The organism is Rhodanobacter sp. FW106-HT46G03 (assembly GCF_058789895.1).
Window position 1 is genome coordinate 516595 of record NZ_JBYTCC010000001.1, and the last position, 461373, is coordinate 977967.

Annotated in this window: 395 protein-coding genes, 4 tRNA genes, 3 rRNA genes, 1 other RNA gene, 5 pseudogenes and 1 riboswitch (2 of these 409 cut by a window edge); of the genes and pseudogenes, 240 read left to right on the plus strand and 168 right to left on the minus strand. The window is 67.0% G+C overall.

The genetic code is table 11. The features are described from left to right. The 8 genes from AC3WP6_RS02055 to AC3WP6_RS02090 form a co-directional block, all read left to right on the plus strand. Positions 1 to 1146, plus strand: partial view of an efflux RND transporter permease subunit gene (locus AC3WP6_RS02055; protein WP_492626131.1) — the 3' portion only. 1995 nt of this gene lie to the left of the window's left edge; the window shows 1146 of its 3141 coding nt (coding positions 1996-3141); the start codon falls outside the window, past its left edge; it ends in the stop codon at positions 1144 to 1146. An 86-nt stretch (positions 1147 to 1232) separates the two neighbouring features. After that, on the plus strand, positions 1233 to 2951 hold the full coding sequence (locus tag AC3WP6_RS02060) for an LTA synthase family protein (protein WP_492626132.1): 1719 nt from the start codon (positions 1233 to 1235) through the stop codon (positions 2949 to 2951). Beyond that, entirely contained in the window at positions 2948 to 3628 is a 681-nt protein-coding gene (locus AC3WP6_RS02065; protein ID WP_492626133.1) for a lysoplasmalogenase, read from the plus strand. Before AC3WP6_RS02060 ends, AC3WP6_RS02065 begins: the two co-directional genes overlap by 4 nt. Continuing rightward, complete coding sequence (locus tag AC3WP6_RS02070; RefSeq protein ID WP_492626134.1) at positions 3625 to 4878, plus strand: sterol desaturase family protein; 1254 nt, start codon at positions 3625 to 3627, stop codon at positions 4876 to 4878. Before AC3WP6_RS02065 ends, AC3WP6_RS02070 begins: the two co-directional genes overlap by 4 nt. 163 nt (positions 4879 to 5041) lie before the next feature. Beyond that, positions 5042 to 6586, plus strand: coding sequence for an amino acid permease (locus tag AC3WP6_RS02075; protein WP_492626135.1), 1545 nt, complete (start codon positions 5042 to 5044; stop codon positions 6584 to 6586). 210 nt (positions 6587 to 6796) lie between these two features. Then, positions 6797 to 8713 carry a M61 family metallopeptidase gene (locus AC3WP6_RS02080; RefSeq protein WP_492626136.1) on the plus strand — a complete coding sequence of 639 codons (1917 nt, stop codon included), beginning with the start codon at positions 6797 to 6799 and terminating at the stop codon, positions 8711 to 8713. A gap of 137 nt (positions 8714 to 8850) precedes the next feature. Next, entirely contained in the window at positions 8851 to 10749 is a 1899-nt protein-coding gene (locus tag AC3WP6_RS02085; RefSeq protein WP_492626137.1) for a M61 family metallopeptidase, read from the plus strand. A 266-nt stretch (positions 10750 to 11015) separates the two neighbouring features. Beyond that, positions 11016 to 11092, plus strand: a tRNA-Arg gene (locus AC3WP6_RS02090). 505 nt (positions 11093 to 11597) lie between these two features. On the opposite strand, the gene AC3WP6_RS02095 is transcribed toward AC3WP6_RS02090, so the two are convergent. From AC3WP6_RS02095 to AC3WP6_RS02135, 9 genes are all read right to left on the minus strand, one after another. Further along, positions 11598 to 12749 carry an MFS transporter gene (locus tag AC3WP6_RS02095; protein WP_492626138.1) on the minus strand — a complete coding sequence of 384 codons (1152 nt, stop codon included), beginning with the start codon at positions 12747 to 12749 and terminating at the stop codon, positions 11598 to 11600. Between the two features lie 22 nt (positions 12750 to 12771). Beyond that, positions 12772 to 13719, minus strand: coding sequence for an OB-fold domain-containing protein (locus AC3WP6_RS02100; RefSeq protein WP_492626139.1), 948 nt, complete (start codon positions 13717 to 13719; stop codon positions 12772 to 12774). Next, entirely contained in the window at positions 13719 to 14936 is a 1218-nt protein-coding gene (locus AC3WP6_RS02105) for a thiolase family protein (protein ID WP_492626140.1), read from the minus strand. The genes AC3WP6_RS02100 and AC3WP6_RS02105 overlap by 1 nt, the downstream gene beginning before the upstream one ends. 132 nt (positions 14937 to 15068) lie before the next feature. Continuing rightward, positions 15069 to 16673: a FadD3 family acyl-CoA ligase gene (locus tag AC3WP6_RS02110; protein WP_492626141.1), complete on the minus strand. Its 1605-nt coding sequence runs from the start codon at positions 16671 to 16673 to the stop codon at positions 15069 to 15071. Continuing rightward, entirely contained in the window at positions 16670 to 17728 is a 1059-nt protein-coding gene (locus tag AC3WP6_RS02115) for a 2Fe-2S iron-sulfur cluster-binding protein (protein ID WP_492626142.1), read from the minus strand. The genes AC3WP6_RS02110 and AC3WP6_RS02115 overlap by 4 nt, the downstream gene beginning before the upstream one ends. Before the next feature lie 2 nt (positions 17729 to 17730). Further along, complete coding sequence (locus AC3WP6_RS02120) at positions 17731 to 18510, minus strand: SDR family oxidoreductase (protein ID WP_492626143.1); 780 nt, start codon at positions 18508 to 18510, stop codon at positions 17731 to 17733. Continuing rightward, positions 18503 to 20233, minus strand: coding sequence for an FAD-binding protein (locus AC3WP6_RS02125; protein WP_492626144.1), 1731 nt, complete (start codon positions 20231 to 20233; stop codon positions 18503 to 18505). The genes AC3WP6_RS02120 and AC3WP6_RS02125 overlap by 8 nt, the downstream gene beginning before the upstream one ends. Beyond that, positions 20230 to 21990, minus strand: a complete 1761-nt coding sequence (locus AC3WP6_RS02130) for an FAD-binding protein (RefSeq protein ID WP_492626145.1) — start codon at positions 21988 to 21990, stop codon at positions 20230 to 20232. Before AC3WP6_RS02130 ends, AC3WP6_RS02125 begins: the two co-directional genes overlap by 4 nt. 1 nt (position 21991) lies before the next feature. Continuing rightward, positions 21992 to 23200: an acyl-CoA dehydrogenase family protein gene (locus AC3WP6_RS02135; RefSeq protein WP_492626146.1), complete on the minus strand. Its 1209-nt coding sequence runs from the start codon at positions 23198 to 23200 to the stop codon at positions 21992 to 21994. 188 nt (positions 23201 to 23388) lie between these two features. On the opposite strand from AC3WP6_RS02135, the gene AC3WP6_RS02140 reads away from it, so the two are divergent. The 12 genes from AC3WP6_RS02140 (at position 23389) to prpC (ending at position 34944) form a co-directional block, all read left to right on the plus strand. Next, positions 23389 to 24369 carry a flavin reductase gene (locus AC3WP6_RS02140; RefSeq protein WP_492626147.1) on the plus strand — a complete coding sequence of 327 codons (981 nt, stop codon included), beginning with the start codon at positions 23389 to 23391 and terminating at the stop codon, positions 24367 to 24369. A 184-nt stretch (positions 24370 to 24553) separates the two neighbouring features. Beyond that, positions 24554 to 25402 carry an alpha/beta fold hydrolase gene (locus tag AC3WP6_RS02145; RefSeq protein ID WP_492626148.1) on the plus strand — a complete coding sequence of 283 codons (849 nt, stop codon included), beginning with the start codon at positions 24554 to 24556 and terminating at the stop codon, positions 25400 to 25402. Beyond that, positions 25395 to 26198 carry a fumarylacetoacetate hydrolase family protein gene (locus AC3WP6_RS02150; RefSeq protein ID WP_492626149.1) on the plus strand — a complete coding sequence of 268 codons (804 nt, stop codon included), beginning with the start codon at positions 25395 to 25397 and terminating at the stop codon, positions 26196 to 26198. Before AC3WP6_RS02145 ends, AC3WP6_RS02150 begins: the two co-directional genes overlap by 8 nt. Positions 26199 to 26215: 17 nt before the next feature. Further along, entirely contained in the window at positions 26216 to 27130 is a 915-nt protein-coding gene (locus AC3WP6_RS02155) for an acetaldehyde dehydrogenase (acetylating) (protein ID WP_492626150.1), read from the plus strand. Positions 27131 to 27141: 11 nt separating this feature from the next. Beyond that, positions 27142 to 28188 (plus strand): 4-hydroxy-2-oxovalerate aldolase, encoded by a 1047-nt coding sequence (gene dmpG / locus AC3WP6_RS02160; protein ID WP_492626151.1) that lies wholly within the window; start codon positions 27142 to 27144, stop codon positions 28186 to 28188. Further along, complete coding sequence (locus tag AC3WP6_RS02165) at positions 28185 to 28991, plus strand: SDR family NAD(P)-dependent oxidoreductase (protein WP_492626152.1); 807 nt, start codon at positions 28185 to 28187, stop codon at positions 28989 to 28991. The genes dmpG and AC3WP6_RS02165 overlap by 4 nt, the downstream gene beginning before the upstream one ends. A 450-nt stretch (positions 28992 to 29441) precedes the next feature. Then, positions 29442 to 30167 (plus strand): SDR family NAD(P)-dependent oxidoreductase, encoded by a 726-nt coding sequence (locus AC3WP6_RS02170; protein WP_492626153.1) that lies wholly within the window; start codon positions 29442 to 29444, stop codon positions 30165 to 30167. Positions 30168 to 30177: 10 nt separating this feature from the next. Further along, complete coding sequence (locus tag AC3WP6_RS02175; RefSeq protein WP_492626154.1) at positions 30178 to 30954, plus strand: SDR family NAD(P)-dependent oxidoreductase; 777 nt, start codon at positions 30178 to 30180, stop codon at positions 30952 to 30954. After that, positions 30951 to 31583 (plus strand): nuclear transport factor 2 family protein, encoded by a 633-nt coding sequence (locus AC3WP6_RS02180; protein ID WP_492626155.1) that lies wholly within the window; start codon positions 30951 to 30953, stop codon positions 31581 to 31583. Before AC3WP6_RS02175 ends, AC3WP6_RS02180 begins: the two co-directional genes overlap by 4 nt. Positions 31584 to 31586: 3 nt before the next feature. Continuing rightward, entirely contained in the window at positions 31587 to 32666 is a 1080-nt protein-coding gene (locus AC3WP6_RS02185) for an alkene reductase (protein WP_492626156.1), read from the plus strand. Positions 32667 to 32760: 94 nt separating this feature from the next. Continuing rightward, on the plus strand, positions 32761 to 33645 hold the full coding sequence (prpB, locus tag AC3WP6_RS02190) for a methylisocitrate lyase (RefSeq protein WP_492626157.1): 885 nt from the start codon (positions 32761 to 32763) through the stop codon (positions 33643 to 33645). Between the two features lie 153 nt (positions 33646 to 33798). Further along, positions 33799 to 34944 (plus strand): bifunctional 2-methylcitrate synthase/citrate synthase, encoded by a 1146-nt coding sequence (gene prpC / locus AC3WP6_RS02195; RefSeq protein WP_492626158.1) that lies wholly within the window; start codon positions 33799 to 33801, stop codon positions 34942 to 34944. Between the two features lie 48 nt (positions 34945 to 34992). Here prpC and AC3WP6_RS02200 read toward each other — a convergent pair whose 3' ends face one another. Beyond that, a complete protein-coding gene (locus AC3WP6_RS02200; protein WP_492626159.1) occupies positions 34993 to 35268 on the minus strand; it encodes a hypothetical protein in 276 nt (91 codons plus the stop codon). A gap of 77 nt (positions 35269 to 35345) precedes the next feature. Between AC3WP6_RS02200 and AC3WP6_RS02205 the strand changes: the two genes are divergently transcribed. The 18 genes from AC3WP6_RS02205 to AC3WP6_RS02290 all read left to right on the plus strand — a co-directional run bounded on the left by AC3WP6_RS02205 (position 35346) and on the right by AC3WP6_RS02290 (position 53847). Continuing rightward, complete coding sequence (locus AC3WP6_RS02205; protein ID WP_492626160.1) at positions 35346 to 36248, plus strand: VOC family protein; 903 nt, start codon at positions 35346 to 35348, stop codon at positions 36246 to 36248. Between the two features lies 1 nt (position 36249). After that, positions 36250 to 37128, plus strand: coding sequence for a CoA transferase subunit A (locus AC3WP6_RS02210; protein WP_492626161.1), 879 nt, complete (start codon positions 36250 to 36252; stop codon positions 37126 to 37128). Positions 37129 to 37138: 10 nt separating this feature from the next. Beyond that, positions 37139 to 37909, plus strand: a complete 771-nt coding sequence (locus AC3WP6_RS02215; protein WP_492626162.1) for a CoA-transferase subunit beta — start codon at positions 37139 to 37141, stop codon at positions 37907 to 37909. Position 37910: 1 nt separating this feature from the next. Continuing rightward, a complete protein-coding gene (locus tag AC3WP6_RS02220) occupies positions 37911 to 38819 on the plus strand; it encodes an enoyl-CoA hydratase (RefSeq protein ID WP_492626163.1) in 909 nt (302 codons plus the stop codon). Beyond that, entirely contained in the window at positions 38816 to 39901 is a 1086-nt protein-coding gene (locus tag AC3WP6_RS02225; RefSeq protein ID WP_492626164.1) for an NAD(P)H-dependent flavin oxidoreductase, read from the plus strand. The genes AC3WP6_RS02220 and AC3WP6_RS02225 overlap by 4 nt, the downstream gene beginning before the upstream one ends. Beyond that, positions 39894 to 40649, plus strand: coding sequence for an enoyl-CoA hydratase family protein (locus AC3WP6_RS02230; protein WP_492626165.1), 756 nt, complete (start codon positions 39894 to 39896; stop codon positions 40647 to 40649). Before AC3WP6_RS02225 ends, AC3WP6_RS02230 begins: the two co-directional genes overlap by 8 nt. 9 nt (positions 40650 to 40658) lie before the next feature. Then, positions 40659 to 41813, plus strand: a complete 1155-nt coding sequence (locus tag AC3WP6_RS02235; RefSeq protein WP_492626166.1) for an acyl-CoA dehydrogenase family protein — start codon at positions 40659 to 40661, stop codon at positions 41811 to 41813. 10 nt (positions 41814 to 41823) lie between these two features. Further along, positions 41824 to 42897 carry an acyl-CoA dehydrogenase family protein gene (locus AC3WP6_RS02240; RefSeq protein WP_492626167.1) on the plus strand — a complete coding sequence of 358 codons (1074 nt, stop codon included), beginning with the start codon at positions 41824 to 41826 and terminating at the stop codon, positions 42895 to 42897. A 62-nt stretch (positions 42898 to 42959) separates the two neighbouring features. Beyond that, a complete protein-coding gene (locus AC3WP6_RS02245) occupies positions 42960 to 44111 on the plus strand; it encodes an acetyl-CoA C-acetyltransferase (protein WP_492626168.1) in 1152 nt (383 codons plus the stop codon). A 10-nt stretch (positions 44112 to 44121) separates the two neighbouring features. Then, positions 44122 to 44997, plus strand: a complete 876-nt coding sequence (locus AC3WP6_RS02250) for an SDR family oxidoreductase (protein WP_492626169.1) — start codon at positions 44122 to 44124, stop codon at positions 44995 to 44997. A 1-nt stretch (position 44998) separates the two neighbouring features. Beyond that, positions 44999 to 46093, plus strand: a complete 1095-nt coding sequence (locus AC3WP6_RS02255; RefSeq protein WP_492626170.1) for an acyl-CoA dehydrogenase family protein — start codon at positions 44999 to 45001, stop codon at positions 46091 to 46093. Further along, a complete protein-coding gene (locus tag AC3WP6_RS02260; protein WP_492626171.1) occupies positions 46090 to 47274 on the plus strand; it encodes an acyl-CoA dehydrogenase family protein in 1185 nt (394 codons plus the stop codon). The genes AC3WP6_RS02255 and AC3WP6_RS02260 overlap by 4 nt, the downstream gene beginning before the upstream one ends. Continuing rightward, complete coding sequence (locus tag AC3WP6_RS02265) at positions 47271 to 47648, plus strand: nuclear transport factor 2 family protein (RefSeq protein ID WP_492626172.1); 378 nt, start codon at positions 47271 to 47273, stop codon at positions 47646 to 47648. The genes AC3WP6_RS02260 and AC3WP6_RS02265 overlap by 4 nt, the downstream gene beginning before the upstream one ends. Positions 47649 to 47658: 10 nt before the next feature. Beyond that, a complete protein-coding gene (locus AC3WP6_RS02270; protein WP_492626173.1) occupies positions 47659 to 48450 on the plus strand; it encodes an SDR family oxidoreductase in 792 nt (263 codons plus the stop codon). A 2-nt stretch (positions 48451 to 48452) separates the two neighbouring features. Further along, a complete protein-coding gene (locus AC3WP6_RS02275; protein WP_492626174.1) occupies positions 48453 to 48917 on the plus strand; it encodes a MaoC family dehydratase in 465 nt (154 codons plus the stop codon). 10 nt (positions 48918 to 48927) lie between these two features. Continuing rightward, positions 48928 to 50142 (plus strand): acetyl-CoA C-acyltransferase, encoded by a 1215-nt coding sequence (locus AC3WP6_RS02280; protein ID WP_492626175.1) that lies wholly within the window; start codon positions 48928 to 48930, stop codon positions 50140 to 50142. Between the two features lie 69 nt (positions 50143 to 50211). Continuing rightward, positions 50212 to 51405 (plus strand): helix-turn-helix transcriptional regulator, encoded by a 1194-nt coding sequence (locus AC3WP6_RS02285; RefSeq protein WP_492626176.1) that lies wholly within the window; start codon positions 50212 to 50214, stop codon positions 51403 to 51405. 162 nt (positions 51406 to 51567) lie between these two features. Next, positions 51568 to 53847 (plus strand): TonB-dependent receptor, encoded by a 2280-nt coding sequence (locus AC3WP6_RS02290; RefSeq protein ID WP_492626177.1) that lies wholly within the window; start codon positions 51568 to 51570, stop codon positions 53845 to 53847. 94 nt (positions 53848 to 53941) lie between these two features. Here AC3WP6_RS02290 and AC3WP6_RS02295 read toward each other — a convergent pair whose 3' ends face one another. The 4 genes from AC3WP6_RS02295 to AC3WP6_RS02310 are packed head-to-tail and all read right to left on the minus strand — an operon-like array spanning position 53942 to position 58523. Next, positions 53942 to 55570, minus strand: coding sequence for a GMC family oxidoreductase (locus tag AC3WP6_RS02295; RefSeq protein ID WP_492626178.1), 1629 nt, complete (start codon positions 55568 to 55570; stop codon positions 53942 to 53944). Positions 55571 to 55575: 5 nt separating this feature from the next. Beyond that, complete coding sequence (locus AC3WP6_RS02300) at positions 55576 to 55950, minus strand: Rid family hydrolase (protein ID WP_492626179.1); 375 nt, start codon at positions 55948 to 55950, stop codon at positions 55576 to 55578. A 45-nt stretch (positions 55951 to 55995) separates the two neighbouring features. Then, the gene (locus AC3WP6_RS02305; RefSeq protein WP_492626180.1) at positions 55996 to 57312 is read right to left on the minus strand and encodes an NAD(P)/FAD-dependent oxidoreductase; all 1317 of its coding nucleotides are present in this window, start codon (positions 57310 to 57312) and stop codon (positions 55996 to 55998) included. Continuing rightward, entirely contained in the window at positions 57309 to 58523 is a 1215-nt protein-coding gene (locus AC3WP6_RS02310) for an MFS transporter (RefSeq protein WP_492626181.1), read from the minus strand. The genes AC3WP6_RS02305 and AC3WP6_RS02310 overlap by 4 nt, the downstream gene beginning before the upstream one ends. Before the next feature lie 585 nt (positions 58524 to 59108). Between AC3WP6_RS02310 and AC3WP6_RS02315 the strand changes: the two genes are divergently transcribed. Both AC3WP6_RS02315 and AC3WP6_RS02320 read left to right on the plus strand, forming a co-directional pair. Further along, positions 59109 to 61385, plus strand: coding sequence for a TonB-dependent receptor (locus AC3WP6_RS02315; RefSeq protein ID WP_492626182.1), 2277 nt, complete (start codon positions 59109 to 59111; stop codon positions 61383 to 61385). Between the two features lie 25 nt (positions 61386 to 61410). Beyond that, complete coding sequence (locus AC3WP6_RS02320; protein ID WP_492626183.1) at positions 61411 to 63168, plus strand: GMC family oxidoreductase; 1758 nt, start codon at positions 61411 to 61413, stop codon at positions 63166 to 63168. On the opposite strand, the gene AC3WP6_RS02325 is transcribed toward AC3WP6_RS02320, so the two are convergent. Continuing rightward, on the minus strand, positions 63089 to 64345 hold the full coding sequence (locus AC3WP6_RS02325) for an alpha/beta fold hydrolase (protein ID WP_492626184.1): 1257 nt from the start codon (positions 64343 to 64345) through the stop codon (positions 63089 to 63091). The genes AC3WP6_RS02320 and AC3WP6_RS02325 overlap by 80 nt on opposite strands. A 65-nt stretch (positions 64346 to 64410) precedes the next feature. On the opposite strand from AC3WP6_RS02325, the gene AC3WP6_RS02330 reads away from it, so the two are divergent. Next, positions 64411 to 65103 (plus strand): EthD domain-containing protein, encoded by a 693-nt coding sequence (locus tag AC3WP6_RS02330; protein WP_492626185.1) that lies wholly within the window; start codon positions 64411 to 64413, stop codon positions 65101 to 65103. A 60-nt stretch (positions 65104 to 65163) separates the two neighbouring features. Here AC3WP6_RS02330 and AC3WP6_RS02335 read toward each other — a convergent pair whose 3' ends face one another. From AC3WP6_RS02335 to AC3WP6_RS02345, 3 genes are all read right to left on the minus strand, one after another. After that, a complete protein-coding gene (locus AC3WP6_RS02335; RefSeq protein WP_492626186.1) occupies positions 65164 to 66267 on the minus strand; it encodes an aromatic ring-hydroxylating dioxygenase subunit alpha in 1104 nt (367 codons plus the stop codon). Positions 66268 to 66397: 130 nt separating this feature from the next. Next, complete coding sequence (locus AC3WP6_RS02340; protein ID WP_492626187.1) at positions 66398 to 67228, minus strand: SDR family NAD(P)-dependent oxidoreductase; 831 nt, start codon at positions 67226 to 67228, stop codon at positions 66398 to 66400. Next, complete coding sequence (locus AC3WP6_RS02345; protein ID WP_492626188.1) at positions 67225 to 68550, minus strand: spinster family MFS transporter; 1326 nt, start codon at positions 68548 to 68550, stop codon at positions 67225 to 67227. Before AC3WP6_RS02345 ends, AC3WP6_RS02340 begins: the two co-directional genes overlap by 4 nt. Before the next feature lie 105 nt (positions 68551 to 68655). On the opposite strand from AC3WP6_RS02345, the gene AC3WP6_RS02350 reads away from it, so the two are divergent. Together AC3WP6_RS02350 and AC3WP6_RS02355 are read left to right on the plus strand one after the other, a co-directional pair. Continuing rightward, positions 68656 to 70092, plus strand: coding sequence for a coniferyl aldehyde dehydrogenase (locus AC3WP6_RS02350; protein ID WP_492626189.1), 1437 nt, complete (start codon positions 68656 to 68658; stop codon positions 70090 to 70092). Beyond that, entirely contained in the window at positions 70089 to 70865 is a 777-nt protein-coding gene (locus AC3WP6_RS02355; RefSeq protein ID WP_492626190.1) for an SDR family NAD(P)-dependent oxidoreductase, read from the plus strand. Before AC3WP6_RS02350 ends, AC3WP6_RS02355 begins: the two co-directional genes overlap by 4 nt. 90 nt (positions 70866 to 70955) lie before the next feature. Here AC3WP6_RS02355 and AC3WP6_RS02360 read toward each other — a convergent pair whose 3' ends face one another. After that, a complete protein-coding gene (locus AC3WP6_RS02360) occupies positions 70956 to 73079 on the minus strand; it encodes an oxidoreductase (RefSeq protein WP_492626191.1) in 2124 nt (707 codons plus the stop codon). Positions 73080 to 73209: 130 nt separating this feature from the next. Here AC3WP6_RS02360 and AC3WP6_RS02365 point away from each other — a divergent pair, with 130 nt between their 5' ends. Beyond that, positions 73210 to 73665, plus strand: coding sequence for a nuclear transport factor 2 family protein (locus AC3WP6_RS02365; RefSeq protein WP_492626192.1), 456 nt, complete (start codon positions 73210 to 73212; stop codon positions 73663 to 73665). 12 nt (positions 73666 to 73677) lie between these two features. Next, positions 73678 to 74454: an SDR family oxidoreductase gene (locus AC3WP6_RS02370; protein ID WP_492626193.1), complete on the plus strand. Its 777-nt coding sequence runs from the start codon at positions 73678 to 73680 to the stop codon at positions 74452 to 74454. Between the two features lie 352 nt (positions 74455 to 74806). On the opposite strand, the gene AC3WP6_RS02375 is transcribed toward AC3WP6_RS02370, so the two are convergent. Then, entirely contained in the window at positions 74807 to 77068 is a 2262-nt protein-coding gene (locus tag AC3WP6_RS02375) for a TonB-dependent receptor (RefSeq protein ID WP_492626194.1), read from the minus strand. A 282-nt stretch (positions 77069 to 77350) separates the two neighbouring features. Beyond that, the gene (locus AC3WP6_RS02380) at positions 77351 to 78169 is read right to left on the minus strand and encodes an enoyl-CoA hydratase (RefSeq protein WP_492626195.1); all 819 of its coding nucleotides are present in this window, start codon (positions 78167 to 78169) and stop codon (positions 77351 to 77353) included. A 111-nt stretch (positions 78170 to 78280) separates the two neighbouring features. On the opposite strand from AC3WP6_RS02380, the gene AC3WP6_RS02385 reads away from it, so the two are divergent. The 16 genes from AC3WP6_RS02385 to istB all read left to right on the plus strand — a co-directional run bounded on the left by AC3WP6_RS02385 (position 78281) and on the right by istB (position 96494). After that, a complete protein-coding gene (locus tag AC3WP6_RS02385) occupies positions 78281 to 79069 on the plus strand; it encodes an SDR family oxidoreductase (protein WP_492626196.1) in 789 nt (262 codons plus the stop codon). Further along, positions 79062 to 80024, plus strand: coding sequence for a Zn-ribbon domain-containing OB-fold protein (locus tag AC3WP6_RS02390; protein WP_492626197.1), 963 nt, complete (start codon positions 79062 to 79064; stop codon positions 80022 to 80024). The genes AC3WP6_RS02385 and AC3WP6_RS02390 overlap by 8 nt, the downstream gene beginning before the upstream one ends. A 4-nt stretch (positions 80025 to 80028) precedes the next feature. Beyond that, a complete protein-coding gene (locus tag AC3WP6_RS02395; RefSeq protein ID WP_492626198.1) occupies positions 80029 to 81162 on the plus strand; it encodes an acyl-CoA dehydrogenase family protein in 1134 nt (377 codons plus the stop codon). Next, on the plus strand, positions 81159 to 81572 hold the full coding sequence (locus AC3WP6_RS02400) for a MaoC family dehydratase (protein ID WP_492626199.1): 414 nt from the start codon (positions 81159 to 81161) through the stop codon (positions 81570 to 81572). The genes AC3WP6_RS02395 and AC3WP6_RS02400 overlap by 4 nt, the downstream gene beginning before the upstream one ends. After that, on the plus strand, positions 81569 to 82750 hold the full coding sequence (locus AC3WP6_RS02405; RefSeq protein WP_492626200.1) for a lipid-transfer protein: 1182 nt from the start codon (positions 81569 to 81571) through the stop codon (positions 82748 to 82750). The genes AC3WP6_RS02400 and AC3WP6_RS02405 overlap by 4 nt, the downstream gene beginning before the upstream one ends. Positions 82751 to 82754: 4 nt before the next feature. Beyond that, on the plus strand, positions 82755 to 83936 hold the full coding sequence (locus tag AC3WP6_RS02410) for an acyl-CoA dehydrogenase family protein (protein WP_492626201.1): 1182 nt from the start codon (positions 82755 to 82757) through the stop codon (positions 83934 to 83936). Between the two features lie 9 nt (positions 83937 to 83945). Further along, positions 83946 to 85772, plus strand: coding sequence for a long-chain-acyl-CoA synthetase (locus AC3WP6_RS02415; RefSeq protein ID WP_492626202.1), 1827 nt, complete (start codon positions 83946 to 83948; stop codon positions 85770 to 85772). Further along, entirely contained in the window at positions 85765 to 86823 is a 1059-nt protein-coding gene (locus AC3WP6_RS02420) for an MBL fold metallo-hydrolase (RefSeq protein ID WP_492626203.1), read from the plus strand. The genes AC3WP6_RS02415 and AC3WP6_RS02420 overlap by 8 nt, the downstream gene beginning before the upstream one ends. Further along, entirely contained in the window at positions 86820 to 88004 is a 1185-nt protein-coding gene (locus tag AC3WP6_RS02425; RefSeq protein WP_492626204.1) for an acyl-CoA dehydrogenase family protein, read from the plus strand. The genes AC3WP6_RS02420 and AC3WP6_RS02425 overlap by 4 nt, the downstream gene beginning before the upstream one ends. Positions 88005 to 88014: 10 nt before the next feature. Continuing rightward, positions 88015 to 89154, plus strand: coding sequence for an acyl-CoA dehydrogenase family protein (locus AC3WP6_RS02430; protein WP_492626205.1), 1140 nt, complete (start codon positions 88015 to 88017; stop codon positions 89152 to 89154). Continuing rightward, on the plus strand, positions 89155 to 90852 hold the full coding sequence (locus AC3WP6_RS02435; RefSeq protein WP_492626206.1) for a class I adenylate-forming enzyme family protein: 1698 nt from the start codon (positions 89155 to 89157) through the stop codon (positions 90850 to 90852). 22 nt (positions 90853 to 90874) lie between these two features. Continuing rightward, positions 90875 to 92086, plus strand: coding sequence for a serine aminopeptidase domain-containing protein (locus AC3WP6_RS02440; RefSeq protein ID WP_492626207.1), 1212 nt, complete (start codon positions 90875 to 90877; stop codon positions 92084 to 92086). 699 nt (positions 92087 to 92785) lie between these two features. Continuing rightward, positions 92786 to 93022: a hypothetical protein gene (locus AC3WP6_RS02445; protein WP_492626208.1), complete on the plus strand. Its 237-nt coding sequence runs from the start codon at positions 92786 to 92788 to the stop codon at positions 93020 to 93022. Continuing rightward, entirely contained in the window at positions 93015 to 94139 is a 1125-nt protein-coding gene (locus AC3WP6_RS02450) for an Arm DNA-binding domain-containing protein (RefSeq protein ID WP_492626209.1), read from the plus strand. Before AC3WP6_RS02445 ends, AC3WP6_RS02450 begins: the two co-directional genes overlap by 8 nt. A 65-nt stretch (positions 94140 to 94204) precedes the next feature. Then, positions 94205 to 95728 (plus strand): IS21 family transposase, encoded by a 1524-nt coding sequence (gene istA / locus AC3WP6_RS02455; protein ID WP_492626210.1) that lies wholly within the window; start codon positions 94205 to 94207, stop codon positions 95726 to 95728. Continuing rightward, positions 95718 to 96494, plus strand: a complete 777-nt coding sequence (istB, locus tag AC3WP6_RS02460; protein ID WP_492626211.1) for an IS21-like element helper ATPase IstB — start codon at positions 95718 to 95720, stop codon at positions 96492 to 96494. The genes istA and istB overlap by 11 nt, the downstream gene beginning before the upstream one ends. A 50-nt stretch (positions 96495 to 96544) precedes the next feature. Here istB and AC3WP6_RS02465 read toward each other — a convergent pair whose 3' ends face one another. The 9 genes from AC3WP6_RS02465 to moaCB form a co-directional block, all read right to left on the minus strand. Then, positions 96545 to 98011 carry a hypothetical protein gene (locus AC3WP6_RS02465; protein ID WP_492626212.1) on the minus strand — a complete coding sequence of 489 codons (1467 nt, stop codon included), beginning with the start codon at positions 98009 to 98011 and terminating at the stop codon, positions 96545 to 96547. Between the two features lie 438 nt (positions 98012 to 98449). Next, positions 98450 to 99619, minus strand: a complete 1170-nt coding sequence (moeB, locus tag AC3WP6_RS02470; protein WP_492626213.1) for a molybdopterin-synthase adenylyltransferase MoeB — start codon at positions 99617 to 99619, stop codon at positions 98450 to 98452. Positions 99620 to 99634: 15 nt separating this feature from the next. After that, the gene (locus tag AC3WP6_RS02475) at positions 99635 to 100624 is read right to left on the minus strand and encodes an ABC transporter ATP-binding protein (protein WP_492626214.1); all 990 of its coding nucleotides are present in this window, start codon (positions 100622 to 100624) and stop codon (positions 99635 to 99637) included. After that, the gene (locus tag AC3WP6_RS02480) at positions 100624 to 101394 is read right to left on the minus strand and encodes an ABC transporter permease subunit (protein WP_492626215.1); all 771 of its coding nucleotides are present in this window, start codon (positions 101392 to 101394) and stop codon (positions 100624 to 100626) included. Before AC3WP6_RS02480 ends, AC3WP6_RS02475 begins: the two co-directional genes overlap by 1 nt. 5 nt (positions 101395 to 101399) lie before the next feature. Further along, the gene (locus tag AC3WP6_RS02485) at positions 101400 to 102311 is read right to left on the minus strand and encodes an extracellular solute-binding protein (RefSeq protein ID WP_492626216.1); all 912 of its coding nucleotides are present in this window, start codon (positions 102309 to 102311) and stop codon (positions 101400 to 101402) included. A gap of 63 nt (positions 102312 to 102374) precedes the next feature. Beyond that, entirely contained in the window at positions 102375 to 102890 is a 516-nt protein-coding gene (locus AC3WP6_RS02490) for a molybdenum cofactor biosynthesis protein MoaE (protein ID WP_492626217.1), read from the minus strand. Between the two features lies 1 nt (position 102891). Beyond that, the gene (locus tag AC3WP6_RS02495; RefSeq protein ID WP_492626218.1) at positions 102892 to 103152 is read right to left on the minus strand and encodes a MoaD/ThiS family protein; all 261 of its coding nucleotides are present in this window, start codon (positions 103150 to 103152) and stop codon (positions 102892 to 102894) included. Next, complete coding sequence (locus tag AC3WP6_RS02500; RefSeq protein WP_492626219.1) at positions 103149 to 104396, minus strand: molybdopterin molybdotransferase MoeA; 1248 nt, start codon at positions 104394 to 104396, stop codon at positions 103149 to 103151. The genes AC3WP6_RS02495 and AC3WP6_RS02500 overlap by 4 nt, the downstream gene beginning before the upstream one ends. After that, entirely contained in the window at positions 104393 to 105391 is a 999-nt protein-coding gene (moaCB, locus tag AC3WP6_RS02505) for a bifunctional molybdenum cofactor biosynthesis protein MoaC/MoaB (RefSeq protein ID WP_492626220.1), read from the minus strand. Before moaCB ends, AC3WP6_RS02500 begins: the two co-directional genes overlap by 4 nt. 353 nt (positions 105392 to 105744) lie before the next feature. Between moaCB and moaA the strand changes: the two genes are divergently transcribed. The 3 genes from moaA (at position 105745) to AC3WP6_RS02520 (ending at position 108523) form a co-directional block, all read left to right on the plus strand. Then, a complete protein-coding gene (gene moaA, locus AC3WP6_RS02510) occupies positions 105745 to 106764 on the plus strand; it encodes a GTP 3',8-cyclase MoaA (protein ID WP_492626221.1) in 1020 nt (339 codons plus the stop codon). 181 nt (positions 106765 to 106945) lie between these two features. Beyond that, the gene (locus AC3WP6_RS02515; protein ID WP_492626222.1) at positions 106946 to 107518 is read left to right on the plus strand and encodes a DsrE family protein; all 573 of its coding nucleotides are present in this window, start codon (positions 106946 to 106948) and stop codon (positions 107516 to 107518) included. Positions 107519 to 107557: 39 nt separating this feature from the next. Then, on the plus strand, positions 107558 to 108523 hold the full coding sequence (locus AC3WP6_RS02520) for a molybdate ABC transporter substrate-binding protein (protein ID WP_492626223.1): 966 nt from the start codon (positions 107558 to 107560) through the stop codon (positions 108521 to 108523). Positions 108524 to 108547: 24 nt separating this feature from the next. Here the strand turns inward: AC3WP6_RS02520 and AC3WP6_RS02525 are convergent, their stop codons facing one another. Both AC3WP6_RS02525 and AC3WP6_RS02530 read right to left on the minus strand, forming a co-directional pair. Then, positions 108548 to 109252: a Rieske (2Fe-2S) protein gene (locus tag AC3WP6_RS02525; protein WP_492626224.1), complete on the minus strand. Its 705-nt coding sequence runs from the start codon at positions 109250 to 109252 to the stop codon at positions 108548 to 108550. A 50-nt stretch (positions 109253 to 109302) separates the two neighbouring features. Continuing rightward, positions 109303 to 110682: an FAD-dependent oxidoreductase gene (locus AC3WP6_RS02530; RefSeq protein WP_492626225.1), complete on the minus strand. Its 1380-nt coding sequence runs from the start codon at positions 110680 to 110682 to the stop codon at positions 109303 to 109305. Between the two features lie 367 nt (positions 110683 to 111049). On the opposite strand from AC3WP6_RS02530, the gene AC3WP6_RS02535 reads away from it, so the two are divergent. Genes AC3WP6_RS02535 through AC3WP6_RS02585 form a run of 11 tightly spaced genes read left to right on the plus strand, consistent with a single transcriptional unit; the run spans position 111050 to position 120128 of the window. Further along, on the plus strand, positions 111050 to 111571 hold the full coding sequence (locus AC3WP6_RS02535; RefSeq protein WP_492626226.1) for a YeeE/YedE thiosulfate transporter family protein: 522 nt from the start codon (positions 111050 to 111052) through the stop codon (positions 111569 to 111571). Further along, complete coding sequence (locus AC3WP6_RS02540) at positions 111568 to 112146, plus strand: YeeE/YedE thiosulfate transporter family protein (protein WP_492626227.1); 579 nt, start codon at positions 111568 to 111570, stop codon at positions 112144 to 112146. The genes AC3WP6_RS02535 and AC3WP6_RS02540 overlap by 4 nt, the downstream gene beginning before the upstream one ends. 16 nt (positions 112147 to 112162) lie before the next feature. Continuing rightward, a complete protein-coding gene (locus AC3WP6_RS02545; RefSeq protein ID WP_492626228.1) occupies positions 112163 to 112447 on the plus strand; it encodes a hypothetical protein in 285 nt (94 codons plus the stop codon). Further along, complete coding sequence (locus tag AC3WP6_RS02550) at positions 112444 to 113154, plus strand: DUF6969 family protein (protein WP_492626229.1); 711 nt, start codon at positions 112444 to 112446, stop codon at positions 113152 to 113154. Before AC3WP6_RS02545 ends, AC3WP6_RS02550 begins: the two co-directional genes overlap by 4 nt. Before the next feature lie 22 nt (positions 113155 to 113176). Continuing rightward, positions 113177 to 114148, plus strand: a complete 972-nt coding sequence (locus tag AC3WP6_RS02555; protein ID WP_492626230.1) for a sulfurtransferase — start codon at positions 113177 to 113179, stop codon at positions 114146 to 114148. A gap of 45 nt (positions 114149 to 114193) precedes the next feature. After that, on the plus strand, positions 114194 to 115534 hold the full coding sequence (gene soxC / locus AC3WP6_RS02560; protein ID WP_492626231.1) for a sulfite dehydrogenase: 1341 nt from the start codon (positions 114194 to 114196) through the stop codon (positions 115532 to 115534). Then, positions 115521 to 116513 carry a c-type cytochrome gene (locus AC3WP6_RS02565; protein WP_492626232.1) on the plus strand — a complete coding sequence of 331 codons (993 nt, stop codon included), beginning with the start codon at positions 115521 to 115523 and terminating at the stop codon, positions 116511 to 116513. Before soxC ends, AC3WP6_RS02565 begins: the two co-directional genes overlap by 14 nt. A 59-nt stretch (positions 116514 to 116572) precedes the next feature. Then, the gene (gene soxY / locus AC3WP6_RS02570) at positions 116573 to 117067 is read left to right on the plus strand and encodes a thiosulfate oxidation carrier protein SoxY (protein WP_492626233.1); all 495 of its coding nucleotides are present in this window, start codon (positions 116573 to 116575) and stop codon (positions 117065 to 117067) included. A 28-nt stretch (positions 117068 to 117095) separates the two neighbouring features. Then, positions 117096 to 117416, plus strand: coding sequence for a thiosulfate oxidation carrier complex protein SoxZ (gene soxZ, locus AC3WP6_RS02575; RefSeq protein WP_492626234.1), 321 nt, complete (start codon positions 117096 to 117098; stop codon positions 117414 to 117416). Between the two features lie 7 nt (positions 117417 to 117423). Then, positions 117424 to 119145 carry a thiosulfohydrolase SoxB gene (soxB, locus tag AC3WP6_RS02580; RefSeq protein ID WP_492626235.1) on the plus strand — a complete coding sequence of 574 codons (1722 nt, stop codon included), beginning with the start codon at positions 117424 to 117426 and terminating at the stop codon, positions 119143 to 119145. Beyond that, the gene (locus AC3WP6_RS02585; RefSeq protein WP_492626236.1) at positions 119142 to 120128 is read left to right on the plus strand and encodes an MBL fold metallo-hydrolase; all 987 of its coding nucleotides are present in this window, start codon (positions 119142 to 119144) and stop codon (positions 120126 to 120128) included. Before soxB ends, AC3WP6_RS02585 begins: the two co-directional genes overlap by 4 nt. Before the next feature lie 8 nt (positions 120129 to 120136). Here AC3WP6_RS02585 and AC3WP6_RS02590 read toward each other — a convergent pair whose 3' ends face one another. Next, complete coding sequence (locus AC3WP6_RS02590; protein WP_492626237.1) at positions 120137 to 120406, minus strand: metal-sensitive transcriptional regulator; 270 nt, start codon at positions 120404 to 120406, stop codon at positions 120137 to 120139. A gap of 286 nt (positions 120407 to 120692) precedes the next feature. Here AC3WP6_RS02590 and AC3WP6_RS02595 point away from each other — a divergent pair, with 286 nt between their 5' ends. Further along, on the plus strand, positions 120693 to 122009 hold the full coding sequence (locus AC3WP6_RS02595; RefSeq protein ID WP_492626238.1) for an OmpP1/FadL family transporter: 1317 nt from the start codon (positions 120693 to 120695) through the stop codon (positions 122007 to 122009). A 92-nt stretch (positions 122010 to 122101) separates the two neighbouring features. On the opposite strand, the gene AC3WP6_RS02600 is transcribed toward AC3WP6_RS02595, so the two are convergent. The 4 genes from AC3WP6_RS02600 to AC3WP6_RS02615 form a co-directional block, all read right to left on the minus strand. Next, complete coding sequence (locus AC3WP6_RS02600; RefSeq protein WP_492626239.1) at positions 122102 to 123043, minus strand: c-type cytochrome; 942 nt, start codon at positions 123041 to 123043, stop codon at positions 122102 to 122104. Then, positions 123040 to 123708: a c-type cytochrome gene (locus AC3WP6_RS02605; RefSeq protein ID WP_492626240.1), complete on the minus strand. Its 669-nt coding sequence runs from the start codon at positions 123706 to 123708 to the stop codon at positions 123040 to 123042. Before AC3WP6_RS02605 ends, AC3WP6_RS02600 begins: the two co-directional genes overlap by 4 nt. 80 nt (positions 123709 to 123788) lie before the next feature. Further along, positions 123789 to 124382, minus strand: coding sequence for a DsrE family protein (locus tag AC3WP6_RS02610; RefSeq protein WP_492626241.1), 594 nt, complete (start codon positions 124380 to 124382; stop codon positions 123789 to 123791). A 68-nt stretch (positions 124383 to 124450) separates the two neighbouring features. Further along, entirely contained in the window at positions 124451 to 124879 is a 429-nt protein-coding gene (locus AC3WP6_RS02615; protein WP_492626242.1) for a phosphate-starvation-inducible PsiE family protein, read from the minus strand. Between the two features lie 622 nt (positions 124880 to 125501). On the opposite strand from AC3WP6_RS02615, the gene AC3WP6_RS02620 reads away from it, so the two are divergent. The 3 genes from AC3WP6_RS02620 (at position 125502) to AC3WP6_RS02630 (ending at position 129751) form a co-directional block, all read left to right on the plus strand. Next, positions 125502 to 126890: an MmgE/PrpD family protein gene (locus AC3WP6_RS02620; RefSeq protein WP_492626243.1), complete on the plus strand. Its 1389-nt coding sequence runs from the start codon at positions 125502 to 125504 to the stop codon at positions 126888 to 126890. Between the two features lie 38 nt (positions 126891 to 126928). Then, on the plus strand, positions 126929 to 127759 hold the full coding sequence (locus AC3WP6_RS02625) for a phosphosulfolactate synthase (protein WP_492626244.1): 831 nt from the start codon (positions 126929 to 126931) through the stop codon (positions 127757 to 127759). A 345-nt stretch (positions 127760 to 128104) separates the two neighbouring features. Further along, positions 128105 to 129751 carry an electron transfer flavoprotein-ubiquinone oxidoreductase gene (locus AC3WP6_RS02630; RefSeq protein ID WP_492626245.1) on the plus strand — a complete coding sequence of 549 codons (1647 nt, stop codon included), beginning with the start codon at positions 128105 to 128107 and terminating at the stop codon, positions 129749 to 129751. A 222-nt stretch (positions 129752 to 129973) separates the two neighbouring features. Here AC3WP6_RS02630 and AC3WP6_RS02635 read toward each other — a convergent pair whose 3' ends face one another. The 6 genes from AC3WP6_RS02635 to AC3WP6_RS02660 all read right to left on the minus strand — a co-directional run bounded on the left by AC3WP6_RS02635 (position 129974) and on the right by AC3WP6_RS02660 (position 134828). Continuing rightward, positions 129974 to 130753 (minus strand): succinate dehydrogenase iron-sulfur subunit, encoded by a 780-nt coding sequence (locus AC3WP6_RS02635; RefSeq protein WP_492626246.1) that lies wholly within the window; start codon positions 130751 to 130753, stop codon positions 129974 to 129976. Positions 130754 to 130814: 61 nt separating this feature from the next. After that, a complete protein-coding gene (sdhA, locus tag AC3WP6_RS02640; RefSeq protein ID WP_492626247.1) occupies positions 130815 to 132611 on the minus strand; it encodes a succinate dehydrogenase flavoprotein subunit in 1797 nt (598 codons plus the stop codon). A gap of 33 nt (positions 132612 to 132644) precedes the next feature. Next, positions 132645 to 133052, minus strand: coding sequence for a succinate dehydrogenase, hydrophobic membrane anchor protein (sdhD, locus tag AC3WP6_RS02645; RefSeq protein WP_492626248.1), 408 nt, complete (start codon positions 133050 to 133052; stop codon positions 132645 to 132647). Next, a complete protein-coding gene (gene sdhC / locus AC3WP6_RS02650; protein WP_492626249.1) occupies positions 133049 to 133654 on the minus strand; it encodes a succinate dehydrogenase, cytochrome b556 subunit in 606 nt (201 codons plus the stop codon). The genes sdhD and sdhC overlap by 4 nt, the downstream gene beginning before the upstream one ends. Positions 133655 to 133717: 63 nt before the next feature. Beyond that, positions 133718 to 134056, minus strand: a complete 339-nt coding sequence (locus AC3WP6_RS02655; protein ID WP_492626250.1) for a DUF7673 family protein — start codon at positions 134054 to 134056, stop codon at positions 133718 to 133720. Continuing rightward, positions 134043 to 134828, minus strand: coding sequence for a hypothetical protein (locus AC3WP6_RS02660; RefSeq protein WP_492626251.1), 786 nt, complete (start codon positions 134826 to 134828; stop codon positions 134043 to 134045). Before AC3WP6_RS02660 ends, AC3WP6_RS02655 begins: the two co-directional genes overlap by 14 nt. Before the next feature lie 194 nt (positions 134829 to 135022). On the opposite strand from AC3WP6_RS02660, the gene AC3WP6_RS02665 reads away from it, so the two are divergent. The 3 genes from AC3WP6_RS02665 to AC3WP6_RS02675 all read left to right on the plus strand — a co-directional run bounded on the left by AC3WP6_RS02665 (position 135023) and on the right by AC3WP6_RS02675 (position 138344). After that, positions 135023 to 136345 (plus strand): aspartyl/asparaginyl beta-hydroxylase domain-containing protein, encoded by a 1323-nt coding sequence (locus tag AC3WP6_RS02665; protein WP_492626252.1) that lies wholly within the window; start codon positions 135023 to 135025, stop codon positions 136343 to 136345. 252 nt (positions 136346 to 136597) lie between these two features. After that, positions 136598 to 136900, plus strand: coding sequence for a DUF3247 family protein (locus AC3WP6_RS02670; protein WP_492626253.1), 303 nt, complete (start codon positions 136598 to 136600; stop codon positions 136898 to 136900). 598 nt (positions 136901 to 137498) lie between these two features. Continuing rightward, complete coding sequence (locus AC3WP6_RS02675; protein WP_492626254.1) at positions 137499 to 138344, plus strand: thioredoxin fold domain-containing protein; 846 nt, start codon at positions 137499 to 137501, stop codon at positions 138342 to 138344. Between the two features lie 6 nt (positions 138345 to 138350). Here the strand turns inward: AC3WP6_RS02675 and AC3WP6_RS02680 are convergent, their stop codons facing one another. From AC3WP6_RS02680 to AC3WP6_RS02690, 3 genes are all read right to left on the minus strand, one after another. Further along, entirely contained in the window at positions 138351 to 139625 is a 1275-nt protein-coding gene (locus AC3WP6_RS02680) for an MFS transporter (RefSeq protein ID WP_492626255.1), read from the minus strand. Between the two features lie 231 nt (positions 139626 to 139856). Then, entirely contained in the window at positions 139857 to 140723 is an 867-nt protein-coding gene (locus AC3WP6_RS02685) for a ribonuclease H-like domain-containing protein (protein WP_492626256.1), read from the minus strand. Then, the gene (locus AC3WP6_RS02690; protein ID WP_492626257.1) at positions 140720 to 143113 is read right to left on the minus strand and encodes a DEAD/DEAH box helicase; all 2394 of its coding nucleotides are present in this window, start codon (positions 143111 to 143113) and stop codon (positions 140720 to 140722) included. The genes AC3WP6_RS02685 and AC3WP6_RS02690 overlap by 4 nt, the downstream gene beginning before the upstream one ends. Positions 143114 to 143205: 92 nt before the next feature. Between AC3WP6_RS02690 and queD the strand changes: the two genes are divergently transcribed. From queD to glmU, 12 genes are all read left to right on the plus strand, one after another. Next, a complete protein-coding gene (gene queD, locus AC3WP6_RS02695) occupies positions 143206 to 143583 on the plus strand; it encodes a 6-carboxytetrahydropterin synthase QueD (protein ID WP_492626258.1) in 378 nt (125 codons plus the stop codon). A gap of 136 nt (positions 143584 to 143719) precedes the next feature. Continuing rightward, complete coding sequence (locus AC3WP6_RS02700; protein WP_492626259.1) at positions 143720 to 144103, plus strand: phasin family protein; 384 nt, start codon at positions 143720 to 143722, stop codon at positions 144101 to 144103. A 238-nt stretch (positions 144104 to 144341) separates the two neighbouring features. Further along, on the plus strand, positions 144342 to 144707 hold the full coding sequence (locus AC3WP6_RS02705) for a hypothetical protein (RefSeq protein ID WP_492626260.1): 366 nt from the start codon (positions 144342 to 144344) through the stop codon (positions 144705 to 144707). A 3-nt stretch (positions 144708 to 144710) separates the two neighbouring features. Continuing rightward, a complete protein-coding gene (gene atpB, locus AC3WP6_RS02710) occupies positions 144711 to 145529 on the plus strand; it encodes a F0F1 ATP synthase subunit A (protein ID WP_492626261.1) in 819 nt (272 codons plus the stop codon). A 63-nt stretch (positions 145530 to 145592) separates the two neighbouring features. After that, positions 145593 to 145880 (plus strand): F0F1 ATP synthase subunit C, encoded by a 288-nt coding sequence (atpE, locus tag AC3WP6_RS02715; protein ID WP_492626262.1) that lies wholly within the window; start codon positions 145593 to 145595, stop codon positions 145878 to 145880. Between the two features lie 87 nt (positions 145881 to 145967). Continuing rightward, positions 145968 to 146438 carry a F0F1 ATP synthase subunit B gene (locus AC3WP6_RS02720; protein ID WP_492626263.1) on the plus strand — a complete coding sequence of 157 codons (471 nt, stop codon included), beginning with the start codon at positions 145968 to 145970 and terminating at the stop codon, positions 146436 to 146438. A gap of 3 nt (positions 146439 to 146441) precedes the next feature. Beyond that, a complete protein-coding gene (locus AC3WP6_RS02725; protein WP_492626264.1) occupies positions 146442 to 146975 on the plus strand; it encodes a F0F1 ATP synthase subunit delta in 534 nt (177 codons plus the stop codon). Between the two features lie 31 nt (positions 146976 to 147006). Next, complete coding sequence (gene atpA, locus AC3WP6_RS02730; RefSeq protein ID WP_492626265.1) at positions 147007 to 148557, plus strand: F0F1 ATP synthase subunit alpha; 1551 nt, start codon at positions 147007 to 147009, stop codon at positions 148555 to 148557. 117 nt (positions 148558 to 148674) lie between these two features. Then, a complete protein-coding gene (atpG, locus tag AC3WP6_RS02735) occupies positions 148675 to 149592 on the plus strand; it encodes a F0F1 ATP synthase subunit gamma (protein WP_492626266.1) in 918 nt (305 codons plus the stop codon). Between the two features lie 124 nt (positions 149593 to 149716). Further along, entirely contained in the window at positions 149717 to 151150 is a 1434-nt protein-coding gene (gene atpD / locus AC3WP6_RS02740; RefSeq protein WP_492626267.1) for a F0F1 ATP synthase subunit beta, read from the plus strand. A gap of 116 nt (positions 151151 to 151266) precedes the next feature. Continuing rightward, on the plus strand, positions 151267 to 151689 hold the full coding sequence (locus tag AC3WP6_RS02745; protein ID WP_492626268.1) for a F0F1 ATP synthase subunit epsilon: 423 nt from the start codon (positions 151267 to 151269) through the stop codon (positions 151687 to 151689). Between the two features lie 361 nt (positions 151690 to 152050). Further along, the gene (glmU, locus tag AC3WP6_RS02750) at positions 152051 to 153415 is read left to right on the plus strand and encodes a bifunctional UDP-N-acetylglucosamine diphosphorylase/glucosamine-1-phosphate N-acetyltransferase GlmU (protein WP_492626269.1); all 1365 of its coding nucleotides are present in this window, start codon (positions 152051 to 152053) and stop codon (positions 153413 to 153415) included. Between the two features lie 22 nt (positions 153416 to 153437). Here the strand turns inward: glmU and bioC are convergent, their stop codons facing one another. The 6 genes from bioC to AC3WP6_RS02780 all read right to left on the minus strand — a co-directional run bounded on the left by bioC (position 153438) and on the right by AC3WP6_RS02780 (position 160217). After that, positions 153438 to 154322 (minus strand): malonyl-ACP O-methyltransferase BioC, encoded by an 885-nt coding sequence (gene bioC / locus AC3WP6_RS02755; protein WP_492626270.1) that lies wholly within the window; start codon positions 154320 to 154322, stop codon positions 153438 to 153440. After that, positions 154319 to 155089 (minus strand): pimeloyl-ACP methyl ester esterase BioH, encoded by a 771-nt coding sequence (bioH, locus tag AC3WP6_RS02760; RefSeq protein WP_492626271.1) that lies wholly within the window; start codon positions 155087 to 155089, stop codon positions 154319 to 154321. The genes bioC and bioH overlap by 4 nt, the downstream gene beginning before the upstream one ends. After that, positions 155086 to 155835, minus strand: coding sequence for a sulfurtransferase (locus AC3WP6_RS02765; RefSeq protein ID WP_492626272.1), 750 nt, complete (start codon positions 155833 to 155835; stop codon positions 155086 to 155088). The genes bioH and AC3WP6_RS02765 overlap by 4 nt, the downstream gene beginning before the upstream one ends. 28 nt (positions 155836 to 155863) lie before the next feature. Then, complete coding sequence (gene bioF / locus AC3WP6_RS02770) at positions 155864 to 157057, minus strand: 8-amino-7-oxononanoate synthase (protein WP_492628625.1); 1194 nt, start codon at positions 157055 to 157057, stop codon at positions 155864 to 155866. Between the two features lie 8 nt (positions 157058 to 157065). Further along, complete coding sequence (gene bioB, locus AC3WP6_RS02775; protein ID WP_492626273.1) at positions 157066 to 158106, minus strand: biotin synthase BioB; 1041 nt, start codon at positions 158104 to 158106, stop codon at positions 157066 to 157068. Positions 158107 to 158225: 119 nt separating this feature from the next. Then, entirely contained in the window at positions 158226 to 160217 is a 1992-nt protein-coding gene (locus tag AC3WP6_RS02780) for a multicopper oxidase domain-containing protein (RefSeq protein WP_492626274.1), read from the minus strand. Positions 160218 to 160485: 268 nt separating this feature from the next. On the opposite strand from AC3WP6_RS02780, the gene AC3WP6_RS02785 reads away from it, so the two are divergent. Then, entirely contained in the window at positions 160486 to 161211 is a 726-nt protein-coding gene (locus tag AC3WP6_RS02785) for a ComF family protein (protein WP_492626275.1), read from the plus strand. A gap of 95 nt (positions 161212 to 161306) precedes the next feature. Here AC3WP6_RS02785 and ubiA read toward each other — a convergent pair whose 3' ends face one another. Further along, on the minus strand, positions 161307 to 162326 hold the full coding sequence (gene ubiA / locus AC3WP6_RS02790; RefSeq protein WP_492626276.1) for a 4-hydroxybenzoate octaprenyltransferase: 1020 nt from the start codon (positions 162324 to 162326) through the stop codon (positions 161307 to 161309). 49 nt (positions 162327 to 162375) lie between these two features. Beyond that, positions 162376 to 163376, minus strand: a pseudogene (locus AC3WP6_RS02795) (integron integrase). 183 nt (positions 163377 to 163559) lie between these two features. Here AC3WP6_RS02795 and AC3WP6_RS02800 point away from each other — a divergent pair. The 3 genes from AC3WP6_RS02800 to AC3WP6_RS02810 all read left to right on the plus strand — a co-directional run bounded on the left by AC3WP6_RS02800 (position 163560) and on the right by AC3WP6_RS02810 (position 165278). Continuing rightward, a complete protein-coding gene (locus AC3WP6_RS02800) occupies positions 163560 to 164009 on the plus strand; it encodes a hypothetical protein (protein WP_492626277.1) in 450 nt (149 codons plus the stop codon). Positions 164010 to 164551: 542 nt separating this feature from the next. Beyond that, on the plus strand, positions 164552 to 164833 hold the full coding sequence (locus tag AC3WP6_RS02805; RefSeq protein WP_492626278.1) for a hypothetical protein: 282 nt from the start codon (positions 164552 to 164554) through the stop codon (positions 164831 to 164833). A 64-nt stretch (positions 164834 to 164897) separates the two neighbouring features. Then, positions 164898 to 165278 (plus strand): hypothetical protein, encoded by a 381-nt coding sequence (locus tag AC3WP6_RS02810; RefSeq protein WP_492626279.1) that lies wholly within the window; start codon positions 164898 to 164900, stop codon positions 165276 to 165278. 708 nt (positions 165279 to 165986) lie between these two features. Here AC3WP6_RS02810 and AC3WP6_RS02815 read toward each other — a convergent pair. Continuing rightward, positions 165987 to 166400, minus strand: a pseudogene (locus AC3WP6_RS02815) (transposase); the annotation flags it as partial. Positions 166401 to 166535: 135 nt separating this feature from the next. Further along, positions 166536 to 166676 carry a hypothetical protein gene (locus tag AC3WP6_RS02820; RefSeq protein ID WP_492626280.1) on the minus strand — a complete coding sequence of 47 codons (141 nt, stop codon included), beginning with the start codon at positions 166674 to 166676 and terminating at the stop codon, positions 166536 to 166538. Between the two features lie 216 nt (positions 166677 to 166892). Between AC3WP6_RS02820 and AC3WP6_RS02825 the strand changes: the two genes are divergently transcribed. From AC3WP6_RS02825 to AC3WP6_RS02850, 6 genes are all read left to right on the plus strand, one after another. Beyond that, the gene (locus AC3WP6_RS02825) at positions 166893 to 167291 is read left to right on the plus strand and encodes a DUF6632 domain-containing protein (RefSeq protein ID WP_492626281.1); all 399 of its coding nucleotides are present in this window, start codon (positions 166893 to 166895) and stop codon (positions 167289 to 167291) included. Between the two features lie 634 nt (positions 167292 to 167925). Further along, positions 167926 to 168207, plus strand: a complete 282-nt coding sequence (locus AC3WP6_RS02830) for a hypothetical protein (RefSeq protein ID WP_492626282.1) — start codon at positions 167926 to 167928, stop codon at positions 168205 to 168207. 59 nt (positions 168208 to 168266) lie between these two features. Continuing rightward, positions 168267 to 168707 (plus strand): pyrimidine dimer DNA glycosylase/endonuclease V, encoded by a 441-nt coding sequence (locus tag AC3WP6_RS02835; RefSeq protein WP_492628626.1) that lies wholly within the window; start codon positions 168267 to 168269, stop codon positions 168705 to 168707. 139 nt (positions 168708 to 168846) lie between these two features. After that, a complete protein-coding gene (locus AC3WP6_RS02840) occupies positions 168847 to 169152 on the plus strand; it encodes a hypothetical protein (RefSeq protein ID WP_492626283.1) in 306 nt (101 codons plus the stop codon). A gap of 174 nt (positions 169153 to 169326) precedes the next feature. Beyond that, positions 169327 to 169806: a hemerythrin domain-containing protein gene (locus AC3WP6_RS02845; RefSeq protein WP_492626284.1), complete on the plus strand. Its 480-nt coding sequence runs from the start codon at positions 169327 to 169329 to the stop codon at positions 169804 to 169806. A 242-nt stretch (positions 169807 to 170048) separates the two neighbouring features. Then, the gene (locus AC3WP6_RS02850) at positions 170049 to 170486 is read left to right on the plus strand and encodes a GNAT family N-acetyltransferase (RefSeq protein ID WP_492626285.1); all 438 of its coding nucleotides are present in this window, start codon (positions 170049 to 170051) and stop codon (positions 170484 to 170486) included. 70 nt (positions 170487 to 170556) lie between these two features. Here AC3WP6_RS02850 and AC3WP6_RS02855 read toward each other — a convergent pair whose 3' ends face one another. Then, positions 170557 to 171237, minus strand: coding sequence for a TetR/AcrR family transcriptional regulator (locus tag AC3WP6_RS02855; protein WP_492626286.1), 681 nt, complete (start codon positions 171235 to 171237; stop codon positions 170557 to 170559). Between the two features lie 87 nt (positions 171238 to 171324). Between AC3WP6_RS02855 and AC3WP6_RS02860 the strand changes: the two genes are divergently transcribed. After that, positions 171325 to 171792, plus strand: coding sequence for a nuclear transport factor 2 family protein (locus tag AC3WP6_RS02860; RefSeq protein WP_492626287.1), 468 nt, complete (start codon positions 171325 to 171327; stop codon positions 171790 to 171792). 37 nt (positions 171793 to 171829) lie between these two features. Here the strand turns inward: AC3WP6_RS02860 and AC3WP6_RS02865 are convergent, their stop codons facing one another. Both AC3WP6_RS02865 and AC3WP6_RS02870 read right to left on the minus strand, forming a co-directional pair. Further along, positions 171830 to 172573 carry an anti-sigma factor family protein gene (locus AC3WP6_RS02865; RefSeq protein ID WP_492626288.1) on the minus strand — a complete coding sequence of 248 codons (744 nt, stop codon included), beginning with the start codon at positions 172571 to 172573 and terminating at the stop codon, positions 171830 to 171832. Next, the gene (locus AC3WP6_RS02870; protein WP_492626289.1) at positions 172570 to 173061 is read right to left on the minus strand and encodes an RNA polymerase sigma factor; all 492 of its coding nucleotides are present in this window, start codon (positions 173059 to 173061) and stop codon (positions 172570 to 172572) included. The genes AC3WP6_RS02865 and AC3WP6_RS02870 overlap by 4 nt, the downstream gene beginning before the upstream one ends. A gap of 151 nt (positions 173062 to 173212) precedes the next feature. Between AC3WP6_RS02870 and AC3WP6_RS02875 the strand changes: the two genes are divergently transcribed. The 5 genes from AC3WP6_RS02875 (at position 173213) to AC3WP6_RS02895 (ending at position 177365) form a co-directional block, all read left to right on the plus strand. Then, complete coding sequence (locus AC3WP6_RS02875) at positions 173213 to 174421, plus strand: S8 family serine peptidase (protein WP_492626290.1); 1209 nt, start codon at positions 173213 to 173215, stop codon at positions 174419 to 174421. Between the two features lie 100 nt (positions 174422 to 174521). Further along, on the plus strand, positions 174522 to 175505 hold the full coding sequence (locus AC3WP6_RS02880; protein WP_492626291.1) for a hypothetical protein: 984 nt from the start codon (positions 174522 to 174524) through the stop codon (positions 175503 to 175505). 434 nt (positions 175506 to 175939) lie between these two features. Beyond that, a complete protein-coding gene (locus AC3WP6_RS02885; RefSeq protein ID WP_492626292.1) occupies positions 175940 to 176317 on the plus strand; it encodes a YkvA family protein in 378 nt (125 codons plus the stop codon). Between the two features lie 72 nt (positions 176318 to 176389). Then, the gene (locus AC3WP6_RS02890) at positions 176390 to 176806 is read left to right on the plus strand and encodes an MAPEG family protein (RefSeq protein ID WP_492626293.1); all 417 of its coding nucleotides are present in this window, start codon (positions 176390 to 176392) and stop codon (positions 176804 to 176806) included. A gap of 67 nt (positions 176807 to 176873) precedes the next feature. After that, entirely contained in the window at positions 176874 to 177365 is a 492-nt protein-coding gene (locus AC3WP6_RS02895; protein WP_492626294.1) for a hemerythrin domain-containing protein, read from the plus strand. 437 nt (positions 177366 to 177802) lie between these two features. On the opposite strand, the gene AC3WP6_RS02900 is transcribed toward AC3WP6_RS02895, so the two are convergent. Further along, positions 177803 to 178795, minus strand: a complete 993-nt coding sequence (locus AC3WP6_RS02900; protein ID WP_492626295.1) for a LysR family transcriptional regulator — start codon at positions 178793 to 178795, stop codon at positions 177803 to 177805. A 458-nt stretch (positions 178796 to 179253) separates the two neighbouring features. Here AC3WP6_RS02900 and AC3WP6_RS02905 point away from each other — a divergent pair, with 458 nt between their 5' ends. The 7 genes and pseudogenes from AC3WP6_RS02905 (at position 179254) to AC3WP6_RS02935 (ending at position 187875) form a co-directional block, all read left to right on the plus strand. Next, positions 179254 to 180330 carry an MBL fold metallo-hydrolase gene (locus tag AC3WP6_RS02905; protein WP_492626296.1) on the plus strand — a complete coding sequence of 359 codons (1077 nt, stop codon included), beginning with the start codon at positions 179254 to 179256 and terminating at the stop codon, positions 180328 to 180330. Positions 180331 to 180486: 156 nt separating this feature from the next. Then, complete coding sequence (locus tag AC3WP6_RS02910) at positions 180487 to 181983, plus strand: alginate export family protein (RefSeq protein ID WP_492626297.1); 1497 nt, start codon at positions 180487 to 180489, stop codon at positions 181981 to 181983. Positions 181984 to 182130: 147 nt separating this feature from the next. Then, positions 182131 to 182238: pseudogene (locus AC3WP6_RS02915) on the plus strand (transposase); the annotation flags it as partial. 264 nt (positions 182239 to 182502) lie between these two features. Further along, positions 182503 to 183135, plus strand: a complete 633-nt coding sequence (locus tag AC3WP6_RS02920) for a peroxiredoxin (protein ID WP_492626298.1) — start codon at positions 182503 to 182505, stop codon at positions 183133 to 183135. Positions 183136 to 183612: 477 nt separating this feature from the next. Then, a complete protein-coding gene (locus AC3WP6_RS02925; RefSeq protein WP_492626299.1) occupies positions 183613 to 185436 on the plus strand; it encodes an assimilatory sulfite reductase (NADPH) flavoprotein subunit in 1824 nt (607 codons plus the stop codon). Between the two features lies 1 nt (position 185437). Beyond that, positions 185438 to 187129, plus strand: coding sequence for an NADPH-dependent assimilatory sulfite reductase hemoprotein subunit (locus tag AC3WP6_RS02930; RefSeq protein ID WP_492626300.1), 1692 nt, complete (start codon positions 185438 to 185440; stop codon positions 187127 to 187129). Beyond that, positions 187126 to 187875 (plus strand): phosphoadenylyl-sulfate reductase, encoded by a 750-nt coding sequence (locus tag AC3WP6_RS02935; RefSeq protein WP_492626301.1) that lies wholly within the window; start codon positions 187126 to 187128, stop codon positions 187873 to 187875. Before AC3WP6_RS02930 ends, AC3WP6_RS02935 begins: the two co-directional genes overlap by 4 nt. A gap of 21 nt (positions 187876 to 187896) precedes the next feature. Here the strand turns inward: AC3WP6_RS02935 and ilvA are convergent, their stop codons facing one another. From ilvA to AC3WP6_RS02990, 11 genes are all read right to left on the minus strand, one after another. After that, positions 187897 to 189459 carry a threonine ammonia-lyase, biosynthetic gene (ilvA, locus tag AC3WP6_RS02940; RefSeq protein WP_492626302.1) on the minus strand — a complete coding sequence of 521 codons (1563 nt, stop codon included), beginning with the start codon at positions 189457 to 189459 and terminating at the stop codon, positions 187897 to 187899. Further along, positions 189456 to 189734: an acetolactate synthase small subunit gene (gene ilvN, locus AC3WP6_RS02945; RefSeq protein ID WP_492626303.1), complete on the minus strand. Its 279-nt coding sequence runs from the start codon at positions 189732 to 189734 to the stop codon at positions 189456 to 189458. The genes ilvA and ilvN overlap by 4 nt, the downstream gene beginning before the upstream one ends. A gap of 29 nt (positions 189735 to 189763) precedes the next feature. Further along, entirely contained in the window at positions 189764 to 191614 is a 1851-nt protein-coding gene (gene ilvB, locus AC3WP6_RS02950; RefSeq protein WP_492628627.1) for a biosynthetic-type acetolactate synthase large subunit, read from the minus strand. A 53-nt stretch (positions 191615 to 191667) separates the two neighbouring features. Beyond that, on the minus strand, positions 191668 to 192009 hold the full coding sequence (locus tag AC3WP6_RS02955) for a VOC family protein (RefSeq protein ID WP_492626304.1): 342 nt from the start codon (positions 192007 to 192009) through the stop codon (positions 191668 to 191670). Positions 192010 to 192072: 63 nt separating this feature from the next. Then, entirely contained in the window at positions 192073 to 193083 is a 1011-nt protein-coding gene (gene ilvC, locus AC3WP6_RS02960) for a ketol-acid reductoisomerase (protein ID WP_492626305.1), read from the minus strand. Continuing rightward, a complete protein-coding gene (ilvD, locus tag AC3WP6_RS02965; RefSeq protein WP_492626306.1) occupies positions 193080 to 194792 on the minus strand; it encodes a dihydroxy-acid dehydratase in 1713 nt (570 codons plus the stop codon). Before ilvD ends, ilvC begins: the two co-directional genes overlap by 4 nt. Before the next feature lie 181 nt (positions 194793 to 194973). Then, the gene (gene leuB, locus AC3WP6_RS02970; protein WP_492626307.1) at positions 194974 to 196074 is read right to left on the minus strand and encodes a 3-isopropylmalate dehydrogenase; all 1101 of its coding nucleotides are present in this window, start codon (positions 196072 to 196074) and stop codon (positions 194974 to 194976) included. After that, positions 196071 to 196652 (minus strand): 3-isopropylmalate dehydratase small subunit, encoded by a 582-nt coding sequence (gene leuD, locus AC3WP6_RS02975; RefSeq protein WP_492626308.1) that lies wholly within the window; start codon positions 196650 to 196652, stop codon positions 196071 to 196073. The genes leuB and leuD overlap by 4 nt, the downstream gene beginning before the upstream one ends. Next, on the minus strand, positions 196649 to 198058 hold the full coding sequence (gene leuC, locus AC3WP6_RS02980; RefSeq protein WP_492626309.1) for a 3-isopropylmalate dehydratase large subunit: 1410 nt from the start codon (positions 198056 to 198058) through the stop codon (positions 196649 to 196651). Before leuC ends, leuD begins: the two co-directional genes overlap by 4 nt. Then, the gene (locus tag AC3WP6_RS02985; RefSeq protein WP_492626310.1) at positions 198058 to 198996 is read right to left on the minus strand and encodes a branched-chain amino acid transaminase; all 939 of its coding nucleotides are present in this window, start codon (positions 198994 to 198996) and stop codon (positions 198058 to 198060) included. The genes leuC and AC3WP6_RS02985 overlap by 1 nt, the downstream gene beginning before the upstream one ends. A gap of 16 nt (positions 198997 to 199012) precedes the next feature. After that, positions 199013 to 200599 carry a 2-isopropylmalate synthase gene (locus AC3WP6_RS02990; protein ID WP_492626311.1) on the minus strand — a complete coding sequence of 529 codons (1587 nt, stop codon included), beginning with the start codon at positions 200597 to 200599 and terminating at the stop codon, positions 199013 to 199015. 109 nt (positions 200600 to 200708) lie between these two features. Between AC3WP6_RS02990 and AC3WP6_RS02995 the strand changes: the two genes are divergently transcribed. After that, positions 200709 to 200882: a hypothetical protein gene (locus AC3WP6_RS02995; protein WP_492626312.1), complete on the plus strand. Its 174-nt coding sequence runs from the start codon at positions 200709 to 200711 to the stop codon at positions 200880 to 200882. A 168-nt stretch (positions 200883 to 201050) separates the two neighbouring features. On the opposite strand, the gene gdhA is transcribed toward AC3WP6_RS02995, so the two are convergent. Beyond that, a complete protein-coding gene (gene gdhA / locus AC3WP6_RS03000; RefSeq protein ID WP_492626313.1) occupies positions 201051 to 202397 on the minus strand; it encodes an NADP-specific glutamate dehydrogenase in 1347 nt (448 codons plus the stop codon). Between the two features lie 589 nt (positions 202398 to 202986). Between gdhA and tviB the strand changes: the two genes are divergently transcribed. From tviB to AC3WP6_RS03020, 4 genes are all read left to right on the plus strand, one after another. Beyond that, positions 202987 to 204264: a Vi polysaccharide biosynthesis UDP-N-acetylglucosamine C-6 dehydrogenase TviB gene (gene tviB / locus AC3WP6_RS03005; RefSeq protein WP_492626314.1), complete on the plus strand. Its 1278-nt coding sequence runs from the start codon at positions 202987 to 202989 to the stop codon at positions 204262 to 204264. Next, on the plus strand, positions 204264 to 205319 hold the full coding sequence (locus AC3WP6_RS03010) for an SDR family oxidoreductase (RefSeq protein WP_492626315.1): 1056 nt from the start codon (positions 204264 to 204266) through the stop codon (positions 205317 to 205319). The genes tviB and AC3WP6_RS03010 overlap by 1 nt, the downstream gene beginning before the upstream one ends. 163 nt (positions 205320 to 205482) lie before the next feature. Further along, positions 205483 to 206868, plus strand: coding sequence for a TIGR03013 family XrtA/PEP-CTERM system glycosyltransferase (locus AC3WP6_RS03015; RefSeq protein ID WP_492626316.1), 1386 nt, complete (start codon positions 205483 to 205485; stop codon positions 206866 to 206868). Positions 206869 to 207039: 171 nt separating this feature from the next. Then, positions 207040 to 209940, plus strand: a complete 2901-nt coding sequence (locus AC3WP6_RS03020; RefSeq protein WP_492626317.1) for a hypothetical protein — start codon at positions 207040 to 207042, stop codon at positions 209938 to 209940. A gap of 18 nt (positions 209941 to 209958) precedes the next feature. Here the strand turns inward: AC3WP6_RS03020 and AC3WP6_RS03025 are convergent, their stop codons facing one another. The 8 genes from AC3WP6_RS03025 to asnB all read right to left on the minus strand — a co-directional run bounded on the left by AC3WP6_RS03025 (position 209959) and on the right by asnB (position 218833). Beyond that, the gene (locus tag AC3WP6_RS03025; protein WP_492626318.1) at positions 209959 to 210480 is read right to left on the minus strand and encodes a serine O-acetyltransferase; all 522 of its coding nucleotides are present in this window, start codon (positions 210478 to 210480) and stop codon (positions 209959 to 209961) included. Then, positions 210477 to 211658 (minus strand): glycosyltransferase, encoded by a 1182-nt coding sequence (locus AC3WP6_RS03030; RefSeq protein WP_492626319.1) that lies wholly within the window; start codon positions 211656 to 211658, stop codon positions 210477 to 210479. Before AC3WP6_RS03030 ends, AC3WP6_RS03025 begins: the two co-directional genes overlap by 4 nt. Positions 211659 to 211743: 85 nt before the next feature. Next, positions 211744 to 212808 carry a GNAT family N-acetyltransferase gene (locus AC3WP6_RS03035; RefSeq protein ID WP_492626320.1) on the minus strand — a complete coding sequence of 355 codons (1065 nt, stop codon included), beginning with the start codon at positions 212806 to 212808 and terminating at the stop codon, positions 211744 to 211746. After that, positions 212805 to 213791 carry an NAD(+) synthase gene (gene nadE / locus AC3WP6_RS03040; RefSeq protein WP_492626321.1) on the minus strand — a complete coding sequence of 329 codons (987 nt, stop codon included), beginning with the start codon at positions 213789 to 213791 and terminating at the stop codon, positions 212805 to 212807. The genes AC3WP6_RS03035 and nadE overlap by 4 nt, the downstream gene beginning before the upstream one ends. Before the next feature lie 21 nt (positions 213792 to 213812). Beyond that, positions 213813 to 214700: a N5-glutamine methyltransferase family protein gene (locus tag AC3WP6_RS03045; protein WP_492626322.1), complete on the minus strand. Its 888-nt coding sequence runs from the start codon at positions 214698 to 214700 to the stop codon at positions 213813 to 213815. 9 nt (positions 214701 to 214709) lie between these two features. Beyond that, positions 214710 to 216272 (minus strand): class I adenylate-forming enzyme family protein, encoded by a 1563-nt coding sequence (locus AC3WP6_RS03050; RefSeq protein ID WP_492626323.1) that lies wholly within the window; start codon positions 216270 to 216272, stop codon positions 214710 to 214712. Next, positions 216269 to 216538 (minus strand): acyl carrier protein, encoded by a 270-nt coding sequence (locus tag AC3WP6_RS03055; protein WP_492626324.1) that lies wholly within the window; start codon positions 216536 to 216538, stop codon positions 216269 to 216271. The genes AC3WP6_RS03050 and AC3WP6_RS03055 overlap by 4 nt, the downstream gene beginning before the upstream one ends. Before the next feature lie 18 nt (positions 216539 to 216556). Next, positions 216557 to 218833 carry an asparagine synthase (glutamine-hydrolyzing) gene (gene asnB, locus AC3WP6_RS03060; protein ID WP_492626325.1) on the minus strand — a complete coding sequence of 759 codons (2277 nt, stop codon included), beginning with the start codon at positions 218831 to 218833 and terminating at the stop codon, positions 216557 to 216559. On the opposite strand from asnB, the gene AC3WP6_RS03065 reads away from it, so the two are divergent. From AC3WP6_RS03065 to AC3WP6_RS03115, 11 genes are all read left to right on the plus strand, one after another. Next, positions 218832 to 219761: a cupin-like domain-containing protein gene (locus AC3WP6_RS03065; RefSeq protein WP_492626326.1), complete on the plus strand. Its 930-nt coding sequence runs from the start codon at positions 218832 to 218834 to the stop codon at positions 219759 to 219761. The two genes, asnB and AC3WP6_RS03065, sit on opposite strands and share 2 nt — an antisense overlap. After that, positions 219758 to 226324, plus strand: a complete 6567-nt coding sequence (locus AC3WP6_RS03070; RefSeq protein WP_492626327.1) for an amino acid adenylation domain-containing protein — start codon at positions 219758 to 219760, stop codon at positions 226322 to 226324. Before AC3WP6_RS03065 ends, AC3WP6_RS03070 begins: the two co-directional genes overlap by 4 nt. Beyond that, positions 226321 to 231207, plus strand: coding sequence for an amino acid adenylation domain-containing protein (locus AC3WP6_RS03075; protein ID WP_492626328.1), 4887 nt, complete (start codon positions 226321 to 226323; stop codon positions 231205 to 231207). The genes AC3WP6_RS03070 and AC3WP6_RS03075 overlap by 4 nt, the downstream gene beginning before the upstream one ends. A gap of 215 nt (positions 231208 to 231422) precedes the next feature. Further along, positions 231423 to 232370 carry a polysaccharide deacetylase family protein gene (locus AC3WP6_RS03080; protein WP_492626329.1) on the plus strand — a complete coding sequence of 316 codons (948 nt, stop codon included), beginning with the start codon at positions 231423 to 231425 and terminating at the stop codon, positions 232368 to 232370. A 14-nt stretch (positions 232371 to 232384) separates the two neighbouring features. Beyond that, positions 232385 to 233821, plus strand: coding sequence for an O-antigen ligase family protein (locus tag AC3WP6_RS03085; protein WP_492626330.1), 1437 nt, complete (start codon positions 232385 to 232387; stop codon positions 233819 to 233821). After that, positions 233818 to 235374: an oligosaccharide flippase family protein gene (locus tag AC3WP6_RS03090; RefSeq protein WP_492626331.1), complete on the plus strand. Its 1557-nt coding sequence runs from the start codon at positions 233818 to 233820 to the stop codon at positions 235372 to 235374. The genes AC3WP6_RS03085 and AC3WP6_RS03090 overlap by 4 nt, the downstream gene beginning before the upstream one ends. A gap of 110 nt (positions 235375 to 235484) precedes the next feature. Next, positions 235485 to 236600 (plus strand): glycosyltransferase, encoded by a 1116-nt coding sequence (locus AC3WP6_RS03095; protein WP_492626332.1) that lies wholly within the window; start codon positions 235485 to 235487, stop codon positions 236598 to 236600. Beyond that, positions 236597 to 237766, plus strand: coding sequence for a glycosyltransferase family 4 protein (locus tag AC3WP6_RS03100; RefSeq protein WP_492626333.1), 1170 nt, complete (start codon positions 236597 to 236599; stop codon positions 237764 to 237766). The genes AC3WP6_RS03095 and AC3WP6_RS03100 overlap by 4 nt, the downstream gene beginning before the upstream one ends. Beyond that, positions 237763 to 238407 (plus strand): polysaccharide deacetylase family protein, encoded by a 645-nt coding sequence (locus AC3WP6_RS03105; protein ID WP_492626334.1) that lies wholly within the window; start codon positions 237763 to 237765, stop codon positions 238405 to 238407. The genes AC3WP6_RS03100 and AC3WP6_RS03105 overlap by 4 nt, the downstream gene beginning before the upstream one ends. A 52-nt stretch (positions 238408 to 238459) precedes the next feature. Continuing rightward, positions 238460 to 239629, plus strand: a complete 1170-nt coding sequence (locus tag AC3WP6_RS03110; protein ID WP_492626335.1) for a hypothetical protein — start codon at positions 238460 to 238462, stop codon at positions 239627 to 239629. A 5-nt stretch (positions 239630 to 239634) separates the two neighbouring features. Then, a complete protein-coding gene (locus AC3WP6_RS03115; protein ID WP_492626336.1) occupies positions 239635 to 240375 on the plus strand; it encodes a glycosyltransferase family 2 protein in 741 nt (246 codons plus the stop codon). A 3-nt stretch (positions 240376 to 240378) separates the two neighbouring features. Here the strand turns inward: AC3WP6_RS03115 and AC3WP6_RS03120 are convergent, their stop codons facing one another. The 9 genes from AC3WP6_RS03120 to AC3WP6_RS03160 all read right to left on the minus strand — a co-directional run bounded on the left by AC3WP6_RS03120 (position 240379) and on the right by AC3WP6_RS03160 (position 249940). Further along, positions 240379 to 241197 carry an alpha/beta fold hydrolase gene (locus tag AC3WP6_RS03120; protein ID WP_492626337.1) on the minus strand — a complete coding sequence of 273 codons (819 nt, stop codon included), beginning with the start codon at positions 241195 to 241197 and terminating at the stop codon, positions 240379 to 240381. After that, entirely contained in the window at positions 241194 to 241976 is a 783-nt protein-coding gene (locus tag AC3WP6_RS03125; RefSeq protein WP_492626338.1) for a serine aminopeptidase domain-containing protein, read from the minus strand. The genes AC3WP6_RS03120 and AC3WP6_RS03125 overlap by 4 nt, the downstream gene beginning before the upstream one ends. Then, positions 241973 to 243274 carry an outer membrane beta-barrel protein gene (locus tag AC3WP6_RS03130; RefSeq protein WP_492626339.1) on the minus strand — a complete coding sequence of 434 codons (1302 nt, stop codon included), beginning with the start codon at positions 243272 to 243274 and terminating at the stop codon, positions 241973 to 241975. Before AC3WP6_RS03130 ends, AC3WP6_RS03125 begins: the two co-directional genes overlap by 4 nt. Before the next feature lie 118 nt (positions 243275 to 243392). Continuing rightward, on the minus strand, positions 243393 to 244163 hold the full coding sequence (locus AC3WP6_RS03135; protein ID WP_492626340.1) for a P-loop NTPase family protein: 771 nt from the start codon (positions 244161 to 244163) through the stop codon (positions 243393 to 243395). After that, positions 244160 to 245707: an XrtA system polysaccharide chain length determinant gene (locus AC3WP6_RS03140; protein ID WP_492626341.1), complete on the minus strand. Its 1548-nt coding sequence runs from the start codon at positions 245705 to 245707 to the stop codon at positions 244160 to 244162. The genes AC3WP6_RS03135 and AC3WP6_RS03140 overlap by 4 nt, the downstream gene beginning before the upstream one ends. A 47-nt stretch (positions 245708 to 245754) precedes the next feature. Further along, entirely contained in the window at positions 245755 to 246375 is a 621-nt protein-coding gene (locus AC3WP6_RS03145) for an XrtA/PEP-CTERM system exopolysaccharide export protein (protein ID WP_492626342.1), read from the minus strand. Positions 246376 to 246495: 120 nt separating this feature from the next. Beyond that, positions 246496 to 247815 carry a threonine synthase gene (thrC, locus tag AC3WP6_RS03150; protein WP_492628628.1) on the minus strand — a complete coding sequence of 440 codons (1320 nt, stop codon included), beginning with the start codon at positions 247813 to 247815 and terminating at the stop codon, positions 246496 to 246498. A gap of 35 nt (positions 247816 to 247850) precedes the next feature. Then, the gene (locus AC3WP6_RS03155; RefSeq protein ID WP_492626343.1) at positions 247851 to 248837 is read right to left on the minus strand and encodes a homoserine kinase; all 987 of its coding nucleotides are present in this window, start codon (positions 248835 to 248837) and stop codon (positions 247851 to 247853) included. Next, positions 248834 to 249940, minus strand: coding sequence for a homoserine dehydrogenase family protein (locus AC3WP6_RS03160; RefSeq protein ID WP_492626344.1), 1107 nt, complete (start codon positions 249938 to 249940; stop codon positions 248834 to 248836). Before AC3WP6_RS03160 ends, AC3WP6_RS03155 begins: the two co-directional genes overlap by 4 nt. A 413-nt stretch (positions 249941 to 250353) precedes the next feature. Between AC3WP6_RS03160 and AC3WP6_RS03165 the strand changes: the two genes are divergently transcribed. Both AC3WP6_RS03165 and AC3WP6_RS03170 read left to right on the plus strand, forming a co-directional pair. Then, a complete protein-coding gene (locus AC3WP6_RS03165) occupies positions 250354 to 251118 on the plus strand; it encodes a c-type cytochrome (RefSeq protein ID WP_492626345.1) in 765 nt (254 codons plus the stop codon). Further along, on the plus strand, positions 251115 to 252401 hold the full coding sequence (locus tag AC3WP6_RS03170) for a c-type cytochrome (RefSeq protein WP_492626346.1): 1287 nt from the start codon (positions 251115 to 251117) through the stop codon (positions 252399 to 252401). Before AC3WP6_RS03165 ends, AC3WP6_RS03170 begins: the two co-directional genes overlap by 4 nt. Before the next feature lie 3 nt (positions 252402 to 252404). Here the strand turns inward: AC3WP6_RS03170 and AC3WP6_RS03175 are convergent, their stop codons facing one another. After that, positions 252405 to 254393, minus strand: coding sequence for a bifunctional 2',3'-cyclic-nucleotide 2'-phosphodiesterase/3'-nucleotidase (locus AC3WP6_RS03175; RefSeq protein ID WP_492626347.1), 1989 nt, complete (start codon positions 254391 to 254393; stop codon positions 252405 to 252407). 186 nt (positions 254394 to 254579) lie between these two features. Between AC3WP6_RS03175 and AC3WP6_RS03180 the strand changes: the two genes are divergently transcribed. Then, complete coding sequence (locus AC3WP6_RS03180; RefSeq protein ID WP_492626348.1) at positions 254580 to 256493, plus strand: diguanylate cyclase; 1914 nt, start codon at positions 254580 to 254582, stop codon at positions 256491 to 256493. Positions 256494 to 256576: 83 nt separating this feature from the next. Here AC3WP6_RS03180 and rpiA read toward each other — a convergent pair whose 3' ends face one another. From rpiA to AC3WP6_RS03210, 6 genes are all read right to left on the minus strand, one after another. Beyond that, the gene (gene rpiA, locus AC3WP6_RS03185; protein WP_492626349.1) at positions 256577 to 257221 is read right to left on the minus strand and encodes a ribose-5-phosphate isomerase RpiA; all 645 of its coding nucleotides are present in this window, start codon (positions 257219 to 257221) and stop codon (positions 256577 to 256579) included. Between the two features lie 50 nt (positions 257222 to 257271). Continuing rightward, positions 257272 to 257739: an EVE domain-containing protein gene (locus AC3WP6_RS03190; protein WP_492626350.1), complete on the minus strand. Its 468-nt coding sequence runs from the start codon at positions 257737 to 257739 to the stop codon at positions 257272 to 257274. Next, positions 257736 to 258341: a 5-formyltetrahydrofolate cyclo-ligase gene (locus tag AC3WP6_RS03195; RefSeq protein WP_492626351.1), complete on the minus strand. Its 606-nt coding sequence runs from the start codon at positions 258339 to 258341 to the stop codon at positions 257736 to 257738. Before AC3WP6_RS03195 ends, AC3WP6_RS03190 begins: the two co-directional genes overlap by 4 nt. A 63-nt stretch (positions 258342 to 258404) precedes the next feature. Beyond that, a non-coding RNA gene (gene ssrS, locus AC3WP6_RS03200) (6S RNA) lies at positions 258405 to 258591 on the minus strand. A 297-nt stretch (positions 258592 to 258888) separates the two neighbouring features. Further along, positions 258889 to 259230, minus strand: coding sequence for a cell division protein ZapA (locus AC3WP6_RS03205; protein WP_492626352.1), 342 nt, complete (start codon positions 259228 to 259230; stop codon positions 258889 to 258891). Between the two features lie 4 nt (positions 259231 to 259234). Continuing rightward, complete coding sequence (locus AC3WP6_RS03210; RefSeq protein ID WP_492626353.1) at positions 259235 to 259474, minus strand: TIGR02449 family protein; 240 nt, start codon at positions 259472 to 259474, stop codon at positions 259235 to 259237. A 92-nt stretch (positions 259475 to 259566) separates the two neighbouring features. Here AC3WP6_RS03210 and AC3WP6_RS03215 point away from each other — a divergent pair, with 92 nt between their 5' ends. Next, positions 259567 to 260130: a UPF0149 family protein gene (locus tag AC3WP6_RS03215; protein ID WP_492626354.1), complete on the plus strand. Its 564-nt coding sequence runs from the start codon at positions 259567 to 259569 to the stop codon at positions 260128 to 260130. Beyond that, entirely contained in the window at positions 260127 to 261467 is a 1341-nt protein-coding gene (locus AC3WP6_RS03220; protein ID WP_492626355.1) for an aminopeptidase P N-terminal domain-containing protein, read from the plus strand. The genes AC3WP6_RS03215 and AC3WP6_RS03220 overlap by 4 nt, the downstream gene beginning before the upstream one ends. 12 nt (positions 261468 to 261479) lie before the next feature. Here AC3WP6_RS03220 and pepQ read toward each other — a convergent pair whose 3' ends face one another. The 4 genes from pepQ to hemW all read right to left on the minus strand — a co-directional run bounded on the left by pepQ (position 261480) and on the right by hemW (position 266834). Next, the gene (gene pepQ / locus AC3WP6_RS03225) at positions 261480 to 262793 is read right to left on the minus strand and encodes a Xaa-Pro dipeptidase (RefSeq protein ID WP_492626356.1); all 1314 of its coding nucleotides are present in this window, start codon (positions 262791 to 262793) and stop codon (positions 261480 to 261482) included. 48 nt (positions 262794 to 262841) lie between these two features. Then, positions 262842 to 263171: a PilZ domain-containing protein gene (locus AC3WP6_RS03230; RefSeq protein ID WP_492626357.1), complete on the minus strand. Its 330-nt coding sequence runs from the start codon at positions 263169 to 263171 to the stop codon at positions 262842 to 262844. Further along, positions 263168 to 265597, minus strand: coding sequence for a DUF1631 family protein (locus AC3WP6_RS03235; protein WP_492626358.1), 2430 nt, complete (start codon positions 265595 to 265597; stop codon positions 263168 to 263170). Before AC3WP6_RS03235 ends, AC3WP6_RS03230 begins: the two co-directional genes overlap by 4 nt. Before the next feature lie 70 nt (positions 265598 to 265667). After that, positions 265668 to 266834: a radical SAM family heme chaperone HemW gene (hemW, locus tag AC3WP6_RS03240; RefSeq protein ID WP_492626359.1), complete on the minus strand. Its 1167-nt coding sequence runs from the start codon at positions 266832 to 266834 to the stop codon at positions 265668 to 265670. 63 nt (positions 266835 to 266897) lie between these two features. On the opposite strand from hemW, the gene AC3WP6_RS03245 reads away from it, so the two are divergent. Together AC3WP6_RS03245 and AC3WP6_RS03250 are read left to right on the plus strand one after the other, a co-directional pair. Continuing rightward, a complete protein-coding gene (locus AC3WP6_RS03245; RefSeq protein WP_492626360.1) occupies positions 266898 to 267128 on the plus strand; it encodes an AbrB/MazE/SpoVT family DNA-binding domain-containing protein in 231 nt (76 codons plus the stop codon). A 3-nt stretch (positions 267129 to 267131) separates the two neighbouring features. Beyond that, positions 267132 to 267557 carry a type II toxin-antitoxin system death-on-curing family toxin gene (locus AC3WP6_RS03250; protein ID WP_492626361.1) on the plus strand — a complete coding sequence of 142 codons (426 nt, stop codon included), beginning with the start codon at positions 267132 to 267134 and terminating at the stop codon, positions 267555 to 267557. Positions 267558 to 267564: 7 nt separating this feature from the next. On the opposite strand, the gene rdgB is transcribed toward AC3WP6_RS03250, so the two are convergent. Beyond that, the gene (gene rdgB / locus AC3WP6_RS03255; protein ID WP_492626362.1) at positions 267565 to 268152 is read right to left on the minus strand and encodes an RdgB/HAM1 family non-canonical purine NTP pyrophosphatase; all 588 of its coding nucleotides are present in this window, start codon (positions 268150 to 268152) and stop codon (positions 267565 to 267567) included. Next, positions 268149 to 268895 carry a ribonuclease PH gene (gene rph, locus AC3WP6_RS03260; RefSeq protein WP_492626363.1) on the minus strand — a complete coding sequence of 249 codons (747 nt, stop codon included), beginning with the start codon at positions 268893 to 268895 and terminating at the stop codon, positions 268149 to 268151. The genes rdgB and rph overlap by 4 nt, the downstream gene beginning before the upstream one ends. A 68-nt stretch (positions 268896 to 268963) precedes the next feature. On the opposite strand from rph, the gene AC3WP6_RS03265 reads away from it, so the two are divergent. The 7 genes from AC3WP6_RS03265 (at position 268964) to AC3WP6_RS03295 (ending at position 274010) form a co-directional block, all read left to right on the plus strand. Then, the gene (locus AC3WP6_RS03265) at positions 268964 to 269821 is read left to right on the plus strand and encodes a YicC/YloC family endoribonuclease (RefSeq protein ID WP_492626364.1); all 858 of its coding nucleotides are present in this window, start codon (positions 268964 to 268966) and stop codon (positions 269819 to 269821) included. Positions 269822 to 269845: 24 nt separating this feature from the next. Then, positions 269846 to 270466, plus strand: coding sequence for a guanylate kinase (gene gmk, locus AC3WP6_RS03270; protein WP_492626365.1), 621 nt, complete (start codon positions 269846 to 269848; stop codon positions 270464 to 270466). A 69-nt stretch (positions 270467 to 270535) separates the two neighbouring features. Further along, a complete protein-coding gene (locus tag AC3WP6_RS03275) occupies positions 270536 to 271363 on the plus strand; it encodes an ABC transporter ATP-binding protein (RefSeq protein WP_492626366.1) in 828 nt (275 codons plus the stop codon). After that, on the plus strand, positions 271360 to 272133 hold the full coding sequence (gene mlaE / locus AC3WP6_RS03280; protein WP_492626367.1) for a lipid asymmetry maintenance ABC transporter permease subunit MlaE: 774 nt from the start codon (positions 271360 to 271362) through the stop codon (positions 272131 to 272133). The genes AC3WP6_RS03275 and mlaE overlap by 4 nt, the downstream gene beginning before the upstream one ends. A gap of 25 nt (positions 272134 to 272158) precedes the next feature. Continuing rightward, positions 272159 to 273007 (plus strand): outer membrane lipid asymmetry maintenance protein MlaD, encoded by an 849-nt coding sequence (mlaD, locus tag AC3WP6_RS03285; protein WP_492626368.1) that lies wholly within the window; start codon positions 272159 to 272161, stop codon positions 273005 to 273007. 36 nt (positions 273008 to 273043) lie between these two features. Next, a complete protein-coding gene (locus AC3WP6_RS03290) occupies positions 273044 to 273718 on the plus strand; it encodes an MlaC/ttg2D family ABC transporter substrate-binding protein (RefSeq protein WP_492626369.1) in 675 nt (224 codons plus the stop codon). After that, positions 273708 to 274010: an STAS domain-containing protein gene (locus AC3WP6_RS03295; protein ID WP_492626370.1), complete on the plus strand. Its 303-nt coding sequence runs from the start codon at positions 273708 to 273710 to the stop codon at positions 274008 to 274010. Before AC3WP6_RS03290 ends, AC3WP6_RS03295 begins: the two co-directional genes overlap by 11 nt. A gap of 28 nt (positions 274011 to 274038) precedes the next feature. Here the strand turns inward: AC3WP6_RS03295 and AC3WP6_RS03300 are convergent, their stop codons facing one another. Then, positions 274039 to 274887, minus strand: coding sequence for an MlaA family lipoprotein (locus AC3WP6_RS03300; RefSeq protein ID WP_492626371.1), 849 nt, complete (start codon positions 274885 to 274887; stop codon positions 274039 to 274041). 171 nt (positions 274888 to 275058) lie between these two features. Here AC3WP6_RS03300 and rpoZ point away from each other — a divergent pair, with 171 nt between their 5' ends. The 7 genes from rpoZ to AC3WP6_RS03335 all read left to right on the plus strand — a co-directional run bounded on the left by rpoZ (position 275059) and on the right by AC3WP6_RS03335 (position 286695). Beyond that, the gene (gene rpoZ / locus AC3WP6_RS03305) at positions 275059 to 275349 is read left to right on the plus strand and encodes a DNA-directed RNA polymerase subunit omega (RefSeq protein ID WP_492626372.1); all 291 of its coding nucleotides are present in this window, start codon (positions 275059 to 275061) and stop codon (positions 275347 to 275349) included. A gap of 127 nt (positions 275350 to 275476) precedes the next feature. Then, on the plus strand, positions 275477 to 277636 hold the full coding sequence (locus tag AC3WP6_RS03310; RefSeq protein WP_492626373.1) for a RelA/SpoT family protein: 2160 nt from the start codon (positions 275477 to 275479) through the stop codon (positions 277634 to 277636). A 67-nt stretch (positions 277637 to 277703) separates the two neighbouring features. Continuing rightward, on the plus strand, positions 277704 to 278249 hold the full coding sequence (locus tag AC3WP6_RS03315) for an isochorismatase family protein (RefSeq protein WP_492626374.1): 546 nt from the start codon (positions 277704 to 277706) through the stop codon (positions 278247 to 278249). A gap of 75 nt (positions 278250 to 278324) precedes the next feature. Then, a complete protein-coding gene (locus tag AC3WP6_RS03320; protein WP_492626375.1) occupies positions 278325 to 278711 on the plus strand; it encodes a RidA family protein in 387 nt (128 codons plus the stop codon). 16 nt (positions 278712 to 278727) lie between these two features. Beyond that, entirely contained in the window at positions 278728 to 280833 is a 2106-nt protein-coding gene (gene recG / locus AC3WP6_RS03325; RefSeq protein ID WP_492626376.1) for an ATP-dependent DNA helicase RecG, read from the plus strand. Between the two features lie 632 nt (positions 280834 to 281465). Beyond that, on the plus strand, positions 281466 to 284096 hold the full coding sequence (mgtA, locus tag AC3WP6_RS03330; protein ID WP_492626377.1) for a magnesium-translocating P-type ATPase: 2631 nt from the start codon (positions 281466 to 281468) through the stop codon (positions 284094 to 284096). A gap of 145 nt (positions 284097 to 284241) precedes the next feature. Beyond that, positions 284242 to 286695 carry a TonB-dependent receptor plug domain-containing protein gene (locus AC3WP6_RS03335; protein ID WP_492626378.1) on the plus strand — a complete coding sequence of 818 codons (2454 nt, stop codon included), beginning with the start codon at positions 284242 to 284244 and terminating at the stop codon, positions 286693 to 286695. A gap of 34 nt (positions 286696 to 286729) precedes the next feature. Here AC3WP6_RS03335 and AC3WP6_RS03340 read toward each other — a convergent pair whose 3' ends face one another. Continuing rightward, entirely contained in the window at positions 286730 to 287353 is a 624-nt protein-coding gene (locus AC3WP6_RS03340) for a DedA family protein (protein ID WP_492626379.1), read from the minus strand. 61 nt (positions 287354 to 287414) lie between these two features. After that, the gene (gene dnaG, locus AC3WP6_RS03345; RefSeq protein ID WP_492626380.1) at positions 287415 to 289145 is read right to left on the minus strand and encodes a DNA primase; all 1731 of its coding nucleotides are present in this window, start codon (positions 289143 to 289145) and stop codon (positions 287415 to 287417) included. A gap of 97 nt (positions 289146 to 289242) precedes the next feature. Here dnaG and AC3WP6_RS03350 point away from each other — a divergent pair, with 97 nt between their 5' ends. Next, positions 289243 to 289539 (plus strand): hypothetical protein, encoded by a 297-nt coding sequence (locus AC3WP6_RS03350; RefSeq protein WP_492626381.1) that lies wholly within the window; start codon positions 289243 to 289245, stop codon positions 289537 to 289539. A gap of 4 nt (positions 289540 to 289543) precedes the next feature. On the opposite strand, the gene AC3WP6_RS03355 is transcribed toward AC3WP6_RS03350, so the two are convergent. Next, positions 289544 to 289990, minus strand: coding sequence for a GatB/YqeY domain-containing protein (locus AC3WP6_RS03355; protein WP_492626382.1), 447 nt, complete (start codon positions 289988 to 289990; stop codon positions 289544 to 289546). A gap of 164 nt (positions 289991 to 290154) precedes the next feature. Then, entirely contained in the window at positions 290155 to 290370 is a 216-nt protein-coding gene (gene rpsU, locus AC3WP6_RS03360; RefSeq protein ID WP_492626383.1) for a 30S ribosomal protein S21, read from the minus strand. A gap of 135 nt (positions 290371 to 290505) precedes the next feature. On the opposite strand from rpsU, the gene tsaD reads away from it, so the two are divergent. Further along, on the plus strand, positions 290506 to 291531 hold the full coding sequence (gene tsaD / locus AC3WP6_RS03365; protein ID WP_492628629.1) for a tRNA (adenosine(37)-N6)-threonylcarbamoyltransferase complex transferase subunit TsaD: 1026 nt from the start codon (positions 290506 to 290508) through the stop codon (positions 291529 to 291531). Positions 291532 to 291711: 180 nt separating this feature from the next. Here the strand turns inward: tsaD and AC3WP6_RS03370 are convergent, their stop codons facing one another. Together AC3WP6_RS03370 and AC3WP6_RS03375 are read right to left on the minus strand one after the other, a co-directional pair. Beyond that, positions 291712 to 292314, minus strand: coding sequence for a GNAT family N-acetyltransferase (locus tag AC3WP6_RS03370; protein WP_492626384.1), 603 nt, complete (start codon positions 292312 to 292314; stop codon positions 291712 to 291714). Further along, on the minus strand, positions 292311 to 292517 hold the full coding sequence (locus tag AC3WP6_RS03375) for a YdcH family protein (RefSeq protein WP_492626385.1): 207 nt from the start codon (positions 292515 to 292517) through the stop codon (positions 292311 to 292313). Before AC3WP6_RS03375 ends, AC3WP6_RS03370 begins: the two co-directional genes overlap by 4 nt. A 164-nt stretch (positions 292518 to 292681) precedes the next feature. On the opposite strand from AC3WP6_RS03375, the gene AC3WP6_RS03380 reads away from it, so the two are divergent. The 3 genes from AC3WP6_RS03380 to AC3WP6_RS03390 all read left to right on the plus strand — a co-directional run bounded on the left by AC3WP6_RS03380 (position 292682) and on the right by AC3WP6_RS03390 (position 295807). Further along, on the plus strand, positions 292682 to 293884 hold the full coding sequence (locus tag AC3WP6_RS03380; RefSeq protein WP_492626386.1) for an amino acid aminotransferase: 1203 nt from the start codon (positions 292682 to 292684) through the stop codon (positions 293882 to 293884). Between the two features lie 68 nt (positions 293885 to 293952). Continuing rightward, complete coding sequence (locus tag AC3WP6_RS03385) at positions 293953 to 294870, plus strand: recombination-associated protein RdgC (protein ID WP_492626387.1); 918 nt, start codon at positions 293953 to 293955, stop codon at positions 294868 to 294870. 166 nt (positions 294871 to 295036) lie between these two features. Continuing rightward, a complete protein-coding gene (locus tag AC3WP6_RS03390; protein WP_492626388.1) occupies positions 295037 to 295807 on the plus strand; it encodes a M48 family metallopeptidase in 771 nt (256 codons plus the stop codon). 187 nt (positions 295808 to 295994) lie between these two features. Here AC3WP6_RS03390 and AC3WP6_RS03395 read toward each other — a convergent pair whose 3' ends face one another. Together AC3WP6_RS03395 and AC3WP6_RS03400 are read right to left on the minus strand one after the other, a co-directional pair. Beyond that, a complete protein-coding gene (locus AC3WP6_RS03395; protein ID WP_492626389.1) occupies positions 295995 to 296975 on the minus strand; it encodes an alpha/beta fold hydrolase in 981 nt (326 codons plus the stop codon). Positions 296976 to 297029: 54 nt separating this feature from the next. Beyond that, positions 297030 to 298889: a M1 family metallopeptidase gene (locus tag AC3WP6_RS03400; protein ID WP_492626390.1), complete on the minus strand. Its 1860-nt coding sequence runs from the start codon at positions 298887 to 298889 to the stop codon at positions 297030 to 297032. Between the two features lie 273 nt (positions 298890 to 299162). On the opposite strand from AC3WP6_RS03400, the gene AC3WP6_RS03405 reads away from it, so the two are divergent. Next, a complete protein-coding gene (locus AC3WP6_RS03405; RefSeq protein ID WP_492626391.1) occupies positions 299163 to 301319 on the plus strand; it encodes a putative bifunctional diguanylate cyclase/phosphodiesterase in 2157 nt (718 codons plus the stop codon). On the opposite strand, the gene pip is transcribed toward AC3WP6_RS03405, so the two are convergent. Next, positions 301310 to 302263, minus strand: a complete 954-nt coding sequence (gene pip, locus AC3WP6_RS03410; RefSeq protein ID WP_492626392.1) for a prolyl aminopeptidase — start codon at positions 302261 to 302263, stop codon at positions 301310 to 301312. The two genes, AC3WP6_RS03405 and pip, sit on opposite strands and share 10 nt — an antisense overlap. A 267-nt stretch (positions 302264 to 302530) precedes the next feature. Next, a complete protein-coding gene (acpA, locus tag AC3WP6_RS03415; RefSeq protein ID WP_492626393.1) occupies positions 302531 to 304228 on the minus strand; it encodes an acid phosphatase in 1698 nt (565 codons plus the stop codon). A gap of 125 nt (positions 304229 to 304353) precedes the next feature. Here acpA and AC3WP6_RS03420 point away from each other — a divergent pair, with 125 nt between their 5' ends. Continuing rightward, a complete protein-coding gene (locus AC3WP6_RS03420; RefSeq protein ID WP_492626394.1) occupies positions 304354 to 305277 on the plus strand; it encodes a DMT family transporter in 924 nt (307 codons plus the stop codon). 50 nt (positions 305278 to 305327) lie between these two features. Here the strand turns inward: AC3WP6_RS03420 and AC3WP6_RS03425 are convergent, their stop codons facing one another. From AC3WP6_RS03425 to AC3WP6_RS03450, 6 genes are all read right to left on the minus strand, one after another. Next, on the minus strand, positions 305328 to 305942 hold the full coding sequence (locus AC3WP6_RS03425; RefSeq protein ID WP_492626395.1) for a hypothetical protein: 615 nt from the start codon (positions 305940 to 305942) through the stop codon (positions 305328 to 305330). Further along, complete coding sequence (locus AC3WP6_RS03430) at positions 305942 to 306208, minus strand: DUF2249 domain-containing protein (protein ID WP_492626396.1); 267 nt, start codon at positions 306206 to 306208, stop codon at positions 305942 to 305944. Before AC3WP6_RS03430 ends, AC3WP6_RS03425 begins: the two co-directional genes overlap by 1 nt. A gap of 246 nt (positions 306209 to 306454) precedes the next feature. Then, complete coding sequence (gene ubiE, locus AC3WP6_RS03435; RefSeq protein ID WP_492626397.1) at positions 306455 to 307207, minus strand: bifunctional demethylmenaquinone methyltransferase/2-methoxy-6-polyprenyl-1,4-benzoquinol methylase UbiE; 753 nt, start codon at positions 307205 to 307207, stop codon at positions 306455 to 306457. Further along, positions 307204 to 309789 carry a glycerol-3-phosphate 1-O-acyltransferase PlsB gene (plsB, locus tag AC3WP6_RS03440; protein WP_492626398.1) on the minus strand — a complete coding sequence of 862 codons (2586 nt, stop codon included), beginning with the start codon at positions 309787 to 309789 and terminating at the stop codon, positions 307204 to 307206. The genes ubiE and plsB overlap by 4 nt, the downstream gene beginning before the upstream one ends. Before the next feature lie 248 nt (positions 309790 to 310037). Beyond that, positions 310038 to 310913 (minus strand): hypothetical protein, encoded by an 876-nt coding sequence (locus AC3WP6_RS03445; protein ID WP_492626399.1) that lies wholly within the window; start codon positions 310911 to 310913, stop codon positions 310038 to 310040. Positions 310914 to 311386: 473 nt separating this feature from the next. Continuing rightward, the gene (locus AC3WP6_RS03450) at positions 311387 to 312253 is read right to left on the minus strand and encodes a 5'-nucleotidase, lipoprotein e(P4) family (RefSeq protein ID WP_492626400.1); all 867 of its coding nucleotides are present in this window, start codon (positions 312251 to 312253) and stop codon (positions 311387 to 311389) included. A gap of 130 nt (positions 312254 to 312383) precedes the next feature. On the opposite strand from AC3WP6_RS03450, the gene AC3WP6_RS03455 reads away from it, so the two are divergent. Next, positions 312384 to 313412, plus strand: coding sequence for an AI-2E family transporter (locus AC3WP6_RS03455; protein WP_492626401.1), 1029 nt, complete (start codon positions 312384 to 312386; stop codon positions 313410 to 313412). Between the two features lie 61 nt (positions 313413 to 313473). Here the strand turns inward: AC3WP6_RS03455 and AC3WP6_RS03460 are convergent, their stop codons facing one another. The 3 genes from AC3WP6_RS03460 to AC3WP6_RS03470 all read right to left on the minus strand — a co-directional run bounded on the left by AC3WP6_RS03460 (position 313474) and on the right by AC3WP6_RS03470 (position 320357). Beyond that, entirely contained in the window at positions 313474 to 316386 is a 2913-nt protein-coding gene (locus AC3WP6_RS03460; protein ID WP_492626402.1) for a TonB-dependent receptor plug domain-containing protein, read from the minus strand. A gap of 208 nt (positions 316387 to 316594) precedes the next feature. Continuing rightward, on the minus strand, positions 316595 to 318148 hold the full coding sequence (locus tag AC3WP6_RS03465) for a tetratricopeptide repeat-containing sulfotransferase family protein (protein WP_492626403.1): 1554 nt from the start codon (positions 318146 to 318148) through the stop codon (positions 316595 to 316597). 229 nt (positions 318149 to 318377) lie between these two features. Beyond that, positions 318378 to 320357, minus strand: a complete 1980-nt coding sequence (locus AC3WP6_RS03470) for a UvrD-helicase domain-containing protein (protein ID WP_492626404.1) — start codon at positions 320355 to 320357, stop codon at positions 318378 to 318380. A gap of 115 nt (positions 320358 to 320472) precedes the next feature. Here AC3WP6_RS03470 and AC3WP6_RS03475 point away from each other — a divergent pair, with 115 nt between their 5' ends. Next, positions 320473 to 321093: a thymidine kinase gene (locus AC3WP6_RS03475; RefSeq protein WP_492626405.1), complete on the plus strand. Its 621-nt coding sequence runs from the start codon at positions 320473 to 320475 to the stop codon at positions 321091 to 321093. A gap of 211 nt (positions 321094 to 321304) precedes the next feature. Next, the gene (locus AC3WP6_RS03480; protein WP_492626406.1) at positions 321305 to 322078 is read left to right on the plus strand and encodes a hypothetical protein; all 774 of its coding nucleotides are present in this window, start codon (positions 321305 to 321307) and stop codon (positions 322076 to 322078) included. A gap of 108 nt (positions 322079 to 322186) precedes the next feature. On the opposite strand, the gene AC3WP6_RS03485 is transcribed toward AC3WP6_RS03480, so the two are convergent. From AC3WP6_RS03485 to AC3WP6_RS03495, 3 genes are all read right to left on the minus strand, one after another. Continuing rightward, positions 322187 to 322510 carry a hypothetical protein gene (locus AC3WP6_RS03485; RefSeq protein WP_492626407.1) on the minus strand — a complete coding sequence of 108 codons (324 nt, stop codon included), beginning with the start codon at positions 322508 to 322510 and terminating at the stop codon, positions 322187 to 322189. A 142-nt stretch (positions 322511 to 322652) separates the two neighbouring features. Beyond that, positions 322653 to 326234, minus strand: a complete 3582-nt coding sequence (locus AC3WP6_RS03490; protein ID WP_492626408.1) for an ABC transporter permease/M1 family aminopeptidase — start codon at positions 326232 to 326234, stop codon at positions 322653 to 322655. A 27-nt stretch (positions 326235 to 326261) separates the two neighbouring features. Beyond that, the gene (locus AC3WP6_RS03495) at positions 326262 to 327146 is read right to left on the minus strand and encodes an ABC transporter ATP-binding protein (protein WP_492626409.1); all 885 of its coding nucleotides are present in this window, start codon (positions 327144 to 327146) and stop codon (positions 326262 to 326264) included. Positions 327147 to 327382: 236 nt separating this feature from the next. Here AC3WP6_RS03495 and aceF point away from each other — a divergent pair, with 236 nt between their 5' ends. The 3 genes from aceF (at position 327383) to dapB (ending at position 331810) form a co-directional block, all read left to right on the plus strand. Then, complete coding sequence (aceF, locus tag AC3WP6_RS03500; protein WP_492626410.1) at positions 327383 to 329062, plus strand: dihydrolipoyllysine-residue acetyltransferase; 1680 nt, start codon at positions 327383 to 327385, stop codon at positions 329060 to 329062. Between the two features lie 95 nt (positions 329063 to 329157). Beyond that, the gene (lpdA, locus tag AC3WP6_RS03505; protein ID WP_492626411.1) at positions 329158 to 330960 is read left to right on the plus strand and encodes a dihydrolipoyl dehydrogenase; all 1803 of its coding nucleotides are present in this window, start codon (positions 329158 to 329160) and stop codon (positions 330958 to 330960) included. A gap of 49 nt (positions 330961 to 331009) precedes the next feature. Further along, complete coding sequence (gene dapB / locus AC3WP6_RS03510; protein WP_492626412.1) at positions 331010 to 331810, plus strand: 4-hydroxy-tetrahydrodipicolinate reductase; 801 nt, start codon at positions 331010 to 331012, stop codon at positions 331808 to 331810. A 12-nt stretch (positions 331811 to 331822) separates the two neighbouring features. On the opposite strand, the gene AC3WP6_RS03515 is transcribed toward dapB, so the two are convergent. Beyond that, positions 331823 to 332290: a hypothetical protein gene (locus AC3WP6_RS03515; RefSeq protein WP_492626413.1), complete on the minus strand. Its 468-nt coding sequence runs from the start codon at positions 332288 to 332290 to the stop codon at positions 331823 to 331825. Beyond that, positions 332287 to 332862 (minus strand): RNA polymerase sigma factor, encoded by a 576-nt coding sequence (locus tag AC3WP6_RS03520; protein ID WP_492626414.1) that lies wholly within the window; start codon positions 332860 to 332862, stop codon positions 332287 to 332289. Before AC3WP6_RS03520 ends, AC3WP6_RS03515 begins: the two co-directional genes overlap by 4 nt. Positions 332863 to 332981: 119 nt before the next feature. Between AC3WP6_RS03520 and AC3WP6_RS03525 the strand changes: the two genes are divergently transcribed. Together AC3WP6_RS03525 and AC3WP6_RS03530 are read left to right on the plus strand one after the other, a co-directional pair. Beyond that, complete coding sequence (locus tag AC3WP6_RS03525) at positions 332982 to 333311, plus strand: hypothetical protein (RefSeq protein WP_492626415.1); 330 nt, start codon at positions 332982 to 332984, stop codon at positions 333309 to 333311. Between the two features lie 109 nt (positions 333312 to 333420). Then, positions 333421 to 334074, plus strand: a complete 654-nt coding sequence (locus tag AC3WP6_RS03530) for a trimeric intracellular cation channel family protein (protein WP_492626416.1) — start codon at positions 333421 to 333423, stop codon at positions 334072 to 334074. Between the two features lie 30 nt (positions 334075 to 334104). Here the strand turns inward: AC3WP6_RS03530 and AC3WP6_RS03535 are convergent, their stop codons facing one another. Continuing rightward, entirely contained in the window at positions 334105 to 334413 is a 309-nt protein-coding gene (locus AC3WP6_RS03535) for a hypothetical protein (protein WP_492626417.1), read from the minus strand. A gap of 300 nt (positions 334414 to 334713) precedes the next feature. Here AC3WP6_RS03535 and AC3WP6_RS03540 point away from each other — a divergent pair, with 300 nt between their 5' ends. Together AC3WP6_RS03540 and AC3WP6_RS03545 are read left to right on the plus strand one after the other, a co-directional pair. Further along, on the plus strand, positions 334714 to 335670 hold the full coding sequence (locus AC3WP6_RS03540) for an ABC transporter ATP-binding protein (RefSeq protein WP_492626418.1): 957 nt from the start codon (positions 334714 to 334716) through the stop codon (positions 335668 to 335670). Beyond that, on the plus strand, positions 335667 to 336986 hold the full coding sequence (locus AC3WP6_RS03545) for an ABC transporter permease (protein WP_492626419.1): 1320 nt from the start codon (positions 335667 to 335669) through the stop codon (positions 336984 to 336986). Before AC3WP6_RS03540 ends, AC3WP6_RS03545 begins: the two co-directional genes overlap by 4 nt. A gap of 54 nt (positions 336987 to 337040) precedes the next feature. On the opposite strand, the gene AC3WP6_RS03550 is transcribed toward AC3WP6_RS03545, so the two are convergent. Further along, positions 337041 to 338423 carry a Do family serine endopeptidase gene (locus AC3WP6_RS03550; RefSeq protein ID WP_492626420.1) on the minus strand — a complete coding sequence of 461 codons (1383 nt, stop codon included), beginning with the start codon at positions 338421 to 338423 and terminating at the stop codon, positions 337041 to 337043. Between the two features lie 322 nt (positions 338424 to 338745). Between AC3WP6_RS03550 and AC3WP6_RS03555 the strand changes: the two genes are divergently transcribed. From AC3WP6_RS03555 to AC3WP6_RS03580, 6 genes are all read left to right on the plus strand, one after another. Continuing rightward, positions 338746 to 340908 carry an adenosylcobalamin-dependent ribonucleoside-diphosphate reductase gene (locus AC3WP6_RS03555; protein WP_492626421.1) on the plus strand — a complete coding sequence of 721 codons (2163 nt, stop codon included), beginning with the start codon at positions 338746 to 338748 and terminating at the stop codon, positions 340906 to 340908. A gap of 47 nt (positions 340909 to 340955) precedes the next feature. Beyond that, the gene (locus AC3WP6_RS03560; RefSeq protein ID WP_492626422.1) at positions 340956 to 341717 is read left to right on the plus strand and encodes a hypothetical protein; all 762 of its coding nucleotides are present in this window, start codon (positions 340956 to 340958) and stop codon (positions 341715 to 341717) included. Positions 341718 to 341807: 90 nt separating this feature from the next. After that, positions 341808 to 342590: a TSCPD domain-containing protein gene (locus tag AC3WP6_RS03565; protein WP_492626423.1), complete on the plus strand. Its 783-nt coding sequence runs from the start codon at positions 341808 to 341810 to the stop codon at positions 342588 to 342590. 1319 nt (positions 342591 to 343909) lie between these two features. Further along, positions 343910 to 346672, plus strand: coding sequence for a type I restriction endonuclease subunit R (locus AC3WP6_RS03570; protein WP_492626424.1), 2763 nt, complete (start codon positions 343910 to 343912; stop codon positions 346670 to 346672). Next, positions 346669 to 348183: a restriction endonuclease subunit S gene (locus AC3WP6_RS03575; protein ID WP_492626425.1), complete on the plus strand. Its 1515-nt coding sequence runs from the start codon at positions 346669 to 346671 to the stop codon at positions 348181 to 348183. Before AC3WP6_RS03570 ends, AC3WP6_RS03575 begins: the two co-directional genes overlap by 4 nt. Continuing rightward, entirely contained in the window at positions 348180 to 349658 is a 1479-nt protein-coding gene (locus tag AC3WP6_RS03580) for a type I restriction-modification system subunit M (RefSeq protein WP_492626426.1), read from the plus strand. Before AC3WP6_RS03575 ends, AC3WP6_RS03580 begins: the two co-directional genes overlap by 4 nt. Positions 349659 to 349692: 34 nt before the next feature. Here AC3WP6_RS03580 and AC3WP6_RS03585 read toward each other — a convergent pair whose 3' ends face one another. Next, on the minus strand, positions 349693 to 350019 hold the full coding sequence (locus AC3WP6_RS03585) for a helix-turn-helix domain-containing protein (protein WP_492626427.1): 327 nt from the start codon (positions 350017 to 350019) through the stop codon (positions 349693 to 349695). Between the two features lie 113 nt (positions 350020 to 350132). Between AC3WP6_RS03585 and AC3WP6_RS03590 the strand changes: the two genes are divergently transcribed. Continuing rightward, on the plus strand, positions 350133 to 350471 hold the full coding sequence (locus tag AC3WP6_RS03590) for a hypothetical protein (protein ID WP_492626428.1): 339 nt from the start codon (positions 350133 to 350135) through the stop codon (positions 350469 to 350471). A gap of 103 nt (positions 350472 to 350574) precedes the next feature. Continuing rightward, a complete protein-coding gene (locus tag AC3WP6_RS03595; RefSeq protein WP_492626429.1) occupies positions 350575 to 351339 on the plus strand; it encodes an SseB family protein in 765 nt (254 codons plus the stop codon). Between the two features lie 272 nt (positions 351340 to 351611). Here AC3WP6_RS03595 and AC3WP6_RS03600 read toward each other — a convergent pair whose 3' ends face one another. Further along, complete coding sequence (locus AC3WP6_RS03600) at positions 351612 to 352481, minus strand: ImmA/IrrE family metallo-endopeptidase (protein WP_492626430.1); 870 nt, start codon at positions 352479 to 352481, stop codon at positions 351612 to 351614. Further along, positions 352478 to 352846, minus strand: a complete 369-nt coding sequence (locus AC3WP6_RS03605) for a helix-turn-helix domain-containing protein (RefSeq protein ID WP_492626431.1) — start codon at positions 352844 to 352846, stop codon at positions 352478 to 352480. The genes AC3WP6_RS03600 and AC3WP6_RS03605 overlap by 4 nt, the downstream gene beginning before the upstream one ends. Before the next feature lie 235 nt (positions 352847 to 353081). On the opposite strand from AC3WP6_RS03605, the gene AC3WP6_RS03610 reads away from it, so the two are divergent. The 3 genes from AC3WP6_RS03610 to AC3WP6_RS03620 are packed head-to-tail and all read left to right on the plus strand — an operon-like array spanning position 353082 to position 354944. Beyond that, positions 353082 to 353342, plus strand: coding sequence for a multiubiquitin domain-containing protein (locus AC3WP6_RS03610; RefSeq protein WP_492626432.1), 261 nt, complete (start codon positions 353082 to 353084; stop codon positions 353340 to 353342). Then, on the plus strand, positions 353317 to 354507 hold the full coding sequence (locus AC3WP6_RS03615; protein WP_492626433.1) for a ThiF family adenylyltransferase: 1191 nt from the start codon (positions 353317 to 353319) through the stop codon (positions 354505 to 354507). Before AC3WP6_RS03610 ends, AC3WP6_RS03615 begins: the two co-directional genes overlap by 26 nt. Continuing rightward, entirely contained in the window at positions 354504 to 354944 is a 441-nt protein-coding gene (locus tag AC3WP6_RS03620; protein ID WP_492626434.1) for a ubiquitination-like system serine protease family protein, read from the plus strand. The genes AC3WP6_RS03615 and AC3WP6_RS03620 overlap by 4 nt, the downstream gene beginning before the upstream one ends. Before the next feature lie 562 nt (positions 354945 to 355506). Here the strand turns inward: AC3WP6_RS03620 and AC3WP6_RS03625 are convergent. Continuing rightward, positions 355507 to 359067, minus strand: coding sequence for a hypothetical protein (locus tag AC3WP6_RS03625; protein ID WP_492626435.1), 3561 nt, complete (start codon positions 359065 to 359067; stop codon positions 355507 to 355509). Between the two features lie 573 nt (positions 359068 to 359640). Between AC3WP6_RS03625 and AC3WP6_RS03630 the strand changes: the two genes are divergently transcribed. The 12 genes and pseudogenes from AC3WP6_RS03630 to AC3WP6_RS03685 all read left to right on the plus strand — a co-directional run bounded on the left by AC3WP6_RS03630 (position 359641) and on the right by AC3WP6_RS03685 (position 376497). After that, positions 359641 to 362253 carry an AAA family ATPase gene (locus AC3WP6_RS03630; protein ID WP_492626436.1) on the plus strand — a complete coding sequence of 871 codons (2613 nt, stop codon included), beginning with the start codon at positions 359641 to 359643 and terminating at the stop codon, positions 362251 to 362253. Between the two features lie 424 nt (positions 362254 to 362677). Then, a complete protein-coding gene (locus tag AC3WP6_RS03635) occupies positions 362678 to 363424 on the plus strand; it encodes a hypothetical protein (RefSeq protein WP_492626437.1) in 747 nt (248 codons plus the stop codon). Then, positions 363388 to 365394 carry a TnsB C-terminal domain-containing protein gene (locus tag AC3WP6_RS03640; protein WP_492626438.1) on the plus strand — a complete coding sequence of 669 codons (2007 nt, stop codon included), beginning with the start codon at positions 363388 to 363390 and terminating at the stop codon, positions 365392 to 365394. Before AC3WP6_RS03635 ends, AC3WP6_RS03640 begins: the two co-directional genes overlap by 37 nt. A 13-nt stretch (positions 365395 to 365407) precedes the next feature. Next, a complete protein-coding gene (locus AC3WP6_RS03645) occupies positions 365408 to 366403 on the plus strand; it encodes a TniB family NTP-binding protein (protein ID WP_492626439.1) in 996 nt (331 codons plus the stop codon). A gap of 20 nt (positions 366404 to 366423) precedes the next feature. Next, a pseudogene (locus AC3WP6_RS03650) lies at positions 366424 to 366789 on the plus strand (TniQ family protein); the annotation flags it as partial. A 144-nt stretch (positions 366790 to 366933) separates the two neighbouring features. Then, positions 366934 to 368268 carry a hypothetical protein gene (locus tag AC3WP6_RS03655; RefSeq protein WP_492628722.1) on the plus strand — a complete coding sequence of 445 codons (1335 nt, stop codon included), beginning with the start codon at positions 366934 to 366936 and terminating at the stop codon, positions 368266 to 368268. A 299-nt stretch (positions 368269 to 368567) separates the two neighbouring features. Continuing rightward, positions 368568 to 369089: a methylated-DNA--[protein]-cysteine S-methyltransferase gene (locus tag AC3WP6_RS03660; protein WP_492626440.1), complete on the plus strand. Its 522-nt coding sequence runs from the start codon at positions 368568 to 368570 to the stop codon at positions 369087 to 369089. Positions 369090 to 369221: 132 nt separating this feature from the next. Beyond that, complete coding sequence (locus tag AC3WP6_RS03665; protein ID WP_492626441.1) at positions 369222 to 369842, plus strand: OmpH/Skp family outer membrane protein; 621 nt, start codon at positions 369222 to 369224, stop codon at positions 369840 to 369842. Positions 369843 to 369970: 128 nt separating this feature from the next. Next, positions 369971 to 372538: a glycoside hydrolase family 3 protein gene (locus tag AC3WP6_RS03670; protein WP_492626442.1), complete on the plus strand. Its 2568-nt coding sequence runs from the start codon at positions 369971 to 369973 to the stop codon at positions 372536 to 372538. A 54-nt stretch (positions 372539 to 372592) separates the two neighbouring features. After that, positions 372593 to 374128 (plus strand): glycoside hydrolase family 30 protein, encoded by a 1536-nt coding sequence (locus AC3WP6_RS03675; RefSeq protein WP_492626443.1) that lies wholly within the window; start codon positions 372593 to 372595, stop codon positions 374126 to 374128. A 30-nt stretch (positions 374129 to 374158) separates the two neighbouring features. Beyond that, entirely contained in the window at positions 374159 to 375535 is a 1377-nt protein-coding gene (locus AC3WP6_RS03680; protein ID WP_492626444.1) for an alkaline phosphatase family protein, read from the plus strand. 38 nt (positions 375536 to 375573) lie between these two features. After that, positions 375574 to 376497, plus strand: a complete 924-nt coding sequence (locus AC3WP6_RS03685; RefSeq protein WP_492626445.1) for a M14 family metallopeptidase — start codon at positions 375574 to 375576, stop codon at positions 376495 to 376497. A gap of 4 nt (positions 376498 to 376501) precedes the next feature. On the opposite strand, the gene AC3WP6_RS03690 is transcribed toward AC3WP6_RS03685, so the two are convergent. Next, positions 376502 to 377272 (minus strand): META domain-containing protein, encoded by a 771-nt coding sequence (locus tag AC3WP6_RS03690; RefSeq protein ID WP_492626446.1) that lies wholly within the window; start codon positions 377270 to 377272, stop codon positions 376502 to 376504. 153 nt (positions 377273 to 377425) lie between these two features. Between AC3WP6_RS03690 and AC3WP6_RS03695 the strand changes: the two genes are divergently transcribed. The 3 genes from AC3WP6_RS03695 (at position 377426) to AC3WP6_RS03705 (ending at position 378849) form a co-directional block, all read left to right on the plus strand. Next, a complete protein-coding gene (locus tag AC3WP6_RS03695) occupies positions 377426 to 378145 on the plus strand; it encodes an HAD family hydrolase (RefSeq protein ID WP_492626447.1) in 720 nt (239 codons plus the stop codon). After that, positions 378142 to 378591, plus strand: a complete 450-nt coding sequence (locus AC3WP6_RS03700; RefSeq protein ID WP_492626448.1) for a PIN domain-containing protein — start codon at positions 378142 to 378144, stop codon at positions 378589 to 378591. The genes AC3WP6_RS03695 and AC3WP6_RS03700 overlap by 4 nt, the downstream gene beginning before the upstream one ends. Positions 378592 to 378660: 69 nt before the next feature. Next, entirely contained in the window at positions 378661 to 378849 is a 189-nt protein-coding gene (locus AC3WP6_RS03705) for a CPXCG motif-containing cysteine-rich protein (protein WP_492626449.1), read from the plus strand. A 15-nt stretch (positions 378850 to 378864) separates the two neighbouring features. Here the strand turns inward: AC3WP6_RS03705 and pncA are convergent, their stop codons facing one another. Further along, entirely contained in the window at positions 378865 to 379506 is a 642-nt protein-coding gene (gene pncA, locus AC3WP6_RS03710) for a bifunctional nicotinamidase/pyrazinamidase (protein WP_492626450.1), read from the minus strand. Positions 379507 to 379582: 76 nt separating this feature from the next. Between pncA and AC3WP6_RS03715 the strand changes: the two genes are divergently transcribed. Next, complete coding sequence (locus AC3WP6_RS03715) at positions 379583 to 379957, plus strand: hypothetical protein (protein ID WP_492626451.1); 375 nt, start codon at positions 379583 to 379585, stop codon at positions 379955 to 379957. Between the two features lie 30 nt (positions 379958 to 379987). On the opposite strand, the gene AC3WP6_RS03720 is transcribed toward AC3WP6_RS03715, so the two are convergent. From AC3WP6_RS03720 to AC3WP6_RS03745, 6 genes are all read right to left on the minus strand, one after another. Further along, entirely contained in the window at positions 379988 to 380824 is an 837-nt protein-coding gene (locus tag AC3WP6_RS03720) for an ABC transporter permease (protein WP_492626452.1), read from the minus strand. Beyond that, entirely contained in the window at positions 380821 to 381498 is a 678-nt protein-coding gene (locus AC3WP6_RS03725) for an ABC transporter ATP-binding protein (RefSeq protein WP_492626453.1), read from the minus strand. Before AC3WP6_RS03725 ends, AC3WP6_RS03720 begins: the two co-directional genes overlap by 4 nt. Next, the gene (locus AC3WP6_RS03730; RefSeq protein ID WP_492626454.1) at positions 381495 to 382811 is read right to left on the minus strand and encodes an arsenic transporter; all 1317 of its coding nucleotides are present in this window, start codon (positions 382809 to 382811) and stop codon (positions 381495 to 381497) included. Before AC3WP6_RS03730 ends, AC3WP6_RS03725 begins: the two co-directional genes overlap by 4 nt. Before the next feature lie 64 nt (positions 382812 to 382875). Beyond that, the gene (cls, locus tag AC3WP6_RS03735) at positions 382876 to 384252 is read right to left on the minus strand and encodes a cardiolipin synthase (RefSeq protein ID WP_492626455.1); all 1377 of its coding nucleotides are present in this window, start codon (positions 384250 to 384252) and stop codon (positions 382876 to 382878) included. Positions 384253 to 384338: 86 nt separating this feature from the next. Beyond that, complete coding sequence (locus AC3WP6_RS03740) at positions 384339 to 385706, minus strand: FAD/NAD(P)-binding protein (protein ID WP_492626456.1); 1368 nt, start codon at positions 385704 to 385706, stop codon at positions 384339 to 384341. A gap of 23 nt (positions 385707 to 385729) precedes the next feature. Next, a complete protein-coding gene (locus AC3WP6_RS03745) occupies positions 385730 to 386299 on the minus strand; it encodes a cysteine dioxygenase (protein WP_492626457.1) in 570 nt (189 codons plus the stop codon). 281 nt (positions 386300 to 386580) lie between these two features. Between AC3WP6_RS03745 and trhA the strand changes: the two genes are divergently transcribed. Further along, positions 386581 to 387240, plus strand: a complete 660-nt coding sequence (gene trhA, locus AC3WP6_RS03750) for a PAQR family membrane homeostasis protein TrhA (RefSeq protein WP_492626458.1) — start codon at positions 386581 to 386583, stop codon at positions 387238 to 387240. A 9-nt stretch (positions 387241 to 387249) separates the two neighbouring features. Here trhA and AC3WP6_RS03755 read toward each other — a convergent pair whose 3' ends face one another. From AC3WP6_RS03755 to AC3WP6_RS03765, 3 genes are read right to left on the minus strand one after another with little or no spacing between them, the layout of a single operon-like run. Further along, complete coding sequence (locus AC3WP6_RS03755) at positions 387250 to 387738, minus strand: DUF456 domain-containing protein (RefSeq protein ID WP_492626459.1); 489 nt, start codon at positions 387736 to 387738, stop codon at positions 387250 to 387252. Between the two features lie 2 nt (positions 387739 to 387740). Continuing rightward, a complete protein-coding gene (locus AC3WP6_RS03760; protein WP_492626460.1) occupies positions 387741 to 388202 on the minus strand; it encodes a YehS family protein in 462 nt (153 codons plus the stop codon). Positions 388203 to 388254: 52 nt separating this feature from the next. Continuing rightward, positions 388255 to 390150, minus strand: coding sequence for an LTA synthase family protein (locus AC3WP6_RS03765; RefSeq protein WP_492626461.1), 1896 nt, complete (start codon positions 390148 to 390150; stop codon positions 388255 to 388257). 142 nt (positions 390151 to 390292) lie between these two features. On the opposite strand from AC3WP6_RS03765, the gene glnE reads away from it, so the two are divergent. Further along, complete coding sequence (gene glnE / locus AC3WP6_RS03770) at positions 390293 to 393157, plus strand: bifunctional [glutamate--ammonia ligase]-adenylyl-L-tyrosine phosphorylase/[glutamate--ammonia-ligase] adenylyltransferase (protein WP_492626462.1); 2865 nt, start codon at positions 390293 to 390295, stop codon at positions 393155 to 393157. 33 nt (positions 393158 to 393190) lie between these two features. Here glnE and AC3WP6_RS03775 read toward each other — a convergent pair whose 3' ends face one another. Both AC3WP6_RS03775 and AC3WP6_RS03780 read right to left on the minus strand, forming a co-directional pair. Next, positions 393191 to 393748 (minus strand): YceI family protein, encoded by a 558-nt coding sequence (locus tag AC3WP6_RS03775; protein WP_492626463.1) that lies wholly within the window; start codon positions 393746 to 393748, stop codon positions 393191 to 393193. After that, positions 393745 to 394488 (minus strand): annotated as a pseudogene (locus tag AC3WP6_RS03780) (cytochrome b). Before AC3WP6_RS03780 ends, AC3WP6_RS03775 begins: the two are co-directional and overlap by 4 nt. 25 nt (positions 394489 to 394513) lie before the next feature. Here AC3WP6_RS03780 and AC3WP6_RS03785 point away from each other — a divergent pair. After that, the gene (locus AC3WP6_RS03785) at positions 394514 to 398110 is read left to right on the plus strand and encodes a hybrid sensor histidine kinase/response regulator (RefSeq protein WP_492626464.1); all 3597 of its coding nucleotides are present in this window, start codon (positions 394514 to 394516) and stop codon (positions 398108 to 398110) included. A 73-nt stretch (positions 398111 to 398183) separates the two neighbouring features. Here the strand turns inward: AC3WP6_RS03785 and AC3WP6_RS03790 are convergent, their stop codons facing one another. Then, positions 398184 to 398606: a DNA polymerase III subunit chi gene (locus AC3WP6_RS03790; RefSeq protein ID WP_492626465.1), complete on the minus strand. Its 423-nt coding sequence runs from the start codon at positions 398604 to 398606 to the stop codon at positions 398184 to 398186. A gap of 222 nt (positions 398607 to 398828) precedes the next feature. Here AC3WP6_RS03790 and lptF point away from each other — a divergent pair, with 222 nt between their 5' ends. From lptF to ltaE, 3 genes are read left to right on the plus strand one after another with little or no spacing between them, the layout of a single operon-like run. Continuing rightward, the gene (lptF, locus tag AC3WP6_RS03795; RefSeq protein ID WP_492626466.1) at positions 398829 to 399944 is read left to right on the plus strand and encodes an LPS export ABC transporter permease LptF; all 1116 of its coding nucleotides are present in this window, start codon (positions 398829 to 398831) and stop codon (positions 399942 to 399944) included. After that, positions 399941 to 401035 (plus strand): LPS export ABC transporter permease LptG, encoded by a 1095-nt coding sequence (lptG, locus tag AC3WP6_RS03800; RefSeq protein ID WP_492626467.1) that lies wholly within the window; start codon positions 399941 to 399943, stop codon positions 401033 to 401035. The genes lptF and lptG overlap by 4 nt, the downstream gene beginning before the upstream one ends. Before the next feature lie 10 nt (positions 401036 to 401045). Then, positions 401046 to 402065, plus strand: a complete 1020-nt coding sequence (gene ltaE / locus AC3WP6_RS03805; protein WP_492626468.1) for a low-specificity L-threonine aldolase — start codon at positions 401046 to 401048, stop codon at positions 402063 to 402065. A gap of 9 nt (positions 402066 to 402074) precedes the next feature. On the opposite strand, the gene AC3WP6_RS03810 is transcribed toward ltaE, so the two are convergent. After that, positions 402075 to 403010 carry a carbohydrate kinase family protein gene (locus AC3WP6_RS03810; RefSeq protein ID WP_492626469.1) on the minus strand — a complete coding sequence of 312 codons (936 nt, stop codon included), beginning with the start codon at positions 403008 to 403010 and terminating at the stop codon, positions 402075 to 402077. 253 nt (positions 403011 to 403263) lie between these two features. Here AC3WP6_RS03810 and AC3WP6_RS03815 point away from each other — a divergent pair, with 253 nt between their 5' ends. The 11 genes from AC3WP6_RS03815 to AC3WP6_RS03865 all read left to right on the plus strand — a co-directional run bounded on the left by AC3WP6_RS03815 (position 403264) and on the right by AC3WP6_RS03865 (position 415706). Then, positions 403264 to 404310: a rod shape-determining protein gene (locus AC3WP6_RS03815; RefSeq protein ID WP_492626470.1), complete on the plus strand. Its 1047-nt coding sequence runs from the start codon at positions 403264 to 403266 to the stop codon at positions 404308 to 404310. Positions 404311 to 404374: 64 nt separating this feature from the next. Continuing rightward, positions 404375 to 405388, plus strand: a complete 1014-nt coding sequence (mreC, locus tag AC3WP6_RS03820; RefSeq protein WP_492626471.1) for a rod shape-determining protein MreC — start codon at positions 404375 to 404377, stop codon at positions 405386 to 405388. Next, positions 405385 to 405870: a rod shape-determining protein MreD gene (mreD, locus tag AC3WP6_RS03825; RefSeq protein WP_492626472.1), complete on the plus strand. Its 486-nt coding sequence runs from the start codon at positions 405385 to 405387 to the stop codon at positions 405868 to 405870. Before mreC ends, mreD begins: the two co-directional genes overlap by 4 nt. A gap of 7 nt (positions 405871 to 405877) precedes the next feature. Further along, positions 405878 to 407890: a penicillin-binding protein 2 gene (gene mrdA, locus AC3WP6_RS03830; RefSeq protein ID WP_492626473.1), complete on the plus strand. Its 2013-nt coding sequence runs from the start codon at positions 405878 to 405880 to the stop codon at positions 407888 to 407890. Further along, positions 407887 to 409002, plus strand: a complete 1116-nt coding sequence (rodA, locus tag AC3WP6_RS03835) for a rod shape-determining protein RodA (protein WP_492626474.1) — start codon at positions 407887 to 407889, stop codon at positions 409000 to 409002. The genes mrdA and rodA overlap by 4 nt, the downstream gene beginning before the upstream one ends. Positions 409003 to 409081: 79 nt before the next feature. Continuing rightward, positions 409082 to 410077 carry a lytic murein transglycosylase B gene (mltB, locus tag AC3WP6_RS03840; protein WP_492626475.1) on the plus strand — a complete coding sequence of 332 codons (996 nt, stop codon included), beginning with the start codon at positions 409082 to 409084 and terminating at the stop codon, positions 410075 to 410077. Further along, positions 410074 to 410982: a septal ring lytic transglycosylase RlpA family protein gene (locus AC3WP6_RS03845; RefSeq protein WP_492626476.1), complete on the plus strand. Its 909-nt coding sequence runs from the start codon at positions 410074 to 410076 to the stop codon at positions 410980 to 410982. The genes mltB and AC3WP6_RS03845 overlap by 4 nt, the downstream gene beginning before the upstream one ends. A gap of 47 nt (positions 410983 to 411029) precedes the next feature. Beyond that, a complete protein-coding gene (locus AC3WP6_RS03850; RefSeq protein WP_492626477.1) occupies positions 411030 to 412286 on the plus strand; it encodes a D-alanyl-D-alanine carboxypeptidase family protein in 1257 nt (418 codons plus the stop codon). Continuing rightward, positions 412286 to 412576, plus strand: a complete 291-nt coding sequence (locus tag AC3WP6_RS03855; RefSeq protein WP_492628630.1) for a DUF493 family protein — start codon at positions 412286 to 412288, stop codon at positions 412574 to 412576. The genes AC3WP6_RS03850 and AC3WP6_RS03855 overlap by 1 nt, the downstream gene beginning before the upstream one ends. Positions 412577 to 412632: 56 nt before the next feature. Continuing rightward, positions 412633 to 413364: a lipoyl(octanoyl) transferase LipB gene (lipB, locus tag AC3WP6_RS03860; protein WP_492626478.1), complete on the plus strand. Its 732-nt coding sequence runs from the start codon at positions 412633 to 412635 to the stop codon at positions 413362 to 413364. Positions 413365 to 413456: 92 nt separating this feature from the next. After that, a complete protein-coding gene (locus AC3WP6_RS03865) occupies positions 413457 to 415706 on the plus strand; it encodes a carboxy terminal-processing peptidase (RefSeq protein WP_492626479.1) in 2250 nt (749 codons plus the stop codon). Between the two features lie 216 nt (positions 415707 to 415922). Here the strand turns inward: AC3WP6_RS03865 and AC3WP6_RS03870 are convergent, their stop codons facing one another. From AC3WP6_RS03870 to AC3WP6_RS03905, 8 genes are all read right to left on the minus strand, one after another. Beyond that, positions 415923 to 417650 carry a M1 family metallopeptidase gene (locus AC3WP6_RS03870; RefSeq protein WP_492626480.1) on the minus strand — a complete coding sequence of 576 codons (1728 nt, stop codon included), beginning with the start codon at positions 417648 to 417650 and terminating at the stop codon, positions 415923 to 415925. A gap of 162 nt (positions 417651 to 417812) precedes the next feature. Continuing rightward, entirely contained in the window at positions 417813 to 419189 is a 1377-nt protein-coding gene (locus AC3WP6_RS03875) for a leucyl aminopeptidase family protein (protein WP_492626481.1), read from the minus strand. A gap of 51 nt (positions 419190 to 419240) precedes the next feature. Continuing rightward, positions 419241 to 419939, minus strand: a complete 699-nt coding sequence (locus tag AC3WP6_RS03880) for an HAD family hydrolase (RefSeq protein ID WP_492626482.1) — start codon at positions 419937 to 419939, stop codon at positions 419241 to 419243. A 4-nt stretch (positions 419940 to 419943) separates the two neighbouring features. Continuing rightward, on the minus strand, positions 419944 to 421173 hold the full coding sequence (locus tag AC3WP6_RS03885) for a substrate-binding domain-containing protein (protein WP_492626483.1): 1230 nt from the start codon (positions 421171 to 421173) through the stop codon (positions 419944 to 419946). Positions 421174 to 421418: 245 nt separating this feature from the next. Continuing rightward, on the minus strand, positions 421419 to 423533 hold the full coding sequence (locus AC3WP6_RS03890; RefSeq protein WP_492626484.1) for a prolyl oligopeptidase family serine peptidase: 2115 nt from the start codon (positions 423531 to 423533) through the stop codon (positions 421419 to 421421). Positions 423534 to 423659: 126 nt separating this feature from the next. Continuing rightward, positions 423660 to 425687: a sodium-translocating pyrophosphatase gene (locus AC3WP6_RS03895; RefSeq protein WP_492626485.1), complete on the minus strand. Its 2028-nt coding sequence runs from the start codon at positions 425685 to 425687 to the stop codon at positions 423660 to 423662. Positions 425688 to 426011: 324 nt separating this feature from the next. After that, the gene (locus AC3WP6_RS03900) at positions 426012 to 426377 is read right to left on the minus strand and encodes an RcnB family protein (RefSeq protein WP_492626486.1); all 366 of its coding nucleotides are present in this window, start codon (positions 426375 to 426377) and stop codon (positions 426012 to 426014) included. A gap of 383 nt (positions 426378 to 426760) precedes the next feature. Beyond that, positions 426761 to 428029, minus strand: coding sequence for a 6-phosphofructokinase (locus AC3WP6_RS03905; protein ID WP_492626487.1), 1269 nt, complete (start codon positions 428027 to 428029; stop codon positions 426761 to 426763). Between the two features lie 148 nt (positions 428030 to 428177). Here AC3WP6_RS03905 and AC3WP6_RS03910 point away from each other — a divergent pair, with 148 nt between their 5' ends. From AC3WP6_RS03910 to AC3WP6_RS03940, 7 genes are all read left to right on the plus strand, one after another. Continuing rightward, positions 428178 to 428747 (plus strand): adenylate kinase, encoded by a 570-nt coding sequence (locus AC3WP6_RS03910; RefSeq protein WP_492626488.1) that lies wholly within the window; start codon positions 428178 to 428180, stop codon positions 428745 to 428747. Between the two features lie 92 nt (positions 428748 to 428839). After that, positions 428840 to 430225 carry a UDP-N-acetylmuramate:L-alanyl-gamma-D-glutamyl-meso-diaminopimelate ligase gene (mpl, locus tag AC3WP6_RS03915; protein WP_492626489.1) on the plus strand — a complete coding sequence of 462 codons (1386 nt, stop codon included), beginning with the start codon at positions 428840 to 428842 and terminating at the stop codon, positions 430223 to 430225. 34 nt (positions 430226 to 430259) lie between these two features. Continuing rightward, entirely contained in the window at positions 430260 to 430862 is a 603-nt protein-coding gene (locus tag AC3WP6_RS03920) for an LON peptidase substrate-binding domain-containing protein (RefSeq protein WP_492626490.1), read from the plus strand. A 14-nt stretch (positions 430863 to 430876) separates the two neighbouring features. After that, positions 430877 to 431695, plus strand: a complete 819-nt coding sequence (locus AC3WP6_RS03925) for an SDR family oxidoreductase (protein WP_492626491.1) — start codon at positions 430877 to 430879, stop codon at positions 431693 to 431695. Positions 431696 to 431717: 22 nt separating this feature from the next. Continuing rightward, entirely contained in the window at positions 431718 to 432947 is a 1230-nt protein-coding gene (locus tag AC3WP6_RS03930) for an acetylornithine/succinylornithine family transaminase (protein ID WP_492626492.1), read from the plus strand. Beyond that, positions 432944 to 433375 carry an HIT family protein gene (locus tag AC3WP6_RS03935; RefSeq protein ID WP_492626493.1) on the plus strand — a complete coding sequence of 144 codons (432 nt, stop codon included), beginning with the start codon at positions 432944 to 432946 and terminating at the stop codon, positions 433373 to 433375. Before AC3WP6_RS03930 ends, AC3WP6_RS03935 begins: the two co-directional genes overlap by 4 nt. A gap of 51 nt (positions 433376 to 433426) precedes the next feature. After that, positions 433427 to 433846, plus strand: a complete 420-nt coding sequence (locus AC3WP6_RS03940; protein WP_492626494.1) for a VOC family protein — start codon at positions 433427 to 433429, stop codon at positions 433844 to 433846. A 3-nt stretch (positions 433847 to 433849) separates the two neighbouring features. Here the strand turns inward: AC3WP6_RS03940 and AC3WP6_RS03945 are convergent, their stop codons facing one another. The 4 genes from AC3WP6_RS03945 to thiE (AC3WP6_RS03960) form a co-directional block, all read right to left on the minus strand. Continuing rightward, complete coding sequence (locus AC3WP6_RS03945) at positions 433850 to 434512, minus strand: helix-turn-helix transcriptional regulator (RefSeq protein WP_492626495.1); 663 nt, start codon at positions 434510 to 434512, stop codon at positions 433850 to 433852. Further along, positions 434509 to 435168 carry a hypothetical protein gene (locus AC3WP6_RS03950; protein WP_492626496.1) on the minus strand — a complete coding sequence of 220 codons (660 nt, stop codon included), beginning with the start codon at positions 435166 to 435168 and terminating at the stop codon, positions 434509 to 434511. Before AC3WP6_RS03950 ends, AC3WP6_RS03945 begins: the two co-directional genes overlap by 4 nt. 125 nt (positions 435169 to 435293) lie before the next feature. Then, positions 435294 to 436571: a glutamate-1-semialdehyde 2,1-aminomutase gene (hemL, locus tag AC3WP6_RS03955; protein WP_492626497.1), complete on the minus strand. Its 1278-nt coding sequence runs from the start codon at positions 436569 to 436571 to the stop codon at positions 435294 to 435296. A gap of 7 nt (positions 436572 to 436578) precedes the next feature. Next, positions 436579 to 437205 carry a thiamine phosphate synthase gene (gene thiE, locus AC3WP6_RS03960; RefSeq protein WP_492626498.1) on the minus strand — a complete coding sequence of 209 codons (627 nt, stop codon included), beginning with the start codon at positions 437203 to 437205 and terminating at the stop codon, positions 436579 to 436581. Between the two features lie 91 nt (positions 437206 to 437296). Here thiE (AC3WP6_RS03960) and AC3WP6_RS03965 point away from each other — a divergent pair, with 91 nt between their 5' ends. Next, positions 437297 to 437497: a rubredoxin gene (locus AC3WP6_RS03965; protein WP_492626499.1), complete on the plus strand. Its 201-nt coding sequence runs from the start codon at positions 437297 to 437299 to the stop codon at positions 437495 to 437497. Here the strand turns inward: AC3WP6_RS03965 and AC3WP6_RS03970 are convergent, their stop codons facing one another. After that, positions 437498 to 437947, minus strand: a complete 450-nt coding sequence (locus AC3WP6_RS03970; protein ID WP_492626500.1) for a DUF192 domain-containing protein — start codon at positions 437945 to 437947, stop codon at positions 437498 to 437500. Positions 437948 to 438362: 415 nt separating this feature from the next. On the opposite strand from AC3WP6_RS03970, the gene AC3WP6_RS03975 reads away from it, so the two are divergent. The 6 genes from AC3WP6_RS03975 to recQ all read left to right on the plus strand — a co-directional run bounded on the left by AC3WP6_RS03975 (position 438363) and on the right by recQ (position 445661). Further along, positions 438363 to 439907 (plus strand): 16S ribosomal RNA (locus AC3WP6_RS03975). 78 nt (positions 439908 to 439985) lie between these two features. Beyond that, positions 439986 to 440062: transfer RNA gene (locus tag AC3WP6_RS03980), tRNA-Ile, on the plus strand. Between the two features lie 5 nt (positions 440063 to 440067). Beyond that, a tRNA-Ala gene (locus AC3WP6_RS03985) sits at positions 440068 to 440143 on the plus strand. Positions 440144 to 440327: 184 nt separating this feature from the next. Further along, positions 440328 to 443207: ribosomal RNA gene (locus AC3WP6_RS03990) — 23S ribosomal RNA — on the plus strand. Positions 443208 to 443317: 110 nt separating this feature from the next. After that, positions 443318 to 443431: ribosomal RNA gene (gene rrf / locus AC3WP6_RS03995) — 5S ribosomal RNA — on the plus strand. Together the 16S, 23S and 5S rRNA genes with 2 tRNA genes alongside form the textbook arrangement of a ribosomal RNA operon. 415 nt (positions 443432 to 443846) lie before the next feature. Then, positions 443847 to 445661, plus strand: a complete 1815-nt coding sequence (gene recQ / locus AC3WP6_RS04000) for a DNA helicase RecQ (protein WP_492626501.1) — start codon at positions 443847 to 443849, stop codon at positions 445659 to 445661. A 242-nt stretch (positions 445662 to 445903) separates the two neighbouring features. Here the strand turns inward: recQ and AC3WP6_RS04005 are convergent. The 5 genes from AC3WP6_RS04005 to ftsY form a co-directional block, all read right to left on the minus strand. Further along, positions 445904 to 445979: transfer RNA gene (locus AC3WP6_RS04005), tRNA-Phe, on the minus strand. A gap of 80 nt (positions 445980 to 446059) precedes the next feature. Then, a complete protein-coding gene (locus tag AC3WP6_RS04010) occupies positions 446060 to 446350 on the minus strand; it encodes an oxidative damage protection protein (RefSeq protein WP_492626502.1) in 291 nt (96 codons plus the stop codon). A 54-nt stretch (positions 446351 to 446404) separates the two neighbouring features. Further along, positions 446405 to 447448, minus strand: coding sequence for an A/G-specific adenine glycosylase (gene mutY, locus AC3WP6_RS04015; RefSeq protein WP_492626503.1), 1044 nt, complete (start codon positions 447446 to 447448; stop codon positions 446405 to 446407). Further along, positions 447445 to 448515, minus strand: a complete 1071-nt coding sequence (locus AC3WP6_RS04020) for an AsmA family protein (protein WP_492626504.1) — start codon at positions 448513 to 448515, stop codon at positions 447445 to 447447. The genes mutY and AC3WP6_RS04020 overlap by 4 nt, the downstream gene beginning before the upstream one ends. Positions 448516 to 448538: 23 nt before the next feature. Next, on the minus strand, positions 448539 to 449561 hold the full coding sequence (ftsY, locus tag AC3WP6_RS04025) for a signal recognition particle-docking protein FtsY (protein WP_492626505.1): 1023 nt from the start codon (positions 449559 to 449561) through the stop codon (positions 448539 to 448541). Between the two features lie 76 nt (positions 449562 to 449637). Here ftsY and rsmD point away from each other — a divergent pair, with 76 nt between their 5' ends. From rsmD to AC3WP6_RS04050, 5 genes are all read left to right on the plus strand, one after another. Then, a complete protein-coding gene (gene rsmD / locus AC3WP6_RS04030) occupies positions 449638 to 450210 on the plus strand; it encodes a 16S rRNA (guanine(966)-N(2))-methyltransferase RsmD (RefSeq protein ID WP_492626506.1) in 573 nt (190 codons plus the stop codon). 32 nt (positions 450211 to 450242) lie between these two features. Further along, entirely contained in the window at positions 450243 to 450794 is a 552-nt protein-coding gene (gene coaD, locus AC3WP6_RS04035) for a pantetheine-phosphate adenylyltransferase (protein WP_492626507.1), read from the plus strand. Next, on the plus strand, positions 450787 to 451293 hold the full coding sequence (locus AC3WP6_RS04040) for a hypothetical protein (RefSeq protein ID WP_492626508.1): 507 nt from the start codon (positions 450787 to 450789) through the stop codon (positions 451291 to 451293). The genes coaD and AC3WP6_RS04040 overlap by 8 nt, the downstream gene beginning before the upstream one ends. A gap of 102 nt (positions 451294 to 451395) precedes the next feature. Continuing rightward, positions 451396 to 453096 (plus strand): gamma-glutamyltransferase, encoded by a 1701-nt coding sequence (ggt, locus tag AC3WP6_RS04045; RefSeq protein ID WP_492626509.1) that lies wholly within the window; start codon positions 451396 to 451398, stop codon positions 453094 to 453096. A 7-nt stretch (positions 453097 to 453103) separates the two neighbouring features. Next, a complete protein-coding gene (locus AC3WP6_RS04050; RefSeq protein ID WP_492626510.1) occupies positions 453104 to 454153 on the plus strand; it encodes a TMEM43 family protein in 1050 nt (349 codons plus the stop codon). A gap of 1 nt (position 454154) precedes the next feature. Here the strand turns inward: AC3WP6_RS04050 and AC3WP6_RS04055 are convergent, their stop codons facing one another. Then, positions 454155 to 454724 carry an NUDIX hydrolase gene (locus tag AC3WP6_RS04055; protein ID WP_492626511.1) on the minus strand — a complete coding sequence of 190 codons (570 nt, stop codon included), beginning with the start codon at positions 454722 to 454724 and terminating at the stop codon, positions 454155 to 454157. Next, positions 454724 to 455725 (minus strand): polyprenyl synthetase family protein, encoded by a 1002-nt coding sequence (locus AC3WP6_RS04060; protein WP_492626512.1) that lies wholly within the window; start codon positions 455723 to 455725, stop codon positions 454724 to 454726. The genes AC3WP6_RS04055 and AC3WP6_RS04060 overlap by 1 nt, the downstream gene beginning before the upstream one ends. Positions 455726 to 455821: 96 nt before the next feature. Next, positions 455822 to 455922, plus strand: a riboswitch (TPP riboswitch). Between AC3WP6_RS04060 and thiM the strand changes: the two genes are divergently transcribed. The 6 genes from thiM to AC3WP6_RS04090 all read left to right on the plus strand — a co-directional run. Next, a complete protein-coding gene (thiM, locus tag AC3WP6_RS04065) occupies positions 455912 to 456727 on the plus strand; it encodes a hydroxyethylthiazole kinase (RefSeq protein ID WP_492626513.1) in 816 nt (271 codons plus the stop codon). Its footprint overlaps the riboswitch before it by 11 nt. Next, complete coding sequence (gene thiE, locus AC3WP6_RS04070) at positions 456724 to 457392, plus strand: thiamine phosphate synthase (RefSeq protein WP_492626514.1); 669 nt, start codon at positions 456724 to 456726, stop codon at positions 457390 to 457392. Before thiM ends, thiE (AC3WP6_RS04070) begins: the two co-directional genes overlap by 4 nt. After that, positions 457389 to 458204, plus strand: coding sequence for a bifunctional hydroxymethylpyrimidine kinase/phosphomethylpyrimidine kinase (gene thiD, locus AC3WP6_RS04075; protein ID WP_492626515.1), 816 nt, complete (start codon positions 457389 to 457391; stop codon positions 458202 to 458204). Before thiE (AC3WP6_RS04070) ends, thiD begins: the two co-directional genes overlap by 4 nt. Next, positions 458201 to 458842: a TenA family protein gene (locus AC3WP6_RS04080; protein ID WP_492626516.1), complete on the plus strand. Its 642-nt coding sequence runs from the start codon at positions 458201 to 458203 to the stop codon at positions 458840 to 458842. The genes thiD and AC3WP6_RS04080 overlap by 4 nt, the downstream gene beginning before the upstream one ends. 133 nt (positions 458843 to 458975) lie before the next feature. Then, positions 458976 to 459461, plus strand: a complete 486-nt coding sequence (gene ssb / locus AC3WP6_RS04085; protein WP_492626517.1) for a single-stranded DNA-binding protein — start codon at positions 458976 to 458978, stop codon at positions 459459 to 459461. A gap of 257 nt (positions 459462 to 459718) precedes the next feature. After that, positions 459719 to 461373 carry the 5' portion of a serine hydrolase gene (locus AC3WP6_RS04090; protein ID WP_492626518.1) on the plus strand. 139 nt of this gene lie beyond the right edge of the window, so the window shows 1655 of its 1794 coding nt (coding positions 1-1655); its start codon is at positions 459719 to 459721; the stop codon falls past the right edge of the window.

Genomic DNA, 461373 nt, shown 5'->3' on the forward strand with positions numbered 1-461373 from the left:
GGCGCGCAATACCAGATCGGCCTGCAGGGCAGCAGCCTGGCCCAGTTGCAGGAGTGGCTGCCCAAGCTGGTGGCCGAGCTCAAGAAAAACCCGATGCTGCAGGACGTGGGCAGCGATGTGGACCAGGGTGGCCTGCGTCAGAACATCGTGGTTGACCGCGCCACCGCCGCACGCCTCGGGGTGTCGATGGGCGCGATCGACGGCGCGTTGTACGACGCGTTCGGGCAGCGCCAGGTGTCCACCATTTACTCGGACGTCAACCAGTATGCGGTGGTGGTGAACGCGTTGCCCGACCAGACCGCGACGCCGGCGTCGATCGACCGGCTCTACGTGCCATCGTCGAGCGGCAAGATGGTGCCGCTCACCGCCATCGCGAAACAGGTGCCGGGCCTCGCGCCCAGCTCGATCACGCACCGCAACCAGATGACCACGATGGATCTCAGCTTCAACCTCGCGCCGGGGGTGTCGATGGGGCAGGCGATGATGATCGTGCAGCGCGCGGCCAGCGGCATGCGCATGCCGGGCGACATCAAGCTCGACGTTGGCGGGGATTTCCGCCGCTTTCGCGAAATGCAGGGGGGCATGTTCTGGCTGGTGTTGGGGGCGGTCGTCACCGTCTACATCGTGCTGGGCATGCTGTACGAAAACCTGATCCACCCGGTCACCATCCTGTCCACCCTGCCGGCCGCAGGCGTCGGCGCACTGCTGGCACTGTGGCTGACCAACACCGAGCTGTCGGTGATTGCGCAGATCGCGCTGGTGCTCCTGATCGGCATCGTGAAAAAGAACGCGATCATGATGATCGACTTTGCGCTGGTGGCCGAGCGCGAGCACGGCCTGCCGCCGCGCGAGGCGGCGCACCAGGCCTGCCTGGTGCGCTTCCGTCCGATCATGATGACCACCATGGTGGCGATCCTTGCCGCGTTGCCGCTGGCGATCGGGCTGGGCGAGGGCAGCGAGTTGCGGCGGCCGCTCGGCATCGCGCTGATCGGCGGCCTGATCATTTCGCAAAGCCTTACGCTGCTCTCCACACCGGCGATCTACGTGGTGTTTTCCTGCCTCGGCGCGCGCTTCAAGGCGTGGCGGGCGCGGCGTGCCGAAGCGCGCCGGCTGCGCCGCCGGGCGCTGGCGCACACCGCAGGCTGAAGCGGGTGGCGGGCTGGACGCGCGGGGGCGGCGGTAGTTCCGTAAGATGGCGGCTTGATTTTGCCGCGGCTGCAGGGGGCCGGAGCATGTTGGAACGATGGTGGCAATGGTGCTGCACGCGCCACGCGCTGGTGCGCGGGCTTGCGGCGCTGGTCTGGCTGGCGTGTGCATGGGTTGCGGTGTGGCCGGAGCCTGACCCGGCGCAGCGTATGTTTGTCGTTGCGGTGCTGGTGTGCGCCACGGGTGCGGCGCTGGCGGCTACCTGGCGCCCGGCGTTTGCGCTGCTGCTGGCCGGCCTGCCGTTTGCGGCGTTGCGCATCATTTCCGACCTCAAGCTGCGCTACCTCGATGCCGCGCTGATGCCGGCGGATTTCATCTACTACGCGCGGGCGAGCCTGTTCGAAACACTGCGCCGCTACCCGCAGATGTATTGGCTGGCGATCGCGGTCGTGGTCGGCGTGCCGCTGGTGCTGGTGCTCGCGTGGCGGCTGGATCGTCGGCTGTGGCCAGCGGCGCGCGGCCGGCGCCTGGTCGTGTTGCGCGTGGTGGGGGCGCTGCTGTGCGTGGCCGCGTTTCGCGTTTGCCTGTTGCCGACCGGGCCGTTTGCGTCGGTGCACCAGCGCAACGCATGGCAAAAGATGACCGACGACGCGCAGCTCACCAACTTCTTCGTCAACCTCAACGATGCCGGCGTGAGCCTGCCGGAGATGGCCGACGACCAGGTGGCGCGGCGCGACTGGGGCGCGACGGCAGACGGCTTGCCCGGCACGCGCCCGCCGCCGTATCCCGACATCGTGCAGGTGCTGGAGGAAAGCACCTTCGATCCGTCGATCTACAGCGTGTGCAGGGTGCCGGCGTGCAAGGTCGCGCTGTTTCGACCGGGCAGGCGCACGCGTGGCTACGGCCTGCTGCGCACGCACACCTTCGGCGGCGGCACCTGGGTCAGCGAGTTTGCGGTGGAATCCGGTTTGCCGCAGGACGTCTTCGGCCCCGGCGGCATGTATGCGCCGTTCGTGCTGGCGCCGCATTTGCGCGACTCGCTGCCCAGCCTGCTGCGCCGGCTCGGCTACGCCACGATTGCGATCTACCCGACCAACGGCGATTTCATCAACGGCCGCAATGCCTATCAGGCCTACGGCTTCGACCATCTCTACGACGCTGCCGAGCTTGGCTTGAAGGAGTGGGAGGAAAGCGACACCCAGATGTTCGACGCGGCCAAACGCGTCTACGACAAGGTGAAAAAACCGGGGCAACCGGTGTTCGTGATGATCCTCACCTTGAACCAGCACGGCCCGCACGACGAGAAGCCGATGCGCCAGTTGCCCAAGCCGTTCCGCAACCTGGTCAAGAACGTATCGCCGGCGCTGGGCCTGAACCTCGATACCTACCTGTGGCAACTGCACGACTCCGACGTCGGCATGCGACATCTGGAAAAGCTGTTCCTCGCGCGCCCGGAACCCACCGTGCTGGTGCACTTCGGCGACCACCAGCCCTCGTTCAACGGCCTCATCCGTGGCCTCGACCGCAACCTGCCCGACACGCTGCGCGGCGAGCGGGATTTCCTCACCTACTACATGGTCAAGAGCAACTTCGCCGGCCCGCCGTTGCCCAGCTACCCCGCGCTCGACATCGCCTACCTGCCGACCATGGTGCTGGCGGCCGCCGGACTGCCTGCCGACGGTTATTTCGCCGCCGTGACCGCCTTGCGCGAGCGCTGCAACGGCCGCTTCACCGACTGCCCGGACAAGACGCTGCTGGCCTCGTATTACGCATGGATCTTCGACCGCCTGCAGGTGTACCAGTGACGCGTGCCGCTTCGGCGCCACTGGCGTGGGCAACGGTCATCGCCGCGGCGCTGGCGATCGCCGGCGCGCTGCTCGCACCCGCGGCGCCGTGGGCAGATTGGCTGTTGTGGTTCGGCAAGCCGCTGGCCACCGCGTGCATCCTCGTGCTGGCGTTGCGCGCGCAGCCGGCGGTTTCCGCGCGCTATCGCCGTTTCATTGCCCTGGGGCTGGGCTGTTCGCTGCTCGGCGACGTGCTGCTGATGCTGCCGGGGGATCTCTTCGTGCCGGGGCTGGTGGCCTTCCTCGTCGCGCACCTGTGCTATCTGCGGGCTTTTTTCACGCTTGGCGTGATGCGCCGGTTGCTGTTGCCCCTGCTCGCGACGCTCGGCTTCGGCGCCGCCTGCGTGGCCGCGTTGTGGACCGCGATCGCGCCACCGCTGCGGCCGGCGGTGATCGCCTACGTGGCGGTGCTGGCCAGCATGGCCGGAGTGGCGCTGGCACGTGCGCGGATGGCGCACGGCGACCGGTCGGCGCGTCTTGCGGCGGTTGGCGCGCTGCTGTTCATGCTGAGCGACGCCCTGCTGGCGTGGGATCGGTTCCGTGGGCCGCTGCCGTTGGCGCCGCTGTGGATCCTGGCGACGTACTATGCAGCGCAATGGCGGATCGCGCGTTCGACTTCCGCCGCGGAGGGTGCATGAACCCGCAGGCGTTGATCATCACCTGGGCCACGCCGGCGTTTTTCCTGCTGATCGCCATCGAGTGGCTGGTGGCGCGCGGGCGGGGGCGCGACGCGTACGCCGGCAACGACAGCGTGAACAGTATCGGCCTCGGCGTGCTGTCGCAGATCGTGGCGGTGTTCACCACGGCGCTCACGTTCGGCATTTACGCGTGGTGCGCGCAGCACCTTGCGCTGTGGCGGTTGCCGGCGGACAGCGTGGCAACCTGGGTCGTTGCGCTGCTCGGCTACGACTTTTGCTACTACTGGCTGCACCGCAAGGGGCACGAGGTGAATATCCTCTGGGCCGCCCATGTGGTGCACCACCAGAGCGAGCGCTACAACCTCTCCACCGCGCTGCGCCAGACCGGCACCGGGCCCTTGCTCAGCTGGATCTTCTACCTGCCGCTGGCGATTCTCGGCGTGCCGGTGGAAGTGTTCGTGATCGTGGCGCTGATTGACCTGCTGTACCAGTTCTGGGTGCACACCGAACAGATCGGCACCCTCGGCTGGTTCGACCGCGTGTTCTGTTCGCCGTCCAACCACCGCGCCCACCACGCGGTGAACGACCGCTACCTCGACAAGAACTACGGCGGCATCCTCATCCTGTGGGATCGCCTGTTCGGCACCTTCGTGGCGGAAGACCCGGCCGATCCGCCGGTGTATGGCACGCGCGCGCCGCTGCGCAGCTGGAACCCGCTGTGGGCGAATGCCGAGGTGTACTGGCATGCGTGGCAGGACAGCCGGCACACCCGGCGCTGGCGCGACAAGCTGCGGGTGTGGCTGAAGCCGCCGGGCTGGCAGCCGCCCGACCTTGCCGCGCGCTATCCGCGCAGCGGGTTCGCGCCCAGCCGCGAGCGCTACGACCCGCCGATGTCGCGCGCGTGCCGCACCTACGTGCTGATCCAGTTCGCGCTGCTGCTTGGCATGGCGAACCAGTTCCTCGCGCTGGCGAGCCACGCCGCGCCGGCGTCGCAAATGGCGTACGCCGGCTATCTCGTCGCCAGCCTGTGGGTGCTTGGCGGCCTGATGGAGAGACGCCGCTGGGCGCGCTGGGCGGAAGCCGTGCGGGTGATCGCCACCGCCGTGCTGCCGCTGGCCACCCTGCGCTGGTTCGGCGTCGCCCATCTGGACAGCCGCGTGGCGCTGGCATTTGCGCTGGTGTTCGGCGCCAGTGCGCTGGCGCTGGTCATGCTGCGTGCCGACACGCCCGCGATGCATCAGCACGCGTAGGGGGCGTTGGGGCCCTTCGCCAAATGGCCCTCGTGCATCTGCGCTCCTGCAACATGACGACTGGCGTCCACCGCTGAGCGCGTCTTCCGGTTGCCTGGCTTCTGGCCCATGACCCAACTTGCCGATTGGCTATGATCGACCGGCTTTCACCACGGGGATGTCCATGGGTTTCCTGAGCCGCATGCTGCGCCACAAGTCGGTTGAGCAGTTGCAGGGGGAGGCCAGCCGGCGCGGGGATTTCCGCCGCGTGCTGGGTCTCTGGCAGCTCACCGCGATCGGCGTCGGCGGCATCATCGGCGTCGGAATCTTCGTGCTCGCCGGCCAGCAGGCGGCGGCGAACGCCGGCCCCGCGGTGGCACTGTCGTTTCTCATCGCCGGTGCCGGCAGCGCGTGCGCGGCGCTGTGCTACGCGGAGTTTGCCGGGCTGATTCCGGTCACCGGCAGCGCCTACACCTACGGCTATGCGGTGCTCGGCGAGTTCGTGGCCTGGATCATCGGCTGGGATCTCCTGCTGGAATACGCGCTGGTGGTGGCGGTGGTCGCCATCGGCTGGTCGGGCTACGTGCAGGTGCTGCTGGCCTCGGCGGGGCTGCACCTGCCGGAGTGGGCGCAGCAGAGCATGAGCCCGCAGACCATGCACTATTACCTGCAGCAAATCTTTGGCGTGCATGGCACCGCGGTGGTGGCGCCGAGCGACGGCCACCGCTTCAACGTCATCGCCGCCGCGGTGTCGGTCGGCGTGGCGATCCTGCTCACCGTGCGCATGGAGGTCGGCGCGCGCTTCAACACCGCCATCGTGGCGATCAAGGTCGCCGGCGTGCTGCTGGTGATCGGCGTGGGCGCGTTCTTCATCCACGCCGCCAACTGGCACCCGTTCATTCCGCCGCGGGTGTTCGATGCGCAGGGCGTCGGCCATTTCGGCTGGGCCGGCGTGCTCACCGGCGCCAGCGTGGTGTTCTTCGCCGTGTTCGGCTACGACACGCTGACCACCGCGGCGGAGGAGGCGAAACACCCGCAGCGCGACCTGCCGCGCGCGGTGCTGCTTTCGCTCGCGGTGGCGATGGTGCTGTACGTGGCGGTGTCGCTGGTCATCACCGGCATCACCCATTACAGCAACTTGAACGGCGACGCCTCGGTGTCGCAGGCGTTCGCCGCCATCGGCCTGCACTGGGTCAGCGTGGCGATTGCGGCGGCCGCGGTGATCGGCGTCACCAGCGTGCTGTTCGCCTTCATGCTCGGCGCGGCGCGCATCTGGTTCGCGCTGGCGCGCGATGGCCTGTTGCCCGGCTGGTTCGCCAAGGTCAGCCCACGCTTTGGCACCCCGGCACGACCCACGCTGATTTTGGGCGTATTTACCGCCATCGTCGCCGGGCTCCTGCCGATTGGCGAAGTGGCCGAACTGGTCAACATCGGCACCCTCAGCGCCTTCATCATCATCTGCAGCGCGGTGCTCACGCTGCGCATCCGCCAGCCGCAATTGCCGCGCACCTTCCGCATGCCGTGGATCGGTTTCCTCGCTCCGCTCGGCATTGCCTTTTCGCTGCTCCTGATCTTTGGCCTGCCGTGGCCCGACGCGGCCGGCTGGCAGCGCATCGGCGGCCTGCCGGTCGTCACCTTCGAGCGGTTCCTAATCTGGCTCGCACTGGGCCTGGTGATCTACTTCGCCTACGGCATCCGGCACAGCCGGTTGGAAGAGCAGGCGGGGTGAGCCGGGGCAGCGTGTCGCGTCGATCCGCCCGGAATCGGTGGCTCGTCAAATCGCCGCACGCTGGCGCCAGTTCTTGCGACGTGACCTCTGGCAGGGTGATCGCCGCGCGGCGCGGATTACGATCCCGGCATGAGCCGCCGCTCGCCGTGTTTGACGAACGACATGGTTGCCGGCTGCGGTTGCGCTTGCCGGCGTTTGCCGGAGCCTGCCGTGAATCAGCGTTTTTGCCTCAGCCTGCTTGCCGCCGCCCTGGTCGGTACATTGACGTTTGCCGCTGCGGCGCAGGATGCGCGGCGGTCGACGCCAGTCGACGTGGCGTATCCCGGCACGCTCACCGTCAACGTGGATCTGACCGACGCGCCCAAGCGCGTGTTTCGCGTGCACGAGACGATCCCGGTCGCGGCCGGGCCGTTCACGCTGCTCTACCCGGAGTGGATTCCCGGCGAGCATGCACCGTCCGGGCCGATCTCGAACGTGGCCGGGCTGATCATCACCGCGAACGGCAAGCAGCTGCCGTGGCGGCGCGACCTGCGCGACATGTATGCGATCCACCTGGACGTGCCGGCCGGCGTCAGCCAGCTCGATCTGGCGTTCGAGTTTCTGGCCCCGGCGCCGGGGCAGGGCAGCCTGTTCGGCGCGAGCGCATCGTCCACGCCAAACCTGGTGGATGTGGAGTTCAACCAGGTGGCGTTCTATCCGGCCGGGCATTTTTCGCGCAACGTGCGTATCCAGCCCACGGTCGAGCTGCCGGCGGGCTGGCAATACGGCACCGCGATGCAGGTGGCGAGCCGGCGCGGCAACGCCATCACCTTCCAGCCACTCGGCTTCAATGATTTTGTCGACTCGCCGCTGATCGCCGGCACGCATTTCAACCGCGTCGACCTGGCGCCCGGCGCCAAGGCGCCGGTGCATTTGAACGTGGTGGGCGACGGCGCCAAGGATGTCGTGCTGACACCGAAGGAGCTGGAAGGCCAGCGCGCGATGGTGGCGCAGACCAACCGAATGTTTGGCGCGCACCACTACGCGCATTACGACTTCCTGCTCACGCTGTCCGACCACACCGGGCACTTCGGGCTGGAGCACCACCAGTCCAGCGACGACCGCCTGCCGGCGGACTTCTTCACCAACGCCGACATGCACACGCTGGCCGCCAGCCTCATGACCCACGAGTACCTGCACTCGTGGAACGGCAAGTTCCGTCGCCCGGCCGATCTGTGGACGCCCAACTTCAACGTGAAGATGCAGGACGATCTCTTGTGGGTGTACGAGGGGCTGACCGATTACTGGTGCAGCGTGCTTACCGCGCGCGCCGGGCTGTGGAGCCCCGTGCAGTTCCGCGACACGATGGCCGACATCGACGCGGCAATGAGCGCGCGCACCGGCCGCGCGTGGCGCCCGCTGCAGGACACCGCCGATGCCGCGCCGCTCACCTACTACGGCGGTCGCGGCTGGGCCAACTGGCGGCGCGGCACCGACTTCTACGCCGAGGGCCAGCTGTTGTGGCTGGACGTGGACACCAAGCTCCGCGAGCTCTCCGCCGGCAAGCACTCGCTGGATGATTTCGCGCGCGCGTTCTACGGCATGGACAACGGCAGCGCCATCACCAAGACCTACACCTTCGACGACGTGGTGCACACGCTGAACCAGGTGCAGCCGTTCGACTGGGCGAAATTCCTGCGCGCCCGGCTCGACTACACCGGCGCGAACCTGCCCGAGCACGGTATCGCGCGCAGTGGCTGGAAACTGGTTTACACCGACCAGCCGAACGCGCGCACCAAGGCGATGGAAAGCATTCGCCACGGCGTCGATCTGGCTGCTTCGCTCGGCCTCAGCGCCGCCAAGAACGGCCATGTCCAGGACGTGCAGTGGGGTGGGCCGGCGTTCAAGGCGGGCCTCGTGCCCGGCCTCGTCATCGTCGCCGTCAACGGCAAGGATTATTCGCCCGATGCGCTCAAGGATGCGGTCACCGCCGCCAAGGGCGGCACTGCACCGATCGAGCTCTTGGTGAAAAACGTCGACGTCTACAGCACCGCCAAGGTTGATTACCACGGCGGCCTGCGCTATCCGCACCTGGAGCGTGCCGGCGGCACGGACTTCCTCGGCGCCATCATCGCGCCGAGGAAATGATCGGCGGGGCCGGCCTCGGCGCTGGTTTCCCCGCGCCCCATGACCTCCGGCACGGGGGATGGCGCGCCGGCAACCTCTAGCATCGGGTATCCGCCGCCCCGCGAGGTGCGGCGCGACCGTCGTCTTTGGGAGAATCCATGAAAGCCACGCGTCTCGCCTCCGCCATTGTTGCCACCGTTTTTGGATTGGCTGCCATGAATGCTCTTGCCGATGTACCCGCGCCGCAGGACGTTGCCTACCCCGGCACCCTGCAGATCAACGTTGATGCCACCGACCTCGCGCATCGCGTGTTCCGCGTGCACGAAGTGGTGCCTGCCGCGCCCGGCCCGCTCACGCTGCTCTACCCGCAGTGGCTGCCGGGCAACCATTCGCCGACGGGCCCGATCGACAAGCTCGCCGGGCTGGTGGTGAAGGCGGGCGGCAAAGTGCTCGCGTGGAAGCGCGACCCGCTCAACGTCTTCGCGTTCCATGTGGAAGTGCCGCAGGGCGCGAGCCAGGTCGAGGTGGATTTCCAGTTTCTCTCGCCGCAGAGCCGCAGCCAGGGCCGCGTGGTGATGACGCTGGAGATGCTCAACCTGCAGTGGAACGCCAACTCGCTGTACCCGGCCGGCTACTACACGCGCCAGATCAAGACCCGCGCCAGCGTGAAATTCCCCGCTGGCTGGCAGTTCGGCAGCGCGCTCGAAGTCGCCTCGCGCGACGGCGACACCGTGCACTTCAAGCCCACCACCTACAACACGCTGGTGGATTCGCCGATCTACGCCGGCAAGTACTTCAAGCGCGTCGATCTCGACCCCGGCGCCAAGACCCCGGTTCACATGGACTTCGTCGCCGATGCGCCGAAGTACCTGCCGACCAACGACGAACACATCCAGCCGTTCAAGAACCTCGTGCAGCAGATGTACAAGCTCTACGGCACGCACCACTACGACCACTACGATTTTCTCGTCTCGCTCAGCGACAAGATGAGCGGCAACGGGCTGGAGCACCACCAGTCCAGCGAAGACGGCACGGTGGCCGACTTCTTCACCGAGTGGAAGAAAAACGCGCTGACGCGCGATCTCTTCTCGCACGAGTTCAACCACTCGTGGGACGGCAAGTTCCGCCGCCCGGCCGACCTGTGGACGCCCAACTTCAACGTGCCCATGCAGGATTCGCTCCTGTGGGTATACGAGGGCCAGACCCAGTTCTGGGGGCAGGTGATGGCTGCCCGTTCCGGCCTGTGGAGCACCGACGATGCACACGACATGTGGGCCTACGTGGCCGCCGTGTACGACAAGGGTCGCCCCGGCCTGGCGAGCTGGCGCAACGTGCAGGACACCACCAACGATCCGATCATTGCCCGCCGCGCGCCGCTGCCGTACCGCAACTACCAGGGCAGCGAGGATTACTACAGCGCCGGCCAGATGATCTGGCTCGATGTCGACGCCAAGCTGCGCGCGCTCAGTGGCGACAAAAAGAACATCGATGATTTCGCCAAGGCATTCTTCGGCATGGACCCGGGCAGCTTCGTCACCAGCACCTACACCTTCGACGACGTGGTGAAGACGCTGAACGACATCGCGCCGTACGCCTGGGCCGACTACCTGCGCAAGCTGCTCGACGGCCACGGTCCGCTGATCGACGGCATCGCGTCGCACGGCTGGAAACTCGTCTACACCGACACCCCGAGCGCCGCGGTCAAGTCGGTCGAGGCGCGCCGGCACGTGGCCGACCTCACCTATTCGCTGGGCCTCTCCATTGGCAAGGCCGGTGCCATCAACGACGTGCTGTGGGATGGCCCGGCCTTCAACGCCGGCGTCGCGCCCGGCATGACCGTCATCGCCGTCAACGGCCACGACTACGACGCCGATGCCCTGAAAGAGGCCGTCACCGCCGCCGCCAAGGACAAGCACCAGCCGATCGAGCTCCTGGTCAAGAACTTCGACGAGTACAAGACCCTGCGCATCGACTACCACGATGGCCTCAAGTACCCGCACCTCGTGCGCGACGAGACCAGGCCCGACACCTTGAGCCAACTCTTGAAGGCCCGCTGAAACCCACAGCGCCTGTTTCCGCCGGGAAGCAGGCGCCATGTCACCCGTTGGCGGTGCACCTCAGCGCCGCCTGCATCTCCGCTATACTGCCCACCCGCCACGCCGCCGGCCCTGCCCAGCGTGCGCGTCCACCGTGCGCCTGTAGCTCAGCTGGATAGAGTACTTGCCTCCGAAGGTAGTACTCAGCAACATCTTGAGAGGTTTCGTCCGTCCCACCCGCTATTGTTCAAAAAGCACCGTCACCAAGCAAAAAGTCCTTAAAAAACGCGCCTGTAGCTCAGCTGGATAGAGTACTTGCCTCCGAAGCAAGGGGTCGTGGGTTCGAATCCCGCCAGGCGCACCATTTCGCTGGGACAGTTCTGGGACGGATTTGGGACAGACCCCGCATCGGTAGTCGGGGCGCAATGAGTAATACCCTCTTGTCCACCGAGCTGATTTCCTTGAGCTCGGTGCTGCCAACAATCGACAGTGCCTGCGAAACACGCGGGATGCCAGTGCAGCACCGATGCAGCATCGTTGACGTCGACGGGTACTGCCGCTGATGGCCCAACAGAAGGCTTCCCTACCCTCGATGTGGGCTCTTTTCGCGTTCCAGGCATTCGAAGTGTTGGTATCTACGCGATCCTTGTTTGGGGGCGAATTCCACTCCGAAGTGCAGCACGTTTGAACGACGGTTCGAAGACACATACGTGGCATGCGGAAGCGCGGCCGTCGTTGTTGTAGGTCGAAGACCCCGCATCTGCATTGCTCGTATTGTCTGGCGTTCGGTTCAGCGTGCCCCTCGGCGACGTGAAACCCACGCTAAGCAGGAGGGCCGGGACATCGCGGAGTTTCGTCAGAATTCGCGATCAGGCCGCTGACGAGTGCTGCAATGATGCGGGGTGCGCAGTCCGGCGCAGGGTGTACGCGACGATCGGTACGAGGGTGGACAGCAAGGCGCCGAGCAGCAGCGGGCCGTACCCGGCGAGCGTGACGAGTTTGCCGGCGAGGCCGGGGCCGACCATCGAACTCAGGGCGAATACCGCAGGCACCAGCACCACCGCGCGGCCGCCCGGGTCGCGGCGGGCGATGATGGCGGTCTGGAACACGCAGCCGCAGGTCAACGAGAACTCCCACAGCCACGCACCGGCGGCGAAGCCCGGGAAACCGTGTGCCGTGGCGAGCAGCGCCAGCCCGGTGCCGACGCCGGCGAGCACCAGCACGTGCGGCGCACGCTCGCCCCAGCGCTCGCCGATGGCGGCGACGGCGAAGGCGGCGGTGCCGCCCAGGAGTTTCAGCACGGCGAACACCAGGCCCATTTCGGCCGGGCGGACGGCGAGTTGGGCGCCCAGGCGTTCAAGGAAGGCCCACAACCCGATGTTGCCGACGAGGAACAGGAAGAACACGCCGAGCGCATACAGGCTGGCGGCGGGCAGCTGCTGGCGGGTGCCGTCGGTTGCCGGCGGCGCCACCAGCGGATGGCGCGGCACGCGGAACGCGGAGAGCCCGAGCAGCAGCACCACGCCGGCCAGCGCGAGCGCCGCGCCCTGGTAATGCCACACCGCGATCACCAGTGGCGGCAGCGCGAACAGCACGATGGCGGTCACCGCCAGCTCGGTACCCTGGCGCACGCCGAAGGCGCGCACCTTGTCCGGCAGGTCGGAGAGCACGCGCATGCCGAGGCAGGTCATGGTGGAGGCGAAGAAGCCGATCGCGGCCCACGCCGCGTAGAGCGCCGCCGCGTGCTGCACGAACGCGCTCGCGGCGAAGGCACCGGCGGTGCCGAGCGCGCTGACCACGGTGAGCACGCGCCAGTCGAGGCGGTTCATCCACAGCGGCGCCCCGAGCGTGCCCACGAGATACCCGGCGAAGCAGGTGGAGCCGATGTAGCCGACGGTGGCGGCCGGCAGCGCGAAGGTTTCCGCCAGGCTGCCCAGCAGCACCGGCAGCGCATTGAATGGCAGCCCGCCGATCGCCGAGGCGAGGCTGGCGGCGGCCATCACTACCACGAGCTTGCGCATGGTCGCGTTCACGGCGCGGCGCTCACATGTACAGCACGAGCAGGTCGTTGATGACCGACGGGCGATCCTGGCCGACGACGTGGATGTCGATCTCCTGGGTCACCAGCACGCCGCTCTTCACCGCTTCCACCGCTTTGACCCGGCTGCGCGCGTGGATGCGGCAGCCGGCGGGCACCGGCGTGGGGAAGCGCAGGCGATCGCTGCCGTAGTTGACCATGTTGTGGAAATCGACCACTTCGTAATCGAACGGCAGCTTGAGCTGGCTCACCAGCACCTGCACCAGCGCACCCTGCGCAATGGTCATGCCGAACGGGCTTTGCGCCTTCGCGCGCGCGGGGTCGGTATGGATCCAGTAATCGTCGCCGGAGAGGTCGGCGAAACGGTCGATCAGTTCCTGGGTGACGGTGAACTCGTTCGACCAGCCGCCGAAATCGTCGGATACGAGCGCGCGCATCGCCACCACGTCCTTGCACGAGACGCGGCGCTTCGGTGCTTCGGTTGCGACCGGGGCCGGAGCAGCGGCGGCAGTTGGCGTTTCCGCGCGCAACACCGCCGGGGTGTCGCCGTCCTCCGGCGCATAACGCAGCAGGGTGAACTCGCCGGGGCGATCGTCGAACACCGGGCGCACGCGCGCGCCGATCTGCCAGCGTTCGGGCGGCAGCCCGAGCAGCGTGGTGTTGAGGTGCGGGCCTTCGTCGAGCTGCACCACAGCAAGCAGTTGCGGCAGCTCGTCGGTGAACTCCGGCAGCGTCGGCACGCGCGCCAGGGTGAAGCTGTACAGCGTGCCGTGGCCGGATACCGTGCGCCATGCGAGCTGGCGCGAGGCGCAGACCGGGCAGTGCGCACGCGGGAAGAACACCCATGCGTCGCACGCCGTGCATTGCTGGATGCGCACCTCGTGCGCCTTGAGCCCGTCCCACCAGGGCTGCGAGATCGGCGTCGGGCGCGGCAGCGGTTTGTTCCATCTCATCACGCGGCCCCCCTGAGGATCAGTGCGCCTTGTTCGCTCATCACGCCGCCGGTGCCGGAGACATAAGCAAGGTCGTGCCTGCCGAGCTGGCGCTCGCCGGCGCGGCCCTGGATCTGCTGCATCGCCTCGATCACCTGGGTCATGCCGCCGGCGCTGCCGGTCTGGCCGAAGCTCAACTGGCCGCCGTGGGTGTTCATCGGGAAATCGCCGTTGAAGGTAAAATCGTGCTCGCGCAGGAAGCGCATGCCGCTGCCCGGCGCGCAGAAGCCCGCGCCTTCGAGCGAGAGCAGCACGGTGATGGTGTAGCAGTCGTAGACCTGCGCCATGTCGACCTCGGCGGGTTTCACCCCGGCCATGTCGAAGGCGGTGCGCGAGGCGGGGATGATCGGCGTGGCGAGCATGTCCTCGGCATAACTCGGCGACTTGGTCTTGACCTGCTCGCCGCAGCCGATCACGCGCACCGCGCGGTGGCGGCAGCCGCGCGCCACGTCGTCGCGCGCCACGATCACCGCGGCGCCGCCGGCCACCGGCATCACGATCTCCAGCATGCGCAGCGGCTCGGCGACCATGCGCGAGGCGAGCACGTCGTCCACCGTGATCGGCTTGCCGTGGAACATCGCGTCCGGGTTGTGGCAGGCGTTGAAGCGCTGGTCCACGCAGATGCGCGCCATCGCCGCGGCGTCGTAGCCGTGCACCGCCGCGTAGCGCTGGGCGATCATCGCGTAACCGGTGTTTTGTGCCATGTGGCCGTAGGGCAGGTCGAACTCCGCCTCCGGCGCGCCCCAGCGCGTGCTGTGGCCACCGTAGCGCGAGGCTTTCATCACCTCGGCGGCGTGGTCGTCGTATGCACTGGTCGGCGCCATGCGCGCCGGGATCACGCACAGCACGGCGCTGCACAGGCCGAGCTCGATCGCCGCCGCCGCGCGCCATACCGCGCCGACCGAGCTGGCGCCGCCGAGATCGATGGTTTCGGCAAAGCCGAGCTTGATGCCGAGGTATTCGGCCACCATTGCCGGCACGAACTGGTTGGCCTCGTGGAAATACGCACCGGTGACGACCAGACCGTCGAGGTCGCCCAGCTCCAGCCCGGCATCCGCCAGCGCCATGCCGGCCAGCTCGCTCACCTGGTCCAGATGGAACTGCCGAGGTGCCGTCGCGTATTTCTCCGGCTTGTATTGCGCTGCGCCGACCAGCGCCGCCTTGCCCTGCAAACCCATGGTGTATCCCCGCGCCGACGCGATGAGCCATTGTGGGCAAGCGCGCGTGTGGCGGCCATCGTCTGATGGGACTAAGGCGCGGGCGTGCTGTAAGCGGACGGCCTTGTCGGGGGTGGATCCCGACCCGCGGAGTCACCCCAGCGTGGCGCGCACCTGCGCGGCGAGCGCGCGCTTGTCGACCTTGGCGGTGGCGCCCATCGGCAGCGCGGGCAGTACGCGCACGTGGCGCGGCACCTTGTAGTTGGCCATGTGCTCGCGCGACCAGGCGATGAGCCCGGCTTCGTCGAGGCTGGCGCCAGGGCGCAGCACGACGCAGGCACAGCCGACTTCGCCCATGCGCACATCGGGTACGCCTATCACGGCGACCTGGGCGATGGCCGGGTGCTCGGAGAGCATGCGCTCGATCTCGGCCGGGTAGCAGTTGAAGCCGCCGACGATGAACATGTCCTTGAGCCGGTCGGTGATGCGCAGGTAGCCGCGCGCGTCGAGCACGCCGACGTCGCCGGTGTGCAGCCAGCCGTCGGCATCGATGGCTTTCCGGGTCGCCGCATCGTCCTGGAAATAGCCGCGCATCACGTGATAGCCGCGCAGCACGACTTCGCCCGCGGTACCGACCGGCACCGGCCGGTTGTTCGCGTCGACGCAACGCACCTCGGTGCCGGGCAACGCGTGGCCGCAGGTATTGGCCACGGTTTCGGCGTCGTCGCCGGGGTCGCACACGGTGGCGCAGCCGCCGCATTCGGTGAGCCCGTAGGCGGTGGTGACATGGTCGATGCCGAGCTCCTCGCGCATGCGCCGGATGAGGATGGGCGGCACGACCGAGGCGCCGGTCACCGCGCCGGTCAGCGAGGAGATGTCGAAGGATGCCAACGCCGGGTGCGCCAGCATCGACAGGAACAGCGTGGGCGGGCCGGGCAGGAAGTTGATGTGTTCGCGCTGGATCAGTGCCAGCACCGCATCCACGTCGAACACCGCGTACGGGTACACCGTGGCACCACGCAGGAACGCGGCCACCCAGCCGGCCTTGTAGCCGAAGGAGTGGAAGAACGGGTTGATGATGAGGTAGCGGTCGCCGGCGCGCAGCTCCACCGCGCCGCTCCACGCGGTGAACGCGCGGATGGTGGCGCCATGGGTGCACATCACGCCTTTCGGCCGGCCGGTGGTGCCGGAGGTGAACAGCAGGTCGGCGACGCTGTCCGGCGCGAGATGCGCCAGCCGCTCGGCGACGCTTGCCGCCGGCGCGGCGTCGCCGAGGGCGAGGAAATCCTGCCACCCGAGGTTGCCGGCGGTGGGCGCGCCACGCACCACCACGATGTGTTCGAGGCAGGCCGGGCGCATCTCGCCGGCCAGCATGGCCGGGTAGTCGTGGCCGAGGAATTTGCCGATGGAAACCAGCACGCGGGTGCCGCTGCGCGCGAGCATGTCGGCGGCTTCGGTGCCTTTCATGCGGGTGTTGACCGGCACCAGGATCGCGCCGGCGGCGTGGATGCCGCAGGCGGCGAGGATCCACTCGGCGATGTTCGGCGCCCAGATCGCCACGCGGTCGCCGGCGCCGACGCCCAGCGCGATCAGGCTGCGCGCAATCCGCACGCTGTGTCCGGCGAGATCGGCATAGCTGATGCGGGTGTCGCTATCGACGATGGCCTCGCGGGCCGGCCATTGCGCGGCGGCCCGCCGGATTGCCTCGGGCAGGGTGCGCGGCAGGCCGGCCGGATAGTCGGGTACGCGGTCGCTCATGGAAACTCCACTTTCACGCTGGCGCTGGTCGGCAGCGCCTGGCAGGCAAGCGTCCACGCCTTCTCGAGATCCTTCTTGTCCAGCACCTCGTTGTGCCGCAGGAACACGCTGCCCTCCTTTACCTGGCACATGCAGGAGGCGCACATGCCGGCACGGCAGGAGTACGGCGCGGGCAAGCCGGCCGCGAGTGCGGCATCGAGGATCGGCTGGTCGCCGGCGCAGCGCACGTGGTGGACCTCACCGTCGAGCAGGATATCGATGTCGGCCTCAGCCACCGCCGGGGCCGGGGCATCGGCAGCCGCGGCGGCATTGATGTCGTCCGCGTCCTCCTCGTCGGGCAACGAGCTGAAGCGTTCGACGCGGATGCGTTCGGCCGACATCTCGATCGCCTGCAGGGCGCTCACCGCCGCGTCCATGAACGGGCCGGGGCCGCAGATGAAAGCCTGACCGGCGGCGAATGGCTTGGCCAGCTCCGCAAGCTGGGCCAGCGTGGGCACGCCCTGCACCGAATCCAGCCAATGGATGACCTGCAGCCGGGTGGGGTGCGCGGCGGCCAGCGCCATCAGTTCCTTGCGGAAAATGATCGAGTGCTCGTCGCGGTTCATGTACAGCAGCACGACGCGGCCGCTGCCCAGGTGCAGCGTGGAGCGCAGGATGGAAAACACCGGCGTGATGCCGCTGCCGCCGGCGAGCAGCAGGAAATCGCCATCCAGCCCGGCGCGCGGGGTGAACGAGCCCGATGGCGGCAATACGTCCAGGGTATCGCCCGCTTTCACGTTGTCGCAGATCCAGTTGGACCCGGTACCGCTGCGCACGCGCTTGACCGTCACCCGCGGGCCGTCGTCGACCGCCGGCGCGCTGGACATCGAGTAGCAGCGGCGCACGCGGCGGCCGTTCACCGGCAGGCGCAGCGTGAGGAACTGGCCGGGCTTGTACGCAAAGGTCGGGCGCAGCGCCTCGGGCACGTCGAACACCAGCGACTTGGCGTCGTCGGTCTCGTCCATCACGGCGCTCACCCGCAGTGCGTGGTAGCGCGGATCGCCTGGTGTCGCCATGGCTACAACCCCAGGCCGTGCACGGCACGGTCGGCATGGATTTCCGCGCCGCTGATCGCCGCGGCATCGTCGCTGACGAGCCACAGCAGGGCACGCGCGATGTGTTCGACCTTCAGCGCCCGCCCGCGCGGGTTGGCGTGCGGGTCGAACAGCACTGCTTCCGGAGGCACGCCCGGCGGCAGCGACGCCTGCATCATCGGCGTCCAGATGCCGTCCGGGTGCAGCGAGTTGATGCGGATGTCGTAGCCCTTGCGCCGGCAATGCAGTGCGGCGGAACGGGTGAGCGCGGCCACCGCCGCCTTGGACGCGCTGTAGGCGGGGTAGCCATCCACCGGCAGCCACGAGGCGACCGAGGCCACGTTGGCGATCGCGCCGCCGCGCGTCCGCATGGCGGCCACGCCGTGTTTCAGGCCGAGGAAACACGATTGCGCATTGACCTCCAGCGTCCTGCGGAAGGCGTCGAGGGTGGCCTGCTCGAGGTCACCGGGAATCAGGATGCCGGCGTTGTTGACCAGGATGTCGAGCGGGCCGAGTTGGTGGCCCAGGTTTGCGAGCACGCGTTGCCAATCGGCCTCGCTGGATACGTCGTGGTGCAGGAACAGCGCGTGGCCGGCACCACACTGGGCGACGAGGTCGGCCGCCAGCGTCGCACCGGTATCATCGGCGATGTCGGTCAGCGCGACCCGCGCTCCCTCGCGCGCAAACAGCCGCGCCGCTTCGGCACCGAGGCCGCTGGCGCCGCCGGTGACAAGCGCGACCTTGCCGGCAAGACGATCACTCATGGGCACCCTCCGCAATGGCCTCCGCTGCCGCCGCCCGTCCGGCGCGGCGACCGGAAAACACGCAATCGGCGAGCGACAGGCCACTCACATAGTGCGCCGACGCGATGCCGATGGCGGAACGCCCGGCGGCGAACAGCCCCGGCACGTTGATGCCTTGGGCGTCGCGCACGTGGCCGTCTGATTCATCGACGACCAGCCCACCCAGACTCAATGTGGCAAGCGGGAACCGGCGGGCGCCGATCGAGATGTCCAGCGCGTGGAACGGTGGGGCGGCGCACGCCTGGCGCAGGTCTGGCGATTTGCCGAGCGGATCTGCGCCGGTGCCGTGCGCTGCGGCGTTCGCGCTGGCCACGGTGGTTTCCAGGATGGCCGGGTCGGCGCCGATCTTGCGTGCCAGGTCGGCCAGCGTGCGCGCCTTGGGCGAGCCGGCCAGCATCAGCATCAGTGCCGGCAATGACTGGAATGCCCATAGTCGGCCGAACAGACACTCCTTGATGGCTTGCCGGCGCAGGCGGGTGTCGATGATCAGCCACGCCTTGCCACCTTGGTGTTCGACGATCTCGTAGCCCAGGCGCGCGCCGTAGACCTGCTCATTGCAAAAGCGCTCGCCACGGGCATTGACCACCAATCCCTTTGGCCAGCAGTACGGTGGCGTGATGAAGCGCCACGCGGAAATGTTGCCGAGGCGCGCGGTGGCGCCGCCGATGCTGGCGCCGAGGCGGATGCCGCTGCCGTCGCAGCCGGCGCCGCCGATCGGCCAGCCGGCGCGGTAGCGCGGCGCGTGTTCGGCGATCAGTTGCGGGTTGTAGATGTAGCCGCCGGTGGCGAGCACCAGCGCGCGCCGTGCGCGCAGGTAGCACGGCTGCGCCAGCGCCTGCTCGATCTGCGCCTGCTCGCGGCGCGCGGCGGCGGCCTTGCCGGGGTGGTACAGGCGCCAGCCGGCAATGCGGACGTCCAGCTCGGCGTGCCGGCGCGTGCGTGGGTCGCCTTCCGGCAGCACCCAGGCTTCGACGCCCAGCACGCGGCCGGGGCGGCCGTCCCGCGTGCGCAGCCGCACCAGCCGGCGCACCGCGGCCTGCCGCAACGGCTTGGCTCCGGCGTGTTCGGTGGCGCGTTGCATGGCCGCGTACAGGGCAGTGCCGCTCTGGCCTTTCGACACTGCGCGGTGGCCGCGCGGCACCGGCGCCGTCGCGCCGCGAAAGGCCGGCACCATCTCGCTGCCGGAGTAGTAGAGAAACACGCCGTCCGGTGGATACGAGGTCTTGTGCGCCGTGGTGGTCGCGGCGAAGGCGACGCCGTGGGCTTCGAGCCACGCGAGGTTGCCTGCGCTTTCCGCGCAGAAGCGCGCCAGCGTGGCGGGTTGCACGGCGTCCTCGACTTCGTGGCGAAGGTAATCCTGCATGGCTTCCGGCGTGTCGGCGAAGCCCGCTTGCTGCTGCTGGCGGGTGCCGCCGCCTGCGTACACCACGCCGCCGGACAAGGTGCTGGCACCGCCGCCACCGAAGCGGTCGATCACGATGGTCGTGGCGCCTGCCGCGCGGGCCTCGATGGCGGCGCACGCGCCGGCGAGGCCCCAGCCGACCACCAGCACGTCGGCGCCGTCGCTCCACGTGATCGCGTCGTCGGTGTCCACCTCGAGCGACGGAAGGATCGGCGTCACGGTGGAGCCGTGCGGCTCACCGGTGGCCGCCGCTGACGGGTCGGCGCCACGCATGCCGTTCATGCGTGGCTGCCGGCGGGTTCCGCGGTGTGGGCCAGCAGGTCGCGGTGTTCGAGCGCCAGCGGCTGGCCGGTGGCGTGCGCCACCGCGCGGTAGGCAAACGTCATCGCCGGACCAAGCGTGGAGCCGGCGCCGGGGTAGGAAGGCCCCATCACCGAGGCGCTGTTGTTGCCGGTGCAATACAGGCCGTCGATGGCGCGGCCGGTGGCGTCGAGCACGCGGCCGTCGCGGTCGGTGACCAGGCCGCCCTTGGTGCCGATGTCACCCGGCCAGATCTTCATCGCGTAGAACGGGCCCTTCGCGATCGGCGCGAGGTTCGGGTTGGGCTTGACGTTGACATCGCCGTAGTAGCAGTCGAACACGTTGCCGCCGCGGCCGAAGTCCTCGTCGGTGCCGGTCTGCGCGAAACCCGTCATGCGGGAGGCGCTGTCCGCAAGCCCAATGGCATCGACGCCGATGGCGGCGGCGAGCTCGGCGAGCGTCTCGCCCTTCCACACTAGCGTGTTCCACCAGCTTTTGCGGATGCGCGTATCCGGCATCGCCATCGCCGGCATCAGCGGGCCCATCGGGTATTTCGCGCGGAAATCCGCGTCGAACACGATCCACGCGGGGATCGCGCCGCCGTGCGCGGCGTGGTCGATAAACATCGCCTGCTGGAACTCGGGGTAGGGGCCGGATTCGTCCAGAAAACGCTTGCCCTGCGCGTTCACCACCATGCAGCCGGGCATCGAGCGCTCGACGAACACCGGGCGAAATTTCTCTTCCTTCGGGACCTGGATCGTCGGCGCGCCCCAGGTGTGTTCCATCAGCGCGGTGGCCGCGCCCAGCGCCTGCGCGGCGCGGATGGCGTCACCGGTATTGCCTTCCGGTGGCGTCGCCGTCCACTGCGCATCGGTCGGCTTGGGCAGGTATTGCTCGCGCATGGCCTGGTTGCGCTCGAAGCCGCCGGCGGCGAGCAGCACGCCGCGGCGCGCGTGGATGGTGCGGCGCGTGCCGCCATGTTCGACCACGACGCCGGCGACGCGGCCACCGTCGAACACCAGCTCGCGCATCGGCGTGTCGAGCGCCAACGGAATGGCGCGCTGGCGCAGCGCCCAGTACAGCCCGGCCACCAACGCCTGGCCACCGGTGAGGCGGCGGTCGCGTTTGGTTTTCCAGCGCCAGGGGTAATCCAGCGCGTAGCGCAGCATGATCTTGACCAGCACCCAGTTGGAGCCGCGCCCCTTCGACAGCATGGTGTGCGCGTCGAAGGAGTTGATGTTCATGCGGCCCATGATGAGCTGGCCGGGGTTGGTCGGCCGCACGTGACCGAGCGCCTCCAGCCCGAGCTTGGCCGCGTTGAAGCCGAGCGGATCCATCGTGCGGCCGCCGGGGCGCGCGCCGGGCAGGGTGGGGTAGTAGTCGGCATACAGCGGCACGCAGCGGTAGCCCACGCCGATCGCGCCGAGGTACTCCGCCATCTGCGGCGCGGTTTCGAGATAGGCGAGGATGCGCTCGTCGCTCGACATGCCGCGCGCGGCGGTGCGCACGTAGCGGAACGCGTCGGTCAGGTTGTCCTCCACGCCGGCCTTGGCCTGGTCGTGGTTGCAGGGGATCCAGATGTCGCCGCCGGACAGGGCCGAGGTGCCGCCGACCTGGGCGGCCTTCTCCACCACCAGCACCGACAGCCCGGCGTCCTTCGCGCGCACCGCGGCGAGCAGGCCGCCGGCGCCGGAGCCGACGACGACGAGATCCACCTCGGCAGGCAGGGACGTGTCCATGTCAGACGAACGGATCGGCGTTGGGCAGGCCAAGCATCACCGCGCCCTGCGCCCGCGCGTAGGCGTCGGCGTTGTTGGCGATGTGGCCGCGCGCCTGGTGGATGTCGCGGAAGAAGCGTTCGATCGGATTGGCCTTGTACAGGCCCGAGCCGGCGCAGGCGCGCAGCAGCTCGTCCACCTGCTGCGCGCAGATCTTCGACACGCGGGCCGATTGCGCGCGCTGCAGAAGGCGGCCTTCCACCTCCATCCGTGTGCCGGCCTTGGCATTGGCAATGATCGGTTCGTAATTGCGAAGGAGCACCAGCGCCTGCTCGTCGGCCACCATCATCGCCTCGCTCACCGCGAGCTGGGCGTTCGGATCTTCCGCGGTCTTGCCGCCGTGCTTGCCCACGTGCTCGGCCGAGCGGGCACGGAAATGCGCGATGGCGCCGTTCAGCGCGCCGATGCACGCGGTGGACACCGCACGCTGGAACACCTGGATGAACGGGATGCGATACAGCCAACTGCCGTTTTCCGCGCGGCCCGGGCAACCTTCCAGCGTGTAGTTGTTGGTACGTTGCGTGCGGTGCGTCGGCACGAAGGCGTTTTCCACCACGATGTCGTGGCTGCCGGTGGCGCGCAGGCCAAGCACGTCCCAGTTCTTGACGATCTTGAAATCCGCCTTGGGCACCAGGAACGTGGTGTGTTCCAGGCCCGGCGAACCGTCGCGCTTGGGCAGCAGGCCGCCGAGGAACACCCACTCCGCGTGCTCGCAGCCGCTGGAAAACCCCCAGTGGCCGGAGAGCCGGTAGCCGCCTTCGACCGGTTCGGCCTTGCCCACCGGCATGTACGTTGAGGCGATGCGGGTGGACGGATTCCTGCCCCACACTTCGTCCTGCGCCTGGTTCGGGAACAGCGAGAGCTGCCAGTAGTGCACGCCCATCACGCCGTAGATCCACGCGGTGGACATGCAGCCTTCGGCCAGCGCCATCTGGATCGAATAGAACACCCGCGGATCCATCTCGTGTCCGCCCCAGCGCTTGGGCTGCAACACGCGCAGCAGGCCGGCCTCTTCCAGTTCGCGCACGGTTTCTTCCGGCACCTTCCCTGCTGCTTCGGCCTGCGGCGCGCGCTCGGCCAGGCGCGGAATCATGGCGCGGGCGCGATCGATCAGCGCCTGCGCTTCGGGGGTGAGCCATTCGGCCGTGGCGGAGGAAACAGACGCGCTCATCGGGCGATCCTTCTCGCTGCGTGGGATGGCTGGATGGTTGCAGTGCCGGCGCCGGGGTTCATCGTCTTTTCGGACGATGGGGATCGGGATCGTGGGCGGGGTCCATCCCGACCGCGCTTCTAGTCCGAGTGGGGGATTGCAGCGGCGGTGCACGCGGCCACGCTGGACGGCAGCAAAGGGAGTGTCCGATGGCCGCCAACCAGTCGTTCGACCCGCGGGATTTTCGCCAGGCGCTGGGCGCGTTCGCGACCGGCGTCACCATCGTCACCGCGCGCGCCGCCGACGGCTTGCCGGTGGGCATCACCGCGAACAGCTTCAACTCCGTCTCGCTCGACCCACCGATGGTGTTGTGGAGCCTGGCGAAAAACGCGCGCAGCCTGCCGGTGTTCGCCGCGGCGGACCACTGGAACGTGCATGTGCTGGCGAACGACCAGGACGCGCTGTCCAACCGCTTTGCGCATGCGGGGGAAGACAAGTTCGGCGCGCTGGCGTTGGATGCCGGCGTCTCCGATGCGCCGCTGATCCCCGGCTGCAGCGCGCGTTTCCAGTGCCGCGCCGCGTTCCAGTACGAGGGCGGAGACCACGTGATTTTCGTCGGCGAGGTGGTGGAGTACGACCGCACGCCGCGCCCGCCATTGCTGTATGTCACCGGTAGCTACGCGCTGGCGGCACGCAAGGCGGCGGCGGTCGCCAGCGTTGCGACCGAGTGCGAGCAGCCCGACGCGATCTATTCGGAAAACCTCATCGGGTACCTGCTGGGCCGCGCGCACTACCAGTTCGTCGCTGGGTTCCGCCCCACGCTTGATGCGAACGCCCTGAGCGATGCGGATTTCTTCGTGCTCTCGCTGCTCAGCGTGCGGCAGCCGTTGTCGGGTGCCGAGATCGCCGCGCACATTGCCTACACGGGGGCCGACATCGGCGCAGTGGCGCTCGAGTCCCTGCGCGCGCGTGGTCTGCTGGAACATGTGCCGCTAAGCGGCGAATGGCGCCTTGGTGCGAAAGGCCGCGACGCCATCCTGCACGTGCTGGCGGCGGCTAAGGCGGTGGAAGCCGACGCCTTCGAGAAGCTCGACCCGATGGAAGTGGTCGGCCTGCGCAATCTGCTCAAGCGGCTGATCGCGGTAACCGATCCGGGGTTGCCGAAGCTGTGGCGGGGCACGCCGGCGTAGTTCCGCGCGCGCGTTCCGGCCGGGAGCTTGGCCCAAGGGGGCGACGTCGGTGCGGGAACGACGATCGCAGCCCCAGGCAGCAGAAAGCCACCGCCAATCGTGGCGTTCATATCGTCTATCCAGACGATGCCGCACCGCCGCATGGGCGGGAACATCGCTGTATTCCCGGCGCGAGGTGGATGGCATGAATCAGGCTGGTGGCATCCCGGTTGGTCACTACGCCGACATAGCGCCGGTGGCCGGCGCGCCGCAGCGGGTGCATTACCATGCGGGCGGTCCGCAGGGCGCCAGGCGGGCCGTGGTGTTCCTGCATGGCGCCGGTGCCGGCGCCAGCGGCTACAGCAACTTCAAGACCAACTACCCGGTATTCGCCGAAGCCGGTTATCGCGTGGTCGTGCCTGATCTCCTCGGTTACGGGCTCTCCAGCAAACCGGACATCGAGCAATACGACCTCGACTTTTTCGTGGCCGGCGTCAAGGGCCTGGTGGATGCATTGGGGCTTGATAAAGTCACGCTGGTGGGCAACTCGCTTGGTGGCGCGGTGGCGCTGGGCTACGCGCTGGCGCATCCGGGCGACGTGGAAAAACTGGTGCTGCTCGGCCCCGGCGGCGTGGAAGATTTGGACGCCTATCTGGCGATGCCCGGCATTGCGCACATGTTTGCCGTGTACAAGTCGGGCAAGGTCGGTGCCGAGGCGTTGCGCGAGATTTTCCACGCGATGCTGTATGACCCGTCGCAGCTCGACGAGGAAACCATTCGCGAGCGCGCGCCGCTGGCGCAACTGCAAACCGATGCCGCGCGCTCGATTCTCAAGGTGCCGAACATGACGCCGCGGCTGGGCGAGCTGGCGTGTCCGGTGTTCTGCATCTGGGGCGCCAACGACCAGTTCAACCCGCCGGAAGGTGGCATGAAGATCGCGCGCGGCGTGGCCAATGCGCGGGTGGAATGGGTGAGCCATTGCGGCCACTGGGTGCAGGTGGAGCACCGCGAATTGTTCAACCGGTTGTGCCTGGATTTCCTGCGCCATGGCTGAGCCCATGCCCGACGACCTCATTGCGCAGCTTGGCGACGAGCTGTTCGACGCGCTGCGCGCACGGCGCACGCTGGCGCCGCTCACCGCGCGGCATGCCGGCATCACCATCAACGACGCCTACCGCGTCTCGCTGCATTTCCTGCGTCGGCGCGAAAGCGCGGGCGAGTGCGTGATCGGCAAGAAGATCGGCGTCACCTCGAAAGCGGTGCAGGACATGCTCGGCGTGTTCCAGCCCGACTTCGGCTTTCTCACCGACGCCATGCGCGTGATGGACGGCGCCACCGTGAGCCTGGCGCAGTCGGGCCTGATCCAGCCGCGTGCGGAAGGCGAGATCGCGTTCGTGCTGAGGAGCGGCCTCAAGGGGCCGGGCATCACCCGCGACGACGTGCTGGCCGCCACCGACTACGTGGCGCCGTGTTTCGAGATCGTCGATTCGCGCATTGCCGACTGGAAGATCCGCATCGAGGACACCGTCGCCGACAACGCCTCCTGCGGCGTGTTCGTGGTCGGCCCGCAGCGCATCGACCCGACCGCGCTCGATCTGGCCGCGGTGGCGATGACGATGGAGAAAAACGGCGTGCCGTGCGGCGCCGGCCTGGGCAGCGCGGTGCAGGGCCATCCGGCCGAGGCCGTGGCGTGGCTCGCCAACACGCTGGGCGCGTATGGCATCCCCTTCAACGCGGGCGAAACGATTCTTTCCGGATCGCTCGCGCCGCTGGTGCCCGCCGCGGCGGGCGACCGATTCACGATGCGCATCGGCGGCCTCGGCGGCTGCTCGGTGGCGTTTGCCGTTTAACGGGACGAGGGCAAGACATGGGCAACAAGATCAAGTGTGCGGTGATCGGGCCGGGCAACATCGGCAGCGATCTCCTGGTGAAGCTCCAGCGCAGCAAGGTGCTGGAGCCGGTGTGGATGGTCGGCATCGTGCCCGACAGCGAAGGCTTGAAGCGTGCGCACGAACTCGGCCTCAAGACCACGGCCGAAGGCGTGGATGCGATGCTGCCGCACGTGAAGGAGGACGGCATCCAGATCGCGTTCGATGCCACCAGCGCCTACGCGCACGAGGAAAACAGCCGCAAGCTCACCGCGCTCGGCGTGCTGATGATCGACCTCACGCCGGCCGCCATCGGCCCATATTGCGTGCCGCCGGTGAACCTTGCCGCGCACGTGGGCAAGCACGAAATGAACGTCAACATGGTCACCTGCGGCGGCCAGGCCACGGTGCCACTGGTGGCCGCGGTGAGCCGCGTGCAGGATGTGGCCTATGGCGAAATTGTCGCCACCGTGTCCAGCCGTTCGGTCGGCCCCGGCACGCGCAAGAACATCGACGAATTCACCCGCACCACCGCCAGTGCGGTGGAGAAGGTGGGCGGTGCGAAAAAGGGCAAGGCCATCGTCATCATCAACCCGGCCGATCCGCCGCTCATCATGCGCGACACCATCCACTGCCTCACGGTGGATACGCCCAAGGTGGCGGAGATCGAGGCCTCGGTGCAGGCGATGATCAAGGAAGTGCAGAAATACGTGCCCGGCTACAAGCTGGTCAACGGTCCGGTGATCGACGGCAACCGCGTCACCATCTGGATGGAGGTGGAAGGCCTCGGCGATTTCCTGCCCAAGTACGCCGGCAACCTCGACATCATGACTTCGGCTGCCGCGCGCACCGCCGAGATGTTTGCCGAGGAGATGCTCTCCGGCAAATTCGTCCCCGCCCCGACCGCGGCCTGAAGGAGACCCCCATGGACCTGAAAGGCAGAAAGATCACGCTGCACGACATGACGTTGCGCGACGGCATGCACCCCAAGCGGCACAAGATCACGATCGAGCAGATGAAGTCGATCTCGCAGGGGCTCGACGCCGCCGGCGTGCCGCTGATCGAGGTGACCCACGGCGACGGCCTCGGCGGCGCCAGCGTCAACTACGGCTTCCCGGCCGCGAGCGACGAGGAATATCTCGGTGCCGTGATTCCGCTGATGAAGCACGCCAAGGTCTCGGCGCTGCTGCTGCCTGGCATCGGCACCGTCGACGACCTCTTGATGGCCAAGGACATCGGCGTGCACTGCATCCGCGTCGCCACCCACTGCACCGAGGCAGACGTCAGCGAGCAGCACATCAAGATGGCGCGCAAGCAGGGCATGGACACCGTCGGTTTTCTGATGATGTCGCACATGAACTCGCCCGAGGGCCTGGTGAAGCAGGCCAAGCTGATGGAGAGCTACGGCGCCAACTGCATCTACATCACCGATTCGGCCGGCTACATGCTGCCGGACGACGTGCGCGAACGGCTCAAGCCGGTGCGCGATGCGCTCAAGCCCGAAACCGAGCTCGGCTTCCACGGCCATCACAACCTCGCCATGGGCATCGCCAACAGCCTTGCGGCGGTGGAAGCCGGCGCCAACCGCATCGACTGCGCTACCACCGGCCTCGGCGCCGGCGCCGGCAACACGCCGATGGAAATCTTCGTGGCCGTGTGCAACCGCAAGGGCATCGAGACCGGCGTGGACCTGTGGAAGATCCAGGACGTCGCCGACGACCTCGTGCTGCCCATCATGGATTTCCCCGTGCGCGCCGGCCGCGACGCCATCACCATCGGCTACGCCGGCGTGTACGGCAGCTTCCTCTTGTTCGCCAAACGCGCGGCCGAAAAGTACGGCCTCTCCTCGCGCGACATCCTGGTCGAGCTCGGCAAGCGCAAGATGATCGGCGGCCAGGAAGACATGATCGAGGACACCGCGCTCACCATGGCCAAGGCGCGCGACGCGAAGAAGGCGGCAGTCGCTTCGTGAGCGAGCGGCTTGCCGGGCGCGTCGCGCTGGTCACCGGCAGCGCGCTCGGCATCGGGCGCGGGATCGCCCGGCGCTACGCCAACGAGGGTGCCGCGCTGGTGCTGGCCGATCTCGACGCCGAACGCGGCGAAACTGGCGCCGGGGAAATCCGCGGCGACTTCGGCGCCGAGGTGCTGTTCGCGCGCACCGACGTCGGCGTGCGCGCGGAGATCGAGGCGCTGGTTGCCGCCGGCATGCAGCGCTTCGGCCACATCGACATCCTGGTCAACAACGCCTGGGGCCGGCGCCCCGGTTCCAGCGGCTTCGCGCCGGTGGAAGGCGTGCTCGACGCCGACGTCGAACACGGCTTCCGCATCGGTGCCCAGGCCGCACTGTGGGCGATGCAGGCGGTATTCCCCGGCATGCGCGAGTGCGGTTGGGGCCGCATCATCAATCTGTGCTCGCTAAACGGCGTCAACGCCCACCCGTATTCCGTCGCCTACAACATGGCCAAGGAGGCCCTGCGCACGCTGACCCGCACCGCCGCGCGCGAGTGGGCGCCGCACGGCATTTGCTGCAACGCCATCTGCCCCGGCGCCGCCACCGAGGCCTATCGCCAGTTCGCCGCCGCGCAACCGGAAAACGCCGCCGAGCTGCTCAAACTCAATCCGATGGGCTACATGGGCGACCCGGAGCGCGACATCGGTGGCGTCGCACTGTTCCTCGCCAGCGAGGATGCGCGCTATCTCACCGGCAATACGTTGTTTGCCGATGGGGGGAGTCATATCAATGGGGTGCCTTGGAATCCGACGCCCAGGTGCTGAGGTGGGTTGGGGTTTTGTGTGTGGCGAGGCGTAGGTTTGCGCGGGCAGGTGTGGCTGCTGCCGTACCGCGCGGAACTCAGCGGCGTGGCGCGGCGTCAGCGCAATGCCAATGCACCGTCTGCAAGCGGGCTCTCGTGTCTGGAGTGGGACACGTTGCTGATGCGTGCCCGAAGTAAACCGCTGTCGCACCAATTGCGTCGCCGGACTGACTTCAGGAGCACACCCGCAGGGCACACGAAGCCGTCCTGACGCATCGCTGGCCGTGGGGCACGTTTCTTCGCCGTGGCCGATGACCTCTGCGAAAGAGCGGTGCGTGTCGGCGGGTTGCGACGCGCAAAGCGATGAGCGGCGTCCCAATGCCGTTAGTCCCATCGGACGATGGCAGCGGCAGCGGCAGCGCCTAGCCTCGTCGGCACGCTGACGCGGCGTCCATTTCAGGCGGGTATCACGATGAGACTTCAGAACAAGGTGGCGGTGGTCACCGGGGCCGGGCAGGGTATGGGGCGGGCGATTGCGCGGTTGTTCCAAGCGGAAGGGGCGACCGTGGTGGGGTTCGACGTGAACTTGGCAGCGGTGCAGGAAACCGTGGGCGCCGAAGGCCTTGCGCTGAACGTGAACATTGCCGACAGCGCTGCGGTGAACGCGGCGTTCGACGCTATCGTGGAAAAATTCGGCCGCGTGGACGTGCTGGTGAACAACGCTGGTATCGGCTCGGTGGACAAGTTCGCCGAGATTCCTGACGAGACCTGGGCGCGGGTGATCGGCGTGGATTTGACCGGCGCGTTCTATTGTGCGCGGGCCGCGGTGCGGGTGATGCAGGCCAAGGGCATCAAGGGTGCGATCGTCAACACCTCCAGCGTGTCGGCGGTGTCCGGCGACGGCCCGGCGCATTACTGCGCGGCCAAGGCCGGTCTGATGGGGCTGACCCGCTGCATGTCGAAGGAGCTGGCGCCGCAGGGCATCCGCGTCAACACGCTGGTGCCGGGGCCGACCAACACGCCGATGATGCAGGGCATCCCCGAGGAGTGGGCAAAGGCGATCATCGCCGGCGTGCCGATGGGGCGCATGGCCGAGCCGGAGGACATCGCGCGCGGCGCGCTGTTCCTCGCCAGCGACGATGCCGGCTTCGTCACCGGCCAGAACCTTGCCGTGAACGGCGGTAGCGCTTTCATCTGAGGAGCCGACGATGACCGATCGACTGAAGGGCAAGGTGGCGTTCGTCACCGGTGCGAGCCAGGGCATCGGCGCCGCGACCGCGAAGCGTTTCGCGGCGGAAGGCGCGCAGGTAACGATCTGCGGACGGCATCTGGAGGCGCTGCAGAAAATCGTCGCCGAGATCACGGCCGCCGGCGGCAAGGCCGAGGCGGTGGTGGCCGACGTGGGCGTGGAGGCCGAGATCGTCGGTGCGATCGAGGGCGTGGCGAAGAAGCACGGCCGCCTCGACATCCTGGTCAACAACGCGGCTGCCTATACATGGGGCGCGCTGACCGACATGGATACCGCCACCTGGCATGCGAATTTCACCACCTCGGTGGACGGCACGTTCTGGGGCACGCGCACGGCGATGAAGCTGATGCAGGACAAGGGCGGCGCCATCGTCAACTTGGCCTCGATTTGCGGCACGCTGGGCACGGCGATGATGTCGGGCTACTCGGCGGCCAAGGCGGCGATCCTCAATTTCAGCCGCGCGGCGGCGGTGGAAGGTGCGCGCCAGGGCATCCGCGTCAACGTGGTGGTGCCGGCGATCATCGCCACCCCGGCCACCGCCGGCATGCTGGCCGACGACGCCACCCGCAAGGGCACCGAGGCGATCATTCCGATGGGCCGCGTGGGCCAGGCTGACGAGTTGGCCAATGCCATCCTGTTTCTTGCCAGCGACGAGGCGTCCTACATCACCGGCGCGGCGCTGCCGGTGGATGGCGGGCGCGCCGCCGTGCTGGTCACTGCGCTGCCGCAGTCATGAGCTGGCCAGCCACGCTGGAGGAACGCATCGACCGGCTGGAATCGCTGGACGCGATCCGCCAGCTGGCGGGCAAGTACTCGCTCTCGCTCGACATGCGCGACATGGACGCGCACGTGAACCTGTTCGCGCCGGATATCCGCGTGGGCCGCGACAAGGTCGGCCGCGCGCATTTCAAGGCCTGGCAGGACGCGACGCTACGCGACCAGTTCACCGGCACAGCGCACCACCTGGGCCAGCACATCATTGAGTTCGTGGACAAGGAGCACGCCACCGGCGTGGTGTATTCCAAGAACGAGCACGAGTGCGGCGCCGAGTGGGTCATCATGCAGATGCTCTACTGGGATGACTACGAGCGCATCGACGGCGCGTGGTATTTCCGCCGCCGCCTGCCGTGCTACTGGTACGCCACCGATTTGAACAAGCCGCCGGTGGGCGACATGAAGATGCGCTGGCCGGGGCGCGAGCCATACCGCGGCACCTTCCACGAGCTGTTTCCGAGCTGGCGCGAGTTCTGGGCCGAGCGCCCGGACAAGGACACGCTGCCCCAGGTTGCCGCGCCCGCGCCGCTGGAAAAGTTCCTCGCCACCATGCGCCGCGGCACTCCGGCGCCGAAGATCCGCGTGCGCTGACCGATGACGACGCCGCCTGTCCATCTGTTCGAACCGGTGCGGCTGGGCGCGCTCGCGCTGCGGAACCGCGTGGTGATGGCGCCGATGACGCGCAACCGCGCGGACCCCGACGGCACGTCGAATGCGTTGATGGTGGAGTACTACGCCCAGCGCGCCGGCGCCGGTCTGATCGTGGCCGAAGGCACCTGGCCCAGCGTCACCGGCCAGGCGTATTGCCGTCAACCCGGTATCGAGACGGCGGCGCACATCGCCGGCTGGAAGCGCGTGACCGATGCCGTGCACGCGCGCGGCGGCCTGATCGTGCTGCAGATCATGCACGGTGGGCGCATCGGCAGCCGCGCGATCAAGCCGGCCGGCGTGGAGACCGTCGGCCCCAGCGCGATCCAGGCCGCCGGCGAGGTCTACACCGACGCCGCCGGCATGCAGCCGTTCGACCCGCCGCGCGCACTGTCCACCATCGAGGTGAGGGATGTCGTGCGCGAGCACGCGCAGGCGGCGCGCAACGCGCGCGAAGCCGGCTTCGACGGCGTCGAGCTGCATGGCACCAGCGGTTATCTCTCCATCCAGTTCTTGAGCACCGGCAGCAACCGGCGCGAGGACGAATACGGTGGCAGCGCGGCGAACCGCGCGCGCTTCGCTTACGAGTGCCTGGCTGCGATGGCCGAAGCCATCGGCGCCGACCGCGTCGGCCTGCGCCTGTGCCCCGGCAACAGCTTCAACGACATCCACGACGAGGATTCCGCCGCGAGCCACGCCGAGTTGATGCGCCAGGCGGCCACGCTCGGTCTTGCCTACCTGCATGTGATGCGCTCGCCCGGTGCGGCGGTGGGCATCGACGCGTTTGCATTGGCGCAGCGCGAATACCGCGGCAACCTCATCCTCAACGATGGTTTCGACGGTGCCGAAGCCGATGCGGCCATGGCCGCCGGCACCGGCGCCGCGGTGTCGTTCGCCCGCCACTTCGTTGCCAATCCCGATCTGGTGCAGCGCCTTGGCGAAGGCCAGCCGCTGGCGAAGTTCGACCGCCGCACGCTGTATACGCCGGGCGCCGCGGGGTACACGGATTACCCGGTGGTGGGTTGAAGGGTGTGCCTGATTCTGGCTCGGATCGTTCCACCGAACGATCCAGCTTCGCGTGGTGGTCGGCCACAAACCATGCACTTTGACGGAGCGAACGATGACGCAATCGACATCTTCCGGCGCACGTTTCCGGGCTGCGGTGGCGGCGGAGCGGCCGTTGCAGGTGGTGGGCGCGATCACTGCCTATGCCGGCCTGATGGCCAAGCGCGTCGGTTATCAGGCGCTGTATCTCTCCGGCGGCGGCGTGGCGGCGAACTCGCTGGGCATGCCGGATCTCGGCATCTCCACCATGGAAGACGTGCTCACCGACGCTCGCCGCGTGGTCGAGGCCACCGGTTTGCCGCTCTTGGTCGATATCGATACCGGCTGGGGCGGCGCGTTCAACATTGCGCGCACCATCCGGAATTTCGAGCGCATCGGTGTCGCCGCGGTGCACATCGAGGACCAGGTGGGCCAGAAGCGCTGCGGTCATCGCCCCGGCAAGGAGGTGGTGCCGAAGGCGGAAATGGTCGACCGCGTGAAGGCCGCGGTGGACGCCAAGGCTGACGCCGATTTCGTGGTGATGGCGCGCACCGACGCCGCCGCGAAGGAAGGCCTCGATGCCGCGATCGAACGCGCCGTGGCCTACGTGGAAGCCGGCGCCGACATGATCTTTCCCGAGGCAATGCAGACGCTGGACGACTACCGCAAGTTCAAGGCGGCGGTGCAGGTGCCGATCCTCGCCAACCTCACCGAGTTTGGTTCCACCCCGTTCTTCACCACCGCCGAGCTGGCCAGTGCCAACGTGGATATCGCGCTGTATTGCTGTGGCGCGTATCGCGCGATGAACAAGGCGGCGCTGGGTTTCTACGAAACCGTGCGCCGCGACGGTACACAGAAGGCCGTGGTGGGCACCATGCAGACCCGCGAGGAGCTGTACGACTACCTCGGCTACCACGCCTACGAGGACAAGCTCGACGCGTTGTTCTCGCATGAAGGCTGACCGCCAAACGACAGGAAATCGCCCGTAAGCGACGGCTTGGGGCTTTTGCGAATCCCCAGTCCCGAATCGCCAATCCCGGCCCCAAGGCCATCGCCCGCGCGCAGGCGCCCACGGTGCGACGCCATTGCCCCATCCGCATCACAGGAGACACCCATGAGCGAGCAAGTCCTTCCCAAAGCCAAGAAATCGGTGGCGCTGTCCGGCGTGGCCGCGGGCAACACGGCACTGTGCACGGTGGGCCGCAGCGGCAATGACCTGCACTATCGCGGCTACGACATCCACGACCTGGCAGGCAAAGGCTGTTTCGAGGAGGTGGCGCACCTGCTGGTGCACGACCACCTGCCGAACTGGACCGAGCTGCAGAATTACAAGGCCAAGCTGAAGCGCCTGCGCGGGCTGCCGGCGCCGGTCAAGGCCGTGCTGGAGCTGCTGCCGGCCGCGACCCATCCGATGGACGTGCTGCGCACCGGCTGCTCGGTGCTGGGCACCGTGCTGCCGGAGAAGGACGACCACAACGTCACCGGCGCGCGCGACATCGCCGACCGCCTGATGGCGAGCTTCGGCTCGATGCTCTTGTACTGGTACCACTTCAGCCACAACGGCAAGCGGGTGGAGACCGAGACCGACGACGAGTCGATCGCCGCGCACTTCCTGCACGTGCTGCACGGCAAGGCGCCGAGCGAGCTGCACGCCAACTCGCTGGACAAGTCGCTGGTGCTCTACGCCGAGCACGAGTTCAACGCCTCGACCTTCAGCGCGCGCGTGATCGCCGGCACCGGGTCGGACATGTACTCTTCCATCACCGGTGCGATCGGTGCGCTGCGCGGCCCCAAGCACGGCGGCGCGAACGAAGTGGCGATGGAGATCATCTCGCGCTACCGCAGCGCGAACGATGCCGAAGCGGACATCCGCGCGCGCGTGGAGCGCAAGGAGATCATCATCGGTTTCGGCCACCCGGTGTACACGGTGTCCGACCCGCGCAACGAGATCATCAAGGAGATCTCGCGCAAGCTGTGCACCGATGGCGGCAACCCGGTGCTGTTCGCGGTGTCCGAGCGGATCGAGAAGGTGATGGGCGAGGTCAAGAAGATGTTCCCGAACCTCGACTGGTACTCGGCCAGCACGTACCACATGCTCGGGGTGCCGACCGCGATGTTCACCCCGCTGTTCGTGATCTCGCGCACGGCCGGCTGGAGCGCGCACGTGATCGAGCAGCGCCAGGACGGCAAGATCATCCGCCCCAGCGCCAACTACACCGGCCCGGAAGACCTCGCCTACGTGCCGATCGACAAGCGCTGATTACCGGCGTGATGCAACGAAAAAGGCGCCCTATGGGCGCCTTTTCCATCAGCCTGGCCGATGCGCCAGTGTGCGCCGGCGGTTGGCGAGCCAGCCGCCGCCGCAGATGCCGAGAACCAGCACTGCATCCAGCACGTACAGCAGCGCTTCGCGGCCAGTGAACACGCCGGCCAGCAGGTGATCGTGGGCGAACATGCGGCCGGCGGTGATCACGATCGCCCCCGCGCCGATGTAGACGATGATCGGGAAGCACTCGATGAGTTTCAGGATCAGGTCGAACCCCACACCACCAGAGGGCTGGGTTCCCCAGCCCGTTAGTCTCATCGGACGATGCTGGTGCACGGCAGCATCCGCAGAATCAGGCCATCGCGAAAGGGCGGTTTGCCCGGGAGATGCAGGCCATGATGAAGCTCAGCGGGCTCGCCTATGTGGTGGCGCAGACGACCGACGTCGCGCGCTGGAAAACCTACGCCGAACAGGTGCTGGGCATGCAGACCGCCCCGGCGCCGGGCGGCGGCCTGTACGTGCGGATGGACGAGCGCCAGTTCCGCTTCCTGATCGAGCCGGGCGAGGCTGACCGCTACGCGGCGTCGGGCTGGGAGGTGATCAACCAGCCGACGTTCGAGCAGGCGCTGGAAACGCTGCGCGCGGCGAAGGTGGCCTTCAAGCTGGAGGACGCCGCGTTCTGTGCGCAGCGTCGGGTGCAGCAGGTAGCGAGTTTCACCGATCCCTCCGGCAACCGGCACGAGGTGGTGTGGGGGTTCCAGTCGGATTTCACCCGCTTCGTGTCGCCGGTGGGCGTGCCGGGGTTTGTCACCGGCGAGATCGGCATGGGGCACGTGGTACTGCCGGCGCCGAACTTTGCCGAAACCGCCGCGTTTGCGCGCGAGGTGATGGGCTTCGGGCTTTCCGACATCTTCAATTTCCAGCCGCCGGGCACCGAGGGCGTCGTGCTGCCGATCCACTTTTTCCACTGCGGCAACGCGCGCCATCACAGCCTGGCGCTGGCGGCGTTCCCGGTGCCGTCGGGTTGCGTGCACGCGATGGTCGAGGTGCGCGACATGGCCGAGGTCGGCCGCGCAATGGATCGCATGCTGGCGCACGAGGTGACGCTCAGCGCCACGCTTGGCCAGCACACCAACGACCGCATGACCTCGTTCTACATGCGCTGCCCGTCCGGCTTCGACATCGAGTACGGCTACGGCGGCGCGGTGGTGGACTGGAAGCGCCACGTGGTGCACGAGTTCACCCGCGTGAGCCTGTGGGGCCACGATTTCACCATTGCGCACAAAAAGGCGGGTTGAGATGGCCGACAAACGCATGGGCGCGGCCGACGTCGTGGCGCAACTGCACGACGGCATGACCATCGGCATCGGCGGCTGGGGCCCGCGGCGCAAGCCGATGGCGCTGGTGCGCGAGATCCTGCGCAGCCCGCTGAAGGACCTCACCATCGTCTCCTACGGCGGCGCGGACGTGGGCATGCTGTGCGCGGCCGGCAAGGTGCGCAAGGTAGTATTTGCCTTCGTCTCGCTGGATTTCATCCCGCTCGAACCGTACTTCCGCCTCGCGCGCCAGCACGGCGCGGTGGAGACGATGGAAGTGGACGAGGGCCTGTTCCTGCTCGGCCTCAAGGCTGCCGGATGGGGCCTGCCGTTCATCCCGACGCGGGTGGGCCTGGGCACCGACGTGCCCAAGGTCAACCCGTCGCTCAAGCTGGTGGATTCGCCCTACGACGACAAGCAGTGGCTGGCGATGCCGGCATTGCCGCTCGACGTGGCGCTGGTGCACGTGGACCGCGCCGACGCGCGCGGCGTGTGCCAGGTGAAGGGGCCGGACCTGTACATGGACGACCTCTTCGTGCGCGCGGCGAAGGCCACGTATGCAAGCTGCGACGAGCTGGTGGACGGCAGCGTGTTCGAGGCCGGGGACGAGGCGCGTTACGTGCCCTGGGAGCGCAGCGAAACCACCGGCGTGGTGCACTTGCCGTGCGGCGCGCACCCCAGCTCGTGCGCGCCGCTGTACGGCTTCGACGTGGCGCACTTCAAGGAGTACGCGGCCAGCGCGAAGGATGCCGACGGCTGGCAGCGCTATGTCGAGCGCTACGTGGCCTGCGGCGAGGCGGAATACCTCGCGCGCGTCGGCGGCGAGGCGGCGATCCGCCAGCTTGCTCCGCCGGTGTTTTGAGGAGATCGCGATGACGGATGCAACCCTGATCGACCGCATCATCTGCGCCGCCGCCGAAGCCTGGAAGGACGACGGCGAAGTGCTGGCCACCGGCATCGGCGTGGTGCCGCGCCTGGCGGCCTCGCTGTGCATGGCCACGCTCAACCTCGACCTGATGATGACCGACTCCGAGGCCTTCATCGTGCGCGAGCCGGTACCCATCGGCCCGCGCGGCGACTACCGCGTGAAGCGCGAGAGCGCGATGGGTTTTGCGCGCATCTTCGACAACGTGTGGAGCGGCAAGCGCCACGCGATGGTCGGCCCCACCCAGGTCGATCGTTGGGGCCAGGCCAACATCTCGATGATCGGTGCCGACTACGCCCGGCCGAAGGTGATGATGCTCGGCGTGCGCGGATTTCCCGGCAACTCCATCAGCCACGCCAATTCGTTCTTCGTGCCGCACCACAACCCGCGCGTGTTCGTGGCCGGCGAGGTCGACATGGTGGCCTCGGTGGGCTACAAGCCGGATCGCTTCCCGCGCGGCTGGAACTACGAGGACGTGGTCGACATCCGCCGCGTCTACACCAACCTCGCGGTGCTGGATTTCAGCGGGCCTGGGCATCAGGTGCGACTGGTGGCGGTGCACCCCGGCGTGACGCCGCAGGCGGTACAGGAAGCCACCGGCTTCCCGCTGCAGATTCCGGATGCGGTGCCGACCACGCCGCAGCCGACTGCCGCGCAGCTTGCGCTGATTGCGCGCTTCGACCCGCACAACCTGCGTGCGCACGCGCTGGGGGCCTGAGATGGCCGATACGACCGATCCCGGCGACGCCTTCGTCGGACGCCCCGACCATTCCGTCTACGAGACGGACAAGCCGGTGCTGTACGCGGTGGCCGACCGCGTCGCCACCGTCACGCTCAACCGCCCCAAGTACCACAACGCGCAGAATTCGCAGATGACGTATGCGCTCGACGCCGCGCTGCGCCGCGCGGTGGACGACGACGCGGTGAAGGTGATCGTGCTGCGCGGCGGGGGCAAGCATTTTTCCGCCGGCCACGACATCGGCACGCCGGGGCGCGACCTGGACCACTCCTATCCGCGCGCCGCGCTCTGGTGGGACCACGTCAACAAGCCCGGCGCCGAGCGCCTCTACGTGCGCGAGCAGGAGGTGTACCTGGGCATGTGCCGGCGCTGGCACGACCTGCCCAAGCCGACCATCGCGATGGTGCACGGCGCCTGTATCGCCGGCGGGCTGATGCTGGCTTGGGTGTGCGATTTGATCGTGGCCAGCGACGACGCGTTTTTTCAGGACCCGGTGCTGCGCATGGGCATCCCCGGCGTGGAGTATTTCGCCCATGTGCACGAGATGAACCCGCGCCTGGCGAAGGAGTTCCTGTTCCTCGGCGAGCGCATGAGCGCGCAGCGCGCGCACGAGATCGGCATGGTCAACCGCGTGGTGCCGCGCGCCGCGCTGGAATCCACGGTGCACGCCATCGCGGCGAAGATCGCCAGCCAGCCGCGCATGGGGCTATCGCTCGCCAAGACCGTCGTCAACCGCATCGAGGAGATGCAGGGCCTGCGCAGCGCGATGGATCTGGCGTTTGGCTACCACCACTTCGCGCACGCGCACAGCCAGGTGCTGGGCGCCGGCGAGCTGGGCGGACAAGATGCCGCGTCGATGATCCGCGCCAACAAGAAGGACGCCCCATGAGCGCGCTGCACACGCCACTGTGCGATCTGCTCGGCTGCCGCTACCCGGTGGTGCAGACCGCGATGGGCTACGTCGCCGGCGCCTCACTGGTGGCCGCAACCTGCAACGCTGGCGGCTTCGGTTTTCTTGCCGGAGTGACGATCCCCGCCGAGCGCGTCGAGGCGGAAATCCTCAAGGTGAAGGAGCTCACCAGCGACAAGCCGTTCGGGCTCAATTTCCACATGTTCCAGCCCAACGCGCAGCAGCTGCTCGACCTCGCGGTAAAGCACGGCATCCGCGCGGTGAGCTACGGGCGCGGGCCGGATGCGAAGACCATTCGCCGCCTGCGCGACGCCGGCATCGTGTGCATGCCCACGGTCGGCGCGCTCAAGCATGCGCAAAAGGCCATCGAGCTGGGCGCCAACGTGGTCACCGTGCAGGGTGGCGAGGGCGGCGGCCACACCGGCAGCGTGCCGACCACGGTGCTGCTGCCGCAGGTGGTGGACGCGGTGGAGGTGCCGGTGGTCGCGGCCGGCGGTTTCTACGACGGGCGCGGCCTGGTTGCGGCGCTGGCCTACGGCGCGCAGGGCATCGCGATGGGCACGCGGTTCCTGATGACCAGCGATTCCGGCGTGCCCGAGGCCACCCTGGCGCGCTATGTCGCCACCAACGATGCGGCAAAGATCGCCATCTCGCGCGTGGTCGACGGCATGCCGCAGCGGATGATCCCCAACGAATACCTGGCGATGCTGCAGAAGGCCTCGCCATTCAAGCGCCTGCGCATCGCGCTGAAACTCGCGCTGGGTTGGAAGGCGCAGACCGGCATGACCAGCGGCCACGCGCTGAAGATACTCTGGCAGGGCATGCGCGGCGACGACGCGGGGGGCCTGGCGCAGACGGTGATGGCGGCCAATGCACCGATGCTCCTGCAGCGCTCGATGCTGGCCGGCCACCCGGACGAGGGCGTGATGGCCTCCGGCCAGGTCGCCGCGTTGATCGGGCGTCTGGATTCCTGCGAGGAAGTGATTGCCGGCATCGTCCGCGTGGCAACCGAGCGGCTGCAGGTGCTGGGCGAACTTGCGCGAGGAGAGAGCCATGGCTGAGCCGTTCACCACCGAGATTCATCCTGACGGCGTCGCCGAGCTGGTGCTCGACTGCCCGCCGGTGAATGCCTTGAACAATGCCGGCTGGCATGCACTGGCAACGACCATCGCCGCGCTTGGCGAACAACCCGAGGTGCGCGTGATCGTGATCCGCGCGGAGGGCAAGGGTTTTTGCGCGGGCGTGGACATCAAGGAGCTGGCCGCCGACCAGGGCCTGATCGTCAGCGTCAACGCCGGCAATTACGCCACGTTCAAGGCGGTGCATCTGAACCCGGTACCGGTGATCGCGGCAGTGCACGGCTTCGTGCTCGGTGGCGGCATCGGCATCTGCGGCGCGGCCGACATCGTGGTCGCCGCCGAGGATGCGCGCTTCGGCCTGCCCGAGGTGGACCGCGGCGCAATGGGCGGCGCGGCGCACCTGCAACGCATGTTCGGCGTGCAGAAGACGCGCTACCTGTTCTTCACCGGCGAAATGATCGGCGCCGCCGAGGCGCTGCGCCTGGGCGCGATCGAGCGCGTGGTGCCGCGCGCCGACCTGCGCGAAACCGCGCTGGGCATCGCGCGCAAGATCGCGGCCAAGAGCCCGGCGATGATCCGCATTGCGAAGGAAGCCTTGACCGGCGTCGAGGACGGCGACCTGGAAGCCAAATACCGTTGGGAGCAGGGCTTCACGCTGCAGGCGTACATGAGCCCGGATTCGGCCGAAAGCCGCAGCGCGTTCGTCGCCAAGCGCGACGCGAAATTCTGAGGATCATCCATGGATCTCACCTACACCCCCGAGCAGCAGGCGTTCCGCGCCGAGGTGCGCGCGTGGCTTGCCGCACACGCACCGCGCACGCCGCTGCAAAGCTACGACACCCGCGAAGGTTTCGAGCAGCACCGCGCGTGGGAGGCCGAGCTGGCCGAACACGGCTACAGCGCCATCACCTGGCCGAAGGAGCTCGGCGGCCGCGGCGCCGGCCTGATCGACTGGCTGGTGTTCGAGGAGGAGTACTGGGCCGCCGATGCGCCGCTGCGCGTCAACCAGAATGGCCTCCTGCTGCTTGCGCCCACGCTGATGGAGTTCGGCACTGCGGAACAGAAAGCGCGTTTCCTGCCACGTACCGCGCGCTGCGACGACATGTGGGCGCAGGGCTGGAGCGAGCCCAACGCGGGTTCGGACATGGCTTCGATCACCTCGCGCGCGATCCGCGACGGCGACCATTACGTGCTGAACGGCCAGAAGACCTGGTCCACCCGCGCGCTGTTCGCCAACTGGATGTTCGGGCTGTTCCGTTCGGACCCGGAATCCAGCCGCCACCATGGCCTGTCGTACCTGCTGGTGCCGCTGGACGCCGAAGGCATCACCGTGCGCCCGATCAAGGCGCTGAACGGCAAGTTCGCCTTTGCCGAAGTGTTCTTCAAGGACGTGCACGTGTCGGTGGAGAACCGCGTCGGCGAGGAAGGCCAGGGCTGGCACGTGGCGATGGCCACCGCGGGTTTCGAGCGCGGCCTGTTGCTGCGCTCGCCGGCGCGCTACCAGCGCACCGCAAAGCGGCTGGTGGAGCTGTATCGCCGCCACCGCGGCGAGGCCGCGCACGACGGCACGCTGCGCGACGCCGTGCTGCGCGCGTGGATGGGCGCCGAGGCGTACACACTTTCTTCCTACCACACCGTCGCGCGGCTGCAGCACGGCGCAAAGATCGGTGCGGAATCCAGCACCAACAAGATTTTCTGGTCCGAGCTGGACCTGGACATGCACGAGACCGCGATGCACCTGCTCGGCGCGCGCGCCGAGCTGATCGACGACCCCGAAGTGCACGAGTGGCTGGAAGGTTTCCTGTTTGCGCAGGCCGGCCCGATCTACGCGGGCAGCAACGAGATCCAGCGCAACATCATTGCCGAACGCATGCTCGGCTTGCCGAAGAACTGAGGGAGCGGCCATGGACTTCACCTTCACCGAAGACCAGATCGCGTTCCGCGACGCCGTCAGCCGCTTCTTCATGACCGAGGCGGCGCCCGAGCAGTTGCGCGAAGTGTGGGAAACCGGCGCCGGGCGCTCAGCGGCATTGCGCAAGAAGATCGCCGAGCAGGGGCTCACCGCGCTCTCCGTGCCCGAGGCCGAAGGCGGGCTGGGCATGGGCGACATCGACTGGGCGTTGATGACGCAGGAGTTGGGTTATTACGCCATCCCCGATTCGCTGGCCGATACCGCCTACCTTGCACCCGGCCTGCTGGCGGGCTTGCCTGCGGGCCACGCGCTGCGCGCGCAATGGCTGCCGCGCGTGGTCGACGGCAGTTGCCGCATCGCCATCGGCCACCCGGTGAATCCGTGGGTGGCCGACGCGCACCTCGCCGATCTGCTGCTGATGGCGCACCCGGTGGCCGACGGCTGCGAGCTGCACGCGGTGCCGCGCGCCAAGGTGGAGCTGACCGTGCTGCCCAGCATCGATGCCTCGCGGCGCCTGTTCGAGGTGCGCTGGCATCCGGACACGGAAACCCGCGTGCTCGATGGCGTTGCCGGAGCGCCGCAGTGGGCCGCCACGCTCGACCGCGCCGCACTCAACGTCGGCGGCCAGGCGATCGGTCTCGCGCAGCGCATGCTCGATCTGGCCACCGATTACGCCGCGCAGCGCAAGCAGTTCGGCAAACCGATCGGCAGCTTCCAGGCGATCAAGCACCACCTGGCCGACGTGGTGACCGAGATTGAATTTGCACGCCCGGTGCTCTACCGCGCCGCCGCCGCACTTGCCGCCGGCGAGCCCGATGCCAGCGTGCGCGCCTCGCACGCCAAGCTCGCCTGTGCCGATGCCGCGTGGACGGCTGCGCGCAAGGCGATCCAGGTGCACGGCGCCATGGGCTACACCTGGGAGGTGGACCTGCAGATGTTCATGAAGCGCGCCTGGGTACTTGATGCCGCTTGGGGCGACCGCGCGTTCCACCGCGCCCGCCTCGGCGCGGCCTTGCTGGACGCCGAAACCTTGCCGTCGATCGGCCCCGGCACGACGTTCGCATAGGCCCGCGCGAAAGAACCGCCCCCGGTATTTCCAACCTGTATCCCGAATCCCGAGCAATCACCATGGCAGATGCATACATCATCGACGCGTTGCGCTCGCCCACCGGCAAGAAGAAGGGCTCGCTGGCGGCGGTGCATGGTGCCGATCTGGGCGCGCACGTGATCCGCGCCATCGTCGAACGCAATCCGATCCCTCCGGAGGACTACGACGACGTGATCTTCGGTTGCGTCGACACCATCGGTCCGCTGGCGGGCGACATCGCGCGCACGGCGTGGCTGGCCGCGGGCATGAGCGACGCGGTGCCCGGCGTCACCGTCGACCGCCAGTGCGGCAGCTCGCAGCAGGCGGTGCACTTCGCCGCGCAGGCGGTGATGAGCGGCACCCAGGACGTGGTGCTGGCTGGCGGCGTGCAGACGATGACGTCCATCCCCATCGGCGCGGCGATGACCGCCGGCCAGCCCTACGGTTTCACCACGCCGTTTGCCGAAAGCCAATGCTGGCGTGCGCGCTACGGCGAGGCGCCGGTCAACCAGTTCTACGCCGCGCAGCGTATCGCCGACCACTGGGACATCAGTCGCGAGGCGATGGAAGAATTCGCGCTGCACAGCCACGAGCGCGCGCTGGCAGCGACCGCGGCGGGACATTTCGCGCGCGAGATCGCGCCGTATGGTGAGCTGCGCGTGGACGAGACCCCACGCCACACCACGATGGAAAAAATGGCCGCGCTGCAGCCGGTCGACCCGCAATACCCGAAGATCACTGCCGCGGTATCGAGCTGCACCTGCGACGCGGCGGCAGCGATCCTGGTGGCGTCCGAGGCCGCGGTGAAACGCTACGGGCTTAAGCCGCGTGCACGCATCGTGCACCTGAGTGCGCGCGCCGACGACCCGATCTGGCACCTCACCGCCCCAATCGCGGCGACGCGCCATGCACTGAAAAAATCCGGCATGCGGCTCGCGGACATCGACTTGGTCGAGATCAACGAAGCCTTCGCCAGCGTGGTGATGGCGTGGCTCAAGGAGACCGGCTACCCGTACGAGCGCATCAACGTCAACGGCGGCGCCATCGCGCTCGGCCACCCGCTCGGCGCCACCGGCGCCAAGCTGATGACCACGCTGCTGCACGAGATGGAGCGCCGCCAGGTGCGCTACGGCCTGCAGACCATGTGCGAAGGCGGCGGCCAGGCCAACGTCACCATTCTCGAACGGCTTTGAGGAGAGGCCCATGGGCATTTGCGACGGACGCACCGTCATCATCACCGGCGCTGGCGGCGGCTTGGGCCGCGCCTATGCGCAGACCTTCGCTGCCGAGGGCGCGAACGTGGTCGTCAACGACATCCGTCGCCAGGCCGCGGAGGCCGTGGTGGCCGAAATCGTCGCCGCCGGCGGCAAGGCGCTGGCGAACGATGGCGACATCACCAGCCTCGCCGGTGCGCACGCTATCGTGGCGGCGGCCATTGCCGCGTTCGGCGACGTGCAGGTGCTGGTGAACAACGCCGGTGTGCTGCGCGACCACATGTTCCTGTCGCTCACCGAGGAGGATTGGGACACCGTGATGCGCGTGCACCTGCGCGGGCATTTCTGCCTTGCCAACGTGCTCGGTAACCACTGGCGCGCACAGAAGAAGGCCGGTGCGGTGGTGGATGCGCGCATCATCAACACCACCTCCGGCGCCGGCCTGCAGGGTTCGGTCGGGCAGAGCAATTATTCCGCCGCCAAGGGCGGCATTGCCGCGCTCACCCTGGTGCAGGCCGCCGAGCTGGCACGCTACGGCATCACCGCCAATTGCCTCGCGCCCGCCGCGCGCACATCCATGACCGAAGGCGCGATGCCGGAGCTGGTGAAAAAGCCCGCGCACGGTTTCGACGTCTGGGACCCGCGCAACGTCGCCAGCATCGTGGTGTGGCTGGGTAGCGTGCAGTCCGCGCACGTCACGGGGCGCTGCTTCGAGGCCAAGGGCGGCGAGCTGTCGGTGGCCGACGGCTGGCGCACCGGCAAGATCAATGACAAGGGCATGCGCTGGGTGCCGGCCGAGCTGGGCCCGATAGTCGAGAAGTTGCTGGCCGAAGCAGTGCCCGCGCAAAAGGTGTGGGGCACCTGACATGGATCTCGCGCTGGACGACGACCAGCAGGCGATTGCGCAAGCCGCCGCGGATTTCCTCGCCGAGGCGTGCGCCGCGCCAGCCATGCGCGCTGCCGCGGACAGCGCCGACGGCATGGATCGCGCGCTGTGGCAGGGCATCGTCGAACAGGGCTGGTGTGCGGTGGCCGCGCCCGAAGCCGAGGGCGGGCTGGGCTTGGGCGAGGTCGGGCTGGCGCTGCTGGCCGAGCAGCTTGGCCGGCATCTGGCCGGCGTGCCGTTTTTCGAGAGCGCGATCGAAGCCGCCGCGCTGCTGCGCGCATGCGGCAACCCGGAGTCGGCGTTGTTGGCCGGCGTGGCCTCCGGCGCCGTGCTGGTGCTGGCAGCACACGCGACCCATGCCGACGCCAGCACCACGCCTGCGGGCGACTGGCGCCTCGACGGCACGTGGCCGCAGGTGCCCGGCGCCGCGTGGGCGGACAACTTCCTGTTGCTGATCGAGGGCGAGTCGCCGCGCCTCTTCTGGGTGCCGGCGCCGGAGCTTGCCGTCGAACCCCTTGCCATGATCGACACCACGCGGCGCAGCGCCAGCGTGCACGCGCACGCCGTGCATGTGCCGGCCACGGCCCTGCTGGCTGAAGGTGCCGCGCTGCGCACGGCGCTGGTGCATGCGCGCGGTCTTGCCGCCATCGCGCTGGCGGCCGAGCAAGTTGGCGTTGCCCAGCAATGCCTGGATCTCACGCTGGCCTACGCCGCGCAGCGCATGCAATTTGGGCGGCCGATCGCGTGTTTCCAGGCGGTGAAGCATCGCTGCGCGCAGATGCTGGTGGCGATCGAATCCGCGCGCTCGGCGGTGTACGGCGCGGCCGCGGTGGCCGATGCCGCGCCGGAGGCGACGACGCTGTCGTTCCACGCTGCGGAAGCATGGTGCGCGGCGTGCGACGCGGTGCGCTACGCCGCGCAGGAAGCCATCCAGTTGCACGGCGGCGTCGGCTACACGTGGGAGGTGGACGTGCAGCGTTATTTCAAGCGAGCGCAGGCCAATCGCGTGCGCGGCGGCGACCCCGCCGAGTGGCGTGAGCGGGTCGCGGCGCAACTGCTGGATGCCGCGCCATGAACCTCACCGAGACTCCTGAAGAACGCACGTTCCGCGCCGAAGTGCAGGCGTGGATGGCGGCGCACCTCACGGGCGAGTTCGCCGCACTGCGCGGCTGCCACGGTCCCGGCGAGGAACGCTTCGACGCCGCGCTGGCCAAACGTTGGGAGCAGGAGCTGGCCACTGCCGGCTGGGTCGGCATCGGCTGGCCGCAGGCCGCCGGCGGTGCCGGCTTGCCGCTGGGCAAGCAGATCATTTTTCACGAGGAATACGTCCGCGCAGGCGGCCCTGGCCGGCTCGGCCACATCGGCGAGCAATTGTTCGCGCCCACGCTGATTGACTTCGGCACACCCGCGCAGCAGGCGCGTTTCCTGCCCGGCATCCGTGCCGGCCGCGAGTACTGGGCGCAGGGGTATTCCGAGCCCAATGCCGGCTCCGACCTGGCCAACGTGCGCACCCGCGCGCGGCTCGACGTGGAACGCGGCGAGTGGGTGATCGACGGGCAGAAGGTATGGACCAGTTGGGCGCAGGAGGCCGACTGGATCTTTGTGCTGGCACGCACCGAGGAAGGCTCGCAGCGCCACCACGGCCTGAGTCTCCTGCTGGTGCCGCTGCACCAGCCGGGGGTGACGGTGCGGCCGATCCGGCAGATGACCGGCGGCGCCGAGTTCAACGAGGTGTTTTTCGACGGCGCGCGCACCGAGGGCAGCCTGCACCTGGGCCCGGTGGGCGAGGGCTGGAAGGTGGCGATGGCGCTGCTCGGCTACGAGCGCGGGGTTTCCACCCTCGGCCAGCAGGCGCAGTTTCGGCACGAGCTGGATCTGGTGATCGCCGCGGCCAGGGCCAACGGCGCCGCGCAGGACCCGGTGCTGCGCCAGCGCATTGCCGACGCGGCGCTCAGGCTCGCCACGCTGCGCTTCCACGCGCTGCGCGTGCTGGGTGCCGGTGGCGCCTCGCATGCCGCGTACACCGCCAAGTACGCCTGGTCCAACTGGCGCCGCGATCTTGGCCAGCTTGCCGCCGACGTGCTGGGCCGCGCCGGCGACGTGGTCCGAGCGGACGATGCGGCGCGCACGCGCCTGCAGCAGGTTTGGCTCTCCAGCCGGGCGGACACGATCTACGCCGGCACCAACGAGATCCAGTTGAACTTGATTGCCGAGCGCGCGCTCGGCATGCCGCGCGAGGAGCGCAAGGGGCCATGACCGCAACGACGCAGGCGATGATCGATACGGTGCATGCCTACGTGCGTGCGCTGAACGCCGGCAATGCCGATGCGGTCGTCGCGCTGTACGCCGAGGATGCCGTGGTCGAAGACCCCGTCGGTACCCTGCCGCGGCGCGGGCGCGTGGCAATTCGCGAGTTCTATCGCGCCAGTTGCGCCATGCGACTCGACGTCGCGTTGGAAAGTGACGTGCGTGCCGCGGCGCGTTCCGTCGCGTTTGCCTTCCGCGTGCGCCTGGTGGATGGCGGCCAGCCGCTCACCATCCACCCGATCGACGTTTTCGATTTCGATGGCGAAGGGCGCATTGCGCACATGCGCGCGTACTTCGGCCCCACCAACATCCAGCACGCTTGAAGGCCCCGCCATGAACCTGCACGACACTCCCGCTTACGTCCCCGCGCATGGCCTGCTCAAGGGCAAGTCGGTGCTGGTCACCGCGGCCGCCGGTGCCGGCATCGGCTTTGCCGCCGCCAAGCGCGCCGCGGAGGAGGGCGCCCGCGCGTTGCTCATCAGCGACGTGCACGAGCGGCGCCTGCACGAGGCGGTGGAGGCCATCCGGCGTGACACCGGGCTGAGCCAGGTGCACGGGCAACTGTGCGACGTGAGCCGGCAGGCCGATGTGGATGCGCTGTTTGCCGCCGCAGCGGACAAGCTCGGCAGCGTCGATGTGTTGATCAACAACGCCGGTCTGGGCACCAGCAAGCGCATCGTGGAAATGAGCGACGAGGACTGGCACAAGGTAATCGACATCACCCTCACCGGCACCTTCCGCATGACGCGCGCGGCGCTCAGGGCGATGCAGGCGCAGGGCGGCGGGGTGATCGTCAACAACGCGTCCGTGCTCGGCTGGCGCGCGCAGGTGGAGCAGGCGCACTACGCGGCGGCGAAGGCGGGCGTGATGGCGCTCACCCGCTGCGCGGCGATGGAAGCCGCCGAGTTCGGCGTGCGCGTGAACGCGGTGGCGCCGTCGCTCGCCATCCATGCGTTCCTGAAGAAATCCGCCAGCGAGGAACTGCTGCATCAGCTCGCCGCGCGGGAGGCGTTCCACCGCGGTGCCGAACCGTGGGAGGTGGCCAACGTGATGGTGTTCCTCGCCAGCGACTATTCCAGCTACATGACCGGCGAAGTGGTGTCGGTCAGCTCGCAGCAGGCCTGAGCATGGCCACGGTTTTCGACTCTGCCGCCAGCGTGCTCGCCGCCGTGGGCCGGGATCTCGGCGCCAGCGACTGGCTGACGATGACCCAGCCGCGCATCGACCAGTTTGCCGAGGCCACTGGCGACCACCAATGGATCCACGTCGACCCGGTGCGCGCGGCGACCGGCCCGTTCGGCGCCTGCATTGCGCACGGTTATCTGACGCAATCGCTGGCGAGTTATTTCCTGCCGCAGATCGTGCATTACGAGCGCCTGGCGATGGGCGTCAACTACGGTTGCGACAAGGTGCGTTTTCCGGCGCCGGTCAAGGTGGGTGCGCGCATCCGCGGCCACGGCCAGGTGCTGGCGGCCGAGGCGCTCAAGGACGGCGGCGTGCAAGCCACGATCCGCGTGACCGTGGAGATCGAAGACGGCGCCAAACCCGGCTGCGTGGTGGACACCATCAGCCGTCTGTATTTCGAGCAGTGAAGGTCATGCCATGAATCAGCAAGCCAACGACGCCGTCATCGTCTCCACCGCGCGCACGCCGATCGGCAAGGCGTATCGCGGCGCGTTCAACGACACCGAGGCGCCGGTGCTTGGCGGCCACGTGATCCGCGCCGCGCTGGAGCGCGCCGGCGTGGACGGCAAGGACGTGGACGACGTGGTGCTCGGCATCGCCGCGCAGCAGGGCACCCAGGGCTACAACCTCGGTCGGCTGTGCACCTACACCGCCGGCCTGCCCGAGACGGTGGGTGGCATGACCATCGACCGCATGTGCGCCTCCGGCCTGGTCAGCATCGCCACCGCGGCCAAGGCGATCATGTATGGCGAATACACCATCGCCGTGGCCGGCGGGCTGGAGTCGATCTCGCTGGTGCAGAACAAGCACAAGAACAGCTACCGCGCGCAGTCCAAGGCGGTGCTGGCGGCCGAACCCACGGCCTACATCCCGATGATCGAAACCGCCGAGATCGTCAGCCGGCGCTACCACATCAGCCGTGCGGCGCAGGACGAGTACGCGCTGCAAAGCCAGCAGCGCACGGCGGTGGCGCAGCAGGCCGGGCGGTTCGATGCGGAAATCGTGCCGCTGCCCACGGTGAAACAGTTATTCGACAAGGAAGGCAACGTCACCGGCAGCGAGGCCGTGACGCTTGCGCGCGACGAGGGCAATCGCCCGGGCACCACGCTGAAAAGCCTCGCGGCGCTCAAGCCGGTGTGGAAGGGCGGGCAGTGGGTGCAGCAGGGCGAGTTCATCACCGCCGGCAACGCCTCGCAGCTTTCCGATGGCGCCTCGGCCTGCGTGCTGATGAGCCGCGCGGAGGCCGAACGCCGCGGACTGCAACCGCTGGGCGCCTACCGCGGCCTGGCGGTGGCGGGGTGCCGCGCCGACGAAATGGGCATCGGCCCGCTGGTAGCAATCCCCAAGCTGCTCAAGCAGCGCGGGATTGGCGTGGCCGACATCGGCCTGTGGGAGATCAACGAAGCGTTTGCCTGCCAGGTGGTGTACTGCCGCGACCAGCTCGGCATCCCGAACGACCTGCTCAACGTCGATGGTGGCGCCGTCGCCATCGGTCACCCGTTCGGCATGACCGGCTCGCGGCTCACCGGGCATGCGCTGATCGAGGGGCGTCGACGCGGCGTGCGCTACGCCGTGGTGAGCATGTGCATTGGCGGCGGCATGGGCGCCGCGGCCTTGTTCGAGCTGGGCTGAAACGGTGATGAATCGCCCGGCCCTTTCGGCATGTCCCATTGCCAGTGCGTGCCGCTAGACTCGATGGGCATGAGCACTCCGGATGCCCCGTCCAGTCTGCCGCCTGACGCGGCGACGTCGCCGGCTGCACCAACCGTATTGACGGTTGAGCGGTTCAGCCATCTCGTCGAGCGCATCTACGATGCCGCGCTCGACCCTGCGTTGTGGTCGGCGTGCCTCGACGAAATTCGTGAGGAGCTCGGCGGCAATTATGTGTCGCTGATCGTGCGTCACGTGACCGAAGACGATCCCGGCCTCATCGTGTCGGTGGCCAGCGACCACGGCCCGATCGACCCCAGCACCGTGGGCATCGCCGCCAGTCCGTTCACCGACGTGCCGATCGGCCAGTTGGTGACCGAAAGCGATTTGATGTCGCCCGCGGAGTGGAAGGCCAGCGCCTACTATCGCGAGTGGTGTGCGCCGCACGATGTATGCCACGTGATGGCGGCCAACCTCAGCACTCGCGCCGGCAGCGTGTACGGCTTTCGCGTCACCCGCCCGGAATCGTGGCGACCGTTTTCGCCGCTGCGGATCGAAACTGCGCGCCGGCTGTTGCCGCATCTGCGCCAGGCACTGGATGCCTATCTGTCGGTCAACCGCGATCGCAAACTCAGCCTTCTATACGGCCGCGCTATGGCGCAGCTCATGGTGGGCGCGGTGGTGCTGGACGAGCGCGGCAAGGTGGTGGAGTGCAACGCGGCAGCCAGCGGCATCCTCAGCTTGCGCGACGGTTTGCGGCTGGCTGGCGATCAGCTCGAAGCCACCTACGCAAACGACAACCGCAAACTGCAGCAACTCATCCACAACGCGCTGGCGCGATCCAATTCGGCACAGGCGGAACTCACCGAGGCGATGTCGGTGAGTCGGCCGTCCGGCCAGCAGAGCTGGGGCCTGGTGGTGCAGGCCGTATCGCCGGACGAGTGGACCGAGGGCAAGCATCGGCCGAGCGTGGCAGTGTTTGTGCGCGACACCGAAGGCAAGGCGCATCCGCCGATCCGGCTTACCCAGCAACTGTTCCAGTTGACGCCGGCGGAAACGGCATTGGCCATCCAATTGGCCAACGGCCTCTCGCTGGAAGAAGCCGCCGAGGCGCTCAACATCCGGCGCAACACCGCGCGCGCGCATTTGCGCTCGATCTTCTCCAAGACCGGCGTGCGCCGGCAGACCGAGCTGGTGCGGCTGTTCCTGAACAGCGTCGCCTGGCTCGGCTCGACGCCGGAGTGATCCGACCGCAGCGCGGTCGGGATCGGAAAGTTTCTTAGTCCCCTCGGACGATTCCCCCCGTGGCCGATTGCCGCAGGCTCGTTGCATGCCCGCGATCAGGCCGGCCGGAGATGCCTGCTGACGCGTCGGCACTTGCGTGTCCACCTACGGGGAGAGAATGCCATGCGTTTTTTTCGTGCGATGCCGTGGCGCCAATGTGCGCTCGCGGTAGCTGTCAGCCAGGTGTTGTACGTGGTGCCGGCACTGGCCGGCGATGAGGTGCCGCCGGCAGTCGATGGCGCCGCGGCGGCACAAGCCGAAAAGCCGCCGGCCACCACCGCAAAAAAGAAGCCGGTGGCATTGAAGGAAGTGGTGGTGACCGCCCAGCGGCGCAGCCAGAACCTGCAGGAGGTGCCGGTGGCGGTGACCGCCATCGACGAAGCCGCGCTCACCGCGCGCGGCATCCAGAACGTGTCCGACCTTGGTGCCGTGGCACCGAACCTCACCGTGGTGAACTCCCCGGGCAACGGTACTTCGTCGGCCATCTCGATCCGCGGCGGCAACAACTTCAACCCCGCGCCTTACTGGGACCAGCCGATCGGCGTGTATGTCGATGGCGTGTACCTGGGCAAGACCCAAGGCAACGTGTTCGACCTCGTCAACCTCGAGCGCATCGAGGTGCTGCGCGGCCCGCAGGGCACGCTGTTCGGCCGCAACACCATGGCCGGCGCGATCAATCTCGTCACCCGTCCGCCCAGTGGGGTGTTCACCGGTGACGCGACAGTGACGTTCGGCAACTACGGTGCCAAGGTGGCGCGCGCCTCGGTCGACCTGCCGGCCATCGGCAAGCTCAAGATGTCGCTGGGCGGCCGCGTCGAGCGTCGGGATGGTTGGGTCAAGACCACGCCAGGCAGCAGCGAGCCGGATCTCGCCAATCGGCACAACCACGCGTTCTATGCCGATCTGGAATACGACGCCAGCGACAACCTCACGCTGCGCTATCGCTTCGACTACACCAACATCAAGCAGCACGGCATCTTTAACCAGACGATCAACTCCGACGTCGGTACCGATTTCGGCATCCCCGGCATCATCGTCAACCACGGACGCCAGACCCGCGCCAGCATCGACTCACCGGATTTCGAGAAATCCCGGATCGCCGGCAATGCGCTGACGGTGGCGTGGAAGCTCGGCGACTTCGGCACGCTCAAGTACATCGGGGCGTACCGCGACATGCACTGGAGCGACGGGCTCGATCTCGACGGTTCGCCCATCCTGTTCGCGCAAACCGCCAACACCACCCGCTACCGGCAGGCCTCGCACGAGCTGCAGTACATGGGCAGCAGCGGCCCGTGGAACTGGACGGCCGGCGCGTATTACTTCACCGACAACGGCTTCACCGACAACCCGCAGACGTATTTCTTCGGGCTGGCCAGCTACAACGAAAACTACAGTTACCAGACGCGCTCGCGCGCCGTGTATGGCCAGGTCGACTACAAGCTCACCGATACGCTAACGCTCACCGGCGGCTTGCGCCGCACGCTGGAGCAGAAGCGCGGCGGGCGTTTCGAGGCGCTGGTCGACCCGGCGTACGTGCTGGTGCCGCAGGGCACTTCGGCGCGCGCCAACTTTGGCGCCACCACGCCCACGGTGAACCTTGCCTGGCAATTCACTCCCCGCAACATGCTGTATGCGCGCTATGCCGAGGGCTACATGGCCGGTGGCTTCAACGGCGAGGCGCAGACGGTGACAACGGCCACCACGCCGTACAAGCAGGAGAAGCAGCGCACGCTCGAGGCTGGCAGCAAGAACCTGTTCCTCGATGGCCGGCTTAGCCTTGATGCCGCGGTGTTCGCCAACCGCATCAGCAACCTGCAGCAGGCGATCTTCACCGCCGAGGGCTCCGCCGGCAGCACCATCCTCAACGTGGGCTCGTCCCGCCAAGTGGGCGCGGAGCTGGAAGCTCACCTGAGCGCCACCGAAAACCTGACGCTGGGACTCAACTACGGATACATGCACACCAAGTACACCCGGTTCCTGGTGAATGGTGTGGACGTCAAGAACAACCGCTCGGTGCAGTTTGCGCCACGCAACACCGCCAGCTTCACCGTGGATGATGTACTGCTGCGCACCGGCAACGGCGTGCTGCACGCCACCCTGGACTACCGCTACACCGACCGCTTTTACCTTTACGTGTACCCGTTCACGCAGACCAACCCGCCGCAGCAGCTTGCGCAAAACACGCGCGTCAAGCCCAGTGGCATCCTCAATGCACGGATCTCGCTGAGCGACGTGTACCTTGGGCACGGCGTGAGCGGCGAGGTGTCGCTGTGGGCCAAGAACCTTGCCGACAGCGGCCACCTCGACAGCATCATTGATTTCGGCCCTGGCTTCGGCAACCTGCGCACTGCGAATTACGCCGAGCCACGCACGTTCGGGGTGTCGTTTACGGCAAGGTGGTGATGGGCTGGCGACGCGCGCCGATGGCGGCGCGCGTCGCGTGGGTGGATGAGGCTGTGCCCGATTACGTCGGGGAAAGGACGCAATGAGCCCGGTATTACGGCAAGGTCGCCGGGGCCGGTGCCGAGCGACCCAGCAGCAAGTCAGCAGCCTTTTCCGCGATCATCACGATCGTGGCGTTCGGGTCGCCGGTGGTGATGCGCGGCATCACCGAGCCATCAGCCACGCGCAGGCCGGCCACGCCGCGAACGCGCAGTGCGTCGTCCACCACGGCCAGTTCGTCGTGACCCATGCGGCAGGTTCCCACTGCCTCATAGTTGACGTTGCAGGTGCGGCGGAAGAAGGCGTCGAGTTCCGCGTCGCTGGCGCAGCCGACGCCGGGCAGGCGTTCGGCGCCGCGGTAGGGTGCGTAGGCGGGCTGGGCGAGGATCTCGCGTACCAGGCGCACGCCACGCCGTAGTGCCTCACGGTCGCGGGGCTCCGCGAGGTAGTTGGCGTCGATCAGCGGCGGTTGAGCCGGGTCCGCCGCGCGCAGGCGCAGTTCGCCGCGGCTTTCCGGACGGGTCAGGATGACCAGGTTGGTGTAGCCGTGCTCGTTCGCGATGCCACCGGTGGGGTCGAACATTAGCGGCATGAAATAGAACTTGAGGTCAAGCTCACGGCTGCCGGCCGCACCACTGCGAAGGTAGGCCACTGCATCGGTGCCGGAGCCCGCAAGCGGACCGCTGCGGGCAAGCAGGTAACGCAGGCCGGAGGCAGCGAGGCGCCACGGGCTGGTGAAGTTGCGGTAATCCGACACCGGCGCGGGGCTCACCGTTTGCACCATGGTGCCGACGTGATCGTGCAGGTTGCGGCCCACGCCGGGGAGGTTGGCGATGGGCTTGATGCCCAGCGAGTGCAGCTGGTCGGCCTCGCCGATGCCGGAGAGCAAGAGCAACTGCGCCGACTGGAACGTGCCGGCGCAGCTCACTATCTCGCGCGTGGCGCGGACTCGCCGCATGCGACCGGCGTGGCGGTATTCCACCGCCACTGCGCGTGTGCCCTCGAATACGATGCGCGTGGCGTGGGCGCGTGTGCGCATGTGGAGGTTGTGGCGTCGGCGCACCGGGTGCAGGTAGGCCACCGCCGTGCTGATCCGGCGCCCGCGTTGGATCGTGTGTTCCGCAGGCCCGAAGCCCTCCGGCGTGGCGCCGTTCTGGTCGCTGTTGTATGGGTGGCCAGCCTGCTGCGCGGCGGCTATCCACGCTGCGAGGCCCGGGTTGTCGATGCGCGACTGGCTCACGTATAGCGGTCCGGCGCCGCCATGGTAGGTACTCGCACCAAGTTCCCGATGCTCGGCCCGCTTGAAGTATGGCAATACCTCGGCATACGACCAGCCGCGGTTGCCCTGCGCGGACCACAGGTCGAAGATTTCCGGTGCGCCGCGGCTGTAGCACATGCCGTTGATCGAGCTGCTGCCGCCAAGCACTTTGCCGCGCACGTCGAACAGCGTACGGCCATCCAGATGCTTTTGCGGCTCGGTGCGGTAATGCCAGCTGGCCATGCCGTGTTCAAGCATCGGCAGGAAACCCGCCGGCAGGTGGATGAGCGGGTTGTGATCCGCGCCACCGGCTTCCAGCAACAGTACCCCGATGTCGGGATCTGCTGAAAGCCGATTGGCCAGCACGCAACCGGCAGAGCCGGCGCCGATCACGATGTAATCGTAGGTGTCCTCGCATAATGGCATGGCTTTCAGCCTGCGTTGTTTCCAAGGCGCGCAATCGTCTTGATTTCCGCCAGCGCATCGGGATAACCCAGCGCTGTCACACCCACTGCTGTCCAGCAGCAGGTGGCGCCGCCCATGAAGGCAGCCTTGCTGCGCATGAATGCCTCCATGTGCAGCGGGTAATGGACGTGGAAACTGGTGAGATCGACGATGTCGGCCGGGCCGAGGCCGTGGCGCGCCAGCAGCGTTTCCAGTGCCGCAAATGCCAGCTCGAATTGCCTTGCCGGATCCTTCGGCACGTGGCCGTCAGTGTCCACGCCGAGTTGTCCGGAGCAGAACAGAAGCCCGCCGGCGGCATAGGAATCACGATAACCGTATTGCTGCGCCAATTCCTCGTCCACTGCATGGCCTCGATGAAGGTTGAAGACCGCGGCGCGTGGCGCCGGTCAAATGAAGCCGAGCCGCTGCGCGGTTCTTGCCGCCGGCAACAGCAGGCGGCCGATGATCCACTGGTATTTGCCTTGGTGGGATACGGGTTCGGGCCGACTCACCGGAATTGGCAGCGCGGCGAGGTCGTCGCGGGCGAGCGCGGCGGCCACGATCTTGCCCATCAACGGTGCCATCACGTTGCCCCAGGCGTTGAAGTACATCAGCCCGTAGACGCCTTTCTGCAGCTCGTAGAAGCCGGGGAACTGGGAGGCCGTCAGCGCCACGCGACCGGTCCAGTAGCGATCGGGTTCGATACGCATGCCACGCGTTTCCGGCCAGGTTCGGTGAATCCAGCGCAGTTGCGAGGCGAAATGCCAGGCCATGTCCATCGCGTGGCCGACGCGCGGGATGGAGGAAAGGATCAGGCGCCCGTGCCGGTCGTGCACCAGCGGATTGATGTCCAGCGGCGCCTGCGAGAACGTGCCGCCGCCCGGCAAGATCTGCTTTCGTGCCGCCTCCGGCAGCGGCTTGGTGGCGATGCCGTAGGCGGTCAGCGGATGGAAGCCCCGCTGGAACGCCGGCTCCACCGCGGTCGGGTAGGCGTTGGTACAAAACACCACGCGATCGGCGACCACGCTGCCGCCGGCCGTGCGCACCCTCCAGCGCCTGCCTTCGGGCTGGATCGTCAACACCTCGCTGTCCCCGTGCACGCGTGTGCCCAACTGGGCCGCGGCGGCCACCATGCCGTTGGTGAACAGGTATGGGTTGATGCGCCCGCCATCGGGAAACAGGACGCCGAATGGGTAATCGTTCGAGCCAGTGAGGCCCTGCATTTCCGCCGCCGACAACGGTACCAGGTGCTGCAAACGCAGATCTTCCAGATACTGGCTGGTGCGCACGAAGGCGTCGCGTGCGCGTGCCGTGCGCATGCCGTTGATGTAGCCCGACCGCACTGCATCGCAGTCAATGGCGTACTGGCGCGCCAAGTCGTAGGGCAGGGTGTGGTGCTCCCGGAAAACCTCCAGGAACGAGGCGCCGCCGCCGGGAAACGCTGCCAGTGGCTTCACGCTGCGCAGGATCGGCAACACGTGGCCGGCGTTGCGCCCGGAGGCGCCCCAGCCGGGCTGTCGTGCTTCGAGCAGGCACGTGCGTACACCGGCTTCGGCCAGGTGCAGACCGAGGGAAGCGCCGGCCAGTCCGGCGCCGACCACGGCCACGTCGGCCTGTACGTCGTTGGCGAGTTGCGGCCACGAGGGCGCGAGCCCTTGTGGCGCGGTCCAACCGCTGGCGGCCACGTCCACCATGCCGGTGTCATACGCGTCGCGGCGGGTCATGCAGAAACCCCGTCGTTCACAACGCGATGGCTTTCGCCCGTGTGCGGGCGGCTGAACAGTGCGGCGACCGCCGCCAGCACCGACAACGCTGCCAACAGCGTCATCGGCCAGAAATAATCGTGCGTGGTGTCGTACAACCAGCCCACCGCTGCCGGCGCCGCCGCGCCCACGATGCCGCTGACGGTGAACAGCGTACCCAGCAGCAGCGCGTAGCTGGAAGGCGCGGCAACCTCGGCCAGATGCATCGAGCCGGCCTGTGCCGGCAAGCCGGACACGCCGCCCCAGACCAGGATGAACAAGGCCAGGCATGCCCATGCCGCCGACGGCGAAGTCACGCCAAGCAGCGCGGCCGTGCCGATGGCCTCCAGCAGAAGGATTACCGGCAGCAACACGTATGGTCGGACGCGATCAGACACGTAACCGCCGATAAGCAGCCCTGGCAGGCTCACGAAATTGGCGATGCTGTAGATGCGGATTGCCGCCGGCAGGCCGAGGCCACTCTTGTCGAGATATGCCACCACGTTGAACAGCACCCCGTTCAGCGAAACCTGGCTGGCGGTGATTGCCAGCAGCAACGCGGCATAGGCCCACTTGGCGGTGCGCCGCGGCGCTCCGGAGGCGGCCTGCGCCGCATGCCCGGGCCCTGCGGCAATGCGGGCCGGTAGCGTGCGCAGCAGCGCCAGACCGATGACGAAAGTGGCCACGCCGACCACCCAGAACGCCCAGCGCCAACTGGTCGCGCGGGTCAGCACGCCGGTGGCGTACGGCATCACCGAGCTGGCCAGCGCAGTGGCGCCGATGAAGATGCCCATCGCCAGCCCCTTTTTTGCATCGAACACGCCGGCGATCAGGGTAAGGCTGGGAACGATGCTGCCCAGCCCGATGCCGACCCCGCACGCAAACGCGGCCACCAGCAGTTGCCCCAGCGCTTGCACGAATCCGGCGCCAAACCACGCCATGGCCGCCAGCATCGTGCCAGCGAGGAAGGTGCCGCGGATACCCAGAATGCTCGTCGCCCTTCCGGTCAGCAGGTTGCCCAGGCTCATGCCCAACAGCAGCGCCACCGGCCCCAGACCCATCCGGGTTTCGTCCCAATGAAATTCGGCCTGCATGGTCGTGGTGTAGACCGTGAGCGAGGTCAGCATGGCACCCACCAGCAGGAAGCCGATGGCCGACACCACGGCCAGCCAATACCACGGCTGGCGGTTCATTCCTGCGGCAGCCGCGCCCGCTTGCGGCTGCGTGGAGTCTGGCTTCTCGTCGGTCACCGGCTTGGTTCGGCTCTGTTGGCGGCGGAGGACTTCAGTGCAGACTCTAGGTCGAACGTCGGCGATGACATCGTCCGCGCGGACGATGGGGCCGGGCGCGTGGCGTGTGGGTGTTCCTGTCACGAGCTCCATCGATGGCAGCCGCGGGCCGGGCGCGCCGGTGTGTCCTTGCGGAAAGGCCGGTTGGCGTTTCCTGCTTCCTGTGTGGATGCCAGGAAGTGGCCGCCCACGAGCGAGCGGCGGAGGTCGGCGAAACCGCTTCAGTGGGATCGCGGCCGTGACTGCCGAAGTTCTTAGTCTCTTTGGACGATTTCATCGGCGGTCAGGTGGTCGCACCCTCTGTCGGGCCCGCAGGCGGGAAACGCATGCGACTGGCTGAATGCGCATGACGTCGCAACCGTTCGAGCCCCGTGCTCGATGCCCGCGGCGATGGGGATCGCGACGACCAGCGGGCGTCGACGTTCGATGTTTTCCCTTGTCCAGTTGCGGTGCCGCAGCGTGGACATGGGGCCTGGATGAGGACTGAGCGTGACGAGTATCCGCATTGCGCAAATCCGTCGTGGCCTGCTGGCCGTCGCAAGCGCCCAAGTGCTGGTGGCGCTGCCATCGTGGGCTGGCGCCGGCACTGATCCCGCCGTCGACGCCGGCGCGTTGGCGGCGGATGGTGCCCAGAGCAGCCGTGCCGACGGCGAAAAGACGCCCGTGAAGCTCAAGGAAGTGGTGGTGACCGCGCAGCGCCGCACGCAGAAGCTGAAGGACGTGCCGATCTCCGTCAGCGCGATTGGAGAGGCCGCGCTGCAGGCGCGCGGCATGGCGAACGTGGCGGATTTGAGCTCCGCGGTGCCGAACCTGCAGGTCAGCACCACGCCGGGCGATTCCACCGCGGCGCAGATTTCCATTCGCGGCATGGCCGGCTACAACCCGGCGCTCACCTGGGACACGCCGGTGGGGTTGTACGTGGATGGCGTCTACATCGGCAAGACCCAGGGCTCGGTGTTCGACCTGCTCGACCTGGAGCGCATCGAGGTATTGCGCGGCCCGCAGGGCACGCTGTTCGGGCGCAACACCATGGCCGGTGCGATCAACCTCGTCACGCGGCCCCCCAGCGGGGATTTCAGCGCCATGGCGCAGGTTGGGTTCGGCAACTACGGCAGCAAGGTTGGCAAGGCGCTGGTGGATCTGCCGGCCATCGGCAAGCTCAAGGCCACGCTGGGTGCGCGCATCGAGCGGCGCGATGGCTGGGTCAGGACCACGCCCGGCAGCTCGACGCCCGAGCTGGGCAACCGCCACAACGAGGAGGCCTTCGCCGCGCTGCGCTACGACGCCACCGACAACCTCACGATCGACTACCGCTACGACCACAGCAAGACCAGCCAGTACCCGTTGTTCAACCAGGCGGTGTACTCGCAGGTGGGCGAGCTGTTCGGCATCCCCGGCATCATCGTCAATCCGGACCGACAGACCACGGCGTCGGTCAATGCGCCCGAGTTCGAACGCGTGCGCATCGACGGCAACGCGCTCACGGTGAACTGGAAACTGGGCGGCGCCGGGACGCTCAAGTACATCGGCGCGCACCGCGAAATGCACTGGGACGACGCGCTCGACCTCGACGGCTCGCCGATCGCGCTGGCGCAGACCCAACGCCTCTCGCGTTACCGCCAGAACTCGCACGAGCTGCAGTATCTCGGCAGCGCCGGCCCGTGGAACTGGGTGGCCGGCCTGTACTACTTCGGCGACAAGGGCTACACCGAAAACCCGCAGAGTTTCTTTTTCGGCTCGGCCATCTATACGTCCAACTACGGTTTCGACACGCGTGCCCACGCGGCCTACGGTCAGGTCGACTACCGGCTGGGGGAGCGCTGGACTTTCACCGCCGGTCTTCGCCGTACCGACGAAACCAAGGATATTTCGCGCTTTCTGGTCGCCAACGGCGCGGTGGTCATCCCGTTCGGCACGCATGCCAGCAAGGCATTTGGCGACACCACCGTCACGCTCAACGCGGCGTACAAGCTTGGCGACAACCACATGCTCTACGCGCGCTACGCCGAGGGCTACATGAGCGGCGGCTTCAACGGTGAGGCACAGGACCCCGTCTCGGCCGTGACGCCGTACCTGCCGGAGAAGCAGAAAACCTTCGAGGTGGGCAGCAAGAGCACGTTCTTCGGTGGCCAGGCCAGCCTGAACGCTGCGCTTTTCTACAACCGCATCGACGAGCTGCAGGAGCCCGTTTTCACCGCCCAGGGTTCTGCTGGCTCGGCGGTGCTCAACGTGGGCAAGGCGCACGCCGAGGGCGTGGAGCTGGAAGCGCAGTGGCACCCCACACCGGATTTCACCCTGCACGCCAACTACGGTTACCTGCACACCAAGTACGACCGATTCATGGAGCTGGGCGTCAACGTGGCGGACAACCGCGCAGTGGTGCACGCGCCACGCCACACCGCCAGCCTGGTTGCCACCGACACCTTCCTTCGGACCGGTAACGGCAGCCTGACCGGCACACTGGAATACCGCTTCACCAGCGGCTTTTACGCCTACCCGTACCAATTGCGCTTGGCCGACCCCACGCAGCAAGTGGCGGCCAACAGCCATATCGGCAGCCAAGCGATGGTCAACGGCCGGTTGGCGTTTTCCGGCATGAACTGGGGCCATGGGCTGGATGGCGAAGTCGCGCTGTGGGTGAAAAACCTCACCAACGTCGCGCACGTCAGCAACGTGATCGACTTCGGCCCCGGCTTTGCCAACCTGCGGGTTGCCAATTTCGACCAGCCACGCACGTTCGGGATTGACGTGACAGCGCGCTGGTAGCCCACGGCGGGCAGGAGCGGAGGCAATGGCGGCCAGTTTCGACTACATCGTCATCGGTGCCGGCTCCGCCGGCGGCATGCTTGCGTCGCGATTGAGCGCGGATCGCCGCAACAGAGTGCTGCTGTTGGAGGGTGGCGGCAGCCACCGGCATCCGTTGGTGAGCATACCGGTTGGCTGGGGGCAGGCGTTGTACAACCCGCAGTTTTCGTGGGGCCACGCGACGGAGCCGGAACGCTGGGCGGCGGGGCGGCGGATTGCCCTGCCGCGCGGCAAGGTGCTGGGTGGCTCGTCGTCGATCAACGGCATGCTGTACGTGCGCGGCGACCGTGCCGATTACGCGAGCTGGGTGGCGCACGGGGCGCGCGGCTGGAGCTGGCCGGAGCTGCTGCCGTATTTCCGACACACAGAGGATCAGGAGCGACCCGACGCCGGCACATGGCATGGCCGCGGCGGTCCGCTGCCGGCAAGTGACCTGCGCGAACCGCAGGCGGTATCGCGGGCCATGGTCGACGCCGCGGTGCAGGGAGGCTTGCGCCGCTGCGCGGATTTCAACGACGGCCATCCAGACGGTGCCGGCCTGTTCCAAGCGAACCTGCGCAGGGGCCGTCGCTCATCAATTGCCGTCAATGCGATCGAACCGGCACTGGCGAGGCCGAATGTCTCCCTGCGCCCGTGGGCGCTGGTGACGCGCATCGAACTGGCGGACGGGCGTGCGGTCGGCGTGCAGTGGCGCAATGCCGACGGCACGCCGGGGCACGCCAGTGCGCGTGCCGAAGTGCTGCTGTGTGCGGGCGCGTTGCAGTCGCCGCAGGTATTGATGCTTTCCGGCATCGGCCCGGCCGGGCACCTGCGGGAGCTTGGCATCCCCGTGCGGCGCGACCTTCCCGGGGTGGGCGCCAACCTGCAGGATCACGCGATCGTGCCGATGTCGTGGCGCCTGCACAGCGGCGTGCCCAGCCTCAATGAGCACTATCGCGGCCGGGGATTGATCGGCTCGCTGCTGCGCTACGCGTTCTGCCACCGCGGGCCGATGACGGTGCCCGGTGCCGAGTTCGGTGCCTGGCTCAGCAGTGATCCTTCGCTGCCGTACAACGACATCGAGGTGCACGGCTTGCCGGCGTCCGGCGACATCGAGGCGTTCATGGCGGGCGGCAAGGCGTATCGCGCGGAGGCGTACCCCGGCATGACGTTGGCGCCATACCAGGTGCGGCCGTACTCGCGCGGCTCGGTGCGCCTGCGCAGTGCGGATGCGGGCGACCTTGCCGTCATTCGCATGAATTATCTCGACGACGAGCGCGACCGCCGCGCGTTGTTGCACGGTCTGCGCAGCATGCGCCGCATCGCTGCGCAGCCGGCACTGGCCGCACTGATCGACGCGGAGACCCGACCGGGGCCGAGAGTCGAAAGCGACGCCGAGTGGCTCGATTGGCTCGGTGGTTACCTGGGCTCCGGCCACCACGCCTCCTGCACTTGCCGCATGGGTGCGGCTGACGACCCGCTCGCCGTGGTGACGCCGGATCTCAAGCTGCGCGGCGTGGATGGCCTGCGCGTGATCGATGCCTCGGTGATGCCGCACCTCATCTCGGGCAACACCAATGCCATCTCCGTGGTGATCGGTGACAAGGGCGCCGACCTGGTACTTGGGCGGCCGGCGCCAATGCCGATTGACGCTGGAACCGGTGCCTTGCCGTCGGCTGTCGACCCTAGTTTGTGGTCGGGGTGCACACGGGCGCAGTCTTCTCCCCAGCCAGTAACCGCCGTGCGAACGGAACCGAATCTTTGAGCGAGCCATTGACGGTGGCGTTGTGGTCGAGGCCGGCGTAGAGGTGGGCCTGGACGGTGCTGCCGGCAGCGCAGGCGTCGTGGGCAAGCATCAACTGGCTGGCGGTGGTGGCGTCGACATCTTTCGCGCCGATGCCCATGAACAGCGGTTGCGCGAGCTTCAGCGTGGGGTACAGGAAACCCTTGGCATACGGCCCGATGGCCTGCATCAGGCTGCCGCGGTAGGCGCTTCGGTCAGTGATGCCCGCGTTCACCGCGTCGGCTTCCATCTGCGCGATGCAGGCGCCGCGGGCTTCCTCCACGATGGCGCGCGCTTTCGGGTTGAACAAGCTGGCCAGATCGATCGGCGTGGCCGACTGCGCATTGGCGGCAAGCACGAGAAACGCGGTGTAGGCAAATTGCGGGCGCACTTCGTCCGGATCGTGCTTCGACGCGGCGGCCATGGCATTGGGGGCAAGGTAGGGCGTGCCGGTGGCGATGGTGCCGAGGATGGTCAGGTGCGGCACGTATTCGGGCGCATAGGCGGCCGATGCGAACGCTGCCGCGGCGCCTTGCGATTGGCCGATCAGGATGGCCTGCCGCGCCAGCTCGGGGTGTGCGCGTTGTGCGGCGCGGATGCTGTCTAGCACGCTGTAGGCTTCGACGCGCGCATCCATGTACGGATGCGTGCCCGGGGTGCCGAGGCCCTGGTAGTCGGTGGCGATGATTGCGAAGCCCTGCCTGAGCCAGGCGTCGAGGTAGCTGGCGTCGCGATAGGAGCGCACGGTCCACGACGGCGCGCAGACGTCGGCGATGCCGACCGTGCCGTGCGCCCAGGCCAGCAGCGGCCAGCCGCCTTTGGGTGGCGTACCCGGCGGGACGAACAGCGCGCCGGAAACGGCCACCAGCCCGTGCCCGCGCAGGCCGTCGGTTGCGCTGTACAGGATGCGGTACTGCCGGCCGGCGGCGGCCAGGCCGAGTGGTGCTTCGAGTGGCTCTTCGCGCAGCATGCGGCCGGGCGTCGTGAGCGCCCCGGTCCAAGTGTAGAACGCGGAGACGCGCCCATCGGTGTCGTTGGCCGGCGCTGCGGCAATGGCGGTGCCGATGGTCAGCAGTGCCATCACGCAGGCAAAGGTTGCGGTGCGCAGCGCGCGGCCATGACGGAAAAATGCGGATGCGCTACGGTGGATCAGGTGCACGGCAAGGCTCCGGTGGGTGACGAACAGGTGGGCACGTCGGGCACCGGTCGGAGAGGAGGTTGGACGTGGCCGGAAACTGGAAAATCATCTACCTCGCGCGGCGCAATCCTTCGCTCGCGCCGGAGGCGTTTCCCGCGGCGTGGCAGGAGCATTCGGCACGCGGCCGGCAATGCCGCAACGTGCAGGACAAGGTGACCGCGGTGGCTCAATGCCCGCGCCTGCTCGATGTGGAGATCCCCGGCCTGGCCCGCGACTACGACGGCGTCGGCCTGCTGCGTCTGCGCGACCGCGCTGTGGCCGACGACATCTGGGACGACCCCGAGACGCTCGCGATCATGCGTCCCGACGAGCCGCGCGTGTTCGCCGGCTACGTGCGCAACTTTGCGCTGGTGGCCTGCGAGCGGGTGCTGCGTGCTGGCACCGAAACCGGTTGCGTGCTCTACGGTTTCCTCGTGCGGGCGCCGGGTCTGCTGCGGGAGCATTTCGAGGCTGCCTGGTTTGCCGCGCCGCCCGGCAACGCCGTGGGTGGCATCGACGCCAGCGCGCGACGCGTCGTGCGCAACCGCGTCGATGCGGCACCGCCGGGATATGCCTACGACGGTGTCGCGGAGTGGTGGTTCGATTCGGCGAGCCACTTGTGCGCCGCGTTCGCCGGCGGTGCGGTCACGCAGCATCTTCCGCTGGTCTGGCGCGCCTTGATCGACCCGGCGCGTTCGGTGTTCATCGCCGCCGGTGTCAGTTTGCGGCGTGGCGCTTGAAACACCGCGCCGACCCGCCCCGCGGCGGACCGGCGCGATCCACGCATGGTTCGGCATGACCTACGCGACCGTCGCCTCGCTGTAGGGCACCACGCCCTTGGGCACGTACACGCCCTCGCAGCGGTCGAGGTAATCGCGCTCTTTCGCACGCGGGTTGTAGAACTGCTTGTACCAGGTGCGCTGCTTCATGAACGGGCCGTCCGAGGGCACGAACATGCCGTTGATGCAGGGCGCCTTGACTGTCCACGCCTCGAAATCCTGCGCAAACGACAGCAGCGACGTTTCCTGGAATTGCGCGGCGGTCACGGCGTCGGTGATGCCGGCCTTGGCGGCGCCGCTTGGCGACTTCACCACCAGCGAGTGCCAGATCTGGATGCTGCCGTCTTCCACCGGCGTGTGCATGATGAGCAGCTTGGCGTCGTACAGGCCGGTGAGGTCGGAGATCAGCACGCCGGGGCCATGGTAGGTGGTGATGGTGTGCAGGATCGAACGCGTGCCGTCCGCGGCCACCAGGGTGCGATGGCCGCCACACTGGCGCTGGATGGCCAGATGACCGCGGAACTCGTTCTCGTAGCGGTCGACCGTGGAGCCGTGGATCGGCCCCAGGTGGGCGTAGTCGGAGATGTTGTCCACCACTTCCTGCGGGTGCTGGGCGAGCATGCCGACGTTGTCCCACTTCGGCGTGACCCATGCCGGGTCATCCCACTCCGCGAGCGCCGGCGCGTCCCACTCCGGCGCGCCGCCCTCGGGGTCGTACCAGATCCAGATCGCGCCCATCGACTCCACCACGCGCCACGCCTTGATGCGCGCGCTCTCGGGAATCGGATCCTTGCTGTAGGGGATCTGGTTGCACTTGCCGTCCGGGCCGAACCGCCACGCGTGGTAGGGGCAGCGGATGCAGTCGCCTTCGATGTTGGTGCCGCCGTTGTCGCGCACCACGTAGCTGGTGGTGTTTTTCGCGCCGAGCGGGTTGCCCATGTGGCAGCAGTAGGCGTCGAGCAGCACCGGCTTGCCGCTTTCGCGCCCGCGGTAGAGCACGAAGTCATGGGCGAAAAAGCGGATTTGCCGCGGCTTGTAGCTGTTGATGTCGTCGGCCGTGGCAATCATGAACCAGCCGCGGGGGAAGGTGAATTCACCCAGCCGATACTCTTTCGTCGTCGCCATTGTGCTCTCCGTCTGCGTCGCGCTGATGCCTGATGGGCAGGAGGATCGTGGCAGCGCCGCGCGTGCGCCGCTTACCCTGTTCGGACGATGGGCGCGTTAGCCGCTGCGCGGCGCAGCGCCCTGACGCGGGTCAAATCAGGTGGAACTCGGCCGCCAGCGGCTGCAGGTCGATCATTTGCGGATCGGCCGCCAGCGCGGGCGCGCGCGGGTCGGTGGCGACCCAGTACAGCGCGGCGGCAACCGTCTCCGGCGCGGCCGCGCCGTAGCGCTTGGCGATGTTGCCGCCGGTGCCGATGGTGGCGCGCAGCGCTTCGGTGGCGACCACGCCGGGGTTGACGCTGTATGCGCGCACGCCGCGTTCGCCGTATTCGCGGTTAATGATGCCCGCCAGCCGTGCCAGCGCGGCCTTGGAGGCGCCGTAGGCATAGCCCCAGCCGCCGTGGTCGGCAGCCACCGGCGGGTCGTGCTTGCCGGCGCCGGAACACACGTTGATGATCTTTCCGCCGCCCTGCGCCACCAGCGTGGGCAACAGCCGGCGCGCCAGCCGGTAGGGCGCCACCACGTTGCCTTGCAGCGTGCGCGCGAGCGCGGCTTCGTCCAGATCGGCGATCAGCGCGTTGGTTTCGGCATCCTGGTAGACCGCGTTGTTCACCAGGAGATCGATGCGGCCGTAGTGCGCGAGCACGGCATCCAGCCCGGCATCGAGCGAGGCGGGATCGGTCAGGTCCATCGCCTGCGCAAACACCTCGGCGCCAATCGCGCGCAACGCTGCGGCGGTGGTGGCGAGGCTGCCGGCAAGGTGCTGGCCGTCGCGGTAACGCAATTGATGGTTGAGCGTCTGGCCTTCCGCCAGCGTGCGCGCGGCAATCGCCACGCGCCAGCCCTTGCGGCCGAATGCCAGCGCCGTGGCGGCGCCGATGCCGCGGCTGGCACCGGTCACCAGCACCACCGGCGCGTTCATGCCGTGGCCTCGTGCAGGGCGCCGAGCCGCGTGCGGTAGGGGGCGATCGCCGCGGTGAGATACAGCACGCTCACCACGAACAACGCCATCATCGACAGCAGCGACCAGCGCAGGGCCTGCTCGCCGAACACCGGCGTCAGCGCGTCGCTGACGATGCCGGTCACCAGCGGACCGAGCCCGACGCCGAACAGGGTCAGGAAGAAATTGAGCAGCGCCGCGGCCACCGCACGCTCGGAGGCGTGCACCATGTTGCTGATGGCCGCGAACGAGAGCGATGGCCACCAGCTCGCAAAGAACCCGAACACCGCCGCAAACAGGATCACCACCGGCACCTGCATGCCGCCAATGACGAGGTGGCCGCCTGCCGGCCACAGGAAAAACGCTACCGCCGCGGGGATCGACAGCGCCATGCCGAGCGTTGGCATGCCCACCTGCCAGCGCACGTCGCGGCGCACCAGGCGGTCGCAGATGCCGCCGCCCACCACCGAGCCGACGGTGGCGCCGATGCCGCTGGCCAGGCCAAACCACAAACCGGCCTGCGCCAGGCTCATGCCGTGAGTGCGGATCAGGAAGGTCGGCGTCCACACGCCATATGCATAGCCGGCCACGCCGGCGAGGCTGCACGCGATCGACACCCGGCGCAGTGCCTTCACCCGCAGCAGGCGCACGAGTTGCACGAACAGCGGCTCCTTGATCTCGCTCACCGCTTCGGCGTCGAAGCGCCCGCGCTGCGGCTCGCGCACTACCAGCCACACCAGGAGCCCGAGCACGATGCCGGGCGCGCCGAACCAGATGAAGGCGTGCCGCCAGCCATAGGTCTGCGCGATCCACGCGCCGAACGCGAGGCCGATCAGGAGCCCGAGCTGCGGCCCCATCATGAACACGCTGATCGCCAGCGCCCGGTTCTTCTTGGGGTACAGGTCCGAGATCAGCGAGATCGACGGCGCCATGCCGCCTGCTTCGCCGATCGCCACCGACATGCGCGCCACCAGCAGTTGCCAGAACTGGGTGGCCAGCCCGCAGGCCATGGTGGCAAAGCTCCACAGCGCGCCGCAGACCGCCACCACCTTGCTGCGCGGGTGGTGGTCGGCATAGCGGCCCACCGGGATGCCGAGCCCGGCGTACATCACGCCGAACGCGAGCCCGCTGAGCACGCCCATGGCGGCGTCGTCCAGCCCGAACTCGCGCTCGATCGGCTCGATCACCACGGCAATCACCTGGCGGTCAATGTAGGAAAAAATGTAGACCAGCGACAGCAGCACGAGCGAAACGTGCGTGCGCCAGTTCACGGCGGCGGGGAGGCGGAGCGTGTCGGTGGTCATGCCTGCATCCTTGCCGTCGGGGTGGGGCGCAACATCGTCCTTTTGGACGACGAGTCGCCGGCGTGCGACGGTTAGCGTCGAATCACACTTCGGGAGGTCCTTGCCATGCCAACACCTGCGCCGGTTGCTTCCGCTGCGCCCACGGCGCGCGAGCTGCTTGCAAGCCAGCGCGAGGCGTTCCGCGCGGCGTTGCCGGTGGCTGCGGCCACCCGGCGCGAACGGTTGCAGCGCGCGATCGACCTGCTGGTCGCGCACGCCGAGGAGCTGTGCGCCGCCATGCGCGAGGATTTCGGCGGGCGCCCGGAAGTCTTTTCGCTGATGAACGACGTGCTTGGCGCGCTCGCCACGCTCAAGGTGGCGCGCGACCGGCTGGACACCTGGATGGCCGACGAGCCGCGCGCCAGCGTCGCGCCGTTCGACCAGTTCGGCGCCACGGCCTGGGTGCGGTATCAGCCCAAGGGCGTGGTCGGCATCATCGGCACCTGGAACGCGCCGGTCTACACGCTGTTTGCGCCGCTGGCGAGCGTGTTCGCCGCCGGCAACCGTGCGGTGCTGAAGCCGTCGGAAGTCGATCCGCGTACCGCCGACCTCGTTGCCCACCTCGTTACGCAGCACTTTGCCCCGGAGGAGTTGGCGGTGGTCACCGGCGGCCCCGAGGTGGCGGCGGATTTCGCCGCGCAACCGTGGGACCACCTCGTGTTCACCGGTTCCACTATCGTCGGCCGCAAGGTGATGCAGGCCGCCGCCGCCAACCTGGTGCCGGTCACGCTTGAACTCGGCGGCAAGTCGCCGGTGCTGATCGGCGCAGGCGCCGACATCGCCAATGCTGCGGAGCGCATTGCTGTCGGCAAGGCGCAAAACAGCGGTCAACTGTGCGTGGCGCCGGATACGGTGTGGGTACCGGCGGCGCAGCGCGACGCGTTCGTCGCCGCGCTCAAGACCGAGTACGCGCGGCTGTATCCGACGATTGCCGGCAACGCGGATGTCACCCCCGCAGTCAACCAGCGGCATTACGAGCGAGTGGAAAGTTACGTGGCCGACGCGGCGGCGCACGGCGCCCGGGTGGAATCCGCCGGCGGCAGCGGCGCCGCGGATGAGCGCCGCATGCCGCTGCGCATCGTGATCGAGCCACCGGCCGACAGCGCCATCGCGCAGCACGAAATCTTCGGCAGCGCGCTGGTGCTGCGCAGCTATCACGCCATCGACGAGGCCATCGCCGCGATCAATGCAGGCGAACGCCCGCTGGCGCTGTACTACTTCGGCAACGATGCGGCGGAGCAGGCAAAGGTGCTGGACCAGACCCTTTCCGGCGGTGTCGCCATCAACGACGTGCTGATGCACGCGGCGCTGGAGGACGCGCCGTTCGGCGGCGTCGGCGCCTCCGGCATGGGCCACTACCACGGCCGCGAAGGCTTCGTGGAGTTCAGCCACGCGCGCTCGGTCTACCGGGCCGGCAGTCACGACCCGCGCCGCGAGTGGGGCATGCTGCCGCCCTATACCGACGCCTTCAAGACCATGCTGCATCAGGGGGTGACGCCTTGAGTGCCGGTATCGAACCGCTGTTTTCGCTGGCCGGCCGCGTTGCCATCGTCACCGGTGCCGGGCGCGGCATTGGTCATGCCTGCGCGCTGATGCTGGCGCGTGCCGGTGCCGACGTGGCGCTGGCCGCGCGCACGCAAACGGACCTCGATGCGGCGGCCGCGGAGATCCGTGCACTGGGGCGGCGCGCCCTCGCCGTCGGGACGGACGTCAACGACGACGCCGCGCTCGATTCCCTCGTGGCGCGCACGGCGACCGGGCTCGGCGCGCCGACATTGCTGGTCAACAACGCCGGCGGCTCCGGCCCGAACGACCCGCTCAAGATGGATGCCGACGCGTTTGCGCACGCGCTGGCATGGAACGTGGTGCCGGCGTATGCGCTGATCCGGAAGGTCGTGCCGCACATGCGGGCAGCGGGCGGCGGTGCCGTGGTCAACATTTCCTCGGTGGCCGCACGCTATGCGCAGAAACACTTCAGCGCCTATGGCGCCGCCAAGGCCGCGCTCAACCAGATGACGCGCAACCTCGCCCAGGATTTCGGCCCGGAAGTGCGGATTAATGCGGTCGAGCCCGGCACCATCGAAACCGAAGCGCTGGCGCCCTATCTCACCCCCGAGCGTCGCGAACGCATGCTCGCCTCCACGCCGCTCGCCCGGCTCGGGCAAACCGACGATATCGCCGCCGCGGTGCTGTTCCTGTGTTCACCGGCAGCAAGCTGGATCACCGGCAAGGTGCTCGGCGTCGATGGCGGCGTCGAGGCGCCGAATTTCAGCTGAGGCCGCGGCCCGGGCGAACGCGAGGGCCACGTGCTCCGGGTGAGGCGGGTTGCCAGGCGATCTGCGCGATGCGGCATCACCCGACGCGCGTCACGCCATCCGCCCCGCGCGGTTGCCGCGATGCATCGCGCCTTCGATGTAGCCGAGGCTCGCGCCGTCGCCGATTTCGTCGAGCGGAATACCGAGATCGGCGAGGCTTTGGGCGAGGCGGTTGTCGGGTTCGGCGCCGACCGCGAGCACGACAGAGTCGGCCGGCGTTGCGTGCGCCACGCCCTTGGCATCGTGCCAGTCCACGGCCTGCTTGCCGATCGCGTCCACCGTGGCCTGTAGCTCGAGCTTGCCGTGTTCGCGCACGCCGTCGAGCACGCGCCAGCGGCGCACCACCGACAGCTCGCGGCCGGCGCGGTCGCTGGCCTCGAGCACGGTGACTTCGCGCTCGCGGGCAAGCAGGAACTCGGCCAGCTCCAGCCCCACCAGGCCGCCGCCGATGATGACGACACGCTTGCCCAGCGGCATCCACAACTTCGACATGCGCTGCAGCGCCTGACGGCTGTCGACCACGCCCAGCATGCCGCCGGCCTTGAACAGCGCGCGCTCGGCGAGCGAGAGCTTGGCATGCGCGATCTCGCCGGCGCGGTCGCCAGTCAGGAGCCGGCGCAGTTCGTCGCCGCTCCATACGTGGCGCTGGTCGGCGCCGGGGATGGCCGGCGCCGCGCGGCGGGCACCGGTGGCGACGATGATGCGGTCGGGGGCGAACGCGGCGACCCATTCGCGCGTGACGGCGGTGTCGAGCTTCACCTCAATGTTGGGGTGCTGCATCTGCGCCACGAGGTAATCGAGCAGGCGGCCGTTCTCGGGGTAAGCTAGGCCGGCGAAAAACAGCGTGCCGCCGAGGCGGTTGCTGCGTTCCACCAGGGTGACCTTGTGGCCGCGTTCGGCAGCGACGCGTGCGGCCTCCATGCCGGCCGGGCCGCCGCCGATCACCAGGATGCGACGCGGCGTGGCGGCTGGTTCGATCCGGGTGTCGTGTTCGTGGCCGGTGAGCGCGTTGACGGCGCATTTCACCGATTCGTTGAGGAAGATCTGGCTGACGCAGACGTAGCAGTACACGCAGGGCCGCACGTCCTGCGGGCGACCCGCGGCGAGCTTGTTCGGCAGCTCGGGATCGGCCAGCAGCTTGCGGGCCATCGCGACAAAGTCGAAATCCCCCGCGGCAATTCCCTGCGCACCGGCCTCCGGTTCGACGCGGCCGGCGACGATCACCGGCACGTTGACCGCCTTGCGCACCGCCGCGGCGAATGGGATGTAGGCGCCAGGCTGCTGCGGCAACGGGGCGTCGCTGAACTCGCCGCCGGTGTCGATGCTGGCGTAGGCGGAGACGTGCACCGCGTCGACGCCGGCCTGTTCGGCCAGCCTGGCGGTGGCCACGGCATCCTCCAGCGTGATGCCGTGCTCGGTGTGCAGCTCGCGGCCGTCGAGCCGCAGCCAGACCGGGAAATCGGCGCCGACCTCGGCCTTCACCGCCCGGATCGTGTCCAGCAGCAGCCGCGCGCGGTTTTCCAGCGGGCCGCCCCACGCATCGGTGCGCTGGTTGTAATGCGGCGACAGGAAGCCCGCAAAAATGTAGTTGTGCGCGGCATGCAGCTCGATGCCGTCGAAACCGGCACGCTTGGCGCGCGCTGCCGCGGCAACGAACCATGCCGTCATCTGCGCGATGTCGGCGGCGTCCATCACGCGGTAGCGCGGCGGCGTGCTGCCGAGGTTGCTGACGAAGGTTGCCATCTCCTCGTGCGACAGGGTGGCGACGAAGCCGGCCTTGCCCGGCGGCGGCACCGACGGTACCCACAGCTCGCGGCCTTCGGCGATGTCGCGCGCCGCGACCTTGCCGTGGTGCACGAGCTGAATCGCCATCTTGGCGCCGTGCCGGTGCGCACGCTCCACCAGTTGCGCGAGGCCGGGGATGAACTCGTCGCCGGAGATGCCGAGCTGGTGCGGCTCCGAGGTGCCGGCCGGGAACGCGATCGCGCAGACGCCGGTGGTGAGCAGTCCGGCACCACCCTTGGCGCGCGCTTCGTAGTACGCCAGCAGGCGTTCCGTGACCTTGCCGTCGTGACCGCCGAAACTCGACCCCATCGGTGCCATCACGATGCGGTTGCGTAGCTCCAGCTTGCCGATGCGACCGGGCGCGAGCAGCGCCGTGTAGGGATTGGCCATGACAAAGTCCGATGACGGCTGAAGATGCCATTGTGTGGCACGCGGTTGACGCGGCATCGTCCGTTCGGACGCGGCGACGCCCGGCTGGCCGCAGCATGATGCCGGGTATCGCCCGTGCCTGGCCAGAATCTTGAGCGACAGCGCCGTCCAGATCGCGAATCTCCTGTACCGCTACGCCGAACACATCGACGCGGGGCGCCTTGCCGAAGCTGCGGCACTGTTCCGCCATGCGTCGATCCGGTTGCAGGGGCGTGCCGAACCGCTCGATGCCGATGCGCTGCTTGCGTTGTGGCAGCGACTCATCGTGATCCATCCGGATGGCACGCCGCGCACGCAGCACGTCATCAGCAACCCGCTCATCGAGGTGGACGAAACCGCGGGCAGGGCGACGGCGCGTTCCCGCTACACCGTATTCCAGGCGGTGGACGGTTTCGCGTTGCAGCCGGTGGTCTGCGGCCGCTACGAGGACGGCTTCGTGCGGGAGGATGGAGCGTGGCGATTTGCGTCGCGTCGATACCTCCTCGATCTTGCCGGCGACACCCACGCACACATGCAAGCGGCCGCGTTGGCGGCGCTCGCCACCTGACGGGAGAACAGCATGAGCCTCACCAGCGTTGTCACGGGTTCGGCATCGGGCATCGGTGCCGCGGTGCGCCGCCAGCTTGAAGTAGCGGGTCACGGCGTGATCGGCGTCGACCTGCACGACGCAGAAGTCATCGGCAACCTCGCCACGGCCGAGGGCCGCCGCGCAGCGCTGGCCGCCGTGCTGGCTCGCTGCGGCGGCAGGCTCGACGCGGTGGCGCTGTGCGCCGGCCTGGGGACCACGTTCGAGCCGGCAACGACGATTGCGCAGGTCAACTATCACGGCGTCATCGATCTGCTGGACGGACTGTTGCCGGCGCTCCGCCGGGGCGAGCACCCGGCTGCGGTGGTCGTTTCCTCGGTGGCGTCGACGCAGCTTCCCTGGGAAAAAAACCCGATCGGCGAAGCGCTGGCGGCCGGCGACGACGCGCGCGTGGCGGTGGTGCTCGAAGGCGCCGGCGACATGCGCGGCAACCTTGCCTATGCCGGCTCCAAGAACGCGCTGACGGTGGCGGTGCGCGAACGCGCCAAGGCGTGGGGTGCCGCCGGGGTGCGACTCAACACGGTGGCTCCGGGCGCGACCCAGACGCCGCTGCTCGAAGCCGGGTTGAACGACCCGCGCTACGGGCAGGCGATCCGCGATTTCATCCCGCCGATCGGTCGCCGCGCGGCACCGGAGGAAATCGCGGCGGCCGTCGGATTCCTGCTGAGCGCGGCCGCCAGCTACGTCCACGGCGCCCAGCTCGTGGTCGATGGCGGCATCGATGCGGTGAGTCGCCCGACCTCGTTCTGAACCCGAGGCTGGCAGCCACCACTGCCATCTCGACGTCGGCATCCAGACGGTAGCGGTAAGGCGCGACTGACCGAGGCTGGACTGACCGAGGCTGGACGGGGCGGCGGTTCAAACCGCCTCGTCTCGACCGCCGGGCCTGCGGGCGCCCGAACAACGGAAACGGGTAACCCGGGTGCCTGCACACCACCAGGCAACGTATTTCCGGCAAGCAGTTGCCCGGATGATTCGCACAGATCAGCCGCGAGCAGTCAGCCACCTGCCGCGGCGCACGCCAATTGCCGTCTTTTCGGCGGGCGAAAGGCGGCAACATGTGGCTGCCGCCTGTGTCCATGCGACCCGCGAAGCGAAACGGTCACCAGTCGACGCGTACGGTCACGCCGTAGGTGCGTGGCATGTTGTAGTACGCCAAACGCAGGTTGCCGAACCCGGGACCAAAGTCGATGTAGTTGTCGATATGCGACTTGTTGGTGATGTTGTTCACCCACAGCGCCACTTCGCCGCTGACTTTTCCCCACTGCATGTCGGAAAAGGCAATGCGGCCGTTGAGGATGCCCTCCGCCTTGATCCGCGTATTGCCGGCAACGGCCTGCGCTGGGTTGACCACGACCTTCTGGTACGTATAGCGGTAGTAGCCGCTGGTGAAGCGGTAATCCAACGACGCCCCCAGCGTGCCGTTCGACGTGCGCAGCAGGACATCGTGGGCAGTCAGGCTGAGGATGTGCCGTGGCAGCATCGCGTACGACTGGTTGTTGGCGATGTTCTTGCCGAGCTGCATGTACTTGTCGAACTTGCCCTTCATGTAGCTGTAGTTCAGGCCCATGTCGAAGTCATTCGTTGCGCGCCATTGCAACTGCCCTTCGAAACCGTAGGTGTGCGAACGACCCACGTTCAACACGTTCGAGGCGGCGGCGCCCTGGGCGGTGAACACGATCTGCTGCAGGTTCGTCGTTCGATTGTAGAAAACGTCGGCATTGAGGCGCATCGCACCACCAAGCAAGGTGTTCTTGCTGCCGAATTCGAGGGTCTTCGCCTTTTCAGGCTTGTACGGGCTGGTGACCTGGCTCGCGGTCTGCGCCTCGGCGTTGAAGCCGCCGCTCAGGAAGCCCTCGGCATAGCGTGCGTACAGCAGATGGTTCGGATCCATCTGGTACGAGATGTTCAGCATCGGCGTCGTCGAACCCCAACCGGCGGAGGCTTCGGTGCCACGCGGCACCAGCGTGTAGCCGCCGGCCTGCATGAACCGCGACACGTTCTTCTGGTCCAGAGTGCGGCGCAGGCCGGCAGTGATCGTCCACTGGTCGTTCAGCTTGTACTCGACCTGGCCGTACGCTGCACGCGAGCGGCTGCCGTACCAATAGAGATTGGGGTCGAATACTGCTGCGCCGAAGAAGTACTCCTGCGGGTCGGCGTTGAAACCTTTGTCCTCGAAGTAATAAAGGCCGGTCACCCAGTTCCAGTTGCCCACGCTGCCCACGTATTGCAGTTCGTGCGAGGTTTCGCGGTAGCGGTTGGTTTCCTGGCTTTGCGCAAAATTGATGGGTGATCCGTCGAGCTCCAAGCCGTTGTTGTAATGCGTTTCGCTGTGCGCACCGATGTACTTGATCGTGCCGACGCCGAGCTTCCAGTCCACATGCAGCGCGTTGGCGTCCGTGCGCAGGTTTTCGTAGACCGGAGCGTCGATGCTGGCGTGCGTCTGGCGATCCTGATTCACGATGATGCCGGGGATATGGAACACCTTCAGGATGTCGGAATGCACGGTCTGCCCGAATGCCGGGGTATTGTGTGCATTCGAGAAGTCGTAGCGGTATTCAATCGAAAGATTGTCGGTGGCGTCCAGCAGGAAATCGGCATACGCGTCGCGGGTGTCGATCTTGCCCAAGCTGCCTGCCGAGCTGCCTGACGTGGTCTTCACCCAGCCATCCTGGTTCTTGGCGCGGCCACCTACCGATACCTTGAGCTTTCCCAGGGCGGGCAGGTCCATGCGCAGCATTTCGGTGTGCTCGCCGTAGCGACCGATGCCGGCCTGTGCCGTACCAGTGAACACGCCGCTTGGCTTCTGGGTGACGATATTGACCGCGCCGCCAATCGTGTTGCGTCCGTACAGCGTGCCCTGTGGGCCATTCAGCACCTCGATGCGTTCGAGGTCGGGCAGGCTGAATACATCCACCTTGCTTTTGCCGAAGTACACGCCGTTGACGTACACACCGGTGGTGGAGTCCCAATACATCGCCGGGTTGCCGACGAATTGTCCGCGCAGTGAAAACTGTGCTCCGGTGGTGTAGCCACCGGTCTCGGGGATCACCACCAGGCCGGGAGCGATAGCGTTCAGGTCGGCGACGCTGGTGATGCCGCGCCGGTTCAACTCGACCTGGTCCATCGCGGAAACCGTCAGCGGTACCGCCTGGATGTTTTGTTCGCGGCGTTCCGCCGTTACCACCATCGCCTTCAGCGTCTTCGCCTTGGATTTGTTGGCGGGGGGCTGCGTGGTCGGGGCATCCTGCGGATTCTGGGCGTCCGACGCGTCCTGCGCACGGCCGGGTGGTGCGGTGACCATGATTCCGGAGGTGGCAGCGAGCAACATGCCGATCTGCCACGAAAGCGCACGACGCTTCATTTCGAGAACTCCCCATCCGAAGACACTTGAGATGCCGCTGCGCTTGCATGAAGCGGCGCGGATTGCGGTTTTACGGATGCATGGTGGCCCGGAAGGGGTGGTTGTCCGCATCGTCCGACGGGACTAGTCAATTGAACGGATATGGCGGCGTGGACGCCGACCTTGCGATGCATCGGGCGATGGGGCCGGCTCAGGTCGGTACGCGCCTGCAATCGGGGGACAATGAGAGGGTGCCGATCCCGGGGCGGGCCCGGGAACCAACACGGATCTGGCGGCTCGCTCTCAGCGCCCGCGAAACTTCGGCTTGCGCTTCTCGATGAATGCCTGCATGCCTTCCTTCTGGTCGGCGGTGGCGAACAGGAGTTGGTTGGCCTTGCGTTCGAGCGCCAGCGCGGTGCCGAGTGACGCGTCCATGCCGGCGAGCACCACCTCCTTGATCTGTTCCGCGGCGAGCGGCGGCATGGCGGCGATGGCGTGCGCCATGGCCAGTGCCTCCGGCAGTACCTGGGCGTCGGGCACGACCATGCTCACCAGTCCCATCAGTCGCGCTTCGGCAGCGTCGACCGGCTTGCCGGTGAGCAGCATGCGCATGGCGTTGAACTTGCCCACCGCGCGCACCAGGCGCTGGGTGCCGCCGATGCCGGGCATGATGCCGATGCGGATTTCCGGCTGCGCAAAGCGCGCGCCTTCGCCGGCGATGATGATGTCGCAGTGCATCGTCAGTTCGGCGCCGCCGCCGTAGGCATAGCCGCAGACCGCGGCGATCACCGGTTTGGGGCAGTGCTCGATCGGCGCCCACACGCGCTCGGTGTGGCGCTGCATGATTTCGATCGGCCCGGCCTGTTCCAGCCCCTTGATGTCGCCGCCGGCGGCGAACACCTGCCCGCCGCCGGTGAGCACGATGCAGCGTACCGTGGCGTCGGCGGCGAGTTCCACGAACACCGCGGCGAGTTGCGATTGCAGCGCGAGGTTCAGGGCGTTGGTGGCCTTGGGCCGGTGCAGGCGCACGACGGCGACGCCGTCCTCTGGGCGCTCGACCAGCACCACGCGGTCGGGGCTTTTTGCGGCACGCGCTCGCGTGCGGGCAGGGGTCTTTGGCATGGGTGCATGGTCGGCAACGGCGAGGATGGCAACATCGTCCGATTGGACGTGGAACGCCGGCGTGATGCTGCCTAGTCTGGCCGCGTGGACGGGCTTCGGGATCGCGCACTGATGGGTTACTGCGAGCAATTCGATGGGCGCGTGGTGCTGGTTACCGGCGGCACCAAGGGCATCGGCCGCGGCATTGCCGAGGGCTTTCTGGCCGCCGGTGCGACGGTAGTGGTATGTGCGCGCAACGCGCCGGCCAAGCTGCCGGAAGCGGGTGGCAAGCGCGCCGAGTTCGCGGCGTGCGACGTGCGCGAGGTGGAGGCGATCCAGGCGTTGGTCGCCGGCGTGGTCGCCCGCCATGGCCGGCTCGACGTGCTGGTGAACAATGCCGGCGGCAGCCCGATGGTGGAAGCGGCGACGGTATCGCCGCGCTTCCACGAGGGCGTGATCCGTCTGAACCTGCTGGCGCCGCTGCATGCGGCGCAGGCGGCGAACGCGCAGATGCAGCGACAGGCCGACGGCGGCGTGATCCTGATGATCGGTTCGATCAGTGGGCTGCGCCCGTCGCCCGGCACGGCGGCCTACGGCGCGGCCAAGGCGGCGGTGCTGAGCCTGGCCGGCTCGCTGGCGATCGAATGGGCGCCCAAGGTGCGCGTGGTGGCGGTGAGCCCCGGCCTGGTACGCACCGAAGCGGCGCACGAGCATTACGGCGACGAGGCCGGCATCGCGGCGGTCGGGCGCACGATCCCGGCCGGGCGCATGGGCAACCCCGACGACATTGCGCAGGCGTGCCTGTTCCTGGCCTCGCCGCGCGCGTCCTACATCAGCGGCACCAACCTGCTGCTGCACGGCGGCGGCGAACGCCCCGCGTTTCTCGCGGCGGCGCAAGAGCAGGAGCATCACCATGACTGACCCCGAGTGGATGGCTGCCATCCGTGCCCTGGTGGGCAAGGACTACGGCCGCGTGTACGGCTGGGATCCGGTGAACGTGCCGATGGCGCGGCAATGGGCCGAGATCATGGGCGTGGACAACCCGCGCTATGCCGAAGGCAAGCTGGTGCCGCCGGCGATGCTGCAGGTGTGGTGCATGGAAGGCCCGACCATCAACCATTACCCGCCGGGCTCTACCACGGAAAACCCGTACGAAGCGCTGAAACTGATCGAGGCGCACGGCTATCCGTCGGTGGTGGCGGTGAACTCCGAGCTGGAATTCGACCGTTATCTCGCGCCCGGCGAAAAGCTCTATTACACGACGCGGCTCGACGCCATCAGTGAGGAGAAATCCACCGCGCTCGGCACCGGTTTTTTCATCACGCTGAGCATGACGTTCTTCTCGCAGCATGCCGCCGGCGACGAGGAGGTTGGCCGCCTGCTGTTCCGGGTGTTCAAGTTCAAGCCGGCGCATGCGGCGAAGCCGGCGATGGGAACGCCAGTCGGCCCGCCGAAGATCAAGCGCCCGGCGCCCGGCATCAGCGACGACACCCGGTTTTTCTGGGACGGCGCGCATGCCGGCAAGCTGATGATCCAGCGCTGCAAGGCGTGCGGCACGCTGCGTCACCCGCCCGGCCCGTGCTGCCCCGAGTGCTACTCCTTCGAGTGGGATGCGCTGGAGGCCAGCGGTCGCGGCACCGTGTATTCGTTCGTGGTGATGCATTACCCCGAAGTGCCGCCATTCGATTACCCGAACCCGATCGGCCTGATCGAGCTGGAGGAGGGCACGCGGCTGGTCGCGCAACTGGTGGGCGTCAAGCCCGCCGACGTGCACATCGGCATGCCGGTGCAGGTGGAGTTCAACCAGGTCGACGTGGGCGCGCCCGACGGCAACGACACCATCGCCTTGCCGCAGTTCCGACCGGTGGTGGGGTAGCGCCATGGATTTCCGACTGAGCGAAGACCAGCAGGCGTTCGCCGCCGCGGCCGCCGCGCTGTTCGCCGAGCATTGCGGCGACGACCAGTTGCGCACGCACGACGTTTCCGGCGAACCCTACCAGCGGGCGTTGTGGCCGGCCTGCGTGGACACCGGCCTGCACGCCATCGTGGTGCCGGAGGCTGCCGGCGGGCTCGGCCTCGGCATGACCGACCTGATCGGCGTGCTCGAGGCGCAGGGCTGCGCGCTGGCACTGGTGCCGCTGTGGGAACACCAACTGGCGGCCGCCGCCGTGGCGCACTTCGGCGCGCCGGAACTCAAGGCCCGCGTGTTGCCGGCGGCGGTGGACAGCAGCGCGCCGTGCACGGCCACGCTCGCCGCACTGGCCGACGCGCGCGGGCCGCGCCTGCATCTCGCCCGCGTTGCCGGGCAATGGCAGCTCTCCGGCCGGCAGGCGGCGTTGCCGCTGGGCGGCGATGCGCGTTACGCCCTGCTCGGCGCCGAGCACGACGGCACCCCGCGCGTGGTGCTGGTCGACCTGCAACAGCCGGGCATCGCGCGCACCCCGGGGCTGGACCAGCATCATCTGGGCGTGGCCGACCTCGCGTTCGACGCGCTGCCGCTGGCCGACGATGCGGTGCTCGACATTGCCGCCCACGCCTGGTTCGAACCGCGAACCATCGCCTGCCTTGCCGCGCTGCAGCTCGGCGTCAGCGCCGAGCAACTCCGGCGCACCGTGCAGCACGTCAGCGAGCGCCAGCAGTTTGGCCGTCCGATCGGCAGCTTCCAGCTCGTGGCCGGCGGCCTGGCCGACGCACATATCGGCGTGGAGACGCTGCGCAGCGCGCTGGCGCAGTTGGTGTATCGCCTCGATGCCGGGCTCGGCGCACTGCCGCAGGCGCTGGCCGTGCATGCGCAGTTCTGCGATCTCGGCCATTTTGCCGGGCTCAAGGCGCAGCACGTGCACGGCGGCGTGGGCGTGGACCTGTCGCATCCCGCGCATCGGTTCCTGTATTGGAGCCGCGCCCTGGCCGTGCACGAAGGCAGCGCCGGCCACCACCTCGAACGCCTTGGCGACTGGCTCGCTGGGCACGACCAGCTCGGCTGGAAATACGATTTGCCGGAGGATGCCGCATGACCAGCACCCGCACTTTCGCCAGCGTGCAGGCGGGCGAGGAGCTGCCGAAGCTCGTGATCCCGATCACCGTGGCACTGGTCGCCGGCGGCGCGATCGCCACCCGCGACTACTTTCCCGGCCACCACGATCCGGAGGCGGCGCGCGCGCTCGGCTCGCCGCATATCTTCATGAACATCCTCACCACCAACGGGCTGGTGGAGCGTTTCGTCGAAGGCTGGGCCGGGCCGGATTGCCGGCTCGCCACGCTGAAAATCAAGCTCGGCGCGCCCAACTACCCCGGCGACACGCTGACCTTCACCGGCACGGTCACCGACCGCAACGAGGCCGGGCACAGCGTGGAAGTCACGCTCAGGGGCGCCAATTCGATGGGCGCGCACGTCACCGGAACCGTGCGGGTGAAACTGCCATGACCACCACCAGCGGCATTGCCGGCAAGGTCGCGATCGCCGGCCTCGGCGCCACCGAATTTAGCAAGAACTCCGGCCGCACGGAGATCCGCCTGGCGATGGAGGCGACGCTCGCGGCGCTTGCCGACGCCGGCATCGAACCGGGCGAGGTGGACGGCTTCTGCTCGTACACCATCGACAAGGTGCCCGAGTACGAGATCGCGCGTTTGCTGGGCACGCAGAACGTCACCTTCTTCTCGCAGATCCCGCACGGCGGCGGCGCCGCCTGTGCGCCGGTGCTGCAGGCCGCAATGGCGGTCGCCACCGGAGTGGCCAAGACGGTGGTGGTGTACCGCGCCATGAACGAACGCAGCTGGTACCGCTTCGGCAGCGGCAGCTATGGTTTCGCGAACACGCCCACGGTGGAGAACGTCAACTACGGCTGGTACATGCCCTCGGGCCTGCACACGCCGGCCTCGTGGGTGGCAATGTTCGCGCAGCGCTACATGTACCGCTACGGCGCCACCAGCGAGGATTTCGGCCGCGTCGCCGTGGCCGTGCGCGACTTCGCCGCGACCAACCCGGCAGCGTTCTTCTACCAGAAGCCGATCACGCTCGAAGACCACCAGAAGAGCAAGTGGATCTGCGAGCCGCTGCACTTGCTCGACTGCTGCCAGGAAAGCGACGGCGCGGTGGCGATGGTCGTCACCTCGCTCGACCGCGCGCGCGACCTGCGCCAGCAGCCGGTGGTGGTGAAAGGCGCCGCGCAGGGCATCTACGAAGGCCAGCAGATCATGACCTCGTTCTACCGCGACGACATCACCGGCCTGCCGGAAATGGGGCTGGTGGCCAACCAGCTCTGGGCGCAGAGCGGGCTGACCCCGACGGACATCCAGACCGCGATCATCTACGACCACTTCACCCCGTTCGTGCTGCTGCAACTGGAGGAGTTCGGTTTCGTGCCGCGCGGCGAGGCGAAGGATTTCATCCGCGCCGGCCATCATCGTCGCGGCGGCAAGCTGCCGGTGAACCCGCACGGCGGCCAGCTCGGCGAGGCCTATATCCACGGCATGAACGGCGTCGCCGAAGGCGTGCGCCAGGTGCGCGGCACCGCGGTGAACCAGGTGGCGGACGTGGAGCACGTGCTGGTCACGGCCGGCACCGGCGTACCCACCAGCGGCCTGATCCTGGGCGTGGAGTAGGGCCATGTTCGTCGACCTCACGCCCGAACAGCACGCGTTGCGCCGCAAGCTGCGCGACTACTTCAACGCCCTGATGACGCCCGAGCTGCGCCAGCGCCTGCGCGGTGCCGAGGGCGGCAGCGACTTCCGCCGCATCGTGCGCCAAATGGGTCAGGACGGCTGGCTCGCGGTCGGCTGGCCGAAGGAATACGGCGGGCAGGGCTACGCCGCCACCGAGCAACTGATCTTTTTCGAGGAGGCGACCATCGCCGGCGCGCCGTTGCCGTTCGTCACCATCAGCACGGTGGGTCCGGCCCTGATGCTGCACGGCAGTGCTGCGCAGAAGGCGCAATTCCTGCCCGGCATCGCCGCGGGCGAGATCGTGTTCGCCATCGGCTATTCCGAACCGGGCGCCGGCTCCGACCTGGCCACGCTCAAGACCCAGGCTGAATTCAGCGGCGACTCGGCCACCGGCCACTTCACGGTGAACGGTTCCAAGCTGTGGACCTCCGGCGCCGAGAGCGCGGACTACATCTGGCTCGCCGCACGCACCAGCGCGGAGCGCCCGCGGCACAAGGGCATTTCCATCCTGATCGTCGACACCCGTGCCAGGGGCTTTTCCAGCACGCCGATCGAAACCGTGGGCAACCTCACCGCGGCCACCTACTACGACAACGTCGAGGTGCCGGCCGCCATGCTGGTGGGCGAGCTCCACGGCGGCTGGAAACTCATCACCGCGCAGCTCAACCACGAGCGGCTCGGGCTGGGCGCGTGGTCCGACAAGGTGTTCGGCCCGTTCAGCCGCGTGCTGGCCTGGGCCGGGACGCCGGACGAGGACGGCAGGCGGGCGATCGACGCACCGTGGGTGCGGCGCGCGTTCGCCGAGTGCTACCGGCGGCTCGAAGCCATGCGCATCACCAATTTCCGCATTGCCGCCGGGCTCGAAAGCGGTGAGGTGGACGTGGCGCTGGCCTCGATCACCAAGGTCTACGGCACCGAAAGCGCACTGGAGATCCTGCGCCAGTTGCAGGAGATCGTCGGCGCGAGCGCGCTGGTCCGCGCCGATTCCAGCGCGGCGTTGCTTGCCGGCGAGCTGGAGTACGAGATCCGCGCCAACACCATCAACACCTTCGGCGGCGGCGCCAACGAAATCCAGCGCGAACTGATCGCGCAGTTCGGCCTTGGCCTGCCGCGCGTGCAGCACTGAGGACGCCGCATGGCCGAGCGCATGTCCAACCCGAACCCTTCCACGCCGGCGCTGGTTTCGCGTGAAGCGACGCAGGCCAAGCTCGACCTGCGCAGCGCGGCGGCCGCCCGGTACCGCGCCTCGCAAACCGACGCCATTGCCGAGTGCATCGAAGCCCGCGCGCGCGCCTACGGCGAGCGCCCGGCCTTGCTGTACGGCGAGGCGCGCTGCACCTATGCGCAATTGAATGCCGCCGCCAATCGCGCCGCGCACGCGCTGCATGCGCAGGGCGTGCGGCGTGGCGACGTGGTGGCCTTGTGCCTGGAGAATCGCCCGGCCTTCTTCGAGGTATGGCTGGGCCTGATGAAGGTCGGCGCAATCGCGGTGTTCCTCAACACCAACGTGCGCGGCAAGCCGTTGGCGCATGAATTGACGACCACCGGCGCGCGGCGGGCGGTGGTCGGTGAGGAATGCCTGGCGCTGTTCGCCGAAACGGAAACCGATGCCACGCTGTGGCTGTGGGCGGATGCCGAGCACCCCGCGCCGCCGGCGCAGCGTGCATCGTGTGCGCTTGATCTGGGCGCGCTGGCGGCAACGGTGCCGGACACCGACCCGCCGCCGGCGTGGCGCGCCGGGCTCACCGCCGGCGACCCGGCGGTGTACATCTTCACCTCCGGCACCACCGGGCTGCCCAAGGCTGCCATCGTCAGCCACGCGCGCTGGCTCATCACCGGCGACGTGATGCAGGTGACCACCGGGCTCGGGCCGCAGGATTGCTTCTACGCCTTCCTGCCGCTCTACCACGGCGCGGCCTCGCTGTCGGCTGCAGCCACCGCGTTCACCGCCGGCGCGAGCCTGCTCCTGCGCCGCAAGTTCAGCCGCCGCGCGTTCTGGCCCGACGTGCGCAGCTACCACGTCACCGCCTGCCAGTACGTGGGCGAGATCTGCCGGTTCCTGCTCACCGAGCCGCCGCGCGCCGACGACCGCGAGCACAGTTTGCGCACCATGGTCGGCGCCGGCCTGGCGCCGGAAATCTGGGAGCAATGGGTGGACCGTTTCGGCCCGATGAACATCTTTGAAGGCTGGGGCGCGACCGAGGCCAACGCCAACGTCATCAATGTCGACAATCGCATGGGCAGTTGCGGCCGCGTGCCGTTCTGGGAAAAAACCAACCTGCGGCTGGTGCGCTACGACGTGGAGCGCGGCATCCACCCGCGCGGCGCCGACGGCTTCATGCAGCTTGCCGGCGTGGACGAGCCGGGCGAGGCGATCGGCATGATCCTGGACCTGCCGGACATCGTCGCCGGCCGCTTCGAGGGCTACACCTCGCCCGAGGCCACTGCGCGCAAGACCCTGCGCAACGTGTTCCGCGAGGGCGATGCGTGGTGGTCCTCCGGCGATCTTTTGCGCTGCGACGCGGATGGCTACTGCTGGTTCGTCGACCGCATCGGCGATACCTTCCGCTGGAACAGCGAGAACGTTTCCACCACCGAAGTGGCCGACCAGCTTGGCGATTTTCCCGGCATGGATTCGATCACCGTCTACGGCGTGCAGGTGCCCGGCCACGAGGGGCGTGCGGGCATGGCCGCAGTGGTGATGCACGATGGCCGGGCATTCGACCCGAAGGCGTTCTGGCGCCTCGCCAGCGAGCGCCTGCCGCGCTACGCCGCACCGCTGTTCGTGCGGGTGCCGCCGGCCGCCGACATGACTGGCAATTACAAGCTGCGCAAAATCGACCTGCAACGCGAAGGCTACGACCGCGCGCAGGTCGCGGACCCGCTCTACGTGCGCGACGACGCCGCGCAGGCCTATCTGCCGCTGACCAGCGAAACGCTGGGCCGGGTGCTCCATGGCTGACGGCGCACCCACGGCCATCAGTTACCCGCTGACGCCGCCGGCGGCCGACGGCTCGGTCGTGGAAGTGGCGCCCGGCGTGCTGTGGGCGCGCATGCCGATGCCGATGACGCTGGACCACATCAACGTGTACCTGTTGCGCGGCGAGCACGGCTGGGTGGTGGTCGATACCGGGCTCAACACCGCGCGCTGCCGCGAGCTGTGGCAGCACATCGCCGCCACCCACCTGGACGGCCTGCCGATCACGCTCCTGGTGTGCACGCACTGGCATTACGACCACGCCGGGCTGGCCGCCTGGTTCGTCGAGCATTTCGGCGTGCGGGTGGCGATGACGCTGGGCGAATACTTCACCATGCGCGCCTACGCGCAGCCGGCACCCGATCCGCTGCCGTCCACGCAGCGCGATTTCTACCGCCGCGCCGGGCTCGATGACGCCGGCATCGACAAGCTGTTTGCCGGCGTGCGCCACGATCCGTTCACCGCGCCGGCGCCACGCAGCTATCGGCGCCTGCGCGGCGGCGACGTGCTGGCCATCGGCCAACGCCGCTGGCAGGTGGTGATCGGCGAAGGCCACTCACCGGAACACGCTTGCCTGTACGACGCCGACGCGCATCTGCTGCTGGCCGGCGACCAGCTTCTGCCGCGCATCACCTCCAACGTGCTGGTGTCCGACATCGAGCCCGAAGCAAACCCGCTGGCGTTGTGGCTGGCCTCGCTGACGCGCCTGGAGAGCCTCGCGGCCGACACGCTGGTGCTGCCGTCGCATCAGGAGATCTTTCGCGGGCTGGCCGTCCGCACGCGCGAGCTGGCGGAGCACCACGCGCACCAGCTCGACGTGCTGCGTGGCTGTCTGGGACACGCGCCGCAGGCCAGCGCCGTGGCGGCCATGCACACCCTGTTTCCGCGCCGCCGCGGTCCGTTCGACGACATGCTGGCGCTGGGCGAGACGCTGGCCCACCTGGCGTGGCTGCGCGACGCGGGCGAAGTGCGCCGCACGCTGGATGCGCACGGCATCCATCGTTTTGCCTTGACTGCCGCCGGGGAGGCGCCATGAGCGAACTCGACGAATTTCGCGCGCAGACGCGCGCCTGGCTCGACGCCAACTGCCCGCCGGCGATGCGCCAGCCGATCACCGCCGACGACATGGTGTGGGGCGGCTCGCGGCTTGCGTTCAAGAACGACGACCAGCGTGCGTGGTTCGAGGCCATGCGCGAACGCGGCTGGCTCGCGCCCGATTGGCCCAGGGAGTACGGCGGCGGCGGGCTGGATCGCCGCCAGGCGCAGGTGCTGGACGAGGAGATGCGCCGCCTGCATTGCCGCCAGCCGCAATACAACCTCGGCATCTGGATGCTGGCGCCGGTGCTGCTCAAGCACGGCACCCACGCGCAAAAGCTCGAGCATCTGGTGCCGATGGCGCAGGGCCGGGTGCGCTGGTGCCAGGGCTTCTCCGAGCCGAACGCGGGCTCCGACCTCGCCAGCCTGCGTACCCGTGCCGAGCCGGACGGCGAGGACTTCGTCGTCAACGGCTCCAAGATCTGGACCAGCTACGGCAACTTTGCCGACTGGATGTACGCGCTGGTGCGCACCGACCCCACGGCAAAGAAACAGGCCGGTATCAGTTTCGTGCTGATCGACATGAAGAGCCCCGGCGTTAGCGTGAAACCGATCGAGCTCATCAGCGGCAAGTCGAGCTTCTGCGAGGTGTTTTTCGACAACGTGCGGGTGCCACGCCGCCAGCTCGTCGGCGCGCTCAACGATGGCTGGACGCTGGGCAAGGAGCTTTTGCAGCACGAGCGCGCCGCCATGAGCAAGTTTGCCGAAGGCGCCGCACCCTCGCTCGATCCGCTCGCCAGCGTGCGTGCCTGGCTGGCTGAAAACCCCGACGATGCGCTCGCCCCGGAGCTGCGCACACGCCTGGCGAAACTGCTGATGGACGCGCAGGCGTTCGCGCTCACCCATCGCCGGGTGACCGAGCAGGCGCTGGCGAGACATGACGTGAAAGGCCCGGCCGCGATCATGAAGCTGGTGCAGACCGAGCAGGAAGTCGCCAAGTACGAACTCCTGGCCGACGCGCTCGGCCAGCGCGCGCTGGTGTGGGAGGATGCGCCATCCACCGGCCTCGAGCACGAGGTGGATCGCGGTTGGCTGCTGTCCAAGACCTACACCATTGCCGGCGGCAGCAGCGAGGTGCAACTCAACATCATCGCCAAGCGCGTGCTTGGCCTGCCGACGTGAGGTCGTCGCGATGAGCCTGTTGCTGAGCGACGAGCAAGTGCAGTTGCGCGAAGCCGCGCACGATTTCCTCGGCGAGCGGTCGCCGGTGGCGCGCCAGCGCGCGCTGCGCGATGGCGGCGATGCGCTCGGTTTCGACCCGGTGTTGTGGCGCGACGCCGCGGACATGGGCTGGACGGCGGCGGTGTTTCCCGAAGCGGTTGGCGGCCTCGACTTCGGCTGGCAGGGCCTCTCCGCCGTGTTCGAGGAGTGCGGCCGCAGGCTGGCCGCGCTGCCGCTGCTGTCCAACGTGGCGCTCGCCGGTGGCGCCGTGCTGGCGCTCGGCAATGCCGAACAACAGCAGTGCCGGCTGCCGTCCATCATCGCCGGAGAGCCGCGCTTTGCGTTGGCGTTCGAGGAAGGCGCGCGGCATGCGCCGACCCGGGTGCGTACGTGGGCGCGTCGCGCCGGCGCTGGCTGGGTGCTGGATGGCGAAAAGACCTTCGTGATCGACGGCGTGGGCGCCGAACAATGCCTGGTGCTGGCGCGCAGCGCCGGCACGGACGATGAGCCCGATGGCCTCAGCCTGTTCTGCGTACCCGCCGATGCGCCCGGCGTGGTCGCAACCGGCGTGCGCATGGTCGATGCACGCAACACCGCCAACCTCGCGCTGCACGAGGTGCACGTCGACGCCGATGCCCTGCTCGGCACGGCGGGCAAGGTGTGGCCGGCGCTCGACCAAGTGCTCGACCGCGCGCGCGCCTGCCTGGCCGCGGAAGCGCTGGGCCTGGTGCGCGAGGTGTTCGCGCGCACCATCGACTACCTTGGCCAGCGCGTGCAATTCGACGTGCCCATCGGCTCGTTCCAGGCGTTGCAGCACCGCGCCGCACGCCTGTATGTCGAGATCGAGCTTTTGGAGAGCGCGGTGCGCGGCGCGTTCGAGGCGATCGACGCCGGCTCGGCCGAGATCGGCCCGCTTGTGAGCCTGGCCAAGGCGCGCGCCTCCGACCTGTGCGCCACCGTGCCGAACGAAGCGGTGCAGATGCACGGCGGCATCGGCGTCACCGACGAGTTCGATCTGGGTTTGTTCGTCAAGCGCGCGCGCGTGCTGCGCCAGCAACTGGGCGACGGCGCGTTCCATCGGGAACGCTATGCGCGACTACGGGGGTTTTGAATGGCCACGGGTTCCGAATTGATGGCGCTGGCCGCACGCAGCACGGCGCAACTGACCGCGCCCGGTGCGCCGTTCGAGCTGGTCGACGTGGAGCAGGGCGGGCACACGCTGAAAGCCTACCGGCAGGCGTTCCCCACGCTGCCCGCGCTGCTCGACGCCGGGCGCGTGCATGCCGACAAGGAGTTCCTGGTCTACGAGGGCGAGCGCTGGACGTTCACGCGTTTCTTTGCCGCGGTGGATGCGCTCTCCGGCTGGCTGCAGCGCGAGGCCGGCATCCGCGCCGGCGAGCGCGTCGCCATTGCCATGCGCAACCGCCCGGAGTGGGGCGTGGCGTTCGTCGCCACTGCCATGACCGGCGCGGTGCCGGTGCCGCTCAACAGCTTCGGCCTGCGCGACGAACTGGCTGCCGCCTTGCGCGAAACCACGCCGCGCCTGCTGTTTTGCGATGCCGAGCGCCACGCGCGCATCGGCGAGGATTTGCCGGTGCTGGGCGTGGCCGCCATCGTCGCCGGCGGTGCCGTGCCGCCCGGCACGCACGATTTCGATGCGTTGTGCGCAGCCGGCACGGCCCCTGCGCAGACGCCGGTGCTGACGCCCGCCGACCCGGCGCTGATCCTCTTCACCTCCGGCGCGTCCAGCCGGGCGAAAGCCGTGCTGTCCGGCCAGCGCGCGGTGTGCCAGGCGATGTACAACATCGAATACATCGGCACGTTCTCCGCGCTCACTTCACCCAAGGCGATCGAAAAGCTGATGCAGAGCGCCAACCCGCCGACCACGCTGATGGCGGTGCCGCTGTTCCACGTCAGCGGCCTGCATGCGCAACTGCTGGCCTCGTTGCGCGGCGGGCGCCGGCTGGTGCTGATGCGCCGCTGGGACAGCGCGCGCGCGCTCGAGTTGATCCGCAGCGAACACATCACCCAGTTCAACGGCGCACCGGCGATGGTCATGCAGCTTCTGGCCGAGCCCGGTTTCGACGCGGCCACCACCACGCTCGCGGGCATCGGCTTCGGTGGCGCCGGCCTGCCGCAGCGCGTGGTGGACGACGTGCTGGTGCGTCGACCGGATTCGCTGTCCGGCGTGGGCTTCGGCATGACCGAGACCAACGGCGCCGGTGCCGCCGTGGCCGGCGCACTGTTCTTTCGCCGGCCGAACAGCTCCGGTTGCCTGTCGCCGGTCATGCAGCTCAAGGTGATCGACGCCGGGGGCAAGCCGCTGCCGGCCGGCGAACCCGGCGAGCTGTGCCTGCGCGGCGTGTGCGTGATGGACGGCTACTGGCACAACCCCGAAGCCACTGCCGCTGCGCTCGACGCCGACGGCTGGCTGCACACCGGGGACATCGGCTACCTGGATGCCGAAGGCTTCCTGCACGTGGTCGACCGCATCAAGGACGTGATCAACCGCAATGGCGAAAAGATCGCTTCGGCCGAGGTCGAATCCTGCCTGCTGCAGCACTCTCAGGTGCAGGAGGCGGTGGTGTTCGCCCAGCCCGACGAGGTCACCGGCGAAGCCGTGGTGGCCGTCGTGGTGGCGCGCAGCGGCGCCACGTTGTCGGCGGATGCGGTGCGCGCCCACGTCGCCGCGCGGCTCGCCGCGTACAAGGTGCCGCGCGACATCTACATCCACTCCGGGCCGCTGCCGCGCAGCCCCAGCGGCAAGCTGCTCAAGCGCGCCGTCAAGCGCGAATATCTCCCCTCCTGAAACCGCAACCGGAGTGCCTCACATGCGCAAGTCGATGCTGATGGGCGGCGTGGCCGCACTGGTCGCGGCCCTCGCGGTGCCGGTGGCATGGGCCGCGGCACCGGCGACCGTCGAGGTCGCCGCGCCCGCGCCCGGCGCGCTGCTGTCGGTGCAGGCCACCGCGGTTCCCGCCACGTTGCCACACGCGGCAACGCGCGAGGTCATCACCTACCGCAGCCGCGGCGTGCACGGCGAGCCCATCGTGGTTTCTGGCTACGCGCTGCTGCCCAAGGGTGCGCCACCGAAGGGCGGCTGGCCGGTGCTGGCATGGGCGCACGGCACCACCGGCGTGACCGACACCTGCGCGCCTTCCGGCGATTACGTCGGCGGGCCGATCCACCCCTATGAGACCGCGATGGAAACCGCGCTCGACTGGTGGCTGGCACGGGGCTACGCGGTGGTTGCCACCGACTACCAGGGCCTGGGCACGCCGGGCGGCCATCCGTACATGGACGCCACCAGCCAGTTGCACACGGTGGACGACGCGGTGCGCGCGCTGCACGCGCTGCGCCCCGGCGCGTTCAGCAAAGACTGGCTGGTGATGGGCCACAGCCAGGGCGGTGCCGCGGCGCTCGCGGTGGCCGCGCACGGCCAGGCCGACCTGCCGCAGTACAAGCTGCGCGGCGCCATCGCCATCGCGCCGGGCGGCTACCGCTACTCGGCGATCATGGAGTACCTCAAGGCCAACCCGCACCCGCCGGTCGGTGTCGCGCTGTTCTTTCCGATCATGCTCCAGGGTGCGCAGGCCGCCGACCCGAAACTCGACGTGGAGCAGCTCATCAGCCCCGACCTGCAGCCGCTGATGAACCTCGCCGGCAGCCGCTGCCTCGCCGAGCTGCGCACGGAGGTCAAGCAGGCGCCGGCGACGGTGTTCAAGCCCGGCGCCGACCTCGCCCCGCTCACCGCCTATCTCGACCGCCAGGCCATCGGCCACCTGCAGCCCACGGTGCCGGTGATGTTCGTGCAGGGCAGCGCCGACCAGCTCGTCGCCGCAGGCGGCACGCAGGCGTACTACAAGCAGATCTGCGCTGCACACGCCACCGCCTTCTATCACGACGTCCAGGGCGGCAGCCACGGCGATGCCTTGGCGCAAAGCCCGGCGGCAGCGCATGACTTTCTCGCTTTCCTCGCAGGCGGACACCAGCTGAAAACCTGTGCACCAGTTGCTGGCACGCCGCCCGCTGCTACGCACTGAAAGGCGCCCGCGTGGGATGTACTGGCCACTTCGACGGTTTTGATGCCGTCGCGCATCGTCAGGTCGAGACAGACCTCGCCCTCAAGTTCCGTGCCCCATAACCGAGGCCATGAGCTGGCCTGCTTGGCCTGATTGGCCAGCCAGTGTTGCTCGAACTGCACCGGGCCGAACTAGTTCAAGGCAGAGTGTAATCGGGCTTGGTTGGATTGTGTCGCGCGCCGTTGGCAACATCTGAATTTCTTTCAGTACAAGGCGATCATCAAGGTCAACGTGTCGCGCGTTAGTTGCCGGGCGTGAGGGGAGACCACGCGAGGACGACATCAACGGCCGCATCCGAGCCGCCAAGGCGTGTGCGGCTACGGCACCGATCGTCACCTGATCGCCATCAGCTATCTCATCTGCGCCAACCTCAGGCACCTGCCGAAGAACTCGTGGACGCATGCGGTTCAGCGGGTCGCTGCGTGAGTGTCAACCACACGGATTGAGAGAGCCACGAGAACAGTTTCCCGCCATTATCACCTGGCTCAAGTGCGGAGTTTCAGTACCAGTTTGTCGTGGTCGGACGGCAGGACGCGATACTGTTCCTGCGGGGCGTCTCGTCTACGCATCGGTGTGCCCGTCGAAGGAGCGCTTGCCGAAATAGACGTCTGTGCTTTCCTCGAATCAAGCCCGCCACGGGCGACATTGAAGGAGAAGCACATGGAGTCCACTTATCTCACCACGGAGCAACTGGCGGAGCGCATCCACTACGACGCGCGGACGATCCGGACCCGGCTCAAGGATTCGGTGCTGCTGGAGGGCATCCACTACATCCGCCCGTTTGGTGGTCGCAAGCTGCTGTACGTGTGGGAGACGATCGAACGGGACATGGGCGAGTTCTCGGGGCGTTGCCTGGCACCGGTCCCGATGGCCAACGGAGGCGTCGCCCATGGTTAAGGTGCGTGTACGCCCGGAGACGGGCAACCTTTACTTGGACTTCGGCTATAGGGGAGCGCGGTGCCGCGAGTACACCGCGCTACCAGATACGCCCGCCAACCGTCACCAGGTGCAGGCGCTGGCACGCCGAATCGAGCGCGATTTGCGCTCGGGAACCTTTGAATATGGCCGCTACTTCCCGGATAGCCCGCGCGCTACCCAGTCGCCAACCATCGCCGGGGCGCAGGCCTCGCCGGGTGCACTCAAGTCGAGTGCGTCGACGGCACCGACTTTTCGTGAATTCGCTGAGACGTGGTTCAAGGAGTCCGAGCCCCGGTGGCGCAAGCGATATCACGCCGCAGTGCGCGACGAGCTCGACAAGCACTTGTTGCCGTGGTTTGGCGAGAAGCTGATCTCCGACATCGCGCGTGCAGACATCCTCGGTTTCCGGGCGGAGTTTGCCCGTCGCAAGGGGCGACGCGGGGCCCTCGTGTCCGCCAAGCGCATCAACAAGGTCATCAGCGTTTTCAGCTCCATCCTCAACGAGGCATGTGACCGGCAAGGCGTACCGTCTCCCGCGCGTGGCATCAAACCGCTGAAGCAGAAGCGCTCGGAGATCCTGCCTTTCAGCCTCGCCGAAGTGGACCTGATGGTGGCCACCGTCCGCCAGGATTACCGCGCGTACCTGATCGTGCGGTTTTTCACCGGGCTTCGCACCGGGGAGGTGAACGGCCTGCAGTGGCAGGATATCGACTTCGCTGAGAACCTCATGAAGGTGGAGCGCAGCGTGTCGCGCGACGGCGATGGGGAGCTCAAGACTGAAGGATCCCATCGGGTGATCCAGATGGTGCCGCAGGTACGGGCGGCCTTGCAGGCGCATCTGGCGACGAAGACCGAGTCTTGTCCGTGGGTCTTCAGCACGCGCCACGGCAACCCGATCGACGCCGTGAACTTCACCAACCGCGTGTGGTACCCGCTCCTGCGGCTGCTCGGCCTGCGGTTGCGCGCCCCTTACCAGACCCGACATACCGCAGCCACCCTGATGCTGGCGGCTGGCGAGAATCCCGAGTGGGTTGCGCACACGCTCGGACACTCGACTGTTGATTTCCATCCAAAACTGAGCCACTTCCCCGGGTGATTTTCGTCCGATTTTGAGCCACCTCCTACCACCCTCCGCTCACAGCACGAGCGGGAGCAACAGGAGTGATCGACGTGGCCCTATTGAGCGTAATCCGACGCTGGCACCTTCGCGACAAGATCTCGATCCGAGAGATCGCCCGACGCACGAAGCTGTCACGCAACACCATCACCAAGTATTTGGCGAGCGGGGAGACCTCCCCGAGGTATCCCCACCGGAAGAGTCCGAGCCAGTTGGATGCGTATGCCGTAGAGCTGTCCGACTGGTTGCGCACCAACCAGCGACAGTCGCGCAAACAGCGACGCACCTTACGGCAGATGCATGCCGCTCTGCTGACGAAGGGTTATGCCGGCTCCTATGGCCGGGTTGCCGCGTTCGCCCGCGAGTGGCGGCGTGCCGAGCAAGAGCGGGCGCAGACGGCCGGGCGCGGGACGTTCGTGCCATTGCTTTTCGCACCGAGCGAAGCGTTCCAGTTCGACTGGAGTGAGGACCACGCCCGCATCGGCGGTGAGCGCGTCAAGCTGCAGATTACCCATTTCAAGCTCTGCCACAGCCGCGCCTTCCTACTGCGCGCCTATCCGCTGCAGACCCACGAGATGCTGTTCGATGCACACCAGCATGCCTTCACCGTGTTCGGCGGCGTGCCCCACCGCGGCATCTACGACAACATGAAGACCGCTGTGGACAAGGTCTGCAGCGGCAAGCTGCGCGACGTCAACGCCCGATTTGCCGCGATGGTGAGTCATTACCTGTTCGAAGCCGAGTTCTGTAATCCCGCCTCCGGCTGGGAGAAGGGCCAGATCGAGAAGAACGTCCAGGATGCCCGTCATCGGATCTGGCCCACGGTGCCCGCGATGCCGACGCTCGATGCGCTCAACGTCTGGCTGCAAGAGCGCTGTGTGGCGCTATGGCACGAGTTTACCCACCCGACGTGGCGGGATCGGACGATCGCCTCGGTCTGGCAGGACGAGCAGCCGTTGCTCATGCCGATGCCGGCTCCCTTCGATGGCTTCGTCGAGCAGACCAAGCGCGTAACGCCGACCTGCCTGGTGCATGTCGAGCGCAACCGCTATAGCGTGCCGGCCAGTTATGCGAACCGGCCGATCAGCGTGCGTCTGTACGCCGACCGTGTGGTGATGGCCGCCGAGGGCCAGGTGATTGCCGAGCATCCGCGCCGGATCAACCGCACGCACGATGGCGGCCTGACGGTCTACAACTGGCGTCATTACCTCAGCGTGGTACAGCGCAAGCCCGGCGCCTTGCGCAACGGCGCCCCGTTTGCCGATCTGCCGGAAGGCTTCCGTCGCTTGCAGACTCAGTTGCTCCAGCGCCCCGGCGGTGATCGGGAGATGGTCGAGATCCTCGCCCTGGTGCTGCAGTACGACGAACAGGCGGTCCTCACCGCGGTCGAGTTGGCGCTGGAGGCCCATGCCCCGTCCAAGCCGCATGTGCTCAACCTGCTGGCTCGGCTGGTCGGCCAGACACCGCCGGCTCCGGTCGGTGCGCCACCAGCCCTGGCCTTGCAGGTCGAACCGGTCGCCAACGTGGCCCGCTACGACGGTTTGCGGAGGACACACGATGTCGCATGACGCCGTGATCACCACGCTCAAGTCGTTACGCCTGCATGGCATGGCCCAGGCACTCGATGAGCTGGCCCAGCAAGGTGCCTCGCTGTATCGCGAAGCGATGCCCTTGATGAACACACTGCTCAAGGCCGAAGTGGCCGAGCGTGAGGTGCGCTCCATCAACTATCAGCTGAAGGTGGCGCGCTTCCCGATCTACCGGGATCTGAGCAGCTTCGATTTTGCCCAGAGTACGGTCGACGAGGCACTGGTTCGCCAGTTGCACCGTGGCGACTTCATGGATCAGCGGCAGAACCTCGTCTTCGTCGGCGGCCCCGGCACCGGCAAGACCCATCTGGCCACGGCCATCGGCGTGCAGGCCGTCACGCATGGGCGGCGGCGTGTGCGCTTCTTCTCCACCATCGAACTAGTCAATGTGCTGGAACTGGAGAAGGCCGCCGGCAAGCAGGGACAACTGGCGACCCGCCTCATCGAGGCCGACCTGGTGATCCTCGACGAACTGGGCTACTTGCCGTTCTCGCAGGCTGGGGGCGCCTTGCTGTTCCACCTCATCGGCAAGCTCTACGAGCACACCAGTCTGGCCATCACCACCAACCTCAGCTTCGCCGAATGGGCGGCGGTCTTTGGCGACGCCAAGATGACCACCGCGCTACTGGACCGGCTCACGCATCGCTGCCACATTCTGGAAACCGGCAACGACAGCTACCGCTTCAGGAACCATGGCACGGACATCACAAAGGAGACCAAGACCCCAACGTCAACCCCAATCTGAGCTAACCTGCAGCACGAACGGGTGGCTCACTTTTCGATGAAAATCCCGGCTCAGTTTTCGGCGGAAATCAACAGGCAGGCGTCTTCGATGGCGTGCTGGACACTGGCCAAGGTGTGTGGCGTGGAAAGCGCCAGCGAGTACTTCCCGGCGACCTGGGCGATGGTGGGGAGGATAGGGAGTTCCACATAGGAGACGGTGGGTTCAAGGAATCGGCTCTCAGCCGTGTCGGGCTTGAACGCCTGTTGTGGCGTCAGGGCTGGGAGCCGGATCGCCCGATCCGCGATCGCCATGTCCCAATGGGCCCCACTCTGGTCTGTCGGTGCGTCCGACAGCTTGGTCAAGATGCGAACAGCGCACAGGGACGCGGGCGCACGCCCGGTAACCAGCGAGAGCAGAGGCCAGATGGCGCCGGCGGAGGTTTCGTTGGTGGCCGCCTCTGCCGTGAGTTGTTCCATCAGGGCTTTTGCGACGATTCTGGCCTCCGGCACCAGCAAGGATTCCGGGTGCTCGGTGAGCAACAGGTGGTTCCGGCCCCAGATGGATTGTCTTGCCCGGAACACGCCGTTGCGGGCGGTCGCCAGGTTTCTGCTGGGGGCTGGCAGGATGGCTGCGATCGGCCTCCCTTGCGCCTCTTCGGGAGATTCGCCGCGCAGGGATTGCGGCCCGTCGACGAACCCGATCTCCTTCGTGATGATGCGGGGCACGAAAGGACGCGGTGTTTCGTGGCGGTGCGTGGCTCGCCGGCCGGCAGTCGCGTCGGGCGACGACGGTTTGCTTGTCGCAGGCGGCGATGGTGCAGCTACGGCGCCGGTCGGCTCGACCGGTGGGATGCGCCGAACATGTCCTTTCACCGGCGGCCCTTGAGTCAGCGCCGGTAGGTAATGGTGTTGTGCCCATTTCGCCAAGCCCTTGAGAGGGCAGTTTTCGAAGTTGCCGACGATCCGCGCCAACTCGGCGCGGGATTGGGCGGCCCCCTGCTTGTGCAGCCAGTCCGAAAAGGACGCAGATGGCTTGCCTCGTGCACCGCGGATGGTGGCAGCCAAGGTGTTGAGCGCATCGCCATTGCCCGTGATCCCGTTTCGGAGGTCACCGTTCCATTGATGGCTACATATAAGTAGTAGCGCTCTAAGCTGTTCGAGCTCGGGCTGGGCGGTCCGTCTTTCTTCGAACAGGGCGGCGTAGATCGGATACTTGGTGGTGTAACCGACAAGGTGGGCGTGTCTGGTGTAGTCCTCCTTCAGCTTCGGGGTGATTGCGGCAAACCCCTGGTGGACGCGAGTTTCCAGCTCGGACAGCGCGGCGGTATTGGCCCAAGGAATTGACGTCTCGTCGGGGAGCCAGGGTGTGGCTGCGACGACACGCCGCAAAAACCTTAACAACGGGGGGATGGCCGTCATGTTTGGTGGCGGCGCGGTCCGAGCAATATCGACGAGTAGGGGCTCCTCCGGGCGCAGCTCCGGAATCGCGTTCAGCAGGTCGCCTACGACATGCGTCGGTTCGGCAGCTTGTATCTTCACAGCGCTCTGTGCAGGACGTTACTCATTTGCACATCATACGTCGGGACAACATTGTTGTACGTCGCGTGCCGTTATCAACTGAGCAGGACGTCAGGCGAAATGTAAGTTGCTCTCATTTTGTAGACTAAATATTAGTAAAAACAGTTAGCTACGTACGTAACAAATTCGACGTTGTACTTTTAATGTTTATTGGCGTGCTTGTTTAATTTCGCCCTCCGAAGCAAATCCCGCCAGGCGCACCATTTCGTTGGGACAGATCCGGGACAGACCGCGGCCGCAAGTCGAGATGGCCGATTGGGCCGGATGAGTGAAGCCTGACGAGGCGGTCGCGCGTTACATGGCCGCAGTGACCTCCATGAGGTCGAGTTTTTTGTCGCCGTGTCGTGCGCTCCGGAGAATTCGCCCGGGGCGTGGCGAACGATCCGACGGTGCAACCACTCAGTGCCCAGCACACACTCCTTCGAGGTCGGTGTAGCCAGACCATTTGGCGTTGGCACCACAGCCGGGGCAATCCGGATTGCGCGGCAGGCGCAGCTTGCGGAAGTCCATGTCCAGCGCATTGATCAGCAGCAATTGGCCCACCAGCGGCGTGCCGAGGCCGAGCAGCAGCTTGAGCGCTTCGGTCGCCTGCAGCAGGCCCACCAGGCCCGGGAGCACGCCCAGCACGCCGGCTGCGCTGCAGTTGGGCGCGGCATCGGCGTCCGGCGGCTGCGGGTACAGGCAGCGGTAGCACGGCGAGTGCGGGTCGCGCGGATCGAACACGCTGACTTGGCCGCTGAAGCGTTCGAGCGCGCCGTATACCAGCGGCAGTTTCAGGCGGATGCTGGCGGCGGTCAGCAGGTAGCGGGTCGGAAAATTGTCGGCGCCATCGATGATGAGATCGTGCCCGGCGACGAGCTGCTCGACGTTGGCCGCCCGCAGGCGGGTGTCGCGCAGCTCCACGCGGACCCGTGGGTTGAGCGCCGCCAGCGCGATCCGCGCCGATTCGGTCTTGGCCATGCCGACGCGCGCATCGGCGTGGATGATCTGCCGCTGCAGGTTCGAGCGCTCGACGCGGTCGTCGTCGATCAGCGTGATTTCGCCCACCCCTGCGGCGGCGAGATACAGCGCGGCGGGCGCACCCAACCCGCCGGCGCCGACCAGTGCAATGCGCGCAGCGGCGAGCCGCCGCTGGCCGGCGACGCCCACCCCGGGCAGGTTGATCTGGCGCGCGTAGCGTTCGGCGGCATCGGCGTCGAGCGCGCCGCCGTGGGCGATGGGCAGGCCCTCGTGTTGCCAGCGCGCATAGCCGCCGGCCACCGAGCGCACATTGGTGTAGCCGAGCTGGCGCAGCGTCCGCGCCGCCAGCAGCGAGCGGATGCCGGCCTGGCACAAGGTCAGGATCTCGCGGCCGCGGTCGGGTTCGAGCTCGTCGATCTGCAGCTCGAGGAACCCGCGCGAGAGGCCCTGCGCGCCGACCGGCATGCCGGCCGCGCGTTCGCTCTCCTCGCGCACATCCAGCAACAGTGCGCCCGCGGCCTGGCGCCGCAGGGCGCCGGCGGGCGCCAGCTCGCCGATTTCGCCGCGCAAGCGCTGGATCAGGGCCTCGGTATCGTTGGCGTTGGGCATGGACGGTGCGTTCGATCAGTCGGCCGCTGGCCAGCAGTGGATGGCGGCGGCCGGCAGTTCCACGCACAACGGTTCGGGCAACGCCTGTCCCGCCGGCAGCGCCACCCACAGGTGGCCTTGTCCGCAACGAACGCGGCATTGCTGGCCATAAGGCCCGATTTGAATGCTTTCGGGCACCGCGTGCAAGGCCGTGGCCGGCGCCGTCGCGGCGTCCGATACGCGCAGCGCGTGGGGCGCGATCGACCAGTCGACCGCGCTGCCGTCGGGCAGCTCGGCCGGTAGCGCGAGCGTCGCGTCGGCCGCCGGCCAGTACAGCCGGGCGGTGCCATCGACCCGGCGGATGCGCCCGCGCAGCACGTTGCGTTGGCCGAGCAGGCGCGCCGCGGCACCGCTCACGGGATGGGCCTGGACTTGCGCCGGCGGCCCCGCCTGCACGATGCGGCGTCCATGCATCAACACCAGGCGGTCGGCCGCCGCCGCGAGCACCGGATCATGGCTGGCGACCAGCGTGGGTACGCGCGCGGCGTGGATCACCGCGATCAGCTCGGCCACGATGTCGTCGCGGGTGATGGGATCGAGCGCCGAAGTCGGCTCGTCCAGCAGCAACAGGCGCGGTTCGCGGGCCAGCGCACGGGCCAGCGCGACGCGCTGGCGCTGGCCGCCCGAGAGCTCGCCGGGCCAACGCTCGGCATGCTCCGCCAGGCGCACGCGTTCGAGCCAGTCCATGGCGCGTTGCCGACGTTGCGCCCCGTGCAGCGGAAACGCCACGTTGCGCCACACGTTGAGGTGCGGAAACAGGCCGTAGCCCTGCGGCAGATAGCCCACCGCGCGCTGCGACGCGGTGCGTCCGGCGAATGGCTGGCCGTTCGCCGGCAAGAGCCCCGCGATGGCACGCAGCAGCACGCTCTTGCCCTCGCCGCTGGCACCCAGCAGCACGGTGAAACCCTCGACCTCGAAGCGCGCCGCCAGCCGGATCGGTTGCTCGATGTGGTAGTCGATGTGCATCAAGTGCGCCCGCGCCTTGCCAGCATCCCCAGCGTCAGCGGCAGCGGCAGCGCCACCAGGAAAAATACCCACAGCAGCGGGTACACGGCATCGAGCCCGGAATCCTGCAGGTTGACCCACAGCTTCACCGGGATGCCCTGCGGGTAGTAGGCAATGATGAGCACCACGCCGAACTCGCCGAGCGCGCGCACCCACGCGAGCGCCACCGCAGCCGCCAGGCCGAGGCGCGCCAGCGGCAGGCTGACGGTGATGAAACTGCGCGTGGGCGAATGCCCCAGCGTCAGCGCGATTTGTTCCAGTTCGCGCGGCACGCTCTCGAACGCTGCCCGCGCGGCGATCACGTAGTAGGGGAGTGCGGCGTAGAACTGGGCCGCCACGAACGCCGGCGGCGAATTGGTGAGCGTGAGCCCGATGCGCTGCAGGGTCGCGCCCACCGGCGCATACGGACCGAACAGGCTCATCAGCAACAGGCCCATCGCCAGCGGCGGCGTCAGCAACGCCAGCAGCAGGATCGCATCCACCAGCCATTTGCCGCGCCGGTCGCGGCGTGCCAGCCACCATGCGAACGGCGTGCCGAGGCCGATGATGGGGACCAGGGCAACCAGGCTGTAGCCCACCGACACCGCGATCGCCTGGCCGTCGCCTGGCGCGAGGTGGAAATCCGCCCAGTGCGTTGCCACCAGCAGCCCGACGAACGGCGCGAGCAGCAGCACCACCGCGACCGCGGTGAGGCCACTCGACACCCATGGGCTGCGCAGCGGACGGGCCATGCCGGTCACGACGCTCCCTGCGTTGCGGGGGCGTAGCCGTACTGCCGCAGCAGCGCCTGCCCGCGCGGGCCGTGGATGAAGGCGATGAACTGCTGCGCCAGTTGCGGTTGGCGCGCCGTCTTCAGGATGGCGGCGTAGAACACCAGCGGTTGCGCGCGCAGCGCCTTGCCGTCGGGCAGTTCGATGCCGGCCTTGGCATACCAGTCCGCGCGCATCGCGGGGTTGCCGAGATTGATCGCATCCGGCAATGCCAGCGTCGGCAGGTGGTGCGAGTGGGCCGCGCTCGCATAGCCGATGGTGGCGTCGATCTGGCCGGCCTCCAGCCGCGAGAGCAACGAGTTCTCGGTGAAGATCTGCCGCGGGTTGATGATGTCGCCCGCGATGCGGCGGACGAGTTGCGGCTGCCGGTAGTAGCGGGCGGCAAGCTGCAGCGTGAACAGCACGTTGGCGCCCTGCGGATCGATCGACGGGTCGCTGCGGCCAAAGCGCAGGCCCGGTTGCGCAAGCACGGCATGCCATGGCTGGCCTCCGGCGGCCGCCGCGGCAAAGGCGGGCGCGAAACGGCTGCGCGGGCTGTAGATCACGACCATGCGGGTACTGGCGATCGGCTCGACCGACGCGATCAGCCCGGCCTTGCGCAGCACGTCGACCGGCCCCGGCGTGACGGCGATGAACACGTCGGCCTGCAACTGCTTCGCGGCGAGCAGGCGGGCCAGTGCGTACGAACCCTGCCCGGTGCCCTGGAACGTCGCGGCGTGCGCCTGCTCGAAGGCGGGCCCGAGCCCCCGGTCCATGAGCGCGCCCATCGACCCGGCGTAGGCGACCCGCAGCACCGTCCGCCCCGCGGCGGCCAGCGGCAGCAGCGCGAGCACGAGCCAGGCCAATGCCGCGATCGACGCGAGCCCGCGGCGCTTCATGCGGATTTCCCGGTGGCGTGATGGTGGTGCGCGGAATCCTCGACGCCGATCCGCAGCCATCGGTCAGTGCCGGTGGCCATGCGGGTGCTGGTGGCTGCCGGCCGCGACCGCGCCGCCGGCTTCCGCGGACTGCGCATCGCACAGCGAGCAGCCCTCGCTCCACGCGCTGTCGCCATCGATGTAATGCTCCTGTTTCCAGATCGGTGCCGCGTGCTTGACCGCCTCAATGGCGAGCCGGCAGGCGCGGAAGGCTTCGTCGCGATGCGGGGTGCCGGCGGCGACCAGCACCGCGATGTCGCCGACCGCGAGGCGGCCGCAGGCGTGCCCGATGTAGAGCTTGAGCGGGTCGCCGACTTCGCGCCGGGCGCGGGCGCCGATGTCCGCGAAGATGTGCAGCGCGAGCGGCCTGAAGATGTCGTAGGAGATGCCGGTGACGACCCGGCCGAGGTTCGCTCCGCGCACGCAGCCGATGAAGGTCGCGATGCCGCCGAAGCGCGGGTCGGACACCCAGGCAATGGCGTCGGCCACCTCCAGCCGGGCTTCGCTGGCGTCGACCACGAGGGTGCGCAGGTTGTCCATCTCAGCCACCACTCACCGGCGGCAACACCGCCAGCTCGGCCCCGGCCGGCAGCGGGCTGGTTTCGGCCAGCACGCTGTCGCTGCTCGCGAACGCCGAGCGCTCGACCACGCTCGCGCGGGCGTTCGACGCATGGGACTCGAGATAGGCCACCAGCGCGGCGCGCAGGTCGGCGACGGTTGCGGCCTCGGCCACCTCCAGTTCCAGCCAGCCGCGCGGATCGACCTCGCGCAGGGCGCCGTACAGGGCGAGATGAATCTTCATGCGTCGGCTCCGGCCGGTTGCGGCCCCTGCAGGTGGCTCAGGCCGCAGGCGTCGACCAGCGTGCCGGCCGCGAGCTGGCTGATGCCGGCTGGCGCAATGACCCAGGCGTTGGCGCGCGCGTAGGGGGCGATGCGGTAGGACTCCTGCCCCGGCAGGATCAGCGCCTGCAGGCGACCGTCGGCGTCGATCCCGAGCCGCGCCTTGAAGTGCATGCGCAGGTCGGGGTGCTTGCCGTGCGCGTTGGCGAGCCGCACGCGCAGGGGGCGTTCGGTCGGCAGGCGCATCAGCGCGCGCAACGCGACGCTGACGAAGAACCGCAGCCCCACGGCCACCGCGATGGGGTTGCCCGGCAGGCCGAAGAACAGCGTGCCATCCGGCAGGCGCGCAAACAGCAGCGGCTTGCCGGGGCGGATCGCGAGCTTGTGGAACAGCACCGTGGCGCCGAGTTTTTCCAGCGCGTGCGGAACGAAGTCGTAGCGCCCCATCGAGACCGCGCCGGTGGACAACACGATGTGCGCGCCGGCGGCGCGGGCGCGCCCGACCGCGGCAAGAAACGCGGCGGCGTCGTCCCCGACCACCTCGCGGTGGACGACTTCCGCCCCGGCGTGCGGCAGGCGTGCGGCGAGGTAGGGGCCGTTGCTGTCGCGGATCTGGCCCGATTCGAGCCTGGCCGCGGGGTCATCGACCAGCTCGCGGCCGGTGCACAGCACGGCGACGCGCGGCCGGGCCGCCACCTCCACGGCGGCGACGCCGAGCGCGGCCAGCAGCATCAGGTGCTGCGCGGCCAGCACGGTGCCGTGGTCCAGCACGGTGCCGCCACGCTGCACGTCCGAACCGGCGGTGCGCACATTGGTGCCAGCGGCGACGTCGGCCAGCAGCCGCACGCGCGGCGGGTCGGCCAAGCGTTCGGCGCGTTCGACCGGGATGACCCGGTCGCGCCCGTCCGGCACCCGTGCGCCGGTCATGATTTCCCAGGCGCCGGTGGTGGCGACCGCGGCCGCGTCGCCGGCGGCCTGTTCCCCCGCGATCGGCCAGATGCTGCCGGCAGTCGCCGGCGCCTCGGCGCCCAGCGCGAAGCCATCCATCATCGAGTTGTCGAAGGGCGGCAGGTCGACCGCGCTGCGGACGGCGGCGGCCAGCACGCGCCCATCCGCCGCCGCCAGTGTCACGTGCTCGCTGGGCAGCGGCGTACAGGCCTCGCGGATGCGTTCGACGGCGATGGCCGGATCGAGCAATGCCGTCATGCGTGGTCTCCGCCGGCGGCCATGGCCAGCGCATGCGGCAGCACCGGCGCCAGGATGTCCATGCCTTGCGCGACCGCCTTGGGACTGCCCGGCAGGGCGATGACGAGCGTGCCGCCGACCAGCACCGCCTCGGCGCGGCTCAGCCACGCGAGCGGCGTGTGCTGGCTGCTTTCGACGCGGAACATTTCGGCCAGGCCCGGCACGCGGCGATCGGCGATGCCGGCCAGCGCCTCGGGCGTGCGGTCGCGCGGTCCGAGCCCGGTGCCGCCCGTGCAGATGACCAGCCGGGTGCCGGCGGAAGCGAGGTCACGCAACCGTTCCGCCAGCGTCGCCGGCTCGTCCGGCAGCACCTCGGCGGCGACGATGCGGGCGCCGAGCGCGGTGAGGCGCTCGACCAGCACCGGGCCGGCGCGGTCGGCGTAGTCGCCGCGGCTGGCGCGGTCGCTCAGGGTGATGACGGCGGCGCTCTGCCCGTCGAGCGGCGCCTGCGCATGCGGCTTGAAGCGCTCGCGTTCGGCGGCGGTCATGCCATCGGGATGGATCCACAGCCCCTTCTTGCCGCCTTCCTTGAACAGCAGGCGCACGCCGCCGAAGCTCAGCGCGGGCTGCACCGGCTTGGTGAGGTCGTAGAGCGTCAGCAGCGCCGCGTTGACGCCGGCCAGCGCTTCCATTTCCACGCCGGTGCGCGCGGCCAGCGCGGCTTCGCAATAGACGCGGATCACCTGCCGCTCCGGCTCCGGCACGCAGCGCACCTCGGCAAATTCGAGCGCCAGCGGATGGCACAGCGGGATCAGGTGCGAGGCGTTCTTGGCGCCCTGCAGCCCGGCGAACTCGGCCATCACCAGCGCGTCGCCCTTGGGCAGACGGTGCTCGACGATGTCGGCAAACGCGCTGCCGGGGTGGAACTCGCCGACGGCCACCGCGCGCCGCGCGGTGATCCGCTTGCGGCGTACATCGGCCATGTGGAAATTCGCGTAGGGAGTGTCGTGATTCATGTTCGGCTGTGGAGGTGCGGCGTTTCGATCCCGGGGTGCCACCGCACGGGACGCGTGTGATCCGGGCGGCGCGCTGAAGCATGCAAGGCAGGCCGGTATCTTGGCGACACGTTTTGTGGCGAAGTGCGTGACGGGGTGTTGGTTGCCATCTGACTCTGGCTCGTGGTTTTCAGCTGGCATCGGGCCACCGGCTACGGGTCGCAGCTTAGCTCAGGACTTGCGGTGGTTCCGGATCGCGGAACCCCGGTTGCGACGGTGTGGATGGGGAACCGGCGGCTGCTCCAGATCAGGTGTGGACGAAGGTGGATAGCATACCCTCATGGGTATAGTGGCCCGGCACAAGGGGGTGAGGCGTGGAAACGCGAGACACACTGGGGCGGTTGATGCGCGACCTGCGCATCTCGGTGACCGACCGCTGCAACTTCCGTTGCACCTATTGCATGCCGAAGGAGCTGTTCGGCGCCGACCACGCGTTCCTGCCGCGCGCCAGCCTGCTGAGTTTCGAGGAGATCGTGCGGCTCGCGCGCTTGTTCGCGGCGCTGGGCGTCAGCAAGCTGCGCCTGACCGGCGGCGAACCGCTGGTGCGCAAGGACATCGAGCGGCTGGTCGCGCTGCTGGCGCCGATCCCCGGTATCACCGACATCAGCCTGACCACCAACGGTTCGCTGTTGACCGCGGACAAGGCACGCCGGTTGAAGGCGGCCGGCTTGCAGCGCATCACCATCAGCCTCGATGCGCTCGACGACGCGACGTTCAAGGCGATGAACGGGGTCGGGTTCCCGGTGGGCAAGGTGCTGGACGCGATCGACAACGCGGCCGCGGCGGGGCTCACGCCGGTCAAGATCAACATGGTGCTCAAGCGCGGCGCCAACGAGCAGTGCATCGAGGACATGGCGGAGCATTTCCGCGGCAGCGGCTGCATCCTGCGCTTCATCGAATTCATGGATGTCGGCACCACCAACGGCTGGCGCATGCAGGACGTGGTGCCCTCGGCCGAAGTGATCAAGCGCGTCGATGCGCGCTGGCCGCTGGAGCGCGTGCCGGCAAACTATCCCGGCGAAGTGGCCAACCGCTGGCGCTACAAGGACGGTGCGGGCGAGGTCGGGGTGATCGCCTCGGTCACCCAGCCGTTCTGCGGCGGGTGCACCCGCGCGCGGCTGTCGGCGGAAGGCGTGCTGTACACCTGCCTGTTCGCCGGCGGGGGCACCAGCCTGCGCGACCTGCTGCGCAGCGGCGCCGACGACGAGGCGGTCATGGACAAGATCGCCGGCGTGTGGGGCCGGCGCCGTGACCGCTATTCGGAATTGCGCACCCAGGCGACGCCGGAAATCGCGGCGCGCAAGAAAATCGAGATGTCGTATATTGGCGGCTGACTGCGGTTTGGCGTGGGCGCCTGCGACGGAATGCCGGTTTGGCGCCGCCGCCGGCATGGCACCCGACAGCGGTTTCGCCGGCGCAGGGGTGGGGCGCCGCAACCGACGCGCACGATGACGACTCGGCGCACGCGGGGGTGTTCGGGGTAACCAGGTGGATTATCAACATGGAGGCAGGCCCATGCATGTAATCGATCGCGTGTTCGCTTCACTCGCGCTGGCCGCACTGGGATTCGTCTTTGCGGGTTCCGCCATGGCGGCGTCGGCCAGCGATGCCGGCTGGCATGCGGGGGTCATCGCCAGCGCCGGCAAGATCCACCCGGTGCCGAAGAATGCCGTGTTCATGCCGGATCGCGCGGCGACCTACAAGGTGGTCTTTGCCTTGACCCACCCCGGCAAGGACCCGACCGAGGTGAGCCCGGCGCTGGAACGCGTCGCGCGCACGGTCAACCTGTATGCCAGCGCCGGCGTCCCGCTCGATCACCTGAAGTTCGTGGCGATCGCCTACGGACCGGCGACGGAAATCGCGCTCGACGACGCGCACTACCAGCAGTTGCACCATGTCGCCAATCCCAACCTGCCGGTGATCCGCGAGCTGCACCAGCACGGCATCGAGGTGGCGGTGTGCGGGCAGGCGGTGATGGAGCACCACTATCGCTTCGAGTGGGTGGATCCAGCGGTGCCGGTCGCGTTGTCGGCGTTGACCACCATCACCGAGCTGCAGCAGCAGGGCTACGCGCTGATGCCGCTGTAAACCCGGGTGCCGCGCAGATCGCGCGAGAGGAGGCGTGGGATGCAACGTAGCCTTGGGCGCACATGGCGCCGCTGCCTGTTGGCGGCAGGTCCGCTGTTGCTGGTGGCTGCGGCGGTCGTCGCCGCACCGGCTTCGTCGACACAGGACTACCTGCCGCCGTGGAACCCGCCGCCTGCCGGCGGCGTGCATTTCCAGGTGGCGCCGGTGGACGCGATTGCCGACCTGCACGGCGATATCGTCGATCCCCAGTTGGTGGTGTTCTTCGCCGGCAACCAGTTCATAGTGGTGCACGATCTGGTGACGGCATTCCGGCAGGCGTATCCGCAGTACCAGCGCATCTACGTGGAAACGCTGCCGCCGGGCATCCTTGCGCAGCAGATCCAGACCGGTTCGCTGGTGATGGGCAACCTGAAGATCGCCTTGCAGCCGGACGTCTATACGGCCGGCAAGGGGGCGATCGCGCACCTGCAGGAGGAGCACGGCTGGTTCGCCGACACGTTCGACTATGCGCGCAACGGGCTGGCGATCCTGGTGCCGGCGGGCAATCCGAAACACGTGCGCGGGCTGGCGGACCTCGGCCGCGCGGACGTGCGGGTCAGCATGCCCAACCCCAAGTGGGAAGGCATCGCGCGCCAGATCGAGGCCAGCTACCGCAAGGCCGGCGGCGAGGCGCTGGTGACGGCGGTCATGCAGACCAAGGTCGCGGCCGGCACCACGTTCCTGACCCGCATCCACCACCGCCAGTCGCCGCTGCGCGTATTGCAGGGGGAGGCCGACGCCGCGCCGGTGTGGTCGACCGAGGCGTGGTTCCAGCAGCAGATCCTGCACCATCCGGTGGAAACCGTGGCGATCCCGGCGGCGCAGAACAGCGTGGCCACCTACACCGCGGCGGTGATGAAATCGGCCCCGCACGCACAGGCTGCGTGCGATTTCGTGAAGTTCATGGCGGGTGCGCAGGCACGTGCAATCTATGCGAAGTACGGTTTCCAGCCGCCGGGGCGTTGACCCGCCAGGGTCGCGGCCGGACCGTCAGCAGGTCGACACCGCGGCGGAATGGCGGCTGAGCGGGATGGCCACGGTGGTCGCGTCCACCGGCTGGTGATAGCCGCCCGGCCCGAAGCGGTCGATCAGGTCCGACTTGTAGGCGTCGAAGAAGCGCGCGAAGAACTTGTCGCCGACGCAGCCGGTGGCCGCGAGGCCGTCGCTTTCGGCGTCCCATGCCAGCCGCACCGGCAGCAGGGCATTCGGCGCCGGGCCGGACACCCGCGCGGCACCGGCGGCCGGGTCGTACACGCTGCCGTGGGTGCAGCACACGATGCGGCCCGGCGAACCGGCGAGCGGGCTCGCCGAATCCGCGTAGCGGATCGCGCTGTAGTCGGGGGTCGGGTAGCTCAGCTGGTGCGTGCAGATGGCCACGCAGGCGACGAGGTTGGCACGCGGTCCGACACCCGCTGGACTGGTGTAGTCGCCATCTTCGGGTGAAGCGAGGGTGGCCGGATGCGCGGTGCGCGCGCCGAGGTTGATGAGGAAGCACGGGATGCCGCGATAGGGGTAGGCGAACACCAGCGCCTCGGTGGTCGGGACGTCCGCCGCCTTGAGCGGACTGCCATCGGCATTGACCAGGCGGGCCGGTGGGTGGTCGGCGATGGAAGCGGCGAGTGCGGGGTGGCCGCGCCAGCACGCGGCCGCGATGGCGGTGCCAGCGCATACCTTGACGAATGATCGGCGATCCATGGGGATGGGTTCCGGCCGGGGCGCCTGCGCGGCCCGGCCGCCCTCCGCATTCAGGCCTTGAACATGTCGCGGTACAGCCCGCGCGCCCATTCCAGATAGGCGGTGCCGTTGGCCTCGCTGCGCTTGTTGTCGACCTTGGTGTCCTTGAAACCGGTGATCGCATCCTTCTTGGCGTCGTAGCCGTAGTAGGTGTCGACCCAGATCGCCTGCTTCGGAAAGGCGTCGACCATCGAGTAGCACAGTGTCTGCGGCGAAGTCCACGCGATGTCCTTGCCCTGTGCGCGCGCGGCCAGCACCTTCGCGACGTAGTGGCCTTCGCTGTTGGAGGTGTTGCCGCTCTTGGAGTACGGCATCGGCCGCGAGTCGCCGGTCACGTAGACGCGCTGGTCGCCGATCAGGTTGTAGAAGCGGATGTCGATGTTCGCTTCCTTCTGGTTGCTCTTGGTGGGCGGCGCCATCAGGTCCAGTTCCTCGATCAGCGTGGCCGCGCGGACGTTGGGGTAGATCGCCGCGTCGTCGAACTTGTAGCTGTCGAACTCGGTGTGGACGGTGCGCCCGGCGACGTCCACGCCGGTGACCGCCGCGGTCGGGTGCCACTCAATGATGCCCTTGTACAACTCGTCGAAGGCGGCGTGGAAACCCGGTGCCTTGATCGTGATCTCGGGGTTGGCATCCAGGATCACGACCTTGCCTTTGAGCTTGTTGTGCTTGATGACCGAGGCGATCAGGCAGGCGCGCTCGTACGGCGCGGGCAGACAGCGGTAGTTGCCGCTGGGCACGGTCTGGATGAACACGCCACCTTCGAACTGGTGCACCTTGCGATGGATGGTGACGTGCTCGGTCGGGCAGATGAAACCGCCGGGGTAGGTCTGCCGCAGCGCGACCTTGGCGTCGATGTCGTGCACACCGATCTTGTCGTAGTCGTAGGAAATGCCGGGTGCGACGACGAGGAAGTCGTACTTGATGTCGCCCTCATTGGTGGCGACGGTGCGGCTGGCGCGGTCCAGCCCGATGCAGGTCGCGTTGACGTAGATGTAGCCGCCGTTGTGGGCGGCGTCGAGAAAGCTGTGGTCGGCGAGGAACTCGAGGTTGACGATGCCGGGATACCACAGGTTGCTGGCAAAGCACGACGAATACATGCAGCGCTTCTCGACCAGCACCACGTCGAACTTCGGGTACGCCTTCTTCGCGTGCTTGGCGATGGTGAGTCCGGAGGTGCCGCCGCCGATGATCACCAGCCGTGGCCCCCTGGCCTTTGGCAGGTCGAGCATGCGGTGGGTGGAAACGAACGGTGCCCCCTGCTTGCCGCCGGCGGGTTGCGCCACGCCGGCGGCGAGTGCCGCGGGCCCGGCGGCAAGCACGGCGGGTGCGGCCGCCAACACTGTGCCGCTCATCTTCAGGAAGTGCCGACGATCGATTTCGTGGGTCATGCCTGGTCTCCTCATGGGATGCGAACCGACGGCTGCGTGCCGTATCGCCCGGTAATTCTCAGCCGCAAAAGGCGTGTGCTGGCGTCGCGCCGTCGGTAATGGTGGAGCTCCCCTGCTGGTGTCGGTTGCCGGACGCACCGGCAACGGCGCATACCATACGCCGTGTGGTACGGATGGTGTCCGGCAGTGCGTGAAGGCTGCGCGTGCGGATTCCCGGGGACGCCTCCGCATGAGCCGGCCGCACGTGACGGAACCGCGAGATTCACGGTCGTGTTGCACCACAGCGTGCATTCCGCAACGCGACGAGATTAGCGTTCATCATTGATACCGTACCGGGTATCTGAAGTTCGAGGAGAGGTACATCACGATGCTGTTGATGAAGACGCGGCCGATCTGGAAAGCGCACGTTGCCGGCGTGGCGCTCGGCCTGGTGTTGATGGTGACGTTTTTGGCGACCGGCCACGGCCTCGGCGCCTCCGGTGCACCGACCGATCTGGCGGCGGCCGCATCCAAAGCCATCGCGCCGGCGGCCACCACGGTTAATGGCTATCTGGGCCCGATGGTGGCGGGTGGCAACAATCCGCTGAACTCCTGGATCGTGTGGGAAGTGATCGGCATGGGCATCGGCGCGCTGCTTGCCGCTTGGTGGTCGGGCCGCCTGCGCCTGCGCGTCGAGGGGCCGCCGCGTGCACGCACGCTGGGGCGCCTCGCCCTTGCGCTGGGCGGCGGCATCCTGTCGGGCTTTGGCGCGCGCGTATCGGCCGGGTGCACCAGTGGCCTCGGCCTGTCGGGCGGGGCGGTGCTGGCGACGGCCGGCTTCGTGTTCCTGATCGGCTTCTTCCTGACCGGCATCATCGTCGGGATGGCCACGCGGAGGCTATGGCAATGACCTTTCCATTGGGTTGGACGACCCCGCTCTCGGGGATCGTGTTCGGCGTCCTGTTCGGGTTCGTGCTGCAACGCGGAGGGCTCGGCAACGGCTGCCGCCTGAGCGCGCAGTTGCGCCTCAAGGACTGGACCGTGTTCAACGTGATGTTCACCGCGATCATCGTCGCCGCCGGCGGCCTGTACCTGATGCAGCTGTTCGGACTGGTGAAGTGGTCCGACCTGTTCGTGCCGACCACCTTCGTGTGGGCGACGCTGCTGGGCGGCGCGCTGATCGGCGCCGGCATGGCGGTGGGCGGCTACTGCCCCGGCACCTCGGTGGTGGGCGCGACCGCGGGACGCATCGACGGCATCGTGTTTTTCGTGGGCCTGGTGATCGGCGTCGTGATGTTCGCCGGCGTGTTCGGCAACATTGAGCCGTTCCTCACCGCGGCGCCGGGCCCGCAGGCCCAGACCGTCGGCGAGCTGCTGCACATCCCCGACTGGCTGGTGCTGGCGTTGCTGGTGGGTGGCGCCGTGCTGGTGGGCTGGCTGAGCCGTCGCATCGCCACCTCCAACCAGATCAGTTGCGCGGATTGAACCCGAGGAGTCCGACATGAAACAGAAATCCGTACCGCTGACTGCCGCGTTGTCCGTGGCACTGCTGTCGCTGGGCGGCCTGAGCGCCTGCGGCAGTCCGACGTCGCCGACCGCCACCGCGCCGCAAGCCGCGGCTGCCGGCAGCGCCACTGCGGCAAGTCCCGCAGCGGCCAATCCGTGCGCACCGAAGGGGACCAAGGCAGCGGCCAACCCGTGTGCGCCGAAGGCGGCAGCCAGCCCCTGTGCGCCGCAGAAGGCAAAGATGGCCAGCCCGTGTGCGCCGCAGGGGCACGCCGGTTGAAGCCCAGGGCAGCCAGCGTCGGCGTTGATCGCGCGCACCTGCGGGTGTCGCGCTCGGTGCTGCAACGCGGGCTGCTGGCTGGGGGTGTCCACCACCTGCACTCCACGCGGCACACCGCGCGCGACCTGATCCGTTTGCTGGACGATTGCGTGGCGCGCGGCGTTACCCCGCTCGGCGATGCGTTGGGTTCCGGGGTTCCGCAGGCATGGCAGCACTACGCTGCGGACGACGGGCAGGCAACGCGTCCGGGCGGATGGTTCTTCTACTACCACTCGCACGGCCGCGGTGCGCGCGGGGAGCATGGGCACTTCCACGTGTTCGTGCGCCTGCCGCGCGGACGCGCCCGGTCCGCGCCGGACTTCGTGCATCTGGTCGGCATCGGTGTCGACGCGCGCGGACTGCCCGTGCGCCTGTTCACTACCAATCGCTGGGTGACCGGCGAAGCGTGGCGGAGTGCGCCCGCCATGGTGCGAAAGTTCGCGCAGATCGTGGCGGCGCAACCCGCGGCGGCGCCGCTTGAGCGATGGCTGCACGACCTGCTGGTGCTGTTTGCGCCGCAGATCCGCCTGCTGCTGGCGCGCCGTGACCAGCGGGTCGCTGCGCGTGGCGGCGAAGGCGTGCTCGACGATCGCCACGTGTACGTATTGAGTTGCTGCAGGGTTTCACTGACTGATCAGGTGGCGGCGATCGATGCCGTGTCGCCGTGAAGGCGTTTACCAGGAGAATGACATGAAGCGTTTCTTTGCCAGTGCGCTGTTGGCCATCGCCGCAGCGCTGGTGTCGGGCATGGCGTTCGGTTCGGGCGTCGTAGTACCCGGTCCGCTGGTGACGCCGGCGTGGCTGCAGCAGCATCAAGCCGAGGTGAATGTGCTCGATGTGCGCGAGGATACGGCGTCGTTCACCAAGGCACCGACGTTCACGACCGAGGGCGGCAAGAAGACGCTTGCCGGTTTTGGCGGACATGTTCCCGGCGCGTTGCTGCTCGATTTCGCCAAGGTGCGCACGTCGCGCATGATCGATGGGCGCGAGATCAAGTGGATGCTGCCGACCCAGGCGGATTTCCAGGCCCTGATGCGCAGCGTCGGCGTGCAGGACGGACGGCCGACCGTGATCGTTTCCGATGGCACCTCCGCGGGTGACCTCGACATGGCGGCGCGGGTGTATTGGTCGATGAAGGTGTATGGCGACAACAACCTCGCGATCCTCGATGGCGGCACCGCGGCGTGGCTCGCAGCGGGATATCCGGTCAGCACCGACGCTGCCAAATCCGCTGCCGGCAACTGGGTCGCGAAGGCCGAGAACCGCAAGCTGTTCGCCGACAGCACCGACGTCGCCAAGGCCGCCGCGCAGGGCCGGCAACTGGTCGATGCGCGGCCGTTGCCGTTTTACATCGGGCTGGAGCGCAAGCCGATCGTGCTGGCCGCGGGCCACATCAAAGGGGCCGAGGACTTTCCGCCGGAGGTGCGCGCGGTGAAGCGCGACGGCAGCATGCGTTTCCTCAGCCGCGCCGACTACGCGACCGTGTTCAAGCACCTGGGCGTCAACTCGCACAAGCCGACGATCACCTACTGCAACACCGGCCATCTCGCCTCGGGCGCGTGGTTCGTGCTGCACGAAATCATGCAGAACCCTGGTGTCGCCGTGTACGACGGGTCGATGTACGAGTGGACCACCGAAAAGCGGCCGGTCGTGGGTTTGTAGTGAGCGGGACTGCCGATATTGCAGCGTGCAACCACGGAGCCGTCGATGAGTGTGCATGAAACCCGGCCAGGACGCCTGATCGAGGCGCGGGAGAATTTCCTGTCGACGGAAGGTCGTTCGCGGCGCGAGGTGCTGCGTCGCATCGGCCTCGGCCTGGGTGCGACGGCGGCCGCGGCGGCGGTGCTGCCGACGCTGGCGCATGCCGGCGAGTACGTGCCCGATCCGAAGAACCTGCCGCCCAACGTTCCGCCGTGGTCGCAGGATCTGGGCAAACCGGTCGGCGCCGACCCGTATGGCGTGCCTTCGCCGTTCGAGCGCACCAACATCCGGCGCTCCAGCCCGGGCCTGACCACGACCACGCAGTCCTCGGTAGCCTTCTCGCCGCTGCAGAACCAGTTCGGCATCATCACGCCCAACGGCCTGCACTTCGAGCGCAATCACAACGGTCGCGCCGACATCAATCCCTACGACCACCGCCTGATGGTCCACGGGCTGGTGCGCGAGGCCAAGATCTACACGATGGAGGACCTGCTCCGATTTCCCTCGGTCTCGCGGATCCACTTCATTGAATGCGGCGCGAACACCGGGATGAATTGGGCGACCCCGGCGGTACCGACCGTACAGTACACGCACGGCATGCTGAGCTGCTCGGAGTGGACCGGCGTGCCGTTGTCGACCCTGCTGGACGACGTCGGTTTCGACCGCAAGCGGGCGAAATTCATCCTTGCCGAGGGTGCGGACGGCTCGGGCCTCACGCGCACCATCCCGATCGAATTCGCACTGGACGACGTGCTGGTGGCGTACGGCCAGAACGGCGAGATGCTGCGGCGCGAACAGGGCTATCCGGTGCGGCTGCTGGTGCCGGGCGTGCAGGGTGTCTCCAACGTGAAGTGGCTGCGCCGGATCAAGGTCGGCGACCAGCCGTGGAACACGCGCGAGGAATCGTTGCAGTACAGCGACCTGATGCCCGATGGCCGCACACGCCAGTACACCTGGATCCAGGAGGCCAAGTCGGTCATCACCTCGCCCTCGGGCGAACAGCAGTTGCTGGACAAGGGCGGGTACTACCAGATCCGCGGCCTCGCCTGGTCGGGGCGCGGCCGGATCAAGCGCGTCGACGTCTCCACCGATGGCGGCCGCAACTGGCGCACGGCGGAGCTGCAGGGCCCGGTGCTGACCAAGGCCCTCACGCGCTTCCGCGCCGACTGGCACTGGGACGGCAGCCCGGCCCTGCTGCAGAGCCGCTGTGTCGACGAGACCGGCTACGTGCAGCCGAGCATGGCGCAACTGCGCGAAGTGCGTGGCACCCACTCGCCGTACCACAACAACGGCATCCAGACCTGGCAGGTCGATGCCGAAGGCAAGGTGCACAATGTCCAAGTCTAGGTTGCTCGCCATCGCCGGCATCGCGGGGCTTGGCGTGGCGACCCTCGCGTATGCGGCCAGCGCGTCGAAGTACGGCCTGGGCACCGCGGCCACGCCGCAGCAGGTCGCCGGCTGGAACATCGATGTGCGTCCCGACGGGCAGGGGCTGCCGCCCGGCCAGGGTTCGGTCGCGCAGGGCGAGAAGGTCTTCGACGCCAATTGCGCGATGTGCCACGGCACGTTCGGCGACAGCAACAAGTACATGGTGCTCGCCGGCGGCGTGGGTTCGCTCAAGACGGCCGCGCCGCTCAGCACCGTCGGCAGCCGCCTCAACTACGCGACCACGCTGTTCGACTACATCAACCGGGCAATGCCGTTTCCGCACTCGAAGTCGCTGACTGCCGACGAGGTGTACGCGGCCGCGGCATACGTGCTCAACCTCAGCGACATCGTGCCGGGCAATTTCGTCGCCAATCGCGAGACGTTGCCCAAGGTGAAGATGCCGAACCGCGACGGCTTCTACGAGTTCCCGGGCCTGATGCACGTGCACGGCAAATCGGACACGCACAACACCACCTGCATGCACGATTGCGCCAAGGAGGTGAAGATCACCGGCTCGATCCCGGAGGGCTTCGTCGCCTCGATGTATGGCGACATCCGCGACAACTTCCGCGGCCTCGCCAGCATGAATGAAGCCGCGCCGCCGGCCGATGAAGCCACCGCACATGCGGCGGCCGCGCCGACGCCGCGGGCGCTGACCGAACAGTTCGGGTGCGCCGCGTGCCACGGCATCGACCAGAAGATCGTGGGGCCGGCGTTCCACAGCGTGGCCGCCAAGTACAAGGGGGATGCAGGCGCGGAACAGCGCCTGTTCAAGAAGGTGCGCGCGGGGGGATCGGGGGTGTGGGGCAGCATCCCGATGCCGCCGCAGGCGGGGCCGAGCGACGCGGAACTCACCGCAATCATCCAGTGGGTTCTGGCCGGCTCGCCGGAAAAGTAGACCGCACGCATGACAGGCATGCGCGCGGGTAGAGCCAACCATCAGCCGAGGGCGTTGCAATGAAATCGAACAGGCGGGAGTTTCTGAAACTGGCAGGCGGCGGCAGCGCTTTGGCGCTGCTGGTTGGCAGCGGCTGGATACCGACCCGGGCATGGGCTGCGGACGACGTGCTGCATGCGCTCGCGCCGGGCGACAACCGCAAGGAGTTCGAGGCGCACACCATCGACGAACTGGTGAAGGCGCTGGGTGGCACGCAGGCGCAGTTGTCCAAGGACATCGACTTCACCGCGCCCGACATCGCGGAGAACGGCGCGGTGGTGCCGGTCGAGGTGCAGAGCAACCTGCCGAACACCAAGCTGATCGCGATTGCCTGCGCGACGAATCCCAATGCACTGACCGCGGCGTTCCACATCCCGGATGGCACCGAACCCTACGTGTCGCTGCGCATGAAGCTGGCACAGACCGCCAAGGTCACGGCACTGGTGCAGACCGACCAGGGCTTCTTCTACGCCGAGCGCCTGGTCAAGGTGACGCTCGGCGGCTGCGGCGGTTGAGAACGACCCATTCACGAGGACATGCGTCATGCCAGATCCGACCAAGATTCGCGCCACCGTCAACGGCGATGTGGTGGAAGTGAAAATGCTGATGTCGCACCCCGAGGCGACCGGCCTCACCACCGATGCCGCGGGCAAGCTGAAGCTCGCCACGACGCCGCATTACATCAAGACCGTCACGGTCGCCTGCAACGGTCGCACGGTGATGACCGGCGACTGGGGCCCGGCGGTTTCCAAGAACCCGTTCCTCACGCTGCGGTTCAAGGGCGGCAAGTCGGGCGACAAGATCACCGTCACCTGGAACGACTCGGCCGGCGAGACCCGCACCGACGAAGCTGCCGTGGGTTGAGCGCGCGATGAACCTGTCCCGGCGTGAGTTCCTGCGCGTGCTGGCGGCGGCGTCCGTGGCCGGCATGCCGCTCGGCAAGTTGGCGTTTGCGGCGGACCGCGACGCCAAGTCGCTGTACGACGTGCCCAGATACGGCAACGTCGGGCTGCTGCACTTCACCGATACCCACGCGCAGTTGCAGCCGGTGTATTTCCGGGAGCCCTCGCAAAACATCGGGGTCGGCGCGGCGCGCGGCCGGCCGCCCCACCTCGTGGGCGAGCACTTTCTCAAGTACTACGGCATCGCGGCCAACACGCCCGAGGCGCATGCGCTCAGTTGCGTCGATTTCGTCGCTGCGGCCAGGCGCTACGGGAAGCTGGGCGGGTTCGCCCATCTCGCGACGCTGGTGAAGCGCCTGCGCGCCGAGCGCCCCGGCTCATTGCTGCTGGATGGCGGCGACACCTGGCAGGGCACGGGGCTCGCGCTGTGGAGCCGCGGCCAGGACATGATCGACGCCCAGCTCGCGCTCGGCGTCGACATCATGACCGGGCACTGGGAGTTCACCTACGGCGCCGACCGGGTGCGCGAGGTCGTCAACGGGCCGTTCAAGGGCAAGCTCGAGTTTCTTGCGCAGAACATCCGCACCGCCGATTTCGGCGATCCGGTGTTTGCGGACTACAGCTTGCGGGAAGTGAACGGCGTCAGCGTCGCCGTCATCGGCCAGGCGTTCCCGTACGTGCCGATCGCGCACCCCGGCCGCTTCGTCGATGGCCTGACCTTCGGCATCCAGGACGACCGCCTGCAGCGCACGATCGACAAGGTGCGCAAGGCCGGCGCGGTCGTGGTGGTGCTGCTGTCGCACAACGGCATGGACGTCGACCTGAAGCTCGCCTCGAAGGTGCAGGGGCTCGACGCGATCCTCGGTGGTCACACCCACGACGGCGTGCCGCGACCGGTGGCGGTGAAGAACGCCGGCGGGCAGACGCTGGTGACCAACGCCGGCAGCAACGGCAAGTTCCTCGGCGTGCTGGATTTCGACGTGCAAGGCGGCAAGGTGCGCGGCTACCGCTACCGCCTGCTGCCGGTGTTCGCGAACCTGCTGGAACCCGACCCGGCGATGCAGGCGCTGATCGATCGCCACCGCGCGCCCTACCGCGCCAAGCTGGAAGAGCAACTCGCGGTGAGCGAGGGGCTGCTGTACCGCCGCGGCAATTTCAACGGCAGCTTCGACCAGGTCATCCTTGATGCCCTGCGCGACGTGAAAGGGGCGCAGATCGCGTTGTCGCCCGGCTTCCGCTGGGGCACCACGCTGCTGCCGGGCGAGTCGATCACGCGCGAATGCCTGCTCGACCAGACCGCCATCACCTATCCGACCGCGACCGTCAACGAGTACACCGGCGCCGAGCTCAAGGCTGTCCTCGAGGATGTCTGCGACAACCTGTTCAACCCCGATCCGTACTACCAGCAGGGCGGCGACATGGTGCGCGTGGGCGGGATGAGCTACGCCTGCACGCCCGGCGCGGCCAGTGGCCAGCGCATCAGCGACATGCGCCTGGCCGGCGTGCCGATGGATGCCGGCAAGAAGTACAAGGTGGCGGGCTGGGCGCCCGTCGTGAGCGACCCGGGTGGCGCACCGGTGTGGGAGGTCGTCGAGCAGTACCTGGCCGCGCATCGCACGCTGGCCCCGCCCACGCTGGAACAGCCGCGCCTGATCGGCGAAACCGGCAATCCGGGAATCGTCGGCGCATGACGCGGCGCAGCCCCGGCAGGCTCATGGCATGGTGCCTCGCCTTGCTGGTGGCTGCGGTCCTGCCGGTGCACGCGGGCGACTGGGCGCCCACCGACATCGACATGCCGGTGCACCAGGTCGGCCCGCACACGTACTACGTGGAAGGCCGGCTGGATGCGGCGACGCGCGAGAACCAGGGCTTCATTGCCAACGCCGGTTTCGTGATCACCGGTGATGGCGTGATCGTGTTCGATTCGCTGGGCTCGCCGTCGCTCGCCGACCGGCTGATTGCGGAGATCCGCCAGCGCACCTCGCAACCGATCAAGCTGGTGGTCATCAGCCACTACCACGCCGACCATTTCTACGGCATACCGGCGCTGCGCGCGGTGGGCGCCAAAGTGTGGGCGGACGTGCGCGCCAAGGCCTATCTCGGCTCCGAGGCGGCGTTGCAGCGGGTCACCGAACGCCGCGCGCTGATCGGCAAGTACCTCGGCGCCGATTTCAAGCCGCCGTTGCCCGACCGCTGGATCGACCACAACGAGTCGTTCAAGATGGGTGCGGTCACGCTGTCGCTGCATCGTTTCGGGCCGGCGCATTCGCCCGAAGACCTCGGCCTGCTGGTCGAACCCGACAACGTGCTGTACTCCGGCGACGTGATCTATGCCGGCCGCGCGCCGTTCATCGGCCCGGATTCGAACACGCGGCACTGGCTCGTCGCCATCGACGAGGTGCTGGCCTTGCATCCGCGCGTGATGGTGCCGGGGCATGGCCCGGCGTCCACCGATCCGCGCCAGGATGCGCAATTCACCCGCGACTACATCGCCTACCTGCGCGAGCAGATGGGCAAGGCGGTGCGCAATTGGGAGAGCTTCGACGACGCCTATGCACACACCGACTGGTCACGCTTCAAGGGCGTGCCGACCTTCGATGCCGCCAACCGCCTGAACGCCAACTCGACCTACCTGCAGATGGAGCAGGAGTGGCTCAAGCAGGGCAAGCCATGAAGCGCAGCTCAGGCGAATTTCACCAGCAGGCGCATGAGTTCGTTGGTCGACTCGCGGACGGCCGCCGGACTCGGTTCCTCGTCGACGTGGCGCAGCAGGCTGCACGCCAGCATCTCGTAGAAGGCGCGATCCAGCGCACGCCGCGCCGCAGTCATCTGCGTCGCGATGTCTTCGCACTCGGCACCGCCTTCGACCAGCCCCTTGATGCCGCGCAGTTGGCCTTCGACGCGCGCAAGACGCAGCGCGACCTTCTTGCGGCTTTCGCTGATCTCCTGCATGGATGCCTCCAACCTGATTTCCGATGGATGGTCCGCACGCCAGTGCGTACGAATCGACGTCACATTCTCTCACGGAGCGAGTCGGTACTGGTGCCCGAACCTGAAGGGCGTCCGCACCGGGTGGCGTGATGCGTTGAACCCGATGGTGCAGGGGGCGCCATGCGGGAGGGGAAAAACCGTGGCAGGGGCGAAACGGCCGCGGGTATCGCACGTCGCAGCAGGGCTTGCAGGCCTGCAGGGCCAATGTTTTCGCGCCGTTCCACGAATCGATGAAGGGGACACCATCATGCAATCGCAGTATTCCGCACGTTTCCGTTCAGCCGTCCATCGCGCGACCTTTCGCCGCAGCATATGGCTGCTTGCACTGGCGGGCGTGGCTTCCGGGGCGTGTGCCACGGACGGCTATTTCACCCATGGCTATGGCATGCAGGCATCGGGTCGCGGCGGGGCTTCGCTGGCATTCGCCGACAACGCCTTCGGCGGGGCCAACAATCCGGCGACGATGGCGTTCGCCGGCAACCGGCTCGAGCTGGGGCTCACCGCGTTCACTCCGCGGCGTTCCGCCTCGCGCAGCGGCCTCGGCCCCGGACTCGATGGTTCGGTGTCGAGCAACCGTGACTGGTTCGGCATTCCCGAGTTCGGCTACAACCACATGCTGAGCGACCAGCTTGCGCTGGGCGTCACGGTGTACGGCAACGGCGGCATGGATACCGATTACCCCGGCGCCAACTTCAACTGCGGCAGGGGGCCCGCCAACATGCTGTGCGGGCAGGGCAGCCTCGGCGTCGACCTGATGCAACTGGTCGTCGCGCCGACCGTCGCCTACGCGTTCACGCCGCGCCAGTCGATCGGCGTCACGCCGCTGTTCGTGTACCAGAGCTTCAAGGCATTCGGCCTGCAGGCGTTCGCGGGCACGCCGGGGTTGTCCGCCGATCCCGCCAAGGTCACCGACAACGGGCGTGACTCCTCGACCGGCGGCGGCCTGCGCCTCGGTTACTATGCGCGGGTGAGCGACGACTTCGCGGTGGGCGCCACCTACGCGATGAAGGTGCACATGAGCCGCTTCTCCGATTACTCGGGCCTGTTTGCCGAACGCGGCCGCTTCGATATCCCGAGCAACTACGGCGCCGGCGTGGCCTGGACGGCATGGCATGACGTGACGCTGGCGCTCGACTACATGCGCATCAACTACAGCGACGTGCATTCGGTGGGTGACACCAGCCTCCGGCCGACGCAGCTTGGCTCGACCAATGGGCCCGGGTTCGGCTGGCGGGACGTCAACGTGTGGAAACTCGGTGTGGAATGGGCGGGTGCGGAGCGCTGGACCTGGCGTGCCGGCTACAACCACACCGACAACCCGATCCGCGGCAGCGACGTCACCTTCAACATCCTCGCGCCGGGCGTGGTCACCAACCACGTGACGCTCGGCTTTACGCACAAGCTGGCCTCGGGCGGTGAGCTGACCATGGCCTACATGCACGCGTTCTCGCAGAGCGTCTCCGGCGCGTCGATCCTGCCGGTGTTCATGGGTGGCATGCCTGCCGGCACCGAGAGGATCTCGATGCGCGAGGACTCGTTGGGCATCCAGTACGACTGGAAGTAGCCGGTTCGGCACGGCACGTCTGCTGCGATCCATCGCGGCGGACTGGCGTGCGGGCGCCGCGGCGCGGCGTGTTCCCGTGCCGCCGCGTGCCATTATCGGCCGCGCGGCGGCGTGCCGGTTCCGACCAGGCGGCCGTTGACTTCGGTGCCGTAGAGCGACCACTTGCTGTCGTGGTGCTGCTTGCGGGTGGCGGCGACGCTGTCCTTGAAGCGTGGATCCTGCGGGCGCTCGTGCGCGTCCATGAACATCGCCACGTCCCAGGCGTCCTGGTCGGTCAACGTGTCGCCGCGACTGAAGGGCATGTTGGCCTTGATGAACGCGGCCGCGTTGTCGATGTTGCCCATCCCGGCGCCCCAGTTGAACGATTGCGGCCCCCACAGCGGCGGGAACACGAACTTGCCGGCCACCTGCTGGCCCTCGCCGTTCGTTCCGTGGCACAGCGCGCAGTGGCTTTCGTAGACCTGTTGCCCGCGCGCATAGCTGGGCGGCAGGGGCGACGTGAAGCCTTCCTTGGGGTAGCCGTAGCCGGCGAGGTTCTTGCCGGTGGGCGCACCGGTCGCGAGCCAGTACGAATAGGCGGTCAGCGCCCGGATGACGTCGCTGTCCGCCGCCGGCGCCTTGCCGTTCATGCTGAACTGGAAGCACCCGCGCAGGCGGTCGGCAAAGGTGTTGACCTTGCCGTTCTTGGCGCGGTAGTGGGGGTAGCGCACATAGGCCGCCCACATCGGCGCCGAGTTGGCGCGCCGCCCGGCATCGAGGTGGCAATTGCTGCAACTGAGGCCGTTGCCGACGTAGGGTTTGGCGTGGCCGGGCGTGTCCAGGAAAATGTCGCGGCCTTCGCGCACCAATGCCCCGAACGGATCGTCCGGGATCGCCGAGTCGGGTGGCGGGGTGAAGGCGGGCAGCGCCGCGGCTGCCGGCTTGGTTGCGGCGGGGGCAGCGGTCGTGCGGGATGCCTGTCCACTGGAGCGCGCCGCCCACGGCACGACCACCATGGCCAGCGCGATGAGCGCGATGCGGGGTGCGGGTTTCATGGCTTGCCTCCCTTGGCGCCTGCCGGTTGTGCGGCAAACCACGTGGACACGGCCCGGATGTCCGCGTCGTCGAGCGCGGACGCGACGTGCTGCATCAATCCCAGCGGATCGTTCCTGCGCGTGCCGCTGCGCCAGGCACGCAACTGGTTGGCGATGTACAGCGCCGACTGGCCGGCCAACGGCGGGAAATGCGCGCCGACGCCCACGCCTTGCGGACCGTGGCACTGCACGCAACCGGGAACCTGCTGGCTCCACCTGCCGCGGGTCGCCAGTTGTTCGCCGCGGGCGCGATCGCTGCCGCTGTCGGCGACTGGCGGCTGCGTCGCGGCAGGCAACGGCATGCCGGCGTAATAGGCGGCCAACGCCTGGCGCTCGGCCGCGGTGAGCGATTTCGCGATCGGCGCCATCGTCGCGTTGGCGCGCGAGCCGTCGGCGAAATTGTCGAGTTGGCGCTGCAGGTAACCGGCATCGAGATGCGCCAGGCGCGGAAAGCCGGCGGCGGCCTGGCCATCGCCGGCAACGCCGTGGCAGCTTGCACAGGGCGGCGCGCCGCGCCCGTTTCCCGCCGCGGCAATGTGCGCGGCGTCGGGCGTGGCGGCGCCTGCTGCGGCGGTGCACAGCACCATCGCTGCGCCGAAGATCAACCGCCGGTTGCGAATATGCATCGAGCGCGCTTCCCTGAAGGACCTCCGCGTACGCCACGCCGGGCAGGCGGGCGCGGATCAGTGTCGGAGCCGTTGCCTGCTCACAGTTGCATCAAGGCGTAACCCTTGAGTTGCATCTCGGTGATCGTGGTCACGCCGGACAGGGCCACGGGAACGTCGTGGTCCATCCAGTCGAAGTGGTATTTGTACTCCGCCACCGCCTGGCCGCACACCACGATGTCCACCCCGGCCTTGCGCAGCTCACGGATGATCGGCAGGTTCGGGTTGTGCACTAGATACGTGTCCTCGTAATGCTTGTCGTCGAGCATCGCCGGCGTCGCCGCGCCATAGGCGATCGCGACAAAGTGCAGGTTCTTCAGCGGTACCCCGGCCGCGGTGAACAGGTTGACCGCACGCGCCACGCGTTCGACGGCGGGACTGACCTTGGTCGGGTCGTCGCTGCCGCGGGTCATGGCGAACACCACCTTGTAGGTGGCCTTCGGATCGGGCATGTACGACGAGCCCTTGGGTACCGGGTGGATTTCCCCGCCGCTGGTGATGACGCCGGTGTGCCAGCCGGCCGTGTTGGCGTTGTCGGCGGTGGCCGTCGTCGCGGTGCTGGCCGCGGCGGCGCCGAACGACAGGCCGAGGGCAAGCAGTCCGAGCAGGGCCAGGGTGGATGGGGCATGGTGCATGGCATTTCTCCACGGGAATCGAAAGGTGGTACGGCAACAGCTACGGCACGCGGATGGTCATGCGCGCATCAACTGATGGTGCGGGAATGGCCGTTCTCGTCGAGGTAGGGATAGCGGGTGTGGCCGTACCGGACCAGCAGCACGGCGACACCCAGCAGCAGGATCGCCCCCGCCTCGGCGAGGGTGTCGAGCGAGGTCAGTTCGGTGGAGTCGAGCATCATGTGCCGCGCCAGCGCGACCATCGCGACATACAGCGGCATCCGCACCGGCAGCCGACCCGTGCGCCAGTACACGCCACTCATGGTCACGATCTCGAGGTAGATGAAGAGCAGCAGCAGGTCGGTCACCGACACGCTGGCGCTGTTCATCATCGAGCGCACTTCCTGCGTCGTGGCCACCACCGTGGCCATCAGCACCAGCAGCAGGCCGGCATATTCGATGGCGGCAAACATCTGCCGGCCATGGCGCTTGATGGCGGGAACCGGGAGCTCTGGCATCGGTGTTCTCCGTGGCTTGCGGATCGAATCGATACGGCCCCATGCCATGCAGGATGCAACCGACGGCACGGATTCTGAGGCGGAAAGCCGGCGCGATATGGCGGCGGCCGGTGGGTTGCGGCACGTCGGCGCGCGCATGCCCGGTGACCGCCGATGACGGCGGCGTCAGCGCGGTTTCGCGGTCACGGATGGCCGCGTAGGCATACCAATGTATCTGGTGGTTCGAGGCCAAAGCCCCCCCTTCGGAGCTGACCGCAGCCGAGACTGCGCGGGAAGCGCAGCACGCGTACGTTTCGAAGGTATCACACACCCCTAGGGGTATGAAAGCAGCCCCCGCTTTTGCAAATGCGGCTGATGCACCCATCGGTCGAAGGGTGGCGAGGCCAAGCTGACCGCCGCAATTTGGGCCCGCCGGAAGGCCATCGAGCCGGAGGCTGCATGACGGGGAGACACAATCGGTTTTGGCGGATGGCTGACCCAGATCAGCACCGTCCATGCATGGCGGGCCTACCCTACACGAACGCGAATCATTCGTGTTGGCGCGCCAACGAGTCATGCGTTTTCGCGTGCGCGGTTTGCGCTGGCGTGCCGATGCGCCTTCCAGTCAGGGAGGTCTCTGACCATGACTGAAGTCCAGCAACTGGCGGCTTTTGTCCACGGTGCCCAATACGCGCGAATCAGCGCGCCGGCGGTGGAACAAATCAAGATCCGCATCCTCGACACACTCGGCGTCGCCATCGGCGCGCTCGACGCACCATCCATGCGGGCGATCCGCAAACTCACCGAATCGCTCGGCGGCAACGGCGCCTCCACGCTGATCGGCGGCGGCAGTTCGGCGCCGGACCGGGCGGCGTTCTACAACATCGGCCTCAGCCGTTATCTCGATTTCATGGACAGCTACCTCGCCCCCGGCGAGACCTGCCACCCGTCGGACAACATCGGCGCGGTGCTGGCGGCGGCGGAGAGCGTCAACGCGAGCGGCAAGGATTTCCTCACCGCCGTGGCGGTCGCCTACCAGGTGCAGACGCGGCTGTCCGACGTAGCGCCGGTACGCGCCAAGGGTTTCGACCACACCGTGCAAGGCGCGTACGCGGTGGCGGCCGGCGTGGCCAAGGCGATGGGCCTGGATGTCGCCAAGACCGCCAACGCGATCGCCATTTCCGGCACCGCCAACAATGCCTTGCGCGTCACCCGCACCGGCAATCTGTCGAACTGGAAAGGCCTGGCCTATCCGCAGGTCGGCAAGGAGGGCACGCACTCAGCGTTGCTGGCCAGCGTGGGCATCACCGGTCCCGAGCAAGTGTTCGAAGGCAACAAGGGGCTGAAGGAAACCATCACCGGCCCGTTCACCATCGACTGGTTGCATGAGGATCTGGAAAGCGTCCTGCGCACGATCATCAAAAAGCACAACGCCGAGATTCACTCGCAATCGTCGATCGATGCCGCGATCGACATCGCCACCCGACCCGGCTTCCGCGCCGACGCGATCCGCGCGGTGCGCATCGCCACCTTCCAGGTTGCCTACGACATCATCGGCGGCGGCGAGGAGGGCGACAAACGGCATATCCGCAGCAAGGAAGAGGCCGACCACTCGCTGCCGTACATGGTGGCGGTGGCCCTGCTGGATGGTCAGGTGCAACCGGCCCAGTACGCTGCCGCGCGCATCGTCAGCGCCGATGTGCAGGCCTTGCTGCAGAAAATCACCGTGGCGCCCGATGCCGGTTTCACCGCCCGTTTCCCGCAGGAAATGCCCAGCCGGGTGGAGGTGGAACTCAACGACGGCAAGGTGTTTTCAGCCACCGCCGCGGCCTACAAGGGGTTCACCTCGCAGCCGCTGGATTGGGCCGGCGCCAGCGAAAAATTTCTGCGGCTGGTCACGCCCTTCACCGGCGACGCGCTGGCGGTGCAGATCGCCCGCACCGTGCATGAGCTGGACGTCCATGCCGTGCGCGAACTGACTGCGCTGCTGGCCAAGGTCCCGTTGCAGCGCAAGCTCCCGGCCGCCGCCTGATCCCCGAACCACCCCCACACATCGAAAGGAGAAACATCATGGCCAACACCAGTTTCGATTTCGTTCCACGGGCCTATCGCCCGGAAAAACCCCGTTCGTTCGGCCTGACCGAAATCCGCGGGCCGTATTACGCCACCTATGGCACGCGGCATCTGGCCGACGTGCTGGACGTCGCCGGGCAATGGGTCGACGGCGTCAAATGGGCCGGCGGTTCCTTTGCCCTGCTGCCGCGCGAACAGGTGCGCGCGTTCAGCGATCTGGCGCACCAGCACGACGCCTACATCTCCTCCGGCGGCTGGATCGAAACTGTCTTGCGCTACGGCCCGGATGCCGTGGCCAAGTACCTCAAGGAGGCCAAGGAGGTCGGGTTCGACGTGATCGAGATCTCCACCGGCTTCCTCACTGTTCCCACCTCCGGCCTGCTGCGCCTGATCGAGCAGGTCAAGAGGGCCGGGCTCAAGGCCAAGCCCGAGTTGGGCATCCAGTTCGGCTCCGGCGGCGATTCCACCGAAGCGGAGCTGGCGGCCGAGGGCAAGAAGGATGTGGGCGATCTGGTCAATCGTGCCAAGCGCGCGCTGGACGCCGGCGCCGACATCATCATGATCGAGTCCGAGGGCATCACCGAGAACGTGGTGAACTGGAACACCGCGGCCGCCGCATCGATCATCAACGGCGTGGGCCTGGAGCACGTCATGTTCGAGTCGGCCGACCCGCTGGTGTTCGAGTGGTACATCAAGAACTACGGCAACGAGGTCAACCTGTTCGTCGATCACTCGCAGATCCTGCAACTGGAAGGCTTGCGCCAGAACATCTGGGGCAACAAATCCACCTGGGGACGCGTCGCCAATCCGGCGCCGATCAAGGAGTGACCCGTATCCGGTGACCGGTACGGTCAAGGAGCGTGGCAAAGATGCCGGCGTCGCGTCGCGACGCCGGCATTGTCGTCATTGGGGCCGCCGGCGGTCCGGCCCCGGGCGAGCCCCGTTTGACGTACCTCATTGGCAGGTTGCTTTGTTGCAGGCATTTGGGACACCGTTACGCGGGGCGTTTCGCCCCGCCGCCGCGACCGGGCATGCGTCGAACGCCGATGCGTGGCCCGCGGGGCAACGAACTGGATCGGGTCGACCCGCGCCGCACGGCGGGCAGGTCGGGCCGTGGACAATGGCTGGCGCGCAACCAGGCGCGCCGCGGCGGGTTTAGAACGGGAGTGGTGCATGAGCGACAGCGATGCGATGACCTACGACGTGATCGTGGTCGGTGGTGGCCCGGGCGGCCTGGCGACGGCCATCCGCCTGAAGCAACTGGCCCGCGAGCGCCAGCACGACATCAGCGTGTGCGTGCTGGAAAAGGCGCCGGAGATCGGCGTGCAGATTCTCTCCGGCTGCATCATGGATCCGCGCGCGCTCGGCGAGCTGATTCCCGACTGGGCCGAACGCGGTGCGCCGCTGACGCTGCCGGTGGCGGAGGACCGTTTCCTGTTTCTCACCCAAACCGGCGCGCGGGCGACGCCGCACTGGCTGTTGCCGCCGTGTTTCCGCAACGCCGGCAACTACGTGGTGCGGCTGGGACACGTGGTGCGCTGGCTGGGCGAGCAGGCCGAGGCGCTCGGCGTGGACGTGTTTCCGGGGTTTGCCGCCGCCAAGGTGTTGTACAACGAGCGCGGTGCGGTGCGCGGCGTGCAGACCGGCGAGATCGGCGTCGCCAAGGACGGCACGCACACCGCCGCCTACGAGCCCGGCACGCAGCTCGTGGCGAACTACACGATTTTTGCCGAGGGCTCGCGCGGGCATCTCGGCCGCCAGTTGATCGAGCGCTTCCACCTCGACGCCGACTGCGATCCGCAAAGCTATGCCATCGGCGTGAAGGAGCTGTGGGAGGTGGATCCCGCCAAGGCGCGGCCGGGCCTGGTCATGCACACCGCGGGTTGGCCGCTGGATGCGCAGACCTACGGCGGATCGTTCCTGTATCACCTGGAGGACCATCTGGTGGCGGTCGGCTTCGTGATCGGCGCCGACTACCGCAACCCCACCTTGTCGCCGTTCGAGGAGCTGCAGCGCTACAAGACACACCCGGCCATCCGCCCGTTGCTCGAAGGCGGCAAGCGGATCGCCTACGGCGCGCGCGCGCTCACCGCCGGCGGCCTGGCGTCGTTGCCCAAGCTGGTGTTTCCGGGCGGCGCGCTGATCGGCTGCGAGGCCGGGGTGCTGAACGCGTCGCGCATCAAGGGCAGCCATGCGGCGATCAAGACCGGCATGCTCGCGGCCGATGCGGTGTTCGACGCGCTGGTGGCCGGACGCAGCAACGACGAACTTGCGAGCTACCCCGATGCCTTGCGCGGCTCGTGGCTGTACCAGGAGCTGCGCAAGTCGCGCAACTTCAAGCAGTGGTTCCACTACGGTCGCAACGTCGGCACGGTGATGACCGGCGTGGAGCAATGGCTGCTGCGCGGGCACATCCCGTGGAACCTGCATCACCACACGCCCGACAGCGCCCGGCTGCGGCCGCTCGCGGAGTGCGTGAAGATCGAATACCCGAAGCCCGACGGCAAGCTCACGTTCGACCGCGCGAGTTCGGTGTTCCTGTCCAACACGCACCACGACGAAAACCAGCCGGCGCACCTCACGCTGAAGGATCCGAGCGTGCCGGTGCAGGTGAACCTGGCGAAGTACGGCGGCCCGGAAGCCACTTACTGCCCGGCCGGCGTGTATGAGTTCGTGACGGGCGCGGACGGCCAGCCGCGGCTGCAGATCAACGCCGCCAACTGTGTCCATTGCAAGCTGTGCGACATCAAGGACCCGACCCAGAATATCGTCTGGACCACGCCGCACGGCGGCGAAGGCCCGATCTACAACGGCATGTGAGGTGACCGCCCGCCGCGGTGGCGGCGGGCGCGGGAAGCCCACCCGACGGGCACGTTGCCCGCGTGGCCGTCCCTTCTCACCCCTTCATTCTCGGGCGTGGCCGCCGGGAGAAGGTGGCCCGAAGGGCCGGATGAGGGTACGCGCGGGACTTGAAGCTGGACGCCCACCACGGCGCCTCTCCCGGCAGAGAGAGGCGGCGAACAGCGGAACGATGCCGCGCCCTCAGATCGTGCGTTCGGCGATCAGGCGTTTGATCTGGGCGATGGCCTTGGAGGGGTTCAGGCCTTTCGGGCAGGTGTTGGTGCCGTTCAAGATGGCGTGGCAGCGGTAGAGCTTGAACGGGTCGTCGAGTTCATCCAGGCGCTGGCCGGTGGCTTCGTCGCGCGAGTCGGAAATCCAGCGGTAGGCCTGGAGCAGGACGGCCGGACCGAGGAAGCGATCCGGGTTCCACCAGTAGCTGGGGCACGAGGCCGTGCAGCAGGCGCACAGGATGCACTCGTAGAGGCCGTCCAGCTTCTTGCGGTCCTTGGGCGATTGCAGGCGTTCGCGCGAGCCCACCGGGCTGTCGGTCTTGAGCCAGGGCTGGATCGAGGCGTACTGCGCGTAGAAGTGGCTGAAATCCGGCACCAGGTCGCGGATGACCGGCATGTGCGGCAGCGGGTAGATGTTGACCTGGCCCTCGCGCAGATCGTCCAGCGCCTTGGTGCACGCCAGCGTGTTCTCGCCGTTGATGTTCATCGAGCAGGAACCGCACACGCCCTCGCGGCATGAGCGGCGCAGCGTCAGCGTGGGGTCGATGGTGTTCTTGATCTTGAGCAGCACGTCCAGAACCATCGCGCAGTCGCTCACATCGACCTCGAAGGTATCGGTGCGCGGATTGCCGCCGATCTCCGGGTCCCAGCGGTAGATCTTGAACTTGCGGACTTTCTTGGCGCCCGGCTTGGCGGCAACGTAGTTGCCCTTCTGCACCCGGGACATCTGTGGCAAGCGGAACTGGGCCATGAGAGTTCTCCCTTGGAACGAAATATTGAGATTGCCCGCGGCAAGCGTCGCGGGGCTCCGGTCAGTACACGCGTTTGGCCGGCGGGATGGTTTCCACCTCGTGGTCGAGCGGCTGCGTGTGTACCGGCCGGTAGTCGAGGGTGCATTGGCCCTGGTGATCGACTTTGACCAGGGTGTGCTTCATCCAGTTGGCGTCGTCGCGTTCGGGAAAATCGTCGCGCGCGTGGGCGCCGCGGGTCTCCGGCCGTGCCGCCGCCGAGTGCATCGTGCCCACGGCCTGCACCAGCAGGTTGCCGAGCTCGAAGGTCTCCATGAGGTCGGAGTTCCAGATCAGGGACGGATCGGACACGTGCACGTCCTCGAACTGGGCGTAGACCGCGTCGATCCGCTCGCAACCCTGCTTTAGCGTCTCGGCAGTGCGGAATACCGCCGCGTCGTTTTGCATGGTGCGCTGCATCTTTTCGCGCAGCACTGCCGTGGGCGTGCCGCCTTTCGCGTGCCGCAGCTTGTCGAGCCGGGACAGCGCCGGATCCAGCACGTCGGTCGGCAGTTGGGCGAAGGGCGTGTCCGGCTTGATGATCTCGGCGCAGCGCTGCGCGGCAGCGCGGCCAAACACGATCAGGTCGAGCAGCGAGTTCGTGCCCAGGCGGTTGGCGCCGTGGACCGAGACGCACGCCGCTTCGCCGATGGCGAACAGGCCCGGCACGATGTGGTCGTTGTCGGTGCCGACTTTTTGCACCACCTGGCCGTACAGGTTGGTCGGGATGCCGCCCATGCAGTAATGCGCGGTCGGCAATACCGGGATGGGCTGCTTGGTGACGTCCACGCCGGCGAAGATGCGCGCGGTTTCGGAAATGCCCGGCAGGCGCTCGTGCAGCGTGTCGGCGCCCAGGTGCGCCAGGTTCAGCAGCACGTGGTCCTTGTGCTCGCCCACGCCGCGGCCTTCGCGGATCTCGATGGTGATGGCGCGGCTGACCACGTCGCGCGAGGCCAGATCCTTCACGTGCGGCGCGTAGCGCTCCATGAACCGCTCGCCGTTGGCGTTGGTGAGATAACCGCCTTCGCCGCGCACGCCTTCGGTGATCAGGCAGCCCGCGCCGTAGATGCCGGTCGGGTGGAACTGCACGAATTCCAGATCCTGCATGGCGATGCCGGCCCGCAGCGCCGCGCCGCCGCCGTCACCGGTGCAGGTGTGCGCCGAGGTGCAGGAGAAATACGTGCGCCCGTAGCCGCCGGTGGCGAGGATGACCGCGTGGCCGCGGAAGTAGTGCACGTTGCCTTCGCTGAGGTCGATCGCCAGCGCGCCGGTGATGTCGCCGCTGCGCGGATCGGTCACCAGGTCGGTGACGAAAAACTCGACGAAGAACTTGACCTTGTGCTTCAACGCCTGCGTGTACAGCGTGTGCAAGATGGCGTGGCCAGTGCGGTCGGCCGCCGCGCAGGCGCGCTGCGCCAGGCCCTCGCCGTGGCGTACCGTGTGGCCGCCGAACGGGCGCTGGTAGATGTGCCCGTCCTCGGTGCGCGAGAACGGCACGCCGAAGTGTTCCAGCTCGATGACGGCGGGAATCGCCTCGCGGCACATGTACTCGATGGCGTCCTGGTCGCCCAGCCAGTCGCCGCCCTTGACGGTGTCGTAGAAGTGGTAGCGCCAGTCGTCCTCGCCCATGTTGCCGAGGGCTGCGGCAATGCCGCCCTGGGCGGCCACCGTGTGCGAGCGGGTGGGGAACACCTTGGTGACGCAGGCCACCGACAGCCCGGCTTCCGCCAGACCCAGCGCCACGCGCAGGCCGGCGCCGCCGGCGCCGATGATCACCACGTCGTATTGATGGTTTTCAACCTTGTACGCTTCGCTAGCCATGGCGCGTGTCGTCCTTTCGAATCAGATGGGGAATCAATGCAGGCGCGCGAACCAGATGGCGAGTACCGCCAGGGTCGTGGCCAGGGCGCCGAGGAACGCGCCAAAGCGCAGGGCAATCTGCAACGTGACCTCCAACCAGCGCGTGTGCACGTAGTCGCCGATGATGACGTCCAGCCCCAGCATGCCGTGCCAGTAGAGGCACACGGTCAGGAGGATCAGCGCGAACGCGTGCAGCGGCTGCCCGATCGCTGCCAGCACGGCGGCATAGTCGAGCTGCACCAGGCTGGCGGCGAAAAACAGGAACCAGAGCGTCAGCGGAATCAACGCCACTGCCGTCAGGCGCTGCAGCCACCAGTGATGGGCGCCGGTGTGCGACGCTCCCCAGTTGCGCGCGATCTTGAGGGGCTCGCGCACGCTGGATTGGCCCGGAAACTCGCTCATGCCGCACCTCCCGTCAAACGGATGACCAGCAGCACCCAGATCAGTACGGTCAGCACCGTGCTTACTCCCACGACCACCCAGCCGGTGGTCCAGTACGAGGGGTTTTTCGTGCGGTCACGCTTGGCCTGCTGGCCGTAATCCCAGGCCAGGCTGTGCAGCAAATGCTGGATGCCGTTGCACAGGTGGAACAGCAGTGCCCAGATCCACGCGAACCACACGATGAGGCCGATCCAACTGCCGGAGAACTCCGCAAACAGTTGCCACCCGTGGGGGCCGGAGGCGGCCGCGATCAGGCCCCACGTGAAAACCACGGCGCCGGCCGAAAGCAGCAACCCGGTCAGGCGGTGCAGGGAAGACTGCACCATGTTGATGCGCCAGCGGTAGATACCGAGGTGCGGCGAAATGGGGCGTGGATTGTGCACGGCAAACACCTCCTGAAACCGTTTGGTCAGCCTGTCAGTCGTCAGCTTCTGTGCGTTCCCTGTCGGCGGCGCATCCGGCGCGACGACGCCGCACGCGATGCCGTGAGTCGACGGATTATCGGACTGAAAGCGTGACGATGATTTTGACGCTATATCTTTTGGCGCGCACCACAGCGCCATCGTGCCAACCGCCCGCAACGCGGCGCACCTGCGGCCGGCGTTGCACCCGTGCGGCTTGATTCGTCAACGGCGCCATTTGGTGACGATCGCGGCCAGCGCGTCGCGGATCGTGGGATCCAGCAATTCCGGGTATTCGGACACGCGGGCGATGAGGCCGAACACCGTTACCGTATCGGCGATCACCGTAGGGTCGCACGCCCAGATGTCGGTGGGGTCGTAGGCACCAAAGCGGTCGGCGTCCGACCACGCCAGCAGAAAGTTGGCGCAGCGGTGGGCTTGGCCCGAGCTGCCGAGTGCCACCTCCGCCAGGCGGTGCATGGCGGCGACTTCCCCCGGCGAGGGGCGGGTCGGGTCGTCCGGGCCGGTGCCAGGCAGGGTGGCGGACAGGTCAGGCAGGCTCATGGGCGATTCCGGAATGAAGCGGGGTGGTCGGCCGGTGTTCCGCATTCGCCGTCGGCAACCCCGCGAACAGCTGGTCCACGGCGTGCGTCACGGCAGCGCAGCCGGAGTCGTGCTCGTGGAATGGCACCCGGCGCACGAGGGCCAGCGTGATTTCGGCCGCTTCGACCAGGTACTGACACGCCGCCTCGATGGCCCAGGTGCGGGCCAGTTGCATGGCATCGCCGGCGCTCGCGCAACCTTGTGCCAGCAGCGTGGCGGTAACCTCCGCGGTGGCGTGAACGACGCTCTCGCTGCGGATCGCCAGCTGGCCGATGCGCCCGGTGAGCAGCCACCGTTCGCCGCCTGTCCGGGGGGCTGGATGATGCGCGCGGTCCACGCCAACCGCATCGAACAGGCAGCCAAGCCGCTGCTGGAAGTGGCTCGTCAGCATGCGTGTCGGTTGCCATTGCCAGGCGTCGATCCCGTGCGCGACGAGCTCCATCCCGGCGGCACGGATGGCTTCGCTCGCCACTGGATCGTCGTCGGACAGCGTCGCCACGTCCACGCCGCTGGCCACGCAACCGAGTGCGTTGCGCAGTCGGGCGACATCCATTTCCAGGCCGGTTGCCGCGGGCAGCCGCAGGTCGATGTCCTGGGTGGACCATGCAAGGGCACGGCTGGTGGCCGGCCCGAACTGTGCGCCGTCACTGAGACGCACGCAGTGGCCGCTCACCGGGTCAATGGACCAGCCGCTCGGAAGCGGCGTGCTCGGCAACAGGAAAGGAGGAGACATAGGGATCTGTGCGCACGACAACCCCTGCACGGTAGTGCGTAAACGTCGCAGTGCGGTGATTTGGATCAGACCCGCCGCGGGAAGCGCCGCCAGTTGCCTGCCACGTCTGCCGTCGGCGGGGCTTGTACCAAATCATGAAAAAAAGCCGCACGGCGCTGCATAGTGGCCACGAGCGGTTGATTGGGCAGGTTGACATGTCAGCAACGAGTGATGGCGGAAACAATCCCGTGCTGCGCGCGCGCGGCGAGGTGGTGGTGCATCACGCGGAGGCGGCCGAGGCGCTGTACCGGGGGGCGCTCGAAACGCAACCGGACAACGCCGAAGCGCTGAACTACGTGGCGATGTGCGAGCTGGGTCGGGGCGACTTTGACAGCGCCCGCGAGCACCTCGAGAAGGCCGTGCAGGTCGATCCGGAGGAAGCCAATTTCCGCAAGAACCGCGGCATCCTGCAGCTGGCGCTTGGCCAGGCGCAGGACGCCATCGAAACCTTCGACCAGGTGATTGCGATGGATCCAAAGGATCTGTCGACGCCGTTGCACCGGGCGGCCGCGCTGGAACAGTTGGGCAACGCCTACGACGCCACGGCGGCGTATTACCGCGCGATCGCCACCGCCCAGGCGGCGTTTCGCTGGCGCACCCGCGACACCACACCCCCGGTGCTGCGGCCGGTGGTGCGGCACGCCATCGACTACATCCAGCGCCACCAGCAGCAAATTTTCCTGGAGCTCATGGAGCCGGTGCGCGCGCAGTACGGCGCCGCGGCGCTGGCGCGGGTGGAGCAGGGTCTGGACATCTATCTCAAGCGGGCCGTGGCGATCTATCCCGATCCGCAGCAAAGCTGCGCGTTTTTCTACCTGCCGGGGCTGTCCGCCGCACCGGTACTGGATGCCGCGCGCATGCCCGGCATGGCTGCGCTGGCGGCGGCTGGTGACACCTGGCTGGCCGAGCTGGAGGCAGCTGCCGCCCAGCGGGCAGGGGAGCCGTATTTCGGCACGCACGATCTGGCGCTGCTGCGTGAGCAGGGCGTGCTCGACGGCGACGCCGACGCCCGGCTCACCGCGTGGTTCCTCTATCGGGATGGCGACCGGGAGCCAGCCGCGCGGCAATATCTGCCGCGCACGCTGGCGGCAGTGGAGTCACTGCCACAACGCGTAGAGGTGGAAAACCTCGGCCCCAACGTCTACTTCGCCATGCTTGCCCCGGGCACCCATGTGTTGCCGAGCAGCGGCCTCACCAACGTGCGGGTCAACGTAGAAATTCCCCTGCGCGTGGATGGCCGCTGCGTGCGCAGCGTTGCCGGCCAGGAGGAAACCTGGCGCGCAGGAACGGGCGTGGCCTACGACGGCAGTTTCGCGCACGAGTTGTGGAACCACGGCCCCGGCCCGTGCACGGCGCTGGTGCTGGACGCCTGGCACCCGGAGCTGAGTGCGGCCGAACGCGCGGCGTTGCCCTTGCTGTTCGAGGGCATCAGTCGATTTCACCTGGCGGCGGGCGTGGAACCGCCGTTTGGCAATTAGCGGGTGGCGCCGGCACTTCGTTGATCCGACCAGTGAAGCGCTCGAGCGCGCCGTGCCTGAAGGTTTCGGCTGACACCGGCGTGTCCCTTCCTTCGACCCCACCCCGAAGAAGTTGCAGCATGTGGACGCCGTTACCGGTTTCGGCACATCGAGAGGCACCACTCATCACGTGCCGTCATACGGCCATTTGATATGAAACGCCGGCATACCAAATCACCTTGGTATTGATCCATTTCTCCGAGGAGTCGAATCATGAGCAGGCGAGCACCACGTACATGCACCACGCGTGCGGACGTTCAACGGCTGGAGGCGCTGATTGCCCAGTTGCCCGCGCACGGCCGGGTTGAGGTATCGCTACGCGACGAAAGCACGTACACCGGAGTCATCCGGGTGCGGGCGACTGCTCAAGTGTTTCGCGATTCGCGAGGGGAAGAGGGCATCAATGCCGAAGTCACCCTGGAGAACCGGGATGCTCCCCATGGAGCCTGGAAACTGTGGCTGGATCAGGTCGACCACATTACGCACCTGGATTCCGGATTGGCCGGCGAAAACTGATGGTTTGCGGCCCGGCCTCCCGGGCTTTCTCCACCGCTCGAGCAGCGATGCAGCGCATGTCGTCCTCGCAAGCGTACCGCGCGCTTTCAACGATTTCTTCAACCGTGGCGCGCTGATCGCGTACCAGCGCGTGGCGCAACGGAGGTCTCCGGTAGCCGTGCGCCGGTTGTTGCGCACGTGTTCCATATACGGCGTATGTGCCTTTCGTTTTTGCTGCGACTTGGCCAATCGTTGCGCGATGACCGCCCCTCCATGCTTTGACGCAGGCGGATGTGGCGCTGGTAGGCAGTGTTTCGCAATGCACGATGATCCGGGTTGAGCCGGGGGATGCACGGGATGTCGCTGCGTACGGATGGCCTCGTTGCTCCCCGCTTGGGGACACGATCCAGCCGCTGAAAGCCGGGTCGTCCGCGCTGGAAGGCTGCGGTCGCGAATTGCCTTTGCGGTGTTTCGCCTTTGCCACGGGCCTGGGCAAGACGCGATGGGTGATGGCTGCTTCAATCGGTTGACCACGTGGCACGCACGCCGGTGAATCCGGTTGCACCCCGCCACCGGCGCATCGGCGCACACTGCGCACTTCGCCGGTGCGGAGTGCAACATGAAGTCTGGTCTGGTGGTGGCGTTGGCGGCAGTGGGTGGTTTGCTCGGCGCGCCCGCGTGGGCGGCGACCGCGCCGGCACAGCCGGCAGTGTCGGTGGCGCAGGCGCAGCAGTTGGTGGGCAGCGCCTCGCATGGTGCAGCGCGCGTGGTGCGCGTGTTTGCCGGGCCGGATGGCATGGTGGGCGCGGTCATCGAGCCCAGCGAGGGTGGCGCGCAGCAGGTGGTGTGGCTCACGCCGCACGCGCAAGCGCTGGTCACCGGCAACAACTTCTATGACGCCGAGGGCAACAGCCTCACCTATCAGGCGATGCTGGCGCAGGGTTTGATGACCAGCCCGGCGGCGACGCTCACGGCTGCGGCGGCGCCTGCCAGCCGACCGATCCTGCTGGGCAGCAAGGGGCCGATCTTGACCGAGCTGTTCGACCCCAATTGCATCTATTGCCATGAGCTGTACCAGGCGCTGAAGCCGGCGATTGCCGCCGGCCAGCTGCGCGTGCGCTACGTGTTGGTGGGCGTGGTGAAGCCATCGAGCCTGCCGCGCGCGGCCGCGATTCTTGCGGCCAAGGACCCGACTGCCGCACTGGCACAGGACGAGGCGCGGTTCGACGTCAAGGACGAGGAGGGCGGTTATCCGCCGGACAAGACCATGGATGCGGCGGCCAAGGCCGTGGTGGATGCCAACAATGCGCTGTTCGACAAGATGGGCGCCAGCGGTACCCCGACGCTGCTGTATTGCGCCACCGGCCAGAAGGACGTGCAGACGTTGGGCGGCATGCCAAAGGATGTGGCGGGTTTCGTGGCGCAACTGGCGAGCGGACCGGCGCGGGAGTGCGGCGCGAAATAGCCCGGCTTAACCGGCGGCGTGCGGCGCAGCGGCCAGCGCGCGCGTGCGCCGGTGCGTCCACACAATGCCCGCCACGCCCACGCCAAGCACCGGGTATTGCACGGCAAAGGCGAGCTTGAATCCGGCCAGCGAGTACAGCGTGTCCGCGTGGCCGGCGCTGTGCAGGTCGAGCACCCAGCCGATCAGATACATCATGAGGAAGCTGGCGAGAAAACCGCCGACGTTGACCACGCCATTGGCGGAGCCGAGGCTTTCGCGAGGATTGAACGCGTTGGCGTGATCGAAGCCGATCACCGCCGCCGGGCCGCCGATGCCCATGGCGACGAGCGTGACCAGCAGCAGCGCCAGCGGTGGCCGCCCCGGCCACACCAGCAGTCCGATCCAGGTCAAGCAGATCAAACCTGTGATGTGTAGCACCAGCCGCGCCCGCCGTCGCGGTTGACGCGCCGAGGCGCGACCAAGCAGCGGCCCTGCGAGCGCGCCGGCAACCACCGGCACGATCAGCAGTTGTGCGGCGCGACTGGGCGCATAGCCCAACGCGTGCACCATGAACGGGTAGCCCCACATCAGCGAAAACATGGTGACCGAGGCCATGGCGGTGTAGTGCGTCCAGAACCCGAGCCAGGTACCAGGCTGCGCCATCGCGGTGCGCAGCAGACGCAACGAGTCGCGCAGGCTGGCGGGACGCGCCAGTGCCGGTGCGAGTGGCGGGTGATCGCGCACCACCAGCACGATCGCCACCAGCGCCAGGAGCACGCTGGCGGCGGCGCTGAGGAACGCGTGGATCCATCCGGATTCGTTGAGCAGCAGTGCAAACGGCACCGCGGAAATTACCTGCCCGAGTTGCCCCAGCAGTCCCAGCCATTGGAACAGTTGCGGCACGATGCGTCCGCTGAACCACGCCGTGACGAGGCGCACCACCGAGGTGAACACCATCGCGTCGCCGCCACCAACCAGTACGCGGCCGACGACCGCCATCGTCGTGCCGGTCGCGACGCCGACGAGGATCTGGCCGCCAATCATGAGCGCCATGCCGGCGATCAGCAGTTTTCGCGGGCCGGCGCGGTCGATCAGCATGCCCACCGGGATCTGCATGCCGGCGTACACCACCAGCTGCAGCACCGCCAGCAGCGACAGCGTGGCCGCGTCGGCATGGAACCGCGCCGCCGCAGCCACTCCGGCCACGCCGATGGTGGTGCGCTGGGTGACCGCAACGATGTAGCCGAACACGCCGACGCCATAGATCAGCCAGGCGCGGCGGGAGGGGGAGGCGGGGTTCAAGGGCGGGATCGTGGTGGCAACGGTACACGCAAAGTATGAATGATGCGCCGCCGCATGGTGCAGGCCATGCCTGGTGCAGGAGGCTCGCGCCAGGAGTGGCCGGACACTGGTTCGTTGCTGCCGTCGGCGATTTTGCCCAGTGGTCGGGTTGAAGCCGGACAAGGCTTTTGATGGGACGGGCGGGGGGGAACCAAGTGCGCGCAGTTGCGTGAAACACACGCTGGTGTCGCTTCAGCTTGACGCGACGAGGCAGTCGGTGGCCTCCCACCCGGCGAGGTGCAACAGCAGGCGCGCGAGGCTCAGCACGTCCTGATGGTTGTGCTCGCCGACGCGACGCAGCTTGGCAGCGCTGCCACCGCGCAGGTAGGCGAGCCAGGCGGCGGGCGCTTCGCTGCCGGGCAGGTCGTCCTCGCGCACGATGCCGAGCACGCGGCGCTCGATGGTGACCAGCCGGCAGTTCTCGAAGCGGCCACGGTAGCGTCGGCGCGACGGGTAGAGCAGGTCGACGTGTTCCAGCCCGGCGAGCGGATTGGCCTGCCGGGCAAGGCGGTAGCGCGTGCGCAGCAGCGGCGCGTCGTAGCTTTTGCCGTTGTAGCTGGCAAGCACGGTGTCCGGCGTCAGCCAGCGTGCGAACTCGGCCAACATTGCCGGTTCGGCGGCGAGCGTGGCGATCACGAGCTGGCGCACAACGATGTCGGTGCCATCCCAATGCGCGGCACCGATCATGAACGCGCGGGTGCCGGCGCCACCGGCGAGCCCGGTGGTTTCGGTGTCGAAGAACAGCACTCTGCGGGGATCGAAATCTGGCCGGCGGTCGAACGCGCCGTCGATCTGCTCCGGCAATCCACCGAACGGCAGGCGCGCGGTGATGAGGCGCAGGCCGGGGGCGATCTCTGCGCCGGGCAGGGCGCGGTCGCGCGCTGCCGCGGGCGTTGCGGTCGAAGGGGCGCGCACGCGCAGCAGGTTGCGCAGCGCGGTCACGCTGTCCGGCGTGATGAGCGATGTGCGTGCCCGCAGTGCACCGTCGGCAGGCAAAGCCGCCGCGCGCCCGCCAGCTTGCCGCGTCAACGCGCGCAGTTGCGCCAGCGTCGCGCTCATGCGGCGGCGAGCGCGGCAAGCACACGCAAGGCATGGGCCTTGGGCGAAGCGTCGACCGGCAGGCGGTCATCCAGCACCGGCCCCACGCAGCTTGGGCAGCCGGCGCGGCAGGGGCAGCCTTGCACCAGCTGCATTGCGTTGCCGACCAGTTCGGCCTGGCGCCGCCACAAGGGTTCGGACAGCCCGATGCCACCGGGGTAGTTGTCGTACAGGAACACGGTCGGCGTGAAGCGTTCGAGCATCGCGACGTTCGGCGCGCCGCCGTCCGTGGCGCGGATCTGCCCGCGCCCGTTGCCGTCGGCGTGCACCGACCATGCACCGTCGCCGCTGCCCACGGCCTGGTGCAGGTCGGCACCATCGGCCATGACGGCGAGACGTGCGACCACATGCAGCGCATAGGCAGCGGCGAGGAAACCGTCGAGCGCGTCCTGGCGGCCGGCGAAGAGGGCATCCAGCGTGGCCTGCGGCAACTGCCACCACGCGGCGCTGGTGTGCATTTCCAGATCCGGCAGGTTGACCGGCCCGCAGCCGATGTTTTCGTGGGTGTAGTAGCGGATCTTTTTGTAGCCGGCGACGCGGCGCACCACGTGCACCTCGCCGTGGTGGCACTCGCCGGCACCGGCCGGAGTGCGCGCGAAACTCTCCAGCACCTTGAGCCGGGTGTAGTCGATGGCGTCGGTGTAGTAGTCGACGTGGGTGCGGGTGACGAACGCCTTGCGGCCTTCCCAGTCCAGCCGCTCCACCTGGTACGGCACCGACTGCACCATGTGGATCGCGCCCTCGTAGAGCATCAGCGGCGCGGAGCTGAAATCCACCTCGGCAATGATGGTTTGCCGGCCGGCCGTGCGATCGACTACGACGAAGTTGCCATCCGATACCGAGCGCAGGCCGACCGCGTTGGCCGGGTAGCTGTCGGCCACCCACTCGTAGCGTCCGCCTTCGGGCTGCAGCACGCCGTCTTCGGCGAGCAGGTCGAGATACACCTTGGGGTCGATGCCGCCGAAACGGTCGCCGGCAAGGAACGGCAGCTCGAACGCGGCGCAGCGGATGTGGTCGAGCAGGATCACCGGTTGGTCGGGCGCGATGCGCGCGCACTCTGGCGGCGCGCCGGTGAAAAACTCCGGGTGCTGCACGATGTACTGGTCGAGCGGATCGCTGGTGGCGACCAGCACGCCCAGCGCCGGCTTGTGGCGCCGCCCGGCGCGGCCGAAACGCTGCCAGCTGGCCGCGATCGAGCTGGGATAGCCGTTCAGCACCACCGCGTCCAGCGCGCCGATGTCGACCCCGAGCTCCAGCGCCGAGGTGGCGACGATGCCGTCCACGCGCCCGGCGCGCATCGCCTGCTCGGTGGCGCGCCGCTCGGTGGGCAGGTACCCGCCGCGGTAGGCGCGGATGCGCGGCGGCTTGCGCGGGTCGTGGTCGAACACGTCCTTCAGGTATTTCGTCAGCACCTCGACCAGCGTGCGCGAGCGCGCGAACACCAGGGTCTTGAGCCCGGCGCGGATGGCCATGCGCACGATGCGGTTGGATTGCGAGCGCGCCGAGGCACGCAGGCCCAGGTCCGGGTTCACCACCGGCGGGTTCCACAAGAGCACGTGCTTCTCGCCGCTGGGCGCGCCCGAGCGCGTGATGGCCGTGACCGGCGCACCGAGCAGCGCCTGCGCGTGCTCGCGCGGGTTGCCGATGGTGGCCGAGCACAGGATGAATTGCGGGTGTACGCCGTAGAACGCGCAGATGCGCTCCAGCCGGCGGATCACGTTGGCCAGGTGCGAGCCGAACACGCCGCGGTAGCTGTGGATCTCGTCGATCACCACGAACGCGAGGTTCTCGAAGAACTGCGCCCACTTGGTGTGATGCGGCAGGATGCCCTGGTGCAGCATGTCCGGGTTGGACACCACGATGTCGCCCGCGGCGCGGATCGCGCGGCGCTGGTCGCCCGGCGTGTCGCCGTCGAAGGTGGCCGCGCGGATGCCCAGCTCGCCGGCCTTCGCCAGCTCCATCAGCTCGGCCACCTGGTCCTGCGCCAGCGCCTTGGTCGGGAACAGGTACAGCGCCTTGCGGTGTTCGCGCAGCGCCGCGGCGACGACCGGCAGCGTGTAGCACAGCGATTTGCCCGACGCGGTGGGCGTCACCACCACCACGTGCTCGCCGCGCGCGACGGCATCCCAGGCGTCGCGCTGGTGGCGGTACAGGCGGTCGATGCCGCGCGCGTGCAGGGCGTCGACCAGCCCCGGCGGCAGCGCCGGCGGAAAGTGTGCGTAGTCGCCCGGCGTGCCCGGCACCACGAAGCTGCCGGTGACGCGGTCGGCATACTTGGTTTTGAGCCGCGCGGCCAGCGTGGCGCCGCTGTGGCGGTCGGGCTCGGGCGACGGCTGGACGATGGCGTTCATGCCCGCAGGGTGCCCGGCGGGCGTCTCGCATCCTGAGACGGGTGGCACCCGGCGCCCGACTACAATGGGTCGTTTCCGCGCGCGAGGCCGCCATGCACATCTACAAATCGTTCCAGATCGAGGCCGCGCACCGCCTGCCGCACGTGCCGGAGGGCCACAAGTGCGGGCGCCTGCACGGGCATTCCTTCCGCATCGACGTGCAGCTCGAGGGCACGCCCGATCCACACACCGGCTGGGTGCTCGACTTTGCCGACGTCAAGGCGGCCTTCGCGCCATTGTTCGACCAGCTCGACCACCATTACTTGAACGAGATCGAAGGGCTCGACAACCCCACCAGCGAGGTGCTTGCGCGCTGGGTGTTCGAGCGTCTCGCGCCACGGCTGCCGGGGCTGGACGAGGTGGTGGTGCACGAAACCTGCACCTCCGGCGCACGCTTTGCGCGGACCGATCTTGACGCGCCGCGGCGCTAGCACACAACGCGCAAGTCGTGGTGAATTCTGAACATTTGACGATTGGTCTGGCCGATCCAGAAAAAATATATTGCACTGCACAAAAAAGCTTGCTAGAGTGCTCCTCACTAACCGCATACCCGACGAGGGCAAGCTCATGTCTCAGCAGTTCAACAACCAGTTTTTCGCCTACACCAAACAGATCGCCGATGGTGCGTTCAAGGCCCAGTCGCTGGCTCTGAAGAGCCTGGAGACGGTGGCCGGCCTGCAGCTCAAGGCGTTCGAACAGCAGACCCGCGATTCCGCCGCGTTTGTCGCCGAGGCCCTCGAAGTGCGCGATGCCGATACGCTGCGCACCCTGTGGGAGAAGGGCGCCACCCTGGGTCGCGAGCAGGCCGAGCGTGCGGTCGAGGTTTCGCAAGAAATCATCGCCGTGACGCAGAAGGCCGCCGAGTCACTGCAGGCGCTCGTGCAGGAACAGCGTCAGGCCGCGAACGACGCCGTCGTAACGCCGGCGGCCAAGAAGTCCGCTTCCAAGTAATCAACGATTCTCCTGTGGCACCCTGCCGCGTCGCACTCCCCTTCGGCGCGGCAGTCTGGGTCGGACCCTCCCCTGGTCCGACCCTTTTCTTTGGGCGGAGGGGCCGCAGCGGGTGAAATTGGACAAGTTGCCGCACGCCGGACGCTTGTCGGTGCAAATCAGCGACTGATATACTTTTACGGATTGGATTGCCGCTCGTGGCTGTGGTCGAAGCTGCTAGCTCGCGCGGAGAGGTCGGGTGCTCAACAGTCTCCCATTCGGTCGCCGCCTGGCGCTGCGCGCCGTGATCTGGCAGGTACTGGCGGGGCTGGTGGTCGGGCTGGCGTTTCTGGCGCTGGGGCGTCGCGAGGCAATCGCGGCGGCTGGCGGCGGGCTCACGCTGGCGCTGGGTACCGCGCTGTTGTCCGCGCAGGTGTTTGGCCGGTTGGTGGGTGGCGGGGCAGCGTTCGTGCGTTTGCTGCTCGGCATGGCGCTCAAGTGGGCAGTGGTCGTCGGCGGGCTGGCGGTGATCCTGATTCAATACAAATTGCCGCCGCTGGCTGCCGTGACGGGGCTGGTGGCTGCCTACGCGGTTTATCCGCTGGCATTTCGATTCAAGGGTTGATCCATGGCAAGCGAGCCGCAGGGCGGACTGACCGAATACATCCAGCACCATTTGCAGCACCTCGTGCCGCATGCGGCGAAGGAAGGCTTCTGGGCGGTGCACCTCGATTCGGTGACTGTATCGCTGGCGCTCGGCGTCATTTTTTGCCTGTGGTTCTGGCTCAAGGCGCGCAAGGCGACCTCGGGCGTGCCGTCCAAGGGGCAGGCGTTCGTCGAGATGGTGCTCGAGTTTGCCGACGGCCAGGTCAAGGACGTGTTCCACGGCGACCGTCGCATTCTCGGCCCGCTCGCGCTCACCGTGTTCGTCTGGGTGATGCTGATGAACGCGATGGACCTGCTGCCGGTCGACCTGCTGCCGGTGATCACCGAAGCGCTCGGCATCAAGCATTTCCGCGCCGTACCCACCGCCGACATCAACATGACGTTCGGCATGTCGATCACGGTGTTCGTGCTCACGTTGTTCTACAGCTTCAAGTCGAAAGGCTTCGGCGGCTACATGCACGAGCTGTTCACCGCGCCGTTCGGCAAGCACCCGCTGTTGTGGTTGCCCAACCTCGCGCTCAACATCGTCGAGATGGTGTCCAAGCCGGTCAGCCTCGCGATGCGACTGTTCGGCAACATGTACGCGGGCGAGCTGGTGTTCATGCTGATCGCCGGCCTGTTCAGCGCCGGCGCCGGGCTGGCGGGCTGGGCGCTGTATGGCGCCGGCATCATCGGCTACACGGTGTGGGGCATCTTCCACATCCTGATCATCACGATCCAGGCCTTCATTTTCATGGTGCTGTCGGTCGTGTACATCTCGATGGCACACGACCATCACTGATTCCGGTTTCGTTCCAATCGTTCAACCCTTCAACGCAACAACCGCCTTTTCGAGGAGATCACCGTGGACCAAGTCGCCGCTCACATCGTTCAAATCGCCCAGATCCAGGGCTTCACCGCCATTGCCCTCGGCTTGATCATCGGCCTCGGCGCGCTCGGCGCCTGCATCGGCATCGGCGTGATGGGCTCCAAGTTTCTCGAAGCCGCCGCGCGCCAGCCGGAACTGATGCCGCTCTTGCAGGGCCGCATGTTCCTGCTCGCCGGCCTGATCGACGCGGCGTTCCTGATCGGCGTGGCGCTGGCGATGTACTTCGCGGTTGCCAACCCGCTGCTGTCCTCGCTCGCGGGCTGAGCTACCCGGCGCCGCAAGGCGCCGTCCACCTGTTGCGGGCCGTCTGGCCCGTGACGGTTCCGTATCGAATTTGCAGGTAAGGCAGCGATGAATTTCAACGCGACCCTGATCGGCGAGATGATCGCCTTCGCGATCCTCATCTGGTTCTGTGTCCACTTCATCTGGCCGTACATCAACAAGGCCATTGAAGAGCGCCAGGTCAAGATCGCCGAGGGCCTGAGTGCCGCCGAACGTGCGCGGGCCGAGCTCAAGAACGCCGACGTCAAGGTGGCCGACGAGATCCGCAAGGCACGCCAGCAGGCTTCCGAGATCATCGATCGCGCGCAGCAGCAGGCGAACGCGATGATCGACAAGGCGCGCGGCGATGCGGTGCTGGAGATCAACCGCCTGAAGGCGGCGGCCCAGGACGACATTGCGGCGATGGCGCAGCAGGCGCGCGAGCAGTTGCGCGAGCGCGTCGGCGCGCTCGCCGTGCAGGGTGCGTCCAAGATCGTCCAGCGCGAAGTCGACGCCGCGGCCCACAAGGCGCTGCTCGACGAGCTCGCGGCGGAAATCTGATCCATGGCCCAGTCCATCACTCTCGCCCGTCCGTATGCCCGCGCCGCGTTCGAGCTGGCACGCGACACCGGTACGTTCGACGCGTGGTCGCAGGCGCTGGCGTTTGCGGCGGCGGTGGCCGCCGACGTCCATGTGGCCGCGCTCGGCAACGATCCGCGCGCGCTGCCCCGTGAGCTGGTGGCCTTGCACCTGCCGCCGGACATGCCGGGCGACGCGCCGTTTGCGCGTTTTCTCGCCGAGCTGGCCGAATACCGCCGGCTGGGCCTGCTGCCCGAGGTGGCCGCGCTGTTCGAGCAGTTCCGGCGCGAGGCCGAGTCGCAGCTCCTGGTCAAGGTGACCAGCGCGATGACGCTCGACGCCGCGCAAACCGAGCAGCTCAAGGCCTCGCTCAAGCGCCGTTTCCGGCGCGAGATCCAGCTTGAAACCGCGGTCGACCCGGCGCTGTTGGCCGGCGTGGTGATCGACACCGGCAGCGAAGTGATCGACGGCTCCGCCCGCGGTCGCCTCGCGCGGCTGGCCGGCGCCTTGGCGCATTGATTCGTTTTCAGCTCTTCCAGGATATCCATCCATGTCCAGCACTACTTTGAATCCGTCCGAGATCAGCGAGCTGATCAAGCACCGCATCGAGCAGTTCAAGCTCGGCGCGGAAGCCCGCAACGAAGGCACGATCATCAGCGTGTCCGACGGCATCGTGCGCATCCACGGCCTGGCCGACGTGATGCAGGGCGAAATGATCGAACTGCCCGGCGGCGCCTATGCGCTGGCGTTGAACCTCGAGCGCGACTCGGTGGGCGCGGTGGTGCTCGGTGAGTACCTGCACCTGCACGAGGGCGACACCGCCAAGACCACCGGCCGCATTCTCGAGGTGCCGGTCGGCCCCGAGCTGCTTGGCCGCGTGGTGGATGCGTTGGGCAACCCGATCGACGGCAAGGGGCCGATCACGGCCAAGGCCTCCGCGCCGGTCGAGCGCGTGGCGCCGGGCGTGATCTGGCGCCAGGGCGTGAACCAGCCGGTGCAGACCGGTTACAAGTCGGTCGACTCGATGATCCCGATCGGCCGCGGCCAGCGTGAGCTGATCATTGGCGACCGCCAGACCGGCAAGACCGCGCTGGCGATCGACGCGATCATCAACCAGAAGAACTCCGGCATTTATTCGATCTACGTCGCGATCGGCCAGAAGCGCTCGTCGATCGCCAACGTCGTGCGCAAGCTGGAAGAAAACGGCGCACTGGCGAACACCATCGTCGTCGTTGCCTCGGCGTCCGAATCGGCCGCGCTGCAGTACATTGCGCCGTACGCCGGCTGCGCCATGGGCGAGTACTTCCGCGACCACGGCGAAGACGCCCTGATCGTGTACGACGACCTTTCCAAGCAGGCCGTGGCCTACCGCCAGATTTCGCTCTTGCTGCGCCGCCCGCCGGGCCGCGAAGCCTACCCCGGCGACGTGTTCTACCTGCACTCACGTCTGCTCGAGCGTGCCGCGCGCGTCTCGGCCGACTACGTCGAGAAGGTCACCGACGGGGCGATCAAGGGCAAGACCGGTTCGCTCACCGCGCTGCCGATCATCGAGACCCAGGCCGGCGATGTTTCCGCGTTCGTGCCGACCAACGTGATCTCCATCACCGACGGCCAGATCTTCCTGCAGACCGACCTGTTCAACGCCGGCATTCGTCCGGCCGTGGACGCCGGCATCTCGGTGTCGCGCGTGGGCGGTTCGGCGCAGACCAAGATCGTCAAGAAGCTCTCCGGCGGCGTCAAGCTGGCGCTGGCGCAGTACCGCGAGCTGGCCGCGTTCGCGCAGTTCGCCTCCGACCTCGACCCGGCGACCCGCGCCCAGCTCGACCGTGGCGTGCGCGTCACCGAGCTGATGAAACAGAAGCAGTACGCGCCGCTCTCCATCGCCGAGTTGGCGCTGTCGGTGTACGCCGCGGAGAAGGGCTACCTGGACGACCTGCCGGTTGCCAAGGTGCTCGACTTCGAGAAGGGCCTGCACGCCTTCATGCACCAGAACCACGCCGAGCTGATGAAGGACATCGTCGCCACCGGCAAGTGGGACAAGGACGTGGAAGCCGTCTTCAAGAGCTCGCTCGACGAGTACAAGAAGACGGGGAGTTGGTGACGGGAGCCGGGATGCGAGAGTCGGTATTCGGGATTCGAAAGAGCCGCGAATCCCAGCCTTCGCCAATCCCTTGTCTCCAATCCCGAATCCCCGAGCGAACATAGCGAGCGAGAATCCATGGCCAGCGGACGCGAAATCAAAACCAAGATCAAGAGCACGCAGAACATGCGCAAGGTGACGCGTGCGCTGCAGATGGTCTCGGCCTCGAAGATCCGCAAGGCGCAGGATCTGATGAAAGCCTCGCGGCCGTATGCGCGGCAGATGCGCAAGGTGATCGCGCACGTGGCGCAGGCGTCGACGGATTTCAAGCATCCGTTCCTGATCGAACGCAGGGACCTCAAGCGCGTCGCCTACATCGTGGTGTCGACCGATCGCGGCTTGTGCGGCGGCCTCAACTCCAACCTGTTCCGCCGCCTGCTGCCGCTGGTGGCGCAGTGGCGCGAGCAGAAGGTCGAGGTCGACGTCGTCGCGATCGGCCAGAAGGCGCAGGCGTTTTTGCGCCACATCAAGGGCGTGAACCTGGTCGGCAGCGTCACCGGGCTGGGCGAGCACCCCAAGCTGGAAAAGCTGATCGGCGTGATCAAGGTCGTGCTGGATGCGTACACCGCGGCCGGCGTGGATCGCGTATTTCTCGCCTACAACGACTTCGTCAACACCATGGTGCAGACGCCCACGGTCGACGCGCTGTTGCCGCTGCCGCTGGTCGCCGCCGAGCTCGAAGCCCACCAGGCGAACGGCGAGTCGGCGTACGCCGGCATCACGCTGGAGCAGACCCACGACTGGGACTACATCTACGAACCGGATGCGCCGACCGTGCTGGAGCACGTGCTCGGCCGCTACATCGAGTCGGTGGTGTACCAGGCGGTGCTGGAGAACCTCGCCAGCGAACACGCGGCGCGCATGGTGGCGATGAAGAGCGCGTCGGACAACGCCAACAAGGTGATCGACACCCTGACGCTGGTCTACAACAAGACCCGCCAGGCGGCGATCACGCAGGAAATTTCCGAAATCGTCGGCGGTGCGGCGGCGGTGTGATTGAGCCGGGATTGGAGATATGGGATTCGGAATTCGTAGCAGCGCCACGCGCTCCGGCTGTTCCGAATCACGCATCTCGAATCCTGTATCCCGATAAACCCGAATTACGAGTGGAGCTACCCCAATGAGTCAGGGCAAAGTGGTTCAGATCATCGGCGCGGTCATCGACGTCGAGTTTCCGCGCGACCAGGTACCGCAGGTGTACGACGCGCTCAAGCTGGACGGCACCGAGATCACGCTGGAAGTGCAGCAGGTGCTGGGCGACGGCGTGGTGCGCACGATCGCGCTGGGCTCCACCGACGGCCTGAAGCGCGGGCTGACCGCGACCAACACCGGGGAAGGCATCAAGGTGCCGGTCGGCAACGCCACGCTCGGCCGCATCATGGACGTGCTCGGCCGCCCGGTCGACGAGGTCGGGCCGATCAACACCGAAGAGCGGTGGGTGATCCACCGCGATGCGCCCTCGTACGCCGATCAGGCATTGTCGGACGAGGTGCTGGAAACCGGCATCAAGGTCATCGACCTGGTGTGCCCATTCGCCAAGGGCGGCAAGGTCGGCCTGTTCGGCGGCGCCGGCGTGGGCAAGACGGTGAACATGCTGGAGCTCATCAACAACATCGCCACCCAGCACGCGGGCCTGTCGGTGTTTGCCGGTGTCGGCGAGCGCACCCGTGAAGGCAACGACTTCTACCACGAGATGCAGGAAGCCAAGGTGGTGCGCCTGGACGACCTGCCGCAATCCAAGGTGGCGATGGTCTACGGCCAGATGAACGAGCCGCCGGGCAACCGCCTGCGCGTCGCGCTGACCGGCCTCACCATGGCCGAGTACTTCCGCGACCAGAAGGACGCGAGCGGCAAGGGCAAGGACGTGCTGTTCTTCGTCGACAACATCTACCGCTACACGCTGGCCGGCACCGAGGTGTCCGCGCTGCTGGGCCGCATGCCGAGCGCGGTGGGCTACCAGCCGACGCTGGCCGACGAAATGGGTGTGCTGCAGGAGCGCATCACCTCGACCAAGACCGGTTCGATCACCTCGATCCAGGCGGTGTACGTGCCGGCGGACGACCTGACCGACCCGTCGCCGGCCACCACCTTCGCTCACCTTGATTCCACCGTGACGCTCAGCCGCCAGATCGCCTCGCTCGGCATCTACCCGGCGGTCGACCCGCTCGACTCCACCAGCCGCCAGCTCGATCCGCAGGTGGTGGGCCAGGAGCACTACGACATTGCCCGCCGCGTGCAGGGCACCTTGCAGCGCTACAAGGAGCTCAAGGACATCATCGCCATTCTCGGCATGGACGAGCTGTCGGAAGAGGACAAGCAGGTCGTGGCACGCGCGCGCAAGTGCGAGCGCTTCTTCAGCCAGCCGTTCCACGTGGCCGAAGTGTTCACCGGCGCGCCGGGCAAATACGTCACCCTCAAGGAAACCATCCGCGGCTTCAAGATGATCGTCGACGGCGAAGTGGACTACCTGCCCGAGCAGGCGTTCTACATGGTCGGCGGCATCGACGAGGCGATCAAGAAGGGCGAGGAGATGGGGGCCAAGAAAGCCGCCTAGGCGGCTTTCGGGGATTCGGCATTCGGGATTCGGGATACGCAAAAGCCTGAAGTCCGGAGTCACTCCGAATCCCCAACCCGGTATCCCGAATCCCTTCGAGCAACGCGAGAGCAACCATGACCACCATCCGAGTCGACATTGTCAGCGCCGAGGCCGAGATCTTCTCCGGCGAGGCGACGATGGTCGTTGCCACCGGCGAAGTCGGCGAGCTGGGCATCACGCCGCGGCACGCGCCGCTCATCACCCGTCTGAAGCCCGGCCACGTGGACGTGCTGCAGGAAGGCGGCGAGCGCGCGCAGTTCTACGTGTCCGGCGGCATTCTCGAAGTGCAGCCGCAGGTCATCACCGTGCTGGCCGACACCGCGACGCGCGCCGCCGACCTCGATGAGGAAGCCGCGCAGAAGGCCAAGAAAGAGGCCGAGGATGCGATCGCCAACCGCACCGAGGAAATGGACGTAAGTGAGGCGCAGCGTCGCCTGGCACAGGCGCAGGCGCAGCTGCAGGCACTGGAACGGCTGCGCAAGAACCTCAAGCACTGAAAACCCGCGCCATCCGATCCACAAAACGCCGGCCTCGCGCCGGCGTTTTGCGTCTAACATGCCGTGGGCGATCTGGTGAACGAGCGGGTGGAACGCGCCGTCGGTGTGGCGCGCCATACTGTCGGGTGGCAGGTAGGTGCATTCCGCCGTGGACAAGGAAAGCACGGCTGCCTGCCGCGTGGAACCGACACGCACGGGCCGTTCCCGGTCGCGCAAGAATGGTGCACAGCCCAGCCGACGCGGCCCGCGCGCAATGCGAGCCACCGCTGCTTGCATTCACCTCCTTCCCCACACGCGAATTAGGCAAAATACTGCGTTTGCGGCAAAGTTCCGCTTCCACGTCTGAGAGGGATCGCTCGCCATGACGCTGCACGTCGTCGTACTTGCCGCTGGGGCCGGCACACGGATGAAATCCGCGCGGCCAAAGGTGTTGATGCCGCTTGCCGGGCGCCCGTTGCTCGCGCATGTGTTGGATGCCGCGCGGGCGTTGCAGCCGGCGGCAATCCACGTCGTTTACGGCCATGGTGGCGAACAGGTGCAGGCGGCCTTTGCCGGGCAGGCGGACTTGCGCTGGGTGCTGCAGGCCGAGCGGCTCGGCACCGGCCACGCCGTGCAGCAGGCCATGCCTGGCGTGTCGGACGACGCGCAGGTGCTGGTGCTTTATGGCGACGTGCCGCTGATCCGTGCCGAGACCTTGCGTGCGCTGGTCGAGGTCGATGGGGGATTTGGTCTGCTCGCGATCCGGTTGGCAGATCCGCACGGCTACGGTCGCGTGCTGTGCGATGTGGACGGCTGCGTGCAGGGCGTGGTGGAAGAAAAGGATGCCAGCGCCGCGCAGCGTGCGATCGACCTTGTCAATACCGGCATTCTGGTGGCGCCGGCCGCCGCGTTGCGCGGCTGGATCGCACGGCTGGGCTGCGCCAATGCGCAGCACGAGTACTACCTGACCGACGTGTTTGCGCTGGCGGCGCAAGCCGGGCAGGCCGCGCGCGTGGTGACGTGCGCCGACCCGGTCGAAGCCGCTGGGGCAAATGATGCGATCCAGCTCGGTGAACTGGAAGCGGCGTTCCGGCGCCGCAATGCGCAGGCGCTGCAGCGTGCCGGCGTGCGGCTGGCCGATCCCGCACGCTTCGACCAGCGTGGCACGGTCACCGCCGGGCGCGATGTCGAGCTCGACGTGGACGTGATCCTCGAAGGCGCGGTGACGCTCGGCGATGAGGTGCGCATCGGGCCGTTCGTGCGTCTGAAGGATGTCGAGCTGGCCGCCGGCACCGTGGTGCAGGCGCACTGCGACCTCGAAGGCGTGGTGACCCGAGGGCCGTGCCTGATCGGCCCGTTCGCGCGCCTGCGCCCCGGCACCGAGCTGGACGCCGGCGTGCACGTCGGCAACTTCGTCGAAACCAAGAAGACGCACATTGGCGAAGGCAGCAAGGCCAATCACCTCAGCTATCTCGGCGACACCGTGATCGGGCGCGGCGTCAACGTCGGCGCCGGCACCATCACCTGCAACTACGATGGCGTGAACAAGTTCGCCACCCGCATCGAGGATGGGGCCTTCATCGGTTCCAACAGTTCACTGGTGGCGCCGGTCACCGTCGGTGCCCAGGCCACGATCGGCGCCGGCTCGGTGGTCACCCGCGACGCGCCAGCCGGCGAGCTGACCGTGGCCCGTGGCCGCCAAGCCGTCATCCCAGGCTGGAAGCGGCCGACCAAGCAGCAAAGCTGAGGACGCCCCGGCAGTACGCGGCTCAGTGCCGACGCGAACCGCGCAGGCTGCTGACCGAGAAACTTGCCACTTCGCCGCCACCGGGCAGGCGCCGCGATTGCCCCGGCGGCGGGCCCCAGGCGTGGGCGGCGACCACTTCCCAGGTGGAGGGAATGCGGCCGTCCACGCGCATGGCCTCGTAGGCGTCGAGCATGGCCTGATAACGTGACTTGCCGACCAGGTGCCGCCCGCGTTCGGCGTCGGCGTGGGTGGCGCCCAGGCCACGCAGGTCGTCCAGCAGTTTGCGCGGCGTCGAGTAGGTCATCGTCATCGCGGTCACTTGCAGCACCGGCTCGCGCAATCCGGCGTTGATCATCGCGTCGCCGACGTCGTGCATGTCGAGAAACCGCCCCACGTGCGAGCCTTCCTCATCCACCGCGGCCCACGCCGCGCGCAGCTCCTTGAGCGTATCCGGCCCGAAGCTGGTGAACGCCAGCATGCCGCCGGGTTTCAGCACACGGCACGCCTCGGCAAATACCGCGTCGAGCTGGTCCACCCACTGGAAACACAGGTTGGAGTGCACGATGTCCATGCTGTGGTCGGGGAACGGCAGCGCGGTCGCCTCGCCACACACGCGGCGCAGCGGCTTGAGCCAGCCGGAATGTTTCTTCGCCTCGCGCAGCATCGGCAGCGCCAGGTCGAGCGCGATCACTTCGGCCTTGGGGTAACGCTCCTTGAGCAGCGCAGTGCCGCGCCCGGTGCCGGCGCCGATGTCCAGCACTTGCTCCGGGGTTTGCTCGTAGTAATCCAGGCGGTCGAACAGCAAGTCCTCGGTCGCGCGTTGCAGCGCGTCGTGGTCTTCATAGGTCTTTGCGGCGCGCCCGAACTGCTGGCGCAAACGCGCGCGGTCGAGATGGAAGCTGCTCATGGATAGGTTTCCAGCAAGGGTTGCAAGGCGGCGGCGACGGCGTCCGCGTGGCCGAAAAACGGCGCGTGGCCGGCGTGGTCGATTTCGGCGTAACGGCCGTGCACCTGCTGCGCGGACCACGCCATCGCCGGCGGTGGAATCAGGCGGTCGCGGCGGCCGGTGATCCACACGCTCTGCTGGCGCAGGGCCGGCAGGCGCGCGCGCAGGTCGGTGGTATCCAGGATGCGGATGCCTTCCTGCAGCACGCGCAGATCGGGCTCGCCGCGTGCAAACGCCAGCTCGCGCAGGTGGCGCAGTTCGCCGCGCGGGTCGGCGCTGCCCATCGCCTCGAGCGCCAGGAAACGGTCGATGGTGGCGTGGTAATCGGTTTCCAGCTCGCTGGCGAGCTGGCGCACCAGATCGGGCTCGGTGCCCCAGATCCAGTCGTCGCTGCGCACGAACTTTGGCGTGGCGCACAACATGGCCAGCGCGCGCACCTGCTGCGGCAGCTCCAGCGCGGCGGTGAGCGCGATCGAGCCGCCGAGCGACCAGCCCAGCCAGATTGCCGGCGGCGTGAGCGCGGCGATCGCCTCGGCGCAGGCGTGCGGCGCGAGCGGCACGTGGCTGGCACGCGAGTTGCCGTGGCCGGGCAGGTCCACCGCATACACCGTGCAGCGTGGCATCAGCGCTTCCACCAGCGGCGCCATGATGCCGCCGTGCATCGCCCAGCCATGCAGCATCACCACGGGCACCGGCCCGGTGCCGAGCTTCTGCACGAACAGGCTCATGTGCGGGGTTCCTCTGCCGCCAGCGGTGCAAGGTCGGCGCCCACGGCGCCGCGTTGGTCGAACACGAAACAGCCGCCGTGCCAGTGCGCGCCGCCGGTGGTTTCGAGATATTTCAGGATGCCGCCTTCGAGCTGATGCACGTGCGCGATGCCGATGCCCTGCATGTGCAGCGCGGCCTTCTCGCAGCGGATGCCGCCGGTGCAGTACGGCACCACGGTCTTGCCGGCGAAACGCGCGCGGTCGGCGGCCACGGCGGCGGGGAAGGCGGTGAAGCGGCCGATGCGGTAGTCCACCGCGCCGTCGAACGCGCCCACGGTGGTTTCGTAGTCGTTGCGGGTGTCGAGCAGCACCACCTCGCGCCCGGCGTCGTCGTGGCCCTGGTCGAGCCAGCGTTTGAGCGTGGATGCATTTACAGTGGGCGCGCGCCCGGATTCGGGGCGCAGCGCGGGGGCGCGCAGGGTGATGATTTCGCGCTTGATCCGTACCCGCAGTCGTCCAAACGGCACGCGTTCCGAACGCGAGGCCTTGGCCTTGATGGCGGCAAAGCGCGGGTCGCTGCGCAGCCACGCCATGAACGCGGCGATCGCGGCATCCGCCCCGGCCAAAAACAGGTTGATGCCTTCCGGTGCCAGCAGCACCGTGCCCTTGAGCGCCAGCGCCTCGGCCTGCCCGCGCACGCGCTCGCGCAGCGTGGGCAAGTCGTCGAGGCTGACGAAACGGTAGGCGGCGATGTTGAGTACGCTCATGGCAAGGCAAACACGGGCAAGCCGCTGATTATAGGTGGCGCGGCCGGTGCGCCCCTTGAGGCAGCTCAGAGAGTGCGGCGAGCAGGCGATCCACCTGCGCCTCGTCGTGGGCGGCGGACAGCGTAATGCGCAGCCGCGCCTGCCCGGCCGGCACCGTCGGCGGACGGATGGCCGTGACCAGCAGACCGTGCGCTTCCAGCCACTGCGTGGCGGCCAGTGCGGTGTCGGCATCACCCAGCAGCAGAGGCTGGATGGCGGAAGGCGAGTTCGCCAGCGGCAAGCCGAGCTGTGCCGCCCCGGCGCGGAAGCGCGCGATCAGCGCCTGCAGTTTTTCGCGGCGCCAGTTTTCGCTGCGCGCGAGCCGCACCGCGACGCAGCCGGCGGCGGCCAGTGCCGGCGGCATGGCGGTGGTGTAGACGAAGGTGCGCGCGAACTGGGTCAGTCCATCGACCAGTGCCGCGGAGCCGGCGACGAACGCGCCGCTGGCGCCAAGCGCCTTGCCCAGCGTTGCCATCAGCACCGGCACTTCGTGCTGGCCGAATCCCTGGCCGGCGACGCAGCCGGCGCCATCGGCGCCGAGCACGCCCAGGCCGTGCGCGTCATCCACCATCAGCGCGGCGCCTTCGCGGCCGGTCAGCGCCGCCAGTTCGGCCAGGGGGGCGAGATCGCCGTCCATGCTGAACACGCCATCGGTCGCGAGCAGCGCGGCGGCTTGCGGCCGGCTTGCGAGTTGGCGCGCAGCGCCGGCCACGTCGGCGTGCGGATAGCGTCTCAGCTCCGCCCCGGCGAGCTTCGCGCCATCGAGCAGGCAGGCGTGGTTGAGCTTGTCCTGCACGCACAGGTCGCCTGCGCCGAGCAAGGCCTGCTGGATGCCGAGATTGGCCATGTAGCCGGTGGAAAACAGCAGCGCGCGCTCGCGCCCGGTCCACGCGGCGAGGGCGTCCTCCAGCTCCGCATGCTCGCGCCGGTGGCCGCAGATCAGGTGGGCGGAAGTACTGCCAACGCCGGTTTCATCTGCCGCCTGCTTGAGCGCGGCGATCAGTTGCGGGTGTTGCGCCAGGCCGAGGTAATCATTGCTGCAAAAGCCGAGCAGGCGCTGTCCATTGCGCACCAGCCAGGGGCCGTCGACCTGTTCGATCACCTGCAGGCGGCGGTGCAGGCTGGCGTGTTCGCGGGCGAGCGTGCGCGCGGCGAGACGGTCGAGCAGGTCGGCGCGCGGCAGATTTTGGCTCACGCCGCGGCGCCGCAGCTGCAACTGCCGTTGCAGCAGGTGTCGCCGGTGTAGAGGTCGGCGTGCGCGGTGTCGGTCATGCCCGCGGGGATCAGCGGATGCAGGTCGAGCCGCGCGAACAGCGCGCAGTCGTGCGCCACATCGGGGTTGTCGGTGGTGAGCAGCTTCTCGCCGGCAAAGATCGAACCGGCGCCGGCAAAAAAGCACAGTGCCTGCACCGCGTCGTCCATCTGCCGGCGGCCGGCGGAGAGGCGCACGATGGATGCGGGCATCACGATGCGGGCCACGGCAATGGTGCGTACGAACTCGAACGGGTCGAGCTTTTCCGCGTGTTCGAGCGGCGTGCCGGGCACCGGCACCAGCTGGTTGATCGGCACCGACTGCGGGTGCTCGGGCAGGTTCGCCAGTGCCTGCAGTAAACCGGCGCGCTGTTCACGGGTTTCGCCCATGCCGACGATGCCGCCGCAGCAGGTCTTGAGTCCGGCTTCGCGGATCTGTTCGAGCGTGTCGAGGCGGTCGTCGAACTCGCGGGTGTGGATGACCTCGCCGTAGTACTCCGGCGCGGTGTCGAGGTTGTGGTTGTAGTAGTCGAGCCCGGCGCCCTTCAGTGCCTGCGCGTGGCCTTCGCCCAGCAGGCCCAGCGTGGCGCAGGTCTCCAGGCCGAGCGCCTTCACCGCGCGCACGATGGCGGCCACCTTGGGGATGTCGCGGTCTTTCGGCCCGCGCCACGCGGCGCCCATGCAGAACCGGCTGGCCCCGGCGGCCTTCGCGGCTTTCGCCTGCGCCACGACTTCGTCCACCTCCAGCAGCTTTTGCGCGACGACCCCGGTCTGATAGCGCTGCGCCTGCGGGCAGTACGCACAATCCTCGGGGCAGCCGCCGGTCTTGATCGAGAGCAGGGTGGAAATCTGCACCGCGTTGGCGTCGTGGTGCGCGGCGTGCACGGTGTGCGCGCGGTACAGGAGGTCGTTGAACGGCAGCGCGAACAGGGCGGCAATCTCGGCGCGCGTCCAATCGTGGCGCAGCAGGACTTCAGGCATGACGGGCTCCCTATGGAAGCCCGCAAGTCTGGTCATCTGATCTGGCTACGTCAACCGACATAGGCGTAGGTCGGTTGACGTAGCCGAGGCGGGCGGCGCGTGGCGCGCCCGCCTTGCCCTTACTTCCCGCCCGCCGCGCGCGCGGCCTTCACCTGATCGGCGGTGATGGTCTTGCCCTGGTTGCCCCACGAAGTGCGCTCGTGGTTGGCGATGTTGGCAATGTCGGCATCGTTCAGGCTGCCCGCAAATGGCGGCATGGCACCGGGATAGACCTGGCCGTTGATCGCTTGGCCCTGGAGGCCATGCAGGATCACCGAGATCTGCTTGGCCGGGTCGGCGTCGAGCACCGCCGGGTTGCCCTTGAGCGGCGGGAACGTTGCCGGCAGGCCTTCACCGCTGGCCTGGTGGCACGCGGCGCAGTTGGTGGCATACAACTCGTTGCCGCGTGCCGGGTCGAACTTGTACGGACCGGTGGCGGCCGGCGGTGGCGCGACGGCGGCACTTTCCGGTGCGGCGGCCTTGGTGATCTCCGGCTTGGTCAGCGCTTCGCCCGGCTTTTGCACTTGCAGGACGCCAATCGCACCGAGTTGCGCGTGTGCCATCGAGTGGTCGACAAACGGGTACTTGCCCGGTTCGTCCAGTTTCAGGTCGAAGATGGCGCCCTCGCCCGGGCCAACGCTGTAGGTCGACACGCCGTCGATCGCCTGCGCCGGGTTGCCACCTGGATACACCTTGTCGAAGATCGCGCCGATCACGTGGAACGCGCTCCACAGGCTCGGGCCGGCGTTGACCACGTACAGCCGCACCAGGTCGCCCGGCTTGGCGGTCAGCGGGTGGTCGCGGTACTGGAACGCGGCGCCGTTGAACACGACTTCATCCGGGCGGATTTCCTGCATCTTGTCGAAGTTGGCGCCCATCAACTTGCCAGCCACCTGCGAGGTGTACCACTCGCCCTGCACCAGCACGTAGCTCTCCTGCGCGGCGGGCAGCGGCGTGGCCGGGTCGACGATGATCGCGCCGTACATGCCGTTGGCAATGTGCAGCATCACCGGCGGCGTGCCGCAGTGGTAGAGGAACGCGCCCGGCACGTGCGCCACGAACGAGAACTTGATCGACTCGCCCGGCATCAGCTCCACGTAATGCAGGCTGGGCGGGGTGATCGCGCTGTGGAAGTCGATCGAATGCTGCATCGTGCCGCGGTTGGTGAAGGTGACGTTCACCGTCTGCCCCTGCCGCACGTGGATCACCGGGCCGGGCACGGTCTTGCCGAACGTCCACGCCTGGTACTGCACGCCGCTGGCGATCTCCACCGTGTCGTTGCTGGAGGCGATATTCACATCGACGCTGTTGCCTTCCGCCACCGGCGGCAGCGCGGCGTCGCGCGCCTGCTTGACCGGCGCGCTGGAGGCCAGCGACAGCGGCGACACTGCAGCCGCGGCGGCCGTCGGCGAAGCGGATTTCACGTTCAACGCGCTCTGCAAGCCGGCCAGCAGCAGCGCAACCAGCACCACGATCGCGCCCAGTGCCGGTGCCTGCACCCGCCATGGCAGGCGTGCGGCATCGTTCGGCTCGGCTTCCACGTTCCACTCGGCCACCGTGCGCCATGTCGGCCAGCGCTTCTCGATCAGGTAATCGACGCTGTACAGGCTGGGCCCGACGCGATAGTTGACGATGATGAGGGCGGCGAAGATCAGCACGTAGCTGAGCGCCGCGCCAATGTTGGTCACGCCCACCGAGTACGGCCCGCCAAAGCCCTCGGCCGTGCTCCATATCAACAAGCTGAAAAGCAGGCCGACGATGTAGGTGGTCTTGCGCGCGAAACCGAAAATCAGCGCCAGCGCCAGCGCGGTTTCCGCGAAGCGCGTGAGCCACACGAACAACCCCGCGTGCGGCGTGACCAGCCCGATCCACATCGCGAACCACCAGGCCGACCAGGCCGGCTGGCCGTTGGCGGCGTTGTGCAGGTAGCCGACGTAATGCGCGGCAAAATCGGGCGAGTAGGTGAGTGCGGCGCCTACGAGCCAGACCATGCCGAACGCCACGCGCAGCGCGGTGCCGGCAACGGCGGACCAGGTTCCGACAGTAGGTGCTTGGTGGTCAGGACCAGCCATGGTTATTCCCTTGAATCACGAGTTGGAAGGTTCAGTTGCAAACACTGCCACCGGCCGCCGTACGGCTGCCAGCCCGGCGCGGTGGGTGCTCAACTGCACAAGTGTACGGTGCGCGCGGCAAGGTCACGTGAGGTTACTTGTCGCGGCAGTGATTTTGCTGGCGCAAAACCGATGCGCACTGCGCCTACGCCACCGCGCGGTGGCCGCCGCTGCCGGTACGGCACGTGCGCTGCCAGCATGCCGGTTCTGCCGCTGACACACCGGACCCATGTTGCACGCCGCCGTCCACCTTGCCGCGCCGCTGCGCGCACTGCACGCCTGGTTGCTGCCGCCGCGGTGCCTGCTGTGTGGTGCCCCCGGTTTTGCCGGTGGCGAGCTGTGTGCCGGTTGCGTCGCCGAGCTGCCGCGCAACACCGCCTGCTGCGCGGGCTGCGCCTTGCCGTTGCCGACGCCCGCTGCCCTGTGCGGTGAGTGCCAACGGCATGCGCCGCCCTGGACAACCGCCTGGGCACCGTTCCGCTACGGCTGGCCGCTGGATCGGCTGGAGACCCGCTACAAGTTTGGCCGCGATCTGGCCGCCGGTCGCGCGCTGGCGGCGCAATGGGCGCGCGAACCGGTACCACTGGCGCTGCCCGAGTTGCTGGTGGTGGTGCCGCTGCACGCCAGGCGCCTGCGCCAGCGCGGCTACAACCAGGCGCTGGAACTCGCCAAGCCGCTGGCGCATCACTTCGGCGTGCCGCTGCGCGGCGACGCGCTGGTGCGGCTGCGTGCCACCAGCGCCCAGACCGAACTCACCGCCGTGGCGCGGCGGCGCAACGTGCGCGGCGCGTTCGCCATCCATTCGAATGTGGCGCTGCCTGCCCACGTGGCGGTACTGGACGACGTGATGACCACCGGTGCCACGCTGGCCGAATGCGCCCGTGCGCTCAAGCGTGCCGGGGTGGCCCGCGTCGACGTGTGGGCGCTGGCCCGTGCGCCATCAAGCAGGATCTGATCGCCGCTGCCCGACGCTTGATACTGGCGGGGTCGCAACCCGACCCGCATTCAGCGGGGCGATGCAACGCCCATGCCCGTTCGGCAGTCACGCCTTCACTTCACCGCCAGCGCCACCGCGATCCCCACCCACACCGTCAGCCCCCACCAGTTGTTGTGCTTGAACGCGGCCAAACACGGCCCGCGCTCGCGCTTGCGGATCAGCCACAACTGGTAGGCAAACAGCCCGGCAGCCACCAGCAGACTCAGCCAGTACGGCCAGCCGAGCTGCGCGCGCTGGCCCACGAACACCATCGCCAGCAGCAGCGTGGCCATCAGGATGCCGATGATCGGCACGTCCGCATCGCCAAACAGGATGGCGGTGGATTTCGCGCCCACCTTCAAATCGTCCTCGCGGTCCTCCATCGCGTACTCGGTGTCGTACACCACCGACCACAGGATGTGCGCAATGAACAGCAGCCAGCCGATCGCCGGCACGTGGCCGAGCACCGCCGCGAACCCCATCGGGATCGACCAGCCGAATGCCGCGCCCAGCACCACCTGCGGCAACGAGGTCCAGCGTTTGGTGAACGGGTAGACCGCCGCCAGTGCGGCGCCCGCGAAAGAGAGCAGGATCGTCGCGCGATTGGTGAGCAGCACCAGCCCGAACGAGAACGCCAGCAGCGCGGCAAAGATCACCAGCGCCTCACGCGGCGTCACCCGCCCGCTGGCGAGCGGCCTGCCTGCGGTGCGCGCCACCTGCGGGTCGAGCTTGCGGTCGGCAAAATCGTTGATGGCGCACCCGGCGGCGCGCATCGAAAACACGCCAATGGTGAAAATCACCAGCAGCTTCCATGGCGGAAAATCCCCCGCCGCCAGCCACAGCGCCCACCACGCCGGCCACAAGAGCAGCAGCGCGCCGATCGGGCGATCCATGCGCGTCAGCACCAGGTAATCGCGCGCCTTGTCGCGATACGCCGGCGGGACCCGGCGCAACAGCCATTCGAGCACGCCGCGCGCACGCGCCGAGCTGTCGGCCGGGCGGGCAGTGGGCGCCACCGGCCGGGCGGGACGCGTGGGCTTCGGCCTGGCCGTGCCCGTCTTGCGCCGCTGGCGCTTGCGTGGAGAAGGAGCCATCGCGGCAGTTTAGCCCGCGTCACTGGCGCCGGTTCGTGCGCCACGCCCGCTACGGGCGATCCAGCGGGCTCAGCACCCCGTGTCCGCCGCGGTTGAGCACGTGGGTGTAGATCTGGGTGGTCGCCACATCCTTGTGGCCCAGCAGCTCCTGGATCGTGCGCAGGTCGTGTCCCGCTTCCAGCAAGTGCGTGGCAAAGCTGTGGCGCAGCGTGTGCGCGGAAAGCGGCTTCGCGATGCCCGCCGTCAGCCGTGCCTGCTTCAAGGCACGCGCCAGGATCGCGTCGTCAAAATGGTGCCGACGCTCAATGCCGTCCAGCGGATCGCGCGAGCGCTTGCCCGAGGGGAATACGAACTGCCAGCCGAAATCGCGCCCTGCCAGCGGGTACTTGCGCGCCCGCGCATGCGGCAGCCGCGTTTCGCCATGACCGGCATGCAAATCCTGCTGATGCAGAAGCCGAGCGCGCTCGATCTCTCGTTGCATGGGTTCGACCAGCAACCGCGGCAGCATGGTGCGCCGATCCTTGCCGCCTTTGCCCTCGCGCACAATCACTTCGTGGCGCTCGAAATCCACGTCCTTCACCCGCAAGCGCAGACATTCCATCAGCCGCATGCCGGTGCCGTAAAGCAGACTGGCAATCAGCCACGGCCGTCCCTCCATCGCCGCCAGCAGGCGTTTTGCTTCCTCGCGGGAAAGCACGGTGGGCACCCGGCGCGGACGTTTGGCGCGCGTCACGCCGTCCAGCCACGGCAATTCCACGCCCAATACTTCCCGGTACAAAACAGCAGGGCGGACAACGCCTGGTTCTGGGTGCTGGCCGCAACCTGGTCATGCACCGCCAGTCGCGACAGGAACGCCTCCACTTTCTCCGCACCCATCCCGCGCGGATGACGCCTGCCGTTGGCCAGGATGTAGCGGCGAGTCCACCCCACGTACACCTCCTCGGTACGCAAGATGTGGTGCCGCGTCCGCAACACCCGCCGCACCTCGTCCAGCAACCGCGGCGGTCTGCCGGCGCCGTGCATATCGGTGATTTCGGGCTGATAACCCATAACGACCTCGTTCGAGGGGATATCCGCCGCAGCATGTGGCCCGGTTGGACCCCGTGGAATCGGGTAAGCCCTTGTCGCAACGTAGGATTCCACCGCCTTGACTACGCTTCGCCGACCAACGAATATCGGCGCTATACCCCGGTTTCGGGGTCTACTAAGCGTTAGGCCAACAAAGGATGAAGATTGACTTCAGCTGAGAACAACAATGATGACTGGCGTGAAATTCGGTCGCGCGCCGACTCGATCGCCAATGCCGTATTTCTCATTGGGGGAGGAGCGCTGTCACTATCCATCTCCGTCATGCTGGGCAACAAGGCGTCTGGCCTCATCACTCTACATGTCGCAGGTTTGGCAATCAGTGCTTGGTATGCGTTGCTTGCTTCTATAATTTTATTCCTGCTGCTTAAGGGGCATTTGATCTTTCAGGCATACACGTTGCAGTTCAATGGCGCGTTCCTAAATCGACACATCGCGGCATTCAATCGTATAGGGTGGTCGCTTGGTTTGCTTGGGTTCGCAACCTTTGTTATCGGTCTTATTTTTATGGCTGCGTGCAGCCGCCTTGGCCGTAGGCGCCCCGTGACCTGCCTAACAAATCATTCGAGGCGGACGGCTACGCCGACGCTCAAATAAAGCGTTAGGCATCATGAGCTCCGTACTTCGAATCATCGCCTTCATCTCGCTCGCAACTGCCCCGTGTCTAGCAGTTGCGCAATCGCAAGTGCACTTCTTGACCTTCCCAAAGTCCGACGTCGAGGCGCTAGGGCAGATCGACAGACTCAACGTCACGGTCAACTGCAGCTGGATTGCGTCGCTACAAGGCGTGCCAGAGCTTTACGACGTCGAGATGGGATACGACATGCCAACGCAGAACCTACTGGAGGCACGGCCTCGACTCGGGGCTGCGGCGGTCTCGTTGACGGAATGGAGCGGCGTCATCGGAGTTCGAGTTCCGTCTGACGCCGATGCCAAATCGTGCTTCTCGGTTACTGTCACAGCCGAGGGTCGCGAAGGAGTCAGCCGCAGTTGGAAAGGCAAAGCCCTTGGCCTCCCGGAATGACGCCTAACCACTCATTCGAAGGGACGCGGCGGCCTGTCACCCAGTTTGCGGTGGCAAACTGGGCGCCAGTCCACCGCGCCCCTCAACTCGATCGTTAGATGGCAATGGATCGCACATGATCGTTGTGGCAGGGCTCAACAAGCGCGAAGTACGTCGTATGCTGCTGTTGGGCATTCCGTGGCTTGTGACCACGCTGCTCTGCTTTCAAAGCTTCAGCCCTATCTGGTACGTTCTTTTTGCACTCGTTGCGCTTCTTCCGTATTCATACTTCTACGTGCTGGCTTACAACAATGTCCAAGCCAAAGTTAGGCGGCAACCTGGTTGGCGGTTCTATCTCGGCGTGGTAGTTGTGCAGTTGCTTGTCATCGGCCTCATGTGGGTCGGAGCGAACATCTAACTGTTCGTCCAAGCGGACGCCGTACCGGCACCGCTTAACTCAAGCGTTAGACATAGGGGGCAACATGCGTCATGTTTCGAAGCTGCTCGTAGCTACCGTAGCCATCTGCACCTTCACCGCCTCAGCCAAGGAAGTAACGATCACACAAGAACTTCAGGCTGCAATGCAAGATATAGCCGTCCATTCCAAGGTCGTGATGGTTGATGGCTCGGGAGCCACTCCGGGCACCTTCCAAGAAGACTCCGACCCCACGACTCTACAAATTGTGATGTTGGCTAAACCATCAGACGGAACCGCTCAAGTTTCCAGCGATGGCGAAGTCATCTTTCTTCAAAAGGATACTCCGGAGAAAGAGCAGCAAGCCCTATTTACGACTGCCTTCTATCTCAAAGCTAAGGCACGCGAAGCGGCTTCACAACCAGCCAAGGCGCACAGCTCACCGTAGGCGTCTAACATCTCGTTCAAGGCCGACGGCTTCGCCGCCGCTTAACTCCAGCGTTAGGCGACAGTCATTACATCGCCGGACGAGATGCTCGCACTTCGCACCAGCTTTCAATCGTTCGTTCACCCGCTCAGGAGAAGGTATATGGCTTGGCACCTACGGAATAAGCCGACTGGCATCAAGAAAATTTCTCCGATTAAGCCTATCAAGCCGATCCAACCAATCAAACCAATCCAGCCAATACGACCAATCAAGCCGATTGCACCAATTGGGAAAGAGTATTACTGGGTACCAGACAAGAAATGAAAATTTCGGCGCAGCGGTTGCCGCCAAACATCTCGGTAGGAGACTCCCCGTCAACTCGAAGTGCATAACGTCCGTGCCTTGAGCTTTCGAGCTGTTGCTGGTCGTGGTGTTGTTGACATTGGTGCGGTGTTGCAGTCAGCGTTGAGTGTGGGAGCAACGTGTGTCAGACGGCATTTCCGTAGACGGTCTTGTTGCACCGGTGGAGCTGGTGCGGACCAGGGTATAAACCCCGCCGGGGACCGCGTTCATTCAGAGGTATCGTCGAGGGTCGGGGATCGGCCGGCACATCGTTGGGACATCCGAATAGTTAGTCAGGTTCTCTCCGGGTGGGTCTGACCCGTCGTTACCGTGCTGCGCTGACGTGGAACGAAAACGGTGAAGCCAAAGCGTGCTGCGAAGCAGTGTTCAGGTGGTGGCGGCCTGCCGGTGCATCGAGTGGGCCAGGCAGGCGTGCGGGTCGTAGTCGACGTCGTGCGCGAGCATGGCCCAGATTTGTCGGGCGTGTTTGTTGGCAATGGCCACCAGCAGCTTGCGGAAGGGCAGGCGCGCATCGAGCGTGCGTATCCAGCGTTGTTCGGGCGTAGCCATCTCGATGGCGACGGCCTTGGCGCGCTGCAGGCTGGAACGGGCGCCCTGAATCAGCAAGGTGCGCAGGTAGGCGTCGCCCCGGCAACTGATGCCGCCCAGCTTGGCGTGGCCGCCGCTGGAGTGTTGGGTGGGCACCAGACCGAGCCACGCGGCAAGCTGCCGGCCGTTCTTGAACTCGCGGGTGTCGGTGACCGTGGCCACGGCCGCGTCGGCGGCGGTGGGGCCGACGCCGATCAGGGCGCAAAGCCGCCGGCAATGCTCGTCCGCGCGCACGTGGGGGGGCGATGCGCGCGCTGCACGCGTCGACGGCCTCGTGCAGGCACGCCCAGCGGTTGCACCGCTGCACGCCTCTATCGCCACCACAGTTCACGCCGGCAACTGCGCCAACCACAACCCGAAAGGCTCGCGCTTCAAGTCCTGCCGACGCCGCACGTGCCCAGTGTCATCCATCTCACACACGGAGAACACGCTCTTCGCCAAGTCCACAGCGATGGTTATAGTGCTCATGGGAACTTCCTCTTCGCAGTGACGGTCGTATCGCAACACCATCATGGCCCGCGTGGCCGAAGGGAGGGGAAGTCTCTTTTTACCCGTTCAAGGGGACGCGCAAAACAATCCGCACGACGCTTAACGTCAGCGTCAGACCGCAGCCTGAGATCCTCATCAACTTTGTTCAACAGCTGAACCAACGGCCACAAGGCCGTCACTGAAAAGGGGAACACTGTGAATGAGTCGATTCGTCTTAAATACCTTCGCATTGCGCTGGTATTGGTTGGTGTCACATTCATCGTTGGCATCTATCTGCTGATGACCGTCTGGCCATCCGGTTGGACATGGCACACTGGTCACTCCGATTACCTTCTGATGATCGTGGGGATTTACGCAACGCTTGGTGTGTTTTTGCTTTTGGCTTCCCGTAATCCTCTTGCTCATCTCAGCCTCATCTGGTTCACGATCTGGTCCAGTTTGGTGCATGGCGGGATCATGACTTTCCAAGCATTGGCCAGCTCCATGAATTACGGCCATCTCGTGGGGGACGTTCCTGCACTCTTCATCGTGGCAGCCGTACTCGCAGTCCTGACTCCGAAAGCAAAGAACTCTGCTCTTGCTCAAGCGGCCTGACAATTCATTCAAGTCGAACTCGCTTCGTCACAGCAGAAGCCGGTTACAAAAGGCGTAACCGCCTTCTGCCTTCATCACGCAAATCGGCTTAATTCAGGTGTTAGCCAGAAGTAGACCCTGATCTTTATCTCCTTGTCCGCGCCGCACCATTGTTGACGTCGTATCAACTGAGGGGAATGACATGTCAAAACAGCTTTTGCGCATTGCTGCCATCTACCTAATTGTTGGCGCAGGTTTGGGTCTGTACATGGGGGTTGCACATAATTTTGCCCTGGCTCCCGTGCACGCCCACCTATTGCTGGCTGGCTGTCCTTGGCCGTGATGGGCATCATTTATCGCCTCTATCCGGCTTGCGCTGAGACCAGGCTCGCAAGGGCTCACTTCTGGCTTCACAACATCGGTCTGCCCGTTTTCATGGCTGGATTGGGTCTGATTCTGACTGGTAGAGACAGCATGACTTGGTTGGCTGTAGTTGGAGCAACCACGCTTCTTGTTGGCTTGATCTGCTTCAGCATCAATCTATTGCGAAAAGCAGATACGTAACTGGAGGTTGCGGGCTAACTGTTCATTCAAGCCGAGCCCACTTCGCGGCTCGGCTTGACTCACGCGTCAGACCTTGCCTCGGACTTTTGCCGTGCTCGACCCCAAGGTCATCATTTCGGGTGCACGCTCCACTGTCTCCTTCAAGCCGAAGTGGATGGTGCGGGAGCTGGTGGCGTACGGCGAGCCGGAGGCGGCGGTCACGCTCATGCAGCTTGATTCGGAGGCCGTTGCGGCCATTGGTGTGACACTATGCAGCGCCCGGCAACCCCATGCGCGACGCCGCCACATCTGCGGCGCGGTCGTGGAGTTGATCGAGGGTGGGGCTCGTCCTCTCCGGCGCAAACGTCGGGTGTATCCCGAGCGCCGACGGTAGGCGGGCCATTCCAGCGGATGCGCTGTGCGCCGCTGAATTCAAGCATTGGGCACCACAGAATGCGTTTATGGTCACTGCATCCCAAGTACCTCGATCCACAAGGCCTGGTTGCCTTGTGGCGTGAGTCCCTGCTTGCCAGGGCAGTGTTGCGGGGCGAAACGCGGGGGTACCTTCACCATCCGCAACTTGAGCGGTTTCGGGCTCACGCGCATCCGCGGGCTGCCATCAATTCGTACTTGGCCGCCGTCTATGCCGAGGCTGTCGCACGCGGTTATGCGTTCAACAAGTCCAAGCTTGGCCCGGCGCAGTATGCACAGCCCATCGCGGTAACCTCCGGCCAACTCGCGTTCGAGTGGCAGCACTTGCTGCGCAAACTGGCAGTTCGCAGCCCCGAGCGGTTTGCGCAATTGCAAGGCACGGCGGTCTTGGCCTGTCATCCACTGTTTCGCCGCCGGGCTGGGCGGGTGGCGCCATGGGAGCGGGGGCAGGGCGGCGCCTGACAATTCGATTCAGGGGACGCGATAGTTCCTGCGGTTTAGTGGGCACCCCGACCTGACGTTTCAGGAGTGTCCAATGCCGAACCAAGTCCGATGACGAGCACCCGTTACAGCGATGAATTCAGGACCACGAGGGCCGGACGTGTTGTTGCCTTCCATGGCGTCGGGGTTCCCTATTGGCGCGGTTTGGCTCGGGCAGCTGCTTGCGGCTGCATGGCTTGGCGTGGCGGTCCTCAACTGGCTCCAACGCCGCGCGACGTTGGGCGGCATTTACGGTAGGCCGATCGTGCCCGCAAATCTCGCGCTGTACTTCGTGAGCGCCCTTAGCTTGATGCGGGTGTTGCGTGGCGACGCGGCACAACCGTGGATCCGGCCAGCGTTCCTGGTGAGTGCGGTGCTTGCGGTGTCCTACGGTGCGCTGCTGCTCCGCGGCCCGTTCAACAAATAGCGCCCGTCGCGTCGCGGGCTCATGTTCCCTTCGGGCGGACGTGCAAAAGGCCGCGGACTGTTTCACTCTGGCGCCCGGCCGTCATGAGCCACGGATGGTCGCCGCAACCGACAGCGTTGCTACGATCAGTCGTTCCCGGAAAGGACTCCGCCCCAACTCGGTCAGGAGAACGTCATGAGCGCCCACCCTGAAGATGCGGTACTGGCAGGGAAACTGAAAGCGCACCACGCGGCGATGATCAAGGAGCTGGATCGCCTGAGCGCCGGCCTGATGACCGCGGCAGAGTCCGGCACCGGCGCAGCGTCGGCCAGGGCCGCGCTGGAGACGTGGATCCACAATGTCCTGATCCCGCACGCCGAGGAAGAGGAAGCCACGACCTACCGGGCCGCCGGCGAACTGCCGGAGGGGCGGCTGCTGATTCGATCGATGCTGGACGAGCATGTGTTGATCCGCCAAACCGGCGCGCACGTGGCCACGGCGAAGAACCCGGTGGCGGCCGGGGCCTATGCGCGGGCGCTGCTCGAGATTTTCGACAGTCACCAGCGCAAGGAGAACGACATCATCCTGCCGTTGCTGGTGGAGTCCGACGCGGTTTCGCTGACCGCGGTCATGGGCGGCGGCCACCATGGGCATGGCCACGGACATGCCCATTGACGGTGCGCAGACCGTCGGGCCCGGCATGCCGAAGCAACGCTGACCAGGTCGGCAACGGCGCCGGAACTCGCGGACGATGCGCGGTCGGGAGAGATCGTTGGCAGGCTGAACTGGTTGCGCGCCGCTGCTTGACTCCAGTGTTGGCATGAGAAGAACGGTTCCAGGTTCACTTCTTGATTCAAGCGGGCACCGCTTCGCGGCATGGCTTGATTCTGACGTCATGCACCGAAGGAGATTTCAAAATGGGTGACGCAAGTTTCGCGTACACGATCGTCAACCAAACGCCTACGGTGGAGACGTACCGGCGTCTTCGTGTGGCCGCGGGGCTCAGCCCCAAGACGGTTGAGGCGTCCGAACGCGGCTTGCCCAATACGCTGTTCGCGGTCCAGTTGCTGATTGGGGATGAAACCGTTGGCATGGGGCGGGTGGTCGGTGACGGCGGCACGTTTTTCCAGGTCGTGGATATCGCCGTGTTGCCCAAGTATCAGGGACGTGGGCTCGGCAAGGTCATCATGGCGGAGATTGCCGGTTTCATTGCCCGTGAAGTGCCCGAGTCAGGCTACGTCAGCCTGCTGGCGGATGGCCAAGCGTACCGTCTCTATCAGCAGTACGGATTTGAGATGACCGCACCCGCGAGCGTAGGCATGGGGTTCAAAAAGGTGGCCAGTGACGGCGCCTGAGGCCGTTGAGTCGGTGCCGGTCATGGGGCCGCTTTTATTTGAGGCGGTGTTGCGACGAGCGGTTTCAGGTTCACTTCTTGGCGCGCAGCTTGCGCGTACGCGGCACCGGAGTGGCTTCGGTGGCGATTACACCGGTTGACGGGGTCGGTACCGTTTTGCGACCTCCGTCCGCGGCCTCGACGAGGAGCGGCCGTAGCAGATCGCGCAGGGCTTGTAGCGGTGCCTTGGCGTCCGGCTCGAATTGGGCGTGCATCACCACGCCGTCGATGGCGGTGGCGATGGCGCGGGCCTGGCGCGGGCGCTGACGGGATGGCGGCAGCAGGTCGGCGATGGCGGCAGTCATGGCTTGTTTGTTGCGGCGGCAGAGCGCGGTGGCCGCGGGCAGGGTGGTGCCGAGTTCGACCACGGTGTTGAGGAAAGCGCAGCCGCGGAAGCGGGGATCGGCCAGCCATTCGGCGATGGTGGGGACGAGCGCCGCGAGCGGGTTGCCGCGGCGTGGGCGATGACGCACCAGTGCCGCGGTGAACCAGGCGATCCAGTTTTCGTGTTGGCGTTCGAGGTAGGCCAGCACCAGGTCGTTCTTGCCGGGGAAGTGGCGATAGAACGTCAGCTTGGCGACTTCGGCCGTGGCGATCACGCGGTCGACGCCGGTAGCACGGATGCCTTCGCAGTAGAACAGCGCGTGCGCGGCCAGCAGGATGCGCTCGCGTGCCGGGCGACCCTCGAGCTTGAGTGGGACCGTGGTGGGCATGCAAGCAGTGTAGACAGGTTTGCCGCGGGGGACTAGCGTGTCGGGTAGACAGATCTGTCTACCTCATCGCTTGAGCTGGAGATTCCCTTGGAAAACAAATCACCGCTACCGCCGTTCACGCGCGAAACCGCCATCCAGAAGGTGCGCCTGGCCGAGGACGCCTGGAACTCGCGCGACCCGCAGCGTGTCGTGCTGGGTTATTCGGAGGACACCTCTTGGCGCAACCGCGCCGAGTTCGTCACCAATCGCGCCACGGCGTTGGCCTTTCTGCAGCGCAAGTGGAACAAGGAGCTCGACTACCGGCTGATCAAGGAAATGTGGGCGTTCGACGGGCCGCGCATCGCGGTGCGTTTCGCCTACGAATGGCACGACGACTCCGAGCATTGGTTCCGCAGCTACGGCAACGAAAACTGGGAGTTCGACGCGCACGGGCTCTTGGCGCGCCGGCATGCCAGCATCAACGACGTGCCGATTGCTGCCGCCGAGCGCAAGTTTTTCTGGCCGCTTGGCCGGCGTCCGGACGATCACCCCGGCCTGAGCGATTTCGGGTTCTGAGCCTTTTCGCCGCCGCTGGTCGCGTGGTGACTGGCGCTTATCGCCACCCGGCCGCGCGTGCGGCGCGTTCCTGCCTTGCATTGAAGACGTTGCCGTGCAGCCGGGCGTCGACGGCGGCCTGCACGGTGGGCGGCAGGTCACTCGCGGCTTGGCGCAGCTCGCCGCTTTCGACCGGAGCCATTGGCGCGATCACCGGCAGCGCCCAACCGGTAGCAGCGCGGCACGCCAAGCCGCTGCGCGACGGCGGCGTGCGGATGGTGAAGGTGCGGCAGATGTGGCCGTCGGCCGCGCGGAAGCTCAGGCCGATGGCGACCGGAGCCTGCGCATCCGGCTCGCTCGCCAGCGACTGGTCGAGTGCACGGACGAGGGCGCCGGCAGCGTAGGATTCGCCGTTGTGCGTACGTACCAACCCGTTGCCGGCGTGCCACCACAGGCCGACGGCAAGCAGGGCCACCGATGCCGCGAGGGCGGCGCCTGGCAGCATCCAGCGGCGCGGCCGGTGGTGAGGGGCAGCGTGCGTGCGGCGCCGGCCGGCCAGTGACGTGGGCGTGGCGGCCGCCGTGGTGCGTGGTTGCAGCATGGCGGTCAGGTGCGCGGGCACCGGTTCGTCCAGCACCGGATCGAACGCGGCGCGCAGTTGCGCATTCAGGGCTTGCAGTTGCTGCACGCGATGAGCCTGGGCAGGGTCCTGCGCCAGCAAGGCGTCGACGCGCGCGCGGGCCGCGGCATCGAGTTCGCCGTCCACGTAAGCCTGCAAGGTTGCGTCGTCGATCGGGTTCATGCGTCGTTTCCAAGTAACGCCTGCAAGGCGGTGCGCGCCCGTGCGAGGCGGCTGGTGACCGTGCCAACCGGCACCTCCAGCAGGGCCGCCGCTTCGTCGTAGGAGAGGCCTTCGACCAGCACCAATGCCACCACCTCGCGTTGATCCGGCGACAGCGTGGCCAGTGCCGCCGCCAGTTCCAGTTGCTGCGCCGGCTGCGTGCCGGTGGGGTCGGCTACCGTCTCGCCGGCTTCCTCGGACGCGAACAGCTTCGCCGTGCGTCCACGTGCACGCAACTCGTCACGCCAGGCGTTGCGCGCAATCGCGAACACCCACTTGTCCAGTGGTGAATCCGGCCGCCACTGCGTGGCCCGGGCGAGCGCACGCTCCAGCACGATCTGCACCAGGTCGTCGGCATCGGCAACCTGGCCCGCCAGCGCCCGCGCGAGACGGCGCAGGCGCGGTAGCAGCGGGATCAGTCCTTCGCGTACGGCATCGCTCGAATCCACGCATCACCTTCCATTACGTCTGGCGGGGCCGATTCCTTCCCGCGTGCGCGGCAACGCGGTTCGAAGGCGTAAATCATCGCAATGCTAGCATCCGGCCCGGTCGTCTCCGAGGTGTCCGGTCATGCCTTCGTGCCGTGTTTCCGTAGTCTGCGTGTCGGCCTTGCTCGCGCTGCTGGCGCTGGGCCATGCCGCGCCGGCGCAGGCGCAGTTGCTTGGCCCGGTGCAGCGCTTGCCCGGCAGCCTGTCGCTGCCCGCCACGCCACTGCCCATCGGGTTGCCGACGACGAACCTGCGCAGTGTGGATGACCTGCTGCAGCAGACGCAGACGCTCACCCGCAAGCTGCAGATCCGCAACCTGCTGCGCAGTGCGCCACGCCAGGTGGACGTGGACCCGCAGGGCGCGCCGATCCTGCGCGATGAATTCCTGGTCATCGGCCTGGCGGGGGCATCGCTCGACGCCGTGCGCGCGCTGGGCTTCGAGGTGGAACCCGACGCGGCCGCGGATGCGTCGCTGGGGCTGGACTTTGCGGTCGTGCACGACACCCGTCACCGCGGCGCGGCGGCGGAGATGCGCGCCCTGCGGCAAGCCGCGCCCAATGCGGCGTTTGCCTATCAGCACCTTTATCTGCCGGCGGGTGACGGTACGGCGGCTGCAGCGGAACTGGACACTGCGGCGGCAACCGCACCCGAACGCCGCGTGGGGCTGATCGACGGCGGGGTCGACGCGGCCGATCCCGCGCTGGCGCGGGCGCGCATCGAACGCCGCGGCTGCGCGCAGCCCAGCCCGTCGCGGCACGGCACGGCGGTGGCCGCGCGCCTCGTCGCCGGCAGTCCGGACACCTTGTACGCCGCCGACCTGTGGTGCGGCGCCGCGGTCGGCGGCACCACCTCGGGCCTGGTCGATGCGCTCGCGTGGATGGCGGGCGCAGGCGTGCCGGTGATCAACATCAGTCTGGTCGGTCCCGACAACCCGGTGCTGGCGCGTGCGGTGCAGGCGATGATCGCGCGCGGCCACGTGCTGGTCGCCGCGGTCGGCAACGACGGGCCGGCGGCGCCGCCGCTGTTCCCGGCGGCCTATCCCGGCGTGATCGGCGTCAGTGGCGTCGATGCGCACGACCGCGTGCTGCCCGAGGCGGCCAGCGGCGAACAGGTGGCGTTCTGCGCGTCCGGCGTGGTTGGTCACGGCCGCAACCTGCTGCGCGGCACCTCATTCGCCGCGCCGATCGTGGCGCACCTGGCCAGCGGCCTGCTGGACGCGCCGCATCCGGGCGCTGCGGCACAGGTGATGCAGTCCCTGGTCGGCGATGCCCACGCCCTTGGCCCGCGCTGCGGCCATGGTTTGCTGGCATCGGGAACCTGAACGTTTTCCAACCGCACCCGGGCGGCGCGGAAGGATCTTTGGGGCCGGCACGTAATGGACCCTGCAAGCCGCGGATTCGCCGCCGGCAGGAGATCCTCCCATGCGCAACACGACACTCCATATCGCTCTGTTCGCCGGCGGCCTGGCCCTGGCCGCACTGACGCCGGTCCATGCCCAGGTCCTGGGCGGCCTTGGACAGCTGGGCGGCCAGATCCCCGCGATGACCGGGCAAATGGGCGGCCAGATCGGTGGCCAGATCGGCGGTTCCGCACGCGGCATGGGCAACGTCGGTCTGCCCGGCAACCTGCCCGACATCAATCGTGTGGCGGCGGAGCGTCGGGCTGAACGCCTGCGCCAGCGCGCTGCCGCGGCGGCACAAACTGCGACGCAGGCCACTGTCCCGGTGAATGGTCAGGCAAACGCCAGTGGCGTTGCCGGCCTCGCGGGCAGCGTGGCGGGGAGCACTGGCAACGTCGGTGGGCTCGCCAACGGCGCCGCCAATCTTGGCGCCGATGCAGCGAGTGGCGTGGATGGCTCCGGCGTGCGGGATGCCGCGGCCGGTGCGGCCGGACAGGCCGCGGGCCGGGCGCGTTCCACCGCTTCGTCGGCGGTGAGCGGAACCCGCGGTGCCTTGCAGGGTGCGCGCGATGCCGCTGGCAACGCGGCGGGCAAGGCGGCCGCGAATGCCGAAGGCGCGGCCGGGCAGGCCATCAGTGGCGGCGCCGTCTCGGCCGCGGGCACCGGCGCGTTGGCGTCGAAGGCGGCGGGCAGCGCGTCTTCGCAGGCGGGGTCGGTCGGTTCGAGCGCCGCGGGCCAGTCCGCGGGCAGCCAGTCGGTATCATCGACGGGGGTGTCCAACATCGTGGGCCATGACGGCAATCGTTCGGTCAATGCCTCGGGCGCGGCCGCCGGCAACGGTAACGCGCAAGGCAGTGCCGCTTCACCGTCGGGTACCCGCCAGGGGTCGGCCGCGGCGAGTGGCCAGGGCGGCTTGCAGGCTGGCGCCCAGGGTTCGACCAATGGTGGTATTTCCGCCTCGGCGCAGGCCGATGGCAGCGCCAATGCAGGTGCCCAGCAGCACTGAGTTGGGTCGCCCATGCGGCAAGCCATGGAGCCCCGGACAACGGGGCTCCGTCGTTTTTGGCGTGCACCCTCGCGGTGACGGTGGCAAGCCGCGTGGTGCATCGACCGACGTCGGATGATCGGACCCGCGGCCTTCCGATGACGCCCGCTGCTGGTAGCGACGGCGACGGCTGGCGGCGGTCGGGTTTCGAAGCCACCGCACCTGTTCCGGCCCGGCACCCGCCGTGCCGCGATCATGGTGCGCCGATACCCGCGGCCGGTTGATGGATCGATGGAGCGCGGGAGCACTCGGCCCGGCCACTCGCACCGGCCTGGTTTCCGCCGCCCACGCTCCTGGCGTGGACGCGGTCGTGCCAAGCTATGGCTGTCCGCCGCCGACCGCGCCGGGTGACTGCCTGCTGGTTCCGGTCGGCTCCAGTCAGGCGCGAGGTATCCATGTCACGTCTTCGCAGGTGGGCGAGAGAACTCAAGCGGCAGACGCTGGTGGTGTACTTTGCCGCGCGGGACCCGCGCACGCCACGGTTGGCCCGGTTGCTGGCGTTTGCTGTTGCCGCCTATGCGCTCAGCCCGATCGACCTGATCCCGGATTTCATCCCGGTGCTTGGCTACCTGGACGACCTGGTCATCGTCCCGCTGGGCATGTTGCTGGTGTTGCGGATGTTGCCGGTGGAGGTGCTGGCATCGGCGCAGGCCAAGGCGGCCGAGTCTGCGGAGCGGCCGACTTGCTGCGGCGTGGCGGCGATGGTGGTGCTGATCTGGCTGGCCGCGGCGGTAGTGTCCGGCTGGTGGGTGTGGCACTGGTTGCGCGCCTGATCGTGGAGCATGCCGAAACCGTTTTTCGGCGCGGCGCGATCCCGGCGCCGGTTCTTGCAGAAGGGGGTCACGATGCTTACCCAAAGTTCCATGGCGCTGGCCGGGTTCATCACTTGGGCATTGTTGCTGCTCGCATGGATGGAGATCCTGCGCTCGGGGCTGGTGCTGGGCGGCAAGGTTCCGGCCAACGGTTTCGTGCCGGACAACGCGAATCTTTCCGCCTTCATGCAGCGGCTGGCGCGGGCACACGCCAACTGCATCGAGGGGCTGCCGATCTTTGGCGGGCTGCTCATCCTGGCCATCGCCACTGGCCGTTCCGCACTGACCGACCCGCTCGCGTACTGGCTGCTGGCGGCGCGGATCGCGCAGTCCTCGATCCACCTGGTGTCGATCTCACCGACAGCCGTCACCGCGCGGTTCAGCGCGTTTACCGTGCAGATGGTGATTGGACTGTACTGGGCCGCCCGGCTGCTGTTCGCCGGCTTGTAGCGCCGTGGCGCGGTGGGGCCCGAGGGCGTGCGGGTAGACTTTCCGTACCTCCCCCGGGTTACCGACCATGCCGTCCGACAACATTCTGCTCACCGATCAGCACCGCGAGATGGAGCTGGGCATTGCCGGGCTGGTGGATGGTTCGGGCAGCCGCGCGGAGTTCCACGCCGCGGTGCTGCTGCTGCGCAAACACATCTACGTGGAAGAAGTCGCGCTGTTTCCGGTGATCGACCGTGATCGCGCGCGCTGGATGGCGCTGGCGCAGATGCGTTACGAGCATGGCGACATGTGGCCGCACATCGAGTCGGCGCTGGCGTTGCTGGAGGCACGCGCGGATCTGGAAGCGATGCTGGACGATGCGGCAGCCATGGAACGTCTGCTCCACGCGCACGACCGCAAAGAAGAAGAAGCCATCTACTCGGTCGCCGACCGTTACGTCGCCGCGGGCGGGCAGCCGCCGTTGGCGGAAATGTTCGCCAGCACGGAAATTCCCGCCGGCTGGCGCTGCTTGCGCGCGCCCGATGCGCTGGGTGATCCAGGCGACCGACCAGTGGCATAGCGGCCCCGCTGTCGCGCTGCGAATCCCCCAGCGGTGGCGACCAGCCGCGTCGTTTGGCCTGGGCAGCCCGACCGGCACGAGCGCGGAAGCTCACCGGCGCATTCCGTGGCAGGGCTGGTAGCTGTCGAATGAGCGGAACGGTAGTGCCTTGAGCCGTTTGCCGTGGCGCCAAATGGCGAACCTCTGCCGCTGGCGCCATTATGTGATCAAGCGGGCCAAGTATGCACGCCAGTGTTTGGCCGAAGCCCAGTACCGGTTCAACCGTCGCTTTCAGTTCGCCGCGATGATGCTGCGCGGGTCTTGCCCGGACCAGTCCCGCACACCACCGACGATTTCCATGGCTGAGGTGGAGGGACAAGCAGGGAACGTCGAGACTCGGGCGGGCAGTCACTAGGGATAATCAGCTACTTATTTATTGGTGAGCTCTTACGGAAGAATCAGGACGGATCATCAGACTTCTCCTCTTTCTCTCCGGTCCTGCGCTGCGACTGGTGTGACGCTTGGTGTGCCCCAGCGCGAGCGAGTGGTTGGTTCGGAGCTAGCTCCCGCACGACCTCAAGAAACCTGCCGAGCAGCGCCGAATCGTCGTCGGTGCGATGGATGACACACAGATCGACCACTGCGTGGTCTTTTTTGTCGAGCGGGACGTACAGCACGTTCGGGAGCTGGAGGCTGCGGGCAGAATCGGGAACCAAAGACAGGCCGATGCCGCTCGCCACTAACGCAACAGCGGTGGGGACGTCATCCACTTCCAGAACCTGCTTCGGAACCAGATTACGCCGCCTGAACAGCGTGAGGACGTGGTCGATGTAGCTCGGACGTGGTGCGCGGGGGTACAGCACCAGCGGCGCCGATGCGATCTTGGCAAGAGATAGCACCCGCTCCGATGCAAGCGGGTGCGTCCGGTCCAGTGCGACGTTGATGCGTTCGGTCTGCACCCGTTCCCAAGTGAGGTCGGGTTCACGCTGGAAGAAACGATTGAATCCGACGGTCAGCCGACGCTCGCGCAGGGCCTGGAGCAGTTCGACGCGCCCCATGGTGTACAGCGCCACCTCGGCCCGCGGGTAGCGATTCTGGAAGGCGCGTGTGATGCGCGGGATAGCGCCGAATACGGCAGATCCGAAGATTCCGACGTCCACCCGGCCGACCTGGCCGCTGGCAGTGAGATGGGTGTGGGTTATCGCGCGGTCCATCAGCATCAGGATGTTGCGCGCTTCGCGGTAGAACACCCGTCCGGCCTCAGTCAACTCGGCCCCGCGAGGTTTGCGGATCAACAAGGTGGCCTGCGCCGCACCCTCCAATTGTTGGATCTGCCGCGTCAGTGGGGGTTGCGAAATGTGCAGTTTCAACGCGGCCGCACGGAAACTCCCCTGCTCCACGACCGCGACGAAGTAGCGAAGGTGGCGAAGATCGATGGCTGACAGGTTCACGGGCCGGCTCCGAGGGTACGACCGATACCTGTACGGTAATACGGTATCGACAAAATTGTATTGGACAGCACCAGCGATCTCGAACAAACCTCGCGGTGTCCGAGCGATCACGACCATCGCCTGGGTCCGGGGGGGGGGAAGACGATTTTCAAACGACGCCGCGCGCGACCGGGTGACGACAAGCCTGCGTCGCGGTACGACGAGGCGACGTTCGACCTGCAGATGACTGCTAAGGAAGGGGAAGGGCCGCACCTCGTGCATGGTTTACGCCGGCGGTATCGGCGGTGGTGCGGGCACCGGGAGTTACCGGGAGAAGAGACAAGCGACGGCCGATACGGCCACCGAGCAGCGCGGATCCGCTGCGACCGAAGCAACGGCAATAGCCTGAACCTCGTACGCATGGGGGATGACAAATGAGACATGTTACTGGCTTTAGACCCTTATCGTTGGGATGTGGCGTGCTGGCGCTTGGGATGTTCCTGTATGCAAACGGTGCCGCAGCGGTCGGAACCGGCGCCAATGATGCAGTGGTGAACCCCAATGCCACGGTCGCCACCAGTGCCACCATCACGCTGCTGGGCACGATGGGTGGCCCGCCACTGGACATTCATTCCGAGCGTGCCGAAAGTTCCACCTTGCTTACAGTCGGCGACCATCAATATCTGATTGATGCGGGTACCGGCGTGACGCGACGACTGATGAAATATGGATTGCCACCCTACAAGGTGAATCGCATCTTCATCACGCACAATCATCTTGACCACACGGCAGGGCTCGTTTCGTTGCTTGCTGAGAGCTGGTTCAATGGCTGGTACTACCACGACCCGTTGTACATGGATCGCAGCACGCAAAAGCCGTTCACTACGATCTACGGTCCACCGGACACTCAAGGCTTGTTCGACGGCGCCATGCAGTTCCTGAGCGTATCGGCTCACATCTTCAATGCCGACGATACTGGTGCCGGCACCATGAAGCCGCCAAGTCACGTTTTCGGCGTGCATACGGTTATTGCGCATGACGAGCCAGTGACTTTCTACGATGATGGCGCCGTGAAGGTCACGGCCGTCGAAAATAATCATTTCGGAGACCCGGAGCCGGAGCGCTTGCGCGAGGCGGGCTCTTTCAGCTATTCCTATCGCTTCGATACACCGGCAGGAAGTATCGTATTCACTGGAGACACCGGACCCAGCGAAAACGTGACGAAACTGGCGACTGGAGCGGATGTACTAGTGGCGGAAGTCCTCGACTTTGACCTCATGTTGAATCCGAAAGTATCTTGCGAAGGCGTTGGTGTCAGCAAGGCGCCCAACAAAGAGCAAATACGTCACCACATGTTGCACCAACACCTCTCGCCTCAAGCGGTAGGGGAGATGGCCAAGAAAGCGGGTGTGAAGACAGTTCTTCTGTATCATGTCGTGCCCGGGGATGCGCCACTCACGTATGGAGTGGACTATGTTACTGCGGTCAAGAAATATTTTTCTGGCACCGTCCTGTTTGGGCATGATTTGACCCAATACACGTTGGTAAAGAAATAAAAGCACCGCGGAGGCCGACTGACCCCGCAGGTGTGTGTGGTCAGTTCGGCTCCGTTTTTCCTTTGGCTATACCGATTCGTCCTACACGGATAGGCGTGTTGCTTGCGTCCGTGTTGCTACGACACTGCGGATGGAAACTCTGGGAGTGACGGGATCATGTCAGCAGGTATCAAGTGTGGCTCCTTTGTCCCACGATGGAAAAGGGCTACCGCAGCTGGCATTCTCGCTGTAGGGGTCGTTCTATTGGCGGTGACGGGCAACGCCAGGGCGGCCGATAACTTTGACCTGGGAGAAGTCCACCCTGGCAACAAAAACCTGGGCCCACGACCAGGGCCACCACGCTACCTCGACGATTATAGCGCCCTGGCCAATACAGATCGTGTGGCCTTCCTGGACAAGATCCATTATCTGCCGCTGTCAAAGGGTGCTTACTTGAGCCTGGGGGGCGGCTACAAGGGGATTTACACCAACCAGCGGAACATGTTCTTTGGCGTAAACCCAACCCCCCAAGGCCCACTTTCTCACATGAGCTTCTATTCTCATCGTGCAGAGGTACATGCAGACCTTCACTTGTTCGGCAACACGGTACGGGTATTCGGAGAGGTGAGCGATACCCTCAGCGCTGGTCGGCAGAAGGGCGGGAAATTCCCGGTGTTCGAGTCGGATTTTGAGCTGCATCAACTGTTCGCGGACGTGAACTTCCACGTTGGAACCGCTGCCCGTGGTTTTGTAAGGATGGGACGGCAAGAGATGAAGTTCGGATCGGGGGTGCTGTTTCGTGTGCGTGAAGGCTTTCCGGTGCGTGAGGTGTACGACGGCATCCGCGGCACTGTGCGGCTAGGGCAACGTGTAACGCTCAACGCCTTTGCCGTGCAGGATGTCGCCAACCATTATGGTTCGTTCAACGATTCGTCTGCCGGTACCGGTCGGTTTGCGGGTATCTATGGCACTGTTGCCTGGATGCCAAAAACGTTCAGCCAGGATCTCTACGTGCTGTACTACCGCAGGAATGGACGACGTGCATTCGGCGTACACGGTAACGACGAGCGGTACACAATGGGGACGCGTGCGTTTGGCAATGCCGGCCCGTTATTCTACAGCAACGAGGCGATGTTCCAGACCGGTCACTTCGGCCACGACAACATACGAGCATGGGCAACCGCCAATACCATCGGGGTCAACCTGCCCCGCTGGATGTGGCGTTCGAGCGTCGGCTTGCAGGCGGACGTAGGTAGTGGTGACGGCAACAAGGGCGATCACACCACCGAAACCTTCGATCCTTTGTTTCCTTCGGATGGGCTGCGATACGGCTTTGGATTGTACGGGCATCTGTCCAACCTCATCTCCGTTGGCCCGAAAGCGTCCATCACGGCCGTTGAGCCAGTGACGGTGTCGGTGAGCGTGTTGGGGAACTGGAAGGAAACGCGGACAGACGCGGTTTATGTAGGAGGGCTTGGCGCCCCGTTGCCGGGAAGCGCGAACACTCACTCTTCCTATATCGGAACCTCTTACATCATGTTTGTTCGGTGGGCTGCTGCCAAATATTTGACCTTTGATGCGGCGTATCAGTACATGCACGCCGGCGGAGCGATCCACGAAGCGCACGGGAGTGATGGTCAGTTCGTCGCCATTTACGGAGCATTCTACTTTTAGGTATCCAAGTGAAGGTGCCAGTTCGCACTGGCGAATCCTTGGATAATGAGAAAGCGCTTGCGCGCGGTGACAGGATAGGGTAATCCCCTCAGAAAGTAGCGGCACCCAGAAGTGGAATTTTCTCGTAGTCTGACCCGAGGAGGTTCCATGAAGACGTCACGATTCAGCGACAGCCAGATCATCGCGGCATTGAAGCAGGCTGAGGGACGCAGCCCGGTTGCCGAGCTGTGTCGGCGGCACGGCGTCAGCTCGGCAAGGTGTGAGCCGTTGTGACAATGGCCCCGAGTACCCCAGTGGGACGCCGCTGTCCTTACTTATGCGCGGCCGGCATAAGCGTACGGCTTATCCCCATTTCTGTCGGCGGCCGGCGCTGGCCAGAATCCTTGGCATGGTGTCGCACGTTTCCCGTTTGTCCGCTCTCACGGTGTCGCCGGTTTGGCGGCGCCGTGGGCGATGTAGCCGGCCGTTGCCGGTTGCGCATCACCCGTCGAGACAAACCACCATCAGGAGTAAGCAAACATGAGTCTGCAACTTGGTCAGGTCGCCCCCGATTTCACCCTCGATTCCACCCAGGGCCCGCTGCATTTGGCGGATTACGCCCGTGACCACTGGCTGGTGTTCTTCTCGCACCCGAAGGACTTCACCCCGATCTGCACTACTGAGCTGGGTGCGTTTGCGCATCGCAAGGCGGAGTTCGAGCAGCGCGACACGAAGCTGCTCGGCCTTTCGGTGGATTCGGTGACGGAGCACAAGGCGTGGGCAAAGGACATTGCCGAGGTGGGCGGCAGCGAGGTGGGGTATCCGATTCTTGCCGACCCGAACCTGGATATCGCCAAGCAGTACGGCATGTTCCATCCGCAAGCCGACCCGACCGTCACCGTGCGCTCGGTGTTCATCATCGATCCGCAGCGCAAGGTGCGCACCATCCTCACCTACCCGCCGTCCGTCGGCCGCAATATCGACGAGATTTTGCGCACGATTGATGCGCTGCAGCTTACCGACAAGGGCCCGGTGGCGACGCCGGTGGATTGGAAGCCGGGCGACGATTTCGTGGTGTCCGCGAAGCTCTCCGATGCCGAGGTGGAACAGAAGTTCACCGGCGTGCGCAAGGTCAAGCCGTACTTGCGCTATGCGAAGGCCGCCAAGGCCTGACGGTGATGTATCCCGGGTGCGTGATGCCTGTTCGCAGCGCGCATTGGGTGTGAGTGTCGGGCCACGGAATGCCTGGTGAACAAGGACGGCTGACTGGCAGGCGGCGCGAGCAATCGCGCCGCCTGTTTTTATGCGGGCCATTCAGGAACCTGATTAGCGATATTCCTCGGCTATGAGTGGCTCCAATGGTTTCAACTTGGAAAGGTGTCAAGGCCGTCATATTGCCATGTGTCTATTTCCTCTCCCCATAGGAGAGAGGGAGTAAGCGCGTGTGGAGCCGCGCCTCTTTATCGAATTCCGCCAGAGCTGCATGGCACCGCGGAGTTGAATCCATCGCTAGTGAAATGACGTCCCGCATTCCGATAGAAGTCGCCGCTTTTCGCTTATGCGCCATATGTGCACATGGCGCCGTCATTTCCGCTGGCGGCATGCATGGCTTTACGTTGCAGTCTTCCGCCGCTGCACGTCATTCGAACCATGCCAGCTACCGCGAGTCTGTCACGTTTGCCTTTGCCGAAGGATCGGTTTCAGCACCTGGACCTGCTGACCGAAGGATTGGATACCGCAAGCCTGTGGTGGTTGTCGGGCTACACGGCTGGCCTGGCGCGAAGAGTGGCACCGGGCCCGGACGTCCCGATGCCGGTACGTGCGGCGGCGGAGCCTGATGCGGGTGCGCGGCTTACCGTGGTCTACGGCAGCCAGACCGGCAACGCCAAACGGCTGGCCGAGCAACTGGCGCAACAAGCCGAAACCGGCGGGCTTGCCGTGCGCCTGTTGCGTGCCGATGCCTACCCGCAGCGCGAGTTGGCGCAGGAGCGCCTGCTGTACGCGGTTATCAGCACGCAGGGCGACGGCGATGCGCCGGACGACGCGCGCGGCCTGCTCGATTTTCTCGCCAGCCGCCGCGCACCGAAGCTGGATGCGCTCTCGTTCGCGGTGCTTGGCCTGGGCGATACCAGCTACCCGCAATTCTGCGTGATCGGGCGCAAGCTTGACGCGCGCCTCGCCGAGCTGGGCGGCAAGCGGCTGTTTGCCTTTGGCGAAGCCGACCTCGATCTCGACACTGTGGCGGTGCCGTGGGCCAAGCAGGCGTTGGGCATTGCGCGCGACGTGCTGAAGGCTTCGGGGCAGCCCGCGGAGGCTCGCGTCACACCGCTGCGCCCGCATCTGGAAGTGGCGGAGGCGGCAAGCTGGTCGGCCACGCATCCGTTCACCGCCGAGATCCTCGCCGCCCAGCGCATCACCACCGCCGACAGCGCGAAGGATGTGCGCCACATCGAAGTGAATCTGGCCGAGTCGAGGCTGGATTACCAGCCCGGCGATTCCCTTGGCGTGGTGGAACGCAACCCCGAGCCGCTGGTGGACGCGCTGCTGGAAACCGTGCACCTGGATGGCACCGCGGCGGTCAGCGTGGGTGACGTTACGCGCGAGTTGCGCGAGTGGCTGTATGCCAAGCGCGAGATCACACGCCTGAACCGGCCGTTCGTCGCCGCGCTCGCCGAGCGCAGCGGCGATGCGGAGCTCAAGGCGCTGCTCGATCCCGCGCAGGGCGAGGCGCTGCGGGCGCTGCTGGAGGCCTCGCAGCCAATCGACCTGTTGCAGCGCTACGGCGCCGAATGGACACCCGAGGCGTTGGTGACCGCGTTGCGCCCGCTGGTGCCGCGGCTGTACTCGATCGCCTCCAGCCGTGCCGCAGTGGAGGACGAGGCGCACCTCACCGTGGCACACGTGGAATACCCCACGCCGGCCGGCACGCGCTGGGGCGCGGCGTCGCATTGGCTCGCCACGCGTGGCGAGGGGGCGCAGATCGAGGTGTATCTGGAGCGCAACGAGCGCTTCCGCTTGCCGGCGGATGGCGCGCGCGACGTCATCATGATCGGTCCCGGCACCGGCGTGGCGCCGTTCCGCGGCTTCGTGCAGGAGCGTGCCGCGGCCGGGGCGACCGGGCGCAACTGGCTGTTCTTCGGCAACCCGCATTTCCACACCGATTTCCTCTACCAGCTCGAATGGCAGGCGGCGCTGAAGGACGGCTCCCTCACGCGCATGGACGTGGCTTTCTCGCGCGACCAGGCGGAAAAGGTCTATGTGCAGCAGCGCGTGCGCGAGCGGGGCAAGGAGCTCTACGCCTGGCTCGAAGGCGGCGCGCACCTCTACGTCTGCGGCGCGATCTCGATGGCCCGCGATGCCGAAGCCGCGGTGCGCGACGTGCTGGTGACTCACGGCGGCCGCACGCCGGAAACCGCGGACGAATACCTGAACGCGCTGCGCGAGCAGCACCGTTATGCAAGGGACGTGTACTGAGATGGGCAAGCCTTCCGATATCGAACGCATCAAGAGCGCGAGCCGCCACCTGCGTGGCACCCTGCTGGAGAGCCTCGCCAACCCGATCACCGGCGCGCTGCGCGTGGACGACGTGCAGCTCCTGAAATTCCACGGTGGCTACCAGCAGGACGACCGCGACGTGCGCGAAGCGCGCCGCGTTGCCAAGCTGGAACCGGCGTATATCTTCTTCGTGCGCCTGCGTTTGCCCGGCGGCGTGCTGACGCCGCGGCAGTGGCTGGCGATGGACGACACCGCGCGCCGGTTCGGCACGCACGGCATCCGCATGACCTCGCGGCAGACGATCCAGGTGCACGGCATCGACAAGCGCAACCTGCGCGCGGCGGTGCAGAACATCCACGCCAGCGGGCTGGACACAATTGCCGCCTGCGGCGACGACAACCGCAACGTGGTGGCGGCGGTCAACCCGCTGCTGTCGGCCGTGCATGCGCAGATCCATGAGCAGGCACAGGCCCTGTCGCTGCACCTGCGGCCGCAGTCGCGGGCGTGGTTCGAAACCTGGCTGGGCGAGCCGGCCACCGATGGCAGCGAGCCGGAGCCGCTGCTGGGCGACGCCTACATGCCGCGCAAGTTCAAGATAGGGTTTGCGGTGCCGCCGGAAAACGACATCGACGTGTATTCGCAGGACGTGGGTCTGGTCGCGATCATCGAGGACGGCCAGCTCGCCGGCTACAACGTGCTGGTCGGCGGCGGCATGGGCGCCAGCCACGGCGACGCGAAAACCTATCCGCGCATGGCGAGCCTGATCGGCTTCATCACCCCCGACCAGGTCACCGCCCTGTCGGTCGCCACGCTCACCATCCAGCGCGATCACGGCGACCGCAGCGATCGCAAGCACGCGCGCTTCAAGTACACGGTGGACGACAAGGGCCTGCCATGGATCAAGGCCGAGATCGAACGCCGCGCGGGGTTCACTTTGCAACGCCAGCGGCCGTTCCGCTTCACCCAGCGTGGCGACCGCTTCGGCTGGCGCGAGGGCGACGACGGACGCTGGCATCTCGGCCTGCGCATTCCGTTTGGACGCGTGCACGACGACGGCAAGACCACGCGCCAGGCCGGCATGCGCGAGATCGCAGCGCTGCTTGCCGAGCACGCGCCGGATGCGCAGATCCGCCTCACGCCGAACCAGAACGCGTTCATTGCCGGCGTGCCGGGCGAGCTGCGCGCGGCGATCGACGCGATCACCGCCAAGCACGATCTGGATCTGTACCGCAGCGAGACGCCGCTGGGCTTGAACGTGATCGCCTGCGTGGCGTTCCCCACCTGCGGGCTGGCGATGGCTGAATCGGAACGCTGGATGCCGCACCTGGTGCCCAAACTGCAAGGGCTGCTGGACCAGCACGGCCTGCATGACGAGCCGCTCGACGTGCGCGTCAGCGGCTGCCCGAATGGTTGCTCGCGCCCCTACCTCGCGGAGATCGCGCTGATCGGCAAGGCGCCGGGCCGCTACAACCTGATGCTGGCCGGCGACCACCGCGGTCAGCGGATGAACGCGGTGTACCGCGAAAACATCGACGAGCCGGCGATCCTGACCGAGCTCGATGCGCTGTTTGTGCGCTTTGCGGCCGAGCGCGAGGGCGGCGAACACTTCGGCGATTTCTGCGCGCGCACCAACGTGGTCACGCCGCCGGCCGAACGCGAGGTGACGCCGTGAGCAGCGCGGTGGAGATCGAACAGGCCGCGCATTCGCAGGCCAGGCTCGCCGAGCTCAACCGCTGGCTTGCCACGCGCAGCGCACCCGAGCGCATCGCCTGGGCGCTGGAAACCTTGCCCGGCGAGCATATGCTGTCGTCGAGTTTCGGCGCGCAGGCCGCCGTGTCGCTGCACCTGACGGTGCAGGCGAAGGCGGACATCCCGGTGGTGCTGATCGACACCGGATACCTGTTTGCCGAAACCTACCGCTTCATCGACGAGCTGCGCGCGCGCCTCGACCTCAACCTCAAGGTGTACCGCGCCGACATGGGCGCGGCGTGGATGGAGGCACGCTTCGGCAAACTGTGGGAGCAGGGCGTGGACGGCATCCGCCGCTACAACGAGCTGCGCAAGCTGGTGCCGATGCAGCGGGCGCTGACAGAACTCGGCGTACAGACGTGGATCGCAGGCATCCGCCGCAGCCAGTCCGCAAGCCGCGCGCACGCCGACATCCTCGAACGCCACGAAGGACGCTGGAAACTGCATCCCATCGTCGACTGGAACGACCACGACGTGTGGCGCTACCTGCATGCGCACGATCTGCCGTACCACCCGCTGTGGCACGCCGGCTACGTGTCGATCGGCGATACCCACACCACCCGCCGCTGGCAGCCCGGCATGCGCGAGGAAGACACCCGCTTTTTCGGCCTGCATCGCGAATGCGGCCTGCATGCCGACCTCGGGCATTCGGATGTGTCGGCGGCGTGAGTCCGCCCCGCGGCCTGTCGGCTACTGGCGCAGCAGCAGCCGGTACGCCGGGTTCGCGCTTTCGTCCGCGTAGGGGTAACCCAGCGTGTCGAGAAAACGCTGCAGCAGCGCGCATTCGATGTCGGGCACCTGGATGCCGACCAGGATGCGGCCGTGGTCGGCGCCGTGGTTGCGGTAGTGGAACAGGCTGACGTTCCAGTCCGGGTGCAGGTGGGCGAGAAACTCCGGCAGTGCGCCGGGGCGTTCCGGGAAGTCGAAGCGGAACAGGTGCTCGTCATCCGCGAGCGGCGTGCGCCCGCCGACCATGTAGCGCAGGTGCAGCTTCGCCAGCTCGTCCTCGGACAGATCCAGCACCTCGAAGCGTTCGGCGCGGAAGCGTTCGGCCAGCAGCGCGCGCTCGTCGCGGCTGCGCGTCTGCACGCCGACGAAGATGTGCGCGTGCCGCGCGTCGCCGATGCGGTAGTTGAACTCGGTGATCTGGTGACGGCCGAGTGCGGCGCAGAAGCGGCGGAAGGTGCCGCGCTCCTCGGGGATAGTCACCGCGAACAGCGCCTCGCACTGTTCGCCGGCCTCGGCGCGCTCGGCGACAAAGCGCAGGCGCTCGAAGTTCATGTTGGCGCCGGAGATCACCGCCGCGAGCGTCGCGCCCTTGAGTGCGTGTTTCGCCGCATACTGCTTTAGCCCGGCGACGGCGAGCGCGCCAGCGGGTTCCGGAATGCTGCGGGTTTCCTGGTAGACGTCGCGGATCGCCGCGCACAGCGCGTCGCCGTCCACGCGCACCATCGCATCCACGTGCCGCTGGCACAGCGCAAAGGTGAGCGCGCCGACCTGCTTGACCGCGGTGCCGTCGGCAAACAGGCCGACATCGGGCAGGTACACGCGCTCGCCGCGTTCGAGCGATTGCGCCATCGCGTCGGAGTCGTCCGCCTGCACACCGATGACCTTGGTCTGCGGCGAGATGGTCTTGATGTAGCTGGCGATGCCGGCCAGCAGGCCGCCGCCGCCGACCGGCACGAACACCGCATCCGGCGCCGGACACTGGCGCAGGATCTCCATGCCCACCGTGGCTTGTCCGGCGATCACGTCGAGGTCGTCGAACGGATGCACGAACACCAGGCCGCGTTCGCCCTGGATGCGCGCGGCCGCGGTTTGCGCATCGCTGTAGGAGTCGCCCGCCAGCACGATCTCCACCGCGTCACCGCCGATCCGGCGCACTGCGTCCACTTTCACCCGCGGCGTGGTGAGCGGCATCACGATCACCGCGCGGGTGCCGAGCCGCACCGCGGCCAGCGCGACGCCTTGCGCGTGGTTGCCGGCCGAGGCCGCGATCACTCCGCGCGCGCGCTGCGCGGCATCGAGCGAGGCGATCTTGTTGTAGGCGCCGCGCAGCTTGAACGAGAACACGCTTTGCAGGTCTTCGCGCTTCAGCAGCACGCGGTTGCCGAGGCGCGCGGAAAGCAGCCTGGCGTCTTCCAGCGGCGTCTCCTGCGCCACGTCGTAGACGCGTGCGGCGAGCGTGTGGCGCAGGAGTTCCAGATCGGAGGGCGCGGCATCGGCTGCGCCTTCGGCGAGCTGGGCGTTCATGCCGGGGTGGCCACCAGATGGCTGCGCATGCCGCTGCCCACCACCGACAGGCTGCTGGCATCGAGCACGTCCACCAGCTTGCGCACCTGGCGCAGGATCTGCTGCAACGTGCCCTCGTCGCCGTGCAGCACCAGCGTCAGTTGCGACACCGCCGGGTCGTGGGTGGCCGCCACGGTGAGCGCGTCGATGTTGACGTGGCGCGCGGCGAACAGGCCGGCCACGCGCACCAGCGCGCCGGATTCGTTTTGCAGCAGGATCGAAAGCGTGTGTTTCATGGCACTCTCCAGCGGCGCATGGCGCCGGCTCAGAACATGTGGGTGGGGGCGAGTTCCGGCGTTATCGGCGCACTGCGCGAAGGGATGAACGGGCCGGTGATCATCTGCGCGTAGCTCGCGCCGGGGCTGACCATCGGGTACACGCCGGCGTCCGGGTCGATCATCACTTCGAGGAAGGTCGGGCCGCGGTGGGCGAGGAAGGCGGCGATGGTCGTCTCGATGTCGGCCTTGCGCTCGAGCCGCTGCGCCCACTCGAAGCCGTCGGCCTTGGCCGCGGCGACGAAATCCTTCTTGCGCAGGCTCTTGTCGGTGGCGGAAAAGCGGCCCTTGAAGAACAGCTTCTGCCACTGCCGCACCATGCCGTCGACGCCGTTGTTGAGCAGCAGGATCTTGAGCGGCAGCTCGTAGGTGGTGACGGTTTCCAGCTCGCCCACGTTCATGCGGATCGAGCCGTCGCCGTCGACGTCGATCACCAGTGCATCCGGGCGCGCGAACTGCGCGCCGATGGCGGAGGGCAGGCCGAAACCCATGGTGCCCATCGAGCCGGAGGTGAGCCAATGCCGCGGCGCACGGAAATCGAAATACTGCGCGGCCCACATCTGGTGCTGGCCGACGCCGGTGGCAACGATCGCGCGACCTTGGGTTTGGCGGTTGATCGCCTCGATCACGGCTTCCGGCTGGATCAGCGGGCTGTCGCGGTTGTAGTTCATCGCGTAGTCGTGCTTGAGCTGCGCGAGGTGCGCGTGCCAGGCGGAGAGGTCGGAGTGGAACGCGTGGCTGCGGCCCCAGGCCGTCAGCTTTTCCAGTGCGGCAACGAGCGGACCGATGTGGTGCCAGTCCACCGTCTTGACCTTGCCGATCTCGGCCGGGTCGATGTCGATCTGCGCGATGAAGCGCGCATGCGCGGCGAACTGGTCGGGCACGCCGGCCACGCGGTCGTCGAAGCGTGCGCCCAGCGCGATGAGGAAATCGCAATCCTCCACCGCGTAGTTGGCGTACGCCGTGCCGTGCATGCCAAGCATGTGCAGCGCCAGCGGCCTGGTGGTGTCGTAATCGCCCAGCCCCATCAGCGAGGTCACGACCGGGATGCCGAAGGTTTCCGCAAACGTGGTGAGCGCCGGTGCGGCGGCGGCGGAGACGACGCCGCCGCCGGCGTAGATCAATGGGCGTTTGGCCTGCGCCAGTGCGGTAAACAAACTGGCGCAGGCCTCGTCGCCGAGTTTCGCCGCTGCCACCGCGTTGAGCCGCGCGCGGTAGCCGGGGATCGGCAAGTGGCTGTTGCCGTCGAACTTCAGCGTTGTGTTCTGCACGTCCTTGGGAATATCGACCACCACCGGACCGGGGCGCCCGCTGCGCGCGATCTCGAACGCCGTGCGCAACGTGGCTTCGAGTTTTTGCGGATCGGACACCAGGAACACGTGCTTGGCGCACGCGCCCATGATGTTGGCGACCGGCGCCTCCTGGAAGGCGTCGCTGCCGAGCGCCGATGTGGGCACCTGGCCGCAGATCGCGACGAACGGCACCGAGTCGGCCATCGCGTCGCGGATCGGGGTGACGAGATTGGTCGCGCCCGGCCCGGAGGTGACCAGCGCCACGCCGACCTTGCCCGAGGCGCGCGCATAGCCGGCGGCCATGAAGCCCGCGCCTTGCTCGTTCGCCGGCACCACCAGCGGCAACGGCTCATGGCCGGCGGCGTCGCGGTGTTCGGCGTTGTAGCGGAACACCGCGTCATACACCGGCAGGATCGCGCCGCCGGAGTAGCCGAACACGACGCCACCGTGCTCGTCCGCAAGCACCTGTACCACGATCTCCGCGCCGCTCATGGCTTGCCCGGCAAGCGGGTGGGTGGGGATGGTGGGTGCCGCAAGGGCAGTCTGCATGGGGGTGGTCACGATCGAATCCTGGTGGTGGGTAGGGGCGGGCGCTGCGAATGTCAGTTGCGGATCAGCTCCTCGGAGTGGGCCGGATGCACCGGGATGCCGTAGGTGCGGATCACTTCCAGATCCTGGGTGAGCGCGGAGAAGCGCTCCCACGCGATGCCGTTGCTGTCGGTTTCGCTGCGGAAGCCTTCGGCCTCGTCCTCCTCGAAACCGAGGTTGCGCACCTGGCCGGCGCGCGCGGGGTCCTGGCTGATCGAGAAATTGAGCAGCTCGGTGCGCCACATCGCGTAGGTGTCCGCAACCACGGCTTGCGGGTGCTGGCCGAGGCGTTTGCTGTAGTCGGCGATGGCGGTGTCCAGGTCGGCAACGATCAGGGCGATGTGAAAGCGTTTCATGGCGTACCTCGTTCGATCAGTAGGTGAGCGGGCCGCGGCAAGTGCCACGGCCCGCGGTCGGCCTCAGCCGACGGCTTGCTTTTTCTGCGGCGCGGCGGCCACCGGGGCGTCGCCCTGCAGCCAGGTCATGCGCGCGCGCAGCTTGGCGCCGACCTGCTCCAGCGGGTGGTCGAGATCGGCCTGCTTGAACTTGTTGTAGTTGGGCAGGCCGGCCTTGTATTCGGCCGTCCAGTTCCTGGCGAAGGTGCCGTTCTGGATGTCGGTCAGCACGTCTTTCATGCGAGCCTTGACGCCGGCGTCGATCACCCGCGGGCCGCTGACGAAATCGCCGTACTGCGCGGTTTCGGACACGTACTTGAGCATCTTGGCGATGCCGCCTTCGTAGAACAGGTCGACGATCAGCTTGAGCTCGTGGAACACCTCGTAATAAGCGATCTCGGGCTGGTAGCCGGCTTCCACCAGGGTCTCGAAACCGGCCTGCACCAGGGAGCTCGCACCGCCGCACAGCACGGCCTGCTCGCCGAACAGATCGGTCTCGGTCTCTTCCTTGAAGGTGGTCTTGATCAGCATCGCGCGCGCGCCGCCGATGCCGTCGGCATAGGCCAGCGCCTTGTCCTCGGCGTGGCCGCTGACGTCCTGGTGCACCGCCCAGATGTCCGGCACGCCGCGGCCGCGCTCGTACTCGGTGCGCACCAGCGCGCCCGGGCCCTTGGGCGCGACCATGATCACGTCGATGTCCGCGCGCGGCGCGATCTGCTTGAAGTGGATGTTGAAACCGTGCGCGAACAGCAGCGCGCCATTCGGTTTGAGGTTGGGGGCGATGGCCTGCTCGTAGAGCGCCGGCTGCACCATGTCCGGCACCAGCACGGCGACCAGGTCGGCGCCTTTCACCGCCTCGGCGGGTTCGGCCACGGCAAAGCCTTCGGCCTTGGCCTTCTGCCACGACGGGCCGTTCTTGCGCAGGCCGACGACGACGTCGAGGCCGGAGTCGCGCAGGTTCTGCGCGTGCGCGCGGCCCTGGCTGCCATAGCCAAGCACGGCGATGCGGGATGAAGCGAGGATGGTGGTGCTCATGCGATGACTCCCTGGGTGGTGGTATGGGTGGTGCGGCGGGTGACGTTGGCGGCGGAGGTGGTGGCGCCGTCGGAGGCGGAGCTGACCAGCACCGCGAATTTCGCCAACAGGCCACGGGTGGCTTTCGGTGCCGGCGGCTGCCAGTCGGCGCGCCGGGCTTCGAGATCGGCGCTGGTGGAAATTTCGCGGCTGATGGCGTCGATGCGCAGCGGATCGCCGTCGCGCAACAGCGCGATCGGGCCGCCGCGCGCGGCTTCCGGCGCGATGTGGCCCACCATGAAGCCGTGCGTGGCGCCGCTGAAACGACCATCGGTGATGAGCGCCACGTCGTCGCCGAGGCCGCGGCCGATCAGCGCGGCGGTGACGCCGAGCATTTCGCGCATGCCGGGGCCGCCGGCCGGGCCTTCGTTGCGGATGACGACGACATCGCCCTTGCCGACGCGGCCGTCCTGCACGGCGGCAAACGCGTCCTCTTCGCTCTCGAACACCTTGGCGGTGCCTTCGAAGTGGGTCGCGCCGTGGCCGGCGCTGTTCTTGCCGGGGATCTTCAGCACGCAGCCTTCCGGCGCGACGTTGCCGTACAGGATGGAATACCCGCCGTGCGGCTTGATCGGGTTGGCGACCGGGTAGATCACGTGCTGGTCTTCGAACCGTGGCGCGGCCGCGGCTTCCTCGAACAGCGTGCGGCCGGTGACGGTCGGGGTGTCTTCGAGCCGCTCCGCGGCGATCAGCTCCTGCGCGACGCGCGCGATGCCGCCGGCGTCGTACATCTCCACTGCCGTGTAGCGGCCGGAGGGCATGAGGTCGGCGATCACCGGGGTTTCCTCGGTTTCCGGCTGGAAATCCTCCAGCTTCCAATCCACCCCGGCCTCGCGCGCGATCGCCAGCATGTGCAGCACCGAGTTGGTGGAACCAGCGGTGGCGGCGACCATGCGCGCGGCGTTGCGCAGCGAGGTGCGGTTGATCAGCGCGCGCGGCGTGCGCTTCTTGCGCAGGCAATCCATCACCAGCTCGCCGCAGCGGAACGCGGCCTTGAGTTTTTCCGGATGCGTGGCCGGGATGTCGTTGGCGCCCATCGGCGACAGCCCCAGCGTGGTGATGACCATCGCCATGGTGTTGGCGGTGAACTGGCCACCGCAGGCGCCGGCGCCGCCGCAGGCGTCGCATTCGACCGAGTGCAGCTCGCTGTCGTCCATCTTGCCGGCGCCATGCGCGCCGACCGCTTCGAACACCTGCTGGATGGTGATCGGCCGGTTCTTGTGCAGACCGTGCGCGATGGTGCCGCCGTACAGCGCCACCGCCGGGATGTCGAGCCGCGCCATCGCCATCGCCGCGGCGGGGATAGTCTTGTCGCAGCCGCACAGGATCACCATCGCATCGCACAGGTGGCCTTCGACCGCGGCCTCGATCGAGTCGGTGATGACCTCGCGGCTGACCAGCGAGTAGCGCATGCCGGGCGTGCCCATGGCGATGCCGTCGGTGACCGCGATGGTGTTGAATTCCACCGGCGTGCCGCCGGCCGCGCGCACGCCGGCGGCCACCTGGTCGGCCAGCTCGCGGTGGTTCAAGTTGCACGGGCTGACGTTGGACCAGTTGTGCACCACCGCCACCAGCGGCTTTTTCAGCGCGTCGTCGTTCATGCCGGTGGCGCGCAGCATGGCGCGGGCGGGGGCGCGGTCGGGGCCGGTTTTGATCAGATCACTGCGCATGGATATCCCCATGGTGGAAACAAGAGAGATGCCTCCCTTGCGCGTGCGGTGGCGATGGTCCGGGGGGCGCGAAGGAAAGCCGGGGAGTCGTCGGCAGTCGTCGCTTCCACCGCCACGCGCAACGCGCAGGGGAGGACAAAGGCGGCGAAGCCAGCGTGGCGTTCGCCATGAACAGGGGCGCTCAGCCGCAGCATGAGTTCGCCAGATCGGCATACATGTCGGCGGCGGTGGCGCTGCCGGCAACCGCGGCCAGCACCGCGTCGCACACTTTGGCCGTCGACGCGCTGCCGCCGAGGTCGCGCGTATGCGGGCCGTCGCGCAGCACGCGCTCGACCGCGGCCTCGACCGCTGCCGCTTCGGTTTCCAGCCCGAGCGAATGGCGCAGCAGCAGGACGGCAGAGAGGATCGCGCCGGTCGGGTTGGCCACGCATTGGCCGGCAATGTCGGGCGCCGAGCCGTGGATCGGCTCGTACACCCCGCGCCGGCCTTCGCCCAGCGAAGCCGAGGGCAACAAGCCGAGCGAGCCGGCGATCGCGGCCGCCTCGTCGGTGAGGATGTCGCCGAACAGGTTTTCGGTCACCACCACGTCGTAGCTGGACGGGCGGGTCAGCAGCAGCATCGCCATCGAATCGACCAGCTGGTGCTCGACCTTGACGTCGGGATAATCGGCGGCGATGCGATTGACCGTGCTGCGCCACAGGCGCGAGGTGTCCAGCACGTTCGCCTTGTCCACGCTGGTCAGGTGCTTGCGCCGCCCGCGCGCCAGCTCGAAGGCGCGGCGCACCACGCGCTCGATTTCGCCCACGGTGTATTTGCACTCGTCGGTGGCGACCTCGGCGCTGCGGCTGCGCGCGCCGAAGTACATGCCGCCGGTCAGCTCGCGCACGAACAGCACGTCCACGCCGGCGAGCTTTTCATTCTTCAGCGGCGACAGCGCGGCGAGCGGCGCGTGCACCTTGAGCGGGCGCAGGTTGGCGTACACGCCGAGCGCCTTGCGCAGCGCGAGCAGGCCCTGTTCCGGGCGCACCCGGGCATTGGGGTCGGACCACTTCGGTCCGCCGACCGCGCCCAGCAGCACGGCATCGGCGGCCTGCGCCGCGGTCAGTGTGGCGGCCGGCAAGGGCTCGCCGGTGGCGTCGATCGCGCAGCCGCCGAGCAGGTGCTCGGCAAACGTGAACTCGTGGCCGTAGTGCGCGGCCACCGCCTTCAGCACGGCCACCGCCGCCTTGGTGACTTCCGGGCCGACGCCGTCGCCGGAAAGCGTGACGATGTTTGCCTTCATGCGGCGTGCTCCTGGTGTTCGTAACGGGTGATGGCGTCGCTGCGCTGCAGGAGGTAGCCGAGCTGGTCGACGCCTTCGAGCAGGCAGTGGCGGGCGAACGGTTCCAGCGTGAAGTGCATGCGGGTGCCGTCCGGCAGGGCGATGAACTGGCCTGCCACATCCACCGTCAGCTCGATGCCGGGGTGCGCCAGCAGCCAGCGGTTCTCGTCTGCCGTGAGCACGATCGCGACCAGGCCGTTCTTCAGTGCGTTGTTGCGGAAGATGTCGGCGATCTCGCTGCACAGCACGGCCTTGATGCCGTAGTCCAGCAGTGCCCATGGCGCGTGCTCGCGCGAGGAGCCGCAGCCGAAATTGCGTCCGGCGACGAGGATCGCGCAGCCCTTCGCCTCGGGCCGGTTGAGCGGAAACTCGGGGTTGTCGCTGCCGTCGGCGAGGTAGCGCCAGTCGTTGAAGCAGCGCTGGCCCAGCCCTTCGCGCGTGGTGGTGGTGAGAAAACGCGCCGGGATGATGCGGTCGGTGTCGATGTTCTCGTCGACCAGCACGGCGGTGCGCGAGGTGATGCGGGTGACCGGATTCATGCTGCCGCCTCCTTCAGGTACTCGCGCGGATCGGCGATCACGCCGGCCACGGCACTGGCGGCGGCGGTGGCGGGGCTGGCCAGTACGGTGCGCACGCCCTTGCCCTGGCGGCCTTCGAAATTGCGGTTGGAGGTGGAGACCACCAGCTCGCCGGGCTTCGCGCTGTCGCCGTTCATGGCGATGCACATCGAGCAGCCGGGCAGGCGCCATTCGGCGCCGGCGGCGAGAAACACCTGGTGCAGGCCTTCGGCCTCGGCGTCGTGGCGTACCTGTTCGGAGCCGGGCACCACCAGCATGCGGATCCCAGTGGCGATGTGCCGGCCGCGCAGGATGCGGGCGGCGACGCGCAGGTCGGACAACCGCGCGTTGGTGCAACTGCCGACAAACACCACGTTGACCGGGGTGCCCTGCATCGGCTTGCCGGGCACGCTGTGCATGTAGGTTTGCGCGCGCTGGTCCACCGCGTTGCGCGGTGCCGGCACCGGCGCGTTCATGGCAATCGCCGTGCCCGGATGCGTGCCCCAGGTGACGGTGGGCACCACGTCGGCGGCGTCGATGTGCACCTCGCGGTCGTAGTGCGCGCCGGGGTCGGTGTGGAGCTGTTTCCAGTGCGCGACAGCGGCATCCCAGTCGGCACCTTGCGGCGCGCGCGGGCGGCCCTTGAGCCAGGCGAACGTGGTCGCATCCGGCGCGATCAGCCCGGCGCGTGCGCCGGCTTCGATCGACATGTTGCACACCGTCATGCGCTCTTCCATCGTCAGCGCTTCGATCGCCGCGCCGCGGTATTCGATGACGTGGCCGGTGCCGCCGTTGATGCCGATCACGCCGATGATGTGCAGGATCAGGTCCTTGGCGGCGACGCCGTCGGGCAGCTTGCCGTCGACCACGATGGCGAGCGTCTTCGGCTTGCGCTGCAGGAGGCACTGGGTGGCCAGCACGTGGCCGACCTCGGTGGTGCCGATGCCGAACGCCAATGCTCCAAACGCACCATGCGTGGAGGTGTGGCTGTCGCCGCAGACGATGGTCATGCCCGGCTGCGTCGCGCCGAGCTCCGGCCCGATCACGTGCACGATGCCGCGGTTGGCGCTGTTCCAGCCGTGCAGCGTGACGCCGAACGCGCTGGTGTTCTTCTCCAGTTGCGCGACCTGCGCCTTCGCGGCCGGCGTGCCGTACGGGCGCTCGCCGGTGGCATCCGGTGGCAGCGTGGGCGTGGAGTGGTCGAGCGTGGCCAGCGTGCGTTCCGGCCGGCGCAGCTTGATGCCGCGCGCGCGCAGCTCGTCGAACGCCTGCGGCGACGTCACCTCGTGCACCAGGTGCAGGTCGATGTACAGCGTGGCTGGGGTGTCGGCGGTTTCCGGCGCCACCACGTGCGCGTCCCAGATCTTTTCGAACAGCGTCTTGCTCATCACGCGGCCTCCTGCTGGCGTTCCTCGACCCTGCTCAGCCAGCCCCACTTGTCGGTGGTACTGCCGTCGAACAAGCCGAAGAAGGCCTTTTGCAGCGCGCGCGTGATTTCGCCCGGCTTGCCGCCGCCGACCTGTTTGCGGTCGACCGAGCGCACCGGGGTGATCTCGGCCGCGGTGCCGGTCATGAACACCTCGTCGGCGCTATACAGCGCCTCGCGCGGCAGGTCGCGCTCCTCCACCGCGATGCCCAGCTCGGCGGCCAGCGTCAGCACGCTGTCGCGGGTGATGCCGGCGAGGATGCCGGCGCTGGTCGGCGGGGTCATCAGCTTGCCGCGCTTGACCAGGAACAGGTTCTCGCCCGAGCCCTCGGAGAGCAGTCCGTTCGGCCCCAGCGCGATGCCTTCGTCGTAGCCGCCGCGACGCGCTTCGAGCCCGATCAACTGGCTCGACAGGTAATTGCCGCCGGCCTTCGCCCAGCTCGGAAACGTGTTCGGTGCTGGCCGGTGCCACGACGAGACGCACACGTCGGCGCCACGTTCGGCGGCCTCGCCCAGGTACTTGCCCCACTCCAGCGCCATGATCGCCACGTCCACCGGCGCTTCGCCGCGCGGCAGCACGCCCAGTCCGCCGGCGCCGCGGAACACGATGGGGCGCACGTAAGCCGAGGGCAGCTGGTTGGCGTCGATGACAGCGTGGCTGGCCGCGTTGATCTCGGCCTCGCTGTAGCCCACGTCGATCTCGTACACCTTGGCCGATTCGAACAGGCGCTGGGTGTGGTCGGCGAGGCGGAAGAAGGCCGGGCCGTCCGGCGTGGCGTAGACGCGCTCACCCTCGAACACGGAGGAGCCGTAATGCAGCGCATGCGTGCTGACGTGGACGGTCGCCTCGTTCCACGGTTTGAGTTGGCCGTTGTGCCAGACGAAAGCGGTGTGGTTCATCGGGAGGATTCCGTGGTTACAGGTTGGCGGCAGCCGCGGCCGCGGCGTGCGGCGCATGGCGTTCGATGTGGTTGACGATGGACAGCGCGGCGTGCGCGGTGGCTTCGACGATGTCGGTCGAGGTGCCGTGGCCGCGCCATTCGCGTGCGTCGTGGCGGGCGACGAGATGCGCCTGGCCGCGGGCGTCGCCACCGGCGCCGATCGCGCGCACCTGGAATTCGGCCACGTCCAGCGGCTGGCCGGTGGCGCGCTCGATCGCGCGCAGCACGGCGTCCACCGGGCCATCGCCGATGGCCGCCTCGGCGGCGGTGCGGCCGTCGTCGTGGCGCAGCTTGACCGAGGCCGACGCGCCGCCAAGGTGCGTGCTGGTATCGAGCTGCACCAGATGCCACGGACCGAGCGCGCGCGGCTCCTTGCCCAGCGCGAGGGCTTCCAGATCGTCATCGGTCACTTCGCGTTGCTGGTCGGCCAGCGCCTTGAAGCGCGGGAACAGGGCGTCGAGCGCGGCATCGTCCAGCGGGTGGCCGAGCACCTCCAGCCGCTGACGCAGCGCGGCGCGACCGGAGTGCTTGCCCAATACCAGCGTAGTTTCGGCAATGCCGACGTCCTGCGGGCGCATGATCTCGTAGGTGCCGCGGTGCTTCAGCATGCCGTGCTGGTGGATGCCGGACTCATGCGCAAACGCGTTGGCGCCGACGATGGCCTTGTTGCGCGGCACCGGCTGGCCGGTGAGCTGCGCCAGCAGGCGCGAAGCGGGGTAGAGCTGCGGGGTGCGGATGCGGCTGTCGGCGCCAAACCACGCGCCGCGCACCTTGAGCGCCATCACGATCTCTTCCAGCGCCGCGTTGCCGGCGCGTTCGCCGATGCCGTTGATGGTGCACTCCACCTGGCGAGCGCCGGCGCCGACGGCGGCCAGGCTGTTGGCCACGGCCAGGCCGAGGTCGTCGTGGCAATGCGCGGAAAACACCACGTTTTCGGCACCTTTCACGTGCGCGCGCAGCCAGGTGAACCGCTCGGCGATTTCCGTCGGGGTGAGGTAGCCCACGGTGTCCGGCGCGTTCAGCGTGGTCGCGCCGGCGGCGGCGGCGGCGCTGAACACTTCGGCCAGGTATTCCGGTTCGGTGCGCGTCGCGTCCTCGGCGGAGAACTCCACCTCGTCGCACAGCCCGCGCGCCTGTTCGACCGCGGCGATGCTGGCGTCCAGCACCTGCTGCTTCGACATGCCGAGTTTGAACTCGCGGTGCAGCGGGCTGGTGGAAATGAACACGTGGATGCGCGAGTGGTGCGCTTTTTCCAGCGCGCGCCCGGCGCTCTCGATGTCGCCGCGCTGGCAGCGCGCCAGCGCGCATACGGTGGTGGTCTTCAGGGTCTCGGCAATCTGTGCGACCGCAGCAAAATCATCCGGCGAAGCCTGCGGGAAACCCGCTTCGAGCACGTCCACGCCAAGCGCTTCGAGCATCTGCGCCATGCGCAGCTTCGCGCGCCGGTCCATCGAGAACCCCGGCGTCTGTTCGCCGTCGCGCAAGGTGGTGTCGAAAATGCGTACGTGGTCGACGGCAGTCTTGCCGCCGTCGTCGTGCCCGCTGTGCTGCTGGTTTGCCATTACTGACTCCGCTTGGATTTGCCTGTTCTTGCCAAGAAAAAACCCCGCGCCGTTTCCGGTGCGGGGTTCTTCAGGTGGTTTCAGGTCTTGTTGCTAGCTACCCGGAAACATGCCCTCAGCCCGCACCCCCGTTGGTAATGAGGAGGACGAGTACGAGAAGGCCAATAAGAAGGTTGCCGTGCAGCCGCAGACCACCGCCGACACCCTTGAGGCGATCGGTGGCGATGCTGTTGTGGTGGCTGTTGCGCTGCGACATGACACCGACCCTAAGGCAAGCAATTGACGGCTGTCAACAGTTTTTTTTGAAAGTATCGCGGCAGCGAGGCTGTGTTTGGTTCGGACGGCTGGACGTCCGAACCAGAATCCGGGGTGAGACAAGGCTTGCGGGGCAAGCCCGGCGATCGTCGTTCACGTTTCGGGCTTCGGATCGGCAGGCGGTTTGCCCTGGCGCTCAATACACCCCTTGCGCCAGCATCGCGTCGGCCACCTTGACGAAACCGGCGATGTTGGCGCCGTCGACGTAGTTCACCGTGCCGTCCTTGCGCCGGCCGTGGCGCACGCAGTTGCCGTGGATGTCCTGCATGATCGCGTGCAGGCGTTCGTCCACCTCGGCATGGCTCCACGCCAGGCGCATCGCGTTCTGGCTCATCTCCAGCCCGGAGACCGCAACGCCACCGGCGTTCGAGGCCTTGCCCGGCGCGTAGAGCGCGTCGCTGGCTTCGAACACTTCGACTGCCTCCAGCGTGGAGGGCATGTTGGCGCCCTCGGCCACGCAGCGCACACCGTTTTTCACCAGCGTGCGCGCGTCGTCGCCGTCGAGCTCGTTCTGGGTGGCACAGGGCAGCGCGATCTCGGCCGGGATGTGCCATGGGCGCTTGCCGGGCAGATACTCGAAGCGCTGGTCACCGGCCAGCTCGGCCAGCCGGCCGCGGCGCACGTTCTTCAATGCGCAGATCGCGTCCAGCGCCTCGGCATCGAAGCCGTGCGGCGCGTAGAGCGTGCCACCGGAATCGGACAGCGTCAGCACGTAGCCGCCCAGTTCACGAATCTTGAGCGCGGCGTACTGGGCGACGTTGCCGGAGCCGGAGATCAGTACCCGTGCGCCGTGGGTCTGCCGTTTGGCGTGCTGCTGCATTTCCTCGACGAAATACACCAGGCCATAGCCGGTGGCTTCCGGCCGCATCTGGCTGCCGCCAAAGGCGATGCCCTTGCCGGTGAACACGCTGCCGGCGTGGTTCGCGAGCTTTTTCATCATGCCGGTCATGAACCCGACCTCGCGTGCACCCACGCCGATGTCGCCGGCCGGCACGTCGGTGTCCGGCCCCAGATGGCGGTACAGCTCCAGCATCAGCGCCTGACAAAATCGCATCACTTCACCGTCGCTCTTGCCCTTGGGGTCGAAGTCCGAACCGCCCTTGCCGCCGCCCATCGGCAGCGTGGTGAGCGCGTTCTTGAGCGTTTGCTCGAAGGCGAGAAACTTGAGGATCGAGAGCGTCACCGACGGGTGCAGGCGCATGCCGCCCTTGAACGGCCCGATCGCCGAGCTGTGCTGCACCCGCCAGCCGCGGTTCACCTGCACCTGGCCGCGATCGTCCACCCAGGCCACGCGAAACTGGATCGCGCGCTCGGGTTCCACCAGACGCTCCAGCAGGCCATCGCGCAGGTATTCCGGGTGCGCGGCAAGAAACGGCCACAGGCTCGCGGTGACTTCGCCCACCGCCTGCAAAAACTCCGGCTGGTGCGGATCGCGTCGCTCTAGGCGTGCAAGAAATTCGGTCCTGGAACCGGGTGTGCTCATGGTTGGTGTCTCCCCATTGGCTGGTGGTGGTCAAACAAGTCGCGGCAAGCCGACCATGAAAAAGCCCCGCATCCGGTGGGGTGCAGGGCTCATGGCTTGGCTCAGGTGGTTGGTTCCGTCCCGGCGCAGCCTTCAGCCCGTATCCCCGCGAATCGCGAGAGGGTCGAAGTGGATGGCGTGACGATTTTTTGTGCGAAGTTTGCGCGGCGCCGCATGCGTGCCGTCAAAACGCTTCGGTGCGGCTACGGATGGCATGATGCGGTGCGGCATGAATTGACCCTAGGGCGCAACCGGCAACGCTGTCAAGCGGTTTCTTGCGATGGGGCGATCCGGGTTTTGGCGCATGATGGCGATAGTTGGAGCACGTGACATGGACGGAATAAATGTTAGTGCTGTGATGTGCGTCACGGTTTAAGGCACACGAGCGGCGCTAGGCGCCACAACCCTGCAGCCGCTACGATGACGCGCTCGGGACGCGGGTGAAGGAAACCGGGCGAGCGCAACCAAGCGTCTCGGGTTTTCCTGCCTGTGCACCAGGTCGGCCGCCCTCCTTGGCGACCATCGTTGGTTCGATATCAGGGATGCGCGCATGCGAAATCTGCAAGACACCAAGATCGCGATCGTTGGCCTGGGCTACGTCGGCCTGCCGCTCGCGGTGGAATACGGCAAGCACTACGACACGCTCGGCTTCGACATCAACGAGGCGCGCGTCGGCGAGTTGCGCGCGGGCAGGGATCGCACGCTGGAAGTCACCTCTGCCGAACTCGGCGCGGCACCGCGGTTGCGGTTCTCCTCCGCACTGGAGGACCTGCGCGGCGCAAACTTCTACATCGTCACCGTGCCGACCCCGATCGACACGGCCAAGCGCCCCGATCTGACGCCGCTGGTCAAGGCCAGCGAGACGCTGGCGAAGGTGCTGAAAAAGGGCGACATCGTGGTGTACGAATCCACCGTGTATCCGGGCTGCACCGAAGAGGTGTGCGTGCCGATCCTGGCCAAGGGTTCCGGCCTGGTCTTCAACCGGGATTTCTTCGCCGGCTACAGCCCGGAGCGGATCAACCCCGGCGACAAGCAGCACCGCGTCACCGGCATCCGCAAGGTCACCTCCGGCTCCACGCCGGAAGTGGCCGAGTTCGTCAATGCGCTGTACGCCTCGATCATCACCGCCGGCACCCACAAGGCCAGCAGCATCAAGGTGGCCGAGGCCGCCAAGGTGATCGAGAACACCCAGCGCGACCTGAACATCGCGCTGGTCAACGACCTTGCCAAGTTGTTCAACAAACTCGGCATCGACACCCTGGAAGTGCTGGAGGCGGCCGGCACCAAGTGGAACTTCCTGCCGTTCCGCCCGGGCCTGGTGGGCGGGCACTGCATCAGCGTCGATCCGTATTACCTCACCCACAAGGCGCAGGAGGTCGGCCATCACCCCGACGTGATCCTCGCCGGTCGCCGCACCAACGACGGCATGGGCCCGTACGTGGCCGACGAGGTCGTGCGCCTGATGCTGCGCAAGGGCATCAACCCGGTGCATGCGAAGGTGCTGATACTCGGCCTCGCGTTCAAGGAGAACTGCCCGGACCTGCGCAACACGCGGGTGGTCGACATCGTGCACACGCTCACCGACTACAACCTCGCGGTGGACGTGTACGACCCGTGGGTGGATGCGGCGGCGGCCAAGCACGAATACGGCATTACGCCGATCGCCGCCCCCAAAGCGGGCGACTACGACGCCGTCGTCATCGCGGTGGCGCACCAGCAGTTCGTGGAGCTGGGCGCCGCTGGCGTGCGCACGTTCGGCAAGCCGCAGTCGGTGGTGTACGACGTTAAGTACGTGCTGCCGCGCGACGCGGTGGACGGGAGGCTGTGATGGCAACGATCGACACCCTGCTGCCGCAAACCGTGCAGGAACGCGTGCGCGCGCAGGCCGGACACAAGTGGCTGGTGACCGGCGCCGCCGGCTTCATCGGCTCCAACCTGGTCGAGGCGCTGCTCGCACTCGGACAGACCGTGGTCGGGCTGGACAACTTCGCCACCGGCTACCAGCGCAACCTGGACGAGGTGGAACGCCTGGTCGGGCCCGAGGCCTGGTCGCGCTTCACCTTCCTCGAGCACGACATCCGCAAGCTGGAAGACTGCCAGGCAGCCTGCCGCGACGTGCACTACGTGCTGCATCAGGCAGCGCTCGGCTCGGTGCCGCGCTCGATCGAAGACCCGCTCGCCACCCACGCCGCGAATGCCACCGGGTTCCTCAACATGCTGGTGGCCGCGCGCGACGCCAAGGTGCAAACCTTCACCTATGCGGCGTCCAGTTCCACCTACGGCGACGAGCCGAGCCTGCCCAAGGTGGAGGACAAGATCGGCCATGCGCTGTCGCCTTATGCGGTGACCAAGCTGCTCGACGAAATCTACGCCGACGTGTTCACCCGCTGCTACGGCTTCAAGGCCATCGGCCTGCGCTACTTCAACGTGTTCGGTCCGCGCCAGGACCCGGACGGCGCCTATGCGGCGGTGATTCCGCAGTGGCTGGCGACGATGATCAAGCGCGAGCACGTCTACATCAACGGCGACGGCGAAACCACGCGCGATTTCTGCTTCGTCGCCAACGCGGTGCAGGCCAACCTGCTCGCGGCGCTGGCGGACGAGGAGCAGCGCAACCTCGTCTACAACGTGGCGGTGGGCCAGCGCACCAGCCTGAACGAGCTTTTTGCCGGGCTGGTCGATGGCCTCGCCGCCGCCGACGTGCACTACGACCTGCCGGCGGTGTACCGCGACTTCCGCCCCGGCGACGTGCGCCACTCGCTGGCCGACATCAGCCGCGCGCACGCCCGCCTGGGCTACGCGCCCACCCACACCCTGCTGCAGGGGCTGGACGTTGCCATGCCGTGGTATCTCGGCTTTATCGCCAGCCAACCCGGTTCGTGAGACCACGGGCCACGACGAATCAGTTGTCGTGAAATATGTGTTAGGAATGTGACGCACATCACGTAACTCGTATTGCAGAAAACGATATCTGGTGCTATGGACACGCGCTGCCGTTGCGGCTAGGCTTTCCGCTCCACTTCGGTCATCAGGGAAGGGAAGCGGCATGTGGCGTTCTCTGCATCGGCAGTCCACCCGCTGGTTGTTGCTGCTGGCGCTTGGTGAGTTGTTGTGCCTGGGCGTCGCGCTGAACATGGCCACCTGGCTGCGTTTTGGCAGCATCAACGCCTTGGGACACCTGCCCGAACGCTCGCTGATGTTCGCCGGCATGATCATGCTCGGCCTTGCCGCGATGGGGCAGTACCAGCTGCACATGCGCACGACCTGGTTTGGCCTGCTCGCGCGGCAGGCCATTGGTTTCCTGCTCGGTGCGCTGGGCCTGGCCGTCGCGTTTTATGTGGTGCCGCAGACATTTGTCGGGCGCGGTGTGCTGGGCATTGCGCTGGTGCTTGGTTTCCTGGCCGTCACCGCGTTCCGTGCGGCGTTCATTCGCCTGGTGGAAGTGGAAGCGTTCAAGCGCCGCATCCTCGTGCTGGGTGCGGGCGTGCGCGCTTCGCAAGTCCATAGCCGCCTGCGGCGCCAATCGGATCGGCGCGGTTTCGTCGTGGTCGGTTTTGTCGCGCGCGACGGCGAGCCGGTCGAGGTGCCGGCAGACCGCCTGCTGAGTCTGGACTCGCCGCTCGATGCGTGGGCCGAGGCGCAACATATCGACGAGATCATCGTTGGCGTGGACGACCGCCGCGGCAACCTGCTGATGGAAGAGCTGCTGCAATGCCGTCAGCTCGGCATTGCCGTCACTGACCTCACCACGTTCTTCGAGCGCGAATCCGGCCGCGTGCAGCTTTCGCTTACCCACCCCTCGTGGCTGGTGTATTCAGGCGGCTTCGACAGCACGCCCATGCGCAAGCTGACCAAGCGCGGGTTCGATCTTGCCGCCGCTGTACTGGTGCTGGCGCTGACCTGGCCGTTGATGCTGCTGACCGCGCTGGCCATCCGCATCGAGTCGGGTGCGGGGCAACCCGTACTGTACCGGCAGGAGCGCGTCGGCGTGCGCGGCAAGACATTCCAGCTCATCAAGTTCCGCAGCATGCGCACCGACGCCGAGCGCGATGGCATTGCGCGCTGGGCGGCCAAGCACGACAACCGCGTGACCCGCGTGGGTCGCTTCATCCGCAAGGTTCGCCTGGACGAACTGCCGCAATTGTGGAACGTGCTCAAGGGCGAAATGAGCTTCATCGGCCCACGCCCGGAGCGTCCGCAGTTTGTCGCCAACCTGACCAAGAAGATCGACTACTACAGCCTGCGCCACACCTTGAAGCCCGGCCTCGCCGGCTGGGCCCAGCTGCGCTACCCCTACGGCGCCTCCGAAGAAGATGCTGCGGAAAAGCTCAAATACGACCTTTACTACGTCAAGAACCACAATCTCGTGTTTGACCTGCTGATCCTGATCCAGACGCTGGAAGTGGTGGTATTTGGACGCGGCGCTCGGTGAGGCCTCCGGTGTGCCGGGTGGCGTACGCCGATCGACCGGGTGTTGCCATGCATGGTGCGAAAGGCGTTCAGATGGCCTTGGCGGCGTTCCAGTCGCGGTGGGCGCGGTTGCTACGGCCTGGGAGTTGGCGGCATGTCATCACAACGCTCTGAACCACACGAGTCCGCGACCATGGCAGACGACATCCGCGCGACCGAGCCGGTGTCTGCGGAACGCACGCCACGCAGGCGGCGCCTGCGTGCCTTGGGCATGATCGCCCTGTTGGTGTCGACGGTGCTGGCGGCAGCGAGTGTCGCGGTGCCCCAGGTGCGCATCGCCCTGACGCACTTTGTCGGGGCGACGCGAGCGCCGGTTGCCGCGCCCGTGCCGAGCGACGCGGAGCTTGACGCGTCCGAAGGCGGCGCGGTTGGTCGGGTCGTCATGCCCAGCCCCCTGCCGCCCTGGCTCGTGCAGGACCCTTTCGTTGAGGGTGCGCCGATGACCTTCGCGCGGCCACGCGAGGTGCCGGCAGGATTCGAGAGCCGTCCTGCCGTGGTGTCGACCCCACAGGAAGATTGCGGCTACCGGGTGTCGGCTATTTCGGTCTCGTCGCTGGAGGCTCCCCGGGCGCGCCCGTCGCCCTGCCTTGTCCCGCCGCTGACCGTTGCGGTCACAACCGGCAACGCCGGTTCGGCGGTTCCGCTCGCGCAGGGTGCGTTTGCCCCGGTGCCGTTTGCCGTGCAGCCGGCGGCGGCGCTGCCGACGGTCATCGCGGGGCACCCACGGCTGTTGCTCGACCCTGCGACGATAGCCAGAATGCAGGCGGACGTGGCTGCCAACACCCCGGCGTGGCAGGCACTCAAGGCCAACTGCGATCGCTTCATCGGCGGGCAAGTGAACTATCCGACTGGTACGGCGTATCCGAATCCGCCGAACTTGGGGTCCGGGTATCAAGGGGAAGAGTACCTGCCCGCCGTGTTGGCCGAGGGCATGTGCTACCAGGCCCTCAAGGCGAGCAACCCGAGCGCGGCGGCGACGTATGGCGCCAAGGGCGTGGACATCCTCATGAAGATGTCCACGCCGTATTCGACCGGCAGCGGCAACCAGGGGCAGGACCCGTGCACGGATTCCGGCTACGGCATCCGCAACTACGGCGTGGGGTTCGGGCTCGGCTACGACTGGCTGTACGACCTGCTGACAGCCGCGCAGCGTGCGCAGGTATACACCACGGCCAACTCGTGGCTGGTGCCGTGGGAAACGTCTACCGGTTGCGCCTACTTCGCCTACCCGAACCCGCAAAGCAATTACTACGCCGGCTATTTCCACGCCAAGGCAGTGATTGCCATGGCAACATTCGGCGACAACCCCAATGCGCCGGCCGAATGGAATGATTGGTACAGCAACCAGTTTGCGCAGAAAGTGCAGCCGTATTACAGCCAGTACCTGGCCGGCGGCGGTTGGCCCGAGGGTTTTGGCAATTACGGGCCGCCAGCCATCCTCAACCTGAGTTTGCCGATGCGCGAAGTGAAAACGGCCACCGGGGCGGATCTGGTGCACACGCAGCCGGCATTCACTTTCCCGCTGGAAAACGCGGATTACGCGATGCACCTTACCTGGCCGTCGCGGGCGTACTTCGACGATCGCGACATGAATCATTCGAATGGCAACCCGACGCCTCCCGTTGGCACGCCGTGGATGAGCTTCTTTCAACAGGTGCTGGGGACGCTCAACTACTGGGGCTCGCACAAGGTCGCGGTGTTTCACCAATACATGAACAACGTCAGTGCCGCGACGTCGAATTACAACCCCGCACCGGCGTGGCTCGCATTTCTCGACGACGCCACCCGGTTGCCGACGGCGCCGGTCACCTCGCTGCCGCTGGCGTACCTTGCCGGCGGCATGGGCATGGTGGCCGCACGGTCCGACTGGACGACCACAGCGAGCTGGATGTCGTTTCGTGCAGCCCCCTACGTGAACAACCCCAATCAGGGCGAGGAAGGGTTTGACGAAGGCAGCATTGCGATCGTGCGCGGCAATGCGCCACTGCTGGTCAATACCTGGGGCTGGATGGTGCACGAGCCGAATGGCAGTTCGGATGAAAACCTGCTCTACAACGACTTGTATGGCGCTTTCACTGGTACGGTGTATCAGGGCAACAAGCAGATCTACAACATCTACTACGTGCGCAACATGAGTGGCGGCACCCTGGTCGAGCCTTATGGGCAAGGCATGGTCACGCCTGCTTCCGCCAGCACGAAAGTCGCCTTGTTCGAGGACAAGCCGGATTACGTGTACGTGCAGGCCACCGGGCTGGCGGACATGTACCGGCCGTTCAAGGCTGGCCTGGCGGTGACCGGCTGGACGCGGCAGATCGTTTACCTGCGGCCCAATCTCTTTCTCGTGTACGACCGCACCAGTAATTCCAGCAGCAGCTACGACCAGTTTCTCGCGTGGCACTTCCCGGCGATGCCCGTTGCCGGCGCAGCGGCCAGTGGGCAGAACCGGTTGGATATCACCTACAACGGCGTGTATGTCGGTGCAATGACCACGGTTTACCCGGTCAACGCCGCGCTGACCACGATTGCGTTGTACCCCACGAGCAACCCCACCAAGGTCTGGCAGGTGCAGGAGCGCCCGGGCAGCGCGGGTGCCAGCCAGACGTGGTTGACCGTATTCGACACGGCGGCAACGCCTGCCGCCGTCGCCGCAGCGGCGCCGGTTACGGCGACCCAGGGCAACATGGTTGGTGTAAGGCTGACTTCGAGTGCCGGCGTCAACGTGGTGCTGCAGAGTGGCGTGGCGGCCGGTACCGCGGTGGCCGGCCCGATCAGCTACGTGGTGCCGGCGTCGCAAACCCACCACCTCATCACCGAGCTGGCGCCGGGGGTTGGCTACAACATCACCACTAGTGTCAGCGGCAGCAACCTGACCGTCACCGTGAGCCAGGGTGGCACCTTCATGAGCAGCACCGCGGGCATACTCGATTTCTACGTGGACGCCGGTGGCGCCGTGCAACAGCAGGCCCCGGTGAAACTGACCGCACCGGTGTCGGACTTGCCGGTCGCGGGCTACCCCAGGCCATACAACCCCTGAGCACCCGGTCGCCCGGGATCATTCGCCGGTCTGCGGATCACGCTGCCTGAGGATGCGGGCCGGGATGCCGCCCACGGTGGCGCCCGCAGGGACATCATGCACCACGACGGCATTGGCGCCGATGCGGGCGTGGTCGCCGATGGTGATCGCGCCGACGATCTTGGCGCCGGCGCCGATGAAGACATGGTTGCCGATGATCGGCGAGCGGCCTTTTTCGGCGCCGATGGTGACCTGGTGTTCCACGTAGACGTGTTGCCCGCCGCGCACGCTGCCGTTGATGACGACACCCTGGCTGTGCACCAGCACGAAACCGTCGCCGAACGTTGCGCCGCGGCCGATGATGCATTGGCCCAGTACCGCGTTGAGCTTGTTGAGGATCATCGCCAGCGGCGCCAGCCGGCGACGCTCGCACCATGCCATGGCGCGGTAGCAGACCATCGCGAAACTGCCGTCGGTCGCGATGGTCTTGAGCAGCGTGGCGGGACGCGTGCTGCCGTAGCACCACTGCGCCTTCGCGTGCAGGTCGGCGCGCACGCTCATGGCGCAGCGTCCTTGCCGGGTACCAGCGACAGCAGTTGCTCGGCGTTGTTGCGCCATTGATGGGCGCGCACGATGGTGGCGCGCGCCTCGGCGCCGACCCGTTGCAGCTCGTCGGGGCGCGCTGCCAGGGCGAGTACCTGATCCACGCAGGCGTCGAAGTTCTTGCGCGGGAACAGCCAGCCATCCACGCCGGGCGTCACCACTTCGCGGATCGGTTCGTAATCGGGCACCACTACGCCGACGCCCATCGCCATCAACTCGAACAGCTTCATCGGGGAGCCGTACTGGTTGGAGTCGGCCAGCAGGGCGTAGTCCATGCACGCAATCCACGACGGGATGTCGGTGTGCGACACGCGGCCGGGCAATAAAACGCGGTGCTCCAGCCCGGCTTGGGCGATCGCCTCGCGCACGGCTGGCAGCTCGACGCCATCGCCGACCAGCAGCAGCGTCAAACCCGGTGCTTCGTCGAGCCGGGGCGCGATGCGCCGCACGAACTCGGCAATGCCGTGCCAGAACACGAACGCCCCCACGTAGCCACAAATCACGCCGTTGCCGAGGTGCCTCGCGGCGCGCAGCGTCGCCCGGTCGTGGCGCATGGGGTCGAAGCGCGCCAAGTCCGCGGCGTTCGGCGAAACCACGCTGGGGGCCACGTTCCCGTAGGCAGCCGTGATCTGCTGCTGGAACCAGCTGGAGATGAACACCAGACCGGTGGCATTGCGGAAGCACCATGCCTCGATGCGTTGCGCGATGCGCTGCATGTGCAGCGGACGCACCCGCGACATCAACGCCGAGTCGTTGATTTCCAGCACGATCGGGATGCCGCGACGGCGGCACAGCCAGACGGTGACGCCCAGGAACAACGCATAGCGCTCGTACACCAGCTGCGGCCGCTGGCGCGCGATGTACCGGCCCACCCGCCAGCGGGTGACGAGGTTGTAGCCCAGCTCAAGAAACTCGAACGCGATGCCGGGGGCATGCGCCATCAAGGCAACGATGCTGCGCTTGCGCGGTGCGTCGCCGGTGGCAGGCGTGACGGGCGGCTCGCGCTCCGGATCGGCGCCGGGAAACGAAAGGATATCCACCGTGTGCCCGAGTTCGCGCAGCGCGCCGACGATGCCGCGAATGTGTACACCTTCGACCTGCCGTCCCTGGGTGCGATGGTGGTAGAGGATGCGCATGGGTCAAGGGTTTCCGGTCGGGTGCCTGGGGCAGGAAGGTTCCCGGATGGGGAGCAAGGATGCCGCCGAAAGGCCGCAGGTCGGCTTATTCATCCTCGTCCGCCTCGGTGAGGAACCAGGGCCGATCCGGATTCGTGCCGGCGGGTTCGTGGTCCAGCCATTTCGCGATCGCGGGCTGGCTTTCACGGGCGACAAAGCCCGCGCTTTGCCAGCTGCCCGCGAGCGCCTCGCAACCGCTGAAGGCGAACGAGATGGAGGTATGGCCGCTGCTGCGGGCCGCGTGTATCAGCGTTGCCACCAGGCTGGCATCCACATGGGTGCTGCCGCGATCCGACCAGTAGCTGCATATGCGCAGGACGGTGCCGTGGACCTGGCAGGCAAACCACGCACGCAGCGGCGCCTCCGGGTGGTCGGCCAGCAGCAGGTAGCGGGTGTGGTTCAGCGGGCAATCGTCGAAACGCCAGCGATTGGTCGTGGTGTCGCGCACGCCGATGGGTTCGGCGTCGGGCAACGGGCGTTGCCACAACGCATCCATGCGCGGATCGACGCCTTCCGACCACGTTGCCACCGTGTTGCTGCGCGGTTGACGGCAGGCACGCACGGCCATCCGCGTGTGATCCAGCACGGCGCCGATCGGGGTGGCCAGCCACCGGGGCAGGTAGCGGCGCAAATAGGTGGTGTGGCGCAACACATAGGAATGGCGCGTCAGCTCACCGATGTTGGCGTAGCCGAGACGCGTGGCGACTGGCAGGGATTTGCGATTGGGAAAACCGTAGAGCAGGTCGAATTGGCCGGCGGCGGCCGCAATCAAGGCTTGTTGCAGCATCAACGCCGGGCCCAGCGTGCGGTGTGACGCATCCACCGCGATGTCGGCCAGCAAGCCGGCGCGCACCGCGTTGCCACGCCACCGCATGCGGCGCGGTGCGACACCGCTACAACCGATCAAGGCGTCGTCGTGATACAGCAGCATCAGGAGCGGCGTGCCGAACGGACAGCTGCGGTAGAACCAGTCGAATTTTTCTGCCCGGTGGGACGCGTCGCCGAGGTTGCGCTGCCATAGCGCAATGACGGCAGCGCGATCACGCTCGGGGTCGGCGAGTCGCGTCCAATAACCGCGGGGTTCCGCTGGCCTGGCGGCGACGGCGTTCATGACGGTGCCCCGGTGGCGACGGCGCCGAACATCTGCGGCGCCAGGTGCAGGTAACGCGTGCTGCGGCGCTTGTTGCGGATGTCGGCGTAGATCGCTTCGGCCTGGGGTGCGTCGAGGCCCAGGGCGGCCGCGAGTTCGCTGGTCGGGCGCTCGTGTTCCAGCGCCCACAGCGCAAGATCCATCTTGGCCCACGGCAGGGCGAAATAGAACTCGTCCTGGCCTTGGGCAAGGCTGTAGGTGTCGGTGGTGGGCTCGGCGGTGGCGACGCAGGCGGGCAGGCCGAGGTATTTCGCCAGCGCGTAGACCTGCGTCTTGTACAGATGCGCGATGGGCTTGACGTCGGCCGCGCCGTCGCCGTTCTTGACGAAGAAGCCCTGGTCGTATTCGAGCCGGTTCGGGGTGCCGACCACGGCGTAGTTCAGGCGGTCGGCGTGGTAGTACTCGAGCGTCTTGCGGATGCGCTGCTTGAAGTTGGTGGCGGCGACGATCTGCAGGTATTCGGGCAGTGGCAGTGCGCACTCGCGGCGCTCGCCGGCCGGCGATTCGGCGACGAGGTTGAAGTGGTTGATCGCGCCTTGCCGGCCGCCGGCAATGACGATCTTCATGCGCCAGTCGGCGGTGTATTCGGGCACCAGGCGGCGCACGGCCTCGTCGCGCGCACGGTAGCAGCCGATGGCGGCGAGCGTGGGGGCAATGTCCACGGTTTCGACCCGCACGCCCAGGTGTTCCGCGAGCACGCGCGCATGCGCCGCGCTGCTGCTGGCGGAGTCGCGCTCGGGCAGGATCAGCGCCAGCACGTGCTGCGCGCCCAGCGCCTTGACCGCGAGCGCGGCGCACACCGAGCTGTCGACACCGCCGGAGATCGCGACCACCAGCCCGCGCTTGTGCAGCACGCGCGCGGTGGTTTCGCGCAGGGCGGCGGCGAGGCGGTCGGTCTCGGCCGCGCCATCGAGGGCGAACACATCGGGGTTGAGTGGGCTCACGCTGATCTCCGCTTCACGTGGTCAGGCGCGATGCGCCAGGATGGCGCGGATGTCGCCGTGCGCGTCAGTCAGCGCCCGTACGGTGTCGTAGTGGCGATCGCGTGCCAGGCGACGCTGCATGGCCGGGCCTTGGCCCAGCCCGGCTTCGAAGGCGAGCCAGCCGCCGTGCTTGAGCAGGCGCGGGGCCTCTTCCAGCAGGCGGAGCAGGATGGTGACGCCGAGCGGGCCGCCGTCGAACGCCAGCCGCGGTTCGTGGGCGGCGATTTCCGTGGCCATGTGCGGTACCTTGGCGCTGGTGATGTACGGCGGCGCGCATGCCACGAGATCGACGGTGGCGTCGAATTCGGCGCCGAAGGGGGTCAACAGGTCGCCTTCGCACAGGCTGACGTTGTCTGCCTTGAGCCAGTCGCGGTTGCGGGCGGCCAGCGCAAGTGCGTCGGCGCTGATGTCCGCGCCGAACACCTCGGCGCCGGGCACCTGCCGGGCGATGGCGAAGGCCAGGTTGCCGGAGCCGGTGCACACGTCGATGACGCGCGCGGCCTGGTGTGCATCGCGCGCCGCGAGCAGGTCGATGCAGCCTTGCGCAAGCAATTCGGTTTCGATCCGCGGGATCAGCGCGCCGGGGCCGCTCAAAAGATCGAGCCCCATGAAGCGGCTGCGGCCGGTGAGGTAGGCAACCGGCTCACCAGCCAGCCGGCGCCCGACGAGTGCTTCGAGCCGCCGCTGTGCGGCGGCGTCCGCCAGTGGCGGCAACTCACCGATGGCCGCGGCGGCGAGTGAGCACGGCGCACCGGCGGCGGCGAACCACAGCGCGCGCAGTGCAGTGTCCGCGTTTTCCAGCGGTTTGTCGGGCACGGTTTCCAGACTGGCTGCAAGGCGCTGGTGCAAGGTGGCGTAAGTGGCGTTCATGGGCATCGGTCAAACCGGGGGATGTTCCAGCAGGGCCTTGCGGCTGACCTTGCCGGTCTGGGTGCGCGGCAGCGCCGCGCAGGGCGTGATCTGCTGCGGCACCATGAAACTTTCCAGGTGTTTCAGGCAGTAGGCGCGCAATTGTGCCGGGCGCAAGGCGGCGTCCGGCTCCAGCACCACGTAGGCGTGGATCGCCTGCCCCAAGAGCTCGTCCGGCACGCCGACCACGGCCGCCTCGCGCACGCCGTCGAGTGCCTGCAGCACGTTTTCCACTTCCACCGGGCTGACCTTTTCGCCGCGCGTCTTGATGATGTCGTCGCTGCGGCCGACGAAATACAGAAAGCCTTCGGCATCCATGCGGAACCAGTCGTGGGTGCACAGCACGCGCTCGCCGGGCAGCTTGCCGGGCACCAGCATGTATGCGGAAAGATCCGGGCGGTTCCAGTAGCCGAGCATCACGTGCGGCCCGCGCACGTGGAGAATGCCGGCGGCGCCGGGCGCCACCGGGCCGCCGTTCGGGGCGCGCAGGAACACTTCGGTGCCGGGGATCGCCTTGCCCACCGAGCCGGGTTTGGCCTCCATCAGCTCGGGTTCCAGATAGCACACGCGCTTGCACTCGGTGAGGCCGTACATCTTATAGATCAGCGCGTTCGGGAAGATCTCGCGCAGGCGCAGCGCCTGCTCGTCGGGCAGCGCGGCGGCGGTGTTGGTGACGCGGGTGACGGACGGGAAGCACAGCCGCTCGCGCCGGTGCGCGGAAAGCAGCATCGCGAAGATGGTGGGCACGCCGGGAAACACGGTGGCATCGAACTCCACCATGCGCGCGAACACCTTCGCGGGAAAGGCGAAGGAGCGCTCCAGCACCAGCGTGGCACCGAGTTGCACCGTCATCAGCCATTGGTACAGGCCGTAGTCGAACGCCAGCGGCAGTGCGCACACGATGCGGTCGTCCGCGCCCAGGCGCAGGTACTGGATCAGGCTTTGCGCGGCAAACAGCATCGACTGGTGGGTGTGCATCACGCCCTTGGGCGCGCCGGTTGAGCCGGAGGTGTAGATGAGCGCCGCAAGGTCGAGCGCAATCGCCGGCGCCGGCGCTGCACAAGGCGTGCTGCGCGCGAGCACTGCGGCGTAGCTATCGATGCCGGTCGTGCCCTCCGGCAAGGTGCCGGAGGCGATCACGTGCAGGGCCGGATGCGCGGGCAGCAGCGGCAGGAATTCGGGTGCCAAGTGGCCGTCGGTAATGAGCACGCGCGCGCCGCTGTCGTCCAGCACGAAGCCGAGTTTGTCGCGCTTGGTCAGCGGATTCACCACCACGAACACGCCGCCGGCGACCAGCGTGGCCAGTATCGCGACCAGGCACGGCCAGGTGTTGTCCATGTAGATCGCCACGCGGTCGCCGCGGCCGACACCGCGTGCCGTCAGGGCCGCGGCCAGGCGCTGCACTGCATCCACCAGTTCCGCGTAGCGGTACGCCTTGCCATCGACGATCGCTGCGGTGCGTGCCGCCCACGCCGGGTCGGCGCCGGGTTCGAACAGCGCGTCGAACAGCAGCCGGCGCGGCGCGGTGGTCACGCGACGGCCTGCCGTTGGCGTTCGACGAAGGCAGCGATGGCGTTCACGGTGTCGAAATTCTCCGGCAGCATGTCGCTCGCCTTCACGTGCAGGCCGAAGGTTTCCTCGATGAACATCACCACTTCGAGCACGCCGGTGGAGTCGATGATGCCGCGGTCGAGCAGCGAGGTGTCGTCGGGCAGTTCGGCGGCGTCGTCGCTGAACAGCAGGTTGTGCAGGATGTAATCGCGTACGCGTGGCTTGACGGCCGTGATTTCGGTGGACATGCGTGGTTCCCTTGAACGTCATGCGGCACGCCGCCGCACGAAAGTCTCGTCCAGCAGCATCGTCGACAGGATGCCGACGAAGGCCTGGTTGTCGGCAAAGCCGATGGCGTGGCCGCGTCGGCATTTCTCCACCAGGTATCCAACCGCGACCGGATCGAAATAGCCGCTGGCGGCAAGCCGTTCCGGACTCAGCAGTTCGGCCACGTAGTCGAGCGGTTTGCCGTTGGCGAAAAAGCTCGCCTGGTCCGGCGCGCGATACGGCTGCTTGGTGCGCGCCTGGATCGCCGGCGGCAACAGGCCGTCCAGCGCCTTGCGCAGCACGTGCTTCTCGGTCAGGCCGCGGATTTTCCAGCGTGCGGGGAGTGCGTTGGCAAACTCGATCACGCGGTGGTCGAGAAACGGGAAGCGGCCTTCCACCGAGTGCGCCATCGCCGGGCGATCCCCTTGCGCCGGCAGCAGATAATCCGCCAGCAGCGATTTGGCCTCCACGTACTGGTCGCGCGCCAGCGGTGCCCAGCGCGCGATGGCGGCCGGCAGGCGCGCCTCGTACCAGTCCGGCGGGTTCCAGTCGGCCAGGCTTGCGCGCAGGTCGGGTGCGAAAAAACGCAGCGCATGTTGCCAACTGGACCAGCGCGGCGCATGCGCGAAGATCGGGCGATCGAGGTGCTCCATGCCGCGACCGAAGAACGCCGTGGCCAGCGCCGCGTGCCGGGTCGGCGAGTGGTCGAGATAGCCGTAGAGACGGCCGAGCAGGGCGGAGCGAAAGTGGGAGCCCGGCTGGCGCGCCCAGAACCGGCGCACCTTGGCCTCCTTGAACAAGTCGTAGCCGGCAAACACCTCGTCGGCGCCCTCGCCGGTCAGTACTACCTTGCGGCCATCCGCACGCACCTGTTGCGCCAGCAGCATCAACGGCACCCCGGCGGTGCGCAGCACCGGCATCTCGGCATGCCGGATGAACGCCGGGAAGGCCTCGCCGATCTGTGCCCGGGTGCAGCGCAGCGTGGCGTGGTCGCAGCCCAAATAACGCACCATCGTCTGCTGTTCGGCGCTTTCATCGAACTCCGCCTCGTCGAAGGCCACGGAGTAGGTGCGCAGTTGCGTGCTGCCGGCCGTGCGCATCAGCGCGGTCACCGCCGAGGAATCCAGCCCGCCGCTGAGGTAGGCGCCCAGCGGCACGTCGGCCTGCAGGCGCAGGCGCACCGCATCGGTCAGCAGTTCGCGCAGCTCGCCGGCGGCTTGCTCGATGCTCGTCCAGCGCGTGGTCGGCGCGTCGCGCTCGGGGAACGTCCAGTCCCAGTAGCGGGTGAGGGTTTCGCGGCCGTCGGCTTCGATCGCGAGCAGGTGGCCCGGCGGCAGGCTTTCGATACCGGCAAATACGCTGCCCGGTGCGACCGGACCCCAGTAAGCAAATGTCTGCGCCAGGCTGAACGGGTCGAGCCGCGCGGTGATCGGCGCCCCGACCAGCAGCGCCTTGATCTCGGAGGCGAACCACAGGCGTCCGCCGGCGCGGGCGAAAAACAGCGGCCGTACGCCACAGCGGTCGCGCGCCAGCACCAGGCGCCGCCGGCGCGAGTCCCACAGGGCCAGCGCGAATTGGCCATTGAGGTGCCGGACGAAATCGTCGCCGTACTCCTCGTACAGGTGCACGATCACTTCGGTGTCGGATCGGGTGGCAAACCGGTGGCCGTGCGCGACGAGTTGGGTGCGCAGCGCGCGGTAATTGAACACCTCGCCGTTGAATACCGTCCACACGCTGCCGTCCTCGTTGGCCATGGGCTGCGCGCCGGTCTTGAAGTCGATCACCGCGAGCCGCGCATGCGCCAGCCCGATGCCCGGCGCCTGATGAAAACCGTAGCCGTCCGGGCCCCGGTGGTGCAGCGTGTGGATCATGCGGGTCAGCCGCGCGCGATCCGCATCTGCCTGATCCGCGATGCCAAAGAAACCGGCGACGCCGCACATCGTGCTCAGGCGCCAGCAAGCAGGGTGGGGCGCACGTGCGCGGCGGCACGCCGTATGCGTGGCCTGCGACCTCGCCCGCCAGTGCTTGCCCTGGGTACGTTCCACGCCACGTCCGCCTCCCTGTCTCACGCCGGTCTGCGATGGTCGCCAGTGCGCCCACCGCGGCCAGGCGCGTATGGGGCGCAACAAAAGTGTGACGTGCATCACAGAAATGCGCAATACTCCGCCTTCCATCGCGGTGCCGTGGGCAACCGCCTGCACAAGGTCCTGATGACCGCGGATGGAGATGTTTGGGGCTGCTTCAGGCAGCCGCGACAGGCTACAGGGGGCTGGCATGGCACAGGATTGGAGCGGTATCGAAGTTGACTGGAGTGCCTTTGCGCCGTGGCAGGTTCAGCCGGTGCGCCACCGCCTGATGGCGCACCCGTTGCTGCAACGCGATGCGCTGATTGCGCTGGGCAAGCGACTCGAGCAGCGGCACAGCGTGCGCACGCACAGCAACCAGGTGACGGCGGGCACCCCGTTCAATGACGCGCCCGGCCTGCATCCTAACCGTGCCGGCGCAGCGGCGACGCTCGGCGACCTCGCCCATGCCGAGGCGTGGATGTCACTGCTCAATGTGCAAGGCGATCGGCTGTATCGCACCTTGGTGGATGCGGTGCTCGACGGCGTCGCGCCGCGGATCGCGCAGCGCGACCCCGGCATGGGCTACCGCGCCGGCTGGATCTTTCTCACCTCGCCGCACACCGTCACGCCGTTCCACTACGACAAGGAACACAACTTCATCTTGCAGGTGCAGGGCCGCAAGACCCTGTACGTGTGGGACAAGCAGGACACCGAAGCGGCCAGCGAAGCCTCGCGCGACCTGTTCCACGCCACCCACAGCCGCGACCGCCTGCAGTGGCGGGAATCCCTGCGCGAGCGCGCCCACGTGTTCCATCTCGAACCGGGCATGGGCGCCTACATGCCGTCCACCAGTCCGCACCTGGTCGAAAACGGCGACGAGCCATCGGTGACGATCAGCTTTACCTATTACACCGATGCCACGCGGCGTGATGCATTGCTGCACCGGGCGCACGAGCGGGTACGCGGATGGGGCGTCGAGCCGCCGCCGGTGGGACGCAACGCGGTGCTGGATGCCGCGTTGCTGGCCGGCTTTCGTGCCGCGGGAGTGCTGCGCCACTGGCAGGCCCGCCTGGGCGGCGGGCTGCCGCCGCGGTCGGACCGCGTGGCGTATGCACCAGCACCGCGCGTGCCGTCATGACCCATCCCATGGCGCCCGCTTCCGAGCACGAGCTGCCGGCGGCGCCCGGAGTGCCGGGCATGGACGCCGAAGCGCCAACCGTGCACGCCGCGTTTGCCCGGGTGGCGGCGGTCAACCCCGACGCGCAGGCCGTGGCCTGGCTTGGCGGTGCGCTGACTTACGGCGAACTCGCCCGCCGCGCGCAGCGCGTTGCGGCCGGTCTCAGGCGCCACGGCGTGGCCGCCGGCGACCTCGTTGGCGTGCTGCTGGAGCGCTCGCCGGAAGCGCTGGTGGCGCTGCTTGGCGTGCTCATGGCGGGCGCCGCGTACCTGCCGCTCGATCCACGCGACCCGCCCGCCCGCCTGCGCCAGCTGCTGGCCGATGCCGGGGTGGCGTTCACCATCGGCGTACCCGGTGCCGACGGCGTGGTATGCACGGCATTGGCCGCGCTGGACAGCGAGGACAACGGGCTTGCGTCGCCGGTGGCGAATGCCGACGCGCTGGCCTACGTCATGTTCACCTCCGGCTCCACTGGCACGCCCAAGGGTGTGGAAATCACCCATCGCGGCATCTTGCGGCTGGTGCGCGGTGTGGATTACGTGCAGCTCGGCGGCCAGCCGCGGGTGCTGCACGCCGCGCCGCTGGGGTTCGATGCCTCCACCTTCGAGATCTGGGCCGCGTTGCTCAACGGCGGCACCTGCGTCATCCACGCCGAGCGCGTGCCGACCGCGCACGGGCTGGGCGCGACCCTTGCAAGCCAACGCGTGGATACCGCGTGGCTGACCGCCGCGTTGTTCAACGCGGTGGTGGATGAGGACGTGCGGCAACTGACGCCGTTGCGGCAGCTCCTGATCGGCGGGGAAGCACTGTCGGTGGCGCACGTGCGGCGCGCGCTGGCGGCATTGCCGGGCACGACGATCATCAACGGCTACGGCCCGACCGAATGCACCACGTTCGCCGCCACCTATGCCATCCCACGCGACCTGCCGGCCGAGGGCGCGAGCATTCCTATCGGCCGGCCGATCGCGGACACCACGCTGCACATCGTCGATGCCGCGGGTGCCGCAGTGCCGGATGGCACGGTGGGCGAGCTCCTGATCGGCGGGGGTGGCGTGGCGCGCGGCTACCGCCATCAGCCGGCGCTGACTGCGGAGCGTTTCGTCCTCGATCCGCAGCACCACGAGCGGTGCTATCGCACCGGCGATCGCGTGCGCCGGTTGCCGGATGGGGCGCTGGAGTTTGTCGGGCGCCTCGACGCGCAGGTGAAGATCAACGGCCACCGCATCGAGCCGGGCGAGGTGGAAGCGGCGCTGCGCGTCGTGGCCGACGTGCGCGACGGCGCGGTGCTGGTGCGCGAGGATCGCCCGGGACGCAAACAGCTCGTGGCCTATGTGGTGGGTGCGTCGACGCTGTCGCCGCCAGCGGTACGCGCTGCGCTGGCGCAACGGCTGCCCGATTTCATGCTGCCGGCGCGCATCGTGTGCCTCGAACGCCTGCCGGTCACTGCCAACGGCAAGCTCGATCGCCATGCGTTGCCGGCCCCGGACCGCCAGCGGCCCGCGCTGGCGCAGCCGTTCGCGGCGCCGCGCAACGCGCTGGAAGCCAAGCTGTGCGCCGTGTTTGCGGATACGCTCGAGCTCGACGCGGTGGGTCGGCACGATCATTTTTTCGAGCTGGGCGGCAGCTCGTTGCTGGCGCTTGAGGCGATCACCGCGATCCGCGCCGCGTATGGCGACGCGCCCTCGCCCGCGGCGTTTTTCGACGACCCGACGCCAGCCGGCCTGGCGCGTGCACTGACCGCTGTCGCGCCGGCGGCGCCGCGTGCGGAGCGCCACGCATCCGCCGAGGAGCCGATCGCCATCATCGCCGTGGCCGGGCGCTTTCCCGGTGCGGCGGATGTCGAGGCGTTCTGGGACAACCTGTGCGCCGGGCGCGAGTCGATTACGCGGTTTGCGACGGACGAGCTCGATCCGTCGATCCCCGTGGCCACGCGCAACGACCCGGCCTACGTGCCGGCGCGCGGCGTGCTGGCCGACGTGGACAAGTTCGACGCCGCGTTTTTTGGCGTGACGCCGCGCGAGGCCGAGCTCACCGACCCGCAGCAGCGCGTGCTGCTGGAATTGTGCTGGGCGTGCATGGAGCGCGCCGGCCACGTGCCGGGTGCGGATGATGCCGAGGTCGGCGTGTTTGCCGGCATGCACAACGCCACATATTTCCAACACCAGCTGGCCGCACACCCGGAACTGGTGGAGAGCTTCGGCGCGTTCCAGACCATGCTGGCGAACGAGAAGGACTACGTCGCCACCCGTATTGCCCACCGGCTCGACCTGACCGGTCCGGCGATCAGCCTGAATACCGCGTGCTCCACCTCGCTGGTGGCGATCTGCGAGGCGGTCGAGGCCTTGCGCAGCGGCCGCTGCGACCTGGCGCTGGCCGGCGGCGCCGCCATCACCTGTCCGCCGCGCAGCGGTTACCTGGCCCAGGCCGGCAGCATGCTTTCGCCGGATGGCCACACGCGCAGCTTCGATGCGCAGGCCGCCGGCACGGTGTTCAGCGACGGCGCCGGCGTGGTGCTGCTGCGGCGCTGGTCGGAAGCGCTGGCCGATGGCGACCCGGTGATCGCCGTAATCCGCGGTGGCGCGGTCAACAACGACGGCGGTGGCAAGGCGAGTTTCATGGCGCCGAGCAGCGCCGGGCAGGCGGCGGTCATCGCCAAGGCGCTGGCGCGCGCCGACGTGCCGGCGCGCAGCATCGACTACGTCGAATGCCACGGTACCGCCACCCCGATTGGCGACCCGATCGAGCTGGAAGGCCTGACCCGTGCGTTCCAGGCGCAGACGCCGGACACCGGCTACTGCCGCATCGGCTCGCTCAAGAGCAACGTCGGCCACATGGTGATTGCCGCGGGCGTTGCCAGCGTGATCAAGACCGCACTGGCGCTCGAACGCGAAACGCTGCCGCCCAGCCTGCATTACCACACGCCCAACCCGGCATTCGATCTCGCTGCCTCGCCGTTTTGCGTCAATGACCGCGCGACGCCGTGGCCGCGGCGCGACGTCCCGCGCCGCGCCGGCGTCAGCGCGTTCGGCGTGGGTGGCACCAATGCGCACGTGGTGCTGGAAGAGGCGCCGCTGCGTGCGGCCAGCGAGCCGGCCGCCGGGCCGCAACTGCTGTGCCTGTCGGCGCGCACGTCGCTGGCTTTGCGCGCGGCCGCCGCCAATCTCGCCGAGCATTTGCAGACCCACCCCGAGGCGAACCTGGCCGACGTGGCGTGGACGCTTGCCATTGGCCGCAAGGCATTTGCCCGGCGCGTCGCCGTGGTGGCGCAGGACGGGCCCGATGCGGTGGCCCGGCTGCGCGCGCTGGCGGTGCCCGAGCAGGGCGATGCTCCGGCGAGCGGGGTCGTGTTCGCGTTCCCCGGCCAGGGTTCGACCTACCCTGGCATGGGGCGCGCGCTGCATGCCGCCGAGCCGGTATTCCGCGACGCGTTCGATGCCTGCATGGCGGCGGCGCAGGGCAGTGCGGGTTTCGACCTGCGTGAACGCCTGTGGAGCGACGACCCTGATGCGCTGCTGCCCACCGCGGTGATGCAGCCGGCGATTTTTGCGATGGAATACGCGCTGGCACAATGGTGGCGCAGCCTCGGTGCCGAACCGGTGGCGCTGGTCGGCCACAGCGTCGGCGAATTCGCCGCGGCCGCGCTGGCCGGCGTGTTCACGCCGGAAGACGCGATGCGGCTCGTCATCCAGCGTGCGGCCCTGATGCAGGCGCAACCGCCCGGCGCGATGCTGTCGGTACGCATGCCGGCCGACGAACTGCGCGCGCAGTTGCCGGCCGACCTCACGCTGGCGGTGGAAAACGCGCCGGGTGCCGGTGTCGTCGCCGGCGCGAGCGAGGCCGTCGCGGCACTGGCCGCCAGCCTTGCGGCGCGCGGCATCGCCTGCCGCCCGCTGCACACCTCGCATGCGTTCCATTCCGCCCTGATGGAACCGGCGGTGGCGCCGTTCCACGCCGCGGCCGAAGCGGTGGCGCGCCACGTACCGAGCCTGCCGATCGTGTCCACCGTGACCGGGCAATTGCTGGACCCCGCCACGGTGCAGTCGGCCGATTACTGGGCCAACCAGTTGCGCGCGCCGGTGCGTTTCTCCGCGGCGGCGCAGACGGTGCTCGCCACCCCCGGCCGCGTCGTGCTGGAAGTCGGCCCGCGCACGGTATTGACCGCCGTGGTGCGCCAGCAGCCGTTGCTGCGCCAGCACGGCGGCAGCGCAGTGGCGTCGTTGGATGCGACCGTGGTCGACGAAACCGCAGCCGTGCGCAGGGCCGTGGCTGTGCTGTGGTGCCGCGGCTGCGCCGTCGACCTCGCCGCACTGGATCGTCGGCGCGTACGCCGGCGGTTGTGCCTGCCCACCTATCCGTTTGCGCGCGAACGCCATTGGGTCGATGCCGTGCCGGCATCGACGTCGCCACCGGCGGTCGCGGCCACCCCGTTTTCCGGAGACACCGTCATGCCCGTTGCTGCTGCCGCCGATCGCACCGCTTCCCTGATCACCAGGCTCAAGTCCGCGTTTGAGGATGTGGCCGGGCTGGATCTCGCCGACGCCGACGCGAACGCGAACTTCATCGAGTTGGGGCTGGACAGCCTGATGCTCACCCAGCTCGCATTGCAGGTATCGAAAACGTTCGGCGCGCCGGTGAGTTTTCGCGAGCTGATGGGCGACGCCGCGAGCTTCGCCAGCCTCGCCGCGTTGCTGGATGCGAAGCTGCCGCCGGATGCCGCGCCGCCGGCTGTTGCCACGCCGGTCGTCCCGGCGGTAGCCGCTGCTGCCGCGCCGCTGGCGATCGCGGCCGGCGCGCCAAGTGGCTACGTGCAGCAGGTGATCGCCCAGCAGATGCAGCTCATGGCGCAGCAGCTTGCGTTGCTGGGCGGCGCGGCGCCGATGGCCGTGCCCGCCGCGCCGGCTCCGGCAGCGAGCGCAAACCCGGCGCCAGTCGTAGCGCCTCCGGTCGTTGCCGGCGACCCTGGTGCGGCGCACGTGCACTACGACGTCAAGCAGGCCTTTGGCGCGATTGCGCGCATCCATACCGACCGCGATCCGCTCACGCCGCGCCAGCGCGGCCTGCTGGACCGCTTCATCGCGCGCTATGTGGCGCGCACGCAGCAATCCAAGACGTACACCCAGGCGCATCGCGCGCGCATGGCCGACCCGCGCGTGGTCAACGGCTTCCGCCCGCTGCTCAAGGAGATCATCTACCAGGTGGTGGTGGAGCGTTCGAAAGGCGCGCACCTGTGGGACCTCGACGGCAACGACTACGTCGACGCGTTGAACGGTTTTGGCATGAGCCTGTTCGGCTGGCAGCCGGATTTCGTGCTGGAGGCGATCCGCAGGCAGCTCGACCTCGGTTACGAAATCGGCCCGCAGCACCCGCTGGCCGGTGAGGTGGCCGACCTCGTGTGCGAAGTCACCGGGCACGAGCGCGCGGCGCTGTGCAATACCGGCTCGGAGGCGGTGCTGGGCGCGATCCGCATCGCGCGCACGGTGACCGGGCGCGAAACCATCGTGCTGTTCAGCGGTTCGTATCACGGCATCGTCGACGAAGTGATCGTGCGCGGCACCAGGAAGCTGCATGCGGTGCCGGCGGCGCCGGGCATTTTGCGCAACACCGCCGAGCACGTGATCGTGCTGGACTACGGCACGCCGGAGTCGCTCGCCTGGATTGCCGCGCATGCGGGCGAGCTGGCCGCCGTGCTGATCGAGCCGGTGCAGAGCCGGCGCCCGGATTTCCAGCCGGTGGCGTTCTTGCGCGAGGTGCGCAGGCTCACCGCCGAGCAGGGCGCGCTGTGCATCTTCGACGAGATCGTCACCGGCTTTCGCGCGCACCCGCGCGGCACCCAGGGCCTGTTCGGCATCGACGCCGATCTCGCCACCTACGGCAAGGTGATCGGCGGCGGTTATCCGATCGGCGTGATCGCCGGCAAGCGGCAGTACATGGATGCGCTGGATGGCGGCCAGTGGCAGTACGGGGATGCTTCGATTCCCACCGTGGGCGTCACCTATTTCGCCGGCACCTTCGTGCGCCATCCGCTGGCGCTGGCAGCCGCCAAGGCGGTGCTGGAACAACTGAAACGCGAAGGCCCGGCGCTGCAGGAGCGGCTCAACGCGCGCACCGCGGCATTCGCCGACGAGCTCAATGGCTTCTGCGTGGAAGTGGGCGCGCCGATCGCGATCAAGCAATTCGCCTCGCTGTGGCGCACGCAGTTTCTCGAAGAGCATCCGCTGCAGGACCTCCTGTTCGCGATGATGCGCAGCCGCGGCGTGCACATCCTCGACCACTTTCCGTGTTTCTTCACCAGCGCGCACAGCGAGGCGGATTTCCGGCTCATCACGCAGGCGTTCAAGGCGTCGGTGGTCGAGCTGCAGGAGGCCGAATTCCTGCCGTGCAAGGCGGCTGTTGCCCATACCGCGATGGATGCCGCGCACCCGCTGGTGCCCGGCGCACGGCTTGGACGCGAGCCCGATGGCACGCCGTGCTGGTTTGTGCCCAACCCCGCCCAGCCCGGTAAATATCTCAAGGTGGAACCATGAACACGCCGGTCGAACCCGCCCGCGGCAGCGGCACACCCGCGGTCGACTACGACCCGTTCGCGGCGCCGGCGCTGGCCCGCGTGGTACCCAGCACTGAGGCGCAACGCGAGATCTGGCTGGCGGCCAAGCAGGGCGACGCCGCGTCGCTGGCGTACAACGAAGCGGTGGCGCTCACCCTGCGTGGCGCGCTCAGGCGCGATGCACTGCTGGGTGCGCTGCAGGATCTGGTGGATCGCCACGACTCCCTGCGCGCCACCTTCGGCCCGGACGGCGAGACGTTTTGCGTGGCGGAAGCGCTGCACCTTGCGGTGGTCCGGTCAGACCTTTCCGCGCTGGATGCGAGCGCCCGGGCCGCAGCGCTGGACGCGCGCCGCACGGCGATGGTGTCCACCGCGTTCGACCTCGAACATGGGCCGCTCTGGCGTGCGGAGCTGCTGCAGCTGGGGGACGACGAACACGTGCTGCTGCTGTGCGCCCACCATCTGGTGTGCGATGGCTGGTCGTGGTGGGTGATCGTGCGCGAGCTGGGTGCCTTGTATACCCAGCGCGCCGGTGCGACAACCGCCACGCTGGCGTCAGCGCCGGCGTTTGCCGACTACGCGCTGGCGCTCGGCGAGCCGGCCGCGCGCGGCGCGGATGCCGCCGACGAGGCATGGTGGGTGGCGCAGTACGCCGCGCCGCCGGGTGTGCTGGATTTGCCCGGTGACCGGCCGCACCCGACGCGGCGCAGCTTTGCCTCGGCACGCGAGGATTACCTCTTGCCCGCAGCGCTCGTCGGCGATTTGCGCCACCTTGCCGCGCATCACGGGGTGAGCCTGTTCGCTGCGCTGCTGGGCAGCTTTGCCGGCCTGCTCGGACGGCTCGCCGGCAGTACCGAAGTGGTGCTGGGCATTCCGGCCGCGGCGCAAGCCAGCGCGGGCATGGGCGATCTCGTCGGGCACGGCGTGCACCTGTTGCCGTTGCGCTGCGGGGCGGGTGCGGCACTGCCGTTCAGGCAGCTGCTGAAGCAGGCCGGCGGCACATTGCTGGATGCGCTGGATCACCAGCGCTGCACCTTCGGCAGCCTCGTGCGCCAGCTCGACCTGCCGCGCGACAACACTCGGCCGGCGCTGGTCAGCGTCATGTTCAACATCGACCAGGCGCTGGATCAGGAGAGCGCTGCGTTCAGTGGCCTTGAGCTTGCGTTTGCCAGTGTGCCGCGCAGGTTCGAGCAGTTCGAGCTTTCCGTCAACGCGGTGCAGGAGGCCGGCGCGCTGCGCCTGGAGTGCCAGTACGCCACCGACTTGTTCGACGCCACGACGGTGCGGCGCTGGATGCGCGCCTTCGAAACCTTGTTGCGCGCGGGCATCGAACACTCCGAGTGCGCCTTGGGTGTACTGCCGTTGCTGGATGCGCAGGCCGTGCGCGAATTGCAGGGCTGGCAGCCCGTGCCTCGCGCATGGGGCGCCGATGCAGCCGCCATGCACGCCGCGTTCGAGCGGCAGGCAGCGCAAACGCCGGATCGCGTCGCGCTGACGGTCGGCGTGCTCGGCCTCACCTATCGCGCGCTCGACGAGCGCGCCAACCAGTTGGCTCATGGCCTTGTGGCGCGCGGCGTCCAGCCCGGCGATCTCGTCGGCGTGGCGCTGGAACGCGGGGCGGACATGCTGGTTGCCGTGCTTGGCGTGCTCAAGACCGGCGCTGGCTACGTGCCACTCGATCCCGGTTTCCCGACCGATCGCCTGAGCTACATGGCGGGCGATGCGCGACTTGCGTTGCTGCTTGCCCAAGGCTCGCAGCTGGCGCGCTTTGCATCGGTGGGCTGCCCCGTGGTGGCGTTGGATGCGCTGCCGGCGGACTGGGCACGGTTGCCCACCACGCGGCCGCGGGTGGCAATCGACCCGGCAGCCATCGCCTACGTGATCTACACCTCGGGATCGACCGGCAAGCCCAAGGGCGTGGCCATCCCGCATCGCGCCGCCGCGAACTTTCTCGCCAGCATGGCCGAGCGCCCCGGTTTGCATGCCGAAGATCGCGTGCTCGCGGTCACCACGCTTTCGTTCGACATTGCGGTGCTCGAACTGTTCGGCGCGCTGGGCGTCGGTGGCGAGGTGGTGCTCGCCACGCACGACCAGGCGGCGGATGGCGCGGCCTTGCAGACACTGCTGGCACAGCACCGCATCAGCGTCATGCAGGCCACCCCGGCGACCTGGCGCATGCTGCTGCAGACGGGCTGGCAGGGCGACGGCAAACTGCGTGCATTGTGCGGTGGTGAAGCGCTGGCACCGGAGTTGGCGACCGCCTTGCTGGCGCGTTGCGGCGAGCTGTGGAACCTGTACGGCCCGACCGAAACCACGGTGTGGTCGACCTGCGCCAAGATCGAACCCGGTGCGCCGATCAACATCGGCACGCCGATCGCCAACACCACGGTGTGGGTGCTGGATGAACGCCGCGAGCGTTGCCCGGTTGGCGTGCCCGGCGAGTTGTGGATCGGCGGCGCCGGTGTGGCGCTGGGCTATCTGCACCGCGATGATCTCACCGCCGAACGCTTCATCGCCGACCCGTTTTCCGCCGCGCCGGGCGCGCGCCTGTACCGCACCGGGGACTGTGGTCGCTGGTTGCCGAATGGCACGCTGGAACATCTCGGTCGCGCGGATTTCCAGATCAAGCTGCGCGGTTTCCGCATCGAGCCGGGCGAGATCGAGTCGCGTCTTGCGAGCTGCCCCGGGGTGCGCGAGGCGGTGGTGATCGTGCGCGAGGATCGTCCCGGCGACCAGCGGCTGGTGGCCTATGTGGTGGCGGATGCGCCGGTGGATGCACGCGCCGCGCGCGAGCATCTGCGCGGCAGTCTGCCCGACTACATGCTGCCGCAGCACGTCGTCACGCTGGCCACCATGCCGCTCACGCCCAACGGCAAGCTGGACCGCAAACGCCTGCCGCCGCCGGTCGGCACCATGTCCGCAGTGGCGCCGACCGCGCCGCGCGACGAGCTGGAGCGCCAGGTGGCGACCGCGATGGCCGACGTGCTCGGTTGCCCGGCGGTGGGCAGCGACGAGGATTTCTTCGCCCTCGGCGGGCATTCGCTGCTGGCCGCGCAACTGGCCATGCGGCTCGACCGCGCGCTGGATGTCGACCTCACGCTGCGTGACTTGTTCGACGCGCCCACGGTGGCGCGGCTGGCCGACCTGATCCGCGCCGCACGCGCACGCGGCACATGCGCAGCGGCGCCGATTGCACGCCGCGCCGACCGCGCACATGCGCCGCTGTCGTTGATGCAGCAGCGCGTCTGGTACCTGGAACAACTGCACCCCGGCAGTGCCGCCTGGCACACCCCGTCGGCGCATCGGCTGTGCGGGCTGTTCGATCACGCCGCCTTCGCGCGCGCGCTGCAAACCGTGGTGCGACGTCAGGCGGTGCTGCGCACGGCCATCCAGTTGACCGACGACGGCCCGACGCAGTGCATCCACACCGAGCTGGAGGTGGCGCTGCCGCTGGAGGATTTGACCGCGCTGCCGGGGACCGGGCGCGACGCCTACCTGCAGCAACGGTTGGCGGCGCTGATCGCCGAGCCGTTCGATCTCACCGTGGCGCCGCTGTTCCGCGTGCGCTTGTTCAAGCTGGGTGCCGAGCACCACGTGTTCTTCTTCATGGCCCATCACGTGATCTGGGATGGCTGGTCGTTCGATCTGCTCTATCGCGAAATGGGCGCGCTGTACGCCGCGTATGCCGCTGGCCAGGAGAACCCGCTGCCGCCATTGGCGATCGAGTACGGCGATTTCGCACTGTGGCAGCGCGCGCAGATGCAGGGCGAAGAGCTGGCCCGCCAGCTGGCGCCATGGCTGGAACGCCTGCGCAATCCGCCGGCCCCGCTCGAATTGCCCGCCGATCATCCGCGCCCCGCACGCATGAGCGGCGCCGGGGCCACCGAGTGGGTGCGCATTCCCGGCGATCAACTGGCGGCCGTGCACGCGCTGGCGACGCAGCAGAACACGACGCCGTTCGTGGTGCTGCTGGCGGCCTTCACCGTGCTGCTGCATCGGCTCAGCGGCCAGCACGAGATGATCGTCGGCGTACCGGTGCGCAACCGCGACGAGGCGGAGCTGGAGTCGGTCATGGGGTTCTTCGTCAATGCGCTGCCGCTGCGCCTGGCGGTGGCGGACACGGCATCGTTCGCCGATTGCGTTGGCAGTGTGCGCCGCGCCGTGCTCGACGGGTTTTCCGCGCCGGGCGTGCCGTTCGAGGAACTGGTGCGCGCGCTGCACCTGCCGCGCGACGACAGCCGCCCGCCGCTGGCGCAGGCCATGTTCTCGTTTCAGGACGTGCGCGGCCGGGTGACCCAATGGGGCGGGCTGGCGCACGAGCACCTGCCGGTGTTCCAGCGCGGCAGCGCCGAGGACATCGGCCTGTGGTTCATCGAACAGGATGCCGGGTTATTGGGCGGCATGAGCTTCAACGCCGACCTGTTCGACGCCGCCACGGTGGCCCGGTTCCGCGCCCAGTACGAAACCCTGCTGGCCGGGCTGGTGGCCCATCCGTTGCAGCCGGTCGGCGCTGGCGAACCGGCGCCATCGCCGGCCGTCGCGGTGGTGACATCGACACCCGTCATGCTCAAAGGCAACGACGTTTCGGTGGACGCGCGCCAGCAGCAGCTGGCCGCGATCTGGCGCGAGTTGATCGGCGCCGACGACATCCGCCCCGAGGACAACTTCTTCGATCTCGGCGGCCATTCGCTGTTGGCGGTGGAAATGGTGACGCGCGTGCAGCGCGAGCTGGGTGTCACGCTCAAGCTGATCGACGTCGCCACCGGCACGCTGGCGACGCTTGCCGCGGGCATGCCGGAGGCGGGCAAGCAAACGACGGGCGGCCTGGGTGGCCGGGTTCGGCGCTGGTTTGGTCGACGGTGAGGGGGCAGACAAAGATGGGCCCGCCGACGGCACTGCCGCATGGGGAGGACTGGAGGCTGGTTGCAGCCATTGCGCCTGGGGGGGGAGCCGTGGAACGAATTGAACAAAGAGGGTTGATGCCCGGGATGCGCGGGCGGTTGGGAAGGTGGTGCTACCGAACCGGCCTGCTGCGCGGCTTGCAGCGCGCGCGCCGGTGGTGGCGGCGGGATGTACGCGTGCTTGCCTACCACCGGGTGCTGACGCTGGAGGATGCCGCGCGATTCGGTTTCGACCTGGAATTGGTGAGCGCGTCGGTGGATGGGTTCCGCCGCCAGATGCAATGGCTGAGCCGGCGTTTCCGGCCGATGCGGTTGGGCGATGTGGTGTCGGCGCTGGAGGCGGATGTCGCGTTGCCTGCCGACGCCGTGGTGGTGACCTTTGACGACGGGTATGACGACAACTATCACAATGCATTTCCGATCCTGCGCGAGCTGCAGGTGCCGGCCACGTTCTTCGTCTCGACCGGGCACATCGATAGTGGCTTGCCGTATGCCTACGACTGGCTGGTGCACATGATCCTGTACACGCCGGCGATGGTGCTCTCGTTGCCGGAGATCGGCATCGTTGAGCCGTTGCCGGCCGATCGTGTACAGCGCAGGCAGGTGGCGGGCCACGCGCTGGATCACCTCAAGGCGATGGAGGGGCAGATCCAGACGGCGGTGATCCAGCGCCTGGAGACCGAATGGGACATGCCGCGCACGCGGCGGCATGCCGACTGCCAGCCGATGAACTGGAACCAGCTGCGCGAGATGCATGCCGCCGGTTTCGAGATCGGCTCGCACGGCGTGCACCACCGCATGCTGGCCAAGCTGTCGGCCGACGAGATGGAACGCGAGTTGCGCGATTCCAAGGCAACCCTGGAGCGCGAGCTGGGAGCGCCGGCCTCGCTCATTGCCTACCCGGTGGGCGGCAACGACGCGTTCGACGGCCGCGTGACCACCGCCGCCAAGGACATGGGGTATCGCGCCGGCTGCAGTTACATCAGAGGCACCAATGACGAAACCGCCGACCCTTACGCGCTGCACCGGCTGGCGGTGGAGCGCGAGATGGATACCGGCTGGTTTGCGGCCATGCTCACGTTGCCTGAAATCATCAGTTACCCCTCCACCAGCCGTGCCCACTGACAGGTAGCCATTCCGTGTTTGCCCTGACGCTCTTGTATATCGCGCTGACCATCGTCCGGCCGCAGGACTACCTGCCCGGCCTGGTCGGGGTGCCGCTGTTGTCCAGCGTGATCGTGCTGGCGATGGCGAGCTGGCTGCTGTCGTCGGTCAAGACGTTCGCGGCGCCGCACTTCTGGCTGCTGCCGCTGTTTCTGGTCGCGATGATGGTTTCGCAGGTCGTCAATGGCTGGATGGGTGGCGCGATCGAGCAGATCGGCATCTTTGGCCCGTCGGTGGCGCTGTTCTTTGTGCTGGCGACGGCGCTGGCCGCGAAGCCGCAGCGGCTGCGCACGGTATTTGCCCTGCTGGTAGGGTGCGCCACGGTGCTGGCGGTGCACGGCATCGACCAGAAACTCAATGGCGTGGGCTGGACCGGAGTCGGAATGGTCGAGGACGGCCGCATCCGCTATGTCGGCATCTTCAAGGATCCGAACGACCTGGGCATGCTGTTCGTCTCGGTGCTGCCGATGGCCGCCTACCTCAGCGCCGGTGGCGTGCTGCGCCGGCTGCTCTGGGGTTCGTCGGTGCTGCTGTTGCTGTATGGCATCTACCTGACCAATTCGCGCGGCGCGTTGCTGGCCGTGCTGGTGGTTGGCGGCGGTTACCTCTGGTACCGCCGCGGGCTGGTCACCGCCGGCTCGCTGGCGCTGGTCGGCCTGGTCGCCATGCGGTTGTTGTCTGCGCGCATGCAGGATCTCGATGCCGACGAGAGCTCGGCGGCCGGACGCGTCGATGCCTGGTACGAGGGGCTGCACATGTTCATGTCCAAGCCCCTGTTCGGCGTGGGGGCGGGCAACTTCACCGACTACAACAACCTGACCGCGCACAATTCCTTTGTGCTGGTGCTGGCCGAGACCGGCCTGTTCGGATTCATTACCTGGCTTGCGTTTGTCGGCTACAGCTTTCTGATGATGATCGCGGTACTGCGCATGGTGACGCCGCCGCTGACGGCGGCCAACCTGGGCGACGCGGCGAAGGTATCCCATACCAATGCGCTGGCACCGGTCGCCGGGCGCTGGCCTGCGGCGGTTGCGGCAACCGCAACCGCAATGCGCACCGCGGTGCCGACCCGGCTGCCACTGGTGCGACCCGTGGTGGCGGCGGCCACGGTGGCAGCGGCGGACGCGTCCACGGCTGGGGAAGACTGGCAGGCGCAACGCCGGATCGGGTTGACGTTGCTGCTGTCGCTGAGCGGTATGTTTGCCGCGGCGTTTTTCCTCAGTCGCAGCTACACGATCATGCTGTACCTGATCATGGCGGTGGCCGTGGGCCATTACCTCGGCTTGCGCCGGCAATTCCCGGCCCTGCCCGAGTTTTCACTCGGCGAGGGCTGGTGGCGTTGGGTGTTCTATGCCCTGGGTGCCGTGGTGCTCCTGTTTGTCATCGTCACCTTGCTGCTGCACAACCCATGAAGACCCGCGACGGCGCGCTGCGCAACACGATGTTCTCTTCGGTGGGCATCTACACCGAGTATTTCCTCGGCATGGTCGCGGCGATTCTCGTTGCCCGTCATCTCGGCCCGGCCGCGTACGGCGTGTACGGGTTGTTCATGTGGTTTGTCGCCATCGGCGTGGTGATCAGCAACTCGGGCATCACCACCGGCGTCATCAAGTTCGTGGCCGAGGCGCGTGGCGCCGGGCACGCCGAGCAGATCGTGCCGGTCATCCGCCGCCTGCAGTTTGCGCAGCGCATGCACCTGGTCGTGGCGGCCATCCTGGCGGTCGGCGCGTATGCCTTCCTGCGCCAGCGGCTGCCGGTGGCGATGCGGCTGGACGAGTTCCTGATGTTGCTGGTCGCGATGGCGATGCGCACGACGTACATGTTCAACGTGTCGACCGCCAAGGGGTTCGAGGCCTTCGATGCGACCGCGCGCGTCGCCATGGTCGCGGCGCCGGCAAACCTGGTGATGATCGTGGTTGCCATGCTGCTGCAGGGCTCGATCTACTGGTTCATCGTGGTGTACGCGCTCTCCAGCGTCGTGTTTCTCGCGATCTCGCAATACGAAGTGCGGCGGCTGACGCAGCGGTTGCCCCGGGACGCGGCATTGCCCGCCGATTTGCGCCAGCGCATGAGCCGCCATCTGCGTCTGGTTTCGGCCACGGTGGTGATCGGTTTCTTCATCGCCAGTGGCGTGGAAGTGCTGTTCCTCACCATGTACGACAGCACGCAGGCCGCGGGCTATTTCAAGGTGGCGTATCAATTGGCCACGGGCGTCACGCTGCTGGTGCCCGGCGTGTTTGCCGAATTGTTGTTGCCGATGATGGCCAAGGCGCTCAGCCAGGGCGGGCAGGTCGCCGGTCGGCGTTTCGTGGTGGTAACCAGTTACCTCGCGCTGCTTGCGGTGCCGGTGATCGTGTTTTGCGCGGTGTTTGCCGGCCCAGTGATCCGGCTCCTGTACGGCACCTCCTATGCACCTGCCGCCGTGGTGTTCGCGTGGGTCGCGTTTGCCTGTGGCATCGGCTGCGTGACGCAAGGGGCGACCAGCCTGCTGGTCAGTGCGGATCGGCAGCACGTGATCCTGGTGCTGACGATCGTTTTCGGGGCGCTGAAGGTGGCGCTGGACGTGATCCTGATCTCCCGCTTTGGACTCGAAGGTGCGATCGCGGCGGTGGTGCTGGGCGGCTTGATCGGCAGCGCGACCTACTTCGTCGTCGGCATTCGCGTCAGCGCCACGCAACTGGACTGGTCGCGGCTGCTGCGCATCGTCATCGCCGGCGGCGGTGCGGCTCTGGTCGCCGTGCCGGTGCATGGTCTCGCGTTGCCGCCGATCGCGGCGTTGCTGATCGGCGGCATCTGCGTGACCGCGAGCTATCTGCTGTTCACCCTGGTCTTTGGGTGCTGGACCGAGGACGACCTCGATCAGCTCAGGCAGTTGCACCGGCGGTTCGCGGGCGGTCGGCCGCGGGCGGTCGGGCTGCTGCTGGCGTGGGCGGGCGGCCGCGCTGCAAGGCGCGAACAGGCATGAGCGCCGGCCGCGCCGGTGCGAAGCCGGCGGCGAATGGATGCTGCGGCGTGTACGGTTCGCACCCTGCACCGCCGGCGGATTGCCAATGAACATTCTTGTGGGCGATGACGTTGAACATCACGCATGTGGTTGAAAACCTGAATCGCGGCGGCCTGGAACGCATGGTCATCGAACTGGTGCGCGTGCAGCATGCGCAGGGCCAGCATTGCCAGATCGTCTGCCTGTATGAAGCGGGCACTTTGGCGCCGGAAGTGGCGGCCATGGGGGTGCCGGTGTACGCATGCGGCAAACGCCGCGGGCTGGATGTGCGCGCGCTTTGGCGCGCGCGGCGCGCCGTGCGCCGGCACGGCACCGAAGTGCTGCATACCCACAACGCCATGGCGCATTACCAGGCGGTGCTGGCATGCACCGGGCTCGGTATCCGCCGTGTCATCAACACCCGCCACAGCATGAGCAGCAATCGCCGCGCACCGCGGCTCGAATGGCTGTATCGCCGCGCCCTGGCGCGCACCGACGCGGTGGTGGCCGTGTGCGAGGCGGCGCGGGCCGATGCGGTCGCACTGGGCATCGTGCCAGCGGCCAAGTCGCGGGTGGTGCGCAACGGGATTCCGGTGGCGTCGTTCGCTCCGGCCAACGCGGCGAGGCATCGCCAGTTGTGCGTGGCGCTGGGGGTGGCGCAGGCCAGCCGCATCGTCGGCACCGTGGGGCGGCTCACGCGGATCAAGGATCAGGCCAATCTCATCCGTGCCTTTGCGCAGCTGCACGCGGGCGTGCCGGATGCGGTGCTGGTGCTGGTCGGGGATGGTCCCTTGCGTGCCGAACTGGAGCAAGGCGCGCGCGCAGCCGGTGTGGCGGCGGCGGTGCACTTTCTCGGCGACCGCAATGACGTACGCGACTTGCTGCAGGGCTTCGACCTGTTTGTGCTGTGCTCGCGCAGCGAGGCGTATTCCATGGCGCTGCTGGAGGCGAGCGCCACGGCCTTGCCCATCGTCGCCACCGAGGTCGGCGGCAATGGCGAGATCGTGCAGGCCGGCCGCACCGGTTGGCTGGTGCCGCCAGGTGCTCCGACCGCGCTGGCCGATGCCATGGCGGCGGCGCTGGCCAATGGGGGGGCGGCGCGCGAGTACGGCGCGGCGGCGCGGCGCTGGGCATTGGCGGAGGGGTCGCTGGAGACCATGGCGCAGCGCTATCTGACGCTGTACCGCGATCCGGCGCAGCAGCCATGAAGATCCTTGTCCTCACCAACCTGTTTCCCACCCCGTGGGATCCGCGGCGTGGGGCGTTCAATCGCCAGCAGTTCGAGCGACTGGGCCGTCGGCATGAGGTGCAGGTGCTGACGGCGGTGGATTTCCGCGAACGGCACGGCCAGCGCAGTGCGGTGGAGGTGCCGGGCGTGGTGGCCGGCTGGTTCACCTACTTTTACCCGCCGGGCGTTGGCCGCGTCTTGCACGCGGTTTGCTGGGGGCTCTCGCTTTGGGCCCAGCGTGGCCGGGTTTTGCGGCACGCGGGCTTCGATTGCGTGCTGGCGAGCTGGGGGTACCCGGACGCCGTGGCGGCCGGCTGGGTGGCGCGGCGCCTGGGGGTGCCGTACGTGGTCAAGGTGCATGGCAGCGACCTCAACGTGATCGCCACCCATGCGCTGCGGCGTTGGCAGATTGCCCGCGCCCTGCGGCGTGCCGGTGGCGTCGTTGCCGTCAGCCGTGCGCTGGCGGAGAAAGCGGTCGCGATCGGCGCCGACCCGGCACGCACCGAAGTGATTTACAACGGCGTGGATGGAAAGCTGTTTGCGCCGGGGTCACGCGTCGAAGCGCGTGAGCGGCTGGGTGTGCCGGCAGCGGTTCCATTGGTGCTGTACGTGGGCAACCTCAAGCCGGCGAAGGGGTGTCTCGACTTGATCGAGGCCTTCTTGTGGCTGCGCGAGACCCAGCCCCAGGCCATGCTGGTCTACGTGGGCGCCGGCGCGGCGCGCGACGACATCAAGCAACGCGCCAGCGCGGGTGCCATTGGCAGTCATGTGCGGCTGGTCGGGGCGGTGGATCACGCTGCCCTCGCGGACTGGTTTCGCGCCGCCAACGTGCTCTGCCTGCCGAGCCACAATGAAGGCGTACCCAACGTGGTGCTGGAAGCCATGGCCAGCGGCACGCCGGTGGTGGCGACGCGGGTTGGCGGCATCCCCGAAGTGGTGCCCGACTATGCCGGGAATCTGGTGCCGGCGCATGACCCGCAGGCGTTGTGCGCGGCACTGCAGGACGTGCTCGGGCGGCCGTGGGATGCCGCACGCATCGCATGTCACGCAGCTGAATTCCGCTGGGAAGACAATGTCGACCGGCTTGAACGCAGCTTGTGCGCGGCGGTTGCCGCTGCACCGGTACGGACGGTAAACGCCACGTGAGACTCAAACCCTCCAAGCGGCAGCTGCTCGGCCTGTTGCCCACCGGCATCGCGCAAACTCGTGGCGCGGTGGGCGACGGTGCGCGCTACCTCACGTTCGACGACGGCCCGCACCCGGAGCACACTCCGCGCCTGCTCGATCTGTTGCAGGCAAACGGCGCTCGCGCGAGCTTTTTCGTAATCGGCAAACATGCCGAGCGCTATCCGCGCCTCGTCGAGCGCATCGTGGCCGACGGTCATCTGCTCGGCAACCACTCGTGGAACCACGACCATTACGACCATCTTGGTCTCGCCGAACAGCTGGCCGAGCTGGACCGCACCGACGCGTTGCTGGCCCGGTTTGACGGACGTGCCCGGCATCGGGTGCGCACACCGCAGGGCGTGCTGCCGTTGCCGCTGTTGTTTGCGCTCGCGCGCCGCCGGCGCAGCGTCGCGTACTGGTCCTACGACAGCCTCGATTACCGCAAGCCACCGGTGGCCGAGCTGGTGGGACGCCTGCAACGCGTGCCGCCGATGGCGGGCGACATCGTGCTGATGCACGACGACAACGCGTTGGCGTGCGATGCCCTTGCCCAGTTGCTGCCGGTCTGGTGCGCTACCGGTTTCCGGTTCTTGTCGTTGTCACCGGAGCGCAGCCAATGATGCGGGTGGCGGCCACGGCTGCGTCCATTTTCTTCGACCAGGGAGCTGACGGATGTTGATGGGAATCCTCGCGATGGCGGCCTTACTGGTGGCAGGCGCGGTCGTCGCACTGCGCTATGCGATCCACGCGCGCAACATGCAGATCTGGCTGGGCAGCTATTTGCGCCGCCGGGTGCCGGCGCCGCCGGTCGGCCCGGTGCACGTGATGTTCTGCTTCGTCGATCACTTCGAGCCGAACTGGGGCCGGGTGGACCTGGCGACCCAGCGCGCGCGGGTGGATCGCTGGTGCCGCGACTACCGCGCGCTGGCGTCGCGCCATGTCGATGCAGACGGCCGCCACCCGCAGCATTGCTTCTTCTATCCGGAGGAGGAATACGCGGAGGAGCACCTGACCAAGCTGGCGGCCCTGTGCAAGGAGGGCTTCGGCGAGATCGAGATCCACCTGCACCACGACCATGACACCGAGGCGAACTTCCGCACAGTGATCGCGCGCTTCAACCAGTTGCTGCACGAGCGCCACGGCGCCTTGCCGCGCGATCCGAAGACCGGGCAATTGCGGTTTGCCTTCGTGCATGGCAACTGGAGCCTCGACAACTCGCGCGCCGATGGCCGCTGGTGCGGTCTCAACAACGAGCTGATCCTGCTGCGCGAACTTGGCTGCTATGCCGATTTCACTCTGCCGTCGGCACCCAGCGACACCCAGACCAGCACGGTCAACAGCATCTACTACGCCACCGACGACCCGCTGCGGCCGAAATCGCACGACAAGGGCGTGCCGGTGCGGGTGGGCGGACAGCCATCGGGCGATCTGATGATCGTGCAAGGGCCGCTCGGCCTCAATTGGAAGCGCCGTCGCTTCGGCATCATTCCGCGCATCGAGAATGCCGACGTGCGCCGAGCCTGCCCGCCCACGTCGGATCGCGTGGACCACTGGGTGCGCACCGGCATCCACGTCGAGGGGCGGCCGGAGTGGATCTTCATCAAGATCCACACCCACGGCACCCAGGAGCGCGACATGGACACGCTGTTGGGCGAGCCGGCGGAACGCATGCACGCGTATCTCGAAAGCGCCTACAACGACGGCACCCGCCACGTGCTGCATTACGTCACCACGCGCGAGATGTACAACATCATCAAGGCGGCGGAGGCCGGCAAGGCCGGCAACCCGAACGTTTACCGCGACTTTGAACTGCCGCGGCCGTCCGCGGCGGCGCCGGGTTGAGCGCCGTGGACCAGCCGATATTCAGCATCATCATGCCGGCCTACAACGGTGCCGCCACCATTGGCCGCGCGATCGACAGCGTGCTGGCGCAGACCGACCCGGGGTTCGAGCTGATCGTGATCGACGACGGCTCGCGCGATGCCACGCGCGAACGGGTCGACCAGTTCGTGCAGCGCGATGACCGCATCCGCCTGCTGGTGCTGGAGCGCAACGGTGGCGTGGCGAGGGCGCGCAACGCCGGCATCGACGCCGCGCGCGGGCGCTATCTCGCCTTTCTGGATGCGGACGACTACTGGCTGACGACAAAACTTGCCCGCCAGCGCGAGGCGTTCGCCGCGGGCGCCAGCGTGGTGTGCTCGGCGTATTTCCGTGAGGGCGCCAGCGGGCGCCGGCTGGTCACGCCACCGGCGCAATTCGATTTTGCCCACCTGCTGCGCGGCAACTGCATCGGCAACCTGACCGGGGCCTACGATCGCGAAGTGTTGGGCACGTTTCGCCAGGAGTCGATCGGCCACGAAGACTATCTCATGTGGCTGGAGGTACTGCAGCGCAGCGGCTCGGCGGTGGCCATCCAGGAGCCGCTCGCGGTGTACAGCGACGGCGGCGCGTCGCTGTCGTCCAGCCTCCCGCGTTCGGCGCGCTGGACCTGGCGCATTTATCGCCGCCATCTCGGCCTGTCGTGGCCCGCATCCTCGCGCTGCTTTGCCAGTTATCTGCTCGGCGCCGTCCGCAAGCGCTACGGCTGACAGTCAACGCCGGTTCGCGAGCGGGAATCGGTCGGCAAACCAGTCGGTGATGGTGTCGATCAGCAGCTTGCGGTCGGCGGTCAGCGCGTAGGTGTGGTCGGTGTGCGCGAGGTAATGCACGCTGGCGCCCGGGTCGCGCGCCAGCGGGCCGTAGATTTCGCCAAACTGGCGGGCGTGATTGAAGTGCTCGCTGATGCCGCCGCTGTAGATGAAACAGAGCTTCAGGCCGCGTGCGAGCATGTCCGCGTAGTTGCGGCGCACCTGGTCGCGCGGCGGCACGGTCACCTCGAATACCGCCCGCCCCTCCGGCTTCCGCCGCTGCCTGGCCATGCGTGCGACCCGGCGCAGGACGCGCACCGGGCTCAGCAGCCGCGGCAGGTAGTGCCGCAGGTTGAAGCCGAAGGTGCGATAGACGTAGCCGTCGATGAAAACGACGCCAGCCACGCGCGGGTTGACGCAGGCCACGGTGTGCGAATTGGCGGCGCCGGCGCACAGGCCGATCAGCACGAAACGTTCGCATCCGGCGTGCGTGCCGAGCAGGTTCATCGCATCGGCGACGTCGGCCAGCACTTCCGTCGCGTGCGACTGGTTCTGCCCGCTGGCGCCGCTGTCGCCCAGCGTCGAAAGATCCATGCGCAGCGTGGGATAGCCGGCCGCATTCAGGCGGCGGGTCAGGTCGACGTGCAGGCGGAACGGCCCGACCCGGTGCACCATGCCGGCGTTCAGCACGATCGCGCCGACCGGAGCGGGGGTTGCCGGCAGTCCGGCGATGCCGATCAGGTGATCGGCGCGCCCGAAGCGAAAAGCCTGTTCGGCCGTCATGCCGTGCCCAGCAGGCAGTCGCAGGCAGCGCGCACCATGTCGGGGGCGAACACGGTGGTTTCCAGGCGCCCGGGGTCGAGCCATGGCGAGGGTGTGGCCAGCGTGCGGCGTTGCACCCCGGCAGCAAGGAAGCTCGAAGGTACCGGCTGGGTGGCGACCTCGGCGGATTGCAGCAGCACCGTCGGTACGGCTGGCGGCTCGGGGCGCCATTGCAGCAGCTGGTGGCGCAGGGCGGGGCTGACGGCAAAACCCAACCATTGGCCTGCGGCGTCGGCCGCCGGACGCGGTCGGGGATAACGGCCTGGATCCTTGCGCAGCCACTCCTGCCATGCATCGAGCTGCACGACGTAGGCGGCGCCATCCAGGATGGGATCCCAGAGGATGAGCCGCGCAAGCCCGGCCGCGGGCGCCGCAGCCAGGGCCAAGCTGCCGCCGATACGTGTGCCGTAGGCGGCAAGCTGGTCGCAGCCGCTGCGCCGGCGCAGTTCCGCGGCGGCGGTGGCGGTGTCGGCAAGGCATTGCGGCCAGCTCACCTTGAGGCTTTCGCCGGGCGAATCGCCCGTCCCATAGCAGTCGAAACGCAGCACCGCAAAACCGGCTGCGGCCATGGCGTGCGCCAGCTGGCGGTACAGCCGATGGCCGCGGATCTGCTCCTGGCCGATCGGCGCACACAGCAGAACGCCGCCCCGCGGCGTCGAACCGGCCGCCGGGCAATACATGCCGAACAGGGACTGTGGACCAAACTGGATGGGCTCGTCGGCACCGTTGCGGGTGCTCATCGCTTGTAGACCAGCCCGAAGTAGATGCGGGTCTCGTGATAGCTCTGGCCGGCGGCTGTGCTATGCCGCTGCTGGCGGGTGAGCGCCGCGCGCCAGCTCCAGTGGCTGTTGCGCTGTCCGACGATGCCGATGCCGGCCAGCAGGGTCTTGTCCACCCGGTGCATGGTGGTGTACCGCAGGTTTTCGCGGCTGGCGAAGAGCGAGACGGTTAGCGTCGGGCGCATGCGGTAGTCGAGGGCGGTGGTGGCGCCGGTGCCGCGCTGGTCGTACACCGAGCCCCCGAGATAATCGAGCTTGCGGTAGTACGGCGCCAGCGTGAAGGACACCCGCTCGCCACGAAAGCCATAGACCAGCTCCGTCTTGTGCTCGAGGAACACCTGCGGGTTGACCATGGTGTCGCCGATGCCGACGCCGTAGTCGTTGCGCAGCGGGTTGGTGCCGGGGCGCAGCATGAGGTCGTGCGCGGCGTCCGAGTACTGGCGGCGGCCGTCGAGCGTCAGGTTGTTGCGGGCCGAGATGCGCCAGGTGGCGCTGGCGCGCACCAGCGGGCTCGTATGTGCACGCGCACCGGCGCGGTCGTAGTCGATGCGCGTGGCTCCCAGTTCCAGGTCGAGATCCACCTTGGGCAGGGTACTCACGTAGTGGGCGAACAGCTCGTGGCGGTCGTAGTTCGGATAGATGGTCGTGGTGTGCAGACGCACGCGTTCGGTGTCGAGGTTGAGCGACATCCGCGCCGTGGGGCTGAGGTCCTTGATCAGGCGCAACGCGGCTTGCGCCCGGTTGGAGTTGAAGTCGCGGGTTTTCTCCGCGTAGCTATTGATGTAGCGCAGCTCCGCTTGCCCTCGCACGGTTTCACCGAGGCGGAAATGCAGCACCGGGCCGACCATGAACACGTTGGTCTGCTGGCGGTTGTTCGGCGCATCGCTGGCGAGCGAATCAAGCGGCTGGATGCCGGCATAGTCCTGCACGTTGAGATCCAGCCGGCGCGGGGAGAGCGTCCACAGGGCCTGGCCATTCAACTGTGCGGACTGCTGGTCGCTGAAGCGGTTGCCGAGATAGCTGCGGTATTCGAGATTGCCGATCACGTGCGCCTGCAGAGCCGCACCCTGCTGGTCCCAGGTGAAATTGATGCCGGGGATCAGGATGGTCTGGCTGATCGGCCGGCTGGTGGTCAGCCGCACGTTGTCGCTGTGCGCAACGCCAGCGTACAGGTCGTAGTCGAACTGGCTGGCCACGGCGGGCGCGCTGGTGGCGAGCAATGCCATGGCAATGGCGCGGTGCAAGGTGGTGGACGACATGGGTTCATCCCTCCCTGTGGATGAGCCAAGGGCCGCGGGAAGCCGGCGACGGGCGGGCGGTTTGGGTGATGGCGTGCAGCGTAGCGGTGGGTTTCCGTTGCCGGGTGGTGGGCAGTGCTCACGGCACCTGGTTGAACACGACGCCGGCGAATTTCTCCGGCGCAAAATGCGCGGCTGCCTGGCTGATGGCGGCCGGCGTGTCGCACCCGTAGCCGGCGACCAGCAGTACGAAGTCGGCCAGCTCGGAAAGGATGCGCGCGTCGGGCGAGCCCTTTACCGCCGGACCGTCGAGGAACAGGTAGCGGTCGCCGTAGCGGCTGCGCAGGTGTTGCAGCAGCGCCTGCATGCGGAACGAGGAGAAATACTCGCCGCCGTCTTCGCGCGCGCTGCCGGCGGGGATGAGGCGCAGGCGCGGCACGCCGGTGGCGTAGATCTTCGCGGCAATGCCCTGCGAGGGCTGGTCGAGAAAATCCACCAGCCCGCCGTTGTCGGTGGCAACCCCCAACGCGCGATGCTGGTCGGGATAGCGCAGGTTGCAGTCGAGCAACAGGCTGGTCTTGGTTTCGTCCAGCGCAAACGCCGCGGCCAGGTTGCGGGCCACGAAACTGGCGCCGCTGCGCGGACTGACCGCGACCACGAGGGTAATGAAGTTATTGCCGTTGGCCAGGCTGAGCAGGCGCGTGCGCAGTTCGCGAAAGGTGTCCGACTGCACGCGCGAGGAGGCGTCCCGATGGATCAGGCGGCGCTCCTCGAGCTGTTGCGGCACCAGCGCGCGTGGCTCGGCCATCAGCGCGATGGTGTGGTCGGGCACCGCCTGCGGGAGGCGGTCGGTGGTGCCGGCATCGGACTCCATGCGGACCACGGCGGTGGCTGACTTGTCGGGTTTCATGCTGCCCCCTTGAGCTTCAGCACGAACAGGATCAGATACGCCGCCGCCACGGCGGCGAGGATGGTGGCAAGTTTGAGGTTGCGCGCATGGTTGCGGCGGCGGTCGTCCGGTGTGGCGTAGTACGGCACGGTGGCGAGCACCGGCAGGCCGGTGAGGCGTTCCAGCTGCTCGGCCGAGCGCACGCGCGGGTCGAAGCGGGCCAGACCGAACAGCAACCCGAAGGGCAGGGCCAGACCCAGCCCGATGCCGCCCAGCGCAAAGTGCATGAAGCGCAGTCCGGTTGGCAGCAGCGGCTTGGTGGCCGGGTTCTGCACGGTGAAGGTCAGGCCCTGCTTGGTCGCGTCCAGGTCCATCGACACCCGCGCGTTTTCGCGGCGTTTCAGCAGATCCTGGTAGACGTCGCGGTTGACGTCGTAATCGCGCGTCAGCTCGGCGGTGACGTTTTCCGATCCGGCGATGCGGCGGCTGCGCGCCATCTCGTTGTCGAGCATGGCCTGGCTGGCGTTCATGCGCGCCGTGGTGGCGGCAATCTGCCCGCGCAACGCGGAGAGGTCGCCTTTCATCTGCTGGTAGAGCGGGTTCATCTGCACGCTGGCATCCAGCGCGGCGGGCTTGCCGTTTCTCGCCACCGCCCTGCGCGCGTTGGCTTGCGCCAGTTGCTGCTGCAAATCCTGCATCTGGTGGCGGGTGCGCACCACGTCGGGGTAGTCGTTGGTGTAGGTCAGCAGAAGCTTGTCCAGCTTGCCCTGCAGCTCGGCCAGTTGGGCCTGGTACAGGCCGGCGGTGGTCTGTATCGCGGAGACTTCGGATTCGCCGGACAGCTGGGCCATGAGCGAGGCTGCCTGCGAGCGTTTCTCCATCAGGTCCATGCGCGCGTTTTCCACCTGCGAGCGCAGCTCGTTGATGCGCGACTGGGTGGCGGCTTCGCTGCCGGTGCGGGCGTCGGGGTTGCCCTCGCGGTAGGTCTTGAGCTTGTCCTCGGCCGAGGTGAGTTTTTGCTTGTAGGCCTGCACCTGGCCGTTGATGAAGTCGAAGGCGTCGCGGCTTTCGCGCTGCTTGGAGGCAAGGCTGTCGCTGATGAACAGCTGGCCGAACAGGCGGGTGACCCGATAGGCCCGCTCCGGATCGGAGTCGTAGTAGTGGATCGTCAGCAAGTTGTCACGCGAAAACTTGACGGTGGTGCGGTCCTTGATGCCGGTGGTGATGTGGTCGAGTTCGACCGGGCTCGGGTGCGCGGCAAGCCAGCCGCCGGTCGCGAGCACCTGGTGCAGCACCGGCTGGCTCAGGATCACGGCGCGCGCAATGTCGGCGCGGTTGGCGGTGCCGGTGGGCGTGGCTGCGCCTTTCATCAGCGGCGCGATGATGTTGCTCTCCTGCACCAGGATGGTGGTCGAGGCTTCGTACTTTTTCGGCCACAGCACGCCGACCACCAGCGCGATGAACGCGATGGCCGCAAATACCGCCGCCAGCGCCACGCGTCGGCGACGGGCCTCTTCCAGCACGACAGGCACGAGCGCCTGAATCGACATGGGTTGTTCGTTCATGGCACTTGCCACTCCTCCCCAGAGGAAAGCCCTCAAGGCCGTCGTCGTCAGAAGCTGCGCTGCGGCACGGTGATCACGTCGCCGGGTTGCAGCGGGTAGTTGGTCTTGAGGTTGCCGTCGTTGAGGATCGTGCCGAGGCGAACCGCGTATGCCTGGTTCGAGGCTTGCCCGGTCTGGCGGTACAGCTCGGTGCGATCCGGCGCGGCAAACTCGGTGACGCCGCCGGCGGCCAGCACCACATCGAGCACGGTCATGCCCGGACGATAGGGCAGCGAAACCGGGTTGCGCACGGCGCCGGTGACGCGCACGCGGGCAAGGTATTCATGGCTGCGCAATTGGGTAAGGATCACCGCCACTTGCGGGTCGCGCACGTAGGCCTTGAGTTTGTCCTTGATGGTGGCCGCGACCTGTTCCGGCGTTTCCCCGCCGGCCTGCACGTCGCCGATCAGCGGCACCGTGATCTTGCCATCCGGGCGCACCGGCACCGAAACCCCAAGTTCGGGGTTGTTCCACACCGAAACCTGCAGCTGATCGTCCACGCCGATGTTGTATTGGGCGACGCCGGTGGTGCGGGTGATCGGCGGCGCCTGGGTGGACGGCCGCACGGAGGCACAGCCGGCCAGTACCAGGGCCGTCGCACAGGCAACCCGTTTCACGAATCGTTTCATGATGCCCTGCCCCCTAAAAACTGTGACGCAGTTCACAGTATACGGGAAACAGTTCAGCGGGTGAGCAGGAAACAGTTCAGCAAGCGAGATAGCCGCAGCGCGTGAATTCCGCGTCGACGATCAACCTCGGCCGGGCTGGCGCAGCCAATGCTGCAGTGCGATCGGATCCGCCGTCAGGGGCGCTGCGCTGGCCGAGCGTTCGAGCATGGCGACCAGCGCTGCCGGCGCGGGCACGGGGTGGCCGACCAGCGGTTCGACGATGCTGTCGAACTTGGCCGGGTGGGCGGTGGCGACCACCGCCCACGGCCGGGTGTCGCCGCCTTCGCGCAGCGTGTCGAGCACGTGCATCGCGGTGGCTGTGTGCGGGCAGAACACCTCGTCGTGGGCATGCGCGTGGCGCGCGAGGGTCTGCCGGATGGCGGCGTCGTCCGTGCTGCTGGCGCTGACCGCGGCGCGCAGGGTGGCCGTGTCGGCAAAGGTCCAACGCAGTCGCTCGAAATTGCTCGGTGCGCCGACATCCATCGCGTTGGCCAGCGTGGCCACCGCTTCGCGCGGGCGGTAGTCGGTACCGGCAAAGAATTCGGGCAAGGTGGCGTTGGCATTGCAGGCCAAGCGCACCTCACCTACCGGCAGCCCGAGCTGGCGCACCCACAGGCAGGCCAGCGCATTGCCGAGGTTGCCGGTGGGCACGATGAAGTTGAGCGGCGCGCCGTGCGCTCGCCACCAGCCCAGCGCGGCGTGCGCGTAATAGCTCATCTGCGGCAGCAGGCGGCCGAGGCTGATGCTGTTGGCCGAGCTGAGCGGCACCTCCGCCTGCAGCGCCGCGTCGCCGAGCGCGGCTTTCACCATGCGCTGGCAGTCGTCGAAGCGCCCGGCCACGCGCAGCGCCTGCACGTTGTCGCCGAAGGAACCGAGTTGGTGCGCCTGACGCGGGGAGACCAGGCCATCCGGGTAAAGAATGACGACGCGCAGGTTGGGGCGGTGGAAGAACGCCGCGCCGACCGCGGCGCCGGTGTCGCCCGAGGTGGCCACGAGGATGGTCAGCGGCCGGGCATCGGCGCGCGGCAGGCGCGCGAGACAGGCGGCAAGGAACCGTGCGCCGACATCCTTGAACGCCGAAGTCGGGCCGTGGAACAGCTCCAGCATCGCGCTGTGCGGGTGCGCTGGCAGTGCGCGCAGCGGGGTGTCGAAGGTAAGTGCCTCGGCGCAGATCGCGGGCAGCTCGGCGGCAAGCGGATCGCCGGCAAAGAACGGCACCAGCAGGGTGGCGGCGGTGGCGGCCAGGCTGGCGTGTGGATCGAAGGTGGCGGGGTCGAGCCGCGGCAGCGCTTCGGGCACATACAACCCGCCGTCCGGCGCCAGGCCGGCGGCAATCGCCGCGCTGATCGAGGCCGCCGGCGCGTGGCCGCGGGTGCTGAGGTAGCGGATCGGGGCATCCATTGCTGGCGGTTGGCCTCGGGTCGGTGATTGCGGGGTCATGCGGGCAGCGCCTCGTCGCAGAGGCTCGCGGCCGGGCCGTTGATCGGCGACACCCAGGTATCGCTTGCCACGCCGCCGGCGGCGAACGCGGCCTGCATCGCGGCGGCGGCCGCTTCGGCCAGCGCGCGGGTTTCGTACCAGCCGAACACGCTGGGGCCGGCGCCGGAAATGCTGGCGCCGAGCGCGTGGTGGTCGAGCGCCGCCGCCTTGACCTGGGCAAAGTACGGGATCAGCGGCGCGCGGCGCGGTTCCACCAGCACATCCTTGAGGCCCGCACGCACCAGCGTCGCGTCGCTGCGGGCACAGCCGGCCAGCACCAGCGCAAGGTTGGTGCTTTGGGTGACGAAATCATGCAGCTCATAGCTGCCGGCCAGCGCGGCACGTGCGCGGCGGGTTTCCAGCACCGCGTGCGGGTGCACCAGGGCGCAGTACCACGCGCGTGGCACCGACCAGCGCACCAGGTGTTCGGGGCTGGCGAGCACCAGCCCGCCCAGCAGCATCGGGCCCAGGTTGTCGCCGTGGCGACTGCCGCTGGAAACCGCTTCGCCGTCGAGCGCAAAGCGATACAGCGCTTCGCGCGACAGCGGCTCGGCGAGCAGCGCGTTCGCGGCCACCAGCGCGGCCACGCAGGAAGCCGCCGAGCCGCCCATGCCGGAACCGAGCGCGATGCCCTTGTGCAGCGTGAGCTCGAAACCGTATTCGAGGCCAAGCGCCTGTCGCAGCGACAGCAGCGCCGCACCGGCGGTGTTGCGTGCGGGGTCCATCGGCAGCCCGGGCACGCGGCCGTGGATCGCCGCGATGCGCACTTCGGGCGCGTCGATGCGGCGCACCCAGGCGTGGTCGCCGGCCCCGGCCAGGCTGTGGCCGAGCAGGTCGAAACCGACGCCGACGTTGCCGACGCTGGCCGGGGCAAAGGCGCACGCGATGCGGGCGGGGGTGATGCGGGTACGGGACATGCGGGGTTCCATGACAGTGGCGTTCATGCGCGCGCCTCCAGTGATTCGGCAATGCGCAGGAGGTCGCCGAAGACGCCGGCGGCGGTCACTTCGGGGCCGGCGCCGGGGCCTTGCACGCACAACGGATTGTCGCAGTAGCGGCGGGTGGTGAACTGCACGATGTTGTCGGTGAGCCGGGTATGCGCGAAGGCGTGGCTGGCCGGCAGCACCTGCAGGCGCACGCTGGCGCGGCCGTCGCGATCCAGTTGCGCCACGTGGCGCAGCACGCCGCCTTGCGCGTGGGCTTCGGCCAGTTTTGCCGCCATGGGTGCATCGAGCGCCGTCAGATGCTGGAGAAACTCGTCGCGCGGCAGCGCGGCCAGATCTTCCGGCACCAGGCTTTCGAGATCGACATCTTCAAGCGACAGCGGCCAGCCGGCTTCGCGCGCAAGGATCACCAGCTTGCGCGCCACGTCGCGCCCGGAGAGATCGTCACGGGGGTCGGGTTCGGTATAGCCCTTGGCGTGCGCCTCGCGCACCAGGGCCGAAAACGGCTGCGCGCCGTCGTGGCGGTTGCACAGCCAGGCCAAGGTGCCGGAAAACATGCCGTGCACGGCCAGCAGCTGATCGCCGGTGTCGAGCAGATCGCGCAGGGTCTGCACCACCGGCAGCCCGGCGCACACCGTCGCCTCGTAGCGAAACCGCGCGCCGCTTTCGGCGCAGGCGCGACGGATAGCCTGCCAGCGTTTGAGCGGGCCGCTGCCCGCGAGCTTGTTCGGGGTGACCACGTGGATGCCGTTGGCCAGCCAGTGCGGGTAGAACGCGGCCACCTCGTCGCTGGCGCTGCAGTCGATCAGCAGCGCGTGCCGGCCGTCGTTGCCGCGCACGTGCTGGGCGAACGCATCCAGGTCGTTGGGTCGCCACACCTGCGCACCCCCGTGGCGCGCGTTGAGCTCGGCATCGTCGCAATCCAGCCACATCTGCTTGCGCGCCACCACGCCGCACAGTTTGAGTTCCAGCGCGTGGTCTTGTTGCAGCCGGGGTTGTGCGGCGCGCAACTGTTCCAGCAGGGCGCTGCCGACCCGGCCCGGCCCGATCACGCCAACGGCCAGCGTGCGGGTGTGGCGCGTGCTGACGCGCGGCATCGGCATGGAGGGCGGCAAAGCGGGGGAAACTTGCTCGGGTGCACAGGTAATCACGACAGCCTCTCCATTGGAGGCCCCGTTCGTCGTGGCGTGTCGGTTTGCACCGGCCCGCCTCGTGGAGGGGGCCGTTGCGTGTGTGAAGTTACTCGCGCACGAACGCACCCCGGCAGCCGCTAGTACCGGTGCCGGTGGTAATGCTCGTGGTGGCGATGCCGCGTGCGCATGCCGCACCGCACCCGATCGGAATCAGGCGAAACACGCGGTTGACAGGGGCGCAATGGAGCGACATGGCAGTGACCATACGGCCAATGTTGCACTGCAGTCAACAGGTGCAGATGCAACCATTTGCGGCCGTCTGGATGGCCGAACGACTGCGGCAGGATGTCGCGGGCAGGCCACCCGGTGCGGTCGCGTCAGGCATGAAACTCTACAATGACGGGATGAACCCCCATGATTTCGTGCGCGAGACCACCCGCGCAGCGGCGGCTTTGTTTGCGTTTGGCGCCGCCAACGCCCTCTACGCTGCCGCCGTACCGACGGTTCCCGACACCATGCAGCAGCGCGTGGCCGCCTGTGCCAGTTGCCACGGTGCGCACGGCGAGGGCCTGCCGGGTGATGTCAAGATTCCGCGTCTGGCCGGCAAGCCCGCCGCCTATCTGTTGCAGCAGCTGCAGTCGTTTCAGGATGGGCGTCGCCACCACGCGCCGATGGAATACGTCGTGCGCCAGTTGAGCCCGGCTTACCTGCAACAGATCGCCGATTACTTCTCGGCGCAGCAGGTGCCGTTCCACCCGCAACCGGTGCCGGCCACGTCGGCCGATGCGCTGCGGCGCGGCGAACAACTGGTGCATCACGGCGACCCGGCACGCGGCATCCCCTCCTGCGAGAGCTGCCACGGCAGCACGTTGACCGGCGTGCAGCCGTCGATGCCCGGGCTGACTGGCTTGTCCTACGCCTACATTCAGACCCAGCTCGACGCCTGGCGCACGCACCAGAGGTCTTCCGATGGCCCTGGTTGCATGACGGTGGTGGCCAACCGCATGACGGTGGGTGATGTCACCGCGGTGTCTGCCTGGCTGGCCAGCCAGGCGCCGCCGTCCAACCCGCACCCGTTGCCGGCGAGTGCACAGACCGAGCCCCTGCCGGGCTGGTGCGTGGTGGGCAACGAGGAGGCACAGCGATGAAGCGGTGGATCGTGGGCGTCGCGGGCGTCCTGTTGTTGGCGGTGATCGGTATCGGCGCGTGGTTGTTCGTGCCGGCGCGGGCGCCGCAGGTGTTGCCGGCGCAGGCGCAGGCGGACGCGGCAAAGCTGCGCGACCCGGCGCTGATCGAGCGCGGCGCCTACCTTGCCAAACTCGGTGATTGCGCCGCGTGCCACACCACGCGCGGTGGTGCGCCGTATGCCGGTGGGCGGCCGTTGACCACGCCGTTCGGCGAAGTCAGCGCGCCCAACATCACGCCGGATGCGTCCACCGGCATCGGTGCCTGGCACTTCGCCGACTTCTGGCGCGCACTGCACGACGGCATCGGCCGCCACGGCCAGCCGTTGTACCCGGTGTTTTCCTACACCTCGTTCACCAAGGTCAGCCGCGACGATGCGCTGGCGCTCTTCGCCTATCTGAAATCGCTGCCGCCGGTGCAGCAGCCGGCACGTGCGCCGGAGCTGCAGTTTCCCTACAGCGTGCGCCAGGGCCTGGTGGCGTGGCGGGCGTTGTACTTTCAGCCTGGTGAATACCGGCCCGACCCGAAGCAGTCGCCCGAGTGGAACCGCGGCGCCTATCTGGTCGAAGGCCTGGGTCATTGCAACGAGTGCCACACCACGCGCAATGCGTTCGGCGCCATGGATGAAGAGCGGCGCCTCGCCGGCGGGCAGATTCCCGCGCAAAGCTGGTATGCGCCCGACCTCAGCACGCGGCCCGGCGGCGGCCTTGCCGGCTGGAGCCAGCAGGATATCGTCGCCCTGCTCAAGACCGGCACGTCGACGAAGGGCTCGGCGTTTGGCCCGATGGCCGATGTGGTGCGCCTGAGCACGCAGCACATGAACGACGCCGACCTGGCGGCGGTCGCGGTGTATCTGCAGTCGTTGCCACCGCGCCAGCCCGTGGCCGCGGCCCCCGTCGTGCGCGCGTCCGACCATGCCCATGGCGGCGAGTTGTATGCCAAGCGGTGCGCCGATTGCCATGGCGACAACGGCCAGGGCGTGGCTGGCACCTACCCGCCGCTGGACGACAACACTTCGGTGACCGAGCCGACCGGCATCAATGCGGTGCGCAGTGTGCTGCTCGGCGGTTTCGCCCCGGCCACCGCCGGCAACCCGCAGCCGTATTCGATGCCGCCGTTCGCGCAATCCCTGAGCGATACCGAGGTTGCCGCGGTGGTCAACTACGTGCGCCAGTCGTGGGGCAACCACGCGGCGCCGGTGGCCGCCGGCGACGTGAGCCGGCTGCGGCACACGCCGGTGGATTGATCGTCAGCGCGTGAGGTCGACGGTGTAGACCGCCGTGCCGTCGCCGTTGGCACGCAGTTCACGCACGCCGGGCAGGCCATCGGCGTGGGCGATGGCGGCTTTGCCAGCGGCGCTGATGAAGGTCACCGGGCCGGCGGTCTTGAGCGGCGCAAATCGCCATGACGCTGGCGGCAGCGTGGCGCGGTCGAGCGTGCCATGTGCCGCGATCCAGCGCGCGAGGATCTCCCGCGTCCCCTCCGGCGCGGCCAGCACGATGGTCTTGCCGTCGAGGCCGGGGAACCCGCCACCGCCACTGGCGCGGTAGTTGTTGGTGGCGACCACGAAGCGCTGGCCCGGCGTGACCGGCTTGCCGTCCCAGGTCAGCGCCACGATGCGTGCGCCGACCGGCTTGGAGACGTCGATGGCATAGGTGAGCCCGCCCTGGATCTGGTCGAAGTTGAAGCCGGGAAAGCGCGCATTGACCAGTGCCTGGGGTTCGCGCCGGGCGGGATCGATGCGGTTGAAGCGTGCGGCGGATTTTTCCAGCCACGCCCTGATCCCGGCGCTGTCGGTGAGCACGGCGGCCAGCGTGTTCGGGTAGTAGTAGAGATCGGCCGCGCTGCGCACCGTGAGCGCGCCCGGTGCGACATCGGTGTAGTCGCCCGCGCCGCCGAAGCCGGTACGGAACGCGGCCGCGGCGGAAAGCACCGGCACGCCGGCCAGCTCCGGGTGGACGCGCGGCAGTTCGCGGCGCACGTAGTCGCGCTGCGCGGCATTGACCGCGGCCAGTGCGCGCATGTCGCCGACATCGGCAAAGTAGCTGGAAAGGCGCAGCGTGCTGCGCCCGATCGGGGTGTCCAGATGCGTCACGGTGGCTGCCTGCACGTTGGCCACCAGCGGCGCGATCACGGGGTCGGGCGCCACGCAGGTGTGCGGATCGTTCGACTGGTGGCAGATCGGTCGCACCTCACTGTGCGTGTGCGCGGGGTCAATCACCCAACGGCCGCCTTGGCGGTCGAGCGTCAGCGCGATCACGCCCAGATCCTTGCCGAAAAAGCCGCCCATCACCGCCGGCTTGCCGCGCACGAAACCGCGCACGGCGTCCACGTCCGGCAGGTGCGCAAAGCGCGGGCCGGGAAAGCTCGCGTGCGAATGGCCGAGCAGCAGCACATCGATGCCGGGTACGCCGGCGAGGTGCCAGCCGGCGTTTTCCATTCGTGGGGTGTACGGCGCGGTGTCGAGTCCGCCATGCACGATGGCCACGACGAGGTCGGGGCGGGCGGCGCGAATCTGCGGCAGGTATTTGCGGGCGGCTTCCAGCACGCCGTCGGCGGTGACCCTGCCGGCAAGGTTCGCGTGATCCCACTGCATGATCGGCGGCGGGGTGAAACCGATGATCGCGACGCGCAGCGGTACGCTCGCCTGGCTGCCGTCGGGACGCGCCACGGTGATGGGTTTCGTCACCATGGTCCATGGCGGAAAGATTGGCTTGTCGTTGCGAGCGGCATCGACGTTGGCCAGCACCAGCGGAAAATGCGGACCGGCGCACCGGCGCCGGGTGCCGGCATCCACGTCCATCGGCGTGCCGGTCACCTGCGCGAGGTAATCCAGCCCATAGTTGAATTCATGGTTGCCGGCGGTGCCGCCGTCGTAGCCGATGGCATCCATCGCGCGATATACCGCCAGCTCCTCGTCGCAGGCCGGTGGGTGCACCTGCGCCTGGTAGTCGGCGAGCGCGGTGCCCTGGATGGTGTCGCCGCTGTCGAACAGAAAGTGGTTGGGAAACTCGGCCCGCGCCTGCGCGATGAGCGTGGCGGTGCGGTCGAAGCCCAGCGTCGGGTCGGCTTTCCCTTGGTAGTAGTCGTAGCCGAGGACGTTGGCGTGGATATCCGTGGTTTCGAGGATCGCCACCGTGGCGCGGGTGCCGTCGGGGAGCGCCGCCGGTCGGGTGGGGGCATGGGCGCAGGCGACCAACGCAAGTGCGGGCAGCAGGGCAAGGGTGCGCAGCGACATGGGGCGACTACTGACGAACGGGGTCAACACGCTAACAGATCGCGGTCAAACCGCACCGGCTTGGCGGTTGGCGTACTTGGCGGCAATGGGCGGTGTGGCTCAAGTCATTCCATTGCCGGCCGTTATCAAAGACAGTGGCCTTGCATTTGCATGGCGTTGACCCGTTCCTTGTAAGGAGGGGATTGCGTGCGCAAGCGGGCTGGGTGCGGCGGGCGGTGGTGGCAGCTTGGGCTGATCCTGGTGCTGGCGGGCGGTGTATTGCCTGCGCAAGGCGCCACGTCAACCGACAACGCGGCAGCGTTCGACCAGTTGGCCGGCCGCCTCGACCGCGGCGAAATCGCGTTCACCTCGCAGGGCGATCTGATGCACCTGCTTGAACGGTTGCAGCGCGACGTTCCGCCCGGCGATGCGCGGCGCGAGCTGCGTTATCAGTACCTGTATTGCGTCATCGGCCCGACCGAAACACCGCAGGCCGGCATCGCGTACGCCAACCGCGGGCTCGCCGCCGCGCGGCGCATTGGCTACGTGGACGCCGAGATCAATTTTCTGTTCTGCCGCGGCAGCAACCAGGAAGGGGTCCCCGATACCAAGGCGGCGATGGCCGATTACGACGCGGCCATTGCGTTGGCGCGCCGGACGGAAAACAACCAATTGCTTGCCGATGGCCTGACCTGGCGCGGCCGTTTGCAATCAGTGGACGGCGAGTATGCGAAGGCCACGGTCGACCTGCTGGAAGCCCAGCGCTACTACGCAAGCATCGGCGCCTCCAAGCAGGAGCAGGACAACCTGCTCAACATTGCCACTGCCTACCGGCAGATGGGCGAATACGCGAAGGCGCGCGGCTATTTCACGCAGGCGCTGACCACCGGCACGGCCGATGGCGACGTCGGGCGGCAAATGACCGCGCACATGGAGCTGGGGTTTATCGACCTCGGTGCGGAGCCGCCGCGTACCGATGCGGCGCGCGCGCATTTCGACATCGTGGTGCCGTTGGCGCGCAAGGCACAGGCCGCGCTTACGCTGGCCTCGGCGCAACTGGGGTTGGCGCAGGTCGACAACCAGGCGGGCCAGTGGAACGACGCGCTCAAAATGCTCGATGCCTCCAGCGCCGGCATGGCCGCGCTGCACAACCAGTGGAGCAACGACATGATCGCGCTCCAGCGGGGTGTCGCTCTTGCCGGGCTGGGGCAGTTGCCGCAGGCGCTGGCGGCTTTCGATCAAGCCGAACAATTGCTGCACCAAAGCGGCAACTTGCGTTACTACGGCATGCTGCTGCAGCAACGTTCACGCGCCTATGAGGCACAGGGCAACACCAAGCTTGCGCTGGCCGACCTGCAACGCGCGATCAAGGTACAGGCCGCGCTCGACCAGCGTGCGCGCTCGGATACCGCGACGCTGATGCGCTACCAGTTCGACACCGCGCAGCGCGAGGCCGAAAACCAGCGACTCAAGAACGAGCAACGACTGCAGGAGCAACAATTGGCTTCGCTGCAGCGTGCACGGCGCTGGCAGCAACTGGCGCTGCTGCTGGGCGCGGTGCTGATTGCGCTGTTGACCTGGCTGGCGATCCGCCAGATTCGCATGACGCGGCGGTTGCGCGAAATCGCCGATACCGATCCACTGACCGGCATTGCCAACCGGCGCAACATCGAGTGGCGCGGGCAGCGCGCGCTTGATCGCGCCATGAGCGCAGGGAAGTCGCTGGCCGTGGTGCTGCTCGACATCGACCACTTCAAGCAGGTGAACGACACCCATGGGCACCTGACGGGAGACGCGGTGCTGGTACGCCTGGCGCAGGCTTGCCGCGATGCCTTGCGCGAGGGCGATGCCATCGGCCGCATCGGCGGCGAGGAGTTCGTGGTGCTGTTGCCGGGCGCGGAGATCGCATCGGCGCGCGACATCGCCGAACGCTTGCGGCTCACCGTGAGCGACCTGGCCTTTCACGACCTGGCGCCCGCCCTGGTGGTGACTGTCAGCCTCGGCGTCACCGTGAGCCACGTCGGCGACAGCCAGTTTGGCGCCTTGGTGGAGCGCGCCGACCGCGCGCTGTACCGCGCGAAATCCTCCGGCCGCAACCAGGTGGCGGTGGCGGGGGGGTAAAAACCGGGATTGGGGATACGAGATTCGAGATTCGGCAGATCAGAAGCGCGGAGCCTTTGACTTTCCGAATCCCGGATCCCGGGTCAAGCCATCACCCGATCGCCCACCAGCACCACATCCGCGGGGCGTAGAGCGAACAGGCCGACGGTGACCACGCCGGCGAGCTGGTTGAGCTGGCGTTCGAGGCCGACCGGGTCGGTGATTTGCCAGTTGTGCACGTCGAGGATCCAGTTGCCGTTGTCGGTGACCACACCGTCGCGCCACACCGGCTGTCCGCCGAGCTTGACGATCTCGCGCGCGACCAGGCTGCGCGCCATCGGAATCACCTCGATCGGCAGCGGAAACTTGCCGAGGATATCCACCCGCTTGCTCGAATCGATGATGCAGACGAACTTTTGCGCTGCCGCCGCCACGATTTTTTCGCGCGTCAGTGCGGCACCGCCGCCCTTGATCAGGCGCTTGAACGGGTCGCACTCGTCGGCGCCGTCGACGTACAGCGCCAGCGGGCCGACGGCGTTCAGGTCCATCACCTCGATACCGTGCGCCTTGAGCCGCGCACTGGATTGTTCGGAGCTGGAGACCGCGCCGCGGATGCGATCCTTGATGCCGGCCAGCGCGTCGATGAAAAAGGCGACGGTGCTGCCGGTACCGACACCGACGATCGCGCCATCCTCGACGTAGCGCAGCGCGGCTTCGCCGGCGAGCTGCTTTTCGTTTGCGTTGCCCATGGCCGCCATTCCGTGATGAGAAGTCGCCATGATCGGCGATTTGCCTGCGGCTATTCCAGCGCGAGCAGATGTTTCCACTGCGCCGGCGTCACCGGCATCACCGACAGGCGGTTGCCGCGGCGGACCAGCGCCATGTCGGCCAGCGCTGCATCCGCCTGCATTTCGCGCAGGGTGATGATGCGCTTGAGCCGGCGCACGAACTTCACGTCCACCAGTGCCCAGCGCGGCGCTGCGCGCGAGCTCTTGGGATCGAAATGCAGGGCCTCGGGATCGAACTGGGTGGGGTCGGGGTAGGCGTCGGTCGCCACCTCGGCCAGGCCGACGATGCCCGGCTCGGCGCAGTTGGAGTGGTAGAACAGCACGCCGTCGCCGATGCGCATGCCGTCGCGCATGTAGTTGCGCGCCTGGTAATTGCGCACGCCGTCCCACGGCTCCTGGCGGTTGCGTTCCAGATCGTCGATGGAAAAGGCCTCGGGTTCGGATTTCATCAGCCAGTACTGGCGTGCGGCTTTTTTCATGCGGGGTGACCTTGCTTGCAATCGATCAGTTCGTGGTCGGTGGCGACGTAGTCGAGCGGCACGTCCCAGGCTTCGGCGGTGAGTGCGTCCACCTCCTGAAAATCGTAGGCCACGCCCACCAGCAGCGGCACCGCCGGACGTGTCTCGTCGTTCAAGAACGCGAAGCTGCGGTCGTAATAGCCGCCGCCTTGGCCAAGCCGGTGTCCGGCGCGGTCGAACGCGATCAGTGGCACCAGCACCAGGTCGAGCTGGAACGGCGCAAACCACTCCTTTGGCGCCACCGGCTCGGGGATGCCGTAGTGGTTGGGCGCCACCGCGTCGCCGGCCCGCCACGGCGCAAATTGCAGGGTATGCCCCTTCGCCAGCAGCGGCAGCACAAAGCGCTGTTCGCGTTCGAACAGCGGGGGGATCACCAAGTTCAGCGGCAGCTCGCCGCCCATCGCCCAGTAGCCGGCCACGCGCTGGTCGGTGAAATACTCGGGCAGCTGCTCCAGCGAGCGGCGCAGACCCTGCGCCGCGGCCATGCGAGCCGGCGGCGGCAAGGCACGCCGGCGCCGGCTCATCTCATCGCGCAGCGCGCGGCGGCGGTCGTCGGCTTCCACGATACGGGTTCTCCAGCGAAAGGCGCCCCGTCCATCGGGTGACGGACGGGGCGCAGGAAGGTGGCGTCAACCGCAATGCCGCTGCCCACCAAACGACCTTGATCCACGAGGATCAGGTGGGAGGGCCACATGGTCTCAAGGCTTCCCGCACGTGGCGGACATGCGCAACGACCGATGGTAAAGCCGACCCGGGGCCGTATTTAGGAACAAGGCAAATGTAAGAGTGTGCCGGCGAACACCGCAGAAAACGCCAACGCCAGTTTAGGCTGTTGCCCGGCAGAAAGCATCCGCTTGTCGGGCTTGCAGGCGGGGATTCGGGATTGGGCAGACCAAAGGCGTGGTGGCGTACGCGGATAAGAGGATTTTCACGCCACCGTGTGCGACGGGATTGCACTGGTCAAGTGCACGGTGCGCGAGCCCGCATGTCCTGCACAAGAGCGACGTGTCGAGCTTTGGCGTTGGGCTCCTGATCTTCCGAATCCCCAATCCCGCATCCCCAATCTCGGCCTTTCCGATCTGCCCAATCTCGAATCTCCAATGCCGAATCTCAGCCTTTCTGATCCCCCAATCCCGCATCCCGGCCTTGCGCCACCACGCCTTCCATCGCAACCTCCAGCCGCTGGCGCAGCGCCGCGAGGCGGTCGACGGCTTGTTGCTGATGGCCGCCTTGCTGCTTGCGCAAGGTCAGCAACTCGTGCGCGACGCTTACCGCGGCCAGCACGGCGAGGCGCTCGAAGCTCGGCACGCGGGTGGCGCCGCGCAGTTCGCGCATTTTGTGGTCGAGAAAGGCGGCGGCGGCGACCAGGCCGTCACGCTCCTCGGGCGCGCAGGCAATCAGGAACTCGCGGTCGATCAGCCGCAGCGTGACCGGTTCGTTGGTGGCGTCCATCGCTTCAGCCGTTGCCTTCGAGGGATTTCAGGCGTTGGATCATGGCTTCCACCCGGCTGCGCGCCTGATCGTTGCGTGCCAGGAGGTTGGCGCGCTCGCCGGCAAGCTGATCCTGGCTGTGCCGCAGACTGCGGTTTTCCTCGCTCAGGCGGCGCACGGTATCCAGCAGCCGATCGACTTGACGGCTGAGTGCATCCAGCTCTTGCTGGACGGCATCGGGCGCACTGGCATCGAGCGAAGTCATGCGCGGCACTATAGCAGTGCGCAACCGCGCCAAGGAGCGACGAAGTACGCGCCCCGCGGCGTAAAATGGCGCCCTGTTTCCAGGAGTGCGCCATGCCGGCCAGCGAACCGCTCAGTCACGACCAGCTCGACGCCTTCGTGGTGCGCCTGCGCCTCGGCGTGGAGGCCAGCGAGCTGCATGGTTCGCTGTGCGGCTACCTTGCCGGCGGCGCGCAACCGCATGGGCACGACCTGCTGCCGGCATTGCAGCTGGAAAGCGCCGACAACGCGCTCGGCGAGGCCGATCAGGCGCTGCTCGACGGCCTCCTGGCGCAATGCCGCGATGCGCTGGACGACAGCGATCTGGGCTTCGAGCCCTTGCTGCCCGAGGACGACCGTCCGCTCGACGTCCGCGCCGAGGCCATCGCCGCATGGTGCCGCGGGTTCCTCGGTGGCTTCGGCCTCGCCGGCCCGCAGGCGCATGCCGAGCTTTCCGACGACGCGCAGGAAGTGCTGCGCGATTTCGGCACCATTGCGGCCTCCGCGTTTGCCTATGGCGACGCCGACGAGGATGAAGACGCGTTGATCGAAGTGCAGGAGTTTCTGCGTGTCGGCGCGTTGCTGCTGTACACCGAGTCGCTCGCGCGCCACGCGCCGCGCGGCAACCGCGTGCATTGAACGCGCCGGGCGACCCGCACACCGCTGCCCCGATCGCGCGCGAGGAATTCGCCGCGCGCCGCCGGCAGTTGATGCGCATGGCAGGCGAGGAAGCGGTGCTGCTGGTGGCCGCCGCGCCGGAGCGCCTGCGCAACGCCGACGCGGCGTGGCCGTATCGCCAGGATTCGGATTTCCAGTACCTCACCGGCTTCCCCGAGCCGGGCGCCGTGCTGGCGCTGCTGCCCGGCCGCGCACATGGCGAGGTGGTGCTGTTTTGCCGCGAGGACGATCCGGCGCGTGCGCGCTGGCAGGGCCACGCGGTGGGGACCGAACGCGCGGTGGCCGATTACCGCATGGACGATGCCTTCCCGATCGACGACATCGACGACATCCTGCCCGGCATGATCGAGGGGCGCGCGCGGGTGTACTGCCATTTCGGCCGCGAGTCCGCGTTCGACGCGCAGCTCATGGGCTGGATGCGGCGCCTGCGCCAGTTGCGCGGCGGCGGCGTGGTGCCGAAGGAGTTTGTCGCGCTGGGCCATCTCTTGCACGACTTGCGGCTGTACAAATCCGCGGCCGAGCTGCAGCTCATGCGCGCTGCCGCGGACGTCATTGCCGAAGCGCACGTCGCGGCGTGGCGGGTGGCGCTGCCCGGCCGCCGCGAGTACGAGGTGGAGGCCGAACTGCTGCACGCGCTGCGCCGGCGCGGCGCGGTGCCCTCGTTCACCCCGATCGTCGCCGCCGGGGCCAATGCCTGCGTCATGCATTACCAGCACCCGCGTGGCACGCTTGCCGCCGGCAACCTGCTCTTGATCGATGCTGGTGCCGAGCTGGATTGTTACGCCTCCGATGTCAGTCGCACGGTTCCCGTCAGCGGCCGCTACAGTCACGAGCAGCGGGCGCTGTACGACGTCGTGCTCACCGCGCAGCAGGCCGCGATCGCCGAGGTACGCCCCGGCCGCGCGTTCGATGCGGCGCACCGCACCGCCGTGCGGGTGATTGCCCAAGGGCTGTGCGCGCTGGGCCTGTTGCCTGGCGATGCCGATGCGGCGATTGCCGATGGCGGCTACCAGCGCTTCTTCCCCGGCAAGACCGGCCATTGGCTTGGCCTGGATGTCCACGACGTCGGCGACTATCGCATCGACGGCGCCTCGCGCGTGCTTGAGCCCGGCATGGTCGTCACCGTCGAGCCCGGCATCTACGTGCCGCCCGACGAACCCGGCGTGGACGCCCGCTGGCGCGGTATCGGCATCCGCATCGAGGACGACGTTGCCGTCACCCGCGGCGCGCCCGAAGTGCTCAGCGCGGCGGTGCCGAAGGATGCAGCGGAAATCGAGGTGCTGCTGGCCAAGCGCTGACCCACGGGGTTTTCAGCCTGCCAGGGCGAACGCGTCGCGCGTGAGGTTTTCCGGTGCGTCTTCGGTGCACACCACGTCATCCTCGATACGGATGCCGCCAAATTGGCGAAAGTGATCCACTTTCGCCCAGTCGATGTCGGCGGCAACCGGCTGCTCGCGGAGCTTTGCCAGCAGCATGTCGATGAAATACAGGCCCGGCTCGACGGTGGTGACCATGCCGGGCGCGAGCGTGCGGGTCTGACGCAGCGCCGGATGGCCGGTGGGCGGCTCAATGCGACCGCCGTGTTCGTCCACCTGGAAACCGGCGACATCGTGCACCTGCGCGCCGATCTGATGGCCCAGGCCGTGCGGCAGGAAAGCCGCCGTGACGCCCGATTCTACGGCGCTCTCGGCGTTCATGCGGATGAAGCCGTGCTCGCGCAGCACTTCGGCAATGACGTGATGCGCGTGCAGGTGCAGCGCCGTGTAGTTCTGGCCGGTACGCACCTTCGCCACGAAGCCTTGCTGCGCGGCGTCCATGCGGTCGATCAGGGCCTGGAATTCGCCGGCATCCGGCGCGGCGTAGGTGCGGGTGATGTCGGCGGCGTAGCCGGCGCAGCTCGCGCCAGCGTCGATCAGGAACGAGCGATGCGTGGCCGGCGGCGTGCGGTCGAACGTCATGTAATGCAGCGTGGCACCGTGTTCATTCAAGGCCACGATGTTGCCGTAGGGCAGCTCGGCGTCGGTCTGGCGCGCAGTGGCGAGATAGGCAAGGTGGATGTCGAACTCGCTCTTGCCGGCGCGGAATGCCGCCGCCGCGGCCCGGTGCGCGCGGGTACCGATGCGGTTGGCCTCGCGCATCAGCGCCAGCTCGTAGGGCGTCTTGAAACTGCGCTGCCAATGCAGGTAGTCGAGCACCGGCGACGGGTTCAGGCCGACGCTGCCGGCGGCAGCATCCGGCGCGATGATCGCGTTGTGGCCCTTCGGCAATTGCGCCAGCGCTTCGGCGGCGCTGCGCACGACCACGATGTCGAAGTGTTCCACCCAGTAGCCGCTCGGCGTTTGCGGCACCACGTTCCAGTAGTCGTTCGGCTGCACGAAGACGAGCTTCGGTTTGGCCCCCGGCGTGTGCACCACCCAGCTTCCGGGCGCGGTCGTCAGCGGCAGCCAGTACTTGAAATGCGGGCTGGCCACGTACGGGTAGTCCTGGTCGTCGAGAAACTTGCCCAAGGGCGTGCCGGCGGCCACCAGCAGGTGATCGCAGCCCCCGGTGGCGAGCGCTTCGTCCGCGTGGCGGCGCACGGCGGCGAGATGGGCGGGGTAGAAGGCGGCGAGCGTGGCGTTCATCAAAAATAGCCTGACCGATGGGATCGGCCAGTCTAGCGCCGCGTCGGTTCAGGCCATGCGGAGCCAGGTTTCCAGCAGCTTTTCGTGTTCCTTGGTGATGGCGATAATGCGGTAGCCCGCCCAGAACTGGCCCGGCGTGGCCGCCGCATCGTGCCACTGCTCCTGCACGCCCAGCTCGATCGGGTGGCGCTCGCCGGGCAGGGTCACGCGCACCTGATGGATCGCCTCGCTGCGCGGTTCGTGCTTGCCGATCAGCAGCATGCCGCCGGTGGACAGGTTGCACAGGTGGCCCAGCGGCCGCTCACTGATGACATCGGTGGCAACCACGCCGGCGGCGACCGGCCGGCGTGGGGTGCGGCGCTGCTCGTGCGGGCTCACGGGCGCACTCCGGTGGTGCGTCGCTCTTCACCCTGGCGCAGGCTGCCGGCCAGCGAATGCCACGCGCGGTCGAGCAGGCCTTCGCGCCGCCCCGGCACCTCACGCACCTGACCGTAGACGATGCCGCGGGCCAGCTCGCGCAGGTTCATTTCTTCGCCGCGCCCGCCGCGGCGGGTGACGAACAGGCTGTTGCCGGTGACCGACGAGAACCAGGCGAGCTTGCGCTGTACCGCTTCACCAGTCTGGTCGTCGTGGAACTCGAACCAGGTGCCGAATGGCAACTGGCGCAGGCGGTTGTACACGCGGGCCTCCTGGGGGCCGAGCGGGCGCTCGCTGTCGTCGTCAGGCGCCGATGCCGCCGATTCGCCCAGGCGTTTGCGCTGCTTGAGGCGCATGGCCAGGTCGGTGGAACTGGGAGCGGCTGCGGCAGGGGCGCGTGCGGCTGCTGGCGCGGGCGGCGTGACCGGCGCACGGGCAGGCGTCTTTGTGCTGGTTGCTGGCGGATCGACCTGGCGGGTCGCCATGGCGGCGGCCGGCGGCACGGCTGGTGTTGTGGGAGTTGGCGCCGGGCGCGGTGCCGCCGGCGCGGCGTTTGCCGCGGCGGGCGCGGCTCCGGCTTCGTCGCCAACCAGCCGTTGCGCCACCTGGCTGGCCTCTTCGCTGTCCATGCCGATCTGCTGCAAGCCGGCCTGCACTTCGCGGCGCAGCCACGCTGCGTCGGTGACCGCTTCGCGGCCCAGCAATTGATCGGTGACGTGCAGGCGCTGCTGGAAGGCTTCGCCGTCCTCGCCGTGTTGCAGCAGCGTGAGCGAAAGCACGTCGGACCAGGCGCGGTCGAGCAGGGCGCGCAGCAGGCCGCGTGGCGGGTTGTCCGTGAAGCGCTCGGCCAGCAGCTCCCTGGCGCGCTGACGGGCCTGATCCAGCCGTTCGCGGCCCTGCATGGCTTCGACGTGGCGGCGCTCGGCGGCTTGCACGCGGCGGTTCAGTGCCGTGAGCTGGTGTTCGATGTCGGCCAGCAGGCTGGTATACAGCCCGGCGGTCGGCGGCTCTTTTTGCGCCCGTTGCACCAGTTGCTGCAGGCGATCGGTGAGCTGGCGATCGGTATCGCCGTCCGGACCGTCCAGCCAGTCGTTGGCGGCTTCCGCCACGGCGTTGAGCAGTTGCCGGCCGGGGTGTTCGCGCTGTTCGAGAAATTCGTGGTCGCTGACGGCAAGCCGCAGCATGGGCAACTGCAGGCCGCTCAGCACCGATTGGGCGTGCGGGCCGTGCTGCATGTGCTGGCCGAGCTGCTCGAACAGCATGGCCATCAGCTCGACCGTGTTGTCCTGCTCGGGGCTGAGCCGGGTCGGCGCCGCGTCGGCCGGTTTGTTGGCGTTGAGCTGCAACAGCAGCTCGTCGCGCAGGCGCTGTGCGCTGCGCAGCTCGCGACTGGCCTGGCCGGTGACCTGTGCGAGGTGTTCTTGCAACGCCCCGAGGGCGGATTGCAGCTCGTCCGTGGTGGCGCTTTGCCCACCGCCGCCGGTGCCCACGCCCAGGCGGCGTTCGGCCAGCAGTTCGCGCAGATTCTCCATTACCGAGATGGGGGCGGCGGCGCCAGCCGGGCTGGTAACGCCGCCGAACGCTGGCCCTTCGGTGGCCGCAGCCGGCATGGCTTCTTCGCCGAGAGCGTCCTCACCCGGTGCTTGCCCCGAACCACCCCACGCCGTTGCGTGCCCGCCGCTGGTGACGCGAACGCTGGCATACGGCCGCAGCTGCGGCAACAGACCCGCGCCGCTCAAGGTGTCGTTGATGCGCTCGTAGAGCGTGCCGATTTCCCCGAGCACGGCCTTCTCGAAGGTTTGTATCAGCATCAGGCGATGAGTTTGCGGCAGCTCGACCGTGCCCATCGCGGCGCGCAGGGCGGCGGCGAGGCTGTCCGGGCCGACCGGCAGTGCGGCACCTTCCAACGGTGGCATGGCAACCAGCACTGCGTAGCGGTACGCCAGCTGCGCCAGTAGTGCGCGGTGCCGCGCTTCGCCGCGTGCGGCGAGCTTGGACAGGGTGGCGGCAAGTTCCTGTTCGCCGCGTTCGAGCAGGCGCAGCGGCTGGTTTTCGAGCGACTCTTCGGCAGTTTCGGCCGGTTTGCCCAGATGCAGGAAATCGCCGCGCACGGCATCGGCAAAGGCTTTCATGAAAGCCGCGCGCTGCTGTTTCAGCAGGGCGCGGGTGTCGAAGCACTGCTGCTGATCCTGATGGCCGTGCGAGCGTTCGGCGCGCTGGTAGAGCTCTTCGTCGAAACGCTCAAGGCAGCGCCGCAGGGCCGGCTCCAGCCATTGCGCGCACAGCGGTGCCACCGTGCCGAGCAATTGTTGCGTGCGCGCAGGCCAACGCCGTGCGCCGACCACCGCAGAAGTGCTGGTCCCCCGATATTGATGCTCGGCGTCCATGACGCATCCCCACAGAACTTCGCCACCGAGTTTAGGCGGCTTTATTCGGCGCGCCAACGGGTAGTTGCGCTCACGCCATGAACAGCTCGATCACGTCGTTGAGAAAACGCTGCCCGAGCGCCGTGGTGTGCAATCGTCCGTTTTCGGCGGTCAGCCAGCCGCGCTGCCGGGCCCGCGCCAAGGGTGCGGCGATGGCGTCCGCCGGCAGGCCGGTACGCGCAGAGAAATCATCCATGGGCACGCCGTCGATCAGACGCAGCGCGTTGAGCATGTATTCGAACGGCAACTCGTTTTGGGCGACCACGCCCTCGCCACCAATGCGCGCCGGGCTGCCCGCCGCTTCGACGTACGCACGCGGGCTGCGTGCTTTCCAGCGCCGGCGGACATGGCCGGCTGCGGGGTCGCTGATCTTGACGTGCGCGCCAGCGCCGATGCCGAGGTAATCGCCGAATTGCCAGTAATTGCGGTTGTGCCGGCATTGTCGGTCCGGGCGCGCGTAGGCGGAAATCTCGTATTGGTGATAACCGGCGGTCGCCAGCCGCGCTTGACAGGCTTCCTGCATGGCCCACGCGTGGTCGTCGTCGGGCAGCGGCGGCGGGTAGGCCGCAAACACGGTGTTTGGCTCGATCGTGAGCTGGTAGTGCGAGATATGCGTGGGGCCGAGCGCCACCGCGCGTTCGATGTCGGCCAGCGCGCCTTCCAGGGCTTGGGTTGGCAACGCGTACATCAGATCGACATTGATGTTGGTGTAGCCGGCGTCCTGCGCGAGTTTCACCGCGGTTTCCGCCTCGCCGGCCGAGTGGATGCGGCCGAGCCGGCGCAACTTGTCGTTGTCGAAACTCTGGATGCCGACCGAGATGCGATTGACGCCGGCGGCGAGATAACCGTCGAACCGCCCGTGTTCGACCGTGCCGGGATTGGTTTCCAACGTGACCTCGCAGTCATCGGCGAAGCGCAGGCGTTGCTGCGCACCGTCGAGAAACCTTGCGATCAGATCGGGGGCGAACAGGCTCGGCGTGCCGCCGCCGAAAAACACGCTGACGATGTCGCGCCCGTGGGCCGTCGCGCCGAAATCGGCGAGGTCGGCGTCGAGGTCGGCCAGCAGCACGTCAATGTACTCCGCGTACGGCGGCGGCTTGGCGCCCAGGCCGTGCGAGTTGAAATCGCAGTACGGGCACTTCTTCACGCACCACGGCATGTGCACGTAGAGCGACAGGGGAAGGTTGGAAAGCGGCATGGGCGAATTGTAATCGGCTGCCTTTCGTAATAACGTTGGTTATAACGTCAGCGAGGGTACGCGATGAACACCAAGCTCAAGATCACCGCCATCGGCAACTCGGCAGGCGTGGTGCTGCCGCGCGAGCTTCTGGCGCGCCTGCGGGTGGAAAAGGGCGACACGCTCTACGTCACCGAACTGCCGGACGGCATCAAGCTCGCCGCCTACGACCCGGTGTTTGCGGCGCAGATGGAGGTGGCGGAGGCGATCATGCGCGAAGATCGCGACGTGCTCCGGCAATTGGCTGCGAGCTGACCCATGCACGCCATTGTCTGGATCGATCGCGAACTGGCGCTGGCCATCCACGACCGGCAGTTGGCCGAACATGGCGGCGCCGACGGCGTGCGCGACGAGGGCTTGCTGGCGTCGGCGCTGGCACGACCGCAGCAGTTGCAGGCGTACGCCGAGCCGGAACCGGATCTGGCGGATCTCGCCGCCGCGTTGGCCCACGGGTTGGCGCGCAATCATCCGTCCGTGGATGGCAACAAGCGCACGGCTTACGTGGTGTGCCGAACCTTCATGGCGCTGAACGGCGGGCAGCTGGCCGCCACGGTCGAAGACAAGTACCAGACTTTTCTCGCGCTGGTCGACGGCAGCCTTTCGGTCGATGCGTTTGCCGCGTGGTTGCGTGACCACTTGCGCCCACAGCGCGTGCAGGAAGCCGCCGCAAGCTACCGGCGCTGACCGAAAATCAACCCAGCTGCTCGCGCAGTCGCCGCAGTGCCTGTCCGCGGTGGCTCAGGTGGTTTTTCACCTCGGCGGCGAGTTCGGCCGACGACACGGTTTGGCCATCCGGCAGGAACAACGGGTCGTAGCCGAAGCCGTGCGCGCCACGCGGCGCGTCCAGCACGCGGCCGTGCCAGCGGCCTTCGGCGATGATCGGCGCCGGGTCTTCGGCGTGCTGCAGCAGCACCAGTACGCAGATGAAAAACGCACCGCGCTGCGCCTCCGGCACGCCCTGCATTTGCTGCAGCAACTTGATGTTGTTCGCGGCGTTGTCGCCATGCCGACCGGCGTAGCGCGCGGAGTACAGACCGGGCGCGCCGTGCAGCGCGGCCACGCACAGGCCGGAGTCGTCGGCCAGCGCCGGCAGGCCGGTGGCACGTGCCGCGTGGCGCGCCTTGAGCAAGGCGTTTTCGACGAATGTCACGCCGGTCTCGGCGGCGTCATCCACGCCCAGCTCGTGCTGCGGCACAAGCTCGAAACCGCTGTCGGCCAGCAGCGCGCGAAACTCCGCCAGTTTGCCGGGGTTGCTGCTGGCCAGCACCACTTGCGTCATCGCCTGTCCTGGCCTTGGCTCTCAAGTGCGGCACGCTGCGCAGTCACCAACTCGGTGATGCCCTTGTTGGCCAGCGCCAGCAGTTGGTCCATTTCCTCGCGGCGGAACGCGTGGCCCTCGGCCGTGCCCTGGATCTCGACGAAGCCGCCGCCGTCGTTCATCACCACGTTCATGTCGGTGTCGCAGTTGGAGTCTTCGGCGTAATCGAGGTCGAGCACCGGGTGGCCGCGGTAGATGCCGACCGAGATCGCGGCGATCGCGCCGACGATCGGGTTGCGCTTGAGGGCTTCGCGCTGCATCAGCGTGTTCACCGCATCGACCAGCGCGACGTAGCCGCCAGTGATCGCCGCAGTGCGCGTGCCGCCGTCGGCCTGGATCACGTCGCAGTCGAGCGTGATCACGCGCTCGCCGAGCGCGGCGCGGTTGACGCAGGCGCGCAGGCTGCGGCCGATCAGGCGCTGGATCTCCATCGTGCGCCCGCCCTGGCCGCCGCGCGCGGCTTCGCGCGGCATGCGCGTGTTGGTGGCGCGCGGCAGCATGCCGTATTCCGCGGTCACCCAGCCTTCGCCCTTGCCGCGCAACCACTGCGGCACGCGTTCCTCGATGCTGGCGGTGCACAGTACGCGGGTGTCGCCGAAGCTCACCAGCACCGAACCTTCGGCGTGGCGCGTGTAGTGACGCTGGATCGTAACGGTGCGCAGCTGGTCGCTGGCGCGGCCGCTGGGGCGGGTGAAGTCGGTCATGGAGTGCTTCGGCAACGTGGGGAGCAAAAGTTTACCATTGCGGTCTTTCCTGCCTGTCTGGCTACGCGATGATCCGCAGCATGACCGCCTTTGCCTCCGCCGAAACCAGCGGCCCCGCCGGGGTACTCGGCTGCGAGCTGCGCACCGTCAATCACCGGTATCTGGAAATCTCGCCGCGCCTGCCCGACGAACTGCGCGCGCTGGAATCGCCGCTGCGCGAACGCATCGGCGCCCGGCTTGCGCGCGGCAAGGTGGACGTCACGGTTCGCCGCGCCGACGCTGCCGATGCGCCGCTGGAGGTCGACGAGGCGTTCCTGGCGAAGGCGGCCAAGTTGGCGCGCGAAATCGACGCGCACTTTCCCAGCCTGCGCGTGGAGTTCACCGAGCTGCTGCGTTACCCTGGCGTGCTGCGCCGTTCGGCGGTCGACCCGGAAGCGCAACAGGCAGCGTTGATGGCGGTGGTGGACCAGGCGTTGGACGCGCTCGTCGCCACCCGCGAGCGCGAAGGCGCCAAGCTCGCTCAGATCCTGCGCGACCGCCTCGCCGCCATCGAAAAAGCCGTTGCCCAAGTGCGCGAGTGGATGCCGCAGATCAACGCCGCGCTGCGCGCGCGGCTTGAAGCCAGGCTCGGCGAGTTCAGGCAGGGCACCGACCCCGGCCGGCTGGAACAGGAGCTGGTGCTGCAGGTGACCCGCGCCGATGTCGACGAGGAGCTGGATCGGCTCAGCACCCATGTCGCCGAAACCCGCCGCGTGCTGGGCCTCGACGAGCCGGTCGGTCGCCGGCTGGATTTCCTCATGCAGGAGTTCAACCGCGAGGCGAACACGCTGGGCTCCAAATCGGTGGATGCCCGCACCACCAACGTCGCGGTCGAGCTCAAGGTGCTGATCGAGCAGATGCGCGAACAGGTGCAGAACGTCGAATGAACGCGCGGCGGAAGGTATCTGCACATGGGCGTTGAGCCGGGTACGTTGTTCGTGGTGGCCGCGCCTTCCGGCGCTGGCAAATCGACGCTGGTCAACGCGCTGCTCAAGCGCGAGCCAGGGATGACGCTGTCGATCTCGCACACCACGCGGCCGCCGCGGCCGGGCGACCGCGACGCCGAGCAGTATTACTTCGTCGACCGCGCCGCGTTCGAGCGCGACATCGCGGCAGGGTTGTTCCTCGAACACGCGGAAGTGCACGGCAACCTGTATGGCACCTCGCGGGCCAAGGTCGCCGCCAACCTTGCGCAGGGCCGCGACGTGCTGCTGGAGATCGACTGGCAGGGCGCGGCGCAGGTACGCGCGCAGCAGCCTGGTTGCGTCAGCGTGTTCATCCTGCCGCCGTCGCGCGCCGAGCTGGAGCGCCGCCTGCGCGGGCGCGCCTCGGACAGCGAAGCGGTGATCGAACGTCGGCTGGCGAATTCGCGCGGGGAAATTGCCCATGCGCACGAGTTCGATTTCATCATCGTCAACGACAAGCTCGATGACGCGCTCGACGCGTTGCAGGTGGTGGTGGATGCTGTGCGCCTGCGCAGCGCGATACAGTGTCAGCGGCATGCCGCATTGATCGCGGAGCTGCTGGCTTGAACCCGGCGCCGCGGTGCGGCTCCGCACCGACTTGGCGCCCGTTGCGTGCTCCGCTAACGTAGGCGATTCATGAACCCGTCCGCACCCATTGACGACGTGCTGATCCGCATCCGCGGCCTGACCACGGTGCTGGGCCGCAAGAAGGTGTTCGACGCGCTCGATCTCGACATCCAGCGCGGCAAGATCACTGCCATCATGGGCCCGAGCGGCACCGGCAAGACCACCTTGCTCAAGCACATCACCGGGCAGATGCGCGGTGATGCCGGGAGCATCGAGGTGAACGGCGAGAACGTGCCGGACATGTCGCGCGAGGCGTTGTACGCGCTGCGCGAAAAGGTCGGTTACCTGTTCCAGAACTCGGCCCTGCTGACCGATTTCGATGTGTTCGAGAACGTGGCGTTCCCGCTGCGCCGGCACACGCAATTGCCGGAGGTGCTGATCCGCAACGTGGTGCTGACCAAGCTGCAGGCGGTCGGCCTGCGCGGCGCTGCCGGGCTGATGCCCAGCGAGCTGTCCGGCGGCATGGCGCGGCGCATCGCGCTGGCGCGCGCGATCGTGTTCGACCCGATGCTCATCCTGTACGACGAGCCGTTCGTGGGACTCGATCCGATCGCGCTGAACCAGGTGCTCAAGGTCATCCGCACGTTGAACCAGACGCTCGGCATCACCAGCGTGCTGGTAGCGCACGAGCTGTCCGCGATCCAGCGCGTCGCCGACCGCATCTGCCTCATCGCCAACGGCAAGATCGTGGCGCAAGGTGATCCGCAGGGCATCGCCCACGACGGCTCGCCGTGGACGCGGCAATTCTTCGGCGGCGAGGCCGACGGTCCCGTGCCGTTCCAGTATCCAGCCGGCGATTACGCGCAGGCGTTGGGCTTTCCCGAGGGTTCGCCATGAGCGCACGCATGAGCCCGGACAACGTCGTGGTGCGCTCGCTGGCGCAAATTGGCGATTGCGGCCTGTTTTTGCTGAAGATCCTCGCCGCGCTGCCGCGCAGCACGCGCTATGCGCGCGAAACCGTGCGCCAGTTGTGGTTCGTCGGCGCGATGAGCCTCACCATCATCATGACCTGCGGGTTGTTCGTCGGTATGGTGCTGGCACTGCAGCTTTACCACGTGCTGTCGATTTTCGGCGGCACGGCGGCCACCGGCACCGTGGTCGCCATTTCGATCTACCGCGAGCTTGGCCCAGTGGTCACCGCGCTGTTGTTTGCCGGCCGTGCGGGCACCGCGATCACCGCCGAGATCGGCCTGATGCGCGCCACCGACCAGATCGCCGCGATGGAACTCATGGCGGTCGATCCGCTGGCCTACGTGGTGGCGCCACGGTTTCTTGCCGGGTTGATCGCGATGCCGCTCCTGTCCAGCGTGTTCTGCGCGCTGGGCATTTTTGGCGGGCATCTGGTCGGCGTGAACTGGCTGGGCATCGACAATGGCACGTTCTGGTCGAACATGACGGCCACCGTCGACGTATGGCAGGACATCATCAACGGCGTGGTATGGAAAAGCTTCGTGTTTGGTGCGGTGGTGGCGCTGATCGCGGTGTTCCAGGGCTTCACCGCACCGCCCACCAGCGAAGGCGTCGCCTATGCCACCACCCGTACCGTCGTCGCCTCGTCGATCGCCATTCTCGCGCTCGACTTCGTGCTGACCGCCTTCCTGATGTGACTGCCCCGATTTCGAGGATGCTGCCGTGAGCCAGAGAAAATCCTATGCCGTCGGCACCGGCCTGTTCATCGTGCTGGGGTTTGCCGCGTTGGCGTATCTCGCCACGCAGACCAGTTCCATCGCGAACCGCCACACCGGCGCGACCTACACCGTCGACGCCAAGTTCGAGAACATCGGCCAGTTGAAGGAGCGGGCGCCGGTCAAGGTTGCCGGCGTGCGCGTGGGGCAGGTCGAGTCGATCGGCCTGGTGCCGGGCACCGCGGTGGCCGACGTCAAGCTCGCGATCGACCAGCGCTACGACAAGATCCCCGCCGACTCGGTGGCCACGGTGTTCACCAGCGGCCTGCTCGGCGACCAGTACGTCGGCATCGAATACGGCCATGCCAAGCAGTACGTTGCCGCCGGTGGCCAGTTCGGCCTGACGCGTTCGAGCCAGCCGCTGGAAGAAATGCTCGGCAAGTTCTTCGGCGCCGGCGGCGCCGCCGACGCGATCGGCGGCACCTACCAGGTCACGGCGCATTTCAGCAACGTTGGCGCGCTGTCGGCGGGCGCCTCGGTGAAGATGGCCGGCGTGCCGATCGGCCGCGTGCTGTCCGTGGTGGCCGAGCCGACCAAGCTCGACGCGGTGGTGACGCTGGCGATCGACAACCGCTACAACCAGATTCCGGACGACTCCGCTGCCGCGGTGTTCACCAGCGGTTTGATCGGCAGCCAGTACGTTGCGATCCAGCCCGGCGGCTCGCCCGACATGTTGAAGAACGGTGACGAGATGATCCTCACCCAGTCGGCGATGCAGCTCGAGGACCTGATCGGGAAGTTCCTGGTCAACGGCTCGGACAACGCCGGCAAGAAGGCTGCCCCGGCGGGCAAGTGAGTTGCCCGTCGCTCACGTATTGCGAGGATTCAACGCATGATTCGTCAACTGACTTTTGCGATGGCCGTGGTGCTCGGCGGGGTTGCCGCTGCGCCGGTGCTGGCGCAGCCGGCCGCGGCGCAACCGGCCGCGGCGCAGACGCCGGAACAGGTGGTGCAGGACATCGCGCACGAGCTTGACGCGGCCGTGGCCGGCCACAAGGCCGAGCTGCAGCAGAATCGCGAAAAGCTGATCGGCACGATCAACCGGGTGTTCCAGCCGCATTTCGATGTCGACTACGCCGCCATCCTGGTGCTCGGCCAGCACGCCCGTGCCGCCACGCCGGAGCAGCGCTCCGCGTTCGCCAAGGCGTTCTACGATTCGATCACCCACCGCTACGCCGAAGGCCTGCTCAAGTACACCTCCGGCGCGGTCAAGGTGCTGCCGTACGCCGGGGATCTCAATCCCAAGCGCAGCGTCGTGCGTACCCAGGTCGCCACCGGCGATGGCAAGACGGTATCGGTCGATTTCGCCTTCCGCCGGACCGCCAGTGGCGAGTGGAAGGCGTATGACGTGGTGATCGAAGGCATTTCCTACATCACCAACTACCGCAATCAGGTGGACGCCGAGGTCCGCAAGGTTGGCTTGGATCAGCTCATCAAGAACCTGCAGACGCAGGGTGACCAGGCGCTGAAGTCGATGGAGCAGGACAGCAAGGCCCATGGCGGCTGAGCCTGCCTTTGCCGTGACGGCCTGCGAACCGGACACGCTGCGCGTGTCCGGCACGCTCGGTTTTGCGACCGCCACCGCCGCGCTCGCGGCGTTGCGCGCCGGCTTGCGCGACGGCACACGGCACACGCTCGACCTGGCCGCCGTTGAAACCTGTGACAGTGCCGGCATGGCCTGCCTGCTTGCGGTGCTCGCCGAGGCGCGCGTGCAAGGGCGCGAGCTGACCCTGGAACACGTTCCCACCGGCCTGCGCACGTTGGCACAGGTCAGCGGCGTCGACACCCTGCTGGGGTGAGCCAGGCAGGCTGAATCCGGGCCGGCCGTCAGTGCCCGGACGCGGCTCCGGTTGCCGATTTGGCGTGCTTTTGTTCCCACTGGCGCTGCTGCTCGAGCAGCTCGTCCGGGTCAAAGCCAGGCTGATCCACACCCTGCATCTTTTCGATCACGTCCGCCGGCGGGTTGCCGTCATACAGCTTGTACAGACGACGTTGCCGCCATGCGTCGCGCATGAACGCATAGGGGTCGTACGCGGTTTCGAGATAACTTTCCGCGTCGATCAACTGCGAGCGCACCGAGATGACGAACAGCACCTGCGGGAGGTAATACTGCCCGTAGCTGAAGTAATGCGTCCGCGCGATGATGCTGAGCGGGTCGAAGAAATAACCGTCGACCGGGTAGTGCCAGACGTCGCGCATCGAGCTTGGGCCGAGCAGCGGCAGCATCAGGAAATCGCCTTCCGGGGCGCCCCAGCGTGCCAGCGTGATGCCGAAATCGGTGGTCTTGAGCGGCAAGCCCATGCGCGTGGCCGGGTCGAAGATGCCGCCGACGCCGATCGTCAGGTTGATGAGAAACCGCCCGGTACCGCCCAGTGCATCGGCCGGTCGTGCCTGCAACAGGTCGTTGGCCACCGTCACCGGCATCTGGATGTTGGTGAAAAAGTTGTTGACCGAACGCCGCACCGGTGGGTTGGTGATGGCGCGGTAAGTCACCGCGGCTGGCCGCAGCACGGCCTTGTCCAGCCTGTCGTTGAACGCGTACACCTTGCGGTTGACGTTTTGCAGCGGGTCGTCAGTGCGCGGTGGCGCGATGGCGCAGCCGGCCAGGAACAGCAACACCAGTGCCGCCAACCAGTGCCGCGGCGTGAACAGGAAGGGCAGTGGACGCGTCAACATGGACTCGCACCAATATGAGGTGGGATTCAATAGTGTACTGCCTGGTTTTCTATCGCGCGCGCGTGCCGGCTGATGAAGCAGCGAGCTGCGCATGGTACGCGTTTGCCACGTGAACGCACGCTGCCCTACACTGTGCGACTCACATAAGTTTCTATTCTTCAAGGGTTTGGTATGGCACGCATTACGGTGGAAGATTGCCTCGAGGTCGTCGGCAGCCGCTTCGAGCTGGTGTTGATGGCGACCAAGCGCGCGCGGCAGCTGGCCAAGGGCGCCGAGCCGGCGGTCAACCCCGACAACGACAAGCCAACGGTGCTCGCGCTGCGCGAGATCGCCGGTCGCCGCATCGACCAGGCCACCATTGACGAGATCGACAAGGCCGAGCGCGAGCGTGCCGAGCGTGAGGCGCTGGAGTGGGCTGCGGCCGAAGTCGACGACGACTTGTCCAAGGTCGGCGACGACTGATGCAGGTTGGCTGCAGGCCTTCGCCACCGCGCACCGGCTCTGGCCTCGTGCGCGTCGCGAAGTCCGGCAGCCGGTGTTTATCCGGCGGACTGTTGCGGCGCGTCGGTTTCGGCCAACATGTCCCCTCATGAGTGCCACCCGCCCGCCAGTTGCCAACGCACTGCCGCCTTACGTGCAGTTGCTGCGAACCAAGCTCGACTACCTGCCACCCGCGCAGCTTGAGAAGGTGCTGGGTGCATACCGCATGGCGGCGCAGGCGCATACCGGGCAAACGCGCAGGAGCGGCGAGCCCTACATCACCCATCCGGTGGCCGTGGCCGGCGTGCTTGCGGAAATGCACATGGACGTCGAGACCATTGTCGCGGCGATCCTGCACGACACGCTCGAAGACACGGCACTGACCCGCGCCGAGCTGATCGGCGAGTTCGGCGAGACCGTGGCCGAGCTGGTCGACGGCGTTACCAAGCTCGACAAGATGCGCTTCGGTACCCGCCAGGAGGCCGATGCGGAAAGCTTCCGCAAGATGCTGCTGGCGATGGCGCGCGACCTGCGCGTGATTCTCATCAAGCTGGCGGACCGGCTGCACAACATGCGCACGCTGGGCGCCAAGGAGCACGATTCGCGCCGGCGCATTGCGCGCGAAACGCTGGAGATCTACGCCCCGATCGCGCAGCGCCTGGGCATGAACAAGGTCAAGGCGGAGCTGCAGGATCTCGGCTTTCGCGCACTCTACCCCGACCGGTATCGCGTCATCAGCGAGCGCATCCGCGCTGCGCTTGGCAACCGTCGCGAGGCGATGGCGAAGATCGAGACGGCGCTGTCTGCGCGGCTTGCGGCCGAGCAGCTCGGCGCGCACGTGGTGGGGCGCATCAAGTCGCCGTGGAGCATCTATTCCAAGATGCGCAGCGAGCACAAGAGCTTCGCCCAGCTGATGGACGTCTACGGTTTTCGCGTGGTGGTCGACACCGCCATGCAGTGCTACATGGCGCTGGGCATGGTGCATAGCCTGTACAAGCCGGTCGACCGCCGGTTCAAGGATTTCATCGCGATTCCCAAGGCCAACGGTTACCAGTCGCTGCACACCGTGCTGCTCGGGCCGTTCGGCGCGCCAATCGAGGTGCAGATCCGCACCGACGAGATGGATCGCGTCGCGGTCAGCGGCGTGGCTGCGCACTGGGCCTACAAGACCGATTCGGCGCCGGCAAACAGTGCGCAGGCGCGCGCGCGCGAATGGCTCGCCTCGCTCGCCGACAGCCAGGTCAACACGCCGTCCTCGCGCGAGTTCATCGAAAACGTCAAGATCGACCTGTTTCCCGACGAGGTGTACGTGTTTACCCCGCGCGGCGACATCCTCGCGCTGCCGCGCAATGCCACGGCGCTCGACTTTGCCTATGCGGTGCACACCGATGTTGGCGACCACGCGGTGGCCGCGCGGGTCGACAAGAAACTGGTGCCGCTGCGCGCGCGGCTGGCATCGGGCGAACTGGTGGAGATCATCACCGCGCCGTCCGCGGTGCCGAACCCGGCCTGGCTGGAAGCCGTGGTCACCGGCAAGGCGCGTACCGCGATTCGCCAGCACCTAAAGCACATGCAGCACGAGGACGCGGTGGATTTCGGCCACCGCATGCTCGACCGCGCGCTCGACGCGCGCGGCAGCAGCATCGAGGCAATCCCGGCCGCGGTGGTCGACCAATTCCTGGTCGAAGCGCGGCTCAAGCGGCTGGAAGAACTGCTGGCCGACATTGCGCTCGGCAACCGCATGTCGGACGTCGTCGCCGGCCACCTGCTCGCGCTGCGCGACGGCCGCCCGGACGAATCCGCGCCGGGCGCACCGCTGGTGCGCGAAAAGATCCGCATCACCGGCGCCGAGCGCGGGGTGCTGAGTTTTGCCAACTGCTGCCACCCGGTGCCGGGCGACGCGATCATCGGTTACCTCTCGCCGGGCAAGGGCATCGTCGTGCACCGCGAGGAGTGCCCGAACGTGGTGGAGCTGCGCAAGTCGCCCGAGCGCTGCGTAGCCATCGGCTGGGATCGCGACGTGCAGGGCGACTACCGCGCCGAGCTGCGGGTGGAGGTCATCAACCGCCCCGGCGTGCTGGCGACCATCGCCGCCGCGATCGCCGCTGCCGACTCCAACATCGAGAACGTCGAATACGCCGAGCGCGATGTCGCCGCCGCCACGCTGCTGTTTGCGATCGAAGTGAAAAACCGCAAGCACCTCGCCGACGTCATTCGCCGCGTGCGCCGCACCGGCGTGGTGAGCGGTGTCTACCGCTACCCGTTGTAGAGCCCGCGGCCTGTGCCGGTGCGCAAATCGCCCGGCTGCACTGAATCGTCCCCAGGGAGAAATGGCAATGTCCACGTCCGCTACCGCCGTGCTGGTGATCGACATGCAGGTCGGCGTGCTGGAAACCTGTCTCGACGCCGCCGGCGTGACCCGGCGGGTGGCCGCGCTGGTGGAACGCGCCCGCGCCGGCAGCGTGCCGGTGATCTGGGTGCAGCATGTGGATGCGGACTTGCCGCACGGCAGCCCGGCCTGGCAACTCGCGCCGGGACTGGCGCCGCGGCCGGACGAGCCGGTGGTGGGCAAGTCGTTCAGTGACGCGTTTGCCGGTACCACGCTGCGGGCCGAGCTCGATGCGCGGGGCGTGGGGCGGCTGGTCTGCGCCGGTGCGCAAAGCGATTACTGCGTCGGTGCCACCTTGCAGCGCGCGGCGGTCGAAGGATATGCCATCGCGCTGGTGGCCGACGCGCATACCACCGAGGACGCCTGCTTCGCAGGCGTCACCATCGATGCGAGGCAGATCATCGCGCACACCCACCGCACGCTGGGCAGCCTGCGTCGTCCGGGCGTAGAAGTGGAACTGGCCACGCACGACACGGTGGCATTGAAGCTGTAACTGCCAGCGACGGACTGTGGCCGTCTTGCACCACTCGTTTACACTTGGACTTTTACGCGGCCGCGAGGTTTCCCCATGTCGTCCCACCAGATCATCACCACCAGCAACGCACCGGCCGCGATCGGCCCGTATTCGCAGGCCGTGCGCGCGGGCGATACCGTGTATTTCTCCGGGCAGATCCCGCTTGATCCGGCCACTGGCGCGGTGGTCGAGGGCGACATCACGGCGCAGGCGCGGCGGGTGTTCGACAACCTGGCCGCGGTGGCAAAGGAAGCCGGCGGCTCGTTTGCGCAGTTCGTACGCGTGGGCATCTATGTCACCGACCTGGCAAACTTCGCTGCGGTCAACGCGGTGATGGCCGAGTACTTCAAGGCGCCGTACCCGGCGCGTTCCACCATTGAGGTGTCGGCCTTGCCGAAGGGCGTCAAGGTGGAAGTGGACGCGATCATGGTGCTGGGCTGATTCGTCGTCGCGGGCGATGAGCGATGGTGCGCCCGCACTCGGTGGTGCCGGCCTCCAGGCGGTGTCGACGCTGCCCGGCGTCGGCCCTGCGCTGCAGGCGCTGCTGCACAAGCTGGGCCTGGACCACGTGCAGGATTTGTGGTTCCACCTGCCGCTGCGCTATGAGGATCGCACCCGCATCACCGCGCTGTCCGACCTGCGTGTTGGCCAAGATGCGCAGGTGGTCGGTGTGGTGGAGGCGGTGGAAAAAGGCTTCCGCTATCGCCCGCAGCTCAGGGTGGCGATCGGCGACGACACCGGACACAGCCTGCAGCTGCGTTTTTTCCACTTCAATCGCGCGCAGGCGGAGCAGTTGGCGGTCGGCGCGCGGCTTTTGTGTTTCGGCGAAGTGCGCCATGCGGCGCTCGGTTTCGAGATGGTGCACCCGCAGTATCGGCGCATCGGCGCCGGCGAAACGGTGGTAGTCGAGGACCGGCTGAGTCCGGTATATCCGACTACCGAGGGCCTCGGCCAGAAACGCCTGGCCGGCGTGATTGCGAAGGCGCTGGCGCTGCTGCCGGATGAAACGGAGCTCGAGCTGATCCCTGCCGCCTTGTGCGAACCGCTCGGCCTCGCCTCGCTGCGCGAGGCCCTGCTCACGGTGCATCGCCCGCCACCGGATGCACGACTCGACCTGCTGCTGCAAGGCCGGCATCCGGCACAGCAGCGGCTCGCTTTTGAGGAGTTGCTGAGCCAGCACCTGAGCCTGAAGCGCATGCGCGCCGCGGTGCAGCGACGGCAGGCGCCGGCGTTTGCCAGTGACGGCGCGCTACGCGCCCGCCTGCTTGCGGGCCTGCCCTTCGCGCTGACCGCGGCGCAGCGGCGGGTGGACGCCGAAGTGTGCGCGGATCTGGCGCGTCCACACCCGATGCTGCGGCTGGTGCAGGGCGACGTGGGCTCGGGCAAGACCATCGTCGCGGCACTGGCCGCGCTGGCTGCGGTCGAGGCCGGCTGGCAGGTGGCGCTGATGGCGCCGACCGAACTGCTTGCCGAGCAGCATCTGCGCAATTTTCGCCACTGGCTCGCGTCGCTCGATGTAGCGGTCGAATGGCTGGCCGGCAAGCAGCAGGGCAAGGCGCGTCAGGCGGCAATGCGCCGGGTTGCGGACGGCGCACCGATCACCATCGGCACCCACGCGCTGATGCAGGAAGGCGTGGCGTTCACGCGGCTCGGCTTGGTGATCGTCGACGAGCAGCATCGTTTCGGCGTGCAGCAGCGGCTTGCCCTGCACGACAAGGGCGCCGACCGTGCGCACGGCAGCGTGCCGCATCAGCTGGTGCTCACCGCCACCCCGATCCCGCGCACGCTGGCGATGAGCGCGTATGCCGATCTCGACGTGTCGGTGATCGACGAGCTGCCGCCCGGGCGCACGCCGGTGCAGACGGTGGCGGTGTCCAATGCACGCCGGGTCGAGGTGATCGAGCGCATCCGCGTCGCCTGCGGCGAGGGCCGGCAGGCGTACTGGGTGTGCACGCTGATCGAGGAGTCCGAGCAGCTGCGTGCGCAGGCGGCCGAAGTCGCGTATGCGGAACTTGCCGCCGCGTTGCCGGATTGTCGCGTCGGGTTGATCCACGGGCGGCTGAAGCCGAAGGAAAAGCAGGCGGTGATGGACGCGTTCCAGGCTGGCGAGATTGCCGTGCTGGTTGCCACCACCGTGATCGAGGTTGGCGTCGACGTGCCCAACGCCAGCCTGATGGTGATCGAAAACAGCGAGCGCCTGGGCCTGGCGCAGTTGCATCAGTTGCGCGGACGCGTGGGGCGCGGCGCGATTGCCTCCAATTGCGTGCTGCTCTACCAGCCGCCGCTCGGCCAGCTCGCGCGCGAACGGCTGGCGGTAATGCGCGAAACCAGCGACGGCTTCCGCATTGCGGAGAAGGATCTCGAGCTGCGCGGCCCCGGCGAGGTGCTCGGCACCCGCCAGACCGGCCAGCTCAGCTTCCGCATCGCCGACCTCACCCGCGACGCCCACCTGCTGCCCGCCGTGCAGCGCGTCGGTGAACGCCTGTTGGCCGACTACCCGCATCAGGCCGACCTGCTCATGGCGCGCTGGGTGGGCGGCGCGGCGCGCTTTGCACGCGCCTGATTCAGTTTCCAGTCGTTGACGCGCGCGGCCTCGGCCAGCACAATACGCGCGTCCTGCGGACGCCGTCCGCAGTGACATCCTGTCCTGACTTCTCAAGGCATATGGACGTTTACCCTAGTCGCAACGTCGGCACCTGCTTGCTTCGGGTGTCGGCACTGCATCACAAGCTGATTGCCTGCGGCAGCCGCCAGCGGTCGGCCGGTCTTTTCCTGGACTAGGAAACGCCGGCTCTCTCCAACGGCGCTGTGCGCCTTGTTTTGGAGATGAGCCATGAAGCTCCTTCGCGATGTTTTTCGTCTGCGGGCCTCCCGCGGCCCGTTCGGTGCGCAGCGTGATGCCCGCGTACGCGAGTTTGTCGTGACCGTGCCGGCGCCGCTTACGGGCGCTGCCCTGGGGGCGAGCGCAGCCCCGGCGGCCCCCGTTGCTGCGACTGGTTCGTTGCCGCACGCGTCGGCGCGCGCCGCGTGATGGCGGTAAGGCGCCGCGACTGGCCATCGCCAGCGCGCAGGTGACCGCGCGTGGCAGCCGCCGGCATGGCGACTGCCGCCTTTTGATCGTTTCTTTCGTCCAATGGTCGCGCCGACTGGCGCGCGCTGCCGCGACGCCGGCAGCAAGAGCCGCGGTGGCGTTGCATGAACAAGCCTTTTTCCCGCATAACCGAGAAAGTCGTGGCACCCGCGCATGTGCCTGCGGCGGACGATGCGTTCCGCGCCGGCGACGAGCTGTTGCGCGCGCTCGACACCTCGGTGCGAGGCCTTGACGAGGCGCGCATCAACGAACGCCTGCATCGCGACGGCGCCAACGAGGTTGCGCATGAGAAACCGCCGCACTGGTCGCTGCAGTTGCTGCGGGCGTTCAAGAACCCGTTCATCGTGGTGCTGCTGGTGCTGGCCGGTGTGCAACTGGCCACCGATCGCAGTGATCTGACCGGGCCGATCATCATTGCGGTGATGGTCGGCATCAGTGTGCTGCTGAGCTTTGCGCAGGAGTACCGCTCCTCGCGCGCGGCGGAAAAGCTCAAGGCGATGGTGCGCAACACCGCCACGGTGACGCGTCGTGCCTCGGACGGCCACAGCGAGCAGATCGAAGTGCCGGTGGGTGAGCTGGTGGCCGGCGACATCGTGCACCTGGGGGCCGGTGACATGGTGCCGGCCGACCTGCGCCTGCTGACCGCGAAGGATCTGTTCGTCAGCCAGGCGATCCTCACCGGCGAGTCGTTGCCGGTGGAAAAAGTGGCGCCGACGCATGCCGCCGGGGCCACGGCGGCAGCGCCGCTCGACCTGCCGACGATCTGCTACATGGGCACCAACGTGGTGTCGGGCGCGGCGACCGCGGTGGTGGTGGCGACCGGCGGGCGCAGCTACCTCGGCTCGCTGGCGCACAGCATGACCGGGCAGGCGGTGCAAACCAGCTTCGACCGCGGCGTGAATTCGGTGAGCTGGCTCCTGATCCGCTTCATGGCGGTGATGGTGCCGATCGTGTTCCTGGTCAACGGGCTGGACAAGGGCGACTGGATGCAGGCGTTCCTGTTTGCGCTGTCGGTGGCGGTCGGCCTCACGCCGGAGATGCTGCCGCTGATCGTTACCGCGAACCTGGCGAAGGGCGCGTTGGCGATGTCCAAGCGCAAGGTGGTGGTGAAACGGCTCAACGCGATCCAGAACTTCGGCGCGATGGACGTGCTGTGCACCGACAAGACCGGCACGCTCACGCTGGACCGGATCGTGCTCGAGCGGCACCTGGACTTGAACGGCGAAGAGTCCGAGGACGCACTCGAATACGGCTACTTGAACAGCCGATTCCAGACCGGCCTCAGGAACCTGATGGACAAGGCGGTGCTCACCCACCGCGATCTCGAACCGGTCGCGGCGCAATACCGCGTGGTGGACGAGATTCCGTTCGATTTCCAACGCCGACGCATGTCGGTGGTGGTGGCGCGCGACGAGCGCGAGCATCTCCTGATCTGCAAGGGCGCGGTCGAGGAGATGCTGGCGATCTGCAGCTTCGCGCAGGTGGGTGACGAGGTGGCGCCGCTGACCGACGAGCGCCGCCGCGACATCCGCGCGATGACGCACCGTTTGAATGAGGACGGCTTGCGCGTGCTGGTAGTGGCGGTGCGGCGTGCGCCCGCCAGTGAGCGCGCGTGGAGCGTGGCGGACGAAGCCGGGCTCACCGCGGTGGGCTGTCTCGCGTTCCTCGACCCGCCGAAGGACTCCGCTGCCACCGCGATCGCGGCGCTGCACCAGCATGGCGTGACGGTCAAGGTCATCACCGGCGACAACGAGGCGGTGACGCGCAAGATCTGCCGCGAGGTGGGGCTGGATGTCACCCATTCGGTGCAGGGCCGGGATGTCGAAGCGCTCGACGCCGACGCGCTCGATGCGCTGGTCGCACGCACTGTCGTGTTCGCCAAGATGTCGCCGCTGCAAAAGGCCGCGGTGGTGAAATCGCTGCAGCGCCAGGGCCACACCGTGGGTTTCCTTGGCGACGGCATCAACGACGCGCCCGCGCTGCACGACGCCGACGTCGGCATCTCGGTGGACACCGCCACCGACATCGCCAAGGAATCGGCGGACATCATCCTGCTGGAAAAAAACCTGATGGTGCTGGAGGAGGGCGTACTGGAAGGGCGGGTCACCTTCGGCAACATCATCAAGTACATCAAGATGACCGCCAGCTCGAACTTCGGCAACATGTTCAGCGTGCTGGTGGCGAGCGCGTTCCTGCCGTTCTTGCCGATGCTGCCGCTGCAGATCCTGGTGTTGAACCTGCTCTACGACATTTCGCAGCTGTCGATTCCGTTCGACCGCATGGACGACGATTACCTGCGCAAGCCGCGCAAGTGGGATGCCAGCGACATCGGCCGTTTCATGGTGTGGATCGGGCCGGTCAGCTCGATTTTCGACATCACCACGTTCTGGCTGATGTGGCACGTGTTCGACGCCAATTCGAGCACGCATCAGGCGCTGTTCCAGTCGGGCTGGTTCGTCGAAAGCCTGCTCACGCAAACCTTGATCGTGCACATGATCCGCACGCGCCGCATTCCGTTCCTGCAGAGCGCGGCGGCGGCGCCGGTGCTGGGGCTCACCACCGCGATCATCGCCATCGGCATCGCCATTCCCTATCTCGACATTGGCGCCAAACTCGGCATGCTGCCGCTGCCGCCGGCGTTTTTCGCCTGGATTGCGGCCACCGTCCTGACCTACTGCGTGCTGACGCAATTGGTGAAGATGCTCTACATGCGCCGCTACGGCCGCTGGCTGTAGGTGCCGGAACCCGCGCGATGCGGTAGTTGCCGGCGTCGGCGCCCTCCGCGTCCGCGGTCCGCGCAAACTTTGACGAATGTCTGCTGGCGATGGACAAACATGGCGTGGTAGCGTGCGCCCACGTTTGGCTCACTGGGGAGAGTCCGTGGATATTCGGCGCATGCGCATGACCGCGCTGGCACTGGCCAGCTGCGGGTTGACGGGATTGTTTGGCACCGGGATAGCCAGCGCGATGCCGGCTGCGGGGGGCGACGCGGATGCGCCGCAATCAGCCACGCCGAGTACCGGCCAGGCGCAAAAAGGCAACGTGAAAGCCACCAACCTGCAAGAGGTGACGGTGGTTGGCACCCGCCGCACGGGGCAGGTTTCCTATACCGACTCGCCGGTACCGGTCGACGTGCTGCCGATGAACAACGCAGCCACGCAGGGGGCCCAGCAAGGGCTGACCGAAACCTTGAGCTACAAGGTGCCGTCGCTGGTATCCGGCTACCAGACCGGCTCCGACAACGCCGATTCGGAGGACACCCCGGCGCTGCGCGGGCTGGGCTCGGATCAAACCCTGGTGCTGGTGAATGGCAAACGGCTGCACCAGATGGCGCTGGTCAACCTGTTCGGCGCGCGCAACCGCGGCGATTCGGGCACCGACCTCAATACCATCCCGTTGCTTGCCGTGGACCAAGTGCAGGTGCTGCGCGACGGCGCGGCGGCGCAGTACGGCTCGGATGCGATCGCCGGGGTGGTCAACGTCGTGCTCAAGCGCAGCAAGGGCTGCGAGGCGGTGGCGGGCTACAACCAGTACACCCAGGGCGATGGCCAGGATTACCTCGCCTCGGCCTACTGCGGCTTTGCCACCGGCAACGACGGCGTCATCGCGATGACCGTGCAGCACCAGGATCGCGGCCGCTCGAACCGCACCTCGGCGGCGCTCGATCCGCTGCGTACCATTGGCGACGCTTCGGTACACGAGAACACCTTCTATTTGAACGGCGACGTGCCGATCGCCAGCGATGCGCATGTGTATTTCGACGGCGGCATCCAGAACCGCGCCGTGTCGTCGGCGGCGTTCGCCCGCGGAGGCATTGGCTCGGACGACATCCCGGCGCGCAACTCGGCAGCGATGTATCCGGATGGCTTCGTGCCGTACATCAACCCGTACATCCAGGATCGCCACGCTACCGCCGGCATCTGGTGGATGTGGCGCGACTGGCGCTTCGACGCGTCGCAGACGCTTGGCTACAACCGCCTGATGGACACCATCCGGCACACGCTGAACGCGTCGATGGCCAACCTCGATCTTGAACTGGGTGGCGCCGGCGTGAGTCCCAACGTGTTTGGCGCGGGCGGTTTTTCGTTTGGCCAGGACACGACCAACTTTGACGCCACCAAGCTGTTCGACGGCTGGATGTCCGGGGTGAACGTCGCGTTTGGCGGCGAGTTCCGGCGCGAGCAGTACAAGATCTACCCGGGCTCGGTCGGCTCGTGGATCGACGCCGACGGCCCCGGCGGCGGCAACGCCGGCAGCCAGGGTTTTCCCGGCTTCCAGCCCAGCGATGCGACCAACAAGAGCCGCCACAGCTGGGCGCTGTATGTCGATGTCGAAACCGACTGGACCGATCGCTTCATGACCGATCAGGCGATCCGCCACGAGGACTACAGCGACTTCGGCTCCACCACCATCGGCAAGCTCTCCGGCGCGTTCCACGTCAACGGGAATTTCCTCCTGCGCGGGTCGGTGAGCACCGGCTTCCGGGCGCCGTCCCTGCAGCAGCGCTACTTTTCCTCCACGTTCAGCGATTTCGTGAGCGGGGTGCAGACCAACGTGGTGATCGCGCCGAACGGCAGCCCGCTGGCGAATGCCGCCGGGATCCCGCCGCTCAAGCAGGAGAAGTCGCGCAGCGCCACGCTCGGGTTTACCTGGACTCCGCTCGACAACCTGTCGATCACCGTGGACGGCTACCGCATCGACATCAAGCACCGCATCGTGCTCAGCGGCACGTTCGACACCAGCGATCCGAACATCGGCAGCGTGCTGGCGGCGCAGAACATCGGCGAGGCGCAGTTCTTCGTGAACTCGGTGGATACCCGCACCCAGGGCTTCGACCTCACCGCCGACTACCACACCACGCTCGGCGCCGGTCGGCTCGACAGTTTCCTTTCCTTCAACCACACCGAGACGACGATCCAGAAGGTGCATACGCCGCCGTCGCTGGCGGGGCGCGAGGATTCACTCCTGGGCGAGCGCGACGCGTTGTTCATCACCAACGGTGCCCCGCGCGAGAAGGCGGTGCTCGGCTTCAACTACGCGCTGGGCAAGTGGGATACCGACGTCAAGTTCATCTACTTCGGCCCGATGACGCTGGGCACGTTCTCCGGCCCGCCGGTGCCGAACGCGCACTACGCCGACAAGACCTCGGCCGACGTCGGCGTCACTTACCATTTCACGCCGGCGATGAAACTCACGGTGGGTGGCCACAACGTGTTTGGCAAATACCCGACCCGGCAGGATCCGAACGAAACCGACAACGGCTTCTGGTACGAGGCGGTGCAGTTCGGCCTGAACGGCGCGGCATGGTTTGCGCGTCTGTCGTACAAGTTCTGACGCTACGCGGCCGGCAGTGCGCTGCCGGCCGCCATCACTCCTCGCGGTTCAGCTGGCGCCGCCGGTAGCTGCGCCACCAGGCCCAGCCGATGCCAAGCGTGGCGGCGGCCACGATCAACCACAAGCCGTTTTGGCCGCGTTGCAGCCATTTCGCCAGCCACTCGTGGTTGTTGGCGCCGAAATAGCCCAGATACACCCAGATCGGCACGCTGATGGCGGCAGCGAGCGCGTCGATCAGCACAAAGCGCAGCAGCGAAACTTTGCGCGTGGTGCCGGCGGTGATGTAGATCGTGGTGCGCATGCCGGGCAGGAAGCGCGCCACGAACAACACGCGGTTGCCGTAGCGGGCAAACTTGCGCCGCACCATGTGGTAGCGGTGCGGGGTGACGATGCGGGCGACCCAGCGCCACTTGAGCATGCGTTTGCCGAAACGGCGGCCGATCATGAACATGGTGGCGTCGCCCAGCAGGACACCGACCATGCACAGCATGAACATGGTGTGCACGTTGGCGTAGCCCAGCCCGGAGATCACGCCGCCAGCCACCAGCGTCACGTCTTCCGGCAACGGCAGACCGAGGCCGCAGACGAGCAGCGCGAGCCACACTGCGACATAGCCGTTCTCGGCAAAAATCGTGATCAGTCGGTCAAGCAGTTCCATCGGCGCCCCAGTCGCACGCAAGTCCGCATGATCCCATATTCGGCTGGTGGCACATGGCGATTCAGTCCGGTGTGGCAGTCGGTCGCACACGCGCCGCCAGCAGATCGCGCAGTTCGGCTTTTTCGGCGTCGTCGAGCGGTGCCGCGCGCATCTTCGTGAGCAAGGCTTCGCGGCGCAGCGCCGTGGCCTGCTCGTCCATGCGCGTCAGCGCCTCCAGAAACTCGATGCGTTGTGCCTCGGGTGTGCCGATCACCGCGGTCACCATCAGCTTTTGCAACGCGGCGTATTCACTGCGCTCGGCAAAGTGTTCGACCAGCATCGCCGCGTTGATGCCGGGGCGGCTGCGCGCCACATCCATCAGCTCGGCGAGCAGTGCGACGCCCGGCTTGTCCAGGCGCAGGAAGCGGTAGGGCTTGTCGACCCGATCGGCCATGCCCGGCTGTGCCAGCAGCAGGGCAATGGCGCTGCGGACCAGCGAACGCTGGGCGTTGGTGTGGCGGGGCGCGCCGCGTGGTGCGCTGGGCGCGAGAATGGCGCGGGCGCCGGTGCGCTTCTCCAGCTCATCGGCCATGAGGTCGCGGAACGCGCCGTCGGGCAGCTTTGCAATCAGCGGGCGCGCATGCTCGGCCAGTCGTGCGCGACCGTCGAGGCTGGCGGTATCCACATCTTGCGCGAGGTGCTCAAAGAAATACTCGGACAGCGGCGTGGCGGCGTTCAGACGCGCAAGAAAGCCGTCCTTGCCCTCCTTGCGCACCAGTGAATCGGGGTCTTCCGGGTCGGGCAGAAACAGGAAATACGCTTGCCGGCCGTCGCGCAGGCAGGGCAACGCAGCATCCAGCGCCTTCCAGGCCGCGGCACGCCCGGCGCGGTCGCCATCGAAGCAGAACACCACGTCGTTGGCGCTGCGAAACAGCCGTTCGGCGTGTTCCGACGTGGTCGCGGTGCCGAGCGTTGCCACCGCAATCGGCAGCCCCGCCTGGTGCAGTGCGGCGACGTCCATGTAGCCCTCGACCACCACGATGCGCGCGAGCTTGGGGTTGGCCTGTTTCACCTGCCACAGCGCAAACAACTCGCGACCCTTGTGGAACAGCGGCGTCTCCGGCGAGTTGAGGTATTTCGGCCCCTGGTCGGCGCCAATCACCCGCCCACCGAAGGCGATCACGCGGCCGCGGCGGTCAAGAATCGGAAACATCAGCCGTTCGCGGAAGCGGTCGTACTTGCCGCCGCGCTCGCCGCTGGAAACCATCCCGGCCTCGGCCAGCAATTCCATCCGCCGCGGCGTGTTGCCCAGCGCCTTGATCAGGCCGTCGTACCCGGCCGGCGCCCAGCCGATGCGGAAATTGGCCATGATGGCGGCGTCCAATCCGCGCTGCTTGCAGTACGCCTGCGCCTCGGGGCTGGTCGGCAATTGATCCTGGAACCACTGTGCGCAGGCATCGAGCAGCGCGTAGAGGTCGGTCTTGTCTTCGCGCGGGCGCTCGCCGCCGCGGTTTTCGCGCGGCACGGTGAGGCCGACGGATTGCGCCAGCTCCTCGACGGCGTCGGGAAACTCGAGCCGCTCGTAATCCATCAGAAACTTGATCGCGCTGCCGTGCGCGCCGCAGCCGAAGCAGTGGAAAAACTGCTTGGTCGGGCTGACCGTGAACGAGGGCGTGCGCTCGTCGTGGAACGGGCAGCAGGCCGTCCACTCGCGCCCGGCCTTTTTCAACGGCACCCGGCGTTCGATCACGTCGACGATGTCGACGCGGGCAAGCAGGTCGTCGATGAAGCTGTCGGGGATCAGTCCGCGCATGAGGTCTGCATTCTAGGCGGTCGCCGTGGTGCGGCGCTCTTGCGCCGCAGTGGCCGCGCCCGCAAGCTGCGGGGGCTGGCCATGCCGGGATGCCGCGATGCTGTTCACCACGTTGCTGATGTTGAAACAGCGCACCATTGCGCGGGTGTTCGCCGACGCTGGTGCGCTCGATGCCCTGCACACCCGCAGCGCCGAGGAACTTGGCCTGCGCATTGGCATCGCGTGGCAGCAACTGGCGAGCCACGGCGTACTGCGCAGCCCGGCGTCCGGGCGCTGGTTTTTCGACCGCGCAAGCTGGCGGCGTCTGTACCGGCGCCGCATGGCATGGGCATTGGCGGCGCTGGCGGGCGTGCTGCTGATCTGGCTTTTCGCGTGGTCGCTGCGCTGGCGCTGAGCGCTCAACCCGCGAGCTTCGCCTTGATCTGCGCCGAGACCTTGGCCATGTCGGCGCGGCCGGCGGCGTGCTCCTTGACCGCGGCCATCACCTTGCCCATGTCGCGCATGCTGCTGGCGCCGGTGGCGGCAATGGCGGTGGCAATGATCGCATCGAGCTCGGCGGCATCGAGCTGCTTGGGCAGGTAGGCTTCGATCACCACCATTTCGGCGCGTTCGGCGTCGGCCAGGTCGCTGCGTTTTGCGGCGTCGTACTGGGTGATGGAATCGCGGCGCTGTTTAAGCATTTTCTCCATCACGGCGATGATTTGCGCGTCGTCGAGCACGATGCGCTCATCCACCTCGCGCTGTTTGAGTGCGGCCAGCACCAGCCGGATCACGCCGAGCCGCTGCTTGTCGCCGCCGCGCATCGCGGTTTTCATGTCCTCGGTAAGCTGCTGCTTGAGCGTCATGGCGTGTCCTCGCGGGATTCGATGATTTTACGCAAACGACAAAACCGGTGGCACCTTGCGGCAGCACCGGTTGGTCGACTCGGAGTGTTTGCGGCGGCTGCGGAAACCGCACCAACCACATCCGTCCCGGGGGCGCAAGCGCCAACGACGAGACGGAGGGTGACTCAGTACAGCCGGGTCTTGCGCGTCACGTCGCGCGACAGACGGCGCAGGTGGCGTTTGACGGCGGCAGCGCGCTTGCGCTTGCGTTCCTGGGTCGGCTTTTCGTAGAACTCGCGCTTGCGCGTTTCGGCCAGGATGCCGGCCTTTTCGCAGGTGCGCTTGAAGCGGCGCAGGGCCACCTCGAACGGTTCGTTCTCGCGGACTTTGACGTTGGGCATGAATACTCCGAGTGATAAGCTGGCCGCTTTCAGGGTCGAGGAATGCGGCGAGCCGCGAAGTATACCGTGCCTGACAGCGAACTTTCAAAGCAGCACGGCGTGAAGAACGCCGCGGGTCCGGTGATCGACAAACCGGTGCTGGGAATCGAGTCCTCGTGCGACGAAACCGGGGTAGCCATCCTGCGCTGGGTGCCGGATGCGCCCGGTGAAGGTCTGCTGGCCCACGTGCTGTACAGCCAGATCAAGCTGCATGCCAATTACGGTGGCGTGGTGCCCGAACTGGCCAGCCGCGACCACGTGCGCAAGCTGTTGCCGCTGGTGCGTGAAGCCTTGGCGCAGGCGGGGCTCAAGGCGTCCGACCTCGGCGGCGTGGCGTACACCGCCGGCCCTGGCCTGGTGGGTGCGTTGCTGGTCGGTGCCGCGGCCGGACGCGCGCTGGCGTGGGGGCTGGGAGTGCCGGCGCTGGCCGTGCACCACATGGAAGGGCATCTGCTCGCCCCGTTGCTGGAAGCCGATCCGCCCAAGCCGCCGTTCGTCGCGCTGCTGGTGTCCGGCGGGCATTCACTGCTGGTCGAGGTGAAAAAGATCGGCCAATACCGCATTCTGGGCGATACCCTGGACGACGCCGCCGGCGAGGCGTTCGACAAGACGGCCAAGCTGATGGGGCTGCCGTACCCCGGTGGCCCGGCGCTGGCCAAGCTGGCCGAGCAGGGTACCCACGGTGCCTTCCGTTTCTCGCGGCCGATGACCGACCGGCCAGGGCTGGATTTCAGTTTCTCCGGGCTCAAGACCCAGGTGCTGCTGGCCTGGCAGCATTCGGATCAGGGCGAGCAGACGCGCGCCGACATTGCACGTGGGTTTGAAGAGGCCATCGTCGACACCTTGCTCATCAAGTGCCGCCGGGCCTTGACGGCGACCGGTACCGACAAGCTGGTGATCGCCGGCGGGGTCGGCGCCAACCGACGGCTGCGTGCCGAGCTGGCCGCGGCCGGCGAAAAGGACGGGTTCCGCACGTATTTCCCACGGTTGGCGTTCTGCACCGACAACGGCGCCATGATCGCGCTGGCCGGCGCCATCCGTCTCGCGCACGGCCAGCACCAGGGCGAATCGGTGCAGGTGCGCCCGCGCTGGAATCTCGAGGAGCTGCCGCCGGCGGCGTGAGCCAGCGGTGTGGGCGGTGGAATGGAAACGCAGGCGGCCGTGGTTGCGTCGTCGTGGTCGGGTTGCGGGCTGACTTGCAGTTCCATGGAACCGCGGTGAGCCGGCGAACCGGCACACGAACTGCCGCAACCATCCGTTTTCGTGGTTTCTGTCGCCGCCACGTCCCCGGCGGCACGACCATCACGGTGCGAGCTTGTTGACCCGCATCGCCAGCCAGTTTTCCACGTTCGGCCAGTCTTCGGCGAGGATGCTGAAACACACGGTGTTGCGCAGGCTGCCGTCACGGCGGCGCTTGTGCGCGCGCAGCACGCCTTCACGCTGGGCGCCGATGTGCTCGATCGCGCGCAGCGATGGTTCGTTGTTTTCGTCAGCGTGGAAGGCGACGGCCACGCACTTGAGCGTGTCGAAGGCGTGCTCCAGGAGGAGCTGCTTGCAGGCGGTATTGAGGTGGGTGTGCTGCCACTTTTTTGCGTACCAGGTGTAGCCGATGGCCAGCCGCGGCAGCGCTGGTTCGATCTCGTAATAGCGCGTGCAGCCGACGATCTTGCCGGTACTGGCTTCGCGCACCGCAAACGGCAGCATGCGGCCCTCGGCCTGGCCCTTGAGCGCTTCTTCGATGTACGCGCGCGCTTCGCCCGGGCCGGGAATGCGGGTGACGGTGAGGTTCCACAACTCGCCAACAGCCGCCGCGGCTTCGAGATCGGCGGCGTGGTCGAGTGTCAGGGGTTCAAGCGTGACGTATTCGTTTTGCAGGGTGACAGGCGAAACCGTGGGGGCATTCATGCGTCAAGATCCGGGATGAGCTTGCTTTCAAGTCGCGCAATATTGTCTTTCAACAGCAATTTGCGCTTCTTGAGACGGGTCAACTGCAGCTCGTCCCGCCCCAGCACACCGGAAAGCTGCTTGATCGCGGCGTCGAGATCACGGTGTTCCTGTCGCATCTCGGCAAGCAGCTGGACGGTTTCGGCTTGGTCCTGGATCTGCATGGCGGCGGTTCGCTCGGGGAAGCCGGTAGTGTAGTGCCCGCCGCTACAATGAGGGCACGCATGCTTCCTGCCGCCTGTTTTGTTGCAGTGCGGAATCTGCGATCATGACGCGTCCGCTGTGACGGACGTCCATACTTCCAAGTGCACCCCTAGCGAGGGAAATCGTGTCCATCTTTGCAACTCTCGAAATGGCGCCGGGCGATCCGATCCTCGGCCTGACCGAAACCTACCTCGCGGACAAGCGCCCGGAGAAAGTGAACCTCGGCGTCGGCATCTACGTGAACGACGCCGGCAAGGTGCCGGTGCTGGCAGCGGTACGTCGGGTCGAAGAAAACCTGGTGCGCGAAAACGCGCCGCGCAGCTACCTGCCGATCAGCGGCTTGCCGGCCTACAACACCGAGACGCAGAAGCTGGTGTTCGGTGCCGATTCGGCGGCGCTTGCGGCCGGCCGGGTGGCGACGGTGCAGACCATTGGCGGCAGCGGCGCGTTGCGCGTCGGTGCCGATTTGCTCAAGCAGGTGCTGGGCGACAAGGCCAAGCTCGCGGTGAGCAACCCCACCTGGGGCAACCACCGCGCAGTGTTCAAGGCCGCCGGTTTTGTGCTCACGGATTACCGCTATTACGACGATGCCAGCCATGGGCTGGATTTTGCCGGCATGCTTGCCGACTTGGGCCAGCTCGAACCCGGCACCGTGGTGCTGCTGCATGCGTGCTGCCACAACCCGACCGGGGTCGATCCCAGTGACGAGCAGTGGCAGCAGGTGGTGGCGGTGCTGAAGGACCGCAAGTTGCTGCCGTTTGTCGACATGGCCTACCAGGGCTTCGACAAGGATGCCGACCAGGACGCGACGGCGGTGCGCCTGCTGGCCGACTCCGGCATCCCGGCGTTCATCGTCGCCAACTCGTACTCCAAGTCGTTCTCGCTGTACGGCGAGCGCGTGGGGGCGCTCAGCTGCGTCGGAGTCGATCGCGAAGAGGCCGCGCGGCTTTTGTCGCGGATGAAAACCACGATCCGCGCGAACTACTCCAGCCCGGCCACGCATGGCGGCAAGTTGGTGGCGGGCGTGCTCGGCAGCCCCGAGCTGCACGCGCAGTGGCAGCAGGAGCTGGCGGAGATGCGCGAGCGCATCCACACGATGCGCGCGGCGATGGTTTCCAAGCTTGCCGCGCTCGGCGCACCGGACTTCTCGTTCATCAACCGCCAGACCGGCATGTTCTCGTATTCCGGCCTGTCCAAGGCGCAGGTCGAGCGCCTGCGCGACGAGTACGCGATCTACGCGCTGACCAGCGGGCGCATTTGCGTCGCCGCGCTCAACACCGGCAATATCGATTACGTGACCAAGGCGATTGCCGCCGTCTGTCGTTGATCCTTCCGTTTGCTTGTTGTCAACGAAGGCCGCCATCGAGGCGGCCTTCGCCTCTTTAAGGGCATGCCATGTTTTTTCGCAATCTCACGTTGTTCCGTTTTTCCCCCGCCGTGGCCGATGACCTGAAACGCCTCGACGAAGCGGTGGGCGAGCATCGCCTGCGTGCCTGCGGCCCGTTGGAAATGGCCACCCAGGGTTTCGTGCCGCCGGTGGGGCGCGGGGACGATGCCGCGATGACGCACGTGGTCAAGCACTGCACTTGGGTCACGGTGGGCGGCGAGGACAAGCTCCTGCCGGCTGCGGTGGTGAACGAGGAGCTGCAGCGCAAGGTGCGCAAGATCGCCGAGGACGAAGGGCGCAAGGTCGGCGGGCGCGAGCGCAAGCGGCTGAAGGAGGATCTCCTGACCGAGCTTTTGCCGCGCGCCTTCGTGCGCAGCTCGCGGCTGTCGGCCTATGTGGATACCAAGAATGGCTGGCTGGTGCTGGACACCGCCAGCCGCAAGTCGGCGGAAAACGCGCTCACCCAGATCCGCGAAGCGCTCGGCAGCTTTCCCGCCGTGCCGCTGGCGCCGGAGGAAGGCCCGCGCGTGCTGATGACCGATTGGCTCGCCAACGGCACGCTGCCTGCCGGGCTCACGCTGGGCGACGAATGCGAGTTGCGCGATCCGGCTACTGCCACCGGCGCCATCGCCAAATGTCGCCGGCAGGATCTCGATGCCGACGAGGTGAAGGAGCACCTGCGCAATGGCAAGCAGGTGTTCCAGTTGGGGCTGGTCTACGACGAGCGCATCAGCTTCGTGTTGGGCGAGGATCTGGTCGTGCGCAAGCTCAAGTTTCTCGATGCCGTGACCGACGAGCTGGGCGACAGCTTCGAGGATGCCGCTGCCGAGGCGGACGCGAGTTTCGCTCTGCTCACGCTCGAGCTCGAACGCCTGCTGGGCAAGCTCGAAGCGTGGTTCGGCCTGCCGCGTCCCGGTGAAGGCTGAGACGTGGGGCCGGGCGGCATACCGGTTGCTTCGACGTAACTAGTTGAACGAAAAGGAGAAAAGTAGCTATTGACCGACGGCTCTTGCGCCTGTCGCCGGTTCCCCTCACATTCCGCGTGTCCGGGTGCGCCCATTGGCGGGTGGCTCCGGCACGGTGAATGCAGACATGGCGCAGCATCTTGAAGGCGATTGGCTGGAACTCTCGACCGCGGACGGCCACGTCATCCGCGTGCTCAAGTTTGCCCATCCGCGTGCGCGTCGCCTGCGTCTGACGGTGACGCCGAAGGGCGCGCGGGTGAGTTACCCGAGTGGCACCCACCCGGCACAGGTCACGGCTTTCCTGCGCCATCACGCCGACTGGCTCGAACAAAAACTCGACGAGCTGAACCTGGTCGTGAGGCCGCTGGCACCGCTGCGCGTGGGGCACGCCACCACGCTGCCGCTGCGCGGCGAGCCAGCCACGCTGGACTGGGCCGACGGTGCCTACCCCAAGGTCGATGCGCATGCCGGCGGGATCACCCTGGTGCTGCCGCGTCCGCACACGCGCGCGCTGCCGGTGGCGCACGGCCTGCTCGCATCGCATTTTGAAGCATTGATCCGGCGCGACGTCGCGCGCTGGCTGGCGCATTACGTGCCGCAGCTCGGGCTGGCGCCGACGGCGCTCAAGGTGCGGCCGATGAAAAGCCTGTGGGGCAGCCTGGACACCCGCGACCGCATCAATCTCGATCTCGCCCTGGCCCTCGCGCCGCCGGTCGCGTTGCGCTATGTGCTGGTGCACGAGCTGTGCCACTTGCGGGTGCGCAGCCATTCACCCCGGTTCTGGGCACAGGTCGGCACGCTGTTGCCCGAATGGCACGAACAGCGCGACTGGCTGCGCGTGAACGGCGCCACGCTGAAAGCCGAGCTGGATCGACTGGTGGCCGATGTGGCTGATTAGCCGGGATTTGGGATGCGGGATTGGGGGTTCGTAAAAGCGGGGCCGCGGGCTGTCGGGTGACGGTGGTCGGATGTGCCGCTGGAGGCCGTAGCCTTCTCCGTCCAATGCGCTGAAGCCGCGCTCACCCAAATTGCCGCGAGTCGCGGCTTTTCCAAATCCCCAATCCCGCATCCCGAATCCCCGCCCTTCAGTTCGACAACGCAAAGGCCGTCAGCACGCGCGCGGTGTCGTCGGGTTGCTCAAGTTCGGGCATGTGGCCGCAGTCGGTCAAGGTGCTGGCGCTGATCGCAGGCGCGTGGATGAGGCCGTTGCGCAGGCTGTCCAGCGCGGAGATGTCGATCACCCGGTCGTCCTTGCACCACAGGCCAAGCACCGGCATGGTCAGTTGGCCCAGGCGGTTTTGCACCGCAAGGTATTGCGAGGGCGCACGCAGCTCGTTGAACACCTTGTTGATGAATGCGCGGTTGGCGACGTTGCGCTTGGCCAGCACATCGACGAAACGGCCGGGAATGTCGGGCAAGGTCTTGAACACCAGCTTTGCGGCGCGCGCAAAGCTCGCGCGGTCGTTGAAGGCGAACGGATCGCGCCCGGCGAGCGATTCGCGCGCAAAGGCGTTCTCGTTGAACTTGAGTCCGAAGCTGTCGATCAGCGCCAGTGCGGCCACCTGGTCGGGATGTTCGGCGGCAAACACGCCGGCAATCGCGCCACCCATCGAATGCCCCGCGAGCAGGAAGCGCCGAAGCCCGAGCGTGTGCACGAAGGATTCGAGCCGGGTTGCCTGCGCGTCAATGTCGTAGTTGGCAGTCATGTTGCGTGAGGACTCGCCCCAGCCGGGCAGGTCGGGGATCACCACGTGGAAATGCGGCGTGAGCTGCTTGGCCACCGGCAGCCACACCGACTTGTGGTCGTCAAAGCCGTGCAGCAGCACGATGGTGGGGCCGTCCCCGCCTTCGTAGTAGCTCCATTGCGTATCGCCGGCCTGCACCGTGTGCTGCGACAGGTGCGCCTGCATGGCCTGGCGCCAGTCGTCCGCCTGCATCAGCCATTGCGGCGCGAAGAGATAACTGCCGCCGACCAGCACGACGACGGCGATCGCGAGGCCGGCGAGGAATTTCAGTCGGCGGAACAGCATGCGTTGCCAGAGTGGGCGGGGGGAAGAAGTGATCATGCGATGGGACTCGATGCGGCGCGCCGCCGGCGAACCGGCGGCGCATGGGGCGGGTTACTTGGCGGCTTTCGCGCGCGCCTTGGCGAACAGGGCCTCGATTGCGTGCTGGGTCAGCGGGTGATAACCGGCTTTGGCCTTCGCGTACACGCTTTCGGCGTAGGCGAAGCCATCCGGCGTTTTCACCAGTGTGCGGTACAGCGGCATGGTGAGGTACAGCCGGCCGATATGCGTCATGTGTTCGGCGGCCGCCGGCCACACGGCCTGGTCGCCGGCGGCGATGGCGTGGATGTACCAGCGCATGCCGATCTCGGCGTTGGGGGTGCCGGTGAGGTGCCAGGCGGCATCCAGCGCTTGTGCTTGCGCCAGCGTCGGTACGTCGGGCAGGCGGTCGAGGAAATACATCCATTCCTGCGTGTTCCAGCCCTTCGCGTCGAGCTTGGCGGCGGGCAGGGTGCCGGCGAGGAACGCGGTACGTTCCTGGTCGATGGCGTCGAAGCGCGGGGAGTCGGGCAACGTCGCGTCTTTCGGGATGCCGGTGCCGTAGACCCAATCCTGCACTTCGGCCCAGCTCAGCTTGCCGGGGTATTTCTCGATCAGGTTGGGCTTGAGGTAGGCCAGCATCTGCTCGGTGGTGATGCTGTGCCACGCGAAATGCTGGAAATAGCCCTTCAGGTAAGCGTCGAAGGCTGGGCGGCCGAATTTGGCTTCTAGGGTGCGCAGGAACCACGAACCCTTGTCGTAGGCCACGTCGGAAAGCGCATCGTCGCCGCTGAGGCCCTTGGGGTCGGGCGCGAGCTTCTGCTGGTTCTCGGTCAGCGTGCCGATCTTCTTTTCCAGCGCACGGGCGGAGAGCAGGGCTTCTTCATCGGCCTGGCGCTTGCCGTACACCGCCTCGGTGATGCGGCCCTGCACGTAGGTGGTGAAACCTTCGTTGAGCCAGATGTCGCGCCAGCTGGCCGAGGTCACCAGGTTGCCGCTCCACGAATGCGCGAGCTCGTGCGAGATCACGCTGACCAGGCTCTTGTCGCCGACGATGATCGTCGGCGTGGCGAAGGTCATGTTCGGGTTTTCCATGCCGCCGTACGGGAATGAGGGCGGCAGCACCAGGATGTCATAGCTGCCCCAGGGGTACGGCCCGTAGAGCTTCTCGGCGGTTTTGATGATGGTTTCGGTGTCGGCGAACTCGTGCGCGGCCTTGGCCACCATCGAGGGCTCGGCATACACCGCCGAGCGCGGGCCGGTTTCCGCCACCGCGAGGTCGCCGGCGGCGATCGCCAGCAGGTAGGACGGGATCGGGTGCGGCTGCGCGAAACGGAAATCGCCGTCCAGCGGATGGTTGGCCGCGTTCGCCGCGCTCATCACCACGCGCAGGTTTTTCGGCGCGGTGACGTGGGCGTCGTAGGTGAAGCGGATCGCCGGCGAATCCTGCAGTGGCACCCACGAGCGCGCGTGGATGGATTCCGACTGCGAGAACATGAAGGGCGCGCGCTTGTCCGCCGTCTGCTCCGGCGGCAGCCACTGCAGCCCGGAAGCCTCGGGCGAGGTGCGGTAGGTGATGCGCACGCTGGCCGGGTGGGTTGGGGTGGCGATCGTGAGCTTCGCGCCGAGCGTCTTGTCGACCGGCGCCAGCGCGTATTTCAGCGCCTGCGTCTTGCCGTTGGCGGCCACGGCGTCCACCGCGGCAATGGTGAGGTCGCGGGTATCCAGCACCAGCGCCGGCGCGGCGGGGTTTTTCCAGTCGAGCTTGAGCGTGGCGACGCCGTCCAGCTGCCGGTGCGGGAAGTTGATCGCGAGATCGAGGTCGAGGTGGGTGACCACCACCTGGTCGGGCTGGGCGTAGGAATTGGGATCGCCCGCGCTGGCGACGGTCGGCAGCACGGCGGCGCCGAGCGCGAGGAGGGGAAGCAGGTGCATGCGATGCTCCGGGGTAGGCAGGAGCGCGAGTATGCCACCCCCGTGGTGCGCATCTCCCGTGCCGCACAGTAGCCTGCGCCGTCTGAAGGTGTGCTGCGGCTGGGCTTGAAGCCGACCCACGGTGCAGTGCGGGCTGTTGTCGGTCGCAATTCATCCCGATACGTCCGTGGCGCAGCCGTCAAGCGTACCGGGTAGGTGCCGCCCAAAGGAATTCTGGCGAGCGGTTCGCCAGTCGTTTAAGGTGCGGAGGCCAGGTCGCGGATCGGAGGGGACATGCTGCCCGAGGCGGGTTCAACGGTATCCGGCTATTTCGTCGAGGCATTGGTTGCCACGGCCGGCATCGCGTTGGCGTCGTTTGTGCAGTTCACCGTGATTGGCTGGTGGCGGCGGCAGGAACCGGTGTACCTGTCCTATGCGGCGTTGTGCCTGTGCATTGGCGCGCTGGCAGTGGGCAATGTCGCGCTGCGAACGGCCGACAACCTCGACCAGGCGTTGGCCGCGGTGCGCTGGTCGATCACGGCAGCGGTGTTGTCGTTCTTGCCGTTCGTGTGGTTCGTGCGCGCGTACACCGGTGCACGCACGCCGCGCCGTGCAACGCTGGCGGTGGCGGCGCTGGTCGGGCTGTTTGCGGGCATCAACTTTGCCAGCCCGGCAACGCTGTTTTATGCCACGGCCACGCCGATGGCGCCGATCGTGTTGCCGTGGGGCGAGCATCTGTACCGTTTTGCCGGCACGCCGTCGGTGGCCGGCATGGCGTTTCATGCGGGCACCTATGTGGCGTTCGGCTGGGCCTTGTGGCGCACGCTGGGCCAGTACCGGCGCGGCGGGCAATGGCAGGCGGGGTTGTTGGCGGCCTGCCTGTTGCTACAGCTTGCGGTGCTGCTGTGGGGCGACATCGTGGTGGATCTGCTGCATGTCAACCTGCCGTATTTCGACGTGTTCGCGTTTTTGCCGTTCGTGCTCTTGATGGGCTTGTCGCTGGCGGTGCAATTGCGCCAGCGGTCGATCGAGCTGGTGCGAACGCGACGCGAGCTGGAGGCGGAGGCGCAAACCCGGCATCACGCCGAGCGTGAACTGCGCCAGCTGGCTTATCACGACGGCCTGACCAGCCTGCCCAATCGGGTGCACCTGCTCGGGCGCATGGCCGACGTGTGGCGCGACACGCTGGCAAGCGGGCGGCGTGGCGTGATGCTGCTGATCGACCTGGACAACTTCAAGACCATCAACGACGGGTTGGGGCACCTCGTTGGCGACCGCCTGTTGCAGGCCGTGGCGGCGCAACTGCGGGCACAGGCACCGGATGGGGCTCTGCTGGCGCGGCTTGGCGGCGATGAGTTTGTGGTGCTGCTGGGCCCGCTGGTCGGCATGCGGGACGAGGTGCGTGCGCAAGCGCAAGCGCTCGCCGCGGCCTTGATCGCGCGCCTTGCCGAGCCGATGGCACTCGACGGCCGCATGCTGGCGGTAGGCGCCAGCATCGGCATGGCGGAGTTTCCGGATGGCGAGGACGACGTCAACGATCTGCTGCGCCGCGCAGATATTGCGCTGTATGCCGCCAAGGGCGCCGGTCGCGGCGTCGCGCGTGCGTTTGCGCCCGCGCTGCAGGATGCCGTCGATACGCGCCTGCTGCTGGAGCGTGGGCTGCGTGGCGCGCTCGAACAGGACAACCTGCGACATCAATTTGCCCTGCACTTTCAGCCGCAGGTGTCGTTCGATGGCAAGGTGCAGGGGGCTGAGGCCTTGCTGCGCTGGTCGCATCCGCAGTCCGGGCGAATCGAGCCGGAAGTGTTCATTCCCATGGCGGAAGAGACTGGCCTGATCCATGCGCTGGGGGCGTGGGTGATCGGTGAGGCATGCGCGCGGATCAAGGCGTGGGATCGCGACGGGGTGCCGTTTACCGGTCGCCTTGCGGTCAACGTCAGCGCATGGCAACTCGCCGTGCCGGGTTTCGTCGAACGCGTGGTGGCGCAAGTGCAGGCGGCCGGCCTGTCACCGTCGCGCCTGACACTGGAACTGACGGAGAGCGCGCTGCTGCGGGATTTCGACGGCGCGTTGGCGACCCTGCAAGGGTTGGTCGCTGCCGGTTTCAGCCTGGCGCTGGACGACTTTGGCACCGGTTATTCGTCACTGCGTTATCTGCAACGGCTGCCGCTCAAGGTCATCAAGATCGACCGCGCTTTCGTGCGCGCCCTGACGCTGAACGACACCAACCCGTTGGCCGGGTTCATCGTGGACGTGGCGCATCGGCTCGGCATGGTGACGATCGGCGAGGGGGTGGAGACGCCGGAGCAACGGCAGGCGCTGGAACGCCTGGGCTGTGATGGCATGCAGGGCTATCTCGTCAGCCGCCCGCTCGACGACGTGGCGTTTCGGCAGTGGCTGGCCGGGCGTCAGGCTGCGTTTGCCGTACGCCGCAGCGAAGGTCAGCAGTAGCGCTCGGCAAGCAGGTCGGTGGCGCCGACCAGTTGGTCGACGATGGCCGGGTCGGCGGCGCTGTGGCCGGCCAGCACGATGTGCAGCGCGGCGTGCGGCATCGCCGCGGCAAGGTCGAGCGCGGTGCTCACCGGGCAGATGATGTCGTAGCGGCCGTGCACGATAGTGGTGGGAATGCGCGCGAGCCGATGCGCATCGCGCAGGAGCTGGTTCGGTTCGAGAAACATGCGATGGCGAAAGTAATGCGCCTCGAGCCGCGCCAGGCTCACCGCCTTGTGCGGCTCGTCGAAGTCGCCCGGCGCATCCGGATCGTGCACCAGCGTCGTGCTGCCGCCCTCGTACGCGCTCCACGCCTTGGCGGCGGCGAGTCGCACGTCCTCGTCGTCGCCGTCCAGCCGCTTCCAGTACGCGGCAATCATGTCGCCGCGCTCGGCTTCCGGGATGAAGTCGCGATAGCGCGCCCAGCGCTCGGGGAAGATATGGCGCGCGCCGCCATCCACTTCATTGAACCAGCGCAGCTCCTCGTCACGGGCGAGAAAAATGCCGCGCAGCACGAGGCCCAGCACGCGCTCGGGATGGGCTTCGGCGTAAGCCAGCGCCAGGGTCGACCCCCATGAGCCGCCAAACACCACCCAGCGCTCGATGCCGAGTTCCTCGCGGATCGCCTCGATGTCGGCGACCAGATGCGCGGTGGTGTTGTCGACGAGGTCGGCAAACGGCGTGGATTGCCCGGCGCCGCGCTGGTCGAACAACACCACGTGCCAGCGCTCGGGGTGAAAGTAGCGACGGTAGTCGGGCACGATGCCGGCGCCCGGCCCGCCGTGCAGGAACACCACCGGCACGGCATCCGGGTTGCCGCATTCCTCGATGTGCACCGTGTGCCGTGCATCCACCGCGAGGCGATGGGTGCGGAAGGGTTCAATCGCGGGGTAAAGGGTGTGCATAGGGAGCCGGGATTCGGGATGGGGGATTCGGGATGGGAGAATCGAGATTCGGGGTGCGGGATTCGGGATACGAATCGCGCTGCGGGACCCATGCTAGCGGTCGGCAAAATGGCTGTCGTCATTCGAAGTCGCTTCGTTCCCCCGCGGAGCTCATCTCCCTTTCCCCGCTGGGGAGTGGGGTGCAGGCCTCGCTTCAGCCCGACATCACAGCCCGTTTCGCCGCCGGAGTGACGGCATCTCGACCGGCCGCCAACCCGCATCAGGTGATCAGCTGAATTGCAGGGTTTCGGTGAGGTCGCCCGGCGCGTGGCCGGTGGCGGCGCGCATGGCGCGGTCGCGCAGCACGATGCCGGGCAGCGGCTTCAGGCCGAAGCGGCGGTTGATGAGGCGCTGGATCGAGCCGGTGTCGTACACCGTGTGTTCGACGTGCCCGCGCTTGGCGTGCGGCGACACCACCAGCGCCGGGATGCGCGTGCCCGGCCCCCAGCGGTCGCCCCTGGGCGGGGCCACGTGATCCCACCAGCCGCCGTTTTCATCGACGGTGATCACCAGGAGTGTGCGCGGCCACAGCGGGCTGGCCTTCAGCGCATCGACGACCTGCGCCAGGTGGCGGTCGCCGGCGTCCACGTCGGAATATCCGGCGTGCATGTTGAGGTCGCCTTGCGGCTTGTAGAAGGTGACCGCCGGCAGCGTGCCGGCGGCGATGTCCGCGAGCAGCTTGTTGGTGCGCGCGGTTTCGCCGTAGCCGCCGTCGCGCAGGTGCGCGCTGCGTGCGGCGGTGCCGGGAGCAAATGCCTGGAAGTAGTTCAGCGGCTGGTGGTGCACCTGGAAATTCGGGCTGACCGGGAACTCCGTGCTCAAACCTTCGTCGCCACGACCGTCGAGCGCGAGCTGCCAGGCGCCCGCGTACCACGCCCAGTCGATGCCTTTGGCGCTCAAGCGGTCGCCGATCGTGGCGTGTCCCTGCGGCGGCAGCGTGTTGTAGTCGTCGGCCTTGGCATAGCCCGGGCGGTTGGGGTCGGTGGTGAACGCGGGCGAATACGCGGGGCCCATGGTGTTCACCGCCCAGAAGTCCGGCGTGAGCGCACTCGGGCCGGCGTATTTCGGCTTGCCCTGCAGTGCGCTGGCCGGGGAATCGGCGGCAAGCCGGCGCACCGTGCCGGCCGGGTCGTCGCCCTCGAGCTGCACGATGTGCAGTTTGGCCGGGCTGCGGTCGGCGTGCGGGTAATAGGGCGGTTGCGCGGCCACCAGGTATTGGTGGTTCAGGAACGAGCCGCCGAACGCGCCCATGAAAAACCGGTCGCACAGCGTGTACTCGCGGGCGAGGTTCCACAGCCGCAGGTTGGCGGCGCTGTCGCCGTAATGTCCCATCACCAGCGCGCCGCTGTCGCCCCAGGCCACGAACCCGTCGTTGCGCCCGCCATTGATCTGACGCTGGTTCTCATAGAACGCATGGAGCAGATCGCGAGTGACCACGCCGTGCGGCAGCGGCAGGCCATCCGGCGTGGCGAGTGCAAACGGCGCGTTTGGCAGGCTGGGGATCGCGCCTTCGTCAATCTCGAACGTGCGGTGGTTCACCACCTGTTTGTGCGGCACCATCCCGCGCCAGATCGGCGGCAGATGCGCCAGCACGCTGCCGTCGCGGTCGCGTTGGCGGTACTGCTCGGGGGTGACAACGGAGAGTGGTGTGGCGAGGCCGGGGAAATCCGCAAACAGGTTGTTGAAGCTGCGGTTCTCGGCGTAGATCACCACGATGTGGTCGATGCGTTCGCGCAGCGCGGCGTCGAAGGCAGCGCCATCCGCTGCCGTGATCCCCGGCGCGGGAGCACACGCGGTGGCCTGCGCGGGGCCAACCGCCAGCGTGGCACCGGCCAGCGCGATCCCCCCGAGCAGGCGCCGGCGTGCGGGGTCGCTGGGGGTTTCGTCATCGGGTGCGGGCGGGGCAGGCGGCAGCTGGTCGGTCATGGCGGTTTCCGTGCGGCAGGCCGGCAGTATGCACTGCCACTGTTACAGATCTCGTCTGACGAAAGTACCGCCGAGACGGTGCGGCCTTTACCATAAGCACTCCCCGTCGTTGGATCTTCTCCCCCATGGGTACTTTGCAGCGCCTCGATGCTCGCGCGTTGGTGTGCATTGCGGTCGCGCTTTTGACCTGGTCGTCGTCGTATGCCGCCATTGCGTACGCTCTGGCGGCATTTACGCCGGGCGAAGTCGCGTTTGCGCGGCTCGCGGTTTCATCGCTGTGCTTCGCTGGCTTGATGGCGGCGACGCGCACGCCGTTGCCGCCGAGGCGTGACTGGCCGGCCTTGGCAGTGCTCGGCCTGCTTGGCCAGGGCCTGTACCAGCTGTGCCTCAACTGGGCGGAAACCCGCATTGCGAGCGGCACCGCAGCGATCCTTATCGCACTGGTGCCGGCGGCAACCGTGGTCACCGCGGCGCTGTGGCTGCGGGAGCGCCTGAGTGCGCGCGCCTGGCTTGGCCTCGGCGTTGCGCTGGCCGGAACCGTGCTGGTCGTGCTTGCCAGTGGCCGGCAGGTGGCGCTGGACCCGAAGGCGCTGCTGGTGCTGGTGTGCGTGGTGGTGACCGCGGTCTATTTCGTCGGCCAGAAACCGCTGTTTGCGCGCTCCAGCGCGCTTGGCGTGACGGCGGTGACGTTCTATGCCGGCACGCTCGGTTGCTTGCCGTTCGCCGGCGGCCTGCCGCACGCACTGGTCGACGCAAGCTGGGGCCAATTGTCCGCGCTGCTGTGGCTGGGCGTGGCGCCGGGGTTTGCCGGTTATTGGGCGTGGAACATCGCGATCCATCGTGCCAGCCCCGCACGTGTCGCCAGCTTCATCTACCTCTCGCCCCCGATGGCCGTCGTGATCGGCTGGCTGTGGCTGGGCGAACGGCCCGGGCTTGGCGTGCTGGTCGGCGGCGCAGTGGTGCTCGGCGGTGTCGCGCTGGCCAACACGCGGTCACGCACAGCGCGTGGTATCGCCACGGCCATGCCGGCGCACGACGCGCAGACATGAAAACGGCGGCCCGCGAAGGGTTTCGCAGGCCGCCGGACTCTCCCCGTAACTCAGTTCAACGCATGCACGCGCACGACGGCGGGGTCGTCGGCGTGATCGAGCAACAGGCGCCGCACGCGATCCTGCCAGGCGGCACCAAACGCCGTGCGCTGCTCCGGCGTCGCGTCCGGGTGGAATGCGGCGCCCATCAGTTCGCGCAGATGCGGTGCCGGCGGCACGCTGGACAGATCCAGCTCGACCGCAACGCTGGCGCCGGTGTCCTGGCGGGTGAAGCGGATCGCGCCGGTGTTCGGAGTGCGGGTGAAGTCGAGCATGCCTTGACGCACGAACTCGCCGCCGATGCCGTGGAAGCCGTTTTCGGCCGCGGCGCCGGTGACCAGCGTCAGCACTTGCGACATCACGCCGGTAACGCCTTCATCGGCGGGCGCCGGCATTTCGATGGTGATCGCGCCGCGCTCGGCCGGCTCGTCGCCATACAGCGCACGCAACGCCGCGCGGGCGATGAGCCAGGTACCGGCAACCGTCGGGCACGAGTGCCCCGCCAGCCGCACTGCATCGACGTAGTGGTATTCCATCAGGCCGTTTTCGGCGGCCCCGAGGAAATCGGCCAGCGGGTCATGCATGCGAATCGCCGGTGCCTGGTCGAAAAACGCTGGATGGTTCATCACTCCTCCGGAAGACCCTGGATACCGAAGTCGATCACCACCGCGTCGGCGTCGCGCTGGCGGTAGGTGACCGTGATGTTGTCGCCGAGGCGGTCGCGCAGCTGGGCGATCAGCGGGATCGGGTCATGATCATTGACGAACCGCATCGTCTCGCCGTTGCGCAGCGCGCCAATGGCGCCAAAGATCGCTGAGTGGCGGAAGCGGCGGGCAATGCCGCGTGCGTCGAAAAGATGCACGTTCTGCTCGGTGGTGACGTCGATGGTCATGTGGGTCGAGGCTCGTGGTGTGGAAGACGCTACACGCTACGCGGTATCGCCGTTTCGCCCACTGATCTGCGTCAGGGGGGGAAGGAGTGTTTCGCTTACGCCGATCATGCACGAAGCGGCTTTGGCGCAATGCGGAGCGCGAGGTCGGTCGCTGGTGAATAGACGTCCAAAACCATGGGGGCTTGGACCCGACATGAAGCAATCAGCGGTGTGGATGACGCGCCCGCGTGAACAAGAGCGAACGCGTCAGAATTTGTAGCCGCGGTGGATGGCGACGACGCCGTCGGTGAGGTTGCGCACGTCGACGCGGCCGAAGCCGGCGGTTTCCATCATGGTTTTCAGTGTGGCCTGATCCGGATGTTTGCGGATCGACTCGGCGAGGTACTGGTAGCTGCCGGCGTCGTGGGCGAATACGCGGCCGAGGCGCGGCAGCACCTGGAAGGAGTGGAAGTTGTAGAGCTTGCCGAACAACGGATGCTGCACTTTGGAAAACTCGAGGATCAGTGCCCGGCCGCCCGGTTTCAGCACGCGGCAGATATCGGCCAGCGCCATGTCTTTGTCGGTGACGTTGCGCAGGCCGAAGGCCATGGTCACGGCGTCGAACGAGTTGTCGGCGAACGGCAGGCATTCGGCGTTGAGCTGCGCCCAGCGCAGGCCGGCGACGAGGCCGCGGTCGGTCAGGCGGTCGCGGCCGACGCCGAGCATCGCGGCGTTGATGTCGCCGACGACGATTTCGCCGGTGTCGCCGACCACGGACTTGAGCAGGGCGGCGATGTCGCCGGTGCCGCCGGCGAGATCGAGCACACGGTCACCGCGGCGAATGCCGCTGGTGGCGACGAAGTGGCGCTTCCACAGGCGATGCACGCCGAAGCTCATCAGGTCGTTCATGAGGTCGTAGTTTTTCGCGACCGAGGTGAATACCTGGCCGACCAGCTTCTGCTTTTCGGCCATAGGCACGTTGCGGTAGCCGAAGTGGGTGGTGGCAGGCTGATCGTTCATGGCATGTGTTCCGGTGGCGGCAGCGGCAGGCTGCCTTGCGGGGAGGCTTCCGCAGGGGTGGGCGATGCGGGTTCTGGCGACGAGCCGTTGCCGTCCTTGTCGCCACCCGGCGTGATCTTGAGGATGGCGTGGCGCATCTCGCGCGAAAGAATGACGCGGGCGTCGCGCACCATGTCTTCCAGCGCGCGGTCGTAATCGAGCTTGCCATCCGCGTCGGTCCACACGATGTGGCGCTCGCGCAGCTTCTGGATGAAGCCGCGGAACAGCGCCTTGTCGAAAAACTCCGGTGCGGAAAGCTCGTTCAGCAGGGCGAGGCGCTGGGCGGTGAGGGTGCAGGTGGTTTCCAGCGCACCGGCGGAAAGCACGTGCGGGCCGTGTTTCACTAGCGCGGCAACGGCGATGTAGTAGCGCTCGAAGGCCTGGATCAGGCTGCGCGCGATGATCTTGAGCTGGAACGAGGCGTCATCCTGGCCGGGGCCGCGTTCCAGCATGCGGCCGTCGCCGGTGGCTTCGAGCAGGCCGCGGCGTACGAAGAAATCCATCGTCGCCTGCAGCTGCGCACTGAAGCCATCCGCGTCCCAGGCGAGAAACAGCTCGCCTTGCAGGAACGGATAGATGATGTGGCCCAGGCGTTGCACGGAGGAGCGCGACATGCGCCGGTTGTTGAGAAAACAGCAGGCGATCCACGCGGCGGCAGCCACCAGGTGCAGCACGTTGTTGCGGAAATAGCTGAGCAGCACCGCGTGTTCGGCCTCGACGTCGAGCACGTCGCCAAGCGGGTGCTTGATGCGGCGGATCCAGCCCATGTGCTCGCCGTGCGCAATGATGCCGGGCGGGTCCATCGGCGTCAGCGTGATGCGGTCGGAATAGGGCAGCTCCTGCAACAGCGACTTGGTCACTTCGAGCTGCGCCAGAAGGTCGGTTTCCGCCATCGCGTGCTTGGGAGTCGCCAGCAGCGTTAGCGCCAGGAGGTTGATCGGGTTGACGTCGGCCGCACGGTTGATGTTGATCTGGATCTTGTGCGCCAGCTGGTCGATGGCCGCGCTCATCCACTCCGGGCGCACCTCGGGCTCGTTGCCGGCGAGGCGCCAGTCGGCGCTGGCGGCATCCAGCAGCGGCGTGAGTTCGATCGGTTCGCCGAAGTTGATGGTGACGGTGCCGTAGCGCTTGCGCAGCACCTTGAGCCCCTTGAACAGGCCGAACAGGGATTCCCGCTCCTTGGCCTGACCGGACAGTTCGCCGGCGTAGTTCTTGCCTTCCATCAGCCGTTCGTAGCCGATGTACACCGGCTGGAACAGTACCGGCCGGCGTGGCGCGCGCAGGAATGCGCGCACCGTCATCACCAGCATGCCGGCGCGCGGCGCCAGGAGCCGCCCGGTGCGCGAACGCCCGCCTTCGATGAAGTACTCCATCGGCACGCCGCGGTCGATCAGCTTGGCCATGTATTCATTGAAGATGACCGAATACAAGGCGTTGCCCTTGAACGTGCGGCGCATGAAAAACGCGCCGCCGCGGCGCAGCAGCGGTCCGATCAGCGGCAGGTTCAGATTGATGCCGGCGGCGATGTGCGGCGGTACCACGCCGGACATGTGCAGCTGGTAGCTGAGCAGAAGGTAATCGGCGTGGCTGCGGTGGCAGGGCACGTACACCACTTCGTAGCCGGGCGCCGCCGCGCGCGCCTTGTCGAAGTGGTGCATGGCGATGCCGTCGTACAGCTTGTTCCAGAAATTGCGCAGCAGGAACGACACCGAACGCACCACCGGGTGCGAGTAGTCGGCGGCGATCTCCAGCATCATCTTGCGGGCGCGGCGCCATACCCGTGCTTCGCTGGTTTTCTCTTTCGCGGCGACAGCGCTGATCGCCGCGCGCACGGGTTCGGCGCGCAGCACGTCGTCGACCATGGTGCGCTTGTGCGAAAGATCCGGCCCGATCACCGCCGCGCGAATGCGCTGGAAGTGGGTGCGCAGCACGCGCGCCAGCTTGCGCGCAAGGCGCGGCGGCGGCAGCTCGCGCGACTCGGCCAGCACCGCGCGCAGCGACACCGGCTCGGAGAAGTGCACCACGGTGTCGCGCCCGTTCAGCAGCAGCGCCAGCATGCGGCGGAAACGCCCCACCATCACCCAGTTTTCAGAAAACAGCACGCTGAACCAGCCGGATTCCCGGTTGGGCGCGCGGCCGACGAAAATGGACACCGGCACGATCTGGATGTCGCGCTCACCGGCGCCTTTCAGTGCGTGCGTGAGCTGATCCACCGCCACGCCGAGTTTGCGGTGGCGCTTGCGCCCAAAGAGCCAGCCGTCGCGGCGCATCAGCGCAAACACGGAGCGCCGCCGGCGGGTACCGGCCAAGGGCTGCATCGGGCTGGGCAGGCCAGCCTCGCGGCAGGCGCGGTCGAGGATCAGCGCGTCGGAAAACCCGTCGCGCTCAATGACGTAGCACACCGGCGCGTCGGCCTTGAGCAGGCTGGCAGGCTCGGCAGGATCGCGGCGCAGACGCACCCAGGGTTGCAGCAATTGGCCGGCAAGCCCGAACCACCAAGGCGCGCGGCGATGGGATGAATCCGCAGGGGACATCGGTCGCATCCGTCTATTCTACCGGCTCACGGCGCCAACCATGCCCGCGCGTGTGGTGCCGCGGATGGGGGCTCTCCATCTCGTCGACAACTCGTTGTTTTTGCACAGTTGGTGCGGCGCGGAACCGGTTGACCGAATCGCCGCGCAGCACCCACTGCGCGGGAGCTTGTCGGGGCGGGCCCGACCCGCAAGCGCACCAGCGCCCCGCTCTCACGTCGCCGTGCTTTGCCGAATCCCGGATCCCGAATCCCGGCTCGTCAGAACGGTGCGTTGGCCACGGCAACGGGTGGCGGAGCGTGCCGCGCGGCAGCGAGCAGCGTGGCGCTGTACCAGCGCCCGTGTTCGCGCACCAGCTGGGTTTGCGTGGACAGCGGTTGATCCAGCAGGCGGTAATCGACCTTGACCACCGCGTGCGTGCCGTCGTTCGACACCACGCTCACGCGCGCCGAATCCAGCGCGGCATCCAGCGGCAGGCCGTACACCGCCAGCATGCGCTTGATCCCGCGGTAACCCACGTTGAGGCGCGCCATGGTGGCGTCGAAATTCGCGTCGCGCAGCGCCTCCGGGCTGCTCAGGTCAAGCTTGCGTGCAGTTGCCACCAGCACGCGGATGGCACGCTGCGCCGAGGCTTGATCGAACCATGGTGCCCGCGCCGCCCACGGCGTCAGTGCGTCGATCAGGCTGGCGGCCTCGGCCTTCTGCCCGGCATCCAGCCGCGGGGTTTGTTCCAGCCCGTTCTTGAGCACGGCGCCGCCGACCTTGATCATCACCGGCAACTGGTCGTGGTAACGCTGGTCCAGGTGGTCCAGTTGCGGCGCGAGTATCGCGTCCAGCGACCTCTCGGCGTTCGGCGCCGTCAGCTCATGCACGACGAGGTTGAAGCGCGCGCGGTCGGCGGCGCTGATCGGCGGCATGTCGGTGTGGTTGCGCCGCCAATCCACACGCAGCGTGGCGTAATCGCTGGCCGGCAGATTGTGCTTCCACAGGCCCTTGAAATCCCCGGCCTGCAGCAGGGCGATCGAACCGCGCACGGCGGCTTCCGGCGTACTGCCACCGACTTGCAGTGCCTCGTTGCCATGGCAGGCCGCGAGCAGCGGCAGGGCGAGCAGGCAGAGCAAATGATGCAGGCGCATGGGCGGGTTTCCGAAAAGGCCGAAGACGATTGCCGCACGGCAACTTGGCTGGTGAGGGTAAGCGGCGGCGCCGACGCGGACAAGCTCGCGCAACGGCAAGCGCAAGAAAAACCCCGCGGGCGCAAGCCTCACGGGGCAATCCGGCAGAGCCGGAAGGGAAATGGCCTTGCCTGCGGGAACCAGTGGTCAGCAACAGGAAGGCGTGGCCATGGTACGTGTATGTCGACGTTAAGGCAATGCCTTTAATTCCGCTTGCATGACATTGTTTCCCATGATTTTTTAGTGGTTATTCGTGAGTCGGGCTGAGGTTTAACCCACGGGAGCGACGGCGCTCGCCGCAGGTGGCTTTTCCAAATCCCCCGTATCGAATCCCGAATCCCAGCTCGTCGGACTGAAGCCCGGCCCACGGGGGCAACGAAGCTCGCCACAAGCTGCTTTCCCGAATCTCGAATCTCGTATCCCCAATCCCGGCCTCACTCGTACCGCAGCGAGTCCATGATCTGTACGCGGCGCTGCGCTGGCGATTGGTGCCAGTTGTTGTGGAACAAGGCGGGTTGCCACGAGCCGTAGGTGGGGTTGGGCAGCACGAACCAGCGGGTGCCAATCCAGTTCAGGTGGTCGGCGATGGCGGCGCGGCGCCCGGTTTCGGTGTTGTGCGCGATATCCACGAAATCGCCGAGCTGATCGCCGAATTGCATCAGCACCCGGTATTTGCGGCTGACCAACTGGCGTCGGCAGCCCTTGTCGGTGCCGTGCTGCATGCAGCCGGGTACCGCGGTGCCCAGACCGAGGAATGCGTCCGCGCCGGAGACCGGGAAGCCGAGCTTGCGCAGATTCGCCCGGGTAACGGTGTCGAGATCCTGCGGGCGGTTGGAAAGGTAGATCACCGCGATGCCGTGCGCGGCCGCGTATTGCGTGAAGGCCAGGGCGCCCGGCAATGCGCGTGCCTTCTCCTCCTTGCACCATGCGGCCCAGCTGGCCTCGTCGTACGTGCCGCCACTGCGCACCATTCGTGCCTGATACGGCGAGTTGTCGAGCACGGTCTCGTCGATGTCCAGCACCACGGCCGGCGGCAATCCGGCAGCCGGCGCGACGCGGTCGGCGGCAGTCAGCGCATCCCAGTGCGGGTCGTGCAGCGCGGCCAGCAGGCGTGCCTGCGCATCGCGGTAGGTTTGCACGTAGATCAGGTCGTGCTCGATCGCGGTTTGCGTCCACGCGACGGCATCGAGGTTGTCGTCGGCCGCGGTTGTCGCGCTTGGTGTCGCGTGCGGTGCGGACACCGATGCGCAGCCGGCAAGCAGCCATGACGCAACCAAGGCAAGCGACAGATGCACGCGCATGGCGACTCCGACCAAGACCCGACAATGCCGGCGAGTTTACGGTACGCCCGGCATGGCTCCAGCGTGGCCAGGGCTGGTCGCGGGCCGCGCCGGCTGACAGACTGGCGGCGTCCCCCATGCCGGAAACCGCATGAACATTTCTTTTTCGCCCGGTGCGCCCGGCACCGCGTTGCGTGGCGTGAGTTATCTCCTCGCCGCGTTGGCGCTGTGGCTCGCGCTGCGCCTGCACCTGTTGTCGGCATTGCTTGCGGGGTTGCTGGTTTACGAGCTCGTGCAGACGGCGGTGCCGCTGCTTGGGCGACGGATTTCCGGCGACCGTGCGCGGCTCGTGGTGGTGGCCATGTTCGGCGCCATCGTGGTCGGGCTGATCGTGCTGTTGATCTTCGGCATCATCACGTTTTTCCGCAGTGAGCTGGGCAACCCCGAACTCCTGTGGAACCAGCAACTGATGCCGCTGGTGGACAAGGCCCGTGCGCAATTGCCGGCCGTGCTGGTCGATTCGCTGCCCGACAGCGTGGACGACCTGCGCCAAGGCGTGACCGAGCTGGCGCGCAAGCATGCCGTCACGCTGCAGCTGGCCGGCAAGGAGACGGTGCGCGCGTTCGTCCATATCGTGATTGGTCTCGTGCTCGGCGCCGTCGTGGCGCTCAGCCATACCCGGGCCGTGCGTCGGAAGGGCCCCCTGGCGGTGGCGCTACGTGCGCGCTGCGAACACCTGGCCCGCGCGTTCCATGACATCGTGTTTGCGCAGATCAAGATTTCGCTGGTGAACACCGTGCTCACCGCGATCTTTTTGCTCGGCATGATGCCGCTGGCCGGCTATCACGTGCCGCTGTCGAAAACGCTGGTGGTGGTCACCTTCATCGTCGGTTTGCTGCCGGTGGTGGGCAACCTCATTTCCAACACCGCGATCGCCGTCGCCGCACTTTCGGTTTCCTTCGGCGTCGGCATCGCCGCGCTGGTGTTCCTGGTCGTCATCCACAAGCTCGAATACTTCCTCAACGCCCGCATCGTCGGCTCGCAAATCCACGCCCGCGCGTGGGAGCTCCTGGTGGCCATGCTGCTGCTCGAAGCCGCCTTCGGCCTGCCCGGCGTTGTCGCCGCCCCGATCTACTACGCCTGGCTCAAGGGCGAGCTGGAAACCGCGCGGCTCATCTGATTGCGGTACAAAAAAGCCGGGGCTTGCGCCCCGGCTCTCAGGTGAAGTCTGTGGCGAGGCCTCAGAACTTCTGGGTGTAACGCAGGTAGAAGTAACGGTCGATGTCCAGCGCCGGGTCGTAGGACGTGGCGCTGCTGTTGCCCACCGAGTACGTGATCGGGCGATCCTTGCCGAACACGTTGTTGATGCCGACCTGCACGCTGCCATTCCACGGCGTGTTGTAGCGGAACTGCATGTCGTGGAACACGATCGCGCCCTTGCGGTTGGCGCCCACGCCCCAGTTCTTGCCCTCGTAGTTCGGCTGGTTGCATTCCACGTCGGATTCCCAGCACCAGTCGCGGAACGCGCCGTAGTAACGCAAGCTCCAGGTGGCGCCGAAGTCGCCCATGCCCCAGTCGAGGCCGGCATTGGCACGCCAGCGCGGCAGGCTCCAGGTGCCGGCGCTGCCGACCACGTCCGCGTCGGCGGTGCTCTGCGTGTCGTAGGCGGTCAGGTAGTTCGCGTCGAGGTTGAGGCTGAAGCGGCCGTAGCCGAACTCCGGCAGGCGGTAGTGCGCGCCGAAATCCCAGCCCTCGGTCGACAACATGCCCATGTTGATGTTGCCGCGGTTGAGGCCGACCACCTGGCCGGTCCCCGGGTCACGACCGAACTGACTGCAGTACGTCGCCGAGTCGGCGAGGTAGCACTGGTTCAGCACGTAGTTGGCGCTGATGCCGGTGATCACGTTGGTGATCTTGATCTTGTACCAGTCGGCGCTGGCGTCGAAGCCCGGCAGCCATTCGGGGCTGTAGACGATGCCGGCGGTCTTGCTGGTCGAGTGCTCCGGCGTGAGGTCGGCGTTGCCGACGCCCGCGTTGAAGGCCGTGGTGCTCTGCGTGTTCGGCGCGGAGATCGGCAGGCCGGTGGTCGACAACTGGCGGAAATTCGCCGGCAGCCCCTGAGCCGCGCACTTCGCGGCCACGCCTGGGTCGGTGGCGGCCGCGCCGAAGCGGGTGTCGCAGGGGTCGGTGTAGTAGTCGAACGATTGCGAACCGCCACCCGACACGTCGTCCAGCGTCGGCGCGCGGAAGCCCTTGGCGTAGGTGCCGCGCACCATCAGGTCAACCAGCGGCTTCCACTGGAAGCTGTACTTGTTGTTGGTGGTGCTGCCGAAATTGCTGTAGTTCGAGTAGCGGCTGGCGATATCGACCGACAGCGATTGTGCGCCCGGCAGATCCTTCAGCAGCGGCACGTTGACCTCGATGTAGGCCTCGTTGGTGTTGTAACGGCCAAACGTGTTGCCGCCGGCGAGATCGGTCGTTTTGCCCGAGGCCACCAGCTGGTCGAGGATGTCGTAGCCGGTGATCTTGCGGTGCTCGAACCCGGCCGCGAATGCCAGCTCGCCGGCCGGCAGGTCGACGATGCCGCCGGTGATGTTGGCGGTGTAGTCGGTCGACACGCTCTGCAGCGAGCCCTGGCTCAGGCTGTTGACGTACTTGAGCGCCTCCGGCGTCGAGGCGGAAGGGCCGCCAAGGATGTTGAACGGCGTGCACAGCGTGGTGGGGATCGGCGCGGTCGGCGTGCCGCACTGGACGACGCCGGCGCCGTTGAGGAACGACGGTCCCAACGCCTGCTTCATGTTGGACAGGTTCAAGTTGCCCGAGCCGTAGTCCACTGATTCGTACTTGTTGTAGTTGACGCCGACGTCCCAGTTCCACAGGTGGTCGTTCACGGTGAACGAGCCTTCAAACCCGCCATCGAGGTGGAAGGACTTGACGTTGTTGCGGGTGATGCGCGGCAACTCGATGACGCGCCGGTAGAAGAACAGCGGGGTGCCCGGCTCCGGGTTGTAGTAGCTGTTCGGGTCGATGTAGACCGGGTTGGTCGCCTGGGTCAGGCTGTTGAGCGGGTAGCCGGCGATCTGGCGCGTGTTGTCGCGCTCGGCATACATGCCGGTCGCCTTGAAGGTGACGTACTGGCTGATGTCGTAGCGGCCGGCGGTGAAGATCGACTTCAACTGGTTGGCGCCGCCCAGGTTCATCTGCAACGACGGATCGTACAGGTCGTCGACGGTCAGGCCGTTGTGGTAGTTGGCCGGGTTACGCGAATCGGCACCGACACCGACGCCGTCCCAGGAGCCGGTGTGGTTGAGCACCTTCGACGTACCGGTTGCGCTGCCGAGCGAACTGACGTGGCGATAGCGGCCCCACGGACCGGTACCGCTCAAGCCGTCCTCGATGTGGTTCGGGCCATAGGTGAAACTGGTCTCGTAGCGCTTGCTCGCCCAGATCGCGTTTTCCTTGGTGTAGTTGGCACCGAAGATCAGCGAGCTCTTGTCGTCGCTGGTGCCCATGGTGAACGAGTACGCGTTGCGGTTGCCGTCGCCTGCTTCGTTCTGGCCGTAGTACGCCGAGGCTTCGGCGCCGGAGTAGCGATCCTTGAGCACGATGTTGATCACGCCCGCGATGGCGTCCGAACCGTAGATTGCCGAGGCGCCGTCCTTCAGCACGTCGATGTGGTCGATCAGCGCGGCGGGAATCGTCGACATGTCGGTGAAGCCGGCAAGGCTGGAGGCCCAGCGTTTGCCGTTGACCAGCACCAGGGTGCGCTGCTCGCCGAGGTTGCGGATGTTGACGTACTGGCCGCCTTGCTCCGGGTTGGAAGTGAGCACGGACGCCTTGCTGAAGGTCTGCGCACCGGCCACCGTCAGGTTGGACAGGATGTCGCCGACGCTGATGAGGCCCGTTTTCTGGATATCGGCCTGGGTCATCGTGAACACCGGTTGTTCGGTTTCCACGTCGACGCTGCGGATGCGTGTACCGGTCACGGTGACGGTCTGCAGCGTCTTGGCCTTTTGGGCACTGGGTTGCTCGTTGGTGTTGCTGGACTGCGCGCTGCCGGTGTCCTGGGCGAAGGCGATGCCGGTGGCGGCGAGTGCGCCCACGGTCAAGGCGAGGCGTACGGCCGTCGTCAATGGGTGATTGAACAGTTTCATGGTGACTCCCCTACGTAGTGGACTGCAGCGGTCGTTGTGGGTCTCCCTCCGCGGGTATTCGCAACGTCCTTGTGTCAGGTATTGCGCCTGACACGCATGTGACCGCCGCATGACCATAACGAAAGTTCTAACGCACAGTCAACGCGCGAATAACATTTGTGTCGTAAGAGGTTACGCCACGCCGGGTGCTGGCGCAGGCGCTGTCTGGCTAGGCGGCAGCGATGGGCTGCCGACCCTCGTGGCCGGCCATCAGCTGGCGCAGGTCGCGCAGCTGGGCTTCATAGTGGCGCCAGTGGCCGGGCGGGCTGAGGGCGTCGGGTTGGGGGGCGGGGCGGGGCGTGAGACAGGCGGGGTGCCAGGGCAGGTCGCAAAACGCCAGCAGTTGGCGAGTGGCGGCCTCGGAGCCGGTCTGTAGCGATTCGTAGGGAATTTCGAGGATGCGGCCCGGCAGGCAGCGCTGCCAGTGCGCAAGAAGTTGCTCGGTTTCGATCAGGTATCTGCCGGTGTCGAGCAGGTCGAAGCTGTAGTCGTGCCAGCGTGGTTCGAGGTCGAACAGGTGGCGAAAGTTGTCGAGGCAGGTGTCCAGTGCGTTGCGGCGCAGGTAAATGAATTTGGCATGCGGCAGGGCGCGCGCAATGAAGCCCACATAGAGCAGGTTGCTTGGCAGTTTGTCGATGTGTCGCGTGGTTTCGCCGGTGGCGGCGTGCACGCGGGCAAGGTAGTCGCGGCCAAGGTGCGCCCAGTCGATGTGGGCGATGCGCCGGGCAATGTCCGGCTCGACGAGCAGCGGGCGTTGGCCACCCGCGGCGCGTTGCAGTTGCAGCGGAAAATGCGGCAGGGTGCCGATGCTGCGCAGGTCGGGGTGGGCGGCCAGGATGCGGCCGGCAAGACCGATGCCGCTGCACGGCATGCCGACGAGGAAGATGGGCGACGGGCCGTCGGCCTGGCTGTCCGCAGGGACGGCACCAACCGGACAGGCGCGCACGATGGCCTCGAACATGGCCTTGTCGCGGGCAAAGGCGTAGCTGCGCTGGCGGCGGGCGGCGGCTTTGCCGCGGGCGTAGTGGTCGAACGCGCGCGGATAGTCGGCCAGGTCTTCAAACGCCTTGCCGAGCGCCATGTTGAGCAGGATCTGCGCGGCCGGTTCGCTGACGTTCGCGGCGAGCCGGCCCTGCAGGGCGGCGATACGGTTGTGCGCTGCTGTCTGTGTGCGCACGCGGGCCAGTGCAAGCCAAGCGTTCCACTCGTCGGGGGCCAGCCTCACGCAGGTTTCCAGCTCGTGTTCAGCGCCGTCGATATCGCCCAACGCGATCAGCGCGCGGGCAAGGTTGTAATGCGCCAGCGGGCGGTTGGGCTGCAGGGTGGTGACGCGGCGGAAGGCGCTGGCCGCTTGCACCAGAGCCTGCGCCTGCGCGTACACCGCGCCCAGGGTGTCGAAGGTGAGGGCGTCGTCGGGCGCCAGGGTCATGGCACGGTCGGCGACCAGTCGGGCGTCGCGCGTGCGCCGCGCCAATGCCAGCGCCTTGGCGTACTGCGCCAGGTAATCGGCGCGACGCGGTTCGAGATGGGTGGCTTCTTTCAGCAGCGACAGCGCGTTGCCCAGCGAGCCCACTTGCATGGCGGCAACGCCGCCCATGAACAGCAGACGGGTGTCGCCCGGCGCCAGCGCAAGCAGCTGCGTGGTGCGTTGTTGCACCCGCGGCCAGTCGTTCTGATTGAAGGCGGCAACGAGCTTGGCAAAAGCCCGGGTCGAGTCGATCACCTGTGTTCCCCTGTGGCCGGTGCGGCGATCACCCGGCGCTACGCCGCACACTGAAAGGCATTTGCGCGCGAGCGTCAACCGCCGTCGTTCGGAGCGCGCGCCATGCCTGCCCATCGCTGGCTACGCAGCGCATGCAAAAACGGGACGGGTGGCCGCGTCGGTGCGCCGTCGTTTCGCGCGGCGCGCGGCTACCTGGGCGTTCCGTGGAGTTCGCAACCTTTGGAAGTATTTACGGCCCTGCCAGCATGGCGCGGATACGGGCCATGTGGGATTGGGCGGTTTCGCGCGTGGTGGCCTGGTCGGCTTCGGGGTCTTTGCCCTGCCAGTGCAGGTCGGCCTGTGGCAGCTCGGCAAGAAAGCGGCTGGGCTGGTTGGCCACGATCTCGCCGTAGTGCCGGCTCTTGGCGGCCCATGACAAGGTGAGCAGTTCCTTGGCGCGGGTGATGCCGACGTACATCAGGCGCCGCTCTTCATCCAGCCGGCCTTCGTCCAGTGCGCCTTCGCTGGGCAGCGCGCCCTCTTCGCAGCCGGCGATGAACACGAAACGAAACTCCAGCCCTTTTGCCGCGTGCAGGGTCATCAGCCGCACCGCATTGCCCGGGTCGTCGCGGTCGGCGTGGGACAGCAGCGCGAGCTGGGCGGCGAGGTCGCCGGCGCTGGCGCCTTTTTGCATGGCGCGAAACCAGTCGGCCAGTTCATTGAGGTTGCCGAGCTTGCGCTCGCGCACCGCCGGGTCGGGCGTGGCGGCGACGAGTTGGGCCACGTAGCCGGTACGGCGGATGACGCGTTCCACCAGCTCGGCGGCGCTCTCGTGCAGGGATGCGCTACGCAGCTCGTCGAGCAGTTCGGAGAAGGCCGCCAGCCCGTTCGCGGCGCGCGCGGGCAACTGGCGCAGCACGGCGTCGCTGCGCGTGGCTTCCAGCAGCGAGCAGTGCTTCGACTGCGCCAGCTGGCCGAGTTTTTCCTTGGTGGTGTCGCCGATTTCCCGGCGCGGCTTGTTCACCACGCGCAGAAACGCCGCGTCGTCGCTGGGGTTGGTCAGCAGGCGCAGGTAGCACAGGATGTCTTTCACCTCGTCGCGGTCGAGAAACGACAGCGCGCCGGAGAGGTGATACGGCACGCGTGCCAGGCGCAGGGCTTTTTCCAGCGGACGCGCCTTGAAGTTGTTGCGGTAGAGGATCGCGATGTCGTTCCAGCGTGCCTTGTACTTTTCGGCAAGGGTGGCCGCGATGGCGGCGATTTTCTCCGCCTCGTGGTCGGCGTCCTTGCATTCGAGCACGCGGATCGGTGCGCCCTCGGGGTGTTCGCTCCAGAGTTTCTTTTCGTGGCTGTGCGGGTTGTGCGCGATCAGCGCGTTGGCCGCGCGCAGGATGCGTTTGCCGCAGCGGTAATTCTGCTCCAGCTTGATCACGCGCAGGTTCGGCCAGTCGCGGCCGAGGCGGTCGATGTTTTCCGGATTGGCGCCGCGCCAGGCGTAGATCGACTGGTCGTCGTCGCCCACGCAGGTGAGGCCGCCGCGTTCGCCGGCCAGCACTTTCAGCAGGCGGTACTGCGCGTCGTTGGTGTCCTGGTATTCGTCCACCAGCAGGTAACGCAGGCGTTCGCGCCAGGCATCGCGGCAGGCGTCGTCGGTTTCCAGCAGCTGCAGCGGCAAGCGGATCAGGTCGTCGAAATCCACCGCGTTGAACGTGGCCAGGCGCGCCTGGTACATCTCGTACAGGGCGGCCGCTTCCAGCTCTTTCGGACTGCGCGCGGCGGCGAGTGCCTCGGCGGGAGAAAGACCATTGCCTTTGGCTGCGCTTACCAGGTGCCGGATGCCGGCGAGCACGTCGGGCTTGGCGCCCTTGGGCGCGAGCTCCTTGATGAGGCTGTCGCTGTCGCTGGCATCGAACACCGAAAAGCCGCGCCGCAGATCGGCGCGCGCATGCTCGATCTGCAGAAACTTCAGGCCCAGCGCGTGGAACGTGCACACCGTGAGCGCGGCCGCGTCCTCGCTGGTGACCAGCTTGCCGACGCGCTCGCGCATTTCGCGCGCGGCCTTGTTGGTGAAGGTGATGGCGGCGATCTTGCCGGCAGCCAGTTTGCGGCGCTGGATCAGCCAGGCGATTTTCTGGGTGATGACGCTGGTCTTGCCCGAACCGGCGCCGGCCAACACCAGGAGAGGGGTGTCGCAGTGTTCGACGGCGGTTTGTTGTTGCGGGTTGAGCATGAACGACGTGCGGGGCAAAACGAGGCTGGATGGTAACAGAGCGCCTGCGCCCGCTGAGCGGCGGGCACCGCGTTTGACGCGTTACCATGCAGGCCTGCCTTTGCTGCCGTCCATCATGGCCAAGCTCTATTTCTATTATTCGGCGATGAATGCCGGCAAGACCACGACGCTCCTGCAGAGCGCGTACAACTATCACGAGCGCGGCATGCGCACGTTGATCCTCAGCCCGGCGCTGGACAACCGTTACGGCGCGGGCATGGTCGCTTCGCGCATCGGGCTCAAGGCCAATGCGCACCGCTTCGGTGCCGCAGAAGACCTGCAGGCACTGGTGGCCGCCGATATTGCCGCGCACGGGAAGCTGAGCTGCGTGTTTGTGGACGAGGCGCAGTTCCTGCACAAATCTCAGGTGTGGCAGCTCACCGACGTGGTGGACGTTTTGCACATCCCGGTGCTGGCCTATGGCTTGCGCACGGATTTTCGCGGCGAGCTGTTCGAGGGCAGTGGCTACCTGCTGGCGTGGGCGGATGAGCTGGTGGAGATCAAGACCATCTGCCACACCGGGCACAAGGCGACCATGGTGGTGCGTGTTGATGCACAGGGCTGCGCTGTCACCGCTGGCCCACAGGTGGAGATTGGCGGCAACGACCGCTACGTTTCGGTAAGCCGTGCCGAGTTCAAGCGAATCACCGAAGGCCACGGTCGGGTTGAACTGCAGCAGACCGTGTTGCCGCCCTGAAAACCCGCGCCCCGCGGGTTTTCAAATAGGTAAAGGGCTCCTGCTCTCGGCAACACCGGCGGTCGCCCCGGCCGGCGCGAAACCGCCGGGCATGTCACGTGGCGTTGCCTTTATCGCCGGCGATGAGGTCCGGGCACCTCCACGACGCGTCCTCGCGCATGCCCTAACCTGCCCCATTCGTATACCCCCAGAACCCCACAGGCTGCCTTCGATGACCGACACCACATCCGCTCCCGCCTGGCCGCGCCCCTACTGGCAAGGCAGCGCCGGGCAAACCGCCTTGCTGCAGTTCTACGTGTTCGGGCAGTTTGCGCGCGAGCTGGTGATACCCGCGCCGCGCTACGCCAGCTCCGGCTTGCCGGCCGGGGTCGAGCTCAAGCGGTTCCAGAACCTCGCGTTGCGCCAGTGGGACGGCTACCCGCTGGCCGGTGCACTGGGCGAGCTGTTGCGCGATGACGCGCCGGAAGCATTCGAAACCGCACGCACCGCGCCGGATGCGCTCGTGGTGCGCGGCGAGCTGGCTGATGGCGCCAGCCTGGATTACCTGCGCGACACGCTTGGCGTGCTCGCCGTCTTGCTCGACATCGGTGGCCGGGTGGTACTCGATCCGCAGATTTTCGGCCTGTTCGATGCGTCGGCCTGGCGCGAGCGTTATCTGGTGGCGGACGGTGCGCCGCCGCGCAGCCACGTGCTGATTGCGCGCACGCTGGCAGACGACGGCGTGCACGCGCACGTCCACACCCGCGGCATGCGCAAATTCGCCCGCCCCGACATCAGCCTGCGCGACGTGCCACCCACCGAGCTCGACCGCGCCGGCGTGCTGTGCGAAAAGCTGGTGGAAATGGAAGCCTTCGGCGCGTGCTTCGTTGCCGGCCAGGAGCTCGACGTCGATGGTCTCGCCGCCCCGCTGACCGCCGCGCCCGGCGGCAGCCTCGACGACCCCGCGTTCAACAATTTCCACGTGGCCTTTCGCTGGCCGGCGTGACGCCGTCAGTTCACTGGCCGCGGTCGGGTTCCGGCTTGGGCAGCGACTGCAATGGGCCGATCTCGACGTGGCCGGTTTCCGCCCGCGCCTGCTCCCACACCACGTCTTTCAGCCTGGCGTACTCGGCTGCCGACCACAACGCCGGCGCGTAGTAATCCTCTCCGCGTATCGGCGTACCGCCGGCGTGCCGTCGCCGTTCCAGTACATCGTCGCCAGCATTGCCTGCGAGGGCTTGTCCGCATAGCTTGCCGCCTTGCGCAGCGGGTTCAGCGCCGCGGCCTTGTCGCCGCTTTCATAGGCGCGGATCGCAAGCTTGCGATAGCGCAGGTCGGGGTGGGTGGCCATGATGTGCGGGTGGCCGAGCAGAGTGATCTGCACGCCGTTGCTGGCGTCCTGGGCGATGGCCTCTTCGGGGTCGCACGCAAGGGTCATGGCCAGCGCGACGGCGAGGAGGTGGCACGGTCGAGTCGTGTGGCAGGCTCCGGCAGTCGCTGAGTCGCGACGGCCCGAGGTTGCCCGCTTGCCGCACCCGCCGCAAGCAGCTTTTCCCAATCCCGAACTCCGAATCGGCCGCTTACTGCACTGTCACCGTCTTGCGGTTGTCGTCGGGCACTTTGTCGATCAGCTCGTTGTAGGGGTCGATGCCGGCCATCGCGGGTTTGCCGTCGACGGTGACGGCGAGCGTGGTGTCGCCCGCCGGCAGCTCGCGTTTGGCAAGGTAGAGCGGTTTGCCATCGCGGCCGTTGGCGCCTTGCGCAAACACGCCAATGGCGATGGGAAGGTTGGGCGCCGCGCGCGTGTCCTCGCCTTTGCCGTTGGCGTAGGACATGCCGGCGTGCACTTTCATGGTGACCGCGTAGCGGCCATCCGGCAGACGCTTGGCGTAGGCGGAGATCATGCGGTTGTCGAACAGGGTGATCTTCCAGAAGAAGTCGTCGAGCATGGGCTGGTATGCCGGGCCGAGATGCTTGCCCAGCGCGTCCACGAAGAGCTGCGAGTCGACATACGGCGGCTGCTGAAACCCGTAGTCGATCAGGAACTGCTTGAGGAACGCATCGAGCCGGGCCTCGCCGACGTAATCCTGCAGCGCGTAGAAAATCAGCGAGCCTTTGCGGTAGTGGATGTAGGGCTGGTTTTCGACCTTGGCGAGCGGCTCCTCCGCGGTCTTTTCGGTACCGCGGCCGGCGAGGTACAGATCCAGCTCGTACTTCAGGAACTTGCGCATCTGGTCGGCGCCGTACTTGTGCTGCATCACCATCAGCGAGCTGTATTGCGCCAGCGACTCGCTGAGCATGGTGGAGCCCTGCATGTCGGCGCCGATCACGCGGTGCGCCCACCACTGGTGGGCCACTTCGTGCGCGGTCACGTCGTACACGTAGTCGATGCGGCGCTGGTCGCGCAGGTCGGCTATGAAACCGATCGACTCGGAGAACGGGATGGTGTTGGCGAAGCTCTGCGCAAACGCCATGTAGCCGGGAAACTCCAGGATGCGCAGCTGCTTGAATTGGTACGGCGTGTAATGGCGGTCGTACCACGCCAGCGAATCCTTCGCGCTTTCCAGCATGCGATCCACGTTGAACGCGTGCGCGGGGTCGTAATACACCGAGATTTTCACCCCGTCCGCGTCCTCGCTTTTCACCGCGTAGCGCGCGGAAAGATAGGCGAAGAAGTTCAGCATCGGCTCGCGCATCACGTAGTGGAAATAGCGGCGGTCGCCCTGCGCCCACTTCTTCACCAGCGTGCCCGGCGCCAGTGCGATCTGGTCGGCGGCGGTGGAAACGGTGGTGTCGAAGCTGATCCAGTCGGCGTCGTTGGAAAGATAGTTTCTGGCGCGCGCGGCTTGGTCGGAAAGCGGCGGCATGCGCGGCACATCGGGGTTCAGGCCGTACTTCTTGCGGTCGTTGCGGTCGCTGATCTGAAACTTGGGCTGGTAGCCGAATTGCGGCAGCACCATGTTGTTGAAGAACGTGCCGTTGTGCACGATGAAAGTTTCGCCCGACTCATTGGTGAAGCCCTTGGGCGCGTAGTCGAGCGTGAAGTCGAACGGCAGCGAGGCGCCGGGTGCGAGCGGGGTATCCAGCTTGTAGATGGCCACGCCGAGGCGGCGGTCGAAACGCACGGTGGCGTGCGGCGCAAAGCCCAGCGCCTTGGGGTAGAAGCCCTCGGTGTAGTTCACGAACAATTCGGTGACCGGCACCTTGAGCTTGTTGACCAGCGTGTAATGCGCGCGGATCGCGAGCCTGCGCTGATCGGGGTAAATATCCACGTCCGCCTTGATCGCCGTGATGCGCGGCTGCGGCAGCTTGGCGTACTTCGCGTAGAGCTTTTCGTAGTCGGCGTGCTCGCGCAGGGTTTCATCGTGGCTGATGTAGCGGTTGAGCACGTGGGTGTTGTAGTAGACGAACCCGCCTAGCCCGGCAAAACCGAGCAGGCTCAGCACCAGCACGGCAGTCGGCTCCGGGCGCAGGCGCGCGCGCGCCTCGCGCAGCCGACCGCGCCAGTCGCTGCCGGTGCCGCGCACCCACAGCACCGAGGCCAGTACCAGGAGCGCCAGTGCGAGGCAGCCCCAGTACGCGTTGAACCACAACGCGCCGACGTAGAAATGGCCGAAGCCATTCATGTCCGAATACGGCACGTTGGGCGCGCCGGCGTAGTTGTACAGGTTGTCGTCCCAGTGCAGCAGGCTGAAAGCCAGCGTGCTGACCAGCCACGCGATGCTGAGGAAATAACCGAGGAACTTGTGGTTGCACACCACCTGCAGGCACAGCGCCAGCGCCGCGATCAGCACGAACGGGATCGCGTCCAGCGCCAGCATGCGCAGGTACAGCCAGGGCTCGATGCGGTAGTAGCCATGGCCAAGTTGCCAACCGATGCCGACCACCGCGCCCACCAGCAGCATGCTGGCGATTACTGCCAGGAGCGCGCCGAACTTCGCGGCCATCGCCACCCAGTCCGGGGTGGGGAAGGCGTCGCTGACCTCGGCCGAGCCGTGCGTGCGCTCGCGCCACACCAGCTCGCCGGCGTAGAAGATCACCACGATCATCAGCGGCAGGCTGAAGCTGTTGTTGATGGCGGTGAGCACCTGGTGGGTGACCGGCCAGGTCGGGGTGCCATAGACCAGTCCGGAGGACACCAGCGACACCACCATCACGGTCAGCGCCAGCACCAGCAGCACCAGGAACGCGGCGCCGCGCAGCACGCCCCGGGTGTCGAACGCGAACTGCGCGCGCAGTTGCACGAGGTGCGTACGCCAGCCATGGGCCAGCGTCACGTGGGGCAGGGCGAGAACCGCGGTGCCGGCCTGCGGGCGCAGCATCGGCGGCTCCGCACGCGGTTTGCGGCGCGGCAGCTGCAGGCCTTCGCGGTTCGGGCGGAACACCACGAAAGTGGCGATCAGGAGCAGTACCGCGATGCCCAGCCACAGCAGGCGGTTGAACAGCAGCACGCCATCCAGCGCCGGCAGCAGGTGGTTGGTCTGGTCCGGCGTCCAGTAGCGGGTAACGAGCGCCAGCGTGCGTCCGCCGAATGGGTCGAGCACGGCGGCAAGGTAGTGGTTGTCGAGGTTGCGGCTCAGGTACCCGGTGACCCCTTGCAGCACGAACCAGGCGATGACGCCGACGTAGCTGGCCAAGAGCGAGCGGGTGGCGGTGGCCAGCAGAAACAGCAGGGCCGCAATGAACAGCAGGTTGGGCAGCACCAGCACGCCGAAGCCCCAGGCGTAGCCGCGCCAGTCGGCCGGGCCGAAGCGGCTGGCGTCCAGCCACGGCATCGCGCCGCCGAGCGCGATCGCCAGCGCGCAAGCGGCGAGGATCGCCACCAGCACCAAGTAGCCGGCGAGAAAGCGCCCGCCCACGTAGGCGCCGCGGCTGATCGGGGTGGCGAATAGCAGCTCCGCCGTGCGCTGCTCGAAATCGCGCGTGGCGGCGGCCGCCACGAAGGTCACCACCAACAAGATGCTGAACACCGTCATCATGCTCAGCAGGCGCGCGATCACCAGCGGTGCGTTGCGCAGCACGTTGCCGCTGGCACCGGCGGCGCTCACCGCGTCGGTCGCGGTCAGGGTGAAGGCGATGCCCAGCGCCGCGGCAAGGATGACCCAGAACAGTGGCGCCTTCAGTTGCTGGCGCCACTCGAAGCGAAGGATTTCGAAAAGCATGATCCTGTCCCGATGGGTGGCGTGGCTTCAGGCGGCGCGCAACGTGGCTTGCGCGCGCAGGCGGCCGAAATACACGTTTTCCAGATCCGGCGCGATGGCCTCGAAACTTTCGTCGGGCCGCTCGTCGGCCAACACGTGCAGCAGGGTGCGGCCAGCGGCGAGGCGGGTGGAAAGGATGTTCATGCGCGCGCGGTAGGTGTCCAGCTCGGCCTTGTCGATCACGCGCCGCCAGACGCGTCCATCCAGCGCGCGGATCGCTTCGTGCGGCTCGCCGGCAAGCAGCACCTGGCCTTGCCCGAGGATCGCCATGCGCTGGCACAGGTCGGTGACGTCGGCCACGATGTGGGTCGAAAGGATCACCACCACGCGCTCGCCGATTTCCGCCAGGAGGTTCAGGAACCGGTTGCGTTCTTCCGGGTCGAGCCCGGCGGTGGGCTCGTCCACGATCACCAGCTTCGGCGCGCCGATCAGCGCCTGGGCAATGCCGAAGCGCTGGCGCATGCCGCCCGAAAAGCCACCGAGCCTGCGCTTGCGCACATCCCACAGGTTCACCTGGCGCAGCAGGGCTTCGACGAGGTCGCGGCGCTCGCCTTTGGCAGTGACGCCCTTCAGCACCGCAAAGTGGTCGAGCATCGCTTCGGCCGAAACCTTGGGATACACGCCGAACTCCTGCGGCAGGTAGCCGAGCAGGCGGCGCGTGGCCCGCTTGTCGGCGAGCAAATCCATGCCGTCGAGCGTGATCGTGCCGGTGTCGGGATCCTGCAGGGTGGCGATGGTGCGCATCAGCGAGGACTTGCCGGCGCCGTTCGGGCCCAGCAGGCCGAACATGCCGTTCGGGATCTCCAGCGATACGTCGCGCAATGCGCGCACGCCGTTGGCATAGGTCTTGGAAAGCTTGCTCAGGCTCAGCATGGATCGTCCTTTGCGCCGCGCGATGCGGCATCCGCGCAAGGCAGACTAAGGTATGAGATGGCGCATGCGCACCGGCCCAAGGTCATGCCTGCGCAAGATTTCCCGCGGCAACATGCGCCAGCGAATGGCGTTTGCGCCGCGCGTGGAGCCCCCGCGATGCGGATCGGTTCGTTATGATGAAAGCCTTGTGGGCGCGTCACCCCGCGCGCCCGGCCCCCGACACTCCAGGAGACACCATGGCCGCCACTCAAGAAGCCCGCGTACCCGACATTGGCGGCCACGACAACGTGCCGGTGATTGAGGTGATGATCAAACCGGGTGATACCGTCGCCAAGGACCAAAGTCTGGTCACGCTGGAGTCGGACAAGGCGACGATGGAAGTGCCCGCGCCGTTTGCCGGCGTGGTGAAAGAGGTCAAGTTGAAGGTCGGCGACGAGGTCTCCGAGGGCTCGGTGATCGCGTTGATCGAGGCTGCGGCGGCGCCGGCGAAAGCGGCGGCGCCAGTGGCGGCTCCTGCACCCGCACGAGCCCCGGCCCCCGCTCCGGCGGCATCGGTTGCGGCTGCGGCGCCACCGACGGCATCCGCCCCGGCGGTTTCCGGCGGCCTGCGCGAAGCGCGCGTGCCGGACATCGGCGGCCACGGCGGCGTGCCGGTGATCGAGGTGATGGTCAAGGCGGGTGATCGCATCGCCAAGGACCAAAGTCTGGTCACGCTGGAGTCGGACAAGGCCACGATGGAAGTGCCGGCGCCGTTCGCCGGCGTCATCAAAGAAATGAAACTCAAGGTGGGCGACGAGGTTTCCGAGGGCGACGTGATTGCACTGGTGGAAGCCGAAGGCGCCGCGCCGGTGACAGCACCCACGCCGGCACCGGCGCACGCCGCCGCACCGGTGGCGACCGAAGCGCCCGCGCTGCGCCATGCCGAGCCGGGCCATTCGCCCGAAGGCGACGCCGGCCCGCACGTGCGACCGCCGTTCGATGCGCACCTCGTCATGCCCGGCGATACGCCGTATGCGAGCCCGGCGGTGCGCGCGTTTGCGCGCGAGCTTGGGGTCGACGTGGCGCAGGTCAAGGGCAGCGGCCGCGGCGGCCGCATCGTGCGCGAGGACGTGCAGCACTACGTCAAGCATGCGCTCGCTTCCGGCGCGCGCCCGGTCGGCGGTGCGGTGGCCGGCGTCGGTGGGCTGAGCCTCTTGCCGTGGCCCAAGGTCGACTTCGCCAAGTTCGGCCCGGTCGAGGAACACCCGCTCTCGCGCATCCAGAAGATTTCCGGCGCCAACCTCGCGCGCAACTGGGCGATGATTCCGCACGTCACCCAGCACGAGGATGCCGACATCACCGAGCTGGAGGCATTTCGCAAGCAGCTCGGTGCCGAGCACAAGGATCTGCGCATCACGCCGCTGGTGTTCCAGATGAAGGCCGTGGTCGCGGCGCTCAAGGAATACCCCAGGTTCAACGCCTCGCTGGATGAAACCGGCGAGAAGCTGATCCTCAAGAAGTACTTCCACATCGGCATCGCGGTGGATACGCCCGATGGCCTGGTGGTGCCGGTGATCCGCAACGTGGATCAAAAGGGCCTGCTGGATCTCGCGCGCGAGCTGGCGGAAATCTCGGTCAAGGCGCGCGAAAAGAAACTCGGTCCGGCCGACATGTCCGGCGGCTGCTTCTCGATCTCCTCGCTCGGCGGCATCGGCGGCACCAAGTTCACGCCGATCATCAATGCGCCGGAAGTGGCGATCCTCGGCGTCTCGCGCTCGCGCGTGCAACCGGTGTGGAACGGCAAGGAGTTCGCGCCGCGCATGTTGCTGCCGCTGTCGCTCAGCTACGACCATCGCGTGATCGACGGTGCACTCGCCGCGCGCTTTGCGGTGTTCGTCGCCAAGCAGCTCGGCGACATCCGCCGCCTGCTGCTCTGACACCGCGCTTTTGACTCCCTCTCCCTGCCGGGGAGAGGGTTGGGATGAGGGGCTGCGCCCGCGCCATCTCCCCGCACGCAATCGAAGGATTCCCCATGGCGAACACGATCGAAGTGAAAGTTCCGGACATCGGCGGCCACGATGGCGTGCCGGTGATCGAGGTGATGGTCAAGGTCGGCGACACCGTCGCCAAGGAGCAGAGCCTGGTCACGCTGGAGTCGGACAAGGCCACGATGGAAGTGCCCTCCACCGCGGCCGGCGTGGTCAAGGCGATGAAGCTCAAGGTGGGAGATGAAGTCTCCGAGGGGGATGTGATCCTGGTGCTTGAAGCCCAAGGCGCAGAGGCTGCAGGCTCTTCCCCCGCTCCCCTCCGGAGAGAGGGCCGGGGTGAGGGGGCGGGTTCGCCGAAGCCTTCCGCCAGCCCCGCCCCCTCGCTCCAACCCTCTCCCCAAGGGGGAGCGGGGGCAAAAGCTTCCGGCAAAACCCCGGACATCACCTGCCAGCTGGTGGTACTCGGTTCCGGCCCCGGCGGTTACTCCGCCGCGTTTCGCGCTGCCGATCTGGGCCTGGATACGGTGCTGGTGGAGCGCTACGACACGCTGGGCGGCGTGTGCTTGAACGTTGGCTGCATCCCGTCCAAGGCGCTGCTGCACGCCGCCGCGGTGATCGACGAGGCCGCGGCGATGGCCGCACATGGCGTCACGTTCGGCAAGCCCACGCTCGATATCGACAAGCTGCGCGAGTTCAAGGACAAGGTGGTCGGCCAGCTCACCGGCGGCCTGGGTAGCATGGCCAAACAGCGCAAGGTACGTACCGTGCAAGGTGTCGGCAACTTCATTTCGCCGCACGAGATGGAAGTAAAGACGGCCGAAGGCACGAAGCTTGTCCGCTTCGAACAGGCGATCATCGCCGCCGGTTCGCAGGCGGTGAAGCTGCCGCTGTTCCCGTGGGACGATCCGCGCGTGATGGATTCCACCGACGCGCTCGCGCTGGCCGACGTGCCGAACAAGCTGCTTGTGGTCGGCGGCGGCATCATCGGGCTGGAGATGGGCACGGTGTACGCCGCGCTCGGCAGCGAAGTGACCGTGGTCGAGTTCATGGAGCAGATCATCCCGCCGGCCGACGCCGATCTCGTGCGCCCGCTGGCCAAGCGCCTCGGCGCGCGCCTCAAGGGCGTCCACACCGGCACCAAGGTGGTGGCCGCGAAGGCGACCAAGAAAGGCATCGAAGTCGCCTACGAGGGCAAGTCGATCCCCGAGACCACGGTGTTCGACCGCGTGCTGGTCGCGGTCGGCCGCGCGCCCAACGGCAGGAAGATCGGCGCCGAAAACGCCGGTGTCGCGGTGACCGACCGCGGCTTCATCAACGTCGACACGCAGATGCGCACCAACGTGGCGCACATCTTTGCCATCGGTGACCTCGTCGGCCAGCCGATGCTGGCGCACAAGGCAGTGCACGAGGCGCACGTGGCGGCCGAAGTTGCCGCAGGCCACAAGGCATATTTCGACGCGCGGGTGATCCCGTCGGTGGCGTTCACCGACCCCGAAGTGGCCTGGGTGGGCGTCACTGAGCGCGAGGCGAATGAGAAAGGCCTCAAGATCGGCGTGGGCAAGTTCCCGTGGGCGGCCTCCGGCCGCGCCATCGGCATCGCGCGCACCGAGGGCTTCACCAAGCTCATCTTCGACGAGGAAACCCATCGCCTCGTCGGCGGCGCGGTGGTCGGCGTCAACGCCGGCGACCTGATCTCCGAGCTGGCGCTGGCGGTGGAAATGGGCGCCGAGGCGGCCGACATCGCACTCACCATCCATCCGCACCCGACGCTCGGCGAGTCGATCGGCATGGCTGCCGAGGTGTACGAAGGCACCATCACCGACCTGTACATCCCGAAGAAGAAGTGATTGCCGCGCCGCGCATCGGCACGGCACGCGCCCTGCAAGCGAGGCCGTCATGGCATTGAAGGTATGTCTCGCCGGCGCCACCGGCTGGGCCGGCTCGGAGCTGGCGCGCGGCATCGCCGCCAGCGCGGATCTGCGCCTGGTGGCCGCGGTGTCGCGCCGGCATGCCGGCCGGCCGCTGGGCGAGGCGCTGGGCGACGCCGTCATCACCACGCCGGTGTTCGCCAGTGCGGCCGCGGCGCTGGCCGCACCCTGCGACGTGTTCGTCGAATACACCCACCCCGACAGCGCGCGGGCGAACATTCTCGCCGCACTGGCGCATGGCGCCCACGTGGTGGTGGGTACCTCGGGCCTCACCGACGCGGACTACGCGCAGATCGATGCCGTGGCGCGCGAGCGCGGCCTTGGCGTGCTCGCCTGCGGCAACTTCGCGCTCACCGCGGTGCTGCTGATCAAGTTCTCCGAGATGGCGGCGAAGATCCTGCCGCAGTGGGAGATCATCGATTACGCCTACGCCGGCAAGCCGGACGCGCCCAGCGGCACCGTGCGCGAGTTGGCCACACGCATGGGCAAGGTGCGTCAACCGCAGCTGGAAGTGCCGCTGGAGGAAACCCGCGGCCTGCGCGCAGCGCGCGGCGGCACCCTGGCCGGCAGCCAGGTGCATGCGGTGCGCCTGCCGGGCTTCGTGCTCGGCGCCGAGACGCTCTTCGGCCTGCCGGATCAGACCCTCAGCATCCGCCACAACGCCGGCAGCAGCGCGAAGCCCTATGTGGATGGTGCGTTGCTGGCAATCCGCAAGGTTTCCACGCTGACCGGCCTGCACCGCGGCTTGGACGCGGTGCTCGAACTGTAGGCCCCAAGGCTCTCAGGCAGCGCGGCCCCGTGCGTGCCGCTGCCACAGTCCGAGCAGCCAGGACGCGCCGAGGCAGCCGCCCAGGGCAAGCAGCCAGCCCGTCGCCGGTGTGCCGGATGCCGACAGCAGGTCGCGGAAGGCCGGCTGCCAGGTGTTGCCGTAGATCGCGAGCACGACGCCTCCGGCCACCAGCAGCCCGGCGGCGAGCGTGCTCGCCAGCGTCGACTCGATGTGCATCTCGGTGGCTTGCTGGCGGGCCGGTACGGCGGCGACTTGCGCGGCCATCCGCTGCGCGAAATCCGCCGGCAGCGCATCCGGCATGGGTTCGCGCAACGTGCGCACCAGCAGGCGGTAGCGGCGCACGCGGGCATCGTCGGCCCCGGCATCGAGGCCCAGGCGTTCGGCCTGCAGCGCGCGTTCCTGCGCCTGCCATTCGTGCTCGCGCGCGGGGTCGTCGAAGGAAGGCAAATCGTGGTTCATGCGGCAACTCCTGTCCGGGTTTCCAGCGTCTCGCGCAGGCGCAGGCGCGACCGGAACAAGTGGCTCTTGATGGTACCGCCGGCCAGCCCGGTGATGGCGGCGATCTCGGGGATGGTGCTTTCCTCGAGGTAGTACAGGGTCAGCAGCGTGCGTTGCAGTGGCGGCAGGGCGTCGATCGCCGCATGCAGGTGCGCGGCGATTTCCGCATCGGCGCAAGCGGTTTCCAGGTCGAAGTCGTCGGCCACGCTTTCCACCAGTGGCGCCCCCTCGTCGTCGTGCGCCTCGACCAGCGGGATGCGCTTGTGCTGCAGGTGGCGCAGGGCGATGGTGTAGGCCACGCGGCCGATCCAGGACTTCAGTGCGCTCTCGCCGCGGTATTGGTGCAGGCATTGGTGCACGCGCAGGAAGGTGTCCTGGCACAGCTCGCGGGTATCCTCCGGATTGCGCACCATGCGCTGGATGATGTGCCAGCACAATCCCTGGTGCGAACGCACAAGCTGTTCGAACGCGCCCGGCCGCTTGGCCAGCACGGCAGCGACCAGGGCGCGGTCGGAGGAGTGCGTGTCATCCATGGCAGACGGGATACAGGCAGCGGCGCAACGGTTGCAGCGGGTCGACTGCAACCATCGGCCGGAGAGCGGTATCCATGGTTCCGAAACCCGGCATTGCCCTTTCCCGCCCAGGAGGAACTATGGACTTTGGCATATTGATCCCGATCTCGTTGTTTGTCTGTATCACCTACGCCATCAAGGTCAGCGTCGATGCCGTGACGCGCCGGCGCATGCTGGACGCGGGTGGTTCGGCCGAGCTGGTCAACTCGGTGCTGCGCGACGAGGAGCTGCGCCGCCGCCATTCCTCGCTGCGCTGGGGCATCGTGCTGTTGTCGCTGGCGGTCGGTTTCGGCCTGATCCAGTGGTTCGGCTGGCAGGAAGTGACCCCCGGCATGATCGCCGTGCTGGCCGGCGCCACCGGCCTGGGCAACCTGGTGTTCTTCGCGATCTCGCGCCGGCTGGGCCAGTGAACCGCGTGCAGCGCAGGATGCTTCGCGTCCGGTAATCGTCGGCGAGCGGCAAAGCTGGTTCAATGGCGGGTATCGCCGCCCTGCCGGCATACCTGCCCCGGCAGGGTGCATGAACGAGCAACTGTTGTTCAATTTCGTCGATCTCGCCGGCACGTTTGCGTTTGCGATCAGTGGCGCCACCGCCGCGCGGCGCTGCCGCCTCGATCTCTTCGGCATCCTCACGCTGGCCTACATCACCGCCTGTGGCGGCGGCATCGCGCGCGATGTGTGCATTGGCGCGATCCCGCCGGCCGGGTTGTCCGACTGGCGCTACCTCGCCACTGCCGTCGTCGCGGCGCTGGCCACCGTCATCGCCTACCGCCCGATCGAACGCCTCACCTACCCGGTGCGTCTGTTCGACGCGATGGGGCTCGGCCTGTTTGCGGTGTACGGCGCGCACAAGGCACTGCTGCACGGCGCCAACGCGGAAGTCGCGATCCTGCTTGGCATGGTCACCGCGATCGGCGGCGGACTGGCCCGCGACATGCTGCTGGCGCGCGTCTCCGTGGTGCTGCAAAAAGAGATCTACGCCTCCGCCGCAGCCCTCGCCGCAGCCCTTGCGGTCATTGGCGAACGCCTGGGATGGTCCGCTCTCTGGGCTACCTGGCTCCCCATCGGCCTGTGTTTCGCCTTGCGCTACATCTCGCTGCGGCTGGGGTGGAACCTGCCGCGGTTCGGCACTGCGAAGTCGCGTGCGTCGGACACGAAAAAGGGCCGGGTCTGACGACCCGGCCCCGTGAATCGATCACGCGGCTCAGTGCTTGGCGTGATGGGTCTTGGCGTGATGGGTCTTGGTGTGACCCTTGGCAACGCGCTCGCCTTTGTTTTTGTCGTTGGCAACTTCGCTGACGGTCTTGCCGACATCGGCGTCGTCTGTTTTCGCCGTGTGGGCAGCATCGGACACGGTGTCGCCGTGGGCGTCCTGGTCCGTGGTCGGCATGGTCGGCATGGTCGCGTGCTCGTTCGGCGCGTGCCCGCTCTGGTGCTGTGGCTGCGCGAGTGCGTATGAAGCTGGCAATGCGAACGCCGCGGCAAACAAGGCGGCAGTGATGGTCTTGGTCATGGCGTAACCTCGCAGAAAGTGAGCCACGAATGCGTGGCATCCATACCGTAGGGCGTCGCGGTGGCACCCGGATGAATCGGCGGTATCCATAAAGAAACCGTTGCGCACGGCGGGATGCGGCCTGGCGGGCGCCAAACTGACGGCCGGGTGAACTGGGCCGGTGACCGCGTGTGGTGGCGGTGCGTCGACGCCGGCCGGGCCGCAGGCGGCCGTTGATGACGAAAGGCACGGCAAGGCGCGTGGCAACGCATGCTACCTTGCGCAGCTCCAGGCCGGGGAGGCCTGCACAAGGAGCGTCACGTGTCCACACCCAGCGTGAGTGTCGAGTCAGTAACGAAGCGGTTTGCGGGACATACCGCGGTGGATCGGTTGTCGATGCAGGTGCCGGTCGGCGGCATCTTTGGCCTGCTCGGGCCGAACGGGGCCGGCAAGTCGACCACGATCCGGCTGATCATGAGCATCATCGAGCCGGACGAGGGCCGCATCACACGCTTTGGCTCGGCGCAGAGCAGTCGCGATCTTTCCGCGCGCATCGGCTACCTGCCGGAAGAGCGCGGGCTGTACAAAAAGATGAAGGTGCTCGATCACCTGATCTTTCTGGGGGAGACCAAGGGGCTGTCGCGAGCGGAAGGGCGCAAGCGCGCGCTGGCCTGGCTGGAACGGCTGGAGATCGCGGGCTGGGCGCAGAAGAAGGTCGAGGATCTTTCCAAGGGCATGCAGCAGAAGGTGCAGTTTGCCGGCGCACTGCTGCACGAGCCGGAGCTGGTGATCCTGGACGAGCCGTTTTCGGGGCTCGACCCGATCAACGCGCAGACGATGAAGGACATCGTGGTGGGGATCGCCAAGAGCGGCCGCACGGTGTTGTTTTCCACTCACGTGATGGAGCAGGCCGAGCGCATGTGCGACCACGTGGCGATCATCGCGCGCGGGCGGATGGTGGTGAACGGCACGCTGGCGCAGGTGAAGGCGGATTTTGGCGGGCGTTATCTGGCGCTGGGTTTCAGCAGCGGCCGCGAGCACGCGAACGCAGCGCTGGCCGATCCACGGCTGGTGGCGCGGCTGGACGACTACGGCGCGAGCGCGGAGCTGCGGCTGGCCGATGGCGCCACGCCGGATCAATTGCTTTCCGCGCTGGTGGGCGCCGGCGTCGGGCTGCGCCGGTTCGAGGTGGTGGAGCCGTCGCTGCAGGCGATCTTCGTCGCCAAGGTGGGCGCCGACCCGGATGCCGCGCCGTTGCCACAGGGAGCTGCCGCATGAACAAGACCATGGCCGTGGTTCGCCGCGAGTACGTCGAGCGCGTGCGCAGCAAGGCGTTCCTGATTTCCACCATCCTGGTGCCGGTGTTCATGGTGCTGGTGATGCTGTTGCCGATGCTGATGTTGGCCGGTGGCGACCACACCAGCCGGGTGGCGGTGGTGGACGCTTCCGGCAGCGCGCTCGGTGCACCGCTGGCGAGCACGCTCAAGGCGGCGCGGTTCGGCAGCAAGCCGAATGCGATGCCGCGCTATGCCGTCACCGTGTTCCCGGCAACGGCGGCCACGCTGACCGCCGAACGCGACCGGCTGATTGCGCAGACCGGGCTTTCCGGTGAGCACCGCGGCGACGGCTACGACGGGGTGCTGGTGCTGGCACCGGGAACGCTTGCCAGCGGCAAGCTGGAGTACTACGGCACCAATGTCGGTTCGCCCGATGCGATGGCGCGGCTGCAGCGCGACGTGTCCGATGCGATCGCCGGCGTGCGCCTGGCGACCGCCGGCGTGGACGAGGGCGTGGTGAAGCAGGCGATGGCCAAGGCGGATGTTTCCACCACCAAGGTCGAGGACGGCAAGATCACCGGGCAAAGCGGCATGGCCGCGTTCGGCATCGCCTACGCGATGGGCTTCATCCTGTATCTCGCCATCGTCATCTATGGCCAGCAGATGACCACCTCGGTGATCGAGGAAAAAACCTCGCGCATCATGGAGGTGCTTACTTCCTCACTCACGCCGTTCCAGATGCTGATGGGCAAGGTGCTCGGCGTGGGGCTGGCCGGGTTGACGCAGATGGCGATCTGGGGCGGTACGGCGTTCGCGCTGGGTAGCCAGGGCGGGCACATCGCCGGCGCGTTTGGTGCCAGTGCCGAGGCGGCGAAGGATTTCGCACTGCCAGGCATGCCGGTGAGCCTCTTGGTGGTGTTCCTGCTGTATTTCGCACTCGGCTTTCTGCTCTACGGCGCGCTGTTCGCCGCGGTGGGCGCGATGTGCAATTCCATCCAGGAAACCCAGCAGTACATCCTGCCGGTGACGATGCTGACGATGATCGGGTTCTTCGCGGTGTTCGCGCTGATCAAGGATCCGAACGGCGGCATCGGCGCCACGCTGTCGCTGATTCCGTTCTTCTCGCCGTTCACCATGCCGGTGCGCTGGTCGATGACCTCGGTGCCGCTGGTGCAGCTCGGCATCTCGCTGGCGCTGATGGTGCTCGGGCTGCTGGCCTGCGTGTGGATCGCCGGGCGCATCTACCGCACCGGCATCCTCATGTACGGCAAGAAGCCGAGCTGGCGCGAGTTGTGGCGCTGGATCCGCGTGGGCTGATCGTCCCGCCATCACGCGCAAACGGCCGGCATCCGCCGGCCGTTTGTGTTTGCGCTACTGGATCACCACGTAGTGCGAACCCTCGTCGTCGGCCACCACCAGCACCAGCTGGCGCGGGCGTACGCCCGCGAGCTGGCTCAGCATGCGCAACCCGGTGATCCGCGTGCTGCCGACGCCGATCACGACATCGCCGCGGCGCAGGCCGGCCGCGGCGGCGCGACTGCCGGGAGCCACGTTGCCCACCGCCACGCCGTACAGGCCCTGGCTGCGTGCGCTTTGGCCGAGCTCATCGAAGGTGACGCCGGCCAGGCGCGGATCAAGCTTGCCGCCGTCGAGGCTGGCGAGGCGTTCGGCGCGCAGCACGGCGCTCACTTCACGCGCCTTGCCGTCATGCAGCACGCCAAGTCTCACCGTGCTGCCCACTGGCAGCAGGCCTTCGGTATTGCGCAGCTCGTCGACATTGCGCAGCGGCTTGCCATCCAGCGCGGTCAGCACGTCGCCCGGCGCGAGACCCGCGGTTTCCGCCGGCGAGCCGGGGTTGACGCCGGTCACCACCACGCCGGTCTCCTGCTTGAGGTTGAGCAACCGCGCGATGCGCGGCGTGATGTCCTGCGACTGCAGGCCGAGCGTGCCGCGCTCCACTTTGCCGTGCGCGATGAGCTGGGCCATCACCTCGCTGGCAAGGTTCGACGGGATCGCGAAACCGATACCCACGTTGCCGCCCGAGGGCGAGAAAATCATCGTGTTGATGCCCACCAGTTGCCCGCGCAGGTTCACCAGTGCGCCGCCGGAGTTGCCCGGGTTGATCGAGGCATCGGTCTGGATGAAGTTCTGGTAGCGCGAATCGCCCAGGCCGGAGCGGCCGAGCGCGGAGACGATGCCCGAGGTCACGGTTTCGCTCAGCCCGAATGGCTCGCCCACGGCCACCACGTAATCGCCCACGCGCAGCCTGCCGGAATCGGCGATCGGCAGTGCCTTGAGGCCGGACGCGTGGATCTGCACCACCGCCACGTCGGTGTCCGGATCGGTGCCGACCAGCCTGGCCTTGAAGGTGCGGCCGTCCTGCAGCGTCACGGTGATTTCGTTGGCGCCGCCCACCACGTGGTTGTTGGTGAGGATGTAGCCCTTGGCCGCATCCACGATCACGCCCGAGCCCAAGCTCTGCTCGACCCGCTCGCGCGGCGTCGCCGGCAGGCCGAAGAACTGGCGAAACACCGGGTCGTCGAAATACGGGTTGTGCACCTGCACCCGGGTCTTGCTGGAGATGTTGACCACCGTGGGTGTCACGTTGGCCAGCATCGGCGCCAGCGACGGCATCGCCTGGCCATCGACGGCCGGCGGCATCGCGGCGTGGCTGACGCCGGGCGCGACGACGCCGAGCAGCAACGCAAGGGCCCCGGCAAGCCAGGGAAAACCGGAAGGTTGGCGAGGTGCCATGTGTTTCTCCTTGAGGGCAAAAATCGACGCGCATTGGACTGTCCGCCAGCGCATGCGGTTCCCGGTGACGGCGGGTTGCGCGATGGTGCATCCGGACTTTACAACCGACCTTGTGCGGGGTACTGTCCAAGGCACTCCCAACCACAATATCTTGTGCTTGTTCGTTGCAGGTAAAACAAGCGCTGGTGGATGAGAGTCGCCGATCGGGAGGCGGGCCCCGGCACTGCCACGCTCCGCGCCCGGGGCGCCACGTGGGTCGTGTCGCGGGTCGTACAGCATAGATAACGACAAGGCCGTGAGGCCGCCGGAGGTCAGGAAGCCGATGAGCACAGCGCGTGCGCCAGTGACAGGTTCGGAGTTGCAACGCGATGCCGCGGTGGAGATTCCGCTGCAGCCCGCCTCACAAGACATTTGGGATCGCAAATACCGCCTGCGGACCAAGACCGGCGAGCCGGTGGACGCCGATGTCGATGGGACCTGGCAACGCGTGGCCCGTGCGCTTTCCGAGGTGGAAGCCACCCCCGAGCTGCGCGAGCACTGGAACGAACGCTTCCTGTGGGCGCTGCGCCACGGCGCGATCCCGGCCGGTCGCATCACCTCCAACGCCGGCGCGCTGGCGCACAAGCCGGCCACCAGCACCATCAACTGCACCGTATCGGGCACCATCCACGACTCGATGGACAACATCCTCGGCAAGGTGCACGAGGCGGGGCTGACGCTCAAGGCGGGCTGCGGCATCGGCTACGAGTTCAGCACGCTGCGTCCGCGTGGCGCCTACGTCTCTGGCGCCGGCGCGTACACCTCCGGTCCGCTGTCGTTCATGGACATCTTCGACAAGATGTGCTTCACCGTGTCCTCGGCCGGCGGCCGGCGCGGCGCGCAGATGGGCACCTTCGACGTCAGCCACCCGGACGTGAAGGAGTTCATCAAGGCCAAGCGCGAGGACGGCCGGCTGCGCCAGTTCAATCTCTCGCTGCTGGTCACCGACGGTTTCATGCAGGCGGTGGAGCACGACGAGGACTGGCCGCTGATCTTCCCGGTGCACGTCAAGGAGCGCGACGAGCTGGATCTCGACGACCCGGCCAAGGTCGTGTGGCGCGAGTGGCCCACCCACGAGAACTACGTGGAGCGCGACGACGGCCTGGTGGCCTGCAAGATCTACGGCCACATCCGTGCGCGCCACCTGTGGGACATGATCATGGTCTCCACGTACGACTACGCCGAGCCCGGCTTCATCCTGATCGACCGCGTCAACGAGATGAACAACAACTGGTGGTGCGAGCACATCCGCGCGACCAACCCGTGCGGCGAACAGCCCTTGCCGCCGTACGGCTCGTGCCTGCTCGGCTCGGTCAACCTGACGCGCTTCGTGCACGATCCGTTCGGGCCGAAGGCGCGCTTCGACTGGGACGAGTACCGCGAGGTGGTGAAGGTGTTCACCCGCCTGCTCGACAACGTGGTGGACATCAACGGCCTGCCGCTGGCACAGCAGCGCGAGGAGATTCTTTCCAAGCGCCGGCACGGCATGGGTTTCCTCGGTTTGGGTTCGACCTTGGCGATGCTGCGCATGCGCTACGGTTCGGCCGAGGCGGTGGCGTTCACCGAAGATGCTTCGCGCGAAATGGCGGTGGCCGGCTGGGAAGTCGCACTCGATCTGGCGAAGGAAAAAGGTCCGGCGCCGGTGCTGGCCAAGGAATACGCCGTGACCGGCGACATGCTGCGCAAGCGGCCGGAGATGGCGCGCGACGGCTGGAAGCTGGGCGACCGCATCCCCGGGCGTGTACTGCACGCCAAGTACAGCCGCTACATGCAGCGCGTGGCGCAGGTGGCGCCGAACCTCGTCGCCGAGCTGGCCGAGACCGGCGCGCGCTTCACTCACCACACCTCGATTGCGCCGACCGGCACCATTTCGTTGTCGCTCGCCAACAACGCGTCCAACGGCATCGAGCCGAGCTTTGCCCACCACTACTCGCGCAACGTCATTCGCGAGGGGCGCAAGACCAAGGAAAAAATCAGCGTCTACAGCTTCGAGCTGCTGGCCTATCGCGCGCTGATCAACGCCGATGCGATGCCCGATTCGGACGACCCCAAGGTGAAGTTGCCGGACTACTTCGTGGCTGCCGACGACATCAGCCCGAAGCAGCACGTGGACATCCAGGCGGCGGCGCAGAAATGGATCGACTCGTCGATCTCCAAGACCGCCAACGTGCCCACCGACTACCCCTACGAAAAGTTCAAGGACATCTACTTTTACGCCTACCAGCAGGGGCTCAAGGGCTGTACCACGTTCCGTTTCAACCCGGCCGCGTTCCAGGGCGTACTGGTCAAGGATTCCGACCTCGCGCACACCCTCTACCGCTTCGAACTCGAAGACGGTAGCGTGGTGGAACTTCACGGCAATGAAGAGGTGGAGTACGACGGCGAGACCCACACCGCTGCCAACCTGTTCGATGCCTTGAAGGAAGGCTATTACGGCAAGTTCTGACACCAAACGCAATCGCATCGCGGCCACCGTCCGAGGGGATCACCTGCATGTCCATCGATCATGAAGTCGAAGCGTCATCCAGCGTCACGTCACCGGCCCCTGACGCGCCGGTAGTCACCGAAATCGTCGTCGAAACCGTCACCGTCGTGCCGGACGAGCCGGCGTTCGATCCGGAGCCGGTGCTGGTACCGGTCATCGTTGCCGAGCTGCCAGTGGCGGCCGCGCGCACCCCGGCAGCAAACCGGCCGGTGGCGAAGAAATCAGTGGCCAGGAAGCCCGCAGCCAAGAAGCCCGCATCCAAGCCGGTGGTGAAGAAGGCGGCAGCGGCAAAGAAGCCTGCCGCCAAGAAGGCCGCGCCGAAAAAGGCGGTTGCCGGGAAGTCGGCGGCGCCGAAGAAAACCGCTGCGAAGAAGTCGGCGGCGCGCAAGACCATCAAGCGGGCTGCGCCGAAGAAGGCCGTGGCCAAGACGGCAGCGACAAAGAAAGTGGTTGCGCGTAAGCCGGCGAAGACGGCCGCGGCGAAGAAACCTGTGCGCAAACCGGCAAGCCAGGCCGCCGCCGTCAGGAAGGTGACGAAGAAGCCGGTGAAAAAGACGCTCGGCAAGGTGGCCCAAAAAGCCGCCAAGCCGGCAAAGAAAGTCAGCAGCAAGAAGACGGCCGTCAAGGCCGCGGTGAAAAAGGTCGCCCCGAAGAAGGCGACTCAAACAAAAAAGGTCGCCGCCAAGGCAACCAAACGGTCCACTGCCAGCAAGAAGGGCAGCCGCAAGGTTGGTCGCAAGCCGGCTGCGCGCAAGGCTGCCCGCAAGTAGTACGTCGTGTCACGGCCGGCCCGGCCATGCCGGGTCGGCCGCGTTTTTCCCGCGCCGCGTGGCGCCGGCCAGATCAGGAACCACTCCATCATGGCGATCAAGATCGCAAAAAAGATCACAGGCTACGCCGTCGTGCAGCCCGAGGAAAAACCCGCGCCGGCCGCGGCCACGGCGCTGAAGCCGGCGCCCAAGCCCGAGCCCAAGGCCGCCGAAGTCATCCAGATGCACGAGAGCCTGCAGCGCCCCGAGACGCTGGTCGGCTCCACCTTCAAGATCAAGTCGCCGCTGTTCGAGCACGCGCTGTACGTCACCATCAACGATATCGTGCTGAACGCGCACACCAAGTACGAAGTGCGCCGCCCCTTCGAGATCTTCATCAATTCGAAGAACATGGATCACTTCCAGTGGATCGTTGCGCTCACCCGCATTCTTTCCGCGGTGTTCCGCAAGGGCGGCGATGTCACCTTCATCGTCGAAGAGCTGAAAGCCGTGTTCGACCCGCGCGGCGGCTACTTCAAGGCCGGCGGCATCTACATGCCCTCGATCGTGGCCGAGATCGGCGGCGTGATCGAGCAGCACATGAAAAACATCGGCCTCATCCACGATCCGGAAATGAGCGACGCCCAGCGTGCGCTGATTGCCGAGAAACGCGCCGCCTACGAAGCCATCGCCGCGCGCAACAACGCCGCGCATGCCGATCACGCCCACGCCGAGCCGGCCGCCGCACCGAAAGCCGTCGAAGCCGAAGCCGACACCGGAACCTCCACGTTCCCCGCCGGCGCCGCGATGTGCGCCAAGTGCAACACCCAGGCGCTGGTGCTGATGGACGGCTGCCAGACCTGCCTCAATTGCGGGTACAGCAAGTGCGGTTGACGGAGTTGCCGCGGAGGCCGTGAACGTGGGTGTCTGCTAGCGCATAAGCTGTCGTGTGTAGCGCATAACGGGTCGCGTCACGCGCATAAGCTGTCGCACCACGGCGGACGCACTCAGTTGTTCTTTAGCGCATAAGCGTTCATGTCTAGCACATAACGATTTACGTTTTGCTCATAAGCGTTCGCGTCACGGTTGAGACACTCAGGCGAACTCCGGCATTCGGCATTCCCCTTTTTACGCCCACCTGTGGGCCAGCCGGACCGTTACCACGTCGGGCCTTGGATCGCTGGTGCTCGCCCGGGTGATGCTGGATGGAGCTGTACGACTTGGACGACGGGCAACTTGCGACCCCCGAGCGCAAATTAGATGCGACCGCGGTGGGTGGCGCGGCGGTCGCGTGATCGCACGCGGCGGACGTGGTGCGCGTGCGTCAGATCCACAGGAGACCCAGCGCAGCTACGGGAGTCGCCGGGTGGCGCGTAAGTTGTCCAGCCCGAGTACGTTGGTGGGCCGCTACCCAGCTCGTACCCTGGTGCGTCAGGCCGGAGTGTGGGGTCACTCCCGGCGCCGCCATCGCTATCGTCCGACCGACCAAGTGGCCGCGATTGCCCTGAACCCGTTGGCGCGACCGTTTTGTCCGCCGGCACCCAACCAAGTGGGCGCGGGTGACGTAACCTATCTGCCTACGCAGCATGGCTGGCGGTGCTCGGCGATCGCGGTGGGCCGGCGGATCGTCGGGGCTGTCCGCTCGGCGAAGGTCGACAGCGTACTGGTGGCTCGGGCGCTGGAGCAGCCGTGGTAGGCCCACCAACGCTGATCGGGGCTGCTGTTCCACTCCGATCAGGGCGGTACCTATACCAGTGCGACCTTCGTCGCTACGCTGCAGCGGCTCGGGATCAAGCAAAGCAAGAGCCGGCGCGTCAATTGCGGGGACAACGCGAAGGTGGATCCAGTGTTTCGCCGCCTCAAGCACGAATGGATCGGCGATCAAGCGTACCGAGACCACGCCGAGGTCGAACCGGAAGTGTTGCAGTACCTGCCGCCAGTCAACAACCAACACCGTCGGCATGCTGTCATCAGCCAACGCCCGCCAGCCGCGGTCGATGCGCCCGCGTTATGAGCACCTCTTTTGGTTGTCCAGGATGGCTGAACCGATACCGCATAAGCCCGCTTCTGGCTGGTACTAAGGACTATGGGTGTCGGCTGAGCCCCAGCATCATTCGGCGGCACGATGACTGACCCGCCCAGACGTCGGACGCGTGCTCCCGCTATCCTTTACCGGCCCCCTGCCTCACGGGGGAGGACGAAGGGATCAGGGGATGCCCGCTGACGAACCGGAACAACATGCCAGGGCAAGAATCGACGAGCTGCTGACTGCAGCCCGCTGGGTCATCCAAGACATGGCCGACTTCAACCGCAATGCGGCGGAAGGCGTGGCGGTGCGTGAGTTTCACCTCGATAGCGGCCCCTGTGACTACCTGCTGTTCGTGGGCGGCAAGGCGGCGGGTGTGATCGAGGCCAAGAAAGTGGGCGTCACCCTGTCCGGCGTGGCCGAGCAGGCCGCGCGCTACAAGCTCGCCGTGCCCGCCCACCTGGCGCGCTGGAACGACTTCCTGTACTTCGACTACGAGTCCACCGGCAACGAGACGTACTTTTGTGATGGGCGCGATCCGCAGCCGCGTTCACGCCACATCTTCGCCTTCCACCAGCCGCATACGCTGCATGACTGGCTGAAGGAGCAGGACACGCTGCGCACTCGCCTCACGCACCTGCCGGCGCTGGACACGCACGGCCTGCGCGATTGCCAGATCGAAGCGATTCATGGGCTGGAGCAGTCCTTTGCCCATGATCGCCCGCGTGCGCTGATCCAGATGGCGACTGGCGCCGGCAAGACCTTCACTGCCTGCACGTTCTCGTGGCGGCTGCTGAAGTTTGCCAAGGCGCGCCGCATCCTGTTTCTGGTGGATCGCAACAACCTCGGTGACCAGACGCTCAAGGAGTTCCAGAACTTCGATCCGCCCGACGCCGGCCACAAGTTCACCGACACCTACATCGTGCAGCACCTGCACGGCAGCCACATCGATCCGGACGCCAAGGTGGTCATCACCACCATCCAGCGCCTGTACGCCATGCTGCGCGGCAAGGAGTTGTCCGACGAGGACGAAGAGCGCTCGGCCTTCGAAGTCGAGGCGGGCGACGAAGGGGAGATTCCGCCCGTCGCCTACAATCCCGCCATCCCCATCGAAACCTTCGATTTCATCATCACCGACGAATGCCACCGCTCCATCTACGGGCGCTGGCGGCAGGTGCTGGAGTACTTCGACGCGTTTCTGGTCGGTCTCACCGCCACCCCCAGCAGGCATACGCTAGCCTTCTTCAATTCCAATCTCGTGTCCGAGTACGGCTACGAGCAGTCCATCGCCGATGGTGTCAACGTCGGCTTCGAGGTTTTCCGCATCAAGACCGAAGTGGGCGAACAAGGCGGCACGGTGGAAGCCGGCTACGCAACGCCCATCCGCGATCGCCGCACCCGCGCGCTGCGCTACAAAGAGCTGGACGAAGACCTTGCCTTCGCCAAGGAAGAACTCGACCGCTCGGTGACCGTGCCGGCGCAGATTCGGGCGGTGCTCCAGTGCTATCGCGACAACCTCTATACCGAACTCTTCCCCGGCCGCACCGGCGAGTGGGTACCGAAAACGCTCATCTTCGCCAAGGATGACAACCACGCCGAGGAGATCGTCACATCCGTGCGCGAGGTGTTCGATCAGGGCAACGACTTCGCCAAGAAGATCACCTATCGCACGAACGATGACCCCAAGGCGCTGATCAAGGCCTTTCGCGTCGATCCCTTCCCGCGCATTGCCGTCACCGTGGACATGATCGCCACCGGCACCGACATCAAGGCGGTGGAATGCCTGATCTTCATGCGGGATGTGAAATCCGCCGGCTACTACGAGCAGATGCGTGGCCGCGGTGTGCGCAGCATTGCCAACGCCGATCTGCACCAGGTCACGCCCGACGCGCAAACCAAGACGCGCTTTGTGCTGGTCGATGCAGTCGGTGTCACCGAGAGCCAGAAGACCGTCAGCCAGCCGTTGGAGCGCAAGCGCAGCATCGCGTTCGACAAATTGATCGACCAGATCGCGCAGGGGCGACGTGACGACGATGCCATCTCCAGCCTCGCCGGCCGCCTTGCGGCGCTGGATCACCGCATCGAGGATGAAGACCGCAGCCGCGTCTCGGCGGCCGGGCAGGGCGCCACGCTGAAATCGCTCGCGGCCCGCCTGCTCGACGCCATCAGCCCGGACATCGTCGAAGCGAGGATCATCGAACGTCACGGCAGCGTGGAGGCTGCGACGAAAGCGCAGGCACAAACCGTTGCCGACGAACTGAAAGACGCCGCCTGCGCGCCGCTGGACGATCCCAAGCTGCGCAACCTCATCAAGGACATCAAGCAGAAGACCGACATCCTGATCGCCGAGCGCACGCCGGACGAGATCATCAGCGCCGGCTACGACGTCAAGCATGCCGAGGCGCGCGTGCAGTCGTTCAAGGAATTTATCGATCAGCACAAGAACGAACTGCTGGCGTTACAGATCCTCTACGGTCAACCGTATGCGAAACGCCGACTCACGTACGCATCCATCCGCGAGTTGGCGCAGCGACTCACCGACCCGCCGTGGCACCTCACCACTGCCGACGTGTGGCAGGCGTACAAGCGCATCGAAGCCGCGCTGGTGCGCGGTGCGCCCAGCGACAAGGTGCTTACCGACATCATTTCGCTGGTGCGCTTCGCCACCGGCCAAAGTGAACTGCTGGAACCATATTCCGCGCGCGTCGAGCAGAAATTCAACCTGTGGATCGGCCGCCAGATCAAGGCTGGCAAAGCCTTCAGCGAGGAACAGATGAACTGGCTCAGAGCCATCCGCGATTATCTTGCCGCCAACGTCGAGATCGCCCCCGCCGATCTGCAGCGCGACACGCCGTTCAGCGCGTGGGGTGGCATGATCGCCGCGCGTAAGGTGTTTGGCGAGGAATTGAATGGAATGTTGGACGAGATGGCTGAGGCGCTGGCCGCATGAGCGAATCGCTTCCCGCCGGTTGGGCCGAAACGACGCTCGGTGAAACTGTTGCATCTCCAAGACCGAAGGCGTCGCCGTCGAGCCATCCCGATCTTCCATTCGTTGGCATGGACCAGATTGCTGCGAATGGTATGCAGTTGCTGGGCACCTCAAAGTTTGGCGAGATGAAGAGCAACGGTGGCTTGTTCTTTGACGGTGATGTTCTGTATGGCCGCATGCGGCCTTACTTGAACAAGGTACATCGTGCGAAATTCGACGGCGCTTGCTCTGCCGAGTTCATCGTGATGCCTGGGAGCGGCGCGTTGGATGGTGACTTCCTTGCCTACTTGCTGCATCACCGGCGGTTCGTGAGTTTTGCAAGCGGTCAAAGCTCAGGTGATCGCCCGCGCGTCGACTTCGGCGGAATCTCGGACTACAAATTCGACTTGCCACCTGCGAACGAACAGCGCCGCATCGTTTCCAAGATCGACGAGCTGTTCAGCCGCATCGACGAGGGCGAGCAGGCGCTGAAGCGCGTGGCCAAGCTGGTGGAGCGTTACCGCCAGTCGGTGCTGAAGGCCGCCGTCACCGGCAAACTCACCCGCGACTGGCGCGAAGCGCGCAAGCGTGCCGGCGAACCCGTGGAATCCGGCGCAAACTTGCTGGCCCGCATCCTCAAGGCCCGCCGCACCGCGTGGGAGCAAGCCGAACTCGCCAAGCTCAAGGCCAAAGGCAAAGCCCCGACCGATGACCGCTGGAAGCAGAAGTACCAGGAACCCGCGTCACCCGACACCACCGACCTACCCGAACTGCCGGAAGGGTGGGTGTGGACATCGCTGGACATGATCGCGGACGTAACTGGTGGCATCACGGTTGACGCAAAACGCGGTGGCGATGGCTGCATGATGGTTCCCTATCTCCGGGTTGCGAACGTACAGCGCGGATACTTGAACCTCGCGGAGATCAAGTCGCTGCTGGCGCCGGTTGCGCGTGTGGAGGCGCTACGGTTGCAGCCGGGCGACATCCTTTTCAATGAGGGCGGCGATCTGGACAAGCTGGGACGTGGGTGGGTTTGGGAAGGTCAGATTCCCGTATGTATTCATCAGAATCATGTGTTCCGCGCGCGTCTGTTCGTTGCGGGGGCTTGGCCGAAGCTCGTCTCGTGGTACGCGAACGAGATGGGCCGCGCGTTCTTTCTCGACAAGGGTAAGCAGACGACGAATCTGGCCTCGATAAGCCTCACCAAGCTCAAGGCTTTACCCGTCCCGATGATGAGGAGCGAGGAAGCAACGGAAATCGAGGGTCGCGTAACGGCGGTGATGACAGCGCTTGAGCATCAGCTGGCCGACATTGGTAGCAGCGCGTCACGTGCCTCGACTCTCCGCCAATCCATCCTCAAAGCCGCGTTCTCCGGCCAACTGGTGCCGCAGGACCCGCACGACGAACCCGCGTCGAAGTTACTGGAACGCATCGCCGCCGAGCGCGCAAACGTCGCACCATCGCATCGCAAACGAACCAAGAAGAACGCATGAGCACCATCGACTCGGCCCTTGTCAGCAAGGTCTGGAACTACGCGCACGTGCTGCGTGATCAGGGCATCGGCTACGGCGACTACGTTGAGCAGATCACGTTTCTGCTGTTCCTGAAGATGGATCAGGAGCGCAACGATCTCCTGAACGAAGCGTCCACGATCCCCGCGAAGTGGCGCTGGAACAAGCTTGCGCCGCTCGCTGGTGACGATCTGGAAGAGCAATACCGCCACGCGCTGGAAGCATTGGGCCGCGAGAAGGGCTTGATCGGCACGATCTTCCGTGGCGCGCAGAACAAGCTCACCGACCCGGCGAAACTGAAGCGCGTGGTGTCGCTGATCGACGGCGAGACCTGGATCGGGATCGACGTCGACGTGAAGGGCGCGATATACGAGGGGCTGCTGGAGCGCAACGCGGAGGAAGTGAAATCCGGCGCCGGCCAGTACTTCACGCCGCGCGCGCTGATTGACGCGATGACCGAGGTGGTGGCGCCGCAAATCGGCGAGGCGGTGCATGACCCCGCCTGTGGCACTGGCGGTTTTCTGCTGTCCGCCTACGAGTACATGAAGGATCAGAGCCAGGATCGCGCGCTGCAGCGCAGGTTGCGCGAGGAATCGATCAGCGGCGACGACATCGTGCCCGAGGTAGTGCGCTTGTGCGCGATGAACATGTACCTGCACGGCATCGGCAACGGCGAAAGCCCGATCGAGCACCGCGATGCCTTGGCGGGCGACAGCGGCGAGCGCTTCGACGTGGTGCTGACCAACCCGCCATTCGGCAAGAAATCTAGCTTCACCGTGGTCGGCGAGGATGGCTCGCTCGACACCGAGCGGGAAAACTACGAGCGCGAGGATTTCAAGTTCACCACGTCCAACAAGCAGCTCAACTTCCTGCAGCACATCATGACGATCATGGCCGACGACGGCCGCGCCGGTGTGGTGCTGCCAGACAACGTGCTGTTCGAGGCGGGCAACGCGGGCGAGGGCATCCGCAAGCGCCTCTTGATGCAGTTCGACTTCCACACCTTGCTGCGCCTGCCGACCGGCATCTTCTACAAGCCGGGCGTCAAGGCTAACGTGCTGTTCTTCGACAAAAAGCCGCCACGCGCGGATGGCTCGCCCAACAGCAAGGCGGTGTGGATCTATGACCTGCGTACCAACCGGCACTTCACGCTCAAGAAGAACCCGCTGGCGCGCGCCAACCTGGATGATTTTGTCCGCAGTTACGCAGCGATCAACCGGGCCAAGCGCAAGGAAACGGAACGCTTCAGGCGGTTTGCGGTGGGAGACCTGCTAAAACGCGACAAGCTCAACCTCGACATTTTCTGGCTGAAGGACGACAGCCTCGAGGATGTGGACAACCTGCCGCCGCCGGACGAAATCGCCGCGGACATCGTCGACAATCTTCAGGCGGCGCTGGATGCGTTCCAGTCCGTGATGGACGAGTTGGGCGTTCCGACGTCAGCCGTAGACAAATGATCCCGCAAGAGTGCGCAGGACATCCACCGAGGTGTCAGCGTTGAGCGCGCTCTTCCGCTTCAGCGATCAGGTGTTCCTGCGCCTTCGCAGGCAGGGAATGGAACGCCAGGATCAACCGGGCCAGTCGGTCGTCGCTGGCAAACAGATAGGCGGCAGGTACGCCCAAGGCGTCCGCCATGCGCTGGATCGTCACCGGGTCAGGGTGATGCACGCCCCGCTCGTACCGATTGATGCGTGTGCTGGCCACGAAATGATCGAGCCCTGCTGCGATTCCAAGCTCTCGTTGTGAGAGACCTATCCGTTGACGGGCTTCCTTGAGACGCTTGGAGAGGACCGCCAGCGGGTTGAGTTTCTGGGGCACGGCTGGAACCGGGCAGGGAGACCCCTACGAGGTTCGTAACTTCGCCTTGCGCTGCATACTACGTATTCCGTAGCATAGGCACCACCTCCGACGCCTGACGTGGGTGATGGCGTATGGCTTTCCAACTTGTTTTCGATGAAATGACGACGGTCGACATCCCTCTCGACGAGTCGGCGCTCGAGACGTGGCAGATCCAGCTTGCGAGGGCGGACGAACTGGATGCGATCGGCACGCTGCAGAGGCGCTTGGCGGCGCTTGTAGCGTCCGGCATTTCCGAATGCTTGGACCCGGACTTGCGACCGCCGTCAGAGGCGCAGATCAACTACGCAACCGCGATCGCCCGCGAGCTGAACATACCCATCAGCGGCGAAGCGCTTCGATACCGTGGGCCGATGGCTGACTTCACCAGCCGGTTTGTCGAGCAGTTCAAGCAGCGGCGTGCGCAGCGCTAAGCGTCGCACGAGGCCGGCAACCCCACCAGCGCGTGGGTACCATCGGCAATGACGTGAGTTGCGCGCCGCGCGCATCGTCCTCGGGTAGGAGTGGATCGTAGTGATGTCGACGGCCGAGCTGGAGAAACTGATGGAGGCATCCATCCAGGACGCGAGAGCGGAGCCTGCGTTCTTCCGTGCGCTTCTCGATGCCACCTTGTATGTGCATGCCCCGAAGGTCGAGCCGCCCGGAAAACGCCAGTTGGTGATGTTCAAAAGCCCGGATGACGGCCGGTTCGTGGTCCCGGTTTTTACCGACAAGACCAAGGCTGATTGGGCTGCGCGCGGGAACGTTCGCGTGCTGGAACTAAAGGGGCGGGACCTCCTCGAGCAGATCCGCGGTTCGACCCTGATGCTCAACCCGAATGACACCAGGTGCACGTTGTACCCGCAGGAAATTGAGCGACTCTTGCGCGACGGCGAGGTCGCGCCGGTACAGAAATGGACGGCTGATATTGATGGCAAGAGCGAGCAAAGCATCTACAAGCTCGATCAGTTGCCCAAAGCGTTGGTGAGGGAGCTGCAGGCTGCTCTTCCCATTATCCGGGAAGTCGAGGTGGCCTACCTTGCCGGGCTCAAGTGGGCGAAGGGCACCGAGCCGGACAGCTTGGTCATCGCGCTCGGTGGTGACCAGAAAGTTGCGGAGCGCAGCGTCCGCACCCTGTTGACCGCCCTGTACGATGTGTCTCGACGCATCGACCGGCCGATCGATGTGATGCACTTCGACAGTCACGATCCGCAACCCGAGTGGATCGACAGGTTCGGGATACGACCGGTCTACCGGCGCCAGCCGATGAAGCCCAATCCGGCGCATGCTGGTTACAACTGATCGGGTCGCCTGCTTGCGGCAGGGCTTGGTGACAGGCGGGATTCGGCCGGTTGCGGATGTCTGTCCGGTGGTCTGATCGACGACCTAAGGGCTTACGCGTCGCGTCCGAACCGCGTGCGGGCGACAGGTCTGGATAGGATTTCGTGCGGTCAGGCTCTTCTTGGCCGAAGTGTGGGTGATTAGGGCAACTTACCGCGGGTAAGGCGCACGTCTGCTATCGACCCAAAGCGGACATTACGGACTTCCCAACTGGGCCAAAGCGCACACCTGCCTCAGCGTCGTCCGCTTCTGGACCATCCCGGGTAGCCGTCCAGTGGTTTGAGTAACCCGTCGTCCTCGTCGTTGCCCTCGAGGTCGCGGATGCCAGCCCGCGGCAAGTCGTCCAGCTCGTCTTGGTCCGTGCAGTGCAGCAACGTCAGGGTTTGGTCGTACTCGGGGATGAAGACGCTCGATTCGCTCAGCTCCACATCCCGCCATCCTTCGAACCACGCATCGCCGCTGTAGGTGGCCGACCCGGATCGGCTTCTACCGCCGCGCAACGCGGCCGCCACCGACCCCGCGGGCAGGGGCGTGCCGCTGGATATCCAGCCGTGGGCATCACGAAGCGCGGGCGACCGAACCATATGGCGCACCCTGCCACCTTCGCTCAACACGTAGGCGCAGGCCAGACGGGAGGTGGCGGCTAGGCGCGATGCGGCGGTCTCGCGAGAGGCGAAGAACTTCAACCGCAGTTTGTCGACAGTGTCGAAGTCAGGCGCCATGCCGCGTGCCAGCGCGGCGAAGAAGACAACCGGCAAGAGCAATTCGGCCGCGAACACGTCACAGCACACCTCGTTGGGCGATCGCTTCGCGTAGCTCCAGTCGGGACCATGGTCATGCTCGGAAGGCAGGTCGAGGACCAAGTGGCCGATTTCGTGGCACACGGTAAAGCGCCGGCGAGTGGCGCGATCCAATTCATTGATCGTGATCAACGGCCCGGCGCCCGTGATCATTGTGTAACCCGCTTCTCCTTGGCCGAGCACGTCCAGCGAGATCTTGCCGGCGACCTTGGCCACGTATAGGCCAAGGTCCACCGGGACCGCCGAGATCCCGGCGTCCCGGACGAAACGCCGCGCCTTTTGCTCGGCCTCGAACTCGGTCACTGACCTTCCATGATCCGCTTCGCTCGGCGGGCGCGCTCGATCAAGTCCGCAGGGGACGGGCGGGCCGCCCCGCGATGCACAACGGTGGCGGCGATTGCCAGGATGTCCGGCGTCGCCTCGGCGTCGGTCAGCGCATATAGCGCCAAGGTAGGATCGATGGCATTGCTCGTACGCAAGAAGCGCAGTACCGCGACCTGATGCGCCGTCGCCTTAAGGTGCCGGACCAACCGGGTAAATGTTTCCTCCGGAGGCGGCTCCTTGTCACCACGCTCGATCTTGGCGATGTACGCGTGATCAACCTCGGCCAGCGCACCCAAGTCCCGCAAGGAAAGCTGTCGGCCTTCCCGTAATTCGCGCAGGACCACGCCAAACGCCGACTCAGCCACGGCGGGGCTTGACCGTGGCAAGTCTGTCTGTGGTACGATCTGGACCACGGATCGCACGGATGATCGAAACTCTATAGGACGTTGGTGACATAGTGTTCTACCTAAGCCGTGGCCTGAACTAGGCAACGATTATGACATGCTCCAGGCGCCCTTTCAACGCGCCTGCCACTGGGGTGTAACCAGTCCCGATCCACCCACTCTGCGAGGATTCTCCATGAACACCCAAGACAAAAAGCCGCCAGACGACAAGGATTTCACCATCAAGATCAACACCCGCACCTACAAGGTCCCGGGCCCGACCATCAGCTTCGAGGACGTCCTGCGCCTGGACGGCATCGATACCGCCGGCCAGGATCCGAGTCTCTTCGACGTCGATTGGCGTCACGGCAACGAAGGTGGAACGCTCAAGCTTGGCCAGAGCGTCGAACTCCAGAACGGGATGCGCTTCGATGCCGGCAAGTCAAACCGCTCCTGATCTGCATATCCAGCGCCTGGTGGACGAGGGCCATGAGGTAACCATCGACGGTGGTTACCTCATCGTCGATCGCATCCCCTATGTGACGTCCGCCCGGGAAATCGCATGGGGCGCCTTGATTTGCCAGTACCGCAACGTCGGCGGTGTCCCGCAGCTCGACAACGATCACCAGTGCTGGTTTACCGGCTCAATGCCGCACCGTGCGGACGGTACGTCGCTGGAAAGTTCGCTGGTCTCGGAGAAGCAGCCGCAAACGGTGGCAGGTCGCCCGGTGCAGATGCGCTTTTCGAATAAGCCCGAGCCCATCGGCGACTTCTTCGACAACCACTACAACAAGGTCACCCATTACATCCGCAAGCTGTCCCGGCATGCCCGGGACATCGATCCGGCCGTTAGCGCTACCTCGGTGGGCTCGTACCGCCGTCGGGAAGTGCCTTCGGTCTTCCAATACGCCAACGACGCTATCGCGCAGGGCGGCCTGGACGCGGTCGCCGACAAGCTGCGCCTGCGGCGGGTGTGCATCGTGGGTGTGGGCGGCACCGGCAGCTACCTGCTCGATGCCTTGGCCAAAGAAGAAATCGAGCACATCGATCTGTACGATCATGACGTTATTGAACCCAAGAACCCCTTTCGCATGCCGGGAGCGATGAACCGGGAAGATGCCTACGCCGGCCACTACAAGGCCCTTTGGCTGGCATCGTGCTACGCGGCCATGCGCACCGGCGTCACGGGCCACCCGCGGCGGATCGACGCCGATAACGTGGCGGAGCTGGCCGGGGCGGACTTTGTTTTCATCGCTGTGGACCACGGGCCCTCGCGAGGAGTCATCGCGCGCTTCCTAGTGGAGCAGCGCATTCCGTTCATTGATGTGGGCATCGGCATGGACAAGCGTGCGGAAGTGGCGGCGCTCATCGCCCGGGCGCGGGTGACGCTGGTCACGCCGGACACAGCGCATCTGGTCGACGAGTTGCCGACGGCCGACGACTCGGAGGACGCGGTGTACAACAACATCCAGGTGCTCGAGATCAATGCGATCAATGCCATGCTGGCGGTGATCCGATTCAAGCAGTATCTGGGCTTCTACGCCGCCGACGAGCACCCGGAGGTTATCAAGTACGTGTCCAGTTGGGATGCGCTGGTACTCCGCGGATCGACCCAGAAATGAAGATCATCGAGCTGACCCCGCGATATTTGGACGAGTTCCCCCGGGTACTGGAGGAAGGCGTCCTTTACATCAGCGAAGAATGCGATCTGGCTGCGCACAAGTGTTGTTGTGGCTGCGGCGAGGATGTGATCACGCCCTTGAACCCAGCACGCTGGCGACTGGATCGCCATGGTGGGCGCGTGTCGCTGTACCCCTCGATCGGCAACTGGAAGTTTGCGTGCCGATCGCATTACTGGATCCGAAACAACCGCGTGATCCCGTCCTACGGCATGGACGACGAGGAGATTGCCGAGGTTATCGAGCTGGACCGGGTAGACCGAGAGCATTTCTTCGCGCAGTTGCAGCAAGCGCCGCCGTCCAGCGGTTCGCAAGCGAGCGCCTCGAAGCCTCAGCGCTGGCTGGCGCGGCTGTTCAAGCGCCTGCGGAGCTGGGTCTAGACGCCTTTGCGGCCTCGCAGAGCGAGCTAAGTGGCGTCCGCATCGTCTTTCGCACCACCCCGGCTTCAAATCGATCTGCAGCGCTGAGGCCGCTAGTGCGTGAAGAAACGCGGAGTTTTCGAGAGGGATCAGCGCGCCGAAGAGAATCTGGCGAAACGCAGTTCACGTCTGGGGAGAAATTCGTGGGATACGTTCTGAGGAACCTCGTGCGCATTAATGAATGCGCGCTTCGGCCGCGAACGTAGGCGGCTGTTGGCGGCACGACTTGGTTGATCCCCCACGCACGACGCCAAGGGCCTCGCGTCCGCTTCTGGCCGGAAACGTACGCGGGGCAAGGCGGTTAGCCTGTGTTATTAAGGGCGGAGTAAGCGTCCTCGTTCGACCCGACCCGACATTTACAAGGCAACGGCTACATCCGCTCGTCTATCGACACACAGGCCAAAGAAATGCGGATGTTCCGTGTTCGCTGAGCGTTCTCTTGCTTCGGCGAGCGCGTAGGGAAATCTTGCAATACGCTGTTGTCAACTGTAGATCGAGACCGCTTCTGACCGGATATCTGTCGTCAAGGATGTTCTCGGATCATGTCGGCGTCGTCATCGTGCCACCGTGCTTCGTGCTCGTAGCCGCGTGCGATTTCAATCAGGCATTCGGCAGTATTGGGGTAACTCCCGACTAGCGGTTGGGCGAGGCCACGGTAGTGGTCGGCCAGCGTGCGCTCTTGTTCGCCGCCGTCGAGAATCCCTCGACTGTGGGCACCTCGATTGTTGCGCACACCGCACTCAAATCCGCTGCGAATATTTTCGGCGGTCGAGTCTTCGAGTAACTCCCGTACTGGTAGACAAGGCCACAGCCCATCGGGATCAGCCGGGCAGCACGAAAGCCAAGTTCCGATGGTGCTGTCAACTGCACCCTGACGGTGGCCATCCTGAGCCCGTGCACGCACTTCCGCTACCCACGCGTGGAACAGGGCCGAGTCGACCGTACCGTCCTCGGCCAAGCCAGGCATCCCTCGACCTTCGTACATTACCTGCCACGCGTTTTTGCTCACGGACGGGTGAACCTCCGGGCGATTATCGTCTACGTCTCGAGGTTTGAACGCGAGCGTCGCGAGTTCCATAAAAAAGGCAGGGTCCTTCGCTAGTTCGGAGAACAACGTCAATGCCCCCTTACGCAGTTCGAATGCGCTGAAATACTGGAATTGAAGTACGGCGATGTCACGTCGCGGCACAGTTTCGTCCTTGACCAACGCGTCGATGGCGTGAGCGATGTGGTAGGCGTCTGGAAGCACGCCTTCCGGCTCGGCGCCTTGGCTCATCGCAGCCAGCACCTGGATCAGCCGAGTCGAGTCGACTACGTGCTCTTGGAACTGCAGTATCTGGAACGCGGTGCGGGCACGGCCCACGGCCATAAGCTTTTCGACGACGAAGGAGATTTCACCATCCTCACGCGGACCGATGCCTGGCCAGACCGTGCGCCAATAGGCGTCCTGAGTCGCCACGGGCAGGGTTGCGACCAACTCCCAAGTAGAGCGCTCGACAGGCGCCGCGGACAGCGCCGCCAGCGGTAGGCCGTCTACGCCGGAGGTCACTATGGTGTGCAGGAGGGCGGATCTATGATCGGCGGGCGAGCCGTGCAGCACACCGCGCGCAACCGGATCGTGTGTGGGGTAGTCGTTTGCCGCCAGGTACGCGACCAGCCAGTCGGCGAGCGCCGGCACCACATCGGGGAGCGATGGTAGATACCAGCCGACTAGGCAAGGATTCGCGATGGCGAGCAGTCTCTGCACACCTGGCCACCCGTGCGCTGCGAAGACCTCGGCCAGCGCTCGGGTGCGGCCTTGGCTCTGTGCAGCTTCGGCGGCTTGGTAGTCGCTTTCGCGCCCGTCCGGAAGCTCCACCCAGTCTTGTTGGAACAGCCAGGCGTGGCGCGTCGGCAAGTCCGCTGGCGCCAATTCGTCGTAAAGGGCGCGCAGCGATTGTGTTTCGGCAACTGCCAACACGTTTTCACGGTTGAACGACAACTGCCAATGCAGATAATGGCGTAGCGCATCACGCACAATTAGCCGCTCGTCGTCGGGGAAACTTACCGCGCTGCGCAGCATGGCCAAGATCCGGTCACGATATCGCCCATCGAACGAATCAATTTTGGACACCAACAATGCGATACGAGGAGCGCGTCCCTGAGCCTGCGCCAAAATGCGCTCCCACACCTCAGCCACGTAGTATTCGTCGAAGTGATTCACCCGAGGAGCACCGGCATCGTCATCGCGCCAGTGCGGTTTGGCGTTTTCGCTGGCCCACATCGACCCACTCGGGACGCAATGAGTGAGGACTTCCCAAGCAGCATCGGGATGCGCACCGATCAACCGGTCGAGCACTGCTAGGCGAACTTGGGCGCTGGCGGTGGTTTGCGGCCACCACGTGCGCAGTAGTGAGATGAGGCTGTTGCTCGGCCGGTTACCGAGATTCTTGCGCACCGGAAAGGCCATCATGCGAGCTAGTGCATCGCACACCCTCGCCAGATGGCGGGGAGACCAAGCCAGGATTTCCAGTGCCCAGAGTAGGTTCGTGTGGCAGTCGCGCTCGAACATCGCATCGCCGTCGTGGTCGACGAACAGAGCACGCAGCGGGGCTGGGTTGGCACGTAAGCCCGTATCCACTGCACGCAAGAACTCCGGGGGTGAGGCTTCTGCCAGCTCGCGCATATAGTCGGCCAGCGACATCCAGCGCTCGGGCGACGCATTCTCAAGCAGGCGGGTAACCAGCTTATCGATATCGCCCAGCAGCTCAAGGTCGTTCACGCTTTCGGCGTAAACTGAAAGTTTGGTCAGCGAGTCTGCGATCGAACCGATGACTACACCCGATTCTTCGCGAACCTTGCCGTACACCGCGGCCATCCAACGCTGATCCGGCGCCAGTTCCAGTGCCGGATCGGGTCGTGCGAGGACAGCTTCGGCGGTGTTCAAAAAGCGCCGCTTCTGGTCGGCGGCGAGCCGTGGGGCAAATAGGTACAGCAGTTCCAATGGTGCCTTTGCCTTCCAGACTTGGCCGATCTTGAGCACGGGGGCATCGTCCAGATGCGCCAAGTGCAGCAGATCGCGTTCGGTACTTTCATATGGTTGGCCGGTGATAGCTTCCACGCAGGCCACGTCACCGCGGCGCGAACCATTCCAACCACCCAGCAGCACTACGACGCTCAGGCTGCGAGCGGCGAGGGAGGTCATCCAGGCGGGCGTGCGGAGCGCAGGGTTAGTTGCGCGCACGCGTCGGTATACGGACCACGAACGTCCGCAGCTCATCGCCAGCCTCGCAGCGTCGGCCTCGGCTTCGCCCATTGCCGTAAGCGCATCTCCGAAGTCGTGCACTTCTGCGCGCGGTAGTTCGATATGCGCAGTGTCTGGCGTGGGAGCGAGTTCCTTGGAGCGCGCGCGGTGGCCAAAGGCCGAGGGAACGATCAGGATGACGCCTTCACGTGGGGCTCGCGCTGCCGCCACGGCGGTGTTCGCAGCCACCGCCACGCGAACGCCTGCATTGGCGTCTATGTAGCGCCAGCCTTCAACGTCGGTGACGCACAAGGCCGAGTCGGCGTAGCCAGCGTCGTCCAATTGCCCGCATGCAAACGCTACTGCCTCTTCCACGCTGTCTGCTTCCAGCAATAGCAAGGCTGGCGCATCCGCCAGCGCTCGGGTGAACTGCTCGACGGCGCCGGCACGACCAGTGACCAGCGCGGCCAGAGTAATCGGGAGTGGTGTTTGTCGGCGCCAGGTCTCCCACGCGGCGCCGACAGACGACACCCCGGGACCGCTCAGACCAATGCTTTCGGCGAACCACAGCCGCACGCCGCCAGCGACCTCCAGCCACGAAGCCAGATCGTCGGCATCGTAGGCACGCACCGATCGCCAATGGTACGTGGCCTCGGCCTCGCGCTGCCAAGCATCCTTGCCTGCCCAGATGCGCGGGGTGACGAAAATGAAGTCCATTTTGCACGCCTGCGCCGACGGCATCGCCTCGGTGCGTTCCCGGAAGTCGCTTCGCGCCTTGCCGAGCGGAGCCTTTGCGCAACCCATCTCCCACCGAGAATCGCCAACCGGGACCCATGCGTTGCCGGCGCTGGCGGCGATCATTCCGTCCCAGCCTCCAAAATTGTTCGTGTCGGCCCCACGAACGACTAGCCGCGTCAGCGTGGCAGTCGCACCAATCAGTCGGCGGACGAGTTCGGGAAGCTGCCCGCGGGCGTGGGCCGAGTCAGCCCACTGGTCGATTTGGACGGATGAGATACGCATATGATGTGTGGTTGGGGCCTTTATAATGATACGGGCGGTACCGGCGATTATGCTCGACCTACGAGCGCCCGAAGGTTGCCTGCGCTGACGAGAGGCAGACGCTGGGACAGGGAGATTAGCCTGTGTTATCGGGGGTAAGGCAGGCGCCCGCTACCGAACCGAAGCGGACTGTGCCTAAGCGTCCGACACCACTTGCTTCCAGTACGTGGACCACTTGGGACCTTTGAACGTCGCCAACGCACACATCTCGATCGGGATAAAATCGGGGGCTGGGACGGCTGGCTCATGCGTTCCTGAAAAGCAAAGCACGGCGACGTTTCAGGGGCAGCTAGACTCCAGTAGCGCAAGAGGGCTGGGCCAATCGGTGAAGACTGGTACCCGGCTGGGACGCTGCCGGGCAGCGGAGCGGTAGCGATGGGCGCGGTGCACGACGAGTATTTGCGATACATGCAGTGGCTAAGGGCCACGGAAGAACCTGCTGACGCCAAGCGTATTGCGCGGATCGTCCAGAACAATCTGGATACCTTGATCCCGACGGTGAACAATGGGGGCCAGCGGGCGACTGTGCTGACACCCCTGCTGCGTCGGGACCTAGATAGTGCGTCCGACGTGATCGAGCCAGCACATGCCGATGCAGCGGCTGCGCAGCTTCCTTGGACACGATTGAAGAAGCTGACGATCGGACCATTCCGCGGGTTCCGGCGCGAAGAAGAGTTCGACCTATCGCCTGACATCGTGCTGTTCCAAGGCCCCAACGGCAGCGGCAAGAGCAGCCTTTGCGAGGCCTTGGAGTTTGCGTTGCTGGGCTATGTTGAAGAGGCTTCGGCGAAGCGCATTGACGATCTAGGGCAGTATTTCAACAACATCTACGAAGGCAGGTATGTCGCGCCACAGCTGCTAGCAGCTGGTGGTGCCAATGGTGTCCCCGTCGCACCCAATGCCGAATTGCTGCGCTTTGCCATCGTGGAGAAGAACCGCATCGAAGGCTTCGCGCGGTTGGCTGCACGTACCCCGGCGCAGGCTGGTGCACTCATTGCGATGTTGTTTGGCCTGGATGGCTTCAACACCTTCGTCGGCAACTTCACCGCCAGCCTGGACAACCAGCTACGGCTGGGTACGCCCAAGAAAGACGCCTTGGCGCTCAAGCAAGCGGCGCTGGTGGCTGCACGGCAAAAGGTCGATAGCAACACCGAAGTACAAGCGGCCTTCGATGCCGAGCAGGTACAGCTTGCCAACCAGTTTGAAGAGGGGCTGACCTACGAGCTGCTGCTGCGCCGCCTTGGCATGGACGGACAGGAAGGGCGGTTGCAAGAGGTCCATGCCGGCCTGCAAGAGCAGATCCCCGCGCAATCGGGGCTGACGGTTGCGTCGTTCGTGGCCCTGCGAAAGACCATTCGGAGGAAGCTTGCTGAGGTGACCAAGACACAGGCGGATCTGGACGCCCGGGCCGGCGAGGTCTCGTTCCTCGCACTGTATCGAGCGGTGGTGTCGCTGGCGGAAGGAGCTCCCGACAGATGCCCAGCCTGCGACACGCCATTGGCCAGTGTGGTGCGGGATCCATTCGTTCGCGCACATGACGGGCTTGAACTCCTGTCAGACCTTGCTGCGCTTGAGGCATCGAAGAAGCGCCTGGCCCAGGAATGCAGCCAACTGTCCTCACGGTTGCATGGAAAGGTTGCGACAACGCACGCCTATGCGCCCATGGATGGTGGGGAAATTGAGCCATTGGTGCAGTGGGCGGAGCAGGACCAACCCATCGAGGCCTGGTCAGAGGGCTTGCTGACCAAGACCACTTGGAAAGCGTTGTTGGCGAAAGTTCACGCACTTGAGGAAGGCGACGCGGACATTCGGGCAAGGCAGGCGCGGCGGGCGCCACTCAGGGAAGAGGAGCAAGCACTGGAAGCGATCAAGGAACAGGTCGAGGCACTTCGACTTCGCCGTTCGATTCATGACCGGCAGGTCGTGACAGAACAAGCCAAGATCGACGGCTTCGATGAAGCCAACGCGGTGCTGATTGCAGAAGCGGCTGCAGAAGCGGCTACGGTTACCTTCGAGAAGCGGATTCAAGACGGATATGCGTCTTTCCTCGACAGTCTCAAACGGTATCGCGACGGACTGCCTGAGGGTCTGTTGGCCGACTTGAACGAGACGGTCATGGATCTCTACAACTTGTTCAATGTGGACGACCCCGACCATGACAAGCTGGCCAAACTCTATCTTCCACTTCGTGGGGGCGAGCGGATCCGGGTTGCGTTCGTGGGAAGCCAAGACCAAATGCACGATGCGCTGTGCGTATTGAGCGAGGGGCATCTGCGATGCCTAGGGCTGGCTATCCTGCTAGCCAAAAACATTAAGCTGGGTTTGCCGTTGCTCGTGTTCGATGATGCGGTCAATGCCATCGACCATGACCACCGCAAGGGAATACGCGACACGTTGTTTGGCGATGCCAGACTCAATGACAAGCAGATCGTGATTACCTGTCATAGCCCGGAGTTCATCACCCAGGTTCAGAACGGTTTAAGGTCTGGAGCTTCGAAGCTCTACATCCTCAAACATCATGGCGGCGATCATCAGCCCATAGTCAGGAACGGCAGCGATCGCCACTACCTACGCCGCGCCCAAGAGAGCCTTGACGAGGCTGATCAGCGCCAAGCGTTGGCGTCCTGCCGGCAGGCCCTGGAAAACTTGATGACCCGAGTCTGGAAGGCGCTGGGCAACGCCGACGATTCACTAGGGCGGGTATCGCTGGTTTTGCGCAGGCCTGACAGCGATCCCGAGCTGCGCAACTTGGTGGATGTCTTGTCCAAAGCCGTCCGCAACGGAGTTGATCAGGGGCGGCTGGCAACAGCGGCCTGGACGCAACGCAACGAGGCGTTCCAGGAACTACTGGCTGTTCCTGAGGCCGCGTTGGCGTGGAAGTATCTGAACAAGGGCACGCATGACGGTGATAGGGAAGACTTCGAGATTGGTATCGTCCGGCAGATCCTGGCGGCGCTGACGAAGATGAGCACTTCCTTTGGCAACTAGGCAAATGCATTGGAAGTTGAATCCGTCCTCCAAGAATGACTCGACACTACCTCGCCCAAGCTCGTGTGTCATTGGAATCACGACAACCCTTCCAAGCTCATGTGTCGTTGGAAGAGACTTATCTTTGACTTTTACACATTTCTGCGGTTAAGTAGTCGACAGCGCATGGTCAGATGGTGTCAGCTTCGATGGCTCCGTCGCAAGTCGCATTCCCCGCAACAGCACCCGCGTCCCTGAGCGCGCGCCTCCAGGTTCCCACTCTCGTCGTTCCACCGGTCGTTCATGCACCGGAGCATCGACCACCCACACGAAGAATGACGCGCAGCTTGAGCTGGGGAGGCTAGCTACGTCACGAGGAGCCGACCATGGTGAGGGCAACCCCGGCGGTCTTTCCGCCATATCCGCCGCACCGCGGCCCAGGCCCATGCTTGAGCAGTTACGCAGTCGCTGGCGTGATCAGCCTTGTGACGGGATCCGTGTGCAATGGCCGGAAGTGGGGCGAGATCGTGTCAGAAGGGTTATTACACGGTCAGGGGTGCGCCGCCGGTACGCCATCCCGTGCTATCGCGATGGCGATCGGGAAGCCCAGTGCGAGGCCGCCGAAGAGGCAGCGGCTTGCATCCTGCTCGACGCCTGTCCTGGCATCGAGTTCCAAGAACAGCCGCTGACGCTGACGTTTTCATGGCTTGGCAAGCCCCATCAACACGTTCCCGATCTGCTGGTGGCGTCACCCGGCCGTTACGAGTTTTGGGAGTGCAAACGCGATACCGAGGCTAGGAACTTCTGGATTCGCAAGCGTGCCGAGCGCCTGCAGACGCTGCTCGCACCGACCGGAGTTGGGTATCGAGTCGTCACCGGTCGTGAAGTCTTCGCTGGACACTACCTAGAGAACGCGAGGTTGCTGCGCCGCTTTGCGACGCATAGGGTTCCCTCATCCGTTGAATCCGAGGCCGAGCTACAAGTACGTCAGACCGGTACGGTCACTATTCAGCGGATACAACGCGCACTACGTACCGGCACCGGCATAGCCGACATTCTCGCGCTCGTCTATCGCGGCGACCTTTCCGTTGACTTGAACGTGCGGTTGACCGCGCAATCGCTGGTTTTCCTTCCGGACAGAAATCGGAGGCTCCCATGGGTCTGGCAGCTTTTCGCCGCGGTCAGCGCATAACGTTGGATGGCGTCTCGTTCGAATTGGTCGGTCGGCTGCCGTCCGGAAACTGGCAGTTGATGGAAGTCGATTCCGGTCTGCGGGACGAGCAATCGTGCGACGACCTATGGCTCGCATTCTCGGAACACCGGCTTCGCTTTGCCGCGAACGAAGACACAGACTCACGTGGTTCATCGGAGCGACTCGTCCACCTCAGCGAAGCATCATCGCAGACGTCACACGCAGCCAGTGATGCGGACCTCAAGGATGCACTGCATCGGCAGAAATTTGTGCGGGCAGTCGACCAACTTCGCGGTGCGCTGCCGATTGGCATGATCATTCATGACACGTGGCTCAAGCTTCGGTGGCCATCGACCGAGCCACCGGTTCGGACGGTCGAACGGTGGTGCGCAAAAGCACGCGTTGCGAGCGACCCGGTTGCGGCTCTCGTCCAGAAGAGCTATCGGAAGGGGAATCGGACACCGCGGTACCCAGTAGAGGTTGTTGAACTCGCCGACGAAGTGGTCCAAACCCAGTACCTGCAGCGTACTCCGCGCATCACAGTGGCCAAGGCCACCGACGCACTTGCCCGACAGATTCGCCTCGAAAATACTCGGCGCCCCTCGTCGGAAAAGCTGCCCATCCCGGGGAGACGATTGATCGAATCCCGTATTGCGCTCGTCCCCGAGCGTGAACGAATCGCAGCGCGATATGGATCCGACGCCGCCATGGTCGCGTTCCGGACTTCACTTGGCGGTATCAAGACGACCCACGCACTGGAACGCGGTGAGATCGACCACACCTTGCTCGCCATCGTGCTGCTGGATGATGACTTCATGCCTTGGGGCCGGGCGTCCTCATCCATTTGCGTGGACGCGCACACGCGCGCCGTGACCGGATTCTGCAACGGGGCGGAAGTGCCGAGCATCGTCAGCGTCGCACGCTGCATCAAGCGCTCGGTGATGCCAAGGGCTGAGCTGCTGAAGGGATTCCCCGACGTGAAAAACCGATGGGATTGCTTTGGTGTGCACGAGACCTACGTGCTCGACAACGGCTTGGAGGAACACGCGGCGGCCATGAGACAAGCTGCGTCCGAACTCGGCGGCTCGACCGTCGAGTTTTGTCCGCGCAAGGCGCCCTGGTTCAAGCCACACGTCGAGCGGCATTTCCGGAGGCAGGACCTCGACTTGCTCCAGACACTGCCGGGCTGTACCGGCGAGAACATCGCTGCGCGCCCGATGTTCGACCCGAGGAAGGATATGCTGCTGCGGCGACGCACCTTCGACCAGATCTACATGATCTGGTTGGTCGATATCTACATGCGGCAGCCCCAAGCGGCGTTGGGCAACATTTCGCCTGCCGAGGCGTGGAAACGGTCTATTACGTTGGAAGACCAATTCGTGCCGACGCGCACGGTCTCGCTCGAGCGCCTGTTCCTGCGCAAACTCACCGGACGAACGTTGGATCACGAAGGCATCCAGTATGACAACCTCATCTACAACAGCCTGGACATGGGAGCCCTGCGCGCGCAGCTGGGTGCGCGGTTGAAGGTCGACATCTGGGTCAGCGACGAGGACCTCGGCTATATCTACGTCGACGTCCCGGAGCAAGACATTTCGATTCGGGTGCCCTGCCTCGATCAGGAATATGCATCGGGACTGACGCGATGGCAGCACGGCAAATGCAAGGCCATGCGTCGGGTCGGCGTGGATGAAGGGTTGGAACTCTCACTGGGCCAGGCCCGCGACCACATCGGCAAGCTGGTCGAGGCTGACTTCTCGGAGTTTCACCACGCGAAGTGCAAGAAACGCACGCGGTTTGCCGCGGACAACCCAGCAAACCGGCCGGGCGGCACCACAGGCCGAACTGTGGCAAAAAACGGGGGCACAACCCTGGCAACGGGAAGCCTCGTGAGCGCCGCCGACCGCGCACTGATGCGACGAGCCGGTCAGGTAACGCCCGTACTCCCCCAGACCATCATCGAACCATAAAAGGGTAGCCGACGTGGCCGATAACGCATGTGACCCGCGCCGCATCGTCAACGACATTGTCATCCAGCACGACGCGTTCCGCCGCATGCTGCAACGCATGAGGAGCCTTTGGTGCGATGCGCAGTCCCACATACCGGTCGTGGCGCCCTTCATCGGCGAGACCGGTACCGGAAAGTCGACCGCCATCAAGGCGTTTGTCGCGATGCACCCACGCAAGCGTACGCCCGACGGCCTCGTCATTCCGGTGCTCGCGATCAACACGCCGTCTAAGCCGACGCCACGCAACCTGGCGGAGCGGATTTTGCGTGCGCTGGGCGATCCGCGCCCCTCATCGGGCTCCGCGTCGGCCAAGCTCGACCGCATCGTTATGAACATGGAAGCAGCGCAAGTCCGCATGATGGTGCTGGACGACATGCAGCATTTTGTCGACAAGCGACAGCACGTCGCGTTGTTTGAGGCCTCCGACTACCTAAAGGAACTGCTGGTCAGCTACGACCATGTCCTGATGTGCTTCGGGTTATCGGAATGCCAGTTGGTCATCGAGAGCAACGAACAGTTGAAGACTCGCAGCAAAGCAGCGTTCGAACTGGCCCGGTTCGATTGGATCGAACAATCGTCGCAGGATCAGTTCGTTGCCGTCCTCGCAGCGTTCCAGAAGAGCATTGCGGGCTTTGACCTGCCTGAACTTGCATCCCCCGACGTCTCCATTCGCGTGTACCTGGCGACCGGCGGGCTCATTCGATACGTCAGCGCCATTCTGAGCAGGGCCGTGCGCACAGCTATCGATCATCACAAGTCGAAGATACGACTGGACGACCTAGGCGCTGCGTGGTCTGAAGAGGTTGTTGGCGCGAACAGGGACTATCCCAACCCGTTCCGCAGCGGGTTCAGACTAAATGACCTCCAAACCAAGATCGATCTCGCCAAGACCATCGGGCAACGGGTTATCCGTCCGACCGCATCACATGCCCGTGAACCGCGGGCGGTGCTTGCCGAGGTCGGACTTTGATCCTCAACGACGGGCTACTGATGCGGACTCCGGCGTATCAGCCGCTGGAATCACCGCTGAACTACGTCCTGAGACTGTCGGAAGCAAACGGGTACCACACACCTACCGTTATCATGGAGCTTGCTGCCTCAGGCGAGGACTGGCGGGCGTTTGCGAAATGGGATTACGCGCACCTGAACAAACTGCTTCCGGCGTGCCGACACACGCCGCCGTCTTTTGTCTATCGACGGTCGACGTCGACTCACCAATGTGACCTATCGCTGTTAGGCCATCCCATTCTCTCACGGCATCTGAACGCGCTTCACGCCGGAGTTTGCCCGAAATGCGTGGAGGAGCTCGGCTTTGCTCCCGCCTGGTGGGACCTCCGCTACGCCGTTGCATGCCCCACGCATCGCCGCGTGTTCATCTTTCGGTGCCCGGGCTGCGGCAGGCGGTTGTACGTCTTCCGACGCGGATTGCTCACCTGCTCGTGCGGCGCAACCTTGAACGCGGAGATAGATGAGCAGCCATCAGTCGCGCTGCTGTGGCTCATGGATCTCTTGAAGCACAAAACGGAGAGCCGTGTGTTGGATATAGGTTCGGACACTCTGCGGACGCGTCCCCTGCGGCCGGAAGAGGCAAGCCTGGCCACGCTCTGCACGATCATCGAATCTATCGGAAGGGCCGAGCATCGGATGACGAGCGGTACGGTCACCCGGTCAGTAGAATCGCAGCGCAGCTGCCTACCCACGGTCGCCGCCTTTCTTTATGACTGGCCCAACGGCGTGTTTCCGTTTTGTGCACGCTGGCACCAACATAAGCCAGTGCGGCGCGAAGAATGCCGCGACTTGCGCGTTGTCTTCCCGTGGGCGTTCCAAGGGTTGTTCGCGAACCGGCACGAACGACGTCGCGATACACTGTTCGTGATCGACGCCGTGCTGCAATACGTCTCATCCGAGCTCCCGGGATGGGCTATCGGTTTTCGGGCTCACGATTTGCAACAACTATCCCAGGATGAACGCGCGTATTGCGGGACCGCGAGGGCGGCCGAGCTATCCGGGGTACCACGCTACACAATCACCCGGATGATCCGACGTAAGCGCATCCCATATCGTGTTTCGTACCACGGTACACGGCATGCTTATGAGATCAAAACCGAGGTCGCACGCAAGCTACGGATCGCCTACGAACCCGCCTTGCTATTCCGGGATGGATCAAGGTACCTAGGCGTTACACACAACGTATATCGTGATTTGCGCCACGCTGGGGTGATCGAGAAGCGGCGTGAAACCATGATGCCGGAGGGCATAGCCATTCGAGACCTCGATGATTTCAAGCGGCGTGTAATCGGGCAGGCCCGGATGACGGCGAGTCGCGAAGGGTTGGAGTCTTTGGATCAGCTCCGGCTCAAAAAGTGTCCGCGCGGGGCGATGGTCCAGATTTTGAAGCACATTCTGCAAGGTTCAATTCGGTCGTCTTACATCGGGCGTGTACCGAAACGTATCAATGACCTCCTTGTGCGTCCGACGGACGTCGCTCCGATCATTGCGAGGTTCGCACCAAAACGGCTGCCGACGATGCAAGAACTGCAGGCGCGCCACGATCTCAGTTGCTCGGAAGCGCGCACGCTTGTGCGTTGCCTGTCGAATACACCTGACTCCGCCAAAAAGATCTCCCTAGCTACGATGAACGTGGCAAAACTCGACGAATTCATGTCTCGGTATCGTGGCCTCAGTAACTACGCGCGCTCGCACCACGTCGGGTATCGAGCCGCATTGAGCGATCTACTGCACGCGGATGCAGAGATGCTGCAGATGCCTGTAGTCAATCGCCATGGACGGTTCGTGTATTTCGTCCAACGTCAGGGTGGTTGTCCCATACCGTGACGAGAAGCGTCGACCTGTCGCTTTTTGGTCGATGCGTAACCGCCCGCTTCGCGACCTGACCGTTCACGCTTTGCAGCCGTGCGGGTAGCCGCGCAACCACGCGGGCCAACGTCTGTCACCATCGCGACTGTGGAGCGAGGGGCTCCGGGCCGCACCCGTACGCTTCGAATGGCTGCTTGAAGTGTAAGCTTATGCGCAAAATACAACCTCTAGCGCAGCCTTATGTGCGATCCATCTGCACCGTTATGCGTACAACAAAAGCTGAAACCACGTCGCCGTGCCATCCGTCCCGCAAGCTTATGCGCGAGCGGACAGTGGGTTCGGACATCGCCTACTTGCCGGTGGCCACGCCGATCGGGGTGTTCGTGGTGGCCGCCCGCAACGACGCGGTCACCGGCGGCTGGTTCGAGGGGCAGAAGTATTTCCCCGGGATCAGCGCCGAGGCGGGCTGGCGCCAGGAAGAGACCCCCGTGCTGCGCGCGGCGCGGGATGAGTTGGATGCGTATTTCGCCGGTACGTTGATGCGTTTCACGGTGCCGTTGGCGCCGGAAGGCACGGCGTTCCAGTGCAAGGTGTGGGAGGCCTTGCGCGCGGTGCCGTTTGGCGAGACCACCACCTATGCGGCGCTGGCGCGCGCGATCGGCCGGCCCGGCGCGTTTCACCCGGTGGGTGCGGCGGTGGGACGCAACCCGATGTCGCTGTTCGTGCCCTGTCATCGGGCGCTGGGCAGCGATGGTTCGTTGACCGGCTACGCCGGCGGGCTGGAACGCAAGCGCTGGCTGCTGGATCACGAGAGTCGCGAGCCGCGGCTGTTCAACTGAGACGGGACGGTGTCGCGTGATCTGGCGGGTACATCGGTCCGTCGTCCATGAACCAGACAGCCGTACGCTAGTATGCTCGCGGCACGCCGCGTGCCATGGGGGCGCGCGGAGCCACCTTTCGGACTTCCATACATGAAGATGCATCACTCGCTGTTGGCCGTTGCGCTGGTTGCGGCGGCTGGTTTCTCGGTTGCTCCCGCCGCGGCTGCGGCACAGGCGGCGCCCGCCGCCAATGCGCTGGGCGGCAATGCCATCCCCGGCTTGTGCATGCTCTCGCGTGAGGCGGTATTTGCGCAGTCCAAGGTCGGCCAGGCGGCAAGCAATCGTCTGAAGTCGCTGGCACAAGGCCAGCAGAGCCAGCTGGAAAACCAGAAGAAAACGCTGGACACGGATATCCAGGCGTTCCAGCAGAAGCAGGCCACGCTGACCGAAGCCCAGCGCCAGCAGCAGGGCGGCGCGTTGCAGGGCCGCATGCAGGCGTTCCAGGGTCAGGTGCACGACCTCGAGGAGCGCGTGGATGCGACGCGCGGCAAGGTGATGCAGCAGATTGGCCAGCACGCGCAGTCGGTGGTGGAGGCCGCGTACAACAGCCACCATTGCGGTTTGCTGTTGAACCGGGACGCGGTGCTCGGCGGCAACACCACGAACGACTTGACGCCGGATGTCATCAAGGGGCTCGATGCGAAGGTCATCACGCTCAGCTTCAACCTTGAACCGGTCTCGGCGGCCGCGCCGGCCGCGGCAGGCAAGTAAGCGTCACCGCGTGGCTTTTGCGGGGCCGGTCGCTCAGGCGGCCGGCCCCGTTGCGTTGCGACGCCATCGACCTTGGCGTGCGCGGCGTGACAGTAGAATGCGGTGATGTTTTCGCGTGCGGGGGAATCATGGTGCATCTACGGTGGCTGTGGCTGGCAGGGGCCGCACTGGCAACCCAGGGTGGCGGCGTACTGGCCTACGCGACGACACCGGCTGCCGAGATGCGCAGTCCGGCGCCCACGCATTACACCGATTGGCCAGCGATCAAGAGCGAGCTGCCAGCGGACGATGCGATCGCGGCGCATGCGCGCAGGATCGTGGCCGGCATGACGCTGGCGCAGAAGATTGGCCAGATGACCCAGGCCGAAATCAAGACCGCCACGCCGGAAGACGTGAAGAAGTACTACCTGGGCTCGGTGCTCAACGGCGGCGGTTCGTGGCCGGGCGGCAACAAGCATGCGTCGATCCGTGACTGGCTGAACCTGGCCGATGCCTACTATGCGGCGTCGATGGCCACCGGCATGGCGACGCCAGTGCCGGTCATCTGGGGCACCGACGCAGTGCACGGCAACAGCAACGTGTTCGGCGCCACGCTGTTTCCGCACAACATTGGCCTGGGTGCGGCGCACGACCCGGCGCTGGTCAAGGCGATCGGCGCGGCTACTGCCAAAGCGGTACGCGCGACCGGCGTGCAGTGGGCGTTCGCGCCCACGCTGGCAGTGGCGCAGGACGCGCGCTGGGGGCGCACCTACGAGAGCTTTTCCAGTTACGGCCCGCTGGTGGGCGAATACGCGCAGGCCTATGTCGCAGGCTTGCAGGGCAAGTTCGGCGATCACGACGTGATCGCGACCGCCAAGCATTTCATCGGCGACGGCGCGACCTGGCAGGGCAAGGACCAGGGTCAGGCGCGAGTGAACCGCGAGGCGATGATCAACGTGCACGGCGCCGGCTATTACGGCGCACTGCGCGCCGGCGTGCAAAGCGTGATGGTTTCCTACAACAGCTGGGACGATCTTGCGCAGCACATCGACTACGGCAAGATCAGCGGTGCCAGGGCGCTGGTGACCGGCGTGCTGAAGGACAAGCTCGGCTTTGGCGGCCTGGTGGTGTCGGACTGGAACGCGATCGGCCAGTTGCCCGGCTGCACCAACGCCGACTGCGCGCTGGCGGTGAATGCCGGCATCGACCTCTTCATGGTGCCGGATGACTGGAAGGCGTTCATTGCCAACACCACGCGCGAAGTACAGGCGGGCAAGATCCCGCTGGCGCGCATCGACGATGCCGCCACCCGCATCATCGAGGTGAAGCTGCGCATGGGTTTGTTCGACGGCAAGCGGCCGTCGCAGCGCGCCGGTGCCGGCGACGCGGCGCTGCTGGAGGATCGCGACCTTGCGCGCCGCGCCGTGCGCGAATCGCTGGTGCTGCTGAAAAACAACCACGAGGTACTGCCGCTCAAGACCGGCGCCAAGATTCTCGTGGTGGGCAAGGGGGCGGACACCATTGCCGACCAGGCCGGCGGCTGGTCGCTCACTTGGCAGGGCACCGGCAACACCGATGCCGATTTCCCGCATGCGACCTCGATCCTTGCCGGCCTGCGCGACGCCGATGGCGCGGCCAACGTGACCTACAGCAAGGACGCGCACGGGGTCGATTTCGCCAGGTTCGACGCCATCGTCGCGGTGCTCGGCGAGCAGCCGTACGCGGAGATGATGGGCGACATCCCCGCCTCCGCGACGCTGCGCCACACCGATCGCTACCCGCAGGATCTCGCCGTGCTCGACGCCGTCGCCAAGGCGCACAAGCCGGTGGTGACCGTGTTCCTGTCCGGGCGCCCGCTGTTCGTCAACGATCTCCTGAACCGTTCCGACGCCTTCGTGGCTGCCTGGCTACCGGGGTCGGAAGGCGCGGGCGTGGCCGACGTCCTGTTCGCCCGCAAGCTGGGTGCGACGCGCACGAATTTCCGCGGCACCCTGTCGATGCCGTGGCCGGCGGTACCGTGCCCGGATGCGCCGAATGCGGGCGCACAGGCGTGGTTGTTCCCGCTCGGCTACGGCCTGCGTTACGGGCAGGCACGCGAGCTGGCCCAGTTGCCTACCGAGGCTTCGGTGACGAGCTGCGGCGCGGTCGCCACGGTCGGCGTTTTCCACACCCTGGCGGTGCCGCCTTTCAGCCTGTACCTGGCGGCTGCGGGGCAGGCGCCCTATGAGCTCGGGCCGGATCTCAACCACGTGCTCGACTGGCCCGAGTCGCGCCCCGCATTGCGGGTGGCGACGGTGCAGGTGAACACCCAGCAGGATGCAAAACAGGTGAGCTGGCTGGCGCCGGCCAGCCTGGTGGCGCGCAGCACGACGCCGCGCGATTTCGTCGCCGCCGCAAAGGCAGGCGCCGCGCTGCAGTTCGACACCGTGGTGACCAAGGCGCCGCAAGGCGCGGCCACCCTGTTTGTCGGGTGCGGCGCGCGGTGTCGTGGCGGGGTCGACCTGGCGCGGCTGGTGGCTGGTTTTGCGCCCGGCAGCCGGCACGTGGTGAGCGTGCCGCTGGCCTGCTTTGCGCGGGCGGGCGCGGATTTGTCCAAGGTGGACGTGCCGTTTGGGGTGGCGGCCAGTGCGCCGTTCTCCGCGGCGTTTGCCGACATCAAGATCGTGATGGCTTCGACGGCGCCGATGCCGACGTGCCCATCGGTGGTTGCGCGGTGAATTCCGCCGCGGACGCAGCGTGCGCTGCAGTGGTGGTCGCGCGTCGGTGGCGCCGTGGCTGAGCCGCGACGTGCACACGCCTGGCGCGCGCTGGCGCTGATCACGCTGGTCAGCGCGGCGGCGGTCTGGCTGCAGTTGCGTGCCTTGCGGCCCGCGCCAATCGTCGTGCCGCGCGTGGTGTGGATCCTGCCGCCGCCACCGCCCGGCGTGCAGCTGTGGCTGTCTACTGCCGACCGCAAGTTGCAGCTGGCGCATCAGCCTGACGTGCCGTTTGCGGCGCAGGCCCCCGCGCATGCCGACATCGTCATCGACACTGACCGCCGGTTTCAGTCCATCGTCGGGTTTGGCGCGGCGCTGACCGATGCCTCGGCGTGGCTGCTGCGCAACCGGCTCAGCGAGCAGCAGCAGGCTGCGCTGTTGCGCGAGCTGTTCGGCCCACCGCCGGGGCTCAACTTCAACATGCTGCGCCTGACCATCGGTGCCTCGGATTTTTCGCTCAAGCCGTACACGCTGGATGATTTGCCACGCGGCGGCACCGATACCGAGCTGCAGCATTTCAACGTGGCGGAAAACCTGCGCGACGTGATTCCGACGACGCGGGAGATCCTGGCGATCAACCCGCACATCCAGATCGTCGCCTCGCCATGGAGTGCCCCGGCGTGGATGAAATCCGGCAATGCGCTGATCGGCGGCGCGTTGCTCGAGGAGTACGAGCCGACGTTTGCGGCCTACCTCGCGCGCTACGTCGACACCTACCGCAGTTACGGCATTCCGATCTTTGCGCTCACGCTGCAGAACGAGCCGAATTTCCTGCCCAAGACCTACCCGGGCATGGAGCTCACCGCCGAGGCGCGCACGCGCATCATCTCGCAGTACCTCGGCCCAATGCTGGCCGGGCGCAAACCGCACACGGTGATCCTCGGCTGGGACCACAACTGGGATGAGCTGCAGCAGCCGTTGAGTGTGCTTGGCGATCCGGACGCCGCCGGCTACATGGCCGGCACCGCATGGCACTGCTACCGCGGCACGCCGGCCGCGCAGAGCGACGTGCACCGGGCCTATCCGGACAAGGACATCTACGTCACCGAGTGTTCCGGCGGCGACTGGGCCTCGGCCCAGCATGGCGAACTGATGTGGTTTGCGCGCGACCTGCTGCTGGGCAGCCTGCGCCACTGGGCGCGCGGGGTGATCTACTGGAACCTGATCCTGGATCAGACACACGGCCCGCATTTCGGCGGCTGCGACCTGTGCAAGGGGATCCTTCTGGTTGACTCCAAGACCGGCGCGGTCAGCCGCAACGACGAGTACTACGCGTTTGCGCACTACAGCCGGTTTGTGCTGCCGGACGCAGTGCGCGTGTGGTCCACCGCGACCGGCGACGGTTTGGCCAATGTCGCGTTCCGCAACCCGGATGGCTCGCTGGTACTGGTGGCCATCAACAGCAACCATGCGCCGCGTGCGATCAGCGTGCGCGCCGGCCAGACCGCGTTTGGCTACACCTTGCCCGCGCAAAGCGTGGCAACCTTTGGGTGGAACACCGCGTCATTGCCGCCTGCGCAACCGAAGCCGCCGGCGTTGCCGCGACCCTGAACCGGCGCCTGCACGCCAAGGAGTTGCGCCATGCGCATGCCCGCTTCAACCCTCCATCGCCTGCTGGCTGCGACCGTGCTGGCGGTGGCCAGTTTCGGCGTGCCATTGGTGGCGCAAGGCGCGCCGCGCACCAAGGTCGTGGTCATCAGCCTCGACGCCTTTGCCGCGCACAGCCTGCACGAAACCCGCCTGCCGGCGCCGACGCTGCGGGCGTTGATGCGCAGCGGCGGCTACGCCGTCTCGATGCGCCCAATCAACCCCACCATCACCTGGCCCAACCACACCAGCATGGTTACCGGCGCCGATGCCAGCCGGCATCACGTGCTGATGAACGGCCTCATCACCGGCCAGCGCCGCGATGCGCCGCCCAAAGTGGACATGCAGGCATCCAAGGCGACGCTGGTGGCGGTGCCCACGGTGTACGACGCCGCGCATGCGGCCGGGCTGACCACGGCCCAGGTGGACTGGGTGGCGATCATGCGGGCACCGAGCATCGACTGGCAGTTTGCCGAGCATCCCGATCCGGATGGCCCGATTGCGCGCGACCTCGTTGCCGACGGCGTGCTGAGCCGCGACGACCTCACGCACTTCGGCGACGCCTCGCAGGCGTGGCGCGACCGCATCTACACCCGGGCCGCGGTCGATATCATCCGCAAGCACCACCCCGATCTCTTGCTGGTGCACTTGCTGGCGCTGGACAGCATCGAGCACGATACCGGCTACGGCAACGACGCCGGGCGCAACACCATCGCGTTTCTGGATGACCGCGTGGCGGACATCGTGCGTGCCGTGCGCGAGGCGGGCGAGTTGCCGAACACCGCCTTCCTGATCGTTTCCGACCATGGCCAGCGCAGTGTGCACTGGCGGCTGCGCCCGAACGTGCTGCTGGCGCAGGCTGGCCTGCAGGCACCGGACGCCAAGCAGGCTGCCTACAGTTTGGCCGGCGACGGTTATGCGCTGGTGTACCAGCGCCATGCCACGCCTGCTTCACTCGCGATATTGCGCAAGTTGCTTGCCGGCCGGCAGGGCATCGCGCAGGCGCTGACGCCGGCAGAGGCCGCGCGTCTCGGCTGGCCAACCCCGGCGCAGAGCATGCAAGCGCCCGATCTGCTGCTCTACGCGAAAGCGGACTACACCTTCCGCGATGGCGCCGAAGGCGCATATGCCACCCACGGCAGCGAAATCGGCGATCACGGCTACCCCAACACCGACCCGTTGATGCAGGGCATTTTCATCGCTACCGGGCGTGGCGTATTGCACGCCGGCGAGGTGCCGGCGGTGTCGGTGATGGATGTCGCGCCGACGATTGCCGCGCTGCTGGGCATCCCGTTCGCTTCGCCGCAGGGCAAGCCGATCGCCAGCGTGCTCGCGCCGTCTGCGGTTCCGGCGCCGACGGTGGGGCATTAGAGTACTCGGCCATCCCCTCTCGTTTTTGGAGCACTCCCATGGCGGCACAGCAGGCGTTCTACCCGATCGGCACCCCCGGCAAGCCGTGGGGGCCGCAGGAGGTTGCCGCGTGGCGTGCGCGCCAGGTGCGCCAGCGCAGCTATGCCTCCGAAGTGGCGCTGCGCATCGACGCGCTGCGCAGCCGCTATGACGTGAGCGAATACGGCATGCTCGAATACGCGCCAGATCGCTACCCGCTGTACGTGCTGCGCAGCCAGAGCTGGAACGACGAGCTGCCGACGATGATCGTCACCGGCGGCGTGCACGGCTACGAAACCAGCGGCGTGCAGGGCGCGCTGCAGTTTCTCGAACGCGACGCCGGGCGGTTCCTCGACCGCATCAATCTGGTCGCCGTGCCGTGCGTGAGCCCGTGGGGCTTCGAGCGCATCCACCGCTGGAACCCGGATGCGCTGGACCCGAATCGCTCGTTCCGCGCGCACAGCCCGGCTCCGGAGTCGGCGGCGTTGTGGAAGCTGCTGTCTCCGCTCGCCGATGTCGCGCTGATGCACATCGACCTGCACGAAACCACGGATACCGACGAGAGCGAATTCCGCCCCGCGCTGGCGGCACGCGACGGCAAGGACTACGCGCCGGGCACGATTCCCGATGGCTTCTACCTGTGTGCCGACAGCGCGCGGCCGGAGCCGGCGTTCCAGCAGGCGGTGATTGCGGCGGTGGCGAAGGTGACGCACATTGCGCCGGCCGATCCGGACGGCACCATCATCGGCTCACCGGTGGTGGCACCGGGCGTGATCGAGTATGCCTGCCGCGAGCTGGGGCTGTGCGCTGGCATCACCAATGCGCGCTACCGCACCACCACCGAGGTGTATCCAGACAGCCCGCGTGCCACCCCGGCGCAGTGCAACGATGCCCAGGCCGCAGCGGTGCGCGCGGCGATCGAGTACGCGCTCACCCACGCTTGAACCCTCAATTTGTAGTGGTTTGCGACTCCACCACCATGTCCAGCACGTAGGCCACGTCGGGGGCGTCGGCCGGCGGATGCTTCAGCGTGTAGCGCTTGACGCGCAGCACGCTGCGCTCGCCGGCATGGTGGGTGTAGCCCTCGATACGCGCGAGCGGTTGCCACGCGCCGGGCGTGCCGGCCTTGAGCCCTTGCGCGTCGTAGTGCACCTCGCGCGCGTCGAGGCACTGCGCGTCCGGCGCCAGCGGGTTGGCGCACGGCACGGTTTGCGGCGCGATCTCGAAAAACACGGTGTCGCCGGCCGAGCCGTAGCGGGTCTGCGCGGTGGGCACGCCGGTGAACGCCAAGGTGTCGCCGGTGGCGGTGCGCAGTTCGAGCTCGGGGTGGTCACCGTGCGTGGTCAGCGCCAGCGTCGGCTTGCCGGTGAGGCGCGCACTGATCGCCTGATCCAGCTGGTTCAGCATCGGATTGGCGCACGCCATCATGGTGTGCATGAACGGCCCGGCCACCAGCGTGCCGGCTTCGATGCGGTAGCTGCCGCCCATCGCATTGCAGCTGTTGTGCACGCTCACGCGCCCGGCGTCGAAATCCAGCTCCAGCGGGCGCTCCGGGCGCGCGAACAACTCGTCGACGCGTTGCCCGGCCTTGTCGGTCGCGGTATTGAGCCGCCAGTGGTAGGCACCCAGTGTGGCGACATCGAGGGCGTGCGGTTCGGCGGCTGGCACCGTGGTGCACGCGGCAAGGGCGAGCGGCAGCAGCAGTAGCGACCAGCGCATAACGGTCTCCGCGGTGGGGATCGCCCGAGCTTACGGCAAGCATTCCGGGTCGCTGCATGGGTACTGCGGCCGGGTGCGTTGCCGTTCACGCTGCAGACGTGGCGCGCATCGCCGACAATGCATGCCTTTCGGGTGCAATGCGGAGCGGTGTGCATGCTCAAGATGGTGGGCTTTGATGGCGATGACACGCTGTGGCGCAGCGAGGATTACTACCGCGCCGCCAACGTGGAATTTGCCGCGATCGTGGGCGCCTATGTCGATCTGGACGACGCCGAGGTGCACGCGCGCATGCTGGCCACCGAGCGGCGCAACCTTGCCCTGTTCGGTTATGGCGCCAAGGGCATGACGCTGTCGATGGTGGAGGCTGCCATCGAGCTGACCGATCGGCGCATCAGTGCAGCGGACATCGAACGCATCATGGCGCTGGGCAAGCGCGTGCTGCAGCACCCGGTGGTGCTGCTGCCCGGCATCCGGCAAGCGGTCGCCACGGTGGCCGCGCGCTACCCGGTCGTGCTCATCACCAAGGGCGACCTGTTTCACCAGGAGCGCAAGGTGGCCGAATCCAGTCTCTCCGGCCAGTTCCGACGAATCGAGATCGTGTCCGAAAAGAACCCGGCCACCTATCGCCGCCTGCTCGACGAGTTCGATCTCGCCGCCCACGAATTCGCGATGGTCGGCAATTCGTTGCGCTCGGATATCGCACCGGTGGTGCGCCTTGGCGGCTGGGGCGTGCACATGCCCTACCACGTGACCTGGGCGCATGAGCTGGAGGCCGAGCTCGATCCGCGCGACGCGCCGCACTGGCGTGCGGTGGCCGGCGCGGCGGAAATTCCGGCCGCGCTGGCGCAGCTCGACGCGTTGGCGCCCGCATGACGACCGGCGTGCCGTGCGTGGTGCTCGACACCAACGTGTGTCTTGACTTGTTCGTGTTCGGCGACCCGCGGGCGGCGATGCTCGGGGCTGCATTGCACGCGCATGCATTCCTGGCGGTGACCGATGCCGACTGTCGCGCGGAATGGCTGCGCGTGCTGACCTACCCGCAGTTGGCACTGGCGACCGCCCGGCGTGCGGCAGTCGCGGCCGAATTCGACCGCTGGCTGGCGCCGTTTGCGGGCACTTCTGAAACGCAGGCCCCACCCTTGCCACGCTGTGCCGATGCGGATGACCAGAAGTTTCTCGAACTTGCGCAGCGCGCCCGGGCGTGCTGTCTGCTGAGCCGCGACCACGAGCTGCTCAAGCTGGCTGCGCGCACCCGGCGCGACCACGGCTTCGACATCGTGACGCCGTGGGATTGGGTCGGGGTGCCTGCCGCGGCCTGAACGCGTTGTGCGCGTCGTCTCCACGGAGCTGGCGCCAAGCTCTGCGCCTGGCGACCAAGAGAGCGAGTCATGTCCGTGCCGTATGACATCGATTGCCCGTATTGCGGAGAGAACATCGAATTGCTGCTCGACGAGTCGTTGCCGGAGCAGTGCTACATCGAGGATTGCAGCGTGTGTTGCCGGCCGGTCGTGCTGGCGGTCAGCTTCGATGCCGACGGCGTGCCGCACGTGCACGCAGCGCGCGAGGACGATGCGTGACGCGCCCGGCAACCCTCACGCGTCGAGCGTGATTTCCGCAATGCCGTGCTTGGCCAGCGCTGCGCGCGTGGCGGCATCATGCTCGGGCGTCACCGGGCGGCTGAGGTTCCACGCCAGGCCCGCTTTGAAGCCGAGCGCGACGGCGTCCTGCGCCGTCCACAGCACGCACACGTCGCGCGCCAGCCCGCACACCACCACTTCCTCCACGTCGCGCTCGTGCAGCCAGCCGGCCAACCCGGTCGACGGTCGCGTGCCGTGCGGGCCGTGGTTTTCGCGGAAGCCGCTGTAGGAGTCGACCAGCGGGTTCGTGCCCTTGCGCAGGATGAGGTCGACCGCCGACCAGTCGATGCCGGGATGCAACGCGGCGCCGGGCGTGCCCTGCACGCAGTGGTCCGGCCACAGCGTCTGCGGCTGGCCGTGGAGGGCGATGGTAGCGAACGGCGGCTGCCCGGCATGCGTGCTGGCGAACGATGCGTGCCCCGCCGGGTGCCAATCCTGGGTGGCGACCACGTGCGCGAAGCGGCGCGCGTGCAATACGCGGTCGATGCTGGCGACGATCGCGTCGCCCTCGTGGCAGGCCAGCGCGCCGCCCGGCATGAAATCGGGTTGCACGTCGACCACGATCAAGGCAGTACGTTCGCTGGGGGCGGATGTCATGGCTGGAGATGCGTGAGAGGTCTCAAGAGTCTAGCGCGCCGCCATAATGGCGCCTGGCGTTCGGCAGGCGGCGGGAATGAATTACGACCAGGGGTGGATGGCGTTCGGCTGGCTGGGCGGGCTCGAAGCCGGCGGTATCAGTGCGGTGGCGGCCGTGGTGCTGTATCTCGTGTTTCACGCCATCGGCCAGCACTGGGGCTGGAGCGATGCACGCAAGATCGGCTGGAGCTACCTCGTCGCGCTGATCGCCACCACGCGCATGGACGCGTGGAACCTGTTCTATTTCAACTTTGCGCAATTGCAGTCGCTGCAGTTGCTCAAGGCGAAGCTCGCAGCGGTGCACGACCCTGACGGTCTCGGCATCCGCGTGCTGTGTGAGTTGATCGGCATTGCGGTCGGCATCTTCCTGCCATGGGCGGCGTTGCGCCTGTTTCGCGCGGACGACAAATAGCCCGCCCCCAGGGTCCTGCTGCGCCTGTACCTACGCCCGCAGGCGGCTCCACCAGTGGCGGGTGCGTGCGGCGCCGGTGTGCAGCCGATCCAGCCGCAACTGGTGGGCACGATTGAACAGCGCGCGATAGGCCAGCAGCACGCTGCCGAGTGTCCCGAGCGCCGTCGCCGCGGCAATCATGAACATGATGACGATCTGGTAGCGCACCGCCGCGGCCGGCGCGGCGCCGGCCAGCATCTGGCCGGTCATCATGCCCGGCAGGCTGACGATGCCCATCACCATCATCGAGTTGATGGTGGGGATCATGCCGGTGTTGAGGCTGGCGACGATGAGTGGATGGGCCGCTTCCCAGCGGGTGGCACCAAGCGCAAGGCGGCCTTCGATCAGCGCACGCTCGCGCACCGTACCGTCGAGAAAATGGTTCAGCGCCAGCGACACGCCGTTGAGGATATTGCCGAGCACCATGCCCAGCAGCGGGATCGCGTATTGCGCGCGGTACCACGGTGTGACGTCGATGATGCCGACCAGGGCGGCGCCGGTGACCACGTAGGAGGCGCCGAGCACGCACAGCACGTTGTCGAGGTAGATGCCGGCATAGCGCCGCGTGCTGCGGCGCACGGCGGTGAAGCCCGCAAAGCTCGCCATCACCAGTGCGATCGCGATGACTGGCAGCGGGCGCGCGAGTGCGAACACATAATCGAGCACCAGCCCGACCAGCAGCAGTTGCACCACCATGCGCACGCTGGCCACCAGGAGCCCGCGCGTGATGCCGAGCCGCAACGCCATCGACAGCGCGAGGTTTACGAGGATCAGCCCCGCCGCAAACGCGAGTTGCCAGTTGCCGATGTCGAGGTAACCGGCATTCATGGCGCAGCCTCCAGCGTCAGCCGATGGTCACTGACACGCGCCAGTTGCGCGGCGTCGTGGCTGGTCCAGAGGCAGGCGCGGGCCGGCTGTTGCGCCAGCCAGTGCGCGATCAGGGTTTCGACATGCGCGGTGCGCGCCGGGTCGAGCGAGGCGGTGGGCTCGTCCAGCAGAAGCAGCGTCGGGCCCAGCAGCAATGCGCGCAGCACGGCTACCAGCTGGGCCTCGCCGCCGGACAGGCGGTCGGTGTCCTGTGCGAGGAAATCGGCGCCGATGCCGATGTCGGCCAGTGCGCGTTCTGCATCCTCGCGGCGAAACGTCTTGCCGCGATGGATGCGCCAGCGGAACGGCGCGGCCAGCGCGGCCGCCACCGTGCCCTCCGGCAACGCCGGGCGCTGCGCGAGGTACATCGCACGGGCGCGCCACGCCGGCGGCCGGGCGGTGTCGAAGTCCTGGCCGTCCAGTTGCAGCGTGCCGGCCTGGCGCGGTGCCAGCCCGGCCAGCGTGCGCAGCAGCACCGTCTTGCCGCTGCCCGACGGTCCGACGATGGCCCAGCGCTCGCGGCCATGCACGGTGAGCGTGAGGTCATGCCACAAGGCGCGCGCGCCGAAGGTGCAGCCCAGGCCGCGCGCGGCGAGCAGGGGTGGGGGAGGATCGCTGGTCGTTGGCGCACTCATGCGGCGGCCAGCCGATGCAGCGCGGGCAGCCACAGCGCGAGTGCCAGCAGCGTGGCGAGCAGTACCGGCGGGGTCAGCAGCAGGCCCACTTTCATGTATTGCCCCCAGCCCACGCGCTGGCCCTTGCCCGCGAGCACGTGCAGCCACAGCAAGGTGGCGAGGCTGCCGATCGGGGTGAACTTGGGGCCAAGGTCGTTGCCGATCACGTTGGCGTACACCATCAGCTCGCGCGTCAGCGGCGGCACCTGGGCTTGCGCCACGGCGAGCGCACCGACCAGGGTCGATGGCATGTTGTTCATCACCGAGGCGAGCAGGGCCGAAAGAAACCCGGTACCGACCGTGGCGACGATGTCGCCGCGCTGGCCCAGCCAGTTGAGCACGCCGGCGGCGCGGCGGGTGAGGCCGGCTTCGCCCAGGCCGTACACCACGAGATACATGCCGAGCGAAAACCACACGATCTGCCAGGGCGCGGCGCGCAGCACGCGGGCGACCGGCAGCACTGCGGGCTGGCGTTGTCCGATGCGGGCGGCGACCAGCACGAGCGCGAGCGCGGCCGCACCGGTGGCGATCGAGAACGGCACCCGCCACGGCGCCAGCGCGAAGTAGGCGACCAACAGGCTGGCGAGGATCGGCAGCGCCGCGCGAAACACCCGGTGGTCGACGATGGCGCTCGCCGGCGCCGCCAGCTTTTCGAGCGCGTAGTGTGTCGGCACGTCACGCCGGAATGCCAGCCACAGCACGCCGAGCGTGGTCGCGATGGAGACCAGGTCCACCGGCACCATCATCGCCGCGTAGCGGTCGAAACCGATGCCGAAAAAGTTCGCGCTGACGATGTTGACCAGGTTCGAGATCACCAGCGGCAGGCTCGCGGTATCGGCAATGAAGCCGGTGGCGATGACGAAGGCGAAGGCGGCGCGCGGCGGGAACTCCAGGCGCAGCAGGATCGCGATCACGATCGGCGTCAGCAGCAGCGCGGCGCCATCGTTGGCGAAGCAGGCGGAAATGGTGGCGCCCAGCAGCACCACCAGCGGAAACAGCCGGCGCCCGCGGCCGCCGCCCCAGCGCGCGATGTGCAGCGCCGCCCAGGTGAAGAACCCGGCGGCATCGAGCAGCAGCGAGATGACGATCAGCGCGACAAAGGTGAAGGTCGCGTCCCACACGATGTGCCACACCCGCGCCACGTCGGCGAGCTGCACCACGCCGGTGGCGAGCGCCAGCAGCGCGCCGCCCATGGCGATCCAGCCGATGCCCAGGCCGCGCGGCTGCCAGACGACGAGTACGAGGGTGAGGATGAAGATCGCCAAGGCGAGCATGGGGCAAGACCGGGAATAGGGAATCGGTGGGACGCCGCGCGGCTGGGTGGAGCGACGCGGGGCGTCACAATAGCGGATCGAACAGCCGCGCCACATGCATGCCGACGCGCTTCAAGTAGGGCGCATCGACGTATTCGCCCGCGGTCACTTCGCGCGCGTGGCTGAAATCGACGGTGAGCATGGCCGCCACTGCGGCGGCAAAGTCGCGATCCACCACCAGTGCGCCCACCTCGAAATTGAGCCGGAACGAGCGGCTGTCGAGGTTGATGCTGCCAATGGAGGCGGCATCGTCGTCCACCAGCACCACCTTCTGGTGCACGAAACCGGGCTGGTAGCGGAACACACGCACCCCGGCGCGCAGCGCGTGGTGCGCATGCAGCGTGGAAGCCGCAAACACCACCCGGTGGTCGGGCCGCGCCGGGATCAGCACGCGCACGTCGACGCCGCGCAACACCGCCAGCCGCAGCGCCGCGCGCACCGCGGTATCGGGCACGAAGTACGGCGTGGTCAGCCACACCCGATGACGTGCCGAGTTGATCGCGGCGACGAAAAACAGCGAGCCGGTTTCCTGCGCGTCCGCCGGCCCGGTGGCCACCACCAGCACCCGTGCCGTGCCGCAGGCGGCGGGCGCCGGGTGCAGCGGTGGCGGCGCGCCGGTGATCCATTGCCAGTCGTCGGCGAACAGTTGCGCCAGATCGGCCACCGCCGGCCCGCGCAACTCGAGATGGGTGTCGCGCCACGGCGCGAGCGGTGGTTTGTGGCCCAGGTATTCCTCACCCACGTTGAGGCCGCCGACGAACGCACACTGCCCGTCCACCACCACGATCTTGCGGTGGTTGCGGAAGTTGAGCTGGAAGCGGTTGCGCCAGCGGTGCGTCGCAAACCGGTGGATGCCGACCCCGCCGACGCGCAGCGTTTCCACGTAGCTGGCCGGCAGGTCATGGCTGCCGACGCCGTCGTACAGCACGCATACGGCCACTCCGGCCGCCGCGCGTTCCAGCAGCACCCGCTGCAGGCGCCGGCCGATGGCGTCGTCGTGGATCACGAAAAACTGCACCAGCACGCTGCGTTGCGCGTGGTCGATGGCCGCAAAGATGGCGTCGAACGTGGCTTCGCCATTCACCAGCAGGCGCAACCCATGGCCGGCGCGAAACGGTCGCCGTTGCATCGCCACCAGCGCCGCGTAGCGGCCGGTGCCATCGTTCCCGGCGAGCGGGTGGCGTTGGTGGGTGAGGCGGTAGTGGTGGGCGAGATAACCGCGAAAGTGGTTGGTGCCAAGGAACAGGTACGGGATCAGCGTGAGCTCCGGCAACAGCAGCAGGCCGAGCACCCAGGCGATCGTGCCCTGCGGCGTGCGCGTGTGCATCAGCGCGCGTGCCGCCGCGACGATGCCGCCGACGTGCATCACCACGGCAATCAGCCCGATCAGGTCGTTACTCATGCGGTGGCGAACGCTTCCATGGCGGATGAAGACAGGCAGGTCGGCGGTGGGCGGTGGCCGCAAGCCGGATAATCCGTTCCCCGCACTCAGTCCGCCAGCAACTGGTCGACCACGGCGCGCGCCTGCTGGCAGATCTCCGGCATGGCGGTGGACTCCCACAGCGTACCGCGCAACAGGCTGCCGAGCGCGAACAGGTGCGGCCACGCGCCGCCCGGATGGCACAGCCGGCAGTCGGGCGTGGCAACCAGTCCGAGCCCGAGCGGATCGGGCACCACGTGGCGGTTCAGCACCATCTGGCGCAACAGCGGGTGGGTGGTGTGGCGCGCGTCGAACGTCATGCCGGTGGCCTGCACGACGAGGCCGGCATGCAGCTGGTCCGGCGCACCGGGGCCGGGCGCCTGCAGGGTCAACGCCAGTGTGGCGCCATCTGCATCGACCTCGACGCTGCGCACGCGGCCGCGCCGGTGGGTGAGGCGGCCACTGCGTTCCAGCTCGGCGACGGCCATCACCACGGGCACCGGCATGCGGTGCCGGGCGCGCTCCCATGCCCAGTGCGCGTGGCGCAGAAAACGTGCGCGTTGCGCACTCGGCAGTTGTGCCCACAGCAGTGCGGCGTGGGGGCGCAGGCTGTCAAATACGCTGCGCCAGTCGTCTTCCAGCCCCATGGTTTCGCGCAGCAGGTGCATCCAGCGCCACAGGTCGGCATCTTCCAGCAGCCCTTCCACCAGCTCGCTGCCATCGTTGCTCGGGATCGCCATGGTGGGCAGGTGTGGCTCCGGCCAGTGGCCGTGGCGCGACAGCGCGGTGAAGCGCGTGGCCGGCCAACGCGCCGCCAGCTCCAGGATCACGTCAATGGCGGTCAGCCCCATGCCGATCACGATCACCTCGGCCGACGGCGCGGGCTCGTTCGTCAGCAGCAACCACGGATCGACGGCATACCGGCCGCTGGCCCGCGCCGCGGCACTCACGCCGGCCAGCGGGTGCGGCGGCAGGCTGCCAATGGCGAGCACCGCGGCATCGACGGGGCGGGCATCGTCGCCACAGACCACGGTGACGCCGGAGGCTTCGGGCACCAAGGCGTCGGCGCACAGCGGCACGCTTTGCACGTCGTGGCCGCGCGCCTCGCCGTGCGCCAGCGCGCGGCGCACTTCGTCTTCGAGATAGTCGCCGTAACGCCAGCGCGGCACGAAATCGGTGCCGCGCACGCTGGCGTCGGCGCGCTGCACGAAATCGAGAAAACCCTGCGGCTTGCCGGCAAACAGGCCCATCGACGCCGCGCGCACGTTGAGCAGCAGGCGGGGCGACGGGTTGGCATAGGCCACGCCGCGGCCCGGTACGCCAGTACCTGTATACCAGTCGATGTGGAGTGGCTGGGGCACCTCGCGGCCAAGCAACTCGCCGAGCAAGGTCGCGGCGGCAGCGCCACCGCCGATGATGGCGATCCGTCGATGCATCGGCGCGGTGTCCGGCGGGGGCGTCAGGAGGCGATGCGACGCGGGCCGGCAAGGGCCGGTGGCAGCCACCCTGCCGTCTCGCCGCCGGGGATGTCGCGGTGACTTGCGTCGGCGCTGCGGCACACGTGCAAGGTATAGGCGGTTTCCCGCCGCGACAGGTTGCGGCAACGGTGCACCAGGGCAGCGTCGTGCTCGAACCAGCGCGCATCGCCGGGACCAAGCCAGTCGCGGCCGTGTGCCACCAGGGAGCCGGTCAAGGGGTCGCGTCGCCAGGTTTCCAATGCCAGTGCACCGTGCAGGGCCAGCTCCAGCTCCCAGTCACCGGCCTGCCCGCACAACGGTACCGGCGCGCCGGTGGGCCATGCCTTCACCGCCACGTGCAGCGCAGGCTGGCGCTGGCGCGCCAGCGACCAGTAGCCGCTGACGCCGCAATGGCGTTGCAGGGTGTTCAGCCGGCGGGCAATGACGGCGCCATTGCGATGCACGACGCGGCCGAGTTCGCGCGCCATGGCGGCAAGGTCGGGGTGCGCCGCCATGCCGTATTCGAGCACGATATCGCGCAAGGTCTTCAGCCCATGCATGCGTTGCCCCATGAGTGGCTCCATCGTCGATATGTCGGCGCAGTGGAGCATGCGCGCCGTTAAACCACCGTAAGCACCGGCCAAAAAAAGCCCCACGGGGAGGTGGGGCGTAACGCGGGTGTCGGGGAATGGGAAAACACCCGTGCTGATAATCTGCGCGGCCGTGCATCCACGCCGCGTGCAGGCGCGGTGAAGCGGTTTTCACACGAGCGTTTGACTTGCGCGCTGGCGGCACGCCGTTCGGTTCGGTATGGTGGCCTTTCGATGTCTCGCCACTCTTGGCCGGAGCGACCATGACCACCGCCACGCTTGCCTTGCCGCGCTACCGCCGCGGCGACGAACTTGCCAGCTGCGTGCTGCATGGCATCGGCATTGTGCTCAGCATTGGCGGGTTGACCACGTTGGTGGCGTTTGCCGCGCTGCACGGCGGCGCGCGCGCGGTGACGGCGAGCGCGGTGTATGGCGCCACACTGATCCTTTTGTACACCGCCTCCACGCTGTACCACGCCATTCCGCTGATGCGCGCCAAGCCGGTGCTGCGCACGCTGGACCACATCGCGATCTACCTGCTGATTGCCGGCACCTACACGCCGTTCACGCTGATGGCGCTTTCCGGTGCGTGGGGCTGGGGCCTGTTTGCGGCGGTGTGGACGTTGGCGGTGGTTGGCAGCGTACTGGAACTCGGCTGGTTTCGCCGCTACCGCTCGCTTGCCGTGCTGCTTTACGTCGGCATGGGCTGGATCGGCATGCTCGCGTTCAAGCCGCTGGCCGCCGAGCTGCAAACCGGCGGCATGACGCTGCTGATTGCCGGCGGCCTGGCCTATACCTTGGGCGTACCGTTCTACCTGTGGCGCCGACTGCCGTTCCAGCATGCGCTGTGGCACGCCTTCGTGCTGGCGGGCAGCGTGCTGCATTACTTTGCAGTCTTGTTCTACGTGCTGCCGGTAGCCTAGAGGCGGCTCCTAGCCCATCAGCATGGCCAGGCCGAACAGACCGACCATCACCAGCGAAATCACCAGTTTCACCAGGGCCCCGGCGAGCAGGCCGACCCAGGTGGCCGCGCCCACGTTGGCGCTGCGCAGCACGCTGGTACCTGAGGACAGCTCGCCGATCAGGGCGCCGGCAAACGGTCCGATCAGGATGCCGGGGATGCCGAAAAACATGCCGAGGAAGGTGCCGAGCGTGGCGCCCCACAACGCGCGCTTGCTGGCACCGACGCGTTTGGCGCCGAGCGTGCCGGCGACGAAATCGACCAGCACGCCGAAGGCGCCCAGCGCACCGATGAAGAGCAGCCACCACAGCCCGAGATGCTGGTAGTTGTCCACCGCCGCAATCAGCCAGATGCCGCCAAACACCATCGGGATGCCCGGCAGCGCCGGCAACACGGTGCCGACCAGCCCGCCGACGATCAGCAGCGCACCCAGGGTGTAGAAGGCCAGATCGAACAGCATCGTCAGCTCCGCAGGCGCTGGGTCAGGCCGCGCAAAAAATGTCGCAGCAATTGGTCGCCGCACGGGCGGTAGTTGGGATGGCCGGGCTTGCGGAACAGCGCCGACAGCTCCGGCTTGGACAGCGGAAAGCCCGCCGTCGCGAGGATCGCGTGCAGGTCGTCGTCGCGCAGCTCAAAGGCCACCCGCAGCTTTTTCAGCACCAGGTTGTTGCCGACGCGCCTGGCCACTGGCTGCGGCGGTCGGCTTTCGTCGCGACCGCGCAGGTGCACGATCAGCCCGTCGAGAAAATGCGCCAGCGCCTGGTCGGGGCAGTCGCGGTAGCCGGGTTCGTCCTCGCGCTGGAGCCAGGCAGCGACATCGTTGGCGTCCACGGCAAGCCCGGCCTGCCCGATGATGTGAACGAGCTTGCCGTCCGGCAGATCGAGCATGTAGCGCACGCCGCGCAGGATGTCGTTGTTGAGCATGGGGCGATTGTATCGGCGCGTGCGGGTGGTCGCCCACGCGCCTCTTCACGGCTCAGCGCATCAGCTGCGCCTGCGGCAGTGGAGCCGGGGTCGCGTCCAGCGAATGGGCAAGCCGTTCGTTGGGCGACCCTTCGCGGACGTGCGCCAGCAGCGGATCGAGTTTGTGCGCGAGGCGCAGCTGCTGGATGCTGGCCATTGGCTGGTCGAGATTGCGCAGCATGGCGCCGGTGCGCGCACCGGGGCGGTCGGGGCTGCCGGGGGCACGAGTAAGCGCGGCCAGCTCCGGGCCGACCAGCGTGGTCAGCGCAAAGTAGGGATCGTCGTGGATGCCGGCCGTGGCCAGCAGCTTGCCCGGCAGCAGCCAGGCAGCGGTATCCGCCTGGGTGGCCGGCGCCTGCGCGTGGACATCCACCAGCAGCCAATGGCTAGGCTGCACCAGCATGTCGCCGCCATCGACGAAACCCAGCGTGCGGTAGCTCCCCGCCAACCCCGGCAGGTGGTCGCCGTAGAACAGCAGCAGGGTCGGGCGCGTGCGCCGCGCGAGCAGGTCGGCCAGCCGCCCGAGTTCGGCGTCGGCGTGGCGCAGGTGGTGGAGGTAATTCTGCAGCTCGACGCGATCCTTGCCGACGATGGCTGCCGGCACTTCGATCGCGTCGCGCGCGGCAGTGTCGGCGGGGTCGACATCGTACGGGCCATGCGCCTCGATGCTGATCGCGAACACGAATTGCGGCGGGCCGTCGTCCTTGAGCTGCTGCGCAATCTCGTCGGTCAATGCGCGATCCGCCATGTATTTGCCGTCGTTCGGCGCGTTGGCGGGGAACGCCGCTTGCGACACGAAGCGCTCGAACCCCAGCGTCTTGAACGCCGTGGTGCGGTTCCAGAAACCGGGGTCGTTGCCGTGCAGCGCGGTGGTGGCGTAGCCGTGCGCCGCCAGTACCTGCACCAGACTTGGCACGCGCTGGTGGCTCATCTGCAGGTAGGGAAACTGCAGCGTGTCGAAGTAGCGCAGCGACAGCCCGGTGAGCATCTCGAACTCGGTGCGGATGGTGCCGCCGCCAAAGGTCGGCACGTGCAGTGCGCCGCTGGCGCCGCGTGCGGCAAGACGATCGAGGTTGGGCGTGAGATCGGCGGCCTCGAAGCCGTGCAGGCGGCGCGGGTCGAAGAAGGATTCGCTCTGCACCACGACGATGTCGGGCAGCACGGCCGCCGTCGGCAGCAGCAGGCTGGTGCGCAGCTCGGGCGTGGATTGGTCGATCAGTTGTTGTGCGATGGCGCGGTCGGGGCGCAGTTTCTTCTGCGCATACTGCTGGCGGAACAGCAGCAGCTCGCTGATGAGGCCGGACTGCACGCGGGTGGCGCTGGCCGACCACGGCTCCAACCACAACACGCTGCCGTTGTAGAGCCTGGTCCAGCCACCCCAGCCGCCGAGCAGGCTGCCCAGCGCCAGCCCCAGCATGCCGCCCGCCAGGAGCCGTTTGCCGCCGGTGCGCCGGGCGCACAGCGCCGGTTCGTGTTGCCACGCCAGCACGGCAATGATGCTGGTCGCCAGCAGTGCCAGCCATGGCCACGGACTGCCCGGCAGGTACCCCGCCAAAAGGTGCCAGCCGCCGCGGCGCAATTGGCCCACCATCTGGAAATCGGCTGGCAGCAACGGCACGCCGAGGTTGGCCACCTTGAGCGCGTTGACCGCGTAGACCACCCCCTGCAGCAGGAATGCGAGGCCGAACGCCAGCAGCAGGCGCCGCGTCGCCACCAGCAGGAGGCCCGCCAGCAGCAGACCCGGCAGGGCATTGGCCAGCGGATAGCGCGCCTGATCCAGCAGCCGCCACGGCAGCACGCCTGCGCCGCCATCGACGAGGCCGGTCAGCAGCACGAACGCCAGCGCACCGGCGAGCACCCGGGCGAGGGGCAACAGCGGACGCAGGCGTGTGGCAAGCGATGGGGTCATGGCATTACCGGGTCGTGCGAGCAGGGCTCGGCGGGTCATGAAGCGGAAGGGCAGCGTAACGATACTGACATGAACCGTTCATGCCGTTGTCATGGATAAAGATCAGGCCAAGCCGGCAAACGCTTTGCGGCACAATGCCGGCATGCCCGTTACCGCCACCCCCGAACTGCAGGCGCTGGTCGACGATCGTTACGCCGAGCTTGCGGCGCGCTGCCGCGCAGCCGGCGTGCCGTTGCACGATGACGCCGGCGTCGCCGAGCGCATTCGCGCCACCCTGCTGGCCAGCGATTTTGCCTTCGAGGCATGGCGTGCCCAGCCGCAGCTGCTGGCGCCGGCCGGGATCGAGCGCCTGCGCGCCAGCGCCGATGCGGGGCCGCGGGCGGAGACGCTCAAGTTGGCCGAGGACGAGGCGCAGGCGATGGCAACGCTGCGGCGCTTTCGCCATGCCGAAGCGTTGCGGCTGGTGTTTCGCGACGTCAACCAGCTGGACGAGCTGCCCGAGACGCTGTCTGCCACCAGCGTGCTGTACGAGGTGCTGCTGGATCGCGCGCTGGCCTGGTCCGAGCGCGCCACCACCGCGCGCTACGGCACGCCGCGCAGCCGCACCGGCGAGGCGCAGCGTCTGATCGTGGTCGGCTTCGGCAAGCTCGGCGGCGCCGAGCTCAATTTTTCCTCCGACATCGACCTCATGTTCGCCTATCCGCACGGCGGGCAAAGCGACGGCGCGCGCGCGCTCGACAACGGCGAGTATTTCGTGCGCCTCGGGCGCCAACTGGTGCGCCTGCTGGCCGAGCCCACGCGCGACGGCATCTGCGCGCGGGTGGATTTGCGTCTGCGTCCGTTCGGCAACGCCGGACGCCTTGCGCTGTCGTTTGCGGCGATCGAGCAGTACTACCAGCGCGAAGGCCGCGACTGGGAGCGCTACGCGTGGATCAAGGCGCGCGTGGTTGCCGGTGGGGCACTCGCCGGCAAGCAGTTGCAGGAACTCCTGCGGCCGTTCATCTATCGCAAGTACCTCGACTACACCGCGTTTGCCGGCCTGCGCGAAATGAAGGCGCTGATCGACGCCGAGGTTGCGCGCAAGGACCTCTCCGGCAACATCAAACTTGGATCGGGCGGCATCCGCGAGATCGAATTCATCGTGCAGCTCAACCAGCTCATTCGCGGCGGCCGCGAGCCGGCGCTGCGCGTGCGCGGCCTGTTGCCGGCGCTCACCGTATGCGCGGCGCGCGGGCACATTCCGGCGGCGCGCGCCAAGGTGCTGCGCGAGGCGTACGTGTTTTTGCGCCGGCTGGAAAACCGCCTGCAAATGCTGCGCGACGCGCAAACCCACGACATTCCCGACGATGCGCTGAGCCGTGAGCGCATCGCGCTGGGGTTGGGCTGGCCTGGGTGGGAAGGGTTGGCGGAAACGTTGGCGCGACACCGCGGGATCGTCGCCGAGGAGTTTGCCGAAGCGCTGATGCCGCACGGCGGGCACACCACCGGCGCGCCGGCTGCCGATACTGCGCTGTGGCAGGCCGCGTGCGACGCCTCGCTGGCGGCCGGCACGCTGGCCGCCAGCGGCTTCGCGCCCGGCGAAGGCGTGGCGGATGCGCTCGGCAAACTACCGCTGGCGGGGTCGGTGCGCGGCATGTCGGCGCGCGCGCGCGAACGACTCGACCACCTGATGCCGCAGCTGATTGGCGCCGCGCGCGACAGTGCCGCACCGGTCGCCTGCCTGCTGCGCCTGTGCCGGCTGGTGCAGGCGGTGGCGCGGCGATCCTCCTATCTGGCCTTGCTGGAAGAACAGCCGGCCGCGCGCAAGCGGCTGGCCGACGTGTTTGCCGACAGCGGCCTCCTGGCCGAGCAGGTGATCGCCCAGCCGTTGCTGCTGGATGACGTGCTCGACCCACGCATCGACCAGTTGCCGTTGCGGCGGGCCGACATCGCCGCCGAAATCGTCCGCGTGCTGGCGGCGCTGGACGACCACGGCACCGAGCAGGAGCTGGAGCGGATCAACGAGTTCCAGTCGTCCACCGCGTTCCGGCTGGGCCTCGCGTTCAACGATGGCCGTGCGGACGCCGCGGCCACCGCGCGCCGGCTGGCGGCGCTGGCCGAGTCGGTGGTGGGTGCGATCACCCGGCTCGCCGCGCGCGAGTTGGCGGCGCAGCACGGCAGCCTGCCCGGCGCGGGCCTCGGCTTCGCGGTGCTGGGTTATGGCAGCCTCGGCGGACAGGAGCTGGGTTTTGCGTCCGATCTCGACCTGGTGTTCGTCTACGACGGCGAGCGCGCCCGGGCGACGAGTGATGGAGAGCGCCCGATCGAAGGCGTGCGCTGGTACCAGCGCCTCGCGCAGCGGGTGATGAACTGGCTTGCCGTTTCCACCCGCGCGGGCCACCTGTACGAGGTGGACACGCGCCTGCGTCCGGACGGTTCCAAAGGCCTTTTGGTGAGCAGCTTCGACGCCTTCGTGGCCTATCAGCAAAGCCGGGCGTGGACGTGGGAGCACCAGGCCTTGCTGCGCGCGCGCCCGGTGGCCGGCGACGCCGCGCTTGGCGAGCGGCTGGCCGAGGTACGGCGTGCGATCCTCGGCGCGCCGCGCGACACCGCGCGGGTGCTGGCCGAAGTGAGCGAGATGCGCCGTCGCTGGCGCGCGCAACGGGACCGCTCCGACGCCGCCCAGCTCGATCTCAAGCAGGGCTACGGCACCCTGCTCGACATCGCGTTTGCGCTGCAGGGTCTGGTGCTGGCGCATGCCGCGCAGTACCCGGAGCTGCTGGCTTCCACCGCGAACAGTGGCCTGCTGCGCGCCTGCCGTGAAGCCGGGTTGCTGACCATGGTCCAGACCGACACACTGGCCGGCGCGCACGCGACGCTGCTGCAGCGCGCACTGCAATGCACGCTGGATGGCCGCTCGCGGGTGGCGCCGCGCAGCGCCGAGCTGGAGGCGCTGGCGCAGCGGGTGGCGGCGGTCACGAACGAATTGGGGTTTGCGTTTGCGCCGCCCCTCGGCGTGGATGCTTGAAGGTCGGCGCCCGCGGCGGTCGCCGGCGATGGTTCACCGTGCTTGAAGCAGCAGGTGCGCCTGCACCGTCACGTCGGCGCCGATCACCGAGGTATCCGCGAAGTCACCACGGCCCACGCCGAAATCCAGCCGTTTGAGCACGCTGGAAACATCGGGCGTGGCCCGGTTGCCGTTGGGCGTGAACGTCACCGCGAGGCGCACCGGCTTGCTCACACCGCGCAGCGTGAGGGTGCCGTCGGCCACCACCTTGCCGCCCACTGCGTGCAGACCGGTGGTGACGAACCGCGCGCTGGGATGACGCGCCACGTCGAAGAAATCCGCACCGGGCAGGGCGGCTTGCTGATCCTTGTCCCGCACCGCGACGCTGGCGAGCTGCACGGTCACATCGAACTTTGCCTGCGCGAGCTGCGCCGGGTCGTAGCGGATCGTCGCCTGCCACGTCTTGAAACTGCCGTGGAAAGCCGCGCCCTGGAACGTGCCGGTGAAGCCCAGTGTGCTGCCGGGTTGCACCGTGTAGTCGGTGGCCAGCGTGGTAGCCGGCAGGGCCAGCGCAAGCAGCACGGCGGCGAGCCGCGCGGACAGACGGGTCATGGTTCTTCTCCGGTGGTGGCGCGGCCTGCGTGCGGGCGCCCGAATGGCAACATGCGCCGCAGCACATCGTCGTGGTCGAAAACGTGATGCTTGAGCGCGGCACCCACGTGCAGCACCAGTACCAGCGCCAGCAGCAGAAACAGTGATTTGTGCACCAGGTGCGCGGTGTCCGCGAGGGCGTCGCCGGGCATCGCGAGCGCCGGCAGGTTGAATTGCTTGAACCACTGCTACGGTTTGCCGGCCAGCGAGTTGAACCACCAGCCGGTGAGCGGGATCGCCAGCGCAAGCAGGTACAGCGTGGCGTGCGTGGCGCGCGCCGCAAGCTGCTGCCAGCGCGGTGCGGTGGCGACCGGGCGGCGGTCGCGGCTGCGCCAGGCCAGGCGCAGCAGCATCAACCCCAGCACCGTGAGCCCGACCGACTTGTGCAGCGCCAGCCACTGGATCTTCTGCATCGGCCCGTGCGCGAGATCCATCGCCAAACCGAATACGCCGTTGCCGAGGATCGCCAGCGCCAGCCCCCAGTGAAAGGTCTTGGCCAGGATGCCCCAGTGCTGGTCGTCGCTGCGCAGTGACATGGATCGCGTCCCTGGATGGCTTGCGGAAGGGGCGGCAGTCTGGTCGATCGTCGGCATGGGCGCCAGCCAATGCCGGCGAACGCTGCGTTCCTGTCGGGCGACGACCGGTGCGCCAGCGCCGCAGGCCGACCGCGGCTCGCGTGCCACGCCGACTTTTGGCATCATGCGGCGGGTTCACGGGGAGTCCACCATGTTTGCTGCGCTTGCGCTGGGGGCCTGGCTGGCTGCGGCATCACTGGCGGGCGCGGCGCAGGTACCCGTTCCGGCGCCGGCAGCGAGCGCCGCGAAGCCGGCCGAAGCGCTGCTGCCGACCCCGCAATTCACCCATTTCGACATGGCCGACGGGCTGCCCAGTTCGTCGATCAACGCAGTAGTGCAGGATCACCGCGGCTTCATGTGGTTTGGTGGTTCCGGCGGGCTGTCGCGCTACGACGGGGTGGAGTTCCGCACCTACAAGCACGAGCCGGACAACCCCGATTCGCTGTCGTCCAACGACATCACCCAACTCGTGTGCGCGCGGGACGATCGGGTGTGGATCGCCACCGGCGACAGCGGCGTGGACCGGCTCGACCCGGCCACTGGCAAGTTCGAGCACTGGCGGCATGATCCGCACGATCCGCACAGCCTTGCCAATGATCTGGTGACGGCGCTGGCCCTGGGGCCGGATGGCAGCTTGTGGATCGGCACCCGTGGCGGCCTCGACCGCCTGGCACCGGACGGCAAGCGCATCACCCACGTGGCCTACCTGCCGGCGATCGGCGGCGGCACCGGCAACGTGCGCGACTCGCTGGTGGGCGCGCTGCATTTCGATGCCGATGGCACGCTGTGGATCGGTACCTGGTCGGGGCTGTTGCTCAAGCGTCTGCCGGACGGCCGTTTCGTCCGGGTGCCGGTGGATTGGGGTTCGATGCAGGGTTCGTTGCAGATCTGGCGCATCAATGGCAGCGGCAAGCATCTGCGCATCGGCACCCGCGCCGGATTGATGACGATCGGTGCCGATGGCGTGGCGCGGCGCAAGTTCAGCCTGGACCAGATGCCGCAGGGTTACGTGTTCGACAGCGCGCGTGACGCCAGCGGCCGGTTGTGGATGGCGACCATGGACGGGGTGGTGATGGATGACCCGGCCACCGGCCTGCATCGTTTCGGCAGCCAGCCGCTGCTGGTCGGCGGCTTGCCGGGGCAGTGGACGTGGCGCGTCGTCAGGGATCGTGAAGGCGGCATGTGGTTCACCTTCTACGATGGCGGGGTGGCCTATCTCGGGCCAGGTTGGGAAGGGTTCTCGCGCTACACCCACATCCCCGACGACCCGACGAGCCTGCGCGACGTGATGGCCAGCGTGGTGGCGCCCAGCGCCGACGGCAAGCTGTGGGTCGGCGAGCGCGGCAAACTGGACAAGCTCGACCCGACCACCGGCAAGGTGGAGCACATTCCCGGCAACCTCGGCTCGGAGGCGATCGTCATCCTCGACACTGGCAAGACGGTGTGGGCGACCACGCACGGGCAGCTGTGGCGCTACCAGGGCGGCAAGCTGGGCACGTTTGCCGCCGGCAACCCGATGCTGAGGCGGCCCGCCATCGTGACCCAGGGCAACGGCGACGACCTCTACGTCAGCGTCCTGAAGTACGGCGTGGTGAAGCTCGATACGCGCACGGCGGTGGTCACGCCGGTGCCGATGCCGCCCGATGCCACCGATGTGGACGACACGCCGAGCGTGCTTTCCTTCCGGCACGGGGTGCTGTGGTACGCCAACGCCGAGGGGCTGCTGCGCTGGGATGCCAATCTCGACCGCATGGGTTTCGTCCCCGGCGTTGCACGCGGCACCGTAGTGGGCGCCACCGACTTCGACCGCCCGTTCTGGCTGGTGCGCGAGGATGCGCTCGAGCACTACCACTGGGACGGCGCGCGCGCGGTGCGCGATCGCGTCGTCGGCGCGGCGCAGGGCTGGGACAGCCCGGTGACCATGGGGTTGGAGGAAGATGCCACCGGCAAGCTGTGGATCTTCACCCGCACCGGATTGCTCAGCTATGCACCGGCCACTGGCGTGTTTCGCCGTTATGGGCGCCAGGAGGGGTTGGCCAACGAGGAGTTCCAGAGCGACGGTGCGCAGTTGTCGCCGCGCGGCCCGTTCTACGCCGCCAACCAGGCTGGGGTGATCGGCTTCAACCCGCTCACCCTGCGCGAACACGCCGTCACCCCGTTGCTGGCGGTGACCGCGATCGCCGTGCGCGGCGAGCGTGGTGTGCGGCAGTTGCCCACCAGCACCCGCGACGTGCACCTGGGCTGGAACGACCGCGACCTGCGCGTGAGCGTGCGCGCGCTGTCGTACGTCGATCCGCGTGCCAACCGCTACCGCTTCCGCCTCGCCGGCCTCGATGACGGCTGGGTGGACACCGGCAATCATGGCGACCGCGAATTCGTCGGCCTGCGTCCCGGCCGCTACATCCTGCGGGTGGAAGCCGCCGGCGCCGGCGGGCGGTGGGGCGGGCTTGACGTGCCGTTGCAGATCCGCGTGGATGCGCCGCCGTGGTTGCGCTGGTGGGCATGGACGCTGTACGCGCTGGCGTTCGTGCTGGTGGCCGGCTGGATGCTGTGGGCGTGGCGACGGCGCATCGCGCAGCGCCACCGCATGGCGCTCAGCGAACAGGCACGTGTGCTGGCCGAGCAGACCAGTGCGGCGAAGACCCAATTCCTGGCCACGCTCAGCCACGAAATCCGCACCCCGATGACGGGCGTGATGGGCATGGCCGAGTTGCTGCTCGATACCCCGCTCGACGATCGCCAACGCGGCTATACGCAGGCCATGCAACGCTCCGGCGGCATGCTGCTCAAGCTCTTGAATGATGCACTCGACCTGGTGCGCATCGACGCCGGGCGGTTCACGCTGGAGATCGCCCCCTACGCGCCGCGGCAGATGGTGGAGGAGGTGGCGCAGCTGGAACAGGGCGTGGCGTGGAGCAAGGGCCTGCGCTTCGAGGTCGACGTGGAGGGCCTGCCGGCGCAGGTGCGCGGTGATGTGGTGCGCATCAAGCAGGTGCTGCTGAACCTGGTGGGCAATGCGCTCAAGTTCACCGAGCATGGCAGCGTCACGCTGCGCGCACGGCGTGCGGATGCATGGCTGGTTTTCAGCGTGATCGACACCGGGCCCGGCATTCCCGAGGCCAGCCAGGCCCGCCTGTTCGAGCGCTTCGAGCAGGAGGACAGCCCGCAACGGCGCGTCGGCAGCGGCCTGGGACTCGCCATTTGCCGCGAGTTGGTGACCATGATGGGCGGCAGCATCGAGCTGCAATCGCGTCTCGGCCACGGCAGCAGCTTCATCGTGCGCCTGCCGCTCGACGAGGTGACGTTGCCGCCGCAGGCGCCCGGTGTCCGTGCGGCGCGGCGCGGTCTGCAGGTGCTGCTGGTGGAGGACGACCCGACGGTGGCGGCGGTCATCGTCGGCATGCTGCAGGCGCAGGGCCAGCACGTGGTGCATGTGGGCGATGGCTTGCAGGGGCTGGTGGAGCTGGAGCGCGGCCGCCTCGACGCGGTGCTGCTCGACCTCGACCTGCCGGGCATCGATGGCTTCCAGGTGGCGCGCCTGATGCGCCAGCATGCGGCCGGCGCGCAGCTGCCGATCATTGCCGTCACCGCGCGCTCCGCCGCCACCGACGAGGCCGAAGCCCAGCGCGCCGGCATGAATGGTTTCCTGCGCAAGCCGCTCACCGGCGCCGAGTTGGCCGCCATGCTGAACCGCGTGCTGGATGCGGACCGCGCGGACGTCGAGCCAATCGCGGTTGACCCGGCATGAAGCCGGGATTGGGGATTCGGGATTAGAAAAAGCCGCGAGTCCAGCCGAATCTCGAATCCAGAATCCCGCCCCCTCACATATCGTTCTTCACCAGCTCGAACCCACGTTGCTGGTACTCGCGCCAGCGGGTGCGTGAACCGGCGCGCTCGGCGGGGTCGGCGGCCACGACTTCCAGCACCCGCTGGTAGCCGCCTTCGGCGCAGGCTTCGCGCAGGTTGATCACCAGCGGGCGATCCGGCGTGTCGACACCGGGCGGGGCAATCAGCACGGCGGTTTGCGCATCGTCCTCGTCGCCGGCGATCTGGTGCGGGATGAAGGCATCCTCGTCGAATGCCCACAACAGCTCGTCCACCGCCTCGGCCTGCGCGTGGTCGCGGGCAAGGATCAGCGCTGGCTGCTGGGCCGCGAAGGCGCGTTTTGCCAGCTCGCACACCAGGCGCAAGGGCTCTTCGCGAAAACGCGGTTTGGCGATCAGGTAAAAATCGGCGCGGGGCATGGTGTGAAAGGACAGGTGGGCCAAGGCAGTGAGGGTAGCAGGCCGCGTGCCGCGGCATGTGCGGGCAGCAGCGGGGCTGTCGCGCCGCCAGTACGGTATGGGGCCGACGCCTGAACCCCGGCCGTTTGCACCGCGGCGCCGGTTCGGCGCGGGCAGTCGAACCGGCTAGACTGGCGCCTCGCCGGCCCGATCGGCGCGCATGCTGGCCGATCCGTCTATTCGATGCTGAACATCCTCGACCGCTATTTTCTGCGCGAGCTGACGCAGACCGTTGTCGCCACCGTGGTGGTGCTGATGGTGATCGTCGCCGGCACCGCGTTTGCCACCGTGCTGCAGCAGGTGGCCAAGGGCAGCTTTCCCACCAGCGTGATGTTTCAGGTACTCGGCCTGCGCACGCTCGAAGGGCTCACCAACATGTTGCCGCTGGCGAGCCTGGTTGGCGTGCTGATGGGCCTGGGGCGCATGTACCGCGAGAACGAAATGCACGTGCTGATGGCGTCCGGCATGGGACCGGAGAACGTGCTGCGTCCGGTGGCGCTGTTGGCGGTGTTGCTGGTGGGGCTCACCGCGGCGGTGTCGCTGTGGCTGGGGCCGTGGGCGGCGCGCGAGAGTGGCACCCTGATCAACGTGGCCAACCGCTCGGTGATCGCGGCCGGCCTGGACGCGGGCCGCTTCACCGAGTTGCCGGGCAAGGGCGGCATCATCTTTGTCGATGCGATCAGCCGTGATGGCACCCGCCTCGGTCGCGCGTTTGTCGCCACCCAGCGCGGCAGCGAGGATGGCCGCCAGCACGTCAAGCTGGTCACTGCACAAAGCGGGCGACTGTATCAGGAGAGCAACGGCGCCAATCGGTTCATCTCGTTCCGCGACGGCTGGCAGTACGACATTCCGCTTGGTGGCGACAACTGGCGGCGCATGCAATACCAGCGCAACGACACCGCGTTGTCGGAGGTGACCAGCGATGACAGCGACGACCCGGCCGAAAGCATGACCACGCTCGCCTTGCTGCGTTCGACCAGCCACGACGCCAAGGCGGAACTTGCCTGGCGCACCAACGCGCCGGCGCTGACGCTGGTCATGTTGATGCTGGCGCTGCCGCTCGCGCGCCAGAGTCCACGCGAGCCGCGTTACGGGCGTCTGATGCTGGCGATGTTGAGCTTTTATCTTTACTACCTGCTGCTTGCGCTTGGGCGTGCGCAAATCGGCAAGGGGCACTGGCACAACCAGTGGCCGCTGTGGGCGCTGCATGCGCTGATGCTCGCTTTTGCCGGTTGGCTGTGGTGGCGCCAGCACGCGCCGCGCAAGCCGAGCCGATCCGTCGCGGTGGGCAGCCCATGAGGCTTTCGGTGAAGCGCGTGGATCGGCTGGTGGCGCTGAGCGTGCTTGGCTCGCTCATCGGCGTGTGGTTGGTGCTGACCGGGTTCGACGCGGTCACCCAGTTTTTGCGCCAGCTCGGGCATGTCGGCAAGCACGGTTTCACGCTGGGGAACGCGGCGGTGTACGTGCTGGTGACCACGCCGCGGCGCGCCTACGAGATGTTCATCTTTGCCGCCGTGATCGGCGGCCTGATGGGGCTGGGCGGGCTCGCCGCCACCAGCGAACTGACCGCGCTGCGCGCGGCCGGCATGTCGCGCCTGCGCATCGCGGCCTCGGCCACCGGGGTGATCGCGGTGCTGGTGCTGGGCGTCGCGATCCTGGGTGAAACCGCCGCGCCCTGGGGCGACCAGCTTGCGCAGTCGATGCAGTTGCGGATCAAGTCCGGCAACATCGGCACCACCGGCAGCGGGCTGTGGGCGCGCGACGGTGAGCGCATCATCAATGCGCGCAGCAGTCTGGTGCGCGAGGTAGGCCACGGCAGCGTTGTGCAGCTGGCCGACGTGCGCGTGTTCACGCTGACGCCCGACGGCCAGCTCAGCCGCTTCGAATGGGCCAAGACCGCCGACCACGACGGCCACCAGTGGACCCTGCACGACGCGCGCGTGAGCACGCTCGACGCCAGCGGCGTGCACACCACGCAAGTGGCCGCCGAAAGCTGGCCGTCGAGCCTCAACCCGCAGGTGCTGGCGCAGTCGGTGATCCTGCCGCAGTACCTGTCCATGCGCGGCCTGCGTCGCAACATGCGCTATCTCAAGCGCAATGGCGAAAGCCCCGGCGTGTACGCGGTGGCGTTCTGGGGCCGGGCGCTGTACCCGCTCAACGCGCTGGTGCTGGTGCTGTGCGCGATGCCGTTTGCGTTTGGCACGATGCGCTCGGGCGGGTTGGGCAAACGCATCTTTGTCGGCATGCTGCTGGCGATCGGCTGGTATTTCCTGCAGAAGGCGATGGTCAACTTCGGCACTGTCTACGGCTTGTCGCCGCTCTTCGCCAACCTGTTGCCGGCGCTGCTGTTGATCACCGTGGCGTGGCTGGGTTTCCGCAAGCGTGCATGAGGGGCATGGCATGAAAACGATCGACCTGCGCAGCGATACCGTCACCCGGCCAACGCCGGCCATGCGCGCGGCGATGCTGGACGCTGCTGTCGGCGACGACGTGTATGGCGAGGATCCGACCGTCAACGCGCTGCAGGAACGGCTCGCCGGCGAGCTCGGCTTCGAGGATGCGCTGTTCGTCCCCAGCGGCACACAGTCGAACCTGTTGGCGGTGATGAGCCACTGCGAGCGCGGCGACGAATACCTCGTGGGCATGGCCGCGCACACCTACAAGTTCGAGGGCGGCGGCGCCGCCGTGCTCGGCTCGATCCAGCCGCAACCGATCGTGCAGGCCGAGGATGGCAGCCTGCCGCTCGACCGGGTCGCCGCAGCGATCAAGCCGGTTGACCCGCACTTTGCGCGCACCCGCCTGCTGGCGCTGGAGAACACTTGGCATGGCCACGTGCTGGCGCTGGATTACCTCGCCGCCGCGCATGCATTTGCGCGCGAGCACGGGCTTGGCATCCATCTCGATGGCGCGCGTATCTTCAACGCCGCGATTGCCACCGGGGTCAGTGCCCGTGCGATCGCGCAGCATTTCGACACGGTGTCGGTATGCCTGTCCAAGGGCCTGGGCGCGCCGGTCGGTTCGGTGCTGGTGGGTTCGGCCCCGCTGATCGCCAAGGCGCGGCGCTGGCGCAAGGTGCTGGGCGGCGGTTGGCGCCAGGCCGGCATGCTGGCGGCGGCGGGTCTGTACGCGCTGGATCACCATGTCGCCCGGCTGGCCGACGACCATCGCCGCGCGGCGCATCTCGCCGGCTGCCTGCGCGAAATTGCCGGCCTGAACCTCCTCGGCCAGTACACCAACATGGTGTTCGTCGAGGTGCCGCCTGAACGCCTGCAGGCGCTCGACAGCTACCTGCACACCCAGGGCATCCGCATCAGCGTGGGCTACATGCCAACGCTGCGGCTGGTGACGCATCTGGACGTGGACGACGCCGACATCGAACGCGTGGTGCAGGCGTTCCGCGGGTTCTTTGCCCGCGGCTGAACGCGGCCGTCAGCCCAGTGCGTGGCCGAACTGCGCCTTGAACATGGCGGCGAATTCGGCGTAGCCGAAATGCTGGTTCTGGGTGCCTGGGTGCTCGATCTTGAGTGCGCCCATCAGTGACGCAACGCGGCCCACGGTGGCCCAGTCCTGGCCGTGCATGATCGCGTAGATGAGCCCCGCGCGGTACGCGTCGCCGCAGCCGGTCGGGTCGACGATGGCATGCTCGTGCGCCGGCGGAATGGCGTAATCCTTGCCGCCGGCATGGATCATCGAGCCGCGCGGGCCCATGGTGACGATGTAGGCCTTCACGCGGGCGGCAATCTCCGCCGCGCTCCAGCCGGTGCGCGTCTGCAGCAGTTGCGACTCATAGTCGTTGACGATGACGTAGGTCGACTTTTCGATCATCGCGCGGAACTCTTCGCCGCTGAACAGCGGCATTGCCTGGCCGGGATCGAACACGAACGGCACACCGCGCTCGTGGAATTCGTCCACGTGCTGCAGCATCGCCTCGCGGCCGTCCGGCGCGACGATGGCAAACTCCATGCCGGCAATATCACGCACATGGTTGTCGTGCGCGCTGGACATCGCGCCGGGGTGGAAGGCGGTGATCTGGTTGTTGTCCAGGTCGGTGGTGATGAAGCACTGCGGGGTGAACTGGTCGTCGAACACGCGCACGTGGTCGAGCCGGATGCCGCACTTTTCCAGGTGCGCGCGGTAGGGGGCGAAATCCTGGCCCACCGCCGCGACCGGCAACGGGTCGCCACCCAGGAGTTTCAGGTTGTAGGCGATGTTGCCGGCGCAGCCGCCAAACTCGCGGCGCATCTTGGGCACCAGGAACGACACGTTCAGGATGTGCATCTGGTCGGGCAGGATGTGATTCTTGAACTGATCCTGGAACACCATGATGGTGTCGTAGGCGAGCGATCCGCAGATGACGGCTGACATGGTGGCCTGGTGGTCCGTAAGTGGGGCGCACAGCCGGCCGCGCGCGAGCGCACGGATTCCGGCGGCTTGCCAAAGCGTTCCATTCTAGGATGAACGCTGGCGATCGGCGCACACCGAGTTCGCGAGTCGGGTACCGAATGGCCGGAACCTCGCGAGAAACAAGGTTTTTTTTAACATTGTCATGGTTGCGTGAAAAGCAACCGCTGACTAGACTGGCGAGCTTGTTTTCACTCGGCAGCGCGCGGCAGGCCTCATGTTCAAGAAGTTTCGCGGAATCTTCTCCAACGACGTCTCGATCGATCTCGGCACCGCCAACACGCTGATCTACGTGCGTGGCCAGGGCATCGTGTTGAACGAGCCTTCGGTCGTCGCCATCCGTCAGGATCGTGGCCCTGGCGGCCCGCGTGCGATCGCCGCCGTGGGTGGCGAGGCCAAGCGCATGCTCGGGCGCACGCCGGGCAACATCGCCACCGTGCGCCCGATGAAGGACGGCGTGATTGCCGACTTCACCATGACCGAAGCGATGCTGCAGTACTTCATCAAGCAGGTGCACAAGAGCCGCTTCCTCCGCCCCAGCCCGCGCGTGCTGGTGTGCGTGCCGTGCGGTTCGACCCAGGTCGAGCGGCGCGCGATCAAGGAATCCGCCGAAGGCGCCGGCGCCCGCGACGTGTACCTGATCGAAGAACCGATGGCGGCCGCGATCGGCGCCGGCATCCCGGTGCACGAGGCGCGCGGCGCGATGGTGCTGGATATCGGCGGCGGTACGTCCGAGGTGGCGGTGATCTCGCTCAACGGCATCGTCTACTCGCAGTCGGTGCGCATCGGCGGCGACCGCTTCGACGAGGCCATCATCAACTACGTGCGGCGCAACCACGGCACGCTGATCGGTGAATCCACTGCCGAGCGGATCAAACTGGAGATCGGCTGCGCGTTCCCGCAGGCCACCGTCAAGGAGATCGACATCTCCGGGCGCAACCTCGCCGAGGGCGTGCCGCGGATGATCACGATCAACTCCAACGAAATCCTCGAGGCGCTGCACGAGCCGCTGGCCGGCATCGTCGCCGCGGTCAAGGCGGCGCTCGAACAGACCCCGCCGGAATTGTGCTCCGACGTCGCCGAGCGCGGCATCGTGCTCACCGGCGGCGGCGCGCTGCTGCGCGATCTCGACCGGCTGGTTTCCGAGGAGACCGGGTTGCACGTGCAGGTGGCCGACGATCCGCTCACCTGCGTAGCGCGCGGCGGCGGCAAGGCGCTGGAGCTGATCGACCAGCACGGCAGCGATTTCTTCGCCACCGAATAATCGGAGCCCGCCCATGGTCTTCGAGCACCATGTGCCGGGGCAGGCCACGAACAGGCCCTGACCGATGGCGCGCGCGCACGACGAAACCTCGCCCCTGTTTGCCGGCAACGCCGCCGGCACGCTGCGGCTGGTGTTTTATCTCGCGTTGGCGATGGTGCTGATGGTGCTCGACCATCGCAACAGCTGGTTGTGGCAGGTGCGCAACACGGCTTCGATGGTGGTCGAGCCGGTGTACCGGCTGGCCAGCCTGCCCGGCAACGGGGTTCGCGCGCTGACCATCGCGTTTGCCGACCGCAAGCTGCTCACCGAACAGAACCAGCGCCTGCGCGAAGACCTGCTGCTGGCCAACGCACGGCTCAATCGCATGGCCAGCGTGGCCGAGCAAAACGAGCGGCTCAAGGGCCTGCTCGACACCCAGCACAGTCTGGATCTCAACGTGCAGCTTGCGCGCGTGGTCGGCGTCGATCTGGGGCCCTATCAGCAGCGTCTGGTGGTGAACCTTGGTGCGCGCGACGGCGTCCACGGCGGGCAGCCGGTGATCGACGCGCACGGCGTGATCGGGCAGGTGGTACAGGTACTGCCGACCACCTCGGTGGTGATGCTGGTGACCGATCCGGCGCACGCGATTCCGGTGGTGGACGAGCGCTCGGGCTTGCGCACGGTGGCTTATGGCGCACACGATGCCGATGGCATCGTGCTGCCCAACGTGCCGCTGGCCGCCGATGTACGCGTGGGCGACCGGCTACTTACCTCCGGGCTGGGCGGACGGTTTCCGCCGGGGTTTCCGGTCGGCACGGTGCTGAGTGTCGCGTTGGGTGATTCGGGCATGTTCCGCATGGCCCAGGTGCAACCAGCCGCCGACGTGGATCGCAGCGATGACGTGTTGCTGCTGCACGATCAGGCCGAGCCGGCCGGTCCGCCCGCGCCCGCGGTGCCGGCCGGGCCGCCAGCGGCGCTGGCACCCGCACCGGGTACGGCAGCAAGTGCGGCGAAACCGGCGGCGTCGAGCCCGGTTTCCACCCCGGCGCCGCATCCGGTCGCGCCGGCCGCTGCGCCGCCGACCGGGGGGGCGCCATGAATCGGCAGCGGCTCACCCGCTGGTGGTTTGCGGCCACGCTGGGGTTTGCGCTGGTGCTGATGCTGGTGCCGTTGCCAGCGCCGCTGGCGGCATTCAAGCCGTACTGGCCGGCGCTGGTGCTGATTTACTGGGTGCTCGAGGCGGAGGATCGCGTGAGCCTCGGGCTCGCGTTCGTGGTGGGGCTGGGCGCGGACGTGTTCGATGGCGTGTTGCTCGGCGAGCAGGCCTTGCGTCTGGTCGCGCTGGTGTTCATCGTGCGCCACTTTCGCTCACGGCTGCGGTTTTTCCCGATGTGGCAGCAGACGCTGGCGGTGCTGGCGCTGCTGCTAAACGACCGCGTGCTGCTGCTGATCGTGCGCAGCTTGTCCGGCGCGCCGCTGCCGCCGGCCGGTTTCTGGATCGCGCCGCTGGTCGGCGCCGTGCTGTGGCCGTTCCTGTTCCTGCTGCTGGACGACCTGCGCATGCGCCTGCGCCTGCAGTGAGGGCGCCATGAAGTTGCGGCGCACCCTCAAGGACCCGCATCACGAAGCCGTGGTGTTTCGCCGCCGCGCGCTGGTCGGGTTTGTGCTGATCGTGCTGGCGCTCGGCGGGCTGGTGGCGCGCTATGTGGTGCTGCAGGTGGCTCGCTACGACGAGTTTGCCGCGCGCTCGCAGAGCAACCGCATCAAGCCGATCGCGATTCCGCCGGCGCGCGGGTTGATCTTCGACCGCAACGGTGTGCTCTTGGCGAACAATGTGCCGGCGTTTCGGCTGGAAGTGGTGCCCGAGCAGGTCAGGGACATGGACGCGATGCTGGCGCGGCTGGGGCGCGTCATTCCGCTCAGCCGCGACGACCTCGACAGTTTCCACAAGCAGCTCAAGCAGAGCCGCCGGTTCGAGAGCGTGCCGCTCAGGATGCGCTTGACCGAGGACGAGATCGACCGCTTTGCGGTGAACCGCTGGCGTTTTCCCGGCGTGGACGTGGTGCCGTACCTCAACCGGCGGTATCCGCTCGGGCCACTGTTTGCGCATGTGATCGGTTATGTGTCGCGGATCGACGCGGATGATCTCGACCGGCTCGATCCTGCACGCTACAAGGGCACGACGCATGTCGGCCGGATCGGCATCGAGCGCTCCTACGAAAACGTGCTGCACGGCACGCCCGGCTACCAGTTGGCGGAGGTGAATGCCGACGGCCGCACCCAGCGCGTGTTGCAGATCCATCCGGCGACGCCGGGCAAGAACATCTATCTTTCCATCGACGTGCGCATCCAGAAAGCCGCTGAGAAAGCACTCGACGGGCGTGCCGGCGCGGTGATCGCGATCGACCCGCGCAATGGCCAAGTGCTGGCGATGGTCAGCGAGCCCACCTACGATCCCAACCTGTTTGTCGACGGCATCAGCCACGCCGATTACGACGCCCTGACACACGACCCGGAAAAGCCGCTGCTCAACCGCGCGATCCGCGGCGTGTATCCGCCCGGCTCCACGGTCAAGCCGTTCATCGGCCTGGGCGGGCTGGAACTCGGGCTGCGCAAACCGACCGACAGCGTGCTGTCCACCGGCACGTTCTACATCCCCGGCCAGAGCCGCGGTTATCGCGACGATGTGCGCGGCGGCGTGGGCGTGGTGAACCTGATGCAGGCGATCCAGATGTCGGTCAACACGTATTTCTACAAGCTCGCGCTGGACATGGGCATCGACCGTTTCAGCGCATGGATGGGCAAGTTCGGATTTGGCCGTCCCACCGGCATCGACCTGGACGGCGAAGCCAGCGGCGTGCTGCCGTCGCGCGCGTGGAAAACCCGGCGCTTCAAGCAGCCGTGGTACCCCGGTGAAACCGTGATTGCCGGCATTGGCCAGGGCTACTGGGCGGTGACGCCGCTGCAGCTGGCGCATGCGCTGGCGACGCTCGCCGGCCACGGCATACCGCATGCGCCGCGACTGGTGATGGCGACCCAGGCCGGCGTGGAAGCGCCGAAGGTGCCGCTGCCCAATCCGCCGAGCGGGCCGTCGCTGGTGACCAACCCGGCAAGCTGGCAGGCGGTCGACCAGGGCATGCAGTTGGTGGTGAACGCACCGCGCGGCACCGCCTACGGGCTGGGCAAAGGGTTTCCGTATACGGTGGCCGGCAAGAGCGGCACCGCCGAGCGCTATTCGCGGCGCAGCGATGCCTACGACACCAACAAGAACCTGGCCTATCTTGCCAGCCGCCATCGCGCGTGGTTCGAACTGTTTGCGCCGGCGGAAGATCCGCGTATCGCCGTCGTCGTGCTGCTGGAAAAAGGCGCCTGGGGCGCCTCCTCGGCCGGGCCGATTGCGCGCAAGGTGCTGGATGCGTGGCTCGCGACGCAGCCCAACCCGCCGCCCAACACGCCGCTGCCGGAGGCCGGCAGCGCAGCGCCAGCCATGCCGGTTGCCGCGCCAACGCCGCCATCTCCCGCGGTCGGCGCCGCACAACCCGCAGGCGCCAGCAGCACCTCGGCCGCAACCGATGGGGTGGATGAGGAGATGCAGCCATGAACGCGATGCTGGCAATGCGTTTGCGCCGCTTGCGGCGGAATCTCCTGGTGCGGCCGCGGATCGACTTGCCGCTGATGGCCGGGTTGCTGCTGCTGGCGGTCGTCGGGCTGGCCACGTTGTTCAGCGCGGCCGATGGCACTTACCCGCTGGTGCTCGGGCAGGCCGCCCGGTTTGCCCTCGGGTTTCTGCTGCTGCTGCTGGTTTCGCGCGTGCCGCCAGCGGTCTGGCGCAACTGGACGCCGTGGCTTTACGCCGGCAGTACCGCGCTGCTGGTGGTGGTCGCGATCCTCGGCGAAGGCCGGGGTGCCGATCGCTGGCTCGATCTGGGCGTGCTGCGTTTTCAGCCGTCCGAACTGGCCAAGCTCACCATGCCGATGATGGTCGCGTGGTATTTGCATCCACGCCAGCTGCCGCCCTCGTGGAAGGACATGGCCGTGGTCGGCGTACTGATTGCGGTGCCCGCGTACCTGATTGGCAAGCAGCCGGATCTGGGCACCGCGTTGCTGGTGGCGGCTGCCGGTGCGTTCGCGCTGTTTCTGTCGGGCGTGGCGTGGTGGCGCATCGGCTTGTTGCTGGTGGGCGCGGCCGGCATGGCGCCGATCGCCTGGCATTTCATGCACGACTACCAGCGCGGCCGCATTCTCACCATGCTCAATCCAGAATCCGACCCGCTCGGCAACGGCTGGCACATCATCCAGTCGCAAATTGCCGTGGGCTCCGGTGGCGTGTTCGGCCGCGGCTGGATGCACAGCTCGCAGTCGCGGCTGGATTTCCTGCCCGAGCACACCACCGACTTCATCTTCGCGGTGTTTTCCGAAGAGTTCGGCCTGGTCGGCGTGTGCCTGATGCTGGCGCTGTACGCCTTCATCATCGGCCGCTGCCTGTGGATCGCGATGGAAGCACGCGATACCTACTCGCGGCTGCTGGCTGGTGCGATCGGCATGAGTCTGTTCGTCTACGTGTTCGTCAACGGCGGCATGGTGGCCGGCATGCTGCCGGTGGTCGGCGTGCCAATGCCGCTAATGAGCTACGGCGGCACCTCGGCGGTCACCCTGCTGGTGGGTTTCGGCATGCTGATGTCGATTCACGTCAACCGCAAGACGCATTACTGAAAGCGGCCTGCCGGTGCCACGGTTTGCGCCGAAACGCGTGTTACGCTCTCGCGCAGTGGTTGCCGATTCCTTCCCCGCCATGCCCGTGATCCTTGCGCCGCGATTGCGCAGAGCGCTGTGCCGAACCTTGCTGCTGCTCTCGTTGTGCACGCCGTTTGCGGCCGCGTTGGCCGCCGTCCTTCCCGGCCAGGCAGCCCTGGTGGCCGAGGTGGCCCGTGACACCGGCAAGGATCCGCAGGCGCTGGACGCGCTACTGGATGCGGCGCAAGTACAGCCGGCCATCCTCGCGGCGATCAGCCGCCCGGCCGAGAGCAAGCCGTGGAGTGCCTACCGGCCAATCTTTCTCACTTCCGCGCGCATCGACGACGGCATCGCGTTCTATCGCGAGCACCGCGACCTGCTCGAGCGCGTCGGTCGCGAGTACGGCGTGGCGCCGCAGTACCTGGTGGCGATCCTCGGCGTCGAAACTTTCTACGGGCGTGTCACCGGCAAGTACAAGGTGCTCGATGCGCTGGTCACCCTCGGCTTTTACTACCCGCCGCGCGAGAAGTATTTCCGCCAGCAGCTCAAGACCCTGCTCGAACTGCCGGCCGATCATCTCGCCGGCCCGCTCGACAGCCTGACCGGTTCATACGCCGGCGCCCAGGGCTGGGGCCAATTCATGCCCGACAGCATCCGCGACTACGGCGTGGACGAGGATGGCGACGGGCGCATCGACCTGATGCATTCGTTGCCCGACATCCTCGCCAGCGTCGCCAATTATTTCGCCGGACATGGCTGGGTCAGTGGCGGGCAGGTCGCCGTGCGCGCGCAGGCCGATGGCGCGGCCAAGGCGCTGACCTGGCAGGCGCAGCCGCAGTGGCCGTTGGAACAGCTCGAGGCGTGGGGTTATGCCGCCGGCGAGGCGCTGGATCCCGGCGCGCCGACCAGCCTGTTGACGCTGGATGGCGCCACCGGTCCGGAGCACTGGTTCACCTTCGACAATTTCCAGGTCATCACCCGCTACAACCGCAGCCCGATGTACGCGCTGGCGGTGATGCAGCTCGCGCAGGCAATTGCGGACGGTGTGCAATGAGGCTGGCACGGCTGTTGCCACTGGCGTTGCTCGTGACGCTGTTGGCGGCGTGCGGCGGCAGGCATGCAACGCGGCCAAGCGGCACCACGCGCGCCGGCAGCGCGCACCACGGCTGGTTTCATCGCGACCGCGACAACACCAGCCTGCCGCAGGATCGCCGCTATGGCACGCAGGCCGACAGCACGCCGGCCGGCCCGCCGCCGGCCTTCATCTACACCATGCCCGAGCCGGTGCCGAAGGCCGAGCCCCGCTCGCCGTATGGCAACCGCTCGCCGTACACCGTGAACGGCCAGACCTATTCCGTGCTGCCCAGCGCGCGCGGCTACGACGAGCGCGGCATCGCCTCGTACTACGGCAACAAGTTCCACGGCTACAAAACCTCGAACTTCGAGGCCTACGACATGTACCAGTTCAGTGCGGCCAGCAAGGTGCTGCCGCTACCGAGCTATGCGCGGGTCACCAATCTCGCCAACGGCAAAAGCGTGATCGTACGGGTGAACGACCGCGGCCCGTTCCACGCCAACCGCGTCATCGACCTCTCCTATGCCGCGGCGGTGCGCATCGGCATCTGGCCCAAGGGCAGCGGGCTGGTCGAGGTGCAGGGGCTGGATCCCGCCGCGCCCGGCGGGGAACCTCCGCCGTTGCCGCCGGTCTCCAAGGGGGCAAACTTGCCGGGCATCTATCTGCAGGTGGGCGCGTTCTCCGACGCGACCAACGCCGAGCGGGTGGCGGCGCAGCTGCGGCGCGCGAATTTTGCGCCGGTGCAGGTGGAACAGGTTCAGATCAACGGGCGCACCATGCGCCGGGTGCGCTTGGGTCCGTTGAACGACGTCGACACCGCGGATGACGTGACCACCCGCATCGAAAACATGGGCCTGCCGCGCCCGCAGGTCGCAGTAGACTGATTGCTATTTGGCCGCGCGTAAGGCCTCTTACCGGAACGCTAACCACGATGAGATTTTTGCCCCGCACCCTGACCTCGCTCGTTGCCGTCGTACTGGCCGCGGGTGCCGCCTTTGCGCAAGCCGTGCCGCCACGGCCGTCGCCGGTGCCGCGTCCGGTGGTGCCGGCGATGCCGGTGCCGCCGCCGCCCGAAGTGGATGCGCAAAGCTGGGTGCTGATGGATTACGCCACCGGCCAGATCCTGGCCTCGAAAAATCCCGACGAGCGCCGTGCACCGGCCTCGCTGACCAAGGTGATGACCGACTACGTGGTGTCTGCCGAGTTGGCGAACGGCCGCATCCACCCGAAGGACGAAGTGACCATCAGCGAGCACGCCTGGCGCTCCGGCGGCGCCGGCACCGATGGCTCGACCAGTTTCCTCAAGCTCGGCAGCCAAGTGCCGCTGATGGATCTGCTCAAGGGCATGATCGTGCAGTCCGGCAATGACGCCGCGATTGCCCTCGCCGAGCACACCGCTGGCTCCGAAGACGCATTTGCAAACCTGATGAATGCGTATGCAAAACAACTCGGCATGGTCAATACGCATTATTCCAATGCATCGGGTTATCCGGTCGCCGACCATTACACGACGGCGCGTGATGTCGCCATCCTGTCGCGGGCGCTGATCCACGATTTTCCGGCCGATTACGCCATTTCCGCGATCAAGGAATACAGCTGGAACGGGATCAAGCAGCAAAACCGCAATGCGTTGCTGTGGCGCGACCCGGCGGTGGACGGCATCAAGACCGGGCACACCGCGGCCGCCGGCTTTTGTCTCGATGCTTCGGCCAAGCGTGGCGATCAGCGCATGATCGCGGTGGTGATGGGCGCGTCCACCGACAAGGGCCGCGCCGATGCGGCGATGGCGCTGCTCAATTACGGTTTCCGGTTCTACGAAACCCACAAGCTTTATGCGGTCGGCAAGACGCTGGCCAATCCGCGGCTGTGGAAGGGCGAAGCCAATCATCTGCCGCTGGGCGTGGCGGAAGACGTGCTGGTGACGGTCAAGACCGGCCAGTACGACAAGCTCAAAGCCACCATGGACATCCCCACGACGCTGATCGCGCCGTTCAAGAAAGGCCAGCACGTGGGTGTCCTGCGCATCACGCTGGATGGCGCGCCGATCCAGAACGTGCCGCTGGTGGCACTGAATGACGCGCCGCAGGGTGGCTTCTTCTCGCGCCTGTGGGATTCGATCCTGCTGTGGTTCCACGGCAACAAGCAGACGGCGACGGTGGCCCCGCCGCCGGCAAAGGCCACCAAGTGATTCGCGAAATCGACTTCACCCAGGCCAAGCGCGAAGGCAAGGGTTTCCAGTTTCCCGGCGAGTTCGAGATCACCGCCGTTGGCAAGGCCGAAGCCGGCCTGCCCACCCGCGTACCGGAGCTGCTCACCCGTGCGGGCCTCGAGGTGCGGCACGAAACCGTCCGTGAGCGCGCCTCCGCCGCCGGCAACTACGTCTCCGTCACCATCAGCTTTCACTGCTGTACCCGCGAAGAATATGAAATGGCGCATGCCGTACTGCGGGCAGACGAGGCGGTGAGGTATACGTTGTAGCGGGAAATAGGGAATAGGGAATAGGGAATAGGAAAAGCTGGCTTTCGCGTTTTTGAATGTCTCAGGAAACACAAGACCATTATCTCGCCGTGACTACTGATTCCCGATTCCCGATTCCCGATTCCCGGCCCTTGGCCATCCGCCGCCTCGGCCGTCAGCCCTACCTGCCGATCTGGCATGCGATGAGCGAGTTCACGGATCGGCGCACGGCGCAGACGCAGGACGAGTTCTGGCTGCTGGAACACGATCCGGTGTTCACTTTGGGGCAGGCGGGCAAGATGGAGCACGTGCTGGCGCCGGGGGACATTCCGGTAATTCCGGTGGATCGCGGCGGGCAGGTGACTTACCACGGGCCGGGCCAGATCGTGGGCTACCCGCTGCTCGACCTGCGCCGCGCGAAGCTCGGCGTGCGCGATCTCGTGCACGGCATCGAGCAGGCGATCATCGACACGCTGGAGCACTGGAACATCATTGCCATCCGCCACCCCGGCGCGCCCGGCGTGTACGTGGCCGATGCCAAGATCGCGTCGCTCGGCCTGCGTGTGCGTCGCGGCTGCACCTTTCATGGGCTGGCGTTCAACGTGGCCATGGACCTGGAGCCCTTCCATCGCATCAATCCCTGCGGTTACAAGGGTTTGCAGATGACGCAAGTGGTAGACTTCGGCGGCCCGTCACGGTTGACGGACGTTGAGGACGTATTGGTCGAAGAGTTTTGTCGCCAGTTCGGCTTTCGCGCCACGCGTGCGGCACCCGTCATCCCCGGTTTGCCTCAGCATGCAGTGGTTTGATCCGTTCCGATGAGCGACGTTTTCACCCCTCTTTTCCGCACCGAACGGCACGCTTGTGCCGCCGGCTTCCCTGTCCCGGCTTGAGAATCCCCATGCGCTTCCGCCCTGTGCTGGCCCTGCTGCTGGCTCTGACCATCACCTGCAGCTATGCCCAATCGGCCGCCGACCTCGGTGCAGGAGGCCAACGCAAAGCCGCGGTATGGCCGGTGGCACCGACCACGACCCAGGCGCAGGCGGCGCAGCTTTCCGCGCGCTTCCTCACCCGCTTCCATTACGACGCGCAGCCGCTCGACGATGCGATGTCCCGGCGCATCTTCAAGACGTATTTGAAGCTGCTCGATGGCGACAAGGTGTTCTTTACCCAGCAGGACATCGACGGTTTTGCGCCCTACACGGCCAAGCTCGACGACGCGATCTGGAACGAGGATCTCTCCGCACCGTTCGCGATGTACAACAAGTTCCTGCGGCGCGCGGTGCAGCGCATGACCTACGCGCGCAGCCTGCTGGCCGCCGGCTTCAACTTCGACGGCAACGAGAGTTACGGCTTTGACCGCAAGGATGCACCGTGGGCGAAGGATGAAACCGCGATCGACGCCTTGTGGCGCAAGCGCACCATGAACGACTGGCTGCGCCTGAAGCTCGCCGGCAAGAACGACGACGACATCCGCAAGACGCTGACCAAGCGCTACACCAACTACATCGACCGGGTAAAGCAGCTTGATGGCGAGGACGCATTCCAGACCTTCATGAGCGCGTACGCGACCGCCACCGATCCGCACACCGACTACCTCAGCCCGCGGCAGGCGGAGAACTTCGCGATCCAGATGAAGCTCTCGCTCGAAGGCATCGGCGCGCAACTGCAGGCGCGCGACGACTACACCGCGATCTTCAGCCTGGTGCCGGGTGGCCCGGCCGAGAAATCCGGCAAGCTCAAGCCGGGCGACCGCATCGTCGGCGTGGGGCAGGGCGACAAGGGGGCGATCACCGATGTCATCGGCTGGCGGCTGGACGACGTCGTGAACCTCATCCGCGGCAAGAAGGACACCGTGGTGCGGCTGGAGATCCTGCCCGCCGATGCCGGCCCGGACGGCAAGCACGAGATCATCAGCCTGGTGCGCAAGAAGGTGAACATCGAAGAGAGCGCGGCGAAGAAGAAGATCATCGAGGTCAAGGACGGCGATACGGTGCGCAAGATCGGCGTGATCGACCTGCCGAGCTTCTATTCCGATTTCGGCGCGCGCAGCGAAGGCGACAAGAACTACCGCAGCGCGACCCGCGATGTCGCCAAGCTGCTCACCGAGCTCAAGGCCGCCGGCGTGCAGGGCGTGGTGATGGATCTGCGCAGCAACGGCGGCGGCTCGCTGGCCGAGGCGGTGTCGATGACCGGGTTGTTTACCGGCAAAGGGCCGGTGGTGCAGGTGCGCGACGCGCGCGGCCGGGTGGATGTGCAGGCCGCGGACGAGGCTGCCCCGGCGTGGAACGGCCCGTTTGCGGTGCTGGTCAACCGCGGTACGGCGTCGGCTTCGGAGATCTTCTCGGCGGCGATTCAGGACTACGGCCGCGGGCTGGTGATCGGCACGCCGACGTTCGGCAAGGGTACCGTGCAGACCCTGATCGACCTTGATCGCTTCAGCCCCAACCCCGACGGCAAGCCGCAGTTCGGCGAGCTGAAGATGACGGTGCAGGAGTTCTTCCGTATCAACGGCGGCTCGACCCAGATCAAGGGGGTGGCCCCGGATCTTGGTTTTCCGGGCAACGGCGACGCGAAGGACTTCGGCGAGTCCACCTACGACAACGCGCTGCCGTGGACGCATATCGCCCCGGCGAAATACCGTGCCGAGGGCGACATCAAGGGCTATCTGCCGCTGTTGATGAGCAAGCATGCCGCACGGGTGGCGAAGTCGCCCGGGTGGAAGTTGATGCTCGACGAGCTGGCGCAATTCAAGGCGATGCGCGACAAGACCACGGTATCGCTCAACTTTGCCCAGCGCGAGGCGGAGCGCAAGCAGCTCGACGCGACCCAGACCGGGTTCCGCGCGCGGCAAAAGGCAATCGACGGCAGCGACGCGTTTCTCAAGGATCAGGACAGCGCGCTGGACGACGGTCTCGACCCCGGCGAGCGCAGCCTGAAGACCGAGCTGCAACAGGAGAAGGACGCCAAGAAGGCGCCGGACGCGCAGCTGCGCGAGGCCGCGCACATCGTGGCCGACGAGGTCGGGTTGCTCCGGCTCGATCCGAAACTCGCCGGCGATATCCTGCCGCCGGGCAGCAACTTTGCCAGCGCCGTGCTGGCTGCGCCGGAGAAACCGGCGCCGGCCGCGGCGTCCACCGTCGCGCATTGATCCGCGGTTTCTGGTGGGAGTGAGCGTGGGGACGCAAGGCGTCCCTGTGCTTCCCGTGGTGGGATTCGTGATTTGGGATTGGGGATTCGACCAGAGCGCGGTTCCCGCTGCATGCCCGGATCCATCCAGGCATGCTTGGCGCGATGGCAGCCGGGTTGAACCGGCTTTACGACGGGAACGCGGCCCCCGGGCGAATCTCCGATCCGGTATACCGAATCACGGTTTCGACGCTCGCTGCGCGCGCCGCCATGCTTGCCACGCCGTGATGCGCGGCTCGTCACGCAGCAGTACCGAGTGCGGGTCGATCGTCACCAGGGCACCCACCGGCACGGCGAGGCTGCCGCGGCCCGTACTCATCGGCACCGTATGCACGCCGCCGTCCACCGCCACTTCGACCGGCATCGGAAATGGCAGGTCGTTCGGCGTTTGCCAGCGGAGATCCAGCGTGTTGCCGTGGCGCGTGCTGACGAGCTTGGGCAGTGCCGCCTGGCGCAGGTAGACGTTGAAGAACCAATCCAGCTTTCGGCCGGTGACCTGGTTGACGATGCGCTCGAAATCCGCCGTGGTGCGGTACTGCGGCGTGAAGTTGCCGGGGCGTGGATCGGGGCGGCCATACACCAGCTCGCGTACGCTGGCGTAGAACGCCTGCTCGCCGATCAGGTGCTTGAGCGTCTGCAGCATCAGCGCGCCCTTGTTGTAGATGTCCTGACCGGGGCCGCCGCGCGCGTCGTCGTATACCGCCTCTTCGGTGCGCGGGGTGCCGGAAACCACGGGATGGCGGTTTTGCACCCGGCCGCGCAGGTGGTGCAGCCAGGTGTAATACGCCGCATCGCCATCCAGCCAGCGTGCGTACAACGGTTGCATCAGGGTGGCGAAGCCCTCGTGCAGCCACATGTCGTCCCAGTTGGCGTTGGTCATCTGGTTGCCGAACCATTCGTGGGCAAACTCGTGCTGCAGCAGCCGGTCGAAGCCCGAGCCGTCCAGCGCGTAATGGTTGCCGTAGGCGTTGATGGTCTGGTGCTCCATGCCCTTGTACGGGGTTTCGACCACGCCCATTTTCTCGTCGCCCCACGGATACGGGCCGATCTTCGCCTCGAAGAAATCCAGCATCTGCGGGAATTGCGCAAACAAGGCTTCGGCCTGCGCTTTCTCGCCGGGCAGGTACCAGTAGTGCAGCGGAATCGTGTTGCCGTAGCGGCTGTGATAGCTGCCCGAAAGCTCGTGGTAGGGACCGACGTTGATCGCGATCGCATAGGTGGTCGGGTGTTTCGCGCGCCAGTGCCAGGTGCGCGTGCCGCCGTTTTCCGTCACGCCTACCAGCACGCCGTTGCCGGGCGCGGCCAGCGGGTTGGGGACGGTGACGTAGAGGTCGACGAGATCGGGCTTGCCATCCGGCTGGTCGATGCATGGCCAGAACAGGTCACAACCTTCGCCCTCGACCGCGCTGCCGATCCACGGTTGGCCATCCTTGGTGTGGCTCCACACGAAGCCGCCGTCCCACGGCGCATTTTTCGCGACGTGCGGCATGCCGCCGTAGGTAATGCTGGCGGTGACCTCGCTGCCTGCGGCCACCGGTTGCGGCAGGGCGATGCGCAGGCGGCCATCCGGGTTGCTCCAGGCGCTGGCCGGCAATGGCTGGCCGTCGATCCGGATCGCACTCACCGGCAGGTTGCGATCCAGATCGAGCAGCAGTTCATCGGTCGATTGCAAGGCGTGAAAGGTGAGCGTTGCGCTGGCCGCGATGCTTCGCGTTGCCGGCAGCACGCTGATGTGCAATTCGGCGTGCGCGAAGTGCACACGCTTCTGCGCGGCTGGCATCGGCGTGCCGGAATCCTTGGTCAGCGCGGTCAGCGGCGGTTGGTCCGGTGCGGCGGTCTGCGCCAGACCCGACGACATGTCGCTGAGCCCCAGCGCGAGTCCGAGTGCAAGCAAAGTGAGACGCATGGCGATGACTCCGCGGAAGACCGTTGCGCACCATGTCATGTTGCTGCCCGCGGCAACATCGCCAGAAGTCATGCGGGGATTGCGGATGACGAGATTCGGGATTGGAGAGGCGCAAAAGCCGCTGACGGAGTGCAGCGACTTTTGCCAATCCCGAATCCCGGTCTACGAGTACCGTTGCTCCAACAGCGCGAACAGCGCGCGCAGACCCATGGCCTCGCCGCCGCGCGGACGGCCTGGTCGGTCGGTGTCGTTCCACGCGTAGGTGTCCAGGTGCAACCACCGGGTGCCGTCGGGGACGAAGCGTTGCAGGTACAGCGCAGCGGTGATCGCACCGGCGTGGCGCGAAGCACCGGTATTGGAGAAATCGGCGAGGTGCGAAGCCAGCATCTTGCGGTACGGCTGCCACAGCGGCAGCCGCCACAGCGGGTCGGCGACGGCGTCGCCGGCGGCGAGCGCGGCGTTGGCCAGCGCGTCGTCGTTGCCGAACAGGGCCGGCAGGTCGGGGCCGAGCGCGACGCGGGCGGCGCCGGTCAGGGTGGCGAAGTCGATCATCAGGTCGGGCTGCTGCTCGCTGCCATAGGCCAGCGCGTCGCACAGGATCAAGCGCCCCTCGGCATCGGTGTTGTCGATTTCCACGCTGTGCCCGGCGCGCGTCACGACCACTTCGCCCGGACGCATGGCCTCCCCGGCCACCGCGTTCTCCACCGCCGGCACCAGCAGCGTGAGTCGCACCGGCAGCTTGGCGCCGATCACCAGTTGCGCCAGCGCGATCGCGTGCGCGGCGCCGCCCATGTCCTTTTTCATCCAGCGCATGCCCTCGCCGGATTTGAGGTTGAGCCCGCCGGTGTCGAAGCACACGCCCTTGCCGACGAGCACCAGCTTCGGATCGCCCGCATTGCCCCAGGTGAGCTCGACCAGCCGCGGCGCGCGATGGCTGGCCCGGCCGACGGTGTGGATGGTGGGAAAGTTGGCCGCCAGCAATTGCTCGCCGACCCATTCGCGCACTTTGGCGCGGCAGGTCTTGCCTAGTGCCTTGACAGCGCCGGCGAGTTGTTCGGGGCCCATGTCCTGGGTGGGTGTGTTGACCAGGTCACGCACCAACGAGGTGGCGGTGACCAGCGGCAGGGTGCGGGCCAGCGTGGCGGCATCCACCGCGAGCGTGGCCGCGGTGCGCGGTGCCTGGTGGTAGCGGGTGAACCGGTATGCGCCCAGTGCCCAGCCCAGTGCGGCTTGCACCGGGTCGAGCGTTACGCCTTCCGCGGCGAGCTTGTAGACACCGGCAGGCAGGCTGCGCGGCAGTGCGCCGAGGGCTGCCAGTGGGTCCGTCGCGTCGACCCCAACCAGCACCCGCGCGAGGTGGCCGGAGGCATCGGCGATGCGCAGCGTGGTGCCGGGCTGCGCGTCAAAGCCATTGGCATCGAGCCAGCGTCGTTGTGCGCTGTCGAGGCGTTTGCGGGCGGCGGCGAGGTGCGCCGCATCGACGGCTTCGAGGGGGATGCACTGGCGCGGGGCGGTACGGCGGTCGATCAGGCTGGACATGGCGTTCAAACGGGAGGGAAACCGCCATGATGGGGGGTGTGGGGCGCGAGGTCACGTACCGGCGTCAGCATCCAGCCAGCGCACGAGCTCACCCAGGTCACGCACGGTGACGTCCGGCGCGGTGCCGAGTGCGGTTGGCCACGGTAGGCCGCGACGGTTCACCCACGCCGTATGCAGGCCGGCACGGTGGGCGCCAAGCACGTCGAGCTCGGGATCATCGCCCACGTGCAGCAGTTCGCCGGCGGCAACCCCGAGGCGGTTTGCCGCCACGCGGAAAATGCGTGGATCGGGTTTGCCCACGCCCACCTCGCGCGCCGCCACGGCGCAGCGGAAATGCGCCTGCAGGCCGATGCGTGCGAGGTCGGCGTTGCCGTTGGTCAGGCTCGCCAGCGGCCAGCGTGCGGCCAGCTGCGCCAGCGCCGGCAGGCTGTCGGGAAACAGCGATACGGTGTTGCGGGCGGAAAAGTAGATCTCCCACAACGTGTCAATCGGTGCTGCCACGATACCGCAACGGGCAAACGCCTCGTGCAGGGTCAATTGCCGCTGCGCGGTGAAGTCGTGCGCCAGCTCGGGGCGGGCCTCCGCCACCTGCATGCGCAACGTCCGCATGGCCGGGATCGGCCACGCGTGCGCCACGCGCGGGAAATGCACTTGCAGGTAAGCGTCCACCGCGCGGTCGGCTTCTTCGAGCGCCGGCGCGACCGGCCACAACGTGTCGTCCAGATCGAGCGAGAGCGCGCGAACCTGCACGACCTTACTTTTCGCTGATGCGCAGCACCTGGCCGGACTTGAGCGCTTCGTCCTTCTTGAGGTGGTTCCAGCGGCGCAGCTTGGCCTGGGTCACATGGTTGTCGAGCGCAATGCTCTCCAGCGTGTCGCCGTCGGCCACGGTGTAGTTGCCGGTGGCCTTGGCCTCCCTGCGCGCATCCAGTGCCTTGTGCGCTTCCAGCGCGCGCTCCGACGTCGGCGCGATCGCCGCGGCCGCGGCATAGCTGGCGCCCGGTGCCGCCAGCGGCGGCTTGGCGTTGCTGGCGGTTGCTTCGGCGTACACCTTGTCGCGGCGTGCGTCTTCCTTGGCCACCAGTGCAATGCCGTCCTGGTAGGGCAGCACTGAATGGTCGCGCAGCACGGCCTTGGCCTTGTCGGTGGCGAGGAAGTCGATGAATGCCTTGACCTCGGTGGCCTTCCGGCTGTTCGGGTTGGTCACCAGGTACAGCGGGGTGTAGAGCGGATAGCTGCCGTCGGCGATGTTGGCCGCCGTGGGCATGACCCCGCCGATCGGAATCGCGCGCAACTTCGGGTTGCCGCGCACGTCGGCCAGCGTCGACAGGCCGAGGCCGTTCGGGTTGAGGGCGATGCCTTCTTCCAGCGCCTTGGTGTTGAGGTACAGGCGGGGCGCGGAAATTTGCTGCGTGCCGCGCCCGAACAGCAGGTTGCGCAGGCTGTATTCGACGCCGTCGTTCGGGCTGATGACGGCATACAGGTCGATCGGGGCGTTGCTGCCGCCAACCTGGCTCCAGTTGGTGATGTGACCGAGGTAGATCTGGTGCAGCTGGCGCAGGCTGAGGCTGCGCACCGGGTTGGACCGGTTGGCGATCATCACCAGCGCATCCCACGCCACCGGGGTAAAGGTGAGGCGTGCGTCTTCCGCGCTGCCGTCACTGGCGCGTGCGCTGCCGGCAAGATCGGCGCTGCCCCCGGCCACCGCGTCGATGCCGGAGGCGGTGTTGAATGGCTGCAGCTCGATGCGGCCGTGGCCGCTGCGCTGCCATTCGCGCGACATGTCGTCCATGACCGCACGCGCCGTGGTGACGTCACCGCGCCAGATCAACGACGCCTTGGCCTTGCTGCTTTCGGCCTTGTGCGTGGTGGTGTGGTGGGTAGTGGCGTGATGCGTGGTTTTTTTGCCGGCGGCGAGCGCTGGCGTGGCCAGACAGGCACCGAGCAGAAGAAGGGACAACAGGCGAACGACGCGAACGGACATGATGGGACAGACCCTGGGCAGGATGGGGGGAGCGGCAGTCGCGCAACTGCTCGCGGCGCACGCTCGGCCGGTTATTTCATCGGCACCGCCGGCAAACTTCAAGCGCGCGGCCACGGCAAATGCGCACTGGGTCGCGAAGTGGTGGTTGCCGCAAGTGATTGTGTGAGCTACTGCCTGAACGCAGTGCCGCAAAAACGCCGCGCCCGGCGGTTGCCGGGCGCCGCCGGGTGCCCTTTGCCCGCGCGCTATTTCAACTGGTCCCACAAAAAGTCGTAGACCATCGCGTGCATGTGGGCGGATTGCCGGTTGTCCGCGCTGGCGCCGTGCCCGCCTTCGAGGTTCTCGTAGAACCACACATCGGGGATGCCCATGCCCTCCATCTTGGCTGCCATCTTGCGCGCCTGCGCCGGGCCGACGCGGTCGTCGCTGGTGGCGGTGTAGAACAGCACCGGCGGGTAGTGGGTGTCTTTGCGCAGGTTCTGGTAGGGCGAAAACTTCTGGATGAAAGCCCACTGTTCCGGGTCGTCCGGGTTGCCGTATTCGGCCATCCACGAGGCGCCGGCGTCGAGGTGGATGTACCGCTTCATGTCCAGCAGCGGTACCTCGCAGGCAATCGCACCGAAGAGCTGCGGGTACGCGGTGAGCATGTTGCCCATCAAGAGCCCGCCGTTGGAGCCGCCTTCGGCGCCGAGGTGCGCGGCGGAGGTGACGCCACGCTGGACCAGATCCTTCGCCACCGCGGCGAAATCCTGATACGCCTTGGGCCGGTTCGCCTTGAGTGCGGCCTGGTGCCAGGCCGGGCCGTATTCGCCGCCGCCGCGGATGTTGGCAATGACATACACGCCACCGCGGCCGAGCCAGGCGCGGCCGACGGAACCCGAGTAGTGCGGCTGCAGCGAGATTTCAAAACCGCCGTAGCCGTAGAGCAGCGTGCGGTGGCTGCCGTCTGCTTTCAGATCCTTTGGCGCGATCTCGAAATACGGCACGCGGGTGCCGTCCTGCGAGGTGGCGAAGTGCTGGCTCACGGCAAATTTCGATGGATCGAAGAACGCCGGCTGCTGCTTCACGACCTTGGCCGCGCCCGCGCCGACCACTCCGCGTGCGAGCGATGGCGGGGTGAGAAACCCATCCACTGTCAGCCAGTATTCGTCATCGGTGTCCGGGTTGGTGCCGGCCACGCTGATGGTGCTCATGGCCGGTGCGCCGGACATGGCCGCACGCTGCCAGTCGCCGGCTGCCTGCGGGGTAAGCACTTCGAGCCGGCTCTGCACGTCGTGCAGCTCGTCCAGGATCAGGTGGTGGCGCGTCCAGGCGTAGCCTGAGAGCGCGGTGTAAGTATCGGGCGTGAACAATGCGGTGAAATCGCGCTTGCCGGCCATGAAGTCGTCGAAGCGGATGGCGATCAGGGCACCGCTGGGCCAGGTCTTGCCACCGACCGTCCACGCCGAGCGCAGTGTCACCAGCAGCCACTCCCGGTGGGCGTCGGCATTGGCGTCGCTGGGGATATCGAGCTTTACCAGCTGGTCGCCCTGGCGCAGGAAAGTTTCGCCGTGGAAGAAGTCGGTGGACACCTGTACGAAATCGCGCTCGTAGCCCGGCGTGCGGTCGTGGAACGCGGTTACCGCCAGGTCGCTGGCCTTGCCTGCGTACACGGTGATCGCCGACGCCAGCGGTGTGCCGCGCGTCCACACCTTGGCGATGCGCGGGTAACTTGATGTGGTCATCGAGCCGGGGCCGAAGTCGGTGCCGACATAAATGTGGTTCTCGTCGATCCAGCCAACCTGGGTTTTGGCGGTTGGCAGCTCGAAGCCGCCTTTCACGAAGGCCTTGGTGGTGGTGTCGAATTCGCGCACGGCCACGGCGTCGCCGCCGTCGGGTGAGAGCGACACCAGGCAATGCACGTAGGCCGGTTTCAAGCACTGCGCGCCCTTCCACACCCAGCGCTTGCCCTCGGCCTGGTTCAGCGCGTCGATGTCGAGCACGGTTTCCCATTGGGGATTGGCTTTTTCGTACTCCGCCAGCGTGGTGCGGCGCCACAGCCCGCGTGGATGGGCCTTGTCCTGCCAGAAGTTGTAGAGGTGATCGCCCATGCGGCGCACGTAGGGAATGCGCGCATCGGAATCGAGCACCTCGAGGATCTGGTTGCGCGTGTGGTCGAAGGCGGGCGAGCTGGCAAAGGCTTTTTCGGTGATGGCGTTTTGCGCCTTCACCCAGTCCATTGCCCGCGTGCCGTGGGTGGCTTCCAGCCACAGGTAGGGATCGTCGCTGGCGGCGGGCGTGGTGGCGGCATGGGCGGTTTTCATGCCGGCCAGTGTCGCGCCCAGGGCGAGGACGATCCAGGGGAAAGGTTTCGAGGTCATGCCGACATCCCTGCGGGAGACGGGTTTCGAGTGTGACGTGCGGATGCCCGACGCGCGCGTGGCCAAAGTCGGGGGCTGCAAAAAAGGAAGGCCCCGCGAGCGGGGCCTTCCGGTCGACGTGGCGACTCAGTGCAGCAGCGGCACGATGAGCAGCGCCACGATGTTGATGATCTTGATCAGCGGGTTCACCGCCGGGCCGGCAGTGTCCTTGTACGGATCGCCCACGGTGTCGCCGGTGACGGCGGCCTTGTGCGCCTCCGAACCCTTGCCGCCGTGGTGGCCATCCTCGATGTACTTCTTGGCGTTGTCCCACGCGCCGCCGCCGGTGGTCATCGAAATGGCCACGAACAGGCCGGTGACAATGGTGCCAATCAAAACACCGCCAAGCGCCTTTGGCCCGAGCAACAGGCCGACGAGAATCGGCACGATCACCGGCAGCAGCGAGGGCACGATCATTTCCTTGATCGCCGACTTGGTCAGCATGTCCACCGCCTTGTCGTACTGCGGCTTGCCGGTACCTTCCATGATGCCCTTGATGGTACGGAACTGGCGGCGCACTTCCACCACCACCGCGCCCGCCGCACGGCCCACGGCTTCCATCGCCATCGCGCCGAACAGGTACGGGATCAGGCCGCCGATCAACAGGCCGATGATGACCATGTGGTCGGAGAGGTCGAAGGTGAACGTCTCGTTCGGGTGGTTCACCGCGAGGTTGTGCGTGTAGTCGGCAAACAGCACCAGCGCGGCCAGCGCGGCCGAGCCGATGGCGTAGCCCTTGGTCACCGCCTTGGTGGTGTTGCCCACCGCGTCCAGCGGGTCGGTGACACCGCGCACCTCCGGCGGCAGGTCGGCCATCTCGGCAATGCCGCCGGCGTTGTCGGTGATCGGGCCGTAGGCGTCGAGTGCGACGATCATGCCGGTCATCGAGAGCATCGCCGTGGCGGCAATGGCGATGCCGTACAGGCCGCCGTGGGCATACGCCGCCCAGATCGCCAGGCAGATCGCCACCACCGGCCATGCCGTGGCCTTCATCGACACGCCGAGGCCGGCAATGATGTTGGTGCCGTGGCCGGTGGTCGAAGCTTGCGCGATGTGCTGCACCGGTTTGTAGTTGGTGCCGGTGTAGTACTCGGTGATCCACACGATGGCGCCGGTCAGCACCAGCCCGATCAGCGCGCAGAACCATAGGTTTACCGCGCCGTACGCGAAGTGCGGCATCAGCGACGTGGTGATCGGGTAGAACGCGGCGGCGGCCAGTACGCCGGATACCGCCACGCCCTTGTACAGCGCGCCCATGATCGAGCCGCCTTCGGACACGCGCACGAACAGCGTGCCGATGATCGAGGCAATGATCGACACCCCGCCCAGGAGCAGCGGGTACAGCACCGCGGTGCCGGTGTCGTTCAAGGTCAGGCCACCCAGCAGCATGGTGGCGATCACGGTCACCGCGTAGGTCTCGAACAGATCCGCCGCCATGCCGGCGCAGTCGCCCACGTTGTCGCCGACATTGTCGGCAATCACCGCCGGGTTGCGCGGGTCGTCCTCGGGAATGCCGGCTTCGACCTTGCCCACGAGGTCGGCGCCCACGTCCGCGCCCTTGGTGAAAATGCCGCCGCCCAGGCGCGCAAAGATCGAGATCAGCGAACTGCCGAACGCCAGGCCCACCAGCGCGTGCAAGGCCTCTTCCGTCGGCATGCCGCTGGCCTTGAGGATCAGCCAGTAGCCGGCGACGCCGAGCAGCGCGAGGCCCACCACCAGCATGCCGGTGATCGCGCCGCCGCGAAACGCCACGTTCATCGCGGCCTTGAGCCCGCTGCGGGCGGCCTCGGCGGTGCGCACGTTGGCACGCACCGACACGTTCATGCCGATGTAGCCGGTGGCGCCGGAAAGCACCGCACCGATGAGAAAGCCCAGTGCCGTGGGCCACGAGAGAAAGAACCCGATCAGCACAAACAACACCGCGCCCACCAGGGCGATCGTGCCGTATTGACGGTTGAGGTAGGCGCGCGCGCCTTCCTGTACCGCCCCCGCGATCTCCTGCATGCGTGCATTGCCGGCCGGTCGCGCGAGTACCCAACGCGCCGACACCGCACCGTAGATGATTGCCACCACCGCACACGCAAGCACGATCCACCAGCCAAACTGCTGCAGCATCGGAGCCTCCCCATGTCGTGACAGGCCGCCCGTTGCGGACGACTGTGGGGAGTATAGGCAGGGGGTTGCGTGTAACTCGTTGTGCGCCGCAGCAAGGTCGGAAACCCGCGCGGATCGCCACCGGGCGACCCGGGCGTGGCGCCTCAGGGCCCGTGAAAAATTCGAATGTCGTCGCGACAGCATCGGCAGGCGCCCTTGGCAAGGCGCGCCACGTGAAAACAGGCGAGGTTGGGTCGACCAAATGACCGCCGCTTTTGCGCAGCACGGCGCCGCCAGGGGTATCTGGTGTCGGCTGCAGTAGACGGGCGGTTTTTTTACAGGCTCTCAGCGCAGGGCGATGTCCAAGATGATGCCGGTCGCCAGTGCCACCAGCAGGTAATCGTTGTTGCTGCCGCGAACCCAGCCATAGCCGCGTGGCGGCTGGCGCAAGTGGTAACGGCGGTAATCGCGTACCACGTAGATCGGTCGGTCATAGCGGTAGCCGCGCCGCCAATGATGGCCGCGGCGTTCGTCGTGGCGCATCACGCGATAACGGTGCTCGCCGCGATACCCATGGCCACCATGGCGGCCGTGGTCATGCACGTAACCGCGGCGGTCGTAACCGCGATCGTGGTCCCGATCGGCCAGCGCGACGTTGCTCAGCGCAAACAACGACAGCGCAACCAGCGCGGTACGCAGAGTCTTGTTCATGCGGATTCCTCCTCGAGCCGTGCTCGCAAGACGGGCAGTGGCTTTGAGCGTAAGAAATTCCGTCTGAACGCCGGGTGTTCCGTGCAACCGCGGTTTCAGCCGCAAGCCAGGTGGACGTCAAGGCGAGGCGAGGGGCCAGTGACACTGACGGTGATCGGCAAGCGGGCAGTCGTTGCCGTCTGTCCGCACCCACCGATAACCGCAAGGCGGCTCACGCCGGTAGTAATCGCGTGTTGCGTAGATCGGGTTGGTGCAAGCGTGCCAGACAGGGGGCTTTGCGCCGGCAGCCGACAGCCTGGCTCGAAACTAGGCCGATGTTGCTGGATCGGCCGTTGCCGCCGGCATGGTCTTTCGACATGACCGGCGGCATGCGCGATCGTGGTTCAGGGGGTCCACGCCGGCAGTTTTTTCGCCACGGCAACGTTCTTGAGCCGCACGTATTTCGGCAAGCCATCCTTGCCGGTTGGTGGCGGCAGTTCGCCGGCGATCAGGGGCGACAGGTAACGGCGTGCCGCTGCGGTGATGCCAAAGCCGTCGCGGGTGACGAAGCTTTTCGGCAGCTTCTTTTCGCGGTTGGCGACCTTGACGAGCGGCGCCGGCGCGAGCTTCCAGCGGTAGGGCGCATCGCTCGTGCGCACGATCACCGGCATCACCGCGTTGTGCCCGGCCAGCGCGTATTCCACTGCGGCCTTGCCCACGGCGTAGGCCTGCTCTGCATCCGTCTTCGACGCCCAGTGACGTGCCGAGCGCTGCAGGTAATCGGGTACCGCCCAGTGCACCTTGAGCCCGAGTTTTTCTTTGACCAGATTGGCCAGCGTCGGCGCGACGCCGCCAAGCTGCACGTGGCCGAAGGCATCGCGCGTGCCGCCATCGGCCAGGAAGTTGCCGGCTGCGTCGCGGATACCTTCGGAGGCGACCACCGTGCACCAACCCACGCGCGCCACCGTGGCTTTGACCTTGGCGAGAAAGGTAGCTTCGTCGAAGGCGTGTTCCGGAAACAGAATCAGGTGCGGCGGTGCGTCAGCGCCGTCGCCCGCGAGCCCGGCCGCGGCGGCGATCCAGCCGGCGTGGCGACCCATCACTTCAAGAATGAACACCTTGGTCGAGGTCTCCGCCATCGAGGCGAGGTCGATGCTGGCTTCGAGCGTGGAGACGGCGGTGTATTTCGCCACCGAGCCGAAACCGGGGCAGCAGTCGGTGACGGCGAGGTCGTTGTCGACCGTTTTCGGCACCCCGATGCAGGCGAGGTCGTAGCCCAGTGTCTTGCCGATCTGCGACAGCTTCAGCGCGGTATCGGCCGAATCGTTGCCGCCGTTGTAGAGGAACCAGCGGATGTCGTGCGCGCGCAGCACCTCGATCAGACGTTCGTATTCGGCGCGGTTCGCGTCGAGCGATTTCAGCTTGTAGCGACAGCTGCCGAACGCGCCGCCGGGTGTGTGGCGCAGGGCGGCGATCGCGGCTGCGGTTTCCTTCGAGGTGTCGATCAAATCCTCGCGCAGCGCGCCAAGGATGCCGCTGCGCGCGGCGTACACCTTGACGCCGCGGGCGCGCGCTGTCTCGATCACGCCGGCCGCCGTGGCATTGATGACGGCGGTGACGCCGCCGGATTGGGCGTACAGCAGACGGCCGGGCGAGGATGGGCGTTGCGGCATGGTGATCTCCTTGGCGTGAGCGCGAATTATCGCGCAACGCCGAGCGAGCGCAGCCGCAATGCGGTTTGACGCGCGATGGGCGCAAACGCTAACGTGCAAGCCACTTTTCCTCGGAAACGGCGGCGTAGCGCCGCCATTGCGGAGCGATATGCGACTCGTGCTACTCGGCGCACCCGGCTCGGGCAAGGGCACCCAGGCCGCCCGATTGAAGAGCGATCTGGGTGTACCGCACATTTCCACGGGCGACATGCTTCGCGCCGCCGTCAAGGCCGGTACGCCGGTCGGGCTCAAGGCCAAGGCGGTGATGGACGCCGGCAAGCTGGTGTCCGACGACATCCTGCTGGCGATGCTCGAAGAGCGTCTCGCCCAGGCGGATGCCAAGGCCGGGTTCATCCTCGACGGCTATCCGCGCAATCTGGCGCAGGCCGCCGCGCTCGACGATCTCCTGGCGCGCATCGGCAAGCCGCTCAGTGCGGTGGTCAAGCTCGACGTGCCGAACGAAACCATCATCGGCCGCTGCGAGATCCGTTTTGCAGCCGAGCACCGCAAGGACGACAACCCCGAGGTGGTGCGCGATCGCCTCAAGGTCTATGCCGAGCAGACCGCGCCAGTGGCCGATTTCTACGCGCAGCGCGGCAAGCTGCAGGTCGTGGACGGTGTCGGTGCGCTGGACGAGGTGACGGCGCGCGTCAAGCGCGCGCTGGCGGCTGCGGCGTAACACCGGGGCGGTCGGTTTCCCGCGACTTCCGGTTTTCGGGAGCGACTTCCGGCAGCCGACTTCGCCCCGCTTTCCGCTCCCCCGAGGTTTCCATGCGTCTGCACATTCTCGGCATCTGCGGCACCTTCATGGGCGGCGTCGCCGCCTTGGCGCGCGAACTCGGCCACGAAGTCGAAGGCTCCGACTCCAACGTCTACCCGCCGATGAGCACCCAGCTCGAAGCGCTCGGCATCCGCCTGATGGACGGCTATGCGGCCGATCACCTCAAGCCCGCGCCGGACCGCGTCATCGTCGGCAATGCGCTGAGCCGCGGCAATCCCGCCGTCGAATACATGCTCGACGCGCGCCTGCACTACGTTTCCGGCCCGCAATGGCTGGGCGAGACGCTGCTGCGCGACCACGACGTGCTCGCGGTCGCCGGCACCCACGGCAAGACGACGACCACCAGCCTGCTCGCGTACCTGCTCGACCGCGCCGGCATGGCGCCGGGGTTCCTGATCGGCGGCGTGCCCAGCAACTTCGGCGTCTCGGCGAGATTGGGTGGGCGCGACGGCATCCCGAATTCCGCATCCCGGACCCCGTTCGTGATCGAGGCCGACGAGTACGACACCGCGTTCTTCGACAAGCGCTCCAAGTTTGTCCACTACCGCCCGCGCATCGCCATTCTCAACAACCTGGAATACGACCACGCGGATATTTTCCCCGACGTTGCGGCGATCCAGCGCCAGTTCCACCATCTCGTGCGCACGGTGCCGGGCAACGGTCGGCTGATCGTCAATGCGCATGACGAGAACCTTGCCCAGGTGCTGGCGATGGGCTGCTGGACGCCAGTGGAAACGTTCGGCATCGGCCGCGGCGACTGGCAGGCGCGCCTGCTTGTCGATGATGGCACCGCGTTCGAGGTGTCGCATGGCAGTGCAGTATTGGGCGAAATCCACTGGTCGATGCTCGGCCACCACAGCGTGATGAACGCGCTGGCGGCGCTGGCCGCGGCCAGTGCCGCCGGTGTCGATCCGCGCGCGCTGTTGCCGGCGTTCGCCGGGTTCGAGAGCGTCAAGCGGCGCATGGAGCTGGTGGGCGAGGCCGCCGGCGTACACGTGTACGACGACTTTGCGCACCATCCCACGGCGATCGCCACGACGCTGGCCGGGCTGCGCGCCAAGGTGGGCGGCGCGCGCATCCTGGTCGGCATCGAGCCGCGTTCCAACTCGATGCGCCTCGGCGCGCACGTCGCCGGCCTTGCGCCATCGCTGGCTGACGCCGACGCGGTGGTATTCCTGCAGCGCCCCCATTTGTCGTGGGACGAGCACCGTGTTACCGACGCGCTGCATGGTCGCGGCAGTGTCGCCCCCAGCGTGGATGCGCTGCTGGCGGCCTTGCGCACTCAGGCGCGCGCGGGCGACCACGTGGTGTTCATGTCCAACGGCGGTTTCGAGAATGCGCCGCGGCGCTTCGTCGAGCTGCTGCGGGCCTCTTGAGCGCGGTGCCACGCGCGCTGGTTACACTTGGCGCATGCCTGCGCGTTCACCTCGCACCGAGCTGCCGCTGTTTCCGCTGTCCACCGTGTTGTTTCCCGGTGCGCGGCTGGATTTGCGCGTGTTCGAACCGCGTTACCTGGATCTCGTGCGCGAGTGCACGCGCAACGACAAGGGGTTTGGCGTGTGCCTGATTCTTGCCGGCGACGAGGCGGGCATGCCGGCAGTGCCCGCCGCCGTGGGCACGCTGGCGCGCATCGTCGATTTCCATCACGACGCCGACGGCCTGCTTGGCATCGTGGTTGAAGGCGGGCCGCGGTTTCGCGTGCGCCGCACCCGGGCACGCGCCGACGGCCAGTTGCGTGGCAGCGTCGACTGGTGGCCGGAAGAGCGCTACGTGCAGGTGCCGGTCGAACTGGCCTTGCTGCAAACCATTGGCGAGCGACTGGTTGACATCATGGCGCCCCAATTCAAGGATGCCGCGCGCGCCAGCTACGACGACGCACGCTGGCTCGGCTTTCGGCTGGCCGAGCTGATGCCGTTGACCAATGACGAGCGCCAGCGGCTGTTGGAGATGGTCGACCCGCTGCAACGCCTTGCCGAGCTGCGCGACATCCTGCCGCGTTTCCAGAAAGCCTGACCCGGAGAACCCCGATGACCACGCTGCATGGCAAGACCCTTTTCATTACCGGTGCTTCGCGCGGCATCGGCCTCGCGATCGCACTGCGTGCCGCCCGCGACGGCGCCAACGTGGCGATTGCCGCCAAGAGCGACGTGCCCAACCCCAAGCTGCCCGGCACGATCCACACCGCTGCGACGGCGATCGAGGCCGCCAGTGGTCACGCGCTGGCGATCAAATGCGACATCCGTGAAGAGGAGCAGGTCGCGGCGGCGGTCGCCGCCACCGTCGCCAAATTCGGCGGCATCGACATCCTGGTCAACAACGCCAGCGCGATCTGGCTGCGCGGCACGCTGGAAACGCCGATGAAGCGTTTCGACCTGATGCAGCAGGTCAACGCGCGCGGCAGTTTCCTGTGCGCGCAGACCTGCCTGCCGCACTTGTTCAAGGCGGAAAACCCGCACATCCTGACCTTGTGCCCGCCGCCATCGCTGAACCCCAAATGGTGGGGCCCGCACACCGCCTACACCCTGGCGAAGATGGGCATGAGCTTTGTCACCCTGGGGCTCGCCGCCGAGTTTGGCCCGCGCGGCGTCGCCATCAATGGCCTGTGGCCGCGCACCCTGATCGCCACCGACGCGCTCAACATGATCCCCGGCGTGAGTGGCGCAAACGGCCGCTCGCCGGAGATTCTCGCCGACGCCGCGCACGCCATCCTCACCCGCCCGGCCAAGGAGTGCACCGGCCGCTTCCTGATCGACGATGAAGTGCTTGCCGCCGCTGGCGTCACCGACCTTGCGCAGTACGCCGTCGACCCGAGCCAGCGCCTGCTGCCGGATCTGTATCTCGATTGACCTCCCACCTCACGGAACCACCATGACCACCCAAGCCACCACCGACCTCATTGCGCGCGCCAAACAGTATTGGCTGCCGGTGTACCACCCGCGCGACATGGTGCTCGACCACGGCAAGGGGGCGCGCGTGTGGGATACCGATGGCCGCGAGTACGTGGATTTCAGCGCCGGCATCGCGGTGAACTCGCTCGGTTATGGCGACCCCGACCTGATCGCCGCGCTGACTGGGCAGGCCGGCAAGCTGTGGCACACCAGCAACGCGTTCTACACCGAGCCGCCACTGCGTCTGGCCGAGGAATTGGTGCGGGCCTCGGGCTTCGCGCAGCGCGTGTTCTTCTGCAACTCCGGCGGCGAGGCGAACGAGGCGGCGATCAAGCTCGTGCGCAAGTGGGCCGCGGCGCAGGGGCGGCCGCCGGAAAAGCGTGTCGTCCTCACCTTCAACGGCTCGTTCCACGGCCGCACACTGGCTACCGTCACCGCCACTGCGCAGCCCAAGTACCAGGCCGGTTACGAGCCGCTGCCGCAGGGGTTCCGCCACATCCCGTTCAACGACGCGGGCGCGGTTGAAGCGGCATTGGCGGCTGGCGATGTCGCTGCGGTGATGCTCGAACCGGTGCAGGGCGAGGGGGGCATCGTGCCGGCAGCGCCGGGGTACCTGAAGCGCGTGCGCGAGTTGTGTGATGCGCACGACGCGCTGCTGGTGCTGGACGAAATCCAGTGCGGCATGGGCCGCACCGGCACGCTGTTCGCGCACGCGCAGGACGGCATCCAGCCCGACATCGTCACGTTGGCGAAAGCGCTGGGCTGCGGCTTTCCGATCGCCGCGATGCTGGCCGGCCCGCGGGTGGCCGATGTCATGCAGTACGGCGCACACGGCAGCACGTTTGGCGGCAATCCGATGGCGACCGCCGTCGCCCGCGTCGCCCTGCGCAAGCTCGGTTCGCCGGCGGTGCTCGGCAACGTCGCCACCCAATCCCAAGCGCTGCGCGACGGGCTGGCCGCGATCAACGCCGACCTGCACCTGTTTCAGGAAATCCGTGGCCGCGGCTTGATGCTCGGTGCCGCACTGGATACGCCGTACCTTGGCAAGGCCGGCGACATCCTTGGCCACGCCGCGGCGCAAGGCCTGCTGATTCTGCAGGCCGGGCCGAACGTGTTGCGCCTGGTGCCGCCGCTCACCATTGCCGGCGCGGACGTCGAAGAAGGCTTGCGCCGCCTGCGTGCCGCGCTGACGGCGTTCAAGGCGGCGTGAGCACTGACCGCTGCCTGTTTTGCGCCATCGCCGCCGGGGAGATCCCGGCTGCGATGGTGGCCGCAGATGCCACCGCGCTGGCGTTCATGGATCTGCGCCAGGGCGTGCCGGGTCATGTCCTGGTGATTCCGCGTCGGCATGCGGAAAACCTCTATGAACTCGCCGACGAGGAGGCCGACGCAGTGATGCGTCTGACGCGGCGGGTTGCCTTGGCGCTGCGCGATGCTTTCGGCGCGGAGGGATTGAATCTCTGGCAATCGAACGGTCGTGTGGCAGGTCAGGAGGTTTTTCATTTCCACCTGCACGTGCAGCCGCGTCGTGCTGGTGACGGTTTGCTGCGCGTGTACCCGCACGGCGTGCCCGCACCGACGGCTGCGGCCGAACTGGCGGCGATGGCGACCGCCGTGCGCCACCATCTCGCCGGGTAGCCCGCGGATGGTCGGTATCATGGGAGCCTCTCATCAAGGAGTCGAGCCGGTATGAAATACCTGCACAGCATGGTGCGCATCCGCGACATCGACGCGTCGCTGCGGTTTTACTGCGAGGGCCTCGGCCTGCGCGAAGTGCGGCGAATGGAAAACGCGCAAGGCAAGTTCACGCTGATCTTTCTTTCGGCGCCAGACAGCCCGGAAGCCGAAATCGAGCTCACGTACAACTGGGGCTCGACCGAGGATTACGGCAGCGCACGCAACTTCGGCCATCTCGCGTTTCGCATGGACGACCTGTATGCGACCTGCCAGCGTCTGCTGGACATGGGCTACACCATCAACCGCCCGCCGCGCGACGGCCACATGGCGTTCGTGCGCTCGCCCGACCTGATTTCGATCGAACTCCTGCAGGACGGCCACCTGCCGCCGGCGGAACCGTGGATATCGATGCCCAACAGCGGGCAGTGGTGAGGTTCAGGCCGCGTCGGTTTTCGCGCGGGCTTTGCCGATGCGGAACCGGCACGCGTGGCCACCGCGCAGCAGGCACTCCATGTGCTGAATCGGGCGCCCGGTCGCTGATTCCATGAAAGCCAGATCAAACCGGCAGATGTCCGGGTGTTGCTTGGCCAGCTGGTGAAACACGCAGTTGTAGGCTTCGACCTGGGTTTCGCCGTCGCGCTGGACCGTGCTGGCTTCATAGCCGATCGCGTCCAGTTGTTCGGCAAGTCGTGATGCCACAGCATCGTCGCTGCCTTCAGTCACGCGGCTTGCCGCCGCCGTACCGAGCTCGTGGCCAACTGCCGCCAGCAATGCCTGCACGCCGGCCTTGCCGTTTGTCGCATACAGGTGCTCGAGGATGCCGGTGGCGATCAGGCCGTAATGGCGTGGAAACAAATCCCTCCCGGCGGGCAGCAGCAGGTAACGCGCCTGCGGCCGTCCGCCAGTCGGGCGGGCCATGCCGCGCTCGACGCACCCCGCAGCAATCAGCGCGGACAAGTGTTGCCGCACTGCGTTGTGGGTGACGCCGAGCGCCGCACACAGCTCTTCGACGCTTGCCCCTTGCGGCTCGGTCAACAGTTTGCGCAGCAGTTTCTGCTGCGTCTGACCGAGCTGACGCAATGAGGCAACGGGTTTCACTGGGCCTTGGCCGGGAACTGGGCGGCAATGCCGCCAGACAGCGCGTCGGCGATGGTGTTCATGTGCTCGTCCATCATCGTCCAGGTCTTGGCTGCGCCAGCCTTGTCGCCGCTCATCATGGCGGCGACCAGCGCCTTGTGGTCGGCAGCATGTTGCAGCAGCAAGCCGTCCACCGTGGCTTCCGGCCAGTTGTTCGGGTTGGCGCCATGCAGGAACTTGGCGATTTCACCGGCGTTGGTCGACAGCGTTTCCATCGCCTTCTCGACGCCTGCCTTGTCGCCGGCGTGCTCAGCATCGGTCAGCGCCTTCACGCCACCCCAATGGCCGGCCAGCAGCTTCAGCATGCCCTTGCCCGCGTCGGCACCGTAGAAGCCGGCAACCGCATTGGCGATTTCCTTGGCATTGGCGACGACAGCGTCGGCCGCCTTGGTTTCGGCCGCCTTGTTGCCCGCCTTGACCGCCGTGGCGTAGTCGCGGGTGGTGACGATGTGGCCGTGCCAGAGGCTGCGCAGCGCCTGGTGCAGCTTGGGGGCGGCCGGTGCCGCGGCAGGCTGGCTGGCAGTCGCCTGCATGGCGGGCATTTCTGGTGCGGCGGTGCTGGCCAGCGGCAAGCCGAGGCCAAGCGCCAAGGCGCAAGCGATGGTAAGAGATTTCATTTGGTGTGCTCCTGTGACATGCCGCTGGATGACGGCCCCGTCATCTTGTGCGACTGGCGCGGACAGTAAAGCCACCTATGTGTAAAGCGCGTATTGGAGCCGTTTCACGCTTCTGCCGTTCAGCTTCAGGTGGCTTCGGCAAACGCTTCGCGCGCTGCCTGCACGGTGGCGGCAAGGTCATCGTCGCTGTGGGCGCTGGACAGAAAACCAGCCTCGAACGCGCTTGGCGCGAGATACACGCCGCGTTTCAGCATGGCGTGGAAAAACCGGTTGAACCGAGGTACATCCGCTGCCGTCGCCTGCGCATAACGCGTTACCGGGCCGGCGTGGAAGAACAGACCGAACATGCCGCCAACGTGGTTGGTGCTGAACGGCACTCCTGCCGCATCCGCCGCGGCTTGCAAACCGTCGCACAAGGCTGCGGTGTGTTTGGCGAGCCGCGCATGAAAGCCGGGGGCCTGGATCAACTCCAGCATCGCCAGCCCGGCCGCCATCGCCACCGGGTTGCCGGACAACGTGCCGGCCTGATACACCGGCCCGGACGGCGCGATCTGCGCCATCAGGTCGCGGCGCCCGCCATAGGCGCCCACCGGCATGCCGCCGCCGATCACCTTGCCGAACGTGGTCAGGTCCGGGGTTACGCCGTAATGCGCTTGCGCACCACCGAGCGCCACACGGAAGCCGGTCATCACCTCGTCGAAAATCAGCACCGTGCCATGCGCGCTGCACAGCTCGCGCAATCCGGCGAGGAACCCCGGCACTGGCGGGATGCAGTTCATGTTGCCGGCCACCGGCTCGACGATCAGGCAGGCCAGCTCGTCGCCGCATTCGGCGAACAGCGCCTGCGCTGCTTCCAGGTCGTTGTAGGGCAGGGTGAGGGTGAGATCGGCCGTGGCCTTCGGCACGCCGGGTGAAGTCGGCACGCCGAAGGTCAGCGCGCCGGAGCCGGCCTTCACCAGGAAGCCATCCGCATGGCCGTGGTAGCAGCCTTCGAACTTGACGATCTTGTCGCGTCCGGTCGCGCCGCGCGCCAACCGTACCGCCGACATCGTCGCCTCGGTGCCGGAATTGACCATGCGCACCACGTCCACCGACGGCACCAGGCGCGCGATGGTCTCCGCCATGGTGACCTCCGCGGGACACGGCGTGCCGAACGACAATCCGTTGCGCACCGCACGCTCCACCGCTTCGCGCACCGCCGGATGATTGTGGCCCACGATCATCGGCCCCCACGATTCCACGTAGTCGAGGTAGCGCCGGCCCTCGACGTCCCACAGATAGGCGCCATCCGCGCGGGCCGCAAAAAACGGCTCGCCGCCCACCGATTTGAAGGCGCGTACCGGCGAATTCACGCCGCCGGGCAGGCGGCGCAGGGCGCGCTGGAACAGGTCGTGGTTGGTCATCGCTGGCTTACTCGTGGGCAGGGAACAGGGCGCTGAAGCGCTGGGCCATGGCGCGAACGTCGGCGGCGCCGAACAGGCACGACACCGAGGCGACCAGATCCGCGCCGGCCGCGATCAGGGCTCTGCCATTGTCAGGGGTGACGCCGCCGATCGCCACCCGCGGCACGCCCAGTGCGGCACTTTGCGCAAGCAGGTCGAGCGAGGCGCGCGGTGCATCGTGGATCGTTGGCGAAGCATGGAATGCGCCGAACGAAATGTAGTTGGCGCCGGCCGCCACCGCGGCTCGCGCGAGCGCCATCGAGTCGCGCGCCGAGACGCCGATGATCGCGCCGGCGCCGAGTAGTGCGCGCGCCTCGGCCACGTCTTCCGGCCGCCGCAGGTGCACGCCGTCGGCTCCTGTCGCTTGCGCGAGTTCGGCATCGGATTCGATCAACAAGGTGGCGTGGTGGCGACGACACACCTCGCGCAGTGCCGCGGCTTCGCCGTGACGCCGTGCGTGGTCGGTGGTGCCATCGCGGTACTGCACCACCCGGGCGCCGCCGGCCAACGCCGCCTCCACCGCGGCCACCAGGTCAGGGCGCGGGCCGTTCGTGATCGCATACAAGCCATGGCGGGGAAACGTCGTCGCGTTCATTGAATGTCCTTGGTGGGAAAGGGGCCGCGCTTCCGCAACGGCAGGGGAGTTGCCAGAATGCGCCCATTCCCTTTCACGAAGAAACCCGACGATGAGTGAGCGTTCGGCAGCAGTCCCAGGCACGCGCAAATGGATGTGCGTGGTGTGCGGTTACATCTACGACGAATCGCTGGGGGTGCCCGAAGAAGGCATTCCCGCAGGCACCCGCTGGGAGGATGTGCCGGAGACCTGGACCTGCCCTGATTGTGGCTCGACCAAAAGCGATTTCGAGATGGTCGAAACCGACGACTGATCAGCGCACCGCGCCGATGGCGCCGTCGATCCCCAACACGTCGCCGTGTACGGCACCGATCCGGCGCGCACTGCCAGCGGGCAGCTCCAGCACGTATTGCGCGTTACCTTGGCTTGGGTAGATCGGACACGGGTTGGCCTGGCACGGGGGCGCGTCACGCTGGGCCGAGACCAGCTTGCGATCGGCGTCGAAGTACAGGATATCCAGCGCGATCAGTGTGTTTTTCATCCAGAACCCGCGCGGTGCGTTGTCTGGAAACACGAACAGCATGCCGTGACCGGCGGCCAGCTGGCTCCGCGCCATCAATCCGTATTCGCGTGCCGCCTCGTCGGTCGCCAGCTCCACTGCAAACTGCGAACCGTGCAAGGTGACGGCCACGGTTGGGGGCGCGGCATGGTTGCATCCGTCACACAGAAACCCAAACAAGCAACCAATCAACAGCTTGCGCATATGTCCTCCGTTGTGTCGAGCATCAGCCACCCTGCGTCGGTGCACAAAACGGCAAATGGTGCTTCCCTGCCACCGCACTCGGCGCTATAGTGCACGCCCCCCGCAAGTGCGGCTTGCATCGCGGGGGTGCGATGGACATCAATCCGAACAAAGACGTTACATTGTCGGTTGACGGTCATAAAAAACGATGTATAGTAGGCGGCTCACCGGCGACGAAATGTCTCGGGCGGTCCTTCGGGATCGGGAGCAGATCTTTGACAGTGTGCACAGGTGAATTGTGTGGACGCCTTGCGCTGGCGGGTCGCTGACCTGTCCAAGCAATGCAAAGCGTCCCACCCAAAGAAAGTCAGTAATGAGTTTCGGAGGTTGGGGTCACGCTTCAGAAAGATAGGTCGACTTCGGTCGATCGAAAACTTAAGTGAAGAGTTTGATCCTGGCTCAGATTGAACGCTGGCGGCATGCCTAACACATGCAAGTCGAACGGCAGCATGACCTAGCTTGCTAGGTTGATGGCGAGTGGCGGACGGGTGAGTAATGCATCGGGATCTACCCAGACGTGGGGGATAACCTCGGGAAACCGGGACTAATACCGCATACGTCCTACGGGAGAAAGCGGGGGCTCGCAAGACCTCGCGCGGCTGGACGAACCGATGCGCGATTAGCTGGTTGGTGGGGTAAAGGCCTACCAAGGCGACGATCGCTAGCTGGTCTGAGAGGATGATCAGCCACATTGGGACTGAGACACGGCCCAAACTCCTACGGGAGGCAGCAGTGGGGAATATTGGACAATGGGCGCAAGCCTGATCCAGCAATGCCGCGTGTGTGAAGAAGGCCTTCGGGTTGTAAAGCACTTTTATCAGGAGCGAAAGCATGTCGGCCAATACCCGGCGTGGATGACGGTACCTGAGGAATAAGCACCGGCTAACTTCGTGCCAGCAGCCGCGGTAATACGAAGGGTGCAAGCGTTAATCGGAATTACTGGGCGTAAAGGGTGCGTAGGCGGTTCGTTAAGTCTGTTGTGAAATCCCCGGGCTCAACTCGGGAATGGCAATGGATACTGGCGAGCTAGAGTGTGTCAGAGGATGGTGGAATTCCCGGTGTAGCGGTGAAATGCGTAGAGATCGGGAGGAACATCAGTGGCGAAGGCGACCATCTGGGACAACACTGACGCTGAAGCACGAAAGCGTGGGGAGCAAACAGGATTAGATACCCTGGTAGTCCACGCCCTAAACGATGCGAACTGGATGTTGGTCTCAATTCGGAGATCAGTATCGAAGCTAACGCGTTAAGTTCGCCGCCTGGGGAGTACGGTCGCAAGACTGAAACTCAAAGGAATTGACGGGGGCCCGCACAAGCGGTGGAGTATGTGGTTTAATTCGATGCAACGCGAAGAACCTTACCTGGCCTTGACATGTCCGGAATCCTGCAGAGATGCGGGAGTGCCTTCGGGAATCGGAACACAGGTGCTGCATGGCTGTCGTCAGCTCGTGTCGTGAGATGTTGGGTTAAGTCCCGCAACGAGCGCAACCCTTGTCCTTAGTTGCCAGCACGCAATGGTGGGAACTCTAAGGAGACTGCCGGTGACAAACCGGAGGAAGGTGGGGATGACGTCAAGTCCTCATGGCCCTTACGGCCAGGGCTACACACGTACTACAATGGTCGGTACAGAGGGTTGCAATGCCGCGAGGCGGAGCTAATCCCAGAAAGCCGATCCCAGTCCGGATTGGAGTCTGCAACTCGACTCCATGAAGTCGGAATCGCTAGTAATCGCGGATCAGCTATGCCGCGGTGAATACGTTCCCGGGCCTTGTACACACCGCCCGTCACACCATGGGAGTGGGTTGCTCCAGAAGCTGTTAGCCTAACCGCAAGGAGGGCGACAACCACGGAGTGGTCCATGACTGGGGTGAAGTCGTAACAAGGTAGCCGTATCGGAAGGTGCGGCTGGATCACCTCCTTTCGAGAGTGACAGCGCGACTCGTCGCGCAAGACGTCCACACAAGACACCTGGTTTTCATGCAGCGTCCCAAGGCTTTCCGGGTCTGTAGCTCAGGTGGTTAGAGCGCACCCCTGATAAGGGTGAGGCCGGTGGTTCGAGTCCTCCCAGACCCACCAACCACGGGGCCATAGCTCAGCTGGGAGAGCACCTGCTTTGCAAGCAGGGGGTCGTCGGTTCGATCCCGACTGGCTCCACCATTGGGCATGCATGGATTCACGGCACACTGAAGGATTTGAAGCGGACCGGCGTTGAGGCCGGTACCGTGTTCTTTGACAAATGACAAACGAGTGACAAGCGTCTTGGTTCGAACCGAACCGAGACACGTGTTGAGGCACGAACAGGTGGTTTGATACATGGCCCCGAGGCGACTTGGGGTTATATGGTCAAGCGACCAAGCGTATACGGTGGATGCCTTGGCAGTCAGAGGCGATGAAGGACGTGGCAGCCTGCGAAAAGTGTCGGGGAGCTGGCAACAAGCTTTGATCCGGCAATGTCCGAATGGGGAAACCCACCGCGCAAGCGGTATCGCACGATGAATTCATAGTCGTGCGAGGCGAACCCGGGGAACTGAAATATCTAAGTACCCGGAGGAAAAGAAATCAACCGAGATTCCCCCAGTAGCGACGAGCGAACGGGGAGCAGCCCAAAAGCGTGAGTTGTTCTAGTCAAACGGCCTGGAAAGGCCGGCCATAGACGGTGATAGCCCGGTAGGCGAAAGGGCAACTTGCGTGAAATTGAGTAGGGCGGGGCACGAGAAACCCTGTCTGAACATGGGGGGACCATCCTCCAAGGCTAAATACTCCTGACTGACCGATAGCGAACAAGTACCGTGAGGGAAAGGCGAAAAGAACCCCGGAGAGGGGAGTGAAATAGACCCTGAAACCGTATACGTACAAGCAGTGGAAGCCCGCAAGGGTGACTGCGTACCTTTTGTATAATGGGTCAGCGACTTACTGTCAGTGGCAAGCTTAACCATCTAGGGGAGGCGAAGGGAAACCGAGTCTGAATAGGGCGCATAGTCTCTGGCAGTAGACCCGAAACCGAGTGATCTATCCTTGGCCAGGTTGAAGGTGCGGTAACACGCACTGGAGGACCGAACCCACATCTGTTGCAATAGATGGGGATGAGCTGAGGATAGGAGTGAAAGGCTAAACAAACTCGGAGATAGCTGGTTCTCCTCGAAAGCTATTTAGGTAGCGCCTCGTATGTATCTTCCTGGGGGTAGAGCACTGTTATGGCTAGCGGGCCATCGCGGCTTAGTAAACCATGGCAAACTCCGAATACCAGGACAGACTGTACGGGAGACACACGGCGGGTGCTAACGTCCGTCGTGAAAAGGGAAACAACCCAGACCCGCAGCTAAGGTCCCCAAGTTCTAGCTAAGTGGAAAACGATGTGGAAAGGCATAGACAGCCAGGAGGTTGGCTTAGAAGCAGCCATCCTTCAAAGAAAGCGTAATAGCTCACTGGTCGAGTCGGTCTGCGCGGAAGATTTAACGGGGCTAAGCTAGACACCGAAGCTCGGGGTGCACAGCAATGTGCGCGGTAGAGGAGCGTTGGGTAAGCCTGTGAAGGTGTGTCGTAAGGCATGCTGGAGGTATCCCAAGTGCGAATGCTGACATGAGTAACGATAAGAGGGGTGAAAAGCCCCTCCGCCGAAAGCCCAAGGTTTCCTCGCGCAACGTTCATCGGCGCAGGGTGAGTCGGCCCCTAAGGCGAGGCAGAAATGCGTAGTCGATGGGAAGCTGGTTAATATTCCAGCACTTGACTGTAGTGCGATGTGGGGACGGAGAAGGTTAGGTCTACCGGGCGTTGGTTGTCCCGGGGAAAGGCGGTAGGCATGCACCCTTGGCAAATCCGGGGCGCTTTATGCCGAGCACCGAGACGAGTCCTTTATTGGACGAAGTGACCGACACCACGCTTCCAGGAAAAGCCACTAAGCTTCAGCTACAGCCGAACCGTACCGTAAACCGACACTGGTAGGCAGGGTGAGAATCCCAAGGCGCTTGAGAGAACTCGGGTGAAGGAACTAGGCAAAATGGCACCGTAACTTCGGGAGAAGGTGCGCCCATTGGCGTGGTCACATGCGTGACTTGGCGTCGGTGGGTCTCAGTAACCTGGCCGCTGCGACTGTTTACCAAAAACACAGCACTCTGCAAACACGAAAGTGGACGTATAGGGTGTGACGCCTGCCCGGTGCTGGAAGGTTAATTGATGGGGTCAGCCGCAAGGCGAAGCTCTTGATCGAAGCCCCAGTAAACGGCGGCCGTAACTATAACGGTCCTAAGGTAGCGAAATTCCTTGTCGGGTAAGTTCCGACCTGCACGAATGGCGTAACGACAGCGGCGCTGTCTCCACCCGAGACTCAGTGAAATTGAAATCGCTGTGAAGATGCAGCGTTCCCGCGGCAAGACGGAAAGACCCCGTGAACCTTTACTATAGCTTTACACTGAACGTTGAGTTCTTCTGTGTAGGATAGGTGGGAGGCTACGAAACGCAGACGCCAGTTTGCGTGGAGCCATCCTTGAAATACCACCCTGAAGTGCTTGACGTTCTAACCTCGGCCCGTAATCCGGGTCAGGGACCGTGTATGGTGGGTAGTTTGACTGGGGCGGTCTCCTCCCAAAGTGTAACGGAGGAGCACGAAGGTACGCTCAGCGCGGTCGGACATCGCGCACTGTGTGCAAAGGCATAAGCGTGCTTGACTGCAAGATCGACGGATCAAGCAGGTACGAAAGTAGGTCTTAGTGATCCGGTGGTTCTGTATGGAAGGGCCATCGCTCAACGGATAAAAGGTACTCCGGGGATAACAGGCTGATACCGCCCAAGAGTTCATATCGACGGCGGTGTTTGGCACCTCGATGTCGGCTCATCACATCCTGGGGCTGTAGTCGGTCCCAAGGGTATGGCTGTTCGCCATTTAAAGTGGTACGCGAGCTGGGTTCAGAACGTCGTGAGACAGTTCGGTCCCTATCTGTCGTGGGCGTTGGAGATTTGAGGGGGGCTGCTCCTAGTACGAGAGGACCGGAGTGGACGTTCCGCTGGTGTTCGGGTTGTCATGCCCATGGCATTGCCCGGTAGCTACGAACGGATGCGATAACCGCTGAAAGCATCTAAGCGGGAAGCGCGCCCCAAGATGAGATCTCCCGAGAGCTTGACTCTCCTTAAGGCACCATCAAGACCAGGTGGTTGATAGGCGCGATGTGGAAGTGCAGCAATGCATTGAGCTTACGCGTACTAATGAGCCGTGCGGCTTGACCATATAACCCCAAGTGGCCTTCACCACGTGTGCGCTCCGCTTGAACCCGGACGCTTGTCACTCGTTTGTCACCCCCCTTGAAGCTGGCGCCTGCGCGCCGCTTCTACCCCTTCCCTGGCGGCCATAGCGCTGTGGCCCCACCCGATCCCATCCCGAACTCGGAAGTGAAACGCAGCCGCGCCGATGGTAGTGTGCTTCGTGCATGCGAGAGTAGGTCACCGCCAGGGTCTTACACCGAACGCCTCCGCAACTTCGTTGCGGGGGCGTTCTCCTTTGCGGCGAGGGAAATCCGCTCGCCCCCTCGGCGCGCTGGACGCAGTGATTTTCGTCTGCTGCGCCAGGGGTGACGGAATCGCGGGACTGGCAGCTCCGCCAACATGCCGGCTTTGCCCGGCGGAACCGTGGACGGACTGAAAGTCCGGCGTACGAGTAGCCGCCTCGGCGGGTGCGCGTCGGCCTCCCCCCGCATGGTGGTTTGCTGCGGCAGACGCAGTCCGGTCGGCGCGCTCGATGCCTTCCCGCTCGTCCGACCGCGCTCCGATCCACGCGTAGTCGGCCAACCGATACAGCTCTCGCGTTTATGCCGTGTGCGGTGTGTGGGAAGCGCCTGAGCCCGCTGATTCCTTTTGTTAAAATGGGCAAATGGCTTCGTCGTTAATCGACATATTGCGCAACGTCTTCGGGTATTCCAGCTTTCGCGGCCAGCAACAGGCTGTGGTGGAACACGTGGCGGCAGGCGGGGACGCGCTGGTTTTGATGCCAACTGGCGGCGGCAAGTCCCTGTGTTATCAGATACCGGCGTTGGCCAGGGCCGGTACCGGTATCGTTGTCTCGCCGCTGATCGCCTTGATGCAGGATCAAGTCGACGCGTTGCGCTCGGCTGGCGTTTCTGCCGAGTACCTCAACTCAAGCCTCGGCAGCAGCGAGCAGCGAGATGTCGAACGTCGATTGCTCGCCGGCGCGCTTGATCTTCTGTACGTTGCGCCGGAACGCCTGTTGACGGCCCGGTTCCTTGACCTGCTTGGCCACATCAGGATTGCCTTGTTCGCCATCGACGAGGCGCACTGCGTTTCGCAATGGGGACACGACTTTCGCCCGGAGTATCGCGGGCTGTCGTTGCTCGCCGAGCGCTTTCCGACCATTCCGCGCGTTGCGCTTACGGCGACTGCGGATGAACGTACCCGTGCCGAGATCGTGGAGCGGCTGGCGTTGGCCGGGGCGCGCCAGTTTGTGTCGAGTTTTGACCGGCCAAACATCACCTATCGGGTGGCATTGCGGCATAACCCGCGAACGCAACTCAAGCAGTTCCTTGCCGGTCACCAGGGCGAAGCCGGTATCGTCTACGCGTTGAGCCGCAAGAAGGTGGATGACACCACCGCATGGCTCGCTGCGTCCGGTATCGATGCGCTGCCGTATCACGCCGGGCTCGATGCCGCCACGCGTGCCGCGAACCAGCAACGGTTTTTGCGCGAGGATGGCGTGGTGATGGTGGCCACGGTGGCCTTTGGCATGGGGATCGACAAGCCCGACGTCCGCTTTGTGGCGCATCTGGATTTGCCGCGTTCGATCGAGGCGTATTACCAGGAAACCGGGCGCGCCGGTCGCGATGGGCTGCCGGCGGAAGCATGGATGGTCTACGGGCTGTCCGACGTGGTCACCCTCAGCCAGATGATCGCGCAGTCCGAATCGGCCGATGAGCGCAAGCGCGTCGAACGCCAGAAACTCGAATCGCTGCTGGCTTATGCGGAAGCCGTGCGCTGCCGCCGCGAGGCGCTGTTGGCCGCGTTCGGCGAGACGTATGCCGGCCCTTGTGGGCACTGTGACAATTGCGTCGAACCGGCGCGCACCTGGGATGCGACGGTGCCGGCGCAAAAGGCGCTGTCGGCGGTGTATCGAAGTGGGCAGCGTTGGGGTGCCGGGCACGTGATCGACATCCTTCGTGGGGTGGACAACGCGCGCATGCGCGAGCTTGGGCATGATCGCCTGAGTACCTTCGGCATCGGCCAGGAGCTGGACGAACACGCCTGGCGTTCCGTGTTCCGGCAACTGCTTGCGGCCGGCCTCCTGGCGAGTGACGCGCAAGGCTATGGTACGTTGCGCCTGACGGACAGCAGTCGCCCGGTGCTGATCGGCAAACAGGCGGTGTGTCTGCGCGAGGATGCGAAGCCGACGCGGGCGACGCACCGGCGGCAGGGCACCAAATCGGCTGCAGCCGGCAACCTCGGTGTCGAACCGAACGAGCAGCCATTATGGAATGCGCTGCGCCGCCTGCGCACCGATCTCGCCCGTGCACAGGGGGTGCCGCCGTACGTGGTGTTCCACGACGCAACCTTGTTGGCGATGCTGCGTGCGCGCCCGACCACCACCGACGAGCTTGCCGAAGTTAGTGGCGTCGGCGCTGCCAAACTCGAGCGCTACGGTCGCGACTTCCTTGGCGTGATCAACGCAGCCGCATGAACCGGCGTGCTTCTTCCGAATGTCCTGCACGCATCGGGACGGGCGGTGATGGCGGGTGAGGGATCCGCTCGACTGGCGCGACCCTGAGCTTCGGTGCCGGTGAGAAAGTTTGCGTGATTCGAGGCGCCAACGAGCCGCTACTGGCCGGCGTGCGTTTCTGCAAATCGGACGCCGAACTGGCAACAGCGGAATGAGTGTCTGAAACGACAACGGCCTGCATCGCTGCAAGCCGTTGTCTTTATTGGTGGCCGGGGGCGGAATCGAACCGTCGACACGAGGATTTTCAGTCCTCTGCTCTACCAACTGAGCTACCCGGCCGAAGGGAGCCGATCATGGGCGGCCAAGGGCTCGCTAATGACGGGTGGAGCCGCGCATTAGACCGAATGTGCGCCGAATCGTCAAGCCTTGTGGGCTTCGTCGCGGATCGGAGGAGTGAAGCCGACAGCCACGTCGTAGTCGCCGCCGAACAGGAATTTTTCCATTTGCTCGGTGAGGTACTTGCGGTCTTTCGCGTCCAGCGGGTTGAGGCGGTATTCGTTGATGAGCGTGGTCTGGTGGGCCAGCCAGTCGCGCCAGGCCTTCACCGAAACCTCGTTGTACAGCCGCACGCCCAGCGCGCCGGGCCATGGGATGTAGTCGAAGCCTTCGGCGTCGATGTCGAGCTTGACGCAGTGGACGATGCGGCTCATGCGGTGATGGGTGTCGAGTCGAACGGAAGCGAACGCGCAGTGTGCGCGAAGTTGTCACACGATGTCGTTGATGTGCAGCAGGAGGCGGCGCACGGGCGTGGGCAGGCCGAGTGCGGCAATGGCTTCAGCATCGCACCAGCGCAGATCCGGCGCGTCGGCCACGGTGGCCGTGGGCATCGCGTGCGCGTAGAGCCATGGCGTCACGTGCAGGCGATAGTGGGTGAATACGTGGGTGAACGCGGGCAGGGCGAGCGCATCGGCAACGCGGGCCAGGCCGGCGGCTGCGTGCGCGGCGGCCTTGGCGTCAGCGGCCTCCGGCAAGCTCCACAGGCCAGCCCAAACGCCTTGAGGGCCACGGCGCTGGAGCAGTACGCGGCCGCCGTGGTCGCGCAGCACCAGCATCAGGGTTTCCCGCGTGGGCAGCGCCTTGCCGGGTTTGCGCGTGGGCAGCGCGTCGACGAGTCCGTCGCGGAGAGCGACGCAGTGCGGGGCGAGTGGGCAGGTGGCGCAGTCGGGCTTGGTGCGGGTGCAGACCGTTGCACCGAGATCCATGATCGCCTGGGTGTAGTCGGCGACGCGCGCGGCGGGCGTGTGCTCGTCGGCGTGTTGCCACAAGGCCAGTTCGACGGCGCGCTCGCCCGGGTAGCCGTGGATGCCGTGATAGCGCGCCAGCACGCGCTTGACGTTGCCATCGAGGATGGGGACGCGCTGCCCGCAGGCCTGCGCAAGGATGGCACCGGCGGTGGATCGACCGATGCCGGGCAGGGCCGCCAGCGCCGCGAAGTCGTGTGGCAGCCGGCCACTGTGGCGTTCGACGCAAAGCTGCGCCGATTGGTGCAGGAACCGCGCCCGGCGGTAATAGCCCAGTCCCGACCACAACGCGAACACCTCGTCCTCCGACGCCGCAGCCAATGCCGGCAGGTTGGGCAGCGCGGCGATAAAGCGCTGGAAATAGCCGGTTACGGTGGCTACCTGGGTCTGCTGCAGCATGATCTCGGAAACCCACACGCGGTAGGCGTCGCGCGGGTGCTGCCACGGCAAGTCGTGGCGACCGTGGCGGTCGAACCAGGCCAGCAACACATCAGCAAAGCGGTTCACTGCGGCGTATCGGTCGCAGGCGCGGAGACTGACGCCGAAGTGGCCGGCCCCTCGCCATCACTCTGCACGCTGAGCCCTTCGATGCTGACGCTGCCCAACTGCCACTTGGCCACCTGCAGTGATCCACTGGCCGGCGGCACGCTGGGTTGGGTTGGGCCGGATGATTCGCCAGGCGCGTTCAGTCCATTCCACCAGCGGGCCAGCGCAAGTGGCGGCAAGCGCAGGTCGGCGTGGTTGCCGGGGCCGTCGAGCCGAAGGTGCAGCAGCAGGGGTTGGGTTTGATCGGCCGGGGCCAGTGTCAGCGCCACGGTATAGCTGCCGGAGTCGGCCTGATCGAGCTTGCCGCCGAGCTGGGCGGCGGCATCGGCCGCACCGTGCCAGCGCGCATTGCCAGTCAGGCCAAGGGTGGTGCCGTGGCCTTGCGCCGCGTGGATCTCGATGTTGTCGAGCAGCAGCGCGTTGCCGCGCAAATGCGGAGTGGCGACGAGGCGCAATTGCAGCGGCGCGCCACTGGGGGTGGTGGCCGACAGGTCGAGCGGAAACGGTTCGTCCGGCGCCAGACTGCCGGTAACCAGCATCACGTTGTTGAGCAGCACGCGATCGCCGCGCACGAAACTGCCATGTTCGATGCGGATGCCGGTGTCGATGCGCGGGATGGTAGGTGCGACGGTGGAATTTTGCAGGTGCAGCGCGGTCAGCCACGCCTGCAACGCGTCGAGATCGACGCGCGGTGCATCCACTTCCATCTGGGTGATGGCTGGCGGGCCGCCGAACACGGTGCGCCACGGCAAGGTGAGTCGTCCGCGCGCCGCCAGCAGCAGCGGGGTGTCGGTACCATCGGCACTGAGCGTGATGCCACTGAGCTCGAGCGCCGGCCGCGGGAACAGCGTGGGGCTGGCCGGGCTGGCGAGGTTCAGCGTGAGGCCGGCTTTTTGCGCTTGGTCCTGCAACAACGCGGTGAAACGGTCAGGTCGCAGCAACAGGTATACGGTGACCGCCGATACGAGCAGTGCCGCCAGCAGCACGGTGCCGGTCGCAATCAGCAGGCGGCGCCATCCGTGCGGCATGTCAGCTCCGGACCGCCACGTGCTCAGCCATGATCGGCGGCGCCAGGCAGGATGCCGTCGACGAAGGCAGTGGCGTCGAACGTGCGCAGGTCGGTGGCGGTTTCGCCGAGCCCGACGAAGCGGATCGGCAAGCCGAACTCACGGGCGAGCGCAAACACCACGCCGCCCTTGGCGGTACCGTCGAGCTTGGTGACGACCAACCCGGTGACGCCCACGATCTGGCGGAACTGGCGCACTTGGTTCACCGCGTTCTGGCCGGTGGTACCGTCGATCACCATCAGTACCTCGTGCGGCGCGTCGGGGTCGAGCTTTTTCAGCACGCGGGCGATCTTGCCGAGCTCGTCCATCAGCCCGCCCTGGGTGTGCAGACGACCCGCGGTGTCGGCGATCAGCACATCGGCCTGGCGCGAGCGGGCGGCCTGCACAGCATCGAAGATGACGCTGGCGGCGTCGGCGTCCTGGCCTTGCGAGATGACCGGCACCGCGTTGCGCTCGCCCCATGCCTTGAGTTGCTCCACGGCGGCCGCGCGAAAGGTGTCGCCAGCAGCAAGCAACACCTGCATGCCCGCGTCGTGCCAGCGGCGTGCGAGTTTGCCGATGGTGGTGGTCTTGCCAACGCCGTTGATGCCCACGGTCAGCACGACGAATGGTTGGCGTCCGGTGGGGGACAGCGGCTGCTCGACCGGCTTGAGCTGGGCGATCAATGCGGCGCGCAGCGCATGGCGCAGCGCGGCTGCGTCGGCAAACTCGCGCGCGTGCATGCGCTTGCGCAGGTCATCCACCAGCGCACTGCTGGCGGCAACACCGACATCGGCGGTGAGCAAAGTGGTTTCGAGCTCGTCGAGCAGGTCGTCGTCGAGCTTGGGGTTGTGCTGAAACAGGGTGCCCAGCCCGCGTCCGAGGGTGCTGGCAGCGAGGCGTTCACGCCAGCTGCGCTTGGCTGCGGACGGTGGTTCCTGCGGCGCCGCGACCGGGGCTTCCAGTGTCGCTTGCGGCGCCGGCTCAGCAGGCGGTTCGGCGGGCTTTTTCTTCCAGAAGCTGAGCATCGCAGGGCCGTTTCAAGGACAATGACGGCATGCTAACACCCTCATATGTACCGGCCCCTGAGCCGCATCGGACGTCGTGAGCAGCCATCCCGGCCGCGTGCGCATCATTGGCGGCAGCCTGCGCAATTCACGCCTTGCAGTGCCGGAGTTGCCCGGCCTGCGGCCCACGCCGGAGCGCGTGCGCGAGACCTTGTTCAACTGGCTGGCGCCGGTCATCCACGGTGCGCGTGTGCTTGATCTGTGCGCTGGCACCGGCGCGCTGGGCATCGAGGCATTGTCGCGTGGTGCGGCGCAGGTGCGGTTTGTCGAGCCGGATGCGCGGGCGGCCGCAGCGTTGCGGGCAAACTTGGCGCGCCTCAAGACGGCTGGCGGCGAGGTGACGACCAGCAGCGCGCAGGCGTTTTTGCGCGGTGCGCCACGGGCGCATGACCTCGCGTTTCTCGACCCGCCGTTTGCGCTCGACTTGTGGAGCGAGCTGGCGGGTGCGCTCGAAGCCGGCTGGCTGACCGCGCAGGCGTGGGTTTACGTCGAGTGTCCGCGCGCCGCGGCACCAGCGCTGCCGGCCGGCTGGGCGTGCCACCGCGAGGGCGTGGCCGGCGAGGTGCGCTACGCCGTGTACCGGCGCGAGCCGGCGCGCACACCCTGCTAAGCTAAGATGACATTCCGCCGCACCGCCTGCCTGTGAACACAACCCCCGGCAACCCTCGTCTGGCTGTCTACCCCGGCACCTTCGATCCGATAACCAACGGCCATGCCGACCTGGTGTCACGCGCGGCGCCGCTGTTCGATCATGTCGTGGTGGCGGTGGCGGAGAGCTCCAGCAAGAATCCGGCGTTCAGCTTGGCCGACCGCATTACGTTGGCGCGGTTGGCGCTGGCCGATTTGCGCAACGTCGAAGTTCGCGGCTTCGACTGCCTCCTGGCGGATTTCGTCACCGAGGCCGGAGCCGGCGTACTGTTGCGCGGGCTGCGCGCGGTGTCCGATTTCGAGTACGAGTTCCAGCTTGCCAGCATGAACCGGCACCTGATCCCGCAGGTCGAAACGCTGTTTCTGACGCCGGCCGAGCAATACAGCTTCATTTCCTCTTCGCTGGTGCGCGAAATTGGTCGCCTTGGCGGCGACATTTCCAGTTTCGTGCACCCGGCGGTGCAACAGGCCATGCGTCAGCGTTGGCACAACGGCCGCGCTGGCGACCATTCCAAACCCGAACCAGAAGGTGACCACCATGCGTAAGTTCGTTTTCGTTGCTGCCATCGCACTGACTGCCGGCCTCGCGCTGGGTGGTTGTTCCAAGCAGGCTCCCCAGGAGGATCAGGCCTCCACGCAACAGACCGCCGCGCCGACCAAGCCGACCAGCGTCACCGACACCAAGGGCTGGCAGGCGTACCTCGGGCCACTGATCCAGAAGAATCTGCAGGGCATGGCGGCGCAGCAGCCGTACGTGTACTTCGTCACCCCGGGCCAGACCGACGACGACAAGGCGATGAACGATCGCCAGCTGTCGAATGTGGAAGACACCGTGGCGCGCGGCGTCACGCCGGGCAACCTCCTGGCGTTTGCCGGCCCGGTGTCGGCGACCACGGCTGATCTCGTGGCTGCCGCGTTCAAGGATGCCCAGGCGGGCACGTTCAAGGGCGTGATCGTGCTGTTCATTGGCGACAAGGCCGACGAACAGCGCGTGGGTGATGCGATCAAGACGACCGGCGCCACCTATCGCTTCGTCCAGATGTAAGTTGGGCGGTGGCGGGGCGGATTTGCCGCTCCGCCGGCGTCCCCTCGGGTGGGCGCCTTTCGCTATCACGTACGTCCGTTTGACGGGCGAGAGGCACACCACATGAACTTCTCCCTGCACGTCCGCGCCCTGCTGTGCGGCTTTCTGCTTGCCGGTGGTGCTGCGTGGGCCGCCGAGCCGGCCACACCGGCGCAGGCAGCGGCCCCCGGGCATGCCGGTATTGCCAGCGCGAGCAACTACGCCACCGATGCCGGCTTTGCCGTGCTGGCCAAGGGTGGCAACGCGTTCGATGCGGCGGTGGCAGTGGCGGCGGCGTTGTCCGTGGTGGAGCCGGAAAGCTCAGGCATCGGCGGTGGCTTCATGGCCACGCTGCATCTGGCGAAGGGCGGCCGCAACGTGTTCATCGACGCGCGCGAAACCGCACCGATGGCGGTGAATTCCAAGGATTACTTGAACCCCGACGGCACACCCAACCGCGACACCGCGCTGAAAGGCCCGCTGTCCGCCGGCATCCCTGGCGAGCCGGCCGGGTTGGTGCTGCTGGCCGAACGTTACGGCAAGCTGCCGCTGGCGGTATCGCTGGCGCCGGCGATCAAGCTGGCGAAGGAGGGCTTCAAGCCTGCGCCGCGCCTGCTGCGCTCGATCGCCAGGGAGCAGAAGAACCTCGAACGCTGGCCGGCCTCGGTGGCGAAATTCCTGCCGGGCGGCAAAGTGCCGGCGGCTGGCGAAATCTGGCGCGACCCCGAGCAGGCGCGCACGCTGGAGCTTCTGGCGAAGGATGGCAACGCCGGCTTCTACCAGGGCGAAGTGGCAAACAAGCTGGTCGCTGCCGTTCGCGCGGCCGGCGGCAACTGGACGCTCGCCGACCTGGGCAACTACCGCGCGAAGGAGCGCACGCCGATCAGCGTGGACTACCGCGGCTACCGCATCGTCACTGCGCCGCCGCCGTCTTCCGGCGGCGTGGCGATCGCCGAGATGCTCAACATCCTGCGCGGCTACGACCTGACGAAGATGGATCCGGCCACGCGTGCGCATTACGAAATCGAGGCGATGCGCCGCGCCTACCGCGATCACAACGATTATCTGGGCGACCCCGATTTCGTGCAGATGCCGCTGGCGATGCTGCTGTCGCCGTACTACGCCGACGGCCTGCGCCAGAGCATCCTGAAAGACCGCGCCACGCCGTCGGACATGCTGCCGCACGAGTCGGTGCACGAGCCGGGCCAGCACACCACGCATTTCTCCATCATCGACAAGGACGGCAACATGGTGGGCATCACGTCCACCGTGAACTACATCCTTGGCTCCACGTTTGTCGCCAAGGGCACCGGCGTGCTGCTGAACGACGAGATGGATGACTTCGCGCTGGTGCCGGACCAGCCCAACGTGTACGGCCTCTTGGGCAGCAAGGCCAACGCGCCGAAGGGTGGCAAGCGCATGCTCTCCTCGATGTCGCCGACCATCGTCATCGGCAAGGATCGCAGCGCGGTGATCGGCTCGCCCGGCGGTTCCACCATCATCACCCAGGTGTTCGAAGGCATCATGCATTTCATCGATGGCCAGGGCGCGCAGCAGATCGTGGCCGACAAGCGCTACCACCATCAGTTCCTGCCCGATGTGGTCTACGTCGAGGATGGCGTGTTCGACGCCGCCACCAGCGCCAGGCTCAAGGCGATGGGCTACACGCTCAAGCCGCGCGAACCGTGGGGCTTCATGAACGTGGTCACCTGGAACCACCGCGGCAACCAGCTCGACGCCGCCAGCGATCCACGCCATCACGATGGCTTGGGCAAGGTGGAATGAGGGCAGCATGGCCTTGCGCTCCGTCACGCTTGGCACCCAATTGCGCCGCCGGCTGATCCGCATCGGCGGCGGCGTGCTGCTGGTGCTTGGCGCCTTGCTTGTGCTGGGTACCGAGCGTGCCGTGGTGGCATATCGCACGGTGCTGGCGCAGCACGGCGGCGAGGTGGTCGATCTCGGCCACGCGCTGGATGCGCGCAGCGGGCTCGAAGGCCGCATGGTGCACCTCGTTGGCGCCCCGCGCGTGGTCGAATCGCCGTACGACGCGGACTTCGGCCAGCAGGTGGCAACGCCAGTGCTGACGCGCCATGTAGCCATGTTCCAGTGGCGCGAGCTCAAGCTCGGCAACCAAACCACCTACGAGCTTGATTGGGCCGACACACCGCAGGATTCCAGTCGTTTCCAGCAGCCGGCCGGGCACCACAACCCTGGCATGTTTCCGCTTGCGCGCGCGCAGTTCCTTGCCAGCAAGGTCATGCTTGGGCCGTATGTGCTGAATGCCGCCCTGGTGCGCGCCCTGCCGGGCAGCGAGCCGGTTCCGGTCGATACGCACGCGCTGCCGGCGAACATGGCGGCCACGTTCGTTGCCCATGCCGGCGCGCTGGTCACCAGCAGCCATCCCGGGGCACCGGGGCTGGGCGATTTGCGCGTGAGCTGGACAGCGGTGCCGGCGCAGGAGGTGAGCGTCCTCGCACGGGTGGTCGGCGAGCAGCTGGTGGCCGTGCCGAACGCCGCCAACGGCGTGGGCTACGAGGTCAACGTGGGCGACAGCTCGCTGCTGGAGATGCGCCCCGACATGGCGGGGGCACCATCCGTGCCGTGGCTGCGGCGTCTGCTGGCGCTGCTGCTTGCCGTGGCAGGCGCGGCGTTCGTGGGCTGGCGTGCCGGTGCGCGTCCGGATGCGCGGCTTGCGGTCGGTGGCGGCTTGCTCGCGTGGGGCGCGTTTGCGGTAGTGCCGTGGCTGGGGGCGAGTGTCGGCATCGCGCTCGCATGGATCGTGCTGGCGCTGGCTGGCGCCGTCTTGCTTGGCTGGCGGTGGCGCGCGTCGCGCGTCGGGTGATTCACGTGGCCGGCGCGCCGTGCTCCAGCAGCCACAGGCCGGCAAACAGCTTGGGGTCGATCGAATAGCCTTCGGCGGCGCGGGCGAAGAGCCACGCGCCCGCTTCCGCGCGCGGTACTTCGTGCACCACGATGTTTTCGGTTTCGTCGCCACCGCCGGCGCCGACCTTGCGTAAGTCGTATGCGCGCACAAAGGCGATCATCTCGGTGCTCATGCCGGCCGAGGATGGCCCTTGGTGCAGGAGCTCCACGTGTGCGCAGCGCCAGCCGGTTTCCTCTTCCAGCTCGCGGCTTGCCGCCAGGAGGATGCCTTCAGTTTCATGCCCCGCGAGGTCACCCACCAACCCCGCGGGCATCTCGATCGTGCGGGCGCAGATCGGTACCCGGTATTGCTCGACAAACAGCACCTTGTCGGCCGGCGTCACCGCGATGATGATCGCCGCGCCTGCAGGGTTGGTGCGTTCGGCGTATTCCCAGCGGCCGCGCTTGCACAGGCGCAGCCAGCGCCCGGCGTACAGGGTTTCGGTGGGCGCTTGCGCATCCGCGGGCGCGGGCAAATCGTGCGGGTTCATCAGGAATTGCGCTGCACCGAGTAGTCGGCCAGCGTCGCCAGCGCGTCGCGCCAGGGCGAGGCCGGCAGCGCGGCCAGCGCCTTGTGCGCAGCCAGCGCGTGGGCAAGCGCGCACTGGTGCGTGCGTTCGAGTGCACCGGAGTGGCGGATCTCGTGGATCACGTGGTCGAGCGAATCGAGCCCGCCGCGCCTGATCGCCTCGCGCAGGGCGCTGGCTTCGTTCGCGTTGGCGCGTTCGAGCGTGTAGATCAGCGGCAGCGTCGGCTTGCCTTCGGCGAGGTCGTCGCCGATGTTCTTGCCGAGCGTGGCGGCATCGCCGGTGTAGTCGAGCAGGTCGTCGGCGATCTGGAACGCGTAGCCGAGCTCCATGCCGAAGTGGCGCAGTGCGGCGAGCTGATCCTCGGGCAGGTTGCCCAGCAGGCCGCCCAGCTCGGTGGCAGCGGCAAACAGCACCGCGGTCTTGCGCTCGATCACCGCGAGATACGCCGCTTCGTCCACGTCGGCATTGCCGATGTTGAGTAACTGCAGCACCTCGCCCTCGGCGATGGTGTTGGTGGTGTCGGCGAGGATGCGCATCACGCGCATGTCGTCCAGCTCCACCATCAGCTGGAACGAGCGCGAGTAGAGGAAATCGCCCACCAGCACGCTGGCCGCGTTGCCCCACAGCGCGTTGGCCGTCTGCTTGCCGCGACGCAGGCCCGACTCGTCGACCACGTCGTCGTGCAGCAGGGTGGAGGTGTGGATGAACTCGATCACCGCCGCGAGCTTGATGTGCTGGTCGCCGCGATAGCCCGCCGCGCGCGCCGCGAGCGCATGCAGCATCGGGCGCAGGCGCTTGCCGCCGCTGCTGATGATGTGGTCGGCGATCTGGTTGATCAGCACCACGTGCGAGGCCAGACGGGCGCGGATCAAGGCGTCGATGCGTCGCATGTCGGGGTCGGCAAGCGCCCGTACGGCAGCGAAATCGGGCGGGCGGGGCGTTTCGGCGGGGATCGAATTCATGGGCGCGGGGCTGGTCGTCAACCGACAATTATAGGGAATCCGGACGGCAGACCGCTGCGCCGGCTTGGCAATCGCCGCGCCGGGCGGTTACCCTGCACGGCAGACGCGGGGTGCCTTGGGCGCAAGCCGGGGCTGAGATCACACCCGTCGAACCTGATCTAGACCGTACTAGCGAAGGGACGTCACATGCCCAGATTCGCAGTGAGCCCCGTGGCGCACGAGGCGGTGGCGGATGCGCTCACGCAGTTGCGCGAGCGCTCGCCGCTGGTGCAATGCCTGACCAACATCGTGGTGGCGAATTTCACTGCCAACGCGTTGCTGGCCGCCGGCGCCAGCCCGGCGATGGTGGACAACCCGGACGAAGCGGCCGCTTTTGCGCGGCTGGCCGGTGGCGTGCTGGTCAACCTCGGCACGCCGTATCCAGATACCGCGCGGGCGATGGCCAGCGCGGCATCCAGCGCCCATGCAGCCGGCGTGCCGTGGGTGCTCGACCCGGTCGCGGCCGGCGTGCTGGGGTGGCGCACCGGCATTGCCCGGGAACTGCTGGCTGGGCAGCACCCGGCGATCATCCGCGGCAATGCATCGGAGATCATCGCGCTTGCCGGCGGCGCCGGTGGGCGCGGGGTGGATTCGCTGGTGGGAGCCGAGCAGGCGGTGGATGCCGCAGTGGCGCTGGCCACGCAGCATGCAACGGTGGTGGCGGTCAGTGGCGAGGTGGACGTGCTCACCGATAGCCGACGTATCGTGCGCCTCGCCAACGGCCACCCACTGCTCACCCGCATCACCGGCGCCGGCTGCGCGCTGGGCGCGTTGATGGCCGCGTTTGCGGCGGTGGTGCCCGATCCGCTGCTGGCGGCGGCGGCCGCCACCACGTTGTTGAACGTGGCGGCCGAACGGGCGGCGGCACAGACCGCAGGGCCGGGCAGTTTCGCCGTGGCCCTGATCGACCAGTTGCACGCGCTGCCACCACAGGCGCTGGCCGACCAGCTGCGCCAGCCGTGAGCGCCACCGCGTCGATGGCGCCGCGCGGTGCGCTCGACCTGTCCCTCTATCTGGTGACCGATGCACGGCTGTGCGGCGCGCGTGGCGTGGTCGCCACCGTGGCGCAAGCGGTGGCGGCCGGCGTCAGCGCCGTGCAGTTGCGCGACGCGCGGCTCGACGATGCCGGGTTCGTCGCGTTGGGGCAGGCGTTGATGCGGGAGCTGGCCGGCACCGGCGTGCCACTGATCGTCGACGACCGGGTGGACCTCGTGGCCGCGATCGGCGCCGATGGCGCGCACGTCGGCCAGCATGATCTCGACCCGGTCGCGGCGCGCCAGCGCATCGGGCCCGCGCGTTGGCTGGGGCTGTCGGTGCAAACCGTGGATCATGTGGCGGCGGCGTTGCGCCTGCCGCGCGGCACCGTGGATTATCTCGGCGTCGGGCCGATCTGGGCGCAGGCCACCAAGCGCGATGCGGCGGTGCCGTCCGGGCCGGAAACCCTTGCCGCCATCGTGCGGCGCAGCCCGTGGCCGTGCGTCGCCATCGGCGGCATCGATGCGGTGCGCGCGCCGCTCGTGCGCCGCTGCGGTGCCGCCGGTATTGCCGTGGTCAGCGCGATCTGCGCCAGCGCCGACCCCGCGCAAGCGGCGCGCGAATTGCATCAGGCATGGGAGCCTGGCCGATGAATCCACCGCCCGTGGCACTCACCATTGCCGGCAGCGACCCCGGCGGCGGCGCCGGCATCCAGGCCGACCTCAAGACGTTTTCCGCGCTGGGGGCCTACGGCACCAGCGTCATCACTGCGCTCACCGCGCAGAACACCTGCGGCGTCACCGGCGTGCTGCCGATCCCGGTGGATTTCGTGCGCGCACAGTGGCGCACGCTGGTGGCCGACATCCGCCTGGATGCGATCAAGATCGGCATGCTGGCCAGCGCCGAACTGGCACAAGCGGTTGGTGATTTCCTCGACGAACGGCGCTGCGCACACGTGGTGCTCGACCCGGTGATGGTGGCCACCAGCGGCGACCGCCTGCTCGATCCCGCAGCCATCGGGGCGTTGCGTCGCTTGTTGCCGCGCGCGTCGCTGGTCACCCCGAACCTGCCGGAAGCCGCGGCCCTGCTGGATGCGTCGCCCGCGCGCAGCGTGGCGGAAATGGCCGCGCAGGCGCAGGCACTGGTTGCCGCCGGCGCACAGCGCGCGCTGGTCAAGGGTGGCCATCTGGCGGACGCGGCCGAAAGCACCGACGTGCTCGCCGGGCCGGAAGGCGTGCGGTATTTCCGCTCACTGCGGGTGGCCACGACCAATACCCACGGCACCGGCTGCACCTTGTCCTCGGCGCTCGCGGCTTTGCGACCGCGCTGCGCCGACTGGCCTGCCACCATCGCCGCCGCCAAGCACTGGCTGGATGGCGCCTTGCGCGCCGCCGATGGGCTGGCCGTGGGCCACGGCCACGGGCCGGTACACCATTTCCACGAATGCAAGGCGCGCTGGACATGAGCTTCACCGCCACCGCATGGCAAGCGGCAGCACCCATCGTGGGTGCCATCGAGCAGCATCCGTTCATTGCCGGCCTCGCCGATGGCACGCTGGCGATGGAGCGCTTTCGCCACTACATGGCGCAGGACGCCTGCTACCTCGCCGCCTATGCGCGGGTGCTGGCGCTGGCGGCCAGCCAGGCGCCGCATGCCGACGAGGTGGAGTTCTGGGCCGGCAGCGCGGTACGTGCCATCAGCGTGGAGCGCGAGCTGCACGCGCAGTTCATCGCCGACACCGCGGGTATCGGCGTCTCGCCGACCTGCGCCGCCTATACCGGCGGCCTTGCGGCGCTTGCCACCCAGGGCTGCTACCCGGCGTTGGTGGCCGGCCTGTTGCCGTGCTTCCGCATCTACCAGCATGTGGGCGAGCGCCTGGCGCCGCATGCTTCCGCTACGCATCCTTACCGGTTGTGGATCGCCGCCTACGCCGATCCGGCGTTTGCCACGGCCAGCCGGCGGGCGGGCGAGCTGGCTGACCGCGCGGTGGCAGCAGGCGGCCCGGCGCTGGCGGCGCGTGCGCAAGCCGCGTTTCTCACTGCATGCCGCCACGAGTGGATGTTCTGGGACGCCGCGTGGCGGCTGGAAACCTGGCCACTGTAACCCCCCGCTGCCGCCGCGCCGACAGCAAAAAGGCCGCTGCGCCGACGTGCGCGGCGGTGACGACAAGGTAAGATGAAGCCTTGTCCCATCAAGGCGGCGGCGCGACTGCTGCCGGCACCCGAAGGAAACTCCCATGGCACGTGGCGTCAACAAGGTCATCCTCGTCGGCAACCTCGGCAACGACCCCGACATGCGCCACACCGCCAGCGGCATGGCGGTGTGCACGCTCAGCGTCGCCACCACCGAGAGCCGCATGGACAAGCAAAGCGGCGAGCGCCAGGAGCGCACCGAGTGGCACCGGGTCAAGATGTTTGGCCGACTGGCGGAAATCGCCGGCGAATATTTGAAAAAGGGCCGGCAGATCTACGTCGAAGGCTCGCTGCGCACCGACAAGTACACCGACAAGAACGGGGTGGAGCGCTACTCCACCGACATCATCGCCAACGAGATGCAGATGCTCGGCGGCGGTGGCAGTGAAGGTGGCGGCAGCTACCAGCGCGAGCGCCCGCAAGGCGGTGGCGCCGGCAGCTACGGCGGCTCCTCCCGCGGCGGCAACGCCCCGGCACCCGCAGCCCCGGCCAACAACGGCGGCTTCGAGGATGACGACATCCCGTTTTGAGGTCCCGCGCCCGTCAAACTCGCAAAAGCCCGCCCGTGCGGGCTTTTTGCATTTCTGCGCCACGGTGGGCAGGGATTCATCCGACGCCCCTTTTACGCAAAGCCGGCTGCGCTGAAGCCCGGCCAGCGAGAATCTTGTCACTCGCCGTAAACCGCTGTACCGAATCCCCAATCCCCAATCCTGGTTCTGTTCATCCTGTGCATGGGCGCGGCGCGGCACGATGTCGGGAGCGTGGACGGCTTGGACGGGTGCAACGGATGAAGCAGTGGATCAGTGCGGTACTGGCCGTGGGGTGCATGGCAGCGGCCATGGCCGCTGGTGCGCAGATCGAGATCCACCCGCTGCCGGACGCGGCGCCGATCAAGCCGATACCGTTGGGCGGGCATGCGCTGACGGCCGCCGATGCCGCGGTGTGGCTGGACGCGCGGCTGGGGACAGCGTTGCGCGCGCACTTGATCGACGCCGCCACGGTGGCGGTGGTTGCCGGCGGCAAGGTGGCCGTGCTCAAGGGCTACGGCCGCGATGCGAATGGGCGTGTGCCCGATCCGCAGACGACGGACTACGCGCTGGGTACCGCTTCGGCCGGCTTTGTCTGGACCGCGGTGATGCAGCTTGCCGACGCGGGCAAGGTCGATCTCGACGCGGACGTTGGGCGTTATCTCGGCGCCCCGCTGCCGTCGCGCGCCGGCAGGACGGTGACGTTGCGTCGATTGCTGACCCACACCGCGGGGTTTGCCGACGTGGGGCCCGGTGCGAACTCCGCGACCGCATGCGAACGGCAGCCGGCACCGGCAACCGCGGCACCCTCGTGGTCGGCGTGTGATGTAGCGCTGGCGGCACGCATCGTTGCGCACGTCGCGGGCGAAAGCGTTGCCACCTACATCGCGCAGCATGTTTTCGTGCCGGTCGGCATGCACGGCGCCGCGTTCGATGCGCAAACCGGCACGGCCACGGTCACGGCGCAGGCGATGGCGGATTACCTCACCGCCATGCTGCCCGGTAATCGCCCGCTCGACGCCGCGGCGCTCTCGCCCGCGGCCGCGCGGCATATGCAGGGAGTGACACTGCCGCTTGCGCCGAGCGTGCCCGGCATGGCGCTCGGCTTGCGCCGGTTCGACCGCAACGGCCGGCCGGCCGTGGGGCTGGCGGCTGCCACATCCGCGCAAAGCGTGTTGTGGGCGCTGGTGCCCGATGCCAGTGTCGGGTTGTTTGTTGCCGTCGAGGGGCGTGAGGCGCGGTCGGTCGGCGGTACGCTGTTCGGCGGCTTCATGGATCGCTACTTTCCGCCGCGGCCGAGTGTGGCCCACGTGCAACCGACCACGGCCCCGGCGGATGCGGCGCGGCTGATCGGCGACTACCGTTCCAGCCGTGCGCCGACCGGTGGGTTCCGCGCCATCGCCGGCTTGTTCGACCAGGTGCGCATCGACGCCACCACGGGTGGGGAAATCGCCACGCATGGCTTGGCCGGGGTGCCCGGCGTACGGCATTGGCGCGAAACCGCCGCGGGCCGTTGGCAGGGCGCGAACGGGCGCGGGCAGCTGGGCGTCGCACTGGATCACGACCGCGTGCGGCATGTCGCGCTGCGTTCGCTCGCGCCGCCGGAGGTCTGGCTGCCGGTGCCGCGATGGGCCTCGGCACGCTGGAACCTGCCGCTGTTGTGGGCGACGCTGGTGCTGCTGATGCTTGCAGCGCTGGCGTGGCCCCTGGCTATGCGCGGGACGTCGGCCGGTACCTTGCGTCGCTGGTCGCAGCGTGCGCATGCGCTGGCACTGGTGCCACTCGCGTGTGCGGCCGGTTGGGCGTGGGCGGTTTGGTGGGCCGATGCCGGAGCGAGCGGCACCGCGTTTCAACTCGCGGTGCGCGGGGTGCAGGTGCTGGGCGCAGTGTCGCTGGTCGCGATGGTCGTGGCCGT

Coding starts and splice junctions, on each gene's coding strand:
- AC3WP6_RS03730 (WP_492626454.1), bottom strand. CDS start 382,811: ATGCTCGCCTTGGCGATCTTCATCCTCACCCTCGTACTCGTCGTCTGG.
- AC3WP6_RS03695 (WP_492626447.1), top strand. CDS start 377,426: ATGCTCAAGATGGTGGGCTTTGATGGCGATGACACGCTGTGGCGCAGC.
- asnB (WP_492626325.1), bottom strand. CDS start 218,833: ATGCCAGCCCCCTGTAGCCTGTCGCGGCTGCCTGAAGCAGCCCCAAAC.
- AC3WP6_RS03625 (WP_492626435.1), bottom strand. CDS start 359,067: ATGATCGCCGCCAGCGCCGGCAACGCATGGGTCCCGGTTGGCGATTCT.
- AC3WP6_RS02805 (WP_492626278.1), top strand. CDS start 164,552: ATGATCGTTGTGGCAGGGCTCAACAAGCGCGAAGTACGTCGTATGCTG.
- AC3WP6_RS03300 (WP_492626371.1), bottom strand. CDS start 274,887: ATGTTGACGCGTCCACTGCCCTTCCTGTTCACGCCGCGGCACTGGTTG.
- ubiE (WP_492626397.1), bottom strand. CDS start 307,207: ATGAACGATCAGCCTGCCACCACCCACTTCGGCTACCGCAACGTGCCT.
- AC3WP6_RS02885 (WP_492626292.1), top strand. CDS start 175,940: ATGTCACGTCTTCGCAGGTGGGCGAGAGAACTCAAGCGGCAGACGCTG.
- AC3WP6_RS03430 (WP_492626396.1), bottom strand. CDS start 306,208: ATGACCATCGACGTCACCACCGAGCAGAACGTGCATCTTTTCGACGCA.
- AC3WP6_RS03450 (WP_492626400.1), bottom strand. CDS start 312,253: ATGCGCGTGCATCTGTCGCTTGCCTTGGTTGCGTCATGGCTGCTTGCC.
- AC3WP6_RS03310 (WP_492626373.1), top strand. CDS start 275,477: ATGAGTGCCACCCGCCCGCCAGTTGCCAACGCACTGCCGCCTTACGTG.
- gmk (WP_492626365.1), top strand. CDS start 269,846: ATGGGCGTTGAGCCGGGTACGTTGTTCGTGGTGGCCGCGCCTTCCGGC.
- AC3WP6_RS03245 (WP_492626360.1), top strand. CDS start 266,898: ATGAACACCAAGCTCAAGATCACCGCCATCGGCAACTCGGCAGGCGTG.
- AC3WP6_RS03065 (WP_492626326.1), top strand. CDS start 218,832: ATGGCACAGGATTGGAGCGGTATCGAAGTTGACTGGAGTGCCTTTGCG.
- AC3WP6_RS02440 (WP_492626207.1), top strand. CDS start 90,875: ATGCGCAAGTCGATGCTGATGGGCGGCGTGGCCGCACTGGTCGCGGCC.
- AC3WP6_RS04080 (WP_492626516.1), top strand. CDS start 458,201: ATGAGCTTCACCGCCACCGCATGGCAAGCGGCAGCACCCATCGTGGGT.
- AC3WP6_RS02270 (WP_492626173.1), top strand. CDS start 47,659: ATGAACCTGCACGACACTCCCGCTTACGTCCCCGCGCATGGCCTGCTC.
- AC3WP6_RS02435 (WP_492626206.1), top strand. CDS start 89,155: ATGGCCACGGGTTCCGAATTGATGGCGCTGGCCGCACGCAGCACGGCG.
- AC3WP6_RS02380 (WP_492626195.1), bottom strand. CDS start 78,169: ATGCCAAAGACCCCTGCCCGCACGCGAGCGCGTGCCGCAAAAAGCCCC.
- AC3WP6_RS02850 (WP_492626285.1), top strand. CDS start 170,049: ATGGGTGACGCAAGTTTCGCGTACACGATCGTCAACCAAACGCCTACG.
- AC3WP6_RS03470 (WP_492626404.1), bottom strand. CDS start 320,357: ATGCTCAACCCGCAACAACAAACCGCCGTCGAACACTGCGACACCCCT.
- AC3WP6_RS02145 (WP_492626148.1), top strand. CDS start 24,554: ATGAATCAGGCTGGTGGCATCCCGGTTGGTCACTACGCCGACATAGCG.
- AC3WP6_RS02890 (WP_492626293.1), top strand. CDS start 176,390: ATGCTTACCCAAAGTTCCATGGCGCTGGCCGGGTTCATCACTTGGGCA.
- AC3WP6_RS02150 (WP_492626149.1), top strand. CDS start 25,395: ATGGCTGAGCCCATGCCCGACGACCTCATTGCGCAGCTTGGCGACGAG.
- AC3WP6_RS02625 (WP_492626244.1), top strand. CDS start 126,929: ATGGCCAACACCAGTTTCGATTTCGTTCCACGGGCCTATCGCCCGGAA.
- AC3WP6_RS03810 (WP_492626469.1), bottom strand. CDS start 403,010: ATGTCAGCCGTCATCTGCGGATCGCTCGCCTACGACACCATCATGGTG.
- cls (WP_492626455.1), bottom strand. CDS start 384,252: ATGAGTAACGACCTGATCGGGCTGATTGCCGTGGTGATGCACGTCGGC.
- AC3WP6_RS03320 (WP_492626375.1), top strand. CDS start 278,325: ATGTCGTCCCACCAGATCATCACCACCAGCAACGCACCGGCCGCGATC.
- istB (WP_492626211.1), top strand. CDS start 95,718: ATGTCGCATGACGCCGTGATCACCACGCTCAAGTCGTTACGCCTGCAT.
- AC3WP6_RS02390 (WP_492626197.1), top strand. CDS start 79,062: ATGACTGACCCCGAGTGGATGGCTGCCATCCGTGCCCTGGTGGGCAAG.
- glnE (WP_492626462.1), top strand. CDS start 390,293: ATGCCCGTTACCGCCACCCCCGAACTGCAGGCGCTGGTCGACGATCGT.
- AC3WP6_RS03785 (WP_492626464.1), top strand. CDS start 394,514: ATGTTTGCTGCGCTTGCGCTGGGGGCCTGGCTGGCTGCGGCATCACTG.
- AC3WP6_RS03480 (WP_492626406.1), top strand. CDS start 321,305: ATGACCGACACCACATCCGCTCCCGCCTGGCCGCGCCCCTACTGGCAA.
- AC3WP6_RS02780 (WP_492626274.1), bottom strand. CDS start 160,217: ATGGCTGGTCCTGACCACCAAGCACCTACTGTCGGAACCTGGTCCGCC.
- AC3WP6_RS02370 (WP_492626193.1), top strand. CDS start 73,678: ATGAGCCTCACCAGCGTTGTCACGGGTTCGGCATCGGGCATCGGTGCC.
- prpB (WP_492626157.1), top strand. CDS start 32,761: ATGACGCAATCGACATCTTCCGGCGCACGTTTCCGGGCTGCGGTGGCG.
- AC3WP6_RS02120 (WP_492626143.1), bottom strand. CDS start 18,510: ATGAGTGATCGTCTTGCCGGCAAGGTCGCGCTTGTCACCGGCGGCGCC.
- AC3WP6_RS02995 (WP_492626312.1), top strand. CDS start 200,709: ATGCCCTCAGCCCGCACCCCCGTTGGTAATGAGGAGGACGAGTACGAG.
- AC3WP6_RS02155 (WP_492626150.1), top strand. CDS start 26,216: ATGGGCAACAAGATCAAGTGTGCGGTGATCGGGCCGGGCAACATCGGC.
- AC3WP6_RS02060 (WP_492626132.1), top strand. CDS start 1,233: ATGTTGGAACGATGGTGGCAATGGTGCTGCACGCGCCACGCGCTGGTG.
- AC3WP6_RS02350 (WP_492626189.1), top strand. CDS start 68,656: ATGCCAACACCTGCGCCGGTTGCTTCCGCTGCGCCCACGGCGCGCGAG.
- AC3WP6_RS03205 (WP_492626352.1), bottom strand. CDS start 259,230: ATGGACGCCACCAACGAACCGGTCACGCTGCGGCTGATCGACCGCGAG.
- AC3WP6_RS02070 (WP_492626134.1), top strand. CDS start 3,625: ATGAACCCGCAGGCGTTGATCATCACCTGGGCCACGCCGGCGTTTTTC.
- AC3WP6_RS03520 (WP_492626414.1), bottom strand. CDS start 332,862: ATGGATGACACGCACTCCTCCGACCGCGCCCTGGTCGCTGCCGTGCTG.
- AC3WP6_RS02985 (WP_492626310.1), bottom strand. CDS start 198,996: ATGAACCACACCGCTTTCGTCTGGCACAACGGCCAACTCAAACCGTGG.
- AC3WP6_RS02485 (WP_492626216.1), bottom strand. CDS start 102,311: ATGAAGCGCCGCGGGCTCGCGTCGATCGCGGCATTGGCCTGGCTCGTG.
- lpdA (WP_492626411.1), top strand. CDS start 329,158: ATGGCGAACACGATCGAAGTGAAAGTTCCGGACATCGGCGGCCACGAT.
- AC3WP6_RS03045 (WP_492626322.1), bottom strand. CDS start 214,700: ATGAACGCCACTTACGCCACCTTGCACCAGCGCCTTGCAGCCAGTCTG.
- AC3WP6_RS03965 (WP_492626499.1), top strand. CDS start 437,297: ATGAGTGAGCGTTCGGCAGCAGTCCCAGGCACGCGCAAATGGATGTGC.
- recG (WP_492626376.1), top strand. CDS start 278,728: ATGAGCGATGGTGCGCCCGCACTCGGTGGTGCCGGCCTCCAGGCGGTG.
- AC3WP6_RS03775 (WP_492626463.1), bottom strand. CDS start 393,748: ATGACCCGTCTGTCCGCGCGGCTCGCCGCCGTGCTGCTTGCGCTGGCC.
- AC3WP6_RS02240 (WP_492626167.1), top strand. CDS start 41,824: ATGGACTTCACCTTCACCGAAGACCAGATCGCGTTCCGCGACGCCGTC.
- ilvN (WP_492626303.1), bottom strand. CDS start 189,734: ATGAAACACACGCTTTCGATCCTGCTGCAAAACGAATCCGGCGCGCTG.
- moaCB (WP_492626220.1), bottom strand. CDS start 105,391: ATGAATCACGACACTCCCTACGCGAATTTCCACATGGCCGATGTACGC.
- AC3WP6_RS02555 (WP_492626230.1), top strand. CDS start 113,177: ATGAAGCGTTTCTTTGCCAGTGCGCTGTTGGCCATCGCCGCAGCGCTG.
- AC3WP6_RS02610 (WP_492626241.1), bottom strand. CDS start 124,382: ATGCACCATGCCCCATCCACCCTGGCCCTGCTCGGACTGCTTGCCCTC.
- AC3WP6_RS03455 (WP_492626401.1), top strand. CDS start 312,384: ATGAACATTTCTTTTTCGCCCGGTGCGCCCGGCACCGCGTTGCGTGGC.
- AC3WP6_RS02535 (WP_492626226.1), top strand. CDS start 111,050: ATGCTGTTGATGAAGACGCGGCCGATCTGGAAAGCGCACGTTGCCGGC.
- AC3WP6_RS03610 (WP_492626432.1), top strand. CDS start 353,082: ATGAACACCCAAGACAAAAAGCCGCCAGACGACAAGGATTTCACCATC.
- soxB (WP_492626235.1), top strand. CDS start 117,424: ATGAACCTGTCCCGGCGTGAGTTCCTGCGCGTGCTGGCGGCGGCGTCC.
- AC3WP6_RS02810 (WP_492626279.1), top strand. CDS start 164,898: ATGCGTCATGTTTCGAAGCTGCTCGTAGCTACCGTAGCCATCTGCACC.
- AC3WP6_RS02785 (WP_492626275.1), top strand. CDS start 160,486: ATGTTGCACGCCGCCGTCCACCTTGCCGCGCCGCTGCGCGCACTGCAC.
- AC3WP6_RS02345 (WP_492626188.1), bottom strand. CDS start 68,550: ATGACCACCGACACGCTCCGCCTCCCCGCCGCCGTGAACTGGCGCACG.
- AC3WP6_RS02320 (WP_492626183.1), top strand. CDS start 61,411: ATGGCGGCCAGTTTCGACTACATCGTCATCGGTGCCGGCTCCGCCGGC.
- AC3WP6_RS02175 (WP_492626154.1), top strand. CDS start 30,178: ATGACCGATCGACTGAAGGGCAAGGTGGCGTTCGTCACCGGTGCGAGC.
- AC3WP6_RS02395 (WP_492626198.1), top strand. CDS start 80,029: ATGGATTTCCGACTGAGCGAAGACCAGCAGGCGTTCGCCGCCGCGGCC.
- AC3WP6_RS02095 (WP_492626138.1), bottom strand. CDS start 12,749: ATGCGCAAGCTCGTGGTAGTGATGGCCGCCGCCAGCCTCGCCTCGGCG.
- AC3WP6_RS03670 (WP_492626442.1), top strand. CDS start 369,971: ATGGTGCATCTACGGTGGCTGTGGCTGGCAGGGGCCGCACTGGCAACC.
- AC3WP6_RS02635 (WP_492626246.1), bottom strand. CDS start 130,753: ATGGCCCAGTTCCGCTTGCCACAGATGTCCCGGGTGCAGAAGGGCAAC.
- AC3WP6_RS03620 (WP_492626434.1), top strand. CDS start 354,504: ATGAAGATCATCGAGCTGACCCCGCGATATTTGGACGAGTTCCCCCGG.
- AC3WP6_RS02205 (WP_492626160.1), top strand. CDS start 35,346: ATGATGAAGCTCAGCGGGCTCGCCTATGTGGTGGCGCAGACGACCGAC.
- AC3WP6_RS02130 (WP_492626145.1), bottom strand. CDS start 21,990: ATGGACACGTCCCTGCCTGCCGAGGTGGATCTCGTCGTCGTCGGCTCC.
- AC3WP6_RS02725 (WP_492626264.1), top strand. CDS start 146,442: ATGGCCCAGTCCATCACTCTCGCCCGTCCGTATGCCCGCGCCGCGTTC.
- AC3WP6_RS02085 (WP_492626137.1), top strand. CDS start 8,851: ATGAAAGCCACGCGTCTCGCCTCCGCCATTGTTGCCACCGTTTTTGGA.
- AC3WP6_RS02595 (WP_492626238.1), top strand. CDS start 120,693: ATGCAATCGCAGTATTCCGCACGTTTCCGTTCAGCCGTCCATCGCGCG.
- AC3WP6_RS02835 (WP_492628626.1), top strand. CDS start 168,267: ATGCGTTTATGGTCACTGCATCCCAAGTACCTCGATCCACAAGGCCTG.
- AC3WP6_RS03485 (WP_492626407.1), bottom strand. CDS start 322,510: ATGACCCTTGCGTGCGACCCCGAAGAGGCCATCGCCCAGGACGCCAGC.
- AC3WP6_RS03495 (WP_492626409.1), bottom strand. CDS start 327,146: ATGCTGAGCCTGAGCAAGCTTTCCAAGACCTATGCCAACGGCGTGCGC.
- AC3WP6_RS02910 (WP_492626297.1), top strand. CDS start 180,487: ATGTCAGCAGGTATCAAGTGTGGCTCCTTTGTCCCACGATGGAAAAGG.
- ilvD (WP_492626306.1), bottom strand. CDS start 194,792: ATGCGCAGTGATCTGATCAAAACCGGCCCCGACCGCGCCCCCGCCCGC.
- AC3WP6_RS02375 (WP_492626194.1), bottom strand. CDS start 77,068: ATGAAGCGTCGTGCGCTTTCGTGGCAGATCGGCATGTTGCTCGCTGCC.
- AC3WP6_RS03125 (WP_492626338.1), bottom strand. CDS start 241,976: ATGAGCACCCGCAACGGTGCCGACGAGCCCATCCAGTTTGGTCCACAG.
- AC3WP6_RS02360 (WP_492626191.1), bottom strand. CDS start 73,079: ATGGCCAATCCCTACACGGCGCTGCTCGCGCCCGGTCGCATCGGCAAG.
- AC3WP6_RS02410 (WP_492626201.1), top strand. CDS start 82,755: ATGTTCGTCGACCTCACGCCCGAACAGCACGCGTTGCGCCGCAAGCTG.
- AC3WP6_RS03355 (WP_492626382.1), bottom strand. CDS start 289,990: ATGACGCTCAAGCAGCAGCTTACCGAGGACATGAAAACCGCGATGCGC.
- plsB (WP_492626398.1), bottom strand. CDS start 309,789: ATGCGACCGATGTCCCCTGCGGATTCATCCCATCGCCGCGCGCCTTGG.
- AC3WP6_RS02930 (WP_492626300.1), top strand. CDS start 185,438: ATGGGCAAGCCTTCCGATATCGAACGCATCAAGAGCGCGAGCCGCCAC.
- AC3WP6_RS03705 (WP_492626449.1), top strand. CDS start 378,661: ATGTCCGTGCCGTATGACATCGATTGCCCGTATTGCGGAGAGAACATC.
- AC3WP6_RS02285 (WP_492626176.1), top strand. CDS start 50,212: ATGAGCACTCCGGATGCCCCGTCCAGTCTGCCGCCTGACGCGGCGACG.
- AC3WP6_RS02075 (WP_492626135.1), top strand. CDS start 5,042: ATGGGTTTCCTGAGCCGCATGCTGCGCCACAAGTCGGTTGAGCAGTTG.
- AC3WP6_RS04040 (WP_492626508.1), top strand. CDS start 450,787: ATGCGTAAGTTCGTTTTCGTTGCTGCCATCGCACTGACTGCCGGCCTC.
- AC3WP6_RS02295 (WP_492626178.1), bottom strand. CDS start 55,570: ATGCCATTATGCGAGGACACCTACGATTACATCGTGATCGGCGCCGGC.
- AC3WP6_RS02180 (WP_492626155.1), top strand. CDS start 30,951: ATGAGCTGGCCAGCCACGCTGGAGGAACGCATCGACCGGCTGGAATCG.
- ssb (WP_492626517.1), top strand. CDS start 458,976: ATGGCACGTGGCGTCAACAAGGTCATCCTCGTCGGCAACCTCGGCAAC.
- AC3WP6_RS02670 (WP_492626253.1), top strand. CDS start 136,598: ATGAGCAGGCGAGCACCACGTACATGCACCACGCGTGCGGACGTTCAA.
- AC3WP6_RS02405 (WP_492626200.1), top strand. CDS start 81,569: ATGACCACCACCAGCGGCATTGCCGGCAAGGTCGCGATCGCCGGCCTC.
- mlaE (WP_492626367.1), top strand. CDS start 271,360: ATGAGCGCACGCATGAGCCCGGACAACGTCGTGGTGCGCTCGCTGGCG.
- AC3WP6_RS02990 (WP_492626311.1), bottom strand. CDS start 200,599: ATGGCAAACCAGCAGCACAGCGGGCACGACGACGGCGGCAAGACTGCC.
- AC3WP6_RS02105 (WP_492626140.1), bottom strand. CDS start 14,936: ATGGGTTTGCAGGGCAAGGCGGCGCTGGTCGGCGCAGCGCAATACAAG.
- ltaE (WP_492626468.1), top strand. CDS start 401,046: ATGAAAACGATCGACCTGCGCAGCGATACCGTCACCCGGCCAACGCCG.
- AC3WP6_RS02520 (WP_492626223.1), top strand. CDS start 107,558: ATGCAACGTAGCCTTGGGCGCACATGGCGCCGCTGCCTGTTGGCGGCA.
- soxC (WP_492626231.1), top strand. CDS start 114,194: ATGAGTGTGCATGAAACCCGGCCAGGACGCCTGATCGAGGCGCGGGAG.
- mreD (WP_492626472.1), top strand. CDS start 405,385: ATGAATCGGCAGCGGCTCACCCGCTGGTGGTTTGCGGCCACGCTGGGG.
- AC3WP6_RS02820 (WP_492626280.1), bottom strand. CDS start 166,676: ATGAGCACTATAACCATCGCTGTGGACTTGGCGAAGAGCGTGTTCTCC.
- queD (WP_492626258.1), top strand. CDS start 143,206: ATGCACATCTACAAATCGTTCCAGATCGAGGCCGCGCACCGCCTGCCG.
- AC3WP6_RS03295 (WP_492626370.1), top strand. CDS start 273,708: ATGGCGGCTGAGCCTGCCTTTGCCGTGACGGCCTGCGAACCGGACACG.
- AC3WP6_RS02515 (WP_492626222.1), top strand. CDS start 106,946: ATGCATGTAATCGATCGCGTGTTCGCTTCACTCGCGCTGGCCGCACTG.
- AC3WP6_RS03680 (WP_492626444.1), top strand. CDS start 374,159: ATGCGCATGCCCGCTTCAACCCTCCATCGCCTGCTGGCTGCGACCGTG.
- dmpG (WP_492626151.1), top strand. CDS start 27,142: ATGGACCTGAAAGGCAGAAAGATCACGCTGCACGACATGACGTTGCGC.
- AC3WP6_RS03890 (WP_492626484.1), bottom strand. CDS start 423,533: ATGACCTCGAAACCTTTCCCCTGGATCGTCCTCGCCCTGGGCGCGACA.
- AC3WP6_RS03515 (WP_492626413.1), bottom strand. CDS start 332,290: ATGAACCACGATTTGCCTTCCTTCGACGACCCCGCGCGCGAGCACGAA.
- AC3WP6_RS03665 (WP_492626441.1), top strand. CDS start 369,222: ATGAAGATGCATCACTCGCTGTTGGCCGTTGCGCTGGTTGCGGCGGCT.
- AC3WP6_RS03070 (WP_492626327.1), top strand. CDS start 219,758: ATGACCCATCCCATGGCGCCCGCTTCCGAGCACGAGCTGCCGGCGGCG.
- AC3WP6_RS03010 (WP_492626315.1), top strand. CDS start 204,264: ATGGCAACGATCGACACCCTGCTGCCGCAAACCGTGCAGGAACGCGTG.
- AC3WP6_RS03055 (WP_492626324.1), bottom strand. CDS start 216,538: ATGTCCACCGAAATCACGGCCGTCAAGCCACGCGTACGCGATTACATC.
- AC3WP6_RS03400 (WP_492626390.1), bottom strand. CDS start 298,889: ATGCACCTGCTTCCCCTCCTCGCGCTCGGCGCCGCCGTGCTGCCGACC.
- AC3WP6_RS03190 (WP_492626350.1), bottom strand. CDS start 257,739: ATGAAAAAAGCCGCACGCCAGTACTGGCTGATGAAATCCGAACCCGAG.
- AC3WP6_RS02260 (WP_492626171.1), top strand. CDS start 46,090: ATGAACCTCACCGAGACTCCTGAAGAACGCACGTTCCGCGCCGAAGTG.
- AC3WP6_RS02135 (WP_492626146.1), bottom strand. CDS start 23,200: ATGAGCGCGTCTGTTTCCTCCGCCACGGCCGAATGGCTCACCCCCGAA.
- AC3WP6_RS02430 (WP_492626205.1), top strand. CDS start 88,015: ATGAGCCTGTTGCTGAGCGACGAGCAAGTGCAGTTGCGCGAAGCCGCG.
- AC3WP6_RS03235 (WP_492626358.1), bottom strand. CDS start 265,597: ATGGACGCCGAGCATCAATATCGGGGGACCAGCACTTCTGCGGTGGTC.
- sdhC (WP_492626249.1), bottom strand. CDS start 133,654: ATGGCGCTGTGGTGCGCGCCAAAAGATATAGCGTCAAAATCATCGTCA.
- AC3WP6_RS03900 (WP_492626486.1), bottom strand. CDS start 426,377: ATGAACAAGACTCTGCGTACCGCGCTGGTTGCGCTGTCGTTGTTTGCG.
- AC3WP6_RS03550 (WP_492626420.1), bottom strand. CDS start 338,423: ATGGCACCTCGCCAACCTTCCGGTTTTCCCTGGCTTGCCGGGGCCCTT.
- AC3WP6_RS02720 (WP_492626263.1), top strand. CDS start 145,968: ATGAATTTCAACGCGACCCTGATCGGCGAGATGATCGCCTTCGCGATC.
- AC3WP6_RS03920 (WP_492626490.1), top strand. CDS start 430,260: ATGCCTGCGCGTTCACCTCGCACCGAGCTGCCGCTGTTTCCGCTGTCC.
- AC3WP6_RS02495 (WP_492626218.1), bottom strand. CDS start 103,152: ATGAAGATTCATCTCGCCCTGTACGGCGCCCTGCGCGAGGTCGATCCG.
- AC3WP6_RS02920 (WP_492626298.1), top strand. CDS start 182,503: ATGAGTCTGCAACTTGGTCAGGTCGCCCCCGATTTCACCCTCGATTCC.
- AC3WP6_RS03445 (WP_492626399.1), bottom strand. CDS start 310,913: ATGCGCCTGCATCATTTGCTCTGCCTGCTCGCCCTGCCGCTGCTCGCG.
- AC3WP6_RS02765 (WP_492626272.1), bottom strand. CDS start 155,835: ATGAGCGTACTCAACATCGCCGCCTACCGTTTCGTCAGCCTCGACGAC.
- bioH (WP_492626271.1), bottom strand. CDS start 155,089: ATGAGCCTGTTCGTGCAGAAGCTCGGCACCGGGCCGGTGCCCGTGGTG.
- mpl (WP_492626489.1), top strand. CDS start 428,840: ATGCGTCTGCACATTCTCGGCATCTGCGGCACCTTCATGGGCGGCGTC.
- AC3WP6_RS03640 (WP_492626438.1), top strand. CDS start 363,388: ATGGGTCTGGCAGCTTTTCGCCGCGGTCAGCGCATAACGTTGGATGGC.
- AC3WP6_RS02275 (WP_492626174.1), top strand. CDS start 48,453: ATGGCCACGGTTTTCGACTCTGCCGCCAGCGTGCTCGCCGCCGTGGGC.
- AC3WP6_RS03940 (WP_492626494.1), top strand. CDS start 433,427: ATGAAATACCTGCACAGCATGGTGCGCATCCGCGACATCGACGCGTCG.
- AC3WP6_RS02125 (WP_492626144.1), bottom strand. CDS start 20,233: ATGAACGGCATGCGTGGCGCCGACCCGTCAGCGGCGGCCACCGGTGAG.
- AC3WP6_RS02280 (WP_492626175.1), top strand. CDS start 48,928: ATGAATCAGCAAGCCAACGACGCCGTCATCGTCTCCACCGCGCGCACG.
- AC3WP6_RS02675 (WP_492626254.1), top strand. CDS start 137,499: ATGAAGTCTGGTCTGGTGGTGGCGTTGGCGGCAGTGGGTGGTTTGCTC.
- AC3WP6_RS03135 (WP_492626340.1), bottom strand. CDS start 244,163: ATGAAACCCGACAAGTCAGCCACCGCCGTGGTCCGCATGGAGTCCGAT.
- AC3WP6_RS03850 (WP_492626477.1), top strand. CDS start 411,030: ATGAGATTTTTGCCCCGCACCCTGACCTCGCTCGTTGCCGTCGTACTG.
- AC3WP6_RS02245 (WP_492626168.1), top strand. CDS start 42,960: ATGGCAGATGCATACATCATCGACGCGTTGCGCTCGCCCACCGGCAAG.
- trhA (WP_492626458.1), top strand. CDS start 386,581: ATGACCACCGCCACGCTTGCCTTGCCGCGCTACCGCCGCGGCGACGAA.
- AC3WP6_RS03590 (WP_492626428.1), top strand. CDS start 350,133: ATGGCTTTCCAACTTGTTTTCGATGAAATGACGACGGTCGACATCCCT.
- AC3WP6_RS02745 (WP_492626268.1), top strand. CDS start 151,267: ATGACCACCATCCGAGTCGACATTGTCAGCGCCGAGGCCGAGATCTTC.
- AC3WP6_RS03250 (WP_492626361.1), top strand. CDS start 267,132: ATGCACGCCATTGTCTGGATCGATCGCGAACTGGCGCTGGCCATCCAC.
- AC3WP6_RS03100 (WP_492626333.1), top strand. CDS start 236,597: ATGAAGATCCTTGTCCTCACCAACCTGTTTCCCACCCCGTGGGATCCG.
- glmU (WP_492626269.1), top strand. CDS start 152,051: ATGACGCTGCACGTCGTCGTACTTGCCGCTGGGGCCGGCACACGGATG.
- sdhA (WP_492626247.1), bottom strand. CDS start 132,611: ATGGCTAGCGAAGCGTACAAGGTTGAAAACCATCAATACGACGTGGTG.
- AC3WP6_RS02230 (WP_492626165.1), top strand. CDS start 39,894: ATGGCTGAGCCGTTCACCACCGAGATTCATCCTGACGGCGTCGCCGAG.
- AC3WP6_RS02540 (WP_492626227.1), top strand. CDS start 111,568: ATGACCTTTCCATTGGGTTGGACGACCCCGCTCTCGGGGATCGTGTTC.
- AC3WP6_RS03950 (WP_492626496.1), bottom strand. CDS start 435,168: ATGAAATCTCTTACCATCGCTTGCGCCTTGGCGCTTGGCCTCGGCTTG.
- mgtA (WP_492626377.1), top strand. CDS start 281,466: ATGAACAAGCCTTTTTCCCGCATAACCGAGAAAGTCGTGGCACCCGCG.
- AC3WP6_RS02210 (WP_492626161.1), top strand. CDS start 36,250: ATGGCCGACAAACGCATGGGCGCGGCCGACGTCGTGGCGCAACTGCAC.
- AC3WP6_RS02310 (WP_492626181.1), bottom strand. CDS start 58,523: ATGAACCGCCAGCCGTGGTATTGGCTGGCCGTGGTGTCGGCCATCGGC.
- AC3WP6_RS04020 (WP_492626504.1), bottom strand. CDS start 448,515: ATGCCGCACGGATGGCGCCGCCTGCTGATTGCGACCGGCACCGTGCTG.
- AC3WP6_RS03865 (WP_492626479.1), top strand. CDS start 413,457: ATGCGCTTCCGCCCTGTGCTGGCCCTGCTGCTGGCTCTGACCATCACC.
- recQ (WP_492626501.1), top strand. CDS start 443,847: ATGGCTTCGTCGTTAATCGACATATTGCGCAACGTCTTCGGGTATTCC.
- AC3WP6_RS02525 (WP_492626224.1), bottom strand. CDS start 109,252: ATGGATCGCCGATCATTCGTCAAGGTATGCGCTGGCACCGCCATCGCG.
- bioB (WP_492626273.1), bottom strand. CDS start 158,106: ATGCCTGAAGTCCTGCTGCGCCACGATTGGACGCGCGCCGAGATTGCC.
- AC3WP6_RS02110 (WP_492626141.1), bottom strand. CDS start 16,673: ATGAGCGACCGCGTACCCGACTATCCGGCCGGCCTGCCGCGCACCCTG.
- AC3WP6_RS02660 (WP_492626251.1), bottom strand. CDS start 134,828: ATGTCTCCTCCTTTCCTGTTGCCGAGCACGCCGCTTCCGAGCGGCTGG.
- AC3WP6_RS03760 (WP_492626460.1), bottom strand. CDS start 388,202: ATGCTCAACAACGACATCCTGCGCGGCGTGCGCTACATGCTCGATCTG.
- AC3WP6_RS02140 (WP_492626147.1), top strand. CDS start 23,389: ATGGCCGCCAACCAGTCGTTCGACCCGCGGGATTTTCGCCAGGCGCTG.
- AC3WP6_RS02630 (WP_492626245.1), top strand. CDS start 128,105: ATGAGCGACAGCGATGCGATGACCTACGACGTGATCGTGGTCGGTGGT.
- AC3WP6_RS03275 (WP_492626366.1), top strand. CDS start 270,536: ATGAACCCGTCCGCACCCATTGACGACGTGCTGATCCGCATCCGCGGC.
- AC3WP6_RS03160 (WP_492626344.1), bottom strand. CDS start 249,940: ATGCCGATGCCGCGCGTCAGCACGCGCCACACCCGCACGCTGGCCGTT.
- ftsY (WP_492626505.1), bottom strand. CDS start 449,561: ATGCTCAGCTTCTGGAAGAAAAAGCCCGCCGAACCGCCTGCTGAGCCG.
- AC3WP6_RS02590 (WP_492626237.1), bottom strand. CDS start 120,406: ATGCAGGAGATCAGCGAAAGCCGCAAGAAGGTCGCGCTGCGTCTTGCG.
- AC3WP6_RS02265 (WP_492626172.1), top strand. CDS start 47,271: ATGACCGCAACGACGCAGGCGATGATCGATACGGTGCATGCCTACGTG.
- AC3WP6_RS04055 (WP_492626511.1), bottom strand. CDS start 454,724: ATGAACCCGCACGATTTGCCCGCGCCCGCGGATGCGCAAGCGCCCACC.
- AC3WP6_RS02450 (WP_492626209.1), top strand. CDS start 93,015: ATGGTTAAGGTGCGTGTACGCCCGGAGACGGGCAACCTTTACTTGGAC.
- soxZ (WP_492626234.1), top strand. CDS start 117,096: ATGCCAGATCCGACCAAGATTCGCGCCACCGTCAACGGCGATGTGGTG.
- AC3WP6_RS02545 (WP_492626228.1), top strand. CDS start 112,163: ATGAAACAGAAATCCGTACCGCTGACTGCCGCGTTGTCCGTGGCACTG.
- rpiA (WP_492626349.1), bottom strand. CDS start 257,221: ATGGGCAACGCAAACGAAAAGCAGCTCGCCGGCGAAGCCGCGCTGCGC.
- gdhA (WP_492626313.1), bottom strand. CDS start 202,397: ATGAGCACACCCGGTTCCAGGACCGAATTTCTTGCACGCCTAGAGCGA.
- AC3WP6_RS03130 (WP_492626339.1), bottom strand. CDS start 243,274: ATGTCGTCCACCACCTTGCACCGCGCCATTGCCATGGCATTGCTCGCC.
- mreC (WP_492626471.1), top strand. CDS start 404,375: ATGGCGCGCGCGCACGACGAAACCTCGCCCCTGTTTGCCGGCAACGCC.
- AC3WP6_RS02845 (WP_492626284.1), top strand. CDS start 169,327: ATGAGCGCCCACCCTGAAGATGCGGTACTGGCAGGGAAACTGAAAGCG.
- AC3WP6_RS03905 (WP_492626487.1), bottom strand. CDS start 428,029: ATGCCGCAACGCCCATCCTCGCCCGGCCGTCTGCTGTACGCCCAATCC.
- tviB (WP_492626314.1), top strand. CDS start 202,987: ATGCGAAATCTGCAAGACACCAAGATCGCGATCGTTGGCCTGGGCTAC.
- acpA (WP_492626393.1), bottom strand. CDS start 304,228: ATGACCGACCAGCTGCCGCCTGCCCCGCCCGCACCCGATGACGAAACC.
- AC3WP6_RS03765 (WP_492626461.1), bottom strand. CDS start 390,150: ATGACCCCATCGCTTGCCACACGCCTGCGTCCGCTGTTGCCCCTCGCC.
- AC3WP6_RS03745 (WP_492626457.1), bottom strand. CDS start 386,299: ATGGGGCAACGCATGCATGGGCTGAAGACCTTGCGCGATATCGTGCTC.
- AC3WP6_RS02170 (WP_492626153.1), top strand. CDS start 29,442: ATGAGACTTCAGAACAAGGTGGCGGTGGTCACCGGGGCCGGGCAGGGT.
- AC3WP6_RS03875 (WP_492626481.1), bottom strand. CDS start 419,189: ATGTCCAGCCTGATCGACCGCCGTACCGCCCCGCGCCAGTGCATCCCC.
- thiM (WP_492626513.1), top strand. CDS start 455,912: ATGCCCAGATTCGCAGTGAGCCCCGTGGCGCACGAGGCGGTGGCGGAT.
- AC3WP6_RS03895 (WP_492626485.1), bottom strand. CDS start 425,687: ATGCTGCAGCAGTTTGGCTGGTGGATCGTGCTTGCGTGTGCGGTGGTG.
- AC3WP6_RS03210 (WP_492626353.1), bottom strand. CDS start 259,474: ATGACTTCGCTCGATGCCAGTGCGCCCGATGCCGTCCAGCAAGAGCTG.
- AC3WP6_RS02445 (WP_492626208.1), top strand. CDS start 92,786: ATGGAGTCCACTTATCTCACCACGGAGCAACTGGCGGAGCGCATCCAC.
- AC3WP6_RS03350 (WP_492626381.1), top strand. CDS start 289,243: ATGCTGTTCACCACGTTGCTGATGTTGAAACAGCGCACCATTGCGCGG.
- AC3WP6_RS03265 (WP_492626364.1), top strand. CDS start 268,964: ATGATCCGCAGCATGACCGCCTTTGCCTCCGCCGAAACCAGCGGCCCC.
- AC3WP6_RS03475 (WP_492626405.1), top strand. CDS start 320,473: ATGGCCAAGCTCTATTTCTATTATTCGGCGATGAATGCCGGCAAGACC.
- ggt (WP_492626509.1), top strand. CDS start 451,396: ATGAACTTCTCCCTGCACGTCCGCGCCCTGCTGTGCGGCTTTCTGCTT.
- AC3WP6_RS03660 (WP_492626440.1), top strand. CDS start 368,568: ATGCGCGAGCGGACAGTGGGTTCGGACATCGCCTACTTGCCGGTGGCC.
- AC3WP6_RS04060 (WP_492626512.1), bottom strand. CDS start 455,725: ATGAATTCGATCCCCGCCGAAACGCCCCGCCCGCCCGATTTCGCTGCC.
- hemW (WP_492626359.1), bottom strand. CDS start 266,834: ATGCCGCTTTCCAACCTTCCCCTGTCGCTCTACGTGCACATGCCGTGG.
- AC3WP6_RS03715 (WP_492626451.1), top strand. CDS start 379,583: ATGAATTACGACCAGGGGTGGATGGCGTTCGGCTGGCTGGGCGGGCTC.
- rph (WP_492626363.1), bottom strand. CDS start 268,895: ATGACCGACTTCACCCGCCCCAGCGGCCGCGCCAGCGACCAGCTGCGC.
- lptF (WP_492626466.1), top strand. CDS start 398,829: ATGCTGAACATCCTCGACCGCTATTTTCTGCGCGAGCTGACGCAGACC.
- AC3WP6_RS03595 (WP_492626429.1), top strand. CDS start 350,575: ATGTCGACGGCCGAGCTGGAGAAACTGATGGAGGCATCCATCCAGGAC.
- prpC (WP_492626158.1), top strand. CDS start 33,799: ATGAGCGAGCAAGTCCTTCCCAAAGCCAAGAAATCGGTGGCGCTGTCC.
- mltB (WP_492626475.1), top strand. CDS start 409,082: ATGCCCGTGATCCTTGCGCCGCGATTGCGCAGAGCGCTGTGCCGAACC.
- AC3WP6_RS03885 (WP_492626483.1), bottom strand. CDS start 421,173: ATGTCCGTTCGCGTCGTTCGCCTGTTGTCCCTTCTTCTGCTCGGTGCC.
- AC3WP6_RS02665 (WP_492626252.1), top strand. CDS start 135,023: ATGTCAGCAACGAGTGATGGCGGAAACAATCCCGTGCTGCGCGCGCGC.
- AC3WP6_RS03120 (WP_492626337.1), bottom strand. CDS start 241,197: ATGACGGCCGAACAGGCTTTTCGCTTCGGGCGCGCCGATCACCTGATC.
- AC3WP6_RS02420 (WP_492626203.1), top strand. CDS start 85,765: ATGGCTGACGGCGCACCCACGGCCATCAGTTACCCGCTGACGCCGCCG.
- AC3WP6_RS03630 (WP_492626436.1), top strand. CDS start 359,641: ATGGGCGCGGTGCACGACGAGTATTTGCGATACATGCAGTGGCTAAGG.
- AC3WP6_RS04050 (WP_492626510.1), top strand. CDS start 453,104: ATGGCCTTGCGCTCCGTCACGCTTGGCACCCAATTGCGCCGCCGGCTG.
- AC3WP6_RS03420 (WP_492626394.1), top strand. CDS start 304,354: ATGGGTACTTTGCAGCGCCTCGATGCTCGCGCGTTGGTGTGCATTGCG.
- AC3WP6_RS03690 (WP_492626446.1), bottom strand. CDS start 377,272: ATGCGCTGGTCGCTACTGCTGCTGCCGCTCGCCCTTGCCGCGTGCACC.
- AC3WP6_RS03790 (WP_492626465.1), bottom strand. CDS start 398,606: ATGCCCCGCGCCGATTTTTACCTGATCGCCAAACCGCGTTTTCGCGAA.
- AC3WP6_RS03560 (WP_492626422.1), top strand. CDS start 340,956: ATGTCCATCGATCATGAAGTCGAAGCGTCATCCAGCGTCACGTCACCG.
- AC3WP6_RS02185 (WP_492626156.1), top strand. CDS start 31,587: ATGACGACGCCGCCTGTCCATCTGTTCGAACCGGTGCGGCTGGGCGCG.
- AC3WP6_RS03140 (WP_492626341.1), bottom strand. CDS start 245,707: ATGAACGAACAACCCATGTCGATTCAGGCGCTCGTGCCTGTCGTGCTG.
- hemL (WP_492626497.1), bottom strand. CDS start 436,571: ATGACCAACCACGACCTGTTCCAGCGCGCCCTGCGCCGCCTGCCCGGC.
- AC3WP6_RS02340 (WP_492626187.1), bottom strand. CDS start 67,228: ATGAACGCGCCGGTGGTGCTGGTGACCGGTGCCAGCCGCGGCATCGGC.
- AC3WP6_RS03375 (WP_492626385.1), bottom strand. CDS start 292,517: ATGCAGATCCAGGACCAAGCCGAAACCGTCCAGCTGCTTGCCGAGATG.
- AC3WP6_RS03570 (WP_492626424.1), top strand. CDS start 343,910: ATGCCCGCTGACGAACCGGAACAACATGCCAGGGCAAGAATCGACGAG.
- sdhD (WP_492626248.1), bottom strand. CDS start 133,052: ATGAGCGAGTTTCCGGGCCAATCCAGCGTGCGCGAGCCCCTCAAGATC.
- AC3WP6_RS02605 (WP_492626240.1), bottom strand. CDS start 123,708: ATGCATATTCGCAACCGGCGGTTGATCTTCGGCGCAGCGATGGTGCTG.
- AC3WP6_RS03315 (WP_492626374.1), top strand. CDS start 277,704: ATGTCCACGTCCGCTACCGCCGTGCTGGTGATCGACATGCAGGTCGGC.
- atpA (WP_492626265.1), top strand. CDS start 147,007: ATGTCCAGCACTACTTTGAATCCGTCCGAGATCAGCGAGCTGATCAAG.
- AC3WP6_RS03460 (WP_492626402.1), bottom strand. CDS start 316,386: ATGAAACTGTTCAATCACCCATTGACGACGGCCGTACGCCTCGCCTTG.
- AC3WP6_RS02200 (WP_492626159.1), bottom strand. CDS start 35,268: ATGAGACTAACGGGCTGGGGAACCCAGCCCTCTGGTGGTGTGGGGTTC.
- AC3WP6_RS03165 (WP_492626345.1), top strand. CDS start 250,354: ATGAAACTCTACAATGACGGGATGAACCCCCATGATTTCGTGCGCGAG.
- AC3WP6_RS02475 (WP_492626214.1), bottom strand. CDS start 100,624: ATGCACATCGACTACCACATCGAGCAACCGATCCGGCTGGCGGCGCGC.
- AC3WP6_RS03170 (WP_492626346.1), top strand. CDS start 251,115: ATGAAGCGGTGGATCGTGGGCGTCGCGGGCGTCCTGTTGTTGGCGGTG.
- rpoZ (WP_492626372.1), top strand. CDS start 275,059: ATGGCACGCATTACGGTGGAAGATTGCCTCGAGGTCGTCGGCAGCCGC.
- AC3WP6_RS03155 (WP_492626343.1), bottom strand. CDS start 248,837: ATGAACGCCACTGTCATGGAACCCCGCATGTCCCGTACCCGCATCACC.
- AC3WP6_RS03910 (WP_492626488.1), top strand. CDS start 428,178: ATGCGACTCGTGCTACTCGGCGCACCCGGCTCGGGCAAGGGCACCCAG.
- dnaG (WP_492626380.1), bottom strand. CDS start 289,145: ATGCGCGGACTGATCCCCGACAGCTTCATCGACGACCTGCTTGCCCGC.
- AC3WP6_RS02100 (WP_492626139.1), bottom strand. CDS start 13,719: ATGAGATGGAACAAACCGCTGCCGCGCCCGACGCCGATCTCGCAGCCC.
- dapB (WP_492626412.1), top strand. CDS start 331,010: ATGGCATTGAAGGTATGTCTCGCCGGCGCCACCGGCTGGGCCGGCTCG.
- AC3WP6_RS02700 (WP_492626259.1), top strand. CDS start 143,720: ATGTCTCAGCAGTTCAACAACCAGTTTTTCGCCTACACCAAACAGATC.
- AC3WP6_RS03370 (WP_492626384.1), bottom strand. CDS start 292,314: ATGAATGCCCCCACGGTTTCGCCTGTCACCCTGCAAAACGAATACGTC.
- lipB (WP_492626478.1), top strand. CDS start 412,633: ATGTCTCAGGAAACACAAGACCATTATCTCGCCGTGACTACTGATTCC.
- ilvC (WP_492626305.1), bottom strand. CDS start 193,083: ATGAGCACCACCATCCTCGCTTCATCCCGCATCGCCGTGCTTGGCTAT.
- leuB (WP_492626307.1), bottom strand. CDS start 196,074: ATGAAGGCAAACATCGTCACGCTTTCCGGCGACGGCGTCGGCCCGGAA.
- AC3WP6_RS02565 (WP_492626232.1), top strand. CDS start 115,521: ATGTCCAAGTCTAGGTTGCTCGCCATCGCCGGCATCGCGGGGCTTGGC.
- AC3WP6_RS03025 (WP_492626318.1), bottom strand. CDS start 210,480: ATGAGCGTGCGCGCCGACCTGCACGCGAAGGCGCAGTGGTGCTACGGC.
- AC3WP6_RS03215 (WP_492626354.1), top strand. CDS start 259,567: ATGCCGGCCAGCGAACCGCTCAGTCACGACCAGCTCGACGCCTTCGTG.
- AC3WP6_RS03930 (WP_492626492.1), top strand. CDS start 431,718: ATGACCACCCAAGCCACCACCGACCTCATTGCGCGCGCCAAACAGTAT.
- bioC (WP_492626270.1), bottom strand. CDS start 154,322: ATGAGCAGCTTCCATCTCGACCGCGCGCGTTTGCGCCAGCAGTTCGGG.
- AC3WP6_RS02600 (WP_492626239.1), bottom strand. CDS start 123,043: ATGAAACCCGCACCCCGCATCGCGCTCATCGCGCTGGCCATGGTGGTC.
- AC3WP6_RS02500 (WP_492626219.1), bottom strand. CDS start 104,396: ATGACGGCATTGCTCGATCCGGCCATCGCCGTCGAACGCATCCGCGAG.
- AC3WP6_RS02490 (WP_492626217.1), bottom strand. CDS start 102,890: ATGGACAACCTGCGCACCCTCGTGGTCGACGCCAGCGAAGCCCGGCTG.
- AC3WP6_RS02250 (WP_492626169.1), top strand. CDS start 44,122: ATGGGCATTTGCGACGGACGCACCGTCATCATCACCGGCGCTGGCGGC.
- AC3WP6_RS03290 (WP_492626369.1), top strand. CDS start 273,044: ATGATTCGTCAACTGACTTTTGCGATGGCCGTGGTGCTCGGCGGGGTT.
- atpB (WP_492626261.1), top strand. CDS start 144,711: ATGGCAAGCGAGCCGCAGGGCGGACTGACCGAATACATCCAGCACCAT.
- AC3WP6_RS03530 (WP_492626416.1), top strand. CDS start 333,421: ATGAACGAGCAACTGTTGTTCAATTTCGTCGATCTCGCCGGCACGTTT.
- AC3WP6_RS03635 (WP_492626437.1), top strand. CDS start 362,678: ATGCTTGAGCAGTTACGCAGTCGCTGGCGTGATCAGCCTTGTGACGGG.
- AC3WP6_RS02865 (WP_492626288.1), bottom strand. CDS start 172,573: ATGAACCCGATCGACGACGCAACCTTGCAGGCTTACGTGGACGGCGAA.
- AC3WP6_RS02530 (WP_492626225.1), bottom strand. CDS start 110,682: ATGACCCACGAAATCGATCGTCGGCACTTCCTGAAGATGAGCGGCACA.
- AC3WP6_RS02425 (WP_492626204.1), top strand. CDS start 86,820: ATGAGCGAACTCGACGAATTTCGCGCGCAGACGCGCGCCTGGCTCGAC.
- AC3WP6_RS02235 (WP_492626166.1), top strand. CDS start 40,659: ATGGATCTCACCTACACCCCCGAGCAGCAGGCGTTCCGCGCCGAGGTG.
- AC3WP6_RS02855 (WP_492626286.1), bottom strand. CDS start 171,237: ATGCCCACCACGGTCCCACTCAAGCTCGAGGGTCGCCCGGCACGCGAG.
- ilvB (WP_492628627.1), bottom strand. CDS start 191,614: ATGCAGACTGCCCTTGCGGCACCCACCATCCCCACCCACCCGCTTGCC.
- AC3WP6_RS03685 (WP_492626445.1), top strand. CDS start 375,574: ATGGCGGCACAGCAGGCGTTCTACCCGATCGGCACCCCCGGCAAGCCG.
- pncA (WP_492626450.1), bottom strand. CDS start 379,506: ATGACATCCGCCCCCAGCGAACGTACTGCCTTGATCGTGGTCGACGTG.
- AC3WP6_RS03525 (WP_492626415.1), top strand. CDS start 332,982: ATGGACTTTGGCATATTGATCCCGATCTCGTTGTTTGTCTGTATCACC.
- AC3WP6_RS02400 (WP_492626199.1), top strand. CDS start 81,159: ATGACCAGCACCCGCACTTTCGCCAGCGTGCAGGCGGGCGAGGAGCTG.
- AC3WP6_RS03385 (WP_492626387.1), top strand. CDS start 293,953: ATGTTTTTTCGCAATCTCACGTTGTTCCGTTTTTCCCCCGCCGTGGCC.
- mrdA (WP_492626473.1), top strand. CDS start 405,878: ATGAAGTTGCGGCGCACCCTCAAGGACCCGCATCACGAAGCCGTGGTG.
- AC3WP6_RS03390 (WP_492626388.1), top strand. CDS start 295,037: ATGGCGCAGCATCTTGAAGGCGATTGGCTGGAACTCTCGACCGCGGAC.
- AC3WP6_RS03565 (WP_492626423.1), top strand. CDS start 341,808: ATGGCGATCAAGATCGCAAAAAAGATCACAGGCTACGCCGTCGTGCAG.
- AC3WP6_RS03545 (WP_492626419.1), top strand. CDS start 335,667: ATGAACAAGACCATGGCCGTGGTTCGCCGCGAGTACGTCGAGCGCGTG.
- thiD (WP_492626515.1), top strand. CDS start 457,389: ATGAATCCACCGCCCGTGGCACTCACCATTGCCGGCAGCGACCCCGGC.
- leuD (WP_492626308.1), bottom strand. CDS start 196,652: ATGAATCCGGTCACCCGCATCACCTCGCGCACCGCCGTGCTGGTCGAC.
- moeB (WP_492626213.1), bottom strand. CDS start 99,619: ATGCCCAACGCCAACGATACCGAGGCCCTGATCCAGCGCTTGCGCGGC.
- AC3WP6_RS03615 (WP_492626433.1), top strand. CDS start 353,317: ATGCCGGCAAGTCAAACCGCTCCTGATCTGCATATCCAGCGCCTGGTG.
- AC3WP6_RS03075 (WP_492626328.1), top strand. CDS start 226,321: ATGAACACGCCGGTCGAACCCGCCCGCGGCAGCGGCACACCCGCGGTC.
- AC3WP6_RS03720 (WP_492626452.1), bottom strand. CDS start 380,824: ATGAATGCCGGTTACCTCGACATCGGCAACTGGCAACTCGCGTTTGCG.
- AC3WP6_RS03090 (WP_492626331.1), top strand. CDS start 233,818: ATGAAGACCCGCGACGGCGCGCTGCGCAACACGATGTTCTCTTCGGTG.
- AC3WP6_RS03740 (WP_492626456.1), bottom strand. CDS start 385,706: ATGCATCGACGGATCGCCATCATCGGCGGTGGCGCTGCCGCCGCGACC.
- thiE (WP_492626498.1), bottom strand. CDS start 437,205: ATGAACGCGACGACGTTTCCCCGCCATGGCTTGTATGCGATCACGAAC.
- lptG (WP_492626467.1), top strand. CDS start 399,941: ATGAGGCTTTCGGTGAAGCGCGTGGATCGGCTGGTGGCGCTGAGCGTG.
- AC3WP6_RS03405 (WP_492626391.1), top strand. CDS start 299,163: ATGCTGCCCGAGGCGGGTTCAACGGTATCCGGCTATTTCGTCGAGGCA.
- AC3WP6_RS03655 (WP_492628722.1), top strand. CDS start 366,934: ATGGATCTCTTGAAGCACAAAACGGAGAGCCGTGTGTTGGATATAGGT.
- AC3WP6_RS02685 (WP_492626256.1), bottom strand. CDS start 140,723: ATGAGCGCGACGCTGGCGCAACTGCGCGCGTTGACGCGGCAAGCTGGC.
- AC3WP6_RS02255 (WP_492626170.1), top strand. CDS start 44,999: ATGGATCTCGCGCTGGACGACGACCAGCAGGCGATTGCGCAAGCCGCC.
- AC3WP6_RS03110 (WP_492626335.1), top strand. CDS start 238,460: ATGTTGATGGGAATCCTCGCGATGGCGGCCTTACTGGTGGCAGGCGCG.
- AC3WP6_RS02115 (WP_492626142.1), bottom strand. CDS start 17,728: ATGGCGACACCAGGCGATCCGCGCTACCACGCACTGCGGGTGAGCGCC.
- ilvA (WP_492626302.1), bottom strand. CDS start 189,459: ATGAACGCCCAGCTCGCCGAAGGCGCAGCCGATGCCGCGCCCTCCGAT.
- AC3WP6_RS03340 (WP_492626379.1), bottom strand. CDS start 287,353: ATGGAACTGCTTGACCGACTGATCACGATTTTTGCCGAGAACGGCTAT.
- aceF (WP_492626410.1), top strand. CDS start 327,383: ATGGCCGCCACTCAAGAAGCCCGCGTACCCGACATTGGCGGCCACGAC.
- pepQ (WP_492626356.1), bottom strand. CDS start 262,793: ATGAACGCCACGCTCGCCGCCTTCTACCCCGCCCATCTCGCCGCCGTG.
- AC3WP6_RS02415 (WP_492626202.1), top strand. CDS start 83,946: ATGGCCGAGCGCATGTCCAACCCGAACCCTTCCACGCCGGCGCTGGTT.
- rdgB (WP_492626362.1), bottom strand. CDS start 268,152: ATGACGCAAGTGGTGCTGGCCAGCAGCAACCCCGGCAAACTGGCGGAG.
- AC3WP6_RS02225 (WP_492626164.1), top strand. CDS start 38,816: ATGAGCGCGCTGCACACGCCACTGTGCGATCTGCTCGGCTGCCGCTAC.
- AC3WP6_RS03845 (WP_492626476.1), top strand. CDS start 410,074: ATGAGGCTGGCACGGCTGTTGCCACTGGCGTTGCTCGTGACGCTGTTG.
- ubiA (WP_492626276.1), bottom strand. CDS start 162,326: ATGGCTCCTTCTCCACGCAAGCGCCAGCGGCGCAAGACGGGCACGGCC.
- AC3WP6_RS02620 (WP_492626243.1), top strand. CDS start 125,502: ATGACTGAAGTCCAGCAACTGGCGGCTTTTGTCCACGGTGCCCAATAC.
- AC3WP6_RS02385 (WP_492626196.1), top strand. CDS start 78,281: ATGGGTTACTGCGAGCAATTCGATGGGCGCGTGGTGCTGGTTACCGGC.
- AC3WP6_RS03145 (WP_492626342.1), bottom strand. CDS start 246,375: ATGAAACGATTCGTGAAACGGGTTGCCTGTGCGACGGCCCTGGTACTG.
- AC3WP6_RS02880 (WP_492626291.1), top strand. CDS start 174,522: ATGCGCAACACGACACTCCATATCGCTCTGTTCGCCGGCGGCCTGGCC.
- AC3WP6_RS03535 (WP_492626417.1), bottom strand. CDS start 334,413: ATGACCAAGACCATCACTGCCGCCTTGTTTGCCGCGGCGTTCGCATTG.
- AC3WP6_RS02585 (WP_492626236.1), top strand. CDS start 119,142: ATGACGCGGCGCAGCCCCGGCAGGCTCATGGCATGGTGCCTCGCCTTG.
- AC3WP6_RS03425 (WP_492626395.1), bottom strand. CDS start 305,942: ATGAACCATCCAGCGTTTTTCGACCAGGCACCGGCGATTCGCATGCAT.
- thrC (WP_492628628.1), bottom strand. CDS start 247,815: ATGGATGCCCCGATCCGCTACCTCAGCACCCGCGGCCACGCGCCGGCG.
- AC3WP6_RS03020 (WP_492626317.1), top strand. CDS start 207,040: ATGGCAGACGACATCCGCGCGACCGAGCCGGTGTCTGCGGAACGCACG.
- pip (WP_492626392.1), bottom strand. CDS start 302,263: ATGCACACCCTTTACCCCGCGATTGAACCCTTCCGCACCCATCGCCTC.
- soxY (WP_492626233.1), top strand. CDS start 116,573: ATGAAATCGAACAGGCGGGAGTTTCTGAAACTGGCAGGCGGCGGCAGC.
- atpD (WP_492626267.1), top strand. CDS start 149,717: ATGAGTCAGGGCAAAGTGGTTCAGATCATCGGCGCGGTCATCGACGTC.
- AC3WP6_RS02955 (WP_492626304.1), bottom strand. CDS start 192,009: ATGAAACGCTTTCACATCGCCCTGATCGTTGCCGACCTGGACACCGCC.
- AC3WP6_RS02615 (WP_492626242.1), bottom strand. CDS start 124,879: ATGCCAGAGCTCCCGGTTCCCGCCATCAAGCGCCATGGCCGGCAGATG.
- AC3WP6_RS02690 (WP_492626257.1), bottom strand. CDS start 143,113: ATGAACGCCATCGTCCAGCCGTCGCCCGAGCCCGACCGCCACAGCGGC.
- AC3WP6_RS03970 (WP_492626500.1), bottom strand. CDS start 437,947: ATGCGCAAGCTGTTGATTGGTTGCTTGTTTGGGTTTCTGTGTGACGGA.
- rodA (WP_492626474.1), top strand. CDS start 407,887: ATGAACGCGATGCTGGCAATGCGTTTGCGCCGCTTGCGGCGGAATCTC.
- atpG (WP_492626266.1), top strand. CDS start 148,675: ATGGCCAGCGGACGCGAAATCAAAACCAAGATCAAGAGCACGCAGAAC.
- AC3WP6_RS03175 (WP_492626347.1), bottom strand. CDS start 254,393: ATGTCGCTGCGCACCCTTGCCCTGCTGCCCGCACTTGCGTTGGTCGCC.
- AC3WP6_RS03870 (WP_492626480.1), bottom strand. CDS start 417,650: ATGCGTCTCACTTTGCTTGCACTCGGACTCGCGCTGGGGCTCAGCGAC.
- AC3WP6_RS03490 (WP_492626408.1), bottom strand. CDS start 326,234: ATGCTTTTCGAAATCCTTCGCTTCGAGTGGCGCCAGCAACTGAAGGCG.
- AC3WP6_RS02220 (WP_492626163.1), top strand. CDS start 37,911: ATGGCCGATACGACCGATCCCGGCGACGCCTTCGTCGGACGCCCCGAC.
- AC3WP6_RS04010 (WP_492626502.1), bottom strand. CDS start 446,350: ATGAGCCGCATCGTCCACTGCGTCAAGCTCGACATCGACGCCGAAGGC.
- AC3WP6_RS02655 (WP_492626250.1), bottom strand. CDS start 134,056: ATGAGCCTGCCTGACCTGTCCGCCACCCTGCCTGGCACCGGCCCGGAC.
- leuC (WP_492626309.1), bottom strand. CDS start 198,058: ATGAGCAAGACGCTGTTCGAAAAGATCTGGGACGCGCACGTGGTGGCG.
- AC3WP6_RS03725 (WP_492626453.1), bottom strand. CDS start 381,498: ATGAGTGCGCCAACGACCAGCGATCCTCCCCCACCCCTGCTCGCCGCG.
- AC3WP6_RS03035 (WP_492626320.1), bottom strand. CDS start 212,808: ATGAACGCCGTCGCCGCCAGGCCAGCGGAACCCCGCGGTTATTGGACG.
- AC3WP6_RS03700 (WP_492626448.1), top strand. CDS start 378,142: ATGACGACCGGCGTGCCGTGCGTGGTGCTCGACACCAACGTGTGTCTT.
- AC3WP6_RS03925 (WP_492626491.1), top strand. CDS start 430,877: ATGACCACGCTGCATGGCAAGACCCTTTTCATTACCGGTGCTTCGCGC.
- AC3WP6_RS03555 (WP_492626421.1), top strand. CDS start 338,746: ATGAGCACAGCGCGTGCGCCAGTGACAGGTTCGGAGTTGCAACGCGAT.
- AC3WP6_RS02925 (WP_492626299.1), top strand. CDS start 183,613: ATGCCAGCTACCGCGAGTCTGTCACGTTTGCCTTTGCCGAAGGATCGG.
- AC3WP6_RS03580 (WP_492626426.1), top strand. CDS start 348,180: ATGAGCACCATCGACTCGGCCCTTGTCAGCAAGGTCTGGAACTACGCG.
- AC3WP6_RS02895 (WP_492626294.1), top strand. CDS start 176,874: ATGCCGTCCGACAACATTCTGCTCACCGATCAGCACCGCGAGATGGAG.
- AC3WP6_RS03395 (WP_492626389.1), bottom strand. CDS start 296,975: ATGATCACTTCTTCCCCCCGCCCACTCTGGCAACGCATGCTGTTCCGC.
- AC3WP6_RS03755 (WP_492626459.1), bottom strand. CDS start 387,738: ATGCTGTTCGATCTGGCCTTCTACACCCTGGGTGCGCTGCTGATCGTC.
- rpsU (WP_492626383.1), bottom strand. CDS start 290,370: ATGCCCAACGTCAAAGTCCGCGAGAACGAACCGTTCGAGGTGGCCCTG.
- AC3WP6_RS03815 (WP_492626470.1), top strand. CDS start 403,264: ATGTTCAAGAAGTTTCGCGGAATCTTCTCCAACGACGTCTCGATCGAT.
- AC3WP6_RS03015 (WP_492626316.1), top strand. CDS start 205,483: ATGTGGCGTTCTCTGCATCGGCAGTCCACCCGCTGGTTGTTGCTGCTG.
- AC3WP6_RS02335 (WP_492626186.1), bottom strand. CDS start 66,267: ATGGCGACGACGAAAGAGTATCGGCTGGGTGAATTCACCTTCCCCCGC.
- AC3WP6_RS02215 (WP_492626162.1), top strand. CDS start 37,139: ATGACGGATGCAACCCTGATCGACCGCATCATCTGCGCCGCCGCCGAA.
- AC3WP6_RS03575 (WP_492626425.1), top strand. CDS start 346,669: ATGAGCGAATCGCTTCCCGCCGGTTGGGCCGAAACGACGCTCGGTGAA.
- AC3WP6_RS03030 (WP_492626319.1), bottom strand. CDS start 211,658: ATGCGCATCCTCTACCACCATCGCACCCAGGGACGGCAGGTCGAAGGT.
- AC3WP6_RS02290 (WP_492626177.1), top strand. CDS start 51,568: ATGCGTTTTTTTCGTGCGATGCCGTGGCGCCAATGTGCGCTCGCGGTA.
- AC3WP6_RS02480 (WP_492626215.1), bottom strand. CDS start 101,394: ATGGCCCGTCCGCTGCGCAGCCCATGGGTGTCGAGTGGCCTCACCGCG.
- AC3WP6_RS02305 (WP_492626180.1), bottom strand. CDS start 57,312: ATGACCCGCCGCGACGCGTATGACACCGGCATGGTGGACGTGGCCGCC.